Origin of the sequence: Duganella rhizosphaerae, assembly GCF_040364205.1 — a bacterium.
Classification (GTDB): domain Bacteria; phylum Pseudomonadota; class Gammaproteobacteria; order Burkholderiales; family Burkholderiaceae_D; genus Rugamonas; species Rugamonas rhizosphaerae.
This window is the reverse complement of sequence record NZ_BPWK01000003.1, coordinates 230,687-563,199: the sequence shown is the minus strand read 5'-3', so window position 1 is coordinate 563,199 and position 332,513 is coordinate 230,687. Positions and strand designations below refer to the sequence as shown.

The 332,513-nt window shown below is 64.6% G+C and carries 309 protein-coding genes, 3 tRNA genes and 3 pseudogenes (1 of these 315 cut by a window edge); 178 read left to right on the top strand and 137 right to left on the bottom strand.

Annotated features, from left to right (window positions below; all coding sequences use genetic code 11):
* A partial coding sequence (locus RUGAMON1_RS09825; protein ID WP_445230330.1) for an alpha/beta fold hydrolase occupies positions 1–441 on the bottom strand: 441 nt, incomplete at its 3' end.
* A 254-nt stretch (positions 442–695) separates the two neighbouring features.
* Between RUGAMON1_RS09825 and RUGAMON1_RS09820 the strand changes: the two genes are divergently transcribed.
* The 6 genes from RUGAMON1_RS09820 (at position 696) to RUGAMON1_RS09795 (ending at position 6,845) form a co-directional block, all read left to right on the top strand.
* Positions 696–1,937: an efflux RND transporter periplasmic adaptor subunit gene (locus tag RUGAMON1_RS09820; RefSeq protein ID WP_445230329.1), complete on the top strand. Its 1,242-nt coding sequence runs from the start codon at positions 696–698 to the stop codon at positions 1,935–1,937.
* Complete coding sequence (locus RUGAMON1_RS09815; RefSeq protein WP_445230328.1) at positions 1,934–2,677, top strand: ABC transporter ATP-binding protein; 744 nt, start codon at positions 1,934–1,936, stop codon at positions 2,675–2,677. Before RUGAMON1_RS09820 ends, RUGAMON1_RS09815 begins: the two co-directional genes overlap by 4 nt.
* 44 nt (positions 2,678–2,721) lie before the next feature.
* Positions 2,722–3,906: an ABC transporter permease gene (locus RUGAMON1_RS09810; RefSeq protein ID WP_445230327.1), complete on the top strand. Its 1,185-nt coding sequence runs from the start codon at positions 2,722–2,724 to the stop codon at positions 3,904–3,906.
* A gap of 125 nt (positions 3,907–4,031) precedes the next feature.
* A complete protein-coding gene (locus RUGAMON1_RS09805; protein WP_445230326.1) occupies positions 4,032–4,523 on the top strand; it encodes a cache domain-containing protein in 492 nt (163 codons plus the stop codon).
* Positions 4,501–5,022 (top strand): cache domain-containing protein, encoded by a 522-nt coding sequence (locus tag RUGAMON1_RS09800; RefSeq protein ID WP_445230325.1) that lies wholly within the window; start codon positions 4,501–4,503, stop codon positions 5,020–5,022. The genes RUGAMON1_RS09805 and RUGAMON1_RS09800 overlap by 23 nt, the downstream gene beginning before the upstream one ends.
* Positions 5,023–5,024: 2 nt before the next feature.
* Positions 5,025–6,845, top strand: coding sequence for a sensor histidine kinase (locus tag RUGAMON1_RS09795; protein ID WP_445230324.1), 1,821 nt, complete (start codon positions 5,025–5,027; stop codon positions 6,843–6,845).
* Here the strand turns inward: RUGAMON1_RS09795 and RUGAMON1_RS09790 are convergent.
* From RUGAMON1_RS09790 to RUGAMON1_RS09730, 13 genes are all read right to left on the bottom strand, one after another.
* A complete protein-coding gene (locus RUGAMON1_RS09790) occupies positions 6,839–7,279 on the bottom strand; it encodes a hypothetical protein (RefSeq protein WP_445230323.1) in 441 nt (146 codons plus the stop codon). The genes RUGAMON1_RS09795 and RUGAMON1_RS09790 overlap by 7 nt on opposite strands.
* Positions 7,280–7,421: 142 nt before the next feature.
* Complete coding sequence (locus tag RUGAMON1_RS09785; protein WP_445230322.1) at positions 7,422–7,895, bottom strand: glycine zipper 2TM domain-containing protein; 474 nt, start codon at positions 7,893–7,895, stop codon at positions 7,422–7,424.
* Positions 7,896–7,993: 98 nt separating this feature from the next.
* The gene (locus RUGAMON1_RS09780) at positions 7,994–8,311 is read right to left on the bottom strand and encodes a hypothetical protein (RefSeq protein WP_445230321.1); all 318 of its coding nucleotides are present in this window, start codon (positions 8,309–8,311) and stop codon (positions 7,994–7,996) included.
* An 80-nt stretch (positions 8,312–8,391) separates the two neighbouring features.
* The gene (locus RUGAMON1_RS09775; protein ID WP_445230320.1) at positions 8,392–9,102 is read right to left on the bottom strand and encodes a choice-of-anchor J domain-containing protein; all 711 of its coding nucleotides are present in this window, start codon (positions 9,100–9,102) and stop codon (positions 8,392–8,394) included.
* A 190-nt stretch (positions 9,103–9,292) separates the two neighbouring features.
* Complete coding sequence (locus tag RUGAMON1_RS09770; RefSeq protein ID WP_445230319.1) at positions 9,293–10,003, bottom strand: choice-of-anchor J domain-containing protein; 711 nt, start codon at positions 10,001–10,003, stop codon at positions 9,293–9,295.
* 784 nt (positions 10,004–10,787) lie between these two features.
* A complete protein-coding gene (locus RUGAMON1_RS09765; protein WP_445230318.1) occupies positions 10,788–11,087 on the bottom strand; it encodes a helix-turn-helix transcriptional regulator in 300 nt (99 codons plus the stop codon).
* Positions 11,088–11,951: 864 nt separating this feature from the next.
* A complete protein-coding gene (locus tag RUGAMON1_RS09760; protein ID WP_445230317.1) occupies positions 11,952–12,461 on the bottom strand; it encodes a hypothetical protein in 510 nt (169 codons plus the stop codon).
* Positions 12,462–12,633: 172 nt separating this feature from the next.
* Positions 12,634–13,179, bottom strand: coding sequence for a hypothetical protein (locus RUGAMON1_RS09755; protein WP_445230316.1), 546 nt, complete (start codon positions 13,177–13,179; stop codon positions 12,634–12,636).
* Positions 13,160–15,364: a hypothetical protein gene (locus tag RUGAMON1_RS09750; RefSeq protein ID WP_445230315.1), complete on the bottom strand. Its 2,205-nt coding sequence runs from the start codon at positions 15,362–15,364 to the stop codon at positions 13,160–13,162. Before RUGAMON1_RS09750 ends, RUGAMON1_RS09755 begins: the two co-directional genes overlap by 20 nt.
* Complete coding sequence (locus RUGAMON1_RS09745) at positions 15,361–18,408, bottom strand: type VI secretion system Vgr family protein (RefSeq protein ID WP_445230314.1); 3,048 nt, start codon at positions 18,406–18,408, stop codon at positions 15,361–15,363. The genes RUGAMON1_RS09750 and RUGAMON1_RS09745 overlap by 4 nt, the downstream gene beginning before the upstream one ends.
* A 144-nt stretch (positions 18,409–18,552) precedes the next feature.
* The gene (locus RUGAMON1_RS09740) at positions 18,553–19,758 is read right to left on the bottom strand and encodes a tyrosine-type recombinase/integrase (protein ID WP_445230313.1); all 1,206 of its coding nucleotides are present in this window, start codon (positions 19,756–19,758) and stop codon (positions 18,553–18,555) included.
* A 180-nt stretch (positions 19,759–19,938) separates the two neighbouring features.
* A tRNA-Leu gene (locus tag RUGAMON1_RS09735) sits at positions 19,939–20,023 on the bottom strand.
* Positions 20,024–20,081: 58 nt separating this feature from the next.
* Positions 20,082–21,998, bottom strand: a complete 1,917-nt coding sequence (locus RUGAMON1_RS09730; protein ID WP_445230312.1) for an AAA family ATPase — start codon at positions 21,996–21,998, stop codon at positions 20,082–20,084.
* 365 nt (positions 21,999–22,363) lie between these two features.
* Between RUGAMON1_RS09730 and RUGAMON1_RS09725 the strand changes: the two genes are divergently transcribed.
* Entirely contained in the window at positions 22,364–22,747 is a 384-nt protein-coding gene (locus RUGAMON1_RS09725; protein WP_445230311.1) for a gel scht, read from the top strand.
* 60 nt (positions 22,748–22,807) lie between these two features.
* Positions 22,808–23,215 (top strand): hypothetical protein, encoded by a 408-nt coding sequence (locus tag RUGAMON1_RS09720; RefSeq protein ID WP_445230310.1) that lies wholly within the window; start codon positions 22,808–22,810, stop codon positions 23,213–23,215.
* Between the two features lie 9 nt (positions 23,216–23,224).
* Here the strand turns inward: RUGAMON1_RS09720 and RUGAMON1_RS09715 are convergent, their stop codons facing one another.
* The 8 genes from RUGAMON1_RS09715 to hutC all read right to left on the bottom strand — a co-directional run bounded on the left by RUGAMON1_RS09715 (position 23,225) and on the right by hutC (position 33,835).
* A complete protein-coding gene (locus tag RUGAMON1_RS09715; RefSeq protein WP_445230309.1) occupies positions 23,225–23,950 on the bottom strand; it encodes a substrate-binding periplasmic protein in 726 nt (241 codons plus the stop codon).
* Between the two features lie 74 nt (positions 23,951–24,024).
* The gene (locus tag RUGAMON1_RS09710; RefSeq protein WP_445230308.1) at positions 24,025–25,749 is read right to left on the bottom strand and encodes an ArnT family glycosyltransferase; all 1,725 of its coding nucleotides are present in this window, start codon (positions 25,747–25,749) and stop codon (positions 24,025–24,027) included.
* A gap of 102 nt (positions 25,750–25,851) precedes the next feature.
* A complete protein-coding gene (locus RUGAMON1_RS09705; RefSeq protein ID WP_116991849.1) occupies positions 25,852–26,121 on the bottom strand; it encodes a type B 50S ribosomal protein L31 in 270 nt (89 codons plus the stop codon).
* Positions 26,122–26,299: 178 nt separating this feature from the next.
* Positions 26,300–27,562: a transcription termination factor Rho gene (gene rho, locus RUGAMON1_RS09700; protein ID WP_116991848.1), complete on the bottom strand. Its 1,263-nt coding sequence runs from the start codon at positions 27,560–27,562 to the stop codon at positions 26,300–26,302.
* Positions 27,563–27,683: 121 nt separating this feature from the next.
* Positions 27,684–28,010 (bottom strand): thioredoxin TrxA, encoded by a 327-nt coding sequence (gene trxA / locus RUGAMON1_RS09695; protein WP_020701014.1) that lies wholly within the window; start codon positions 28,008–28,010, stop codon positions 27,684–27,686.
* Between the two features lie 219 nt (positions 28,011–28,229).
* Positions 28,230–28,646 (bottom strand): response regulator, encoded by a 417-nt coding sequence (locus tag RUGAMON1_RS09690; RefSeq protein ID WP_445230307.1) that lies wholly within the window; start codon positions 28,644–28,646, stop codon positions 28,230–28,232.
* A 15-nt stretch (positions 28,647–28,661) separates the two neighbouring features.
* The gene (locus RUGAMON1_RS09685; RefSeq protein WP_445230306.1) at positions 28,662–32,957 is read right to left on the bottom strand and encodes a PAS domain S-box protein; all 4,296 of its coding nucleotides are present in this window, start codon (positions 32,955–32,957) and stop codon (positions 28,662–28,664) included.
* Positions 32,958–33,058: 101 nt separating this feature from the next.
* Complete coding sequence (hutC, locus tag RUGAMON1_RS09680; protein ID WP_445230305.1) at positions 33,059–33,835, bottom strand: histidine utilization transcriptional repressor HutC; 777 nt, start codon at positions 33,833–33,835, stop codon at positions 33,059–33,061.
* A gap of 98 nt (positions 33,836–33,933) precedes the next feature.
* On the opposite strand from hutC, the gene ada reads away from it, so the two are divergent.
* The gene (gene ada, locus RUGAMON1_RS09675; protein ID WP_445230304.1) at positions 33,934–35,040 is read left to right on the top strand and encodes a bifunctional DNA-binding transcriptional regulator/O6-methylguanine-DNA methyltransferase Ada; all 1,107 of its coding nucleotides are present in this window, start codon (positions 33,934–33,936) and stop codon (positions 35,038–35,040) included.
* Positions 35,041–35,048: 8 nt separating this feature from the next.
* Positions 35,049–35,978 carry a 2OG-Fe(II) oxygenase gene (locus RUGAMON1_RS09670; RefSeq protein ID WP_445230303.1) on the top strand — a complete coding sequence of 310 codons (930 nt, stop codon included), beginning with the start codon at positions 35,049–35,051 and terminating at the stop codon, positions 35,976–35,978.
* Here the strand turns inward: RUGAMON1_RS09670 and msbA are convergent.
* Complete coding sequence (gene msbA, locus RUGAMON1_RS09665) at positions 35,963–37,789, bottom strand: lipid A export permease/ATP-binding protein MsbA (protein WP_445230302.1); 1,827 nt, start codon at positions 37,787–37,789, stop codon at positions 35,963–35,965. The genes RUGAMON1_RS09670 and msbA overlap by 16 nt on opposite strands.
* A 199-nt stretch (positions 37,790–37,988) precedes the next feature.
* On the opposite strand from msbA, the gene RUGAMON1_RS09660 reads away from it, so the two are divergent.
* Genes RUGAMON1_RS09660 through RUGAMON1_RS09650 form a run of 3 tightly spaced genes read left to right on the top strand, consistent with a single transcriptional unit; the run spans position 37,989 to position 41,374 of the window.
* Complete coding sequence (locus tag RUGAMON1_RS09660) at positions 37,989–38,420, top strand: type 2 periplasmic-binding domain-containing protein (protein WP_445230301.1); 432 nt, start codon at positions 37,989–37,991, stop codon at positions 38,418–38,420.
* A 35-nt stretch (positions 38,421–38,455) separates the two neighbouring features.
* On the top strand, positions 38,456–39,619 hold the full coding sequence (locus RUGAMON1_RS09655) for a hypothetical protein (RefSeq protein WP_445230300.1): 1,164 nt from the start codon (positions 38,456–38,458) through the stop codon (positions 39,617–39,619).
* A gap of 60 nt (positions 39,620–39,679) precedes the next feature.
* Positions 39,680–41,374: an amidohydrolase gene (locus tag RUGAMON1_RS09650; protein WP_445230299.1), complete on the top strand. Its 1,695-nt coding sequence runs from the start codon at positions 39,680–39,682 to the stop codon at positions 41,372–41,374.
* On the opposite strand, the gene RUGAMON1_RS09645 is transcribed toward RUGAMON1_RS09650, so the two are convergent.
* Positions 41,371–42,924, bottom strand: a complete 1,554-nt coding sequence (locus tag RUGAMON1_RS09645; RefSeq protein ID WP_445230298.1) for an RNA/DNA-binding domain-containing protein — start codon at positions 42,922–42,924, stop codon at positions 41,371–41,373. The two genes, RUGAMON1_RS09650 and RUGAMON1_RS09645, sit on opposite strands and share 4 nt — an antisense overlap.
* A gap of 215 nt (positions 42,925–43,139) precedes the next feature.
* Between RUGAMON1_RS09645 and hutU the strand changes: the two genes are divergently transcribed.
* The 8 genes from hutU (at position 43,140) to RUGAMON1_RS09605 (ending at position 54,701) form a co-directional block, all read left to right on the top strand.
* Positions 43,140–44,843 (top strand): urocanate hydratase, encoded by a 1,704-nt coding sequence (hutU, locus tag RUGAMON1_RS09640; protein WP_445230297.1) that lies wholly within the window; start codon positions 43,140–43,142, stop codon positions 44,841–44,843.
* A gap of 13 nt (positions 44,844–44,856) precedes the next feature.
* Positions 44,857–46,404 carry a histidine ammonia-lyase gene (hutH, locus tag RUGAMON1_RS09635; RefSeq protein ID WP_445230296.1) on the top strand — a complete coding sequence of 516 codons (1,548 nt, stop codon included), beginning with the start codon at positions 44,857–44,859 and terminating at the stop codon, positions 46,402–46,404.
* 11 nt (positions 46,405–46,415) lie between these two features.
* Positions 46,416–47,204: an N-formylglutamate deformylase gene (hutG, locus tag RUGAMON1_RS09630; RefSeq protein ID WP_445230295.1), complete on the top strand. Its 789-nt coding sequence runs from the start codon at positions 46,416–46,418 to the stop codon at positions 47,202–47,204.
* Positions 47,201–48,577 carry a formimidoylglutamate deiminase gene (locus tag RUGAMON1_RS09625; RefSeq protein ID WP_445230294.1) on the top strand — a complete coding sequence of 459 codons (1,377 nt, stop codon included), beginning with the start codon at positions 47,201–47,203 and terminating at the stop codon, positions 48,575–48,577. Before hutG ends, RUGAMON1_RS09625 begins: the two co-directional genes overlap by 4 nt.
* Positions 48,574–49,149, top strand: coding sequence for a HutD/Ves family protein (locus RUGAMON1_RS09620; RefSeq protein ID WP_445230293.1), 576 nt, complete (start codon positions 48,574–48,576; stop codon positions 49,147–49,149). The genes RUGAMON1_RS09625 and RUGAMON1_RS09620 overlap by 4 nt, the downstream gene beginning before the upstream one ends.
* A gap of 14 nt (positions 49,150–49,163) precedes the next feature.
* On the top strand, positions 49,164–50,375 hold the full coding sequence (gene hutI / locus RUGAMON1_RS09615; RefSeq protein ID WP_445230292.1) for an imidazolonepropionase: 1,212 nt from the start codon (positions 49,164–49,166) through the stop codon (positions 50,373–50,375).
* An 84-nt stretch (positions 50,376–50,459) separates the two neighbouring features.
* Positions 50,460–53,117: a zinc-dependent metalloprotease gene (locus RUGAMON1_RS09610; protein WP_445230291.1), complete on the top strand. Its 2,658-nt coding sequence runs from the start codon at positions 50,460–50,462 to the stop codon at positions 53,115–53,117.
* Between the two features lie 39 nt (positions 53,118–53,156).
* Positions 53,157–54,701, top strand: coding sequence for a glycine betaine ABC transporter substrate-binding protein (locus RUGAMON1_RS09605; RefSeq protein WP_445230290.1), 1,545 nt, complete (start codon positions 53,157–53,159; stop codon positions 54,699–54,701).
* Here RUGAMON1_RS09605 and RUGAMON1_RS09600 read toward each other — a convergent pair.
* The 3 genes from RUGAMON1_RS09600 to RUGAMON1_RS09590 all read right to left on the bottom strand — a co-directional run bounded on the left by RUGAMON1_RS09600 (position 54,687) and on the right by RUGAMON1_RS09590 (position 56,341).
* Positions 54,687–54,863, bottom strand: a complete 177-nt coding sequence (locus tag RUGAMON1_RS09600) for a hypothetical protein (RefSeq protein WP_217946056.1) — start codon at positions 54,861–54,863, stop codon at positions 54,687–54,689. The genes RUGAMON1_RS09605 and RUGAMON1_RS09600 overlap by 15 nt on opposite strands.
* A 66-nt stretch (positions 54,864–54,929) precedes the next feature.
* Positions 54,930–55,421, bottom strand: coding sequence for a GNAT family N-acetyltransferase (locus tag RUGAMON1_RS09595; RefSeq protein ID WP_445230289.1), 492 nt, complete (start codon positions 55,419–55,421; stop codon positions 54,930–54,932).
* Positions 55,421–56,341 carry a DMT family transporter gene (locus RUGAMON1_RS09590; protein ID WP_445230288.1) on the bottom strand — a complete coding sequence of 307 codons (921 nt, stop codon included), beginning with the start codon at positions 56,339–56,341 and terminating at the stop codon, positions 55,421–55,423. Before RUGAMON1_RS09590 ends, RUGAMON1_RS09595 begins: the two co-directional genes overlap by 1 nt.
* Positions 56,342–56,500: 159 nt before the next feature.
* Here RUGAMON1_RS09590 and RUGAMON1_RS09585 point away from each other — a divergent pair, with 159 nt between their 5' ends.
* Complete coding sequence (locus RUGAMON1_RS09585) at positions 56,501–56,638, top strand: hypothetical protein (RefSeq protein WP_445230287.1); 138 nt, start codon at positions 56,501–56,503, stop codon at positions 56,636–56,638.
* On the opposite strand, the gene RUGAMON1_RS09580 is transcribed toward RUGAMON1_RS09585, so the two are convergent.
* Positions 56,635–57,072, bottom strand: a complete 438-nt coding sequence (locus RUGAMON1_RS09580) for an Mpo1 family 2-hydroxy fatty acid dioxygenase (protein WP_445230286.1) — start codon at positions 57,070–57,072, stop codon at positions 56,635–56,637. The genes RUGAMON1_RS09585 and RUGAMON1_RS09580 overlap by 4 nt on opposite strands.
* A gap of 91 nt (positions 57,073–57,163) precedes the next feature.
* Here RUGAMON1_RS09580 and RUGAMON1_RS09575 point away from each other — a divergent pair, with 91 nt between their 5' ends.
* Complete coding sequence (locus tag RUGAMON1_RS09575; RefSeq protein WP_445230285.1) at positions 57,164–57,664, top strand: DNA-deoxyinosine glycosylase; 501 nt, start codon at positions 57,164–57,166, stop codon at positions 57,662–57,664.
* Positions 57,665–57,684: 20 nt separating this feature from the next.
* On the opposite strand, the gene RUGAMON1_RS09570 is transcribed toward RUGAMON1_RS09575, so the two are convergent.
* Positions 57,685–58,035: an HVO_A0114 family putative DNA-binding protein gene (locus RUGAMON1_RS09570; RefSeq protein WP_445230284.1), complete on the bottom strand. Its 351-nt coding sequence runs from the start codon at positions 58,033–58,035 to the stop codon at positions 57,685–57,687.
* Positions 58,036–58,206: 171 nt separating this feature from the next.
* Between RUGAMON1_RS09570 and RUGAMON1_RS09565 the strand changes: the two are divergent.
* Positions 58,207–58,401, top strand: a pseudogene (locus RUGAMON1_RS09565) (uracil-DNA glycosylase family protein); the annotation flags it as partial.
* A gap of 2 nt (positions 58,402–58,403) precedes the next feature.
* On the opposite strand, the gene RUGAMON1_RS09560 reads toward RUGAMON1_RS09565, so the two are convergent.
* Entirely contained in the window at positions 58,404–58,949 is a 546-nt protein-coding gene (locus RUGAMON1_RS09560) for a DUF4256 domain-containing protein (RefSeq protein WP_445230283.1), read from the bottom strand.
* A gap of 135 nt (positions 58,950–59,084) precedes the next feature.
* Between RUGAMON1_RS09560 and RUGAMON1_RS09555 the strand changes: the two genes are divergently transcribed.
* Positions 59,085–59,690: a hypothetical protein gene (locus RUGAMON1_RS09555; RefSeq protein WP_445230282.1), complete on the top strand. Its 606-nt coding sequence runs from the start codon at positions 59,085–59,087 to the stop codon at positions 59,688–59,690.
* A 20-nt stretch (positions 59,691–59,710) separates the two neighbouring features.
* Here RUGAMON1_RS09555 and RUGAMON1_RS09550 read toward each other — a convergent pair whose 3' ends face one another.
* From RUGAMON1_RS09550 to RUGAMON1_RS09540, 3 genes are read right to left on the bottom strand one after another with little or no spacing between them, the layout of a single operon-like run.
* Positions 59,711–60,442, bottom strand: coding sequence for a metallophosphoesterase family protein (locus RUGAMON1_RS09550; RefSeq protein ID WP_445230281.1), 732 nt, complete (start codon positions 60,440–60,442; stop codon positions 59,711–59,713).
* 5 nt (positions 60,443–60,447) lie between these two features.
* Complete coding sequence (locus RUGAMON1_RS09545) at positions 60,448–60,996, bottom strand: cysteine hydrolase family protein (RefSeq protein WP_445230280.1); 549 nt, start codon at positions 60,994–60,996, stop codon at positions 60,448–60,450.
* Position 60,997: 1 nt separating this feature from the next.
* A complete protein-coding gene (locus RUGAMON1_RS09540) occupies positions 60,998–61,684 on the bottom strand; it encodes a GNAT family N-acetyltransferase (RefSeq protein ID WP_445230279.1) in 687 nt (228 codons plus the stop codon).
* A 109-nt stretch (positions 61,685–61,793) separates the two neighbouring features.
* Here RUGAMON1_RS09540 and RUGAMON1_RS09535 point away from each other — a divergent pair, with 109 nt between their 5' ends.
* Complete coding sequence (locus RUGAMON1_RS09535; RefSeq protein ID WP_445230278.1) at positions 61,794–62,171, top strand: Rossmann-fold NAD(P)-binding domain-containing protein; 378 nt, start codon at positions 61,794–61,796, stop codon at positions 62,169–62,171.
* Positions 62,172–62,175: 4 nt separating this feature from the next.
* Here the strand turns inward: RUGAMON1_RS09535 and RUGAMON1_RS09530 are convergent, their stop codons facing one another.
* The 4 genes from RUGAMON1_RS09530 to RUGAMON1_RS09515 all read right to left on the bottom strand — a co-directional run bounded on the left by RUGAMON1_RS09530 (position 62,176) and on the right by RUGAMON1_RS09515 (position 68,294).
* Positions 62,176–64,761, bottom strand: coding sequence for a BACON domain-containing protein (locus tag RUGAMON1_RS09530; protein WP_445230277.1), 2,586 nt, complete (start codon positions 64,759–64,761; stop codon positions 62,176–62,178).
* 125 nt (positions 64,762–64,886) lie between these two features.
* Positions 64,887–66,071: a tetratricopeptide repeat protein gene (locus RUGAMON1_RS09525; RefSeq protein ID WP_445230276.1), complete on the bottom strand. Its 1,185-nt coding sequence runs from the start codon at positions 66,069–66,071 to the stop codon at positions 64,887–64,889.
* Between the two features lie 122 nt (positions 66,072–66,193).
* Positions 66,194–67,411, bottom strand: a complete 1,218-nt coding sequence (locus RUGAMON1_RS09520; RefSeq protein ID WP_445230275.1) for a DUF2863 family protein — start codon at positions 67,409–67,411, stop codon at positions 66,194–66,196.
* A 16-nt stretch (positions 67,412–67,427) separates the two neighbouring features.
* Positions 67,428–68,294 carry an HDOD domain-containing protein gene (locus RUGAMON1_RS09515; protein ID WP_445230274.1) on the bottom strand — a complete coding sequence of 289 codons (867 nt, stop codon included), beginning with the start codon at positions 68,292–68,294 and terminating at the stop codon, positions 67,428–67,430.
* A 245-nt stretch (positions 68,295–68,539) separates the two neighbouring features.
* On the opposite strand from RUGAMON1_RS09515, the gene RUGAMON1_RS09510 reads away from it, so the two are divergent.
* Complete coding sequence (locus tag RUGAMON1_RS09510) at positions 68,540–69,109, top strand: DNA-3-methyladenine glycosylase (protein ID WP_445230273.1); 570 nt, start codon at positions 68,540–68,542, stop codon at positions 69,107–69,109.
* Here RUGAMON1_RS09510 and RUGAMON1_RS09505 read toward each other — a convergent pair.
* On the bottom strand, positions 69,014–70,672 hold the full coding sequence (locus RUGAMON1_RS09505; protein ID WP_445230272.1) for a methyl-accepting chemotaxis protein: 1,659 nt from the start codon (positions 70,670–70,672) through the stop codon (positions 69,014–69,016). The two genes, RUGAMON1_RS09510 and RUGAMON1_RS09505, sit on opposite strands and share 96 nt — an antisense overlap.
* Before the next feature lie 15 nt (positions 70,673–70,687).
* Positions 70,688–71,152, bottom strand: coding sequence for a cache domain-containing protein (locus RUGAMON1_RS09500; protein ID WP_445230271.1), 465 nt, complete (start codon positions 71,150–71,152; stop codon positions 70,688–70,690).
* 231 nt (positions 71,153–71,383) lie between these two features.
* On the opposite strand from RUGAMON1_RS09500, the gene RUGAMON1_RS09495 reads away from it, so the two are divergent.
* Genes RUGAMON1_RS09495 through RUGAMON1_RS09480 form a run of 4 tightly spaced genes read left to right on the top strand, consistent with a single transcriptional unit; the run spans position 71,384 to position 75,948 of the window.
* On the top strand, positions 71,384–72,865 hold the full coding sequence (locus RUGAMON1_RS09495; protein WP_445230270.1) for a KamA family radical SAM protein: 1,482 nt from the start codon (positions 71,384–71,386) through the stop codon (positions 72,863–72,865).
* A gap of 8 nt (positions 72,866–72,873) precedes the next feature.
* Positions 72,874–74,166: an MFS transporter gene (locus RUGAMON1_RS09490; protein WP_445230269.1), complete on the top strand. Its 1,293-nt coding sequence runs from the start codon at positions 72,874–72,876 to the stop codon at positions 74,164–74,166.
* Positions 74,167–74,219: 53 nt separating this feature from the next.
* On the top strand, positions 74,220–75,044 hold the full coding sequence (locus RUGAMON1_RS09485) for a 2OG-Fe(II) oxygenase (RefSeq protein ID WP_445230268.1): 825 nt from the start codon (positions 74,220–74,222) through the stop codon (positions 75,042–75,044).
* Positions 75,045–75,096: 52 nt separating this feature from the next.
* Positions 75,097–75,948: a fumarylacetoacetate hydrolase family protein gene (locus RUGAMON1_RS09480; protein ID WP_445230267.1), complete on the top strand. Its 852-nt coding sequence runs from the start codon at positions 75,097–75,099 to the stop codon at positions 75,946–75,948.
* A 67-nt stretch (positions 75,949–76,015) separates the two neighbouring features.
* Here RUGAMON1_RS09480 and RUGAMON1_RS09475 read toward each other — a convergent pair whose 3' ends face one another.
* Positions 76,016–77,347, bottom strand: coding sequence for an aspartate aminotransferase family protein (locus RUGAMON1_RS09475; RefSeq protein WP_445230266.1), 1,332 nt, complete (start codon positions 77,345–77,347; stop codon positions 76,016–76,018).
* A 97-nt stretch (positions 77,348–77,444) separates the two neighbouring features.
* Complete coding sequence (locus RUGAMON1_RS09470; RefSeq protein WP_445230265.1) at positions 77,445–78,998, bottom strand: hypothetical protein; 1,554 nt, start codon at positions 78,996–78,998, stop codon at positions 77,445–77,447.
* A gap of 176 nt (positions 78,999–79,174) precedes the next feature.
* On the opposite strand from RUGAMON1_RS09470, the gene RUGAMON1_RS09465 reads away from it, so the two are divergent.
* Entirely contained in the window at positions 79,175–79,729 is a 555-nt protein-coding gene (locus RUGAMON1_RS09465) for a carboxymuconolactone decarboxylase family protein (protein WP_445230264.1), read from the top strand.
* Between the two features lie 22 nt (positions 79,730–79,751).
* Positions 79,752–80,753, top strand: coding sequence for a serine hydrolase domain-containing protein (locus RUGAMON1_RS09460; protein ID WP_445230263.1), 1,002 nt, complete (start codon positions 79,752–79,754; stop codon positions 80,751–80,753).
* On the opposite strand, the gene RUGAMON1_RS09455 is transcribed toward RUGAMON1_RS09460, so the two are convergent.
* Genes RUGAMON1_RS09455 through yjgA form a run of 3 tightly spaced genes read right to left on the bottom strand, consistent with a single transcriptional unit; the run spans position 80,750 to position 82,621 of the window.
* Positions 80,750–81,418 (bottom strand): alpha/beta hydrolase, encoded by a 669-nt coding sequence (locus RUGAMON1_RS09455; RefSeq protein WP_445230262.1) that lies wholly within the window; start codon positions 81,416–81,418, stop codon positions 80,750–80,752. The genes RUGAMON1_RS09460 and RUGAMON1_RS09455 overlap by 4 nt on opposite strands.
* Before the next feature lie 8 nt (positions 81,419–81,426).
* Complete coding sequence (mog, locus tag RUGAMON1_RS09450) at positions 81,427–82,035, bottom strand: molybdopterin adenylyltransferase (RefSeq protein WP_445230261.1); 609 nt, start codon at positions 82,033–82,035, stop codon at positions 81,427–81,429.
* Positions 82,025–82,621, bottom strand: a complete 597-nt coding sequence (yjgA, locus tag RUGAMON1_RS09445) for a ribosome biogenesis factor YjgA (protein WP_445230260.1) — start codon at positions 82,619–82,621, stop codon at positions 82,025–82,027. The genes mog and yjgA overlap by 11 nt, the downstream gene beginning before the upstream one ends.
* A gap of 1,141 nt (positions 82,622–83,762) precedes the next feature.
* Here yjgA and ltrA point away from each other — a divergent pair.
* Positions 83,763–85,466: a group II intron reverse transcriptase/maturase gene (ltrA, locus tag RUGAMON1_RS09440; RefSeq protein ID WP_445230259.1), complete on the top strand. Its 1,704-nt coding sequence runs from the start codon at positions 83,763–83,765 to the stop codon at positions 85,464–85,466.
* A gap of 118 nt (positions 85,467–85,584) precedes the next feature.
* Positions 85,585–86,937 (top strand): metalloprotease PmbA, encoded by a 1,353-nt coding sequence (pmbA, locus tag RUGAMON1_RS09435; RefSeq protein WP_445230258.1) that lies wholly within the window; start codon positions 85,585–85,587, stop codon positions 86,935–86,937.
* Positions 86,938–86,955: 18 nt separating this feature from the next.
* Here pmbA and RUGAMON1_RS09430 read toward each other — a convergent pair whose 3' ends face one another.
* Both RUGAMON1_RS09430 and RUGAMON1_RS09425 read right to left on the bottom strand, forming a co-directional pair.
* The gene (locus RUGAMON1_RS09430; protein WP_445230257.1) at positions 86,956–88,068 is read right to left on the bottom strand and encodes a hypothetical protein; all 1,113 of its coding nucleotides are present in this window, start codon (positions 88,066–88,068) and stop codon (positions 86,956–86,958) included.
* Positions 88,069–88,165: 97 nt separating this feature from the next.
* Entirely contained in the window at positions 88,166–89,296 is a 1,131-nt protein-coding gene (locus tag RUGAMON1_RS09425) for a M14 family metallopeptidase (protein WP_445230256.1), read from the bottom strand.
* A gap of 230 nt (positions 89,297–89,526) precedes the next feature.
* Here RUGAMON1_RS09425 and RUGAMON1_RS09420 point away from each other — a divergent pair, with 230 nt between their 5' ends.
* Genes RUGAMON1_RS09420 through RUGAMON1_RS09410 form a run of 3 tightly spaced genes read left to right on the top strand, consistent with a single transcriptional unit; the run spans position 89,527 to position 90,676 of the window.
* On the top strand, positions 89,527–90,141 hold the full coding sequence (locus tag RUGAMON1_RS09420; protein WP_445230255.1) for a PEP-CTERM sorting domain-containing protein: 615 nt from the start codon (positions 89,527–89,529) through the stop codon (positions 90,139–90,141).
* Positions 90,142–90,168: 27 nt separating this feature from the next.
* Positions 90,169–90,408, top strand: coding sequence for a DUF4160 domain-containing protein (locus RUGAMON1_RS09415; protein ID WP_445230254.1), 240 nt, complete (start codon positions 90,169–90,171; stop codon positions 90,406–90,408).
* Complete coding sequence (locus RUGAMON1_RS09410) at positions 90,380–90,676, top strand: DUF2442 domain-containing protein (protein ID WP_445230253.1); 297 nt, start codon at positions 90,380–90,382, stop codon at positions 90,674–90,676. The genes RUGAMON1_RS09415 and RUGAMON1_RS09410 overlap by 29 nt, the downstream gene beginning before the upstream one ends.
* On the opposite strand, the gene paaX is transcribed toward RUGAMON1_RS09410, so the two are convergent.
* Positions 90,673–91,599 carry a phenylacetic acid degradation operon negative regulatory protein PaaX gene (paaX, locus tag RUGAMON1_RS09405; RefSeq protein ID WP_445230252.1) on the bottom strand — a complete coding sequence of 309 codons (927 nt, stop codon included), beginning with the start codon at positions 91,597–91,599 and terminating at the stop codon, positions 90,673–90,675. The two genes, RUGAMON1_RS09410 and paaX, sit on opposite strands and share 4 nt — an antisense overlap.
* A gap of 177 nt (positions 91,600–91,776) precedes the next feature.
* Between paaX and paaA the strand changes: the two genes are divergently transcribed.
* From paaA to RUGAMON1_RS09340, 13 genes are all read left to right on the top strand, one after another.
* Entirely contained in the window at positions 91,777–92,763 is a 987-nt protein-coding gene (gene paaA / locus RUGAMON1_RS09400; RefSeq protein WP_116991758.1) for a 1,2-phenylacetyl-CoA epoxidase subunit PaaA, read from the top strand.
* Between the two features lie 10 nt (positions 92,764–92,773).
* Positions 92,774–93,058: a 1,2-phenylacetyl-CoA epoxidase subunit PaaB gene (paaB, locus tag RUGAMON1_RS09395; RefSeq protein ID WP_020701068.1), complete on the top strand. Its 285-nt coding sequence runs from the start codon at positions 92,774–92,776 to the stop codon at positions 93,056–93,058.
* A gap of 23 nt (positions 93,059–93,081) precedes the next feature.
* Positions 93,082–93,834, top strand: a complete 753-nt coding sequence (paaC, locus tag RUGAMON1_RS09390; RefSeq protein ID WP_445230251.1) for a 1,2-phenylacetyl-CoA epoxidase subunit PaaC — start codon at positions 93,082–93,084, stop codon at positions 93,832–93,834.
* 9 nt (positions 93,835–93,843) lie between these two features.
* The gene (gene paaD / locus RUGAMON1_RS09385) at positions 93,844–94,401 is read left to right on the top strand and encodes a 1,2-phenylacetyl-CoA epoxidase subunit PaaD (RefSeq protein ID WP_445230250.1); all 558 of its coding nucleotides are present in this window, start codon (positions 93,844–93,846) and stop codon (positions 94,399–94,401) included.
* 7 nt (positions 94,402–94,408) lie between these two features.
* On the top strand, positions 94,409–95,488 hold the full coding sequence (paaE, locus tag RUGAMON1_RS09380) for a 1,2-phenylacetyl-CoA epoxidase subunit PaaE (RefSeq protein WP_445230249.1): 1,080 nt from the start codon (positions 94,409–94,411) through the stop codon (positions 95,486–95,488).
* A gap of 20 nt (positions 95,489–95,508) precedes the next feature.
* Positions 95,509–96,300: a 2-(1,2-epoxy-1,2-dihydrophenyl)acetyl-CoA isomerase PaaG gene (gene paaG, locus RUGAMON1_RS09375; RefSeq protein WP_445230248.1), complete on the top strand. Its 792-nt coding sequence runs from the start codon at positions 95,509–95,511 to the stop codon at positions 96,298–96,300.
* Between the two features lies 1 nt (position 96,301).
* A complete protein-coding gene (paaH, locus tag RUGAMON1_RS09370) occupies positions 96,302–97,894 on the top strand; it encodes a 3-hydroxyacyl-CoA dehydrogenase PaaH (protein ID WP_445230247.1) in 1,593 nt (530 codons plus the stop codon).
* Entirely contained in the window at positions 97,887–98,372 is a 486-nt protein-coding gene (paaI, locus tag RUGAMON1_RS09365) for a hydroxyphenylacetyl-CoA thioesterase PaaI (RefSeq protein ID WP_445230246.1), read from the top strand. The genes paaH and paaI overlap by 8 nt, the downstream gene beginning before the upstream one ends.
* A gap of 13 nt (positions 98,373–98,385) precedes the next feature.
* Positions 98,386–99,696, top strand: a complete 1,311-nt coding sequence (gene paaK, locus RUGAMON1_RS09360) for a phenylacetate--CoA ligase PaaK (protein WP_445230245.1) — start codon at positions 98,386–98,388, stop codon at positions 99,694–99,696.
* Between the two features lie 9 nt (positions 99,697–99,705).
* Positions 99,706–100,911, top strand: a complete 1,206-nt coding sequence (pcaF, locus tag RUGAMON1_RS09355; RefSeq protein WP_445230244.1) for a 3-oxoadipyl-CoA thiolase — start codon at positions 99,706–99,708, stop codon at positions 100,909–100,911.
* A 17-nt stretch (positions 100,912–100,928) separates the two neighbouring features.
* Positions 100,929–101,540: a phenylacetic acid degradation protein PaaY gene (paaY, locus tag RUGAMON1_RS09350; protein WP_445230243.1), complete on the top strand. Its 612-nt coding sequence runs from the start codon at positions 100,929–100,931 to the stop codon at positions 101,538–101,540.
* A 17-nt stretch (positions 101,541–101,557) separates the two neighbouring features.
* The gene (gene paaZ, locus RUGAMON1_RS09345; protein WP_116991735.1) at positions 101,558–103,603 is read left to right on the top strand and encodes a phenylacetic acid degradation bifunctional protein PaaZ; all 2,046 of its coding nucleotides are present in this window, start codon (positions 101,558–101,560) and stop codon (positions 103,601–103,603) included.
* 80 nt (positions 103,604–103,683) lie between these two features.
* A complete protein-coding gene (locus tag RUGAMON1_RS09340; RefSeq protein ID WP_445230242.1) occupies positions 103,684–104,112 on the top strand; it encodes a hypothetical protein in 429 nt (142 codons plus the stop codon).
* Positions 104,113–104,129: 17 nt separating this feature from the next.
* On the opposite strand, the gene RUGAMON1_RS09335 is transcribed toward RUGAMON1_RS09340, so the two are convergent.
* The 3 genes from RUGAMON1_RS09335 to RUGAMON1_RS09325 all read right to left on the bottom strand — a co-directional run bounded on the left by RUGAMON1_RS09335 (position 104,130) and on the right by RUGAMON1_RS09325 (position 106,055).
* Entirely contained in the window at positions 104,130–104,489 is a 360-nt protein-coding gene (locus RUGAMON1_RS09335) for a type II toxin-antitoxin system PemK/MazF family toxin (protein ID WP_445230241.1), read from the bottom strand.
* Positions 104,486–104,740 (bottom strand): AbrB/MazE/SpoVT family DNA-binding domain-containing protein, encoded by a 255-nt coding sequence (locus RUGAMON1_RS09330; protein WP_445230240.1) that lies wholly within the window; start codon positions 104,738–104,740, stop codon positions 104,486–104,488. Before RUGAMON1_RS09330 ends, RUGAMON1_RS09335 begins: the two co-directional genes overlap by 4 nt.
* Positions 104,741–104,825: 85 nt before the next feature.
* Positions 104,826–106,055, bottom strand: coding sequence for a M24 family metallopeptidase (locus RUGAMON1_RS09325; protein WP_445230239.1), 1,230 nt, complete (start codon positions 106,053–106,055; stop codon positions 104,826–104,828).
* Positions 106,056–106,210: 155 nt separating this feature from the next.
* Here RUGAMON1_RS09325 and RUGAMON1_RS09320 point away from each other — a divergent pair, with 155 nt between their 5' ends.
* Complete coding sequence (locus tag RUGAMON1_RS09320; protein WP_445230238.1) at positions 106,211–107,839, top strand: CehA/McbA family metallohydrolase domain-containing protein; 1,629 nt, start codon at positions 106,211–106,213, stop codon at positions 107,837–107,839.
* On the opposite strand, the gene RUGAMON1_RS09315 is transcribed toward RUGAMON1_RS09320, so the two are convergent.
* The 12 genes from RUGAMON1_RS09315 to RUGAMON1_RS09260 all read right to left on the bottom strand — a co-directional run bounded on the left by RUGAMON1_RS09315 (position 107,840) and on the right by RUGAMON1_RS09260 (position 121,940).
* Positions 107,840–110,368: a M4 family metallopeptidase gene (locus RUGAMON1_RS09315; RefSeq protein WP_445230237.1), complete on the bottom strand. Its 2,529-nt coding sequence runs from the start codon at positions 110,366–110,368 to the stop codon at positions 107,840–107,842.
* A 128-nt stretch (positions 110,369–110,496) separates the two neighbouring features.
* A complete protein-coding gene (locus tag RUGAMON1_RS09310) occupies positions 110,497–111,000 on the bottom strand; it encodes a type II secretion system protein (RefSeq protein ID WP_445230236.1) in 504 nt (167 codons plus the stop codon).
* Positions 110,975–111,349 carry a type II secretion system protein gene (locus tag RUGAMON1_RS09305; RefSeq protein ID WP_445230235.1) on the bottom strand — a complete coding sequence of 125 codons (375 nt, stop codon included), beginning with the start codon at positions 111,347–111,349 and terminating at the stop codon, positions 110,975–110,977. The genes RUGAMON1_RS09310 and RUGAMON1_RS09305 overlap by 26 nt, the downstream gene beginning before the upstream one ends.
* Positions 111,350–111,353: 4 nt before the next feature.
* On the bottom strand, positions 111,354–111,854 hold the full coding sequence (locus tag RUGAMON1_RS09300) for a type II secretion system protein (RefSeq protein ID WP_445230234.1): 501 nt from the start codon (positions 111,852–111,854) through the stop codon (positions 111,354–111,356).
* Positions 111,855–111,856: 2 nt separating this feature from the next.
* Positions 111,857–113,824, bottom strand: coding sequence for a secretin GspD/PilQ domain-containing protein (locus tag RUGAMON1_RS09295; protein ID WP_445230233.1), 1,968 nt, complete (start codon positions 113,822–113,824; stop codon positions 111,857–111,859).
* Positions 113,821–114,351, bottom strand: coding sequence for a hypothetical protein (locus RUGAMON1_RS09290; protein WP_445230232.1), 531 nt, complete (start codon positions 114,349–114,351; stop codon positions 113,821–113,823). The genes RUGAMON1_RS09295 and RUGAMON1_RS09290 overlap by 4 nt, the downstream gene beginning before the upstream one ends.
* Positions 114,348–114,944 (bottom strand): hypothetical protein, encoded by a 597-nt coding sequence (locus RUGAMON1_RS09285; protein WP_445230231.1) that lies wholly within the window; start codon positions 114,942–114,944, stop codon positions 114,348–114,350. The genes RUGAMON1_RS09290 and RUGAMON1_RS09285 overlap by 4 nt, the downstream gene beginning before the upstream one ends.
* The gene (locus tag RUGAMON1_RS09280) at positions 114,932–115,492 is read right to left on the bottom strand and encodes a hypothetical protein (RefSeq protein ID WP_445230230.1); all 561 of its coding nucleotides are present in this window, start codon (positions 115,490–115,492) and stop codon (positions 114,932–114,934) included. The genes RUGAMON1_RS09285 and RUGAMON1_RS09280 overlap by 13 nt, the downstream gene beginning before the upstream one ends.
* Positions 115,489–116,415 (bottom strand): hypothetical protein, encoded by a 927-nt coding sequence (locus tag RUGAMON1_RS09275; RefSeq protein WP_445230229.1) that lies wholly within the window; start codon positions 116,413–116,415, stop codon positions 115,489–115,491. Before RUGAMON1_RS09275 ends, RUGAMON1_RS09280 begins: the two co-directional genes overlap by 4 nt.
* Positions 116,402–118,093, bottom strand: coding sequence for a GspE/PulE family protein (locus RUGAMON1_RS09270; RefSeq protein ID WP_445230228.1), 1,692 nt, complete (start codon positions 118,091–118,093; stop codon positions 116,402–116,404). Before RUGAMON1_RS09270 ends, RUGAMON1_RS09275 begins: the two co-directional genes overlap by 14 nt.
* A complete protein-coding gene (locus tag RUGAMON1_RS09265) occupies positions 118,090–119,292 on the bottom strand; it encodes a type II secretion system F family protein (protein WP_445230227.1) in 1,203 nt (400 codons plus the stop codon). Before RUGAMON1_RS09265 ends, RUGAMON1_RS09270 begins: the two co-directional genes overlap by 4 nt.
* Positions 119,293–119,399: 107 nt before the next feature.
* Positions 119,400–121,940 carry a M4 family metallopeptidase gene (locus RUGAMON1_RS09260; RefSeq protein ID WP_445230226.1) on the bottom strand — a complete coding sequence of 847 codons (2,541 nt, stop codon included), beginning with the start codon at positions 121,938–121,940 and terminating at the stop codon, positions 119,400–119,402.
* Positions 121,941–122,706: 766 nt separating this feature from the next.
* On the opposite strand from RUGAMON1_RS09260, the gene RUGAMON1_RS09255 reads away from it, so the two are divergent.
* Complete coding sequence (locus RUGAMON1_RS09255) at positions 122,707–123,363, top strand: hypothetical protein (RefSeq protein ID WP_116991697.1); 657 nt, start codon at positions 122,707–122,709, stop codon at positions 123,361–123,363.
* Positions 123,364–123,369: 6 nt separating this feature from the next.
* Here RUGAMON1_RS09255 and RUGAMON1_RS09250 read toward each other — a convergent pair whose 3' ends face one another.
* The gene (locus RUGAMON1_RS09250) at positions 123,370–124,026 is read right to left on the bottom strand and encodes a DUF6445 family protein (protein ID WP_116991694.1); all 657 of its coding nucleotides are present in this window, start codon (positions 124,024–124,026) and stop codon (positions 123,370–123,372) included.
* A 4-nt stretch (positions 124,027–124,030) separates the two neighbouring features.
* Positions 124,031–125,428 (bottom strand): argininosuccinate lyase, encoded by a 1,398-nt coding sequence (gene argH, locus RUGAMON1_RS09245; protein ID WP_445230225.1) that lies wholly within the window; start codon positions 125,426–125,428, stop codon positions 124,031–124,033.
* A 107-nt stretch (positions 125,429–125,535) separates the two neighbouring features.
* Here argH and RUGAMON1_RS09240 point away from each other — a divergent pair, with 107 nt between their 5' ends.
* Positions 125,536–125,961 carry a GNAT family N-acetyltransferase gene (locus RUGAMON1_RS09240; protein WP_445230224.1) on the top strand — a complete coding sequence of 142 codons (426 nt, stop codon included), beginning with the start codon at positions 125,536–125,538 and terminating at the stop codon, positions 125,959–125,961.
* Here the strand turns inward: RUGAMON1_RS09240 and RUGAMON1_RS09235 are convergent.
* Together RUGAMON1_RS09235 and RUGAMON1_RS09230 are read right to left on the bottom strand one after the other, a co-directional pair.
* Complete coding sequence (locus RUGAMON1_RS09235) at positions 125,958–126,269, bottom strand: hypothetical protein (RefSeq protein WP_445230223.1); 312 nt, start codon at positions 126,267–126,269, stop codon at positions 125,958–125,960. The two genes, RUGAMON1_RS09240 and RUGAMON1_RS09235, sit on opposite strands and share 4 nt — an antisense overlap.
* Positions 126,262–126,501, bottom strand: a complete 240-nt coding sequence (locus RUGAMON1_RS09230; RefSeq protein WP_445230222.1) for a colicin E3/pyocin S6 family cytotoxin — start codon at positions 126,499–126,501, stop codon at positions 126,262–126,264. The genes RUGAMON1_RS09235 and RUGAMON1_RS09230 overlap by 8 nt, the downstream gene beginning before the upstream one ends.
* 237 nt (positions 126,502–126,738) lie before the next feature.
* On the opposite strand from RUGAMON1_RS09230, the gene RUGAMON1_RS09225 reads away from it, so the two are divergent.
* From RUGAMON1_RS09225 to RUGAMON1_RS09210, 4 genes are all read left to right on the top strand, one after another.
* Entirely contained in the window at positions 126,739–128,121 is a 1,383-nt protein-coding gene (locus RUGAMON1_RS09225) for an alpha/beta hydrolase family protein (protein ID WP_445230221.1), read from the top strand.
* A gap of 28 nt (positions 128,122–128,149) precedes the next feature.
* On the top strand, positions 128,150–129,331 hold the full coding sequence (locus RUGAMON1_RS09220; RefSeq protein WP_445230220.1) for a sensor histidine kinase: 1,182 nt from the start codon (positions 128,150–128,152) through the stop codon (positions 129,329–129,331).
* A complete protein-coding gene (locus RUGAMON1_RS09215) occupies positions 129,332–130,102 on the top strand; it encodes a LytR/AlgR family response regulator transcription factor (protein WP_445230219.1) in 771 nt (256 codons plus the stop codon).
* Between the two features lie 190 nt (positions 130,103–130,292).
* On the top strand, positions 130,293–130,913 hold the full coding sequence (locus RUGAMON1_RS09210) for a hypothetical protein (protein ID WP_445230218.1): 621 nt from the start codon (positions 130,293–130,295) through the stop codon (positions 130,911–130,913).
* Positions 130,914–130,964: 51 nt separating this feature from the next.
* Here RUGAMON1_RS09210 and RUGAMON1_RS09205 read toward each other — a convergent pair whose 3' ends face one another.
* Positions 130,965–132,359: a YfcC family protein gene (locus tag RUGAMON1_RS09205; RefSeq protein ID WP_445230217.1), complete on the bottom strand. Its 1,395-nt coding sequence runs from the start codon at positions 132,357–132,359 to the stop codon at positions 130,965–130,967.
* A gap of 13 nt (positions 132,360–132,372) precedes the next feature.
* Complete coding sequence (locus RUGAMON1_RS09200) at positions 132,373–133,512, bottom strand: succinylglutamate desuccinylase/aspartoacylase family protein (protein WP_445230216.1); 1,140 nt, start codon at positions 133,510–133,512, stop codon at positions 132,373–132,375.
* Between the two features lie 159 nt (positions 133,513–133,671).
* Here RUGAMON1_RS09200 and RUGAMON1_RS09195 point away from each other — a divergent pair, with 159 nt between their 5' ends.
* From RUGAMON1_RS09195 to RUGAMON1_RS09175, 5 genes are all read left to right on the top strand, one after another.
* Positions 133,672–136,461, top strand: a complete 2,790-nt coding sequence (locus RUGAMON1_RS09195; protein WP_445230215.1) for a TonB-dependent receptor — start codon at positions 133,672–133,674, stop codon at positions 136,459–136,461.
* A gap of 143 nt (positions 136,462–136,604) precedes the next feature.
* A complete protein-coding gene (locus RUGAMON1_RS09190; RefSeq protein WP_445230214.1) occupies positions 136,605–137,894 on the top strand; it encodes a cyanophycinase in 1,290 nt (429 codons plus the stop codon).
* An 81-nt stretch (positions 137,895–137,975) separates the two neighbouring features.
* A complete protein-coding gene (locus RUGAMON1_RS09185) occupies positions 137,976–139,208 on the top strand; it encodes a cyanophycinase (protein WP_445230213.1) in 1,233 nt (410 codons plus the stop codon).
* A 168-nt stretch (positions 139,209–139,376) separates the two neighbouring features.
* Positions 139,377–140,810, top strand: coding sequence for an IgA Peptidase M64 (locus RUGAMON1_RS09180; RefSeq protein WP_445230212.1), 1,434 nt, complete (start codon positions 139,377–139,379; stop codon positions 140,808–140,810).
* 106 nt (positions 140,811–140,916) lie between these two features.
* Complete coding sequence (locus tag RUGAMON1_RS09175; protein WP_445230211.1) at positions 140,917–141,399, top strand: hypothetical protein; 483 nt, start codon at positions 140,917–140,919, stop codon at positions 141,397–141,399.
* 81 nt (positions 141,400–141,480) lie between these two features.
* On the opposite strand, the gene parC is transcribed toward RUGAMON1_RS09175, so the two are convergent.
* Together parC and RUGAMON1_RS09165 are read right to left on the bottom strand one after the other, a co-directional pair.
* Entirely contained in the window at positions 141,481–143,994 is a 2,514-nt protein-coding gene (gene parC, locus RUGAMON1_RS09170) for a DNA topoisomerase IV subunit A (protein ID WP_445230210.1), read from the bottom strand.
* Between the two features lie 13 nt (positions 143,995–144,007).
* Positions 144,008–146,005 carry a DNA topoisomerase IV subunit B gene (locus RUGAMON1_RS09165; RefSeq protein WP_332852927.1) on the bottom strand — a complete coding sequence of 666 codons (1,998 nt, stop codon included), beginning with the start codon at positions 146,003–146,005 and terminating at the stop codon, positions 144,008–144,010.
* 214 nt (positions 146,006–146,219) lie between these two features.
* Here RUGAMON1_RS09165 and RUGAMON1_RS09160 point away from each other — a divergent pair, with 214 nt between their 5' ends.
* From RUGAMON1_RS09160 to RUGAMON1_RS09145, 4 genes are all read left to right on the top strand, one after another.
* Positions 146,220–146,531 carry a hypothetical protein gene (locus RUGAMON1_RS09160; protein WP_445230209.1) on the top strand — a complete coding sequence of 104 codons (312 nt, stop codon included), beginning with the start codon at positions 146,220–146,222 and terminating at the stop codon, positions 146,529–146,531.
* Positions 146,528–146,875, top strand: a complete 348-nt coding sequence (locus tag RUGAMON1_RS09155; RefSeq protein ID WP_445230208.1) for a hypothetical protein — start codon at positions 146,528–146,530, stop codon at positions 146,873–146,875. Before RUGAMON1_RS09160 ends, RUGAMON1_RS09155 begins: the two co-directional genes overlap by 4 nt.
* Positions 146,876–146,907: 32 nt before the next feature.
* Positions 146,908–147,669: a TorF family putative porin gene (locus RUGAMON1_RS09150; protein WP_445230207.1), complete on the top strand. Its 762-nt coding sequence runs from the start codon at positions 146,908–146,910 to the stop codon at positions 147,667–147,669.
* A gap of 160 nt (positions 147,670–147,829) precedes the next feature.
* Positions 147,830–148,225 (top strand): hypothetical protein, encoded by a 396-nt coding sequence (locus RUGAMON1_RS09145; protein ID WP_445230206.1) that lies wholly within the window; start codon positions 147,830–147,832, stop codon positions 148,223–148,225.
* 13 nt (positions 148,226–148,238) lie between these two features.
* On the opposite strand, the gene RUGAMON1_RS09140 is transcribed toward RUGAMON1_RS09145, so the two are convergent.
* Together RUGAMON1_RS09140 and dapA are read right to left on the bottom strand one after the other, a co-directional pair.
* Positions 148,239–148,796 carry a hypothetical protein gene (locus RUGAMON1_RS09140; protein ID WP_445230205.1) on the bottom strand — a complete coding sequence of 186 codons (558 nt, stop codon included), beginning with the start codon at positions 148,794–148,796 and terminating at the stop codon, positions 148,239–148,241.
* Positions 148,793–149,698, bottom strand: coding sequence for a 4-hydroxy-tetrahydrodipicolinate synthase (dapA, locus tag RUGAMON1_RS09135; protein ID WP_445230204.1), 906 nt, complete (start codon positions 149,696–149,698; stop codon positions 148,793–148,795). The genes RUGAMON1_RS09140 and dapA overlap by 4 nt, the downstream gene beginning before the upstream one ends.
* A gap of 293 nt (positions 149,699–149,991) precedes the next feature.
* Here dapA and RUGAMON1_RS09130 point away from each other — a divergent pair, with 293 nt between their 5' ends.
* Genes RUGAMON1_RS09130 through kdpE form a run of 6 tightly spaced genes read left to right on the top strand, consistent with a single transcriptional unit; the run spans position 149,992 to position 158,165 of the window.
* Positions 149,992–150,081: a potassium-transporting ATPase subunit F gene (locus RUGAMON1_RS09130; RefSeq protein WP_020701117.1), complete on the top strand. Its 90-nt coding sequence runs from the start codon at positions 149,992–149,994 to the stop codon at positions 150,079–150,081.
* Complete coding sequence (gene kdpA / locus RUGAMON1_RS09125; protein ID WP_445230203.1) at positions 150,081–151,910, top strand: potassium-transporting ATPase subunit KdpA; 1,830 nt, start codon at positions 150,081–150,083, stop codon at positions 151,908–151,910. Before RUGAMON1_RS09130 ends, kdpA begins: the two co-directional genes overlap by 1 nt.
* 9 nt (positions 151,911–151,919) lie before the next feature.
* Positions 151,920–154,052 carry a potassium-transporting ATPase subunit KdpB gene (gene kdpB, locus RUGAMON1_RS09120; RefSeq protein WP_445230202.1) on the top strand — a complete coding sequence of 711 codons (2,133 nt, stop codon included), beginning with the start codon at positions 151,920–151,922 and terminating at the stop codon, positions 154,050–154,052.
* Positions 154,053–154,069: 17 nt separating this feature from the next.
* Positions 154,070–154,663, top strand: coding sequence for a potassium-transporting ATPase subunit KdpC (gene kdpC, locus RUGAMON1_RS09115; protein ID WP_445230201.1), 594 nt, complete (start codon positions 154,070–154,072; stop codon positions 154,661–154,663).
* 35 nt (positions 154,664–154,698) lie between these two features.
* A complete protein-coding gene (gene kdpD / locus RUGAMON1_RS09110) occupies positions 154,699–157,461 on the top strand; it encodes a two-component system sensor histidine kinase KdpD (RefSeq protein WP_445230200.1) in 2,763 nt (920 codons plus the stop codon).
* A complete protein-coding gene (gene kdpE / locus RUGAMON1_RS09105; RefSeq protein ID WP_445230199.1) occupies positions 157,461–158,165 on the top strand; it encodes a two-component system response regulator KdpE in 705 nt (234 codons plus the stop codon). The genes kdpD and kdpE overlap by 1 nt, the downstream gene beginning before the upstream one ends.
* A 6-nt stretch (positions 158,166–158,171) precedes the next feature.
* Here the strand turns inward: kdpE and RUGAMON1_RS09100 are convergent, their stop codons facing one another.
* The 3 genes from RUGAMON1_RS09100 to RUGAMON1_RS09090 are packed head-to-tail and all read right to left on the bottom strand — an operon-like array spanning position 158,172 to position 160,811.
* Positions 158,172–159,341, bottom strand: a complete 1,170-nt coding sequence (locus RUGAMON1_RS09100) for a vWA domain-containing protein (RefSeq protein ID WP_445230198.1) — start codon at positions 159,339–159,341, stop codon at positions 158,172–158,174.
* A gap of 1 nt (position 159,342) precedes the next feature.
* On the bottom strand, positions 159,343–159,957 hold the full coding sequence (locus RUGAMON1_RS09095) for a GNAT family N-acetyltransferase (protein ID WP_445230197.1): 615 nt from the start codon (positions 159,955–159,957) through the stop codon (positions 159,343–159,345).
* Positions 159,957–160,811: an AAA family ATPase gene (locus RUGAMON1_RS09090; RefSeq protein WP_445230196.1), complete on the bottom strand. Its 855-nt coding sequence runs from the start codon at positions 160,809–160,811 to the stop codon at positions 159,957–159,959. Before RUGAMON1_RS09090 ends, RUGAMON1_RS09095 begins: the two co-directional genes overlap by 1 nt.
* Before the next feature lie 211 nt (positions 160,812–161,022).
* Between RUGAMON1_RS09090 and RUGAMON1_RS09085 the strand changes: the two genes are divergently transcribed.
* A complete protein-coding gene (locus tag RUGAMON1_RS09085) occupies positions 161,023–161,364 on the top strand; it encodes a c-type cytochrome (protein ID WP_445230195.1) in 342 nt (113 codons plus the stop codon).
* Positions 161,365–161,375: 11 nt separating this feature from the next.
* A complete protein-coding gene (locus tag RUGAMON1_RS09080) occupies positions 161,376–161,717 on the top strand; it encodes a c-type cytochrome (RefSeq protein ID WP_445230194.1) in 342 nt (113 codons plus the stop codon).
* Positions 161,718–161,833: 116 nt separating this feature from the next.
* On the opposite strand, the gene RUGAMON1_RS09075 is transcribed toward RUGAMON1_RS09080, so the two are convergent.
* Positions 161,834–162,262 (bottom strand): DUF1841 family protein, encoded by a 429-nt coding sequence (locus RUGAMON1_RS09075; RefSeq protein ID WP_445230193.1) that lies wholly within the window; start codon positions 162,260–162,262, stop codon positions 161,834–161,836.
* Between the two features lie 81 nt (positions 162,263–162,343).
* On the opposite strand from RUGAMON1_RS09075, the gene RUGAMON1_RS09070 reads away from it, so the two are divergent.
* Positions 162,344–162,925, top strand: coding sequence for a malonic semialdehyde reductase (locus RUGAMON1_RS09070; protein ID WP_445230192.1), 582 nt, complete (start codon positions 162,344–162,346; stop codon positions 162,923–162,925).
* Positions 162,926–163,062: 137 nt separating this feature from the next.
* On the opposite strand, the gene RUGAMON1_RS09065 is transcribed toward RUGAMON1_RS09070, so the two are convergent.
* Entirely contained in the window at positions 163,063–163,689 is a 627-nt protein-coding gene (locus RUGAMON1_RS09065; RefSeq protein ID WP_445230191.1) for an RNA pyrophosphohydrolase, read from the bottom strand.
* A gap of 202 nt (positions 163,690–163,891) precedes the next feature.
* Between RUGAMON1_RS09065 and RUGAMON1_RS09060 the strand changes: the two genes are divergently transcribed.
* Entirely contained in the window at positions 163,892–165,628 is a 1,737-nt protein-coding gene (locus tag RUGAMON1_RS09060; protein WP_445230190.1) for a proline--tRNA ligase, read from the top strand.
* Positions 165,625–166,227 carry a lytic transglycosylase domain-containing protein gene (locus RUGAMON1_RS09055; protein WP_445230189.1) on the top strand — a complete coding sequence of 201 codons (603 nt, stop codon included), beginning with the start codon at positions 165,625–165,627 and terminating at the stop codon, positions 166,225–166,227. The genes RUGAMON1_RS09060 and RUGAMON1_RS09055 overlap by 4 nt, the downstream gene beginning before the upstream one ends.
* Before the next feature lie 86 nt (positions 166,228–166,313).
* Here the strand turns inward: RUGAMON1_RS09055 and RUGAMON1_RS09050 are convergent, their stop codons facing one another.
* Together RUGAMON1_RS09050 and ffh are read right to left on the bottom strand one after the other, a co-directional pair.
* Positions 166,314–166,706, bottom strand: coding sequence for an SWIB/MDM2 domain-containing protein (locus RUGAMON1_RS09050; RefSeq protein WP_116991652.1), 393 nt, complete (start codon positions 166,704–166,706; stop codon positions 166,314–166,316).
* Between the two features lie 200 nt (positions 166,707–166,906).
* Positions 166,907–168,274 carry a signal recognition particle protein gene (gene ffh / locus RUGAMON1_RS09045; RefSeq protein WP_445230188.1) on the bottom strand — a complete coding sequence of 456 codons (1,368 nt, stop codon included), beginning with the start codon at positions 168,272–168,274 and terminating at the stop codon, positions 166,907–166,909.
* An 83-nt stretch (positions 168,275–168,357) separates the two neighbouring features.
* Between ffh and RUGAMON1_RS09040 the strand changes: the two genes are divergently transcribed.
* The 11 genes from RUGAMON1_RS09040 to RUGAMON1_RS08990 all read left to right on the top strand — a co-directional run bounded on the left by RUGAMON1_RS09040 (position 168,358) and on the right by RUGAMON1_RS08990 (position 181,159).
* A complete protein-coding gene (locus RUGAMON1_RS09040) occupies positions 168,358–169,101 on the top strand; it encodes a substrate-binding periplasmic protein (protein WP_445230187.1) in 744 nt (247 codons plus the stop codon).
* Between the two features lie 75 nt (positions 169,102–169,176).
* Positions 169,177–170,154, top strand: coding sequence for an ABC transporter substrate-binding protein (locus tag RUGAMON1_RS09035; protein WP_445230186.1), 978 nt, complete (start codon positions 169,177–169,179; stop codon positions 170,152–170,154).
* Positions 170,155–170,976, top strand: coding sequence for an ABC transporter permease (locus RUGAMON1_RS09030; protein WP_445230185.1), 822 nt, complete (start codon positions 170,155–170,157; stop codon positions 170,974–170,976).
* 1 nt (position 170,977) lies between these two features.
* On the top strand, positions 170,978–171,775 hold the full coding sequence (locus RUGAMON1_RS09025; RefSeq protein ID WP_445230184.1) for an ABC transporter ATP-binding protein: 798 nt from the start codon (positions 170,978–170,980) through the stop codon (positions 171,773–171,775).
* A gap of 22 nt (positions 171,776–171,797) precedes the next feature.
* Complete coding sequence (locus RUGAMON1_RS09020; RefSeq protein ID WP_445230183.1) at positions 171,798–172,616, top strand: cytochrome C assembly family protein; 819 nt, start codon at positions 171,798–171,800, stop codon at positions 172,614–172,616.
* Positions 172,613–172,891, top strand: coding sequence for a PP0621 family protein (locus RUGAMON1_RS09015; RefSeq protein WP_445230182.1), 279 nt, complete (start codon positions 172,613–172,615; stop codon positions 172,889–172,891). Before RUGAMON1_RS09020 ends, RUGAMON1_RS09015 begins: the two co-directional genes overlap by 4 nt.
* Positions 172,892–172,901: 10 nt before the next feature.
* Entirely contained in the window at positions 172,902–174,584 is a 1,683-nt protein-coding gene (locus RUGAMON1_RS09010) for a sensor histidine kinase (RefSeq protein WP_445230181.1), read from the top strand.
* A 12-nt stretch (positions 174,585–174,596) separates the two neighbouring features.
* Positions 174,597–176,105: a sigma-54-dependent transcriptional regulator gene (locus tag RUGAMON1_RS09005; RefSeq protein ID WP_445230180.1), complete on the top strand. Its 1,509-nt coding sequence runs from the start codon at positions 174,597–174,599 to the stop codon at positions 176,103–176,105.
* Entirely contained in the window at positions 176,102–176,737 is a 636-nt protein-coding gene (gene ampD / locus RUGAMON1_RS09000) for a 1,6-anhydro-N-acetylmuramyl-L-alanine amidase AmpD (protein WP_445230179.1), read from the top strand. Before RUGAMON1_RS09005 ends, ampD begins: the two co-directional genes overlap by 4 nt.
* A 269-nt stretch (positions 176,738–177,006) precedes the next feature.
* Positions 177,007–179,961, top strand: coding sequence for a ribonucleoside-diphosphate reductase subunit alpha (locus RUGAMON1_RS08995; protein ID WP_445230178.1), 2,955 nt, complete (start codon positions 177,007–177,009; stop codon positions 179,959–179,961).
* A gap of 79 nt (positions 179,962–180,040) precedes the next feature.
* A complete protein-coding gene (locus tag RUGAMON1_RS08990) occupies positions 180,041–181,159 on the top strand; it encodes a ribonucleotide-diphosphate reductase subunit beta (RefSeq protein WP_445230177.1) in 1,119 nt (372 codons plus the stop codon).
* A gap of 82 nt (positions 181,160–181,241) precedes the next feature.
* Here RUGAMON1_RS08990 and RUGAMON1_RS08985 read toward each other — a convergent pair whose 3' ends face one another.
* Positions 181,242–182,753 carry an FAD-dependent oxidoreductase gene (locus tag RUGAMON1_RS08985; RefSeq protein WP_445230176.1) on the bottom strand — a complete coding sequence of 504 codons (1,512 nt, stop codon included), beginning with the start codon at positions 182,751–182,753 and terminating at the stop codon, positions 181,242–181,244.
* A gap of 81 nt (positions 182,754–182,834) precedes the next feature.
* On the opposite strand from RUGAMON1_RS08985, the gene RUGAMON1_RS08980 reads away from it, so the two are divergent.
* From RUGAMON1_RS08980 to RUGAMON1_RS08970, 3 genes are all read left to right on the top strand, one after another.
* A complete protein-coding gene (locus RUGAMON1_RS08980; protein ID WP_445230175.1) occupies positions 182,835–183,305 on the top strand; it encodes a MarR family winged helix-turn-helix transcriptional regulator in 471 nt (156 codons plus the stop codon).
* A gap of 929 nt (positions 183,306–184,234) precedes the next feature.
* A complete protein-coding gene (locus RUGAMON1_RS08975; protein ID WP_445230174.1) occupies positions 184,235–185,218 on the top strand; it encodes a transcriptional regulator in 984 nt (327 codons plus the stop codon).
* Positions 185,219–185,298: 80 nt separating this feature from the next.
* Positions 185,299–185,829 carry a YggT family protein gene (locus RUGAMON1_RS08970; RefSeq protein ID WP_301546345.1) on the top strand — a complete coding sequence of 177 codons (531 nt, stop codon included), beginning with the start codon at positions 185,299–185,301 and terminating at the stop codon, positions 185,827–185,829.
* A 141-nt stretch (positions 185,830–185,970) separates the two neighbouring features.
* Here the strand turns inward: RUGAMON1_RS08970 and RUGAMON1_RS08965 are convergent, their stop codons facing one another.
* The 8 genes from RUGAMON1_RS08965 to RUGAMON1_RS08930 all read right to left on the bottom strand — a co-directional run bounded on the left by RUGAMON1_RS08965 (position 185,971) and on the right by RUGAMON1_RS08930 (position 193,113).
* The gene (locus RUGAMON1_RS08965; protein ID WP_445230173.1) at positions 185,971–186,909 is read right to left on the bottom strand and encodes a carbohydrate kinase family protein; all 939 of its coding nucleotides are present in this window, start codon (positions 186,907–186,909) and stop codon (positions 185,971–185,973) included.
* Between the two features lie 9 nt (positions 186,910–186,918).
* The gene (locus tag RUGAMON1_RS08960) at positions 186,919–188,415 is read right to left on the bottom strand and encodes a DUF3426 domain-containing protein (protein ID WP_445230172.1); all 1,497 of its coding nucleotides are present in this window, start codon (positions 188,413–188,415) and stop codon (positions 186,919–186,921) included.
* An 8-nt stretch (positions 188,416–188,423) separates the two neighbouring features.
* On the bottom strand, positions 188,424–189,356 hold the full coding sequence (gene prmA / locus RUGAMON1_RS08955) for a 50S ribosomal protein L11 methyltransferase (RefSeq protein WP_445230171.1): 933 nt from the start codon (positions 189,354–189,356) through the stop codon (positions 188,424–188,426).
* Positions 189,356–190,741, bottom strand: coding sequence for an acetyl-CoA carboxylase biotin carboxylase subunit (gene accC, locus RUGAMON1_RS08950; RefSeq protein ID WP_116991630.1), 1,386 nt, complete (start codon positions 190,739–190,741; stop codon positions 189,356–189,358). The genes prmA and accC overlap by 1 nt, the downstream gene beginning before the upstream one ends.
* A gap of 111 nt (positions 190,742–190,852) precedes the next feature.
* Positions 190,853–191,317, bottom strand: coding sequence for an acetyl-CoA carboxylase biotin carboxyl carrier protein (gene accB / locus RUGAMON1_RS08945; RefSeq protein WP_445230170.1), 465 nt, complete (start codon positions 191,315–191,317; stop codon positions 190,853–190,855).
* 88 nt (positions 191,318–191,405) lie between these two features.
* On the bottom strand, positions 191,406–191,843 hold the full coding sequence (aroQ, locus tag RUGAMON1_RS08940; RefSeq protein ID WP_020701157.1) for a type II 3-dehydroquinate dehydratase: 438 nt from the start codon (positions 191,841–191,843) through the stop codon (positions 191,406–191,408).
* Positions 191,844–191,926: 83 nt separating this feature from the next.
* The gene (locus RUGAMON1_RS08935) at positions 191,927–192,475 is read right to left on the bottom strand and encodes a TlpA family protein disulfide reductase (protein WP_445230169.1); all 549 of its coding nucleotides are present in this window, start codon (positions 192,473–192,475) and stop codon (positions 191,927–191,929) included.
* Positions 192,472–193,113 (bottom strand): hypothetical protein, encoded by a 642-nt coding sequence (locus RUGAMON1_RS08930; protein ID WP_445230168.1) that lies wholly within the window; start codon positions 193,111–193,113, stop codon positions 192,472–192,474. The genes RUGAMON1_RS08935 and RUGAMON1_RS08930 overlap by 4 nt, the downstream gene beginning before the upstream one ends.
* A gap of 78 nt (positions 193,114–193,191) precedes the next feature.
* On the opposite strand from RUGAMON1_RS08930, the gene mpl reads away from it, so the two are divergent.
* The 10 genes from mpl (at position 193,192) to RUGAMON1_RS08880 (ending at position 202,175) form a co-directional block, all read left to right on the top strand.
* Positions 193,192–194,559 (top strand): UDP-N-acetylmuramate:L-alanyl-gamma-D-glutamyl-meso-diaminopimelate ligase, encoded by a 1,368-nt coding sequence (gene mpl, locus RUGAMON1_RS08925; protein WP_445230167.1) that lies wholly within the window; start codon positions 193,192–193,194, stop codon positions 194,557–194,559.
* Positions 194,556–195,134, top strand: a complete 579-nt coding sequence (locus tag RUGAMON1_RS08920) for a YqiA/YcfP family alpha/beta fold hydrolase (protein WP_445230166.1) — start codon at positions 194,556–194,558, stop codon at positions 195,132–195,134. The genes mpl and RUGAMON1_RS08920 overlap by 4 nt, the downstream gene beginning before the upstream one ends.
* 20 nt (positions 195,135–195,154) lie before the next feature.
* On the top strand, positions 195,155–195,736 hold the full coding sequence (locus tag RUGAMON1_RS08915; RefSeq protein ID WP_445230165.1) for a chorismate--pyruvate lyase family protein: 582 nt from the start codon (positions 195,155–195,157) through the stop codon (positions 195,734–195,736).
* 2 nt (positions 195,737–195,738) lie between these two features.
* Entirely contained in the window at positions 195,739–197,757 is a 2,019-nt protein-coding gene (locus tag RUGAMON1_RS08910; RefSeq protein ID WP_445230164.1) for a ribonuclease catalytic domain-containing protein, read from the top strand.
* 194 nt (positions 197,758–197,951) lie between these two features.
* Positions 197,952–198,785 (top strand): TonB family protein, encoded by an 834-nt coding sequence (locus RUGAMON1_RS08905; protein WP_445230339.1) that lies wholly within the window; start codon positions 197,952–197,954, stop codon positions 198,783–198,785.
* Positions 198,785–199,603 carry a shikimate dehydrogenase gene (gene aroE, locus RUGAMON1_RS08900; protein WP_445230163.1) on the top strand — a complete coding sequence of 273 codons (819 nt, stop codon included), beginning with the start codon at positions 198,785–198,787 and terminating at the stop codon, positions 199,601–199,603. The genes RUGAMON1_RS08905 and aroE overlap by 1 nt, the downstream gene beginning before the upstream one ends.
* Positions 199,600–200,307, top strand: coding sequence for a monofunctional biosynthetic peptidoglycan transglycosylase (gene mtgA, locus RUGAMON1_RS08895; RefSeq protein ID WP_445230162.1), 708 nt, complete (start codon positions 199,600–199,602; stop codon positions 200,305–200,307). The genes aroE and mtgA overlap by 4 nt, the downstream gene beginning before the upstream one ends.
* Before the next feature lie 9 nt (positions 200,308–200,316).
* Positions 200,317–200,724, top strand: coding sequence for a DUF4124 domain-containing protein (locus RUGAMON1_RS08890; protein WP_445230161.1), 408 nt, complete (start codon positions 200,317–200,319; stop codon positions 200,722–200,724).
* Positions 200,725–200,805: 81 nt separating this feature from the next.
* Entirely contained in the window at positions 200,806–201,771 is a 966-nt protein-coding gene (gene corA, locus RUGAMON1_RS08885) for a magnesium/cobalt transporter CorA (protein WP_445230160.1), read from the top strand.
* Between the two features lie 92 nt (positions 201,772–201,863).
* On the top strand, positions 201,864–202,175 hold the full coding sequence (locus tag RUGAMON1_RS08880) for a hypothetical protein (RefSeq protein ID WP_445230159.1): 312 nt from the start codon (positions 201,864–201,866) through the stop codon (positions 202,173–202,175).
* A gap of 201 nt (positions 202,176–202,376) precedes the next feature.
* Here the strand turns inward: RUGAMON1_RS08880 and RUGAMON1_RS08875 are convergent, their stop codons facing one another.
* Positions 202,377–202,880 carry a hypothetical protein gene (locus RUGAMON1_RS08875; protein ID WP_445230158.1) on the bottom strand — a complete coding sequence of 168 codons (504 nt, stop codon included), beginning with the start codon at positions 202,878–202,880 and terminating at the stop codon, positions 202,377–202,379.
* A gap of 172 nt (positions 202,881–203,052) precedes the next feature.
* Between RUGAMON1_RS08875 and RUGAMON1_RS08870 the strand changes: the two genes are divergently transcribed.
* Both RUGAMON1_RS08870 and RUGAMON1_RS08865 read left to right on the top strand, forming a co-directional pair.
* Positions 203,053–204,783: an ABC transporter permease gene (locus RUGAMON1_RS08870; protein ID WP_445230157.1), complete on the top strand. Its 1,731-nt coding sequence runs from the start codon at positions 203,053–203,055 to the stop codon at positions 204,781–204,783.
* Between the two features lie 15 nt (positions 204,784–204,798).
* Positions 204,799–206,109, top strand: coding sequence for an ABC transporter ATP-binding protein (locus RUGAMON1_RS08865; protein ID WP_445230156.1), 1,311 nt, complete (start codon positions 204,799–204,801; stop codon positions 206,107–206,109).
* An 83-nt stretch (positions 206,110–206,192) separates the two neighbouring features.
* Here RUGAMON1_RS08865 and hemL read toward each other — a convergent pair whose 3' ends face one another.
* Both hemL and thiD read right to left on the bottom strand, forming a co-directional pair.
* Positions 206,193–207,497, bottom strand: coding sequence for a glutamate-1-semialdehyde 2,1-aminomutase (gene hemL / locus RUGAMON1_RS08860; RefSeq protein WP_445230155.1), 1,305 nt, complete (start codon positions 207,495–207,497; stop codon positions 206,193–206,195).
* A 16-nt stretch (positions 207,498–207,513) separates the two neighbouring features.
* The gene (thiD, locus tag RUGAMON1_RS08855; protein ID WP_445230154.1) at positions 207,514–208,362 is read right to left on the bottom strand and encodes a bifunctional hydroxymethylpyrimidine kinase/phosphomethylpyrimidine kinase; all 849 of its coding nucleotides are present in this window, start codon (positions 208,360–208,362) and stop codon (positions 207,514–207,516) included.
* Between the two features lie 57 nt (positions 208,363–208,419).
* On the opposite strand from thiD, the gene RUGAMON1_RS08850 reads away from it, so the two are divergent.
* The 7 genes from RUGAMON1_RS08850 to RUGAMON1_RS08820 all read left to right on the top strand — a co-directional run bounded on the left by RUGAMON1_RS08850 (position 208,420) and on the right by RUGAMON1_RS08820 (position 218,849).
* Positions 208,420–208,611 (top strand): rubredoxin, encoded by a 192-nt coding sequence (locus tag RUGAMON1_RS08850; protein WP_301546346.1) that lies wholly within the window; start codon positions 208,420–208,422, stop codon positions 208,609–208,611.
* A gap of 61 nt (positions 208,612–208,672) precedes the next feature.
* Positions 208,673–209,083, top strand: a complete 411-nt coding sequence (locus RUGAMON1_RS08845; protein ID WP_116991612.1) for a response regulator — start codon at positions 208,673–208,675, stop codon at positions 209,081–209,083.
* 32 nt (positions 209,084–209,115) lie between these two features.
* Entirely contained in the window at positions 209,116–209,481 is a 366-nt protein-coding gene (locus tag RUGAMON1_RS08840; RefSeq protein ID WP_116991611.1) for a response regulator transcription factor, read from the top strand.
* Between the two features lie 3 nt (positions 209,482–209,484).
* A complete protein-coding gene (locus RUGAMON1_RS08835; RefSeq protein WP_445230153.1) occupies positions 209,485–210,048 on the top strand; it encodes a chemotaxis protein CheW in 564 nt (187 codons plus the stop codon).
* 45 nt (positions 210,049–210,093) lie between these two features.
* On the top strand, positions 210,094–212,424 hold the full coding sequence (locus tag RUGAMON1_RS08830) for a methyl-accepting chemotaxis protein (RefSeq protein WP_445230152.1): 2,331 nt from the start codon (positions 210,094–210,096) through the stop codon (positions 212,422–212,424).
* A gap of 30 nt (positions 212,425–212,454) precedes the next feature.
* On the top strand, positions 212,455–218,052 hold the full coding sequence (locus tag RUGAMON1_RS08825; RefSeq protein WP_445230151.1) for an Hpt domain-containing protein: 5,598 nt from the start codon (positions 212,455–212,457) through the stop codon (positions 218,050–218,052).
* 23 nt (positions 218,053–218,075) lie between these two features.
* Positions 218,076–218,849, top strand: a complete 774-nt coding sequence (locus RUGAMON1_RS08820; protein ID WP_445230150.1) for a transporter substrate-binding domain-containing protein — start codon at positions 218,076–218,078, stop codon at positions 218,847–218,849.
* Here the strand turns inward: RUGAMON1_RS08820 and RUGAMON1_RS08815 are convergent.
* The gene (locus RUGAMON1_RS08815) at positions 218,846–219,319 is read right to left on the bottom strand and encodes a VOC family protein (protein ID WP_445230149.1); all 474 of its coding nucleotides are present in this window, start codon (positions 219,317–219,319) and stop codon (positions 218,846–218,848) included. The two genes, RUGAMON1_RS08820 and RUGAMON1_RS08815, sit on opposite strands and share 4 nt — an antisense overlap.
* 181 nt (positions 219,320–219,500) lie before the next feature.
* On the opposite strand from RUGAMON1_RS08815, the gene RUGAMON1_RS08810 reads away from it, so the two are divergent.
* Positions 219,501–220,190, top strand: coding sequence for a hypothetical protein (locus tag RUGAMON1_RS08810; protein ID WP_445230148.1), 690 nt, complete (start codon positions 219,501–219,503; stop codon positions 220,188–220,190).
* 13 nt (positions 220,191–220,203) lie between these two features.
* Positions 220,204–220,524 (top strand): hypothetical protein, encoded by a 321-nt coding sequence (locus tag RUGAMON1_RS08805; RefSeq protein ID WP_445230147.1) that lies wholly within the window; start codon positions 220,204–220,206, stop codon positions 220,522–220,524.
* Here RUGAMON1_RS08805 and RUGAMON1_RS08800 read toward each other — a convergent pair.
* The 3 genes from RUGAMON1_RS08800 to RUGAMON1_RS08790 form a co-directional block, all read right to left on the bottom strand.
* Entirely contained in the window at positions 220,517–223,807 is a 3,291-nt protein-coding gene (locus tag RUGAMON1_RS08800) for an AfsR/SARP family transcriptional regulator (protein ID WP_445230146.1), read from the bottom strand. The two genes, RUGAMON1_RS08805 and RUGAMON1_RS08800, sit on opposite strands and share 8 nt — an antisense overlap.
* 157 nt (positions 223,808–223,964) lie before the next feature.
* Positions 223,965–227,105 carry a carboxypeptidase-like regulatory domain-containing protein gene (locus tag RUGAMON1_RS08795; RefSeq protein ID WP_445230145.1) on the bottom strand — a complete coding sequence of 1,047 codons (3,141 nt, stop codon included), beginning with the start codon at positions 227,103–227,105 and terminating at the stop codon, positions 223,965–223,967.
* A 104-nt stretch (positions 227,106–227,209) separates the two neighbouring features.
* A complete protein-coding gene (locus RUGAMON1_RS08790; RefSeq protein ID WP_445230144.1) occupies positions 227,210–228,646 on the bottom strand; it encodes a cryptochrome/photolyase family protein in 1,437 nt (478 codons plus the stop codon).
* A gap of 133 nt (positions 228,647–228,779) precedes the next feature.
* Between RUGAMON1_RS08790 and RUGAMON1_RS08785 the strand changes: the two genes are divergently transcribed.
* Genes RUGAMON1_RS08785 through RUGAMON1_RS08760 form a run of 6 tightly spaced genes read left to right on the top strand, consistent with a single transcriptional unit; the run spans position 228,780 to position 233,371 of the window.
* Positions 228,780–229,430, top strand: a complete 651-nt coding sequence (locus tag RUGAMON1_RS08785) for a YqgE/AlgH family protein (protein ID WP_445230143.1) — start codon at positions 228,780–228,782, stop codon at positions 229,428–229,430.
* Entirely contained in the window at positions 229,431–229,817 is a 387-nt protein-coding gene (gene ruvX / locus RUGAMON1_RS08780; RefSeq protein WP_116991599.1) for a Holliday junction resolvase RuvX, read from the top strand.
* A gap of 5 nt (positions 229,818–229,822) precedes the next feature.
* On the top strand, positions 229,823–230,332 hold the full coding sequence (gene pyrR / locus RUGAMON1_RS08775) for a bifunctional pyr operon transcriptional regulator/uracil phosphoribosyltransferase PyrR (RefSeq protein WP_445230142.1): 510 nt from the start codon (positions 229,823–229,825) through the stop codon (positions 230,330–230,332).
* A 4-nt stretch (positions 230,333–230,336) separates the two neighbouring features.
* On the top strand, positions 230,337–231,302 hold the full coding sequence (locus tag RUGAMON1_RS08770) for an aspartate carbamoyltransferase catalytic subunit (RefSeq protein ID WP_008452016.1): 966 nt from the start codon (positions 230,337–230,339) through the stop codon (positions 231,300–231,302).
* An 8-nt stretch (positions 231,303–231,310) separates the two neighbouring features.
* Positions 231,311–232,612: a dihydroorotase gene (locus RUGAMON1_RS08765; protein WP_445230141.1), complete on the top strand. Its 1,302-nt coding sequence runs from the start codon at positions 231,311–231,313 to the stop codon at positions 232,610–232,612.
* Between the two features lie 9 nt (positions 232,613–232,621).
* Positions 232,622–233,371, top strand: a complete 750-nt coding sequence (locus RUGAMON1_RS08760; RefSeq protein WP_445230140.1) for a lysophospholipid acyltransferase family protein — start codon at positions 232,622–232,624, stop codon at positions 233,369–233,371.
* Between the two features lie 78 nt (positions 233,372–233,449).
* Here the strand turns inward: RUGAMON1_RS08760 and RUGAMON1_RS08755 are convergent, their stop codons facing one another.
* The gene (locus tag RUGAMON1_RS08755; RefSeq protein WP_445230139.1) at positions 233,450–234,298 is read right to left on the bottom strand and encodes a symmetrical bis(5'-nucleosyl)-tetraphosphatase; all 849 of its coding nucleotides are present in this window, start codon (positions 234,296–234,298) and stop codon (positions 233,450–233,452) included.
* A 141-nt stretch (positions 234,299–234,439) separates the two neighbouring features.
* On the opposite strand from RUGAMON1_RS08755, the gene rfbB reads away from it, so the two are divergent.
* The 9 genes from rfbB to waaA all read left to right on the top strand — a co-directional run bounded on the left by rfbB (position 234,440) and on the right by waaA (position 243,314).
* Positions 234,440–235,513, top strand: a complete 1,074-nt coding sequence (rfbB, locus tag RUGAMON1_RS08750; RefSeq protein ID WP_445230138.1) for a dTDP-glucose 4,6-dehydratase — start codon at positions 234,440–234,442, stop codon at positions 235,511–235,513.
* Positions 235,510–236,406, top strand: a complete 897-nt coding sequence (gene rfbA, locus RUGAMON1_RS08745; RefSeq protein ID WP_445230137.1) for a glucose-1-phosphate thymidylyltransferase RfbA — start codon at positions 235,510–235,512, stop codon at positions 236,404–236,406. The genes rfbB and rfbA overlap by 4 nt, the downstream gene beginning before the upstream one ends.
* A complete protein-coding gene (rfbC, locus tag RUGAMON1_RS08740) occupies positions 236,403–236,957 on the top strand; it encodes a dTDP-4-dehydrorhamnose 3,5-epimerase (RefSeq protein ID WP_445230136.1) in 555 nt (184 codons plus the stop codon). Before rfbA ends, rfbC begins: the two co-directional genes overlap by 4 nt.
* Positions 236,954–237,811, top strand: a complete 858-nt coding sequence (gene rfbD, locus RUGAMON1_RS08735; RefSeq protein WP_445230135.1) for a dTDP-4-dehydrorhamnose reductase — start codon at positions 236,954–236,956, stop codon at positions 237,809–237,811. Before rfbC ends, rfbD begins: the two co-directional genes overlap by 4 nt.
* 255 nt (positions 237,812–238,066) lie before the next feature.
* Positions 238,067–239,161, top strand: coding sequence for an MraY family glycosyltransferase (locus RUGAMON1_RS08730; protein ID WP_445230134.1), 1,095 nt, complete (start codon positions 238,067–238,069; stop codon positions 239,159–239,161).
* 66 nt (positions 239,162–239,227) lie between these two features.
* The gene (locus RUGAMON1_RS08725; protein ID WP_116991590.1) at positions 239,228–239,542 is read left to right on the top strand and encodes an H-NS histone family protein; all 315 of its coding nucleotides are present in this window, start codon (positions 239,228–239,230) and stop codon (positions 239,540–239,542) included.
* Between the two features lie 72 nt (positions 239,543–239,614).
* Positions 239,615–240,997, top strand: coding sequence for a phosphomannomutase/phosphoglucomutase (locus RUGAMON1_RS08720; protein ID WP_445230133.1), 1,383 nt, complete (start codon positions 239,615–239,617; stop codon positions 240,995–240,997).
* Positions 240,998–241,001: 4 nt separating this feature from the next.
* Positions 241,002–242,015 (top strand): lipopolysaccharide heptosyltransferase I, encoded by a 1,014-nt coding sequence (waaC, locus tag RUGAMON1_RS08715; protein WP_445230132.1) that lies wholly within the window; start codon positions 241,002–241,004, stop codon positions 242,013–242,015.
* Between the two features lie 9 nt (positions 242,016–242,024).
* Positions 242,025–243,314 carry a lipid IV(A) 3-deoxy-D-manno-octulosonic acid transferase gene (gene waaA, locus RUGAMON1_RS08710; RefSeq protein ID WP_445230131.1) on the top strand — a complete coding sequence of 430 codons (1,290 nt, stop codon included), beginning with the start codon at positions 242,025–242,027 and terminating at the stop codon, positions 243,312–243,314.
* On the opposite strand, the gene RUGAMON1_RS08705 is transcribed toward waaA, so the two are convergent.
* From RUGAMON1_RS08705 to RUGAMON1_RS08655, 11 genes are all read right to left on the bottom strand, one after another.
* Positions 243,311–244,375, bottom strand: a complete 1,065-nt coding sequence (locus RUGAMON1_RS08705) for a patatin-like phospholipase family protein (protein ID WP_445230130.1) — start codon at positions 244,373–244,375, stop codon at positions 243,311–243,313. The genes waaA and RUGAMON1_RS08705 overlap by 4 nt on opposite strands.
* A gap of 128 nt (positions 244,376–244,503) precedes the next feature.
* Positions 244,504–245,052 carry a cytochrome b gene (locus RUGAMON1_RS08700; protein ID WP_445230129.1) on the bottom strand — a complete coding sequence of 183 codons (549 nt, stop codon included), beginning with the start codon at positions 245,050–245,052 and terminating at the stop codon, positions 244,504–244,506.
* A gap of 22 nt (positions 245,053–245,074) precedes the next feature.
* Complete coding sequence (locus RUGAMON1_RS08695) at positions 245,075–246,202, bottom strand: hypothetical protein (protein WP_445230128.1); 1,128 nt, start codon at positions 246,200–246,202, stop codon at positions 245,075–245,077.
* 6 nt (positions 246,203–246,208) lie between these two features.
* Positions 246,209–248,866: a hypothetical protein gene (locus tag RUGAMON1_RS08690; protein ID WP_445230127.1), complete on the bottom strand. Its 2,658-nt coding sequence runs from the start codon at positions 248,864–248,866 to the stop codon at positions 246,209–246,211.
* Positions 248,867–248,993: 127 nt separating this feature from the next.
* On the bottom strand, positions 248,994–249,950 hold the full coding sequence (locus RUGAMON1_RS08685; protein WP_445230338.1) for a M48 family metallopeptidase: 957 nt from the start codon (positions 249,948–249,950) through the stop codon (positions 248,994–248,996).
* Positions 249,951–249,964: 14 nt separating this feature from the next.
* Complete coding sequence (locus RUGAMON1_RS08680; protein ID WP_445230337.1) at positions 249,965–250,657, bottom strand: lysophospholipid acyltransferase family protein; 693 nt, start codon at positions 250,655–250,657, stop codon at positions 249,965–249,967.
* Between the two features lie 66 nt (positions 250,658–250,723).
* Positions 250,724–251,290: a D-glycero-beta-D-manno-heptose 1,7-bisphosphate 7-phosphatase gene (gene gmhB, locus RUGAMON1_RS08675; RefSeq protein ID WP_116991870.1), complete on the bottom strand. Its 567-nt coding sequence runs from the start codon at positions 251,288–251,290 to the stop codon at positions 250,724–250,726.
* A 15-nt stretch (positions 251,291–251,305) separates the two neighbouring features.
* Complete coding sequence (gene glyS / locus RUGAMON1_RS08670) at positions 251,306–253,414, bottom strand: glycine--tRNA ligase subunit beta (RefSeq protein ID WP_445230126.1); 2,109 nt, start codon at positions 253,412–253,414, stop codon at positions 251,306–251,308.
* A 15-nt stretch (positions 253,415–253,429) separates the two neighbouring features.
* Complete coding sequence (gene glyQ, locus RUGAMON1_RS08665) at positions 253,430–254,359, bottom strand: glycine--tRNA ligase subunit alpha (RefSeq protein ID WP_445230125.1); 930 nt, start codon at positions 254,357–254,359, stop codon at positions 253,430–253,432.
* Positions 254,360–254,450: 91 nt separating this feature from the next.
* A complete protein-coding gene (gene lnt / locus RUGAMON1_RS08660) occupies positions 254,451–256,022 on the bottom strand; it encodes an apolipoprotein N-acyltransferase (RefSeq protein ID WP_445230124.1) in 1,572 nt (523 codons plus the stop codon).
* Positions 256,022–256,906 carry a CorC family transporter gene (locus tag RUGAMON1_RS08655; protein WP_332853013.1) on the bottom strand — a complete coding sequence of 295 codons (885 nt, stop codon included), beginning with the start codon at positions 256,904–256,906 and terminating at the stop codon, positions 256,022–256,024. Before RUGAMON1_RS08655 ends, lnt begins: the two co-directional genes overlap by 1 nt.
* A gap of 164 nt (positions 256,907–257,070) precedes the next feature.
* Here RUGAMON1_RS08655 and RUGAMON1_RS08650 point away from each other — a divergent pair, with 164 nt between their 5' ends.
* Together RUGAMON1_RS08650 and RUGAMON1_RS08645 are read left to right on the top strand one after the other, a co-directional pair.
* Positions 257,071–257,499, top strand: coding sequence for a toxin glutamine deamidase domain-containing protein (locus tag RUGAMON1_RS08650; RefSeq protein WP_445230123.1), 429 nt, complete (start codon positions 257,071–257,073; stop codon positions 257,497–257,499).
* On the top strand, positions 257,499–257,801 hold the full coding sequence (locus RUGAMON1_RS08645) for a YrhB domain-containing protein (protein WP_445230122.1): 303 nt from the start codon (positions 257,499–257,501) through the stop codon (positions 257,799–257,801). Before RUGAMON1_RS08650 ends, RUGAMON1_RS08645 begins: the two co-directional genes overlap by 1 nt.
* Before the next feature lie 15 nt (positions 257,802–257,816).
* On the opposite strand, the gene ybeY is transcribed toward RUGAMON1_RS08645, so the two are convergent.
* Positions 257,817–258,281, bottom strand: a complete 465-nt coding sequence (gene ybeY, locus RUGAMON1_RS08640; protein ID WP_445230121.1) for an rRNA maturation RNase YbeY — start codon at positions 258,279–258,281, stop codon at positions 257,817–257,819.
* Positions 258,265–259,344 (bottom strand): PhoH family protein, encoded by a 1,080-nt coding sequence (locus tag RUGAMON1_RS08635; RefSeq protein ID WP_116991575.1) that lies wholly within the window; start codon positions 259,342–259,344, stop codon positions 258,265–258,267. Before RUGAMON1_RS08635 ends, ybeY begins: the two co-directional genes overlap by 17 nt.
* A 150-nt stretch (positions 259,345–259,494) precedes the next feature.
* Here RUGAMON1_RS08635 and RUGAMON1_RS08630 point away from each other — a divergent pair, with 150 nt between their 5' ends.
* Together RUGAMON1_RS08630 and RUGAMON1_RS08625 are read left to right on the top strand one after the other, a co-directional pair.
* Complete coding sequence (locus RUGAMON1_RS08630) at positions 259,495–259,833, top strand: hypothetical protein (protein WP_445230120.1); 339 nt, start codon at positions 259,495–259,497, stop codon at positions 259,831–259,833.
* A 414-nt stretch (positions 259,834–260,247) separates the two neighbouring features.
* The gene (locus RUGAMON1_RS08625; RefSeq protein ID WP_332853016.1) at positions 260,248–260,580 is read left to right on the top strand and encodes a hypothetical protein; all 333 of its coding nucleotides are present in this window, start codon (positions 260,248–260,250) and stop codon (positions 260,578–260,580) included.
* A gap of 65 nt (positions 260,581–260,645) precedes the next feature.
* Here the strand turns inward: RUGAMON1_RS08625 and RUGAMON1_RS08620 are convergent, their stop codons facing one another.
* Both RUGAMON1_RS08620 and RUGAMON1_RS08615 read right to left on the bottom strand, forming a co-directional pair.
* The gene (locus RUGAMON1_RS08620) at positions 260,646–261,491 is read right to left on the bottom strand and encodes an HDOD domain-containing protein (RefSeq protein ID WP_116991573.1); all 846 of its coding nucleotides are present in this window, start codon (positions 261,489–261,491) and stop codon (positions 260,646–260,648) included.
* On the bottom strand, positions 261,484–261,831 hold the full coding sequence (locus RUGAMON1_RS08615) for a hypothetical protein (protein WP_445230119.1): 348 nt from the start codon (positions 261,829–261,831) through the stop codon (positions 261,484–261,486). Before RUGAMON1_RS08615 ends, RUGAMON1_RS08620 begins: the two co-directional genes overlap by 8 nt.
* 166 nt (positions 261,832–261,997) lie before the next feature.
* Here RUGAMON1_RS08615 and RUGAMON1_RS08610 point away from each other — a divergent pair, with 166 nt between their 5' ends.
* From RUGAMON1_RS08610 to RUGAMON1_RS08600, 3 genes are read left to right on the top strand one after another with little or no spacing between them, the layout of a single operon-like run.
* On the top strand, positions 261,998–263,581 hold the full coding sequence (locus RUGAMON1_RS08610) for a sensor histidine kinase (RefSeq protein ID WP_445230118.1): 1,584 nt from the start codon (positions 261,998–262,000) through the stop codon (positions 263,579–263,581).
* A gap of 10 nt (positions 263,582–263,591) precedes the next feature.
* On the top strand, positions 263,592–263,996 hold the full coding sequence (locus RUGAMON1_RS08605; protein WP_445230117.1) for a DUF3224 domain-containing protein: 405 nt from the start codon (positions 263,592–263,594) through the stop codon (positions 263,994–263,996).
* Between the two features lie 27 nt (positions 263,997–264,023).
* Positions 264,024–264,194: a hypothetical protein gene (locus tag RUGAMON1_RS08600; protein ID WP_445230116.1), complete on the top strand. Its 171-nt coding sequence runs from the start codon at positions 264,024–264,026 to the stop codon at positions 264,192–264,194.
* 12 nt (positions 264,195–264,206) lie between these two features.
* Here the strand turns inward: RUGAMON1_RS08600 and RUGAMON1_RS08595 are convergent, their stop codons facing one another.
* Positions 264,207–264,563, bottom strand: a complete 357-nt coding sequence (locus tag RUGAMON1_RS08595; RefSeq protein ID WP_445230115.1) for a PEP-CTERM sorting domain-containing protein — start codon at positions 264,561–264,563, stop codon at positions 264,207–264,209.
* A gap of 256 nt (positions 264,564–264,819) precedes the next feature.
* On the opposite strand from RUGAMON1_RS08595, the gene RUGAMON1_RS08590 reads away from it, so the two are divergent.
* From RUGAMON1_RS08590 to RUGAMON1_RS08570, 5 genes are all read left to right on the top strand, one after another.
* Positions 264,820–265,689, top strand: a complete 870-nt coding sequence (locus RUGAMON1_RS08590; RefSeq protein ID WP_445230114.1) for a ChaN family lipoprotein — start codon at positions 264,820–264,822, stop codon at positions 265,687–265,689.
* 4 nt (positions 265,690–265,693) lie between these two features.
* The gene (locus tag RUGAMON1_RS08585; protein WP_445230113.1) at positions 265,694–266,014 is read left to right on the top strand and encodes a thioredoxin family protein; all 321 of its coding nucleotides are present in this window, start codon (positions 265,694–265,696) and stop codon (positions 266,012–266,014) included.
* 81 nt (positions 266,015–266,095) lie between these two features.
* The gene (locus tag RUGAMON1_RS08580; RefSeq protein ID WP_445230112.1) at positions 266,096–267,385 is read left to right on the top strand and encodes an MFS transporter; all 1,290 of its coding nucleotides are present in this window, start codon (positions 266,096–266,098) and stop codon (positions 267,383–267,385) included.
* Positions 267,386–267,587: 202 nt separating this feature from the next.
* A complete protein-coding gene (locus RUGAMON1_RS08575) occupies positions 267,588–268,976 on the top strand; it encodes an MFS transporter (RefSeq protein ID WP_445230111.1) in 1,389 nt (462 codons plus the stop codon).
* Between the two features lie 87 nt (positions 268,977–269,063).
* Positions 269,064–270,053: a LacI family DNA-binding transcriptional regulator gene (locus tag RUGAMON1_RS08570; RefSeq protein ID WP_445230110.1), complete on the top strand. Its 990-nt coding sequence runs from the start codon at positions 269,064–269,066 to the stop codon at positions 270,051–270,053.
* 98 nt (positions 270,054–270,151) lie between these two features.
* Here RUGAMON1_RS08570 and RUGAMON1_RS08565 read toward each other — a convergent pair whose 3' ends face one another.
* Genes RUGAMON1_RS08565 through RUGAMON1_RS08545 form a run of 5 tightly spaced genes read right to left on the bottom strand, consistent with a single transcriptional unit; the run spans position 270,152 to position 274,670 of the window.
* The gene (locus RUGAMON1_RS08565; protein ID WP_445230109.1) at positions 270,152–271,063 is read right to left on the bottom strand and encodes a dihydrodipicolinate synthase family protein; all 912 of its coding nucleotides are present in this window, start codon (positions 271,061–271,063) and stop codon (positions 270,152–270,154) included.
* A gap of 59 nt (positions 271,064–271,122) precedes the next feature.
* Positions 271,123–272,385: an FAD-dependent oxidoreductase gene (locus RUGAMON1_RS08560; RefSeq protein WP_445230108.1), complete on the bottom strand. Its 1,263-nt coding sequence runs from the start codon at positions 272,383–272,385 to the stop codon at positions 271,123–271,125.
* Complete coding sequence (locus tag RUGAMON1_RS08555) at positions 272,382–272,642, bottom strand: 2Fe-2S iron-sulfur cluster-binding protein (protein ID WP_445230107.1); 261 nt, start codon at positions 272,640–272,642, stop codon at positions 272,382–272,384. The genes RUGAMON1_RS08560 and RUGAMON1_RS08555 overlap by 4 nt, the downstream gene beginning before the upstream one ends.
* A complete protein-coding gene (locus RUGAMON1_RS08550; RefSeq protein ID WP_445230106.1) occupies positions 272,635–273,753 on the bottom strand; it encodes an NAD(P)/FAD-dependent oxidoreductase in 1,119 nt (372 codons plus the stop codon). Before RUGAMON1_RS08550 ends, RUGAMON1_RS08555 begins: the two co-directional genes overlap by 8 nt.
* Positions 273,738–274,670, bottom strand: a complete 933-nt coding sequence (locus RUGAMON1_RS08545; RefSeq protein WP_445230105.1) for a 4-hydroxyproline epimerase — start codon at positions 274,668–274,670, stop codon at positions 273,738–273,740. Before RUGAMON1_RS08545 ends, RUGAMON1_RS08550 begins: the two co-directional genes overlap by 16 nt.
* Positions 274,671–274,718: 48 nt before the next feature.
* Here RUGAMON1_RS08545 and RUGAMON1_RS08540 point away from each other — a divergent pair, with 48 nt between their 5' ends.
* Positions 274,719–275,558 (top strand): helix-turn-helix domain-containing protein, encoded by an 840-nt coding sequence (locus tag RUGAMON1_RS08540; RefSeq protein WP_445230104.1) that lies wholly within the window; start codon positions 274,719–274,721, stop codon positions 275,556–275,558.
* A 14-nt stretch (positions 275,559–275,572) separates the two neighbouring features.
* On the opposite strand, the gene RUGAMON1_RS08535 is transcribed toward RUGAMON1_RS08540, so the two are convergent.
* Both RUGAMON1_RS08535 and RUGAMON1_RS08530 read right to left on the bottom strand, forming a co-directional pair.
* Positions 275,573–277,063 carry a GGDEF domain-containing protein gene (locus RUGAMON1_RS08535; protein WP_445230103.1) on the bottom strand — a complete coding sequence of 497 codons (1,491 nt, stop codon included), beginning with the start codon at positions 277,061–277,063 and terminating at the stop codon, positions 275,573–275,575.
* A 74-nt stretch (positions 277,064–277,137) separates the two neighbouring features.
* Positions 277,138–278,208 (bottom strand): alkane 1-monooxygenase, encoded by a 1,071-nt coding sequence (locus RUGAMON1_RS08530; protein WP_445230102.1) that lies wholly within the window; start codon positions 278,206–278,208, stop codon positions 277,138–277,140.
* Positions 278,209–278,347: 139 nt separating this feature from the next.
* On the opposite strand from RUGAMON1_RS08530, the gene RUGAMON1_RS08525 reads away from it, so the two are divergent.
* From RUGAMON1_RS08525 to sorB, 3 genes are read left to right on the top strand one after another with little or no spacing between them, the layout of a single operon-like run.
* The gene (locus tag RUGAMON1_RS08525; protein ID WP_445230101.1) at positions 278,348–279,346 is read left to right on the top strand and encodes an AraC family transcriptional regulator; all 999 of its coding nucleotides are present in this window, start codon (positions 278,348–278,350) and stop codon (positions 279,344–279,346) included.
* A 53-nt stretch (positions 279,347–279,399) separates the two neighbouring features.
* Positions 279,400–280,653: a SorA family sulfite dehydrogenase catalytic subunit gene (gene sorA, locus RUGAMON1_RS08520; RefSeq protein ID WP_445230100.1), complete on the top strand. Its 1,254-nt coding sequence runs from the start codon at positions 279,400–279,402 to the stop codon at positions 280,651–280,653.
* 10 nt (positions 280,654–280,663) lie between these two features.
* Positions 280,664–281,002, top strand: a complete 339-nt coding sequence (gene sorB / locus RUGAMON1_RS08515) for a SorB family sulfite dehydrogenase c-type cytochrome subunit (protein WP_445230099.1) — start codon at positions 280,664–280,666, stop codon at positions 281,000–281,002.
* 57 nt (positions 281,003–281,059) lie between these two features.
* Here sorB and RUGAMON1_RS08510 read toward each other — a convergent pair.
* A tRNA-Met gene (locus tag RUGAMON1_RS08510) sits at positions 281,060–281,136 on the bottom strand.
* A gap of 146 nt (positions 281,137–281,282) precedes the next feature.
* On the opposite strand from RUGAMON1_RS08510, the gene RUGAMON1_RS08505 reads away from it, so the two are divergent.
* A complete protein-coding gene (locus RUGAMON1_RS08505; RefSeq protein WP_445230098.1) occupies positions 281,283–281,690 on the top strand; it encodes a VOC family protein in 408 nt (135 codons plus the stop codon).
* Positions 281,691–281,696: 6 nt separating this feature from the next.
* On the opposite strand, the gene miaA is transcribed toward RUGAMON1_RS08505, so the two are convergent.
* The 3 genes from miaA to RUGAMON1_RS08490 form a co-directional block, all read right to left on the bottom strand.
* Complete coding sequence (gene miaA, locus RUGAMON1_RS08500) at positions 281,697–282,653, bottom strand: tRNA (adenosine(37)-N6)-dimethylallyltransferase MiaA (RefSeq protein WP_445230097.1); 957 nt, start codon at positions 282,651–282,653, stop codon at positions 281,697–281,699.
* A 1-nt stretch (position 282,654) separates the two neighbouring features.
* A complete protein-coding gene (mutL, locus tag RUGAMON1_RS08495) occupies positions 282,655–284,616 on the bottom strand; it encodes a DNA mismatch repair endonuclease MutL (RefSeq protein ID WP_445230096.1) in 1,962 nt (653 codons plus the stop codon).
* 92 nt (positions 284,617–284,708) lie between these two features.
* Positions 284,709–285,632, bottom strand: a complete 924-nt coding sequence (locus RUGAMON1_RS08490) for a peptidylprolyl isomerase (protein WP_445230095.1) — start codon at positions 285,630–285,632, stop codon at positions 284,709–284,711.
* A gap of 137 nt (positions 285,633–285,769) precedes the next feature.
* Between RUGAMON1_RS08490 and RUGAMON1_RS08485 the strand changes: the two genes are divergently transcribed.
* Positions 285,770–286,414, top strand: coding sequence for a VTT domain-containing protein (locus RUGAMON1_RS08485; RefSeq protein ID WP_445230094.1), 645 nt, complete (start codon positions 285,770–285,772; stop codon positions 286,412–286,414).
* Positions 286,415–286,518: 104 nt separating this feature from the next.
* Positions 286,519–287,556, top strand: coding sequence for a carbonic anhydrase (locus RUGAMON1_RS08480; RefSeq protein ID WP_445230093.1), 1,038 nt, complete (start codon positions 286,519–286,521; stop codon positions 287,554–287,556).
* Here RUGAMON1_RS08480 and RUGAMON1_RS08475 read toward each other — a convergent pair.
* The 3 genes from RUGAMON1_RS08475 to tsaE are packed head-to-tail and all read right to left on the bottom strand — an operon-like array spanning position 287,553 to position 290,324.
* Positions 287,553–288,395: a D-hexose-6-phosphate mutarotase gene (locus tag RUGAMON1_RS08475; protein ID WP_445230092.1), complete on the bottom strand. Its 843-nt coding sequence runs from the start codon at positions 288,393–288,395 to the stop codon at positions 287,553–287,555. The genes RUGAMON1_RS08480 and RUGAMON1_RS08475 overlap by 4 nt on opposite strands.
* Positions 288,396–288,411: 16 nt before the next feature.
* Positions 288,412–289,875 carry an N-acetylmuramoyl-L-alanine amidase gene (locus RUGAMON1_RS08470; protein ID WP_445230091.1) on the bottom strand — a complete coding sequence of 488 codons (1,464 nt, stop codon included), beginning with the start codon at positions 289,873–289,875 and terminating at the stop codon, positions 288,412–288,414.
* Positions 289,839–290,324: a tRNA (adenosine(37)-N6)-threonylcarbamoyltransferase complex ATPase subunit type 1 TsaE gene (tsaE, locus tag RUGAMON1_RS08465; protein ID WP_116991545.1), complete on the bottom strand. Its 486-nt coding sequence runs from the start codon at positions 290,322–290,324 to the stop codon at positions 289,839–289,841. Before tsaE ends, RUGAMON1_RS08470 begins: the two co-directional genes overlap by 37 nt.
* Before the next feature lie 57 nt (positions 290,325–290,381).
* Between tsaE and queG the strand changes: the two genes are divergently transcribed.
* The 3 genes from queG to RUGAMON1_RS08450 are packed head-to-tail and all read left to right on the top strand — an operon-like array spanning position 290,382 to position 293,781.
* Complete coding sequence (gene queG, locus RUGAMON1_RS08460; protein WP_445230090.1) at positions 290,382–291,482, top strand: tRNA epoxyqueuosine(34) reductase QueG; 1,101 nt, start codon at positions 290,382–290,384, stop codon at positions 291,480–291,482.
* A 42-nt stretch (positions 291,483–291,524) separates the two neighbouring features.
* A complete protein-coding gene (locus tag RUGAMON1_RS08455; protein ID WP_445230089.1) occupies positions 291,525–293,282 on the top strand; it encodes a DUF885 domain-containing protein in 1,758 nt (585 codons plus the stop codon).
* 22 nt (positions 293,283–293,304) lie between these two features.
* Positions 293,305–293,781 (top strand): DUF4188 domain-containing protein, encoded by a 477-nt coding sequence (locus RUGAMON1_RS08450; RefSeq protein ID WP_445230088.1) that lies wholly within the window; start codon positions 293,305–293,307, stop codon positions 293,779–293,781.
* Between the two features lie 84 nt (positions 293,782–293,865).
* On the opposite strand, the gene nhaD is transcribed toward RUGAMON1_RS08450, so the two are convergent.
* The 3 genes from nhaD to RUGAMON1_RS08435 are packed head-to-tail and all read right to left on the bottom strand — an operon-like array spanning position 293,866 to position 297,783.
* Positions 293,866–295,149 (bottom strand): sodium:proton antiporter NhaD, encoded by a 1,284-nt coding sequence (nhaD, locus tag RUGAMON1_RS08445; protein WP_445230087.1) that lies wholly within the window; start codon positions 295,147–295,149, stop codon positions 293,866–293,868.
* An 18-nt stretch (positions 295,150–295,167) separates the two neighbouring features.
* Positions 295,168–295,755, bottom strand: a complete 588-nt coding sequence (locus tag RUGAMON1_RS08440; RefSeq protein ID WP_445230086.1) for a response regulator transcription factor — start codon at positions 295,753–295,755, stop codon at positions 295,168–295,170.
* A 3-nt stretch (positions 295,756–295,758) separates the two neighbouring features.
* Complete coding sequence (locus RUGAMON1_RS08435) at positions 295,759–297,783, bottom strand: two-component system sensor histidine kinase NtrB (RefSeq protein ID WP_445230085.1); 2,025 nt, start codon at positions 297,781–297,783, stop codon at positions 295,759–295,761.
* 129 nt (positions 297,784–297,912) lie between these two features.
* Between RUGAMON1_RS08435 and RUGAMON1_RS08430 the strand changes: the two genes are divergently transcribed.
* From RUGAMON1_RS08430 to RUGAMON1_RS08405, 6 genes are all read left to right on the top strand, one after another.
* Entirely contained in the window at positions 297,913–298,899 is a 987-nt protein-coding gene (locus tag RUGAMON1_RS08430) for a TRAP transporter substrate-binding protein (RefSeq protein ID WP_445230084.1), read from the top strand.
* 61 nt (positions 298,900–298,960) lie between these two features.
* On the top strand, positions 298,961–299,533 hold the full coding sequence (locus RUGAMON1_RS08425; protein WP_445230083.1) for a TRAP transporter small permease: 573 nt from the start codon (positions 298,961–298,963) through the stop codon (positions 299,531–299,533).
* Positions 299,530–300,810 carry a TRAP transporter large permease gene (locus RUGAMON1_RS08420; protein ID WP_445230082.1) on the top strand — a complete coding sequence of 427 codons (1,281 nt, stop codon included), beginning with the start codon at positions 299,530–299,532 and terminating at the stop codon, positions 300,808–300,810. The genes RUGAMON1_RS08425 and RUGAMON1_RS08420 overlap by 4 nt, the downstream gene beginning before the upstream one ends.
* A 433-nt stretch (positions 300,811–301,243) precedes the next feature.
* The gene (locus RUGAMON1_RS08415) at positions 301,244–301,765 is read left to right on the top strand and encodes a methylated-DNA--[protein]-cysteine S-methyltransferase (RefSeq protein ID WP_445230081.1); all 522 of its coding nucleotides are present in this window, start codon (positions 301,244–301,246) and stop codon (positions 301,763–301,765) included.
* Entirely contained in the window at positions 301,741–302,646 is a 906-nt protein-coding gene (gene xerD / locus RUGAMON1_RS08410) for a site-specific tyrosine recombinase XerD (RefSeq protein ID WP_445230080.1), read from the top strand. The genes RUGAMON1_RS08415 and xerD overlap by 25 nt, the downstream gene beginning before the upstream one ends.
* Before the next feature lie 71 nt (positions 302,647–302,717).
* The gene (locus tag RUGAMON1_RS08405; RefSeq protein WP_217941052.1) at positions 302,718–302,900 is read left to right on the top strand and encodes a hypothetical protein; all 183 of its coding nucleotides are present in this window, start codon (positions 302,718–302,720) and stop codon (positions 302,898–302,900) included.
* A 49-nt stretch (positions 302,901–302,949) separates the two neighbouring features.
* On the opposite strand, the gene RUGAMON1_RS08400 is transcribed toward RUGAMON1_RS08405, so the two are convergent.
* Together RUGAMON1_RS08400 and RUGAMON1_RS08395 are read right to left on the bottom strand one after the other, a co-directional pair.
* Positions 302,950–306,096: an efflux RND transporter permease subunit gene (locus tag RUGAMON1_RS08400; RefSeq protein ID WP_445230079.1), complete on the bottom strand. Its 3,147-nt coding sequence runs from the start codon at positions 306,094–306,096 to the stop codon at positions 302,950–302,952.
* Positions 306,097–306,099: 3 nt separating this feature from the next.
* The gene (locus RUGAMON1_RS08395) at positions 306,100–307,344 is read right to left on the bottom strand and encodes an efflux RND transporter periplasmic adaptor subunit (RefSeq protein WP_445230078.1); all 1,245 of its coding nucleotides are present in this window, start codon (positions 307,342–307,344) and stop codon (positions 306,100–306,102) included.
* 220 nt (positions 307,345–307,564) lie between these two features.
* Between RUGAMON1_RS08395 and RUGAMON1_RS08390 the strand changes: the two genes are divergently transcribed.
* Positions 307,565–309,319, top strand: a complete 1,755-nt coding sequence (locus RUGAMON1_RS08390; protein ID WP_445230077.1) for a putative bifunctional diguanylate cyclase/phosphodiesterase — start codon at positions 307,565–307,567, stop codon at positions 309,317–309,319.
* 7 nt (positions 309,320–309,326) lie between these two features.
* Here RUGAMON1_RS08390 and RUGAMON1_RS08385 read toward each other — a convergent pair whose 3' ends face one another.
* Positions 309,327–310,325 carry an endonuclease/exonuclease/phosphatase family protein gene (locus RUGAMON1_RS08385; protein WP_445230076.1) on the bottom strand — a complete coding sequence of 333 codons (999 nt, stop codon included), beginning with the start codon at positions 310,323–310,325 and terminating at the stop codon, positions 309,327–309,329.
* Between the two features lie 47 nt (positions 310,326–310,372).
* Here RUGAMON1_RS08385 and ybaK point away from each other — a divergent pair, with 47 nt between their 5' ends.
* From ybaK to RUGAMON1_RS08355, 6 genes are all read left to right on the top strand, one after another.
* Entirely contained in the window at positions 310,373–310,864 is a 492-nt protein-coding gene (gene ybaK / locus RUGAMON1_RS08380) for a Cys-tRNA(Pro) deacylase (RefSeq protein ID WP_445230075.1), read from the top strand.
* A gap of 83 nt (positions 310,865–310,947) precedes the next feature.
* Positions 310,948–311,577 (top strand): glycerol-3-phosphate 1-O-acyltransferase PlsY, encoded by a 630-nt coding sequence (gene plsY / locus RUGAMON1_RS08375; protein WP_445230074.1) that lies wholly within the window; start codon positions 310,948–310,950, stop codon positions 311,575–311,577.
* 78 nt (positions 311,578–311,655) lie between these two features.
* Complete coding sequence (locus RUGAMON1_RS08370) at positions 311,656–312,312, top strand: DsbA family oxidoreductase (protein ID WP_445230073.1); 657 nt, start codon at positions 311,656–311,658, stop codon at positions 312,310–312,312.
* A gap of 133 nt (positions 312,313–312,445) precedes the next feature.
* On the top strand, positions 312,446–313,498 hold the full coding sequence (locus RUGAMON1_RS08365; RefSeq protein ID WP_445230072.1) for a GGDEF domain-containing protein: 1,053 nt from the start codon (positions 312,446–312,448) through the stop codon (positions 313,496–313,498).
* Positions 313,499–313,516: 18 nt separating this feature from the next.
* Complete coding sequence (locus tag RUGAMON1_RS08360) at positions 313,517–313,807, top strand: DUF427 domain-containing protein (RefSeq protein WP_332855131.1); 291 nt, start codon at positions 313,517–313,519, stop codon at positions 313,805–313,807.
* A gap of 8 nt (positions 313,808–313,815) precedes the next feature.
* On the top strand, positions 313,816–315,066 hold the full coding sequence (locus tag RUGAMON1_RS08355) for a metal-dependent hydrolase (protein WP_445230071.1): 1,251 nt from the start codon (positions 313,816–313,818) through the stop codon (positions 315,064–315,066).
* Positions 315,067–315,077: 11 nt separating this feature from the next.
* Here the strand turns inward: RUGAMON1_RS08355 and RUGAMON1_RS08350 are convergent, their stop codons facing one another.
* A complete protein-coding gene (locus RUGAMON1_RS08350) occupies positions 315,078–315,938 on the bottom strand; it encodes an oxidoreductase (RefSeq protein WP_445230070.1) in 861 nt (286 codons plus the stop codon).
* 107 nt (positions 315,939–316,045) lie between these two features.
* On the opposite strand from RUGAMON1_RS08350, the gene RUGAMON1_RS08345 reads away from it, so the two are divergent.
* Both RUGAMON1_RS08345 and RUGAMON1_RS08340 read left to right on the top strand, forming a co-directional pair.
* Positions 316,046–316,966 carry a LysR family transcriptional regulator gene (locus RUGAMON1_RS08345; protein ID WP_445230069.1) on the top strand — a complete coding sequence of 307 codons (921 nt, stop codon included), beginning with the start codon at positions 316,046–316,048 and terminating at the stop codon, positions 316,964–316,966.
* Between the two features lie 133 nt (positions 316,967–317,099).
* Positions 317,100–317,285, top strand: coding sequence for a hypothetical protein (locus RUGAMON1_RS08340; protein ID WP_332855135.1), 186 nt, complete (start codon positions 317,100–317,102; stop codon positions 317,283–317,285).
* On the opposite strand, the gene tsaD is transcribed toward RUGAMON1_RS08340, so the two are convergent.
* Positions 317,282–318,322: a tRNA (adenosine(37)-N6)-threonylcarbamoyltransferase complex transferase subunit TsaD gene (tsaD, locus tag RUGAMON1_RS08335; protein WP_445230068.1), complete on the bottom strand. Its 1,041-nt coding sequence runs from the start codon at positions 318,320–318,322 to the stop codon at positions 317,282–317,284. The two genes, RUGAMON1_RS08340 and tsaD, sit on opposite strands and share 4 nt — an antisense overlap.
* 186 nt (positions 318,323–318,508) lie before the next feature.
* Here tsaD and RUGAMON1_RS08330 point away from each other — a divergent pair, with 186 nt between their 5' ends.
* The gene (locus tag RUGAMON1_RS08330) at positions 318,509–318,823 is read left to right on the top strand and encodes a Rieske (2Fe-2S) protein (RefSeq protein ID WP_445230067.1); all 315 of its coding nucleotides are present in this window, start codon (positions 318,509–318,511) and stop codon (positions 318,821–318,823) included.
* A 74-nt stretch (positions 318,824–318,897) separates the two neighbouring features.
* Here the strand turns inward: RUGAMON1_RS08330 and RUGAMON1_RS08325 are convergent, their stop codons facing one another.
* Positions 318,898–319,956 (bottom strand): 3-deoxy-7-phosphoheptulonate synthase, encoded by a 1,059-nt coding sequence (locus RUGAMON1_RS08325; RefSeq protein ID WP_445230066.1) that lies wholly within the window; start codon positions 319,954–319,956, stop codon positions 318,898–318,900.
* A gap of 74 nt (positions 319,957–320,030) precedes the next feature.
* Between RUGAMON1_RS08325 and ybiB the strand changes: the two genes are divergently transcribed.
* The 8 genes from ybiB to RUGAMON1_RS08285 all read left to right on the top strand — a co-directional run bounded on the left by ybiB (position 320,031) and on the right by RUGAMON1_RS08285 (position 329,393).
* The gene (gene ybiB / locus RUGAMON1_RS08320) at positions 320,031–321,020 is read left to right on the top strand and encodes a DNA-binding protein YbiB (RefSeq protein WP_445230065.1); all 990 of its coding nucleotides are present in this window, start codon (positions 320,031–320,033) and stop codon (positions 321,018–321,020) included.
* A 137-nt stretch (positions 321,021–321,157) separates the two neighbouring features.
* Positions 321,158–322,366: a BaiN/RdsA family NAD(P)/FAD-dependent oxidoreductase gene (locus RUGAMON1_RS08315; RefSeq protein ID WP_445230064.1), complete on the top strand. Its 1,209-nt coding sequence runs from the start codon at positions 321,158–321,160 to the stop codon at positions 322,364–322,366.
* A gap of 194 nt (positions 322,367–322,560) precedes the next feature.
* Positions 322,561–322,773 (top strand): 30S ribosomal protein S21, encoded by a 213-nt coding sequence (gene rpsU, locus RUGAMON1_RS08310; protein ID WP_008451879.1) that lies wholly within the window; start codon positions 322,561–322,563, stop codon positions 322,771–322,773.
* Between the two features lie 241 nt (positions 322,774–323,014).
* The gene (locus RUGAMON1_RS08305; protein ID WP_332855139.1) at positions 323,015–323,464 is read left to right on the top strand and encodes a GatB/YqeY domain-containing protein; all 450 of its coding nucleotides are present in this window, start codon (positions 323,015–323,017) and stop codon (positions 323,462–323,464) included.
* 94 nt (positions 323,465–323,558) lie between these two features.
* The gene (gene dnaG / locus RUGAMON1_RS08300; RefSeq protein WP_445230063.1) at positions 323,559–325,355 is read left to right on the top strand and encodes a DNA primase; all 1,797 of its coding nucleotides are present in this window, start codon (positions 323,559–323,561) and stop codon (positions 325,353–325,355) included.
* 490 nt (positions 325,356–325,845) lie between these two features.
* Positions 325,846–328,086, top strand: coding sequence for an RNA polymerase sigma factor RpoD (rpoD, locus tag RUGAMON1_RS08295; protein ID WP_445230062.1), 2,241 nt, complete (start codon positions 325,846–325,848; stop codon positions 328,084–328,086).
* Positions 328,087–328,187: 101 nt separating this feature from the next.
* Positions 328,188–328,266: transfer RNA gene (locus RUGAMON1_RS08290), tRNA-Ile, on the top strand.
* Positions 328,267–328,370: 104 nt separating this feature from the next.
* Positions 328,371–329,393 carry a DUF2806 domain-containing protein gene (locus tag RUGAMON1_RS08285; protein ID WP_445230061.1) on the top strand — a complete coding sequence of 341 codons (1,023 nt, stop codon included), beginning with the start codon at positions 328,371–328,373 and terminating at the stop codon, positions 329,391–329,393.
* Here RUGAMON1_RS08285 and RUGAMON1_RS08280 read toward each other — a convergent pair.
* A complete protein-coding gene (locus RUGAMON1_RS08280) occupies positions 329,390–329,653 on the bottom strand; it encodes a recombinase family protein (protein ID WP_445230336.1) in 264 nt (87 codons plus the stop codon). The genes RUGAMON1_RS08285 and RUGAMON1_RS08280 overlap by 4 nt on opposite strands.
* A gap of 196 nt (positions 329,654–329,849) precedes the next feature.
* Between RUGAMON1_RS08280 and RUGAMON1_RS08275 the strand changes: the two are divergent.
* The 4 genes and pseudogenes from RUGAMON1_RS08275 to RUGAMON1_RS08260 form a co-directional block, all read left to right on the top strand.
* Positions 329,850–330,152 (top strand): annotated as a pseudogene (locus tag RUGAMON1_RS08275) (DUF2523 family protein); the annotation flags it as partial.
* A gap of 60 nt (positions 330,153–330,212) precedes the next feature.
* Positions 330,213–330,605, top strand: a pseudogene (locus RUGAMON1_RS08270) (site-specific integrase); the annotation flags it as partial.
* Between the two features lie 422 nt (positions 330,606–331,027).
* Entirely contained in the window at positions 331,028–331,504 is a 477-nt protein-coding gene (locus RUGAMON1_RS08265) for a type II toxin-antitoxin system HicB family antitoxin (protein WP_445230060.1), read from the top strand.
* Positions 331,456–331,983 carry a hypothetical protein gene (locus tag RUGAMON1_RS08260; RefSeq protein ID WP_445230059.1) on the top strand — a complete coding sequence of 176 codons (528 nt, stop codon included), beginning with the start codon at positions 331,456–331,458 and terminating at the stop codon, positions 331,981–331,983. The genes RUGAMON1_RS08265 and RUGAMON1_RS08260 overlap by 49 nt, the downstream gene beginning before the upstream one ends.
* 210 nt (positions 331,984–332,193) lie before the next feature.
* On the opposite strand, the gene RUGAMON1_RS08255 is transcribed toward RUGAMON1_RS08260, so the two are convergent.
* Positions 332,194–332,513, bottom strand: partial view of a response regulator gene (locus RUGAMON1_RS08255; protein WP_445230058.1) — the 3' portion only. The gene runs 280 nt beyond the window's last position; only the last 320 of its 600 coding nucleotides appear in the window; its start codon lies beyond the right edge, outside the window — the gene reads right to left on this strand; its stop codon occupies positions 332,194–332,196.

Below are 332,513 nucleotides of genomic sequence, written 5' to 3'. Positions count from 1 at the left end.
GGTGGAGAAGCCGGCCAGGATGATGTTCTTCAGGTCCAGCGCTTCGATCAGCTGCGCCAGGTCGTCGGCGTAGTGGTCCATGTCGTTGCCGTCCCAAGGCTGGCTCGAACGACCGTGGCCGCGGCGGTCGTGGGTGATGACGCGGAAGCCGTTGTTGGCCAGGTGGAAGGCTGCCGACTCCCAGCTGTCGGCGTTGAGCGGCCAGCCGTGGCTCAGGATCACCGGCTGGCCGGCGCGCGGGCCCCAGTCCTTGTAGTAGATTTCGACGCCGTCGCGGGTGGTGATGGTGCTGGCGGTTTTCTGCACCTTGGCGCCGGCGGCGGCCTGGCTGTTGCCGCTGACGGCGGCCAGCGGCAGGGCGGTGGCGACCGCGGCCGCGGCGGTGACGGCGCTGCCGACCAGGGCGGAACGGCGGGAGGAATCGAGTGCTTTGCTGGACATGATGGGCTTCCTTGGTGAGTGATGATGTGCCCCATGGTAGGCAGGAATGGCCGCGCTGGGAACGCCCATACGTGCAATCCCGGACTGCAACTTTGCACATACCGCGATCGGGTGGGCGGGCGCTCCGCCCAAAGGCGGAGGCGGCGTGGGCGGAGCTATCGAATCCTTGCCATGTTGCATTCCTTGCAAAACGCCATATACTTGGCGGGCTGATCCGCATATCGACGGATCTCACCTACGGGACACACGAGACGATGGCTTTTCTGACCAAGAAGAAGATTGTGCTGGCCATAGGCCTGCTGGTTATCGCTGGCGCCAGCGCCGCCTGGTATTCCAAAAGCAAGACCCCGGTGGTCGAGGCGCCGCGCTTCCGCGTGGCCGCCGCCGACACCGGCAACATCACGCAGACGGTGACGGCCACCGGCACCATCAACCCGGTGGCGCTGATCAACATCGGCTCGCAGGTGTCGGGCACGGTGAGCGAGCTGAAGGCGGACTTCAACGACCATGTGAAGAAAGGCCAGGTGCTGCTCAAGCTGGACCCGACCATCTTCAACGCCCAGATCCGCCAGGTCGAGGCGCAGCTGGCGTCGGCGCGGGCCAGCCTGCGGCTGGCGCAGGCCACCCACCAGCGCAACCAGACGCTGGTGACGCAGAGCTACATCTCGCCGCTGGCGCTGGACCAGTCCAAGCGCGAGGTCGACGTGGCGCAGGCCAACATTCAGCTGGCGCAGGCACAGCTGGCGCGCGCCCAGGCCGACCTGGACAACAGCGTGATCCGCTCGCCGATCGACGGCGTCATCATCAAGCGCACGGTGGACCTGGGCCAGACCGTGGCGGCCTCGTTCACCACGCCGACTTTGTTCCAGATCGCCCGCGACCTGACCAAGATGCAGATCGACACCAGCGTCTCGGAAGCCGACGTCGGCGCGCTGAAGGACGGCCAGGCGGCCCGTTTCGTGGTCGACGCCTATCCGGACAAGGAATTCGACGCCCGCATGCGCCAGTTCCGGCTGGCCGCCAACGTGGTGCAGAACGTGGTCACCTACAACGTGGTGCTGGACGTCGACAACCAGGACGAGCTGCTCAAGCCGGGCATGACGGCGCAGGTGCGCCTGCTGGTCGGCAACCGCCAGCAGGTGCTGCGCATTCCCACCGCGGCGCTGCGCTTCCGCCTGAGCGACGAGGAAGTCGAGAAGCAGGCCAAGAAGGACAAGGCGGCCGCCGCCAAGACGGCCTCCGCCGGCGCATCCGCCAGCGCCTCCGCCGCCGCCGTGGCCGAGGCGCCGCCGGAAGACGACGCCGCCTTCCGCAGCAAGAGCGAACTGGCGCGCTCGTTCAAGATCTACACCATGGACGACAAGAACAACCCGGTGGCCAGGGACATCAAGATCGGCCTGTCGAACTTCCGCTACACCGAGGTCGTCGGCGGCGAGCTGAAGAAGGGCGACAAGGTGATCACCCGCGCCATCAACGAGAAGCAGGGTGAGCTGTGACCGCGCCGCAACCGCTGATCGATATCCGCCAGGTCACCAAGAGCTACTTTTCCGGCAACGTCGAGACCCAGGTGCTGTTCGGCATCGACCTGGCGGTGCCGCGCGGCGACTTCCTGGCGGTGATGGGGCAGTCCGGCTCGGGCAAGTCGACCCTGATGAATATCTTCGGCTGCCTCGACCAGGCCACCGGCGGCAGCTACCACCTCAACGGCGTCGACACGCTGACCCTGTCGCGCGCCGAGCTGGCCACCATCCGCAACCGCACCATCGGCTTCGTGTTCCAGAGCTTTAACCTGATCAAGCGCATGAGCGTGGCGGAGAACGTGGCGCTGCCGCTGATCTACGCCGGCGTCTCGCGCGGCAAGGCGCACGCCAAGGCGCTGGTGGAGCTGGAGCGGGTCGGCCTGAAGGACTATGCGAAGCGCACGCCGAACCAGCTGTCCGGCGGCCAGCAGCAACGGGTGGCGATCGCCCGCGCGCTGGTGGGCGACCCGCCGCTGATCCTGGCCGACGAGCCGACCGGCAACCTCGACACCCAGACCAGCGAGGAGATCATGCGCTCGTTCCAGCAGCTCAACGAGGAACGCGGCATCACCATCCTGCTGGTCACGCACGAGCCCGACATCGCGGCCTACAGCAAGCGGCTGATGCGGCTCAAGGACGGCCATGTGCTGTACGACGGCCCGGCCGCCGAAGGCTTGCGGCTGATGTCGCAGAGCCACGAACCCATAACCGTGTAAATCATATGAATCCTTTACAGATAGTGGTAGAGGCGTTTCGCTCGATGATGGCGAACCGCCTGCGCACGCTGCTGACCATGCTGGGCATCATCATCGGCATCACCTCGGTGGTGCTGCTGCTGGCGGTGGGCGACAGCATGAAGCGCTTCATCGCCAAGGAGCTGGAACAGCTGGGCACGAACATGCTGTTCGTCTCGCCCGGCGGCGACCGCGCGCAGCAGCAGCGCATGCGCAGCGGCGCGGCGCCGGCGCTGACCATGGCCGACGCGGCGGCGCTGAACGCGCTGCCGTCGCTGGCCGGCGCGGCCGGCGTGCTGCAGGGCGGCTTCAACCTGGCGGTCGGCAACGAGAACGCCTCGAAGACGGTGCACGGCGTGACCCCGGCGATGTTCAAGATCCGCGGCTGGAAGATCGACAAGGGCAGCGCCTTCAGCGACGCCGACGTGCGCGCCGTCTCGCGCATGGTGGTGATCGGCAAGAAGATCGCCGACCAGTTCTTCTACAAGGTCGACCCGCTGGGCAAGTACATCCGCATCGAGAACGTTTCGTTCCAGGTGGTGGGGGTGCTGTACGGCGAGGGCAAGCAAGTCGACGGCGGCGACCTGGCCGACTACGTGCTGGTGCCGATCACGGCGTCGGCGGCCAACCTGGTGCGGCTGCCATTCCCCGGCAATGTGCATTACGTGGTGGCGCAGGGCAAGTCCGGCGGCAATCTGCAGGACGCCATCGCCGACATCAACGAAACCTTGCGCGACCGGCACCACATCAAGTTCGAGCAGCCGGACGATTTCCGCATCGACAACCTGGCCTCGTTCGCCGAGACCGCGCAAAAGATCAGCGCCGGCCTGGCCGCGCTGCTGGGCCTGATCGGCGCGATTTCGCTGATCGTCGGCGGCATCGGCATCATGAACATCATGCTGGTGTCGGTGACCGAGCGCACCCGCGAGATCGGCATCCGCATGGCGATCGGCGCCAAGCCGCGCGACGTGCTGCTGCAGTTCCTGACGGAGGCGGTGGTGATCTGCCTGGTGGGCGGCGTGTTCGGCATTATGCTGGCCACCGGGGCGGCGGCCGCGATCACCTCGACCGGCAAGTTCGACGTGTTCATCACCGTGCAGGCGGTGGTGGTGGCGTGCGGCTTCTCCAGTCTGGTGGGGGTGTTCTTCGGCTTCTATCCGGCGCGCCGGGCGTCGAAGCTGCTGCCGGTGGATTGCCTGCGCTACGAGTAGGCGCCGGGCTGCGGACGCGGTTTTTACAACAGCGTCCGCAGAAATTTCGCTGCAGCTATATTCAATGCGGGGCGGCCAAGACTATGATGATTTCAGCGTTACTTTCCGATTGAAAGGAGATCGTCATGAATTTGTCCTCCCATCGCAATATGTTGTTGGCCGCAATGGCAATATTGCTGGCCGCAGGGGCCCAGGCGGCCGACAAGAGTACCGAGGCCGACGCGCTGGCGTTGATCAAGAAGGCCCAGGCCTACATCAAGGACAACGGTCTCGACAAAGCGGCGGCGGAGTTCAACAATGCCGACAGTCCGTTCAACAGCAAGAGCGACATCAACAAGGCCGGCGACCTGTATCTGTTCTCGGTCGACGACAAGGGCTTCCAGCTGATCCATGGCAAGAACGCGCGCATTCGCGGCACCAACAAGATGGACATGCGCGACCAAGACGGCGTGTACCTGATCCGTGAGCTGGTCAAGCTGTGCTACGGCAAGGACGGCAAGGGCTGGGTCAACTACCGCTGGCCCAATCCGATCACCAAGGAAATGGAACCCAAGTCCGGCTATATCGAGCGGGTGCCCGGTGCGGAGCTCTGTCTTGGCACCGGCATCTATCGATAGGCACGGGCGTCGCCGGCTGCTGCGGGCGGCGCTGTTGCTGGCCTGGCCGGCGACTGCCGGGGCGGCGCCGCGCAAGGTGCGCACGCGCGACGAGGCCGTCGCGCTGGTGCGGCGTGCCGCCGCCTTCGTCCGTAGCGCCGGCCGCGAGCGCGCGCTGGCCGAATTCAGCCGCCCGGACGGCCAGTTCGTCGACGGCGAGCTGTACATCTTCGTCTACGGCGCCGACGGCAGCGGCGTGCTGCTGGCCCATCCGATGTTTCCCCTGCTGATAGGCAAAAACCTGCTCGACATGAGCGACGCCGACGGCGTGCCGATCACGCGCCGGGTGCTGGAGATCGGCGCCGGCAAGAGCGGCAGGGGCTGGGTCGACTACCATTGGCCGAACGGCGCGGCAGGCCGCCAGGTGGAGCTGAAGACCAGCTATGTCGAGCGGGTCGACGACCTGATCCTCGGCTGTGGCCTGCCCAAGCAGTGGGTCGACGCCGGCGGGCAGCGCTGACCATGCGACGGCTGCTGCACTGGCCGGGGCCGCGCGCCACGTTGACGGCGTTCGCGCTGGTGACGGCGGCGGTGATTGGCGGCCAGACCTGGCTGGGCATCGCCCAGGACCGGCGCAACACGCTGGCGGCCGAACGCGACAACGGTCTGCTGGCCGCGCGCCTGCTGGTCGAGCACGCGGGCCAGCAGATGGCGGCCGGCGCCGAGCGGCTGGCCCAGGTGGCCGACGCCTGCGCCACGCTGGGCGACGGCGGCGCGGCCGGCGACGCCCAGGTCAAGGCGCTGATCGAGGAGATCCTCAACAGCAGCCGCAGCGCCGGCGCGCTGCAATTCGTCAACCGCGACGGCAAGCGCTGGGCCAGCATCAGCGACTTCCCGGCGTTTGTGTTCAGCGCCGAGGAGCGCCCCTTCATCCCGCTGCTGCTGCTGCACCCCGACAACCGACGCGTGCTGATCGGCCGGCCGTTCCAGCGCTTCATCGACGGCCTGTGGGTGCTGCCGATGGCGCGCAACCTGTATGACCACGGCGGACGCCACCTGGGCTTGGCCAGCACCGAGATCGGGATCGACTATTTCCGCAACGCCTACGAGCGCGTCGCCAGTTCCAGCCGCGCGGTGGTGCAACTGGTGAGCACCTCGGGCTTCGTCGTCATGCGCTCGCCGTTCGATGCACGCGCGATAGACCGCGACGTTTCAGCCAGCGCCTTCATGCAGGGCTTGCAGCGCGGCGCCGCCGAGGGCGCGTTCGACGCCACCGACCTGCTGGACGACGGCAAGCCGCGGCTGGTGTCGTACAGCCGGGTGCGCGGCTTTCCGCTGGTGGTGGCGCTGGGCCGGGAGCAGGACGCGGTGCTGGCCGACTGGCGCCAGCGCAGCCGCGACCGGGTGGTGCTGAGCGCGGCGCTGATGGCGCTGGTGCTGGCGTTGACCTACTTCCTGCTGCTGCACATGACCAGGCTGCGCGAGCTGAACGTGGAGCTGGAGGCGCGCGTGCGGCAGCGCACGCTCAAATTGGAACAGGCGCTGGAAACGGTGCAGGCCATGCAGACGGAACTGGTCCGGGCCGAGAAAATGGCGGCGCTGGGCTCGCTGGTGGCGGGCATCGCCCACGAATTGAACACGCCGATCGGCAACTGCGTGACGGTGGCCAGCACGCTGCAGGGCCATGCGGCGCAGATCGGCGAAGAGCTCAGGCAGGAGCGGCCGCGCCGCTCGGTGCTGGAGCAGACCGGCGCGGCGCTGGCGCAGGGCAGCGAAATCCTGGTGCGCAACCTGCTGCGCGCGGCGACACTGGTGACCAGCTTCAAGCAGGTGGCGGTCGACCAGGCCGGCGATGCGCGGCGCCGCTTCGACCTGTCGCTGGTGGTCGAGGAAGTGGCGCAGATGCTGGAACCGATGTACCTCAAGCGCCATCGGCTGCACCTGCGGCTGGCGCCCGGCATGGCGATGGACAGTTATCCCGGCGCGCTGGGCCAGGTATTGACCAACTTCGTCAGCAACGCCGTCAACCACGGCTTCGAGGGCATGGAACACGGCAATATGACGCTGCGCACCGAGCCGGTGGGCGACGACCATGTGCTGCTGGAGTTCCGCGACGATGGGCGCGGCATCGCGCCCGAGCATCTGGCCAGGGTGTTCGATCCCTTCTTTACCACCAAGCTGGGGCAGGGCGGTTCGGGACTGGGTATGCACATTGTCTACAACCTGACCACCGGCATGCTGGGCGGCACGGTCTCACTGGAGAGTCCGCCTGGCGGCGGCGTGAGCCTGCGGTTGGTGCTGCCGCGCGCGGCGCCGGCGGCGCGCCCTGCGGCCGATCAGTAGTCGAACTTGCTGCTGCGGGCGGAGGTCTTGAAGAAGGAGGAGGCGGTTTCCCTTTCCTTCTGTTCCAGTTCGCGGCGCTCTTTGGCTTCCTGCTTTTGCTGGGCGATGCGCTCGTTGTGCTCGTCGATGCGCTGCTGCATGTCGCGCCCCTGCTTGCTGTTTTGTAGCAGGCTGAACTTTTGCAGCATGGCGGCGGCCCACAGCAGGAAGATCAGCAGCAGGGCCAGCAGATAGCCGGCCTGCCAGGCGCCGTAGTTCTGGCTGATGATGGGGAACAGCGGACTGGCGTCCTCCAGCCAGCCCTGGCCCAGCACGCCGCATATCGCCGCCAGCGCGCCCAGCGCCGAGGTCTTGACGATCAGCCAACGGCTGGCCTTGACACGCTGGTGCCAGAAATGTCGCAAGTCTTCGTGTGGGTCGGTGGCGGTGGTCATGACGATCGGTATGTGTGGCGGTAGGGCGGCAAGCATTATGTCATATTTTCCACTGAGAAACTAATTCCGGCTTTGCGCCGGCGCAAACAAAACGGCCCGGTCCCCTGTGCGGGGCCGGGCCGTGGTGCTGCGTGGGCGTGGCTTAGTTCTTCTTGGCGATCTCGTTGCCGACGTAGGCGCCGCCGACCACGCCGGCGATGGTGGCCGCGGTCTTGCCCTTGCCGCCGCCGACCTGGTTGCCGATCAAGCCGCCGACCACCGCGCCGATGCCCATGCCGAGCGGGCTGTTCTGTGCCACCGGAGCCGGAGCCGGGGCGGGCGCCTGGGCCACCGGCGCCTGGACGCTGTCGCCGTTGCTGTCGACGCGGCGCACCTGCGGGGTCACATGGTGCACCACGGTGCGGTGTTCCACCACGGGCCGGCGCGCTTCCTGCGCGACCAGTGGTGCGCTGGTTTGCGGGGCCGCGTTGGCGACCAGCGGGGCGGTGTCAGGGGTGGCGTGCGAGCTGGGCAGCAGGCCGGCGATCGACGCGGCGCCGACCAGGCTGACCAGCGTCAGCGACACGGCCGCTACGGCGATCATTGGGTGGATGCGGGTGGTTGGGGTGGTCGTCATTTTTGTTCTCCTGAAATGCGCCACGGTGGCGCTTGTCCATATAACGGGCCGGAGAGCAAAGCGGGTGACGCAGAAAGTGTTTCCAGAGTAAGCAGATGTTACGGCGCGCCATGGGCGGCGTTGCGGCGTTCCAGCCATTCGCGGCCGCCGCTGGCGAGTGCCTTGGCGATGACGGCGGGCGGCAGGCTGTAGACGGTGGCCCAGCTGGCGCGGCCGTCGCCGGTATTGGACGGGAAGCTGCTGGTCTCGACCGGCCAGTTGTATTTGCGCTTGAGCGTCTTGACGATGGCGGCCAGCGAGGTGCGGCCTTGCAGCGGCGGCGCGCCGGTCTGGTCGGCGTCGGAAATCAGGATGGCCAGCACGGCGCCGCGCGCGGTCAGCGGGCCGGGGAATTTGGGAAGTTTGGCGGGAGGCATGCCGCCATTCTAGCGGATCGGGCCGGCGAGGCGGAGGCGGCGATTGCCGCCCGTCTCGCCGGCGTACCGCAGCTTGCCGCTTAAGCCGCCTTGGCCTTGCGCTTGCGTGCCAGGCCGACCAGGCCCAGGCCGGCGCCCAGCATCAGGTAGGTGCTCGGTTCCGGTACGGCGGTGACCGACACGGTGTCGATGCCGATGTAGTCGGAGTTGTCGCCGAGCGGGCCGCCGTTGGTCACCGAGTAGTGGAAGGCGAAAGCGCCGCTGGTGGCGCCGGACAGGCCGCTCAGGGTCACGCTGTACTTGGTCCATTCCTCCGGATAGCCGCCGACGTCCAGGTCGGGATTGACGGACAGCAGCAGCGAGCTGAAGGTGCCGACGCTGGACGCCGAGTGGCCGACGTTGGCGCCGCCGACGTTGCTGAAGCGCACTTCCAGGCGGTCTGGGTAGGCCGAGTCGGTGACGCCGCGGGTATAGAACGACAGCGTATCGCCGTTGTGGTAGGTCGAGGTTGGCAGGATCAGCCAATCGCTGATGGTGGACACGCCGCCGCCGCTGTTGAAATTGCTTGCGAGGTAGGAGTTGGCCGCGCCTTGCTGCGAAGTGAATACGGATGGATTGCCCTGGAACCAGTTGTTTACGCCCAGCGGAACACTATTGTTGACGACCGTCCAGCCGGTTGGTACGCCGCTGTCGAAACCTTCGGTGAGCGCATCGGCCGATGCGGCGCCTACGCTCAAGGTCATGGCCAGGAACAGGGTGGAAATCACAGCAGGTTTAAACGAAACAGCCATTTCTACACCTCCATCAAACTATCTAGGGGAATACCGGCGAGGCCCCCGCCTCGCCGGGCCATGCAATCCTGTACAGATGAGGTCGCATGACCAAACGATAACATATGCACAATTAAATTATGGAAATTAAAACAAGTTTGCATATGATTTATATGAATTACTACAACAAGTACGGCGGGGGCGGCTTCCCTTAGGCGGCCTTGGCTTGGCGCTTGCGTGCCAGGCCGAGCAGGCCCAGGCCGGCGCCCAGCATCAGGTAGGTGGTCGGTTCCGGCACGGCGGTGATCGACACGGTGTCGATGCCGATGAAGTTGGAGCTGTTGCCGTTCGGGCCGCCGTCATCCAGCGAATAATGGAAGGCGAAGGCGCCGTTGGTGGCGCCGGACAAGCCGTTCAGCGTCACGCTGTACTTGGTCCACGCTTCCGGATAAACGCCGGCGTCCTGGCCGGGATTGACCGACAGCAGCAGCGAGCTGAACGAGCCGACGCTGTCGGCCGCGCCGCCGACGTTGACGCCGCCGACATTGCTGAAACGCACTTCCAGGCGGTCCGGGAAGATCGATTTTTCGACGGTGCGGGTGTAGAACGACAGGGTGTCGCCGTTGTGGTAGGTCGAGGTCGGCAGTATCAGCCAATTGCTGATGGCCGACACGTCCTTGCCGCTGGTCCAGGCGGCGCCGATGTAGGAAGTGGGCGCGCCCTGCTGGGCACCGAACACGGCTGGGTTACCCTGGAACCAGTTGAGGTCGCCCTGTGGATTGCTGTTGTTGACGACCGTCCAGCCACTCGGCACGCCGCCGTCGAAATTCTCGCTGAGCGCGTTGGCCGACGCGGCGCCCGCGCTCAAGGCCATGGCCAGCAACAGGGTGGACATCACAGCAGGTTTAAACGATACAGCCATTTCTACACCTCCATCAAACTATCGAAAGAATACCGGCGGGCCCCCCGCCGCACCGGGCCACGCAATCCGCAGCAGGCGGGATTGCGTGAAATGACGATAGCATATGCATAATGGAAATATGGAAGATGGAATAATCTTGCATATGGTTTATGCCGTTTTAGCGGGAAACTACATCGAAGCGGTCCAGTGGCTGTTGTTTCGCAAGCTCATCGGCGCGATCAGGGGCGACGTATCGGGCGTCGGGAGCACCAAGGCCGTTAGGCATGGCGAATAGGGTAAGAATGATCGCCTATAAGCGATCAATTTTTGAAGGGTTGATCGATTATAGGCGATCAGTGTCAATTTGCGCGACCTGCTTGAAGACATCAAATGCTGGCGCGAATTCAGCACTGATCCAATTGGCGAGCAAGCAGTATGCCTGCATCAGCGTTTAGTTCTGACTCATCCATTTCCACATGGGAACCATCGTCAAGTCGACCGCCGAGATTACGGGCCATTGTTTGCGTTTGTACGTACTTAGTACTGCAGCGGTACGGGACGAAATCGGCTGAGACAGCGCCAGACAACAAAAAACCCGCCAAGCTTGGAAGCATGCGGGTTTTGATGTTTGGTGCGACGATTTGATACGAGTTCATGGTGCGGGAGCCGGAATCACACGGCAAAGTAGGCCTTGTGGTTGCTGGCTGTCTGAAAGTACAGTCTCAAAACTACCGTCAAAAATCCCGTTTTGCGCCAAATCGCACTCGGTTTGGTTCCTCTGATGCAAGAACCTTGTGCTATTAGCTTAGTCCTTGGAGCCTTTTTGCGCAAGGATGCGCGCTACGCTCGCCGAGGTGATCCGGCTTGACCGGGCACTAAGTTTTACAAGGTCCAGCTGGCCGCTCGCGACCATTCGGTACACCGTCGCGTGAGAAATTTCCAGCAGTTCCATCACGCTGGTGATCTTGTAGAGCATCGGTGTGCGGTCCGCCCTTTGTTTAGCTGAGACCGGCTTCTGAGGGGGCTTCAGATGTGCTTCGGACTCGAGGGCACGGAGCGTGCTGAAATCCTGATCGGCTTGAGGAGACTGTCGTAGCGTTCTCATGTGGTCCTCCAGTGGTGGTTATCGCTGAACGATACGATGCACCGTTGTCTGTGCAAGCGCCAACCGAAATCAGGCCGTTTATCGCGGGTCTTTTTTCATCAGCGTTCGACAAATCAATCGGCGAAAATTTTATGTCGGTGGTGCCGGCGCGATGCCAGGTGGAGGACAATATGCTTTTCGACGCGAGGGATCGCCCTTCGCGCAACCTGGCATCGCGCCAGGCGTAGCGCTCGTCACGCGCCCTTAGTCTCCACATTCGTTTCTAGATTGGCTTCGCCTTTGAGCGAACCCGCGATCAGCCTGGATAGGTTGCATCCATATTGCGCATCCTTCCCCCGAGGACGATGCGCGTCACATCGTGCGCATTCACGCACCGTCCCCACCTCACGCGGCGATCTGCCGCCGCGTGCATGTCCTATGCGCCGCCATAGTCTGCGGCGCAAACCGCGCGTCGTTACTGGCGGCCTGCTGCCAGTGACGACGCGCTAGCAACCAAGCGCTATATGGGCTGCGCCGCTGTTTTCTCAGTGACGGCGGCCAGTGACAGCGGATCTACCGCTATCAGCGCAGCAGAACGCTGCTTGCCAATCTTGCCCCTCGTGGGCCGACAACGTGTGCGAGGCGCACCCCATGGACCCTGGGTAACTGGTCCCACCGCGATCAGGCTTCTACAAGGAGCGGATCGCGGCGCCATACGCGCATGCGGCGCGGGCAAGCAGTGAACATACCGCCTACACGGGAGTGGTGTCCCGGGGCCTTTACAAACCGTCCTTGCTGCGGCAAGCACGGTGGCCAGAAACACTCATCTGACTCGATGACACCAACGATAAAGAACCGTATGAGCGCTATGTCAGCAAATACTGGTTACTTACTTTTAACCAATACACCGACGATACGCGCGTCGAATTCTAACTTTACCTGCGGATCTACTCCCATTTTTTTATCCACAAACCGGAATTCAAATGGATCGTCGACCTTATATGGAGAAACCGCACCGGGTAGACCCTTGAAGACCATACCTACCCCGACGCTGAAGGTAGACGAATTGGGGCAGATCGGCGCGATTTTCTTTACGCTTATGCAAATATTGCATTCCTCTCCGACTATCTCCAGCCGGGCGGGAAATAATATTGCTCTATATTGGGTGTCCTTGACCAGGTAATCCGAAGCGAAATTTTCTTTGGTTACAAAAGTTCCAAAATCCACAGGCCCTTTCACCAGCTTGCTATCCTTGTCGATCAAATAAATGGTCGGTTCGCTTACCTTGTTTTTGACAGGACAGGTCGTACTTTTCGCATCAGCCTCTGCATACGCATTGCTCCAGGCTGCAATTAGAAACGGCAGCGCAGAAATTCCATGAAATTTCAGTTTCATTTAATTGTAAATCAACACATTAAAAATAACATTGTGGCGGTCTAATAGGTTCTAATAGGTCTATTATCGTATGGATACAGCTTGCTTGGCGCGCGCCTCATGTCTCGATGGATCATCGAATTTCGGCCATTTTGATCAATTCCATGCAGGCGACAACAGACATCCCTAAAACTTACTTGGCGGCATCATAAATTTCGCCGCGAACACGTCTATCAAAATTGTACTTCAAATCAATCGGATATAACGATTGTGGATCTTCAACGTTTAGAAATCCCGAAGTCACATCTACTTTCCATGGAAGCCAAGTTTTATCATTAACGTTACTAGGTTTATCCAGCGACGAGAAGCCAATTTGATAAGTAGACGACATCGGGCATATCGACTTAATTTTTTTAAGCTCCAAACATCCGTTAGGGCACGACTCGATTTTGATTCGAGCCGGTGTAACAATTAACTTATAGCTAGTCCATATCGTATAAAAATCCTGATGGCTGTACTTGTATGGATAGCGCCCAAAATCGATAGGACCTTTGCTAATAACACCATGCTCATCCAATAGGAAGGCACTCGGGCCTTTCTCATTTTTGATGGTTTTGCATACCGCATCAGATATCTCAGGATGGGTTTCCGCGACGGCGCTGCCAGCGCCAGATAGCGCGATCAACAAGAAGAAAACTCGCTCACAACGGCCAGTCAAATTAATGGCTAATTTGTTCATTTAAAAAACTTTCATATCGAGCAATTAAATCATTCATAGTGTAGGTGTAATAGCTGCCCCCACGCTTTTCTTTACGAGTTTGGCTTCCACCTGGCAAGCTAGACCAAGTCAGGGTAAGACATGATACCGCTTTGGCTATTTCACCTTTGCGAATCAGCGCTAAGGCGTTCCCTTGGGGACTATTTTCCAACAATGCCACAGCAATCCGATCCTGTTGCAATGGGGAAAATCCTGTTCCTATTCCCCAACGCGAAGCCGTGAAGCCTTTGTATGTCTTGAAAATAATCTGATAGGCACCAGCTGGCGTTCCCTGTTTATTCGCCTCAAATTCAAAGGGGTGCGTGGCAACATCCGTAAACCGCCGTACGCCGTTGATCGGCGTGGCAGTCATGAAATATCTCTTCGCATCGTCTGCCTCCTCGTGGCATTCAAACTCGCGAATCACCTTAAGAAACGCTCTCAGCCGCAAATCCGGCAACGCATCGGCAACTTTACGGAAAATTCCAGTCGTTACGAAGCGAGAGGCATCTGGAAGCCTCGACTGTTTTGCATCACTGATGTAGGCATCATACGTACGAACATCAATATGCCCGTAATTGGCATCGTTGGGAGGCCGGGGCTCCGGGCCTAATTTAGGTTTCTTTGGTTCAACCCCTCCGTCATATTTTTTCTTGTTCCTTTTTGCTTCCGCGCGGTCTTGTGCATGTCGGGTAACCTCAGCCTCCCACTTGCTCATATCTTGTGCAAACGCAGCTTTTTGCAAATCATAAGCAGCTTTATCTGCAGTGTATTTTTTTTGAGCCGTCTCAACAGCTTTGCGATTCTTTTCTTCCACCTCATCTGGGTAGCGGTAGACCACGATATCACCAGGAAGAGCCCATCTAGCGTCCGGTACCGTACTCGTAACATCCTTGAATCCCTGGGCCAGCAACCATTTTCCCGCGCCCTTGGCAGGAATATCATCGCCGTACCCAGTGACCAATCCCGACCGCCACAGCCCAATCTTCACAGCTGGATAGCAACGTCCGTTGAATATAGTAACCTCCTTGCCCAATCGAGGAGTAAAGGTTTTATTAAGGATTGCGACCTTGATTCCAGCAGAGGTATATTTGTCAGTTTCAAACATCTGCTTCCATTGCCAGGTAGTTTGCTCTTCCATGATATCCACCAACTTCTTGATTTCATCAGGAGGTGCCTGCGTTGCATTACGGACGTTGGGCGGAGCGCTTAACGCCGCTTTAGGGGACTGCGGCGCCGCTGTGGATGGCGTCGGCCTGCCCGGCGGGCTGGGCGCAGCAGCCGGGCCGACGGCAGGCTTTGTGCAGCCGGTGGCGCCGGACTTGAAATCATCCCAGCTCCATAAGCCAAACGTTGGAATTTGATGGCGTTTCGCCCAGTCTGCCGTTCTTTCCTTCAGCGAAGCATGCGGATGGCCGGCTTCATTCCGGCAGGATGTCGGTTCCTTACTGGCAGGCTTGCCGCCGCCAGCAATTTGGCCAGCAGGCGGCGCAACAGGCGCAATGACCGGGGGAGCGGGCGGCGCCTTCACTTCTGGCGGCGCCACCGGCGTCGCTGCGGCCGGTGCTACGGGGGCAGACGCGGAGGGCATCTCGGTAGCAGGCCCCGGCTCACCTTCGTGTAGATCGGTTTGCAAGGCGACTTTGATATGGGGACTAACCGCGCACATATTCATGTCCGCGCACTCCGTGTAGCCCTTGTATTTCGAGACAAATTCTCCGCTTGCCTTGCGCACCAATATTTCGATCGGCTGATACGGCTCCAGACCCGATATCTGAGTGGCGTTGCCCTTGCTGCAGGTCGTGCCGTTGTAGGCCTCTTTGCCGACAATTATTCGATATTTCAGTCCCGATATAGGCTCTCCGGCGAAGTCCAGAATCGCCAAGTTCAAACTGACCGTGCCATCTTCGTCGGCATTCGGCTTTTCCTCCTCGGGAGAGGGGGATGAATCAACGCTTGCTGCCGTCTTCGGAGTGCTGCCTTCGGCGAGTTCAGGTTCTTTATCCGGGATATTGCCGGGCGCGGCTTCGCTCGCCTCGGGCGGGCGCGATTGCACGGGCGTATCGCTACCAATCGGACGAACATTAGTTGCAGCGTCTTCAGGGGCTGCCACAGGCAGGGGCCGCTGATCGACAGGCTCTATTAAAACGGGGTTTTCTTCACTCATACAGGTTCTCCAGTTGGAGGCGTGCTATCTCCAAATTGAGCTGGGCGAGGGGCGGCATGCTTGACATCCACAAATACGCGCCAATCGCCGTCTCCTATAAATAAATCGATCATTTCCTGCTCTTTCGTGAAAATACGTTGCGTGTCTCCGGCGTGACTGGTGACTCCGCTGGCGATTCTTGAACCGCTCTCGTCTCTGACGGAATAAGGCACCTGAGCGAGCGCCTCAGTCGTCAGTGTATCGACGCCAATAAAATTGGCGATATTCACCTGCTGGCTATGCACACCGGGCCAGTCTTGCGGAACTGGTAAACGTGGCAACTGCGGACGCACGCCCGAGGGGCCCGTCAACTCCTTCATCGACGCCTTGAACGTCATCGTCCCCGGCCCGTGGATCATGATGTTGCCGCCCTCCAGCTTGAGGAACGCCCCCTGCGCCGTCAGCATCACATGCTCCTTGGCCGCCACGGTCACGCTCTTGCTCACGCTGGCCACGGTGATCAGCTTGTCCACCGTAACCTTGGTAACGTCCGACTGGCTCTGCACGCTGACCTTGCCGCTGGCCGCATGCAATTTAATGCCGGTTTCCTGGTTCGGCTTGTCCGCGCTGCTGGCTTTGCCATAGGTGAACAGGCTGATGCCGTCCTTCACCAGATGCATGCTGTTGCCCTGCGCCGCGAAGTTCACATCCTGCCCGGCGCTGATACTCGACGTCCCGCCCGCGCGCACGATCGCGCTGGCCGGCGTGGTGGCCGCGATGCCGGCGGGGCTGGACAATTGCAGATGCGGCTCGCTGTACGCCGTCACCTGCCCGGCACCACCCGCATCGCCGCCACCGCCCACCTGCGCGCCGGCCACGACCTTGGCCGCATCGGCCATGGCCGCGATCGCCGGCAACTTCTCCGCTGCGGGTTCATCGGCGCCCTTGCTGTCCTTCATCTTGACGTTATGCTTCTGTGCCGTTTCGGCCACGCTCTGCTGCAACTGCCGGGCTGCATCGATCTGCGCCCGCGCCTCGCGGCTGTCCAACTGCTGACCGCTGCCGCCGTTGCGGGCGTCGGTCGACAGCAGCATGCCCTGGCCGGCGCGCAGCGCGGCGCTGTGTTCCGTCTTCAGCTCGGCGCCGAAGCCTGCCGTCTGCAGGCGCTGGTTATCGGTCTGATGACGCAGGTGGCCTAGATTCAATTCATCGGTGCCCAGATACGCCGCCGCATGCCGCTGCAACGCCACGCGCGGCTCGCCCGGCGTATCGTCGAACACCATCTGGCTGTAGGCGCCGCTGCCGCCCTGGCTGCTGGCCATGGCCTGCGACTTGATGCCCGACAGCACCGCCGGATGCGCATGCGCGCCGCCGTCGCCGGGGAACCAGGCCGGCGCATTGCCGGTCGCCGCGCCGGCGCCCTGGCTGACCTGATTGTGCTGGGCGTCGTCCTGGCCCCTGCCGTTGTAGACACTGCCGATCACCACCGGCCGGTCGATATTGCCGTCGATGAAATCGATCAGCACTTCGCTGCCGATGCGCGGCACCGCCACCGCCCCCCAGTTGGCGCCGGCCACCGCCGCCAGCGAGGTGGCGATGCGCACCCATGTGCCGGCCTGGTCGTCGCCGGGCGCGCCGGTGTGGCCGTCCGGCGCCGGATGGTTCAGGCGACTGTGGCTCTGGCCGCCGCGCTGCCAGTGGAACTGCACCTTGATGCGATGGTCGCGGTCGGTGTGGATGACCGCGCCGGCCGGTCCCACCACCACGGCGGTTTGCTGGCCGCGCACGGTGGGCTTGGGGTGCAGTACGCGGCCATGGCCGTCGACATCGCTGCTGCGGTAAGGCACGCTGCTGCGGATGGCGTCGACGCGGTTGCGGTACAGCGGACGCTCGCCCTTGTCCTGGCCCACCGCGTGCAGGCTGCCGGACTGCTCCTTGGCGATGGTCTGCGCCAGCGCGCTCAGCCCCAGCAGGCCGCTGACCTGGTGCTTGATGTCCGTGCTCAGGTTGTTGTGCACCAGATGCAGCACGCGCAGGGCGACAAAGGTGCGCTCGCTGTCGCCGGCCGCCAGGTCGAGCTGGGCCTGGCCGGTTAGCGTGAAGGTCGTGCCGGGCGCCAGCGTGCGCACCGTGCCCGCGCCAACATGGGTTTCGCGCGTCACCTCCAGCGCCTGCAACTGCTGGTCGGCGATGCGCTGGCCGTGCTCGCGCGACTGGTAGGCGTAGGCGCCCGGCGTGTCGCGGCTGCTGTGCGACTGCCCGCCGATCACCGCGCCGGCCGCGCCGACCGGACGCGTGTTGTTGCTGCGGTAATCCCAGCTGGACACTTCCAGCGTGTCCGGCGTCCAGCGGGCCTCGATACGCCAGCGGTCCATGCTGTCTTCGCGCATCACGGCACCGGGCTGGCTGAAGCGCACCACCGGCTGCGCATTCGGCCGGAAGCTGCCGTTATGGTCGGCGATCACCATGACGTGGCTGCCGAAGCTCTCGCTGTCCGGCGCTCCGCTGTGTTCAAAGTAATAGAACAGGCCCTCTTCACGCATCAGCCGTTCGGCGAAATCGAGGTTGGATTCCTGATACTGACAGGTCAGCGAGCGCACCGGATAGATGCCCGGGTCCTGCACGTCGAAACGCCATTCCGGCACCAGCTTGCCCACGCTCTCCCAGCTTTGAAATAGCGCCGACAGGATGTCGAGGACGTTCTTGTCCTGGAACACGCGGCTGTCGCGGCCATGGCGCAGGAAGCTGTACCACGGGCCGATGGTGAGCGCATAGCGCGCCAAGCCGCCGTCGGCGCCCAGCAGGGCGACGTCGGTGATATGGCCATGGAAATAGCGCGGCCCGCCGACCAGCGCGGTATCGAGTTCAAGCAACGCCGGCTGGCCCAGCAGCGACTTCAGCGGAATATCGGCACTACTCGACAGAACTGTCACATGCAGTGCGTAGCACTGGCTGACGCCTTCTTCGCCGCGCAGGCATTCGACCACCAGCGCGTCCGCCCCCAGCGGTGTGCTCAGGCGTAGCAGACGGGTTTCTTGAGTAAAACTAGTGAGGATATCTAACATGGGGCGGGGTTGTTGATTTGCTATGATTTGACCCCGCATTACACCTCAGAAGTTCATTTCGAGCAAGAGTGATTCAATTGAATCGTATGCCGCCGAGGCGTCATGACTTTAAAGCATTGTGGGAAGTTCGGTCCCGGAAAACCGTTATCTCTGCTTTTCCAGAGTCGCATCCCGAAGATCATCCAAGTAATTAGCCCAGCGCTGCATCATTTGTTTTCTGGCAGGCAGGTGAGCAGTGCGGTTATAGGCTCGCCCGTTGGGGTCAATGACCGCGTGCGCCAGTTGGTGTTCGATGAGATCGACGCGCTCACCAAGCACTTCATCGAGAATGGTTCGTGCCATCGCCCGGAAGCCGTGGCCTGTCATGACTTCTTTTGTGTACCCCATACTGCGCAATGCGGCATTGACGGTGTTTTCGCTCATGCAGCGATCGTCGGTGCGGATGCTGGGGAAAACGAACGTCCCATGGCCGGTCATGGGTTCGAGCTCTTGGAGTATTGTTTGCGCCTGTGTGGACAGGGGGACGATATGGTCCACTTTCATCTTCATCTTCGAGCCTGGGATGCGCCATAGGGCCGTATCAAAATCAAATTCGGTCCATTCGGCCGCCCGCAGTTCTCCTGGACGCACAAACAGCAGCGCGGCTAACTTGAGGGCCGCTGCGGCGTAGGGATGGCCGTTGTAGCCATATATCGAGCGCATGAGGCCCGCTACTTCCTTGGGCTCTGTGATGGCCGCATAGTTGCCCTTCCTGGGCGTGGCGAGGGCTCCTTTAAGGTCTGCGGTGACATCGCGCTCTATGAAGCCGCTGGCGACGGCGAACCGAAATACCTGACCGCAGACTTGTCGCACGCGATGTGCGGACTCGACTGCGCCGCGCGCTTCCATACGTTGAACGGTCAGAAGTACGTCACGCGGCTTGATTGCAGAGATGGGGAGTCGCCCGATGTAGGGAAATGCGTTGCCTTCCAACCAGCCGGTGATTTTTTCCTGGGTGCTGTCTGCGCGGCTGGCCTTGGTCTTTTTCAGCCAGGTGCGGGCGACGGACTCAAACGTTTGATTGGCGATTTCGGAGCGCTGCAGCTTTTCGAGGCGTTTGACGGCGCCCGGGTCGATGCCCTCTGCGAGTTGAACCTTGGCGTCGGCGCGTTTCTGCCGGGCCTTGGCCAGGGTGGTGTGGGGATAGACGCCGAGGGCCAGCGTCTTGCGTCGGTCGAGAAACCGATAATCCATGCGCCAGTATTTACCGGCTGAATTGACGAGGAGATACATGCCTTCCCCGTCCGTGTACTTGTCCGTGGTCCCTTTGGTGAGCTTCAGGGCCTTTATGAAAGTGTCCGTGAGCGCCATCGCCGCCTCCCGTCGTGTGACGGTATTTCTCGGTACTCTAGCAAAAGTACCGGGCGACATACCGTCAAATTTAAGAATGTATGCGATTTGTCAAGCGACAGGCTGAGCCAATAAAAAACCCGCCGTCATAGGGAGATGGGCGGGTTCTGAGATACTGCGAGTTGCTTTGAGTGTAACTGTTGGTGCCGGGAGCCGGAATCGAACCGGCACGCCTTGCGGCGCGGGATTTTGAGTCCCGTGCGTCTACCTATTCCGCCATCCCGGCAACGCGACCCGCATTATCACTGATTTGCCTGCGGGCCGCAAGCCATGGCGCGGAATTTTTATATTTGTGCAAGGTTGGCGGCGGCCGGTTGCCGGTCGCGCTGCTGCTCCAGCAGCGCGAAGATGGCGTCCTTGGACAGCACGTACTGGTCCATCAGCACCTCCTTCAGCTCGCTGATCGCGCCGCGATAGTCGGCGATCGCCTGCAGCGTGTAGGTGTACAGCTCGTCGGCCTTGGCCTGCACCTGGTCGAGCTCGCGCTCCCGGTGCTTAAACTGGCTGTAGTCCAGCTTGGAGCGCGAATACATCGACAGCTGGTTGACCATCATGTCCAGCATGGACGTGGCTTTCTGGATGTCGTTCTGGCTGCCGACCGAAATGCCGCGCGCGCCGTAGAACAGTTCCTCGGCGGCGACGCCGCCGTACAGCTGGATCACGTCGCGCTCCAGCTCTTCGAGCGTGCGCAGGGCGACGTCGTCCGAGGCCGACAGCACATAGCCCAGCGCGCCCAGCTTGGACACCGACTCGGTGCTGATCTTGAGCAGCGGCGAGCGCTCCTTGACCTGCGCCAGCGTCAAGCCCTGGCGCAGCCACGGGTCGATCTGCATGAAGAAGTGGCCCAGCTCGTGCAGCGCCACGCGTTCGCGCTGGCGCGTCTTTTCGGCGCTGGTGGCGCGGTCGGTCAGGCCGATGGTGGCGCGCTCGAAGGCGCGGAACATCAGTCCGGTGTCGATGGCCGCCTGTTCCTGGATGGCGATCATGCTGGCGCGGTCCACCACGGTCTGCAGCAGCGCCGGACTGAGATTGGCGGTGATCTCGGCCACCTGGTCGAGGTCGAGCCGGTCCCAGGCCACGCAGCCGTCGGCCTTGCGCGCCAGGAAGGCGCGCAGCAGTGCGCCGCGCTCGGCCTTGTTGGGCAGGCGGAAATTGATCTTGACCGAGAAGCGGCGCAGCATCGCTTCGTCCATCGCCGAGCTGGCGTCGTCGAAGTTGGAGGCGACCACCCAGATCACGCCCGCGCCCTGGTCGCTGCGCACGCCGTCAAGCAGGCCCAGCAGCGTGTTGGCGGTGTCGTCCTCCCATTTCTTGTCGCCGCGTCCGCGCGGCATGAACAAGCCCTGGGCTTCGTCGAGGAAGATGATGCAGCTGCCGCGCGCGCAAGCCTTGCGATGTAAAGTATGCAAGGCCTTGGCGCCACCGCCGATGTAGCCGGACTCCAGCGCCGAAGCCGAGGCCTGGATCAGCGGCACGTTCAGGCGCTTGGCCAGGTAGCCGGCCAGCTTGGTCTTGCCGGTGCCGGCCGGTCCGGTCAGCATGACATTGAAGGGCTTGTCGATATCGTGCTCGCGATACACCGCGCGGTTGCGGATCATGTCTTCAAGGTGTAACACTTCCTGCTTAATATCCTCCATGCCGATCAGGTCGTCCATGCTGCCGCTCAGCTGGTCCGGGGTCAGCACGGCGGCCGCCACGCCGCTGCCGGGCAGGCCGTTGCGCAGCACGAACAGCACCAGGCCGAGCAGCAGCAGATCGACCGCGTGGCGCCGCAGCCAGCCGCCGGCGCGCGCCAGTTTGCTGTCGTCCTCATCCTGCAGCACCGCGCGGTGCGAGGCCAGGTAGTCGTCGCGCGCGATGGCATACGGCAGGTTGTGCCGCAGCAGCACTTCGCGCTCCAGGCTCAGGTGCGTGGTGGCCGGCACTTTGACCACATACAGCAGCGGATCGCCGCGCAGCTTGAACACATAGCGCGGCGCATCCGACAGCGGCGCCGCCACCAGCAGGTATTCCAGCCGCTGGCGCTGGCCCGGCAGCGCGGTGATTTGCGCGATGTCCTGCGAGCGCAGCACCGGCTGCGGATCTTGCGGCACGTCGGCGCGCCAGCTGAACAAGATCGCCACGGCGACGGCCAACAGGGCCAGCCCCGCGCGCACATAGTTGTTGCGCAGGGCGGCTTGCAATTTGTACCAAGTATTCATGAATGCTATCCGGGCTAAGGCGGTGCGGCTGATATCGGGCTGGAGCGCAAGGATGGGGCGCGGCAGCCGAGGCTGCGGTGGCCGGCGCGCGAGGCGGGGCGCTGCCGTGTGTTGCCCCCAATATAGCTGGACTGTGGAAGTTTGTATCAACTCAGCAGAAAGAAAGGCGCGGCTTGCAACAGCGCCGGCGCGGCCGCCGTTCATCGCGTTTTTTTACGCTTGGCGCACGCGGATTTACCGCTCGTCGCATACGCCTGATCTTGCGCGAAGTCTTTGTTAATCTGCACCTGTCTACCGCTGATCCGAAAAATGCAGCGGTGGCTCCCCGGCAGTTTTAACGACTCAATAATCTTACGGAGCACACCATGAAAACCACTCTCTTCGGCGTCGTCGCCGCTCTTGCCTTCGCCGCCATGCCAGCCGCCCACGCGGACGACACCAGCGTGCAGATCAAAGGCGGCCACGGCCGTTTTCACATGATGCAGGAAGACTTCGCCGACTACAAAAATTCGTATCAGTTGACCAACGGCCAGATCCTGAAATTCAGCCAGCGCCAGGCCCACTTCTACGCCCAGCTCGACAAGGGCGACCGGGTGGAAATCTTCCCGATCGCCAAGGACCAGTTCGTCAGCAACGCCGGCACCCGCTTTGAATTCAGCGATGAGGCCGAGAGCGTCGGTGTGGCCAACTTCGGCCGCCTGCCGCTGGCCCAGGCCACCGGCGACACCATCGTCATGGCCCGCCGTTAAGCCCGGCAAGCTGGCATATCGGGCAAGCCGCCCACCCTAAAAATTGACTGGAGCAAGACCATGAAAACCACTCTGTTGAGCCTGGCTGTAGCCGCCGCTTTGTCCATCGCCGCCGCCGCTTCCGCCGCGCCGGCCTCCGCCTCCGCCGAGGTCGCCAGCGAAAGCGTGAAGATCAGCGCGGCGCGCTACCATATGGAGCCGCAGCAGTTCCTCGACTATCAGTCCTCCTACCAGCTCAGCAACGGCGACACCATGCGCTTCACGCGCCAGGTCGGCCGCTTCTACACTGAGATCAAGGGCCAGGCGCGGGTGGAGATCTTTGCGGTGGGTCCGGCGGAATTCATCACCCGCAACGGTTCGCGCATGGTGTTCGACGACCAGGGCGATTCCCTCACCGTCAGCAACTACGAGCGCCTGCCGATGACGGCCCAGCTGCCGGCCAACACCATCGTCATGGCCAAGCGCTGATGGCGGGTTTTATTTGGGCAGGGTCCAGTGTTCGTACTTCCGTTCCAGGCGCGTCATGGTGCCGTCGCGCCGCATCTCAGCCAGTGCCGCGTTGAGCTGGGCGACCAGTTCATCCGGCACTGAGGGGTTACAGGCCAGATAAACCTTGACCCGGTTGAACACCAGCAGCGGCACCACCTTGTTTGCCCAGTCGTACTGGTTCGGCCCAGGGCTGCCATTGCGCATGCCTACGGCCCACAGATCTATGCGTTTGAGCAGCACCTTCTGCGGGTTGGCCAGGTCGTTGCTGACCGGCTCGACATGAAAACCGCGGCTGCGCAGATACTCGTCGCGCGCATCGCCGATGTAGGTGCCGATGCGCAGATGGCGCGCATCCTCCAGCGTCTTCAGCGGGAACTCGTGATCGGCGCGCCCCCACAGCACCCATTCGGCCTCGTCGGTCGGTCCTATCCATTTGAACAGTTTTTCGCGCTCTTCGGTGCGCGAGGTCGAGTACACGCAGGTGCCCGGCTGTTGTTGCGCCATCAAGAAGGCGCGTTTCCACGGCAGCAGCTCGACGGTGTAGACGGTGCCGGTGCGGGCCATCATTTCGCGCACCTTGTCGGTCTCGCGGCCGGTCACGCCTTCCTGTCCCTGCATGCTGGCGGGCGGCGCGTGCTCGGTCACCAGCGTCAACGACGCGGCGCCGGCGCCGCCGGCCGCCGCAAGTAATAATGACAGGAGAATAATTCGCATAGGCTGGCCGCTTTCTTGATTCAAGCATAGCAGCAATGCGCAGCGGGCGGCAACGCGCCCGCCCGCCGATGATCCTAGTCGGCGCGGCGGTACAAACGGAAACGCTCGTCGCGGTCGGCCGGACGCCGGCCTTCCCACAGCAGGCGCCATTGCTGGTCGCGGTAGCGCGCCGGGATCTCGCGCTCGTCGCGCAGCTTGATGCTGTCTTGCAGCAGCAGCAGGTCGCAGTGGCCGCCTTCGACGCCGGCAAACGGCAGCTGGGCGTAGTACGCGAACGAGGCGCGCTGGGCCGGGCCGACATTGGTTTCGATGCAGCGCGCGCCGGCCGGCAGCTTGTCGGCGATCTGGTGCGCCACGCTGGCGTAGCTCTTGCTGTAATTGACGTCCGGCAGGAACAAGGTCATCAGCAAAATCCAGATCAGGATCAGGCCGCCGGACGACAGCACCACGGCGCGCCACAGCACGGCCGGCTGGCGCGAGATGCGCCAGTGCACCAGCGCGAACCAGCCGGCGGTGGCGGCCAGCGCCACCAGCAGCGCGATCCAGCCCAGCTCGGGATGGAAGCCCGGCACCAGCTTGAGCGCGTTCTTGGCGGCCTTGGCCGGCCAGCCGGTCAGCTTGGCGATCCAGAACAGCCAGATCACGGCCGCGCACAAGGTCAGCGCCATCACCGAGAACCAGTCGATGGCGTTGATGGCGCCGCGCTTCATCGTCAGCAGGCCGAACGCGGCCATGATGGCCAGCGGCGGCAGCAGCACCAGCAGTTGTCCCTGCTCGGGCTGGCCGTTGAACAAGGTCAGCAGCGCGCCCATGGTGACGAAGGCCAGCGGCACCACGATGTGCAGCGCGCGGCGCTGGCGGCGCCAGGCCCACACGGCCCAGCCGGCGAACGGCCACGCCGGCCAGAAGAACCAGACGCCGACGCGCAGGAAGAATTTGAGCGACAGCGCGCTCGGCAGGTCGAACAGGTTGAGGTTCCAGGCCAGCCAGGCGTTCAGCGGCAGCTGGTGGTAGGGTTGCAGCAGTTGCGCCGGCAGCAGCCACAGCGCGGCGACGGCGCCGCCGACGGCGATGGTGGCGCCGAGGTCGCGCATCGCGCGGATGGCCGGCTGGTCGAGGAAGCGGGTGCAGGCGAACAGGGCCAGCATGAGGAACACCGGCGTGACCCAGCCGCGCGTCAAGGTCAGCAGGCCGACCGCCAGGCCGCTGAGGGCGGCGTTGCGCAGCGACGGGCCTTCCACGTAGCGCACGGTGCGGTACAGCAGCAGCGCCACCAGCGACACTTGCAGCGCCTCCGAGGTGGTCTCGTGGCTGTGCAGCAGCAGGCCCAGGCAGCCGAGGTAGAGCAGCACGGCGGCGTCGGCCAGGGTGCGGCCGAAGTCGTCCGGTTCGGGCTGGCCGCCGAAGGCCAGGCGCAGCGGCTGCGCGTCCTGGCGGCGCCCTAAATTAAAGGTGGCGTACCACAGCGACAGCACGCCCAGCAGGAACACGCCGACGGTGCCGACGCGGGCCGCCAGCACCTCGCCCAGCAGCCAGCCAAACAACTTGATGCCGAGCGCGCCCAGCCAGAACGCCAGCGGGCCTTCGTCCGGCATCGACAGACCGGCGATGTTGGGCCACAGCCAGTCCTGCCAAGTGCCGTGGGCCATGGTCCACATGATGCCGAAGCTGGCGGCGTCGTCGTTCTTCCACGGGTCGCGGCCGATCAGGCCAGGCAGGATGTACAGCAGGCCCAGGGCGAACAGCGCCCAGCGCGGCAGTGCCAGGGTAGCGGCGGCGGGAAGACGGACAGGCTTCATCGATCGGTGTGCAAGTGAGAGGTGAACGGGAGTATGAAGGAAAACGCTCGAACAAACAAAAAAAGCAGCCAGAGGCTGCTTTTTTGTTCATCGCGGCGAAAATCAGCCTTGTGCGACTTGGGTCTTCGAGCCAACTGCGCCGAATTTCTGGCGGAATTTCTCAACGCGGCCAGCGGTGTCGACGATTTTGTGCTTGCCGGTGTAGAACGGGTGCGATTCAGCCGAAACCTCGATCTTGATCAGCGGGTATTCTTTACCGTTGTGCTCGATCTTTTCGCGGGTCTGGATGGTCGAACGGGTGACGAATTTGAAGTCGCACGACAGGTCGTGGAACACAACTTCGCGGTATTCTGGATGGATTTCTGGTTTCATTTTGAAGCCTTCGGTTAGTTAGGTAGCCAAACAGCACTTCGTCGGTCGGTCCCGCTTCTTGACCCGATTGCCGCTCACTTGCCAGAGTTAAAGTTAATGCGATCGGCGATTATACCGGCGTTAACGCAAACAGGCAACCGTGCTGGTTGCCTGTTTTGCATGATTGCTGCGGGGTTAATTAACCACCACGCCTCATCATGTCGAAGAACTCACCGTTGTTCTTGGTGGCCTTCATCTTGTCGAGGATGAACTCCATCGCTTCGATCTCGTCCATCGAGTACAGCAGCTTGCGCAGGATCCAGATCTTCTGCAGCTGGTCCGGCTTGATCAGCAGTTCTTCGCGGCGGGTGCCCGATTTGTTCAGGTTGATCGCCGGGTATACGCGCTTCTCGGCCAGGCGGCGCTCCAGGTGCACCTCCATATTGCCGGTACCCTTGAATTCTTCGTAGATCACGTCGTCCATGCGCGAACCGGTTTCGATCAGCGCGGTGGCGATGATGGTCAGCGAGCCGCCTTCCTCGATGTTGCGGGCGGCGCCGAAGAAGCGCTTGGGACGTTGCAGCGCGTTGGCGTCCACACCGCCGGTCAGCACCTTGCCGGAGGCAGGGATCACGGTGTTGTAGGCGCGCGCCAGGCGGGTGATCGAATCCAGCAGGATGATCACGTCCTTCTTCATTTCGACCAGGCGCTTGGCTTTTTCCAGCACCATCTCGGCGACCTGCACGTGGCGGGTGGCCGGTTCGTCGAAGGTCGAGGCGACCACTTCGCCGCGCACCGAGCGTTGCATCTCGGTCACTTCTTCCGGACGTTCGTCGATCAGCAGCACGATCAGCGTGCAGTCGGGATGGTTGGCGGTGATCGCATGCGCGATGTGCTGCAGGATCACCGACTTGCCCGATTTGGGCGACGCCACCAGCAGGCCGCGCTGGCCCTTGCCGATCGGCGCGATCAGGTCGATGATGCGGCCGGTGATGTTTTCGGTGCCGTTGATGTCACGTTCCAGGCGCAGCGGCTCGTTCGGGTGCAGCGGCGTCAGGTTCTCAAACAATATGCGGTGCTTCGAGGCTTCCGGCGATTCGCCGTTGACCTTGTCGACCTTGACCAGCGCGAAGTAGCGCTCGCCATCTTTGGGGGTACGCACTTCGCCCTCGATCGAATCGCCGGTGTGCAGGTTGAAGCGGCGGATCTGCGATGGGGAAATGTAGATGTCGTCGGTGGACGCCATGTAGCTGGCGTCGGGCGAGCGCAGGAAGCCGAAGCCGTCCGGCAGCACTTCCAGGGCGCCGTCGCCGAAGATCTGTTCACCGGATTTCGCGCGCTTTTTCAGGATCGCAAACATCAGTTCCTGTTTGCGCAGACGCGCCGCGTTGTCGATATCAAGACCGATGGCCATCTCCAGCAATGCCGAGACGTGTAGGGCCTTTAATTCAGATAGATGCATATGTGTTGAGTGTCCCGTGACGGGAAAGTAAAGGTAGGGGAGGGAACTGCGTGGTTGTCTCTAAGTTATTAAACGGCGTCGCGGGCGCGGCGCCGTTTTTTGCAGCCTAATACTATCTTACTTAGATATTGCTGTCGATGAAAGAGGTCAACTGGCCTTTTGCCATGGCGCCAACCTTTTGAGCGGCGGCGACGCCGTTCTTGAACAGGATCAGGGTCGGGATGCCGCGGATGCCGAACTTGGCAGGCACTGCCTGGTTGGCGTCGACGTCCATCTTGGCGATCAGGATCTTGCCGTCGTATTCCTTGGCCACTTCTTCCAGGATCGGGGCGATGCTCTTGCAAGGACCGCACCACTCGGCCCAGAAGTCGACCAGCACCGGGCGGTCGGATTTCAGGACGTCGGCGTCAAAAGAACTGTCGGTGATGTGTTTGATATTTTCGCTCATATATTCCTCTATCGAGGTCTGTTGGGGTCAATAACGCCTGGGGATTATGCCATGTTGTCTGCAATCGCCGTCAACGTTGCCGGTTACAGGCAGCAGATGGTGGCCAATTGCGCGAATTCAATGTCTTGGAAGGGATGGCAACAAGGTCGGCAGGCGGGGATGGCGTAAATAATAACCCATTTTTTAGAAATGTGCGGCAGATTGTCAAAACCATCTAAACTATTTGCCATTGTTGTCAAGCACCGGCCCGGGCCGGGCCGGGCAGCGGCTGGCGGCGCGGGCCATCAGCGCGGCCAGCGTGTCGCTCGCCAGCGGCTTGGCGCAGGCGTCCAGCATGGCCAGTCCCTGCGCCTCGGCCAGGCGGGCCGCGGTCTTCAGCACGGCGCCGTCCACGCCCGACAACAGCACCACGCAGCCGCGGTATTGCTGCGCCGCGGCCAGGCGCAGGAAGTCGATGCCGTCCATCACCGGCATGCTCAAGTCGCAAATCAGCAACTCCGGCGGGCGCAGGCGCAGCTCCACCAGCGCGCGGCGGCCGTCGGTCTCGCACAGCACCTCGTGCGCACCGAGGCCGGCGATCATGTCGGCCAGCACCTCCAGCATGAACTTGTCGTCATCCAGCAGCAATACCCGCATGATGTGTTGCCCTACCTAGTTATCGTCGGCGAAAGTGGTGTTGGTCATGATTTGTTCGGTGATCTGTTCCAGCAGCGGCCACAGCTGCGTCAGGATGGCCTGCGCGCGCTGCGCCGCCCGCTCGGGCGGGGCGTCGGCCGGCAGCTGCTCGATCTCCAGCATCAGCTCGCCCATGCCCAGCGCGCCGACGGTGCGCGCGGGCGACTTCAGGCGGTGGCCCAGCTCGCGCACCCGCGCCAGGTCGCCCCGTTGCAGCGCCCGCTCCATCTGGCCCAGGCCTTCCTGGGTGTTCTGCAGGAACTTGAAGGCGAACTTGCGCACCTTGTGCGGATGATAGCCCAGCAGCTTGGCCAGGATCGACAGGTCGATCACCGCCGGGTCGCCGCCCAGCGTGGTCTTGAACAGCGGCCGCGCGGCCAGCGCCGGCGCCGCGCGCGGGGCGTCGTCGCTGCGTTCGGGCAGCCAGTTGGCGATGGTCTGGTACATCAGCGCCGGCTGGATCGGCTTGGAGATGAAGTCGTCCATGCCGGCCTCGATGCAGCGCACCCGGTCTTCGTTGGTGGCGGTGGCGGTCATCGCCAGCACCCGCATGTCGGCCAGGCTGGGGTCGGCGCGGATGCGGCGCGTGGTCTCCAGGCCGTCCATCAGCGGCATCTGCACGTCCATCAGCACGCAGTCGAACACGGTCTGGCGCAGCAGCTCCAGCGCCTCCATGCCGTTGGCCGCCAGGCACACCGAGGAGCCGACTTCCTCCAGCATCTCCAGCGCGATCTGCTGGTTGAAGGTGTTGTCCTCGACCAGCAGGATGCGGGCGTTCTTCAGCGCCGCCATCACCGCCGCGCTGCGCGAGGAGGCCAGCAGCTCGGCGGCGGCGTCCTTGACGCGGTCGATCAGCGCCGGCACCGTGGCGCTGCTGATACCCAATCGCGCGGTGAACCAGAAGGTGCTGCCCAGGCCGGGCCGGCTGCGCACGCCGACGTCGCCGCCCATCAGCTGCGCCAGCTGCTTGCAGATAGCCAGGCCGAGGCCGGTGCCGCCGTATTCGCGCGTGGTCGAGGTGTCGGCCTGCTGGAACGACTGGAACAGCTTGTCGATCTCGGCTTCCGACAGGCCGATGCCGCAGTCGCTCACTTCGAAGCGCAGCAGGCAGCCGTTGGCGTCGCCCACCACCTGGCGCACCCGCACCTCGATCCGGCCCTTCTCGCTGAACTTGATGGCGTTGTTGGTGTAGTTGATCAGCACCTGGCCCAGGCGCAGCGGATCGCCGCGCAGCACCTTGGGCAGCGTGGGGTCGAGGTCGAACACCAGCTCCAGGTCGCGGCTGGCCGCCTTCGGCGCCACCACCGTGGTCAGGGTCTGGATCACGTGGTCGAGCGCGAAGTCGACTTGCTCGATCTCCAGCTTGCCCGCCTCGATCTTGGAGATGTCGAGGATGTCGTCGATGATGCCCAGCAGGTGCTCGCCGGCGAAGCGGATCTTTTCCAGGTAGTCGCGCTGGCGCGGATCGAGGTCGGTCTTCAGCGCCAGGTAGGCCATGCCGATCACGCCGTTCATCGGCGTGCGGATCTCGTGGCTCATATTGGCCAGGAACTGGCCCTTGGTCTGGCTGGCTTCCTCGGCCAGCATGCGGGCCTGGTTCAGTTCATCGGTGCGGATCGCCACCCGCTCCTCGAGGTGTTCGTTCAGTTCGCGCAACTGGTCTTCGCCGCGCTTGCGGTCGGTGATGTCGGTCAGGCTGGCCACCACCAGCGGCACCATGCCGCGTTCGTCGCGTATCGGCTCGGCGTTGACCGATAGCCAGTGCACCTCGCCGTTGGCCTGGCTCACGCCCATCACCACGTCGCGCACCGAGACGCCGGTGACGATGGCCTGCTGCACCGGATGGCTGGCGACGTCGAACGGCGAGCCGTCCTCGCGCACGCCGCGCCACAGGCGGCCGCCGTCGACCTCCAGCGTGTGCGCCAGCGAGTGCGCCAGCATCTGCGCGGCGGCGGCGTTGCTTTCCAGGATATAGCCGTCGCCGTTGATCATCACCAGGCCGTTGGTGACGGCGTTGAAGATCGACGCCAGCCGCTGGCTGGAGCTGCGCAGCGCGCTGTCGGCGCGGCGCCGTTCGGTGATATCGGTCAGCATCGCCAGCGTGCCGGCGTAGTGGCCGGCGTCGGAGTTGATGACGGTGGTCGACAGCAAACACCACACCACGCTGCCGTCGCGCCGCAGGAAGCAGACGTCGCCCTGGCAGGCTTCGCCGGCCAGGCGCCGCTGCAGGTGCTGCTTGAGCAGCGCGTGGCCGTCGTCGTCCATGAAGTCGGTCATGGCGCGGCCCAGCATCTGTTCGACGTCGTAGTCCAGCATGCGCGCCATGGTGGGGTTGACGAAGCTGGTGCGGTCGTCGGCGCCGGTCATCCAGATGCCCTCGGCGGCGGTCTGCACGATCAGGCGGTAGCGCTCGGAGCTGGCGTGCAGCGCTTCCTCGGCGCGCTGGCGCTGGGTCATGTCGCGCAGCGCCATCACCACCAGCTCCTGCCCGGCCAGCATCACCGGCGCGATGTGCACCATCGCCGGGAAGCTGCCGCCGTCGGCGCGGATCGCGCTCAGCACCCGGCCCGGCAGGTTGGGGCGCGAGAACAGCTCGCGCGTGCGGCCGTTGCTGCGCATGGCCTCCGGCGCCAGCTGCTCGACCGAGCGCCCGGCCATCGTGCCGGCGTAGCCGAAGCTGCGGGCGCAGGCCGGATTGGCGTAGCGCACCCGGCCGCTCTTGTCGGCGATCAGCATGGCGCCCGGCGTGGCGTCGACCACGGCGCACATGCGCGCCTCCTCGGCGGCGGCGCGCTCGCTGATGTCGGCCATGGTGCCGGTGGCGCGCAGCGGCCGGCCGGCGGCGTCGCGCTCGACGATCATGCCGCGCGCCAGCACCCAGATCCAGCCGCCGTCCTTGGTGCGCATGCGGTGTTCGCTGAAGATCTGGTTGTTCAGTTCCGAGGTGCTGACCAGGCAGTCCTGGATGGTGCGCTCGACGCGCGCTTGGTCGTCCGGGTGCACGTGGACCAGCCACTGTTCCAGCGTCGGCGTGAATTCGCCGGCGCCGTAGCCCAGCAGCGCGCCGTAGCGCGGCGACAGCACCAGCACGCCGGTGTCGAGCCGCCATTCCCACATGCCTTCGCCGGTGCTCTCGAGCGCGAAGCTGGCGATGCGTTCGGCGTCGCCCAGTTCCGCGCGCGCCGTCCGCAGCGCCGCCGCCTGCCGCCGCAGGCGCCACAGGCCGGCCGCCGTCAACAGCAGCAGCAGCGTCGCCGCCAGCGCGCCGGTGTAGCGCAGCAGGCGGTCGCTGGCCTGCGGTTGGTACAGGAAGCCGTCCAGCTTGAAGTCGGCCGGCAGCATGCCCTGCTCGATGTAGGCGCGGGCGATGGCTTGCCAGCGTTCGGGGTTGCTGTAACCGAGTTCGATCAAGCCCTGCTCCAGCAGCGGCGCGATGTGCTGGGCCTCGTACATCAGGTGCTCGCGGCTGTGGCGCTCGGGATAGCGGGCCCGTATCAGGTCGGCGATCTCGCCCGGATGCGCCATCGCGTAGCGCCAGCCGCGCAGCGTGGCGTCGCGCAGCGCCTGGGCGCGCAGCGGATGTTCGCGCAGTTCGCTTTCGGTGGTGTAGAGCGTGTCGCCGTAAAAATCGTCGCCCAGCATGCGCGGCGACAGGATTTCGTAGCCGACGCTGGCGCGTTCGAGCAGGTACGGCGCCTCGGTGACGTAGATCGACATGGCGTCGGTCCGGCCTTCGAGCAGGTCTTCGATGTTGTAGCTGTGCGGCGCCTGGACCAGGCTGTCGAGGCGCACGCGCTGCTTTTTCAGGAAGACGATCAATTCCTCGTTGTTCGGCGCCAGCATCACGCGGCTGCCGGGCCAGGGGCGCGGCTGGCCCTCGGCGCCGTGCCGCACCAGCAGCGCGCTGGCCGAGTGCTGGAAGATCGAGGCCAGCGCCACCACCGGCTGGCCGCGTCCGCGCGCCACCAGCAGCGAGGTGTTGCCGACGCCGTACTGGGCGCGGCCGTCGAGCACGGACTGGGTCGGATCGTTGCCGGGGCGCGCCTCGAGCAGCGTGACGTCGAGGCCGACGTCGCGGTAGTAGCCCTGGTCCTGCGCCGCGTAGTAGCCGGCGAACTGGAACTGGTGCGTCCATTTGAGCTGGATGCTGACCTTTTCCGCCGCCTGCGCGCCATCGAGGCCGCAGGCCAGCACGAGCGCGGCGGCCGTCAGGCTGCGTGGCAGACGGCGCCAGAAGAGGGTCCGGCCGGACCTGGGACGGCGGTGCGACAAGAGCTTCCCTTTCAATCCGCAAGGCATTACTTATTTCGCTATGGCCGGGCAACTATAGCATCGAAGGTTGGGCTTTAGTCGACTAAGTTGTAAGCAATGCCTTATTGCGCGAAGCTGCCGGCGAACTGGTAGCGGTGGCCGGGGTGCCACATGGTGGCGATCGAGGCGACCTGGCCGTTGGAACGGGTCTGGCGCTTGAGCACCAGGCAGGCTTGTTTGGTGTCGATGGCCAGCATCTCGGCGATGTCGCGCGGGGCGGCCAGCGCTTCGATGCTGTAGCTGGCGCCCTGCAGCGGGGCCGCCTTCATCAGGTATTCGTTGGGCGTGATGGCGGCGTAGTCCTGCTCCATGTAGTCCGGCGCGCACAGCGGATTGGCCCAGCGGTCCTCGACCTGGATCGGCACGCCGTTCTCGAAGTGCACGATCACCGAATGGAACAGCGGATGGCCGGCCGGCAGCTCGAACTGCTTGGCCATCAATTCGCTGGCCTTGACCCGCTCCAGCTGCTGCAGGCTGCTGCGGTGGGCGTGGCCGCGGGCGCGGATCTCGTCGGCGATGGATTTGATCTCCAGCAGCGTGGCCTGGTACTTCTGCTGGGCGACATAGGTGCCGGAGCCCTGGCGGCGGGTCAGGATCTGGTCGGCGGTGAGCTCGCGCACGGCGCGGTTGACGGTCATGCGCGACACGCCGAACTGCTTGACCAGCGCCTGCTCGGACGGGATCACGTCGCCTTCCTTCCAGGTGCCGGCGGCGATCTGCGCCACCAGGTAGTCCTTGATGCGCTGGAATATGGGGGTACTGTCTTGCAGGGCTTGTTCGTCGTCCAAACGGTTTCTCCGAGGGCGCGCCAGGCTGGCGGCAAGTGGGCATTTTAGCATCGGCTGCCGGCCCGACGTACAATCTACAATTCAAAAGCAAGAGCCGGAGTGCGTCGCGGCGCGGCGCTGGATAGGATGGCTGCATTCCTTATCCGATCATGGAGTCTGAGATGGGCAAGACAGCAAACAAAGAAGTGACGCGCACCGCCTACCAGGGCGATGAGCTGCGCTGGGCCGCCGTGCGGCAGCGCGACGCCGGCGCCGACGGCGAGTTCTGGTATTCGGTGCGCAGCACCGGCGTGTACTGCAAGCCGTCGTGCGGGGCGCGGCCGGCGCTGCGCAAGAACGTGGCCTTCCACGACAGCCGCGAGGCGGCCGAGCAGGCGGGCTTTCGTCCCTGCCTGCGCTGCAAGCCGGACCAGCCGCCGCTTGCCGAGCGCCAGGCCGCCATCGTGGCGCAGGCCTGCCGCCTGATCGACGCCGCCGCCGCCGACGCCGAGAGCGCGCCGGACCTGGACAGCCTGGCGACGGCGGTGGGCGTGAGCCGCTTCCATTTCCACCGCATGTTCAAGGCGGTGACGGGGATTACGCCCAAGGCCTACGCCAACGCCCAGCGGGCGCGCCGCATGCAGGACGGGCTGGCGCAGCAGGCCACGGTGACCGACGCGATGTACGCGGCCGGCTACAACTCCAGCGGGCGGTTCTATGCGCAGTCGCCGTCGGTGCTGGGCATGACGCCGACCGCCTTCCGCAACGGCGGACGCGGCGCGCAGATCCGCTTCGCCATCGGCGCCTGTTCGCTGGGCGCGATCCTGGTGGCCAGCACGGAGCAGGGCATCTGCGCGATCCTGATCGACGACGATCCCGATGTGCTGGTGCGCGATCTGCAGGACCGCTTCCCGAAGGCGGAGCTGATCGGCGCCGAGCCGGAATACGAACAGGTGGTGTCGCGCGTGGTCGGCATGGTGGAGCGGCCGGAGATCGGCCTCGACCTGCCGCTCGATGTGCGCGGCACCGCCTTCCAGCAGCGCGTGTGGCAGGTGCTGCGCGAGATCCCGGCCGGGCGCACGGTCAGCTATGCGGAACTGGCGGCGCTGGTCGGCTCGCCCAAGGGCGCGCGGGCGGTGGCCGGGGCCTGCGCGGCGAACGCGCTGGCGGTGGCGATACCGTGTCACCGCGTGGTGCGCAACGACGGTGCGCTCTCCGGCTACCGCTGGGGCGTGGACCGCAAGGCCGCGCTGCTGGACCGGGAGGCGGGCAAATGAAAGGTGAAATGCAAAACAGTGAGTTCGATTTCGGCGGCGGCGCGGCCGAGCGCAAGCCGCGCAAGCAGCTGCCGGTGAGCGTGGCGCCGCCGTCCGCACCGGCTGCGGCGCCGGCGGGCAGCGCCATCCCGGCGGGCGGCGACGCCGACGCAGCCGCCCAAGCCGCGGCCAACGCGCTGGCGCTGGCCAACGCCCGCAAGGCGGTCGGCGCGGCGGCCGGCATCGCGGTGCACGTGGCGGGGCTGGACTGGCAGGCCATCGCCGATGAGCTGAACGCGCACGGCTACGCCATCGTGCCCGGCATGCTGGGCGCCGACGAATGCGTCGCCATGGCGGCGCAGTACCGGCAAGCGGCGCTGTTCCGCAGCCGGGTGGTGATGGCGCAGCACGGCTTCGGCAGCGGCGAGTACCAGTACTTCCGCTATCCGCTGCCGTCGATGATCTCGGCGCTGCGGCAGTCGCTGTATGGCCCGCTGGCCGACATCGCCAACCGCTGGCACGAGCTGATGGACATGGAGGCGCGCTTCCCGCCCGACCACGCGGACTTCCTGGCGCGCTGCCACGCCGCCGGCCAGCAGCGTCCGACGCCGCTGATGCTGCAATACGGCGCCGGCGACTACAACTGCCTGCACCAGGACCTGTACGGCGAGCACGTGTTCCCACTGCAGGCGGCGATCTTGCTGAGCCAACCGGGCAAGGACTTCGAAGGAGGGGAGTTCGTGCTGACCGAGCAGCGCCCGCGCATGCAGTCGCGGGTGGAGGTGGTGCCGCTCAAGCGCGGCGACATGGTGATCTTCCCGGTCAACCACCGGCCGGCGCAGGGCGCGCGCGGCGTCTACCGGGTCGCCATGCGGCATGGCGTGAGCCGGATCCGCGCCGCGTCGTCAGGCCCCACCGCGAGACATACGCTGGGACTGATTTTTCACGACGCGACCTGAACGCTTTTCTGCGTCTGGTACAGACGGGCGTAGATGCCGTGCTGCGCCAGCAGCGCCTCGTGGCTGCCCACTTCGGCGATGCGGCCGCCGTCCAGCACCACGATGCGGTCGGCGTTTTCGATGGTCGACAGGCGGTGCGCGATGACCACCGTGGTGCGGCCCCGCATCAGCACTTCCAATGCCGCCTGCACCAGGCGTTCGGACTCCGTATCGAGCGCGCTGGTGGCCTCGTCCAGGATCAGGATCGGCGCGTTCTTGTACAGCGCGCGGGCGATCGCCAGGCGCTGGCGCTGGCCGCCCGACAGCCGCAGGCCGTTCTCGCCGACCGAGGTCTGGTAGCCGTTGGGCTGGCGTTCGATGAATTCGTGCGCATGGGCGGCGCGGGCGGCCGCCTCGATGCGCTGCAGCGACGGCTCGGGATCGCCGTAGGCGATGTTGGCCGCCAGCGTGTCGTTGAACAGCACCACGTCCTGGCTGACCAGCGCGATCTGCTGGCGCAGCGAAGCCATGGTGTAGTCGCGCAGGTCGACGCCATCGAGCTTGATGCTGCCGGCGCTCACTTCGTAGAAGCGCGGCAGCAGCGCGGCCAGCGTGGTCTTGCCGCTGCCCGAGCTGCCCACCAGGGCCACCGTCTCGCCGGCGGCGATGTCGAGCGACACCCGGTCCAGCGCCGGTTTGGCGTCGGCGTCGGCGCCGTAGTGGAAGCTGACTTCCTCCAGCGCCAGGCGGCCGATGGCGCGCTCCACCGTTTTGGTGCCGGTGTCGGCCTCGGCCTCGGTGTCGATCAGGCCGAACACGGATTCGGCGGCGGCCAGGCCGCGCTGCATCGGTTCGTTAATCTTGGTCAGGTTCTTGATCGGCGACTGCATCGCCATCAGCGACGACATGAAGGCCACGAAGGCGCCCGGCGTCAGCGCGCCGGCCTGCGCGCGCAGCAGCGCGAAGTAGATCACCGACGACAGCGTGATCCCGATCAGCAGCATGATGATGCCGGAGTTGAGCGCCGACGTCGCCGCGTGCTTGACGGCCAGCTGGCGATTGAGCTTGACCACGCCGTCGAAGCGGGCCTGCTCGTACTTCTGGCCGCCGAAGATCTTCACCACGCGCTGGCCGCTGATGCTCTCGTCGAGCACATTGGTCAGGTAGCCCATGGCCGCCTGCGCGCTCTTGCTCAGGTGGCGCATGCGGCGCCCGGCGAAGGTGACGATGATGGCCACCAGCGGCAGCAGGCCAAGGCAGAACAGGGCCAGTTGCCAGTCGACGATGAACAGCGTGGCCAGGTAGCCGATGGTGGCGACCGAATCGCGCACCGCCACGTTGACCACGGTCAGGCCGGCCTGCGCCACCTGGGCGGCGTCGAAGGCCACGCGCGACAGCGTGGTGCCGGTGGAGGATTGGTCGAAAAAGCCGTTCGGCAGGCGCATGATGCGGGCGAACATCAGCTCGCGCAGATTGGCCTGCACCCGGCTGCTCAGCCACGCGGCGCCGTATTCGCCGGCGAAGCTGGAAACCATGCGCATCACGGCCAGCCCGAAGATCACCGCCGGTATCGACCACAGCGCCGCGTTGACCGGGTCGTGCGGCAGCAAATGCTTGAGCCAACCCTGCACTTCGGCCAACAGGCCGGCCGCCGGACGGACGGCGGCCAAGGTGTGGCTGGGGGCCAACGCGTCGACGACGTTTTGCAGTTGTTGAATCAGCATGACGTCGGTGGCGGCGGCCAGGCCGACCGCGAACAGGGTAACGACGCCGATCCAGGCGTAGGGGGAGAACTGCTTGAGCAGGCGTAAATAGAGTAGGCGGCTGGACACGAGAGGTGCTTATCGGGCGGCAAAGACTGCATTGTAACCGGCTTGCACGGCCGCAGCCGCCAGCTAACGCGTTGTTCAATCGAAACACTTCGAGGTTTAAAAAACCTTTATCCGACAAAAATTACTGTAATGCAAAAAAGCTGGGACTAAAATGAATTCGCACTGCGATAGTTTCCTCGTGTACTTTCAGAGAGGTGATATGGATCTGCATTCGCTCTTTCCGCGGCGGCGCCTGGCGCTGCTGCTTGCGACGGCGCTGTTGGGCGGCGCCTCGTTGTCGGCGCAGGCCGAACTGGCCATCATCGTGAATCCGCAAAACCCGGCCACCCGCATGTTCCCGTCCCAGGCGGCGCAGTTCTTCCTGGGCGGCTCGGTGCAGTTCACGCCGGTGGAACAGGCGGAAAATTCGCCGCTGCGCGCCGAGTTCTGTAAAAAGGTGCTGGAGAAGTCGCCGGCCCAGGTCGAAGCCATCTGGTCCAAGATCGTCTTCACCGCCAAGGGCAAGCCTCCCAAGGAATACAAGAGCAGTGCCGAAGTCAAGAAAGCGGTGGCCGACAACGTCAACGCCATCGGCTACATCGAAAAATCGGCGGTGGACGACACGGTCAAGGTCGTGGCGATCGTTCCTTGAACTGGCGTGTCCTTCCCTTTACTGGAGTCTGCTCGATGAAAAAAACACTGATAGCGATGGCACTGGCCGCGCTGGCCGGCCTGGCCGGCGCCACCGACCTGACCGATGACGGCACGCTCAAGCTGACCGGTTTCTACAACCTGACCGGCGCCCGCGTGCTGAGCGGCAAAGCCCAGGGCAGCGGCACGCCGTGGGACTACATGCAATGGAAATGCCCCTGCACGGTGCAGAACTGGGAATACGCGGCGGTCTACGAACGCAGCGAGGGCTGGCAATTCAACCAGGAGTCGTCGGTCGGCTTCCAGCTGAAGAAGGAGTTCTCGCCGACGCTGTCGGCCACGGCGCAGGTGCTGGTGCGCGCGCACAACCCCGGCCACGGCCTGACGCCGACGCTGGACTGGGCCTACCTGACCTGGCAGCCGTCCGCCGATTCCGCCTGGACTTTCCAGGCCGGCCAGTTCCGCATTCCGCTGTATTACTACAGCGATTACCTGTACATCGGCTACGCCTACCCGTGGGTGCGGCCGGCGCCGGACGTCTACGGCTGGCCGATCTACGCCTACCAGGGCGGCAACGTCAGCTACCGCACGCAGCTCGGCCAATCCGACTGGGCCGCCACCTTCCACATGTGGGCCGGCGGCTACACCCAGCACAACGACACCTACGACACGCAGATCTACTACGCCACGCCGACCCATGAATCGTGGAAGAGCATGGTGGGCGGCTACGTGTCGGCCAACAACGGCGTATTCGACGTGCGCGCCATGCTGATGCACTACAAGGACACCACCTGGCAGGACAGCCCGGCGGGCAAGGTGTTCTTCGTCGACGGCCAGAGCACCCGCATCGCCGGGCTGTCGGCCAACGTCGACTACAAGAACTGGCTGGTCAAGTCCGAGCTGGATCGCTACGAGCAGGTCGACGCCGGCAAAGGGCTCAACAACGTCTACAAGTACGCGCTGATCGCCGTCGGCTACCAGTACGAGGCGTGGACGCCGATGTACACCTTCTCGCGCTACACCACCATCAACGAGCCTATCGAAGCGCGCAACACGCAGTACCTGTCGCTGCGCTGGGATTTCCGCAAGAACACGGCGCTCAAGGTGCAGTACGACGTCAGCAAGGACAAGTCGCACTACAGCTATCCGTTCTTCGGCGACTCGCGGCTGTTGTCGGTGTCGCTGCAAGGCTTGTTCTAGACGTTGCGTTCGGCGGGTTGTGCGCTACACTCTGTTCTTGCTTCCGAATGGAGAGTTTCGATGCGCACAACCCTGTTTTCGTCCGCCCCGCTGGCCGCCGCCGTCAGCCTGGCCCTGTCCACCGTCCTGCCGCTGGCGCGGGCCGACACCATCATCGACCACGCCAACGGCTATACACTCAATGCCGCCGGCGCCTTGCAGCGATTCAGTTCGCTAGCCTTCGATGACCTGGGCCGCATCGTCGCGGTGGGCAACGAGCGCGAGACGGCGATCCGGCTGCCGAAGGCGGAGCACATCGACGCGCAGGGCAAGACCCTGCTGCCAGGCCTGATCGACGCCCACGGCCACGTGTTCGAGCTGGGCGAAATCGCCTCCGGCGTGGAGCTGTTCAGCGCCACCTCGCTGGGCGGGGCGGTGCGCGCGGTGGCGGAGTTCGGCCGCTCACACCCGAAGAACGCCTGGGTGGTGGGCTTCGGCTGGAACCAGGAGGTGTGGAAGCTGGGCCGCTTCCCGACCGCCGCCGAGCTCGATGCGGTGGTGGGCGACCGTCCGGTGCTGCTGCACCGGGTCGACGGCCACGCCATCTGGGTCAACACCAAGGCGCTGGAAATGGCCGGCGTCACCCGGGATACACCGGATCCGAAGGGCGGCAAGATCGAGCGCGACGCCTCCGGCAAGCCGAGCGGCGTGCTGGTGGACGCGGCGATGGAGCTGGTCGCCAAAGTGGTGCCGCTGCCCACGCCCAACGAAGCGCGCGCCATGCTGGACAACGCGCTGGCCGCGCTGGCCAAGGCCGGCCTGACCAGCGTGCACGACGCCGGCATCAAGGTGGTGCAGGACGACCTGTATCGCGACTACGCCGACCACGGCAAGCTGACCACGCGCGTGTACGCGATGATCGGCGACACCACGGCCGATTTCGACGAGCTGTCCAAGGAAGGGCCGCTCAAATCCTATGGCAACGACGTGTACGCGCTGGCCGCCGTCAAGCTGTACTCGGACGGTGCGCTGGGCAGTCGCGGCGCGGCCTTGCTGGCGCCATACTCCGACATGCCGTCGACCAAGGGGCTGCTGTTCTATCCGAACGCCGAGATGCTGGCCAAGATGAACAAGGCCATGAAGGCCGGCTATCAGGTCAACGTGCACGCCATCGGCGACGCCGGCAACCGCCAGATCCTCGACGCCTACGCGCAGCTGATCCCGAAATATAACAACGTCGAACTGCGCCACCGCATCGAGCATGCGCAGGTGGTGGCGCTGGAGGACATCCCGCGCTTCAAGGCGCTGGGCATCATCCCGTCGATGCAGCCGACGCATGCGACCTCGGACCAGAACATGGCCGAGCAGCGCGTGGGGCACGAGCGCATCAAGGGCGCGTATGCTTGGCGCACCTTCCTCGACCAGGGCTCGCGCATCGCCTGCGGCTCGGACTTCCCGGTGGAGTCGCCGAATCCGTTCGAGGGCTTGCATGCGGCGGTCACGCGCCAGAACAACGCCGGCGTGCCGGCCGGCGGCTGGTACAAGAACCAGGCCATGACGCTGACCGAAGCGTTCCGCTGCTTCACCTTGGACGCGGCCTACGCGGCGCACCAGGAAAACGTCATCGGCACGCTGGAGCCGGGCAAGTGGGCCGATTTCATCCTGATCGACCGCGACCTGTTCAAGGTGCCGGCCGAGCAGATCGGCAAGACCCAGGTGCTGCAGACCTGGATGGGTGGCAAGCGGGTGTACAAGCGGGATAAGCGGCCGGATTAAGTGTCGGTATTCTGTTTCAGCCATTGCTGGCCCGCCGGGGTCAGGCGATATCGCTGGCTGCTGCTGCGAGGCGCGTCTGGGTGGGTCATTTGCACTAAGCCGGCCTCCATTGCTGGCAGCAGATATGCCCTGCGGAAGTGTTTGACATCCTTCAATCCCAGCGCCTGCTGGAGCTGCTGACGCGCCGATTCTTCTACCAGTAATTTGACTAGGCTTAGGACTTGGGGGGCGACTTGGGGGGCGACTTGGGGGGCGACTTCCGGGGTAAGACCCAGGCTGGACTGGTCGGGCCATTGAGCCAAGTGGTGAACTGGCAGCCTGACCAGGCACCCGCTGCGATCGTCGTCGGTATCAAACTGCGGTGGTGGCGAGCCGTTAGCTGCCATGGCCTTCAAGATTTTGGGGACGCCTGTAGAGCGCCCTTCGGTCAGGCCAAGTTCCTTCAGGAATTCTCCGATGCGTCTGTTTCGGTAGCGGTGGCACGCCGCATGTCCGGTTATCCAGTCTGCCAGTTTGATCGACCGGTCCGGACCCGGATAGCTTAGTACCAGTATTTCATCACGCATGATGCGCACTTCTATCGGCTCCCGGTCCTGATACGAGCGGTGATAGACCGCATTGACTACCGCTTCTTCTATGGCCGCGTAGGGGAAATTCCATACGCGAGTTGCTTCGGCACGATCAGGATGCTTCAGGACAGTCTGGTGCAGGTAATTGCGCTCAATGTAGCCCAAGGCCTCGCGGGTAATTCGCGCCAAGGGGCCTTTGAATATTTTTTCGTCAAAGTGGTCTCCGCCTGGGCCATCCTGGAACCAGACCACGTCGATTTGCGTGTACGGAAAAAACCGGTCTGGTGCCTCGCTAAAGAACATCAGGCCGACGTTCTTGGGCCAGGGACATTCGCTTGGGCCGTCTACCACGTTCATTTGTCGGCCCAGGTCTTCGATTGAGAGCTTATCCGCATACTCGGCCAGCACACTGCCCACTTCCTGAAGATAGGCCTGCATCAAGGGCTTGGAGAGGTCGCTTAACTTTGCCTGTTGTGCGATCCGGTCGTCGAACGGTACGTTGGCGGTCAGGTTCAACAGCTCCTGCTCGCATTCGCCCCTTGCTTCAACGGTGCTGCTGTAACGCCGGATGTAGTAATGCCAGCTTTTGTGCCTGGACGATACCGAAGCTGGCGCCTTGTATGGGCGGTGCATGCCGCCCGGAGCATGCAGCACGATCAGCTTGCGGTCATCCACATCGCAGACGGCCAGACTCGGGAAGTAGGGCGGCCGTATCTGCTGGCATGCGGCCAGCAATTCCCGCTGGATCTTATCGATCTGACTCTCTGCCAGCCCGAGTGGCGGCGCTATCGGCCGGCCATTGGCATCGCAGTCCTGGCCGATGATGATGTAGCCGCCTCCGAGGTTTTCGAAGTCGTTGGCGAAGGCGCAGAGGGTGCGGATAATCGCATCAGGGTTCCAGGCAGTTTTATATTCAATGCGCTCGCTCTCCACTGTGCGATGGCGCAACAGATTCTGTAGGTTGATCGGCAGGGCAACCATATTGAGGCTCCATGTGAGCATGTGCCGGCGAATGCTGGCAAGATATCAAGTACTGATGGCATATTTGACAAGCTCAGGAATTATTTGTTCCGTTCGAAGCGCTTAAAAACTGATTGACTTGGTTGTATATACAACTTATCCTTTGAGGATGCGCTGGCCGTGCGTGCGTTGTTGCGCGCGTGGCCGGTCCCACCCACTCAGGAGCAGGAGCCACCATGACGACCCATTTAGACAGCGATCCACGTTTTGACGCCAGCCGCGAAATCCGCGCCCCACGCGGACCGGAACGCACCTGTAAAAACTGGGGCGCCGAGGCGGCCTACCGCATGATCCAGAATAATCTGGACAAGGAAGTGGCGGAAAATCCCAAGCACCTGGTGGTCTACGGCGGCATCGGCCGCGCGGCCCGCAACTGGGAATGCTACGACCAGATCCTGGCCTCGCTGCGCGAGCTGGAAGACAATCAGACCCTGCTGATCCAGTCCGGCAAGCCGGTCGGCGTGTTCCAGACCCACGAGGACGCGCCGCGCGTGCTGATCGCGAACTCCAACCTGGTGCCGAAGTGGGCCAACTGGGAACACTTCAATGAGCTGGACCGCAAAGGCCTGTTCATGTACGGCCAGATGACGGCCGGCTCGTGGATCTACATCGGCACCCAGGGCATCGTGCAGGGCACCTTCGAGACCTTCGCCGAAGCGGGCCGCCAGCATTTCGGCGGCGACCTCAAAGGCCGCTGGGTATTGACCGCGGGCCTGGGCGGCATGGGCGGAGCGCAGCCGCTGGCCGCGACCATGGCCGGCGCCGTGTCGCTGACCGTCGAGTGCCAGCAGAGCAGCATCGACTTCCGCCTGCGCACCCGCTACCTCGACAAGCAGGCCGCCAGCATCGACGAGGCACTGGAGATGATCAAACTGCACAAGGCCAATGGCGACGCCATCTCCATCGGCCTGCTGGGCAACGCGGCCGACGTGCTGCCGGAACTGGTGCGCCGCGCCAAGGCCGGTGGCGTCGTACCTGACATCGTCACCGACCAGACCTCCGCGCATGACCTGATCAACGGCTACCTGCCGCAAGGCTGGTCGGTGGACCAGTGGAAGACTGCGCAGCACGACGCCGCGCGCCACGAAGAACTGAAAGCCGCCGCCACTGCCGGTTGCGCCGTGCACGTGCAGGCGATGCTGGACTTCCAGACGCTGGGCGCCAAGGTCGTCGACTACGGCAACAACATCCGCCAGGTGGCGTTCGACCACGGCGTCAAGAACGCCTTCGATTTCCCGGGCTTCGTGCCGGCCTATATCCGTCCGCAGTTCTGCGAAGGCCGCGGTCCGTTCCGCTGGGTGGCGCTGTCCGGCGACCCGGAGGACATCTACAAGACCGACGCCAAGATCAAGGAACTGTTCCCGCACCACGCCAATGTACACCGCTGGCTGGACATGGCGCGCGAACGCATCGCCTTCCAGGGCCTGCCGGCGCGCATCTGCTGGCTGGGACTGGGCGAGCGTCACATCGCCGGCCTGGCCTTCAACGAGATGGTGCGCAACGGCGAGCTGAAAGCGCCGATCGTCATCGGCCGCGACCACCTGGACACCGGCTCCGTCGCCAGCCCTAACCGCGAAACCGAAAGCATGAAGGACGGCACCGACGCCGTCTCCGACTGGCCGCTGCTGAACGCGCTGCTCAACACCGCCGGCGGCGCGACCTGGGTGTCGCTGCACCACGGCGGCGGCGTGGGCATGGGCTATTCGCAGCACTCCGGCGTGGTGATCGTGGCCGACGGCACCGACGCCGCCGCCAAGCGCCTGGCGCGCGTGCTGGTCAACGACAGCGGTTCGGGTGTGATGCGTCACGCCGATGCGGGATACGAGACGGCGGTCGCCTGCGCCAAGCGCAACGGCTTGAACCTGCCAATGATTAAATAATTTGAGAACCTCTATGAAACCAAATGCACTGACCCTGAAACCGGGCGCGATGACCCTGACCGAACTGCGCGCCGTATGGAGCGCCGCCGGTCCGCTGTCGCTGGCCGCCGAAGCCTATCCCGTTATCGAAGCATCGGCCGCCGCCGTGCGCGCCATCGTCGCCAAGGGTGACGCCGCCTACGGCATCAACACCGGTTTCGGCCTGCTGGCCAAGACCCGCATCCCGGACGAGAAACTGGAACAGCTGCAACGCAACCTGATCCTGTCGCACTCGGTCGGCACCGGCGAGCTGCTGTCGGACGCGGTCTGCCGTTTGATCCTGCTGATGAAGATCGGCAGCCTGGCGCGCGGCTACTCCGGCGTGCGTCCGCTGATCATCGACACGCTGATCGCGTTGTACAACGCCGGCATCATGCCGGCCATTCCCGCCAAGGGTTCGGTCGGCGCCTCGGGCGACCTGGCGCCGCTGTCGCATATGACGCTGGCGATGCTGGGCGTGGGCGACGTGCGCGTCAACGGTGAAATCATGCCGGCCGCCGACGCGCTGAAAGCCGCCAACATCGCGCCGGTGGTGCTGGCCGCGAAGGAAGGCCTGGCGCTGATCAACGGCACCCAGGTGTCGACCGCGCTGGCGCTGCATGGCCTGTTCATGGCCGAGCGCCTGCTGGAAGCGGGCATGGTGTCCGGCGCGCTGTCGCTGGATGCGGCCAAGGGCTCCGATTCGCCGTTCGACGCCCGCGTGCACGAAGTGCGCGGCCAGCCGGGCCAGATCGCCGCCGCCTCGATCTACCGTCAACTGGTGAGCAACAGCGCGATCCGCGCCTCGCACCTGGTCGGCGACGAGCGCGTGCAAGACCCGTACTGCCTGCGCTGCCAGCCGCAGGTGATGGGCGCCTGCTGGGACATCATCAACAACGCCGCCCGCACGCTGCTGATCGAAGCCAACGCCGTCACCGACAATCCGCTGCTGTTCAAGGACGGCGAGCTGTCGGTGGTGGTCTCGGGCGGTAACTTCCACGCCGAGCCGGTGGCCTTCGCCGCCGACACGCTGGCGCTGGCGATCGCCGAAATCGGCGCGATCTCCGAACGCCGCATCGCGCTGCTGATCGACGCCACCTTGTCCGGCCTGCCGCCGTTCCTGGTGCGCGATCCGGGCGTGAACTCGGGCTTCATGATCGCCCACGTGACCGCCGCCGCGCTGGCGTCGGAGAACAAGTCGCTGGCCCATCCGGGCAGCGTCGATTCGATCCCGACCTCGGCCAACCAGGAAGACCACGTCAGCATGGCTACCTACGCGGCGCGCCGCCTGGACGACATGGCGCACAATACCGCTGTCATCATCGGCATCGAGCTGCTGGCTGCGGCGCAGGGCATCGACTTCCATCGTCCGCTGAAAACCTCGCCGCATCTGGAGCACGTGCATGCGCAGCTGCGCCAGAAGGTGCCGTTCTTCGACGCCGACCGCTTCTTCGCGCCGGACATCGAAGCGGCCAAGGGCATGGTCATGCGCGGCGAGTTGAGCGCGTCGTGCAAAGGCCTGTTCACGTCCTTGCACCCATAAGAGGAGGCGTCATGGACTATCAGTTCAAAGCAGGCAGTATTCCCTTGCTGGTGTCCATGCCGCACGTGGGTACCGATATTCCCGATGACGTGGCGGCGGCGATGACGCCGGCCGCCGTCGACAAGCAGGATACGGACTGGCACCTGGTGCGCCTGTACGAGTTCCTCGGCGAGATGGGGGCGTCGACGCTGTCGGCGCGCTGGTCGCGCTACGTCATCGATCTGAACCGGCCGCCGGAAAACACCAACTTGTATCCGGGCCAGGATACGACCGGCCTGTGCCCGGTCGATACCTTCCATCGCGAGCCGCTGTACCGCGAAGGCCATACGCCGGGCGAGGCCGAGGTGCAACGCCGCCTGGCCGCCTATTGGAAACCGTATCACGATCAATTGCGCGCGGAGCTGGACCGGTTGCTGGCGCTGCACGGCCGCGTGGTGCTGTGGGACGCGCATTCGATCGCGTCGGTGGTGCCGCGCTTCTTCGAGGGCAAGCTGCCGGACCTGAACTTCGGCACGGCCGACAGCAAGAGCTGCGCGCCGGGCCTGAGCGACGCCATCGTGGCGCGCGCGCTGGCGCAGCAGCAGTTCAGCGTGGCCGTCAACGGCCGCTTCAAGGGCGGGCACATCACCCGTCACTATGGCCAGCCGGCCAACCATGTGCACGCGATCCAGCTGGAGATGTGCCAGTCGACTTACATGGATGAGAATGCGCCGTATGGTTATCGCGAAGACCTCGCAGGACAAGTGCAAGGCGTGTTGCGGCAAATGACGCAGGCCGCCGCCGATTGGGGGCGCGCATGAACCGGCTGTTCGCGCGCAACGCGCTGCTGCCGGAGGGCTGGCGCAAGGATGTGCTGGTCGAGTGGGACGCGGGCGGCACCATCGTGCGCGTCGATGCCGGCGTGGTTGCGCCGTCCGGCGCGCAGCTGATTGCGCCGGTGGTGGAATACGCCTTGCCGGGCATGATCAACCTGCATTCGCACAGCTTCCAGCGGGCGCTGGGCGGACGCACGGAAAAGGCGGGAGAGACCAAGGACAGCTTCTGGACCTGGCGCGACCTGATGTACCGCTTCGCGCGCAACATCACGCCCGAGCACATTGAGGCCATCGCGGCCCAGCTGTTTTCGGAGTGCCTGCGCCACGGCTACACGTCGATGTGCGAATTCCACTACGTGCAGCGCGCGCCGGACGGCGCCATGTACCCGCGCCCTGCGGAAACGGCCGAGCGCGTCATCGCCGCCGCACGTTTGGCGGGAATCGGCATCACCATGCTGCCAGTGTTGTATAGTTATTCCGGCTTCGGCGAAAGCGCCTTGAAGCCCGAGCAACAGCGCTTCAAGACCGATCCGCACGATGTGCTGCGGGTGATCGAGGCGCTGGAGCCTCTGCGCGACGGGCAGACCGAAGTGGGCGTGGCGCCGCATTCGCTGCGCGCGGCCTCGGTGGCGCAGATTAACGACGTGCTGGTGACGCTGCCGGACGACCGTCCGGTGCATATCCACATCGCGGAACAGAAGCAGGAAGTGCAGCAGTCGCTGGACTGGAGCGGACGCCGCCCCGTGCAGTGGCTGCTGGACCAGGTGGAAGTCGATCAACGCTGGTGCCTGATCCACGCGACGCACTTGATGCGCGACGAGGTGGACAACATAGCGCAGAGCGGCGCCGTGGCGGGCCTGTGCCCGACCACGGAGGCCAACCTGGGCGACGGCCTGTTCCCGCTGGAGGAGTTCCTGGCGGCGGGCGGACGGTTCGGCATCGGCAGCGACAGCCATATTTCGCAAAGCGCGGTTGAAGAGCTGCGCTGGCTGGAATACGGCCAGCGCCTGCAACACCAGCGCCGCAATATCGCGGTGTCGGCGGAGCAGCGCAATGTCGGCGACTTCCTGTGGCAGGGCGCCTTGCTCGGCGGCGCGCAGGCCAGCGGACGGCAGGTGGGCGCGTTGGCGCCGGGCCGCCGCGCCGATATGATCGTGCTGCATGATCAGCACCCGAATCTGTATGGATTGGCGCTGGACGAGGTACTCGGCAGCTTCGTCTTCTGCGGTAATGACAATCTGGTCAAGGACGTCATGGTCGGCGGCCAGTGGGTAGTACGCAATCAGCAGCACGTTGCGCAGCAGGCGATCGCTGCGCGCTTCAAGCAGACCTTGGCCGAACTGAGGGAGTTCCGATGACCCAGCTAATCCAGTATGCAAGCCTGCGGCCCGCGCCGTGGAAGAATGGCGGTGGCAGCACGACGGAAATCGCCGTCTCGCCCGCCGGCGCCGGCTTCGATGCATTCGACTGGCGCGTCAGCCTGGCGACCATCTCGCAGAGCGGGCCGTTTTCCTCTTTCCCCGGCATCGACCGTTCGCTGGCGCTGGTCGACGGCGACGGTGTGCTGCTGGACTTCGGCGACGAGCGCTTCGTGCTCAGTCCCAGCGAGCCGCTGATCGAATTCGACGGCGAGGCGGCGGTGCACGTCACCGTCACCGGCAGCCTGACCACCGACTTCAACGTGATGACGCGCCGCGGCCGCTGCCGCCACCGGCTGGAGTCGTGCGAGGTCAGCGGCGCCGAGCAGCTCAAGCGCCGCAGCGGCACCACGCTGCTGTTCCTGGCCGACGGCGAAAGCCTGACGGTGAGCAGCGCCCGGGAACGCATCGCCATGGTGCGCTACGACCTGCTGGTGCTGGAGGCCGAAGAAGAATGGTCGATGGAAGCCCAGCGCGCAACGGTGTTCGTGGTCGACATCATCAACAATTAAAGAAGGTACCAAGCATGTGGGATGTGTTGTTTACGAACGTGCACCTGGCCACGATGGCCGATGGCTACGGTGAAATCCGCGATGCGGCCATCGCCGTCAAGGATGGCAAGATCGTCTGGCTGGGCCCTCAGGCTGAGATGCCGCCGGGTGTCCTGGCCACCACCGCGCACGATGGCGGCGGCTGCTGGCTGACGCCGGGCCTGATCGACTGCCACACCCACATCGTCCACGCCGGCAACCGCAGCGATGAATTCGAGGCGCGCCTCAACGGCGCCACCTACGAGGACATCGCCCGCGCCGGCGGCGGCATCATGTCCACCGTGCGCGCCACCCGCGCCGCGTCGGAGGACGAGCTGCTGGAGCAAAGCCTGCCGCGCGTGTGCAGCCTGCTGGCCGAGGGCGTGACCACGCTGGAAATCAAATCCGGCTACGGCCTGACGCTGGAATCGGAAGCCAATATGCTGCGCGTGGCGCGCCGCATCGGCCGCGAGCTGCCGGTCGGCGTCGCCGCCACCTTCCTCGGCGCGCACGCCTTGCCGCCGGAGTTCGCCGGCCGCGCCGACGACTACATCACCGAAGTGTGCGCGATGATCGCGCCGCTGGCCGCCGAAGGCCTGGTCGACGCGGTGGACGCCTTCTGCGAACGCATCGGCTTCTCGCATGAGCAGACGGAGCGCGTGTTCCAGGCGGCGCGCGCACAGGGCCTGCCGGTCAAACTGCATGCGGAGCAGCTGTCCGACCAGCGCGGCGCCGAGCTGGTGGCGCGCTACCACGGCTTGTCCGCCGACCACCTCGAACACCTGACCGAGGCCGGCATCGCGGCGATGGCCGCCGCCGGCACGGTGGCGGTGCTGCTGCCCGGCGCCTACTACTTCCTGCGCGACACCACGCCGCCGCCGGTGGCCGCCATGCGTGCCGCCGGCGTGGCGATGGCCGTGGCCACCGACTGCAATCCCGGCACCTCGCCGATGACGTCCCTGCTGCTGGCGATGAATATGGTCTGCAGCCTGTGGCGTTTGACGCCGCTGGAGGCGCTGGCCGGCTGCACCGTGCACGCGGCCCGCGCGCTCGGCCACGAACAGCAGATCGGCAGCCTGGAAGTGGGCAAGCGCGCCGACTTCGCGCTGTGGCGCATCGCCCGCCCGGCCGACCTGTCCTACGCCATCGGCCTCAATCCCTGCCGGGGCGTGGTCAATGCGGGCGTGTTGCGTTCGCCGCAGGTTTAGAGGGCGGCCTCGGGAAATTCTGTTTCGTTAGTTATTGTTTCGGTTACAGTACCGGGATGCCTCTTCTAACGTAACAGGATATCCATGTTTGCCTTGAACTCTCTTCGCGCCGCCGTCTTGCTGACGCTCGGCGCGCAGGCGCTGGCCCAGGAGCCGGTGCCGCCTACTCCCGTTCCCCACGCACCAGAAGCCCCTGTCGCCGCCAGCGCGCCCGTGCCGCCGGCCGCCAACCTGGCTGCCGCAGTGGCGGCCGCCGCCGCGCCCAAACCGTACGCCGAGGTGGTGCGCGGCGCCGCCCACGTGCAGGGCTTCCTGAACCTGTACCAGAAAGAGGAAAAAGTCTGGATCGAGCTGCGGCCCGACCAGTTCGACCGTCCGATCTTCATGACCGTGAACATGCCGAACGGGATAGGCGAGCGCGGTATCTACGGCAGCCAGATGGGCCTGAGCCAGGTGGTGGTGTTCCACCGCATCGGCAACCTGGTGCAGATGATCGCCAAGAATACCGACTACGGCGCCAAGGCCGGCACGCCGCAGGCGCTGGCGGTGTCGCAGGCGTTCTCGGACAGCCTGCTGGCGATCGCGCCGGTGGCCAGCGGGCCGCATCCGCAGAGCCACGCGATCCTGGTCGAGGCGAACATCCTGCTGTTCGGCGACATCCCGAGCTTTACGACGCGGCTGGAAGCGGCCTTCCGCATGCCGTATGCGATGGACGCGCGCAACAGCAGCTTCCAGACCATCCGTTCCGACGAGTCCATGACCGGCTTCCAGGTCAACGCCCACTTCTTCGTGCCGCGCATCGCGGCGCCGCCGCTGGTGATGCCGGCCACGCCGGTGCCGGTCGCCAGTCCGCCGACCACGCTGCCGGACCCTCGCAGCATGTTCCTCGGTTTCTACTACAGCTTCATGCCGCTGCCGGCGCAGCCCATGCATGGCCGTGCTGCGGACGATCGCATCGGCCACTTCGTCACCACCATGCACGACTACTCCGACGACGTGACGCCGACGACGGCCGTGCACCTGATCGAGCGCTGGCGCCTGGAGAAGCAGGATCCGGCGCAGGCGCTGTCGGAACCCAGGCAGCCCATCGTCTATTGGCTCGACGCGAACATCCCGGAGAAGTATCGCGAATCGGTCAAGCAGGGCATCCTGGCCTGGAACGAGGCGTTTGAACGCATCGGCTTCAAGAACGCCATCGTCGTCAAACAGCAGGGCGAGAAGGACCGCTTCGACACGATGGACGCGCGGCATGCGTCGGTGCGCTGGTTCGTCGGCAGCGATGTCGGCTTCGCCGTCGGGCCGCGTCAGGTCGATCCGCGCAGCGGCGAGATCCTCGATGCGGACATCGGCATGTCCGACATTTTCGCACGCGGCGCACGCCGCATGATCGGCGAGGACAGCATGCCGCTGCAGGATGCGCTGGCGACGCCGGGGCAGGAAGCGCGCTGCGACTACATGCTGGAATCGGCGTCCGAGATGGGCTTCGCCATGGGCCTGCTGGAGGCGCGCGGCGAACTGGAAATGGGCAGCCCGGAGGCGGACGCGGTGGCGCAAGCCTACGTGCGCTCGGTGGTGATGCACGAGATCGGGCACACGCTGGGCTTGCGGCACAACTTCCGCTCGTCGACCATCTACAGCATCAAGCAGTTGCAGGACCCGGAGTTCACCAAAAAGAACGGCCTGGCCGGATCGGTGATGGACTACACGCCGTTCAACCTGTCGCTCAAGGGCGAGAAGCAGGGCGAGTACGTGGCGTCGACGCTGGGGCCTTACGATTACTGGGCCATCGAATACGCCTACAAGCCGATCGAGCCGGCGCAGGAGAAGGAAGAACTGGCGAAGATCGCCGCGCGCTCGAACGAGCCGCTGCTGGCCTTCGGCACCGACCAGGATGCGGGCGGTTTCAATTCCGATCCCGACGTCAATGTGTTCGACCTGGGCAGCGATCCGCTGGCTTACTTCCAGCGCCGCCTGACGATCTCGCGCGAGCTGTGGGACCGCCTGCAAAGCCGCACGCTGAAACCGGGCGAGAGCTACGACACGCTGCGCCGCAGTTTCGACTACGGCTTCCAGCAGTTTGCACGCACCATGCCGGTGGTGGTCAAGTACGTGGGCGGCGTGACCTATCTGCGCGACCACGCCGGTACCGGCCGCGCCACCTTCACGCCGGTGCCGCTGCCGCGCCAGCGGGCCGCCTTGCAGATGCTGACCACCAGCCTGTTCAAGTCGGACAGCTTCCAGTTCTCGCCGGCGATGATCAGTCGCCTGGGATCGGACCATTTTGAACCGCGTGGACGGGCCGACGTATCGGTCAGCGGACGTGTGCTGGCCTTGCAGTCCGGCGCGCTGGACCAGCTGATGTCCGACCTGGTGGCGGTGCGTCTGCTCGATTCGCAGGAAAAGCTGGACGACCGCAAGCAGGCCCTCAGCCTCGACGAGTTGTACACCACCGTGCAGGACGCGGTATGGAGCGAGCTGAAAACCGGCAAGGACATCAACGGCATGCGCCGCAATCTGCAACGCGAGCATCTGAAGCGGCTGACCGCGATCCTGCTGCGCTCTTCGCCGATCACGCCGGCCGATGCGCGCAGCCTGCAACGGGAGAACGCGCTGGCGCTGCAACGCGATATCCGCGGCGCGATGGCGAAGCCAATGAGCCGCGAGGCCAAGGCCCATCTGTCGGAGTCGTATGAAACGCTGAGCCAGGCCTTGAAGGCGGCCATGTTGCGCGCGGGCGCTTGATGGTAAGCTCTCCGGATTGACCATCATTCCGGAGAGCGTGTGCAAGGACGATTGCTAGTTTGCCTGGCCCTGTTGTGGGCTGGCGTGGCGTGCGCCGCGCCGGCCGATACGCTGCACGTGGGTTCGAAGCGCTTCACCGAATCCTATATTCTTGGCGAGGTGCTGGCGCAGACCGCGGCGCAGGCGGCGCCAAACGTCAAGGTCGAGCACCTGCAAGGCCTGGGCAACACCGCCATCGTGCTGGCTGCCTTGCAGGCCGGCCGCATCGACGTCTATCCCGAGTACCTCGGCACCATCGACCTGGAAATCCTCAAGCATGCGCAGGCCGCGCCGCTGGAGCAGATCCGCCGCGAGCTGGCCCCGATGGGGCTGGGCGTTGCGGCGCCGCTGGGCTTCAACAACACCTACGCGCTGGCGATGCGCGGCGGGCCGGACGGGCTGACGAAACTCAGCGAGCTGGCCGCGCAGCCGCGCTTGCGCTTCGGCCTGTCGCATGAATTCATCGGCCGCGCCGATGGCTGGCCGGGCCTGGCCAAGCGCTACGGCCTGCCTCAGCAGCCGGAAGGCCTGGACCACGGCATCGCCTACGAGGCCTTGATGCAGCGCCAGGTCGACGTGATCGACATCTACTCCACCGACGCCAAGATCCGCCAGTACGGCCTGCGTGTGCTGGAGGACGACCGCGCCTACTTCCCGCGCTACGACGCGGTGCTGCTGTACCGGCTCGATGCGGCCCAACGCTTTCCGGCTGCGTGGAAGGCGATCACGCAGCTGGAGGGGCGCATCAGCGCGGCCGACATGATCGCGATGAACGCCGCCGCCGAAATCGACGGCCAGAATTTCGCCAGCGTGGCGCGCGACTGGCTGGCCGCGCACAAGCCGCTGGCCGCAGGCGCGCCGTCCGCCGATGCCGGCAAGGTGGTGCAGGCGGCGCCGATCCAGGTACGTGACGGCCTGCTGGCCAAGATCTTCGACAAGAACCTGTGGCCGCTGACGCGCCAGCATGTGACGCTGGTGTTGGTGGCGGTGCTGCTGGCGTGCGTGGTCGGCATTCCGCTGGGCGTGCTGGCGGCGGCGTTGCCGCGCCTGCGGCAGGTGGTGCTGGGCTTGACGGGCGTGCTGCAAACGGTGCCCTCGCTGGCCTTGCTGGCGCTGCTGATACCCTTGCTGGGCATGATAGGCACGGCGCCGGCGCTGGTGGCGCTGGTGGTGTATGCGCTGCTGCCCATCGTACGCAACACCTGCACCGGCTTGTTGCAGGTGCCGGCCGGCTTGCGGCTGGCGGCGCAGGCGCTGGGCCTGCGGCCGATGCAGCGGCTGCTGCATGTCGAGCTGCCGCTGGCCTTGCCGGTGATCCTGGCCGGCGTGAAAACGGCGGCGGTGATGAGCGTGGGGACGGCGACCATCGCCGCCTTCATCGGCGCCGGCGGCTACGGCGAACGCATCACCATCGGCCTGGCGCTGAACGATAACGCCATGCTGCTGGCCGGGGCGATTCCGGCGGCGCTGCTGGCGCTGTTGACGCAGGCCGCGTTCGAGCTGCTGGAACGGCTGGCCAGCCGCGCGCCTTCACAGCGAGTGTAGCTTGGAGCGCAGCAGCACCATTTCCTTGTGCAGCAGGCGCTCTGCGAGGAAATCGTTCTCGCGCTGGGCGGCGATGGCTTCGAGCGCCTGCGTGTGGCGTTCCAGCCGGGCGCGCAGCCAGGCTTTGTAGACGGTGGTGGCCAGGGGCGGTAATTTGGGCATGACTGTCTCCTGCGATAGGTTTGACATTCATTCTGCAAGCATAACCGCTCCCTGCTTTGCGCTAGATCAAGCCCCTTGAGACATCTGCGTCAGCGCCTCGCCGGTGACGCGGCAGATGCGCCACTCCGGCAGCAGCGAGGCGCCCATGCTTTCGTACAGCTTGATGGCGTTGCTGTTCCAGTCCAGCACCGACCATTCGAAGCGGCCGCAGTCGCGTTCCACCGCCAGCTGCGCCAGCGCCACCAGCATCTGCTTGCCGTAGCCCTTGCCGCGCGCGCTTTGCTTGACGTACAAATCTTCTAGGTACAGGCCCTTCTTGCACAGGAAGGTGGAGAAGTTGTGGAAGAACAACGCGAAGGTGACGACTACGCCGTCGGTCTCGCCGACCAGCGCTTCGCAGACCGGCTTGTCGCAGAACAGGCTGTCGTGCAGCATGGCTTCGTTGGCGACGACCATGTGTTCCAGTTTTTCAAACACGGCCAATTCGTAAATCATGCCGAAAATGGCGGCGACGTCTGCCGGCTGGGCCGGGCGTATGGTCAGGTTGGAAGTGCTCATCAGGCTTCGACTATGCTTTCTGTGGTGGAGGGGGAATCGGACTGCAGCGCCCAGGCGACGCTGGACAGGCACAATATCATGCCGGCCCATTGCAGCGGGCCGGGGCGGAAATGCTCCAGCTGGATCGACAGCAGCACGGAAATGACCGGCGTGACCACGCCGATGTACACGGCCTTGTGCGAGCCGATGCGGTGGATCAGCGTGAAGTAGGCGGCAAAGGCGATCACCGAGCCGAACAGCGACAGGTACAGCAGCCCGCCCCAGTAGGGCAGGCCGGCCGGCATGGTGAAGGACTGGCCGCTGGCCAGCACCCACAGCGCCACCAGCAGGCTGCCCCACAGCATCGACCAGGCCATCGTCAGCAGCACGTTGGACGATTGCTCGCGCACCTTGATCACGACCACGTTGCCAACCGAGCTGGCGATGGTGGCGGTCAGCGCCAGTGCCAGGCCGAGCAGAAAGTGCCCATTGCCGCCGGACAGGATCTCGCTCCAGGCGCCCACGATGGACTGGAAGAACAGCAGCGTGACGCCGCAGATGGCGACCGCGCCGGCGCTCCAGGTGCGCCAGCTGAGCGGGGTGCCGAAGGCCATGCGGTTGAGGATGGGGTTCCAGAACACCATCAGCGCGAACAGCACGGCGACCAGGCCGGAGACCAAATATTGCTCGGAGGTGTAGGTGCAGATGTAGCTCAGGCCGAAGGTGGCGCAGCCTTGCAGGAACATCCAGCGCTGGGTGCGCCAAGGCATGATCAGCTTGTCGCCGCGCGCCAGGCACCAGGCGAACAGCACCGCCGCCGACAGCGCGAAGCGGTAGACCACCGATACGGCGGGTGCGACCTCGCCCAATTGCAGCGTGATGGCGAAGAAAGTGGAGCCCCAGATCAGGCAGGCAATGATGAACAGGAGTGGAGAGGACATCGGACGAGTATAGCCGCCCGGGCGATTCCTTGCCTAGCGGCTATGATTTTGTTGCGGCGCAACAGGTCGCCGAATTTGTTTGTATCGTTGCGTAAATTTTGAGCATTTTGTTGAAAATGCAAGTATGATGGAAAGACACATCAATCAAGGGAGAGCGGCATGAGTACCGCGCTGCAAATCAAGGTCGTCGGCTTGCTGGGCTATGTCGCGGTCAGTACCGCGCTGGTGCTGTTGCTGGCCGACGAGGAGATGCAGAGCGCTGCCCAGACCCTCTTCGCCTTCGCCGGTTTTCATTAATACGCCAGCTTCATCCGGCGGTACAAAAATCCCAGCACAAACAGCGGTCCGATCAGCAGGAAGCGCAGGTCGTCGAAAAACGACGGCTTCTTGCCTTCGATCTTGTGGCCGATGAACTGTCCTATCCACGCCAGCACGAAGATCGCCAGCGACAGCGGCAGGACGGCGCGGTCGGGCAGGGCGGCCAGCAGGGCCAGCATCAGCGTGGTCATCAGCAGCATGCCCACCGCGAACGGCTTCGACAGCTTGAAGTAGTAGGCCAGCGAGGCCAGCGTGACCGCGACCGCCAGTAGCGGATGCACGGCCCACAGCAAGCCCAGCAGCGTGAACACGATGATGGGCACGCAGACGAAGTGGATCACTTCGTTGATGGGATTGAGGTGGCTTTCGCTGTACTGGGCCAGCAGCGTATCGATGGTGCGGGGTTGCGACATGGGTGTCTCCTTTGTTTTTATAGTACGGTCGTGCTGTCGGTAAATTCTACACCTGAAACGCGGCGTGGCAACGCTTGGGTACAATGCGGCCATGAGCTATGCGACAGATCCCCTCCCTCCCGCGCTGACCGGCCTCGCGCCGGTGCTCGACGCGCGCACCCGCATCCTGGTGCTGGGCAGTTTTCCCGGCGCCGCCTCGCTGGCGGCGCAGCAGTACTATGCGCATCCGCGCAATCTGCTGTGGCCGATTCTGTCGGCGCTGACGGGAGAGCCGCTGGCCCAGTTGCCGTACGACGAACGCCTGCCGCGTCTGCTGGCGCACGGCTTCGGCCTGTGGGATGTGCTGGGCGCCTGTGAGCGCGAAGGCAGTCTGGATTCCGCCATCCGCAAGCCCGCCGCCAATGATTTCGCCCGGCTGCGGGAGTTATGCCCGTTGCTGGAAACGGTCGGCTTCAATGGCCAGACCTCCGGCCAGTTCGCCCGCCAGTTCGCCGCCGAGGGCTATCGCACGCTGGTGCTGCCATCGACTTCTCCGGCACATGCATCACTCACACTTGCACAAAAACTAGAGCACTGGAAAATGCTACTGTAATCTGTCTAGTCTGTCGCGATTCAATGAGCGAAGATACGAAATTCGGTGGCTTTGGCCACGGGACGTACCTGATTCCGCTCACGCCTCAGTTCCACGATGCCGTAGTTGGACATTGTCTTTAGTGTGCGCGACAGGTTGCTTGGTTTGCGGCCGGTGAGCTCCGCCAATGCCGCAATGGATGCCGGCTTCGTTTCCAAAATAACGTGCAACAATGCGCGGTTGTCGTCACTTAGTACCTCGGCCAGTGATTTCATCGAGGTGAACCAGACTTTAGGTTCACCCGGCTTCGGTTTATAGCTGCCACGAGCGATCGCCAGCACACGCTGACGTATGCGTTCTTGCGGCATAATGCCAATCACAATCGGTTTCATCGCTTTCTTACCTCCTGCAATACCCGGTCAACGTCTGCGAAGAAATCGTTGATCAGTTGCTGCGCATCCTTGAATTCATACGGCAGGCCCTGGTCTGAGATGTGCCGGTGCTTGTGGTCAAAGGCCCAAATACGTCCCGCATACTTGAACTTCTTGGGTGGTTTTACCGCGCGTCTGCTGGCGCACGGCTTCGGCCTGTGGGATGTGCTGGGCGCCTGCGAGCGCGAAGGCAGTCTGGATTCCGCCATCCGCAAGCCCGCCGCCCATGGTGACCGGACGCTGGTTTTGCCATCAACCTCGCCCGCCCATGCCAGTTTGTCGTTGCAAGCGAAACTGGAATTATGGCGTGAGCTATTGCACTCCTGAATTCAGACGCTGAGCCGACCGCGAAAGCCTCTTGCCGCATAGTACGATTCAGCGCCATTGTGATACAGGAAAACATGGTCATAACGACGATCGCAGAATAGCGCGCCGCCAAGATGCCTTATCTTGGCGGGTGTTTGCACCCAGCTCGACGTTTTCCTGTCGAACTCTCCCAATTTCTGCAACGCTCGATATTGCTGCTCCGTGAGTAACTCGACACCGATAGTGGACGCCATTTCGATAGCGCTTGTGCCGGGTTTATTTTCCTTGCGTGAATCGCGCGCCTCTTTGTCGTAGCACGTGCTGCGTCGGCCCGTTGGGCTTTCGGGTGAACAATCACAGAAAATGAACGCATCGTTTATTGCGTCATAAGTAATGACATCCGGTTCTCCGCCGGTGCGTTCCATTTCAGCGAGTGGCAGGAGCTTTCCAAGATTGGCCTCCAACTTCGCCTGCACGGAACTCCAGTCGATTCCTGTGTGACGACGCATGTTCTTCGCGAACCGATCTTTGAGCGTTCCGATTAACTCGCCTCCAAGTGCCGTTTCCAATTTATTTCTCCTTTCGAAGCCAAGGTGCCGGTTAAGCGGAATGGTAGCTGACAATGCGAGGACATGGTCGCCGGTTTGATCGCCGTCGAGCTTTCGTCGGACAGCTCCGCATATCCTTGTCTAAAGGGGGAAAGCATGACCAAGTTGAGTGTTTGTCTTTTTCTTTTATTGTTCGTTATCTTGGCTGCCATCGCGACATGGCCTGCGAGTTTGCTCGGCAGTGATTTCCAGCTGACCTGCCTGGCCGTCGTCGTTGCCTACTCGCTGCTTTTGTCCCTGGCACTCGCAGTGCAGCGACGCCGATTGCGACGTCAATTCATGCAATTGTCCAAGGCTGAGCGGAACGCGTTGGCAGCCGATTCCGAGCAATTCCGTTATATCCTGCCCGCTCCTGGTTCGCGGCCGGCGAGCCTCACAGCCTTTGTCGGCGTGGCGCTGGTGAATGGGCCGATACTGCCTTTGATGGTCGGGCCGATATTCGTCATGCAGACTTGGTTTTCCGTGGAACCGCCCATTCCTCAATTTCTGGCATTGGGCGGCGGCTTCGCGGCCGCATGGTTCTGGTGGTCGATCGCTGTGTCCTTTTGGAGAAGATGGGCGCAAGCGGGCGGCATGTCGGCTGAAGAAGTGCAGTATCACGGCCAGCGCATCAACATACTTTGGCCGAAGGGGCACTTCTTCGAGCGGACGGAGTGGGGCCGCTGGCGCAAGCCAGTGGCGATCGACGCCGCAGAAAGGTAATAGAACAGCCTGGCTTAGCCTTATTCCGTAGCCGAGACATAACCGGTCATCAGCGCGACCGCCCAGTCTTCGCGGCCGTTGGCGCAGGCCAGTTCGGCCATGCTGCCGTGGTCGTAGGGGATGCTGAACAGTTGCGCCTGCCACTGCTGCTGGCGGCGCTCGACGATGGCGTAGCGGGCGTCGGGCGAGCCGGATTCGATGGCGTGGGGATACGGGTGGTCGTCGGCATAGGCCGGCTGGCCGACGCTGCCGGGATTGACGAGCAACTGGCCGCGCGCGCTGCGCACGCTGCGCGGCACGTGCGTGTGGCCGCAGGCGACCAGGCTGGCGTCGACCTGGCCGAGGCGCTGTTCGATGTCGGCCGCGCCGGCGTGGCGGTCGGCCGTTTCCAGCAGGCCGGTGAGGTCGCTGGTCGGCGTGCCGTGGCACAGGAACACGTCCTCGTTGTATTGCAGGGCGGACGGCAGCGTGGCGATCCACGCCAGTTCCGGCGCCGTCAGTTGCGCGCGGGCATAGGCGTCGGACGCGCCGGAGCCGGGATGCAGTTCGAGGATCTGCCGCTCGTGGTTGCCGGCCAGGTGGGTCCAGTCCTGCAGCATCAGGAAACGCGCGGTCTCCAGCGGCAGCAGCGGGCCGGACAGGCTGTCGCCGAGGTTGACCACCGCGTCCACGCCCTGGCGGCGGATGTCGGCCACCACCGCTTCCAGCGCGGCCAGGTTGCCGTGGATGTCGGAGACGATGGCGATGCGCATGACGATCAATCCCTCAATGTGGCCAGCAAGGTGGCGGTGTCGACGATGGCGGCGTATTCGCCATCGAGATTGGACAACGCCATGTAGTGTACATCGTCCGCGCTGCGGGGAGCGCCCGCGTAGTCGGTTTGGGCGTAGGCGTAGCAGGCGTCGGCCACCACGCTGGTGGCGAAGCCGAGGTTGCCGGCGCTGCGGGCGCTGGACTCCACCGAGTTGTTGGTGCTGACGCCGGCCAGCACCAGACTGTCGATGCCGCGCACCCGCAACCAGCGCTCCAGCCCGCTGTTGACGAAGCAGTCCGGCACATTCTTTTCCACCACGTGTTCGTGCGCCAGCGGCGCCAGGCGCGGCTGGAATTCGGCGCCCGGCTGGCCCGGCCAGAACGGCGATCCCGGCGTGCGCGACATGTGGCGCACGTGGACCACGGGGGGGCCGGCGGCGCGCCAGGCGTCCAGCAGGGCGGCGATGTTGCGCTCGGCGTCGGGGTTGTTGCGCGCGCCGGCGGCGGGGCTGGCCATGCCTTGTTGCATGTCGATGATGATCAATGCCTGCATCTTATGTGTCCTCGCGGGAGATCACCCGCACCACCGACTCCAGGTAATCCTCGAAGCCCATGCGCAGGTAGAGTTGGTGCGCGTCATTGCTGCGCATGACGTGCAAAAAAGAAGTGTCGCCGCGCAGCAGGTGGCGGCGCACCAGCTTGAGTATCAGTTGTTTTGCCAAGCCCCTGCCCTGGTAGTCGGGATGGGTGCAGACGCCGCTGATTTCGCACAGCCCCGGCGCGCGCAGGCGTTCGCCGGCCATGGCCATCAGGCGCCCGCCGTCGAAGTAGCCGAAGTAGTCGCCCAGCTCGATGGTGCGGATGCCGAACGGACCCGGCTTGCACAGCAGGGCCAGCTCCAGCGCCTGCGCCGCGTGCTGCGGGCCCAGCGGCCGCGCCTGCGGCGCCGGATCGGCGGCCGGCATGGCGCCGCTCCAGACCATGCGGAACATGGTGCTCTCGGCGTCTATCTTCCAGCCGGGCGGGGCGGCGCCGTTCCAGCTGTCGCAGTAAAACGGTTCGCCCGGCGCGCACACCGCCGCCAGCGCGGCGAAGTCCGGCCGGGCCGGATCGGCAAAGGCGACGATGGGGGAGAAGCCCTGGGTGTAGCGGCGCGCGCCGCCGCTGCCGTCGGCGTGGCGCGCGTGGGCGCCGGTCAGGGTGTGCCAAAAAATGTGGTCCAGCAGGTCGTTGCGTTCCATGCAGCTTGCCTTGTCGGTGGAGCGTGGTTATGCTTGTTTGAAATACACTTTCTTTTTAACACAGTTTTGACAGGGGTATGCATCGCAGTTCAACTTAGCTGGGGACAACATGGATAATCAGAAAATCGCCATCATCGGACTGGGCCGTATCGGCTCGGCCTTCCTGCGTAATATGCTGGGCCGCCGCGAGCGCGGCGTGCAGTTGGTGGGGGTGGCCGAAAGCGGCGACACGCCGGGCCGCCAGCTGGCGCTCGACGCCGGCCTGGCGGTGGTGACGCTGGACCAGATCGTCGCCATGGGCAGCGGCGTCGACATCCTGTTCGACCTGACCGGCATCCCCGCCGTGCGGCGCGAGATCCGCGAAAAGCTGATGGCGCAGGGTAATCACCACACGGTGATCGCCTCCGAAACCATCGCCCGCCTGATCTGGGCCATGACCAGCGACGACGACCTGCCGGTCATCGCCGGCCGCAGCACCGGCTACTGAAGCCTTACGGCCCCACCGGGACGATGGTGGCCACGCCATCGTCGGTGATGCCGATCAACAGCAAGCCGTCGCCGGACACCGCCAGCTGGCGCGGCAGCAGCAGCTTGCCGCTGCCGACCAGCTTGTACTGGTTCAGCAGCTTGCCGGTGGCGTCGTACATCCACACGTCGTTGACGGCCGCCTTGACGGCGGCGCCGCAATAGATGCGGCCGTCGCTGCCCAGCTCGATGTTGTTGGGCGTGCCGTCGCCGGCCGCCAGGTAGCCCAGCACCCCCAGGTCGCCCGGATTGAGTATGCTGCACAGCTTGGGCGAGCTGCTGGCGGTGTAGATGCGCGTGCCGTCCTGGCTGACGGCGATGTCCTGGCCCAGCGTGCCGGTGTTGGCGTGGCTGGCGGCCGGCACCTTGGCCGGGTACAGCGTGCCGCCGTTGAGCGCGGCATAGTCGACGTTCAGCGTGGTGATCCCCACCACGGCGGCATTCTCGGCTTGCAGCAGCAGCCGGTTGCCGTCGCCGCTGGCGGCCAGCGTGCCGCCGCCGCTGAGCGGCAGGCTGAGACGGGCGTTGCTGGCGGTCAGGTAGGCGGCGCCGTTGCTGAGCACCAGCATTTCCACGCCGTTCGGCCGGATCACCTTGAGGCGGGTGGCCTGGTCGGCGTCGACCGCGACCTGCGACAGCACCGTCTGGGTGTTGAGGTCGATGGTGACCAGCGAGTGGCTGCTCAGGTTCAACAGGTACAGATAGTCGCCGTTGGCGCTGGTGGCCATGTCGCCCAGGCTGGCGCCCAGGCCGGCGATGGTGGCGGTTTTTTGTCCGCTGTAGAGGTTGTAGACGTCGATGTAGGCGCCGCCGTTGTGCACATAGGCATAAGGCCGGATCGGATCGGTGATCACGTTGGCGTAGGTCAGCACGGTGCTGACGTTGGCCTGCGGCGTGCGCGTGCCCTTCCACAGGGCGATGCGGATCGGCTCGGGCGCGCTGGCGTCGGCGTCGAACGGGGTCAGCGTGACGGTGGCGATGCTCAGCGTGTTCGCGCCCAGCGTGGTCGGGTCGGCCGTGAGGATCAGCTTGTTGCCGCTGACGCCGGCCACCAGCCAGCCCTGGCTGGAGGAGGCGCTCATGCCGCCGAAGGTGCCGTAGTTGTCGCGCACGGTCAGGGTGCGGGTCAGCCTGGTCCAGGCCGGCGTGGCGCTGAAGGCGACCCCGGTTTCCGACGGCAGCAGCTTGTGCTGGTCCTTGTTGATGGTCAGCAGCACCGGCGCCACCACCCGGTCGCCGTTGACGCGGGCGGTGGCGTTGACCAGCGTCGAAGTGACGCCGACGCTGGCGTTGGCCGGCAGGGCGTTGAAGGCGATGGTGCTGGCGGCTTGGTTGACGCTGCCGCCGAGGACGCTGGCGTCGGCCCAGGCGGGCAGCGCGCCGAACGACCAGGGCCAGGAATTGGTGACGGTGTTCAGGCTCAGCGCCAGGCTCGGGCTGGCGCTGAAATCGCGGCCGTAGCCGCCGCCCAGGGTGATGCTGTTGAGCGATGTGCTCAGGGTGGCCGGGCTCAGGTTGAGCGTGACCGGCAGGTTGCGGCTGGCCTGGCCGGTGGCGCTCAGCGCCACGCTGCCGCTGTAGCTGGCGCTGGCCAGCGTGCCGACGGTGGGATCGACCGTCAGCACCGCGGTGGCCGGCGTGGTGCCGCTGGTGGGCGAGATGCGCAGCCAGGCGCCGTTGGCCACGGCGCTCCAGCTGGCGCTGCGCTGGTCGTCGGTGTCGAGCGCGATCACCTGGTTCGGCACCGGGGCGCCGTTGATGGCGTTGAAGGTGACGCTGCCGGCGGTGACCAGGCCGCTGGGCTGGACCGACAGCGTGGCCGGCAGGACGGCGCTCTGGCCGTCGCTGGCGCTGATGGTCAGCGTGGTGCTGTAGTCGCCCACGGCCAGGCCGCTGGCGTCGAAGGCGACGCTGAGCGTGCCGCTGCCGCTGCCGGCAGCGGCGCCCGGCTTGAGCCAGGCGGCGCCGCTGCTGGCGGTCCAGCTGCGTCCTTCGCTGCTGATGGCGACGTTGATCGCGGCCGGGGCGGCCGCGCCGACGTGGGCGGTGCCGCTGAGCGCGACGGCCGGCGTGGCGCTGAAGGCCAGCTGGCCGACCGGCACCACCTGCAGGTTGTAGGGCAGCAGCATCGGCGAGCCGGGGAATTGTGCGGCGCAGCCGCTGTCGCGGCACAGGCGCACGGTGAAGGTGCCGGTGTAGGTGCCGGCCGCCAGCGACGGCGCCGTTTGCAGCACGGCGTGGTACTGGGTGTCGCTGTCGCGTATCAGCTGGGCGTTGGGCAGCAGCACGCCGTTGCTGTCGACCACGCTGGCGAGCACGCTGCCGGCATTGGCGAAGTCGGCCGGCCTGGCCACGGTGGCGATGATGTTGAGGGTGGTCGAAGTGCCGGCGTTGATGCTGGCGCGGACAGTGTCGGGGTTGAAGCTGAGGGCGGGCGAGACGGCCGGGGTGGAGGGATCGGCGCCGCCGCCACCGCCACCACCGCCGCCGCATCCGGTCAGCAGGGCGGCCAGCAACAGCGGCAGGAGGTAGACGGACCTGGGTCTCAGCATGGCGGTATCCTTGGGGTAAGCACAGCTTGATTTACACATTTTACAATTGTTGCGTGTTTGCAACTATGTGTCAAGCATCGGACGCGCGCACGGCCGCGCCCAGGCCAGAATACCATCGCGCCCGCCTATTTGCCCGCCGAGTGCGCCTCATACGCGCGGATGCGGTCCAGCTTGGCCGAATACAGGTCGTGGTCGCCGCGCGTGGTGCTGTTGGCCAGCGCCTTGGCCATGTGGGCGTCGGCTTCGCGCAGATTGCCCAGCTGGTAATTGGCCAGCGCCAGCCAGAAGTGGAACTCGTGGTAGTCCGGCACCCGCTCCACTTCGCGCGCGAACAGGTCGCGTGCGCGGCGGTAGTCGCCGGCCTCCATGGCGGCCTGGCCCAGGTTGAAGAAATGGAAGGGCGGGTCGGGTTCCAGCTGGGTCAGGCGGATGCGCAGCCGGGCCGCCTCGGCCTGTTTGTCCTGGCCGGGCTGGGCCGCCAGCGACTGCACCAGGTTGGACAGGAAGATGGTGTTGTCGGGCGCCTGCGACAGCGCGTAGCGCAGCGCCTGCTCGGCCTCGGGCAGGTTGCCGTGGTGCTGGTACACCACCGCCAGCGTGTTGTAGGCGTGCAGGAAGTTCGGGTCTTGCTCGACCGCCTTGCGGGCCGACCAGTAGGCGTCGTCCAGCTTGCCCTGCGAGAGCAGCTCGGCGGCGCGGTTGTTCAGGTACATGGCGATGATGGTCTGCTCTTCCAGCGGCCTGGCGTTTTCGCGCGCCTTGGGCGGGATGGGGATGAAGTCCACCGTCAGCGCGTTCGACAGGTCGACGCTGTAGACATCGCCCTGGCTCAGGCGCGGCCGGCCCAGCGACAGGTTGACGTGGTTGCTGGCGAAATACAGGTTGCCGGCGCGGCTCCAGCTTTCCTCGACCTCGACCTGCTGGAACTGCACCACGAGGTTGAGCTCGCGCGCCAGCGCGGCCGTCATGATGGCCAGCGACAGGCAGTTGCCGGCGCGCGCCTCGAAGGTCTGGGCGGCGTCGCGGGTGATGGCCGAATCGTATTCGAGTTGCAGCTTGTCCTTGCGGTACAGGGCGTCGAACAGCTCGCGGCGCGGATCCTTGCGCGACAGGCTGTGGCCGATTTCGCGGCTCAGGTAGCTGCGCATGGCGGGGCTGACGGCGAACACGTGGGCGGTGTCGACCGGCTTGGCCGGCGGCTGGAACAGTTGATCGTGGAATACCATCGGCGCGGCCGCGCGCTGCGTCAGCGACGGCCCGGCGCAACCGCACAGCAGCGCGGCGCACAAGGTCAGGGCCCATGCTTTCATGACGAGTCTCCCTTTGCTGCGGAGCACAAGCCGGCGCCGCACCAGGCAGCGGACTCTGTGTTCCGCTTGAGGAAAGTATCCTCGGCTCCCGGGGCGATGTCAAACGGGAATTTGCGGCCGGCTTAAGCCAGCGGGCGCGGCTCCACCGGCTGTCCATCGGCGTCGAAACGCAGCGCCACCTGCACCGCGGCGACGCCGATGCTGGCCAGGGCGTCGCGCAGGTCGTCGACCTCCAGTTCCAGGTCGGCGCCGAGGTCGAGCGGCTTGTCGCCGCTGGCCAGCACGGCCTCGCCGTCGCGCAGCTGGACCCGCAGCACCATCTCGTCGTCGACGTCGGACGGCGCGATGACGGCGTTCAGTTCGGCCGGCGCGCGGCCGGCGATGGCCTGGTTGAGCGCGGACAGCAGCTGCAGCATCGCGTATTCGGACTGGCCCTGTTCGCGCGCGCCGAAGAACAGGTCCTGGTACAGGAAGTTCAGGCGCAGCGCGCCATCACCGCGGCCGCGGCCCAGGCAGCGCGCCACCAGCGGCGCGTGCTGTTCGGTCCATTTCTGGTAGCGCTCGGCGCGCTTGGCGAAATAGGCATCGGCCGCCTTTTCGCCGGCCGGCACCTGGTAGAAGGCGTCGTCGGCGCGTTTCATGGCAAAGCCGAGCAGGAAGCGCAGCTCGACGGCGGTGTCGTCGGCGCCGAAGCCGGTGGCCGACCAGCCGGCCGCCATGCTGCGCTCGAGCGCCGGGGCGGCGGCGATCTTTTTCTCGGTCAGCGACTGCGCCGCCTCGCGCACCATGGTGTGCAGCTGGCCGTAGCTGACGCGTTCGAATTCGTCGAGGTCGTAGCCGTGGCTGACCAGCACCACCCTGGCGTTCGGGCTTTCCAGGCCGGCGTCGGTGAAGCTGTCGAGCAGGGCTTCGTAGGCGGCGGCGTCCTGGAAATCAAAGGCCGGATCGAGGCCGCCCTGGCTGTGGACGAACACCGGAATGGCGAAGGCGTCGATCTCCATCTCGGGCGCGCCTTCGCGGCGCAGCATCAGGCTGGCGGCGCCTTCCTCGACGGCGTTGCGCAGGTAGCGGTAGCCGTCGCGCGATTCGTCGCGCGCCAGCTCGATGGCGCCGTACAGCACCTCGTCCTTGCTCTGGTTGAGCAGCTTGCGCAGCAGGCGCTGGAAGTCCAGCGCTTTCTGCGCCAGTTCGGCGCGGGTGCTGTCGGCCACGATGTCGTGGTTGAACTCGCCGTCCGCCAGGTCCAGCGCCAGGGCGCACAATTCGGTGGTTTGCTGTTCGTCTTTCAGTTCCGGGGAGTTCGCGGATTTGCGCGGTACGGGGCGCTTATTCTTGGGCATATTTCGGATGGTTCGCTTATCGTTCGGTGTGGAAGGCTTCGTGCAGTTCGTCCAGCAGGTCGGCGGTTTCGTCCTCGGACAGGCCGAGGTGGCGGCAGGCCTGGTCGCCGCCTTTTTCCCACTCATAGGACAGGTTGCTGCCGTGGAAGCGGGCGATGCCCTTTTCCGCCAGCAGCGCCAGCGCCACCAGCGAGCGCACGGCGTCGTCGGTGGCCGGGTCGTCCAGCACGCGGTAGTCGTGGTGCAGCAGGATGGCCCAGGAGACGTCCGGCGACAGCCCCCAGTTGCGCGCCAGCAGGCAGCCGATGGCGGCGTGGTTGGTGCTGTAGCGGCTGTCCTCGATGACGGTGAAGGCTTGTTCGGCGTCGTCGCAGGCGTCGGCGTAGGTGTCGGCGTAGTCGGCGAAGCGGTTCATCAGCAGCGGCACGCCGATGTCGCAGAACAGGCCGAAGGTGTGGGCGATGTCGGGCGGGGCGATGCGCAGCTTGCGCGAGAAGAACACCACGGCCTGGGCGCGGCGCGCCGAGATTTCCCAGAACGCGTTCAGGTCGGCTTCCTTGCCGTCGATGGCCTGGCGCGCCAGCAACCCGGTCAGCAGCGCCGCGCACTGGTTGATGCCGAGGAAATTGATGCCCTGCTCGACCGACTTGGCCTTGCGCGCGGCGCCGAAGAACGGCGAGTTGGCCAGCTTGAGCAGGGCGCCGGACATGCCGACGTCGTTGCCGATGATGCGGGCGATGCGGCGCGGCGACGGGTCGGGCTGGGCCAGCTCGCGTTGCAGGTCGACGAGCAGGCTGGGCCGTGGCGGAATACGGATGGAGCGCATCAGCGCTTCTTCCACCGCGTTTTCAACTGGCATGGCTGGGGCTGCAACTGTCGTCATTGTGTTCTTCAGGAGTACGGGATGGGGCGATGCAATACAGCACTATAAACCAGGAGCGCTCACTCATGCTGGGCATGCTTAACCCGATTATCGCCGCAAGCGCGCGCGGCGGGCGTGAATTTATCCTGAATTTCTGCCGGGGTCGCCATATTTTGTCGCTAATTTCTGTTAAGTGCGGCGATTTGATAATGATTTGTTATGTGATTTGTGTCTAGGCGGGCCAGATTGGCATTTAGAATATGACCATGGACAAACATTTGGCAGGTATCGATTTCAGCGCGCCCTCGGCCGAGGTGGCGCGGCAGTTGATCGGCGTCACTTTGCTGGTGGACGGCGTCGGCGGGCGCATCGTCGAGGCCGAGGCCTACGACCGCAGCGAGCCGGCCGCGCACAGTTTCAACGGCCCGACGCCGCGCAACTTTTCCATGTTCGGGCCGCCGGGGCGCAGCTATGTGTACCGCTCGCACGGCTTGCACTGGTGCCTGAATTTTGTCTGCCGCGAGGAGGGCCACGGCGCCGGCGTGCTGATCCGCGCGCTGGAGCCGCTGGCGGGGCTGGCGCAGATGCGCGAACGGCGCGGGCTGGACGACGAACGGCTGCTGTGCGCCGGGCCGGGGCGGCTGTGCCAGGCGCTGGGCGTCACGCGCGCGCACAACAACCTGGCGCTGGACGCGGCGCCGTTCGTGCTGCTGGCGCCCGATCCGGCCGCGCCCGAGGTGCTAGCCGGCCCGCGCATCGGCATTAGCAAGGCGGTGGAGCTGCCGTGGCGCTTCGGCCTGGCCGGCTCGCGCTTTTTGAGCAAGCCCATGCGCTGACGGCGGCTCCACCTTGAACACCGACACCGCCTGCGACAGCTGCACCGCCTGCTCCTGCAGGCTGGCGGCGGCGGCGGCGGCCTGCTCGACCAGCGCGGCGTTCTGCTGCGTCACGTCGTCCATCTGACCGACCGCCTGGTTGACCTCGGCGATGCCCTGGGCCTGCTCGGCGCTGGCCTGGCTGATGCGGGCGATCACCTCGTTGACCTGCTGCACCGACTCGACGATGGCTTCCATCCGTTCGCCGGCCTGGTGCACCGAGGCGCTGCCGCTGTCGATGGTGGCCACCGAGGTCGCGATCAGCGCCTTGATTTCCCTGGCGGCGGCGGCCGAGCGGTGCGCCAGCGTGCGCACCTCGCTGGCCACCACGGCGAAGCCGCGGCCCTGCTCGCCGGCGCGCGCCGCCTCGACGGCGGCGTTCAGCGCCAGGATGTTGGTCTGGAAGGAGATGCTGTCGATCACGCCGATGATGTCGACGATCTGGCGCGAGCTGGCGCGGATCGAGGCCATGGTCTGCACCGCCTGGCGCACCGCGGCGCCGCCGTGCTGGGCCAGGTCGGCGGCGCCGGCCGCCAGCTGGCAGGCTTGCCGGGCGCCGGCGGCGTTGTCCTGCACCGCCTTGGTCAGGCTGGCCATGGCGCTGGCGGTTTCCTCCAGCGAGCCGGCCTGCATCTCGGTGCGGCTCGACAGGTCGAGGTTGCCACTGGCGATTTCGTGGGAGGCGCAGTCGATCGCCTGCACCGCCGCCATGATGGCGCCCAGCGTCTGCGTCAGCTTGTGCATGGTGTGGTCCAGCATGCGGGCGGTGTCGGCGATCTCGTCGCGGCCGCGGTTGTCGCCGCGCCCGGCCACCAGGCGGCCGGCGGCCAGCGCCACCACCACGTCGGCGATGGCGCGGATGTCGCGCAGCATGGCGCCGCGCACCGCCATCGTCACTCCCAGCGACAGCGCGATCGACAGCAGCACCAGCACTGCCATGCTGGTGCCGAGGGTATGGAACTCGGCGCGGGCGCGCGCGTAGGCCTGTTCGCTGAGGTTTTTTTCCAGCGCCGACAGCTGCGCCAGCTGTTCGTTGAGCAGCAGGAATTGCTTTTCGCCGTGGGCCATGGCGTTGGTGGCGATGCTCTGGTCGATGCTGGCCATCTCCATGGTGTCGCGCACGGCCTTGCGGTAGGCCGCCAGCGATTGCAGCGTCTGCTCGACGATCTTGCGTTCGGCGGCGTTGTGGTCGGCCGCCGCCAGCGCGTCCAGCTGGCGCAGCCGGGTCTCGATGGCGGCGTGGCCGGCCGTGATCTGCCTGGCCAGCGCGTCCAGCCGGGTCTGGGAAAAACTGCCGTTGACCCAGGCCAGCAGCTGGTAGATGTGGGCGTGGGCGTAGCGGGTTTCGCCGGTGACGTCGGCGGCGGTCTTGAGGCGGGCCGCGCGCACCTGCACCAGGTTTTCCAGCGAGGCGTTCTGGCGCACCATGCCGTAGTAGGCGGCGGCCGCCGTGACGATCAGCAGCAACAGCACCAGGCCGGGCGCCAGCAGCAGTTTGGGACCGATACGCAGTTTGCTCAGCATGGTGCTCTCCCGCCGCTATTTTTTGTAGATGCCCGCTTCCAGCACGATGTCGCCGACGCGCAGGATGTAGGTGGTCTTGGGTTCGATCTTGCCGCTGCCGGGATTCTTGTACTGGTAGTCGACCCAGCCGTGGCCTTTCTTGGCGGCCAGCTCGATGATCTCGCGGCGGTATTTCTTGCCGCTGGCGTCGGGCACGTCGGTCAGGTCCTTGCCGACGATGGAGGGATTGAACGGGTGCGCCAGCACGATGCCGCTGTTGAGGTCGCGCAGGTCGACGTACAGCGAACCCTGCACGAAGTCGGGGTCCTTGGCCGCCACTTTCTTGATCAATTCGTCCTTGCCGTGGGCCTTGAGGAAGGCGGCGCCCTTCTCGACGATGGCGACGGCGTCTTTTTCGGTGGGCTCGGCGGCGAAGGCCGGGGCGTGCGGCAGAGCGACGACAATCGCGGCAATCGCGGCCAGCATGGCGGTCTGTTTCATGGCGGTTCCTTGTGGTGGTGGGGGCGGGGAGGCTTGCCCCCATGAACTTTACGCCGGCGCGCAGGGCGGGAATTGCGATGCCGCAAAGTCTGGCCGTGTGGAAATTTTGCACGCGTCCCCCGTCAAGGAAAAATATATTTCCATGCGTCAGTTGATTTACGGCAATCGCAATTCCGGCGGGCGGCCTAGCATGCAGTTTCCGCCCCCCTTTTATTGCGATAGGAACCTGCGATGATCTCGACTCCGATAGCCTCCTGGAACAGCGCCGCCGCCCAGGCGCCCAAGTTCAAGCCCTTCATCCGCCAGACCATCCCCCATTCCCGCCAATGGGAGTGGCTGACTCCCGATTTGCAGGAGGCGGTGCAGGTGGTGTCGCACGTGCTGCCGTTCCGCACCAACGAGTACGTGCTGGACCACCTGATCGACTGGAGCAACATCCCGGACGATCCGATCTTCCGCCTGACCTTCCCGCACCGCGACATGCTGGCGCCGGACGACTACGCGCAGCTGCGCGAGCTGGTGCTGGGCCGCGCCAACCAGCAGGCGCTGACCGAGCTGGTGCGGCGCATCCGCCTGCGCATGAACCCCCATCCGGCCGGGCAGATGACGCACAACGTGCCGCGCGTGAACGACGCCCCGCTCAAGGGCCTGCAGCACAAGTACAAGGAGACGGTGCTGTTCTTCCCCAGCGCCGGCCAGACCTGCCACGCCTACTGCACCTTCTGCTTCCGCTGGCCGCAGTTCGTCGGCATGGACGACATGAAGTTCGACGCCAAGGAATCGCACCAGCTGGCCGACTACCTGCGCCTGCATCCCGAGGTGACCGACGTGCTGATCACCGGCGGCGATCCGCTGATCATGAACACCCGCTCGCTGGAGGCGTATATCGAACCGCTGCTGGCGCCGGACCTGGCGCATATCCAGAACATCCGCATCGGCACCAAGTCGGTGGCGTACTGGCCGCAGCGCTTCGTCACCGACCGCGACGCCGACGACCTGCTGCGCCTGTTCGAGCGGGTGGTCGGCAGCGGCAAGAACATGGCCATCATGGGCCACTACAACCACGCGGTGGAGCTGCGTCCGGAGATCGCCCAGCAGGCGGTCAAGCGCATCGTCGGCACCGGCGCCACCCTGCGCATGCAGGGGCCGCTGATCCGCCACATCAACGAAGACCCACACAGCTGGGCCGAGCTGTGGCAGACCGGCGTGCGGCTGGGGGCCATCCCCTACTATATGTTCGTCGAGCGCGACACCGGGCCGCGCGAGTATTTCCAGCTGCCGCTGGCGCGCGCGCACGAGATCTTCCAGCAGGCCTACCAGATGGTGTCGGGGCTGTCGCGCACGGTGCGCGGGCCGTCGATGAGCGCCTTCCCCGGCAAGGTGGTGATCGACGGCATCGCCAACATCGGCGGCGAGAAGGTGTTCGCCCTGCAGTTCCTGCAGGCCCGCAATGCCGACTGGGTGCGCAAGCCGTTCTACGCCAAATTCGACCCGAAGGCGACCTGGATGGACGAGCTGAAGCCGGCCTTCGGCAAGGACAAGTTCTTCTTCGAGGAGGAGGGCGGCAGCCGCAGCGAATACGGCGCCGAGCCGCCGGGCCAGCGCAAGGTGATCCCGCTGATCACTGCGCGCCAGGACGAGGCGCAGCGCAGTGCTGGTGGGAGCGCGGCGGTCGCCAGCGCGGCCGGCTGCGGCGCGCACGGTCCGGCGTAGGCGGCGCCATGTCCGGCCGCGCGGTGTTCGTGCTGGTGTTCCTGCCGTTCGCGCTGGGCCACTATCTGTCGAGCCTGATCCGCACCGTCAACGCCACGCTGGCGCCGCAGCTGATGGCGGCGCTGGCGCTGAGCCCGGCCCAGCTCGGCCTGCTGACCAGCGCCTTCTTCCTGGCGTTCGCGCTGGCGCAGCTGCCGGTCGGCATGGCGCTGGACCGCTGGGGCCCGGCGCGGGTGCAGCCGCCGATGCTGCTGCTGGCGGCGCTGGGCGCGCTGGCCTTCTCCGGCGGCCGCGATTTCTCCCAGCTGCTGGCGGCGCGCGCGCTGATCGGGCTGGGATTGGGCGGCTGCTTCATGTCGGCGGTGAAGGCGGTGTCGACCTGGGTGGCGCCGGCGCGGCTGCCGTCGGTGCAGGGCTACCTGATCGCGGCCGGCGGGCTGGGCGCGGCGTCGGCCACCTTGCCGGTGCGGCTGGCGCTGCACTACACCGACTGGCGCGGCCTGTTCGTCGGCCTGGCCGCCGCCGCCGCCGCGCTGGCGCTGCTGATACGGCTGGTGGCGCCGGCCGCGCCGCCGCTTGCCGCCACGTCGTCGTCGGCGGCGGCCAAGCCGGCCGGCCTGGCGGTGCTGCGCGAGGTGCTCAGGCATCCGGCCTTCCGCGAGGTGGCGCAGCTGGTGCTGGTGCCGCACATGGTGTTCTTCGGCATCCAGGGCTTGTGGATCAGCCGCTGGCTGAGCGACGTCGCCGGCTACTCCGAGGCGGCGGTGGCCTACCTGCTGTACCTGGGCATGGCGGCGGTGATCTTCGGCGCCATCGCGGTCGGCATGATCACCGAGTGGGCCGGGCGGCGCGGCGTGGCGCCGATCAGCGTGGCGGCGGCCGGGGTGGCGCTGTTCATCGCGGTGCAGCTGGGCTTTGTGTGCAACTGGGCGCCCAGCTACCAGCTGCTGTCGGTGGTCTTTACGCTGGTGGGCACGGTGACCGGCATCGAGTATGCGATCGTCGCGCAAAGCCTGCCGGCCACGCTGACGGGGCGCGGCGCCACCTGCCTGAACCTGTTGATCTTCCTGGGCGCGTTCGCGGTGCAGGCGGGCTTCGGGCTGGTGGTCGGCTGCTGGCGGCCGGACTTTTTGCATCACTATCCGGCGCAGGCCTACCAGGTGGCGTTCGGAGTGCTGGTGTTGTTGCAACTGCGCGGACTGTTGTTATTCGCGCGCCGGCGCTGGGGTGCGGGCGCGCAATCCGGTAAAATCGACCACCAATCCGGCAGCCCGGCAACCAGCCCTCCGATCGCACGATGACTACTGCACCTACTGTCTTTGTCTCACTGCCGGCCGCATGGCAGGAATGGATCATGGAAAACCTGGCGCGCGCCTGCAATCCGCTGGACATGGCCAACAGCATGGTGGCCTCCGGCCAGCACAGCATGGCGGTGGCGCGCGCCGCCATCGACGAGGCGCTGGCGCTGCGCGCGGCGGCCGACCACGCGCCGGCGCCGGTGGCGAGCGTGTTCGTGGCGCCGCAGCAGATGCCCTACATCGACCTGGAACGCAACCTGGTCGCCGCGCCGGACCGGGAGGTGGAGGTGCTGTTCGTGCTGAAGCAGCCGCAGATCATCCTGCTAGGGAATGTGCTCAGCGACGAGGAATGCGACGCCATCATCGCCCACTGCGGCACGCGCTACACCCGCTCCACCGTGACCGGCGAGGCCGACGGCGCCAGCGTGGTGCACGAGGGCCGCACCAGCGAGATGGCCTTCATCCAGCGCGGCGAGGCCGAGGTGGCCGAGCGCATCGAGCAGCGGCTGGCGGCGCTGGCGCACTGGCCGCCCGAGTGCAGCGAGCCGTTCCAGCTTCAGAAGTACGGCGTGACGCAGGAATACCGGCCGCACTACGACTGGCTGGACCCGGACAGCAGCGGCCATCGCAGCCACCTGGCGCGCGGCGGCCAGCGGCTGGCCACCTTCATCCTGTACCTGAGCGACGTGGAGCAGGGCGGCGGCACGGTGTTCCCCGGCCTGGGGCTGGAGGTCTATCCGAAGAAGGGCAACGCGCTGTGGTTCCTCAACACGGACGTCAACCACCAGCCGGACAAGCAGACCCTGCACGGCGGCGCGCCGGTGGTCAGCGGCACCAAGATCATCGCCAACAAATGGCTGAGGCAGGGGCGCTACGGTTAGAATGGCGGGCATCGGCATAGACATTGCCCCTGTTTTTAACCTAGGAACCCCCATGAGACTCGTTCGTTACGGCCGTCCCGGCAAAGAGAAACCAGGCCTGATCGATGACGAAGGCAAGCTGCGCGACCTGTCCGGCGTGATCGCCGACATCGACGCGGCGCAGCTGGCGCCGAAGGCGCTGCGCAAGCTGGAAAAGATCCCGCAAGCTTCGCTGCCGCTGGTGCGCGGCAATCCGCGCTACGGCGTGCCGGTGGCGCGCGTCGGCAAATTCATCGGCATCGGGCTCAATTATTCGGACCACGCGGCCGAAGCGGGCATGCCGATCCCGAAGGAGCCGATCGTCTTCATGAAGGCGATTTCCTGCCTGTCCGGCCCGGACGATCCCGTCATGCTGCCGCAAGGCTCGAAGAAGACCGACTGGGAAGTGGAGCTGGGCGTGGTGATCGGCACGCGCGCGCAGTACGTCAGCGAAGAGGATGCACTGAAGTACGTGGCCGGTTATTGCGTGGTCAACGACCTGTCGGAGCGTTCGTTCCAGCTGGAGCGCGGCCCGCAATGGGACAAGGGCAAGGGCTGCGACACCTTCGGCCCGGTCGGCCCGTGGCTGGTGACGCAGGAAGACATCTACGACGTGCAGAAGCTGGACCTGTACCTGGAACTGAACGGCAAGCGCATGCAAACCGGCTGCACCGACACCATGATCTTCTCGGTGGCGCAGATCGTCAGCTACCTGTCGAAGTTCATGACGCTGGAGCCGGGCGACGTGATCGCCACCGGCACGCCGCCGGGCGTGGGCCAGGGCCGTAAGCCGCAGCGTTTCCTCAAGAAAGGCGACGTCCTGCGGCTGGGTATCGCCGGCCTGGGCGAGCAGCAGCAGGACGTCGTCGCCTGGACCGCGCGCTAACCCCGCACTGCGGCCAGTCGCGGGGTCAGACCCCGTACGGGGTCTGACCCCTCTTCGGTGGTGGGGTTCAGGTGGCGCTGGCCAGCGCCCGCGCCAGGGCGTCGGCCAGCCGGCTGGTGATCTCCGCCAGCTCGGCCTCGGTGGCGATGAACGGCGGCGCCAGCAGGATATGGTCGCCGCGCCGGCCGTCGATGGTGCCACCCATCGGATACACCATCAATCCCCGCGCCATGGCCTGCTCCTTGACCGCCGCGTGCAGCTGGCAGGCCGGATCGAAGGGTTCCTTGCTGTCGCGGTCCCGCACCAGTTCCAATGCCAGCAGCATGCCGCGGCCGCGGATGTCGCCCACGTGCGGATGGTTGCCGAAGGCCTCGCGCAGCATGCGGCGGAAGGCGGCGCCGCGCACCGTGACGGCGCCCAGCAGACAATCCCTCTGTATCACCTTCTGCACCGCCAGCGCGGCGGCGGCGGCCACCGGGTGGCCCATGTAGGTGTGGCCGTGCTGGAAGGCGCCGCTGCCCTCGCGCAGCCGCTTCACCACGTGCTGGCGCGCCAGCACCGCGCCGATCGGCTGGTAGCCGGCGCCCAGGCCTTTGCCCAGCACCACCAGGTCCGGCAGCACGCCTTCCTGTTCAAACGCGTACAGCGTGCCGGTGCGGCCCATGCCGCACATGACTTCATCGAGGATCAGCAGGATGCCGTACTTGTCGCACAGCTTGCGCACGCCGCGGAAGTAGCCGGGCGTGGGCGGCACGGCGCCGGAAGTGGCGCCGACCACCGTCTCGGCCACGAAGCCGATGATGTGCTGCGGGCCGTGCTCCAGGATGGTCGCCTCCACTTCGGCCAGCAGGGCGGCGGTGTACTCTTCGGTGCTCTGGCCGTCGGCGCGGTCGCGGTATTCATAGCAGGGGGCGACGCGCGGCACCGCCATCAGCATCGATTCGAACGGGCGGCGGCGCCACTCGTTGCCGCCGATGGCCAGCGCGCCCAGCGTGTTGCCGTGGTAGCTCTGGCGGCGAGCGATGAACATGCCGCGCTGCGGCTGGCCCGCTTCGACCCAGAACTGGCGCGCCAGCTTGAGGGCGGTCTCCATCGCTTCCGAGCCGCCCGACACCAGGTAGACGTGATCGAGGTCGCCGGGAGCGTCGTTGGCCAGCCGGGCCGCCAGTTCCTCGGCGGCGTCGCAGCTGAAGAAGGCGGTGTGGGCGTAGGCGTTGCGGTCGATCTGGGCGTGCATGGCGGCCAGCACGTCGGGATGGGCGTGGCCCAGCGAGGAGACGGCGGCGCCGCCGCTGGCGTCGATGTAGCTGCGGCCCTGGCTGTCGCGCACGGTCAGGCCGGCGGCGCTGACGGCCAGCGGCGGCGCGCGGCGCAGGTTGCGGTGGATGATGTGGCTCATGGCGTCCTTTCGGTCAGGGTGACGAAGAGCAGACGATAGCCGCGATCGGTTCGCGGCCTGTTGATCTATGCCTCGCCATGAGCGAATAATTTGCGCTTTACAACGCTGGCAAATCAGGCAGCGGCGCTTGCAGTGGGACGCCGCCGCCGGCTGGACCGGCGACGCTGGTGTTGTTGTCGACCACCTGCAGCAGCGTCATCAGCTTCTGGAAATCGTTCGACCACGGGGTGTTGTTTGCCGCAGTGACCCTGAACGGAGTTTTGAAGTCGTTTTGCACCTGTTCCAGCACTGAACCGTCCGGGCCGCTCTGAACGGACAAGTCATATCCCGGGCCGCCCGTGTCGTCGACAATATAGACGCCATAGTTCTGCAGTGTCCAGGCGATCTGATGGCCCAGGTCGCTCAAACCCAGGGTGTCGATATTCACCGAAGTCGGAATCGCCAGCAAGGCGCCCATGCGCATGGCGAGGTTGGTTCCCGGGCCCAGCGTGCCATACTTCTCCATGGCATAGCTATCGGCTTTGGTGGCTGGCCAGCGATAGCAATCGCTCGCAGTGGTTTGACCGCAACGGAACAGGAACTGTTTGGCGTCCAGGTTGAGTTTGAGCGCATGGCGCGGCCCTTGGGTGCTGTGGGGAGTCAGTTCGCCGACCCGGATCGATCCGCCGAAAGAGGACAGGCCGGAACCCCCGTGAGCTCCTATGATGCCTGGCCCGTACAGGTCCACGGGATCCACGGCGACGCTGGCGGTAGCATAGTCGCCAGCGACACAGCGCGCCATGGGTTGTGCCTGGACCACGGTACGGTTGTCTTGCATCAGGAAAGTGGCGGTGTTATTGCCACCGCTGTTGGGAACGACAAAGTTGTCGGGCATCGGCACCGTCGTCACCAGCCCGCCGGGTATCCAGCTAGGCCAGGTGCTGTCGGCGGTACACCGATCCCGGCCGGTCCATGCGGCGGCGCTGTAACGCACCGCTTGCAGCGGCGCCGTGGGCCGCAGCACGATCATTTCATTGTCTACCGACGGTACCGACGTATTGGTGGTGGTTCCCGGATTGCCCGGCAAATTGGCAGGGACATAGACCGCGCCGGTGCCTATCGAGCGGTTCCAGATACTGCTGCTGGCAAATGGCTGTTTGAGCGGATCGCGCGCCAGCACGGGGTTGTTGTTGTTCATGGTGTGCGTGACCGCCGCCGTTGGCGCCACTGTCGTGGGGTTATACACCACCCGAGCCACGATATTCAGCGAGGCAGGCGCCCCCAGTACCGAGCGCGCAATCACCCAGGTCGCGGTGTGCGTGCCATCCGGATTGTCCTGATTGCTATAGCTGACCTTTCCCACTTGACTCCACTGCCAGGGGTTGCTTGGCTGTCCGGTGTAACGGGACAGCACGCTGTCGTTGACTTGAAAATCCCCGCCGATGCCGCCTGTCGGGTAGCCGGTGGCGGCATTGTGGTCGATGTCCAGGAACAGTTGACGCGTGGTGGGCGAGCCGCTGTAGGTCACTTGATAAGTCACCGTGGTGGTGTCGTTGCTCTTTGCGCTCAGGCTGATCGAAGCCTGCGCCGACAGGGGCAGTGCCAGCGGCAGCGCGAACGCGCAGATAGGCAATATCCGGTCCGCCCTGCGGATGAAAGGGAAGTAAGTCATGGGTGTCTTTCAGTGTGATGCCGCATCGGCGTTCCCGACCACCGCTCAGATGCGGGCGGCCGTAGCAATGCGGGTCACAATGATAACCTGATGCTTGCTAAAAAATAATTATTTAAATTTCGGCATCAACCTGGGCTGGGATATCATCGAAGCACAACAACATTGAAGAGATCTCCATGAACGACCGACTTCCTCCGATCGGATTCGAAAAACTAAGCGCGGCCCAGCAGGTGGCGGCGCAGGCCGTGATCGACGGGCCGCGCGGGGCCTTGTACGGGCCGTTCGTGCCGCTGATCCGCAGCCCGGAGCTGATGGCGGCGGCGCAGCGCATGGGCGAGTACCTGCGCTACCGCAGCGCGATCGGCACGCGGCTGACGGAGCTGGCGATCCTGGTGACGGCGCGCCAGTGGAGCCAGCAGGTGGAGTGGGCGATCCACGAGCCGATCGCGCGCCAGTGCGGCATTTCGGACGAGGTGATTACGGCAGTGGCGGCGCGCCGGCGGCCTGACGGCATGGCGGCCGACGAGGCGCTGGTGCATGATTTCTGCATCCAGTTGCACCAGCGGCAGCGGGTCGACGACGCGACCTACGCGGCGGCGCTGGCGGCCTTCGGCGAACACGGGGTGGTCGACCTGATGGGCATCAACGGCTACTACACCTTCCTGGCGATGGTGATGAACGCGGCGCAGACGGCGGTGCCGGCGTCACCGGCCGCGCCGCTGCCGGATTGACGATCAAGCGGAATGGAGCAGCATGAAACAACTGAGCGCACATTTTTTGCGGCTGCAAGCGAGCTTGCCCGCCGACGGGCCGGGCTTCAGCGCGGTGGTGCTGCGCGACGGCGAGGTGGCGTTCGAGCTGCATCACGGCCTGGCGTCGCTGGAGCTGGCGGTGCCGTTGTCGGCGCAATCGGCGTATTACCTGGCGTCGGAGTCCAAGCAGTTCACGGCGGCGGCGGTGCTGGCGCTGGTGCGCGCCGGGAAGGTGGGGCTGGATGACGACGTGTGCGCGCTGCTGCCGGAGCTGGCCGGCTTCGAGCAGCCGTTCGCCCTGCGCAGCCTGCTCAATCACAGCAGCGGCATTCCTGATTACTTCCAGTTCCTGCGCTGCCAGCCGCACCGGCACGAGGCGGACTATTTCAACAACGCGGACATCCTGCGCGTCATCGCCCGCATGGACACGGTCGACGGCGGCGCCGGGCACCGCTACAGCAACAGCAATTACATCCTGCTGGCGGCGCTGGTCGAGCGCCTGAGCGGCATGCCGGCCGCGCGCTTTCTGCGCGAGACGCTGCTGCTGCCGCTCGGGATCACCCGCATGGGCTTTGACGACGACCGCCAGAACGTGCTGCCGCACCGGGTCAGCAGCTACGAAGCCGATGCGCAACGGCCGGGCGGCTACAAGCAGCACCTGGGCAATGCCAATACGGTGGGCGACGGCGGCGTTTACGCCAGCACGCGGGAACTGGTGTTGTGGGAGCGCGCATGGCACCGGCAGTGGGCGCAGCCGGACAGCTTGCTGCAGGCGATGCTGCAGCCGTCGCCGCTGGCCGATGGTACGGTGCCGGACTACCGTTTCGGGCTGGAGTGGGGGCGGCGCCAGGAACACGACGTGGTGTTCCATGGCGGCTGCCTGTGGGGCTTCAATACGCTGGTGCTGCGCCTGCCGCAGTTGCGCATGTCGGTGATCCAGCTGGCCAATTCCGACCGCGCGCAGCCGGAACTGGAACAGCTGGTGGCGGCGGCGCTGGCTTAGGCCAGGACTTTTTTCAGCCAGGCGCTGATGTGGTCCACTTCTTCCTGGCACAGCGAGTGCTGCATCGCGTAGTCGTGCCATTCGACGCTGTAGCCCAGTTGCTTGAGCAGGTCGCGCGACTGTTCGGCGCGGGCCACCGGGATCACCGGGTCCATGCGGCCGTGCACCATGAAGATCGGCGTGGCCAGGCTGGCGGCGGTGTGCTCGGCGGCGGCCTTGGCGGCGATCGGCACGTAGCCCGACAAACACATCAGGCCGGCCAGCTTTTCCTGCAGGCGCATGCCGGTTTGCAAGGTCATCGCGCAGCCCTGCGAGAAGCCGGCCAGGATGATGCGCTCGGCCGGGATGCCGCGCGCTTTTTCACGTTCGATCAGCGCCTCGACCTTGGCTTGCGAGGCGCGCAGGCCGGCTTCGTCTTCCTGGCGGCCCAGGTCGCTGGCGACGATGTCGTACCAGGCGCGCATCACGTAGCCGTTGTTGATGGTCACCGGCATGGTGTCGGCGTTGGGGAAGATGAAGCGGATGGCCGGCAGGCCGCGCAGGTCGAGCTCGTGCAGCATGGGCACGAAGTCGTTGGCGTCGGCGCCCAGGCCGTGCATCCAGATGATGGCCACGCTCGGGTTGGCGCCGGTTTCTTTTTCGATGGTTTGCAGCAGGGTGCTCATGGGCGTCCTCAGGGTTGGGGGCGTAGCGCGGATTTGGGGCGGAAGGCCTTGCACACGGCCGGGTCGGTTTCCATGTAGGGACCGCCGATCAGGTCGACGCAGTAGGGCACGGCGGCGAAGATGCCGCCCACCAGCACGGCGCCGGCGGCGTCCTTCAGGCCGCCCAGCGTTTCGGCGATGGCCTTGGGCTGGCCGGGCAGGTTCAGCACCAGCGCGGCATGGTCGGCGGTTTCGCGGATCACGGCGGTCTGGCGCGACAGGATCGCGGTCGGCACGAAGTGCAGGCTGATCTGGCGCATTTGCTCACCGAAGCCGGGCATTTCCCTGGTGCCGATGGATAAAGTCGCTTCGGGCGTGACATCGCGCCGCGCCGGGCCGGTGCCGCCGGTGGTCAGCACCAGGTGGCAGCGGGCGACGTCGACCAGTTCGGTCAGCGTGGCTTCGATCTGCGCGCGTTCGTCGGCGATCAGGCGGGTTTCAACACGGTAGGGAGTGGTCAGGGCGCGCGCCAGCCAGTCTTGCAGGGCCGGCAGGCCCAGGTCCTGGTAGACCCCGCCGCTGGCGCGGTCGGAGACCGACACCAGGCCGATCACCAGGGGGTCTGCATTACTCGTCATCGGACTCGCTGTCTTCGTCGTCGGTCTCGGCGGCGGCCTTGCCCTTCTTGGACTCGATCTGCTTGAGGATCTGGAAGATTTCGCGGTAGGCTTTCGGCGGCTTGTTCTCGGCCTGTTCCTTGCGGGCGTTGCGGATCAGGGTGCGCAGGTGCTGCACGTCCAGTTCCGGGTTCTCTTCCAGCAGCACGGTCAGCGCCTTGTCGTCGACCAGCAGCTTGTCGCGGCGGCGTTCCAGCGCGTGCATGGCGGCCGTCTCCGATTTGGAGGCGCCTTTCCAGCTGTCGATGGTTTGCTGGATCACGGCCACTTCGGCCTCGTCGAGGGTGCGCATCTTCTTGCCGACGTACTGCATCTGGCGGCGGCGGCCCTCGTGGTTGGTGATCTGCTGGCAGGCCAGGATGGCATCGAGCACGTCCTCCGGCATCGGCACGCGCTTGACGCGGTCGCGCGGGGCTTCGACCAGGGTTTCGCCCATCTTCTGCAGGGCGTCGGACTGGCGTTTAAGCTCGGTTTTGGACGGGCGTTCGTATTCTTGTTCGAATTCGGTGGAGCTGAAGCCGACGGCTCCGCGGTTGGGATTTACCATAATATTAACTTTCGGTTCGGCACGTGGCCGCACCTGTAAACTGTAAACGACTGCTATGATACCTGTTTTAGTGCGACATCGAGTCGCTCTGGGGGGAGCTAGGCCCCGTTAGATATCCAAGCCTTTTGGAATGCGGCTAAAAATCATTGGCTTATCAATGACTTAGCAGCAGGGTGGCAGCTACTGCCATTGTACAGACACTTTACCGATACAGATCCGGATCAGATGATGAAACTACATGGAATTTCGTAGTTTGCCATCGCTCGCCCTGGATTTCACTCACAAGGTGAGGAAAGTGTGGCGCATGAGCGTCAATCGTAAAATTCTACCGATTGATTGTAGATTTCCTCTTATCCGACGAAATCAGCGTTGGTCAACACTGACCTGTTTCCAATTGTGTAGTCGCGCAGAGTGCAAAGCTCTGTGATGCCTTGTCATGCGACGTAGAACTCTACATCGTTCACGATGCCATGACCGGATGTACGACCATCCGTCATCTACCCAAGCATGCGTTGCCGGTAACGGCAGGGTGTGAAGCCTTGGGAACAATGGACTCCCGCGTCTGCGGTGCCGTCTTCATGTGAATGGAGCGGTAGATACTGCCAGCAGCAAGGCGGTTAAGAGGCTAGGTGAATGCCGCAAGGGTAATGCATATGAACGATCGTCTGAACCCTCGTAATTATCGATAGGCCCAAGCTGCTGTTGGCCTAAACCAAAAATGGTGCGCGACAGGATGTCCTTGTTAAAACTAAGTGCACGTCGTCAGCTTGTCGCCGGGGGATAGATCGACCCTAAACGGTTAGGCGCGTTGCGGTTGGAATGCGTCGGAATTGCAGGGAACGTGGTAAGCCCGATTCTTCGCCTAATCTTGCTGAACATCGCAAGGGAGGCAGGCTATCCGCAAGGAGCGCTGTCGAAGGAGCGGGTATGGGAGGATGGAGAAAGCGAATGCTGGTCTGTAATGGATCAGATAGGGGTTCAGAATTTGCCCTGACCTGAAAGGGGGCCCACTTCCATCTGGTGTAACAGTCGCCAGGCGACTATATCGACTCAAGTAGTTTTTCTCAACCACCCTGAAGGGGCCAGCTTCCCTTCGGGGGAGGCGTGCGTCCTCGAATGGGTTCACTATACGAGGTTCAGCATGAAAGAGACTGATGGTAGTTCGATGAGTCCTGCGTCCTCGCACTTTCCAGCGGACTGGCTATCGATAGACTGGAGCCGGGTTCAAGGGAACGTGAGGGTCATACAGTTCCGTTTAGCGAAGGCGGCACAAGAAGGCAACTGGCGCAGGGTGAAGGCCTTGCAACGGATGCTGACTCATTCGTTTAGTGAGAAAGCACTGGCAGTCAAACGAGTGACTGAAAACCAAGGCAAACGTACTGCTGGAGTGGATCGCCAGTTGTGGAGCACACCCCAGCAGAAATTCACGGCCATTGCCATGTTGAAGAAGCATCGGTATAGACCCCTGCCTTTAAGGCGGGTCTTTATTCCCAAGTCAAATGGGAAGGAACGTCCCCTGGGCATCCCGACCATGCGGGATCGGGCCATGCAGGCGCTTTACCTGCTTGCGCTTGATCCCGTGCTGGAAACGGTCAGCGATCCGAACTCTTACGGGTTCAGGAAAAACCGCTGTACCGCCGATGCGATGTCGCAGATATTCGTCAAGATGTCCCAGAAAGCCTCGGCCCAATGGGTATTGGATGCGGATATTGAAGGCTTCTTCGACAACATCAATCATCAATGGATGATCGATCATGTCTGTACGGACAAGTCGATCCTGCACAGGTGGTTGAAGTCCGGTGTGGTTTACCGGGGGCAGTTATCGGCCACCATCACGGGAACGCCGCAGGGCGGCATCATTAGTCCCGCATTGGCAAACTGGACGCTCAACGGTTTGGAAGGTGGTCTGATCTCGCATCTGGAAGCAAGGATGGGAGTGAACCAAACCCGAAAACTGAAAGTGGGGGTAATACGGTATGCAGATGACTTTGTCGTGACGGGAGCTTCAAAAGAGCTGCTCGAAAATGAAGTCAAGCCATGGGTAGAAGCGTTTCTCGCGGAACGCGGATTGCGATTCTCGGCGGCCAAGACTCGTATTATCCATATTGATCAGGGATTCGATTTCCTTGGGTGGAATTTCCGGAAGTACTCGGGAACGCTGCTGATCAAGCCCAGTAGGAAGAACGTGAAAGCGTTCTACGAAAAGCTGAGGAATATCGTTGGCGACGGTCTAGGTTATCGACAGGAGGACCTGATCCGAGTGTTGAATCCGGTGCTGCGCGGCTGGGCTGAGTATCACAGTCCGGTCGTTGCCAAGCAAACGTTCAGCCGCATGGACTCGCTCATTAACTGGCGTCTCAGACGATGGGCGAAACGCCGACATCCCACAAAGAATGCCGAATGGCGCTACCGGAAGTATTGGCGCGCAGTAGGCGACCGGAGTTGGGTGTTTGCTGTGAATTACCTTAGCAAGACCGGATCAAAAGGGCTGGTGGAGCTGATTAATCTCGCAGATACGCCGATAGTGCGCCACAAGAAGGTCAAAGGCGCCTATAACCCCTATGATCCCAGTTGGGAGGAGTACGGCGAAGCCCTTCGACAAGAGCGCATGCTACATAGAATGCGTTATCAAAGAGAATGGGCTAAACTGTTCGCCGATCAACGTGGCATGTGCGCTTATTGCATGCAGGAGATGGACATGGACACCGGATGGCACGATCACCATATAAAATACCGTATGGATGGCGGCTCCGATGCCTTAGGAAATCGAGTGTTGCTGCATCCCACATGCCATGCTAAGGTTCATAGCCTTGGTTTGAAAGTTGTTAAGCCGGCTTCTGTATAGAAGCTTTTTAGTTATGCTTGAGCCGTGTGCGGTGAAAGTCGCACGCACGGTTCTAAGGGGGGAGAGACTCGGTAACGGGCTTCTCCTACCCACCGCGGCCACCCGAAGATTACAGCCCATGAGCGATACCCATTTTACCCACACCCAGGACCAGTTGAAGCAGCTCGCACGCGATGTGCTGGCGTTCGCCAAGGAGCAGGGCGGCACCGATTGCGCCGTCGAAATCAGCGAAGGCAGCGGCTTGTCGGTGTCGGTACGCAAGAGCAAAATCGAGACCATCGAGCAAAACAAGGACAAGGGCATGGGGGTGACGGTGTTCATCGGCCAGCGCCGCGGCAACGCCAGCACCTCGGACTTTTCGCAAGCCGCGCTGAAGGCGACGGTGGAGGCGGCCTACAACATCGCCCGCTTCACCTCGGACGACGACTGCGCCGGCCTGGCCGACGCCGACCAGCTGGAAATGGCGCCGCGCGACCTGAAGCTGTTCTATCCGTGGGATATCTCGACCGCCGACGCGGTGGCGCTGGCGCAGCGCGCCGAGGCGGCCGGCTTCGAAGTCGATCCGCGCGTGACCAATTCGGAAGGCGCCGGGGTGCACGTGCAGCAGTCGCACTTCGTGGCGGCCAACTCGCGCGGCTTCATCGGCGGCTATCCGTACTCGCGCCACACGCTGTCGGTGGCGATGATCGCCGGCAAGGGCTCGAAGATGCAGCGCGACGACTGGTACACCTCGGTGCGCGACGCCAAGCAGATGTCGGCGCCGGAAGCGATCGGCCGTTACGCCGCCGAGCGCGCGCTGGCGCGCCTGAACGCGCGCACCATCGACACCCGCACCTGCCCGGTGCTGTTCGAGGCGCCGCTGGCGGCCGGCCTGCTGGGCGCCTTCGTGCAGGCGACCTCGGGCGGTGCGCTGTACCGCAAGTCCAGCTTCCTGCTCGACTCGCTGGGCAAGCAGGTGCTGCCGAAACATATCCAGATCAAGGAAGACCCGCATGTGGTCGGCGGCGTCGGCTCGGCGCCGTTCGATGAGGAAGGCGTGCGCACCGTCAAGCGCGACGTGGTCAAGGATGGCGTGGTGCAGGGCTATTTCCTGTCGACCTATTCGGCGCGCAAGCTGGGCATGAAGACCACCGGCAACGCCGGCGGCTCGCACAACCTGTCGCTGACCTCGTCGCTGACGAAGAAGGGCGACGACTTCGCCGCCATGCTGCGCAAGATGGGCACCGGCCTGCTGGTGACCGAGCTGATGGGCCAGGGCACCAACTACGTGACGGGCGATTACTCGCGCGGCGCGTCGGGCTATTGGGTCGAGAACGGCGTGATCCAGTATCCGGTGGAGGAGATCACCATCGCCGGCAATATGAAGGACATGCTGGCGCAGATCGTCGCCGTCGGCGCGGACGTGCTGGTGCGCGGCACCAAGCAGACCGGCTCCATCCTGATCGAAAACATGGTGGTGGCCGGCGGCTGATCGCTGGTCATTTCAACTTTACTCCCGCTTGCAGTGCGCGCTGGACGGCAGCCCGCAGGCGACCAGGCGGCCGACGTCGGGGTTGGTCAGGTAGTTCAGGTGGGCGTAGTCGGGGCGCTCCAGCAGGCCGAAGTAGGTGCTCGCGTTGGAGACCAGGATGTTGTAGACCGTCACGCCCTGGCGCGCATATTTTTCCGATTGCAGCGTGTACGACAGCAGGTCGTTGGGATCGGTGAACGCCACCAGCGTCAGGCGCCGGTCGGTGGCCGCCCCTTGCACCGCCAGCCGCTTTTGCAACAGCCGTTGCAGACTGTCGGGCGCGGCCGGGGCCAGCGGCGCCGTGGCTATCTGCTGGTCGGCCAGCGACAGCAAGGGTATCTGGTTGGCCGCCATCACCAGCAAGCGCAGGCGATCCACCGCCTTTTGCGCCACCAGCGCCGCGCGCGAGCCGGGCGCTTCCTCCGTCATGCGCAGCAGGGTATCGAACAGGATCTTGCTGCCCATGCTATGCGAAATCACCACCAGCGGTACCTCGGACGCGGCGTCGCCGGCGTCCAGCACTTGCAGGATCGCATCGCGCATGCGGCGCTGGATGTCGTCGCGCGCCACGCCCTGGTAGACCAGCGCGTCGGGCAGGCAATCGTCGATCAAGCCATCCTTGAAGCGCGCGTTGAGACGGGCGCGGGTGGACGTGAACGGCGCTCCGCCTTCGCAGATGGACGACTTGCCGGTCTGGTCATAGCACAGCTGGCGCTTGAGGGCGGTGGTCAGCGGCGACCAGATCAGGGCGTCGAAACGCAGGCGGCCGGCGGGCGTCTGGACGTTGGACGAGACGATCTGGACCTGCGGTCCGCCGGCGGCGGCGTGGGCGGACGACGAACTGCTCGCTGCCGTGAGCGACTGCATCAGCTGGCCCACCACCACGCCGGCCCAGCTGGCGTCATGGGTGCAGATGCCGTGCACCAGCAGCACGTCGGCGCTCTTGCCTTGGGTGCCGGCGGCCAGGTCGATCAGGCCGGGGAAGGTGGTGCCCGCGTCCAGCAGCTGCGGCGGACGGTAGGGCGTGGTGCAGGCGCACAGCATCAGCACGATCAGCAACAGCGCGCGGCGTTTCCAAGTCAGGGTATTCATGCTGAACCTCCAGTCGCGGCGCGCGGGTGCGCCGATGAGGTCCAGTGTATTTTTCCCTGCGGCGGCGACTTTGTCGCACCGCAGGGAAGGGCTCAGCTTACTGCTGGGCCAGCAGCGATTGCAGCACCGGCTGCAACACCGACTTGCCCAGTTCGGCGCTGCGGGCGCCGTTCCAGCCGGTTTCCGGATCCGGATCGTTGGCGTTGTCCTTGAACGGCATCTCCAGCGTCAGCGACAGGCAGCCGAAGGCGTGAGTGATGTGCGGCGAGCCCATGGTCAGGGTTTCGTCGGTGTACGGCGTTTCGCCGTAGCCGTACTCGTCCTGGAAGTCCGGGCTGGCGATCAGGAAATTGTCGATGAAGTATTGTTGCGCTTCTTCCTGGTCCGGCGTGAAGGTCGGCAGCGATTCGCTGCCCGCCACGAACACGTAAGGCAGGCCTTCGTCGCCGTGGATGTCCAGGCACAGGTCGCAGCCGATTTCCAGCATCTTGTTCTTGACCAGGAACACTTCCGGGCTGCGTTCCATGGTCGGGTTCAGCCACTCGCGGTTCAGGTTGGCGCCGGCCGCGTTGGTGCGCAGGTTGCCGCGCACCGAGCCGTCCGGATTCATGTTCGGCACCACGTAGAACACGGCTTCCTTCAGGCACTGGCGGCCGAACGGGTTGGCCGGGTCCAGCAGCGCCTCGACCATGCCTTCGACAAACCACTCGGCCATCGTCTCGCCCGGATGCTGGCGGGCGATGACCCAGACCTTTTGCTCCGCTTCCGGATCGCCGATCACCAGCATGTTCAGGTCGCGGCCGTCGATGGTGTTGCCCAGGTCGACCAGCTTGACCAGCGGCGACAGTTGCGCGTTGTCCAGCAGCGACAGGTGGCGCTCCCACGAGTACGGTTCGAAATAGGCGTAGTAGACGCTGTCGTATTCCGGCGTGTGGTTGATGGTCATCACCGTGCCGTCATAGGTGGTCGGCACGCGGAACCAGTTGTCGCGGTCGTAGCTGGCGACGGCCTGGTAGTCTTTCCAGCCGTCAGGGTAGGCGGCGGTGCCGGCGTTCAGGAAGCGCAGCGCCAGCGGCGTGGCTTGCGCGCCCTGCACGCGGAAATAAAACCATTGGGTGATGTCGGCGTGCGAATCCTTGCGGATGTTCAGGTCGATGGCGGCCGGATCGTCGGCACGCAGGACCTCGATGGCGCCGGCGTCGAATTGCTGGCTGATTTTGATAGACATGGCTGAATCCCGGTAAATTCTATGTAAGAAGTTTGTTTGCGCTTGTGGCGCAGTGGCGACATGATACAGGGTCGTGTCGGGCACTGCCGGTAACTTTTACAACGCGGGCCGACGCGCGCCCGGCCCATGCGCTAAGTGTTTGATGTGACAGGCAAACCGCGTCGCGGCCATGGCGGGCATATTTTCTGCGTCTGCCCAAGGGAAGTTCAACTTAACCCTGGAGGCAACTTATGAATATCCTGTACCAGCGCATCGTGCGGTGCGTCTTGCTGGCGCTGACGTTATGGGGCGCCACGCCGGCCCACGCCGGCGTCATCTATTTCCTGCATAACGCCGTCTTCAAGGATGGGGCGGCGGCCAACGGCGCCTTCACCTTCGACGCCGGACATATCGATTTCTTGAACATCGTCACCTCGCCGGGCTCACTGGACGGGCGCACCTATGACAATAGCAATGCCCAGGCCGAGTACGGCAGCGACTTCCCGGTGCCTCACGTCTACCTGATCCGCTTCTTCCTGAAATCGGACCCCTCCAACGACCTGTTCTTCTACATCGCCGGCGCGCCGGGCCTGGAGGGGACCGGCAGCGGCGCGCATCAGTTCCTGACCGCCGCGCAAGAGCAACAACTAGGATTTCTCGATCCGCCTGGCGAGGATGTCTCGGTCACCGGCGGGCAAGTGTTCCGCGAGTTTGACCATGGGTTTGGCAGTACCATCCCCGTTCCCGAACCGGCCACGTCGGCGTTGCTGTTGATCGGCTGGGCGGGCTGGGCGTTGCTGCGCCGCGCGCCGCCGGCGCTCAAACGCCGGCGCGGCTCCCTTATGCCGCCGGCTTCGCCAGACTGAGGTAGCTGCTGCAGGAGTACAATCTCCATGACCCCCACGCTGTTCCGCCAAGCCGGCTTCCGTTACTTCTTTTTCTCGCGCGAGGAAACCCGGATGCACGTGCACGTGTCTCACCTGGACGGCACGGCGAAATTCTGGCTGGAGCCGGAGGTCGCGCTGGCATGGCATACCGGCCTGTCGGCGCAGCAGTTGCAAACGGCTGCGCGGTTTGTCGCCGCGCACCAACTGGAGATGCAAAATGTCTGGCGTACCTATTTCATCCACTGAGTCATCCACTGAGCGGGCCGGCGAAGTCCGCATCCTCGACATCTCGCCGCACGGCTTCTGGGTCGATCTGGGCAATGAAAAATTATACGCGGCCTACGCGGACTTCCCGTGGTTCGCCGGCGCCACGCTGGCGCAACTGGACGACGTGCAGCGCCCCAGCGTCGATCACCTGTACTGGCCGGCGCTGGACGTCGACCTGTCGGTCGACTCGCTGCGCGACCCGGCCGCGTTTCCGCTGCTCGCCGCGGTGACGCCGGCCCGCCGTTAAGCCAGACCGCCGAAGCGGTCGAAGAAGGCCGGCTCGGCGGCGGGGGCCTCGCTGTCCTCGCGGCGCAGCGTGGCGTCGATGTGCTGCTCGGCCGCCGCGTAGACGGCCAGGTAGATGGCCCGCGTCAGCTCGTAGGCCAGCGCGCCCGGCCACGGCGTCGGCAACAGCTCGACCGGCAGTTGCGGATCGTGCAGCTGCACCCGGCGGTAGGCGTGGATCAGCAGCGTGCGCACCACGTAGGCTTGCTGCGGCGGCAATCCGCCTTCCGCTTCGGCCGCCTGTACCGCCGCCAACAGCGGCTCGAACTGCGCGATAAATTGCTCGTAACCCTGCGCCACGCCGCTCAGGTCCCAACCGTTGGCCACCAGGTCGCTCAGCGGCCGGCCGCTGACCTGGCGCATGGACTTGCCCTGCACCACGAACAGCTTGCCTTCCACCCCCAGCCGCTTGAGCAGCTCGTCGAGCGCCGGACCGTCGGCCGCCGGATGGCCCATGATGCCGGGAGCGATCACGCTATAGCCTTCCCACAGCAACTCCTTGCGCACCGCGCTGCGCTCGGCCGCGTTGAGCGCGCCGTCGCCGTTGAGGATCAGGGTCCAGCTGCCGTCCCAGTGCACATTCAGCGGCGCGTAAATGCGGCGGTAGGCGTGCACGAAGCGTGTCATCGCCGGCGGCGTGATCGCGTACGAGCTGCGGCGGCCGTCGCGCTGCGCCCCCAGCCAGCCTTCCTGCGCCAGCCGGAACACCGAGGTGCGCAGCAGCCGGTCGTTGACGCCGAACGGCGCCAGCAGCTCGATCAGGCTGCCCAGCCACACCATGCCGCCGTGCGGCACGATGGCGTCGCCGAAGATGGTCACCACCAGCGATTTCGAGCGCGGCGGGTCGCTGGCCAAAAATCCGGTTATCCAGTCGTTGCAATTCATGGGCAGACATCTCTTTCTATACACACAAACAAGAGTTTACTTTGCCTGACCATCGGCGCAGCATTTATTTCACCGTCGTTGCCGATGGGATACTGATATTTGATCTGATTCAAAAAAAACGTAGTCAAAGAAAAATATGTATCGTATTATTGAATGATCAGCGATGAGGAGACAGCGATGTATGCACAAATGGTGGAGACGGGCCTGAGCACGGTCCGCACGGCGGACGACATGGCCGCCGACGAGCGCGCCTTCCAGGCCCGCATCGACGACGGCGTCAAGATCGAGGCCAAGGACTGGATGCCGGACGCCTACCGCAAGACCCTGATCCGGCAAATTTCCCAGCACGCGCACTCGGAAATCGTCGGCCAGCTGCCCGAGGGCAACTGGGTGACCCGCGCGCCCACGCTGAAACGCAAATCCATCCTGCTGGCCAAGATCCAGGACGAGGCCGGCCACGGCCTGTACCTGTACAGCGCCGCCGAGACGCTGGGCGTGTCGCGCGACGAGCTGCTGGCCGCCCTGCACAGCGGCAAGGCCAAGTATTCCAGCATCTTCAACTACCCGACCCTGTCGTGGGCCGACATGGGCGCGATCGGCTGGCTGGTGGATGGCTCGGCCATCATCAACCAGATCCCGCTGTGCCGCTGCTCCTACGGCCCGTATGCGCGCGCCATGATCCGCGTCTGCAAGGAGGAATCCTTCCACGCGCGCCAGGGCTACGACATCATGATGGCGCTGGCCAAAGGCACGCCGGAACAGAAGGCGATGGCGCAGGATGCGCTCAACCGCTGGTGGTGGCCGTCGCTGATGATGTTCGGCCCGTCCGACGCGGAATCGGTCAACAGCGCGCAGTCGGCGCAATGGCGCATCAAGCTGTTCTCCAACGACGAACTGCGCCAGCGCATGGTCGACCAGACCGTGCCGCAAGCCGAATACCTGGGCCTGACCGTGCCCGACCCGGATTTGAAATTCAACGCCGACACCGGCCACTACGAATTCGGCGCCATCGACTGGAGCGAGTTCCACAACGTCCTGAAGGGCAACGGCCCGTGCAACCGCGAGCGCCTGCGCACCCGCGTCAAGGCCTGGGACGACGGCGCCTGGTTCCGCGAAGCCCTGGTCGCACACGCCGACAAACACGCCACCGCCAAGGCAGCATAAGGAGATCAAGATGAGCAAAGAATGGCCACTGTGGGAAGTATTCATCCGCAGCCAGCACGGGCTGGCGCACAAACACGTCGGCAGCCTGCACGCGCCGGACGCCGAAATGGCGGTCAACAACGCGCGCGACGTCTACACTCGCCGCAATGAAGGCGTCAGCATCTGGGTGGTGCGCGCGGCCGACATCGTCGCCAGCAGCCCTGGCGACAAGGGCGCGCTGTTCGAACCGTCCAACAGCAAGGTGTATCGCCACCCGACCTTCTTCCCGATGCCGGAAGAAGTCAAAAACCTGTAAGCGAGGCTGTCATGGAAAACCCTGTGCAAAACAAGGTAAATTATTTACTGCGATTGGGTGACAACGCCCTGATCCTGAGCCAGCAACTGTCGCAGCTGTGCGGCAAGGGCCCGGCGCTGGAAGAGGACATGGCGCTGACCAACGTCGCGCTGGACCTGCTGGGCCAGACCCGCCTGTGGTACGAGTACGCCGGCGAGCTGGAAGGCGCCGGCCGCGACGAAGACAAGCTGGCCTACCACCGCGACGCCCACGACTTCAAGAACTGCCTGCTGCTGGAGCAGCCGAACGGCAACTACGCCGACACCATGGTGCGCCAGTTCTTCTTCGACGCCTGGCACTACTTCCTGATCGTCGGCCTGACGCGCAGCAGCGACACGCGCATCGCCGCCATCGCCGAGAAATCGCTGAAGGAAGTGACTTACCACCTGCGCCGCAGCGGTGACTTGATCGTGCGCCTGGGCGACGGCACGGACGTCAGCCACGCCAAGACGCAAGCGGCCGTGAATGAACTGTGGATGTACAGCGGCGAGGTGTTCGCCTACGACGCCATCGATGAATCGATGGTGGCAGAAGGCGTGGCCCCAGCCGCCGCCGACCTGCGCGCGCAATGGCTGGCGCACGTGGCCGAGATCCTGGCCGAAGCCACGCTGACCATGCCGCCGGCCGACGCCTGGATGCAAAGCGGCGGCAAGCAAGGTCGCCACAGCGAGCACCTGGGCTACATCCTGGCCGAGATGCAGTTCCTGCAGCGCGCCTATCCCGGCGCCACCTGGTAAGAACTCGCCATGATCGCCGCCGCCATCAACGCTCCCGCCGCCGCCCAGGTCTGGGCCTGGCTGGGCGAGGTCTCCGACCCCGAAATCCCGGTCATCTCGATCGTCGACCTGGGCATCGTGCGCGACGTGCAGCTGGCCGCCGATGGCGCCTGTACCATCACCATCACGCCGACCTATTCCGGCTGCCCTGCGATGCAGGTGATCGCCGACGCCATCACCGAGGCGCTGCACGCACACGGCCTGCAAGACGTGCGCCTGCAAAACCAGCTGTCGCCCGCCTGGACCACCGACTGGATGAGCGAAGCGGGCAAGGCCAAGCTGCAAGGCTACGGCATCGCTCCGCCGGCGCAGCAAGTGATCGACATCAGCGGCCTGCGCGCGGGCGCCGGCGCAGCGGGTGCGCTGGCCGCCATCTCGCGCCGCGCGCAGCCGCGCCTGACGGTGGCCTGTCCCAACTGCGGCTCGCACCACACCGAAATCACCAGCCAGTTCGGCTCCACGCCCTGCAAGGCCTTGTACAAATGCCTGGACTGCCGCGAGCCCTTCGACTACTTCAAGTGCCACTAAAAAGATCATGAGCAAATTCCACCCGCTGACCGTCTCGCAAGTGCGCAATGAAACGCGCGACACCATCGCCGTCACCTTCGCCGTGCCGCCCGAGCTGCAAGACAGCTTCAAGTTTCAGCAAGGCCAGCACCTGACGCTGCGCGCCCAGATCGGCGACGAGGACGTGCGCCGCTCGTACTCGATCTGCTCCGCCGTGCAGGAGGGCGCGCTGCGCGTGGCCATCAAGCGCACCCAGGGCGGTCTGTTCTCCAGCTGGGCCAACGACACCATCAAGCCCGGCATCACGCTCGACGTGATGCCGCCGATGGGCCACTTCAACGTGCCGCTGGACGCCGCCAACCACAAGCACTACCTGGCCTTCGCCGCCGGCAGCGGCATCACGCCCATCCTGTCGATCATCAAGACCACGCTGGCGGCCGAACCGCACAGCCGCTTCACGCTCTTCTACGGCAATCGCGCCTCGTCGTCGGTGATCTTCAAGGACGAACTGTCCGACCTGAAGGACACCTACATGGAGCGCCTCAAGCTGGCCTACGTGATGAGCCGCGAACAGCAGGACATCGAATTGTTCAACGGCCGCATCACCAAGGAGAAGGCCGCGCAATTCCTCAAACACTGGGTGTGGGTGGAGGACATCGACGTCGCCTTCATCTGCGGCCCGGAAGACATGATGCTCGGCGTTTCGGAAGCCCTGCAGGAAGCAGGCATGCCGAAGTCGCAGATCAAGATCGAGCTGTTCGCCGCCAGCATTCCCAAGCACCAGCACAAGCCGCGCGCGGTCGATCCGCAAGCGGGCCGCCATGAAACCGAAGTCACGGTCATCCTGGACGGCAACGCCACCAGCTTCACCATGGACCAGGACAAGGAATCGCTGCTCGACGCGGGCCTCAAGGCCGGCATCGACATGCGCTACTCCTGCAAGGGCGGCGTGTGCTCGACCTGCCGCTGCAAGCTGCTCGAAGGTAAAGTCGACATGGACGTCAACTACGCGCTGGAAGACTACGAAATCGCGCGCGGCTATGTGCTGAGCTGCCAGAGCTTCCCCATCACCGACAAAGTCGTCATCGACTTCGACCAGGCCGAATAAAACATCCCACCGGAGACGCCATGAACTACGAGAACATCCTCTTCGACATCACCGACGGCGTCGCCACGCTGACGCTGAACCGACCCGATAAGCTCAACAGCTTCACCCAGGCCATGCACGAGGAAGTGCGCCACGCCATGCACAAGATCAGCCACGACAAGGCCGTGCGCGTGATGGTGCTGACCGGCGCCGGCCGCGGTTTCTGCGCCGGCCAGGATTTGTCGGACCGGTCGGTGGAGCCGGGCGCCCGTCCGGTCGACCTGGGCGACTCGGTGGAAAAGAACTACGCCCCGCTGGTGCTGGCGCTGCGCGCCTTGCCGATGCCGGTGATCTGCGCCGTCAACGGCGTGGCCGCCGGCGCCGGCGCCAACATCGCGCTGGCCTGCGACATCGTGCTGGCCGCAAAATCCGCGTCCTTCGTCGAAGTGTTCTGCAAGCTTGGCCTGATCCCCGACACCGGCGGCACCTACTTCCTGCCACGCCTGATCGGCAGCGCGCGCGCCATGGGCCTGGCCATGCTGGGCGATAAACTCAGCGCCGAAAAGGCCGAGTCCTGGGGATTGATCTGGAAGGCCGTGCCGGACGACGAACTGGCCGCCGAAACGCAGGCCATGGCGCGCCACTTCGCCACCGCGCCGACCAAGGGTCTGGCCTTCACCAAACAAGCCTTGCATTGCAGCCCGCACAATTCGCTGCAACAGCAGCTGGCGCTGGAATGCGAAATGATGAGTGAACTGGGTCGCAGCGACGACTACCGCGAAGGCGTCGCCGCCTTCATGGAAAAGCGCGCACCGCAATTCAAGGGGAAATAAGATGGCAGCTCTCCACACCGACCGCGCGGTCGCCGTCATCGGCAGCGGCGCCATGGGCGCCGGCATCGCGCAGGTGGCCGCCGTCGCCGGCTACACCGTCAAACTGTTCGACACCCGGCCGGAAGCGGTGGCCAAGGCCATGTCCGACATCGCCGCCGCGCTGAACAAGCTGGTGGCCAAGGAGCGCATGAGCGCCGTCGACGGCGCCGCCGCCATCGCCCGCGTGCAGGCGGCCGTCACACTGAACGATATCGCCGACGCCGCGCTGGTGGTCGAAGCCATCGTCGAGAACCTCGACGTCAAGCGCGGCCTGTTCGCGGAGCTGGAAGCCATCGTCGCCGACGACTGCATCCTCGCCACCAACACCTCTTCGATCTCGGTCACCGCCATCGCCGCCAAGCTGCGCCTGCCGGCGCGGCTGGTCGGCATGCACTTCTTTAATCCGGTACCCCTGATGGCGCTGGTCGAAGTGATCAGCGGCCTGGCCACCGACGCCGCCGTCGCGCAAACCGTGTACGACACCGCCGCCGCATGGGGCAAACAGCCGGTGCACGCGAAGTCCACACCGGGCTTCATCGTCAACCGCGTGGCACGGCCGTTCTACGCCGAGGGCTGGCGCCTGCTCAACGAGCAGGCCGCCGACGCCGCCACCATCGACGCCGTCATGCGCGACTGCGGCGGCTTCCGCATGGGGCCCTTCGAGCTGATGGACTTGATTGGCCATGACGTCAATTTCTCGGTCACGCAATCGGTGTTCGGCGCCTACTTCAACGATCCGCGCTTTACGCCGTCGGTGCTGCAGCAGGAGATGGTCAATGCGGGTTTCCTCGGCCGTAAATCGGGCCGGGGCTTCTACCACTACGGCGACGCCGCCCCCGCGATGGCACAGCCGCAGGCGGAAGCCGCGCAGCCGAAGCCGGAATTCGTCAGCTACACCATCGAGCCGGGTGCGGCGGTCGGCCCGTCGCATGCGGTCGGCGGCGCGGTTTGCGACGCGCTGGCGGCGCGCCTGCGCGCCTCCGGCATCAACATCTCGCACCGCAAGACGCCGGAAGCGCGCAGCCACGCCGCCGGCACCGACGACGCGCCGGCGTTCCACTGCAACGGCGCCGCCGTCTACCTGACCGACGGCCGCAGCGCCACCCAGCGCGCGCACGACAGCCATCATCCGGACACGGTGCTGTTCGACCTGGCGCTGGACTATGCCACCGCCAAGCGCATCGCCGTCAGTTGCTCGGATCAATGCTCGCCTGCGGCCTTCAACGCCGTGGTTGGCCTGTTCCAGGCGGCCGGCTTCACCGTCACGCGGCTGGACGACGTGCCCGGCCTGGCCGTCATGCGCACCGTCGCCATGCTGGCCAACGAGGCGGCGGACGCGGTCAACCAGGGCGTCTGCAACGCGCAAGCTGCGGACATCGCCATGCAGAAGGGCGTCAACTATCCACGCGGCCCGCTGGCCTGGGCAGATGCGATAGGCAGCGGCCAGATCGTCGCCGTGCTGTCCAACCTGGCCGCAGGCTATGGCGAGGACCGCTATCGCGTGTCGCCGCTGCTGCGCCGCAAGCAGGCAGCAGGAGGGCGCTTCCATGACTAAGACCGCGACTCTGGTCACCGCGTCCTCGCTCAACGCCGAGGAAGCGCAGGCGCTGGCGCAAGCCGTCGGCGCCGCCATGTTCGAAAGCGACCCCGCCTCGCAGGGCCTGGGCATGAAGATCGACGCCATCGCTCCCGGTTACGCCCGCATGTCGATGCCGGTGCGCGCCGACATGTTGAACGGCCATGGCAGCTGCCACGGCGGCTTCATTTTCACGCTGGCCGACAGCGCGTTTGCCTTCGCCTGCAATAGCCATAATCTGACCACCGTGGGCGCCGGCTGCACCATCGACTACCTCGCGCCCGCGCGCCTGCACGACGTGCTGACCGCCGACGCGACCGAGCAGGCTTTGGCCGGCAAGAGCGGCGTCTACGACGTCAAGGTGACCAACCAGGACGGCCGCACCGTCGCGCTGTTCCGGGGGAAATCGCACCGCGTCAGCGGACATATCGTTCCTGTGCCGCAGCACGCCGAGTAAAGAGGAGACACCGATGGTTCAACGCATACCCGCGCCGTCCGATCTGGAACCGATCGAACGCGCCAGCAAGGACGAACTGCAAGCGCTGCAACTGCAACGCATGAAGTGGTCGCTCAAGCACGCCTACGACAACGTCGCCCACTACCGCGCCGCGTTCGACGCCGCCGGTGTCCATCCCGATGACCTGCACACGCTGGCCGACCTGGCCAAGTTTCCCTTCACCGGCAAGAAGGAGCTGCGCGACAACTACCCGTTCGGCATGTTCGCCGTGCCGCAGGACCAGGTGGTGCGGGTGCACGCCTCCAGCGGCACCACCGGCAAGCCGACCGTGGTCGGCTACACGCAGAACGACATCGACACCTGGGCCAATGTGGTGGCACGCTCGATCCGCGCCGCCGGTGGCCGTCGCGGCGACATGGTGCATATCTCCTACGGCTACGGCCTGTTCACCGGCGGCCTCGGTGCGCACTACGGCGCCGAACGACTGGGCTGCACGGTGATCCCGATGTCCGGCGGCCAGACCGAAAAGCAGGTGCAACTGATCCAGGACTTCAAGCCGTCCATCATCATGGTCACGCCGTCGTACATGTTGAACATCATCGAGGAGTTCCAGCGCCAGGGCCTGGATGCTGCCGCCAGCTCGCTCAAGGTCGGCATCTTCGGCGCCGAGCCGTGGACCGACGCCATGCGCCGCGAGATCGAACAGCGCGCCGGCATCGACGCGGTGGACATCTACGGCCTGTCCGAAGTGATGGGCCCCGGCGTCGCCAGCGAGTGCATCGAGAGCAAGGACGGCCCGGTCATCTGGGAAGACCATTTCTACCCGGAGATCATCGACCCCGAAACCGGCGAAGTGCTGCCGGATGGCGAAGAGGGCGAGCTGGTATTCACCTCGCTGAGCAAGGAAGCGCTGCCCATCATCCGCTACCGCACGCGCGATCTCACGCGGCTGTTGCCGGCCACCTCGCGGACGATGCGCCGCATCGGCAAGATCACTGGCCGCTCGGACGACATGCTGATCATCCGCGGCGTGAACGTGTTCCCTTCGCAGATCGAGGAACTGATACTCAAGATGCCCAAGCTGGCGCCGCAATACCAGCTGGTGATCAGCCGCGACGGCCACCTCGACAAACTGGACGTGCTGGCCGAGCTGCGGCCGGGCGTTGCCGACAGCGAGACCGAAGCGCTGGCGCGCGAGCTTGAGCACCACATCAAGACCTATGTCGGCGTCACCACCAAGGTGCGCCTGCTGGCCCCCAACGGCATCGAACGTACGCTGACGGGCAAGGCCCGCCGCGTGGTCGACCAGCGCCCAAAAACTTAAGGAGATTCCGTGAACGACGCTTTCATCTGTGACGCCATCCGCACCCCATTCGGCCGCTACGGCGGCGCCCTCGGCGGCGTGCGCGCCGACGACCTGGCCGCGCTGCCCATCGCCGCGCTGATCGCCCGCAATCCCGGCGTCGACTGGTCCAAGGTCGATGACGTCTACTACGGCTGCGCCAACGGCGCCGGTGAGGACAACCGCAACGTCGGCCGCATGGCTGCGCTGCTGGCCGGCTTGCCGGTTGACGTACCGGCCAACACCATCAACCGCCTGTGCGGCTCCAGCCTGGACGCTGTCGGCATCGCCGCGCGCTCGATCAAGGCCGGTGAAGCGCAGCTGGTGATCGCCGGCGGCGTCGAAAGCATGACGCGCGCGCCCTTCGTCATGGGCAAGGCCGACAGCGCATTCTCACGCGCCGCCAAGATCGAGGACACCACCATTGGCTGGCGTTTCGTCAATCCGCTGATGAAGGCCAAGTACGGCATCGACAGCATGCCGGAGACGGCCGAAAACGTCGCCCAGGAATTCGGCATCAGCCGCGCCGACCAGGATGCGTTTGCGGTGCGCAGCCAGCAGCGCTGGGCCGCCGCCCACGCGGCCGGCGTGTTCAAGGACGAAATCGTGCCGGTCACGCTGCCACAGAAAAAAGGTGATCCGAAGATCGTCGACACCGACGAGCATCCGCGTCCGGACACCACGGTCGAGATGCTGGCCAAGTTGAAGGGCGTGGTCAAGCCGGATGGCAGCGTCACAGCCGGTAATGCATCGGGCGTCAACGACGGCGCCTGCGCAATTTTGCTGGCATCGGCCGCCGCCGCCGAGCAGTACGGCCTGCGCAAGCGCGCCCGCGTGCTGGGCATGGCGACCGCCGGCCTGGCGCCGCGCATCATGGGCTTCGGCCCGTCGCCGGCATCGAAGAAGGTGCTGGCGCAGGTTGGCCTGACCATCGAGCAGATGGACGTGATCGAATTGAATGAAGCCTTTGCCGCGCAGGGACTGGCCGTCACGCGGGACCTCGGCCTCGCCGACGACGCGGCGCACGTCAACCCGAACGGCGGCGCCATCGCCATCGGCCATCCGCTGGGCGCATCCGGCGCGCGGCTGGTGCTGGCGGCGCTGAACCAGCTGGAACGCACCGGCGGCCGCTACGCGTTGTGCACCATGTGCATCGGCGTCGGGCAGGGGATCGCCCTCGTCATCGAACGCGTGTAAAGCGCAGGAGCGCCGACATGGTCAAAGTCTACGAAATCAATGGCGTCACGCCGGTGGTCCATCCGACCGCCTACGTGCATCCCAGCGCGGTGCTGATCGGCGACGTCATCGTCGGCCCGCGCTGCTACGTCGGTCCGTTGGCCGCGCTGCGCGGCGACTTCGGCCGCCTGATCCTGGAAGAGGGCGCCAACCTGCAGGACACCTGCGTCATGCACGGCTTCCCCGGTGCCGATACGGTGGTCGAGCGCGACGGCCATATCGGCCACGGCGCCGTGCTGCACGGCTGCCGCATCGGCCGCAACGCGCTGGTCGGGATGAACAGCGTTGTGATGGACAATGCCGTCATCGGCGCCGACAGCATCGTCGCCGCGATGAGTTTCGTCCGCGCCGGCATGCAGGTTCCGCCGCGTAGCCTGGTGGTCGGCACGCCGGCCAAGGTGGTGCGCGAACTGCGCGACGACGAGATCAAATGGAAGACCGAGGGCACCGGCCAGTATCAGGAACTGGCGGTGCGCTCCATGAACACCATGCGCGAAGTGGAAGCGCTGACCGAAGTGGAACCGGACCGCAAGCGCGTCGAGTGGGAAAGCTCACTGCCGCTGCACCTGCATAAGAACGCCCAAGCATAATCAACGGAGAGATAAACATGGCATCAACCCTGCAAAGCTGGATCGGCGGCCGATGGATAGGCGCCGAAGCCTCTGCGCCGCTGCACAGCGCCTTGAACAACGCGCTGATCTACCACACCCACGCCGAGAAGATCGACTTCGACGAAGCCGTCACCTACGCCCGCAAGACCGGCGTGCCGGCGCTGATGAAGATGGACTTCCAGCAGCGCGCCGCGCGCCTGAAGGCATTGGCGCTGTACCTGGCCAGCCGCAAGGAAGAACTGTACGCGATCTCGCACCTGACCGGCGCCACCCGCGCCGACAGCTGGGTCGACATCGAAGGCGGCACCGGCACGCTGTTCGCCTACGCCAGCATGGGCAGCCGCGAGCTGCCGTCGTCGAATGTGCTGCACGAAGGTCCGGCCATGGCGCTGGGTAAGAACGGCGGCTTCTCCGGCACCCACATCCTGGTGCCTCGTGGCGGCCTGGCGGTGCACATCAACGCCTTCAACTTCCCGATCTGGGGCCTGCTGGAGAAATTCGCGCCCAGCTTTCTGGCCGCCATGCCGTGCATCGGCAAGCCTGCCTCCGCCACCAGCTACCTTACCGAGGCGCTGGTGCGCATGATGAACGATTCCGGCCTGCTGCCGGAAGGCGCGCTGCAACTGGTCATCGGCAGCACCGGCGACCTGCTGGATCGCCTGGGCGGCGCCGACGTCGTCACCTTCACCGGCTCGGCCGATACCGCCGCCAAGCTGCGCACCAACCGCAACCTGATCGCCAACTCGGTGCCGTTCACCGCCGAAGCGGATTCGCTCAACTGCGCCATCCTGGCGCCGGACGTCACGCCGGACGACGTCGAGTTCGACCTGTTCGTCAAGGAGGTGGCGCGCGAGATGACCGGCAAGGCCGGCCAGAAATGTACCGCCATCCGCCGCATCATCGTGCCGGAAAATATGGTGGACGCCGTCGGCACGCGCCTGCGCGAGCGTCTGGCCAAAGTCAGCATCGGCGACCCTTCGGTGGAAGGTGTGCGCATGGGCGCCCTGGCATCCAAGGACCAGCAGCGCGATGTGGCGGAGCGGGTCGAGCTGCTCGCGCGCGGCAACGAAGTGCTGTTCAGTGAACGCGACGGTTTCAAGCTGGTCGGCGACGGCGTCGCCAACGGCTCCTTCTTCTCGCCGACGCTGCTGCTGTGCCGCGACGGCATGCGCAACGATGCGGTGCACGATATCGAAGCCTTCGGTCCGGTCAGCACCATCATCAGCTATAACGGCATCGACGAAGCGCTGGCGCTGGCTGCGCGCGGCAAGGGTTCGCTGGTCTCCACGCTGGTGACCAAGGACCCGGCCACCGCCGCCTACGCCGTGCCGATGGCCGCCGCCTCGCATGGCCGCGTGCTGATACTGGAACGTGAAGCGTCGGTCGATTCGACCGGCCACGGCTCGCCGCTGCCGCAACTGAAGCACGGCGGTCCTGGCCGCGCGGGTGGTGGTGAAGAGCTGGGCGGCATCCGCGCCGTGCGCCACTTCCTGCAACGCGCCGCGGTGCAAGGCTCGCCGACCATGCTGGCCGCCGTCACCGGTGAATACGTGCGCGGCGCCAAAGTGCAGGAGAGCGAAGTCCATCCGTTCCGCCGCTACTTCGAAGACCTGAAGATGGGCGACTCGCTGCTGACGCACCGCCGCACCGTGACCGAAGCGGACATCGTCAACTTCGGCGGCGTCTCCGGTGACTACTTCTACATGCACTTCGACGACATCGCCGCCAAGGACACGCAGTTCGGCAAGCGCATCGCGCACGGCTACTTCGTGCTGTCGGCCGCTGCCGGCTTGTTCGTCTCGCCGGCGCCTGGTCCGGTGCTGGCCAACTACGGCCTGGACAACCTGCGCTTCATCACGCCGGTGGCGATCGGCGACACCATCCGCGCGCGCCTGACCTGCAAGCGCAAAGTGGACCGCAACCGCACCGACGACAAAGGCGTGGGCCAGGGCGTGGTCGCGTGGGATGTGCAGGTGACCAACCAGAACGACGAGCTGGTGGCCAGCTACGACATCCTGACCTTGGTGATGAAACGCGCCTAAGGTAACAGCCGCGCCGGGGACTGGATTTTCCCGGCGCGGCGGCGCAGAATGCTGTTCTCTTTGCTACTGCGTACACCAACATGGCGTCCACCATCACCAAGCGTTCCTTCGATTTCGCCCCCTGGCGCTACCCGCGCGGCTGGCTATTGCTGGCTGTAGTCATGCTGGTCGTCAGCGTGGCGGTACAACTTCCGAACGGCTGGAGCGTGCTTGGCGCGGTGCGTATCGTGCTGTTGGGAGTGATCGGCTTTACGCTGGGGCAGGCCATCGAGAATATACCGGCGCGCGGCTGGGTGCTGGCCGATGGCCGCGCCGCCTTCCTGGGCCGCATCGCGCAACTCGGCTATGAGGCAGGCGAAGAAACGGCGCAGGGGCAAGTGTTCAACAACAAAAAACACAAATTCCCCTGGATCGCCGGCACGGTCGTGCTGGGGCGCGCCGAAAACGGCGAGATGCCCGTTACCTTCCCGCTGCGCTTTTATCGAATACTGAAACGCATTCAGGCGTAGTCGCGGCCCGCGCGGGCTCAATTTTCCGCTTCGGTGCTCAATGCTGCTAACAGTCTTGCCATGGCGTCGTCCGAGACCTCGTTTGGCGTCCCTTCGACAAACTTTGCCTTGCGCGCCACATAGTCGAGAAAACGGGCCTGATTGATGATCGCTGCGCCTTGGGTTCGGGTGCCGGTTCCCATCAACGTGGTTGCCCAGCCCCGAACCCGGTCGAGGTTTGCCCCTTGCGTAATGGGCGCCATCAGCGCACGCCCTTGCTTGTTGGACTCGGCGTTGGATAGCACCAGTGCCGGTCGCATGCCATGGATCTCCGTGCCGACCGTGGGATCCATCGATATGAGGTAAATATCGCCCTGTCGGGGACTGCGGCGTTTCATCGTTCGGAGCCCACAGGCGGCATGTTTTCCCACGCTTGAAGATCGTCCGGCATAGGCGCTTTGGGATTACATTGGGCGTTGAGTTCCGCAGCTGTCAGGCGTGAGCGCTTTGCCTTGATGAGCAAGCCGTCGGGAGTTGCCTGTAGCGATACCGTCTGGCCTACCGCAAAACCCATGAGACGCAATATGGCCGGCGGCAGAGCCACTCCGATGGAATTTCCCTGGCGGCGTATGGTGGCTTCTGTTTCCACGATTCCTCCAATCAAAGTAATACCATGTAAGACTAGGCCGCTGAAAAGCAGCCGTCAAACATAGTATTACCTTGCTTGCGAAGGATCAAGCGTGCAGGCCGAACGGATCGTCGATGCTGTGCGCCGGTTCGGTGAACCACTTCGGGCCGTTCTCGGTCATGTAGAAATGGTCCTCGTGGCGCACGCCGAATTCGCCGGGGATGCAGATCATCGGCTCGTTCGAGAAGCACATGCCCACGTCCAGCGGCGTCTTGTCGCCGCCGACCAGATACGGCCACTCGTGGATATCGAGGCCGATGCCGTGGCCGGTGCGGTGCGGCAGGCCTGGCAGCTTGTAGCCGGGACCAAAACCGTCCGCCTCCAGCGAACGGCGCGCGGCCATGTCCACCTGCTCGCACGGCACGCCCAGCTGCGCCGCATTGAAGGCCGCCAGCTGCGCCGCCTTCTCGCTGTTCCACACCGAACGTTGACGCTCGCTGATCTCGCCGTACACATAGGTGCGCGTGATGTCGGAGATGTAGTTGTGCAGTTTGCAGCCTGTATCGATCAGCACAGTGTCGCCCGGTTGCAACGTTTGCACATAACTCACACCGTGCGGATAGGCGGTCGCCTCGCCGAACAGCACGATCACGAAGTAGGAACCGGAGGCGCCGACCTTGCGGTGCGCGCGGTTGATGAACTCCTCCACTTCGACCGTGGTGATCCCCTCGCGCAGCATGCTGGCGGTGGCCACGTGCACGGCCAGCGTCATGTCCTTGGCGCGCTGCATCAGCGCGATCTCGTTGGCGGACTTGCGGGTGCGGCAGTGCGCCGTGACCTTGCTGGCGTTTTCCAACGCGTAGCCATCGGCCAGCGGACGGATGCCGTCGTAGATGAAGAAAGCCGCGCTTTCGCAGATGCCGACGCGCGGCGCGACGCCGCCCGCAGCGGCCGGCGCGATGCCCATGCGCTTGAGTGTATCGATGAACAGCTGGTACGGGCTCTCATGCTCATGCCAGGTATTGACGTTGCCCTCGACCTTCATGAAGTCCTTCAGCGTGCTCTCTTCGAAAGCGGGCGCGATGTACTCCACCGCGCCGCTGGCCGGCAGGATGGCGCCAACCATGCGCTCGCTGGCGTGCCACTTGGTGCCGGTGAAGTAGGTCATGTTGGAGCCGGCGTTGACATAGATCGCCGCGATGCCCTGGTCGCGCATGTAAGCCTGCGCGCGCGCCAGGCGCTGGAGGTGTTCATCCTTGCCGATGGGGACCGCGCCTGCGGTCATGTCGGACAGCGAGGCCAAGGCCTCTTCTATGGTTTTTCCGCCAATAGTCATTTTTATAATCCCTGAATTGATTTGCGTGACCGCGCGGATCTTTGTCTGCGCCAGCCGACGATCATAACAGTTTTGCCACTGCCGCCAAGTCACAGGCAGGTAATACGCCAATGCTAGTGTGCCGAATTCCGCACCCACTTCAGGACTCACTTATCATGTCGCTTGCCTCCCATTTTCGTCCCCGCCAATTGCTGATCCCTACCGCCATTGCCATCCTGTTGACCGCCGTCGCCTGCGGTGGCGACCAACCTGCCGCCGTCGTCGTGCCGCCGATTCAGAGCGGCCGCTGGATCGCCGGCGACCTGCACACCCACACCACGCAGTCGCCCGACACCGATGTGAGCCAGACGCTGGACAAGGTGCTGGGCAAGGCCTTCACCACCTATGGCCTGGACTGGATGGCGATCAGTAACCACCTGCGCCTGTCGTCGCGCGACGAGAAGGGCGCTTCGCTGCCGGCGGCGATTCCGCTGTCGACCGGCGTGGAGCGCTACGAGATCCCGCGCGTGCAGGCCTTGCAGGCGGCCGGCACCTACGCCGACAAGTTGATCTTCTCCGGCTTCGAGTGGGACATGCCGACCCACGACCACATCGGCATCGGCCTGTTCGAGGGCAGCGACAAGCTGGCGTCCAGCACCAAGGGCATGAAGGAATTCGAGTACCTGTTCACCACCCGCGATGCGGCATTGTTCGACGCGGCCGATGTCGCAGCGTGGAAGACCAAGTACGGAACCACCCGCTACAACGCCACCGCCGACGACGCACTGAAGGCCATCAGCTGGCTGAAGGACAACTACCCGGACACCAGCTACGCCGTGGTCAATCACCCGTCGCGCAACAAGGGTAGCTACACCATCGACGACTTCCGCCGTTTCAACGACATCGCGCCGAACATCGTGTTCGCCATCGAGGGCATGGTCGGCAACCAGATGGAACCGGACCGCGGCGGCTATACGGCCGCCTACACGCTGGAGAACGCGCCGCTGCGCGCCTACGGCGGCGTGGACTACATCGTCGCCAAGGTCGGCGGGACCTGGGATGCGCTGCTTGGCGAGGGCCGCCGCATCTGGAACCTGACCGATTCGGACACCCACTTCAAAATCGTCGGCGGCAACAGCAGCGGTTACTTCCCCGGCGAGTATGCGAAGAACTACGTCTTCAACAGCGCCCAGGGCAAGCCAGCCGCCAAGGACCTGCTGCAGGGCCTGCGCTCAGGGAAAATGTTCTCGACCTACGGAGACTTGATCAACGCGCTGGACTTCAACCTGGCCAGCAAGGATGACCGCAAGGAGATGGGCGGGGAACTGAAGGTGGTCAGCGGCGACAAGGTGACGATCACGATCCGCTTCAAGTCGCCGGCCAAAAACAACTACGAGAAGCCGGTCGACAGCGGCACGGCCGCCAACGTCAGGCCGGTGGTCGATCACGTCGACCTGATCGTCGGCGACGTGGGCGCCAAGGCCACGCCGGGCAGCGCCGCCTACAGCGTGGCCACCAACGCCAGCACCCGCGTGGTGAAGCGCTTCACCAGCGCGGACTGGAAGGTCGATGCGGACGGCTACTTCAGCATCAGCTACGAGACCACCGCCAGCAAGAACCAGTACTACCGCCTGCGCGGCACCAACCTTGGCGTCGATGTCGCCGGCCTGACCCAGGACGGCGAACCGCTGGCGGACCAGCGCACCGGCACCACCGACAACACGGCGCGCTTCAACGACATCAACGACCGTAACTACCGCAGCCTGTGGTTCTATTCGAACCCGGTGTTCGTCAGCCTGCGTTGATTACTGCGTTATCAGGCTGACCTTGTCGAGTACGAAGGAGGTCTGCTTGCCGTTGTCCTCGCGCATGACGAAGGCCAGCGTCACCGTACGTCCCTTGAAGGCTGACAGATCGTAGCTGCGGATCTGGTAGCCGTCGGCGGCGTCGAGGTTGGACCAGGTGGCCAGTGTGCGCAGCACGGAGCCGGTGCTGCTCCTCACGGTGACGGTCAGCCGGTCGTACACCGTGGGTTTGGTTTCATCGGTGTCGATATGCAGTGCGAAGCTCAGCATCGCCGACGTGGCGTTCGACGGTATCGTCACGGACTGGGTCAGCGTTTCGATCGCGAAGAAGCCGTTGCCGCCCAACCAGGCGTAGCGCGTGCCTTCGTACGCCGGCTGGTCGGCGAAGCTGCCGATCACGCCGGTGCTGCCGTGCCATCCGGTGGTGCCGTTTTCGAAGCCGCCGTTGGTCACGCGCTCGGTACCGCCACCGCCGGCGGTGACGGTCAGCGTCGCCTTGGCCGAGGTGGCGCTCTTGGGTGGCGATGCCGCGTCGCTGACCACCGCATTGAACATCGCGCCGTTGTCGGCGATCTGCGCCGTCAACGAGTAGCTGGCCGCCGTCGCGCCGGCGATCTCGGCGCCGTTGCGATACCACTTGTAGGAATAGGGCTGCGTGCCACCGCTGGCGCCCACGCTGAACGATGCAGTCGCGCCGGGCGCCACGGTCACGCTGGCCGGCTGCGTGGTGATCGAGACATCGCCGCCGCCGGCCGTTCCCTCGTCGACATCGGCGCCGACGTTGATTGCCGCGTAGGCGCGCTGCACGGCGATGGCCTCTTTCGATCCGGCGCCATACAACTCCTGCGCGGAGGCCAGCACCTTGGCGCGCGCGTCGGCGTAGTTGGTCGACGAAGTGAACTTGGTGGTGTTGGCCTTGAACCAGATCCGGTAAGCCTTGTCGTTGCCCACGCCCGTCATCGCGGCGGGGCTCTTCACCAGGTATTTGCTGTAGTAGTCGGACGCCGGATCGCTGCTGGAACCCTGCGCCAGGAAGTAGTACATGCGGTTATTCGGTCCGCTGGAATAGTGCACATCCAGGTATTTGATGGTGCTGCTCCATGCATCGGGACTTTGGCCATCCTTGCTCGGCTTGTACATCCAGCGCAGCGGCTGGCCGGATTTGCTGATCTCCTTGCCCATCATCCAATCGTTGCCGGTGGCCGGTATCACGGCGCCGGTGCCGCCGGCGCGCGCGTAGGCTTCCACCATTTCGCCGCCGATGTCGGAGTTCGATTCGTTCAAGCCGCCCGATTCGCCGGAGTAGGTCAGGTCCGAGGTCGACGCGGTAACGCCGTGCGACATCTCGTGGCCGATCACGTCGATGGAGCCCAGGCTGTAGAAGCTGTTGCCGTCGCCGATGTACATGCACTTGCAGCTGTCGTCGTAGAAGGCGTTGTCGTACTGGGTATCGACGTGGGCGGCGATATAGGTGGCGGTGTTGTTACCGTCCAGCGAATGCCAGCCCAGCGCGTTCTTGTTGGCGTCGTAGGTGTTCATCAAGCCCCACAGCGCGTTGACGGCGGCGGTCTGGCCGTTGGCGTCGGTGGTGCTGCCTCCGTTGATATACTGCTTGCCGTCGCCCCAGGTGTTGCTGCTGTTGGTGTAGATGCTGCCGGGATTGGGATTGTTGGCCGAGCTGTGGTTGGCGTTGGTGATCGCCATGCCGCCGAATTTTCCGCCGATGCCGCGCGAGTCGTCCAGCATCTGGTAGCTGCTGCCGGCCAGCGAGGTATTGATTGGCACCACGCCGTTGTACTGGCTGTTGCCGGTGCCGACCACCGTCTTCAGCGCCTGCCACTGCGCGATGATGGCGCCGGTCTTGGCATCGACGACGGTGTCGTAATAGACTGGCTTGCCGTCTTCCGCCATGCGCAGCTTAACGTAGTAGGCCAGCCGGTAGCTGTCCACCACCTCTTCCACGTCCAGCGCATTGAGCTCGGACTCCGGCTTGTTCGCCGCCGAGGGCAGGCGCACCGTCTTCATGATCGGGTAGATCAGCAGTTCGGCGCTGGGCGGCCAGCGGTTGGTGCCGCGCGGCGCGATGGAATTGGCCGCCACGGTAATGGCGTCGGTGGCGCTCAGCGTGGGCACCATGTCGCTGATGGAGGCCGGCGCCAGGCCGGTGGCCAGCTGGCCGCGCCGGTCGGAGCTCGACACGCTGACGATACTGCCGGCGGCATTGGTGACCACCACCGATTCCGAACCGAACACCCGCAAACCCTTGTAGGTGTGCTGGGCGCGGACGATTTTTTGCCCGACGACGCCCGGATGCAGGCTGCTGATGCGGAAACTCAGGTCGGGCGAGACGCCGCGCGCGGCGTCCATCGCCGCCAGTTGCGCGACCAGGCCGGAGGTGTCCTGCGGCGTGAGCGTGTTGACCGGAGGGGCCATCAGTTGGTCTGCCGCGAACGTCGCGGTGGCGGCCAGCATCGACGTCGCGGCGGCGACGGCGGTGGTGACGGTGAGCAGGCGTGTACGCAGGATCATCTCATCCTCCCAATTTCAACCATTCCAGCTGGCATCGAATGATGTCGCCGATTCCGCGTGGCGGATGAATCACGCTAGATCGTGGATGGCTTGGGGGTTCTGTCCCATATCAACAAATTCGCAACAAGTCAGCGTTTTGCTTCGGCATTCTGCGGCACGATGAACAGGTCATACGGATAGGCGAACACCCAGTCGGCGTAGCGCGGCTTTTTCGCCAGGGCGGCGTCGTCGTCGTCGAAGTTGTCCTGTTTGATGGGCCGTTTGGTGGAACTCGAACGGATGCCGACGATGCGGCCCTGTTGCAGCACCAGCGCCCAATCGGGCTTGCCGGTGATCGGGTCGTTGTACAGCCGGCGCAGATGGCGTTTGGGGTTGGGGAAGCGCGGGTCCTTCAGCAGCTCGTCCAGTGTCAGAGGATACTGGCCGGCGCCATTGGCCTTGTTGTAGGCCTCCAGTGCGTGGCGGAACTCGTGGCCGATGAACAGCAGCTCGCGCTCCTTGTCGCGCCGCATGGCGGTCGCATACAGGTCGGCGGCGATGGTCAGGCCGACGCCCATGAAGGCAACCAGCATCAGCGTCCACAGGTAGGCGAAGCCGCCTTGCCGTCTAGAGCTGTTCGAACGGGATGCCATCGCGGGTCTTTCCTTTGGCGCCGCTGCGGATGTCGGCCACGCCGGGCTTGTCGGCGTCGGCCGATGGCAGCAGCTGCCAGGTGGTGGCGGACTCCGTCACCGGATCCAGCGGCACCTTGCGGAAGTAGCGCTGCGCGACGAGATCCGCCAGCGCCGCAGGGTACTCGCCGCGGTCGGCGTAGTATTTGTCGATGCCGCTGCGGAGCACCTGCAGGTTCTCCCGCAGCGCCACTTCCTTCGATTTGTCGACCGAGCTGAAATAACGCGGCAGCGCGATGGTGAGCAGCAGCGAGATGATCGCCAGCACCACCAGCAGTTCCACCAGTGTGAATCCTTTGTTGCGCTTCATGGCGTCACCATTGTTTGAGGGGGATGCCGTTCAGTCCCATGACGGCGGAACGGGAGCTGACGTCGAATACGTCCTCGCCCTCGGATGGATTGTCCGGCGGCGAGGCGTAGGAGCGCACGGCCCAGCCGCCACCGGCGGCGCTGCTGGCGAAGCCGTTGCTGTTGCCGTCGGACGGCGCGAACGGGTCGCGCGGTATGCGGCGCAGGAAGTACATGTTCTGCTTGCGCGGGCTGCGCTGGTCCGGCACGCCGGTAACCAGGTCCTCCAGTTTTTTCGGATAACCGGATTCGCCCATCGTCAGCTTGATGCGGCCGTTGTCGGCGGCGCGCTTGTAGGCGTCGATGGCTACACGGATCTCGATCAGCGCAGCGCGCAGCTGGTGCTCTTTTTCGCGCTGCAGCGCCACCTGCGCCATCGGCGCCGCCACCATCGCCAGCGTAGCGAGGATGGACAGCGTAATCATCAACTCGATGAAGGTGAAACCGCGTTGGGCCTCGCGCGGCATGGCTACTGGCCCTTCTTCGGCGGCGTGTAGGGCACGGGATTGACCGGTTCCGGCTTGGCGGGCGGCGCTGGCGGCGCGTCGCCGCCGGTCATGCCCGAGCTGCCGCTCATCGAGGAACCAGCAGGCGCCAAGGTCGGTGCCAAAGCAGGCGCGGCGTCGCGCGGCGTGGGCGCCATGTCGGCCGCCGTATCGGGCACGGATGCCAGCGTGGTGCCGATCTGGCTGCGGCCGCCGATATCGGATTCGGTGCCGGAGTTGAACTCCGCCGCCGACAATTCCGGCCGGCGGATGGAGCGCAGCACGCGCGGCGTAATCGACAGCACGATCTCGCTGCGGGTGGAGTCGTCCTTCTGGCTGCCGAACAAACGGCTCAGCACCGGCAGCTCGCCCACGCCGGGCACCTTGTTGGCGGTGGTGCGGTCTTCGTCGCTGATCAGGCCCGCCAGCACCTGCGTCTCGCCGTCCTTCAGGCGCAGCACGGTGGCCGCGCTGCGGGTGCCGATCTGGTAGGCCTGGGTGCCGGATTTGCTGACGATCTCCTTGACCACGCTGCTGACCTCCAGGTTGATCTTGATCGCCACTTCGTCGTCGAGGTAGACGTTGGGTTCCACGTCCAGCTTCAGGCCCACGTCGACGTAGTTCACGCTGTCGGAGCTGACACCGTTGTTGGTGGTGACGGTAATCACCGGCACGCGGTCGCCGATCAGCACCTTGGCCTTGTCCTTGTTGCGCACGCGGATGCGCGGGTTGGCCAGGATGTTGCTGTCGGTGTCGTTCTTGTTGGCGTTGATGGTGACGGCGCCGAAACCCACGCCGATGGTGTTGCCGGTGATCTTGCGCAGGTCGCCCACGTTCAGCTGGCCGTACTGGCCGCTGCCCAGCAGGGTCAGGCCGACGGTGTCGGGCCAGCGCACGCCCAGCTCCTGGATGCGCGAGCGCTTCACTTCCAGCACTTCCACTTCCAGCATCACTTCTGGATCGGCCACGTCCTGCACGGCGATGATGCGTTCGGCCATGCGTATCATCTCCGGCGTGTCGCGCATGATGATGGTGCCGATGCGTTCATCGGTGACGATGTCGCGCGCCTTGAGCAGCGTCTTGAGCGAGAACGCCACCGTCTTCACGTCGGAGTTCGCCAGGAAGAAGCTGCGCACCAGCAGCTGCTGGTAGTCCTTCTGCTTCTGCGGATTGTTGGGGTAGATGGTGATCGAACGGTCGCCGGTGATGCTCTGTTCCAGCTGGTTGGCGCTCAACAGCATGCCGATGGCTTCCTCGATGCTGGTGTCGCGCACCGAGATGGTGGCGCGCAGGTTGGGATCCACGTCGCGGTCGAACACGAAGTTCAGGCCCGATACCTTGCTGATGAAATCGAAGACGGCGCGCAGCGGGGCGTCGCGGAACTCCAGCGTGACCGGCTTGCGGTAGGCCATGGCCAGCCGTCCGCCGGCGGGGCGCAGGCGGGTCTGGGCGTCGCTGACGAGGGTCTTGAGGCGCAGCAGGTCGCGCTGGTTGGGGCGTTCCACCAGCAGGGGGCGCAGCAGCTCCTGCGCCTGCGCCAGATTGGCGTCGCCGCCGCGCTGGACCAGCGCTTCCACGTCGCCCGTCACTTTTTGTTGGCGCTGATCCTGCTCCAGCGCCGCCTTGCCCTGGCGCGCGACCTGGTTGGCCGGGTCCAGCGCCAGTGCGCGGTCGTACATCGCGCCGGCTTCGGCGGGCTGGCCTTTCGCGCGCAGCATGTCGCCCTGGCCGTTCATGGCGTTGACCAGTTTGAGCCGGCGGTTCAGCAGCACGATGCGGTATTCGGCGTTGTGCGGATCGTCGCGCGAGGCCTGTTCCAGCTTGGCCAGGCCCTGGTCGATCTGGCCTGCGTCCAGCAGGGCGTTGCCTTCCTTGAAGGTCTGGCTGCCGGCGCAGGCGCTCAGCAGCAGCGTGACGGCCAGCATGTGCAGGCGGTGGGCGGTCGGTTTCAATTGGTGTCCCCTACGACTAAGGTTTGTTTCTGGTTGAGCGGCAGGTAGATGAAGTTCATCGTATTGCCGCTGACGCTGTCGAGCAGATAGCTGTCGTTGACTTTTTCGCCGGGACGGGCAACGACGTTCTGGCCGTCGATCTGCAGGAAGTAGGCGGTCTTGCCTTCATCCGTAAAGCGGCCCATGAACTGGAAGGGCAGGGCCGGCGGGCCGGATGGCGTGTTGGCCTGCTGCGCCGCTTGCGCCTGCGCCTGGTCCATCATGATTTTCTTCGGTGTCTCCGGCGCCCAGCTTTGCTTGGCGAAGACATTGCCCATCTCGTCGTCGGCGACGCGTGGGTGGATTTGCAGGTCGATGCCTTCTGCCTGCGGCGTGGCGGCAGCCATGGGCGCCTGCGCGGCGGCCACCGGCGCGGCTTCGCGCGTGGTGGCGGCAGCTGGCCCGACCACGCCGCCGTCCTGGTCGGGAGCGAACCATGCCGCCAGCAGTGTGGCGACGGCGGCGGCGCCGATCACGATCTTTCTCATCGCCGCACCTCCTGCCGCACCAGCAGCACAAACTGGATGCGTGCCTCGATGTCGCCGGACTCGATCTGCTCGCGCTTGAAGGCGACCGAGTCGAGCGTCAGCGTCGGCAGCGCCTGCAGCGCACCGATGATGAAGGCCTGCACGCTCCCATAATCGGCTTTGACCGGCAGCGTGATACGGTAGCGCAGGAAGCCGGCCTTGGCGTCCGCTTCAGGTTTGTACTCCGCCTTGTTCAGCGCTATACCGCTTTGCTGCGCCACCTTTACCAGTTCCTTGAGCTGGTCGGGGATGGCGTCGTGCGCGGGCAGGTAGGCATGGAAGGCGGCGACGCCGCCGGCGGCCGTGGGCGCAGGTGTATGCGGCACGGCGGCGGCGCGGGCGGCGGTGTTGAGCTGCCGCGTCAACGCCGCCTGGTGCCCGTCGAGTTGCGTTGCGTGCCATTGCGCCAGCACGGCCAGCAGCGCACAGGCGATGCCAGCCACCGCGCCGGGACCGGCCTGGCGCAGCAGGCGGCGAGCTTGCCACGCCAGCCTGGGTGCGACGTTGGGCGCGAGCTTCAGCTTGGGCAGCGCGCCGGATTTCATTGCCGCCATTGGGCCTCCAGCTGAAAGTGATAGGGCCGTTCGCCGGCGCCGGCCGCCATCTCGTGCTTGACCAGGTACACGGAGCGGAACATCGGCTGCTGGTTGAGGAAGGCCAGGTAGTTGATCATGTCTTGCGCGGTCTCCGCTTCGGCGACGATCTTCAGCGCGCCGGAAGGGACCGCGGTGTCGGCGCCGTCCTGGGGCGGCTGGCCGTTGAGGTCCAGAGCCAGCAGCGCCACCCGCACGTCGGCCGGTGCGACGATGGCCTTGATCAGCCGCGTCACCGGCAGGTTGAGCTGGCGGACCGCTTCGGCCACCGCCTTCACCTGCAGATCCAGTTCGTGCTGCTGCGCCGGCGCCAGCGCGGGCCGCGTCAAACGCGTCGGTTGCGTGGCGGCCGTTTGCGCGTCCAGCCGTGCCTCCAGTCGTTTGACGGTTTGCAGTTGCGAGATCCAGTTGCCGGCGGCGGGCAGCAGCATCAGCAGGCCGACGGCCAGCAGGGCAAGGCGCCAGCCGGTGGGTTGTGTGGAGCGGGGCAGGAAGTTCAGGTGCGTCATGCCGCCACCTCCGGCGATGCCGCGGGCGGCTGCTGGGCCGTGGCCGCGGCGATGGCGGCGTGTTCGCCGAACGGATTGGCGCTCAGGCGGAAGCGCGAGGGCAATGCGCTGGGCACGAGATGCAGCGCGGCGGCGGCAGGCGTGGCCGCAACCGCCGATGGCAATGCGCTCAGGTCCGTGACGGTGACCTGCTCGATGCCGGCCAGCTCCGGCGCGCGCAGGGTCCAGCGCTGCCAGGCTTGCGGCAGTTCGATCCGCCACGCTTCGCTGGCCGGCTGCGACTGGATGGCGACGATGCGCTGGTCGCGCAGCGCCGCCATGGTGATGCGGCCAGGTTCGATCAACGCCAGCACGCCAGTAGCGGCAGTCGTGCCTTTGCGCAGCCGCTTCGCTTGCGATACCTGCTGCGCGCGCAGGGCGGTGCCCAGCAGCGGCTCGATCACGCGGCAGGCGTGGCCGCATTCGGCGGCGACGTCCTTCAGGGCTTGCAGCAGCGTGCTGTCGACGCCGCAGACCAAGCGTGTGTGGCCGTACGGCGCGTCGTCGCCGACCACGCTCCAGCCGCGCGCGTTGTCGCCGTACAGGGCCGCCAGCTGCGTTTGCAGGAAGCGGCTGGCCGACGGCTCCGACAGCAGGGCTTCGCTCCATGGCGCCAGCACCAGCTGGCTCCAGCGGCCCGACAGGCTGATCTCCAGCGGCAGCCTGGCCGCCGCGATGTCCGGTTGCTGCAACAGCGCGCGCAGCGCGTCGATGCTGGCCTGCCAATGTCCGCCGGCGCCATCGACGGCGATTCGCTGTGCGCTGCCTTCCACCAGTCGCGTGCCTTGGCGGAGCACGCACAACAGCTGCTGCGGCGCGAGCAGCACGCGCAGGCGGCGTGGCGACAAGGGCGCCAGCAGGCCAAGGCGTTCAATAAGTGACACGATTGAGCTCCAGTAAAGTCGTTTCTCCCTGCCGCACCAGATCCAGCCCGGCGCTGCGCGCCAGCCGGAAGCCCATGGTCGCGGCTTCTTCCTTCATGCGGCTGACCGGCGCGCGGGTGCAGATCATCTCGCGCATGGCGTCGTTCAGTATCAGCACCTCGGCCACGGCCTTGCGGCCCTTGTAGCCGGTGCCGCGGCAATGGCCGCAGCCGCTGCCGGCCTTGAAGCGCCAGTCGCGCACGGCGTCGGCGGCCAGGCCGCTGTCGATCAGGTCCTGCGGGTCGGGCGCCACCTCCACCGCGCAGTGCTCGCAGTTCAGGCGCAGCAGCCGCTGGGCGACGATGCCGTTCAGCGCCGCCGCAAAGCTGTACGGGTCCACGCCCATGTGCAGGAAGCGTCCCACCACGTCGAACACGTTGTTGGCGTGGACGGTGGTGAACACCAGGTGGCCGGTCAGCGAAGCCTGCACCGCGATCTGCGCGGTTTCGTCGTCGCGGATCTCGCCGATCATGATCTTGTCCGGGTCGTGGCGCAGGATGGAGCGCAGCCCGCGGGCGAAGGTCAGGCCCTTCTTCTCGTTGACGGGAATTTGCAGCACGCGTGGCAGGCGGTATTCGACCGGGTCCTCGATGGTGACGATCTTGTCGCGGCCCGTGTTGATCTCGGTGATGGCGGCGTACAGCGTGGTGGTCTTGCCGGAGCCTGTCGGTCCGGTCACCAGCAGCATGCCGTGCGGCTTGGCGGCCAGGCGGCGGATCTGCACGATGGCGTCGTCGTTCAGGCCCAGGCTTTCCAGCCGCAGCGCGGCGGCGGCTTCGGTCAGCGCGCGCCGGTCCAGCAGGCGCAGCACCGCGTCCTCGCCGAAGATGTTGGGCATGATGGAGACGCGGAAGTCGATCTCGCTGCCCTTGACGCGCACCTTGAAGCGGCCGTCCTGCGGCACGCGGCGCTCGGCGATGTCCAGCTCCGCCAGCACCTTGATGCGCGAGATGATCTGCTCGGCCATCTGCAAACCCTGCACGGTGCCGGCCTGCACCAGCACCCCGTCCACTCGATACTTGATGACCAGGCTGGCGGCGTCGCATTCCAGGTGGATGTCGCTGGCCTGGAACTTCAGCGCGTCGTAGATGGTGGAGTTGACCAGCTTGACCACCGGGCTGCTGTCTTCGCTGATGCGTATCAGCGAGATGTCCTCGATGGTCTGGTCCAGGTCCGCCAGCTCGCCGTGGCTGCCGTCCTCCATCATGTCCTGCATGGCCTGCTGCACGCTCTCCTGCTGCACCAGGTAGGCGCCCAGGTCGTCGGGATGGGCCAGCGCCACGCTGTAGGCGCAACCGATGGCGTAGTCGGCCCACTGCAGGGTATCTTCGGCAAACGGATTGCCGATGACCAGCACCGGCGCTGCGTTGGTGTTCCCTTCGTCGCGCAGCAGCACGCAGTCGCGCTGCGCGCAGTCGGTGTAGGACAGCAGGTCGAAGGCCGGCAGCGCCGCTTGCAGTTTGCTCATCGGCCAGGCCGGATAGCAGAACAGGTTGGCCAGCTGGCGGGTCAGCTCCTCCGGCGTCAGGCCGGAGGTCTCCTGCAGCAGCGCCATGGTCGGGCGGCCCTGCGCCATCGCGGCGGCGCGCGCGCCGTGCAGCATCTCGGGGCTGAGGACAGCCGGTTCGCGTGCGTTCATGACAGACTCCCAGCCAATTCGAAGATCGGCATGTACATCAATACGACAACGCCGCCGATCACCACGCCGATCAGCGTCATCAAGACAGGTTCCAGCAGGCGCGAGGCCCAGTCCACCCAGCGCGCGAATTCCTCGTCGTGGAACTTGGCCGAGCGTTCCAGCATGTCGCCCAGGCGGCCGGTGTTCTCGCCGACCTTGAGCAGCGACTGCGCCACCGGCGTGGCCAGCGCGTTCTGTTCCAGCGCGGTGGAAAACGGCAGCCCCTGTTCCACCGCGCGGCGCGTCTGCACCAGCTGCACCTGCTGCTCCGGCAGCAGCATGGCGTTGGTCATCGCCAGCGCCTTCGACAGCGGTATGCCGGCGTGCAGCAGCAGCGACAGCGCGCGGTAGAAGCGCGCCAAGCGGAATTCGGCGGCCTTGGCCGACAGCACCGGCAGCCGCAGCACGGCCAGCACCAGCTTCCGGCGCATGGCGGCGTTACCGAGGCCGAACACCACGCCCAGCACCACGCCGCCCAGCGCCCCTGCGCTCAGCCACGGATGCGCGGCCAGCGTCTGGCCGAAGGACAGCAGCATCTGCGAGGCCCACGGGATTTCGCGGCCCGAGCTTTCGTACACCACGCTGAACTTGGGCACCACGTAGCCCATCAAGAACAGCGTGACCAGCGTGCCCACCACCAGCAGCATGGTGGGATAGATCGCGGCCGAGACCAGCTTCTTGCGGATGGCGTCGAACTGCAACTGGTAGCCGACGAAGCGCGCCAGCGCCTCCGGCAGATTGCCCGAGCGCTCGGCCGCGTGCACGGTGGCGACATACAGGTCGGGGAAGACGGCAGGGAAGTCGGCCAGGGTGTCGGAGAAGCTTTTCCCCTGTTGCAGCGAGCGCTGGATCGCGGCCAAGGTGGCGCGCGCGCCGCCGCGGGTTTCCTTGTTGAGCAAGGTGGCGGTGGCTTCGCTCAGGTTCAGCCCCGCTTCCAGCAGGGCCAGTAGCTCCTGACTGAATTGCAGCAGCGGGAAGGGCTGCTTGCTGAGGCGCGCGGGCGCGCGCGCCCCCGCACCAGTGGATTCGGTACTGCCGATGGCCAGCACGCGCCAGCCGTTGCGCGCCGCCTGGCGGATCGCTTCCGCCTCGCTGGCGGCGTCGATCGCTATGTTTTGCGGGCCGTTCGGCCCACCCTGCACTTGTAAATGGTACTGCATTGCATGCGTACTGCCTTCAACACTCAGCCGGAAAAAAACGGGACGGCGATGGGCTGCCGCCCCGACAAATACAGCCCCGTCGGGTCAGGCGGGGCTGGGTTTCACACTTACTGGGTGATCAGGCTGACCTTGTCCACCACGAACGACGTTTGCAGCGACGAGTCTTCCGTCATGGCGAACGACAGCGTGACGGTCTGGCCTTTGTACGCGCTCATGTTGAAGGTGCGGACCTGGTAGCCGCTGGCCGCATTCACGTTCGAATACGTGGCCAGGGTGCCCAGCACCGAACCGGCGCTGTTCTTCACGGTCACCACCAGCTTGTCGTAGGCGGTGCTGCCCGTTTCAGCGGTGTCGATGTGCAGCGCGAAGGTCAGCGTGGCCGAGGTCACGGTCGAAGGAATCGTCACCGCCTGGGTGATGGTTTCCGACGCGGTGGTGCCGTTACCACCCAGCCAGGCGAACATGGTGCCTTCGTAGGCGCTCTGGCCGCTGTAGTTGCCGATCACGCCGGTGGTGCCGCTCCAGCCGGTGGCGCCGGACTCGAAGCCGCCGTTGGTGACGCGCTCGGTGGTGCCGCCGGTGGTGCCGACGGTCAGCGTAGCGTTGCCCGAAGTGGCGGTCTTGACCGGCGACGACGAGTCGCTGACCACGGCGTTGAACACCGCGCCGTTGTCGGCCGTCTGCGCCGTCAGAGAGTAGGTGGCCGAGGTGGCGCCGGTGATGACGGCGCCGTTGCGGTACCACTTGTAGGTGTACGGCGAGGTGCCGCCGGTGGCGCCCACGCTGAACGACGCGGTGGAGCCGGCTGCGACGCTGACGTTGGACGGCTGGGTCGTGATCGACACGCCGCCGGTGGCGCCGGTTTCGTCGATGTCGGCGCCGACGTTGATCGCCGCGTAGGCGCGCTGCACGGCGATGGCTTCTTTCGAGCCCGCACCATACAGTTCCGTCGCAGCGGCCAGCACCTTGGTGCGGGCGTCGGCGTAGTTGGTCGATGAGGTGAACTTGGTGGTGTTCGCCTTGAACCAGATGCGGAACGCCTTGTCGTTGCCGATGCCGGTCATCGCGGCCGGGCTCTTGACCAGGTATTTCGAGTAGTAGTCGCTGGTCGAGCTGGAGTTCGAACCCTGCGACAGGAAGTAGAACATGCGGTTGTTAGGGCCGCTGGAGTAGTGGACGTCGAGGTTGCCGATCGTGCTGCTCCAGGCGTCCGGGCTGCCGCCGTCCTTGCTCGGCTTGTACATCCAGCGCAGCGGCTGGCCGGACTTGCTGATCTCCTTGCCCATCATCCAGTCGTTGCCCGATGCCGGGATCACGCTGCCGGTGCCGCCTGCGCGGGCGTAGGCTTCCACCATCTCGCCGCCGATGTCCGAGTTCGATTCGTTCAAGCCGCCCGATTCGCCGGAGTAGGTCAGGTTGGAGGTGGCGTCGGTGACGCCGTGCGACATCTCGTGGCCGATCACGTCGATCGAACCGAGGCTGTAGAAGCTGGAGCCGTCGCCGATGTACATGCACTTGCAGCCAGGTTCGAAGAAGGCGTTGTCGTACTGGGTGTCGACGTGGGCGGCGATGTAGGTGGCGGTGTTGTTACCGTCCAGCGACTGCCAGCCCAGCACGTTTTTCAGCGCGTCGTAGGTGTTCATCAGGCCCCACAGCGCGTTGACCGCGGCGGTCTGGCCGTTGGCGTTGGTGGTGCTGCCGCCGTTGATGTACTGCTGGCCGTCGCCCCAGGTGTTGCTGGTGTTGGTGTAGATGCTGCCGGCGTTCGGATTGTTGGCCGAGCTGTGGTTGGCGTTGGTGATCGCCATGCCGCCGTAGGCGCCGCCGGTGCCGCGCGTGGAGTCCAGCATTTTGTAGGTGCTGCCCGACAGCGAGGTCTGGATCGGCACGGAGCCGTTGTACTGGCTGTTGCCGGTGCCGACCACGGTCTGCAGCGCTTTCCATTGGGCGATCACGGCGCCGGTCTTGGCGTTGACCACGGTGTCGAAGTAAACCAGCTTGCCCTTGTCGGCCATGCGGGTCTTGACGAGGTAGGCCAGCTCATAGTGGTCGACCACTTGTTCCAGGTCCATGGCGTTGAGCGCGGCTTCGGACTTGTTCAGGGCCGAGGCCACGCGCACCGATTTCATCACCGGGTAGATCAGCAGCTCGGCGCTTGGTTCCCAGCGGTGGGTGCCGCTCGGCGCGACGGCCTTGACCACCTGCGCGATGGCGTCGCCGGCGCTCAGCGTCGGATTCCAGTCGGCCGGGGCGACGGTGGCCGAGCGGCCGCCGTTCGATGCGGCCGGGGCGCCCAGCGCGGAGCGGCGGTCGGAGACCGACTCGCTGACGATGTCGCCGGCGCTGTTGGTCACCACCACCGATTCGGAGCCGAACACGCGCAGGCCTTTGTAGGTGTGGTTGGCGCGCGTGATCTTCTCGCCGACGACGCCCGGGTGCTGGCTGGCGATGCGGAAGCTATGGTCGGCGGACAGGCCGCGTTGGCTGTCCAGCGCGGACAGCTTGGCCACCAGTCCTGCGCTCTCTTGTGGAGAGGCCTGGGCCACTGGTGCGGACATCAGCTGTGCCGCCGCTTGCGCTGCGTTGGAAGCCATCATCGGCAATGCGGCGACGATGGAAGCAGCAAGTAGGGTCTTACGTAAATTCATCTCTTCTCCATGGGGTCTATGTGTTTTCGCTAGGTGCGGCCTTGGCCGGGATAGTGGCCAACTCGGCGTTCCCGACGCTGCGTCGGCGGTTGGCCTGGCAGCGTTTTTTTGCGGCTAAAACGACGAGTAGGGGCGACACTATTCCTGTCGAGATCACGAAGTCAAAAAACTTGGAAAAATAGTCAAGGAAGTAAGAAATGTCCGAAATGAGACACTCGAAGGGCGGCGAAACAGGGGGCTCGCGGCGGCCTCCATACCAGATGTAAGCCGCATGAATGCGCACGATAGGGCCAGTTTGTCTTATATCAACAACGAACTAGGTGCGGCCCTCTATTTTCGGTGGCTACGCAACACAATGCACAAATTTTCAGCAAATCATGGTTGCAGAGTTCTAATATTGCGAATTAAACTAGTTGATGCCAGCTCGGATTATGGTTCGTGACTGGCATATAAAAAGCGCAGGGCACGACCCTTGGTAACAAGCGCAACGGGAACCACAGGAAGAAGATAATGACCGCACACCCAACGCATAACGTCAGTTCCGCCCGCGCACTGCGCGCCGCCCACACAACGGCGCCGCCACCGGCTTAGCATCGCCCTCCAATCATCACCGCTTGCCGCATCCTGACTGCCGCCGCGCCTCCATCCGAGGCGCCGGCAGCGGGACTGCGTCGCCGCGCGGGCGCCTACCAAGGCGCGCCGCCTGGCGCAGCGCCTGCAGTTCAGTAGAGTTTTTGTCCGCCGGCGCGCGGACAGGGGAGCTTGTATGCTGTCGATTGCAACCAAAGTAGAACGCATCGTCATGGAATCGTCCTTCCTCACGGAAGGCTTGCGGCGCAATTTGATCAATTTGTCGGAGCTGGCGCGCCAGTTGCAGCCGCAGCTCGAGAGCGATATGTGGAAGCCGGTCGGCCAGGCGGCGGTGGTGATGGCGCTGCGGCGCGTGGCCGAGCGCCTGCCGGAGGCCAGCAACCAGCCGCTCGCGCTGGCGCAGAAGACCGGCGAGCTGACCACCCGCACCGAACTGACCGAGTACACCTACCGTTATTCGGACAGCATCAACGAATGCCATCGCCAGCTGTTGTCGAAGGCGGAGCCGATGCGCGGCGCCTTCGTCACGGTCACGCGCGGCGTCAACGAGGTGATGGTCATTTGCAGCCGCGTGCTGACGGCGATGGTGGAGGAGGTGTTTGCCGGCGAACGGCTGCTGGCGCGCCAGGACAACCTGAACGCGGTGACCTTGCACCTGAACCCGGACACCAGCCGCACGCCGGGCATCTATCACGCCATCCTCAAGCAGCTGGCGTGGGACAAGATCAACCTGGTCAACATGATCTGCACCTACACCGAGCTGACCATCCTGCTGGAGCAGAACCAGACCGGCGCGGCGTTTACCGTGCTGTCGAAGATCGTGACGCAGTAGACGCTATCAGGCCATCCAGAAGAACACGGCGGTCATGCGCTTGTCGTCGTGGTCGCAGCCGAAGTAGCTGCTGGCCGAGTGCACCAGGTTGGCGCGGTACAGCAGGATGCGGTTGAACTGGTTGTCGACGCGCTGGTCTTCCTGCCAGGCCTGCGGCGGCAGGCTGGTCACGCCCAGCGCCTCGCGCAGGTTGGCGTGCGGCGGGCTGCAGTAATTGCCGCCCAGCGTGCCGTCCGGGTAGCGCAGGCGGTAGAACGAGGTGCCGGCCGCCGGCAGCGGATCGGGCGACAGGTAGATCACGGCGGCGTAGCGGCACAGCTTGAGCGAATCGGTGTGCGGACGCGGACCGGATTCGATCCCGCCCACCAGCTGCACGTAGTTGTGATTGAGGGTGCTGCCTTGCGGCGTGGCTTCCTGCCACAGCTTCTTGGCGCCGGTGACTTTCCTGACCCAGGCTTCCACCTGCGCCAGTTCGTCCGGCAGCAGCGCGCCCTTGCTGCGCATGCCGGGCCACGGCTCGGGGCGATGCGGCGCGCCCAGTTCCCAGTCCTCGCGCGCGAAGCAGCGCCGGGCCACTTCCTGCGCGTTCGGCAGGATGTTATCCATGACCCAGTAGTCGCGCCCCAGTTGCGGTTTGCGATAGGTGAGCGTCGGGCGCGCCATTGCCTTACTTGGCGAGTTGTGCGCGCACGCGGGCGATGGCCTTGCGCACCTGGTTGGGCGCGGTGCCGCCGACGTGGTCGCGCGCGGCGACCGAGCCTTCCAGCGTCAGCACGGCGAAGACGTCGTCGTCGATCAGCGTCGAGTAGGCGCGCAGCTGGTCGAGCGACATTTCCGACAGGTCGATCTTGAGGTCGTCGCAGGCGCGCACGGCGTGGGCCACGGCTTCGTGGGCGTCGCGGAACGGCAGGCCTTTCTTGACCAGGTAGTCGGCCAGGTCGGTGGCGGTGGCGTAGCCTTGCAGCGCGGCGGCGCGCATCGCGTCCGGCTTGACGCTGATGCCGCCGGCCATGTCGGCGAAGATGCGCAGCGTGTCGACCACGGTGTCGACGGTGTCGAACAGCGGTTCCTTGTCCTCCTGGTTGTCCTTGTTGTAGGCCAGCGGCTGGCCTTTCATCAGGGTCAGAAGGCCCATCAGGTGGCCGTACACGCGGCCCGTTTTACCGCGCGCCAGTTCCGGCACGTCCGGGTTTTTCTTTTGCGGCATGATCGACGAGCCGGTGCAGAAGCGGTCGGCGATGTCGATGAAGCCCACGCGTGGGCTCATCCAGATCACCAGCTCTTCCGACATGCGCGAGACGTGGGTCATGATCAGCGAGGCGGCGGCGGTGAACTCGATGGCGAAGTCGCGGTCCGAGACGGCGTCCAGCGAGTTGTGGCAGACGTCGTCGAAGCCCAGCGTCCTGGCGACGCGTTCGCGGTCGATCGGGAAGGTGGTGCCGGCCAGCGCGGCGGCGCCCAGCGGCAGGCGGTTGACGCGCTTGCGGCAGTCGGCCATGCGCTCGGCGTCGCGGCCGAACATTTCGACGTAGGCCAGCATGTGGTGGCCGAAGGTGATCGGCTGCGCCACTTGCATGTGGGTGAAGCCGGGCATGATGGTGTCGGCGTTTTTCTCGGCCAGGTCGGTCAGGGCGCCGCGCAGGGCCGCCAGCAGGTCGACCACGTCGTCGATGGCGGAGCGCACGTACAGGCGGATGTCGGTGGCCACCTGGTCGTTGCGGGAGCGGCCGGTGTGCAGCCGCTTGCCGGCGTCGCCTACCAGTTCGGTCAGGCGTTTTTCGATATTCAGGTGGACGTCTTCCAGGTCCAGCAGCCATTCGAACTGGCCGGCTTCGATCTCGGAGGAGATCTGCGCCATGCCGCGCTCGATCTCGGCGCGGTCGGCGGCGCTGATGATGCCCTGCGCGGCCAGCATTTCGGCGTGGGCCAGCGAGCCCTGGATGTCGGCCTTGGCCAGGCGCTTGTCGAAGAAGACCGAGGCGGTGTAGCGTTTGACCAGGTCCGAAACGGGTTCGTTAAAACGGGCCGACCAGGCTTCGCTTTTTTTGGAAAGTTGTGCTGTCATAGTGGGGAAGGCTTGTGCGCGTGAGTGATATGAGTAGTGTCAGCACCGATTATAAACCGCCAGCTGCTCAAAAATATGTCAACATTACTATTTTGGCTATCGAAATCATGACGACTCTGCACATCAGCACCAACAAGGCGGATCTGGACGTGCCGCTGATTTATCAATTTATCAGCGAGCAGTCGACATGGGCGATCGGCATGCCGCTGGCGGTGCTGGAGCGGGCGATCGACAATTCGTTGTGCTTCGGCGCCTATCTGGACGGGCGGCAGATCGGTTTCGCGCGGGTGGTGACCGACTGCGCCACCTTCGCCAACCTGGTCGACGTGTTCGTGCTGCCGGAGTTTCGGGGACGGGGCTACAGCAAGCAGTTAATGGAGGCGGTGCTGGGCCACCCGGACCTGCAGGGCCTGCGCCGCTTCACGCTGGCGACCGGCGACGCGCACGGCCTGTACGAAAAGTTCGGCTTCACGCCGCCGGCCCGGCCGACCACGCTGATGGAGCGCTACTTCCCGAATATTTACAGTAACTAGGTGCTGTGGGCTTGTAGCCAGGTCATGAGAGCTTGGGCTCCCGACGGAGTGGCTGACTTGGCCGCCGCCGGCAGTTGGCCGTCAGACTCGGCAAGGAATTGGTCCATGCTTTGACGCTTAGAGCGGATGCTGATGATGGTTGGCAGAATGGCTACGTCGGCAATCCAGAACGCGTACTCGTTGCGCGTCATGCCCAGGAAGTCGTGCAACGGTTGGGCGCCCGGATTTTCATGCCATAGCTCGATGAAGTCATCGATGTCTTCCGGCTTGGCTTCGCGTAGCAGGCATTTTTCAATGAAGTTAGACATCGATTTTCCTCCCCGCGATTGCGCCTTTGAGCAACTCCCCGGTGACGGCGTCTATGCTGCCAAGGTGACGGCCGCGCTTATTGAACACTTCGATTTCTCCGTGCGTCCAATCCCGCGTATATAGTTTAGTCCTATCCTTGGATCGCCAGCGCTTTTCACCATGACGCGCGCCGAGGTAGACGCACTGATCGAGATAGGATGGTTTGGGAATGGGTATCAAAATGGCTCCCATCGCACCGGGTGTGCGGCGAGGTGGGGACCAAGTTGGCATGCCCGGTTTGACGAGTATTGATGACGATCTATTGCAAGATCTCTTGATGCGCCTGCGGGGCGCCAAACTTTTGCGTGCGCGTCCATGACCGCAAACAGGCCGTTCATGACAGCCAATGCGCCGTTGGCCGCTTGTTGCGGCGTGGCGTGTGGCGTTGGACTAAGGTGGGGTCTTCTCGTTTTCAGGAAGTGGACCATCTTGAAGAAAATTGTAGCGGGCCTGTGGGCCTTGGCCGCATTGGGCGCGGCGTTGCCGGCTTGCGCGGAGGATGCGCAAGGACAGTGGAGCGGCTCCATCGCCGGCGAGTTGACCGTCGTCTTGATCGTCAGCCAAACGGCGGGCGGCGGGTGGGAGGCGACGCTGTCGACCCCCAGCCAGGGCTTCTCGACCAAGGTGGAGCAGTTCGCCACCGATGCCACGCATATCAGTTTTGCCATCGCCAGACTGAATGCCAGCTACCAGGCCACCTGGGATGAGCAGGGCAAAGCCTGGACCGGGACCTGGACCCAGGGCCAGTCGGCGCCGTTGAATTTGCGGCGCACCGATGCCGCCGCTGTCGCCGCGCTGCAGCCGAAACGTCCGCAGGAACAAGCCATCGCCGCAGCAGCCGCACCTTATGCCAGCGAGGAGGTTCGCTTCGCCAGCGCCACAGTGCAGCTGGCCGGCAGTCTGACCTTGCCCAAGGGCGCAGGCCCGTGGCCGGCGGTGGTGCTGGTGCACGGTTCCGGCCCCAATAACCGCGACGAGGATATCCTGGGGCACAAGATCTTCCTGGTGCTGGCCGATCACCTGACGCGCCAGGGCATCGCGGTACTGCGTTACGACAAACGCGGCATCGGCGGATCGACGGGCGACTACAAAGCCGCGACCACGCTCGATTTCGCGGCCGATGCGCAAGCCGCCGTCGCCTTCCTGCGCTCCCGTCCCGATATCGATGCCCGCCGCATCGGCATCGTCGGCCACTCCGAAGGAGGGCTGATCGCGCCGGTGGTGGCGGCGCGCGAGCCGCAACTGGGCTTCGTCGTCATGATGGCCGGGCCGGGCGTGCGCGGCGAATTGCTGATGGTCGAACAACGCGCGCTGAGTTCCGAATCCGAAGGCGCCAAGCCGGAACAGATCGCCAGGGAGCGCACGATGAACCGCGCGCTGTTCGGCGCCATCGCCGCCGCACCTGACCTGGAGCAGGCCAGGCTGAAGGCGACGGCCATCCTTGAGCAGGGCGAGCGCGATGGCCTGCTGGCAGCCGGCACGGCGGCGGCGACGGCGCAGCGCTATACCAGCCCGTGGTTCCATGCCTTTCTCCGCCTCGAACCCGGCCCGGCGTTGCAGGCCATGCGCCAGCCCGTGCTGGCGCTCAATGGCGAACTGGATCGGCAGGTGCCGGCCAGGCTCGATCTCGACGCGATCCGCGCGGCACTGGTCAACAATCCGCGCGCTGTGGTACAAGAGCTACCCAAACTGAACCACCTGTTCCAGACCGCGAAGACCGGTGCGGGCGACGAATATGCCCAGCTCGAGGAAACGCTGGCGCCGTCGGCGCTGGCCGCGATGAGCGACTGGATACGCCAGCAGGTTCAGTAAGCCGACGATTTGAATGGATATGATGGATATGCAGCTACCACCCGACACCGCGAAAGAGCAGCCGATTCCCGCCAGCCTGGCCGGGCAACTGGCGGGGTGGTCGGCCAGGGCGCGGCAATACCCGGTGTTCGGCCGCACCTGGTTTGCTTACCGCGCGCGCTCTTTCCTGTTGCCGATGGTGGTCTTCAGCATTTTCCTGATGGTCCTATCGGCCTTGACGCCGACCAGGCCCGGGACGCCGTCGATGCGATGGCCCATGTGCGCGCTGTGGGCGCTGGTGGTGGTGGCGCTGCTGTTGGGGCGCTGGCTGGCGGTGCTGGTGTGCCAGCGCGGATGGTCCAGGCGCCGGGAGCTGGCCGGCGTGCTCCTGGCCCTCCTGTGCGGCATGTGCGTGGCGGCCTACATTTCGCAGTTCACCCGCATGCAAAGCGATCCGTCCGAGCGCCTGATCAATCTGGTGGTCTGGTCCATGGTGGTGTCGTGGCTGGGCGGAACCGGCGACCTGTTGGCCTACCTGCGGCAGCGGCAACGCCTGCGCGACGCTCAACTGCAGGAACAGATGGAGCGCTACAAGGACGAGCGCAACCAGGTGGCGATGCGATTGTCGGTGCTGGCCAGCCAGGTGGAGCCTCACTTCCTGTTCAACACCCTGTCCGGCGTGCGCGCCGCCATCCTCAGCGATCCGGCGCGCGGCGTGGCCATCATCGACCATCTGGTCGACTACCTGCGGGCGACGATACCCCAGATTCGCAATGAGGGCGGGCACCTGCTGGTGGAACTGGGCGCGCAGCTTGACGCCGTGCGCGCTTATCTGGGTGTGATCCATGCCCGCTTGCCGCGCCTGGCCTTCCGCGTCGAATGTCCCGACGACTTGCAGCGCTGCGCGATTCCGCCGTTGATGCTGATTTCGCTGGTGGAGAACGCCGTCACCCACGGCATTGAGCCGAAGAAGGGGGCGGTCGAGATTGTCGTCAGCGTCACCCGGCGCCAGGCCGCCGGCGGCGAACAACTGGTGCTGGCGGTGGCCGACGACGGCGTCGGCTTCGGCGGCAGTAGCAGCGGCAGCGGCATCGGCCTCAGTAACATTCGTGAGCGGCTGCAGCATTTGTATGGCGACCTGGCCGCGCTGCGGCTCACGGCCAGGGAGCTCGGCGGGCTGGAAGCCTGCATCGAACTGCCATTGCAGGCATTACCCGGAAAGGCTGCTTAGATGCCGACCGCCGTGATAGCCGACGATGAAGACCTGCAGCGCGGCGACCTGCGCCGCCTGCTGGCGCAGGTGTGGCCGGAGCTGGAGATCGTGGCCGAATGCGAAGATGGCGGCGAAGCCTTGGCCGCCATCGCCCAGCACCGGCCGGACGTGGCCTTTCTCGATATCCGCATGCCTGCGCTCAGCGGACTGGATGTGGCGCGCGCCAGCGAAGGCCGCTGCCGCGTGGTGTTCACCACCGCCTACGATGCGCACGCCATCGAAGCCTTCGGCCTGGGGGCGCTCGATTATCTGCTCAAGCCCATCGCGCTGAACCGCCTGTCCCAGACCGTGGAGCGTTTGCGCGGGCAGTTGGCGACAGGGGCTGCCATGCCCGACCTGTTGCGGATGATGGGGGAGTTTGACCGTCAACTGCGCAGCAACGCGCAGGCCGAGCGGATACGCTGGATCAGCACCAACGCCGGCAACACCATCAAGATATTCCCGATCGAGGAAGTGCTGTTCTTCGAGTCGGACAGCCGCTACACGCGGGTGGTCAGCGCCACCGATGAAGGATTGGTACGGACCACGATCAAGCAGTTGCAGAAGGGGCTGGACCCGGCGCAGTTCTGGCAGATCCACCGTGGCACCCTGGTGGCGCTGCGCGCCATTGCCCGCGCGCAGCGCGACGAACTGGGCAACCTGACGGTGGAGCTGCGGGGGCACGCCGAGCAGCTCAAGGTCAGCCAGAGCTATGCCTGGCGTTTCAAGAGCGATGTCTACCTCGGCTAGCTGTCGTCATCCCCGTGAACATCGCGCTCATCTGCGCTTGGGAGTATGCCTATTGGATGCGCCGCCACGCTCCTTGTAGCAAAACCACGATTTTCTCTTCGATTTTCCCCGATTTTTTCAAGCATTGAACTATTGCCGGATTTGCCGATCTAAATCTGGGAAAGCCGAAAAAAATAGGGGGGGAAATCGAATGAATACCACAATGACCGTGCAGGTGCCCACCGATACCCTGCTCAAATTGATTGAACGACTACGCCGCCGTGGCGGCTCGCAGGATATCTCGGAAGCGATGACTTTGGCCGTCGAACGCTGGCTAGCAGACCCGGCCGCATTCGCCCCCGGAGCCGATCCCGCAGGCTTACACGGCTACCAATGGAAAACACTGTTTCTGCCCGAAGGCACCGTGTTGAAATCATGGAGCTACGGAGAGAACAATTACGCGCGCGTTGAAGGCGACCAGATCATCCACAATGGCCGCGCGGTGTCTCCGAACCAGTTCGCGCAATCGTTCGCGCGCTCGACGCGCAATGCATGGCATGATTTATTCATCCGCCGCCCGGGCGACAAGACCTTCAAAACTGCGAGCCGACTGCGAGACGAACTGATCGCCGCCTCGAAGGCGCCCGCGGCTACGACCGTGCTTGTCCCTGCCGCGGCCCTGCCATTGCCGGCGGCACCAGCGCCAGCATTACCCGCGCCGCAGCCCGCACCGCCGGCGGCCGCGCTACCCCGCAACACCGACCGTGAACCCGGCTGGGATTTACCGGAGCGCAGAAAGTTCCGCTACCGGCTGGAAGACGTCGCCTACTAGTTCAGCAACAACCCCGGCTGCGCTAGCACGATGGCTTGCGCGGGAGTGATGTCACTGCCAGTTCATCAGGCACGGCGGCACCAGCAGCGCCAGCGCCAGCACGGCGTAGATCAGCTGCAGCGGCACCATCCACTTGGCCCAGGTGATCCACGGGATGCGCGCTAGCGCCAGCACGCCGACGGTGATGCCCGACGTCGGTATCATCGGCGTGGTGAACTCGCCGAACTGGAACGCCAGGATCGCGGTCTGCCGCGTCACGCCCACCAGGTCGGCCAGCGGCGCCATGATCGGCATCGTCAACGCGGCCTGGCCGCTGCCGGAGTGGATGAAGAAGTTGATCACGGTCTGGATGCCGAACATCTTCCACGCCGCGAAGATCGGGCTGGACGACTGCACCAGCGGCATCAGCGAGTGCAGCATGGTGTCGATGATGTGGGCGTCGCGCGCCAGGATCATGGTGCCGCGCGCCAGCGCGATCACCAGCGCCGTGCCCACCAGGTCGCGCGCGCCCTGGGTGAAGCCTTCGACGATCTGGCTCGAATCGAGCTTGCCCACCAAACCGATGACGATGCCCATGGTCAGGAACAGCGCGGCGATTTCGTCGATGTACCAGTCGTAGCCGACCACGCCGCCCACCATGATCGCCAGCGAGCCGACGAAGATCGCCAGCACCAGCTTGTGGCGCGCGGTCATGCCGTGGAACTCGCCCAGGCCGTGCGGCTGCTCGCGGCGCTTGTCCTGGTCCAGCGCGTAGGTCGGGCTCAGCTCCGGATTTTTCTTCACGCGCGCCGCGTACCACATCAGGAACACGATGGTGATGGCGGTGGCGATGAACCACACGATCAGGCGATAGGCCCAGCCGGAGAACACCGGCACGCCGGCGATGCCCTGGGCGATGCCGACGTTGAAGGGATTCAGGAACGCCGCCGAGAAGCCGACCTGCGAGCCGAGGAAGGGGATCGAGACGCCGGTGACGGTGTCGTAGCCCAGGGCCAGCGCCAGCGGCACGAAAATCAATATAAACGGTATGGCTTCTTCATTCATGCCGAAAGTGGCGCCGCCGATCGAGAACATGGTGACGAACACCGGTATCAGCGCCTTCTGGATGAACACCGAGCTGTCGTGCGCGCGCGCCAGCGACTTGATCATCGAATCGACCGCCTCGGTCTTTTGCAGCACCGAGAAGGCGCCGCCGACGATCAGCACGAAGCCGATGATCAGCGCGGCGTCGACGAAGCCCTTGATCGGCGCCTTCATCAGCGCCGTCACGCCCTGCGGCGCGCTGGCGATGTAGTGGAAGCTGGACGGATCGATCAGCTGCTTGCCGTTGACCAGGTGGGTGTCGTACTTGCCGCCGGGGACCAGCCAGGTGGCCGCCGCGATCAGGGCCAGGATGATGAACAGCAGGACGAAGGTGTGCGGCAGCTTGAATTTTTTAGTGGTCATTTTTTATACAGCGTTATTGGCTCAGCAGGTCGCCGGCACGGTAAGCCTGGGCGCCGGCGACTTTGCCGACGTTCATGCCACGGATCACGTGGCGGTGCGCGCTGCGGGCGAAGAACACGCCGGCCACGCCGGCGCGTATCGCCGTGGTCTCGCCGCTGACCGGGTCGATCAAGTCGGCCACGGCGTCGCCCGGCGCCACGCGCGCGCCGAGGTCGCGGGTGTAGACCAGGATGCCGGCGTGCGGCGCGTACAGTGGCTCGACGCCTTCCAGCGGCGTGGCGGCGCACAGCGGCGCGGGCAGCACGGCGGCTGCCGCTGCGGCCGCGGCGTCCGGCGCTTGCAGCACGCCGTTCAGCGTCAGGAACTGAATCAGGCCGGCGGCGTCTTTCTCTGCCAGCGCGTAGCTCACTTCCATTTCGCCGCGCAGTTCGACGGTGGTCGACAGGCAGGCGGCCGGGATCGGATAGCGGCCTTCGAAGTGTTTGTCCAGGTCCCACCACAGGCGGCTGCACGCTTCGTCGAACGGTTCGCCGCCGGCCTGGTAGGCCAGCAGCAGCGCGTGCGCGCCCAGGATGGCGGCCAGCGGCGCGACGCCCTCGGCCAGCGGCGTGCCGGCGTAGATGTGCAGCGCCGCCTCGTTGTCGCAGTGCAGATCGAGCACGATGTCGGCGTCGATCGCCAAGGTCATCAGGGTTTTCTTCAGCGTGTCGGCGTCGGTGGCCGGCTGCCACGCGGCGATCGAGGCGCGCGCGTGCTCGCGGATCAGCCGCACGTTGGCGTCGGCGTCCGCGCCCAGCAGGCCGTCCAGCGATTTTTTCAGGTCGTCGGCCACGTGCTTGTACGAGCGGTTGAAGTTGATGCCGGTGGTGAGGTCGAAGCGGCCGAAGGCGGCGCCGTGGATCGCCTGCGCCAGGCCGATCGGATTGGCGGCCGGCACCAGTATCACTTCGCCGGTGATGCGGCCGGCCGCCTCCAGCGCGCTCAGCTCCTTGCGTAGATACTGCGCCACCAGCATGCCGGGCACTTCGTCGGCGTGCAGCGAGGCCTGGATGTAGACCTTCTTGCCGGCGCCGGGGCGGCCGAAGTGAAGGCTGGTCAGTTCAAAGCTGGCGTTGCTGTGCGGACCGGACAGCGGATGTTTGTGTACTTGCATGGCAGGAAGGACTTTTTCGACAAAGATTGAGTATGTAGCACTATTTTCACAAAGTAAATCGCCGCACGGCGAAAGGCGGCCCGGTTTCTTGAGTTTTCCCGGCGATGTGCGTACAGTTAGTTTAATGGAATTATTTATATAACAATCAGAGAGAAAATCATGGGTGATGTGCAAAGCATGCGGGTGAAGATGATGGCGCGGTCGGTGCGCCTGGCCTTGAGCGCGGGCGCCGTGGTCGGCCTGCTGGGCCAGCCGGCGCTGGCGCAGGTGCAGGGGCAGGGGCAGGGACAGGATTCGCCGGCCACTTCGGCCAACCCGGCCGTGCTGCCGAAGGTGGAGATCACCGGCTCGGCGATCCGCCGCATCGAATCGGAAACCGCGCTGCCGGTGCAGGTCATCACCCGCGAGGAGATCGAGAAGGCCGGCGTGACCACCGCCTCGGAGCTGATGGCGCGCGTGTCGGCCAACGTCGGCGGCCTGACCGACGGCGCCAGCATCACCGACGGCCACGACCAGCGCGGCTTCAACAGCGCCAACCTGCGCGGCATCGGCACCTCGTCCACGCTGGTGCTGCTCAACGGCCGCCGCATGGCCAACTTCGCCTCGCCCGGCGACGACACCGGCGTCGACTTGAACAACATCCCGGCCGCCGCCATCCAGCGCGTCGAGGTGCTGCTCGACGGCGCCTCGGCGCTGTACGGCACCGACGCCATCGGCGGCGTGATCAACTTCATCACCCGCAAGGATTTCCAGGGCGTGGAGCTGAACGCCTACGGCAGCAAGACCAAGGAGGGCGGCGCCGGCAAGCGCACCGCCACCTTGACCGCCGGCACCGGTGACTTGAACAAGGATGGCTACAATGTGTTCGCGGTGGTGGACGTGCAGCGCACCGACGCCCTGAGCACCTCGCAGCGCAAGTTCATCGGCAACCTGCAGATCCCCGAGCGCCTGCCGCACCTGCTGTCCGGCTTTACCTCTCCGGCCAACATCCGCCTGACCGGCGCCCAGCGCGACTACCTGAACGACAACGGCTTCACCCTCAACGGCAAGCCGCTGACCAACCGCACCATCAACCTGTCGGTGCCGGGCTGCGCGCCGGCGGCCAATCTGTACCTGCCGGCCGGTATCGGCGGGGTCGACGCCTGCACCTACAACTACATGGGCGACACCGAGTTGTATCCGAAGTCGGACAAGGTCAATTTCCTCAGCCGCGGCGTGCTGCAGCTGAACGCCGACAACCAGCTGTTCGCCGAGATCGCGTTGAGCCGCTCGAAGACCAGCTACGTGGCCTCGACCGCGCGCGTGCGGGCGCCGATCAACTACAAGAAGATACCGGGCCTGGCCAAGTACGACCTGGCGTCGGACGAGGCCAGCGCGGACGACGACGTGGTCGGCGATGTCGAGCTGCGCATCCGCCTCAATGACGCCGGCCGCCGCACCAGCGAATTGACCAGCGAGAGCCAGCGCTTCGTAGTCGGCCTGACCGGCAGCGCCAACGGCTTCGATTACGACATCGGCTTGAACCACAGCGTCAATACCATCAAGGACAAGGACACCCACGGCTATCTGCTGTACGACAAGCTGGTCAAGGGCATCTACGACGGCGTGATCAATCCCTTCGGCCCGTCCAGCGCGGCCGGCGTGGCGCTGCTCGATTCGATCCAGGTCAACGACGACGTGCGCCATGCGCGCGGGGTGATGGATTCGATCGACTTCAAGGTCTCGCACGCGGTCGGCAAGCTGGCCGGGGGCGAGGCGGCGCTGGCGATCGGCGGCGAGGTGCGCCACGAGCGCACCGACTTCACGCCGTCGGCGCTGCTGTTGAGCGATAACATCAACAACGACGCCGCGCCCGAAGGCGGCCGCGCCACCAGCGACAAGCGCACGGTGCAGGCGGTGTACGGCGAGCTGCTGCTGCCGTTCACCAAGCAGTGGGAAGCGCAGCTGTCGGCCCGCTACGACCATTACCAGGTGGTCGGCGGCGCCGCCAGCCCGAAAGTGGGCGTGACCTACATGCCGGCCAAGACCATGCTGTTCCGCGCCTCGGCCGGGCGCGGCTTCCGCGCGCCGTCGATGTCGGACCTGTACCGCCCGACCGTCTACAGCGCCACCGCCACGCTGCCCGATCCGGTCGCCTGCGCGAAGGCGGACAACAGCCTGGCCGACTGCGCCGACAACTGGAACACCCGCCGCTATTCGAACGCGCAGCTCAAGCCAGAGCACAGCCGCCAGTACTCGGTGGGCATGGTGATCGAGCCGTCCAGGCAAGCGACAATGACGCTGGACTACTGGAACATCAAGCGCACCGACCTGATCAGCGAGATCGGCGACGACGTCATCCTGGGCAACCTGGCCAAGTACGGCAACCTGGTGCACCGCGACGCGGACGACGCCATCGACTACATCGAACTGCGCAAGGAAAACCGCGGCGCGCAGCTGGCCACGGGCCTGGACCTGACCTTGGACTACCGTGGCGTGAAGACCTGGGCCGGCAACTTCGGCGGCCATCTGTCGGGCACCTATGTGCTCAACTCGAAGATCCAGAACTCGGTGGGCGATCCCTACCTGAGCAACCTGGGCCGCTTCGTCACCGACGGCGTGGTGCCGCGCTGGCGCCACACCGTCACCTTCGACTGGGACCACGGCCCGTACTCGGCCAGCCTGTCGAACACCTGGTCGAGCGGCTATGAGGACCAGAACTCGGCGATCAACACCGACGACGGCACGGTGGTGGCGGCCAACCATGTGAAGGCCTATTCGCTGTGGGACATGTCGGGCGCCTGGCAGGTCAACAAGGCTTTCAAGCTGCGCGCCGGGGTGCAGAACCTGTTCAACGCCGCGCCGCCGTACTCGAATCAGGCCTTCTTCTTCATCTCGGGCTATGATCCGACCTACACCGATCCGCGCGGCCGGCGCTTCTATGCCAGCGCCAATTACGCCTTCAAGTAATGTAACGTAATGATGCTTTAAGCCGGAATGAGTAATTGATTGGTATCATCTGTATTATCGACGGCGCCGCGCGCGAGCGCGGCGCCGGTTTTCATCGGAAGGGCAACATGAAATTAACAGGTTTTACACTGCGGCGTCTCGTCATGCTATGGCTGCTGGTATTCGCCGGCGCCGGCGTGTGTGCGGCGCAGGGGACCGCCCAGGGAAGCGGATCCGCGCCGGTCGCCAAGGTGACCGTCAAGTCCAGCAAGCCGGCCAAGGCGGTGCCGCCGCCCAAGCCGGTGCTGGCGCCGCCGGCGGGCAACCTGGTCATCATCGGCGGCGGCCTGCGGGCCGACAACGCCGAAGTCTGGCAGCGCATCGTCATGCTGGCCGGCGGCAAGGGCGCGCGCATCGGCGTGTTCGGCTCGGCCTCGATCAATCCCGAGAAGTCGGCCCAGAACACCGTCAACAAACTGAATCAATACGGCGCCCAGGCGTTCTTCATTCCGCTCGGCGTCACGCTGCCCAATAGCGACTACCGCAAGGCGGCCGAAGATCCGGAAGTGGTGGCGGCCATCCACTCGGCCACCGGCATCTACTTCACCGGCGGCGACCAGGCCCGCATCACCAAGGCGCTGGTGCGCCCGGACGGCAAGCACACGGCGGCGCTGGACGCGGTGTGGGACGTGTACCGCGACGGCGGCGTGGTGGCCGGTTCCAGCGCCGGCGCGGCCATCATGAGCACCACCATGTTCTACGACGCCAAGCCGACGCTGGACATGCTCAAGCAGGGCGTCAACGACGGCCATGAAATCGCCTCGGGCCTGGGCTTCATCGGCGACGACGTGTTCGTCGACCAGCACCTGCTGGTGCGCGGCCGCTTCGCCCGCATGATCCCGGTGATGCTGAAGAAGGGCTACCAGATCGGCCTGGGCATCGACGAGAACAGCGCCATGGTGGTCAACGCCAAGCGCGACGTCGAGATCATCGGCTACAGCGGCGCGCTGCTGCTGGACCTGTCGGCGGCGATCACCGACCGCGGCATCAAGGGCTTCAACATCAGCAACGCCACCATCAGCTACCTGGACCGGGGCGACAAGTTCAACCTGGTGTCGCGCGAGTTCACGCCGTCGCCGGACAAGGCCGACAACAAGCTCGATCCCAACCAGCCGGACACGCGCGAGCCGGTGTTCACCAACGACATCCTGGGCAACAACGCGGTGCTGGACCTGATGGTCAACCTGATCGACAACGCCCAGCAGGAGGCCATCGGCATCGCCTTCGGCAATCCGCGCGACGCCTATCCGGACCTGGGCTTCGAATTCCGCTTCAGTAAGACCATCAACAGCGTCGGCTACAGCTCGACCGAGGTCGAGGCCTATTCGGTGCTCAAGCTGCGCATGGATATCCGGCCTATCCAGCTGCAGCAGCCGCTGTACCGCTACCGCTAGCGGCCGGGCGAAATCGGGTATATTGGATGGGATGGCGCCTCTGGCTCCATCCCATTTTTCATTGCGGGGGCGCTTATGCGGATGTCAATCTTGAAGCATTGCTTGCAGGCGGCGCTGATGTTGGCGGCGCCGCTGGGCGGGGCGCTGGCCGCTTCGACGGCCGCGCCGTCCGCTCCCAAGGGCACGCTGGTGATCATCGGCGGCAATCTGCGCCAGGATAACGCCGACGTCTGGCAGCGCATCGTGCAGCTGGCCGGCGGGCCGGGCGCGCGCGTGGCGGTGCTGCCGTCGGCCGCCGCCGATCCGGCGCCGGTGGGGGCGGCCATCGTCGGCTTCCTCAAGCAGTACGGCGCGGACGCCTTCCTGGTGCCGCTGGCCGTCAAGCTGGCCGACAGCGATTTCCGCCAGGCGGCCGACGATCCGGAACTGGCGGCGGCGGTGCGCGGCGCCGGCGGCGTGTTCTTCGTCGGCGGCGACCAGGCCCGCATCACGCAGGCGCTGGTGCGCGAGGACGGCAGCCGCAGCGCGGTGCTGGACGCGGTGTGGGAGCTGTACCGCAACGGCGGCGTGGTGGCGGGCAGCAGCGCCGGCGCGGCCATCATGAGCAGCACCATGTTCTATGCGCCGAACACGGTGTTCGCGACTTTGCGCGGCGGCGTGACCGAGGGCAGGGAGATCGCGCCGGGGCTGGGCTTTATCGGCGACGACGTCTTCGTCGACCAGCACCTGCTGGTGCGCGGCCGCTTCGCGCGCATGATCCCGGCGATGCTGAAGAAGGGCTACAAGTTCGGGCTGGGCATCGACGAGAACACGGCGATGGTGGTCGACAGCCGGCGGCGGGTGGAGATCGTCGGCCACAAGGGCGCGCTGCTGATCGACCTGACGCGCGCCACCACCGATCCGGCCAGCGCCGGCTTCAACGTCTCCAACGCCGTCATCAGCTATCTGGACCGGGGCGACAAGTACGACCTGGGCACGCACACCTTCACGCCGTCCGAGGCCAAGGCGTCCGGCAAGCTGAAGGCGCATGCGGCGGTGCTGCACGAGCCGGTGTTCTCGGCCGATATACTGGGCAGGAACGCGGTGGTCGAGCTGATGGAGAACCTGATGAACAACCGCCGCAGCGAGGCGATCGGCATCGCCACCAGCGGCCGCAATACGCCGCTGCCGGAGCTGGGCTTCCAGTTCACCTTCTCCAAGACGCGCGACAGCGTCGGCTACGCGTCGGCGGCGCCGCAGAGCTATTCGATACTGAACATGCGGCTGGACATCCGGCCGCTCGACATCGGCCAGTCGCTGGTACAGAAAAACTAGCGAGGCCGGGGACGGGGAGTGCCGGCGCGGTGTAAAAACAGGACAAACAAGTAAAATCCAGCTGAAAAAGCGGGAGGTTCCAGTGCACGGAGTGCGGCGGGCACCCCCGTCTCCGCATCCCGCCGGGATTACAATGGCGGTCACCGTACACTGAACCACAGGAGTTCCATGAACCGCTTCGTATCCTTGGCGCTTGCCGCTTTCGCTGCCGTCGCCGCCCTGCCAGCGATGGCCGCCCAACCGGCCACCGTCCGTCTCGACTATCTCCACAGCGGCAACGCGCTCAATGAAAGCTATGCGATGGAGCGCGTGGTGATCGAGCCGCTGCCGTGGGCGGGCGATATGCGCAGCACCATCGACAACACCAATCGCGGCAACAACATGGTCGAGGTGGTGGACGCCAAGACCGGCGAGCTGCTGTACTCGCGCGGCTTTTCCACCATCTTCGCCGAATGGCGCAGCACCGACGAGGCGGCGCACGCCAATCGCGGCTTCCAGGAATCGGTGCGCTTTCCCAAGCCGGACCGCCCGGTGCGCGTGCGCATCCTGAAGCGCGACGACCGCAACGCCTTCTCGGTGGTGTGGACCGCCGATGTCGATACCGATGCGATGGACGTGGTGCGCAAGCAGACGCCTCCCGCATCGATGGCGGCGGCGCCGAAACCGATCGCCATCCGCGTCAACGGCCCGTCGCCGGACAAGGTCGACCTGCTGATCCTGGGCGACGGCTACACCAAGGCCGACATGGCCAAGTTCGAGGCGACCGTGCGCAAGCTGGCCGACCACCTGTTCGCCACCTCGCCGTTCAAGGAGCGCGCCAAGGACTTCAACGTCTGGGCGCTGGCGCTGCCGACCGAGGAATCGGGCGTGTCGCGTCCGTCGACCGGCGTGCACCACGCGTCGCCGCTGGGCACGCGCTACGACATCTTCGGCAGCGAGCGTTACGTGCTCACCACCGATAACCGCGCGCTGCGCGAACTGGCGCAGTACGCGCCTTATGAGTTCATCGAGATTTTGGTGAACAACGAGACCTACGGCGGCGGCGGCATCTTCGGCCAGTTCAGCACCGCGGCGGCCAACAACGACTGGGCCAACTACCTGTTCGTGCACGAATTCGGCCACCACTTCGCCGGCCTGGCCGACGAGTACTACACCTCGCCGGTGGCCTACCAGTCGAACGGCACGCGCCAGGAGCCGTGGGAGCCGAATGCGACCGCGCTGCGCGATCCGGCCAATCTGAAATGGAAGAAGTTCGTCAAGGACGGCACGCCGCTGCCGACGCCATGGGCCAAGGAGGCGTATGAAACCGCGTCGCGCGCCTACCAGAAGGAACGGGCCGCGCTGCGGGCCGCCAACCGGCCGGAGTCGGAGATGAGCGCCTTGTTCCGCAAGGACCTGGAGTCGACCAACGCGCTGTTCTCGAAAGACCCGCACTTCCACACGGTGGGCGCGTTCGAGGGAGCGAACTATGAGGCCAGCGGCTACTACCGGCCGCAGATGCAATGCATCATGTTCGACCGCAGCGAGAAGTTCTGCGCCGTCTGCGCCGACGCCATCGGCGCCATCATCGATTTGTACTCGCGCCCGGGGGCAGGCAAGTAATTTCCGTTAGGTACGCTACCGTACAGAGTGCTTCCTCTCATCGGCCTATTCTGGATACGTGGCAAGAACAAGAACGCATCCAAATAAAACTTTGAGAGGAAACACCATGAACAAAATTATCGCTACCCTGATCGCCGGCCTGTTTGCAACCGCCGCTTACGCACAAACCACCCCGGTTCAGACCCCAGCCGTCGTCAAGGCTGAAAATGAAGCCAACAAGGACGTGGCCAAGGCGCAGCAGAAGGAATTGAAGGCCGACGTCAAGGCCGACAAGAAAGCCGACAAGGCTATCGCCAAAGCCAACAAGACCCATGACACCGGCGCCGCCCACGTCAACGTGGAAAAAGCCAAAGCCAACGAAAAAGTAGCCAAGGCCGATCCTGAAGACAAAGCCAAGGCAGAAGCCAAGGGCGACAAATCGGTCGCCAAGGCTGAAGAAAAAGCCGTCAAAAAAGACGTGAAAGCCGACTCCAAGGCAATCAAGGAAGCTGTTGACGCGACCGCAGACAAAGCCATCGCCGCCAACAAGACCGAAGCCGTCAAAGCCAAATCGGCCGCCGACGTCAAAGCCGCCGCCGCCAAGAACTAATTAGCAGCGCATAAAAAAACCGCCGGCACTGAACGCGATCTTGATCGCGTTCGGGCCGGCGGTTTTTTTCGTCTGCGTGTTCTAGACGATAGGCGTCAGCGAGGTTGGCTTGATCTTGGTCGCCAGCGCCTTGCCTTTGCGGGCGCGCTTGCCGAAGTGGACCGCCAGCGCCGAAGCGGACAGGCGCTCTTCCTGCGCCTTGCCGCCACGGCCGATGCCGGCGACGATCACGCCTTTCTGGCTGATAGGCTTGGCCGCGATCAGGGTTTCCTTGTCGTCCAACTCCATCAGGATCACGCCGCGGCCGCCGTTGGTCAGCACCTTCATCTCGTCCATGCCGAACACCAGCACGCGCGCATTGGCCGACAACACGGCCACCGCGCTGGCGCTGTCGGCGATGACCGCCGGCGGCAGCGGCACGTCGCCGTCTTCCAATGTGATGAAGGCCTTGCCGCCCTTGATGCGGCTGACCATGTCGCCGGCCTTGGCGATGAAGCCGAAACCGGCGCTGGTGGCCAGCAGCAGCTGCGTGCTGCCCGTGCCGGCGAAGTAGTGCTGGATGCGGGCGCCGCTGGCCAGGTCGATCAGGGTGGTGATCGGCACGCCGTCGCCGCGCGCGTTCGGCAGGGCCGCCACCGGCACCGAATAGATCTTGCCGTTGCTGCCGAAGGCCAGCAGGTTGTCCACCGTGCGGCACTCGAAGGCGCCGTACAGCGTGTCGCCGGCCTTGAAGGTGAATTGCGCGGCGTCGTGGCCGATGCCGGTGCGGGCGCGTATCCAGCCTTTTTCCGAAATGATGACGGTGACCGGTTCGTCCACCACCTTCTGTTCGACCACGGCTTTCTGCGCTTCCTCGATCAGGGTGCGGCGGGCGTCGCCATAGGTCTTGGCGTCGGCGTCGATTTCCTTGATGATGGCGCGCTTCATCGACGATGGGTTGTCGAGCAGGTCTTGCAGCAGGCCTTTTTCCTTGCGCAGTTCGGCCAGCTCTTGCTGGATCTTGATCGCTTCCAGGCGGGCCAGTTGGCGCAGGCGGATTTCCAGGATGTCTTCGGCCTGGATCTCCGACAGGCGGAAGCGCTCCATCAGCGCCGCCTTCGGTTCGTCCGAGTTGCGGATGATGTGGATCACTTCATCGATGTTCAGCAGGATGGTCTCGCGGCCCTCCAGGATGTGGATGCGCGCGTCGACCTTGCCCAGCTTGTACTGTGTGCGGCGGGTGACGGTGGCGAAGCGGAACTCGATCCACTCCTGCAGGATGTCGGTCAGGCCCTTCTGGCGCGGACGGCCATCGCCGCCTATCATCACCAGGTTGATCGAGGCCGACGATTCGAGCGAGGTATGCGCCAGCAGCAGCAGCATGAATTCGGTCTGGTCCTGGTTCTTCGACTTCGGCTCGAACACCAGGCGCACCGGCGCGGCGCGGCCCGATTCGTCGCGGATGGTGTCGAGCGAATTGAGGATCAGCGATTTGAGCGCCATCTGTTCCGGCGACAGCGCCTTCTTGCCCATCTTGATCTTCGGGTTGGTCAGCTCTTCGATTTCTTCCAGCACCTTCTGCGACGAGGTGCCCGGCGGCAGTTCGGTGACCACCGCCTGCCACTGGCCGCGCGCCAGTTCTTCGATCTTCCAGCGGGCGCGCACTTTCATGCTGCCGCGGCCGGTGGCGTACATGTCGCTGATCTGCGACGGCGGGGTGATGATCTGGCCGCCGCCCGGGAAGTCCGGGCCGGGGATCATCGCCATCAATTCGCCGTGGCTGATCTTGGGATTGCGGATCATGGCGACGGCCGCTTGCGCCACCTCGGTCAGGTTGTGCGACGGGATTTCCGTCGCCAGGCCGACCGCGATGCCGGAGGCGCCGTTCAGCAGCACCATCGGCAGGCGCGCCGGCAGCAGGCACGGTTCTTCGGTCGAACCGTCGTAGTTGGCCTGGAATTCCACGGTGCCGAGGTTGATCTCGTCGAGCAGCACCTTGGCGATCGGCGTCAATCGGGCTTCGGTGTATCGCATTGCAGCGGCGCCGTCGCCGTCGCGCGAGCCGAAGTTACCCTGGCCGTCGACCAGCGGGTAGCGCAGCGAGAAGTCCTGCGCCATGCGCACCATGGCGTCGTACACCGACTGGTCGCCGTGCGGGTGCAATTTACCCAGCACGTCGCCGACCACGGTGGCGGACTTGCGCGGCTTGGCGGTGCTGTTCAGGCCCATTTCGTTCATCGCGTACAGGATGCGGCGCTGCACCGGCTTCTGGCCGTCGCACACGTCCGGCAGCGCGCGGCCCTTGACCACCGAGATGGCGTAGTCGAGGTAGGCGCGTTCGGCGAAGGTGGACAGGGTCAGCGTGTCGCCGCCGTCGCCGTCATCGCCGCCGCCCAGCGGGCCGTCGTTGCCGCCGTTGCCGCCACCGTTGCCATCGTTGCCGCCGTTGTCGCCGCCGGTGCCGCCAGCGCCGCCGTCCAGCGGATTGTCGGTTTCGCCGGCGCTCGCCTGCGCGGACGCAGGCGAGTACTCGGCCAAGGGCGCAGGTGCTGCAGGTTGAGCCACCGCCGCCGCTTCCGGCGCCGGTTCGTCAAAGAGATTTGCTTGATGAGTCATAGTCGGTCAGTCTTTAGATATCTGCTTCGGCTTCGTTGCCGTGTTCTTCGATCCAGGCGCGGCGCGCGGCCGCTTCTCCTTTGCCCATCAGCATATTGAAGCGCGCCGACGATTCGCCGTGCGCGTAGGCGCCCAGCGACACCGGCAGCAGGCGGCGGGTGTCGGGGTTCATCGTGGTTTCCCACAGCTGTTCGGCGTTCATCTCGCCCAGGCCTTTGAAGCGCGAGATCGACCAGGCGCCTTCCTTCAGGCCGTCCTTGCGCAGCTTGTCCTCGATCGCCACCAGTTCGCCGGCGTCGAGCGCGTACAGCTTCTGGATCGGCTTTTTGCCGCGCGCCGGCGCGTCGACGCGGTACAGCGGCGGACGGGCGATGCAGATATTCCCATTGGCGATCAGGCCGGGGAAGTGCTTGAAGAACAGCGTCAATAACAGGACCTGGATGTGCGAGCCGTCGACGTCCGCATCGGACAGGATGCAGATCTTGCCGTAGCGCAGGCCGGACAGGTCCGGCATGGTGTCGGCGCTGTGCGGGTCGACGCCGATCGCCACCGAGATGTCATGGATCTCGTTGTTGGCGAACAGGCGGTCACGGTCGGTCTCCCAGGAGTTGAGCACCTTGCCGCGCAGCGGCAGGATGGCCTGGAATTCCTTGTCGCGGCCCATCTTGGCCGAGCCGCCCGCCGAGTCGCCCTCGACCAGGAACAGTTCGGTGCGGGCGACGTCGGTCGATTCGCAGTCGGTCAGCTTGCCCGGCAAAACGGCCACGCCCGACGATTTCTTCTTCTCGACCTTTTGCAGCGAACGCAGACGCGATTGCGCCTGCTTGATGACCAGTTCGGCCAGCTTCTTGCCGTAGTCGACGTGGTGATTCAGCCACAGCTCCAGCGCCGGCTTCGAATAGGTCGAGACCAGGCGCACGGCGTCGCGCGAATTGAGGCGTTCCTTGATCTGGCCCTGGAACTGCGGGTCCAGCACCTTGGCCGACAGCACGAACGAGACGCGCGCGAACACGTCTTCCGGCAGCAGCTTGACGCCTTTCGGCAGCAGCGAGTGCATCTCGACGAAGTTCTTCACCGCGCCGTACAAGCCGTCGCGCAGGCCCGATTCGTGGGTGCCGCCGTTGGGCGTGGGGATCAGGTTGACGTAGGATTCGCGCACCACGGCGCCTTGCTCGGTCCACGCCACCACCCAGGCCGCGCCTTCGCCCTCGGCGAAGCCTTCGGCGTCCGGGCCGGCGAACTGCGCGCCTTCGAACAGCGGGATCAGCGTCTCGCCGTCGGTGGCCTGGGCCAGCGCCTCGGTCAGGTAGCCGCGCAGGCCGTCGTTGTACTGCCAGACCTGCGATTCGCCGGTCTTGGCGTTGGTCAGCGTGACGGTCACGCCCGGCAGCAGCACGGCCTTGGAGCGCAACAGGCGCTGCAACTCGGTCTGCGAGATGGCGGGGGAGTCGAAATACTTGGCGTCCGGCCAGGCGGTGACGCGGGTGCCGGACTTCTTGCCGTCGCGCGGCGCGACCACGGAGGACAGCGGCTCGACCACGTCGCCGTGCTCGAAGGCCAGCTTGTGCAGGCCGGTGCCGTCGGGCTCCTTGCGCCAGACGGTGATCTCCAGGCGCTTGGACAGCGCGTTGGTGACCGACACGCCGACGCCGTGCAAACCGCCGGAAAACGCGTAGGCGCCGCCCGAACCCTTGTCGAACTTGCCGCCCGCGTGCAGGCGGGTGAACACGATTTCCACCGTCGGCACGCCCTCTTCGGGGTGCAGGCCGACCGGAATGCCGCGGCCGTCGTCTTCGACGGTGATGCTGCCGTCGGCGTTCTGCGTGACGATAATGTTTTTGCAATGTCCGCCCAACGCCTCGTCCGAGGCATTGTCGATCACCTCCTGGATGATGTGCAGCGGATTCTCGGTGCGGGTGTACATACCCGGGCGTTGCTTGACGGGTTCCAGGCCCTTGAGGACCCGGATGGATGCTTCGCTGTAGTCGGAAACTGGTTTTTTAGTGGCCATACGTGATCAAGCTTGTAATTTCGATACTGGGTTTATGTACAGTTTTATGCGGACGTTTGCGTATTCTATCCTCAACCGGGCGTAATCGCGGCAAAAAAACGGCGCGGGCCAATTTATACACGATGTTTACAACCCCGGCCCGCCTTTTTAGACCGTTTTTACGGCGCCGTCGATAAGCTGTTTTGTATCGCAACGATCAATCCAGGGGTTCGATATGCAAGCTTTCTTCCATACCAAGGCGGCCCAGCGCCGCTCGATCTGGGCCGCCAGCCATCGCCCGGCCGCGCCGGCCTGCGTGATGCAGCTGACCGTGGACACCGCCGCCGTCACGACGCTGCGCCAGATGGTGATGCGCATTTGCGGCGAAGGACTGCAGTTTATGCGGATCGAAGCCTGCGAGCACGGCGCCCGCATGAAAGTGTGGCTGTGCGTGGGCGCCGCCCTGGTGGCGCGCGTGATGGAGGCGGTGATGCAGTCGTTGCCCGGCGCCGAATTCGGCCGCTTCACGGTGCGGGGCGGGGCATGATCGCCGGCCCCGGCGCGGTGGTGCTGGTCGATGCCGAGGGCCGCGACAGCGCCGAGAGCCACGCCGCGCTGGCCGCCGCGCGGCTGGCGCTGGTGCCCTTGACGCCGGAACAGGCCGACCTGTCGACCCGCTACCAGCTGATCGCCCGCTTGAATGCCGCGCGCATGTTCAATCCCGGATTGCACGTGCATTTTGTGCTGGTGGGCGAGGCCACGGACGCCGAGCGCGCCGCGGTGTGCGCCTATGTGGCGCAGGTGATGTCGGCCACGCTGGCCAGCACCGTCATCCACGGCCGGGCGCCGGCCGATGTGGCCTCCCTGTGCCGCGAAGTTTTTACCGTTTAATTTGACTTAACCACTGAAGGAAAGACCGCAACATGAAAAAAATCATACTCGCCGCAGCCATCGCCGCTGCTTTCGCCGGCACGCAGGCTTACGCCGAGGATGCCGCGCCGGCCGCCAAGCCGGACAACGAAACCAGCTTCAATGCGGCGGTGATCAGCGACTACCGCTATCGCGGCATCTCGCAGACCCGCCTGAAACCGGCGCTGCAGGGCGGCTTCGACTACACCAACAACCCGACCGGCTTCTACGCCGGCACCTGGCTGTCGACCATCAAATGGACCAAGGACGCCGGCGGCAGCGGCGACATCGAGTGGGATATCTACGCCGGCAAACGCGGCCAGGTGACGGCCGACGTGTCCTACGACGTGGGCGTGCTGACCTACGTCTATCCGTCGAACGACCTGTCGCACGTCAGCGGCTTCGCCAACGCCAACACCACCGAGGTGTATGGCCAGCTGGGTTATGGCCCGGCTTATATCAAGTATTCGCACTCGGTGACGAATCTGTTTGGTTTTGTCGACAGCAAGAACAGCGGCTATGTGGACCTGGGCGCCAACATCGAGGCGGGCGAGGGTTACACGGTCAACCTGCACGCCGGCCACCAGAACGTCAAGCATAACGGCGCGGCCAGCTATAGCGACTGGAAAATCGGCGTCACCAAGGACTTCGGCGTGGTGACCGGCGCGCTGGCCGTGATCGGCACCAACGCCGACAAGACTGCCTACGCGTCGCCAGCCAACGGCAAGTTCCTGGGCAAAACCGCATTGCAGCTGATGATCAGCAAAGTGTTCTGATCGGGCTCGCGCCGGTCATCAAAGGGGCGGCGCCTTGCGCGCGCCCCTTAGCGGCATTTAGCATTCGGCACGGCATTTTTAGTAAGTGTTAGCGCGCTGTAGTAAAGGTCAGTAGTGGTTAGCAGCGCTTAGTAAAAACCGATTTTAGGGAGCCCCCATCATGCCTGGGTATAGCCTCCAATTCCCGATCCGCGTACCCGACGATGTGCTGGTCGAGTTGGGCGAATTCACCGGCCATTTCTGGTCGGATTCCCTGCGCCTGGAGCCCTTCGTTATCGAGGCAATCCGTTTGCACGGGGAGGGCACGCAGGCGGACAGCCAGCGTTCAGTGGCACCAGAGCGGATACCGCACGACATGCAGCCACCGCCAAGCCCTAAAGCAGCCAATCGAGCGGCAGGTGCTGAGCGTGTTCGCGCCTCGCAGCTGCCGACGGTTCGCCCAGCCAGCGCACGAGCAGCGCTGCAAGGCAATGGCATTCAGCACAAGTTCGGCGCTGGAAGAAGCGCCCGCCGCAGGAAGCGCCGTGCGGCGAAACATATTCCCGAAAATCCGTGAACAGCCTGTTCTTTCAGCTGTACGCCCGGCTGGCGCCGCTGCGGAATACTTCGCTGTAGAGGTGGCGGACTTCCGGGGCGCACAGCACATAGGCCGTCTTGCGGCAGTCCAGTTCCAGCTCGCTGTGGTGGGAGTGGTAGGTGCCGCGCTGGTCGAGTTCCAGCGTGTCGGCCAGGCGCGCGCCGGGGATTTGCGCGACGAACACCAGCAGGCATCCGGTCTGGTGGGGCGTCAGCGGCCTGCTGCCGTGGGCCACGGTCACCAGCACGCGGGCGCCGGGATTGCGTTCCTGCGCCCGTCGCAGGCGGCCGAGCAAACCGGCGTGGCGGCCTTGCTCGATCTCGGCCGGACGCACCAGTGCGACGATCACGGCCGCGCGGGCCAGCGCCGCGTCGGCGTCGCGGTGGGAGGCGTCGATCACCAGGTCGTCGTACAGCTGCGGATCGTAGGCGCCGGGGTTGGGGCTGACCAGCAGCACCCGGCTGCCGGCCGCCACCCGCAGCATCGCCAGGTCTTCGGCGAGGTCGGAGACGGTGGCGTTGCCGTCCATGCCAGTGAGGGCGACGATCATATGGCCTCCGCCGAGGTGTAGACGGGAATATCGTCGAGCGCCTCCAGCATCGTCGCGATGCGCGCCCTGCAGCCGTTGGTGGCCGGCGTCATGGGCAGGCGCAGCTCGTCGCGCACCAGGCCTTGCATTGCCAGCGCGGCCTTCAGCGGAGCCGGGTTGGGTTCCGAGAACATCAGCTGGATCAAGGGCTGCAGCCTGGCGAACAGCTCGCGCGCCTCGGGCAGGCGCTGTTCGTCCACCAGTTCATACAGCTGCACGAACAGGTCGACGCGGATGTGGGCCGAGGCCGAGATGGCGCCGTGGCCGCCGCTGCACAAGGCGGACAGCAGCAGCGCGTCATCGCCGCACAGCACCGACAGCGGCGTATGTTCCACCAGGTCGGTGATCTGGCGCAGCCGGCCGCCGGCTTCCTTGATGGCGGCGAACTGCGGCCGCTCGGCCAGCCGGGTGGCGGTCGCCAGCTCCAGGTTGACGCCGGTGCGCGCCGGCACGTTGTACAGCACGATGGGGCGTCCGGTCGAGGCGGCGATGGTCTCGAAGTGCCGCACCAGGCCTTCCTGCGACGGCCGCACATAGGCCGGGGTCGACACCAGATAGCCTGCCAGGTCCATGTCGTCGAACTGCAGCACGCGGCTGGCGGCGGCGTAGGTGTCGCTGCCGCCTATGCCCATCAGCACCGGGCAGCGCTTGTGCGCCACTTCCAGCACGGCGGCCAGCGCCGCGCCTTGTTCGGCCAGGTCCAGCTGCGGCGCCTCGCCGGTGGTGCCGCACACCACCAGGCCGTGCGCGCCTTGGGCGATCAGGCCGGCCGCCAAGTGCTGTAAACGGGGTAAATCGATTTCACCATGATGCATGGGGGTAACCAGCGGCACCCAGATGCCTTGCAGTAGGGAGGTAAGCATATTTTCTTCAGGTAGTTGCGACAGAAAAAGCGTATTCCTGCCCCCGTAAAAATGTTCTAAATAGTCGGGCCGCGCCCGTAAATAAACCGTAAATGCTGGCGATTTTTACATCTTGTTTACACCCCGTCCCCAAGTCTTTACACAATCTTTAGACCCTTCCCGCTAACCTTTCGAGTATCAAAAACAAGACCTGTGAGGGGTGTGATGGACATAGTATTTATCGGCGCAATGGTGGTCTTTTTTGCCGTGACCGTGGCGTTCGCCATCGGCTGCGACAAGCTGGGAGGTAAGCAATGAACACCTTTTACCTGATTGGGGCCTTGGCTGCGGCCGGCCTGCTGGTCTACCTGGTGGTGGCCTTGCTGAAAGCGGAGGACCTGTGATGACTACGCAATCCATCATCCTGCTGGTGGTGTTCCTGGTGGCGCTGCTGGCGCTGTCCTACCCGCTGGGCATGCTGCTGGCCCGCGTCGGCGACGGCAGCGCCGCAGTTAGCCCGATGCGTGGTTTCGGCTGGCTGGGCAAGATCGAATCGCTGCTGTACCGCGCCGCCGGCATCGCCGGCAAGGACGGCAAGGCCGAAGGCCAGAACTGGAAGGCCTACGCCATCGCGCTGCTGCTGTTTAACGGCCTGGGCGCGCTGGTCACCTACGGACTGCAACGGGTGCAGCTGTACCTGCCGCTCAATCCACAGGGCCTGGCCAACGTCAGCGCGGATTCGTCGTTCAACACCGCCGTCAGCTTCGTCGCCAACACCAACTGGCAGGGCTACGGCGGCGAATCGACCATGAGCTACCTGACCCAGATGCTGGTGCTGGCCGGCCAGAACTTCTTCTCGGCCGCCACCGGCATCGCTGTGGCCTATGCGCTGATCCGCGGCTTCTCGTCGCGCTCGGCCAAATCGATCGGCAACTTCTGGGTCGACGTCACCCGCTCCACGCTGTACGTGCTGCTGCCGCTGTCGTTCATCTTCGCCGTGTTCCTGGTGGGCCAGGGCGCGATCCAGAACTTCTCGGCTTACAAGGACGTGGCCCTGATGGATCCGGTCACCTACACCCAGCCGAAGGTCGGCGCCGACGGCCAGCCGCTGAAGGACGCCAAGGGCGAGCCGGTCACCGAAACGCTGACCACCTCGACCCAGAGCATCGCCATGGGTCCGGTCGCCTCGCAGGAAGCGATCAAGATGCTGGGCACCAACGGTGGCGGCTTCTTCAACGCCAACTCGGCCCACCCGTACGAGAATCCGACCGCGCTGACCAACTTCGCGCAGATGCTGGCCATCTTCCTGATCCCGGCCGGCCTGTGCTTCGCCTTCGGCCGCATGGTCGGCGATAAGCGCCAGGGCTGGGCCGTGCTGGCCGCCATGACGCTGCTGTTCGTGGCGTGCACCGTCACGGTGATGGGCGCCGAGCAGCAAGCCCACCCCGCGCTGCAGGCGATGGGCGTCGACCAGTCGATGAACGCGCTGCAACCGGGCGGCAATATGGAAGGCAAGGAAGCGCGCTTCGGCATCAGCGCCACCACGCTGTTCGCGGCGGTGACCACGGCCGCCTCGTGCGGCGCCGTCAACGCCTGGCACGATTCCTTCATGCCGATCGGCGGCATGATCCCGATGCTGCTGATGCAGTTCGGCGAAGTGATCTTCGGCGGCGTCGGCTCCGGCCTGTACGGCATGCTGATCTTCGCCATCATGGCGGTGTTCATCGCCGGCCTGATGATAGGCCGCACGCCGGAATACCTGGGTAAGAAGATCCAGTCGTATGAAATGAAGATGACCTCGATCGCCATCCTGGTCACGCCGACCCTGGTGCTGGCCGGCACCGCCGTCGCCGTCATGTGCGACGCCGGCAAGGCGGGCATCCTCAACCCCGGCGCGCACGGCTTCTCGGAGATCCTGTACGCGTTCAGCTCGGCCGCCAACAACAACGGCAGCGCCTTTGGTGGCCTGTCGGCCAACACGCCGTTCTACAACACCATGCTGGCCGTCGCCATGTGGTTCGGCCGCTTTGGCGTGATCGTGCCGATCCTGGCGATCGCCGGTTCGCTGGCCGGCAAGCAGCGCCTGGAAGCCAATTCCGGCACCCTGCCGACTCACGGCCCGATCTTCATCGGCCTGTTGATCGGCGTGGTCGCCTTGGTCGGCGTGCTCAATTACGTTCCGGCGCTGGCGCTCGGCCCTGTGGTCGAACACCTGCAGCTGTTTGCCAAATAAGGAATCACCATGTCACAAGCTACTCAAAAAGAGATGACGTTGTTTACCAATCCTCCAGCGCAAAAGCTCAAGCTGTTCGACTCCGAGCTGCTGGTGCCGGCCATCGTCGATTCGTTCAAGAAGCTGAGCCCGCGCGTGCAGCTGCGCAGCCCGGTCATGTTCGTGGTCTACGTCGGCAGCATCATCACCACGCTGCTGTATGTCCAGGCGCTGTACGGCCAGGGCGAGGCGGCGCCCGGCTTCATCCTCGCCACCAGCATCTGGCTGTGGTTCACGGTGTTGTTCGCCAACTTCGCCGAAGCGCTGGCCGAGGGCCGCAGCAAGGCGCAGGCGGCCTCGCTGCGCAGCCTGAAGCAGTCGGTCACTGCCAAGAAGCTGGCCTCGCCCAAGCACGGCACCACCTGGCTGCCGCAGTCGGCCGCCGACCTGCGCAAGGGTAACTACGTGCTGGTCGAAGCGGGCGACGTGATCCCCATCGACGGCGAAGTGATCGAAGGCGTGGCCTCGGTCGACGAGAGCGCCATCACCGGCGAATCGGCGCCGGTGATCCGCGAATCGGGCGGCGACTTTTCCAGCGTCACGGGCGGCACGCGCGTGCTGTCGGACTGGCTGGTGGTCAAAGTCACCGCCAATCCGGGCGAGACCTTCCTCGACCGCATGATCTCGATGGTCGAAGGCGCCAAGCGCCAGAAGACCCCGAACGAAATCGCCCTGACCATCCTGCTGGTGGCGCTGACCATCGTGTTCCTGGTGGTGACCGTGACCCTGCTGCCGTTCTCGCTGTTCTCGGTGGAGGCGGCCAAGGCTGCGGGTCTGGCAAGTTCGCCGATCAGCATCACGGTGCTGATCGCGCTGCTGGTGTGCCTGATCCCGACCACCATCGGCGGCCTGCTGTCGGCCATCGGCGTGGCCGGCATGAGCCGCATGATGCAGGCCAACGTGATCGCCACCTCCGGCCGCGCGGTGGAGGCGGCCGGCGACGTCGACGTGCTGCTGCTCGATAAAACCGGCACCATCACGCTGGGCAACCGCCAGGCCTCGGCCTTCATGCCGGCGCCGGGCGTGACCGAACAGCAGCTGGCCGACGTCGCGCAACTGGCCTCGCTGGCCGACGAAACGCCGGAAGGCCGCAGCATCGTGGTGCTGGCCAAGCAGAAGTTCAACATCCGCGAGCGCGAGATGGCGGCGCTGAACGCGCTGTTCGTGCCGTTCACCGCGCAGACCCGCATGAGCGGCGTCGACCTCGGCGATCCTGGTGCGGTGCGTGCGGTGCGCAAGGGCGCGGCCGACACCGTCAAGCAGTACGTGGAAGCCATGGGCCAGCCGTATCCGGCCGAAGTGGCGCGCGCCGTCGACGACGTGGCGCGCCGCGGCAGCACGCCGCTGGTGGTGGTCGACGCCGGCCGGGTGATGGGCGTGGTCGAGCTCAAGGACATCGTCAAGGGCGGCATCAAGGAGCGTTTCGCCGAGCTGCGCCGCATGGGCATCAAGACCGTGATGATCACCGGCGACAACAAGCTGACCGCCGCCGCCATCGCCGCCGAGGCGGGCGTGGACGACTTCCTGGCCGAGGCCACGCCGGAGGACAAGCTCAAGCTGATCCGCAGCTACCAGTCCGAAGGCCGGCTGGTGGCCATGACCGGCGACGGCACCAACGACGCGCCGGCGCTGGCCCAGGCCGACGTGGCCGTGGCGATGAACTCCGGCACCCAGGCCGCGAAAGAGGCCGGCAACATGGTCGATCTCGATTCGAACCCGACCAAGCTGCTCGAGATCGTCGAGATCGGCAAGCAGATGCTGATGACGCGCGGCTCGCTGACCACCTTTTCGATCGCCAACGACGTCGCCAAGTACTTCGCCATCATTCCGGCGGCGTTCGTGGGCACCTTCCCGGCGTTGAAGGCGCTCGACGTCATGCGCCTGAGCAGCCCGAACTCGGCCATCATGTCGGCCGTGATCTTCAACGCGCTGATCATCGTGTTCCTGATCCCGCTGGCCCTGAAGGGCGTGCGCTACCGCGCCATCGGCGCCGCCGCGCTGCTGCGCCGTAACATCTGGGTGTACGGCGTGGGCGGCCTGGTGCTGCCGTTCGTCGGCATCAAACTGATCGACATGGTGCTGGCCATGTTCCACCTCGTGTAATCGTACGGAGAGCAATCATGACATCCCAAATTCGTCCCGCGCTGGTGCTGTTCGGCGCCCTGACCGTGATCTGCGGCGTGCTGTACCCGCTGGCCGTGACCGGCGTCGGCAACGTCGCCTTCCCGGCCCAGGCCGGCGGCAGCATCATCGAAGTGAACGGCAAGGCGATCGGCTCCTCGCTGATCGGCCAGTCCTTCTCTTCGCCCAAGTACTTCTGGGGCCGGCCATCGGCCACCGGCCCGATGCCCAACAACGCCGCCAACTCCGGCGGCAGCAACCTCGGCCCGACCAACCCGGCCCAGAACGACGCCGTCAAGGGCCGCATCGACGCCCTCAGGGCGGCCGAGCCGCAAGGCCAGCCCAACCCTCTGGCGATCCCGGTCGACCTGGTCACGGCCTCGGCCAGCGGCGTCGATCCCGAGCTCAGCGTGGCCGGCGCCCGCTACCAGGTGGCGCGCGTCGCCGCCGTGCGCAAGCTGGATCCGGCCAGGGTGCAAGCCCTGGTCGACGCCCAGCGCCGGCCGCAGTACCTGGGCTTTTTCGGCGAGCCGCGCGTGAATGTGCTGGCGCTGAATCTGGCGCTGGACGCGGAAAGTGCGCATACTCGCTAAATCAGCGTTTTAAGCGATTAATTTAGCGACACTTCATGTTCCCCAACGATAAAGAACGCCCCGATCCGGACGCCTTGCTGGCCCAGGTGCAAGCGCTGGACCGCAAGGCCGCGCGCGGCAAGCTGCGCATCTACTTCGGCGCCTCGGCCGGCGTGGGCAAGACCTACGCCATGCTGGCGGCAGCCCGCAAGCTGCAGGCCGACGGCCAGCCGGTGCTGGTCGGCGTGATCGAAACCCATGGCCGCAGCGAAACCGCGGCCATGCTGGAGGGACTGGACCTGCTGCCGCTCAAGCAGGTGGCCTATCGCGGCAAGCAGATTGCCGAGTTCGACCTCGACGGCGCGCTGGCGCGCCGGCCGCCGCTGATCCTGATGGACGAGCTGGCGCATTCGAACGCGCCCGGTTCGCGCCATCCCAAGCGCTGGCAGGACGTCGAGGAACTGCTCGACGCCGGCATCGACGTGCTCACCACCGTCAACGTGCAACACCTGGAAAGCCTGAACGACGTGGTCGGCGGCATCACTGGCATCCGCGTCGCCGAAACCGTGCCCGACACCGTGTTTGACCAGGCCGACGAGGTGGTGCTGGTCGACATCCCTGCCGACGAGCTGCTGGCCCGCCTCAAGAGCGGCAAGGTCTACCAGGAACAGCAGGCCGAGCGCGCCTCCAGGAATTTTTTCCGCAAGGGCAACCTGATCGCGTTGCGCGAGCTGGCGCTGCGCCGCACCGCCGACCGCATCGAGGACGACGTGCGCGCCTACCGGGTCGAGCAGTCGATCGGCGACATCTGGAAGACCGGCGCCGCGCTGCTGGCCTGCGTCGGCCCGCGTCCGGGCGGCGAGCACACGGTGCGCAGCACCGCGCGCCTGGCCAGCCAGCTGGGCACCGGCTGGCACGCGATCTATGTCGAGACGCCGTCGCTGCAGCGGCTGCCGGCCGCCCAGCGCGAACAGATACTCAAGACCCTGAAGCTGGCCGAAGACCTGGGCGCGACCACCGCCGTGGTGTCCGGCCACGACATCGCGCAGGCCGCGGTCGACTATGCGCGCAGCCACAACCTGTCGAAGATCGTGCTGGGGCGCGCCCACCCGAGCTGGCCGTGGCGCGCGCCGCACATCAAGCGGCTGGCGCGCTATGCGCCCGACATCGACCTGGTGGAGATCGGCGCGCCCAGCAGGGAGGCGGCGCCGGCCGCGCGCGGCGCCCATGCCGCCAACCCCGCCGACGGCGGCCCGGACGGCGAGCCGGACCCGGAGCTGACGCGCAAGCGCGTGCTCGGCTACGTGGCCGCCAGCGCCGCCAGCGTCGCCACCGCACTGCTGGCCACGCCCTTGCTGGCCTACCTCGACCTGGCCAACATCGCCATGCTGTTCCTGCTGGTGGTGGTGCTGGTGGCGGTGCGCTTCGGGCGCGGGCCGTCGGTGCTGGCCACCTGCGTCAGCGTGGCCTGTTTCGATTTCTTCTTCGTGCCGCCGCGCTTCACCTTCGCGGTGTCGGACTTCCAGTATTTGATCACCTTCGTCGTCATGCTGGCGGTGGGCCTGATCACCGGCCACCTGACGGCCGACCTGCGCTTCCAGGCGCGCGTGGCCTCGCACCGCGAGAAGCGCTCGCGCGCGCTGTACGAGTTCGCCCGCGAGCTGTCGGGCGCGCTGCAGACCGAACAGATTTTCGAGACCACCCAGGGTTTCATCCAGCGCGCCTTCCGCGCCCGCGCCACCTTGCTGGTGCCGGACGACGCCGGCCGCCTGCTGCCTCCGCCGCCGGCGGCGCCCGGCGGGGCCGACGGCGACGCCCGCGCCCACCGCACGGTGCTCGACATCGGCATCGCCCAATGGGCCTTCGACCGCGCCGAGAGCGCCGGCCTGGGCACCGACACGCTGCCGGCCAGCCGCATCTTCTACCTGCCGCTGGTGGCGCCGATGCGCACCCGCGGCGTGCTGGCGATCGAGCCAGAGCAGCGGCGCTGGATCCTGATCCCGGAACAGCGCCAGCAGCTCGACACCTTCGCCGCGCTGGCCGCGATCGCGCTGGAGCGGGTGCACTACATCGAGGTGGCGCAGAACGCGCTGGTCAACATGGAATCGGAACGCCTGCGCAACTCGCTGCTGGCGGCCTTGTCGCACGACCTGCGCACGCCGTTGACGTCGCTGGTGGGCCTGTCGGAAACGCTGGCCGGCTCCAGGCCGGCGCTGGCGCCGGCCCAGCTGGAGGTGGCGTCGCTGCTGCACGACGAAGCGCTGCGCATGAGCGCCCTGGTGTCCAACCTGCTCGACATGGCGCGCATCCAGAGCGGCGAAGTCAGGTTCAACCTGCAATGGCAGCCGCTGGAGGAGGTGGTCGGCAGCGCGCTGCGCGCCAGCGCCTCGCTGCTGCAAGGGCACGCGGTGCGCACCCGGCTGCAGCCCGACCTGCCGTTGCTCAGCTATGACGCCGTGCTGATCGAGCGGGTGCTGTGCAACCTGCTGGAGAACGCCGCCAAGTACACGCCGCCCGGTTCGCGCATCGAGATCGCCGCCGCGCTGCGCGGGGCCTGGATCGACGTCATGGTCTATGATGACGGACCGGGCCTGCCGCACGGGCGCGAGGAAGCAGTGTTTGAAAAATTCACCCGCGGCGAGCGCGAATCGGCCAAGCCGGGCGTGGGACTGGGGCTGGCGATCTGCCGCGCCATCGTCGACGCGCACGGCGGCCGCATCCACGCCGCGCCGTCGCCGCTGGGCGGCGCGGCCTTCGTCATGACGCTGCCGCTGGGCACCCCGCCGGCCATGCCGGAACCGGAAACCGAAGGACACTGATGATGACGACCGATAGCGCCCCCACCGCCTTGCTGGTGGAAGACGAACCGCAGATCCGCCGCTTCGTGCGCAGCGCGCTGGAAGAGGAGGGCTGGCAGGTGCACGAGGCGGCCACGCTGCAGCGCGGCCTGATCGACGCCGGCACCCGCAAGCCCGACCTGGTGGTGCTCGACCTCGGCCTGCCCGACGGCGACGGTATCGACTTCATGACCGACCTGCGCAAGTGGTCCAGCGTGCCGGTGATCGTGCTGTCGGCGCGCGTCAACGAGGCCGACAAGATCCGCGCGCTGGACGCCGGCGCCGACGACTACCTGACCAAGCCGTTCGGCGTGGGCGAGCTGCTGGCGCGGGTGCGCGCCACGCTGCGCCGCCAGCGCCAGCCGGCCGCCGACCACGCCGGCGTGATCCAGTTCGGCGACGTCGCGGTGGACTTGCAGAACCGCCGCGTCACGCGCGGCGGCGAGCATGTGCACTTGACGCCGACCGAATACCGGCTGCTGGCCGTCCTGGTCGGCAACGCCGGGCGCGTGATGAGCAACCCGCAGCTGCTGCGCGCCGTGTGGGGCCCGTCGCAGTCGGAGAACGGCCACTACCTGCGCATCTACATGGGCCACCTGCGCCACAAGCTGGAGGCCGACCCCACCCAGCCGCGCTACCTGCTGACCGAGACGGCGGTCGGCTACCGGCTGCAACTGCCGGCCTGACGGCGCTTATTTGCTCAACGTGCGCATGGCGCGCTCCAGGCCGTCCATGGTCAGCGGGAACATGCGCTCGTTCATCAGCTGGCGGATGATGGCGATCGATTGCCGGTACTGCCACACGCCCTCCGGCTCCGGATTGAGCCAGGCGAACTTGGGGAAGGCGCCGGTGAAGCGCGCCAGCCAGGCGCTGCCCGCCTCTTCGTTGTTGTACTCGACCGAGCCGCCCGGCTGCAGCACCTCGTAGGGGCTCATGGTGGCGTCGCCGACGAAGATCAGCTTGGTGTCCGGCGGGTATTTGCGCAGGATGTCCCAGGTCGGGAAGCGTTCCGAGTTGCGCCGGCGGTTGTTCTTCCACATGTAGTCGTACACGCAGTTGTGGAAGTAGAAGAACTCCATGTTCTTGAACTCGGTCTTGGCGGCCGAGAACAGCTCCTCGGTGCGCTCGATGTGGTCGTCCATGGTGCCGCCGACGTCGAACAGCATCAGCACCTTGATGTTGTTCTTGCGCTCGGGCTGCATCTTGATGTCGAGGAAGCCGGCGTTGTTGGCGGTGGCGCGGATGGTGGCGTCCAGCGCCAGTTCGTCCTCGGCGCCCTGGCGCGCGAACTTGCGCAGCCGGCGCAGCGCCACCTTGATGTTGCGGGTGCCGATCTCGCGTTCGCCGTCGTAGTCCTTGTAGGCGCGCGCCTCCCACACCTTGACCGCGGTGCGGTTGCCGCCCTTGCCGCCGATGCGCACGCCCTCGGGATTGGTGCCGCCGTTGCCGAACGGCGAGGTGCCGCCGGTGCCGATCCACTTGCTGCCGCCTTCGTGGCGTTCCTTCTGTTCCTTCAGCAGTTCATTCAGGCGGTCCATCAGCTTGTCGTAGCCGAATTTTTCCAGCTGCGCCTTCTGCTCCTCGCTCAGCTCGCGCTGCATGCGCTTGAGCAGCCAGTCCAGCGGGATCGCGGCGTTGGTCTCGAAGGCGGCGTTGATGCCCTTGAAGTACTGGGCGAAGGCGCGGTCGAACTTGTCGAAGTGGGCCTCGTCCTTGACCAGCGTCAGGCGCGACAGGTAGTAGAAGTCGTCCATCGAGGCCTCGATGACGTTCTGCTGCATCGCCTCGAGCAGCGTCAGGAACTCCTTGATCGTGACCGGGATCTTGGCGTCCTTCAGCGTAAAGAAGAAATCGATCAGCATGTCAGAGGGTCCCGTGTTGCGCCAGCTTGTAGCGCAGCTGCGCCTTGATCTCCGGCCATTCGCCGGCGGCGATGCTGTACATCACGGTGTCGCGCACGGTGCCGTCGCGGCGCAGCGCGTGGTGGCGCAGCACGCCGTCCTTCTTCGCGCCCAGCCGCTCGATCGCCGCCTGCGAGGCGAAGTTGAAATTGTCGGTGCGCAGGCCCACCAGCGCCGCGCCCAGCGTCTCGAAGGCGTGCGTCATCAGCAGCAGCTTGCAGGTGGTGTTGACGTGGCTGCGCTGGCGGCTCTTGCCATACCAGGTATAACCGATCTCCAATCTGGCGATGGCCGGCACGATGTCGTGGTAGCTGGTGGTGCCGATGACGGCGCCGCTGGCGACCTCGACCACGGCGAACGCCAGCCGGCCGGGGCGCATCTCCAGCGCGGTGGCGATGTAGGCGTCGACCTGTTCCGGCTCCGGCACCGAGGTCACGCGCAGTTGCCACAGCTGGCCGTCGTCGGCGGCCGCGCGCAGGCCGTCGGCGTGCTGCGGGCCGAGCGGTTCCAGCCGCACGCCGTGCAGTTCCAGCGTGACGGGGGCGATCGGGGCGGCGGGGCGGGCGAGCTGGTTCATCAGCGGTTGGCCCGGTTCATGGCCACCAGGCGTTCGAACAGGTGCACGTCCTGCTCGTTCTTGAGCAGGGCGCCGTGCAGCGGCGGCACGATGGCCTTGGCGTCCTTGCTGCGCAGCGCCTCGGCCGGGATGTCCTCGGCCAGCAGCAGTTTGAGCCAGTCGAGGAATTCCGAGGTCGACGGCTTTTTCTTCAGGCCCGGCACGTCGCGCACCTCGTAGAAGGTTTGCAGCGCCTGCGCCAGCAGCTCTTTCTTCAGATTCGGATAGTGGACGGCGACGATCTGTTCCATCGTGTCGCGGTCCGGGAACTTGATGTAGTGGAAGAAGCAGCGGCGCAGGAAGGCGTCCGGCAGCTCTTTCTCGTTGTTGGAGGTGATGATGACCAGCGGGCGGTGCTTGGCCTGCACCATTTCGCGGGTTTCGTAGACGTAGAACTCCATGCGGTCGAGCTCGCGCAGCAGGTCGTTGGGGAACTCGATGTCGGCCTTGTCGATCTCGTCGATCAGCAGCACCACCGGCTCGGGCGCGGTGAACGCTTGCCACAGCACGCCCTTGACGATGTAGTTGTGGATGTCGCGCACGCGCTCGTCGCCCAGCTGGGAGTCGCGCAAACGCGACACTGCGTCATATTCGTACAGCCCCTGTTGCGCCTTGGTGGTGGACTTGATATGCCATTGCATCAGCGGCATGTTCAGCGCGGCCGCCACTTCCTCGGCCAGCATGGTCTTGCCGGTGCCCGGCTCGCCCTTGATCAGCAGCGGGCGCTGCAGCGTCAAAGCCGCATTCACGGCCAGTTTCAGGTCATTGGTGGCGACGTACTGGTCGGAACCTTCAAAGCGTTGTTTGGCGTGCATGCGTGGCGATCTCAAAAAGTAGGGAGGATAGGCAAGAGTATAGGGGAGTTCGTTAGAGGAGGTGCTCGGCCGGCCGGGCTTGACAGTGTGTTGTTGCGGCAATGATTCCCTGTAGCGTAGCCGAAAGTCTTGAGTTAGAATCGCAGGTTAATAGTGCAAAAGTCAAGTTTTGCATCCGCGGTAGTATCCGATTACTTACCTTGCAAATACCATGAAAAAAATCACCGCACTCCTCGTGCTCGCAGGCCTCGCCCAACTCGCCACGGCGGCGGACATCGTGGGCAATGCCCAGAACGCCAAGGGCAAGATTGAAATGTGCATCGGTTGCCACGGCATCCCCGGCTACAAGGCCACGTTCCCGGAAGTGTTCCAGGTGCCGATGATAGGCGGCCAGTCGGCCAAGTACATCGAGGGTGCGTTGAAGGCGTATCAAAAGGGTGACCGCAAGCATCCGTCGATGAAGGGCATCGCCGGCAGCCTGTCGGACCAGGACATCGCCGACGTTGCCGCGTTCTACTCGCAGCAGACCGCCACCGCCACCGCCGCGAAATGAGGACCGACGACATGAAAAAACTGATCACCGCGCTGTTCTGCTCCGCCGTTTCCTTCTCCGCCATAGCCGGCGGCAATATCGACGCCGGCAAGGCCTTGGCCGACAAGTACAGCTGCTTCGCCTGCCACGGCAAGGATTTCAACACCCCGATCGACCCCAGCTATCCGAAGCTGGCCGGCCAGCACAAGGACTACCTGGAGCACGCGCTGACCGCCTACAAGCGCGGCGACGGCGCCAACGGCCGCAACAACGCGATCATGACCGGCCAGGTCAAGCCGCTGAGCAACCAGGACATCAAGGACCTGGCGGCCTACCTGCACAGCCTGCCCGGCACGCTGGCAGTCCACCGCTAAGCCGACCGTAGTCAGCAAAAAAACCACGGGGGTCAAGTCTGACATTCGGACACGGCCTCTGCCGTAGCGGCTGCTACGGCAGAGGCCGTGTCCGAATGTCAGACTTGACCCCCGACTTATTTGAGGCGGCGCTTGACCGCTTCGATGTAGGCGTCGCCGTCCGGCGGCAGGCCGTTGCGCTGGGCGTTCCAGATCATCTCGCCCAGGCATTCCATGATTTCGTGGTGCGCCGCGTGGGCGTCGTCCAGCTTCAGTGTGAGCGCGGTGGCGGCGTCGCGGATGCCGCGCGGCTGGTCGATCGAGATCTGCTCGTCGATCGACAGGTGCATGGACAAATGCAAAAACGGGTTGGCTTGCGCGCCTTCGACCGAGTAGTCGCGCGCGAGCGCGGCGTCGACGTCGCTCAGCACGTCGTGGTATTCGGGATGGTGGCGCACCCAGTCGGCCGCCATGGTTTCAAGCGGCGTCAGGATTTCGTTGGCGCGCTGCTTGCGGAAGGTCTCGCAAAAGAAGCGGCGCACGTCGTCGGAAGATGGATTAAACATGGCGCCATTGTACCCGCTGGATAAAATGTGTACTGTGACCCTGTATCGCCATAGCAATTCATTAAACTTGATGGATCGACCATGCTCAATCAAACCGCCCTCGACACCCTGTTCTACACCGCCCGCACCCACAACGGCTGGCTGGACCGCGCCGTCAGCGACGCCCAGCTGGAACTGCTGTACGACCTGATGAAATGGGCGCCGACCTCGGCCAACGGATCGCCGGCGCGGCTGGTGTTCGTGCGCTCGCCGGAAGCCAAGGCCAGGCTGCTGCCGGCGCTGTCGGCCGGCAACGCCGACAAGACCATGGCGGCGCCGGTCACCGTCATCGTCGGCATGGACATGGAGTTTTACGAAAAGCTGCCGCAGCTGTCGCCGGCGGTCGACGCCCGTTCCTGGTTCGCCGGCAACGATGCGGCGATCCAGTCCACCGCCTTCCGCAACGCGTCGCTGCAAGGCGGCTACCTGATCATGGCGGCGCGCGCCATCGGCCTCGACTGCGGACCGATGTCCGGCTTCGACAACGCCAAGGTGGACCAGGCCTTCTTTGTCGGCAGCGCGGTCAAGTCCAACTTCCTGTGCAACCTCGGCTATGGCGACCCCGCCAAGCTGCGCCCGCGCGCGCCGCGCCTGGCGTTCGACGAGGCTTGCCGCATCGTCTGAACAAACCCGCGTGCCTAAGCGATACGCTTGCCATGCCACTTAGGGGTCTGACCCCATCCGGGGTCAGACCCCGCATGGCGGTGCGGGGTAAAAAAAACGGGACAGTCAGACTGTCCCGTTTTGCTTGGCCGATCACTTCAGCCGATCTTCTTTTGCGGCTCGGCTGCCGCGGCCGCCTCTGCCGGCGCTTCCGTGCCGCAGGTCGAGCCCGGCGCTTCCGGATTCGGCCGCGGCGGGTGCGGCTGGCGCAGGTAGCGCGAACCGTGATGCCGGCGCTCGTGGCCGTTGGCCGGCCAGGTCAGGAAGCGCGACAGCTCCTGCAGGGCGCGCTGGTAGACGTCGCGCTTGAATTCGATCACCACGTCCAGCGGCACCCAGTAATCGTGCCAGCGCCAGGCGTCGAATTCGGGATGGTCGGTCAGGCGCAGGTTGACGTCGTTGTCGCGGGCGCACATGCGCAGCAGGAACCAAATCTGCTTCTGGCCACGGTAATGGCCGCGAATCTCGCGCTTGATGAAGTGGTCGGGCACCTCGTAGCGCAGCCAATCGCGCGTGCGGCCGACGATTTTGACATGCTCCGCCCGTAATCCGATCTCTTCTTCCAGCTCCCGATACATCGCCTGTTCCGGCGTTTCTCCGTACTTGATGCCGCCTTGCGGAAATTGCCATGAGTGCTCGCGCACCCGCTTGCCCCACCACACCTCGTTCTGGGCGTTTAGCAGGATGATGCCGACGTTGGGCCGGAACCCTTCACGATCGAGCATTTTGCACCTCAAACTTTCTGCGACCGAGCTCCCTGCTTATATTTTTGCCCACAAAACCGCGCTCCGGCTGGGTTTTCGGGGTACGAAAACGGCCGGAGAGGCATCAATTGAACGCATTTGTATAAAGTATGGACGCATCAGCCAGCTAATCCTTTAAAATTAGGTTGATTATAACTCTCTCTTTTTAAAAAGAATTCACCGTATGCGCGCCTCACGATTTTTTATTTCCACGCTTAAAGAAGCGCCGTCCGACGCCGAGATCGTCAGCCATCAGTTGATGATGCGCGCCGGCATGATCAAACGCCTCGGTTCGGGCATTTATACCTACATGCCGATGGGCCTGCGCGTCATCCGCAAAGTCGAGGCCATCGTCCGCGAAGAGATGAACAAGGCCGCCGCCATTGAGCTGCTGATGCCTTTGGTGCAGCCGGCCGAGCTCTGGCAGGAGACCGGACGCTGGGACAAGATGGGTCCGGAGCTGATGCGCGTGAAGGACCGTCACGGCCGCGATTTCGCGATCCAGCCGACTTCGGAAGAAGTCATCACCGATGTGGTGCGTTCGGAAATTAAATCCTACCGGCAGCTTCCGTTGAATTTTTACCACATTCAGACCAAATTCCGCGACGAGCGCCGTCCCCGTTTCGGCCTGATGCGCGGCCGCGAGTTCACCATGAAGGACGCTTACTCCTTCGACCGCGACCTGGCCGGCCTGCAAGCGTCGTACAAAGTCATGTTTGACGCCTATGTCTCGATCTTCACCCGCTTCGGCCTGAAGTTCCGCGCCGTGGCGGCCGACAACGGCGCCATCGGCGGCACCGGTTCGCACGAATTCCACGTCATCGCCAGCACCGGCGAGGACGCCATCGTGTATTGCGAGACCTCGGACTACGCCGCCAATATGGAGGCGGCCGAGGCGCTGCCGCTGGCGGCAAGCCGTCCGGTCGCCGCCCAGGCTTTGACCAAGACCTCGACCCCGAACGCCACCAAGTGCGAAGCGGTGGCCGAGCTGCTCAAGCTGGAGCTGTCGCAGACGGTGAAAACCATCGCGCTGACGGTGGAAACCGAGACCGACGGCAAAGTAGCTAAACAGTATTTCATGTTGCTGCTGCGCGGCGACCACGAACTGAACGAAGTCAAGGTCGGCAAAGTGGCCGGCCTGGCGGCGCACCGCTTCTCGACCGAAGCCGAGATCCTGGAAGTGTACGGCTGCGTGCCCGGCTACCTGGGCCCGATCGGCACCAAGGCGCCGGTCACCGTGGTGGCCGACCGCACGGTCGCCAACATGGCCGACTTCGTGTGCGGCGCCAACGACGCCGGCTTCCACTACACCGGCGCCAACTGGGGCCGCGACATGGCCGAGCCGACCATCGTGGCCGACCTGCGCAACGTGGTGGCGGGCGACGCCTCGCCGGACGGCAAGGGCGTGCTGGCGATCGAGCGCGGCATCGAAGTGGGCCACGTGTTCCAGCTGGGCACCGCGTACTCCGAATCGATGAAGGCCACCTTCCTCGACGAGAACGGCAAGCCTGCGCCATTGCAGATGGGTTGCTACGGCATCGGCGTGACCCGCATCCTGGGCGCGGCGATCGAGCAGAACTTCGACGACAAGGGCATCATCTGGCCGACCTCGCTGGCACCGTTCGAGCTGGTGCTGTGCCCGATGGGCATGGACCGCAGCGAGGCGGTCAAGCAAGCGACCGAGAAACTGTACGCCGACGCGCAGGCGGCCGGCATCGACGTCATCCTCGACGACCGCGGCCTGCGTCCGGGCGGCATGTTCGCCGACTGGGAGCTGATCGGCGTGCCGCACCGCGTGGTGATCGGCGACCGCGGCCTGAAGGAAGGCAACCTGGAATACCAGGGCCGCCGCGACACCGAAGCGACCGCCGTGCCGGTGGCCGACATCGTCAGCTTCATCAAAGGCAAAATGGCGGCGTGAACGTGAAGCGCACGCTGGCCGGGTGTGTGGTGGCGCTGGCGCTGGCCGGCGCCGCCCACGCCGGCAACCAGAAGGAAGAAGCGCTGGCCGATTCGGTTCGGCTGGCGCTGTCGAACGCCATCAAGGATGCGACTCCGCCGCAGCCCACCTTCCGCACCGACAGCGAGCGCCTGCGCTACCAGGGCTGGCTGGCGCAGGTGTCGTCGCGCCTGAAGCGCAAGCTGCCCGACGAGCAAACCCGCAACGAGTTCCTGACCACCGTCTGGTACGAGGCGCGCCGCGCCGGCCTGGAGCCGGGCATGGTGCTGGGCCTGATCCAGGTGGAATCGGCCTACCGCAAGTACGCGGTGTCGATGGTGGGGGCGCGCGGCTACATGCAGGTGATGCCGTTCTGGACCAATGTGATCGGCGACCGCAACCGCAGCGCGCTGTTCAATATGCAGACCAACCTGCGCTACGGCTGCGCCATCCTGCGCATGTATATCGACATGGAAGCGGGCAATCTCTACCTGGCGCTGGGCCGCTACAACGGCAGCCGCGGCAAGCCGGAGTATCCGAACGCCGTGCTGTCGGCCTGGAACAACTGGAAGGTGCAGTAAAAGGTGCAGTAAATCCCGCCCATAAAAAATGCCGTCATCGCGTGAGCGAGGACGGCATCCCGGCGCGGCTGTACTGGCCGCTGCGCTTATTTCAGGTGGTCGGAAATGAGCTTGGTCATTTCGAACATGGACACTTGTGCTTTGCCGCCGAACACAGCTTTCAGCTTGTCGTCGGCATTGATCATGCGGCGGTTGGCCGGATCTTGCAGGTCGAGCTTCTTGATGTAATCCCAGACTTTTTTGGTGACTTCGGTGCGTGGCAGCGGTGCTGCGCCAACCACGGCGGCCAGAGTGGCCGATGGCGTCATCGCTTTCATGAAGGCGGCGTTCGGTTTGCGCGGTGCGGCCGGTGCGGCTGCTTTTTTCACTGCTGCTGGCTTGGCTGCTGCTTTTGCGGGTGCTGCCTTTTTTGCGGCTGCCGGTTTCGCGGCGGCTTTCTTAGCTGGTGCTGCTGCTGGGGTTTTTTTGGCTGTTGCCATCTTCGAGCCTCCTTAACGAACACATGGAAAATTGCGCAATTGATCGCACCGGCTAATATTGGTGGTGATTTACCGAGTATGCAAGTGTTTTTCGCGTTTTTTCCCGGAAACACCACGTAAACACGGGCTTTCGCCGGGCAGCGCACCGCGACGGCGCGCTTTTCCCGCGTTTGCCTCTGCCGCGCAGGCTTTTCCCGAGCTTAGCGCATGCCCGGCATCATGCCCTTCATCGAGCGCATCATCTTCATCATGCCGCCGCCGGACAGCTTTTTCATCATCGATTGCATCTGCTCGAACTGGGTCAGCATGCGGTTCACTTCCTGCACCTGGACGCCGGCGCCGGCCGCGATGCGGCGTTTGCGGGTGGCCTTGATCAGCTCCGGCTTGGCGCGCTCCTGCGGCGTCATCGAGTCGATGATGCCGACCATGCGCCGCACCTGCTTGTCGGCCTGGTCCATGTTGGCGCCGCCGGCGGCCTGCTGGAACTGCGCCGGCAGTTTATCGACCAGGCTGGCCATGCCGCCCATTTTCTTCATCTGGCCCAGCTGCGCCTTGAAGTCGTTCATGTCGAACTTGCCGCCCGACTTGACCTTGGCCGCCAGTTCCGCCGCCGCCTTGGTGTCGACGCCTTTGCGCGCCTCTTCCACCAGCGCCATGATGTCGCCCATGCCCAGCACGCGGCTGGCCATGCGCACCGGGTCGAACGCCTCCAGGCCGTCGAGCTTTTCCGACACGCCGGCAAACTTGATCGGCTTGCCGGTGATGTGGCGCACCGACAGCGCGGCGCCGCCGCGGGCGTCGCCGTCGAGCTTGGTCAGCACGATGCCGGTCAGCGGCAGCGCGTCGTTGAAGGCCTTGGCGGTGTTGATCGCGTCCTGGCCCAGCATGGCGTCGACCACGAACAGGGTTTCGATCGGCTTGACCGCCGCGTGCACGGCGGCGATTTCCTTCATCATCTCTTCGTCGATGCCCAAACGGCCGGCGGTGTCGATGATCAGCACGTCGTGGTAGTGCTTCTTGGCCCAGTCCAGCGCGGCCAGCGCGATGTCGACCGGCTTGTCCTGCGCGGTGGACGGGAAGAAGTCGGCGCCGACCTGGGCCGTGACCGACTGCAGCTGGGCGATCGCGGCGGGACGATACACGTCGGCCGAGACGGTCAGCACTTTCTTTTTCTTCTCTTCCTTCAGGTACTTGGCCAGCTTGCCGACGGTGGTGGTCTTGCCCACACCCTGCAGACCGGCCATCAGGATGATGGCGGGCGGCTGCTGGGCAAAGCTCAGCTGCGAGGCCTCGGGGCCGAGGTCGGCGCCCATGATGGCGGCCAGCTCGCGCTGCACCACGCCGACCAGGGCCTGGCCCGGCGTCAGCGAGGAGATCACTTCCTCGCCCAGGGCCTTTTCCTTGACCTTGGCGATGAATTCGCGCACGGCGGGCAGGGCGACGTCGGCCTCCAGCAGCGCCAGGCGCACTTCGCGCAGCATCTCGGCGGTGTTGGCTTCGGTCAGGCGGGCCTCGCCGCGCATGGTTTTAACGACCTTGGCAAGGCGTTGGGTAAGATTGTCTAGCATGATGAACCCGGAATGAACAGTGGCCGTCATTTTACCCCATCGGGCAGGCCGCGGGCGGCGGCGGGCCTGTTATCATTTGCCGCATGAACCGAGCCTACCTCTTCCTATCGACGATACTGGCGCTGGCCGGGCCGGCCGGCGCCGCCACCGTCAGCATGGCCTTCGGCGACAATTTGCCGCCCTTTATATTAGTGCGCGAGGATGCGGGCATCGAAGTGGAGCTGGTGCGCGAGGCGCTGGCCTACCGCGGCCACGTGCTGCAGGCGCGCTACCTGCCCATGGGCCGCATCCCGGTCACGTTCAAGGCCGGCGCCATCGACGCCATCATGATGGACGTCGGCGAGGACATGACGCGCTACGGCGGCCACTACGGCAGTGCGCCGGTCATCTACGACAATGTGTTTTACACGCTGGCCAGCCGCGGACTGCAGATCCGCACGCCGCCGGACTTGCGGGGCCACAGCGTGAATGCCTTCGTCGGCGCGGCCGCGCGCTACCCCAACTGGCTGCAGGCGCTGGTCCGCAGCCGCGACTATGTCGAGAGCAACCGCCAGGAGGCGCAGCCGCAATTGCTGGCGCTGGGCCGCTACGAGGTGGTGCTGAGCGACCGCAGCATCTTCCAGTACTACACCCGCCTGCTCAGGCAGCGCCAGCCCGGCTTCGTGATGCCGGCGCTGGACGAGCACAGCTTCACCCGCGCCGACCCCAACGACTACCGTCCGGTGTTCCGCGACGCCGCCATCCGCGACGACTTCAACGCCGGCCTGGCGCAGCTGCACAAGAGCGGCCGCTACCGGGCGATCTACGACAAATACCTGAAGGATTGACGGCGATAGGCAACTCATCGCTAGCTTGGTATGATCTGCATTTCCAAGCCGTACCACCCACGACAGGAGAGATGGATGAATCTGAACGCTATCGGCAAAACCTTGAGCATCGCCGCCATGCTGGCCGCCGCCGGCGCCGCGCAGGCGCAGGAAGTGGTTCGGCTGGGTAACCTGAAGTTCGCCCACTACGGCGCCGTCTCCTACATCAAGGAGATCGCCCCCAAGTGCGGCATCAAGGTCGAGGAGCGGGTGTTCGCCAAGGGACTGGATGTGATGCAGGGGATTATCGCCGGTGAGCTCGACGTCGGCACCACCGCGTCGGAGGCGGCCATCTCCGGCCGCGCCAGCGGCGCGCCCATCTTCGTCGTGGCCGGTTTCGCCAAGGGCGGCGCGCGCCTGGTCGGGCGCGCCGAGCTCAAACTGAAAAGCGTCAAGGACCTGAAGGGCAAGAAGGTCGGCGTCACGCGCGGCGGCATCCAGGAAGTGCTGCTGCTGGCCGAGCTGCAACAGGCCGGCCTCTCCGCGTCCGACCAGCCGGGCAAGGACGTGCAGCTGATCTACCTGGCCTATGCCGACCTGAACCAGGCGCTGCTGGGCAAGAACATCGACGCCATGATGAACTCCGAGCCGCAATCGTCGCAGTCGATCAACAAGGGCTACGGCAACGAGATCCTCAAGCCCTACGACACGCCGATCGGCGAGCCGATCCGCACCATGGTGATGACCGAGAAGTTCTACAAGGAGAAGCGGCCGCTGGCCGAGAAGTTCATGCGCTGCTTCGTCGAGGCCACCAAGACCTTCATCGAGCAGCCGGCCGTGGCCGAGAAGTATGTGCGCGAGACGGTGTTCAAGGGCCAGATCAGCAAGGACGATTTCGACGACGCCATCGGCAATTCGCCGTACTCCTACGACATCACGCCCGAGCACATCCAGATCACCACCGACGTCATGTTCAAGACCGGCGTCGGCCGCATGAGCAAGCCGCCCGCCGCCAAGGAATGGGTCAAGACCGATCTGCTGGACGCCGCCAAGAAAAGCCTGGGCGTCAAGTAAATGGCCAAGTTCAAGCTGAAGGAGGCCGGCGTCGGCCTGATCGTGCCGGCGCTGGTGATCGGCGTCTGGCAGCTGGTGTCGATGAAGGGCTGGGTCAACCCGCAGATGCTGCCGTCGCCGCTGGCGGTGCTGGAACGCTGGATCGCCTATCTGCTGCCGATCCAGCCGTACAGCCCGGAGCAGGGCAGCTGGCTGATGTGGGCCGTGTCCGGCGAGCTGATCGTCGACGCCCTGGGCAGCCTGTACCGCGTGGTGGTGGGCTTCGCCATCGGCGCCGCGCTGGCGCTGCCGCTGGGCCTGGTGATGGGCGCCAGCCAGACCGTGTACGCCTGGCTCAATCCGCTGATGCAGCTGCTGCGGCCGATTCCGCCGATCGCCTACATCCCGCTGTCGATTTTGTGGTTCGGCCTGGGCAATCCGCCGGCCATCTTCCTGATCGTGCTGGGCGCCTTCTTCCCGGTGCTGATGAACACCATCGCCGGCGTGCGCCAGGTCGACAGCATCTACCTGCGCGCGGCGCGCAACCTCGGCGCCAGCGGCAGCACCATGTTCGTGCGGGTGATCTTGCCGGCCGCCGTGCCCTACATCCTGTCGGGCGTGCGGATCGGCATCGGCACCGCCTTCATCGTGGTGATCGTGTCCGAGATGATCGCCGTGAACAACGGCCTGGGCTTCCGCATCCTGGAGGCGCGCGAGTACTTCTGGTCGGACAAGATCATGGCCGGCATGATCACCATCGGCCTGATCGGCCTGATCATCGACACCGCCGTCAACAAGCTGAACAACCATCTGCTGCGCTGGCACCGCGGCCTGGAGAACTGAGATGAGCGCTACCCACATCGTCGTCGCCAACGTCAGCAAGGTGTTCCAGACCGCCGAGCGCCAGCTGGTGGCGCTCAAGGACATCGAGCTGGAGATCCCGCAGGGCCAGTTCGTCTGCCTGCTGGGGCCTTCGGGCTGCGGCAAGTCGACCCTGCTGAACGCGATCGCCGGCTTCGCGCCGCCGAGCTCCGGCCGCATCATCGCCGACGGCAAGGAAGTGACGGCGCCCGGTCCCGAGCGCGGCATGGTGTTCCAGGAATACGCGCTGTTCCCGTGGATGACGGTGGCCGACAACGTCGCCTTCGGCCTGGAGATCAAGGGCATGCCGAAGGCCGGGATCAACGCCATCGTCGACAAGCTGCTGGCGATGCTGTCGCTGAGCGACTTCCGCAACCGCTTTCCCAAGGACCTGTCGGGCGGCATGCGCCAGCGGGTGGCGATCGCCCGCGTGCTGGCGCTCGATTCGCCGATCATGCTGATGGACGAGCCGTTCGGCGCGCTCGACGCGCTGACCCGCCGCAATCTGCAGGACGAACTGCTGCGCATCTGGGCCGAGCTGAAGAAGACCATCATCTTCGTCACCCACAGCATCGAGGAAGCGATCTACCTGGCCGACCGCATCGTGGTGATGACCTACCGTCCCGGCACCGTCAAGCGCGACCTGATGGTGGAACTGCCGCGCATGCGCGATCCGGCCTCGGCCGAGTTCAACGCCCTCAAGCGCGAACTGGGCCAACTGGTGATGGAAGAACAGCAACGCCATCACAACGACGAGCTGCGCATGGCAGCCGTCGACTGAGCGATGGTGTAAACTGAAGGACATGCAGACTTCCTTACTCTTCGCAGCCATCGCGCTGTACCTCCTCTGTGCGGTGCTGCCGTCGCGCCGCGCCGTCCTGATTTCCGGCTTGACGGCCGCCGCCTGGCTGCTGCACGGCGCCGGCCTGTGGTCCGAGGTGGCGGGTTTTCCCGGCACCAGCGCGGGCTCCATCCGCATCGGCTTCGCCGCCATGCTGTCGTCGGCGCTGTGGGTGTCGGTGGGCGCGTACTGGATAGAAAACCAGAATTTCAGCCTGGACGGCATGCGCCGCCTGGTCATGCCGAACGCGGCGCTGGCGGCGGCCTTGCAACTGGGCTTCCCCGGCAACGTGATCCCGCTGGAGGGCAAGTCGCCCTTGTTCGGCTGGCATATCGCCATCGCCACGCTGGCCTACAGCACGCTGACGGTGGCCGCCTTCCATGCGGTGCTGATGGCCTTGCAGGAAAAACGCCTGCACGCCCGCACCGACAGCAAGAGCTTCATGTCCGGCGCGCTGGACCGGCTGCCGGCGCTGCTGACGATGGAAAAGCTGTTGTTCCGCATGATAGGTATCGGCTTCGCCTTGCTCAGCCTGACCGTGTTATCGGGTATCGTGTTCTCCGAACAGCTGTTCGGCCAGGCGCTCAAGTGGGACCACAAATCGGTGTTCACGCTGATGTCGTGGGTGCTGTTTGCCGCGCTGCTGGCGGGCCGCCGCTTCCGCGGCTGGCGCGGCAAGACCGCGCTGAGCTTCACTTTGGCCGGTTTCGCCACCTTGTTGCTGGCCTACGTCGGCAGCCGTTTTGTGTTTGAAGTGGTTTTGCATAAGGGTTGGGCATGAGCCGTATTATCTTTTGGTTGGCCTTGGTGTTCCTGGTGATCTTCGCCGTTCGCAGCAAGATCCGCGAGGCGCAGAAGCGCCACCAGCAGCAGTTCCGCGAGCCGCAGCAACCTGCGGGAGGGGGCGGCGCGCGTTCGCACGAGAAGGTCGTGGCCGAGGCCGAGACCATGCTGCAATGCGCCCATTGCGGCATCTTCTATCCGGCATCGGAATCCGTGCAGGCGCGCGGCCGCGACTATTGCAGCGCGGCCCACGCCACGCTGCCGGCGGCATAAGGTCTAGCGCGTGATCGCGCGCCTGCAAGCCCTGTCGGCCGAATCGCGCGCAACCTTCTGGCGCTCGCTGCAGACGCTCAACGCCACCCGCGTGGTGATCGCGCTGGTGCTGCTGGTCTACCTGAGCTTCGACAACCACGGCCTGCGCGCCTCCGGTCCCTATCTCTACCTGCAGATCTGCCTGATCTACCTGGGCCTGGCGATCGTGTTCGCGCTGACGGCGGTCTACTGGCAGCGCCGCTTCCTGTTGCAGCTGCTGTCGCAGATCGCCTGCGACCTGTCCATCATCTCGCTGCTGTATGTGGCCGGCGGCGGTTTGCGCAGCGGCCTGGCCATCCTCTACCTGTTCCCGCTGGCCGGTTCGGCCATCCTGGCGCCGCTGCTGCTGTCGCTGTTCTGCGCCGCGCTGGTGGCGCTGTTCATGCTGGCCGAATCGACCTGGCAGGTGTTCATGATGGAGGGCGACCAGCCCTACCTGCAGGCGGGCCTGTACGGCGCGGCCTTCTTTGCCGCGGTGTTGGTGGTCAACCGCATGGCGGCCAAGCTGATCGGCCAGGAGGAACTGGCGATCCAGCGCGGCGTCGAGATCACCGTGCAGCAGGCCGTGAACCGGCTGGTGATGGCCAACGTCGGCGACGGCATCCTGGTGGTCGATCCCGACGGCCAGGTGTTCGCCGGCAATCCGGCGGCGCAGCAGATGCTGGGCATGGTCGGCCCCGAGATGAAGTTCCGCCTGTCGGCCGCCGCCGCGCTGGCGCCGCTGGCGCAAGCCTATGCCGAATGGCGCGCCGACGCCGCGCGCAGCACTTCCTATGTCACCATCAAGCCGTATGCCGAGGCGGCGCTGCAGGACGTGACGGCCGCCTGGAGCGCGCGCCGCGACCTCTCCGCGCATTTGAAGGTGCGCTTCGCGGCGGTCGACACGGCCGGCCTGGGCACCGAGCGCAGCGTGATCTTTTTGCAGGACGTGACCGGCATCGAAAACCAGGCGCAGCAACTGAAGCTGGCGTCGATGGGACGGCTCACCGCCAGCATCGCGCACGAGGTGCGCAATCCGCTGTCGGCCATCGGCCACGCCACCGCGCTGCTGGGCGAGGACCTCGACAGCACGGTCCACCTGCGGCTGCTGAAGATCGTCGGCGACAACGTGGCGCGGGTCAACCGCATGGTCGAGGACATCCTGCAGCTGTCGCGCAAGGTGCAGCCGCACAGCGAGCCGCTGGCGCTGGACGTCTTCCTGGCCGAACTGAAAACCGAATTCATCGAGACCCACGGCCTGACGCCGGACATCATCGGCGCTTCGGCGCCGGCCGGCACGCTGGTGCGCTTCGACGCGCTGCACCTGCGCGAGGTGGTGCTCAACCTGCTCAACAACGCGGTGCGCTACGCCAGCGGCGGGCCGGACTCGATCCGCATGGACCTGGTCAGCGACAAGGCGCGCAGGATGGAGCTGCACGTGCAGGACGACGGCCCCGGCATCTCGCCCGAGGTGCGCGCCCACCTGTTCGAGCCGTTTTACACCACATCCAGCAAGGGTACCGGGCTGGGACTATATCTGGCGCGCGAATTGTGTTTGAATAACGAGGCGCGACTGGACTACGAATATCGTTTTGATATCAAAGCCAGCCCCGATGGGACTCCCCGCTCGCGCGGGCGATTTGTAATCACCTTCGCCCATCCGGCGCAGACGTAGAAAGGCTGTTTGATGAGTGCTAGAGGTTCCCAACGCGCGCCTCGCGTGCTGGTCGTCGACGATGAGGCCGACCTGCGCGAGCTGCTGGAACTGACCCTGCTGAAAATGGGGCTGGACGTCGACAGCGCCGCCACCTTGGCGCAGGCGCGCGGCCTGCTGGCCACGCCGGAACGCGAGTACCAGCTGGTGCTGACCGACATGCGCCTGCCCGACGGCCTGGGGCTGGAGCTGGTGCGCGAAGTGAGCGCCGCATATAAGAACACGCCGATCGCGGTGGTGACGGCCTTCGGCAGCGCCGACAACGCCGTCATCGCGCTCAAGGCCGGCGCCTTCGACTACATCTCCAAGCCGGTGGCGCTGGACCAGTTGCGGGTGATGGTGCAGTCGGCGCTGCGACTGAACGCCGAACCGCCGGGCGAAGCGCTCAGCACCGAGCCGCCGGCCAGCCGGTTGAAGGGCGAATCGGCCGTGATCCAGGCGCTGCGCGCGCAGATCGCGCGGCTGGCGCGCTCGATGGCGCCGATCGCCATCAACGGCGAATCGGGCAGCGGCAAGGAGCTGGCCGCGCGCGAGATTCACGCCCAGAGTTCGCGCAACGGCAAGCCTTTCATCGCCGTCAACTGCGGCGCCATCCCCGAGGCGCTGATGGAGGCCGAGTTCTTCGGCTACCGCAAGGGCGCTTTCACCGGCGCGGCCGATGAGCGGGACGGCTTCTTCCAGGCGGCCAACGGCGGCACCTTGATGCTCGACGAAGTGGCCGACCTGCCGCTGGCGATGCAGGTCAAGCTGCTGCGCGCGATCCAGGAGCGGCGCGTGCGCAAGATCGGCGCCACCGCCGAGGAACCGGTCGACGTGCGCATCATCAGCGCGACCCACAAGAACCTGGCGCAGTGCGTGGAGCAGGGCAGCTTCCGCCAGGATCTGTTCTACCGCCTGAACGTGATTGAACTGAGCCTGCCGCCGCTGCGCGAACGGCTCGACGACCTGGCCGTGCTGACCGGCGCCATCCTGGAGCGGCTGGGCACCTTCGAGCACAAGGTGCTGCTGGGCGAGGGCGTGCTCGATGCGCTGCGCGGCTACTCCTTCCCCGGCAATGTGCGCGAGCTGGAAAACATCCTGGAACGGGCGCTGGCCTTCGCCAACGACGGCGTGATCGAAGTGGCCGACCTGGCGTTGAAGGGCGCGCGCATGGTCGAGGCGATCGTGCCGCTGCCGACACCCGCGCTGCCGGCGCCATACATGGCCGTCACCGAAGCCGCCGCGCTGGACGTGGCGCCGTTGCCGACGCCGCAGCCGGCCGAGCCGGCGCCGTCCGCCGCCGGCACGCTGCCGCTGCCGCACCTGGACGCGCTGCCCAGCAGCCTGCCCGACTACCTGAACCAGATCGAGCGCGACATCATCCTGCGGGCGCTGGCGCAGACCCAGTTCAACCGTACCCAGGCCGCCCAGCTGCTGGGCATCAGCTTCCGCCAGCTGCGCTACCAGATGCAGAAGCTGAACATCCAGGAGCCGGAGGCGTGAGGCCGCCGGAACTGGGCGCCGACGGCTGGTGGCTGCCGGCGCGGCGCTACGACAGCCCCCATGCCGACTGCCGTCCCGACCCGGCCGACATCACGCTGCTGGTGGTCCATAACATCTCGCTGCCGGGCGGCTGTTACGGCGGCCCGCACGTGTCCGACCTGTTCAGCGGCCGCTTGGACTATAATACTGACCCCTCGTTCGCGGACCTGCGGGGGCTGAAAGTGTCGAGCCACTTCTTCATCCGCCGTGACGGCCGCGTGGTGCAGTATGTTTCTGCCAACGAGCGGGCCTGGCACGCGGGGCTGTCGGCCTTCCAGGGGCGGGAGAAGTGCAACGACTATTCGATCGGCGTGGAGCTGGAAGGCACGGACGACAGCGGCTTCGAGCCGGCCCAGTACCAGGCGCTGGCGGCGCTGACGCTGGCGCTGCAAACGCGCTATCCGCTGACCGATGTGCAGGGTCATGAACACATCGCGCCGGGCCGGAAAACCGACCCGGGACCGTTGTTCGATTGGGAATGTTATCGGAAAATCTGGCAGACTTTGCTTAATCAAAAGGCACCGGATGAGCTCGCGTTAGTGGGTGCTAGCGCCGGACTACGCTTCGCAAAAGGGCTTCCGCAAAGTCAATAGAAAAATTGCCGTAAACCTCAAAATTTCCACTTGTCTTAGCCTGACCTGACCACTACAATCAGTGTATCGATTCACACCAATCACTAGATATAGTAGTTCTCATGACACTGGTTCTTAAACTATTTACAAGCCGACAAGGCCAGTTCACCACCCATTTTATTGCAGTTTAACCAGCCAGGCAGGTTTTGGCCGGTCGCTTCATTTTGGCCTTTTTTCATACAACATTACGTCGCGCAGCACTGACTGCACGCTGTTATCGGGGAGCTTAAATGCAATCTACTCAAGACATCACCATCAATCCAGCGCTGGTACCAGCAGCCGCTGCGAGCACCGCCAGCAGCCCGGTCACGGCCGCCAGCGACCTCGGTGACTACCGCATCATCCGCCGTAACGGCGCGGTCGTCGCGTTTGAACCGTCGAAAATCGCCATCGCCGTGACCAAGGCTTTTTTGGCCGTTAACGGCGGCCAGGGCGCAGCTTCGGCGCGCGTGCGCGAATTGGTAGAACAGCTGACCGCCAGCGTGGTCACCGCATTGGTGCGCCGCCAGCCATCGGGCGGCACCTTCCACATCGAAGACGTGCAAGACCAGGTTGAACTGGCGCTGATGCGCTCCGGCGAACACGATGTCGCCCGCGCCTACGTGCTGTATCGCGCCAAGCATATGGAAGAGCGCCGCGCCGCCAAGGAAGCGCAAGGCGCCACCGCCGCGATCGAAGCGCCGCAAATCCACGTGCTGGAAAACGGCGAGCGCAAGCCGCTGGAAATGGACCGCGTCACCGGCCTGATTAACGCCGCCTGCATCGGCCTGGAAAAGCACGTCGACGCCGACGCCATCCTGGCCGAGACGCTGAAGAACCTGTACGACGGCGTGCCGGTCGAAGAGCTGCACAAGTCCGCCATCCTGGCCGCCCGCGCGCTGATGGAAAAAGATCCGGCTTACTCGCAAGTGACGGCCCGCATCCTGCTGCACACGATCCGCAAGGAAGTCTTCGGCAAGGAAGTCGCGCAGGGCGCGGCAGCAGCCGAATACGTGACCTACTTCCCGCAATACATCGCCAAGGGTATCGCCAACGAACTGCTGGACGTCAAACTGGCCGAGTTCGACCTGGCCCGCCTGTCCAAGGCGCTGGTCGCCGACCGCGATCTGCAGTTCGGCTACATCGGCCTGCAAACCCTGTACGACCGCTACTTCCTGCACGTGCGTGACGTCCGCATCGAAATGCCGCAGGCCTTCTACATGCGCGTCGCCATGGGCCTGGCCCTGAACGAAAGCGACCGCGAAGCGCGCGCCATCGAGTTCTACAACCTGCTGTCGACCTTCGACTTCATGTCGTCGACGCCGACGCTGTTCAACTCGGGCACCCTGCGTTCGCAGCTGTCGTCGTGCTACCTGACCACCGTGTCGGACGACCTGGAAGGCATCTACGACGCCATCAAGGAAAACGCCCTGCTGGCCAAGTTCGCCGGCGGCCTGGGTAACGACTGGACCCCGGTGCGCGCACTGGGCGCCCACATCAAGGGCACCAACGGCAAATCGCAAGGCGTGGTGCCGTTCCTGAAAGTGGTCAACGACACCGCCGTCGCGGTCAACCAGGGCGGCAAGCGCAAGGGCGCGGTGTGCGCCTACCTGGAAACCTGGCACATGGACATCGAAGAGTTCCTGGACCTGCGCAAGAACACCGGCGACGACCGCCGCCGCACCCACGACATGAACACCGCCAACTGGATCCCGGACATGTTCATGAAGCGCGTGATGGAAAAAGGCGACTGGACCCTGTTCTCGCCATCCGATACGCCTGACCTGCACGACCTGGTCGGCAAGGCCTTCGAAAAAGCCTACCTGGGCTACGAAGCCAAGGCCGCCGCCGGCGAAATCCGCGTGTTCAAGAAGATCGCCGCGCTGGACCTGTGGCGCAAGATGCTGTCGATGCTGTTCGAAACCGGCCACCCATGGATCACCTTCAAGGACCCATGCAACATCCGTTCGCCACAGTCGCACGTCGGCATGGTCCACAGCTCCAACCTGTGCACCGAGATCACGCTCAACACCGGTCCTGACGAAATCGCCGTCTGCAACCTGGGTTCGGTCAACATGCCAGCCCATATGAAAGAGGGCAAGCTGGATCACGTCAAGCTGAAGAAGACCATCCGCACCGCGATGCGCATGCTGGACAACGTGATCGACATCAATTACTACGCCGTCGACAAAGCGCGCAACGCCAATATGCGCCACCGTCCGGTGGGCCTGGGCGTGATGGGCTTCCAGGACTGCCTGCACATGATGCGCATTCCGTTCTCGTCGAACGAAGCCGTGTCCTTCGCCGACACCTCGATGGAAGCGGTGTGCTACTACGCCTACCTGGCCTCGACCGAACTGGCCGAAGAACGCGGCCACTATCAGTCGTACAAAGGCTCGCTGTGGGACCGCGGCATCCTGCCGCAGGACTCGATCAAGCTGCTGGCCGACGAACGCGGCGGCTACCTGGAGCAGGATACCTCGGCCGCCATGGACTGGACCCCGGTGCGCGACCGCATCAAGAAGTTCGGCATGCGTAACTCGAACTGCGTGGCGATCGCTCCGACCGCGACCATTTCGAACATCATCGGCGTGTCGGCCTGCATCGAACCGACCTTCCAGAACCTGTACGTGAAGTCCAACCTGTCGGGCGAGTTCACCGAGATCAACGCCTACCTGGTGCGCGACCTGAAGGCGCGCGACCTGTGGGACGAGGTGATGATCTCCGACCTGAAGTACTTCGACGGCTCACTGGCCAAGATCGACCGCATCCCGCAAGACCTGCGTGACATTTATGCAACCGCGTTCGAAGTGTCGCCGACCTGGCTGGTGGAAGCAGCATCGCGCCGCCAGAAGTGGATCGACCAGGCGCAGTCGCTGAACATCTACATGGCCGGCGCGTCGGGCAAGAAGCTGGACGAGACCTACAAACTGGCATGGCTGCGTGGCCTGAAAACCACCTACTACCTGCGCACCATCGCCGCCACCCACATGGAGAAATCGACCTCCAAGACCGGCGCGCTGAACGCGGTGGCCGTGGACGGCGGCATGTCGGCCAGCGCCATGTCGGCGGCCGGTCCGGCGACGGCGGCCCTGGCGGGTTCGGCGGCATCGGCCTCGTCGGTGGCGCAAGCCGAAGCCGACGGCGCGGCCTGCTACCTGCGTCCGGGCGACGACGGTTTCGAGGAATGCGAAGCTTGCCAGTAAAAACGTACTAATATAGAGAGTGAACCGTCCCGGCCCGTCCGGGCGGTTCTTTTAACACCGAATTCAGAAGGAATCCATTATGTCGCTGTCCTGGGACGAAGAGGCCGCATCGGCCGCACCACAAGCTGCAGTCAATCAAGCCGCACTGGCCACCGGCGAAGCCAATGCCGAGCAAGTCGCGCGTCGCGTCAATGCCGACGACAAGCGCATCATCAACGGCAAAACCGACGTCAACCAGCTGGTGCCGTTCAAGTACAAGTGGGCATGGGATAAATACCTGGCCGGTTGCGCCAACCACTGGATGCCGCAGGAAGTGAACATGCAGCGCGATATCGAGCTGTGGAAGAACCCGAACGGCCTGACCGAAGACGAACGCCGTCTGGTCAAGCGCAACCTGGGCTTCTTCGTCACCGCCGACTCGCTGGCCGCCAACAACATCGTGCTGGGCACCTACCGCCACATCACCGCCCCCGAGTGCCGCCAGTACCTGCTGCGCCAGGCCTTCGAAGAGGCGATCCACACCCACGCCTACCAGTACATCGTCGAGTCGCTGGGCCTGGACGAGGCGGAGATCTTCAACGCCTACAACGAAGTGAAGTCGATCCGCGACAAGGACGAGTTCCTGATCCCGTTCATCAACACGCTGACCGACCCGGCCTTCACCACCGGCACCGTGCACAACGACCAGCAGCTGCTGAAGTCGCTGATCGTGTTCGCCTGCCTGATGGAAGGCCTGTTCTTCTACGTCGGCTTCACCCAGATCCTGGCGCTGGGCCGCCAGAACAAGATGATGGGCGCCGCCGAGCAGTACCAGTACATCCTGCGCGACGAATCGATGCATTGCAATTTCGGCATCGACCTGATCAACACGATCAAGATGGAAAACCCGCTGCTGTGGACGCCTGCGTTCAAGGAAGAGATCAAGCAGCTGTTCCTGAAGGCCGTGGACCTGGAATACGCCTACGCCGAAGACACCATGCCACGCGGCGTGCTGGGCCTGAACGCCACCATGTTCAAGGGCTACCTGCGCTTCATCGCCAACCGCCGCGCCACCCAGATCGGCCTGGAGACGCTGTTCGAGCAGGAAGAAAACCCGTTCCCGTGGATGAGCGAGATGATCGACCTGAAGAAGGAACGCAACTTCTTCGAGACCCGCGTCATCGAATACCAGACCGGCGGCGCGCTGAACTGGGACTGATCCCGACCCGGTTGGACAGCATCAAACGAAAAGCCTGGCATTTGCCGGGCTTTTTGCTTTTCGCGGCCTGAAACAGATCGCGTCACCGAGGCGACTGCCCCACGCTGGCCAGGTACGCCGCCAGCGCCGGCGAGCGCTCATCGTGGCTCAGCACGGCGATGTAGCCGTCGGGCCGGATCAGCGCCAGGTCGCCGGGCGTGAAGCGGTAGGCGTCGCGCAGATGGCCGCCGTCGTCGCGCAGTTCGCCGGCGGCGCCGATGTCGATGGTGCGCAGGCCGCGTCGCGCGTCGGCCGGCGATGACGGCATGGCCGGCTCATAGCGCAGCAGCGACCAGTCGCCGCTATTCAATAGCGTAAACAAACGCAGCGGCTGGCCGGCGGCGCCGCGGCAGGGCGCGTCCGGCGCGCGGTCGCCGGCGTGCAGCGCGTCCTGCCGCGTTGCGTCTTGCGGCCGCTCGTCGAGCGACAGCGGCGACGTCCGATAGCCCAGGTCCAGCTGCTGCGTCTCGCGGCCGCGCCGCAGGTCGCCCTGCTGGCGCGCCGCGTCGAGCAGCCGGGTCGCCAGTCCCAGCATGCCGGCGGCGATCGCGCGCCGCTCCGTCTCGTAGGTGTCGAGCAGCGCATCCGGCGCGCCGTCCAATACCGCCGCCAGCTTCCATCCGAGGTTCCAGGCATCCTGCACGCTGGTGTTCAGGCCCTGGCCGCCGGTCGGCGGGTGGACGTGCGCGGCGTCGCCGGCGATGAAGACGCGGCCGACGCGGTAGCGCTCCGCCAGCCGGGAACTCATCTCGTATACCGAACGCCAATGCACCGCATGCAGCACGATGTCCGCGCGCCCGGTGCGTTCGGCGATGGCGGCGGACAGTCCCGCCTCCGACACGTCGACGTCGCCTTCCAGCGGCACCGGCATCTGCAGCTGGAATAGTCCGGTGCCCATCAGCGGACACAGGCCGAGCTGCCGGGGACCGTCGCCCCAGCGGTGCCAGACGCCGCGCTCCAAACCGCTGAGCGCGAGGTCGGCGACCACCGCGCGCACCTTCATGGATGCTCCGGGGAAGCCGATGTCGAGCGCCTTGCGCACGAAGCTGCGGCCGCCGTCGGCGCCGACCAGGTAGCGCGCCCGCACCGCCGTCTCGCCGTCCGCCGTGGCGACGCGCGCGCTGACGCCGTCGGCATCCTGCTCGAAGCCGGCCAGCGCGTGGCCGTAGCGCGGTGCGTGGCCCAGCTCCGCCAGGCGCTGGCGCAGCACGCCTTCGGTCAGATACTGCGGCAGCATCAGCGGCTGGCCGTAAGGTTCGGCCGGCGAGGGCGCGGCCGCTTCGGTCGACGGCTGCTCGTCGTAGCCGCCGCCGGCGCGGTACTTGCGCTGCGGCGGATAGTAGCCGCCCGCCGCCACCATGCGGTCGGCCACGCCCAGCGCTTCGAAGATCTCCAGGCTGCGCGGCTGGATGCCTTTGCCGCGCGAACCCGTGAACGGCGCCTCCGCCTGGTCGATCAGCAGGAAGCCGATATGCCGCCGCGCCAGGTCGAGCGCCAGCGTCAGGCCGGCGGCGCCGGCGCCGCAAATGAGGATGTCGGTGTGGATGGTGTTCATGCGGGGCTCCTATGTATGTGTATTTTGCACATATTATTCCGGCCTCAAAATCGTGTCAATAACTATGTGTATAATGCACATATGAATAAAGACATCCGAGATTTGCATGACGCGCTGCTGGACATCATCGGCTTCATGAGCCGTCCGGAGCCCGACCATACGCTGATGGCCGACATGGCCATGCCGCTGGAGCGCGCGCTGCTGCCGCTGCTGGTGCGCATCGACCGGCGCGGTCCACTCGGCGTGGTGGAGCTGGCCGACATGGTCGGCCGCGACTACACCACCGTCAGCCGGCAGGTGGCTCGCCTCGACGAACTGGGTCTGGTGGTGCGGCGCGCCGGCACGCGCGACAAGCGCGTGCGCGAAGCGGAGGTGACGGAGCTCGGCCGCGAGATGGCGGACGCCATCGACCGCATGCGCGAGAACATCGTCGCCGAGTTGATGGCCGATTGGACCGCGACCGAACGACGCGACTTGTCGCGCTTGATGAAGCGCTTCGCCGGCGACATGAACGCCTGGCTGTACCGCCGCAAAATCGACGACGAGGAGTGAACGCGATCCGATCGCGCGGCGCGTCGCGCACGTGTGCGCGCTGCGCGAACAGCGCCGCGATCCGCAGCGCAGCGCATCAACGGCGGCGCGCACCGCAGTATTCTGCTTGCCATTCGCCGCACTCTGTCTCATAATCGCGACGAAATTAAAACAGTGAGTAGCGGCGGCGCGCAAGCGATGCGCAAGCGCTCTCGGATTCGACAGCGGGTGGTGCGGATTTTTTCGCCGGCGACGACGGCGTCGCAGAAACCCAGACGGCACAAGGCGCGCTTTGAAGCACTCCTTTTTCGCGCGAGACCGCGAACGTTTTTTCGAACTCGATTGAGCGCGCACATCGCGGCGCGACGACGCAAGCGGGCATGCAGAATCGGCATGCGCATGTGAGTTGAATCGCTTAACGCGAAAAAAAGCGCATGAATATCTATCGTGCTGGTTGCGCACCGACAAGGTTTTCGTGTACTTTACGAGATTGAAAATGCGTGTTTTGAAGTGTGCAGAAATTTGACGTCGCACACGCCGCAGAAATGATCGCGATACGGGATACAGATTCACACAGATATGCACAAGACCACACCGTTTTTGTTTAGCCGTCTCGCCTGATTAGGTTCAGGCTGGGCGGCTTTTTGTTTGAAAACGAAAACGGTGGAGGTCAGCGACGTAGGTCCCTGGAGCTGAGTACACGCCCGACCATCCGCAAAACGTCGCAACAAGATTTGTACCTGAGCGCCGCCCGGCCACGGACGGCGACCAGGTTAATGGCTGAAGTGCTGCACTCGTGAGGGGTTGCAGCAGTTCAGCTGGTGCCGAATTCATTAGCGCAAACCGTCGTTCGTTTGTGCCGATGAATAATTCGCCTGGCCTAATTCCGGGCCGGACGGGTTTAAATCTTGTAATGAATTTTTCCCATCCCCGATGAAGGAGAACTAAAAATGGCAACAGCCGCAAAGAAACCAGCAGCAAAGAAACCGGCCGCTAAAGCCGCCGCCCCAGCGAAAAAGCCTGTCGCAGCGAAAGCCGCCGCCAAGCCAGCAGCAAAAGCTGCCGCCAAACCAGCCGCTAAACCAGCTGTGAAAAAAGCCGCTGCCAAGCCAGTCGCGAAAAAAGCCGCCGCTAAACCAGCAGCCAAGCCAGCAGCAAAAGCAGCAGCTAAACCAGCAGTGAAAAAAGCTGTCGCCAAGCCAGTCGCTAAAAAAGCCGCAGCCAAGCCAGCCGCTAAACCAGCAGCGAAAAAAGCAGCAGCCAAGCCAGCAGCGAAAAAAGTAGCCGCTAAACCAGCAGCGAAAAAAGTCGTCGCCAAAGCAGCAGCGAAACCAGCAGCGAAAAAAGTAGCAGCCAAGCCAGCAGCGAAGAAAGCCGCCGCCAAGCCAGCAGCTAAAAAAGTCGTCGCCAAAGCCGCCGCCAAACCAGCAGCTAAAAAAGCAGCCGCCAAGCCAGCCGCTAAACCAGCAGCGAAAAAAGCAGCAGCCAAGCCAGCAGCGAAAAAAGTAGCGGCTAAACCAGCAGCGAAAAAAGCCGTCGCTAAAGCAGCAGCCAAGCCAGCAGCTAAAAAAGCTGTCGCCAAAAAACCAGTGGTAAAAGCAGCAGCCAAACCGGCTGCAAAGGCAGCGGCTAAGCCAGCAGCAAAAAAGCCGGTTAAAGCAGCGGCTGCCAAGCCAGCTGCTAAAAAGCCAGTCGCCAAGAAGGCCGCCGCTAAACCGGTAGCCGCTCCGGCCGCAGCTCCAGTGGTGGCAGCCGCCGCTCCTGCCGCTGCCAAGCCAGCCGCGAAAAAAGCTGCGCCGAAAAAGGCTGCTGCACCGAAGAAGGAAGCTGTCGCCAAGCCAGCCGCTCCAGCTCCGGCCGCCGCTCCTGCAGCAAAAACCGTGTTGGCACCGGCCGCAGCATGGCCGTTCCCAACCAGCACCCGTCCTAGCTAATTAAATAGCTTGGATGCCTGCTGAGGCAATGGGCCGCTGTGTGAGACAATCACACAGCGGCTTTTTTTTGGAGGGGACTCGTGCTTAGTATCGTTAAGTTGATTGTCGACGCCATCGCCACCCTGTTGGGCGGGGCTTTATTGTTACGTTTCTGGATGCAAGCGATCCGTGTCCGCCCGCCGGCATCGGTGGCCCAATTTACCTTCCAGCTGTCGGACTGGCTGGTGCGCCCGCTGCGCCGCATCGTGCCCGGCGTGGGCGGCTATGACTGGGCCAGCCTGATCGGGGCCTTCCTGATCGTGCTGCTGGCCACCTCGGTGATGTACCTGGCCGGCTGGACCACGCCGCTGGTGCTGCTGATGGCCTTCCAGCGCTTCCTGGAATGGATTTTGTACGGCTTCATGGCCTTGCTGGTGATCGAGGCGATCTTCAGCTGGGTGAATCCGCATGCGCCGCTGGCGCCGTTCGTGCGCGCGCTCAACGAGCCGCTGCTGCGGCCGATCCGCCGCGTGGTGCCGCTGGTCGGCAACCTGGACTTGTCGCTGCTGGTGGCGCTGATCCTGCTGCAGATCGCGTTGCTGGTGCTGGGCATGCTGTTCAGCGGACGCTGATAAGCGCTCCCCTAAAGCAGAAGGGCAGACCATTGAGGCCTGCCCTTTTTTTATTCACGCTTCGATTGAGCGGCGTTTTACCCCGGTGAGGCTGGGGTCTGACCCCGTACGGGGTCAGACCCTTACGGCACGCCGTGCGGGTTAGTAGCGGTAGCCGAAGGCGGCTTCGAAGCGGTCAGCGATCTCGGCGGCCGTCAGCTGGTGGTTCTGCGCGCCCTTGCTGGCGATCTTGATCGCGCCCAGCAGGCTGGCCAGGCGGCCGGTGGTTTCCCACTTCCAGCCCTTGGTGATGCCGAACAGCAGGCCGGCGCGGTAGGCGTCGCCGCAGCCGGTCGGGTCGATGGCCGCGTCCACCGGCACCGCCGGGATCTCGATGCGCTGGCCGCCGGTGTAGATTTCCGAGCCCTTGTCGCCGCGCGTGATGATCAGCGCTTTCAGGCGGCCGGCGATGTCCGGCACGGTCAGGCCGGTGCGGTCCATCAGCAGTTCGATCTCATAGTCGTTGGTGGTGACGTAGGTGGCCTTGTCGATGAACTCGATCAGCTCGTCGCAGCTGAACATCGGCAGCTGCTGGCCCGGATCGAAGATGAACGGGATCTGCAGCTTGGCCAGGTCGACGGCGTGCTTCTTCATGCCCAGGTGGCCGTCCGGCGAGATGATGGCGAGCGCGGCTGGACCGGCCTTGGCGATGTCGTTCTCGTGCGCGTACGACATGGCGCCTGGGTGGAAGGCGTTGATCTGGTTGTTGTCTTCGTCGGCGGTGACGAAGCACTGGGCGTTGTAGGCTTCCGGCTTGACCAGGATGTTGTCGGTGGACAGGCCCAGCTTGCGGAAGCGCTCCATGTAGGCGGCGTTGTCCTGGCCCATGACGCCGACGATGCGCGGGTCGCCGCCCAGCATCTTCAGGTTGTAGGCGATGTTGGGCGCGCAGCCGCCGAACTCGGTGCGCATGGTCGGCGCCAGGAAGGAGACGTTGACCTTGTGCAGCTGGTCGGCCAGCAGGATGCTGTCGAAGCGGCCGGGGAATTGCAGGATGGTGTCGATAGCGATCGAGCCGCAAATCAAAGAAGTCTGGGTCATGATAGGTCTTTAAGGATAGAAGACTGCGATGTGATAGCCGGATGCTTTCAGCTGTTTCAATTCGAAGTACAGTTTGACAGATTGTTCGGTGTGCGGGGCAAAGCCTTTGTCGAGCGCGACGTCGGCGCCCAGGTATTCGCGCGGCGTGAACACGCGGCGCAACACGGCCTTGTCGCTGGCGTCGTCCAGCACCAGTTCGATATGCGGCCAGGCTTGCGCGGTGGCGCTCTGGTTGCGCAGCTGGGTGGTGAAGGAGAAGGTGGTCTCGCTCAGGGTTTGCAGTTCGCCCTGTTCAATGCCGAGGTCGTCGATCTGCGCCGGCAGTTCGATCTTGCAGCCGAGCGCGTTGCAGGCGGCCGTCAGCGCCGGCTTGAGCGGCGGCAGCGCGGCGGCGATCTGGTTGCGGAAGGTGGTCAGTCCCTGGGCCGCCAGGGTCGCCAGCAGCAGCAGCACGCCCAGGCTCATGCCGATGGTCGCGGCCTTGCCGAACTTCTGGCGCAGGCGGTCGCGCTTGATGAAGCCGGGTTCTTCGGCGTCGTCTTCAGTGGCGGGGGCTTCTTCGATGGCGGGCTCGTCCGGCAGCAGCGCGTGCGCGTGGACGGCCTGGATCTGCGACTCGGCCAGGCCGGCGGAGGACAGCTGCACCAGCGCTTCCTCGTCGACTGCTTCGAGTTCGTTGAAGCGCTCGGCCTCGCTGACGGCTGCGGCGGCGATGGCGGCGGCCGGCGCCGCATCCAGCGTCGGCTCGCGGCGCTCGTCGGCCAGCATGGAGGTGAAGGCGGTGGGCGCGGCCTCGGCGCCCGGTTCGGCGTCGTTCTGCTCGATGACGGCCAGCTCGGCTTCCAGCGCGGCTGCCAATTCTTCGTCCGACATGGCTTCGATGCTGAGCGCGTTTTCAAGCGGCTCGGCGTCGGCGTCGGGTTCGGCGTCCCACTGCGGTTCCTGGGCGGCGGCTGAGGCAGGCTCAGGCGCCGGTTCAGTCTCCGGTTCAGGCTCGGCGTCCGGCTCCACGTCCAGATCGAGGTCCAGCGCTTCTTCCACGGCTGGTGGCAGGGGCGGCTCGGCTGGCAATGTCAGCGGGTTGGTGGCGATCGGTTCGTCGTCGTAGCGCCCGTCGTCGTAGGGCGGGTCGGCGTCGGCCAGAGTTTCGGTTTCGACTGCGGCGGGCGCGTCGATATGTTCGTCCGCTTCGACTGCTTCGACCGCGTCCATCGCGGTATCGAGCTCGAGCGTGTAAATGGGTTCTGCGGATTCGCTGCCCAGCACTTCGGCGGCGCGGGTGTTCAGCGCGGCCATCTTCTGGTCGAAGGGCGTGGTGTCAGGCAGTGGGGCGGGGGAGGATGCGGGCGCCGGTGGCGCCGCGGCGAGCGGCTCCAGCAGGGCCGCGTTGCCGTCGAAGACTTCATTGCAGGAGCCACAGCGCACTATGCCCCCACGTAATTTCAACTGGTCATGGGCGACCCGAAATATCGTGTTGCAGTGGGGGCATTTGGTGGCGAGCGCCATTGCTGTGGTTAGCGCGCCGCTGGAACCACATCGCTGCCGAGGCGGCCGTGCAGCGCCACCCAGCCGTCTTGCTCAGCCCACACGCCCAGCTTGATGAACGGGGCGTAGGCAGCGGCCACTTCCTCGGCCTGGCGCGCCAGCACGCCGGACAGGATCAGCGCGCCGCCGTCGGCCACGCGGCCCGACAGCATCGGCGCCATCAGCTTCAGCGGGCTGGACAGGATGTTGGCCACCACGATGTCGAAACGCTGCGTCGCATGCTTCGATTGCGCGAAGGTGTCCGGCAGGAAGTACTCGATTTCGCACTTGTTGCGCTGGGCATTGTCGGCCGCCGATTCGATCGCCTGCGGATCGATGTCCACGCCGACCACTTCGCCGGCGCCGACCTTCTTGGCCACCATGGCCAGGATGCCGGAGCCGCAACCGTAGTCGAGCACGGTCTTGCCCGGCGCCGGATTCGCTTCCAGCCACTCCATGCACAGACGGGTGGTCGGGTGCGAGCCGGTGCCGAAGGCCAGGCCCGGATCCAGTTCCAGGATCAGGCCGTTGGCGTCCGGCGCTTCGTGCCAGCTCGGCACGACCCAGATGTTCTTGCCGATGTGGATGGGCGCGAACTGCGACTGGGTCAGACGCACCCAGTCCTGCTCTTCCACCTTGCGGGTGGTGAACTTCGGCAGGGTGGTCAAGCCGACCTGTCCTGCAGCGGCCGCCACGATCACGGCCTGGTCGTCGTCTTCGTTGGTCAGGGCGACCACGCGGCTGTGATCCCACGCCGCTTCGGTCGGTTCCATGCCCGGCTCGCCGAACAGCGGTTTTTCCGCGTCGGTGCCTTCGTCCGCGTCTTCCACGGACACCGACAGCGCGCCCACGTCCATCAGGGCTTCCGACAGTGCTTCCGCGTGGTCGCGGGCGATTTCGATGACGATTTCAGTCCAGCTCATTATTGTGGCGCCTTGTTACTCAAACTCAGTTTATGCAGGTCTGGCATGTCCGCCAGTTTTTGTTCCAGATAGTGGATGTTGGTGCCGCCTTCGATGAAGCGGGCGTCGACCATCAGCTCGCGGTGCAGCGGGATGTTGGTCTGGATGCCCTCGACCACCATTTCCGACAGCGCGATCTGCATGCGGCGGATCGCCTGCTCGCGGGTGGCGCCGTAAGTGATCACCTTGCCGATCATCGAATCGTAGTGCGGCGGTACATAATACCCCGCATAAGCGTGCGAGTCGACGCGCACGCCCGGGCCGCCCGGCACGTGCCAGGAAGTGATGCGGCCTGGCGACGGCGTGAACTTGAACGGGTCTTCGGCGTTGATGCGGCACTCGACGGCGTGGCCGGACAGCATCACGTCGCGCTGGCGGAAGCGCAGCTTCTCGCCGGCGGCGATGCGGATCTGTTCCTGCACGATGTCGATGCCGGTGATCATTTCGGTGACCGGGTGTTCGACCTGCACGCGGGTGTTCATCTCGATGAAGTAGAACTCGCCGTTCTCATACAGGAACTCGAAGGTGCCGGCGCCGCGGTAGCCGATCTTGCGGCAAGCTTCGGCGCAGCGGTCGCCGACTTTTTCGATCAGCTTGCGCGGGATGCCAGGCGCTGGCGCCTCTTCGATGACCTTCTGGTGGCGGCGCTGCATCGAGCAGTCGCGTTCGCCCAGCCAGACGGCGTTTTTGTGTTCGTCGGCGAGGATCTGGATTTCCACGTGACGCGGATTTTCCAGATACTTCTCCATGTAGACTTCCGGATTGCCGAAGGCGGTGCCCGCTTCGGTCTTGGTCATCGCCACGGCGTTGATCAGCGCGGCTTCGGTATGCACCACGCGCATGCCGCGGCCACCGCCGCCGCCGGCCGCCTTGATGATGACCGGGTAGCCGACCTTGCGCGCAATTTGCACGATCGCCTTAGGATCATCCGGCAACGCGCCTTCCGAACCCGGCACGCACGGCACGCCGGCCTTGATCATGGTTTGCTTGGCCGAGACCTTGTCGCCCATGATGCGGATCGATTCGGAGCGGGGGCCGATGAAGACGAAGCCGGATTTTTCCACGCGTTCGGCGAAGTCGGCGTTTTCCGACAGGAAGCCATAGCCCGGGTGGATCGCTTCGGCGTCCGTCACTTCGGCGGCGCTGATGATGGCAGGCATGTTCAGGTAGCTGAGCGTCGACGGCGCTGGGCCGATACACACCGATTCATCCGCCAACTTCACGTATTTGGCGTCTTTGTCCGCTTCCGAGTGGACCACAACCGTTTTGATGCCCAGTTCGCGGCAAGCGCGCTGGATACGAAGGGCGATTTCGCCACGGTTGGCAATGAGGATTTTTTCAAACATGATAGGTTCGCGTATGTCTGTGAGCACCGGCAAGCCGGTAACGTCAGGTAGAGGAGGGAATGCGGACCAAGCCGGCGCGCCCGTCACCGATGGGGAGGGCGCAGGCCGGTCTTAGCCTATCACAAACAGCGGTTGACCGAATTCGACCGGTTGGCCGTTCTCGACCAGGATCTGGGTGATCGTGCCGGACTTGTCGGCGTCGATTTCGTTCAGCAGCTTCATCGCTTCGATGATGCACAGGGTGTCGCCTTCCTTGACCACGGCGCCCACTTCGACAAATGCCGGCGAGCCAGGTGCGGACGAACGGTAGAAGGTGCCGACCATCGGCGACTTGACCACGTGGCCGGTTGGCTCGGCGGCGACGGCGGCCACCGGAGCGGCGGCTGGCGCGGCGGCTGGTGCCGGGGCGGCGTGGTATTGCGGCATGCCTTGCGGCTGCATCATCACCATCTGGTTTTGCGGCAGGGCGGACGACTTGACGATGCGTACTTTGCTCTCACCTTCGGTCACTTCGAGCTCGGCGATATCCGATTCCGCGACCAAATCAATCAAGGTCTTCAGCTTGCGTAAATCCATGTAACCCCCAGGAATGTCTTGTTATGTAAGTATGAACGGCAGCGCTTTTTGAGCGGAGCCGCGCGAAATTGCGCGCAGATCGCGTAGATTATCGCTTTTTAAGAACGAAGTCGATGGCAAACCGATATCCTTCGATACCCAGTCCGCAAATAGTACCTATAGCGATCGCGCTAAGAAATGAGTGGTGGCGAAACGACTCGCGCTGGTAAATATTCGAAATATGCACTTCAACAAACGGTATCGCCACGCCCGCCAGGGCGTCGCGCAGGGCCACGCTGGTATGCGTCAGGCCGCCCGGATTGATGACGATGGCGTCCACGCCTTCCGCTCTGGCGGCATGGATGCGGTCGATCAGCGCCCCTTCGTGGTTGCTCTGGAAGCAGGACAAGCTCGCGCCCGCTGCCTGGGCTTGTGCCTGGGCAGCGTGTTCGATGTCGGCCAAAGTGCTAGCGCCGTAGACCTCGGGCTCACGGCTACCCAGTAAATTCAGGTTGGGACCGTTGAGCAGTAGGAGGTTTTTTGCCATGGTTCAGGACCGTTTTCCGCGAAAGTTCCGCATTTTGCCGCCAACCGCCGGCATTGGCAAGAGAAAAAAACTTGTAAAACTATTTACAGAGTTGCGAGGTCCTTGCGCAGCTCGTCAAACTTCAGACGGCCCAGATAGGTCTTCTTGACCTGGCCGTCGGCGCCGATCAGCACCGTGTAGGGAAGGCCGCCGCCGCCGTTGCCGAACGAGCGGGAGAGGTCGGTGCCGGCCATGCCGGCCACGAAGACCGGGTAGCTGATTTTGAACTTGTCGCTAAATTCGGCGATATTTGTTGGCGAATCAATACCAATTCCGATAACTTGCAGCTTCTTACCCTCTTCTCCGGCGGCCAGCGCCGACAGCTCCGGCATCTCCTGCACGCAGGGGCCGCACCACGGAGCCCAGAAATTGACCAGCATGGCCTTGCCTTTATATTGGGCCAGGGACTGCGATACGCCTTTTGCGTCCGGCAGGGACTGCTTATATAAAGCGTCCACCGGACCGGTGACGCCGGCCGGCTGGGTGGTGGTCAGCGGTGGCGCCGGCGGTTGCTTATTTAGTCCGACATAGGCGCCGGATGCGGCGAATAGCAAAGCGACAACAACGTAGGCTGCGAGATGTTTTTGGTTCATGGTTGAGTTTGATCAGGGTTTTCGTGAGTACTGTTAACTAGTAGGGCTCGTACGGCGGCGATATCGGCGCGCATCAATTTGCCGTCGCCGCGGGTTTTGACGGCGCCGCGCAAATCGTCCAGCTCATATAAAGCGGCGTGCACGCCTTCCTTGTGCCACATGAAGCTGACGGTTTCGACCGAGCCGTGGCGCGGCCCCTTGAAGTGCGGCGTCTCGGAGATGTCGATTTGCAAATTACGGTTCAGCAGGAAGATCTCCACTTCCTTGGCGCTGTCGGCGAACAGCTGCAAGTGGATGTCGTCGTGCGGGCCGGCCGTGCCATTTAATACGGCGCCGGTCAGGTAGGGATGGAAGGCGGCCAGGCCGTCCATGATGTCGACCGCCAGGGTGCGCAGCCGGAACAGGCGCGCGGGCTGGGTGTCGGCATGGAAGAGCGACTGGTAGATCCGCACTTCCGCCTCGATCTGGGCGTTGTCCGGCAGCAGGTTGGGCGGCGGCTGGGTGTCGCCGAGGATCTGCCTGGCGGCCTTGCGCTTGGCGGCGTTGTAGTCCAGGCCGTCCTGGGCGATCAGGCGTGCGGCGGCCGCGGCGATCTCCGCACGCAGCAGCAGGACTTCTTCGATAACATTCGGCGTCATGGACGAGATAATACTCTTAACCGGGAAAAGGGCGTCGGGTCGGGTAAAATCCCGTATTCATTCGTCGTCTTGATCACTATGCATATTCATATCCTCGGTATTTGCGGCACCTTCATGGGCGGCCTGGCCGTCCTGGCAAAAGAAGCGGGCCACCGCGTGACGGGCTGCGACGCCAACGTGTATCCGCCCATGAGCACCCAGCTGGAAGCCCAGGGCATAGAACTGATCCAGGGCTTCGGCCCGGAACAGGTGCAGCTCAACCCCGACCTGTACGTGATCGGCAACGTCGTTTCGCGCGGCAATCCGCTGATCGAAGAGATCATGAATCGCGGCCTGCCCTTCGTCTCCGGCCCGCAGTGGATCGGCGACCACATATTAAAAGACAAATGGGTATTGGCCGTGGCCGGCACGCACGGCAAGACCACCACCTCGGCCATGCTGACCTGGATCCTGGAAGACGCCGGCTACGCGCCCGGCTTCCTGATCGGCGGCGTGCCGATGAACTTCGGCGTCTCCGCCCGCATGCAGGGTGATAAGGATTCGATCTTCTTCGTCATCGAGGCCGACGAGTACGACACCGCCTTCTTCGACAAGCGCAGCAAGTTCGTGCACTACCACGCCAAGACCGCGATCCTGAACAACCTGGAATACGATCACGCCGACATCTTCCCCGATCTGGGCGCGATCGAAACCCAATTCCATCACCTGGTGCGCACCGTGCCCGGCATCGGCCGGGTCGTGTTCAACGCCGACGAGCCTGCGCTGCAACGCGTGCTGAAGCGCGGCTGCTGGAGCGAGAAGGAAAGCTTCGGCCGCACCGAGGGCGCCGATTGGACGATGAACGAATACGATGACGGCAGCTTCGACGTGATCTTCGGCGGCGAAGTGGCCGGCCGCGTGGAGTGGAGCCTGACCGGCAAGCATAACCGCGCCAATGCGCTGGCCGCGATCGCCGCCGCCCGCCACGTTGGCGTGCCGGTGGCGCAGGCGGCCAAGTCGCTGGCCACCTTCGAGAACGTCAAGCGCCGCATGGAAGTGCGCGGCGTGGTAAACGATATTACTGTTTATGACGATTTCGCCCACCATCCGACCGCCATCGCGACCACCGTCGGCGGCCTGCGCCAGAAGATAGGCAAACAAGCTCGCATCCTGGCCGTGCTGGAGCCGCGCTCCAACACCATGAAGCTGGGCGCGATGAAGGATGCGCTGCCGGGCAGCCTGTCCGACGCCGACCTGGTGTTCGGCTTCGGCAGCCAGCAGGCGCTGGGCTGGAGCCTGGGCGACGCGCTGGCGCCGCTCGGCCAGGTCGCCAGCGCCTATGAGGACATCGACGTGCTGGTCGCCGCCATCGTCAAGGCCGCGCAGCCGGGCGACCAGATCCTGGTGATGAGCAACGGCGGCTTCGGCGGCGTGCACAACAAGATCCTGGAAGCGCTGGCGCGATGATTCTTTATCTGCACGGATTCCGCTCGTCGCCGAAATCGATGAAGGCGCGCGTGATGGGCGAGCGCATGGCGGCGCTGGGTTTGTCGGCGCAGTTCATCTGCCCGCAGCTGCCGGCCTCGCCGAAGCTGGCGATGGAATTGGCGCTCTCTTTAATAGAGGGCATACCCGCCAGCGAGTTGACCATCGTCGGTTCTTCGCTGGGCGGCTACTACGCCACCTGGCTGGCCGAGCGCATCGGCTGCCGCGCTGCGCTGCTGAATCCGGCCATCGTGCCGCTCAAGGACCTGGACAAGCACGTCGGCGTGACCACGCAATACCATTCCGACGAGCCGTTCGAGTTCAAGCGCGAATACATCGAGGAACTGCGCGCATTGGCCGTCAATCCGGTCACGCGCCAGGAGCGCTACTTCCTGATCGCCGCCACCGGCGACGAAGTGCTGGACTATCGCGACATGGTGGCGCACTATGCGGGCGCGCGCCAGCTGGTCATCGACGGCAGCGACCACGGCATTTCGGAGTTCCCCGACTATGTGGAGTCGGTGCTGGAGTTTTGCGGTGTCGAGGCAGGGCAGTGACGGCGTCGACGCGTGCGTTTGTGCGTACATCATCGTTGCGCCAGACGCAGTGGCAGCCGCATGTGCTGGCGCTCAACGCGCCGCACGCCTACCGCCAGTGGCTGACGGCCGATGGTTCGCTGACCGCCAAGCTGAAGGATCATAGCCAGGCGTTCCGCGTGCAGTGCCTGCACCAGACCACCGGGCGCTGCCTGACGGACGAGGCGGTGGCGATCGGCATGCACCGGCCCGGCCGCGTCTGGGAGAGGGAAGTGCTGCTGCGGTGTGATAATACGCCGGTGGTGTTCGCGCACACGGTGGTGCCGATGTCGGCCACGGCCACGGACTGGCCATTGTTCAGCGCATTGGGCGAGCGCTCGCTGGGATCGACCTTGTTTGGCGACCCGCAAGTGCGGCGCGGTGTTTTGGAATTTGCAAGATTGCGGGAAGGACATCCCCTGGCGCAGCGCGCGCGCAAGGCGCTAGGGTTGGATGGTCCGCAAGAACTCATATTATATGCACGGCGCTGTTTATATCGGCGCCGTCAGGGTACCCTGCTGGTGACGGAAGTGTTTCTGCCTTCCGTGCTGGAATTGAAACTAATAACAACGAACAGAAGCTAGCAATGAATCTATTTTTCGAAGAATCCGGCGATTTCAAGGTCGGCTCCATGATGTCGCAAGCAGGCGAGGCCTACCAGGTTGAAATGGCCAGCGGCAAGCGCACCAAGGTCAAGATCAAGGACGTGCTGCTGCAGTACGAGAAGCCGTCGCCGACGGATTTGATGGAACAGGCCAAGGCGGTCGCCGCCGACATCGACCTCGACTTCCTGTGGGAAGTGGCGGGCGAGGAGGAATTCGGCTTCGCCGAACTGGGCGCCGAGTACTTCGGCCACGCGCCGCTGCCGGCCGAAGCCGCCGGCCTGATCCTGAGCCTGCACTCGGCGCCGATCTACTTCTACAAAAAAGGCCGCGGCCGCTACAAGGCCGCGCCCGAGCAATCGCTGCGCGCCGCCCAAGCCGGCATCGAGAAAAAGAAACAACAGGCGCTGATCCAGGCCGAGTACGTTGAAGAGCTGAAGGCCAACAAGCTGCCGGCCTCGATGCAGAACATCGTCATGCAGCTGCTGTTCAAGCCGGACAAGAATTCGATCGAATACAAGGCGCTGGAAGCGGCCTGCAACGAGCTGCACACCAACCCGCAGCGGCTGATGCTGGCGGCCGGCGGCGTGGCCTCGCCCAAGGCGCTGCACATGGCCAAGTTCCTGTTCGAGAATTTCCCGCGCGGCGCCGGCTTCCCGGAGGTGCCGGTGCCGGTGCCGCCGACCAATCTGCCGCTGGCGAACGTGCAGGCGTTTTCGATCGACGACGTCACCACCACCGAGATCGACGACGCCTTCTCGGTCACCAAACTGGACGACGGCAACATCAAGATCGGCATCCACATCGCCGCGCCGGGCCTGGGCATCAAGCCGGACGACGCGGTCGACAAGATGGCGCGCGCGCGCATGTCCACCGTCTACATGCCAGGCGATAAGATCACCATGCTGCCGGATTCCATCGTCGAGGCGTTCACGCTGGCCGAAGGCAAGACCTGCCCGGCGCTGTCGCTGTACGCCACCCTGAATCCGGCCGACTGGTCGGTGCTCGCCACCGAGACCCGCGCCGAGATGGTGCCGATCGCGAACAACCTGCGCCACAACGACCTCGACGACCTGGTCAACGAAGAAACGCTGGCCAGCGGCGAGGGCGACTATCCGCACAAGGAAGCACTGGGCCTGATCTGGCAATGGGCGCAAGTGCTGGAAGCGGCGCGCATGGTCAAGCGCGAAGGCTTCGGCCTGAAGCCGGAACAGAACAACCGCGTGGACTTCAACTTCTACGTGGAAGACGACGTGGTCACCGTCAGCCGCCGCAAGCGCGGCGCGCCGCTGGACAAGATCGTCGCCGAGCTGATGATTTTCGCCAACAGCACCTGGGGCAAGCTGATGCACGACCATGGCGTGCCGGGCATCTATCGCAGCCAGGGCCAGGGCGTGGGCGGCTGGGCCGCCAAGATGCAGGTGCGCATGCTGACCCATGCGGCGCCGCACCAGGGCCTGGGCGTGGACCAGTACGCATGGAGCACCTCGCCGCTGCGCCGCTATACCGACCTGGTCAACCAGTGGCAGATCCTGGCCTGTGCCGAGCACGGCGTGACCGCGCCGCTGGTCGCGCACTTCAAGCACAAGGACGCCAACCTGTTCGCGATCGTGTCGCAGTTCGACGCGGCCTACGCGGCCTATGGCGACCACCAGTCGAACATGGAACGCTACTGGTGCCTGCGCTGGCTGGGCCAGCAGGAGGCGCGCCAGGTCGAGGCCGTGGTGCTCAAGGACGAGGTGCTGCGCCTGGTCGACATTCCGCTGATCATCCGCCTGCCGGGCATGCCGCAAGTGGCGCGCGGCGCGCAGGTCAAGCTCGACATCCTGCGCTGGGATGAAGTGGAGCTGACTATCGAAGCCCGCATCCTGGAAATCCCGACCACCGAAACGGTGGCCGCCGATGCCGAGCTGGACTACGAGGAAGAGGAAGCGCCGGAAGACGCGGTCGCCGCGCCGGAGGTGGCTGTCGAAGCCGCTGCCGAGGCGCCAGAGGCCGAGTAACCCGGAGCCAAACCGGGGTCAGACCCCGTACGGGGTCTGACCCCAAACGGCGACAGCCGCCGGGGTTCGCAGGCAAAAACCTACAGCCCCGCGCTTGCTTTGACGTAAAATCAGCCCTAACTTTCCTACCCCGGCCTCGCGTGAAGTCTTTCAAAGAAAATCGCTTGCTGTACCTCGCCATCGGCCTCTCGCTGATGGCGCATGGCGCCTTGCTCGCGGTGCACTTTGTCGCGCCCAAGCCGACGCCGGTGCAAGCCACCGATCCGGGGCTGGAAGTGATCCTGGTCAACGCCAAGCACAGCAAGGCGCCGCTGAAGGCCGACGCGCTGGCCCAGGCCAACCTGGACGGCGGCGGCACCGTCGACAAGGGCCGCTCCAAATCGCCCATGCCCGACATGCGCAAGATGGAAACGGGCGACAGCATCAAGGCCGCCAAGCGCCGCATCGCCGAGCTGGAAGAGCAGCAGAAGAACCTGCTGACGCAAGCGGCCAAACAGACTCCGTTCACCGCGCCGCCGGTGACGGAAAAGAGCAAGCCCGATCCGCTGCCGACCGGCGCCGACCTGCTGGACGCCAGCAAGGCCATCGCCCGCCGCGCCGCCGAGATCAGCGAAACCATCGAGGACCAGAACAAGCGTCCGAAGAAGACCTTCATCACGCCGAGCACGCGCGGGGTAGGCTACGCGATGTACTACAAATCGATCCAGAAGCGCATCGAAGACATCGGTACGCTGAACTTCCCGCAGCAGAACGGCCGCAAGCTGTACGGCCAGCTGGTGTTGTCGATCCCGGTGTTCCAGGATGGGACGATTTACGAGAGGGACGGCGGCATCAAGGTCGACCGCAGCTCCGGCAACCAGGCGCTGGACGAGGCGGCCATGAACATCGTGCGCCGCGCCGCGCCATTCGGCAAGTTCCCGCCGAATATGCTGTCGAACGAGAAGGACGATCTGTGGGTGATCGTCACGACTTTCAAATTCACCCGCGAAGACAAACTACAAGCCGACTTAAGCGGCGGAGGACGTTGATGGACCGCTACTGCGTATTCGGCAATCCGATTGCCCACAGCAAATCGCCCGAGATTCATGCCGCGTTCGCGGCCCAGGCCGGGCAGGAATTGATTTATGAAAAACGGCTGGCGCCGGTGGACGGCTTCGCCGCCGCCGTGCAAGCCTTCATCGCCGAGGGCGGCAAGGGCGCCAACGTCACCGTGCCGTTCAAGCTGGACGCGGTGAAAGTGGCGCAGGCGTTGACCATCCGCGCCCGCGCGGCAGGCGCCGTCAACACGCTGCACTTCACCGAAGACGGCATCATCGGCGACAACACCGATGGCGCGGGACTGGTGGCGGACATCGTCAACAACGCCGGCGTGCAGATCATCGGCAAGCGCGTGCTGTTGCTGGGCGCGGGCGGCGCCGCGCGCGGCGTGGTACTGCCTATTCTGGAACACAGGCCGGCGCAACTGGTCATCGCCAACCGCACCGTGGCCACGGCCGAGGCGCTGGTGGAACAGTTTGCCGCGCTGGGCGGCGAGGGCGTGGTGTCCGCCTGCGGCTACGGCGACATCGAAGGCGCGTTCGACATCGTCATCAACGCCACCTCGGCCAGCCTGAGCGCCGAGCTGCCGCCGGTGCCGGCGTCGGTATTTGCGCCAGGTTCGCTTGCTTACGACATGATGTATGCAGCCTCCCCCACGGTATTCTTGCAGTTCGCGGGCCAGCACGGCGCACGCTTGCGCGACGGCCTGGGCATGCTGGTCGAGCAGGCCGCCGAGGCGTTCAGCCTGTGGCGCGGCGTGCAGCCGGCCACCGCTGAAGTGTTGCAATCGCTGCGGGACCAACTGTGAGCGCGGCCAAGGCGGGCAAATGGCGCTGGGTGAAGTGGATCTTCGTCCTGCCGATCTTGCTGTTCCTGGCCGTGCAGCTGTACTTCTTCCTGCAGATCTGGTGGTGGGTCGACCATAATCCGTCGACGACCAGCTTCATGCGCGAGCAGCGCTCGGTGCTGCGCGAGAAGAACCCGGACGCCAACATCCAGCAGATGTGGGTGCCGTACAATCGCATCTCGAACAACCTCAAGCGCGCCATCATCGCCTCCGAGGACGCCAATTTCTCCGAGCACGAGGGCGTCGACTGGGAGGCGCTGCAAAAGGCCTACGAGAAGAACAACAAGAAGCACAAGGTGGTGTCGGGCGGATCGACCATCACCCAGCAACTGGCCAAGAATTTGTTCCTGTCCGGCTCGCGCAGCTATGTGCGCAAGGGTCAGGAGCTGATCATCACCTACATGCTGGAAACCATGATGGACAAGGAACGCATCTTCGAGATCTACCTGAACGTGGTGGAGTTCGGCACCGGCACTTTCGGCGCCGAGGCGGCGGCGCGGCATTATTACGGCGTCAGCGCGGCCAACCTGGGCGCGGCCCAGGCGGCCAAGCTGGCGGTGATGTTGCCCAATCCGCGCTTCTTCGACAAGCACCGCGATTCGGGCTATCTGGCGCGGCGTACCGGCGTGATCCTGCGCCGCATGGGATCGGCGGAATTACCTTAGGAGGCAGCGATGTTAAGCAAGCAGCGTGGACTCGGATTGATACAGGTGGCCATCATCATGGCTTCGCTGGCGGCGATAGCGATGGCGTTTTTGATGTCGGCCCGCCATGAGCGCAACTTCTTCGCCGAAGGACTGGCCAAGCTGACCGGCCAGGCGCCGGCGGCCGCGTCGGCGCCGGCGTCGGCCTCAGCCTCAGCCTCGGCCACGGTTGCCGTTCCGGCGGCCCCGGCCGGCGTGCTGCGCAAGTGCGTGATCGACGGCAAAACCGTGCTGTCGGACGTGGACTGCAAGGACGGCAAGGTGGTCAAGGCCATCGACACGCGCGGCATCGAAGCGCCCAAAGTACCCAAGCCGGAACCGGCCGACGCAGCCCCGCAGTCGGCCACCGACAAAATGATAGAAAAAGCCACCCGCTAGGCCGAAATACCGCATGGCAGGCTGGCCTCGGCAGGGGCTTTGCGGGTACACTTGCGCTGTTTCCAGAAGGCTCGCGTACCCATGATTAATGTTTTCGTTCTCCAGAATGGCCGGCTCAACCAGGTGCCCATCGACAGTCGCGCAGACCTGGAACAGGTCGAGCCGGTCTGGGTCGACCTGACCGACCCGACGGACGACGAACGCGCATGGGTCAAGACCATCTACGGCGTGACCTTGCCGGGCGAGGACGAAGTCAAGGACATCGAAGCGTCGGCCCGCTACTACGAAGCGGAAAACGGCGACCTGCACCTGCGCACCGACTTTTTGCTGGAGGAAGAGGACGGTCCGTCGCGCATCGTCACGGTGGCCTTCATCCTGGCGCGCAAGATGCTGTTCTCGGTGCACACCGACGATCTGCCGGTGTTCCGCCTGGTGCGCATGCGCGCCCGCTCGCGGCCCGGCTCGATCGCCGACTACATGGACGTGCTGCTGGACCTGTACGCGACCGACGCCGAATATTCGGCCGACGCGCTGGAAGGCATCTACCAGAACCTGGAAGAAGTCAGCGGCCGCGTGCTGCAGGAAGAGTTCACCGACCAGGACGCGGCCGCCGCGCTGAACGCCATCGCCCACGAGGAAGACTTGAACGGCCGCATCCGCCGCAACATGATGGATACGCGGCGCGCGGTCAGCTTTTTGATGCGTGGGCGCTTGTTGAATTCGGAACAGTTCGAGGAAGCGCGCCAGATTCTGCGGGACATCGAATCGCTGGACGGCCACACGTCCTTCCTGTTCGACAAGATCAACTTCCTGATGGACGCCACGGTCGGTTTCATCAACATCAACCAGAACAAGATCATCAAGATCTTCTCGGTGGCCAGCGTGGCCTTCCTGCCGCCGACCCTGATCGCCTCCATCTACGGCATGAACTTCAAGTGGCTGCCGGAGCTGGAGTGGCAGCTGGGCTACCCGTTCGCCATCGTGCTGATGATCACCAGCGCCATCGCCCCGTTCTGGTACTTCCGCCGCCGCGGTTGGTTGAAGTAAGTCATACGGAAGCGTATCGGACGTTCCGCTCAGCTTGACTAAGGACGATTCCCATCCGAAGATGAAATGGTGTATCCCATCGAGGTGCAACCATGACCGATTCCACCATCGCCAAGCCTGCCAGTTACCATCGCCCGCAGGTCAAAGTCTCCGAAGCGCGCAAGAATGAAATTCTCGCTGGCTTAAGCAGCGGCGAATTTGGCTTGATGGAGGGAACCTATCTGCTCGGCCTGACCGATGCCGGCTGGACGCTGGATTTGCCAAGGGAAGCCGGCATGTGGTTATTCACCCTGGATAGGGCTGAAATAGAGCGTCAGGTTGAGGAGGGGAGGGAGGCTTTGCGAGCCTGTCTGAAGCCTGAAATTCGCGCAGCTTTGGAAGCCAGGCGATACGGGAAGATTTGATTTGAAGACCGCTGGTTTATCAAAAATCGAGCGTCTTTTCACCCGTCCTGCACTTTGATTAGTACCTTGGCTTTCCTGCTCTACCTTGAGCAGGATGGGTTGATTTTATCGGCAGCGCAGGCGGAAGCCACAATCAGGTTGCGACGCCCGCATTTTCTTGCTGAGCACTGGATCTTTCGCGGCGGCACGCCGCCCTGAGCATCACACCGGCTGCGGACTGAACTCCAGCGACAAGGTGCTGAAGTAGGGCGCCGAGCTCCATTTCTCGTTCAGCGACAGCGCGCGGTCGTACAGGGCCGCCTTGATGTCGATGCCGATCTTGCCGAAGTCGAAAGGCTGCTTGTCGCGCGCCGTGCAGGCGGAGGCGGCGCCGGCCAGGAAGGCTTGCTCGTCGAACGCGCCCGACCACAACTGCGCCTGCAGCCCCTCGACGATCGCTTCCGCCTGCACCGCCTCGGTCTCCACATCCTTGTTGGAGGCGTCGTGCACCGCCTCCATGACGAACTGCGCGTCCGCGCCGCGCGCCAGCAGGCTGAGGAAGCCGTGCCGCAGCGGCAAGGCCGACTCCACCACGTAATGCAACAGATCGTGCGGCAAAATACCCTGGCGCGGCATCACCGTGTCGGTGCAGCTGCCGTTGTTGCGCACGAAGCGCAAAACATCATATTTGTCGGTCTTGGACCGTTTTTCAGCAATCAATTTCATAACGCGCAATATTATTCCGAAAGTCACACAATTATGCGCCTTACAAGGGCCGTAAATAGTCACCAACTTTCACGTTCGTAATTAATTTCACAGAAGTTATCCCTTAGAATGGCGGCCTGTGTCACTCTCCGGTCACTCGCATCGGTTATTCTGGCCGAAGAAAGCACAAAGAATGAGCAAAAAACGGCAATTTTTCCCCCGTCAGGTGGTCGAGGCTGGCGGCAATCGCTGGGACTGGGCGCTGCTGCCCATCGTGCTGGCGCTGTTCGTCCTGCTGGCCTACGGCAGCCAGCAAATGGTCCGCCCGTACGAGGTGGGCCAGACCTTGCCGTTGTCGCTGGACCCGAGCTATCTGCCTTACTACCTGCTGCGCACCACGCTGCGCATGTTCATCGCGCTGGGCGCGTCGGTGGTGTTCAGCTGCGTGTTCGCCGCCCTCACCACCAAATACCGGCTGGCCGAAAAAGTGCTGGTGCCGATGCTCGACATCCTGCAGTCGATCCCCATCCTGGGCTTCCTGTCGATTACCGTCACCGCCTTCATCGCTTTCTTCCCCGGCAGCCTGCTGGGCGTGGAATGCGCGGCGATCTTCGCCATCTTCACCTCGCAAGCCTGGAATATGGCGTTCTCCGCCTACCAGGGCTTCCGCACCGTGCCGGCCGAATTGTCGGAAGCGGCGCGCGTGTTCCAGCTCTCGGGCTGGCAGCGTTTCTGGCGCCTGGAGCTGCCGTTCGCCATGCCCGGCCTGCTGTGGAACATGATGATGTCGATGTCCGGCGGCTGGTTCTTCGTGGTGGCGTCGGAGGCGATCTCGGTCTCCGGCCAGGACATCAAGCTGCCCGGCATCGGCTCGTATATCGCCATGGCCATCGCCAAGAGCGACATGGGCGCCATCGGCTGGGCCATCCTCACCATGCTGGTCGGGGTGCTGATGTACGACCAGCTGTTCTTCCGCCCCTTGCTGGCGTGGGCCGACAAGTTCCGCTTCGAGGAAACCGGCAGCGACACCGCCCAGCAATCGTGGCTGCTCACCTGGCTGCGCCGCACCGAGCGCACGCAGGCCATGGTCGAGTGGTTCGGCAACCTGCTGTCGCGCTCCATCGCCCTGTTCCGCCTGGGGCACGACGGCACCTCGATCCGCGCCCGCCGCGACCAACCGTCGCTGGTGCCGCAGCGCGTGTGGGATGCGGTGATCGCCGCCGTGGTGTTCTACGCCTTGTGGAGCCTGGGCCACTTCATCAGCACGGAAGTCGGCTGGGCCGAAGTCGGGCATGTGTTCGTGCTCGGCCTGTACACGCTGGCGCGCGTGATCCTGCTGCTGGCGCTGGCCGCCCTGGTGTGGGTGCCGGTCGGCGTCTGGATCGGCATGAACCCGCGCTGGGCTTCGCGCACGCAGGCGGTGGCGCAATTCCTCGCGGCCTTCCCGACCAACCTGGTGTTCCCGGTGGCGGTGGTGCTGATCGTGCGCTATCACCTGAATCCGGACATCTGGCTGTCGCCGCTGATGATACTCGGCACCCAATGGTATTTGCTGTTCAACGTGATCGCCGGCGCCTCCACCATCCCGACCGAGCTGCGTCACGCCGCCAAGAATTTCGGCCTGACCGGCTGGCTCAAATGGCGGCGCTACCTGCTGCCGGCGATTTTCCCCAGCTTCGTCACCGGCGCCATCACCGCCACCGGTGGCTCGTGGAACGCCAGCATCGTGGCAGAATACGTCAGCTGGGGCCCGACCACGCTCAAGGCGCACGGCATCGGCAGCTACATCCAGGAGATGACCACCGCCGGCGATTTCCCGCGCATCGCGCTGGGCATCGGCGTCATGTGCATCTTCGTCATGGGCTTCAACCACTTCGTGTGGCGTCGCCTGTACACCATGGCCGAGAGCCGGCTGCATTTCTAGTATTGAGATCGAATTATGAGCACTCCTATCGTCGAATTGAAATCGGTCGGCAAGCATTTTCGCGGCGCCGACGGCTCCGCGCGCTCGGTGCTGGAGGGCGTGGACTTCACGCTGCACGAAGGCGAGATCGTCGCGCTGCTGGGCCAATCGGGTTCCGGCAAATCGACCATGTTGCGCATCATGGCGGGGCTGATCCAGGCAGATGAGGGCCAGGTGCTGTATCGCGGCATGCCGCTGTATGGCACGGCGCGCGGTATCCGCATGGTGTTCCAGTCGTTCGCGCTGTTCCCATGGCTGACGGTGCAGAAGAACGTCGAGCTGGGGCTGGAAGCGCAAGGCATGCCGGCCGAGGAGCGCGCGCGCCGCGCCGAGAAGGTGATTGATTTGATTGGCCTGTCCGGGTTCGAAGGCGCGCTGCCGCGCGAGCTGTCGGGTGGCATGCGCCAGCGCGTCGGCATCGCCCGCGCGCTGGTGATGGAGCCGGAAGTGCTGCTGATGGACGAGGCGTTTTCCGCGCTGGACGTGCTGACCGGCGAGCGCCTGCGCGAAGAGATCCTGGAGCTGTGGCAGTCCGGCCAGATCCCGACCAAGGCGATCCTGGTGGTGTCGCACAACATCGAGGAAGCGGTGATGATGGCCGACCGGGTGCTGATCTTCGCCAGCGATCCTGGCCGCGTGCGCGCAGAGTTGCCGATCTCGCTGCCGCAGCCGCGCAAGGCTGAAGGGCCTGAAGTACGCCAGCTGATCGACAAGGTGTATGAGCTGATGACCGCCGGCGCCGGCCGCCGTGGCTTGATCAGCGAGAAGGAGGTCAAGCTGCAGCTGGGCGACCGCCTGCCGCAGGCCGACATCGCGCACATGGAAGGTATCCTGGAGCTGCTGTCGGAAGAGCCGTTCTCCGGCCGCGCCGACCTGCCGCAGCTGGCCGAAGAAACGGAGCTGACCGACGCCGAGCTGCTGGAAGTGCTGAACGGATTGATACTGCTGGGTTTTGCCTACCTGACCAACGGCGATATTTTGCTGACCGATTTGGGCGGCAAGTACGCGGCGGCCAGCAACACGGAGCGGCAGGAGATCTTCGGCAAGCAGCTGCTGGAGCATGTGCCGCTGATCGCCTACATCTGCCACGGTCTGCAGCAGGACAAGTCGGGCGACCTGCCGGAGGACCTGTTCCTCAAGCTGCTGCGCTTCACGCTCAGCGAAGAAGAAGCGGAACGCGCACTGCGCGTCGCCATCGAGTGGGGCCGCTACGGCGACCTGTTCGAATACAACTTCAACACCGGCGTGATCCAGCTGTCCGAAGAGGACGAGGAAGACGAAATCTAACCCGGGGTCAGGTCCCCCATTTATTCATCAGCTCGGTTGAATAACCGAGCTGATGAATAAATGGGGGACCTGACCCCGGATTTTTACGCCAGCTTCTTGAACACGCGGGCGGCGGCGGCGATGGTTTCGTCGATCACCGCGTCGCTGTGCTGCGCCGAGACGAAGCCCGCCTCGAACGCGGCCGGCGCGAAGTACACGCCTTCATCCAGCATCGCGTGGAAGAACACATTGAAGCGCGCGCGGTCGCCGGCCATCATCTCGGCGTAGTTGTTCGGCGGCGTCTCGCTGAAGTACAGGCCGAACATGCCGCCCACCGCGTCGGCGCAGAACACGATGCCCGCATCCCTGGCCGCCTTGGTCAAACCGGCCGCCAGGCGCGCAGCCGTCGCGCTCAGTTTCTCGTAGAAGCCCGGCTCCTGGATGATCTTCAGGGTCGTCATGCCCGCCGCCACCGCCACCGGATTGCCCGACAAGGTGCCGGCCTGGTACACGGCGCCCAGCGGCGCCATCTTGCTCATCAGCTCAGCGCTGCCGCCGAAAGCCGCCACCGGCAGGCCGCCGCCGATCACCTTGCCCAGCGCCGTCAGGTCCGGCTTGATGCCGTACAGCTGCTGCGCGCCGCCCAGCGCCACGCGGAAGCCGCACATCACCTCGTCGAAGATCAGCACCGAACCGTGCTTGGTGCACAGAGCGCGCATGGCCTGTAAAAAAGCCTCAGTGGCCTTGATCAGGTTCATATTGCCGGCCACCGGCTCGACGATCACGCAGGCGATTTCGTCGCCGAACGAGGCGAACGCCTCTTCCAGCTGCTGCACGTTGTTATAGTCCAGCACCAGCGTGTGCTTGACGAAGTCCTCCGGCACGCCGGCCGACGTCGGATTGCCGAAGGTGAGCAGGCCGCTGCCCGCCTTGACCAGCAGCGAATCGGCGTGGCCGTGGTAGCAGCCTTCGAACTTGATGATCTTGTCGCGGCCCGTGGCGCCGCGCGCCAGGCGCAGCGCGCTCATGGTCGCCTCGGTGCCCGACGAGACCAGGCGCACCTGCTCGATCGACGGCACCAGGCGGCAGATTTCCTCGGCCATCAGGATCTCGCCTTCGGTCGGCGCGCCGAACGACAGGCCGCGCGCGGCCGCTTCCTGCACCGCCTTCACCACCACCGGATGCGCGTGGCCGACGATGGCCGGGCCCCAGGAGCCGATGTAGTCGATGTAGCGCTTGTCGTCCGCGTCCCAGAAGTACGGGCCTTCGGCGCGGGTGATGAAGCGCGGCGTGCCGCCCACCGAGCGGAAGGCGCGCACCGGCGAGTTGACGCCGCCGGGCGTGGTTTTCTGGGCGCGTTCGAACAGCTCGTCGTTCTTTGAAACCTGGTTTTTGGAAGTCGTGGTCATGATGGCATCTTCAATATCAAGTTGGTAAAGCCTGCTGCATGTGGAAGAAACGGTTCGGTATGAACTTGCCCATGCCGTAGCGCTGGGCGTGCGCCAGCGCGCCGATGGTGTATTCCTGGGCCGCCTTCACCGCGTCCGGCACGTCGCTGCCGCGCGCCATGAAGGCGGTGATCGCCGCCGACAGCGTGCCGCCGGCGCCGAGGAACGGGCCGGGCATATGCTGCCAGGCGTCGTGGCTGATCATGCCGTCGGCGCCGAACAGGGTGTTGGCCAGCGTGTTCGGCGCGGCCGTCTCGCCGTGCTGCGAGCCGGCGTGGGTGCCGGTGACGAGCACGAATTCGCAGCCCAGGGCCAGCAAATGCTCGACATCCGATTCCATGGTGTCCTCGGCGCCTTCGCGCCAGGTCTCGGCCAGCCGGCCCAGCTCCACCTGCGACAGCATCAGCAGTGTGGCCTGCGGCACCAGTAGCTGGCGCAAGGCGGTCAGCAGCTCCTCGACTTCGTCGGCGTCGGCCGGATCGGGCAGGCGGGAACTGAACGGATCGAGGATCAGCGGCGCATCGGGATAGTCGGACAGGATCTCGGCGATGGCCGCCACCTGTTCGACATTGTTCAACGCGCCGACCTTGAAGGCGGCCATCGTCATGTCTTCCAGGATCACGCGGGCCTGGTCGGAAACCCAGTCGGGATCGATGTCCTGCGCGTCTTCGACGCGGGCACTGTCGCCGATCAGCAACGCGGTGGTCACCGCCAGGCCGGTGCAGGAGAGGGCGGAAAATGCTGCCAGGTCGGCCTGGACGCCGATCGCGCCGGCCGGATCGGCGGCGCCGAAGCTTAATATGAGAGGAGATGTTTGGTTTTGCACGGCGGGTAGATTAAGATACCTAATTCAGCATTTTACTTGATTGAAGGGTGGCAGAACGTGAGTAGCAATGAAACAACGCAGGAGTTCCAGACCTGGATGTGCCTGATCTGTGGCTGGATCTATGACGAACAAGCCGGCTTGCCGGACGAAGGCATCGCCGCCGGCACCCGCTGGGCCGACGTGCCGATGAACTGGAGCTGCCCCGAATGCGGCGCCCGCAAGGACGATTTCGAGATGGTAGCCATCTGATACCCGCGCCGGCCGCCTCCGGCCTATGCTATGGTGTAGCCACCATTCCAGCGAACCGACTATGACGACGACCACGCCGCACGCTAATGCCCTGAAAATCATGGTGATCGACGATAGCAGCACGATACGTCGTTCAGCCGAGATCTTCCTGACCCAGGCCGGTTACCAGGTGGTGCTGGCCGAGGATGGATTCGACGCGCTGGCCAAGATCAACGATCATCATCCTGCGCTGGTCTTCTGCGACATCCTGATGCCGCGCCTCGACGGCTACCAGACCTGCGCGCTGATCAAGAAGAGCGCCAAATTCCACGCCACGCCGGTGCTGATGCTGTCGTCCAAGGACGGCCTGTTCGACCGCGCGCGCGGCGCCATGGTCGGCTCGGCGGCCTACCTCACCAAACCATTTACCAAAGACAGCCTGCTGGCCGCGGTGCGCGAGCACACCGGCGGCGGCGTCTCCACACAAGAATAACTAAGAGAATAACTAAGCTTCAGGGGAATACCATGACCATACAAAGAATTCTGATCGTCGACGATTCGCCCACGGAGCGCTACTACCTGACCGACATCCTGGTTAAAAACGGCTTTTCCGTCTCCACCGCCGAAAACGGCGAGGAAGCGCTGGCCAAGATCAAGGCCGACAAACCCCAGCTGATCCTGATGGACGTGGTCATGCCCGGCGCGAACGGCTTCCAGGTCACGCGCGCGATCGCCCGCGATCCCGACCTGCAGGACGTGCCGGTGATTATCTGCTCCAGCAAGAACCAGGAGACCGACCGCATCTGGGGCCTGCGCCAGGGCGCGCGCGACTACCTGGTGAAACCGGTCGACGCGGCCGAGCTGCTGGCCAAAATCGCCGCCCTCGGCTAAACGATGAGCAGCCAGACGCCCGATACCCCCTCCACACCGGCCGGTCCGGAACGCCGCAGCCGCCTGCGCCAGTACCAGGTGCAGCTGCTGGAGCGCATGCAGGCCGCCAAGACCGGCGTCGCCGTCGGCGGCCGCGAACTGGGCGTGCTGATAGGCGGCCGTCTTTGCCTGCTTGACCTGACGCAGATCAGCGAGATCGTGCCGCTGCAGCCGGTCACGCCGGTGCCGCTGGCGCAGGACTGGTATCAGGGCCTGGCCAATATACGGGGCAACCTGACCGGCGTGATCGACCTGGCGCGCTACCAGGGCCAGGACGGCGGCGACGCCGCGGCCTCCGACTGTCGTTTGATCACATTCGCGCCCGCACTGGGCTTCAACTGCGCACTGCTGGCCGAGCGCGTGCTGGGCCTGCGCAAGCTGGCCGACATGCAGGCCGTGGCGGCGTCGGACGATGGCGGACCCGAATGGCGCCGCCAGCATTTCACCGACGGCGAGGGCCAGCAATGGACCCGCATCGACCTGGCGCAGCTGGTGCGCGAAGCACGTTTTCTGCAAGTTGGTTTGTAAGGGCGGCATACTGGTGTAGGTCGCAACTAATCCGGAGAGGGTGGAATGGCTTTCAAGATGGGGTTTTTCTCGCGTGGCAACCGGAATGCCGGCCAGGATCTGGCAGCGAATTCAGAATTCGGCGAAGCGGCCGATTCGCAGTTCATGCACACCGCTGTTCCAGCGGAGCAGGCGCCCGCCGGCGCCGCTCACGCCAACAGCGAAGATAGCGTCGCGCCGCTGCGCCTGCGCGACGCGCTGGGCCGGCGTGGCGCTCCCGTCGCGGCGGCCGAAGCGGGCGCCGGCTTCAAGCTGCCGCTGATCGGCCACCTGCCGGCGCAGCGCCAGCTGAGCATACTCTCGACGACGCTGGCGGTCAGCCTGTTGCTGAGCGGCTTGTTCGTCGCCTTGAACACCATCCACAGCGCCAACCGCTCGACCCAGACCCAGGTCGCCAGCGATGCGCTGATGCACTCGCAGCGCATCGGCAAAGCGACCCCGAACGCGGTGCAGGGCAGCGCCGAAGGCTTCCGCCAGCTGGAGGAAAGCCGCAATGAATTGAACAACGACTTCGTGCTGATGACGCGCGGCGGCCGCTATCAGGGCCGCGAGATCGGCGAGCCGATTTCGTCGCTGGCGCCGGTCGTCGCCGCCGCCCGCAAGCAGTGGAACCAGACGGACAAGGCGGCCAACACCATCCTGCTGCTGAAGGCCGACCTGAGCGCGGTCGACAAGACGCTGCAAAAACTGAACGCCATGTCGCCGGGCCTGCTGACCCACACCGAGGAAATCTCCGCGCTCAAGGTGCAGCGCGGCGGTTCGGCGCGCGAGATCGCGGCGCTCGGCAAGCTGACCATGCTGACCCAGCGCATGAGCCGCAGCGCCGGCGAATTCCTGATCGGCGGCGGCATCAAGTCGGACAGCGCGTTCCAGCTGGGGCGCGACACCACGGTGTTCCGCAATACCGTCGACGGCTTCCTCAACGGCAGCGCGCCGCTCGGACTGGCCGCCGTGCGCGAGCCGGACCTGCGCGAGAAGTTCACGGCGCTCAAAACCGAATTCGAGGAATACCAGAAGCTGGTCACCGGCATCCTCGACAAGCTGGATAAATTCAGCGCCGCCAAAGCCGCGGAGCAGCTGATCTTCACCGACAACGAAGCGCTGCGCCAGCGCCTGTCGGTCTTGCAGCAGGCCTACCGCCAGGACCAGGATTCGCTCGGTATGACCTTCTGGCTGATGGTGGCCGGCGGCATGTTGACGCTGATCTCGGCGGCGGCCATCGGCCGCGTGCTGCTGGTCGATTCGTACAACCGCACCCGCGGCGCCGACCGCCGCCGCCAGGAAGCGGAGACCATGCGCCAGCAATCGCAGCGCAAGGAAGAAGAAGCCAAGGCCATGAACGACCAGAACCAGGCGGCGATTCTGCGCCTGATGAACGAATTGCAGGAAGTGGCGGACGGCGACTTGACGGTGCAGGCCACGGTGTCCGAGGACATCACCGGCGCCATCGCCGACTCGGTCAACTACACGGTGGAAGAGCTGCGCGGCCTGGTGGGCCGCGTGACCGCCACCGCCGAGCAGGTGACCAAGGCGTCCACCCACGCGCAGAGCATCTCCAGCGACCTGTTGCTGGCGTCGCAGCAGCAGTCGCGCGAGATCCAGGATGCGTCGGCCACGGTCGTGAAGATGGCCAACGAGATTACCGACGTCTCGCGCTCGGCCAGCGAATCGGCCGACGTGGCGCGCCAGTCGGTGGCGGCGGCGCAGCAGGGCGCGACGGCGGTGGAAAACGCCATCAAGGGCATGCACGAGATCCGCGAGCAGATCCAGGATACCTCCAAGCGCATCAAGCGCCTGGGCGAATCGTCGCAGGAGATCGGCGAGATCACCGAACTGATTTCCGACATTACCGAGCAGACCAACGTGCTGGCGCTGAACGCGGCGATCCAGGCCGCGTCGGCCGGCGAGGCGGGGCGCGGCTTCTCGGTGGTGGCGGAAGAGGTGCAGCGGCTGGCGGAACGCTCGGCCGAAGCGGCCAAGCAGATCGGCGCGCTGGTGCGCACCATTCAGACCGATACCCACGACGCCGTCGCCGCGATGGAGAAGTCGACCCAGGGCGTGGTCGAAGGGGCGCGCCTGTCCGACGCGGCCGGCGCGGCGCTGAACGACATCTCGCAGGTGTCGAACCGCCTGGCGGAGCTGATCTCCGGCATCTCGCTGGCGACCGGCCAGCAGGCCACGTCGGCGAACGGCGTGGCGCAGAACATCCAACACATTTTGACGGTGACCGAGCAGGCGCAGGACGGCACCCAGCAAACCGCACAATCGATTCATAAGCTGTCAGTGCTGGCGCAGGAATTGAAAAACTCGGTGGCGCGATTCCGTATCGCGTCCTGAACCGCCCATCATTGAAAGGCCGAGGCAAGCATGACCACAACTGATTTTCCGAATCCGCCGCAACCGCAGTTCGATACCGGCCCCTTGTCGTGGGTGATGGTGGAAATCCGCGAGTCGCTGGCACGCTCGAAGACCGCCCTGTTCGAAGCGGGCGGCCGGGCGCCGGAAGATCAGGCGACCCAGCTGCAACACGCCAAGTCGCATCTGCACCAGGCGCACGGCGCGCTGATGATGGTGGACGTGGACGGCGTCGGCCTGATGACGCAGGTGGCCGAGGATGCGCTGGACCGTTTCAAGGCCGGCGCGCTCAAATGCAGCACCGACCATGCGCAGACGCTGGCGGAGCTGTATCAGGCATTGGTCGAGTATTTGCAGGAGCTGCTGGAAGGCGGCCCGTCGCAACCGGTCAAGCTGTTCCCCTACTATCGCGCGGTGCAGGAGATGCTGGGTGCGGAGCGCATCCATCCGGCCGATTTGTTCTATCCCGATTTGTCGCGCAGCGCCGATCTGTCGGCGGCCGGTGAAGTTCCCGCCGCCGACTACACGGCCTACCGTCAGCGCTTCGAGAAATCGCTGCTGCCATACCTGAAGAGCGCGGACGCGGGGCAGCAGCAGGAGCATGCCGCCGCGCTGCTGGAGGCAGTGAAACTGGTGGCCTCCGCACAGCAGGACGCCAAGGCGCGCACCTTCTGGCTGGCGATGCAGGCCTTTGCCGAACTGGTGGCCAATGGCGAGCTGGCGGGTGGCCTGTACGTCAAGCAGTTGTTCGGCATGATCAATTTGCAGATACGCCGCCTGAGCCAGGGCACCGCCGCGCAGCCGGATACGATGCTGCGCGACGCCCTGTTCTTCATCGCCGCCGCAGGACCTGCGTCGGCCTCGGAAACGGTGCAGCGCCTGCGCCGCGTGTTCGCGCTCGACGGCCTGGTGCCGGCCGATTACGAACGCCGCCGCTACGGCCAGATCGACCTCGAGGCGCTGGAACGCGCCAAGGCCGGCATGGCGAAGGCGAAGGCCAACTGGGACCGTCTGGCCGGGGCCGAAATCGATCCGGCGCTGGATGCGGCTTTCGCTGGCGCGCTGGGCGAGGTGGCCGGGGCTTGCGATCAACTGGAGATGCCGGCGCTGAGCGTGCTGCTGCGGCAACTGGCCGAGGTGGCGCATACCGCCATTTCCGCCGGCCGCAGCGAGGAGTTGGCGCTGGAGATGGCCACCGCGCTGCTGTTCGCCGAACATGGACTGGAGCAGATCCGCCATCTGCCCGACGATTTCGCCGCGCACGCCGACACGATAGGCGCGCGCTTGCTGGCGCTGGTGTCCGGAGACACGCCGCCGGAGCCGGCGCAGTGGCAGCGCGGCCTGGCGCAGCAGATGCAGCAGGACGACACCGTCGTCGCGCTGGCGATGGAAATGAAGACCGGCCTGCGGCAGGTGGAGAAGGTGCTCGACGAGTATTACATCGATCCTTCGAGGCGTCCGTCGCTGGTGGAGCTCGACAAGGTGCTGCACCAGTTGCAGGGCGCGCTGGCGATGCTCGACCAGGAAGGCGCGACGCAGGCGGCGCGGCATGTGAAGGCTGCGGTGCATGCGTTGGCGATCGGCGAGGGCGATCCGTCGCTGGAGCCGAAGGCGCTGGACGATATCGCGCAGAACGTCGGCGCGCTGGGCTTCTTCGTCGATATGCTGGCGCAGAACGCGGCCGGCGCGCGTGAGCGCTTTGCGTTCGACGCGGAGCATGGCACTTTCCGTTCGGTGCCCTTCAAGAAGATGGCGGGTTCGGAATCGATACCGGTGCTGGACCAGCAGGTGCCCGCACCGGCGCCCGTTGCCATGCCGGTGCAGGCGCCTGCGCCAGCCAGCAGCGACGCGGCGGTCGAGGCCGAGCTGCTCGATATCTTCATCTCCGAGGCGCAGGATGTGCTGAAGTTTGTCGACGCGACGCTGGCCAAGCCGCGCGCGGAGTCGGGCAGCGAGGAGAATCTGACCATGCTGCGGCGTTCCTTCCATACGTTGAAGGGCAGCGGACGGATGGTGGGCCTGAACCAGTTTGCCGATGCGGCGCACGGCATCGAGCGGGTGATGAATGTGTGGCTGGCGGAAGCACGGCCGGCCACGGATGCGTTGTTTGAGCTGCTCAACGAAGCGGCGCGGCAGATGGGCGCCTGGGTGGCGGAGTTGGTGGCTACCGGCGTTTCGGCGCGCAACGCGGATGCGTTGGTCGCTGCTGCGGTGCGCGTGCAGGACGGCGGCGATTTTGCGGTCGATGCATCGCCCGAGCCGGCGACGCTGTCGCCTGTGCCGCCGCCGGAAGTTGTGGCGGAGGAGGAGCCTGCGGTTGCTGCAACCGCGGATGCGCCGGTGGTCGATGCGCCCCCGGTGTTTGCCGCCACCGGCAACGTCATCGAATTCCCGACCATCACGCCGGCGGTGCCGCGCGATGACAACGTCAAGCATATCGGCGAGCTGGAAATCCCTCTGCCGCTGTACAACATTTATCTGCACGAGACGGACGAACTGGTTCGCCTGCTGACACAGGACTTTGGCGAGTGGCGCCATGAGCCGCGTCGTCCGGTCAATGCGGAGGCGCTGCAGGCGGCGCATACTTTGGCTGGTACGTCTGGCACGGTGGGCTTCAAGGCCTTGCGCGAGCTGGCGCTGGCGCTGGAGTCCACGCTCCAGGCGCTGCTGCCGCCTGCGCCGCACCTGGACCAGGTGCAGCATGATTTGCTGGACTTTACGATAGAGCGCATACGCCAGATGCTGCACAGTTTTGCGGCCGGCGACATGCCGTCTGCGCAGCCGGAGCTGGTCACGGCGCTGCACGATCTGCGCGCTGAGCTGGAGGCTACACCGCCTGCCGCCAGCAATGCGATCGAAGCGCGGCTCGATGATCTGGTCGCGGAGACGATGCACGACATCACCCGCGCGCCGCCCGCGCCGATGGAGTCGATGATGGACCGGCTGTTCCGCGAGACGTTCGATGCGCTCAGTGGAAGCGTGCCGGAATCCGATGCCCCTGCGGCAGTGGAGGCACCGAAAAAGGTGGAAGCGCGGACCGACGACAACATCGATGACCTGTTCAACGCCGCGTTTGACGACGCCTTCGCCGAACCGCCGCTCAAGATCGCGGAGCCGCTGGCCCAGGAGCCAGAGCCAGTGCCCGAGCCGGTAGCTGTCGCGCCTGAGCCTGAGCCCGAGCCCGAGATCGAGATCGAGCAAGCCATCGAGCCTGAACCTGAACCTGAACCTGAGCTGGAAGCCGAGATCCTCGAACTCCCTCCCGCCGAACCGGAAATCCTGACCGCTGCACCAGCGATCTTCAACGACGAACTGGACGCCGACCTGCTGCCAGTGTTCCTGGAAGAGGGCGCGGACCTGCTGCCGCAAGTAGGCGAAGCATTGCGCGCCTGGCAGCACAACCCCGCCGACACCGCGCACGCCCAAAGCCTGCTGCGCCTCCTGCACACCGTGAAGGGCAGCGCCCGCATGGCTGGCGCGATGCGCCTCGGCCAGCACGCCCACGAAATCGAAACGCACATTGAAAACATGGTGCACGCGGGTTCCGCCACGCCGCAAGCGTTCGACGAACTGCTGGCCCACTACGACCACGCGCTGCTGCTGTTCGAACAGCTCCAGCACCCGGAAGCTTTGCAGCAAGCCGCCGCCGGCCTGGCCGCCGATGTCGCCAGCATGGAGACCGGCGAACCCACCATCGCCGGCACCAACGACATCACCGCCGAAGCCATCGACAGCCCGGCCGCACCTGCCGCGCCGGCCGTGGCGGCGACACAGGCGCCGGCCGACGACCTGCAATCGAGCGTCAAATCGCCGCTGGTCCGTGTGCGCGCCGACATCCTTGACCGTCTGGTGAACCAGGCCGGTGAAGTATCGATCTCCCGCTCCAAGCTGGAAAACGAAGTGGAGACCCTGCGCGCCTCGCTGTTCGACTTCTCCGAAAACCTGACCCGCCTGCGCCGTCAGCTGCGCGAAGTCGAAATGCAGGCCGAATCGCAGATCGCCTCCCGCATGTCGATCTCCAGCGAACGCGAATTCGACCCGCTCGAATTCGACCGCTTCACGCGCTTGCAGGAGCTGACCCGCATGATGGCGGAAAGCGTCAACGACGTCGCCTCCTTCCACGAAAGCCTGACCCGCAGCGTCGACAACGCCGGCGACGACCTGGTGCTGCAAGCGCGCCTCACGCGCGACCTGCAACGGGACCTGATGCGCGTGCGCATGGTGCCATTCGCCAGCATCTCCGAGCGCCTGTTCCGCGTCGCCCGCCAGAGCGCCAAGGAAGTCGACAAGCGCGTCAACCTGGATATTCGCGGCAGCGCCGTGGAAGTCGACCGCAGCGTGCTGGAACGCATGGCCGCGCCATTCGAGCACCTGCTGCGCAACGCCATCGCGCACGGCGTGGAAAGCCGCGCCGCCCGCGGCGAAGCGGGCAAGAACGAAACCGGCGAACTGCTGGTGCAGGTCACGCAGCAGGGCAATGAAGTCGTCATCGAATTCACCGACGACGGCGCCGGCCTCGATCTGGAACGCATCCGCGCCAAGGCGATCAGCAACGGCCTGCTGCAAGTAGACGAAGAAGTCACCGACGCCCAGATCGCCGACCTGATTTTCGAACCGGGATTTTCCACCGCCGAAGCGTTGACCGAACTTTCCGGGCGCGGCGTCGGCATGGACATCGTGCAGTCCGAAGCGCAGGCGCTGGGCGGCCGTGTGGACATGTTCTCGGAGCGTGGCAAGGGAACGCGTTTCACCATCCACCTGCCATTGACGCTGGCCGTCACGCAGGTCGTGCTGCTGGCTGCCGGCGGCAAGACCTACGCGCTGCCGGCCATCCTGGTCGAGCAGGTGCTGCAAATGAAGGAGGCCGCGCTGGTCGAAGCGCATCACAACGGCTACGTACCGATTCAAGGCCAGCACGCCGTGCTGCATTACCTGCCCGCCTTGCTGGGCGGCGCGGCGCATCCGCCGGTGCAGCGCTCCGCGCCGGTGATGATGCTCAAGAACGGCAACGAGCGGCTGGCCGTGCGGGTCGATGAAGTGCTGGGCAACCGCGAGGTCGTCATCAAGAACATCGGCCCGCAGCTGGCGCGAATGGTCGGCATCGCCGGCGCCACGGTGCTCGGTTCGGGCGACATCGTCCTGATCCTGAACCCGGTGGCGCTGGCGCAGCACCTGGCGCACCATCCCGAGATGAAGCAGCACTATGCGGCAGCGGCCGGCGACAGCCCTGCGCCGCGCGCGCCGGGCCGTTCGATCATGGTGGTGGACGATTCGATGACGGTGCGCCGCGTGACCCAGCGCCTGCTGGAGCGCGAAGGCTACAGCGTGGTATTGGCCAAGGACGGCGTCGACGCGCTGGAGCAGCTGCAAGGCGCCACGCCGGACCTGATGCTGGTCGATATCGAGATGCCGCGCATGGACGGCTTCGACCTGACCCGCAACGTGCGCGGCGACGAGCGCACCAAGGATATCCCCATCATCATGATCACCTCCCGCAGCGCCGACAAGCACCGCAACTACGCGCTGCAACTGGGCGTGAACGCCTACTTCGGCAAACCGTTCCAGGAGCCGGTGCTGCTGGACGCGATTGAGGGACTGTTGAAACAGTAGTCCCACTGCACCCGGGAACCGGCATGAAGATTGCACTGGCTGTTGTACTGTCGCTGCTGGGTTGTTCGCAGGGTCTGGCGCTGGCGCAGCCGGCCGAGGTAATCAAGGCGTGGACCTATTACTCGGCGCCGCCGTTCATGACCGACGCCGAAACCAGTGCCGGGCTGGATCAGGATTTGGTGGCATACCTGAATCAGAAGCTGGCAGGGAAATATGAAATCCGTCTCATGTTTCTGCCGCGCGCCCGCTTGGGCTCCATGCTCGATAACGGCGACAAGGGCATGGTCCTGTTTGCGCCGTCCGTCATCTTTGGCGGTCCGGCAGGAGGGAAGTACCTGTGGACGTCAGCCTTGTTCGATGACCGGCAGGACCTGGTGTCGCGCACCTCGCTGCCATTCGAATATGGCGGTCCGGCCTCGCTGAAAAACCTTCGATTCGGCGCCATGCTTGGCCATGCCTATCCGGCGCTGGCCGAAGACATGGACCGGGGAAAGATACGCGCGCACCGCAACAACAACGAGGGTGCGCTGCTGCGCATGCTGTTGATGGACCGTCTCGATGTGATTACGCTGGCCGATTCATCCGTCCGCTATCTGGTCAAGAAGGACATCCACGTCGACGGTAAAATCCACGTCTCCACACAAAACCTGGGAAGCTACACACGCCACCTGATGTTCCAGCAAGGCATGGACAGGGAGCGCAACGATATCGAAGAAGTCGTGCTCAAGATGGACGCCGATCCCGCCTGGCGTGCGATCCTGAGGACGTACGGATTGGAAGTCCCAAGAAAACGCTAGCCGCGCACCGCCGCTTCGATCTTGGCGACGTCGATCTTGCGCATCTCCATCATCGCCGCGAACGCGCGCTTGGCCACGTCGCCGCCCTTGGCCATGGCATCGGTCAGCACGCGCGGCGTGATCTGCCACGACAGGCCCCATTTATCCTTGCACCAGCCGCAGGCGCTTTCCTTGCCGCCGTTGTTGACGATGGCGTTCCAATAGCGGTCGGTCTCGGCCTGGTCGTCGGTGGCGATCTGGAAGGAGAACGCTTCGCTGTGCGTGAACGCTTTCCCGCCATTGAGGCCGATGCACGGGATGCCGCACACGGTGAACTCGACTGTCAAAACGCTATCCGCCTTCCCACCCGGGAAATCGGACGGCGCGCGATGCACCGCGCCGACTGTGCTGTCGGGGAAAGTGCGGGCGTAGAAGTGTGCGGCTTCTTCCGCGTCATGGTCATACCACAGGCAGAGCGTGTTCTTGTTCATCGTCATCCTCCTTTTAATGGTTGGCCGACATAGTCTACCTCCGCTTTCTGACGGGGCGGCGCGAGCTTGCCGTTTGGCTAGCCGGCATTTGCAAGTCATTTGTGGGGCGGACAAGATTAACGTTCTTCCAGCGGTCACCGATATTCCATCGGCGGCGCTTTATCTACAGGAAGAAAGCATCATGTCAGTCACCAGCACATACTCATTCATACAAGGGTTCTTCAACGGCGTCTTTGTCGGCCAGAACGCCGTGAGCGCAGCGGATCAACTGTTCACCGAATCGCCTCCCGGCAGCGGCGTGTTCGTCGTCCACCGTCCCAACGGCGAGAACGTGGTCGATCTCGGCAAGCTGATTAACACCAACGCCAACGTCGGCATGGTCGCCAAGCAGTTGATCGGCGCCGGCGCCTCGCTCACCAGCGGCCTGCGCGTGCAGGGCACGCCGTGGATCAGCGTCCCTTACTTTATCCAGTCGCCGGCCGCGCACAAGCCTTTCGACATGCTAGCCAAGGTCAATTTCGATTTCCATATCGAGACGCCGTGGTTCTGCAGCGATATCGACGGCACCATCTCGGTGTTCCTGTTCGTCTTCCTCGACAGCCAGAAGCACCTGCACGTGACGGTCGACGGCACCTGGTTCTCGTTCGAAGGCGGCTCGCCGTTCTGCGCCGGCCCCGCTTCCGACGCGTTGAAGGCCGCCATGCCGGCGGTGCGCAAGGAGGTGCAGAACCTGCTGCCGCAACTGACGGCGGCGATCGCCAACGTCAAGTTCTCCAAGATTTACTTCTTGCCCGGCGATGGTAAAAAAGCCGCTGGCGCCTTCGTACAAAACGCCAGCAGCGATGCGTCGCTCGGCCTGCTCTTAGCTTAAAAGGAAAATGAAAATGGATAAGGATCAAAAACTGGTCAACGACATCTGCGCGCTGCTGCGTGAAGCCGGCTTTGCCGGCCTGACCGTGCACAGCGACGAACACGGCACGCTGCTCAACGCCACCCGCGATCACGGCGGCGTGGTGCTGCGCCTGTCGCCGGACATGCAGAAAGTCACGCGCCGCACCGAAGCCGGCGCGGCCGAAGCGCATAACGTGCGGCTGGATGTGCACGAGGTGCCGGCGATGGAGGGCGTGGAGCAGCAGATGCGCGCCAATCCCGAACTGGCCAAGGCCATGGGCATCCCTGCCCAGCACCTGAAGTACATCATGTAGTTCGCGTCGGTCCGGCCTTGCCCGCAAAGTGGGCGGGGCCGGATTGCGCGGCGCCGGCCAGCAGCTGCTGCGCCAGCGCTTCGATTTCCGGCGCCACCGGCGCGCCCAGCGCGCTCAATGCCATGCGTTGATAGCGGCGGTAGACCGACAGTCCCGCTTCGAATGCCGCGTTGTCCAGATGGATGCGCATCAGGTCCACGCTCAGCGCCTTGCAGTACTGGTCGGCCTCCAGCGCCCGCTCCAGCAATTGCGTGGCGGCGGCCGTATTGCCGGCACGGGCCAGCTGGCGTCCGGCGTCGCCCAGCGCGCGCGCCAGTTTGCCGCGCCATAGTTCGCGCCGCGCCAGCAGCCACGGCGCGCTTTCCCCGACCAGCAATTCTCCCCGATACAGCGACAGTACCTGCGCGGCCGTTGCCAGCAGCGCGGCTTCGTGCGATGCCGGGGCGGCGTCGCCGGCGGCGGCCCATTCCTGCGTCAGCGCTTGCAGGCGTGGTAGCAGCCGTTCCAGCGCCGCGGTATCGCTCCAGCACTGCTGCGGCGCCAGTGACAGCGTGCCCTGTTCCAGGACGATGCAGCCCGCGCCCACCGTCGCCCGCAAACGGGACAGCGTGGTCTCCAGTGCGTGGCGCGCGGTGTCGCCGTCGGCGTCCGGCCATAGCAGCTCGGCGGCGCGCTCCAGCGATATGCTGGATGGCGCGTGGGCCGCGATCAGCTTCAGGATGTCGAGCTGACGGTGCTTGGATTTGCCTTGCGAGCGCAATGGCTCGCCGGCGATGCGCAGTTCGAAGCCGCCGAAGCTGCGCACCTGCACCGGCCACGGCCAGTTGTCGCCGGCGTCTTCCGGCGGCGCCAGGCGCCAGGCGCGCACCAGCATATTGGCCGCGCCGGGGATGATGCCGGCCGCCAGCGCGTGCGCGCACAGCGGTTGCAGGATGTGCGGCGTGGCGAAGGTCAGGTAGCCGCCGCCCTGCGAGGCGATGTGGTTCAGCGCGCGGCGCAGTTTGTCCTGCGCCAGCAGCAGCTGCGCCGGGTGCGCGCGTTGCAGTTGCGGCAGTGCTTGGGCGTTGCCGTCGGCGCCGGTGATGAACAGCCACGCCTCGAGCAGGTCGGCCCAGGTTGCCGCCAGCGGTGAGCTGTAGTCGCGGGCATGCTGGCGCAGCACGACGGTTTCTGTGGCGCAGCGCTCGCGGTCCAGCAAGGTGTAGGCGACGCAGCTGGCCGCCTGCGCGTAGATTTCGTAAGGCACGCTGCCGAAGCGCAGCGCCGCTTCATGCGCCAGGCGGGCATGCGCCAGCGCGCCGTGGCCGTCGCCGCGGCAGCTGGCCAGCCAGGTCTGGGTCAGCTGGAGATGGGCCACCAGGTTGTGATGCTGCGGCGGCGTTTGCGCCGCCACGTCGGCGGTGGCGGCGGCGGCCTTGTCGAGTTCTCCGCGCAGCAGACAGGCGGCCGCGTACAGCAGCAAGTAGTGCGCGTCCATGATGCGGATGCCGCTGCTTTCCGAACTGGCGCGACAGGCGGCGAAGACGGCGTCGACGCGGCCATGGTCCATGGCGGCCAGCGCATCGTACAGCTGCACCAGGTGCGACAGGTAGCGCGCGTACGGCGGCAGCGCGGCCGCTTCCGGCAGCGCGTCCAGCAGCACGCGCACCGAACGCACGGCGGCATAGCGGCCGGACTGGTAGTAGTGCTGGCCCAGCATCGCGCCCAGCCGCACTTTCAGCGTGGGATCGGCCGGCTGGCGCAGCACGTCCAGCGCGCGCCGCTCCCACAGGTCGATGTCCTGGTGGCCGGGATCGGTCATGAACAAGCCGCTCCACATGCTGTGCGTCAGGTGGGCTTTCAGGCCGGGGTCCGGCAACTGGTCGTAGTCTTCCGACGGGTCCACGTGCTGTTGCAGGAAGGCGCGCAGCGGTTGTTCGGCGGCGCCGTCGAAAAAGTAGGAGCTGATGATGGCGCTCAGCGCCAGGAAGCGGTGCATCGGCCGGTTCTGTTGCGTGAACGCTTGCAGCGCCTTGAGCAGCGCGGCGCGGGCGCGCGCGGTGTCGCTCATGAACACGGCCAGGCCCAGCCAGTAGTAGTGCCACGGGCTGCGCTGGGCTTCGGGCAGGGCGTCGATCCAGCGCGCCAGCGTGGTGTGGCGGGCGCTGGCCAGCATCGCTTCGGCGCGCGATTCGATCAGGCCGGCCGCGCGTTCGGGCATGCCGAATTCCAGTGCCAGCTTGATGGCGGTGTCGCCGCTGCCGTCGGCCAGCAGGGTGTCGACGCAGCCGGCGATCCATGCGCGGCGCTGCGCGTCGTCGATGCGGGTGGCGGCCCATTTGCGCAGGAAGCCCTGGAACAGCGGATGCAGCGCGTACTGGCGGCCGGGGTATTCGTAGATCAGCGCTCCCTGCGCCGCCAGGCGGGCCACGATGTCGGCCGCGTGCGGCGCGCCGGACAAGGCCGCCGCCCAGGCGCCGCTGAAGTGCGGCAGCCAGCACACCGCCAGCAGCGTGGCGCGTTCCTCGTCGCTGTAGGCGTTGAACACTTCCTCGGCCAGGTAGCCCACCATCGCTTCCGACAGCACGTCCTCGGCGGCCAGCGCGGCGCCGGGGCGGCGCTTGAGCCACGAGGCCACCAGCGCGATGCCGGCGGCCCAGCCGCGCGTGAAGTTGTAGACGCTGTCGGCCACGCTGTCGGCGTGGACGATGCCCAGCACGTTGAGCAGGATTTCGGTTTCGTCGCGGCTGAAGGCCAGCGCCGCGCCGTCCAGTTCATGCATGTCGCCGTGCGCCAGCAGGCGCGCGCAGGCGGCCGGTGGCAGCGCGCGGCTCAGCACCACGACCTTGCTGGCCGGCGGCAGTTCGGTGGCCAGCGTTTCGAGGAACTGGCGGAAGAAGGGCGCGTCCTGGCAGCGGTGGGCGTCGTCCAGCACGATGCAGCTGGCCGGCGCCAGCGCCGCGCCCAGCGCGCGCACGTACAGCCGCAAGTAGCCGTGCAGCGCCGGCAGGTGTTCGCGCAGCAGCGGCGGCGGTTGCCAGCCCGGCGCCACGCCGCCGTTGGCGATCGCCTGTTCGAAGTAGAGCAGGAAGCTGGCCGGGTCGATGTCCGCCTCGTCCAGTCGCAGCCACGCAACGGTGGGGCCGGCGGCCTGGCAGAATTCCAGCCCCAGGCTGGTCTTGCCGGAACCGGCCGGCGCGGCGATCCAGGTCAGCGTGGCGGGGGTGTCGAGCATGGCCTGCACGGCGCTGTGGCGGCCGATCAGACGGGCGACGGGACGGGAGGTCTTGGCAAGTGAAGCCATGATGGCGGTTCCTGGAAGCGGACTGCGCGGGAACCACTAGTTTAATTCTGATTGTGAAAAGAACAAATCTTTTATTTCGACAACTTTCGTGTTGCTACCCCGGAGAGGCTGGGGTCTGACCCGTACGGGTCAGACCCCTTCGGGCCGCAGTGCGGGGTCAGACCGGATCGACCTTGTTGCTCAGCGTGAAGTGCGCCTCGGCGTAGTTGTCGCCGTCGACGAACATCCACCAGGTGCCGCTCTTGTTCGGCCCGATGGTGAACGGCGCCAGGTGGCCCTCCTGGTAGTTGTCGCCGTCGGCATAGCCTTCGCCGTAGCAGCGCAGCGTGGCCTTGACCTGGATAACGTCGTTGGCCAGCAGGTCCAGCGTCAGGATCAGGCGGCCCATCGCATCGTCGGCCACCTGGTCGAACACCTTGACCACGTGGGTGGTGGACGAGGGACTGAGCTCGGCGAGGTTGTAGAAATCGCCGACGCTGTGCGGATAGGCCGCGGCGGCGAATTCATAGTCGGTGGTCGCCATCCAGCCATCGATGGTCAGGCGGCGGAACAGGTGCGAGGGCTGCTTCAGGTCCACCGTCACGCTGGCCGTCTGGTTCGCCGCCACCGTCACCGATGCCTCGCCGTGCAGCGCCTGTTTGTCGGCGGTGACCAGCACACTGCCCACCGGCACGCCGGTCAGCGTGAAGCTGCCGTCGGCCGCGGTGTGGGTGAACTGGTTCTGCGAGATCTGCACGCTGACGCCGGCCGCCGGCTTGCCTTCGAAATGCACCACGCCGTGCAGCGCGCCGGTCTGCGCCACTTTTTTCCATTTGTAGATGGTCACTTCCTCGAAACGCGCCGGCCGGTAGATCAGCGGTTCGCAGTAGCCGTACAGCGGCGCGTCGAAGAAGCACAGGTTGGCGGGGCTGACGGCGTTGGCGTCGCCGGTCTGGCGCCAGGCGTCGGAGTCCTTGGAGCCGTTGTCGACCCAGTCGGAGGCGAAGGCGTTGAGCATCTGGTTGGCGGTATCGTCGGCGGCGTCGGTCAGCGCGTTGCCGAACCAGCCCGCGCTCTCCAGCACCATTTCGTGGATCTTCGAATACAGCACCTCGCCGGCGGCGATGCGCTCGTCGGACTGGTAGACGTACAGGCCGTCCGGCGTCGACGGCACGATTTGCGCGCCGGTGGCGAGGTCGCTCTGTTCCAGCATGCCGCCCTCCATCGGCACGCCGGACTGGCGGATCGACATCCACAGCAGCGACGAGCACACGGTGGGGAAGGTGTTGGCGGCCCACTTGGCGCTGGCCGGCGCCTTGTCGGTCAGGCCGAGGGCGGGATTGGTGTAGCAGAAGAAGCGGTAGTGGCTCTTGCCGGCCTGCTGGGCGGCGAAATCGGCGATGCCGTGCAGCGTCTGGCGGATCTCCAGCGTTTCCTTCAGCGGATCGGGCTTGACCACCATAGCCGGCACGATCTCCGGCGCCACGCCGCCCAGGTCCATCTTCGATTCGATGGTGGCGAAGCCGGCGATCGTGTGCTTGGTGCCGGTCTCGGGATCGATCATGTCCTCGCCGTCGACCGCGTGTTCGACGGTCTGCGTCACCACGCCCGGCCACATGTATTTGAGCACGTCGGGACGGGCGCCGTCGCCGTCGATGAATTCGATCAGGCGGTCTTCCGAGGCGGTGGAGTGGGTGATCTCGTCGTGGTTGCGGGTCATGATGCCGGAGTGCGAATAGCGCTGCGGCGGCGTCACGGTCTGCAGCACGGCGGAGATCAGGCTGCCGTTGCTGGGGTTGAGGATCAAGTCGCCCTTCTTGGCGTTCATGAAGCGCGGCCGCATCTGCATCCAGCGTTTTTCCTGGGTCGGCATGCAGAACATGCCGTCGGGGATGTGGTCCGGCAGGTTCCATGGATTGCATTCCTGGTCCTCGACCGGGAATGGCGGCGCCTCGTGCACGTCCATCGCGGTCAGCGCGTGCACCGGCTGCAGCGCGCTTGCCAGCGCGGCGGGCACGCGGCCCATCTCGACTTGCAGCGCCGACGAGGTGGCGGCCGGCAGCATGCCGTAGCTGCCCAGGCGCGCCACTTCATCCAGCGTGATCAAGCCGGGATTGGCGACCAGCTGGCGGCTGGCCAGGTCGGTCAGCAGGGTCTGCGCGTTGGCGTTGACCAGCAGCTTCTTGCTCATGTGCTGGGGCAGGTCGAAGTGGGCGCTGACGCGCACGGGCAGGCCGTTCGGCGCCGTGCCCTTGTAGTGCACGCTGAAGGCGACGGCCTGTTGCGGCAGCTGCGCTTTCGGGATCGCGACGTCGATGCGGGTGCTGGCCTGGGCCTTGAGCACGATGGCGCTGGCGACGGCGGGGCGCAGCTCGAATTCGCGCGGGCCGTCTTCATAGGCCAGCTCCAGCTGCATGCTGCTCAGCGTCAGGTTGTTCGCTTCGGGATTGCGCACCACGAAGCTGGCGCGGAAGCTGCCGTCGACGAACTGCGCGCTGAAGTCGCTGCTGTCCACCGGCGGCTGCAACACGCCGCGCTGGCGCGCCAGGAAGTAGGGATTGGCCACGCTGACGCTGCGCTGGATCACGCGCGGGGCGCCGCCCGGCTGCTGCACGGTCACCTGCACGTGGAATACCGTGTGCGGCCGGTTGGGGTTGAGCTGGGCGGCGAAATCGTGCTGCAGGGTGGGATGCGTGCTGCCCAGGGCGACCGCGCCCAGCTGCCAGTTGTAGACGGCGGCGGTGGCGCCGCCGCCGGCGTTGATGGCCAGGCGCGGTTGCGTGGTCGGCAGCAGGATCGGATGGCTGGCGGCGTCGCGCGCGGTGATGGTGTGCGCGCTCATCGCCGTTTTGCGGGGCACGATGGGGCCGACCGGCACGGCCGGCGTGGCTGGCGCGGATGGGTTGCGTGGCTTGATCTCGATGCGCGGACGCGGCGTGCCCTGGGTGCGGCGCTCGGGCGCGTTTTGCACCGTCAGTATCATCGCGGTCGGATTATGCGGCGCGCTGCGCACCGTCAGCATCGGCGGCTGCTTGCCGTCGGCGGGGGCGTTGATCTGGACTTCGGCCTTCAGCTTCTCGATGGCGCCGCGCTTGCCGGCGGTGACGTTGATGGTCTTTTTGCCGGCGCGGTTCCACACCAGGTACTGCCTGGAGCCGGGCACGCCGTTGATGCAGATGTTGCCGCTTTCGTTGTTATCGTAGGACTGGCCGTTCGGCGCCTTGACTTCGACGCAGACGCTGTCGCCGATGGCGGCCACGGCAGGCGTGCAGACGACGGAACCAAGCAGCGGGGTTGGGGCGGTTGGTACTTGCAACATGGGAACTCCTGTGGACAGTGGGAATGATGACGTCAGGCCTGTTTGCAGCAGTCCTGGTGTTCCCAGTGTCGTTTGGAGCGTCCCACAAATCGCTCACAAATGCGCTAGTCCGGTTTTTTCACCACCGCGTAGCGCTCCAGCGTGCGTTTGCGCGCCTCGTCGTGCATGACGATGGGATCGGGATAGTCCAGCGGCAGCATGCGCGGCACCAGCCACGGCGCGTGGATTTCCTTGTCGCTTAAATCCTTCAGCTGCGGCAGGTAGCGGCGGATGAACTTGCCCGTGCTGTCGAATTTTTCCGATTGCGTGATCGGATTGAAGATGCGGAAGTAGGGCTGGGCGTCGCAGCCCGACGACGACGCCCATTGCCAGCCGCCGTTGTTGGAGGCCAGGTCGAAGTCGTTCAGGTGCAGCGCGAAATATTCCTCGCCGCGCCGCCAGTCTATGCCCAGGTCCTTGATCAGGAAGCAGGCCGTCACCATGCGCAGGCGGTTGTGCATATAGCCGGTCTGGTTCAGCTGGGCCATGGCGGCGTCCACCAGCGGGTAGCCGGTGCGGCCGTCGCACCAGGCGGCGAACAGTTGGTCGGCTTGCGGGCCGGTTTCCCACTCGATGGCGTCGTAGGCCGGCTTGTAGGCGCCGCCCACCACGTGCGGGTTGTGGAACAGGATCATGGCGTAGAACTCGCGCCAGATCAATTCCGCCAGCCACACCGGCGCGCCTTCGCCACCGGCGCCGCGCGCCATCAGGTCGACCACGGTGCGCACCAGGTGCCGCACCGACAGCGTGCCGAAGCGGAAATGGATGGACAGATAGGACGGTCCCTTCACGGCCGGGTAGTCGCGTGCATCCTTGTAGCTGGCGATGCGCGGCAGGAAATCTTCCCACAGTTGCGCCGCGCCCGACATGCCGGTGGGGATCTTCATGTCGGCCAGGTTGCTGGGCTCGAAGCCGAGCTCGGCCAGCGTCGGCAGAGGCTGAGCCTGGCCGGGCGGCGGCGCCAGCCGCGCCGCATGCGGTTCGATGTGGTGGGGCGCCAGCACCGACGGGTCCGCCTCCAGCTTCTTCAGCCAGGCGTTCTTGTAGGGCGTAAACACCGAGAACACGCCGCCGGTCTGCGACAGCACTTCGCTCTTTTCAAAGATCACCTGGTCTTTGTAGCTGAAGAACCGGCGGCCGTCGGCATGGAGCGCCTGCGCCACGGCGGCGTCGCGCTCGATGGCTTGCGGTTCGTAGTCGTGGTTGCAGTACACGGCGTCCACGCCCAGTTCGGCGGCCAGGGCCGGGATGGCGGCGGCCGGATCGGCGTGACGCACGATCAGGTGGCCGCCCAGCTGTTGCAGTTCGGCCGCCACTTCGGCGATGCTGGCGTGGATGAAGTCGACCCGCCGGTCGCGGCGCGGCAAGCCGGCCAGGATGGTGGTGTCGTAGACAAAAACGCAATACACGCGCTCGCTGTCTTGCAGGGCCTGGTGCAGGGCGACATGGTCGAAAACGCGCAAATCGCGGCGCAGCCAGACCAGGGAGGAATTCAGTTTCATTGGGGCTGTGTCAATCGGGTGGGGGAACTCAATCATGGCCGCATCCGCAATTCAGTGTAAACTATCGTTTAGACAGAGTTGCTAGCCGCGCGAATACTACAGTAATTGTCAGCAGCACAGAAAGAACACGCATATGAAGAAAAGCAAAATCGGCAAAACTCTCCATGTACCCGGCCTGTTGCAGGAAGCCGGCGATCCGTTGGAATCCGCTGGAAGCGGTATGGCGGCGACGCTGAACCTGGCAAATCATTTCCTGATTGCAATGCCTTCCATGCAGGATCCGGTCTTTGGCGGCACCGTCGTGTACGTGTGCGAGCACAATGAAAACGGCGTGCTGGGCGTGGTCATCAACAAACCCACCGACATGACGATGGAGGTGCTGTTCGAGCGCATCGACCTCAAGCTGGAGTCCGGCGTCGACGTCGACGCCCCGATCATGTTCGGCGGCCCGGTCCAGGACGACCGCGGCTTCGTGCTGCACACGCCGGGCCAGCGCTATTCGTCGTCGCTGACGGTGACCGAGGACGTCGCCTTCACCACCTCGATCGACGTGCTCGAGGCCGTGGCCGCCGGCGACGGTCCGCCGCGCATGCTGGTGTCGATCGGCTATTCGGGCTGGAGCCCGGGGCAGCTGGAAGACGAGATCAGCCGCAACGGCTGGCTGACCGTGGGCGCCGATCCGGAGATCCTGTTCAACCTGCCTATTGAAGAGCGCTACACGGCCGCGATGCGCCTGCTGGGCATCGATCCGCTGATGCTGGCCTCCGAGGCGGGTCACGCTTAAATGACGATAGAGACCATCTTCGCTTTCGATTTCGGCGTCAAACGCATCGGTGTGGCCATGGGCAATACGATGATCCGCCAGGCCGAGCCGGTCAAGGTGATCAGCGCCATCGACAACGCCACCCGCTTTGCCGACATCCAGGCGCTGCTGGACGAGTGGAAACCGGCGCGGCTGGTGGTCGGCCTGCCCATGCATCCCGACGGCGCCGAGCACGAGATGACCGCGCGCGCGCGCAAGTTCGCCAACCAGTTGCACGGCCGCTTCAGCCTGCCGGTGGAGCTGGTCGACGAGCGCTATTCCTCGGCCGTGATTTCCGCCAAGCGCGGCGAAGTCATCGACGACCGCGCCGCCGCCATCATCCTGCAACAATATTTCGACACCCACTAACTCCCATGTCCACACTGAACCCCAACCAACTCGACGCCGAAGCGCTGTACGCGACCCTGCTGGCCGACGTCAAAGCCGGCCTGGCCGGCGTGGCCGATGTCGCCATCGTCGGCATCCACTCCGGCGGCGCCTGGATCGCCGAACGCCTGGCGGCCGACCTCGGCCTGTCCGCCCGCTGCGGCGTACTGGACGTGTCCTTCTACCGCGACGATTACGCCAAGAAGGGCTTGCCGGCCGACGTCAAGCCTACTCATATCAGTTTCGACGTGGCGGCTGCCAACATCCTGCTGGTGGACGACGTGCTGTACACCGGCCGCACCACCCGCGCCGCGATCAACGAGCTGTTCGACTACGGCCGCCCGGCGCGCATCATGCTGGCCGCGCTGGTCGACCGCGGCGAGCGCCAGCTGCCGGTGGCGGCCGATTTCGTTGCCGCCCACGTGCAGGTGCCGCAAGGGCAGGCGCTGGTGCTGTCGCGCGCCGACGATGGACAATTCACGCTAACCATAAAATAAGACCATGCTTAATCCGCAACTGAACAAACACGGCGAGCTCCAGCACTTGCTGTCGATCGAGGGACTGCCGAAGTCCATCGTCAACCACATCCTGGATACCGCCTCGTCGTTCGTCGGCATCTCCGACCGCGACGTCAAGAAGGTCCCGCTGATGCGCGGCAAGTCGGTGTTCAACCTGTTCTTCGAGAACTCCACGCGCACCCGCACCACCTTCGAGATCGCCTCGAAGCGCCTGTCGGCCGACGTGATCAACCTGAACATCCAGGCCTCGTCCGCCAGCAAGGGCGAATCGCTGCTCGACACCATCGACAACCTGTCGGCCATGCACGCCGACATGTTCGTGGTGCGCCACGCGCAGTCGGGCGCGCCCTACCTGATCGCCAAGCACCTGCACGACACCAAACAGTCGCACGTGCACGTGGTCAACGCCGGCGACGGCCGCCACGCGCACCCGACGCAAGGCTTGCTGGACATGTACACCATCCGTCACTACAAGAAGGACTTCACCAACCTGACGGTGGCCATCGTCGGCGACATCCTGCACAGCCGCGTGGCCCGTTCCGACATCCACGCGCTGACCACCTTGGGCGTGCCGGAAGTGCGCGCCATCGGCCCGCACACGCTGCTGCCGGGCGGCCTGGAGCAGATGGGCGTGCGCACCTTCACCAATATGGAAGAGGGCTTGAAGGGCGTCGACGTGATCATCATGCTGCGCCTGCAGAACGAGCGCATGAGCGGCGCGCTGCTGCCGTCGGCGCAGGAATACTTCAAGAGCTACGGCCTGACGCCGGAACGCCTGGCGCTGGCCAAGCCGGACGCGATCGTCATGCACCCGGGACCGATGAACCGCGGCGTCGAGATCGACTCGGCGGTGGCGGACGGCCCGCAGGCGGTGATACTGCCGCAGGTAACTTTCGGGATCGCAGTACGGATGGCGGTAATGAGCATAGTGGCGGGGACGCAGGGATGAGCGCAGGCATGAAACTACACATTAAAAACGGCCACCTGATCGATCCGGCCAACGGCATCGACAGCAAGAACGACCTCTACATCGCCGACGGCAAAGTGCTGGCGGTGGGCGCGGCTCCCACTGGCTTCACCGCCGACCGGACCATCGACGCCAGCGGCCTGATCGTCTCGCCCGGCTTCGTCGACCTGTCGGCGCGCCTGCGCGAACCGGGCTACGAATACAAGGCCACGCTGGAATCGGAAATGCAGGCCGCCATGCAAGGCGGCGTGACCAGCCTGATCTGCCCGCCCGACACCGATCCGGTGCTCGACGAGCCGGGCCTGGTCGAGATGCTCAAGCACCGCGCCAAGACGCTGAACCAGGCCAATGTGCACCCGCTGGGCGCGCTGACCGTCGGCCTCAAGGGCAAGGCGCTGACCGAGATGGCCGAGCTGACCGAAGCGGGCTGCATCGGCTTCGCGCAGGCGGAAGAGCCGATCGAGGACACCAATGTGCTGCTGCGCGCCATGCAGTACGCCAAGACCTTCAACTACACCGTGTGGCTGCGTCCGCAGGATGCGCACATCGGCCGCGGCGGCATCGCGGCCAGCGGCCCGCTGGCTTCGCGCCTGGGCTTGTCCGGCGTGCCGGTGATGTCGGAAACCATCGCGCTGCACACGATTTTTGAACTGATGCGTTCCACCGGCGCCCGCGTGCACCTGTGCCGCATGTCGTCGGCGGCCGGCCTGGAGCTGGTGCGCAGCGCCAAGAAGGAAGGCTTGCCCGTCACCTGCGACGTCGGCGCCCACCACATCCACCTGACCGACGCCGACATCGGCTTCTTCGATTCGAACGCGCGCGTGACGCCGCCGTTCCGCAGCCAGCGCGACCGCGACGCCATCCGCCTCGGCCTGCTGGACGGCACGGTCGACGCGCTGTGCTCGGACCACACGCCGGTCGACGACGACGAGAAACTGCTGCCGTTCGGCGAAGCCTCGCCCGGCGCCACCGGGCTGGAACTGCTGCTGTCGCTGGCGCTGAAATGGGCCGACGACTACGCCGCCACCCAGGACACCGGGTCGGTGCGGCCGCTGGCGCGCGCGCTGGCGCGCATCACCTCCGACGCGGCCCGCGTGGCCGGGCTGGACGCCGGCACCCTGTCGGTCGGCGCTTCGGCCGACGTCTGCCTGTTCGATCCTGAGGCGCGCTGGACCGTGGAAGCATCGGCGCTGGCCAGCCAGGGCAAGCACACGCCCTTCATCGGCTACAACCTGGCCGGGCAGGTCCGCACCACCATCGTGGCAGGTCACGTCGCCTACCAACGCAGCTGATCGGTTTGCATGAAGCTGACGATGATCTTCCGCCTGGTGCGGGTGTTTCTGCATGTGCTGGTCGGGATGACGATCTGTGCGACGGTGTTCCCCTGGATCGGGCAGGAAAAGCGTAACGGCCACATCCGCCGCTGGTCGACCCGGCTGCTGGCGATGTGCAATGTGACGGTGGAGCAGAGCGCCGGCGTGCCCCTGCTGGAGCGGGCGATGGTGGTGGCCAACCACGTGTCGTGGCTGGACATCTTCGTCATCCACAGCCTGCATCCGAGCCATTTCGTGGCCAAGGCCGAGATCCGTTCGTGGCCGCTGGCCGGCTGGCTGGCGGAGAAGGCCGGCACGGTGTTCATCGCGCGCGGCAACCGGCGCGACTTGCGGCACATCTTCAAGGGACTGGTGCACAGCCTGGAGCGCGGCGAGCGCGTGGCCTTCTTCCCGGAAGGGACCACGGCGGCGCAGGGCAGCCTGCTGCCCTTCCACGCCAATCTGTTCGAGGCGGCGATCGACGCCAAGGTGCCGGTGCAGGCGATCGCCTTGTCCTACCGCGAGCCGTCGGGCGCTTCGCATCCGTCGGTGGATTTCATCGGTGAGACCACCTTCGCCGAGAGCATCATGCTGATCCTGGATGGGCCGCCGGTGAAGGCGCGCTTGACGATCTTGCCGGCGATCGACAGCATCGGCGCGCACCGGCGCGAGCTGGCCGAGGCCACGCACCAGGCCGTCGCCGCCGCGCTGGGCGTGACGGCAACCCCACACGGCTAGGCGGGGTCTGACCCCGTACGGGGGCATCTCGCACTGCGAGATGCGGGCGCAGCCCTCCCCAGACCCCAGGCTCGCGGGTTATTTCTTGCCGCCGTGTTGCTGGAACTCCGGGCACTGCACTTGCAGCAGGCTGCGGTCTTCCAGGCACACGGCGCTCAGCTGGCCGCCCCACACGCAGCCGCTGTCGAGCCCGATCAAATGCGGCTTCAGCACCAGCCCCAGCGCCGACCAGTGGCCGAACACCACCGTCTCCTTGCGGCTGCGCCGGCCCGGCACCTCGAACCACGGCATCAGGCCCGAGCCCGGCTCGGCCGTGCCGCTTTCCTTCATCTTGAAATCCATCACGCCGTCGGCATCGCAGAAGCGCAGCCGCGTCATCGCGTTGATGATGCAGCGCAGCCGGTCCGCGCCCTGCAGCTCGTCGCTCCACTGGTCGGGCAGGTTGCCGTACATCTCGGCCAGGAATTCCTCCATGCCGGCGCCGCGCAGCATCTGCTGCACTTCGCCGGCCAAGGCCATCGCCTGCGCCGCCGTCCATTGCGGCAGCAGGCCGGCGTGCACCAGCACATGGCCCTGGGTGTGGATGGCCAGCGGACGGCGCCGCAGCCAATCGATCAGCTCGTCCCTGTCGGGCGCGTGCAGGATCTCGGCCAGCGTATCGGACTTGTGCTCCGGCCGGATGCCGTAGGCCACCGCCAGCAAGTGCAGGTCGTGATTGCCGAGCACGCTATCGATGCGGCCGCCGCTGCCCATCGCCAGCGCGCGCACATGGCGCAGCGTGGCCAGCGAATCCGGGCCGCGATTGATCAGGTCGCCAGCAAACAGGATGACGGGCTCGTCCTCACCGGCATGTTCGCGGACGCGCTCCAGCAGCAACAAGGTCTGCTCGTGGCAGCCCTGCAAATCCCCGATTACATAGGTTTTCATATGGATGCTCTGTGGTTCGTTGCTTTGGAATCTGAAATACCCTGAAATCAGAGCGCGAGGTGTCGATTTTTGCCCGGTAGCAGGGCAGTTTCACATAAAATCATGCTTGCGACTACTTTGACTCTTGCAGCGGGATACTAAATGATTTTTGTGACGGGTGGTGCGGGTTTCATCGGCTCGAATTTTGTACTCGACTGGCTGGCTCAGTCGGACGAGCCTGTTATCAACTACGATAAGCTGACCTACGCAGGCAATCTGAACAATCTGGCGTCGCTGAAGCAGGACGCGCGCCACACCTTCGTGCGCGGCGATATCTGCGACCAGGCGCAAGTGCTGGCCTTGTTCCAGCAGCACAAGCCGCGCGCGGTGGTGCACTTCGCCGCCGAGAGCCATGTGGACCGCTCCATCCTCGGACCGGGCGAGTTCATCAACACCAACATCAACGGCACCTTCAGCCTGCTCGAGGCGGCGCGCGCCTACTGGTCGGCGCTGCCGGACGACGAGAAGGCCGCCTTCCGCTTCCTGCACGTGTCCACCGACGAAGTCTATGGCACGCTGGGCCCGGACGATGCGCCGTTCAGCGAAACCACCGCGTTCGCGCCGAACAGCCCGTACTCGGCGTCGAAGGCCGCCTCCGACCATCTGGTGCGCTCCTACCACCACACCTACGGCCTGCCGACGGTGACCACCAACTGCTCCAACAACTACGGGCCGTATCACTTCCCGGAAAAACTGATCCCGCTGATCATCGCCAACGCGCAGGCCGGCAAGCCGCTGCCGATCTACGGCGACGGCCAGCAGGTGCGCGACTGGCTGTACGTCAGCGACCACTGCGCGGCGATCCGCCGCGTGCTGGCGGCGGGGCGCCTGGGCGAGACCTACAACGTCGGCGGCTGGAACGAGATGGCCAACCTGGACGTGGTGCACACGCTGTGCGACATGCTCGACCGCCTCAAACCGAAAGCGGACGGCGCCAGCTACCGCGCGCAAATCACCTACGTCAAGGACCGCCCCGGCCACGACCGCCGCTACGCCATCGACGCCCGCAAGCTGGAGCGCGAGCTGGGATGGAAACCGGCCGAGACCTTCGAGACCGGCATCGCCAAGACCGTGCAGTGGTACCTGGACCACCAGGCCTGGGTGGCCGACGTGCAGTCGGGCAGCTACGCCAAGTGGGTGGAAACCAATTACTTTAACCGCGAAGGCCAGCAATGAGCATACCTAACCGCAAAGGCATCATCCTGGCGGGCGGCTCCGGCACCCGCCTGTATCCGGTGACGATGAGCGTCTCCAAGCAGCTGCTGCCGATCTACGACAAGCCGATGATCTACCATCCGCTGACGGTGCTGATGTTGGCCGGCATGACCGAGATCCTGCTGATCTCGACGCCGCAGGACACGCCGCGCTTCCAGGACTTGCTGGGCGACGGCAGCCAGTGGGGCATCAGCATCAGCTACGCGGTCCAGCCTTCGCCGGACGGCCTGGCGCAAGCCTTCATCATCGGCAGGGAATTCGTCGGCGACTCGCCGTCCGCGCTGATCCTGGGCGATAACATCTACTACGGCAACGACCTCGACGCCTTGCTGCGCCACGCCACCGAGCAGACCGACGGCGCCACCGTGTTCGCCTACCACGTGCAGGATCCGGAACGCTATGGCGTGGTCGAGTTCGACGCCGACCGCAGCGCCGTGTCGATCGAGGAAAAGCCGCTCAAGCCGAAATCGAACTACGCCGTCACCGGCCTGTATTTCTACGACAAGCAGGTGTGCGACATCGCCGCCAGCATCAAGCCGTCCGCGCGCGGCGAGCTGGAAATTACCGACGTCAACCGCATCTACCTGGAAAAGCAGCAGCTCAACGTCGAGGTGATGGGGCGCGGCATGGCCTGGCTGGACACCGGCACCCACGAGTCGCTGCTCGATGCGTCGCAATTCATCGCCACCATCGAAAAACGCCAGGGCCTGAAAGTGGCTTGCCCGGAAGAGATCGCCTACCGCAAGGGCTATATCGACGCCGCCCAGCTGCGCAAGCTGGCCGAGCCGCTGAAGAAAAACAACTACGGCCAGTACCTGTTGCAGATCCTCGAAGACAAGGTCGTGCCACGATGAATGTCATCACGACGCCACTGGAAGGCTTGCTGGTGCTGGAGCCGCGCGTGTTCGGCGACGACCGCGGCTTCTTCTACGAGAGTTTCAACGCCCGCCGTTTCGCCGAGCTGACCGGCGTCACCTTGCCCTTCGTGCAGGACAACCATTCGCGCTCGGCCAAGGGCGTGCTGCGCGGCCTGCACTACCAGATCCAGCAGGCGCAGGGCAAGCTGGTGCGCGCCACCGCCGGCAGCGTGTTCGACGTCGCCGTGGACCTGCGCAAGAGCTCGGCCACCTTCGGCCAGTGGTACGGCATCGAACTGTCGGCCGAGAACAAGAAGCAGCTGTGGATACCGCCCGGCTTCGCGCACGGCTTCGTGGTCACCAGCGACGCCGCCGAGTTCCTCTACAAGACCACCGACTACTGGGCGCCCGAGCACGAGCGCTCGGTGCTGTGGAACGACCCGGCCATCGGCATCGCGTGGCCGGCGCTGGATGGGGCGGGGGCGCCGCTGCTGTCCGGCAAGGACCAGGCCGCCGTGCTGCTGGCCGACGCCGAGGTGTTCGCATGAAAATCCTGCTGACCGGCAGTAGCGGCCAGGTGGGGTATGAACTGGAGCGCAGCCTGCAAGGCATAGGCGAGGTGGTGGCGGTGGACCGCGGCGTGATGGACCTGTCCGACCTGGACCAGGTGCGCGACGTGATCCGCCGCGAAAAGCCGGGGCTGATCGTCAACCCGGCCGCCTACACGGCGGTCGACAAGGCCGAGAGCGAGCCGGAACTGGCGCACCGCGTCAACGCCGAAGCGCCGGGCCTGATGGCGCAGGAAGCCAAACTGCTGGGCGCGGCCATGGTGCACTACTCGACCGACTACGTGTTCGACGGCAGCGCGCCGTCGGCGCGGGTGGAGGACGACGCCACCGGCCCGCTCAACGTCTACGGCGCCAGCAAGCTGGCCGGCGAGCGAGCCATCGCCGCGGCCGGCATACCGCACCTGATCTTCCGCACCAGCTGGGTGTACGGCATGCGCGGCAAGAACTTCCTGTTGACCATGCTGCGCCTGGCCAAGGAACGCGACGAGCTGCGCGTGGTGGCCGACCAGCACGGGGCGCCGACCTGGAGCCGCACCATCGCCGACACCAGCGCGCTGGTGCTGTCGCAAGCCCACGCGGGCGGGCGCGAATGGTGGGTGCAGAACAGCGGCGTGTATCACCTGAGCGCGCAGGGCCAGACCACCTGGTTCGAGTTCACCCAGGCCATCGTCGAGGCGGCGGGGCTGGAGTGCCGCGTGCTGCCGATCACCAGCGCCGAGTATCCGGTGCCGGCCAAACGCCCGCAGTACTCGGTGCTGTCGTCCGAGCGCCTGATGGCGCGCTTCTGCCACTTGCCGGACTGGAAAGAAGCCTTGCACCTGTGCATGCGCTGAGCGGTCTGGCGAGTTGTATCGTTTGGTAAGCGTTTTCACCCTCGCCATACACTGCTGCTATCATGCCGACGCGCCCCGGCAGCGCGCCGGCATGTCTTTTCGCGCCTGACGTTGCAAAACTGTCTAATGTTCGACGCCGCGCGGCTATTACCGGCCGTCAATTCAGGACCTGCCCGCTTAATCCGGTACAATCGCGAGTTAGCGTGTAGTCCATCCTTATCGGTTAGCGCATCCGGTAATTTTGTATAGAAAAATATGTTTTCCTTTTTACTGAGCTTTGTCGCTTCCGCGCTGCTAACCCTGCTAGTGATTAAAGAAGCGAGATTGCACGGTCCTGCGCTCGATTCCGATTTCATGGGCGTACAGAAAGTGCATGCCCACCATGTCGCCCGTATTGGCGGCTTATCGATATTCTTATCGGTGGCGCTGAGTTCCTTCATTTCCATTTGGCGGGTGCCGGCCATGACGCATTGGCTGATGTCGCTATTGGCCTGTTCCGCCGTGGCGTTTGTCGGCGGCATCGTCGAGGATTACACCGGCCGCGTCAGCGCTACGCGCCGCCTGGTGCTGACCATGGCCGCCGCCGCGCTCGGCTATTTCCTGCTCGACGCCCGCGTCGACCGCATCGACTGGGCGTTTTCCGCCTGGCCGCTGCAATATATGTGGCTGACCTTGCCGCTGACGGTGCTGGCCGTGGCCGGCATCGCCAACGCGGTCAATATCATCGACGGTTTCAACGGCCTGGCCAGCGTGGTGTGCATCTGCATGCTGCTGTCGCTGGGCTATGTGGCGTTGCAGGTCAACGACATGTTCGTGCTGATCGCGGCGCTGATGGTGGCGGGCGCCACGGCCGGCTTCCTGATCTGGAATTATCCGGTCGGCATGATCTTCCTGGGCGACGGCGGCGCGTATTTTATCGGTTTCATGCTGGGCGAACTGGCATTGCTGCTGGTGATGCGCAATCCGCAAGTTTCTACCTGGTACGCGGCGCTGCTGTTAATCTATCCGACCTTTGAAACCTTATTTTCGGTTTATCGCCGCATGTTTGTCCGTGGTAAGTCTCCGGCCATGCCGGACGGCATCCATTTGCATAGCCTGATCTTCCGCCGCATCGTGCAATGGGCGGTCGGCCGCAAAGAAGCGCGCGCGCTGATACGCCGCAATTCGATGACCTCGCCTTATTTATGGCTGTTTTCGCTGATGGCGGTGATACCGGCCACGGTATTGTGGCGCCATACCTGGGCATTAATGGTTTTCTGTATTTTGTTTATCAGCAGTTACATCTGGATATATGTCCGTATCGTCCGCTTTAAAGCACCGCGCTGGATGATACGCCATAAGAAAACCTGACTTTTTTATGTTGATGTAATATATTCCCGCCGGGCTTTATATCACCTCACTTAAAAGGAATACCAAATGGATCTGTCGAATATGTCCTCCGCCGATTTGCGTAATCTGCAAGAGCAAGTTAAACGCGAATTAAAACAGCGCGAAAGCCAGGACCTGGCCAAGGCGCGCGAACAGATACTGGCCATTGCCCAAAGCGTGGGCGTGCCCTTGAAAGACCTGGTCGGCGGCGCCGCCGGCACCCGCGCCAAAACCGGCAGCGTGGCGCCACGCTACCGCAATCCGGCCGACGCCACGCAACTCTGGACCGGCCGCGGCCGCCAGCCGAAATGGGTCAAGGACTGGCTGGAAGCCGGTAAAGACATCGCCGGCTTAAAGGTTTAAACTGCCTGCATTCCGATAAGCTGCGGCTGGCAAGTCCAGCCGCTTTCATTCCTCTCGCATACATTCCACACTATGGTTTCTTTATCTAAAACGATCTTCAAGGCTTACGACATCCGCGGCATTATCGATAAAACCCTGGATGCGGGCGTCGCGCGGCAGATCGGCCAGGCCTTCGGCCAGGCTGCGCTGGCCAAGGGCGAAACGAAGGTCGTGATCGGCCGCGATGGCCGCCTGTCCGGCCCTGTGCTGACGGCAGCGCTGGCCGAAGGCCTGCAAGCGGCCGGTGTGGATGTGATCGACCTGGGCGTGGTGGCCACGCCGATGGTGTACTTCGGCACCAACGTGCTGGGCGCCGCCTCCGGCATCATGGTGACCGGCAGCCACAATCCGCCGGACTACAACGGCTTCAAGATGGTGCTGGCCGGCGAGGCGATCCACGGCGACGCCATCACCGCGCTGTACCAGCGCATCGTCGACCACGACGGTTCGTCGGCGGCCAACAAGGGCGCCTACAGCACCCACGACATCCGCACCCAGTACCTGGAGCGCATCATCGGCGACGTCAAGCTGGCGCGGCCGATCAAGATCGCGGTGGACTGCGGCAACGGCGTGGCCGGCGCGTTCGCGGGCGACCTGTTCCGCGGCATGGGCTGCGAAGTGGTCGAACTGTTCTGCGAAGTGGACGGCAATTTCCCCAACCACCATCCCGATCCGGCCCATCCGGAAAACCTGCAAGACCTGATCCGCTGCCTGCAGGAGACCGACGCCGAGCTGGGCATCGCCTTCGACGGCGACGGCGACCGCCTGGGCGTGGTCACCAAGGACGGCCAGATCATCTACCCGGATCGCCAGATGATGCTGTTCGCGGCAGACGTGCTGAGCCGCCATCCGGGCGAGCAGATCCTGTACGACGTCAAGTGCACCCGCCACCTGGCGCCGTGGATCAGCAAGCACGGCGGCGTGCCGCTGATGTACAAGACCGGCCACTCGCTGGTCAAGGCCAAGCTGCGCGAAACCGGCGCCCCGCTGGGCGGCGAGATGAGCGGCCATATCTTCTTCAAGGACCGCTGGTACGGCTTCGACGACGGCCTGTACTCCGGCGCCCGCCTGCTGGAAATCCTGACCCGCGAAGCCGATCCGTCCAAGCTGTTGAACTCGCTGCCGCAGTCGGACAGCACGCCCGAGCTGCACCTGCACCTGAGCGAAGGCGAAAACGTCATCGTCATGGACAAGCTGCGCAGCGACGCCAAGTTCCCCGGCAACGTGCAGATCATCACCATCGACGGCCTGCGCGTGGAATACGAAGACGGCTTCGGCCTGGCGCGTTCGTCCAACACCACGCCGGTGATCGTGATGCGCTTCGAAGCCGAAACGCCGGCCGCGCTGGCACGCATCCAGGGCCAGTTCAAGAGCGTGATCCTGGCTGCCAAGCCGGACGCGGAACTGCCGTTCTAAGCGCATGACGGCGCAAGCGGGCGGCCGCAAGCCGCTGAACATTTTGCTGGTGCGCGTCTCCTCGCTGGGCGACGTGCTGCACAACCTGCCGATGGTGGCCGATATCGCTTGCCATTTCCCGGACGCGAATATCGACTGGGTGGTGGAAGAGGGCTACGTCAGCCTGGTGCGGCTCAACGCCCGCGTGCGCACCATCATTCCGTTTGCGCTGCGGCGCTGGCGCAAGAGTCTCGGCCAGCCCGAGACCCGCGCCGAGATCAAGCGCTTTTTCCGTACGCTGCGCCAGCAGCAGTACGACTATGTGTTCGACACGCAGGGATTGCTCAAGACCGGCATCATCATGGGCGCGGCCCGGGTGGTGAAGGGCGGCCGCAAGGTCGGTCTGGCCAACGGCAGCGAAGGCTCCGGCTACGAAGGCATCTCGCGCATCTTCCACAACCTGAGCATACCGACCGATCCGCGCACGCACGCGGTGGCGCGCGGCCGCCTGGTGGCCGGCGCGGCGCTGGGCTACGCGGTCGACACGCCGGCCGATTTCGGCCTGCCGGAAGTGTCGGCCAGCGAGCCACGTCCGGACTGGATGCCTGCCGAGCCATACGCCGTCTACTTCCACGGCACCGCGCGCGATCCGAAGAAGTGGGCGCCGGAGAACTGGATAGCGCTGGGCCGCGAACTGGCGCCCATGCCCATCCTGCTGCCCTGGGGCTCGCCGAAAGAGAAGGCCGAAGCCGAAGTGCTGGCCGCAAACCTGCCGAACGCGCGCGTGCTGCCGAAATTGTCGATGGCCGACGCGATGCTGCTGGCGCGCCACGCCGGCCTGGTGATCGGCGTCGATACGGGATTGACCCATATCGCCGCTGCCTTCGTGCGTCCGACGGTGGAGATCTACGCCGATTCGCCGCGCTGGAAGACCGAGGGCAACTGGTCGCCGCGCATCATCAACCTGGGCGATCGCGGCGCGCCGCCGTCGGTGGCCGAAGTGCTGTCCGCGGCCCGCAGCTTGCTGGCGCAGTCATAACTAATCGCCATGCGTATTTTCTATTCCGTGATGTGGTGCCTGGCCTTGCCGCTGGTGCTGACCCGCTTGTGGCTGCGAGGCCGCAAGGAGCCGGGCTATCGCCAGCATTGGGGCGAGCGCCTGGGCCTCTACAGCGGCGCCGCCTCGTCCTCGCAGACGCTGTGGGTGCACGCGGTGTCAGTGGGCGAGACGCGCGCCGCCGAACCGCTGATCGACGCCTTGCTGGCCGAGTATCCGAACAGCCGCATCGTCCTCACCCACATGACGCCGACCGGTCGTGCCACCGGCAAGACGCTGTTCGCCAGGCATGGCGCGCGGCTGGTGCAATCGTATCTGCCGTATGACACGGCGACGATGGTGGGCAGTTTCATCAAACATTTCAAGCCTGCGGTCTGCATTCTGATGGAGACCGAGGTGTGGCCGAACCTGATCGCGGTATGCGGCAAGCGCGGCGTGCCGGTGGTGCTGGCCAACGCCCGCTTGTCGGAGCGTTCGCTGCGCAGGTCGCGCCGTTTCGGTTCCTTGCTGGTGGATGCCGCGCGCGGCATCTCGCTGGTCGCGGCGCAGACGGCGGCCGATGCGGAGCGCGTGCGCTCGCTGGGCGTGCAGCGCGTGGAGATCACCGGCAGCATCAAGTTCGACGTGGTGGTGCCGGATGCGGCGCTGGCCATCGGCGCGGCGCTGCGTGGCGTGATCGGCGGCCGTCCGGTGCTGCTGTGCGCCAGCACGCGCGAGGGCGAGGAAGAGTTGATACTCGATGCCTTCCGCCAGCAGCGTGCCGGCTTGCCGTCCAATGTATTGTTGTTGATCGTGCCGCGTCATCCGCAGCGGTTCGACGAAGTCGAGAAGATGGTCGGCGCGCACGGCCTGAACGTGCAGCGTCGCAGCAAGCTGGCGCTGGACGGCGGCGATGCCGCGTTGCCGGGCTTTGTCGATGTGCTGCTGGGCGATTCGATGGGCGAGATGTTCGCCTACTACGCGGCCTGTGACGTAGCCTTCGTCGGCGGCAGCCTGCTGCCGCTGGGCGGCCAGAATCTGATCGAGCCGGCGGCGCTGGGCAAGCCGGTGCTGATCGGCCAGCATACCTTCAACTTCGCGCTGGTGACGGAAGATGCGCTGGCGGCGGGCGGTGCGCAACGCGTCGCCGATGCGGCGGAGCTGATGTCCGCCGCAGGGCGCCTGCTGAACGACGAAGCGGCGCGCGCGGCGATGGGTCGCAACGCGCTGGCCTTCGCCAACCAGCATCGCGGCGCCACGCGCCGCACGCTGGCGCTGTTGCCGGCGCTGGTCAAACTTTAACTGGCCAACTCCATCTCTTCAGCGTAGCGCAGCACCGTGGAGTGCTGGCGGCAGAAGCGCGTCGCGGCCTTGTAGCCGATATCGAACAGGAACTGCATGTTCGACGTCGACCAGTCCATCGTGTTCGGCATATGGTCGTCCGGCACGGCGGCCATCAACTCCAGCTTGAGCAGGCGGCGCTTGGGCAGGCCGGTCTTGCGGTCGGTGTTGTGTTCCAGCTCGAACAGGCGGATCTGGTTCTGCGAAATTTTCACCAGCGGCGTGATCATCGAACCCACCCATGCGTCGTACAGGTTGCGCGGCTTGCGCAGCAGGCGTTCGTCGCCGAGGATGTCGAGCACGATCAGCGTGTCGGTGTCGTGGTGATCGCCTTTGCCTTCGATGAATGGATCGAAGTTCAAGGTCTCCAGCGCGGCGCCTTCGATGTAGTCTTCGCCGTCGATTTCAGTCGGCGCGTACAGGAAGGGGAAGGACAGCGCCGCGCGCACGTGTTCCGCCTTGATTTCGTGCTTGTCCCAGATCGTCATGCGATGCTGGTTCAGGTTGTAGGCGTTGATGTAGAACTCCGGCTTCATGCTGGCGATGGCGGAGAAATCGACCGCGCCTTCCAGGAACGGCGCATGCGCGCACAAGCCCAGGCTCTTGGCCGACAGGTTGGATGGCGACATGGTCGACATCAGCAACTGCGTCCAGTCGGTCCACGGCACCGAGCCCTTGGCGAACACGTTTTGCATCGCACCAAACACCGGATGGCTGTTCGACGGCGCAAAGGCGTTGCGGAAGGCGTCCGCTTCCTGGCCCGGCTTGTGGAAGATTTTGTAATTCACCGGCATCATCTTGTAGATGCTGTCGGAGACGCCGGTATCGGCCCAGCGTTTCAGCGCTTCGCGGGGTGAGCCTTCCAATGGCGCCGCGTACAGCAGGCCCATCAGAACACCCGCTCCGGAAGCGGAAATCACGTCGAATTCGACTTCCTGGTCGAGGAAGGCAGCCAGCGCGCCGGCGATCAGAGGCGAGTTCGGCGCGCCTCCACCCAAGACCAGGCCGGTCTTCTTTTTCATAGTTTGTTGCATTAAATTTATCCCTTATGCGGCAGTGCAGCAGAAGTTATCACGATAAATTCCATACGGCAACTTTTAATATCGAATGATAGATATTTGCGATTCGGATAATGGTGTTGCAGTTATCTTCATTTTTGCGTGCGGCCCAGCATGCGCTTCAGCGTGGCGTCCCTGTCGATGAAGTGGTGTTTGAGCGCGGCTGCGGCATGCAGCACGATCAGCGTCAGCAGCAGGTAGCCGAGGAAGCCGTGCATGTCCTGGCCGATGTCGGACCAGCGGGCGCTGAGCGGCACGGCCTGGTCGCCGAGGTGGTGGCTGGGGAAAATCTCCCAGCCGAAGATGCCGAAGCCGTGGCCGCTGGCGCCGGAGTAGAGCATGCCGCTCAGCGGCATCACGACGGTCAGGATCAGCAGCGCCACGTGTGCCGCCACGGCGGTCACGTGCTCCAGCCGCGACACCGGCCGCACCGGCTGCGGCAGGCCGTTGCGCCAGCGCCAGGCCAGCCGCGCCAGGATCGCCACGAAGACCAGCAGGCCGATCGATTTGTGGATGTCGTACAGATGCCAGGATTCCGTCTCGACCATGTAGATGCCGAGCGCGATCAGACCGATGATGCTGGCCGCCACCAGCCAGTGCAGAGCGATGGTGGTGCGGCTGAAGTTTGTTTTGGTATCCATGGCATTAATTAGAACACAAAAATCAGAACACAAAATACATGGTCGTCTCCAGGCTGAATGCGCGCGCCTCGCTGAACGGCAAGCTGTCGGTGCGCACGCGCAGACGGAGCGGGCCCTGTTCGTATCCCAGTCCCACCATGTTGAAACGCGTGTCATAGCTGGCGCTGAACGTTCCCCAGCGACTGGCGTAGCTGCCGATGGCTTCCGGTATGGTGGTGCCGGCGATGCGCTGGGCGCCGATGCGCAGCGCCCAGTGCTGGTGGCGGTAGGTGAGGTTCAGCGCGGTGCTGGCGCCGATGGCGCCGGTGCGCTCGATCAAGCTGTTCTGGCCCACCATCTGCGGCTGGTAGTTGATGTAGCCGTCGCTGTCGACCGTGCGCACGTCGGAGGCGATGACTTTGACCACCGACGGCAACTTGGTCCAACGCATGCGGCTCCACAAGTCATTGACCGCCAGGTTGGCGGTCAGCTGACTACTCAGCGGCCATTGCAGGGCGGCCGAGATGCTGGCCCCCGACGATTTTTGCGTCGCCTCCGGCTTGAACGGGTAGTCGTAATCCGTGTTCGAATTCCGATACGTGCCATCGATCCGATAGGCGGTGTCGGGCGTGTAGCTCAGCTTGCCGGACACGTCGCTATCGTGATTGCGGACGTGTCCGTAGAGTGCGGTGGACACCAGCAGCAAGGGATGGCCGGCGCCCTGCTCGGGCAGCACAAAAGTACGGCCCAGGCGCGCGCCCGCCGCCGCCCATTGCGTCGAATGCGCATCGGCCGCGAAATCGCGGGCCTTGGCGGGCGTCTGGTGGTTTTGATAGAGATGGTACAGGTCCACCGTGTCGCGGTTCGCCTCCAGCGAGAGTTCCAGCCGGTACTCCACGCCAAGGCGCCAGCCGTCTTTCTCCACGCCGAACTCCACGCGGTCCCGTTGCAGGAAGGCGTTGCGGCCGTTGCGTGGACTGTAGCCGCTGCTCCAGTCGCGGTTCAGTTCGCGGATCGGCACGGCGTCGTAGGCCGCCCAGGCTTGGGTCTTGGCATACAGCTGCCAAGCGGCGCTGGGGGCCCGCAGTGCAATGTCGCTGTCGGCGACGGCTGTCTGCGCCGCCGCCCCGCCTGTCACAAGCAGGGCGCTCAGTAAAGAAAATAAGCGCATGGTGGATTAATAGATCGACTCGAAACTGCCGTCGGCGTAGTTGATCATCTTGGTGCTGGTATTGATCAACGCAGTCCGGCCGTTGTTCTTGAAGACACCGTAGTACTTGTCGCCGTCGACCACATTGACCGTGACGCCTGTGGCGCTGCCGATGTGAACCGTTCTTGGCAAGGAGTTGTTGCCGTCAAAGGAGATCGCGTTCGCGCCGTCGTTGTAGGTGGCGTTGAACTCGCTGGTCTTGTAGCCGGTGGCGCGGGCGGCAAACGTTACCGCCAGCAGCGGACGGCTGGCAATCTTCAGGCTGCCCTTGAACGCTGCGCTGCCCGTGGCGAAATTGGTCGCGGACTGCGGCGCCGAGCTGTCGTAGGCTTTGTAGTTCAGCACTTCGGCGGTGATGACGCCGTTGAAGTTCTCGGCCCGATTGTTGGTGAAGCTGCCGCTGAACTGCGCATAGTTGGGCAGATAGCGATTGCCGTATTTGTCGGTATCGAATTTGCTCAGGGATAAAGTGCCGCTGACTTTGCTGCTGGCGGTGGCGACTTCGATTCCCAGTTTGCCTTCGGTGACGCGATACCTGCCGCCGTTGTCGGCCACACGGACGAAGGAGCCGTCGGAGATCTTGACGTTGCCCAGCGTCGCGCCGTTCTTGATGGCGTCGACGTAGCCGGAGAACGCGTACTTGTTGATGTTGTTCGCTTCGGCCGTGGTGGCGGTATTGATGCGCCAGGTTTCGTAGTCGGTGAGCGCAACGCCGCTGGCATCGGTACGCGCCGGCATGGTGCCGACAATCAGCGCCGTGGTGACGGCGTTGCCCGTCATCGTGTAGGTGATGCTGCCGCTTGCGGCGCTGCCGACGGCAACCGGGCCACCCAGTGTCCGGATGCTATAGGCGAGACCTTGCTGATCCTTCAGGTAGTCCTGCGAGGCGCGTTGGGTCTGGGCGGTGTAGCTGAAACTGCCGCTGGCGACCGGCAGCAGTGTGATGCTCCGGGCGATCACGGAGCGGGTGTATTGGCCGAAGGACCCCGTGCCGCGTTCCGAGCCCTCGACGATCTTGCCGTTCAATGCGCAGGCGACGCTCCTCGGGGTGACCGATGGCACATCGCCCGCCGTCATGGCGATGGTGGCCGCTGCATCCTTGTAGAGTGTGCACGAACCCAGCGCGGAAGCTGTCGAACCGTCGTTGACGGTGATGGCCGTGGACTTGCCCTGCGTGTAGTCGTTGAACAATTTGATACCGCGACCGGATACGACGACCCAGTCGGCCAGACTTTGATCCAGCGGCGCCACGGCGGTTTCAAAATCGGCCTTCATCGCGTCCAGGCTGCTGCGCAGGCCGCCGCCGTCCTTGTTGGCGTCCGACCAGGCTTGCAGGTTGGTGCGCAAACTGGCGAACAAGGCTTTCGTTTCGCCCACCGGGTCTGATGGGGTTGGTGTTGGTGTTGGCGTTGGCGTTGGTGTTGGTGTTGGCACTGGCGTTGGCACGGGAACCGGAGTCGGCACAGGTGTCGGAACCGGAGTTGGTACAGGAGTTGGCACAGGCGTCGGAACCGGAGTAGGAACCGGGGTTGGTACCGGTGTCGGAACCGGAGTAGGAACCGGGGTTGGTACCGGTGTCGGAACCGGAGTTGGCACAGGCGTCGGAACCGGAGTAGGAACCGGGGTTGGTACGGGCGTTGGAACCGGAGTCGGTACAGGTGCCGGCGTTGGCGTAGGAGTCGGCGTCGGCGTCGGCGTCGGCGTTGGAGTTGGCGTCGGCACAGGTGTCGGAACCGGCGTTGGCACAGGCGATGGGGTATTGACGGCGACGTCGGAGAACAGCTTCTGGCCATCCAGTGTTTTCAGCGACGTTTTGTTGACGGCCGTGTCACTGGCCACCGTGGTCAGCGCCGCGAGCAAGGCATCCTTCGCGCCGCCGGAAATGCTGACAACGCCATTTTTCATCGTTGCGGTACCGGTCGTTGCGGTCACCGCGCATTTGACTTTTTCACCTGGCGTGCCGGCGCATCCCATACGGTTAGCGTGGGCAATTTGCGAGATCGCCGCCAGCGCCACGGATTGCAATTTTTCTGCCGCGTCGCCTGTATTGGCGGCGGCGTCGCTATTGGCGTTGAGCGGTTTGGTGGTCAGCGGATTAAAGCCGAGGATCTTGGTCACTTCGGTCTGCGCCGAGGCCACGTTGGCCGTGGTCAGGCTGTTGGCCGTGCCGGCGCTCATCGCCGCCGTGACCAGCATATCGGTGAACGGCGTAACGTGTCCGATGACGGTGGTGTTGCTGCCGCTGTCGAGCTGAACCAGGCTGCGCATCGTCATCGTGGCGGACATGGAAATCGTGCCGCTGTACTCGTCTTCCATGGTGGTACTTGTGTCGCCGCTGACTTCGACGACGAACAGGCCGGTGCGGCTGCCCAGGTTGATCGAATAGCTGCCGTCGGTTTTGGACGTGCGTCCGCTGGCGATCGGCACCGCTGAGCGGTTGCCGGCGGCATCGTAGGCATAGACGTTGACGATACCGTCTTTGATGAGGCCCTTGGCGGCGATGCCGCTCAGAGTGCGGAACGGCGCGGCGACCGGGCCGGTGTCTGGGGCGGAGGTGCTGCTGCCACCACCACCGCATGCGGCCAGGACAGAAGTGAGCGCGCAGGCGATAGCGAGTTTCGTCAATTTCATTGCAATAGTTAAATAATAGTTTTCGAACTATCAATTGTAACATATGCAATTTCCAATTGGAAATTGTTGACTTGGTAGCAGCTTTGTTGAAGTGTCAAGCAAACCGGCCAGAGCTGCGCGGCTACGGGAACAGTACCGGCAACTCCTGCGCGCGCTTGCGCAGCAGGTTCTTGGCTTCCTCGTATTCGGGATAGATCAGGCCCACCGTGTTCCAGAACTGCGCGCTGTGGTTCATCTCCAGGATGTGCGCCAGCTCGTGCGCGATCACGTAGTCGATCAGCGGCTGCGAGAAATGGATCAGCTTCCAGTTCAGGCGGATCTTGCGGTCCACCGTGCACGAGCCCCAGCGCGTGCCCGCCGACGACAGGCCGAACGAGTGGTAACGCACCCCCAGCCGCTCCGCAAACACGTCCAGCCGCTGCTCGAATAGCACCTTGGCCTCCTGCTGGTACCAGGACTTGACCCGTTCCTTCAACAGCGTCTCGGTGGCGCCAGGCACCAGCACCATCGACAGCTCGCGCGTGGCCGGGTTGTAGCTGCTGCGATTGCGTCCGCCCACCAGCAGCCGCAGCGTGATGTCCGCGCCCAGATAGGGCAGCTGCGCGCCGTCCGTCCACTCCACCGGCGGCTTCTCCAGCCGCGCGGCGCGGCGTTCGCGGCGCTCTTTCAGCTTGCTCAGTATCCAGTGCTGCTTGGTGCGGATGGCGTTGTCGATTTCGGCGATGCTGATGCGCTTGGGCGCGGTCACGCGCAAGCCATCGTCGTCGATCATGAAGCCGATCGAGCGGCGGGTCGAACGGCGCAGCGAATATTCGAGCACGAAGTCGCCCACCATCAGCTGGCGCTTGGGGATCTGGTCCGACGGCGGCGGCGTCTGCGCGCGCGGCTTGACCGGCACGGCGGTCTGCGGCGGCGCCACGTAAGGCGAAACGGGAGGAGGGGTATTCGAGGCAGGTGCGGTCGGAATCGACCATACCGGTGCGGTGTAGACCGGCTTGACGGAGGCCTGCGACTGCGCCTCCCGTCCAAACAGGTCCAGTTGGCTGGCGTCGTCTTGTGGCGACGCCGGCTTGACCAGCGTGGCTAGATCATCTAGCCAGCGTTGTAGGCGTGGGGCGAAATGACGCGCATTTCTGATTCTATCCAATTTTCCACCTGTTGCATCATGCTGTCCGGGGTCTGGCCTTCCGGCGAAATCGGTTTGCCTATCGATACTGTAACAAGGCCGGGCCGCTTGATGAAAGAATTTTTTGGCCAGCACTCGCCGGAGTTGTGCGCGATCGGTACAACCACGGCGCCGGTCTCGATGGCCAGGCGCGTGCCGCCGCTCTTGTACTTGCCCGCCTTGCCGACCGGGATGCGGGTCCCTTCCGGGAACATGATAATCCATTGGCCGTCGGCCAGGCGGCGCTTGCCGTGGCGGACCACGTCCATGAAGGCGTTCTTGCCCTGCTTGCGGTCGATCGGGATCATGCGCAGCAGCGCCATCGCCCAGCCGAAGAAGGGAATGTACAAGATCTCCTTCTTGAACACGAACACCAGCGGACGCGGCATGTTAGGCAGCAGGAAGATGGTCTCCCATGCCGACTGGTGCTTCGACAGCACGATGGCCGGCGCGTCCGGGAAGTTCTCGGCGCCCTTGATTTCGTAGCGGATGCCGCAGATGATCTTGAGGCACCAGATCATGAAGACATTCCAGCGCGCGGTGACGTAGAAGCGTTTGTTGTACGGCAGCGGCGCGGCCAGGAAGCACACGCAGGCCCAGACGATGGTCGATACCACCATGACGATGGTGAAAATCAGGGAACGCAGAAACAAGACGGGATGACCCAATGCAGACTCCAAAACTGTTTAGCTAACGACGTGCAGCGCCGGCGGGGCGCTGGTTTTCAGCAGGTGATTGACCATCGCGGCGAGGTCGGCGAAGACCATGGTGCCGGGCGGCAGGCCACCCGTGGCCTGGGTTTTCTCGCCCTTGCCGGTCAGGACCAGGTAGGGCACGCAGCCGCTGACGTAGCCGGCCTGCAGGTCGCGCAGCGAATCGCCGACGGTCGGCACGCCTTTCAGGCTGATTTTATAACGCTGCGAGATTTCCGTGAACATGCCCGGCTTCGGCTTGCGGCAATCGCAGCTGTCGGCCGCGGCGTGCGGGCAGAAGAAGATGGCGTCGATGCTGGCGCCCACTTGCTGCGCCAGGTTGTGCATCTTCTGGTGGATCGCGTTCAGGATCGACATGTCGAAGAACTCGCGGGCGATGCCCGACTGGTTCGACGCCACCACCACGCGATAACCCGCCTGGTTCAGGCGGGCGATCGCTTCGAGCGAGCCGGGGACCGGAATCCACTCGGCCGGCGACTTGATGAAGTCCGGCGAATCGTGGTTGATGACGCCGTCGCGATCGAGGATGATCAGTTTCATGGACGGCGCACCCATTTAGGCCGCCAGCTTCGAAATGTCGGCCACGCGGTTCATCATGCCGTGCAGCGACGACAGCAAGGCCAGGCGGTTGTTGCGCAGGGCGACATCCTCGGCCATCACCATCACGTCGTTGAAGAAGGCGTCGACTTCCTCGCGCAGCTGCGCCAGGGTTTTCAGCGTGCCGGCGAAGTCGCCCTGGTTGAAGGCGGCGTCGATTTCCGGCAGCACGCGCACCACGGCGGCGTTGAGGTTCTTCTCGGCGGCGTCCTGCAGCAGCGCGACGTTGACGCCGCTGTTGCCGGCGGCGGCCAGCGCTTCCTCGTTCTTCTTCAGGATGTTGGTGATGCGCTTGTTGGCGGCGGCCAGCGAGGCCGATTCCGGCAGCGCGGCGAAGGCTTGCACGGCCTCCAGGCGCTGCACGATGTCGTCCAGGCGGTCCGGGTTCTGGGCGACCACCGCTTCGATTTCGTTCGGCGAGAAGCCGCGCTCGCGCAGGATGCCGCGCAGGCGGTCGATCATGAAGGTGTAGACGTCGGCGCTCGGATCCTTGAAGCCGGCCACGGAAGCGAACAGCCCCGAAGCGTGCGACAGCAGGCCGGAAATCGACAGCGGCAGGCGTTTCTCGATCAGCATGCGCAGCACGCCGAGCGCGTGGCGGCGCAGCGCGAACGGGTCTTTGTCGCCGGTCGGCGCCAGGCCGATGGCCCAGATGCCGACCAGGGTTTCCAGCTTGTCGGCCAGCGCCACGGCGGTGCCGGTCACGGTCGATGGCAGGGCGTCGCCGGCGAAGCGCGGCTGGTAGTGCTCGGACGCGGCCAGCGCCACGTCTTCCGGTTCGCCGTCGTTGCGGGCGTAGTAGGTGCCCATGATGCCTTGCAGCTCAGGGAATTCGCCGACCATCTCGGTGACCAGGTCGGCCTTGGACAGCTTGGCGGCGCGGGTGGCCAGTGCGGCGTCGCCACCGATCTGCGTAGCGATGTAGCCGGCCAGCGCTGCGACGCGTTCGCCGCGCGCGGCCTGCGTACCCAGCTTGTTGTGGTAGACGATTTTTTCCAGCAGCGGCAGGCGCGACTCCAGCGTCTTCTTCTTGTCCTGCTCGAAGAAGAACTTGGCGTCGGACAGGCGCGGACGCACCACGCGCTCGTTGCCGTCGATGATGGCGGTCGGCGTGTCGGTGGCGATGTTGGAGACGATCAGGAAGCGCGAACGCAGCTTGCCGTTGGCGTCGGTCAGCGCGAAGTATTTCTGGTTGGTCTGCATGGTCAGGATCAGGCATTCCTGCGGCACGGCCAGGAACTCTTCCTCGAACTTGCATTCGTAGACCACCGGCCATTCGACCAGCGCGGCCACTTCGTCCAGCAGCGCTTCAGGCATCAGCACCTGGTCGGCGCCGGCCTTGGCCAGCAGTTCGGCGCGGATTTTCTCTTTGCGGTCTTCGACGCTGGCCAGTACCTTGCCTTCGGTCGCCAGCGTGGCGGCGTAGCTGTCGGCGTTGGCGATGGTGATCATGCGCTGGCCCGGCGCGGTCAGGAAGCGATGGCCTTCGCTGACGTTCGACGCGGTCAGGCCCAGCAGGGTCAGTGGCAGCACGGTGGCGCCATGCAGCGCGATCAGGCTGTGCGCCGGACGCACGAATTGCACGGTGGCGCCATCCGGACGCTGGTAGCTCATCACTTTAGGAATCGGCAGCTTGGCGACCGAGTCTTCCAGCGCGGCCTGCAGGCCAGCTTGCAGCGCGCTGCCGGCCGCGGTGTAGGTGTAGAAGAAGCTTTCGGCCTTGCCGTCCTGCGCGCGTTCCAGGTCGGCCACGGTCAGGTTGGGGAAGCCCAGCGCGGCCAGTTTCTTGGCCAGCGGCGGGGTGCCGTTGCCGGCGGCGTCCAGCGCCACCGACACCGGCAGCACTTTTTCGCGGATCGACTTGTCCGGCGAGGTGGCGCGCACCTTGGTGATGGAGACGGCCAGGCGGCGCGGCGAGGCGTACGAGGTGGCGACGCTGTCGGCTTCCAGGAAGTCGCGCGATTTCAGGCCGTTGACGATGCCGTCCGCGAAAGCCTTGCCCAGTTTGGCAAGCGCCTTTGGCGGCAGTTCTTCGGTCAGCAGTTCGATGAGCAGAGTTTGAGTCATATTATTTATATCGAATTATTCAGCAACGGCGACGGCGGCGGGAGCCATAGGGAAGCCCAGGCGTTCGCGCGAATCGTAGTAGGCTTGCGCGACCAGGCGCGACAGGGCGCGCACGCGGCCGATGTAGGCGGCGCGTTCGGTCACGGAGATGGCGCCGCGCGCGTCCAGCAGGTTGAAGCTGTGCGAGGCCTTCATGATCTGCTCATACGCAGGCAGCGTCAGTTGCAGCTCGATCAGGCGCTTGGCTTCCGATTCGTGGTTGTTGAACTGGGCGAACAGCAGCTCGGTGTTCGAGTGCTCGAAGTTGTAGGCCGACTGTTCCACTTCGTTCTGGTGGAAGACGTCGCCGTACTTCAGCGTCTTGGTCTCCGGGGCGCCGGACCGGCCGTTCTCTTCCCAGGTGGTCCACACCAGGTCGTACATATTCTCGACGCCCTGCAGGTACATGGCCAGACGCTCGATACCGTAGGTGATCTCGCCCAGCACCGGCTTGCAATCGAGGCCGCCGACTTGCTGGAAGTAGGTGAACTGCGTCACTTCCATGCCGTTCAGCCAGACTTCCCAACCGAGGCCCCAGGCGCCCAAGGTCGGCGATTCCCAGTCGTCCTCGACGAAGCGGACGTCGTTCTGCTTCAGGTCCAGGCCCAGCGCTTCCAGCGAACCGAGGTACAGATCCAGGATGTTTTCCGGGGCCGGCTTCATCACCACCTGGTACTGGTAGTAGTGCTGGCCGCGGTTGGGGTTCTCGCCGTAGCGGCCATCCTTCGGACGGCGCGATGGCTGCACGTAGGCCGCGCGCCAAGGCTCCGGGCCGATCGCGCGCAGGAAGGTGCCGGTGTGGAAGGTGCCGGCGCCGACTTCCATGTCGTACGGCTGGAGCAGGGCGCAGCCTTGCTTGTCCCAGTAGGTTTGCAAGGTCAGGATAATTTGTTGAAATGTCAGCATCTTGTGTGGTCGGTGGCGCAGCCCGTGGGCGCGCGGTTGCAGTTTCGCTAAAGGGGCAATTTTAGCGGGTTTTACAGGGAGCCTGTAGAGATTAAGCGGCTTTAGGCTGGTTTTTTGCGCGCCTGGCCCCAAACCAGGCACCGGCCAGCGACAGCGCGGCCAGCGCCAGGAACAGCTTGTTCCCCCACAGGATGTACGGGGTGCTGCCGCCCATGCCCTGCACCGAGGCCGCCAGCGCGCCGTAGGTGTTCACGGGCAGCTGCTGCACCACCTTGCCTTCGCCATTGATGATGGCGGTGGCGCCGGTGTTGGTCGCCCGCAGCATCGGGCGGCCGGTCTCCAGCGTGCGCATCTGCGAGATCTGCAGATGCTGGGGGATGGCGATGGTGTCGCCAAACCAGGCCAGGTTCGAGACGTTGAGCAGCATGGTGGCCGGTTTCTGGCCCTGCGCCGGGTTGTTCAGCTGGTCGGCGATCTCTTCGCCGAACAAGTCTTCGTAACAGATGTTCGGCAGCACGCGCTGGTCCTTGATGGCGAACGAGGGCTGGATGTCGCGGCCGCTGGTCTGGTCGCCCAGCGGGATCGACATCAGGTTGACGAACCAGCGGAAGCCGAACGGAATGAATTCGCCGTACGGCACCAGATGGTGCTTGTCGTAGCGGTAGTAGCTGCTGCCCAGCTTGGACGGGATGCCGATCACGCTGTTGAAGTAGGCGGTCTGGCTGTCGGCCAGCGGGATGCCGAGGATCAGGTTGCTGTTGGTCTTGTTGAGGAATTGGGCGATGCCGGGCAGGTAGTCCGGCGGCAGCTGCTGCGGCAGCATGACGATGGCCGTCTCCGGCGTGGCGATCAGGTCGGCCGGGGCCGCCGTGATGGCGTCCTGGTACAGCTTGAGCGCCGACATCACATGGGCGCCGTTGAATTTCTCATCCTGCGGGATATTCCCTTGCAGCAGGCGCACCGAGATCGGCTTGCCTTCCGGGTAGGTCCAATGCAGCACGCCCAGCGCGACGCCGGCCACCGAGATGGCGACGATCAGTCCGGCCGCGCGCAGGCGGGTGCGGTGCAGCAGCAACAGCAGGGCGCCGGCGATCACCGCCGCCAGCCAGCCCAGGCCGTACATGCCGATCACCGGCGCAAAGCCTGCCAGCGGACTGTGGTTGTGGGCGTAGCCGGCCGACAGCCACGGGAAGCCCGTGAACAGCCAGCCCCGTATCCATTCGAACAGCGCCCACATGGCCGGCAGCACCAGCAGGTTGGCGGCCGGCAGCGGCAGCGCCCAGCGCTTGCGCAGCCAGGCCGCGCCGCCCATCGCCAGCGCCACGTAGAAGCCCATGGCCCAGGCCAGCAGCAACACGGCGGCGGCCGCCAGCGGCGCCGGCATGGCGCCGTAAGTGTGCAGGGAAACGTAGAGCCAGTGGGTGCCGGCGGCGGTCCAGCCGAAGCCGAAGGCCCAGCCGATCAGCCCTGCGGCCTTGACGTCGCTGCTGCGCAGCACCTGGTAGAACAAGGTCGCCAGGCCGAGGATCTCCAGCGGCCACCAGCCGAACGGCGCGAAGGCGAACACGCACAGCGCGCCGGCCATGGCGGTGATGGCCATGCGGCCACGGGTGGAGCGTTGCGGCTTGGGTGGGTCGTTCGGATTGGCGCGGCGAAAACGCATTATGCGTCGTCGCCGGCTTCAGCGGCGGCCGGCAGTTTCTCCACCAGCAGCACGTGGATCTGGCGGGCGTCGGCGCGCAGCACTTCGAAGCGCAGGCCCTCCATGTCGAACACGTCGCCTTTGTGCGGCATGCGCGCCAGGTGCTTGGCGACCAGGCCGCCGATGGTGTCGACGTCGTCGTCCGGCAGCGCGGTGTCGAGTTCTTCGTTGAATTGCTCGATCTCGGTCAGCGCCTTGATGCGCCAGCGCGGGCCGTGCACGCCTTCCTTGATCGACAGGATGTTGTCTTCTTCCTCGTCGAAATCGTATTCGTCCTCGATGTCGCCGACGATCTGCTCGAGCACGTCCTCGATGGTGATCAGGCCGGCCACGCCGCTGTATTCATCGACCACGATGGCCATGTGGTTGTGGTTGGCGCGGAAGTCGCGCAGCAGCACATTCAGGCGTTTCGATTCGGGGATGAAGATGGCGGGGCGCAGCATGTCGCGCACGTCGAACGATTCTTCGGCGTAGTAGCGCAGCAGGTCTTTCGCCAGCAGGATGCCGATCACCTTGTCGCGCTCGCCTTCGATGGCGGGGAAGCGCGAGTGGGCGGTGTCCAGCACTTGCGGCATCCATTCCTCGATCGGCTTGGAGATGTCGATGACGTCCATCTGCGAGCGTGGAATCATGATGTCGCGGGCGGACAGATCCGACACCTGGAACACGCCTTCGATCATCGACAGGGCGTCGGCGTCGATCAGGTTGCGTTCGTGGGCGTCATGCAGAACTTCGAGCAGTTCCGCGCGGTTCTCTGGCTCTGGGGAAATCAGTGCGGTCAGGCGTTCAAACAGTGACCGATGGGGTTTGGCGTCAGTCTTGACGCCACTAGAGTGCTCTTGCATAGGAGGCGTGAGCCGTTGTTTCGAAGGGGTATAGGATACACCAAATGGGGAGGGGGAGCCGTTTTTGTCAAAAAGACAGCAGGTCGGCGCTTTTGGGCGATGTCAATATCCGATAATTTTCCAGGCTCATGCTGTACGGATTATTCGTTAGGAACCGATCCGTGATGAGCGTTTTCGAGGACTCCCTTTGCCAAGATGTAGCGCTATACTTGGACGTGACTGCGGGATCGATTCGCGCGATAAATATAGTTGGCGGCACGAAAAATTGCGTCAATTGTTCAATCGCAACTGATGCGACGCTGGCTGGTCATCGTGCGTCGGCCTTGCTTGGCGGCCCCTATCGGGCCGACGTACTGGAAAATTTTTTTGGCGCAAAGTTTGGCGAGCCTGGCGCTATCAGCAAAGTGATCGAGGTGTTGACTTCGGCTAGTCCGGGGGCGCGAGGGATAGTGTTTGGTATTCGAAGCAGCGGGGTGGGGCATGTCTTTAATGCCGTCAATCAAAAGGGCGTAGTTCGTTTCCTTGATGGCCAAACCGGATATGCGGCAGCGCTGGATGGATACATTCACTTCCGATTTTTGAGGACGAATTAATGAGCGCGATAAATGATAGCAGCGCCTTGAAACTTGCGGAGGCGAAAGTCCGTGAGCTCGGGGCGGCTTGCGGGGACGAGTTTGAAATTCTTTGTGATGATACCCAGGAGATCGAGCAAGGTTGGGTGTTTTTCTATAACTCGGCGGATTATGTGCGTACCCGGGATCCGTTGGCTGCGCTGGCAGGCAACGGCCCGTTACTGGTTCTGCGCGATGGACGCATTGCGGTGCTGCCGACGTCGGTGTCGTGGCAGGAGGCTGTGATCCAGGTGCCACATCAGGAAACCGGATGGGTCGCCTGACGCGACAAGGTTGTACTACCCGGCGTAGGGATCGGCGTAGCCGAGGCCGGCCAGGATGTCGGTTTCGATGCCTTCCATCTCGGCCGCTTCCTCGTCGTCCATGTGGTCGTAGCCCTGTGCGTGCAGCACGCCGTGGACGATCAGGTGGGCCGCGTGTTCTTCCACGGTTTTCTTTTGCTCGGCCGCTTCCTGCTCCAGCACGTCGGTGCAGAGGATGATGTCGGCCTGGGTTGGCGCGTCGTCGGGCAACTCTTCGCCTTCGTTGTAGGCAAAGGTCAGCACGTTGGTGGCGTAGTCCTTCTCGCGGTAGTCGCGGTTCAGGGTGCGGCCTTCCTCGGCGTCGACGAAGCGTATCGTCAGTTCGGCCGGCGCGAACAGCGCGGCCTGCACCCAGCGGCGGATCTTCGGACGGGTGATGCTTTCCTGCAGGCGGGCGTCGGGGTATTGCACCGACAGCGTCAGTTTATTTTTTACGGACATTTTTGAGGGCGGTGGCTTTGAGGAGGGGAGCGATTTCCGCTTCGTGGTTGTGGGCCGTTTCGTAGGCGTCGACGATGCGCGCCACCAGCGGGTGACGCACCACGTCCTCGCTGTTGAAGTGGCTGAAGGCGATGCCGCGCACATCCTTCAGCACCTGGACGGCGTCCACCAGGCCGCTCTTCTGGCTCTTGTGCAGGTCGACCTGGGTGACGTCGCCGGTGACCACGGCCTTGCTGCCGAAGCCGATGCGGGTCAGGAACATCTTCATCTGTTCGACGGTGGTGTTCTGCGCCTCGTCGAGGATGACGAAGGCGTGGTTCAGCGTGCGCCCGCGCATGTAGGCCAGCGGTGCGATCTCGATCACCTGCTTCTCGAACATTTTCTGCGTGCGGTCAAAGCCCAGCAGGTCGTACAGCGCGTCGTACAGCGGACGCAGGTACGGATCGACCTTTTGCGCCAGGTCGCCCGGCAGGAAGCCCAGGCGCTCGCCCGCTTCGACGGCGGGACGGGTCAGGATGATGCGCTTGACGGCGTCGCGTTCCAGCGCGTCGACCGCGCAGGCCACCGCCAGGTAAGTCTTGCCGGTGCCGGCCGGGCCGACGCCGAAGCTGATGTCGTGCTCCAGGATGTTGCGCAGGTAGCGGATCTGGTGCGGCGTGCGGCCGCGCAGGTCGGCGCGGCGGGTCTTCAGGATGGGGCTGTTGATGTCGGGCTCGACGAACGGCGCCTCGACCACGCGCGGCTGGTCCGGCGCCGAGGCGGCGGCGATGGCGGCGTTGGCCACCGCCAGGCCGGCGCGTTGCTCGACCAGCGCCAGTTGCACTTCTTCGATCGGCACGATCTTGTTGGCGACCGCGTAGAACTGTTCGAGGATCTGCACCGCCCGTTCGGCGTTGTGGCCGCTGACGATGAACTTCTCGCCGCGACGGAAAATGGTGACGTCCAGCGCGGCGGAAATCTGCCGCAGGTTTTCGTCGAGGGGGCCGCACAAATGAGCCAGACGCGCGTTATCGAGCGGTTCCGGGACAAAGTAGTGCGGCTGGACTGGTGTTTTGGTTTTCAATGGGATGCTTTATGAGAGAGGCCGGCAGTGCCGGCACAGGCCATAGTTTAACGTAATTTGCCGCCGCCAGATGCGATAGGCCTTGATTTCAAGCACCTGAGCTTCTACAGTGAAAGAGTAGCCTGCCGGCAATTTCTATTGGAGGGTTTCATGGCAGCCAATGCGATTTCGTCCTCGCGCATCAGCACCCCGCTCGACAGCGTGCAGGCGGCCAACCAGCGTGAAACCCGCGCCAACCGCGAGCAGCAGCGCGCCCAGCAGGCGAGCTCGACTGAGAGCGTCGAGCGCGAACAGCGCAGCAACGGCGCCGAACGCGCGGTGCAGACCCGCGTGGAAAAGAATACCGACACCCAGCGCAGCCGCGCCCAGGCCAACGACGACGCCACCGCGCTGCAGCGCCGCGCCGCCCAGGCCGCCGACAAACACGCCGAACAGGACCGCCGCCAGAGCGAGAAAACCCTGGGCCGCCACATCGATACCACCGCCTGATTTTGCTTCCCCCCCCCCCCCCGCAATGCCAGGCAGGGTCAGACCCCGGACGGGGTCTGACCCTTAAGTGGCGCCTCATGCGTATCGCTAAAAGCCGGCGGGGTTACGGCGCCTGATTCCCATTCCCAGCCTGTGTAAAGATGAACTTGCTTTGTGTAACAGTTTCCTACAAGTTCTTGCGTGCGACACCCTCCAGCCCCATGTGATGAAATAGCATTGTTGCTAAGGTTTCTAGCCAGCGATTGATGTCGAACAATCTTCGCTCGACGGAAAACGGCAGGAACAGGCCCTTTTGAGCATAGAATAATATTGCACGAAAGGCAAGCAGGGAGCCGGAAAACTTAGGCTTAGGAATCTAAGTTGCCCTTAAGTTCAGGCCTGCACACTTCATTCACCTAATCAACGAGGAAAATCATGGCACATCACGCACTTGCTTCCCAGGAAAGCTACAACCCCAACCATCTCCTGGACATCTTGCTCGGCAAGATGCAACTGAAAAACGACGCCGCGCTGTCGCGCCTGCTGGAAGTCGCGCCGCCGGTCATCAGCAAGATCCGCCACCACCGCTTGCCGGTCGGCGCCTCGCTGCTGATCCGCATGCACGAAGTGACCGGCATGAGCATCCGCGACCTGCGTGACTTGATGGGCGACCGCCGCACCAAGTACCGCCTGTCCGACGCTCAAGGCCGTCCAAAGCCAGAAGAGCGCACCGAGAAGGCAGAGTCCGGAAACTACGCGCGCCACTAATGCGCCCGCACGCCTGCACCTGCCGTTGCCGGGCTTGATTTGAAGCCGGCCGGCAGGGTGCTCGCTCAGCTCAACAGCACCATCGAAATTTCTTCATATTGCAGTTCCGTCTCGCGGAACAATTGCAGATAGATTTCCTCATCGAGGCCCAGCGCAGTCCAGGCCACGGTGGATACCGGCGGGACCAGATCGTCCTGCACCTGCGCCAGATCGAGCGCATGCACGATGGCGTCGGCCACATGAATAATGGCGGCCAGGAACCCTGCGCCCGGCGCTTCCGGGTCGTGATGGCCGCCGATGGCCAGCCGCATCGTGTCGGAAAAATTCCAGTGCTCCGCCAGCGCCAGCCCGGCGTCGACATGATCGACGCCCAGCACGGTACGCTCGGCGTCCAGCAAATAACAATCGTGGGCGTCGCGGTAGGCGATGGTTTCCGAATACTGGTTCGGGAAGCAGGACACCAGCACCAGCCGGCCGATATCGTGCAGCAGGCCCGCCGTGAAGGCATAGTCCTGGTTGAAACGCATCTGCCGCGCCAGCACCTTGGCGCAGGCGGCGGTGGCGATCGAGTGGCGCCAGAAGGCCTTGTGGTCGAAGCCGGGGCAATGGCCCTCGGCGAAGCAGCCGGTGACGGCCGCCGCCGTGATCAGGTTGCGCGTGGTCTGGAATCCCAGGTAGGTGATCGCCTGCTGGATGGTGGTCACCTTGACCTGCAGGCCGTACAGCGAAGAGTTGGCCAGCCGCAGCGTCTTGGCCGTCAGCGCCTGGTCGTGCGATACCTTCTTGGCCAGCACCGAGATGTCGACATCGTCCTGGTCTATGCTGTTGAGCAGCTCCATCACCACCGCCGGCAGCGAGGGCAGGTCGTCCAGCGTGCGGACGACGTCGTCGTAACTGAGGGTATTACTCATGCTCGGGAGTCTCCGGTAGGCCCAGGCGGAAGTCCGACACGAAGCGGCGCAGCAGCGCGGTGGCCCAGTCGCTGTCGCTGTCGGCGTCGTTTTTACGGAACAGGTGGGCGATGCGCGCCTCGTGGTGCTCCAGCGTCGCCTGCGCCACTTCCGGCGACACTTCTTCTTTCAGGATGGGCAGTATGGCGATGCCGTGGCGCGGCATCAGCGCCAGCATGGCCTCGGTCAGCACCGTGCCTTGCGGCAGCAGCACATGGCCTTGCACGTCCAGCAGCACGTCCGACAGGACCATGCCCGGCCGCACCTCCGCCAGCGTCAGTTGATGATAATTGCCTGTCATGATGCCCTCCCGGTTTGCCACCTCGTCTACATTGCCCGATCTTACCATTGCGGGCAAGCAAAGTCTGCCGCGTCAGCGTGGCGATGGGCCATAACTTGCCAAGTCGCATGTCATACCGTACATTGGGACGTTGCCGTCAATTCCATCACTGCACGGAGGTTGGTCGATGTTTGGTATCCAAGGCCGCTTGACGCTGCTTTTCGTGGTCATCGTGACCCTGGTGTTGGGCATTTCCGGCACGTACGCCCAGTACAGTCTCGGCCACGAGCTGGAAGTGAGCAGCCAGCGGCTGCGCCAGGGCGTGCTGACCCGTTTGCAAACCAGCCTGCCGTCGGCGCTGTGGGACCTGGACAAGGCCAAGGTCGACAACATCGTCGCCGCCGAGATGCTGCCGCCCGAGCTGGTGTCGATCCGCGTCTACGATACCTCGGTCGGCCTGTTCTCCGGCAAGCTGCGCAATGAAAACGGCAGCGTCAGCTCGATCGAGAACGACGCCGCCGTCGGCGGTTCGCCGGTGGTGGCCGACCTGGCCTACCGCGATTCCGGCGCCGCCGGCGCCTCGCTCAAGCCGGTCATCGTCGGCCGCGTGGTGGTCAATTTCAGCCGCGCGCAGATCGACGCCACGCTGGCGGCCGAAGTGCGCCGCAAGGTCACCGAGGTGCTGCTGCTGGACCTGATCCTGGTGGCGGCGCTGGCGTTGTCGCTGCGCATCGTGTTCGACCCGCTCAAGCGCCTGCGCGACGGCCTGTTCGACCTGGCCACGCGCGGCAGCGACGAGGTGGAGGAGCTGCCCGACAGCCGCCACGACGAGCTGGGCGAGGTGATCCGCGGCTTCAACGCCATCCAGCGCAAGGTCAAATCGAATATCCAGCGCATCCGCGAGGCCGAGGACGAGGCCCGCAAATCGGCCCAGACCACCGCCAAGGCGCTCGACGACCTGCGCCGCACGCAGGAATCGCTGCTGCAGGCCGAGCGGCTGGCCTCGCTGGGCGGCCTGGTGGCCGGCGTCGCGCACGAGATCAACACGCCGGTCGGCATCGCGCTGACCAGCGCCTCGGTGCTGATGGAGGCCACCGAGAAGGTGCACCAGTCGGTCGCCAGCGGCAATATCAAGAAATCCGACATCATGCGCTACCTGGAAACGGCGGCCGAGAGCACGCGCCTGATCATGAACAACGCCTACCGCGCGGCGCACCTGATCCACAGCTTCAAGCAGATCGCGGTGGACCAGGTCAGCGAGGCGCGCCGCCGCTTCGAGCTGCGCGACTACATCAACGAGGTGGTGTCGAGCCTGCAACCGAAGCTGAAGAAGACCCGCATCACCGTCAGCATCGCCTGCCCGCCGGACATCATGCTCGACAGCTATCCGGGCGCGCTGGCCCAGGTCATCACCAACCTGACGCTCAACTGCGTCGAGCACGCCTTCGACCCCGGCGACGAGGGCCGCATCACCATCGGCGTGGCGCTGAAGGCCGACTGGATCGAGATGCAGGTGGTGGACGACGGCAAGGGCATTCCGCCGGACATGCTCGACAAGGTGTTCGACCCCTTCGTCACCACCCGCCGCGGGCAGGGCGGCACCGGCCTCGGACTCAATATCGTGTTCAACTTGATCGCCAAGCAGTTTGGCGGCACCATTACGGTTTCCAGCATCCTGGGGCAGGGCGCCAGCTTCGTGCTGCGCATGCCGTGCGTGACGCCGGTCGACGATCCGGCCGCGCTGCAAGCGGATGCCCGTCTCCATACCTGAAAGGCCAGCAATGCCCAAAATCAGCGGTGAATTCAGCGTCAAGATGGCGCCCGAAAGCATGTCCCCCGTGGCGGCCGAGAGCGGCATCGGCCGCATGTCGCTCGACAAGCGCTACCACGGCGCGCTGGATGCCGCCGGCGCCGGCGAGATGCTGGCCTATATGGATCGCGAACTGGGATCGGGCGCCTACGTGGCGATGGAAAAAGTGCAGGGGACGCTGGAAGGGCGGCGCGGCGCTTTCCTGCTGCACCACAGCGGCACCATGGAACGCGGCACGGCCGGCCTGAAGGTGGTGGTGGTGGCCGATTCCGGCAGCGGCGAGCTGGTCGGCCTGAGCGGGACGTTGCAGATCCGCATAGAGGGCGGCAAGCATTACTACGATTTCGACTACACGCTGGGCGACGCCGTTGCTTAAGCGTCCGGCGCCACGCTAGAATGCCGGATGGACAAAGACACACTCAAGGGTTTGGTGATTTTGATCGGCGTGGCGCTGGCGCTGGCGATCTTTGCGGTACTCGGTACCGATAACGGCGTGCAGAAACTGTCCTGCATCGGCCGCGCCATCCTGCATGGCGTGGCGATCACCAACATCCATGGGGTGTGCGGCCTGTAGCGTCAGTCAGGCTCAGTCGCTGAATTTATCCGAGGCGCCGCCGCGGCGCGAGGAAAAGCCCAGAATCACCAGTCCCAGCATCAGCATGACGAAGGTCTGCGGTTCCGGCACTTCGGCCACCGGCTCGACGACTTGCTGGTTGGCCTGGGCGTTGCTGGCCAGCGCTTCAGGATCGCGATCCGAAACGGTTTTCTCCGCGGCCACGGAACTATCGATGCCGCACGGCGTGGTGCTGTGGGCATCGCATTGGGCGAGTACGATTGCTGCGGTTGCAACTTTGCTGTTGTCCGGGCTGGCGGTCTGAGCCTGAGCGGCTCCGGCCATTCCCAGGGCCAGCAATAATGTCGTTATAAAATTCAACTTCTTCACAGTACTCTCCTGACTATGCTGCATAAGCAGGACGTTAAGGCTACATTAAAACATATTCATTACGCTAAGATGGGTCGTGGATCCAACCGTGCTCAACGGATTCTCATTAAACCATAATTAATAACATATTGCCATCTGTATTTTTCTTAGGGCAATCAAATCGTGCGGCGCAACAACGGTTATTGCTTGTTAGCCAGTGGCGCACACGCTTCCAACTTCACAAGAAATAATTCGATAGCAGAAGGCCGGGATACAGATGATTTCCACATATGGCGGCAAATTGGGATGGCCTTTCGCCGCAGCGGCGCTGGTGTTGCTGGCCGGTTGCGCCAGCGGCGGCAAGGGCGCGGGCGGCGCCACCGCGGCTGCCGTGCCGGCGCCGGCCGGACCCAATCCGCAGGTGCTGCTGCTGGGCGAGGTGCACGACAACGCCGCCGGCCACAAGCTGCGCTACGAACTGCTGCGCCAGCGGGTCGAGGCCGGCTGGCGCCCGGCCATCGTCATGGAACAGTTCGACCGCGAAAATCAGGATGTGCTGAACAAGGCCCAGAAAGGCTGCCTGGACGCCCAGTGCGTGATCCGCGTGGTCGGCGCCGGCCGCTGGAACTGGCAACTGTATTACCCGGTGATCCAGCTGGCGCTGACCTACCAGTTGCCGCTGGTTGCCGGCAACCTGTCGCGCGCCGACGCCTCGCGCGTGGTGCGCGACGGCATCGCCGCCACCTTCGACCCGAAAAGCGTGCGCGACTACCATCTGGACCAGCCGCTGCCGGCCGACGTGCGCGGCGCCCAGTACAAGGAAATCATTGCCGGCCACTGCAATATGCTGCCGGAGATGATGGTCGACGGCATGATCAACGCCCAGGTGTCGCGCGACATCTGGATGGCCAAGATCGTGCGCGACCAGCTGCCGCGCGACGTCGTGCTGATCGCCGGCAACGGCCACGTGCGCAAGGACATCGGCGTGGCGCGCTGGATCAACGAACTGGCGCCGGCGCTGACGGTGCGCAGCGAAGGCTATGTCGAAGGCGCGGACGGCGCCGGCCGCTACGACGCGGTCTACACCGTGGCGCCCCAGCCCCGTCCCGACCCGTGCGCCGAACTCAAATCCAAATCCAAATCCTGACGCCATGGAAAAAATCTACCTGCCCGGCGCGCCCGAGCGCGCCACCGTCGACGCCCTGGCCGGCGCCACCTTGCTGGAATTCGGCGCCAACTGGTGCGGCCACTGCATCGCCGCGCAGGCGCCGCTGGCGCAGGCGTTCGCCGGCCACGAGGGCGTGCGCCACTACAAGATCGAGGACGGCCCCGGCCGCGCGCTGGGCCGCTCCTACCGCGTCAAGCTGTGGCCGACGCTGATCTTCCTGCGCGACGGCCAGGAAGTGGCGCGCCTGGTGCGGCCGCTGAAGGCCGACCAGATCGGCGTTGCCTTTGCGCAAATCGATACTTAACGGAAAACTTATCTACTTGGCAGCAGGCGAGGGGGGTGTGTATGATGGGCCGCACCACACCCACCCGCAGGAGCGTCAAGCATGAGTCAGTCTCACCCCGGATCGTCCAAGGCCAATTCCCCGGCCACCGTGCTGTTTGCCAGCCTGATCGGCACCACGATTGAATTCTTCGATTTCTACATCTACGCCACTGCGGCCGTGCTGGTGTTCCCCAAACTGTTCTTCCCCGCCAGCGATCCGGCCGCCGCCACGCTGCAATCGCTGGCCACCTTCGCCATCGCCTTCTTCGCGCGCCCGGTCGGCTCGGCCGTGTTCGGCCACTTCGGCGACCGCATCGGCCGCAAGGCCACGCTGGTGGCGGCGCTGCTGACCATGGGTATTTCGACCGTGGTGATCGGCGCCTTGCCGACCTACGCCTCGATCGGCACCCTGGCGCCGGCTCTGCTGGCGCTGTGCCGCTTCGGCCAGGGCCTGGGCCTGGGCGGCGAGTGGGGCGGCGCGGTGCTGCTGGCCACCGAGAACGCGCCGCCGGGCAAACGCGCCTGGTACGGCATGTTCCCGCAGCTGGGCGCGCCGATCGGCTTCTTCCTGTCGGGCGGCATCTTCCTGCTGCTGAGCCAGACCCTGAGCGACGCCGAGTTCTTCAGCTACGGCTGGCGCATCCCCTTCCTGGCCAGCTCGCTGCTGGTGATCGTCGGCCTGTACATCCGCCTGAAGATCCATGAAACGCCGGACTTCCAGAAGGTGCTGGAGAAGAACGAACGCGTCAAGGTGCCGGTGGTGACCGTATGGCGCGACCATCGCCGCGTGCTGGTGCTGGGCACCCTGATCGCGCTGGCCACCTTCGTGCTGTTCTACCTGATGACGGTGTTCGCGCTGAGCTGGGGCACCAGCGCGCTCAAGTTCAGCCGCAAGGACTTCCTGATCCAGCAGCTGTTCGCCGTGATCTTCTTCGGCCTGACCATCCCGGTCGCCGCGCTGTGGGCCGACCGCTACGGCCGCCGCATCACGCTGGTCTGGGTCTCGGTCGCGATCGCTGTGTTCGGGCTGGCGATGGCGCCGATGTTCGGTTCCGGCAACAGCACGCTGGTGACCGTGTTCCTGTCGCTGGGGCTGGGCCTGATGGGCATGACCTACGGCCCGCTGGGCACCATGCTGTCCGAGCTGTTTCCGGCCGAGGTGCGCTACACCGGCGCCTCGCTGACGTTCAACCTGGCCGGCATCCTGGGCGCCTCGCTGGCGCCGTACGCGGCCACCTGGCTGGCCACCAACTACGGCCTGCAATACGTCGGCTACTACCTGTCGACGGCGGCGGTGATCAGCCTGGTGGCGCTGCTGCTGGCCAAGGGCGGCACCGCCAAGACGCCGTAATTGCTATAAATGTCATCATACAACGCCATCGCGACAGTCGCAGCGCCGGCCTGTCGCGATGGCGCGATCCTGTGCCAATCCCTTGTATATCCGCATCTTTCCGCTTGCCTATCGCGTTTTATAGTTGTACGATGACTTACGACTAGAGTGATCTCGTGGAGACCGAGAGATCATCACCAAAAACCAGAATAGAAGTGATGCCATGAACCTGAGCGAGCCTGTGAACGCGCAAGCGGTGGGAAAAACCGTCGGTAAATACCGCTGGACCATCTGTGCACTGTTGTTTTTTGCCACCACCGTCAACTACCTGGACCGCCAGGTATTGAGTTTGCTGGCGCCCGACCTGTCCAAGGAATTCGGCTGGAGCAATACCGACTACGCCAACATCGCCGCCGCCTTCCAGTTCGTGTATGCGATCTCGATGCTGTTCGCCGGCCGCGTGGTCGACAAGATCGGCACCAAGGCCGCCTACGTGCTGGCCATCACGATCTGGTCGCTGGGCGCGCTGCTGCACGCCTTCTCGGTGCCGATGGGCGAGGGCGTGGGCGTGCTGCTGGGCGCCTTCGGCATCGTCGCCGCGCCGTCCATCCTCGGCTTCATGATCTCGCGCGCGGTGCTGGCGATCGGCGAGGCCGGCAACTTCCCGGCCGCGATCAAGGCCACCGCCGAATACTTTCCGAAGAAGGAGCGCTCCTTCGCCACCGGCATCTTCAACTCCGGCGCCAACGTCGGCGCCATCCTGGCGCCGATCTGCGTGCCGCTGATCGCCGGCATCTGGGGCTGGCAGGCCGCCTTCATCATGATCGGCATGCTGGGCTTCGTCTGGATGAGCGTGTGGATCACGCTGTACGAAAAACCGGACCAGCAGCAGCGTCTGTCGGCGCAGGAGCTGGCCTACATCCGCAGCGACCAGCCGGCGGCGGTGCAAGCGCCGGCCGCCGGCAAGAAAGTCTCGTGGTTCCAGCTGTTGAAGTACCGCCAGACCTGGGCCTTCGCCTTCGGCAAATTCATGACCGACGGCGTGTGGTGGTTCTTCCTGTTCTGGCTGCCCACCTATCTGTCGGCGCAGTACGGCATGAAGGGCGACGCCATCGTCGTGCCGCTGGCGGTGCTGTACAGCATGACGATGATCGGTTCCATCGGCGGCGGCTGGTTCCCCAGCTACTTCATGGCGCGCGGCCACGCGCCGTACGACGGCCGCATGAAAGCCATGCTGGTGATCGCCTTCTTCCCGCTGGTGGTGCTGCTGGCGCAGCCGCTGGGGGCGATCAGCTTCTGGGTGCCGGTGCTGCTGATCGGCGTCGGCGCCTCGGCGCACCAGGCGTGGTCGGCGAATATCTTCACCACCGTGTCCGACATGTTCCCGCAAAAGTCGGTGGCCTCGGTGATCGGCATCGGCGGCATGGCCGGCGGCATCGGCGGCGTGCTGCTGACCAAATTGGGCGGCTGGGTGTTCGACTACTACAAATCGGTCAACGACATCCGCACCGGCTACATGATCATGTTCGGCATCTGTGCGCTGGCCTACCTGGTGGCGTGGTGCGTGATGAAGGCGTTGGTCCCGCGCCACAAGGAAATCACCGACCTGTGATCGGGCGGCCGATAGATGCCGACATGCTAAGATTGTCCTTTGGCGCCGCCGAAGCACCGGCGGCCACGCATCCCCGACAATCAGAACATGAAAAAAAATGTAGCAACCATCCGGGACGTCGCCGCAGCGGCCGGCGTCTCGACCGCCACCGTCTCGAAGTTCGTCAACGGCGCGCAGCGCTTCTCGCCGGCGGTGGAGGCGACCATCAAGGAAGTCATCGCCCGGCTGGGCTACCGCTCCAATCCGCTGGCGGCGTCGATGATCACCGGCCGCACCAAGAGCATCGGCCTGTCGGTGCTGGACGTGGCCAATCCGCACTTCACCAGCATCGTCAAGGGCGCCAACCGCGTCGCGCTGGCGCACGGCTACACGCTGCTGCTGGTCGACACCGAGGAAAACCCGGACCGCGAACGCCCTTTGCTGGAAGCGCTGAGCCGGCGGGTGGACGGCATCATCATGTTCTCGCGCATGCTGGAATCGGAGATGGACTGGGTGATGGAGCTGGGCAAGCCGCTGGTGTATTTCGGCCGCCTGTCGCGGCTGGAGATCCCGTGGGTGATCAGCGACGACCACCGCGGCGCCTACATGCTGGCGCGGCACCTGGTCTCGCTGGGGCACAAGCGCATCGGCTACCTGCGCTTTCCGCGCTCGCGGCGCGACGAAGAGCGCCTGGCCGGCATCCGCGCCTGCCTGGCCGCGCATGACCTGGAGTTGACCGTGTATGAAGGCGGCGCGCCGACGGCGGCCGAAGGCGAGCGCGTATGCTCGTCCATCATGCTGGGCGCCGAACACCCGGATGCGCTGATCTGCTACAACGACCTGATGGCGCTAGGCTTCATGAAGGCGGCGCAGACGCTGGGCTTCAAGCTGCCGGAGCAGATATCGGTGGCGGCCTTCGACAACATCGAATACGGACTATACACCTCACCGGCGCTGACCACGGTGGACTTGCAGAGCGAGCGCATGGGCGTGGCCGCGATGGAAAAACTGATCGCCGCCATCGACGGCAAACAGGCCCCCGCCACCACGATGATCGAACCGCAGCTGATCCTGCGCGGCTCGACCATCAAACGCTAAAACCCGGGGTCAGGTCTGACATTCGGACACGAGCTCTGCTGTAACCATGGTTACAGCAGAGCTCGTGTCCGAATGTCAGACCTGACCCCGGGGTGATTTTAGAACAGCGAGCTGACGTCCGGACGGGTGGCCAGCGCCTGCTGGACCACGGCGGTGACGCGGGCGCGGTCGGCGCCTTGCAGCGGCTGGCGCGGACGGCGTACGAACTCGTTGCCGACGCCGGCCAGCGTTTCCACCAGCTTCAGGTTCTGTACCAGCTTGGTCGACACGTCCAGGTGCATCAGCGGCATGAACCACTGGTACAGCTTGAGCGCTTCATCCCAACGCTTGGCCTTCATCAGCTTGTACAGCGCCACGGTCTCTTTCGGGAACGCCACCACCAGGCCGGCCAGCAGGCCGTCCGCGCCTACCGCCAGGCCTTCGAACGACAGATCGTCCACGCCCATGAACAGCTGGTAGCGGTGGCCGACGGCGTTGCGCAGATCGGTGATGCGGCGCACGTTGTCGGTTGATTCCTTGATCGCGACGATCCATTCGCAATCGGCCAGTTCCTTGAAGTCTTCCGGCGTCAGGTCGACCTTGTAGGAGACCGGATTGTTGTAGACCATGATCGGCAGCTGCGCCGCCTTGGCGATCACGCGCAGGTTGTCCATCGCCTCGCGCGAATCGGCCGCGTACAGCACCGACGGCATCACCATCAGGCCCTGCACGCCCATCTCATGCGCCTTCTCGACGAAGCGGCAGGCGGTGGCGGTGCGCGTTTCGCTGACGTTGACCAGCACCGGCACGCGGCCGGCGGCGACGTTCAGCGCGGTCTTGGTGACGGCCAGCTTCTCGTCGAACGACAGCGTGCTGGCTTCACCCAGCGAGCCGCAGGTCAGCAGCGCGTGCACGCCGCTGTCGATCTGGAAGTTGAAGTGCTTTTCCATCTCTGCGTGGTCGAGATCCTCGTTCTCTTTGAACTTGGTCGTTACTGCGGGGAAGACCCCTTCCCATTTTGCTGCTGCCATGCTGTTCTCCTTGTGATGAATCGGTGGTTGTTATGACGATGATGCTTAGTCGATGATGATCAATCGATGATGCTGGCGATGCGGGCCGGCGATATCGGCATCCGCACCGCATCCGGCCGCCAGCCGTACAGCAGTTCGGTGGCGCCGCCGCAGATGCGTCCCTGGCACGGCCCCATGCCGCAGCGCGTTTGCAACTTGGCGCTGCGCCAGCTGGTGTGCGTGCGCAGCTCGCTGTGGCAGACGTCTTCGCAACGGCAGACGATGGTGTCGTCGCCGGCCAGTTTCAGTAGTTCCGGCCGCAGCGCAAAGGCACGCTCCAGCCTTGCCGCGAATTTCTTCCAGCGCGCGCGTTCGGCGTACAGCTGCCGTGCGGCGGTGAGCTGGCGGGTGGCCGCCAGGCCGGCGATGCAGCCCTCCGCCAGCGCCAGGTCCACGCCGCCGACGCCCGTGCCTTCGCCGGCGCAGTACACGCCGAACACGGAAGTCAGCTGGTCGTCGTCCACCAGCACCGCCGTTTGCCGGTGGTTCGATGCGGTGACGCAGCCCAGCGCCTGCGCCAGTTCGACGTTGGGTAGCAGGCCGTAGCCGCAGGCCAGGTAATCGCATTGCAGCGCTTCCAGCTCGCGCGCGCCGCCGCGCTGGATCAGGACCGATTGCAGCGTGCCGTCGCCCAGCGCCGAGTGCACATGGCTGCCGCGCAGGTAGGGGATGCCGCGCAGCTGCGCCGCCAGTTGCAGCGCTTGCGTTATCTTGGACGGCGTCGCCAACAGGCCGAAGCCGAAGCGCGCCAACGCCGGCAAGGGCGCCTGCTCGATGATGGCGGCGATCTCGGCGCCCTTGGCGCGCAGCGTCGCGGCCACCGCCAGCAGCAGCGGGCCGCTGCCCGCCACCACCACGCGCTTGCCCTGCACCGGATAGCCGCCCTTGGCCAGCGCCTGCAAGCCGCCGGCGCCGGTCACTCCGGGCAGTGTCCAGCCGGGGAAGGGCAGCAGCCGCTCGCGCGCGCCGGTGGCCAGTATCAGTTTTTCGTAGTGCAGCGTGGCCGACGACGACGGCGTCTGCACTTGCAGCTGCTGCGGCGCCGGTGCGTACAGCACGCGCGTCTGCGGCAGGTAGGTCAGGTTGGGCGCGGCGCGCAGGTCGCTCCACATTCTTTGCGCGCGCTGGTCCTGCTGCCGCTCCGGACCGCCGCGCCAGATCTGGCCGCCGGCCAGCGGGTTGTCGTCGACCAGGCCGACCTGCGCGCCGTGCGCCACGGCGGCATGCGCCGCCGCCAGTCCGGCCGGTCCGGCGCCGATCACCAGTACGTCGTAGCGGCTCATGGGCGGGCCTCGCCGGTGGTCACGCGCATGCCGTCGGCGCACATCGTCTGGCAGGACAATTGGTGCATGCGGCCGTCGATGGTGACGCGGCATTCCTGGCACACGCCCATGCCGCACAAGGGCGCGCGCCCGGCGCCGCGCACCGAGCGCCGGGTGACGGCGCTGCCGGCCATGGCGATCGCCGCAGCCACGCTGACGCCTTGCGTCACCTGAACGTGGTGGCCGTTGATGTTGATGTTGAGGACGACGTCAGTCATTGAAGCGTCCCGGTAAATATGGGGCGGCGGGGATGCGCGTGCTGTCGCCGGTCATCTGGCCGGCCAGCAGCTGCGCCGTCGCCAGCGAGGTGGTGATGCCAAGTCCTTCGTGTCCGGTCGCCAGCCACAGTCCGCGCCGCGCGGCGTGGGGGCCGATCAGCGGCAGGCCGTCCGGGGTGGCGGCACGCAAGCCGGTCCAGCAGCGCAGCACGTTCAGTTGCGCCAGGGCTGGCGTGAACGCGGCGGCATGGCGCAGCATGCGTTGCAGCATGGCCGGCTCCACCGCCAGATCGATTGTGTCGAACTGGCGGGAGGAGCCGATCAGTACTTGTCCGGTAGGACGGGGCTGCAAATTGAACGCGACCGAGTCGCCGCTGGCGGCGTGGGCGCTTTTGATGTATCCCAGTTCCACCAGCTGGTGGTGGACAAAGCCGGGATAGCGGTCGGTGATGGCGATATGTCCCTTCTTGGGCTGCACCGGCAGTTCCGGCAGCAGCGCGGCCGAACGCGAACCGGCGGCCAGCACCACGTGCTGCGCCTGGTGGCGCGCGCCGTCGGCCAGCAGCACGCCGTTGTCTTCGATGGCGGCGACGCTGCCGCGCAGCGTGGTGGCGCCGCGCCGGATCGCCCGGTCCAGCAGGATGCGCGCGCTCTTGGGCGGGTAGACCAGGCCGTCGCCGGAGACCAGCAGGCCGCCGGCCAGGCCGGTGCGCAATTGCGGCTCGCGTGCATACAGCGCGGCAGGCCCCAGCAGTTCGCAGGAGATGCCGTAGGCGGACAGCGTGTCGGCCTTGGCGCGCGCCGCATCCATTTCTTCTTCGTCGGCGGCGACCCAGATGGTGCCGCAGCGGCTGTACTCGTGGCGCTGCGGCAGGTCGCCCACCAGCGAATTCCACAAGGAGACCGAATACGCCGACAACGCCAGCTCCTCCGGGGTGTCGTCCATGACCACCAGGTGTCCCATGCCGGCCGCGGTGGCGCCGCTGCCGGGCATGTCCTGTTCGATCACCATCACCCGCAGGCCGCGCTGGCTGAGCGCATCCGCACAGGCGGCACCGACGATGCCGGCGCCGATGACGATCACGTCGTTCGTGTTCACCGGATGCCCCATACGAAAGGATCGGTCGGATCGAGGATCAGCTGCGCCTGCGAATTCACCCATGCGCGGCCGCGGATGCTGGGGATCAGCTGTTCGCCGCGATGGCGGTACGAGGCTTCGAACACGCTGCCGATCACGCTCTCCTGCTTCCACAGCGCGCCCTCGGCCAGCTTGCCGTCGGCCGCCAGGCAGGCCAGCTTGGCGCTGGTGCCGGTGCCGCAAGGCGAGCGGTCGTAGGCCTTGCCGGGGCAGAGCACGAAGCTCTGGCTGTCGGCGCCGGTGCGCGATGGCGCGAACAGTTCGATATGATCGATCAGCGCGCCGCCGTCGCCGGTGATGCCGGCCTTTTCCAGCGCCGCGCCGACGGCCACGGTGTAGGCGGTCAGCGCCTCGACGTTACCAACTCCCAGTTCCAATCCATGACCGGAAACCAGGAAGAACCAGTTGCCGCCCCACGCCACGTCGCCGGTGACCGGGCCGTGGCCCGGCACGTCGACCGTGACCTGGGCCTGGCTGCGATACGAGGCCACGTTGTCCACCGTGACGCTGCCGTCGGCGTGCAGCTCCGCCTCCACCACGCCGACCGGCGTATCGATGCGATGGCGGCCGGCGCCGATGCGGCCCATGAAGGCCAGCGAGGCGACCAGGCCGATGGTGCCGTGGCCGCACATGCCGAGGTAGCCGACATTGTTGAAGAAGATGACGCCTGCGGCACAATCGGGCTCGTAGGGCTGGCACAGCAGCGCGCCGACCAGCACGTCCGAGCCGCGTGGCTCGCACACCACGGCGGAGCGGAAGCGGTCGTGCTGGTGTTTCAGCAGGGCGAGCCGCTCGCTGAGCGGTCCTTGGCCCAGTTCCGGGCCGCCGTCGGTCACCAGGCGGGTCGGTTCGCCGCCGGTGTGGGAGTCGATGATGGAGATGGTTTTCATGCTCAAATCTTAGGCCTCCTGCGGCTCGCTGTCTTGCACGTCCTGCGCATGATCGATGACGAAATCTGCACAACGGCGATAAAACAGGAGACGCCGCCCGGCGCCGCTGGCACAATCGCCTTCATGCATAAAGAAACCCCTCACGACGACGCCCGCCGCGCCCTGGGCACGGGCATCGCCGATCCCTTCTTCGCCGAAGCGCTGTTCGACGCGCTGCCGGACGTGGTTTTCTTCGTCAAGGACGTCGAATGCCGTTATGTGGTGGTCAATCAGACGCTGGTGCAGCGTTGCGGCCAGCGGCACAAGGCGGCGCTGATCGGCCGCACCCCGGCCGAGGTGTTCGCGCGGCCGTTCGGCCAGACCTACCTGGCGCAGGACATGGCGGTGCTGGCCGGCGGCAGCGATATCGAAGACCAGCTGGAACTGCATCTGTATCCCAACCGCGATCCCGGCTGGTGCCTGACGCGCAAGACCGCGCTGCGCGACGCCGACGGCCGCATCGTCGGCCTGACCGGCGTGTCGCGCGACCTGGCGATGGCGGACAAGAAGAACCCCGCCTACCGCAAGGTGGCGGCGGCGGTGAACCTGATCCACCAGGAATACGGCCAGGCCTTGCCGCTGGCCGAGCTGGCCCGCACGGCCAATATGTCGGTGGCGCAGATCGAGCGCTACTTCCTGCGCATCTTCCACCTGACGCCGCGCCAGATGATCATCCAGACTCGCGTCGACGCCGCGTCGCGCTTGCTGAAGGGGAGCGCCAGCGTGGCGGAAATCGCCCAGGCCTGCGGCTACGGCGACCATTCCGCCTTCACCCGCCAGTTCAAGGCCACCACCGGCATCACGCCGACCCAGTACCGCCAGCTGGCGGTGGCCGGCAAGAGCGGCTAGAACGGTGAGTGCGCTCATACCGGCAGGCGGATGTCGCGGATGTCGGCCATCTCGGCGCGGTTGCGGCCCATCTGCTTGGCGCGGTAGAGCGAGGCGTCGGCCTGCTTGAGCAGGTCGGCGGCGGTGCTGTCCGCATCGGGCACCGTCACGGCGACACCGGCGCTGACCGTGACCACGCCGTAGGGCGACAAGGCATGGGGCATGCGCAGCGCCTCGACCACTTCGCACACCATATCCGCCATCTTTTGCGTGTGTTCGGCATCGGTCGACTGCGAGATCACCGCGAACTCCTCGCCGCCATAGCGCGCGACGAAATCGCCGCTGCGCCGCACCTGGGCGGCCAGCGCCTGGGCCACCATGCGCAGCACCTCGTCGCCGGCCTGGTGGCCGTAGTGGTCGTTGTATTGCTTGAACAGGTCCACGTCCAGCATCGCCACCGCCAGCGGCTGGCGGCCGCGCCATGCGCGGCTCCACTCGGCGTTCAGCATCTCGTCGAAGCGGCGGCGGTTGGCGATGCCGGTCAGGCCGTCGGTGGCGCTCATCGCGGCCAGCAGCTGGTTCGATTGTTCCAGTTCGCGCGTGCGTTCCTGCACCCGGCTTTCCAGTTCGCGCTCGCGCATGCGCAGTTCGTTGAGCATCACGGCGAAGCCGATGCCGACGATGGACAGCGTCAGGATGAACTCCTGGGCGTGCAGCGTCTCCAGGTACACCGGCACGTCGCCGAAGGGTTTGAAATGTGCCGTCATCGTCATCGTCATGCCGAGCGAAATCAGGGCCACGAACAATGTCGTCATGCGGATGCCGAAGCGGAAGGCGATGACCGCCACCGCCGGCAGCAGCAGGGTGGGCGTGACGGGGAAGCCGTCGATGGCGCCGCCCTGCGCGAACAGCACGGCCGTCGCCAGTACGAGCGTCAGCGCCAGGCTGGCGTCGTCGAGCCATGTGCGCTGCCGTTTCTGGCGGGGCGGGTAGGTGAAGGCTAGCAGCATCGGCGTGTAGATCAGCAGCCCGAGGGCGTCGCCGAACCACCACAGGCGGACCAGTGTCGGGTAGGGCGTGGTGTCGCCGCCGACCTGCTGCATCACCACCGCCGCCATCAGCGCGGCCGCCAGCGTGCCGGCGATCGGCCCGGCCACCACGAAGCGCAGCAGGTCCTGCGTTCGTTGCAGGCGGAAGGTGGCGCCGCTGCGGCGCATCAGCAGGAAGGACAGCATCACCTCGAACAGGTTGATGACGCTGAGCAGAACCGCTTCATGCAAGGGGAAGGTGCCGAGATTGCCGAAGATGTCGGAGCTGAAGGTCAGCGCCGCCATCAACGGCGCGCGCTGGCCGTTGAAGCGTACCAGCGCGGCCAGCAGCACCGCGTTCGGCAGCCAGACCACCACCACTTTTTCCGGCGTGACGGCGCAGAACAGCGTCAGTTTGACGCTGGCGAAATGGAGCAGGAACAGTAGTACGCAGAACAGCCAGCCAGGCCGTTCCCAGAAGGTGGCACGTTTGATCATCAGCTGCCTTTGCGGAGGGAGGCAACCGGCGCGGCGGTCGGTTCACGCTAGATTGCCCCGCAACGGCAGCGCTGTCAATCCCTGCCGGATTGGGCGGCCAGTGCGCGTTCTTCGTCGTTGGCCTGGTGCCGGTCCCAGGCCTGCAGGCGTGGCGCCATCAGGTGGTGCCACAGCGGCGGCACCAGCGCCACCAGGATGGTCGACAGATAGCCGCCTATCATCATCGGCGCATCCGGATAAGGATGCAGCTCCTCGTACGGCAGGCCGGCGCGCGCGTGGTGGTGCGAGTGGCGCGTCAGGTTGAACATGGTCCAGGAGCTCAGGCGCTTGTTGGTGTTCCACGAATGGCGCGGTTGCACCGGCCTGGCCGGATTGCGCACCAGCCCATAGTGCTCCATGTAGTTGACCACTTCCAGCAGCGCCTTGCCCCACAGCGCGCAGGCGGCGAAGAACAGTGTCGCCGCAGCGCCGCCCCAGTACCAGGCGGCGGCCAGCAGCAGTACGCTCATCAGGTGGCCGCGTATCACCATATTGTGCCAGCTGTACTGTCGATGGCCGCGTCGTTCCAGCCGCTTGCGCTCCAGCTTCCAGGCGCTGATGTTGCCCTTGATGGTGGAGCAGACGATGTGCCAGTAGACGTTGCGTCCCCTTGGCGCGGTGGCCGGGTCCTCGCGGGTGGAGACGTAGCGGTGGTGGCCGTACACATGCTCGATGGCGAAGCCGGTGTCGAAGCTGAAGGCCAGCAGCCAGCGGCCGATCAGCAGCGATACCGGTTCCTTGGTGCGGTGGACCAGCTCATGCGCGGTGATGGTGCCTATCATGCCTATCATTAGCCCGGTCAGCAGCACGGCGGCCGCCAGCTGGACCGGCGTAGCGTAGCGGCCGGCGATGAAGCTGTCCAGCGCCGCGCCGACGATCAGCAACAGCAGCGGCAACGCCAGCCACAGTTGCCCGGTCAGGATGGCGTGGTGGCGCAGCGACGGCGTGCTCAGATCGTCGCCGCCCAGCAGGTCGCCCAGCACGTAGAACAGCACCACGCCAAGCAGCGACGCCGCGACCGTGTCGCCGCCCGCATGCAGCGCGGCGGCGGCCAGCAGGCCGACCACATGGAACAGGCAAAACTTCAGGTAGTGCAGGACGTTCATCGACGCGGTCTCCTTGTTGTTATTACGTCCATTGTAGGCAGCGCAGGCGCCTCCAGGGGAGGTGCCGAATTGACATGCAGGGGTTATTTATTGACAATCGATTCATCTCAATTGATAGCTCTCCATTCAGGCGCTCCCCATGCAGGCAAACGACCACACGCTGGCAAGCAGCTACCTGCGCCAGATCGCCGAGCAAATCGGCAGCATGGGCGGCGACGTCGGCGACTGGCTGGCGCGCAGCGGCCTGCGTGCGGACCAGCTGGACGACGGCGAGCTGGCCGTGTCGTTCCCGGTGTTCCGCCAGTTGGTGCTCGATTCGGTGGCGCTCACCGGGGAGCCGGCCATGGGCCTGCTGGTGGGCGACCGCATGCGCGAGCACACGCACGGCATCCTCGGCTACGCCGCCATGAACTGCGGCACGCTGCGTCAGGCGCTGGAGCTGCTGCAGCGCTTCTTCATGCTGCGCACGACGATGCTCGCGATCGATTTCGAACAGCAGGGCGATGAGTTCCGCGTGCGCCTGCACGAACGCATGCCGCTGGGCGACATCGCGCGGCCGGTGCTGGAGGCGGCGCTGCTGGCGTTTAAAAATGTGCTGGACTGTATTCCGCGCGGACCGTCACAGTGCCGCAGCGTCGCCTTCCGGTTTGCAGCGTCGTCTGACGCGGCGCTGGCGCGCGAGCTGTTTCGTTGCGAGGTGCGCGCCGGCCAGGACTGGACCGGCATGGTGCTGCCGCTGGCGGCCATCGACGTGCCGTTGCGGATGGGGGATCCGGCGACGCTGGCGCACGCGGTGCAGATCTGCCAGCGGGAGCTGGACAAGCTGGCGGCGCAAGTGTCGCTGAGCGCGCGCGTGCAGCGGCTGATGCTGGAGCAGCGCAGCAGCTTCCCGTCGCTGCAACTGACTGCGCGGCTGCTGTGCATGACGCCGCGCACCCTGCACCGGCGCCTGCTGGAGGAGGGCAGTTCATACAAGCAGATACTGGAACAGGTGCGCCGCATGCTGGCGCTGGAATACCTGCGCGCCGGGAAGTTGAGCGTGCAGGAGATCAGCTACGCGCTGGGCTACACCGACGTCGCCAATTTCCGCCGTGCGTTCAAGCGCTGGGAATCGGTGCCGCCGTCTGCGTGCCGTTGACGATTTATGGCATTATTGTCATCACTGACTTCACCACATGAACGGAGACGAGCATGGCGACTAAAGCGTTGGTATTGACGGCGGAGGCGCTGCGGCGCCGTTCCTTTCTACGGCAGGCCGGCACGATAGGCGCCGCGGCCGCATTCGGCAACCCGGTGCTGGAGGCGCTGGCGGCGCAGCCGGGGCGCGTCACGCTGCCGTTCGAGAACGGTGAGCGCGAACTGGTCGCCTATCCGCAGAAGCGGCCGCTGATCCTGCTCACCGCCCGTCCGCCGCAACTGGAAACGCCGTTCAGCGTATTCAACGAATCGGTGATCACGCCCAACGACGCCTTCTTCGTACGCTATCACTGGAGCGGCATTCCGACTTCCATCGATCCCCAGGCCTATCGCTTGCGCGTCGGCGGCAACGTCAATACGCCGCTGGAGCTGTCGCTGGCCGACCTGCGCCAGATGGCCGATGCGACCGAGGTGGTCGCCGTGGTCCAGTGCTCCGGCAACAGCCGTGGCCATTTCGAGCCGCGCGCCAATGGCGGCCAATTGTCGAACGGCGCCATGGGCAACGCACGCTGGACCGGCGTCCCGCTGCGCAAGGTGCTGGAGAAGGCCGGCGTGAAGGCCGGCTCGGTGCAGGTGGCGTTCAATGGCCTCGATACGCCGCCGCTCGGCGACGGCCCCGATTTCGTCAAGGCGCTCAATCTCGATCACGCGCTCGATGGTGAAGTCATGCTGGCCTGGCAGATGAACGGCGCCGACCTGCCGATGTTGAACGGCTATCCGCTGCGCCTGATCGTGCCGGGCTACTACGGCACGTACTGGGTCAAGCACCTGTCCGACATCACCGTGACCGACAAGGTATTCGATGGCTTCTGGATGAGCACCGCCTATCGCATCCCGGACAACCAGTGCGCCTGCACCGAACCGGGTAAAGGGCCGGCCAAGACCGTCCCGATCAACCGCATGAACGTGCGCTCCTTCGTGACCAGCCTGACCGAAGGCATGCACGTCAAGACCGGGCAGCAGACGGTGGTGCGCGGCATCGCCTTCGACGGCGGCTATGGCGTGAACGAAGTGGCCTTCTCGTCGGACGGCGGCAAGAACTGGCAGGCCGCGCAACTGGGCAAGGACCTGGGCAAATACTCGTTCCGCGAATGGAGCGCGGTGTTCACACCCAGGCAGAAAGGCAGCCACGAATTGTTGGTGCGCGCGGTCAACCGCATCGGCCAGGGTCAGCCTGCCAGCGCCTTGTGGAACCCGCCCGGCTACATGCGCAATGTGGTCGAATCGACGCGCATCGTCGCGGTTTAAGGAGAGCCTCATGATGATCCGTTCCCTGCTTGCCGCCGGCCTGATGATGGCGGCCCCCGCGTTCGCGCTTGACATCGACCTGCCGTCCGAGACCGCGCTGTTCAAACCCAGCACACTGCCGGGTTATGCGCTGGTCCAGAGCAATTGCATGCTCTGCCACTCGGTGCACTACATCCAGTCGCAACCGCCGGCATCGCCGCGCGCCTACTGGGAGGCCACGGTGAAGAAGATGAAGAAACCGTTCGGCGCCCAGTTTTCGGACGCCGACATTCCCGACATGGTGGACTACCTGGTCAAGACCTACGGCGCCGAACGCGCCGCCGCCCGTCCCGCCGCGACAAGCAAATAAGGCCGCGCACAAGCAAAAAGGGCGATAACCCATCGAGTTATCGCCCTTCGAAATTCTTGGTGGTGATAGGTGGACTTGAACCACCGACCCCAGCATTATGAATGCTGTGCTCTAACCAACTGAGCTATATCACCTGCAACGCCCAGCATTATGGGGGTTGGAGCCTTCGCTGTCAACGACCGTTCCGAAAATTTTTTAAAATTTTGAATCGCGTCGCCAAAAGATAGTCAAATTGGTATGCTGTTTCGCTGGGTGTGAACATTTTTTTAACGGAGACGATATGGCGACCAATATCTTTGTGAACCTCCCCGTGCGCGACCTGGCCGCCTCGGTCAAGTTCTTTAGCCACCTGGGCTACTCCTTCAACCAACAATACACCGACGACAGCGCCACCTGCATGATCGTGGCGGAAAATATCTTCGTCATGCTGCTGGTCGAGGAGCGCTTCAAGGGTTTCACGCCCAAGCCCATCTGCGACGCCCGCACCTCGACCGAGGTGCTGCTCTGCCTGCAAGTGGAGTCGCGCGAGCAGGTCACGTCGATGGTCAACAAGGCCATCGAAGCCGGCGGCAGCGCCTACAAGGAGCCGCAGGACCACGGCTTCATGTACGGCCACGGCTACCAAGACCTCGACGGCCATTTGTGGGAAATCATTTATATGGATACCGCGCCGCCGGCGAAATCCTGAAACCGTCTAGCCCAGCCTCTCGGCGATCTGCGCCAGCATCGCGCTGGCCGGGTCGGCGCCCAGGCAGTCGAGCACCACGCGCTCCGGCATGGAGCGCAGCCACGTCAGCTGGCGCTTGGCCAACTGGCGCGTGGCGATGATGCCGGTCTCGCGCATCGTCTTGTAGTCGATGGTGCCGTCCAGGTACTCCCACGCCTGCCGATAACCCACGCAGCGCATCGACGGCAGGCCGGGATGCAGGTCACCGCGGCGGCGCAGCACTTCCACTTCGGTGATCAGGTTACCGTCCGGGCCTTCTTCCAGCATGATGTCGAAGCGGCGCGCGATGCGCTGGTGCAGCACGGCGCGGTCCGACGGCTCCAGCGCGAACGACAGCAGGTCGAACGGCAGCTCGGTCTTTTCCTTCAACGCCAGCAGCTCCGACATCGGCTTGCCGCTCAAGGCGCAGATCTCCAGCGCGCGCTGGATGCGTTGCGCGTCCGCCGGCGCCAGGCGGGCGGCGGTTTCGGGATCGAGCAATGCCAGCTTGGCGTGCATGGCCGGCCAGCCGACGCGGGCCGCTTCCTCTTCCAGCTCGGCGCGCAATGCGGGATCGGCGCCGGGCAGGTCATCGAGGCCGTCGGCCAGTCCTTTGAAGTACAGCATGGTGCCGCCCACCAGCAAGGGCAGCTTGCCGCGCGCGACGATCTCGTCGACCAGCCGCAGCGTATCGTTGCGGAACTGCGCCACCGAATACGAATCGAGCGGATCGATGATGTCGATCAGGTGATGCGGCGCGGCGGCGCGCTCTTCGCGCGTGGGCTTGGCGGTGCCGATGTCCATGCCGCGATACACCAGCGCGGAATCGACCGAGATGATCTCCGACGGAATGCGCTGCGCGATCGCCAGCGCGGACGCCGTCTTGCCCGACGCCGTAGGCCCCATGATGGTGACCGCCAGCGGTTTTGAAACGTGAGTGTTCATCTTATTGACCGCGCAGGAACAGCTTGTCGAGCGCGCCGATCTCCACCTGCACCCAGGTCGGGCGGCCGTGGTTGCACTGGTCGGCGCGTTCGGTGATTTCCATCTGGCGCAGCAGGGCGTTCATTTCCTGCGTCGACAGGATGCGGTTGGCGCGCACCGCCGTGTGGCAGGCCAGTGTGCCCAGCAACTCGTTCTGGCGCTCGATCAGCACCCGCGAGCCGCCGAATTCGCGCACGTCGCGCAGCACGTCGCGCGCCAGCGTCTGGGCGTCGGCGTTTTTCAGCAGCACCGGCACCGAGCGCACCGCCAGCGTGGTCGGCGACAGCGTGGCGATGTCGAAGCCCAATGCTTGCAAGGTCTCCTGGTGTTCGGAGGCTGTCGCCACTTCCACCGTGTCGGCGTAGAAGGTGACGGGGATCAGCAGCGGCTGCACCTGCATCTCTTCGCCGGCGACGCGGCTGTCCAGGGCGGTTTTCAGTTGTTCGTACAGGATGCGCTCGTGCGCGGCGTGCATGTCGACCAGCACCATGCCCTTGTTGTTCTGCGCCAGGATGTAGATGCCGTGCAGCTGCGCCAGCGCGAAGCCGAGCGGGAACTCTTCCTGCGCCATCGCGGCCGAGGAGACCGTGAACGGGCTGGCCTGCGGCAGCGCCATGTCCGATTCGGCGCGGTAGCCGGTGACGGGGCCGGAGCCGCCGAACAGGGCGCCGTATTTTTCCGTGCTCTGGGCCACGCCGCCTTCGCTGCCGCCGAAGCGGGGCGCGCCGAAGCCTGCGCCTGCACCAGCACCGCTTGCGCCGCCGTCACGCGAGCCGAATGGCGACGGCGAGAACGTCGGTGAATAGTCCGGCGCCAGCAACGGCCCGAACGAAGTCTGCTCGCCGCGCCAGGTCGAGCTGCCCAGGCTTTCGGCCGCCGGCAGCGGCGACGGCACGCTGCCGTGCGAAGTGGCCGAGGTCTGCGCCAGCGCGCGCTGCACCGCGTGGAACACAAACTGGTGCACCGCGCGGCTGTCGCGGAAGCGCACTTCGATCTTCGACGGGTGGACGTTGACGTCCACCAGCGCAGGATCGAGGTCGAGCGCCAGCACGTAGGACGGGAAGCGGTCGCCGTGCAGCACGTCCTGGTAGGCCGCCTTGACGGCGTGCACCAGCACCTTGTCGCGCACGAAGCGGCCGTTCACGTAGAAGAACTGGCCGTCGGCGCGCGCCTTGGAGGCGGTCGGCAGGCCGGCGTAGCCGTGCAGGCGCAGCGGGCCGGCGCTTTCGTCGATCGGCAGGCGCGCCTCGGCGAAGCCGTCGCCGAGGATGTGGGCACTGCGCTTGGCCATCTCGCTGACGTTCCAGTGATCGATGGTGCGGCCGTTGTGGCTGAGCGAGAACGACACGTCCGGCCGCGCCAGCGCGATGCGGCGCACGACTTCGGCGCAGTGGCCGAATTCGGTCTGCTCGGACTTGAGGAATTTGCGGCGCGCCGGCGTGTTGAAGTACAGGTCCTGCACGTCGACCGTGGTGCCCTGGGCGCCGGACGACGGCGCCACCGCGCCGTTGTGCGAGCCGACGATTTCCCATGCATGGGCGGCGTCGGCGGTGCGCGAGGTCAGCGTGACGGCGGCCACCGAGGCGATCGAGGCCAGCGCCTCGCCGCGGAAGCCCAGCGTGCCGACGTTTTCCAGGTCGTCCAGCGAGGCGATCTTGGAGGTGGCGTGGCGCGCCAGCGCGAGCGGCATCTGCTCGGGCGGGATGCCGCGGCCGTTGTCGGTGATGGCGATGCGTTTGACGCCGCCTTCCTCCAGCCGCACGGTGATCTGGGTGGAACCGGCGTCGAGGGCGTTCTCCAGCAGCTCCTTGACCACGGCGGACGGCCGTTCGACCACCTCGCCGGCGGCGATCTGCGAAATCAGCTGGTCAGGCAGGGCCTGGATGGGGCGGGGAGTACGGGGGGAAGTGTCGGGCGCGTTCATCACGAGATTATAACTGCTCGCCGCGCCCGATTACCCCGCACGGCGGAGACAGGGGTCTGACCCCGACGGGGTCAGACCCCTTGCTTGTGGGTTTAGTCCTTTGGATGCTCGCGCACGGGAATCGGCGCATTGCACAGTTCAACGTAGTGCGGCGTGAATTTGTTCCACGGGCCGCCACGGTTGCGCGCCGCGTCGACCACGTCCTTGTAAATAGGCGCCTCGCTGCGCATCACCTCCAGGTGGCTGCGCTCCGCCTCCGGCACGTCGGCCTCCAGCCGCACCGATTTGATCGGCATGCGGGTTTCGCCGGCGCCGTAGAAGCCCATCGCCTCGCTGCCGCGCGGCAGTCCGGTCAACAGCGGCATGCCCGATACCACCCGGCCCACCACCGTGATATTGCGGTCCAGGTGGCGCGGCGCGTTGCCGGTGACGGCATACAGCTCGGCCCCGCTGCCGCTGTCGGTGTCGTTGTCGCGGCCCACGCCGACCATGCCGTAGCAGTGCGCCAGCCAGGTGGTCTTGGCCTTGGGATCGCGGCCTACCGGGAAGCCGTTCGAATGGCCGACCTGCGGCGCGTAGCCGTCCGCGTCCTGCTGGCGCACGAAGTGCTTGTCGTTCGCCATCGGCACCGTGAACTCGCCAGGCACCTTGGCCTTGGCCGATCCCAGCGACTTGGGCTTGGTCTCGGCGTTCGGATCGCCCCATTGCGCCACATAGTTATCCTGCGAGCGCAGCATGGCCAGGCCGTCGAAATACCCTTCCTTGACCAGCGTCTTGATGTTGGCGATGCCCTGCGGCGCGAAATCCGGCGCCAGCTCGATCACCACGCGGCCACTGGGCAGCTCCATGTACAAGGTGTTGTTGGGGTCCAGCGGACGCCAGTCGGACGGCTTGGACAGCTTGACGATGTCGCCGGCGCTGGGCCGCACCGGCAGGTCGGCGGCGTGCGCCAGGGAAGCCAGGCTGATCGCCAGGGCGGAGAGGGGAAGGGCGCGGAACGGGTGGGTCAGGGACATCCATTATCTCCTTGGTTGGTCGCGCCTGCTTGTTGCGGACGCTCGGGAGATTGTAAACTGGATATCACCGGTCCGGAAACTTCCGCGACCGGAGCAAGGGTGGTGTATGATTCCGGCGCAGACTTTATGGGAAGAATATGGATTTTATGCAATTTTTTGACATGATCCTTCATGTCGACAAAACACTGGAAGTGCTGATTCAGCAATACGGAACCTTGGTCTACGCCGTGCTATTCGCGATCATCTTTTGCGAAACCGGTCTGGTGGTGCTGTTCTTCTTCCCAGGCGATACGCTGCTGTTCATTGCCGGCGCCCTGTGCGCGCTGGGCGAAATGAATCTGTTCCTGCTGATGCTGCTGCTGATTACGGCGGCCGTCACCGGCAACACGCTCAATTACTGGATAGGCGAGGCCATCGGGCAGCGCGTGTTCACCCACGATTACCGCTGGCTCAACAAGGATGCGCTGCGCCGCACCCACGATTTCTTTGAAAAACATGGCGGCAAGACCATCGTGCTGGCGCGTTTCGTGCCGGTGGTGCGCACCTTCGCCCCGTTCGTGGCTGGCGTGTCGGACATGACCCATGCCCGCTTCCAGATGTACAACATCACCGGCGCCGTGCTGTGGGTGACGCTGCTGACCACCGCCGGCTACTTCTTCGGCAATATCGCCATCGTGCGCGAACACCTGACCGAGATCGTGCTGTTCGGCGTCGGCGTGGCCGTGGTGCCGATGGCGCTGGGCGGCATGTGGAAGCTGTCGCGCCGCATGCTGGGCCGCTGAGCGTGCTGTTCTGCAAATAAAGTCCTGCGGAAAGGCCCAGTCCGCTCAAGTTTTGCCCAAATGCATCCGTATACCAGTGTGAATTCTCTTCTTTCTGGATACACATGCGACCTCTTCTCACCCTGATTGCCTGCTGCTGCGTTCTCGCGACCGCCAGCGCAGCAAACGATCCGCTGATTTCGCCTTCGACGAAATCGGCGGTGGGTGGCGCTACCGGGGGTATCGCGTCCATCCGTCCCAACAGTCCTGGTTCTTCCAGCGCTTCCGCCTCCGGCGGTTCTTCCGGCACATCGTCCCCTACCCGCAAGATGTCCGAGCGCGAGCGCGAGGCCGAGGCGGAATCCGACCTGTCGGCCAAGATCGCGGCGCGCCTGGCCATCATGCGCGCCAACCAGCAGGCCCGCGCCGCCGCCGCAGCCAAGGCCAAGAAGGTCGCCGCCGCCGCGCCGGTGGCGCCCAGGGTGTACAGCAATGTCTGGTCGTACGAGGGCGAGAACGGCCCGGCCAACTGGGGCAAGATCAATCCGGAGTGGGCCAAGTGCGGCACCGGCAACCGCCAGTCGCCGATCGATATCCGCGACGGCATGAAGGTCGAGCTGGAACAGATCGCCTTCGACTACCATCCCTCCTCGTTCAACGTGACCGACAACGGCCATACGGTGCAGGTCATGCTCGGCGGCGGCAATTTCATCACGGTGAACAACCGCATGTATGAACTGATCCAGTTCCACTTCCACCGGCCGTCGGAGGAGCGCATCAACGGCAAGGGTTACGAGATGGTGATGCACCTGGTGCACAAGGACGGAGAGGGCAAGCTGGCCGTGCTGGCGCTGCTGCTCGAGCGCGGCAAGCCGCAGCCGGTGATCCAGACGGTGTGGAACAACCTGCCGCTGGAGAAGCTGGAAACGCTGGCGCCATCGACCGTGCTCGATCCGATGGACCTGCTGCCGGCGCGCCGCGACTACTTCACGTTTATGGGTTCGCTGACCACGCCGCCGTGTTCCGAGGGCGTGTTGTGGCTGGTGATGAAGGAGCCGGTGCAGGCCTCGCCGGCGCAGATGGCGCTGTTCAGCCGCCTCTATCCATTGAATGCGCGGCCCATCCAGCCGGGTTCCGGCCGCATCGTCAAAGAGTCGAATTAATCCGCAGTGATGCGATGGTTGCCGGTCCACGTGGCGCCGGCGGCCAGCTGCTGCTGGTCGATGCGCGCCGGCTCGATGCAGACGAAGCGCAGGTACTCGTCGTCCGCCAGGTCCACCAGCGCCCTGGCGTCGTCCTGGCCCGGATTCCACACCACCCAGTTGTCGTAGCCTTGCTGCTCCAGGCGCAGCGTGGCGTTGGCCGTGTTCAGCGTCAGCGTCGGCGTGGACTGGTACAGGCGGTCCAGCTTCGCGGTGAAGTGCAGCGCCGGATGCTCCTGCGTCAGCGTTTCCTGGTGATGGTCGGTGCAGCGCATGTGCTGCAGGCCGCTGATGCTGGTCGCCGCCAGCTGGCCGACGTCGTAATAGGTGTGCAGCGCGACGCCGAACGGGAACTCCTGCGCGCCGCTGTTATGCACGGTGAACTGCGCGTCGAGCGACTCGCCGTGCAGGGTGAAGCGCAGCGTCAGTTCGAAGGCGTGCGGCCAGGCTTGCGCGTGGTCCGGCGCCAGGTCGTTTTGATTGAGGCTGAATTCGAGGAAGGACTGGCCGCCGTCGCCGCCGCTGCCGGTCAGGCGCCAGGTGCTGACGCGGGCGAAGCCGTGGCGCAGGCCGGGGCCGCGCACATTAAACTGAGGGAAGATCACCGGCACGCCGCCGCGTATGGCCTTGCTGCCGTCCAGCGGCGTCTGCGAGCTGACGAACAGCCGCTCCTTGCCGTCGCCGGTCTTCCATGACAGCAGGTGGGCGCCGAACAGCGACACCGTCGCCTGGCTGCCGTCGGCCGCCGTGATTTGTACTGCCGGCAGTGCGCCGTATTCCGTGTTCGTTATGACAGCCATGTCTCGTCCGTTTTAATCAGGTCAGCCGGTTCTTTGCCAGCGGTGGGTTCTTCGCGAAATAACGCCGTATGCCCTTGACGATGGCATCGGCCAATTGGTTCTGGTAGCCGTCGTCGAGCAGCTTGGCCTCTTCTTCCGGGTTGGAGATGAAGGCGGTCTCGATCAGGATCGACGGAATGTCCGGCGCCTTCAGCACCGCGAAGCCGGCCTGCTCGACCGAGCCTTTGTGCAGGCGGTTGATGCCGCCGATCTCGCCCAGCACCGACTTGCCCAGTCGGAGCGAATCGTTGATCTGCGCGGTGGTCGACAGGTCCAGCAGCACGCTGGCCAGCTGGCGGTCCTGGGTCTTGACGTTGACGCCGCCGATGGTGTCGGCCAGGTTTTCCTTGTCCGCCAGCCAGCGCGCCGCCGACGAGCTGGCGCCTTTTTCCGACAGCACGAACACCGACGAGCCGCGCGCGGTCGGCTGCACGAAGGCGTCCGCGTGGATCGAGACAAACAAATCGGCCTGCACCTTGCGTGCCTTGTCGACGCGGGTGCCGAGCGGCACGAAGTAGTCGCCGTCGCGCGTGAGCATCACGCGCATATTGGGGAACTCCTCGATCTTGTCCTTCAGGCGCTTGGCGATGGCCAGCACGATGTCCTTCTCGCGGCTACCGTTCTTGCCCGACGCGCCGGGGTCTTCGCCGCCGTGGCCGGGGTCCAGCACCACGGTCAGCATGCGTATCAGCTTGCCGTTCTTGTCCGTTCTTTCGCTGGCGCGGGTCTGCGCTTCGGCGGTTTTCAGCTCGTTCTTCAGTTCCGCGCGCGGCTCGGCCTTGGTGTTGGGCTTGAGCGCCTCCAGCTGCGCCTGCGGCGTGGCGGCGATGGCATCGGCTTCGGAGGTTTTTAGCGGCGGCATGTCGCCCTTGGGCGCGCTGCCGGCGGCGGCCGCGCTGGACGGCGGCGCTTTGCCGTCGGTCGACCAGTCGCCTTTTTCGATCATCGCGGCGATCGGGTCGACCGGCTTGACCGGGTACAGGTCGAAGATCAGGCGGTGCTTGTAGTTGCCGGCCGGGGCCAGCGTGAACACTTGCGGGGTGATTTCTTCCTTCAGGTCGAACACCAGGCGCACCACGTTGGGCCGGTTCTGGCCCACGCGTACCTGCTTGATGTACGGGTCGTTGGACTGGATCTTGGCGACCAGGCTTTTGAGCGTGGGGTTCAGCTCCAGGCCTTCGATGTCGACCACCATGCGTTCCGGGTCCTTGACGATGAAGTGCGTGGCCTTGAGCGCGGCGTCGTTTTCCAGCGTGACGCGGGTATAGTCCTCCGCCGGCCAGACCCGCACCGCCAGGATCTGCGCGGCGTAGGCCCGGATCGGCGCCACCACGGAAAGCAGCAGCGTGGCGCCGGCCTTGAGCACGGTGCGGCGCGAAACAGGCGGGTTTTTCACCCCCTTGTTTACATGTTCGGGGCGAATTTGAGGCGTTGAAGGCATGAGTTACCCAGTGCGGTGGACGCCTGCAATTCTACATCACGGCCGTTGCCGGCCACAGTCAGAAACAGGTTGATATCGGCGGCAGGCAGCACGCGGTCGGCCTTTTCGGGCCATTCGACGATGCAGATGTTGTCGCCGTTGAAGTCTTCACGGAAGCCGGCGTCGAGGAATTCCTCCGGGCTGCCCATGCGGTACAGGTCGAAATGGATCACGCTGACGCTGCGACCGTCGAGCTCGATTGCATACGGTTCGGACAAGGTGTAGGTCGGGCTTTTGACCGTGCCCACATGGCCGGCGGCGTGCAGCAGGGAGCGGGTGAGGGCGGTTTTGCCGGCCCCCAGGTCGCCGTGCAGGTAGATCACCAGGCCGGGCGCCAGGGCGCGCGCCAGGGCCGTGCCCAGGGCGGCGGTGCCGGCTTCGTCATGGAGATGGGCTTGGAAGTGCTGCATCAATTAGAATGTCGTGTTGGTTGGATCGCCAGCCATTGTAACCGCCACCTGCTACCGATGTCCCTGCCAGTCACCAATTTAGCCGAACTTGCCCTCAGCATCAAGCGCTGGGGTGTGGAGCTGGGCTTCGCCGAAATCCGCATCACCGACATCGACCTCAGTCACGCCGAGGCGGGCCTGCAGGCGTGGCTGGACGCCGGCATGCACGGTGAAATGGACTATATGGCCACCCACGGCATGATGCGCGCCCGTCCGGCGGAGCTGGTGCCGGGCACCATCCGCGTGGTCAGCGCCCGCATGAACTATCTGCCGAGGGACACGGAAACCGGCGGCGACAAGGACTGGCGTGAGCGCGAGGCCCGGCGTTTGGCCGATCCCGGCGCCGCCGTGGTCTCGGTCTATGCGCGGGGCAGGGACTACCACAAGGTGCTGCGCGCGCGCCTGCAGCAGCTGGCCGACAAGGTCAAGGCGGAGATCGGCGAGTTCGGCTACCGCGTCTTCACCGACTCGGCGCCGGTGATGGAGCTGCCGCTGGCGGAGAAGGCCGGCCTGGGATGGCGCGGCAAGCATACCTTGCTGCTGTCGCGCACCGCCGGCTCGATGTTCTTCATGGGCGAATTCCTGGTCGACCTGCCGCTGCCGGTCGACGAACCGACCGGCCGCCATTGCGGCCAGTGCTCGGCGTGCATCGACATCTGCCCGACCCAGGCCATCCTCGGGCCGGGCAAGCTCGATGCGCGGCGCTGCGTGTCCTACCTGACGATCGAACTGAAAAGCGCGATTCCGCTGGAGATGCGGCCGCTGATCGGCAACCGCGTCTACGGCTGCGACGATTGCCAGACCGCCTGCCCATGGAACAAGTTCGCGCAGCGCGCGGTGCTGCCGGACTTCGACGAGCGTCACGGCCTGGGCAGCGCCTCGATGGTGGAGTTGTTCGCCTGGACCGAGGAAGAATTCAACCGCAAGATGGAAGGCAGTCCGATACGCCGCATCGGCCACGAACGCTGGCTGCGCAACATCGCGGTCGGCCTGGGCAACGCGGCGGCGGCCGGCGCCAAGGGCGATGCGGCCATCGTCGCGGCGCTGACGGCGCGCCGCGAGCACCCGTCGGAACTGGTGCGCGAGCACGTCGAATGGGCGCTGGCCTGCCACGCTTGAACTGCGCTACACTCGTGCGGTTCTTCCACAAGGCCCACGTCCATGCATACTTCAACCAGATTCATTTCGCTGCTTGCCGGCGCATCCTTCACGCTGGCCGCGCATGGCGCCAGTTTCGACGACTGGGCCGACAAGGTCGCCAACGCCAAGGTGCGCAACGACCCTGAACAGGCCACGCAGAAGCAGTACTTCAGCGGCAAGGAGCAGGATCGCCTGGACCGTAAGCTGACGCCGAACTCCATCGTCTACCGCGCCGGCGAAGTGGCCGCCGCCAAGACCGCGCTGGCGCAGCTGGCCAGGATCGACCAGCAGACGCTGACGCCGCAGCAGCGCGCCAGCGCCGCCAGCATCGCCTGGAATTTGCGCGGCGCCGTGGATGCCTGGCCTTACGCGGACTACAACTTCGTGTTCAACCAGTTCGGCGGCCTGCATGTGCAGCTGGTGAATTTCCTGACGCAGGCGCACCCGATCCGCAACCAGCGCGACGTGGAAAACTACCTGGTGCGCTTGAAGGCGGTGGCTGGCAAGATGGACACCGGCATCGTACAGGCGCGCGGCGCCGCCAGCCACGGCATCCTGATGCCGACCTTTTTGACGCAGTCCTCGATCGGGCAGCTGGACCGCTTCCTTGGCGACGCGCCGGAGAATAACGTCTTCGTCGCCACGTTGAAGCAGCGCATGGGCGGCTTGAAGGATATGTCGCCGGAACAGCAGGCCAGGTTTGCGGCGGCGGCTGAAACCATCGTCAGGCAATCGATTATCCCGGTGTTCCAGCGCGCCCGCGCGATGCTGCAGGAGCAGCTGCCGCGCACCACCAACGACGCCGGCCTGTGGCGCCTGCCCAATGGCGACAAGGCCTACGCGCTGCTGCTCAGGCAGATGACCTCCACCGACTACACGCCGGAGCAGATCCACAACATCGGCTTGCAGGAAGTGGCGCGCATCGAGAAGGAGATGGATGGCTTGCTGGCGTCGCTGGGCTACAGCGCTGGCACGATCAAGGAGCGCATGGCGCAACTGGAGAAGGACTCGCAGCCGAAGGATGCCGATCCGCGTCCGGCGCTGCTGGCGCGCTATGACGGCGTGCTGCGCGACGCCGAGGCGCGCGCCAAGGAGCTGTTCGACGTCACGCCGAAAGCGCCGGTGGTGGTCAAGCGCGAGCCGTCCTTCACCGAGAAGACGGCGGCGGCCCACTACACGGGGCCGGCCAAGGACGGCACGCGGCCGGGCATTTTCTGGGCGCCGATGCCGGGGCCGGAATTCCGCATCGTCGGCATGCGCACGCTGGTGTATCACGAGGGGGTGCCGGGCCACCACTTCCAGGTCGCGCTGCAGCAGGAGAACGACAAGCTGCCGCGCTACCGGCGCGATCGCGTGTTCGCGGTCGGCTCGGCGTATGGCGAGGGCTGGGCTTTATATGCCGAGCAGCTGGCGGCGGAAAACAACTGGTACGACGGCGACGTGGTCGGCCACCTGGGCCAGCTGGACGCGGAACTGTTCCGCGCGCGCCGGCTGGTGGTGGACACCGGGCTGCACGCGATGAGGTGGACGCGCCAGCAGGGCATAGACTACGGCATCCCTGCGGCGGAAGTGGAGCGCTACGTCGCCATGCCGGGCCAGGCCTGCGCCTACAAGATCGGCATGATGCGCATTCTCGACCTGCGCGCCAAGGCGCGGAAAGCGCTGGGTGACAAGTTCTCGATCAAGGCCTTCCACAACGTGGTGCTGGAGACCGGCAACGTGCCGCTGCCGGTGCTGGAGCAGGTGGTGGACGAGTGGATCGCGGCGCAGGGTGTTTAATTCTTTTGCGTAGGAATTCCAGATGATTCGTACCGAACGGCTAACTGCTCAATTGGATGGCGACTTTGTGGTCTTCCTGATAGGCATGCGCATCAATAAGTTATGGAAAATTCACAAGTGGCTTCCGGTAATGGCTGCTATGCCTCGGATGTTGCGCGAACTTGTGAATACGCCCGACTCGGGCCTGCTGTCCTATGAAATGTGGTTCGGCCGTACGGTCATCCTGGTGCAATATTGGCGCTCGTCCGAGCAATTGCTTGCCTATGCGTCGAACAAGGATGCGGAGCATCTTCCGGCGTGGCGGAAATTTAACCAATCTGTCGGAACCAGCGGTGATGTCGGCATCTGGCATGAAACCTACAAGATTTCGCCGGGTTCATCCGAGAATGTGTATGTGAATATGCCGCCTTTCGGACTGGGTAAGGTTGCGACTTTGCATCCCGCAACCGGCAAGAGGTCCAGCGCCAGGGAGCGTTTTCAAAGCGACGCACCGTCCTGAAAATGGCACTTTGCCGGAACTGACCCCAAAGCTCGCTGCAAAGCTCGGGAACTGACCCCAAAGCTACGGAATCAAGCGGGCTACTCAGTGCAGCAGGCGGTATTGCAGCACGTAGGCTGCGGCGCCGGCGAAGTAGCCCAGCAAGGCCAGTCCGCTGATCTTGCGGACATACCAGATGAAATGAATCTTCTCCAGGCTCATCGCGGCCACGCCGGCGGCCGAGCCGATGATCAGGATCGAGCCGCCGGTGCCGGCGCAATAGGCGATGAAGTGCCACAGGAAATCGTCGAGCGGGTACTGCGCCAGGTCGTACATGCCCATCGAGGCGGCCACCAGCGGCACGTTGTCGACCACGGCGCTCAGCAGGCCGAGTGCGATCACGATCAGGTCCTGGCGGCCGATCGTGTGCTCCAGCCATTCGGCCAGCGCCGTCAGGATATGCGTGTGCTCCAGCGTGGCCACGGCCAGCAGGATGCCGATGAAGAAGATGATCGCGCTCAGGTCGATGCGCTGCAGTGCGCTGGTCAACGACAGTGCTTCCCGGTCCTCGACCTGCTTGTCCCGATGTAGCAGCTCGCCCACCAGCCACAGCAGGCCCAGGCCGAACAGCATGCCCATGAACGGCGGCAGGTGCGTGGCGGTCTTGAAGACGGGCACCGCCACCAGAATGCCCATGCCCAGGCAGAACATCAGCGTGCGTTCGAAGCCGCTGCCCGCGTGGACGGCCTGCTTGCCGCCGCGTTGAGGGGCGTCGATGCCGCGGCCCCTGAGCGCATAGGCGGAGATCGCCAACGGCAGCAGCAGATTGACCAGCGACGGCAGGAATACAGCTTCGATGATGCCGGTGCTGGAGATCTGGCCGCCTATCCACAACATCGTCGTCGTGACGTCGCCGATCGGCGACCAGGCGCCGCCGGCGTTGGCCGCCAGCACGATGATGCCGGCGAAGTGGAGCCGGTCTTCCGCCCGATCGAGCAGTTTCCTGGCCAGCGAAATCATGACGATGGTGGTGGTCAGGTTGTCCAGCACGGCGCTGAGGAAGAAGGTCGCCAGGCCAACCAACCACATCAGTGATGACAGCCTGGAGGTGCCGATGCGCGAGGTGATGACGTCGAAGCCGTGGTGGGAATCGACCACTTCGACGATGGTCATGGCGCCCATCAGGAAGAAGACAATCTGGGCGGTCGCGGCGACGGTGGTGTCGAGTTTTCCGCCCACCAGCTGCGGGTCGTCCATGCCCAGCGCATAGATGCACCACATCAGGCCGGCGCCGACCAGCGCCGAGGCGGACTTGTTGATGCCGAGCGGATGTTCGAGCGCGATGGCGGCATAGGTGATGACGAAGACGACTACCAGTGATATGAGCATATGGTTTCTACTTCGGTCCTACTTCAGCAGGCCGGCCAGTTCGACCGCGGTTTTGACCTGCATCTTGTCGAAGATGTGGGCGCGGTGGACTTCGACGGTGCGCATGCTGATGCCCAGCTGGTCGGCCACCACCTTGTTCATCTTCCCGGCCAGGATCAGGTCCAGCACCTCGCGCTCGCGCGCCGACAGCGTGGCCAGGCGCGCGTGCACCGCCGCCATCGCGCCGGCCTGGCGCGAGTTGGCCAGCGCTTCCTGCACGCGGTCCATCAGCTGGTTGTCGTTGAAGGGCTTCTCGAAGAAGTCGAAGGCGCCGCGCTTGAGCGCATCGACCGCCATCGGCACGTCGCCATGGCCGGTCAGGAAGATCACCGGCATGCGCTGCACCAGGCCGCGCGCGGACAGCTGGTCGAACGCCGCCACGCCGTTCATGTCCGGCATGCGCACGTCGAGCAGCACGCAGTCGCCGTCGGCGTCGAACTGGCCGGCCTCGGTGTGCGCCAGCAGCTGCGGCGCCGATTCGTAGGCGCGCGAGGGGATGCCGCGCGAAGTGGCGAGCCAGGTCAGGGAGTCGCGTACGACCGCTTCATCATCGACGATATGCAGCATGCTTCAAGTCTCCTGTTCTGCCGCCGCCAGCACCGCCGGCAGCGTGAAGGTAAATATGGTTCCGCCCTGCGGGTTGGCGCTGTGGGTCAACGCGCCGCCGTGGAATTCTATCGCGGTGCGGCAGATGTTGAGGCCCATGCCCATGCCTTCCGCCTTGGTCGAGAAGAACGGCGAGAACAAACGCTGCGCCACTTCCTCCGGTATGCCGTGGCCCTGGTCGATCACCGCCACGCTGACCTGCGCGTTGGCCGCATCGTACGCCGCCACCACGTTGAGCATGCGCCGCTGCGGCGGGATGTGGGCCATCGCTTCGATGGCGTTGCGGGTCAGGTTGAGCAGCACCTGTTCGATCATCACGCGGTCGGCGCGCACCGGCGGCAGGTCGGCGGGGACGCTGGCGTTGAAGGAGACGTAGGCCTGGCGCGCCTGCAGCTCGATCAGCGCGCGGATGCCTTCGAGCAGCGAGGCGATGCCGATCTCCTGCCGCTGCGGCTCGCTCTTCTTGACGAATTCGTGCACGCTGCGGATGATCTGGCCGGCCCGCTGCGCCTGCGCGCTGGCCTGTTCCAGCGCCGGCTTGAGCATGCTGCCATCGACCGCCGCGCCGCTGCTGTCGGCGCGCGCCAGCACGTTGAGGGCGCCGGTGGTGTAGCTGGAGATGGCGGCCAGCGGCTGGTTCAGCTCATGCGCCAGCATCGAGGAGATTTCGCCCATGGTCGCCAGGCGCGCGCTCGCCTGCAGCTTCTCGTGCTGCTGGCGGTTCAGTTCCTCGATGCGCTTGCGGTCCGAGATGTCGAGGATGGAGCCCATCCAGCCGGTCTGCTTGCCGTCCTTGTCCACCAGCGGCGCCTCGAAGATCAGCACCGGCACGCGCTCGCCGTCGGGGCGCTGGAAGATGGTCTCGAACTGTGGCGTGATCTTGCCCGCCAGGACCGAGGCGAAGCGGGTTTGGTATTCCGCCATCTCCTCCGGCGCCCAGTAGGGCATCGGCGGCAGCATGCCGACCAGTTCCTCGGCCGGATAGCCGACGATGTGGCAGAAGGCCGGGTTGACGTAGGTGATGCGGCCTTCGAGGTCGCGCGCGCGCAGGCCGGTGACCAGCGAATTTTCCATCGCGGTGCGGAACGACATCTGCTGGCGCAGCGCGCCTTCGGCCTCCAGCCGGCGCGAGATGTGGCCCCACAAGGCCAGCAAGCTCCATAACAATCCCAGCGACAGCACGATCACCGAGCCGACCAGCAGGTTGGGCAGCAGCTGCGGCTCGCTCTTGACGCTGTCCGTCACCAGCGTGACCGTGGCGCCGGGCAGGTCCAGCGCGCGCTTGTGGGTATAGACGCCGTGGCCGGGACCCGCGGCGGCGCGGCGCGCCAGCACCTTGTCGTCGCGGTCGATCAGCGATACCTGGTTGTCCTGCGCGAACCACCAAGGCACCATTTCCTCCAGCAGCGCGCTGGCCTGGTAGGTGGCCACCAGGTCGCCGATGTAGTCGTCGCCGCGGAACAGCGGCACGTGATAGTCCATCAGCACGGCGGAGGGGGCGGCCGACAGGTTGGGGGTCTGCGCTTCCGGCTGGGTGTACAGCGCATGGCGGGTCTTGCGGGCAAGCTCCATGGTGGCCCTGGAGGCTTCCGACAGTTCCACCGGCGCCGCCTGCGGATCGCTGCTGGCGGCCAGGCTGCCGTCCGGCCGCAGCCAGATCACGCGCAGCAGTTCGTGGCCGTTCTTCAGCAGGCGCGCCAGGCGTTCGTGGGTCTGGCCCTGCGGCAGGCGGCCGGCGCTGATCTCCACGCCCAGCCCGCGCAGGCTTTCCTCGTCGCGCGCCAGCTGGAAGCGGATGGTTTGCTCGACCCACAACGTGTCGGCGATCAGCTGTTCCTGGCGCTCGTTGCTCTCCATCTGGCGCGCCTGCCAAGGTAGCCAGATCAATATCGCCAGGAAGAACAGCACCAGCATGATGGGCAGCAGCCAGCGCAGCGAGGAGCTGTAGTGGGCGCGGCGCGGCGGGACTCTGGCTGGTGTGGCTGTCATGGAGACTCAGGGTAAAGCCTTGGGGTGGCGGCACCATTGTGGTTATCCACAGTTGCGCCCCTTGTCACTATTGGTAAGAATCGGTCAAACTAGAACAATACTGTATTTTAAATCCCTTCTGGAGACTCCATGAAATTGAAATCCGTTCTACTGGCCATGAGCGTCGCTCTGAGCTTCAACGCCTACGCCCAGGCGCCTATCGTCATCAAATTCAGCCACGTGGTCGCCACCGATACGCCGAAAGGCCAGGCCGCCGAGCGCTTCAAGCAGCTGGCCGAGAAGGCCACCAATGGCCGCGTCAAGGTCGAAGTCTACCCAAACAGCCAGCTGTACAAGGACAAGGAAGAACTGGAAGCGCTGCAGTTGGGCGCCGTGCAGATGCTGGCGCCGTCGCTGGCCAAATTCGGCCCGCTGGGCGTGAAGGAATTCGAAGCGTTCGACCTGCCGTACGTGTTCCCGTCCAAGACGGCGCTGTACAACGTCACCGAAGGCGAAATCGGCAAGGGCCTGATGAAGAAGCTGGAACCGAAGGGCATCATCGGCCTGGCGTTCTGGGACAACGGCTTCAAGGTCATGTCGGCCAACAAGCCGCTGCATACGCCGGCCGATTTCAAGGGCCTGAAGATGCGCATCCAGTCGTCCAAGGTGCTGGACGCGCAGATGCGCGCACTGGGCGCCAACCCGCAGGTGCTGGCCTTCTCCGAGGTGTACCAGGCGCTGCAGACGGGCGTGGTCGACGGCACCGAGAATCCGCCGTCGAATATGTACACGCAGAAGATGCACGAGGTGCAGAAGCACGTGACGGTGTCCAACCACGGCTACCTGGGCTACGCGGTGATCGTCAACAAGAAGTTCTGGGACGGCCTGCCGGCCGACATCCGCACCGCGCTGGACAAGGCGATGAAGGATGCCACCACGTTTGAAAAAGCCATCGCCCAGCGCGACAACGACCTGGCGCTGGAAGCGATCAAGAAGACCGGCAAGACCGAGATCTATACGCTGAGCGTGAAAGAGCAAGCCGAATGGCGCAAGGCCCTGCTGCCGGTGCAGAAGGACATGGAAGGCCGCATCGGCAAAGACCTGATCTCCGCAATCAATAAAGAAGCAGCTAAATAAGTCTGCCGCCGGGACGGCGCAAGGCCGTCCCGTTTTTTGTCTCCTCCACTGAAGGTCCACCATGAAATTCCTCGATAAGCTCGAAGAATGGTTGATTGCGTCCCTGATGGCCGCAGCCACCATTCTGATCTTCGTCGCGGTAGTCCACCGCTACCTGTCCGGCCTGCCGATACCCGGCGTGCAGGACTACCTGATTCAACTCAACACCAGCTGGGCCCAGGAGGCCTGCATCTATATGTTCGTCTGGATGGCCAAGTTCGGCGCCGCCTACGGCGTGCGTACCGGCATCCACGTCGGCGTCGACGTCATCATCAACCGCATGAACACGCCGTGGCGCAACAAGTTCGTCATCTTCGGCCTGCTGGCCGGCGCCGTGTTCACCGGCATCGTCGGTACGCTGGGCGCCAGCTTCGTGTGGGAGATCGGCCATACCGACCAGACCTCGGCCGACCTGGAAATGCCGATGTGGATCGTCTACCTGGCGGTGCCGCTGGGGTCCTACCTGATGTGCTTCCGTTTCCTGCAGGTGCTGGTGGCCTTCTTCAAGACCGGCCAGCTGCCCAAGCACGACCACTCGCACGTCGAGGGACTGGAAGACGAATTGTCGGCTGAAGAAAAAGGAGCCCGCGCATGAACGCACTGATTATTTTCGTGCTGCTGCTGTTGCTGATGTTGACCGGCATGCCGATCTCCATCTCGCTCGGCCTGACGGTACTGACCTTCCTGTTCACCATGACCCAGGTGCCGATCGAATCGGTGGCGCTCAAGCTGTTCACCGGCATCGAGAAGTTCGAGATCATGGCCATCCCGTTCTTTATCCTGGCGGGTAACTTCCTCACCCATGGCGGGGTGGCGCGGCGCATGATCAACTTCGCCAGCTCGATGGTCGGCCACTGGCATGGCGGCCTGGCGCTGGCCGGCGTGCTGGCCTGCGCGCTGTTCGCCGCAGTGTCGGGCTCGTCGCCGGCCACCGTGGTGGCGATCGGCTCCATCATCCTGCCGGCCATGGTGCGCCAGGGTTATCCTAAGAGTTTCGGCGCCGGCGTCATCACCACCTCCGGCGCGCTGGGCATCCTGATCCCGCCGTCGATCGTGATGGTGATGTTCTCGGTCACCACCAACACCTCGGTGGGCAAGCTGTTCATGGCCGGCGTGGTGCCGGGCGTGCTGCTGGCGTTCTTCCTCGGCCTGACCACCTGGTGGCTGGCGCGCAAGCACAACTACCCGCGCATGGCCAAGGCCAGCTGGGGCGAGCGCTGGGCCACCTTCCGCAAGAGCGCCTGGGGCCTGCTGCTGATCGTCATCGTCATGGGCGGCATCTACACCGGCTCGTTCACGCCGACCGAGGCGGCCGCGATGGCGGCGGTGTACGCGTTTGTCATCGCCGTGTTCGTCTACAAGGACTTGAAGCTCAAGCAGGTGGGCAAGGTGCTGCTGGACTCGGCCGCGATGTCGGCGATGCTGCTGTACATCATCACCAACGCGGTGCTGTTCTCGTTCCTGATGACCAGCGAAAACATCCCGCAGGCGATGGCGGAATGGATCACCGGCCAGGGCCTGGGCGTGGTCAGCTTCCTGCTGGTGGTGAACATCCTGTTGCTGTTGGCGGGCAATGTGATGGAGCCGTCGTCGATCGTGCTGATCATGGCCCCCATCCTGTTCCCGGTGGCGATGAAGCTGGGCATCGATCCGGTGCACTTCGGCATCCTGATCGTGGTCAATATGGAGGTGGGCATGTGCCATCCGCCGGTCGGCCTGAATCTGTATGTGGCCTCGGGCATCACCAAGATGGGCATCACCGAACTCACTGTTGCCGTATGGCCATGGTTGTTGACGATGCTGGGCTTCTTGATATTGATCACATATGTACCACAAATTTCTTTGTGGCTTCCAAATTTAATTTACTCTTAAATTAGTGCTGCGGCCGGGTGGCAAAAAAACTGGGAAAAACGCAAAAAGATAAGTTATGATTGCGTCGCTCTCAGGGATAACTGCATATCAATATGCGACCCGGTAGCAAGAGCCCAGAATTGTAGGTGGGGAGTGTGTAGAGAAACGGTACTGAATACCGGCAAAAGATCGAGGAGACACACGTTTTACAGAATGTCGTTGTTATAGTCGCTGCAGGCCGCCACAAGCGCGCTACGGGGACAGGCAAACGACCGGGAACGTGAAGCAGGATTTGGAAACGCACCGCAAGGTGCGTTTTTTTTCGCCTGTCGAACTGCTGCCGTTGGCGGCGCGGATTTACAATGCAATGGTGTGGTTTTTTTAATGTAGTTTGAATGCAACAAAATGGTGCATTTCGACAACTTCTGCCGGCTTTTTTGGTGCATAGAGTGTGATGAAAATACAACAGCAGCATGAATTGTTTTCCGCCGTCCTGGATTTACCGCTTGGAAAACTGGGCGTGCGCACGGCAAGTGGTCTGATAACCGAACTCTGTTACCTGCCGCCCCATTTTGATGCAAAAGCGCCGCAGGACGCCATCGCCGAACTGGCGGCCGGGCAGCTGGAACAGTATTGCCAGGACGCCGATTTCATCTTCGACCTGCCGCTCAAGCGCGCCGGCACCGAGTTCCAGCACAAGGTCTGGGACGCCATCCGCTCGATCCCGCGCGGCAGCGTGCGCACCTACGGCGAGCTGGCCCGGCACATCGGCTCGGCGCCGCGCGCGGTGGGCCAGGCTTGCGGCGCCAACTGGTTCCCGGTGGTGATCCCTTGCCACCGCGTCACCTCGGCCAGCGGCCTGGGCGGTTTCGCCAACAGCGACGACCCCAATGGCTACCTGCTGGGCATCAAGCGCTGGCTGCTGGCGCATGAAGGATCGAGCGAATACGCATGGCAACAGACAACACTGCTCTGATCGACGAGTTCTGCGACAGCCTGTGGCTGGAGGACGGCCTGTCGAAGAACACGCTGGAAGCCTATCGGCGCGACATGCGCCTGTTCGCCACCTGGCTGGAGAAGAAGCGGCCGCAGGTGGCGGGGCTGGCGGCGGTGGCCGCGCACGATATCGAAGGCTATATCGCCGCCCGCCACCAGGACAGCGGCAAGGCCACCTCGTCCAACCGGCGGCTGTCGGTGCTGCGGCGTTTCTACCAGATGCTGCTGCGCCAGCGCCGCATCGCCGACGATCCGACGCTCAAACTGGTATCTGCCAAACAGCCGGCCCGCTTCGTCCACACCTTGAGCGAAATTCAAGTGGAGGCCTTGCTGGCGGCGCCCGACGTCGCCACGCCGCTGGGCCTGCGCGAGCGCACCATGCTGGAGCTGATGTACGCCAGCGGCCTGCGCGTGTCCGAGCTGGTCACGCTCAAGCTGCTGGAGCTGAGCCTGAACGACGGCGTGCTGCGCATCACCGGCAAGGGCGCCAAGACGCGGCTGGTGCCGTTCGGCCAGCAGGCGCGGGTGTGGATCGAGCGCTACGTCAAGGACGCGCGCGGCATCATCCTCAACGGCCAGGTCGACGACGCGCTGTTCGTCACCGCGCGCGGCGGGCCGATGACGCGGCAGATGTTCTGGGTCTTGATTAAAAAACATGCCTTAAAGGCCGGCATCACTGCGCCGCTGTCGCCGCACACGCTGCGCCACGCCTTCGCCACCCATCTGCTGAACCACGGCGCCGACCTGCGGGTGGTACAGTTACTGCTGGGTCATTCGGACATTTCGACGACGCAAATCTACACCCACGTCGCCCGCGAGCGCCTGAAGCATTTGCATGCGCAACATCATCCCCGCGGCTGAAAAACTTGCGCCGGCCGTAACTGCGTCATAATGTGGGCAGGTAATCGAACCGTATAAAGAAGAGGTGGCAAATGGCAAAGACAAATTTCGCGTATGAAAAGCGCCAGCGCGAGCTGGAAAAGAAGAAAAAAGCGGATGAAAAAGCCCGGCGCAAGGCCGAGCTGAAGCAGAACCCCGGGCTGGCCCAGGAAGGCGAGCTGGAAGAGATGGACGGCGACGACGCCGCCGAAGGCGACGCCGCAGCGGCAGAGTAGGGACGAAAAAAACCGGGCGTGCAGCCCGGTTTTGCGTGGTGCCTCCGAATCAGGCGACTTCGTTGCGGCTCTTGACGTCGTGCAGCGGCTCGATGGCGTCCTGCAGCGCGGCTTCCTCGTCGTGCGCCTTGCCCTTGAAGAAGCGGGCGCAGCGCTTGCCCAGGCTGTCGAGGTAGGTGTAGGCCACCGGCACCACCACCAGCGTCAGCAGGGTGGAGGTGATCACCCCGCCGATCACCGCGCGGCCCATCGGCGCCTGCGTTTCGCCGCCGTCGCCCATGCCGATCGCCATCGGTAGCATGCCGAACACCATCGCCAAGGTGGTCATCACGATGGGCCGCAGCCGCACCTGGCCGGCCGACATGATGGCTTCGCGCTGGCCCATGCCGCCTTGCTGCGCGTGGTTGGTGAAGTCCACCAGCAGGATCGCGTTCTTGGTCACCAGGCCCATCAGCATGATGAAGCCGATCACCGAGAAGATGTTCAGGGTGCTGCCGGTAATCAGGAGCGCCACCAGCACGCCGATCAGCGACAGCGGCAAGGACATCATGATCGCCACCGGTTGCAGGAAGCTGCCGAACTGCGAAGCCAGCACCAGATAGATGAAGATCACCGCGATGCCCAGCGCGATCATGGCCGACGACATGCTCTCTTCCATGTCCTGCGCATTGCCGCCGACGTCGAAGCGCACGCCGGCCGGCAGCTCGATTTCCTTCATGGCCTTCTTGACGTCGCTGTCGACGTCGCCGCCCGGACGGCCTTCGACACCGGCATACACCGCCACCCGGCGTTGCAGCGCCTGGCGCTTCAGCACCTGCGGGCTGAACGACGGCACGAAGTCCACCACCTGGCGCAGCGGCACCATCAGCGGGCGGCCGTCCGGCCCCAGCTTGCTGGAGGCCAGCGACAGGTCGGCCAGGTCGGCGATCTTCTGGCGGCCGGACTTCGGCAGCTGCACGTTGACGTCGTAGTTCTGGCCGTCGTCGGCCAGGAAGTGGCTGGTGGTGTCGCCCGCCACGAACGGCCGCAGCGCGCTGCCGATCTGCTGCACCGTCAGGCCCAGGTCGCTGGCCAGCTCGTTGTTGATCTTGACCGTGGTCGACGGGTTGGCGCCTTCCTGGCTGTATTCCAGGTCGGCGATGCCCTTGATCTTGCGCATCTTGTCCATCAGGTGATGGGCCACCGAATCGAGCTTGCCTTCGTCGGTGCCGAGGATGGCGATGAAGATCGGCTTCCAGCCCACCGACATGGTGATGCCGGCGATCTTGCTCAGGCGCGCGCGCACCACGCCTTCCAGCTCCTTCTGCGAGCGCCGCTTGGTGGTCTTGCGGTCCTGCAGCTTCATGTCGATCTGGGCGTTGTTGCGGCCGTCCTGGGTGCCGACCACCGAGGTCACGCTGGCGATTTCAGGGAAGGCCTTGAGCGCCTCCTCGACCTGGTGCACCTTGTTGTCGGTGTACTCCAGGCTGGAGCCGACCGGGGTCTTCAGGTGCAGGTTGATCCAGCCGTTGTCCTGGTCGGGGAACATCTCGCCGCCTATCATCGGCACCAGCATCAGGCTGGCGACGAACAGTGTGGCGGCGAAGGCCAGGGTCAGCTTGCGCCAGCGCAGCGCCAGCGCCAGCACCTTGCCGTACACCACGTGCAGTTTCTCGATGCCGCCTTCCAGCCAGTGCATGAAGCGGCCCAGCCACGGCAGGTATTTGAAGCGGTCCTTGACCGGGTCCGGCCACACCGACGACAGCATCGGATCGAGCGTGAAGCTGACGAACAGCGACACCAGCACGGCCACCGCGACGGTGATGCCGAACTGCAGGAAGAAGCGGCCGATGATGCCCTGCATGAAGGCCACCGGAATGAACACGGCGACGATGGCGAAGGTGGTGGCCATCACGGCCAGGCCGATTTCATTGGTGCCGTCTTCGGCCGCGCGGCGGTGGTTCTTGCCCATGCCCAGGTGGCGCACGATGTTCTCGCGCACCACGATGGCGTCGTCGATCAGCAGGCCGATGCACAGGGACAGCGCCATCAGCGTCAGGAAGTTCAGCGTGAAGCCGAAGAACTTCATGGCGATGAAGCTGGCCATGACCGAGATCGGCAGGGTCAGGCCGGTGATGATGGTCGAACGCCACGAGTGCAGGAAGAAGAACACGATGATCATCGTCAGCACCGCGCCTTCGATGATGGTTTCCTTCACGTTGTCGAGCTGGCTTTGCACCTTCAGCGATTCATCGTTGAGCACGGTCAGCGTGATGTCGGCCGGCAGCGTCTTCTGCAGATCGGCGGCGACCTTCTGGATGCGCCGGCCCACCTCGACCACGTTGGCGTCCTGCACCTTGGTGATGTCGATGGTGATGGCGCGCTTGCCGTTCAGGCGCGACACCGACAGCTCTTCCTGCGCGCCGTCGACCACGGTGGCGACCTGCTCCAGGTAGACCGGGCCGTTGGCGCGGCGCGCCACGATGATCTTGTTGAAGTCGCGGGCGTCCTTCATCTTGCCCTCGACCCGCACCAGCTGCTCGTTGCCGGCAAAGCTGATCGAGCCGGCCGGCAGGTTGGTGTTGGTGGCCTGGATGGCGTTGATCACTTCATCGACGCCGATCGCCTGCGCGTTGAGCTCGTTGGGCCGCAGGCTGACCAGGATCTGGCGCGAGGCGGTGCCGTTCAGGCGCACCTGGCCGACGCCGGCCACGCCCTGGAAGCGCTTGCCGATCAGCTGGTCGGCCATGGTCGACAGGTCGCGCAGCGAGTGGTCGGTGGCGGTCAGGCCGATCTGCGCGATCGGGCGGCTGTTCTCGCCCTCGAAGCGGACGATGAACGGGTCCTTGGCTTCTTTCGGGAAGCGCGGCCGCACCTGCGCCACCTTGTCGCGCAAGTCCTGCATCGCCTTGTCCATATTGGTGGACAGTTCGAAATCGATGTAGATGCCGGCGCGGCCCTCCCACGAGTTGGCGCGCAGCGTCTTGATGCCGCTGACGGTGTTGACCACGTCCTCGATCGGCCGGGTGATGTCGTTCTCCACCGCCTCCGGCGAGGCGCCCGGATAATTGACCTCGATCAGCGCGCCCGGAATGTCGACGTTGGGCATGGACTCCAGGCCCAGTTCCCGGTAGGAGAACAGGCCCAGCACGACCAGCGCCACCATCACCATGGTGGCGAAGACGGGGTTCTGGATACTGGTTTTAGTGATCCACATGATTTAGCCCTTCTGCGCCAGCATGGCGGACTTGGCCGAATTGGCCGGATTGGCTGGCTGGGCCGGCGTGGCGACATTGGCCGGCAGCTTGACCTGGTTGCCGGGCTTGACGCCGTCGAGCTTGGAGACGATGACGTTGGCGCCCGGCGCCAGGCCGTCCACCACTTCGGCGTAGCCCTCGTCCTCGTTGCGCAGGCCCAGCTTGACCGGCTGCGCGATGACCTTGCCCTGCTCGATCTTGTACACCACCTGCTGGCCCTTCTCGGTGCGCAGCGCCGTCATCGGCACGATCGGCATCACGGCGGAACGGTCGGTGACGATGCTGCCCTTGGCGAACATGCCGGCGCGCAGCGCGCTGTCGTCGTTCTTGACGGAGATGTAGACCAGCATCGAACGCGAGCCGGTCTCGGTGGCCGGGTTGATGCGCGCCACCTTGCCGGCGAAGTCGCGGCCCTGGAAGCCGTCGACCTTGAACTTGACGTCCTGGCCCACCTTGACGCGCGGGATTTCCGAGGCCGGCACCTGCGCCTCCAGCGTCAGCTCGGACAGGTTGACGATGCTGTAGACCGGCATGTCCGGCGCCAGCTTCTCGCCGGCCTGCACGTGGCGCTTGCTGACCACGCCGCTGATGGGCGCCTTGATGACGCCGTCGTTCAGCGCGATGCGCGCGATCTCCACCATCGCCGCGGCCGACTTGACGTTGGCGCGCGCCAGGTCGACGCTGTTCTGCGTCGAATCGTAGGCGTTTTGCGAAATGTATTTTTGCTTGAGCAGGGCGCCGCTGTTGGTCTCGTTCTTGGTCGCCAGCGACAGCTTGGCCTGCGCCTCGTCGAGCATGGCCTGCTGCTGTTGCAGGCGCGCGCGCAGGTCGGACTGGTCGATGCGCGCCAGCACCTGGCCGGCCGACACCGCCATGCCTTCCTGCACCGTGGTGGCCTCCACCACGCCCGACACCTTGGACTTGATGGTGGCCGAACTCAGGGGCGCCAGCGAGCCGGATAAGGGCAAGCTGACCGCCAATGACCTGGCATCGATGGCCGCGATATCGCCGCTGGCCAACTCGAAGATTTCCTGTTTCTTTTTATCGTCCTTGGCCGCCTGCGCGCTGGGCGGCGGGGCGTCCTTCTTGTGCATGACGGTCCAGCCGCCGCCGGCCAGGCCGATGACGATCAGCGCCGCCAGCGGCTTGCGCCAGCGTTTGCTGCGCACCGTGGATTGTGGGGAGACGGGCAAGGTTTCTAGTTTCATATCGTTCTTCTATTAAAAGGTCGCCACGGCGCATATTGGCACTTTAGGAATTTTCAAGGCCGGCCGCCAGAGAAATGCGACAGGCCGCGAAAAAATACGGATGAACGGTAAAAACGCGGGATCAAGCGCATTTGACGGAAGTCAATGGTCGATTCCTGTCAGCGGCAAGAATGAACAAGGCCTGAGAGGGCGCTATGGGCGCTATGCCGGAGAGGGCCAGGTGGCACCAGCACACAAACGAGACGACGGCGCGGGCGCGGACTTCCGCGCGATGGTCGCGCACACCAGCGACGCCTTGCTGGTGTTGCAGGATGGCCGCGTGGTCGCCTGCAATCCGGCCGCGCAAGCGCTGTTCGAGTGTGCCCAGCCGGACCGCCTGCTGGGCCTGGGGCTGGCCGATTTGTCACCATTGCAGCAGGCCGAGGGCGTGTTGTCGGCGCGCGCGCTGGCCGACTTGCTGGCCGATGCGCAGCGCGACGGCAACCGCCGCTTCGAATGGTGCTGCGTCGGTTGCGGCGGGCGCCAGTTCTGGGCCGAGGTGCTGCTGACCGCGATCGGCCCGCAGCGCGTGGTCGCGGTGATCCGCGACATCTCGGCCCGCAAGCAGGACCAGCTGGTGATGTACCTGGCCTTGCTGGCCGATGTCGCCGACCGCCGCCGCTCCGAGGAGCAGACCCGCCACCTGGCCGAGCACGATTTCCTGACCGACCTGCCGAACCGGGTGTTGCTGCTCGACCGCCTGAGCCTGGCCATGGCGGCGGCGCGCCGCAAGCGCAGCCGGCTGGCGATCCTGTTCCTCGACCTCGACCGTTTCAAGAACATCAACGACACGCTGGGCCACCACGTCGGCGACCAGCTGCTGCAGGAAGTGGCGGCGCGGCTGGTGCGCTGCGTGCGCAGCGTCGACACCGTCAGCCGCCAGGGCGGCGACGAGTTCGTCATCATGCTGCCCGAGATCGGCGGCGTCGACCAGGTGGCGCACGTGGCGGACACGGTGCTGCAATCCATCAGCCAGGAGTTCGTGCTGGAGCCGCACCGGCTGCATGTGAGCACCTCGATCGGCGTCAGCATCTACCCGGACGACGGCCCCGACCACGACACCCTGATCCGCAACGCCGACCTGGCCATGTACCACGCCAAGGAAAAAGGCCGCAACGGCTTCCAGTTCTTCAGCCCAGAAATGAACGCGCAGATCGTCGAGCGGGTGACGTTTGAAAACGACTTGCGGCGCGCCTTGCGCGAGCAGCAGTTCGTGCTGGAGTACGACGCCCAGATCGAGATCGCCAGCGCCCGGCCGCTGGCGGCCGAAGCGCTGCTGCGCTGGCGCCATCCGACGCTGGGCTTGCTGCTGCCGGAGCGCTTCATCACGGTGGCCGAGGATTGCGGCCTGATGGTGCCGATCGGCCAGTGGGTGCTGGAGCAGGCCTGCCGCGAGGCCAGGCGCTGGCAGGACGCCGGCCATGCGTTGGCGGTGGCGGTCAACCTGTCGCAGACGCAGTTCTTGCAACGCAACCTGGCCGACAGCATCGGCGCGGCGCTGGCGGCCTCGGGCCTGGCGCCGGAGCGGCTGGAGCTGGAGCTGACGGAAGCGATCATCATGAAGCACGTCGCCACCGCGCCCGACACCTTGCGCGCCTTGCGGGCGCTGGGCGTGCGGCTGGCGATCGACGATTTCGGCACCGGCTACACGCGCGTGGGCCACCTGCGCGAATACCCGTTCGACAAGCTGAAGATAGACCGCAGCTTCGTCGGCGACATCGATGGCCCCACCGACGGCGCGCCGGCGCCGACGGTGGTGACGGCCATCATCGCGATGGCGCGCAGCCTGGGCCTGACGGTGCTGGCGGAAGGGGTGGAGACCCAGACGCAGCTGCATTTCCTGACGCAGCAGGGCTGCCACCAGTTCCAGGGACGCTACGTGCGGCAGAACGGTTTTCTCGACGGCCTGGACGGCCTGCTGGACGGCGTTGGCTAAGCGGCCTCTAAAGCGCGGCGGCGCGGTCGCGCGCGCCGTACAGGCGCAGCCGCACCAGCACCTGGCCGTGGTCGGACGCTTCCGGTTTGTGCTGCAGCAGGTGGTCGTTCAGATACGTCACCTCCAGCACCTCGCCGACCGCGTAGCGCGAAGCCGGATTGAACTCCTCCGACACCAGCACATGGTCGATGGTCATGTAGTGGCCCTCGTGGATGTTGGTGTAGCCGACCTGGCGCAGCGTGTCGCGGCCCAGCTGGATCTGGTTGCAATCGAACATGCGCCCGCTCAGCTCCTCGCCCGGCATGCCGGCCGCGCCGGAGCCCATGACGATGGCGGTGGTGACGGCGTCGGCGGTGTCGTTGAAATCGCCCAGCACCACGCGCGGCCGGCGCGCGCTGCTTTCCAGTTGGCTGAGCAGGGCGCGCAGGGCCACCGCCTCGGTGCCGCGCCGTATCAGCGAGCGCAGGTTGGCTTGCGCGTAGTGCATCGGATCGGCGTAGTCGTCGCCGCTGCTGTAGTCGGGGCGCTTGGATTTGAGGTGGATGACGACCACGTCGACGATGCGCTGGTCCGGCAGCAGCACTTGCGCGTGCAGGGGCGCGCGGGCGAAGTGGCCGGCGTCGCGGCTGCCGGCCGGCAGCGCCACGCCGTCGGGGAAGGCGCGGTATTCGGCGGCCGGCGCCGCCAGCGGCAGGCGCGAAATCAGCGCCACCTGCGGCACCACGCGCGCGGCGCCGGTGGCCGGATCGGGCGCGGCGTCGAAGCCGGCCAGCGTGGCCTCGCGGTAGCGGGCGCTGTGGGCCAGCACGTCGCGCAGCGCCGCCAGCGAAAAGATTTCCTGCAGGCCGATCACGTCGGCGTCGAGCTGGTCCAGCTGCTGCGCGGTCCACAGGACTTTCGCTTGGTACTCGGCCGGCGTCAACGGCGGCAGATTGTCGTACAATTTCGCCCCAGGCTGGGAAAGATTGCAAACATTGAAAGTGGCAAAGCGAATTTCCTGCTGCATAATGAGAAACTCCCGATCGACATTACTTCACAAGCAGCGTATCACGCATGGCTAAAAAAGAGCACATCTCCGAGACCCCGGCAACGCAAATGCTGCGCAAACATAAGGTGGCCTTCAGCGAGCACCCCTACGACTACGAAGAACACGGCGGCACCACGGTGTCGGCGCGCGAACTTGGCGTGGACGAACACGCGGTGGTCAAGACCCTGGTCATGCAAGACGAGGCCGCTAAACCCTTGATTGTGCTGATGCACGGCGATTGCAAGGTCTCGACCAAAAACCTGGCGCGCGGCATCGGCTGCAAATCCGTCGAACCGTGCAAGCCGGAGGTGGCCACGCGCCACAGCGGCTACCAGATCGGCGGCACCTCGCCGTTCGGCACCCGCAAGGCGCTGCCGGTGTATGTCGAGGATAGCATTCTTGCGCTGGAAACGATTTATATCAATGGCGGCCGCAGGGGTTATCTGGTTGGCATCGCGCCGCGGGTGCTGGTCGACTTGCTGCAGGCCAGGCCGGTGCACTGCGCGCTGGCCGATTAGTTGGCTGCTTAGTTGGCTGATTAAGCGCCGGCAGTGTATATTCAGCGGCCCCCAACGGGCGCATGACTACTTTTGAGGAAATAATGAATACAGTTTGGATGACCGTCGCCGCCTATCTGATCGGCTCGATCTCGTTTGCCGTCGTGATGAGCAAGTTGTTCGGCATCGCCGATCCCCGCACCTACGGCTCGAAAAATCCCGGCGCCACCAATGTGTTGCGTAGCGGCAATAAAGCGGCCGCCATCATGACCCTGATCGGCGACGGCGCCAAGGGCTGGCTGGCGGTCTGGCTGGCGATCCGTTTCCAGAACCAGTTGCAGATCGGCGACGCCACCATCGCGCTGGTGGCGATCGCGGTGTTCCTGGGCCACCTGTGGCCGGTGTTCTTCCGCTTCGTCGGCGGCAAGGGCGTGGCGACCGCGCTGGGCGTGCTGCTGGGCCTGAACCCATGGCTGGGCCTGGCCACCTTGGTGACCTGGCTGGCGGTGGCGTTCGCGTTCCGCTACTCGTCGCTGGCGGCGCTGGTGGCGGCGCTGTTCGCGCCGTTTTACTACGGCCTGCTGTTCGGCGTCGAGCCGCAACTGTTCGCGGTGTTCGTCATGAGCGCACTGTTGGCTTTCCGTCACAGCAAAAACATCTCGAATTTGCTGGCTGGCAAGGAAAGCCGCATCGGCAGCAAGAGCAAAGACGCCGTCAAAGGCAAGAAAAAGTAAGGCCGTCCCCCGTCCCGGCGCTTGATTTTGCGCCGGGCATCGCCATATGCTGAAAATTACGTTTAGCAAAGGCACATCATGACCACTCCCCTGAAGATCGATTTCGTCTCCGACGTTTCCTGCCCGTGGTGCGCCATCGGCCTCAAGTCGCTGGACCAGGCGCTGGCCAACATCGGCGACGAGGCGGCGGTGAGCATGCACTTCCAGCCCTTCGAACTCAATCCCAACATGGGCCCCGAGGGCCAGGACATCGTCGAGCACCTGACCGAGAAATACGGTTCGACCCCGTCGCAGCAGGAACAGGCGCGCGAGATGATACGCGCGCGCGGCGCCGAGGTCGGCTTCGACTTCGCCATGGGCAAGCGCAGCCGCATCTACAACACCTTCGACGCCCACCGCCTGCTGCATTGGGCCGAGTCTGAGGGCGAGGGCAAGCAGAAGGAGCTGAAGGAAGCGCTGTTCGGCGCCTACTTCACCAAGGGCGAGGATCCGAGCTCGCATGACGTGCTGCTGCGCGTGGCCGGCGAAGTGGGGCTCGACACCGGCGTCGCCGCCGAGGTGCTGCAATCGAACCAGTACGCCGACGAGGTGCGCGAGCGCGAGCAGTTCTTCCAGCGCCACGGCATCAACTCGGTGCCGGCCGTGATCATCAACGAGCGCCACCTGATTTCGGGCGGTCAGCCGGCCGAGGTGTTTGAAAAGGCGCTGCGCGAGATCATGGCGCAAGCGGCTTAAAAAATGCTGTCGGCGGCGGGGGCAAGTGCTCCCTCCGCCCCTGTTTTGCGATAAACTGACCGGGTAGCACCATAGTTCGGCACCGCTTCATGCCGGGAGCCCAAAAAAGATCGACGTCGCTACAGGGAGGCCTATGCTGGCCGCAGAAAAAGTACACACGCTGTCCATCGCCCGTCCGCAGGCCGACCAGTTCCGGCTGGCCGCACTGCACCGCTACCATATCCTCGATACCCCCGCCTGCGAAGACTTCAGCTTCCTCACCGAGCTGGCCGCCAAAGTGTGCGAGGTGCCGTATGCCTTCATCTCGCTGGTCGACGCCGAGCGTGTCTGGATCAAGTCCTGCGCCGGCATGCAGCTGGGCGAACTGCCGCGCGGCGAGAGCTACTGCTCGCTGGCGGTGCTGGGCGAGACCGCCACCGAAATCCCCGACCTGACGCTGGACTTCCGCACCGCCCACATGGCGCTGACGGTCGACCAACCCCACATGCGCATGTACAGCAGCGTGGCGTTGACCTCGTCCGACGGTTTCGCCATCGGCACCTTGTGCGTGATGGACACCAAGCCGGGCGGCCTGAGCGCCGAACAGCGCGCCACGCTGGTCAAGCTGGCGCGCCAGGTGATGGCGCTGATCGAGCTGCGCGCCAACGAGAAGGCGCTGGAATCGACCGTGCGCGAGCTGGAACAGCTGGCCACCACCGACGAGCTGACCGGCCTGCATAACCGCCGCTCGCTGCTGCACCGCCTGAAGTTCGAGACCGCGCGCGCCAAGCGTTTCCGCTCGCCGCTGTCGGCGGTGATGATCGACCTCGACCACTTCAAGCAGATCAACGACGAATACGGCCACGCGGTCGGCGACCAGGTGCTGGCCAGCGTCGGCCAGCTGCTGCGCGAGAGCGTGCGCGTGATCGACGTGCCGGGCCGCTACGGCGGCGAAGAGCTGTGCGTGATCTTGCCGAACACGCCGGTCGAAGGCGCGTGCAAGTTCGCCGAAACACTGCGCGCCAAGATCGAAGCGCAGCCGCACTACGCCGGCCCGCGCCTGCTGCCGGTGACGGCCAGCATCGGCGTGGGTTCGTTCGACCACATGGAAATCAGCGACGCTGAAAGCCTGCTGCGCCAGGCCGACGCCGCCCTGTACCGCGCCAAGCACGCCGGCCGCAACCGCGTGGAATGCGGCCCCACCTGACACTGAAAGGAAGTCCCCATGCCTACCGCCAGCTGGAACGGCGTCGTCATCGCCGAAGCGAAGGACGACGAGGTTGAAATCGTCGAGAACAACGTCTACTTCCCGCCGTCCAGCGTCAAGACGGAGTACCTGCAGGCCAGCGCGCACACCTCGCGCTGCCCGTGGAAAGGCCTGGCCAGTTATTACAGCCTGAACGTCAACGGCAAGGTCAACGAGAACGCCGCCTGGTACTACCCGGCGCCGTCCGAGAAGGCCGCGCAGATCAAGGACCATGTGGCGTTCTGGCGCGGCGTGGACGTGCAGCGCTAGATCGCTACGTGGACAATATCACCCACAGCATTATCGGTTTTGGCGTTGGAGAACTGGTGCACCGCAGCCTGCCCGGCGAGGCGGATGCGACGTCGCAGCGGGTGCGGCACCGGCTGTTGCTGGTGGCCTGCGCGCTGGCCAGCAATTTCCCCGATCTCGACCTGGTCCTGAATCACCTGCTGCCCGATCCGCTGGGCTATCTGCTCAATCATCGCGGTCATACGCATACGGCCTTGCTGCTGCTGCCGCAGGCCTTGCTGCTGGCGGCTTTGCTCTGGCTATGCTGGCCGTCGGCGCGGGCGCTGCTGAAGGTCAGCCGGCCGGCGCGGCTCGGCCTGGCCTTGAGCGTGGGGCTGGGCTTCGCGCTGCACCTGCTGATGGACTTCACCAATTCCTACGGCATCCATCCATGGTATCCGTTCACCGGACGCTGGTTCTATGGCGACATGGTGTTCATCGTCGAGCCCTTGTTCTGGGTGGCGATCGGCGTGCCGCTGGCGTTCATCATGCGCTGGCGCTGGTTGCGCATGCTCGGCCTGGCCTGCCTGTTGGCGACGCTGGTGGTATTTGCCGGCAAAGGCTATCTGGCGTGGACCTCGTTTGCCGCGCTGCTGTCGATCGCGGCGGCTTGCGGCGCGACGCAGTGGCGTGCCGGTGCGCGCGGCCGCGCGGGCCTGGCGCTGGCGCTGGCCATCAGCGCCGGCTTCATCGCGGTGCAGGGCGTGGCCTCGCATTACGGACGCGAGCAAATCAGCGCGGCGTTGCTGAAGGCCGATCCGTCCGTGCGCGTGATGGATGTGGCGATGACGGCGTTCCCGTCGCAGCCGCTGTGCTGGTCGTACGCCAGCGTGGAGGTCAATGAGAAGCAGGGCTACTACCGCCTGCGGCGCGGCGTGGCCAGCCTGGCGCCGGAGTGGCTGGCGCCGCTGGCCTGTCCGGCGGGCCTGGTCGGAGCGCCGCATCAGGCGCTGGCCTTGTCGCCGGGCGTGCAGCAGTTCGGCACCGCGCTGGCCAGCCTGACGGCGCTGCGCATGCTGAAGGAAGAGAACTGCCAGGTGGACGCCTGGCTGCGCTTCGCCCGCATGCCGGCGCTGATGCTGTCGACCGGCGAGCTGGCCGATTATCGCTTCGCCACCACGCCGCGCGGCAACTTCACGACGCTGCATGCGGCGCAGGCCGGAGCATGTCCGGCGGGCGTCCCCGGCTGGGACTACCCGCGCGAGGACATGCTGTCGCTGCACCCGCCGGGCAAGCTTTAAGCCGTCTTTGTTTAAGCCGCTTTTTGCAGTGCGTTGAAGTCGGTCGATACCGCCAGCTCCAGCCACTGCGCCATCTCGGTTTCGACGAACTGGTTTTTGGCGCGCACCCGTTCCACCGTGTCCGAGCCCAGTTGCAGACGCACCGGCGGCTTGGCGCTGTCGGCCAGTTGCAGCAGGGCGTCGGCCAGCTTGGCCGGATCGCCGGGCTGCTGGTGATTGACGCCGGCGGCGAACTCCCGCATCGCACCCACGGTGGCGGCGTAGTCATCGATGCGCTTGTGGGTGGACACCAGCGACGAGGCGTCGAGGAAGTCGGTACGGAAGAAGCCCGGCTCCACCACCGTCACATGAATGCCCAGCGGCGCCATTTCCATCGCCAGCGCTTCGCTCAAGCCTTCGACCGCGAACTTGGTCGAGCTGTACAAGCCCCAGCCGGCAAAGGCCGAATAACCACCCACCGACGAGATGTTGATGACATGGCCGCCGCCTTGCTTGCGCATCGCCGGCAGCACGGCGCGGGTGACGTTGAGCAGGCCGAAGACGTTGGTGTCGTACAGCGCCCGCGCTTCCTCGGCGCTGGCTTCCTCCACCGCGCCCAGCAGGCCGTAGCCGGCGTTATTGACCAGCACGTCGATGCGGCCGAAGCGCGCAATCGCTTGCTGGGCCGCGGTGATCGCTTGCGCTTCCAGTTTGACGTCCAGGCGCAAGGCCAGTAGATTCAGATGGTCGCCCAGGACCGCGGCGACGGATTGCGGATCGCGGGCAGTGGCGACCACGAAGTCGCCGCGTGCCAGCGCTTTTTGCGCCGTCAGCATGCCGAAGCCACGGGATGCGCCGGTGATGAACCATACTTTTTGTGCAGTGCCAGTCATGATCGTTTCCTTGCTGTGAGGTGGTTGGTGGATGCCAGTGTAGGCATGACCGACCTGTTACACTAGCCATAGCAAAGCTGTTTGATTATCACCTTTTGGTTGTAAATATGGATAAAGCCAGGGTTGTCAGTCTGTTCATCGGCGTGGTGCGCGCCAAGAGCTTCAGCCAGGCGGCGGTGGATGCCGGCCTGACGCCGCAGGCCGTCAGCAAGGCGGTGCGGCAGCTGGAGGATCATCTGGGCGTGCGCCTGTTCCACCGCACCACCCGCAGCCTGAGCCTGACGGAGGAGGGCGCGCGCCTGTTCGAGCTGGCCAACCCCGGCCTGCGCCTGCTGGACGAGGCGCTGGACCACATCCAGAACAGCCGGCAGGAAGTGGACGGCTTGATCCGCGTGGTCGCGCCTATGTCGATCGGCAACGCCGTCATCGTGCCGCTGCTGCCGGAGTTCCAGCGGCGCTATCCGGGCGCGCATTTCGATGTGCAGCTGGACGACCATTTCACCGACCTGGTGGAGAGCAAGATCGATGTCGGCTTTCGCGCCGGCAATCCGCCCGAACGCAACCTGATTTCCCGCAAACTGGGCGAGATCGTGCTGGTGCCGTGCGCCACGCCCGGCTACCTGGCCCTGCACGGCACGCCGCAGACGGTGCTGGAATTGCAGCAGCACCGCTGCACCGGCTTCCGCCGCCCCAGCACCGGCCGTTTGATGCCGTGGGAGTTGCAGGTGGACGGCGCCACGGTCTACCAGGAGATGCCGGCGGTGGCCAGTTTCAATACGGTGGAGGGGGAGTTGACGGCGGTGCGCAGCGGCTTGGGCATCGGCCAGCTGCCGGTCTTCATGATCGAGGCCGAGCTGGCCAGCGGCGCGCTGGTGCCGCTGCTGCGGCACACGGCCACGTCCAACAGCGGCGTGTTCATGTACTACCAGCAACGCACCTTGATGCCGCTGCGGGTGCGGCACTTCATCGATTTCGTCGCGGAACGGGCGCCGCAGCGGCTGGCGGCGCAGCATGCCGCGCTTGCTTAGCGGTATCGTGTCGTGTGTTTGCCACAAAAAGGCCTAAAATCAAGTCGTATAGGCCACTTTTGGACTAGATGGCTGGCATGACAATTGCGTTGCCCTCCAGAAAGGAAGAAGATCGTTAAACATGGAGGCTGTTATGAATACCGCAACTGAACAAAAAACAACGAACAATGTGATCCACGAATCGGCGTCGGACGAGCACCGTCTGCGCAGCGAGCGCATCGCCGCGCGTGGCGTCCGCCTGGGCAAGGGCAAGATCAAGTACCTGCTGGCGCTGGCCGGCCTGGCCGTGCTGGCCTCGGTCGCCTTTGCGCAGAGTTAAACGACTTTGATGTCGTCCAGCGGCCAGCGTGGCCGCACGTTGAACGAGTAGTCTTTCTTTGCCGCGTCCGGGTTGATCATCAAGCGCATGGCCCCGGCGAAGGCGATCATCGCGCCGTTGTCCGTGCAAAATTCCAGTTCGGGGTAGTAGACCTTGAACTTCTTCTTGGCCGCCGCCTCGTTCAGCGACGTGCGCAGCTGCGAATTGGCGCCCACGCCGCCCGCGATCACCAGCCGCTTCAGGCCGGTGTGCTTGAGCGCGGACACGCACTTGGCGGTCAGCACGTCGACAATCGCGTCGACGAAGCCGCGCGCGATGTTGGCCTTGTCCTGCTCGCAGATATTCGCGATCACTTTTTCCTCGTGGTTCTTCACCACTGTCAGCACCGCCGTCTTCAGGCCGGAGAAGCTGAAATTGAAATCCTTGGTGTGCAGCATAGGGCGCGGCAGCTTGTAGGCCGTCGGATCGCCGAACTCGGCCAGGCGCGAAATCGCCGGACCGCCCGGGTAGCCCAGGCCCAGCAGCTTGGCCGACTTGTCGAAGGCTTCACCGGCCGCGTCGTCCAAGGTTTCGCCCAACAGCGTGTACTGGCCGACGCCGTCCACCCGCATCAGCTGCGTGTGGCCGCCCGAGACCAGCAGCGCGATGAAGGGAAATTCCGGCGGCTGCGAGGCCAGCAGCGGCGACAGCAGATGGCCTTCCAGGTGGTGCACGCCCAGCACCGGCTTGTCCAGCGCCAGGCCCAGGCTGCAGGCGACCGAGGAGCCGACCAGCAGCGCGCCGGCCAGGCCGGGGCCTTGCGTGTAGGCGATGGCGTCGATGTCGGCCAGCGTCTTGCCGGCGCTTTCCAGCGTCTGCGTCAGCAGCGGAATGGCGCGGCGGATGTGGTCGCGCGAGGCCAGTTCCGGCACCACGCCGCCGTATTCTTCATGCATCGCCACTTGCGAATACAGGGCGTGGGACAACAGGCCGTGTTGCGTGTCGTACAGCGCAAGGCCGGTTTCGTCACAGGAGGATTCGACGCCGAGAACGATCATGAAGGGTGCACAAATGAAAAGGGGAATCCGCCATTGTAATGGAAAGTGCGTGCAAGCATGCACCACCGCAGGTCGGCGCCGCACTGGCAAAGTGCGGAGTTTTGCCGTTCGGTCAGGATTCGGGGCGTTTTTCGTGGCACCGGTTTTGCTTAGACAACTGGGGTAAGTTGACTAGGGAGGCGCGCGATGTCCGGACAATGGAAGCTGATTTGCAAACTCAAGGATGTGCCCATGAGCGGCGCGCGCCTGGTGCCGCGCGGGCTGGCATGGCAGGAATTGCCGGGCGTGGCGCTGTTCCGCACCGGCGAGGAGCAGGTGCATGCGGTGCTGGAATGCGGCGACGTCGCGCCGCGCGACAGCGACGCGCGCCGTTACTCGGTCAAGGTGGAGGACTGCAAGGTCTATCTGGATCTCGATGAACTGAGCGCCCCGGCCAGCCAGGCCGAAGCGGCGCTGGCGGGGTCTTTCGGCGTGGTCACGAGAGTCATGGCATTCGGCTGAGCGCCCGCTTACCCCACCGCAGAAGGGGTCAGACCCCGTACGGGGTCTGACCCCGGCCGTCGCGGGGTGCGGGGTTACGGGCGGTTCTTCAACTGCTTGTGCGCGTCGCGCAGCATCTGCTCGGTGGTTTCCCAGTCGATGCAGCCGTCGGTGACGGAGCAGCCGTACTTCAGCTCGCTCAGGTCGGCCGGGATCTTCTGGTTGCCGCCGACGATGTTGGACTCGATCATCACGCCCACCAGCGACTGGTTGCCCTGCACGATCTGGTGGATGACGTCGGCCATCACCAGCGGTTGCAGTTCCGGCTTCTTGTAGCTGTTGGCGTGCGAGCAGTCGACCACCAGGTTGGCCGGCAGCTTGGCCTTGGCCAGCGCCTGCTCGGCGATCGCGATCGATACCGAATCGTAGTTCGGACGGCCGTCGCCGCCGCGCAGCACCACGTGGCCGTAGGCGTTGCCGCGCGTGCGCACGATCGCCACATTGCCCTGCGCGTTGATGCCCAGGAAGGAGTGCGGGTGCGCCGACGACAGGATGGCGTTGATGGCGATGCTGATGTCGCCGTCGGTGCCGTTCTTGAAGCCGACCGGGGTCGACAGGCCGGACGACATCTCGCGGTGGGTCTGCGATTCGGTGGTGCGGGCGCCGATGGCGGTCCAGGCGATCAGGTCGCCCAGGTATTGCGGCGAGATCGGATCGAGCGCCTCGGTGGCGGTCGGCAGGCCCAGCTCGCACACGTCCAGCAGGAACTGGCGCGCCTTTTCCATGCCGACGTTGACGCGGAAGGAATCGTCCATGTCCGGATCGTTGATATAGCCCTTCCAGCCGGTGGTGGTGCGCGGCTTTTCGAAATACACGCGCATCACCAGCAGCATGGTGTCGGCCACTTCGGCTTGCAGGGCTTTCAGGCGGCGGGCGTAATCCAGGCCGGCCACGGGATCGTGGATCGAGCATGGACCGACGACCACGAACAGGCGCTTGTCCTGGCGGTCGATGATGTTGCGCAGGGCTTCGCGGCCCTTCATCACGGTGTCCGAGGCGCTGTCGGTCAGCGGCAGCTTGCTGTGCAAGGCTTCCGGCGACGGCATCGGCGCGAACGAGGTGACGTTGATGTTTTCGATATCTGGGGAGATCATGATTCTCTACGTATATTTATTGCGGGGGAGGGATAGTGTAGCCGAAATGCGGCCGACTGGTTTAAGCTGACGTCATGACGACACACACCACCGAACCATTCCTGGCCGCACGTTTCATCAAAGAAATAGGCCGCGGCAAAAACGGCGCCCGCAGCATGACCCGCGACGACGCCCACGATCTGTATGAAGCCATGCTGGACGGCCGCGTTTCCGAGCTGGAGCTGGGCGGCATTTTGCTGGCCATGCGCATCAAGGGCGAGTCGGTGGAGGAGATCGCCGGCTTCCTCGATGCTGCCGAGGCCGCTTTTGAGCCGCTCAGCGCGCCGCCGGGCCAGTTCGCTCCGGTGTGCATCCCGACCTACAACGGCGCCCGCAAGATGGCCAACCTGACGCCGCTGCTGGCGCTGCTGCTGGCGCGCGAAGGCGTGCCGGTGCTGGTGCACGGCGTGGCGCACGACGCCGGCCGGGTCGCCACGGCCGAGGTGTTCGAGGCGCTGGGCCTGCCGGCCGCGCGCCATCGATCCGAGGCGGAGGAAGCCATGTCGCAGGGGCATCCGGCCTTCATCACCATCGATGTGCTGGCGCCCAAGCTGGCCTACCTGTTGTCGCTGCGGCGCCGGCTGGGCGTGCGCAACTCGACCCACACGCTGGTCAAGATCATGCAGCCGTTCGCCGGACCGGCGCTGCGGCTGGTGTCGTACACGCATCCGGAATACCTGGAGATGCTGGGCGAATACTTCACCACGGCGGCGCTGCCGGAGCGCGGCGACGCCTTCCTGATGCGCGGCACCGAGGGCGAAACCGTGGCCAACGCCAACAAGGCGCAGCAGATCGACTGGTTCCACGGCGGCCTGCGCACCACGCTGGTGCCCAAGCAGACGCTGGTGGGCGAGCTGCCGCTGCTGCCGGAAGACAAGGACGCGGCCACCACGGCGGCCTGGATCCAGTCGGTGCTGGACGGCGAGGTGCCGGTGCCGCCGTCGATCGCCGAGCAGGTGGCGCAGTGCATGCTGGTGTCGCGCACCCTGCAGTCGCGCCAGCGGGTGAGCGAGCCGATCGAGTAAGGCGATGAGAGTTCAAGTACAATCTCGCCCCTGTCATTCCCGCGTAGGCGGGAATCCATAGACCGCTTGCTTTCAAGCAAAGTATAGATTCCCGCCTTCGCGGGAATGACAGAGTACTCACTCTGATTGGAAATAAGATGGCAAAGTTTGATGTAGCGGTAATCGGCGCGGGCGCGGCCGGCATGATGTGTGCGGCGACGGCGGCCCAGCGCGGCAAGCGCGTGGTGCTGATCGACCACGCCACCAAGCTGGCGGAAAAAATCCGCATCTCCGGCGGCGGCCGCTGCAACTTCACCAACATCAACGCCGGTCCGGCCAACTTCCTGTCCGAGAATCCGCACTTCTGCAAGAGCGCGCTGTCGCGCTACACGCCGGCCGACTTCGTCGCGCTGGTGAAGAAGCACCGCATCGGCTACCACGAGAAACATCGCGGCCAGCTGTTCTGCGACGACTCCGCCGAGCAGATCATCGACATGCTGAAGGACGAATGCTCGGCCGGCGACGTGCACTGGCGCATGCCGTGCAAGGTCACCAGCCTGGCGCAGGCGGACGAGGGCGGCTTTGTACTGCAAACCGACACCGGTGAAATTGAAGCCGACAGCGTGGTCATCGCCACCGGCGGCCTGTCGATCGCCAAGATCGGCGCGACCGACTTCGGCTATCGCATCGCCGAGCAGTTCGCACTGCGCATGGTCGAGACGCGCCCGGCGCTGGTGCCGCTGACGTTCGACCCGCAGCAGTGGGCGCCGTTCGTCGAAATGGCCGGCATCGCGCTGGAAGTGGACGTGGAAACCGGTTCCTTCAAGGGCCGCAACCCGACCGGCGGCCGCTTCCGCGAAGACTTGCTGTTCACCCACCGCGGCCTGTCCGGTCCGGCGATCCTGCAGATTTCCTCGTATTGGACGCCGGGCACCCCCATCGTCATCAACCTGATTCCCGAACTGGACCTGGCGGCCACGCTGATCGAAGGCAAGGGCACGATCAAGAAGCAGCTGGGCAATGTGCTGTCGCAATGGCTGCCTGCGCGCCTGGCGGAAGGCTTGCTGCTGGCGCACGGCTTCGCGCTGGACGCGCGCCTGGCCGACCTGCCGGACGCGCAGCTGCGCAAGCTGGGCGCGGCTGTCAACCAATGGACCATCACCCCGAACGGCTCGGAAGGCTACAAGAAGGCCGAAGTTACGCGCGGCGGCGTCGACACCCGCGAGCTGTCGCAGCAGAGCATGATGGCCAACAAGGTGCCGGGCCTGTACTTCATCGGCGAGGCGGTGGATGTCACCGGCTGGCTGGGTGGCTACAATTTCCAGTGGGCGTGGGCTTCCGGTGTGGCGGCGGGGCAAGCAGTCTGATATACTGATTGTCTCTGGAAGTTAGTGGCGTCACGCAATCGTTGAAGTTCCTGAAAGATTGCACCATACGCCGCGTTGTTTTTGCAGTCAAAGCCTTACGGTTGGCCGTTCAGATGGCCAGGCGTCTTCCATTTTCCTGCAAAAGCTGCTATAGTCTCTTTCTCCCTATAACCTCAAACGGTTTGAATTTTTACATGACCACTATTCGCCTTAAAGAAAACGAGCCGTTCGAAGTCGCAATGCGTCGCTTCAAACGCACCATCGAAAAAACCGGTCTGCTGACCGAACTGCGTGCACGCGAGTTCTACGAAAAGCCAACGGCTGAGCGTAAGCGCAAGCTGGCAGCTGCAGTGAAGCGTCACTACAAGCGCATCCGCAGCCAGCAACTGCCGAAAAAACTCTTCTAAGACTGCTCTGCAGACTCAACCCGGCAGTATGGCGCTCACGCCTCGGGTTGTATCTCGCTGCATCTAAGAGAATGCCCGCCCCGGTTCGCCGCGGCGGGTTTTCGCATTTTAAAGTCGTTATAAAATGACCGCTGCGTCGTTGCAGCGCCTCGCCGTACTAACGTACTGTCTTCGTCGCTGCGCCTAGCCGCGATCACTTTCTAACGACTTCCTTTTTTAATAATTTTTTGAGAGAAACGCCATGGGCTTGAAAGAACAAATCACCGAAGACATGAAAAACGCCATGCGCGCCAAGGAAGCCGGCCGTCTGTCGACCATCCGCCTGATCCTGGCGGAAATCAAGCGCAAGGAAGTGGACGAGCGCATCGAAGTCAGCGACGAGCAGACCGTGGCCATCGTCGAAAAAATGATCAAGCAGCGCAAGGATTCGATCACCCAGTTCGAAGCCGGCGGCCGCGCCGACCTGGCCGACATCGAAAAAGCCGAACTGGTGGTGCTGACCGCCTACATGCCTGCCGGCCTGTCCGACGAGGAAATCGCCGCCGAAGTGGCTGCCGCCGTGGCCGCCTCGGGCGCCGCCGGTCCGCAGGACATGGGCAAGGTCATGGCCATCGTCAAGCCTAAGCTGGCTGGCCGCGCCGACATGACGGTGGTGTCCGCACTGGTCAAGAAAGCGCTGACCCCGGCATAATGCCCCGGTAGTTTCCTCCGCCGCAGCTTGATCCGTGTCAAAACCGGATTAACGCGGCGGTATAGTCTGATCCATAACAAGACCGCATAGCCCAGTGATCCCACAATCCTTTATTTCTGATTTGCTGAACCGGGTCGACATCGTCGACGTGGTCGGACGTTATGTGCAGCTGAAAAAAGGCGGCGCGAATTTCATGGGCCTGTGCCCGTTCCACAATGAAAAGTCGCCCAGTTTTACGGTCAGTCCGACCAAGCAGTTTTACCATTGCTTCGGCTGCGGCGCCCACGGCACCTCGATCGGCTTCCTGATCGAATATTCCGGCATGGGCTTTGTCGACGCCGTCAAAGACCTGGCGCAAAACGTCGGCATGGTGGTGCCCGAGCAGGACGACAAGATTCCACCGGCCCAGCGCGCGCAAATGGCCGCGCAGAGCCTGGCATTGACCGAGGCGATGACGCGCGCCAGCGACTTTTACCGCGCCCAGCTGCGCGGCGCCACCGACGCCATCGCCTACCTGAAGAACCGCGGCCTGACCGGCGAGATCGCCGCCCGCTTCGGCCTGGGCTACGCGCCGGCCGGCTGGGACAATCTGCGCTCGATCTTCCCCGACTACGACGTCGTGGCGCTGGCCGAGGCCGGCCTGGTGATCGACAAGGTGGACGAGGACGGCGGCAACCGCAAACGTTACGACCGCTTCCGCGAGCGCGTAATGTTTCCAATTAAAAACACCAAAGGCCAGGTCATCGCCTTTGGCGGCCGGGTCCTGGACCACGGTGAACCGAAGTACTTGAATTCTCCCGAAACGCCATTATTTTCAAAGGGATTCGAGCTGTATGGCTTGTTCGAAGCGCGCCAGGCGATCCGCGATGCGGGTTATGTGCTGGTGACGGAAGGCTATATGGATGTGGTGGCGCTGGCGCAGATGGGCTTCCCGCAAGCCGTGGCGACCCTGGGCACCGCCTGCACCACCCACCACGTACAGAAATTGTTGCGTCAAACCGACACGGTGATTTTCAGTTTCGACGGCGACAAGGCCGGCCGCCGCGCCGCACGGCGCGCGCTGGAGGCCTGTCTGCCGCACGTGACGGACAACAAGACCATCAAATTCCTGTTCCTGCCGACCGAGCACGACCCGGACAGCTACGTGCGCGCCTATGGCAAGGAAGCGTTCGAACAGGAGATCCACGAAGCGATGCCGCTGTCGCAGTTCCTGGTCAAGGAGGCGGTCGGCGAGCATGATTTGCAGAGCCCGGAAGGCAGGGCGCGGGCGCAGTTCGACGCCAAGCCGATGTTGCAATCGATGACGCCGACCGCGTTGCGCCTGCAGATCGTGCGCGGCCTGGCGCAGCTGACGCAGACCACGCCGTCCGAGATCGAGGCGCTGTTCGAGCTGGCCAAGCCGGTCGCGATCGCCCGCCAGGCGCCGCCGCGCACCGGTCGTCCGGTGCCGGTCGGGCTGGAATTGCAGATCGTGCGGCTGCTGGTGGCGCATCCGCCGCTGGCGCTGGATATCGATGCATCGGCGCTGGCGGCGTTCCAGTACTTCGGCGCCGATCCTGCCGAGCGGCTGGCGCAGCTGGTGGCGTCGGCCCAGTCGCTGGGGCCGAACGGCAGTTTCGCCGCCTTCGCCCAGCATCTGAAGTCGCAGGGCGACGAGTACGACGGCATCATCGGCGACATCGTCAAGGAGCCGGAATCGGACTACGACGCGGTGCGGCTGTTCCTGCGCGGCGCGATCCGCCAGGTCAAGAACGACGCGTTGAAGCAGGAGTTGAGCCAGTTGTTCGCGGCCGGCCTGTCGTCCGACGAGATCGGTGTGCGCTACCGCGAGTTGACTGCGCAGCAAGATCAACTGTTGCGCGAGGCGCAGGCGGAGTTGGCTGCCCGATAATGTTGCGGGCCGTTTTGTATAGTAATGTTTCTGTCATGGTTGCGGTGCTGGGAAGTGGCTTCTGCCCTCTGGAAATTGAAAAGTGACGTGCTATAATAAAACGCTAAGTGTTGTATGTTTTGGCATCGTTTTTCAGTTCAGAGTGTGTTTGTTTTCAGTAAGTTAGGCTCTTGATCGGCATGGAAAGACAGGTGTCGGCGGCCAGGGCCAGCTTTGGTTGAGTCAGCGCGCTACGGCGGCGCTGTATAGCGAGCGTTCCGTTCGTTTTCCAACCTAGTCATGGTTTCTTGCCCCCACGCACGTGTCTGATGCAGTAGAATTTCCGCCATGAGAGGGTGGAGTTCTGTTGAGGCCGATCGGCCCGACCAGGTGTAAGTAAGTCGTAGTATTGTCGGACTTGTGCAGTCGGCATGTTCGAAGACGTAGGCTCGAAAGGGCCGCAAGAAACTTTATCCTAAATAAGCAAGTCGTTGTGTAATCGAAAGCGCCTGTGCCAATCAAGAAACCTGAATCCCAAGCGGCTGCAAAGCCGAGCAAAGTGACCGCAAAATCCGCCAAGACAGCGGATAAGTCGGAAACGCGTGTCGCCAGCAACCCGCCGGCGGTCAGCCAGACCACCGACGCGGCCACGCTCGCTGCCATCGATACCTCGGGCTATGTGCTGCCGTCGGTCAAAGTGCCGGGCCGGCGCGGGCGCAAGCCGAAAGAATTCCAGCCAGAAAACGACGAAGTCGCCGCGCTGAACGCGGTCGAACGCGCCGAACTGAAGGCGGTCGACAAGGCCAAGGCCAAGGACCGCAAGGCCAAGGAAAAGGCGCTGCTGAAGGACGCTTTCTCGTCGGACACGGAAGCCACCGAGGAAGAACTCGAACGCCGCCGCCAGAAACTCAAGACCCTGATCAAGTTCGGCAAGGAACGTGGCTTCCTCACGTACGCCGAGATCAATGACCACCTGCCTGAAAATATCGTCGATCCGGAAGCGATCGAGGGCATTATCGGCACCTTCAACGACATGGGCATCGCCGTCTACGAGCACGCGCCGGACGCCGAGACCTTGCTGCTGTCGGACAACGTCGCCACCGTCACCAGCGACGACGAAGCCGAAGCGGCCGCCGAAGCGGCGCTGTCGACGGTCGACTCCGATTTCGGCCGCACCACCGACCCGGTGCGCATGTATATGCGCGAGATGGGCTCGGTCGAGCTGCTGACCCGCGAAGGCGAGATCGAGATCGCCAAGCGCATCGAGGACGGCCTGAAGGACATGATCCAGGCGATTTCCGCCTGCCCGGTGACGATCGCCGAGATCATCGCCGCCTCCGACCGCATCCGCGCCGATGAAATCAAGATCGACGAAATCGTCGACGGCCTGGTCGACGACAGCGACGAAGTGGCCGCGCCGGTAGCTGCCGCGCCGGCCGAAGAGGACGAGGAAGAAGAGGAAGCGGAAGAAGAGGAAGAAGAGGAAGAGGAAGAAGCGAGCGCCTCCGGCGCAGCAGGTTTCTCGGCCGAACAGCTGGAAGCGTTGAAAAACGCCGCGCTGGAAAAATTCGACGTCATCTCCCTGCAATTCGACAAGATGCGCCGCGCCTTCGAGAAGGAGGGCTACAACTCCAAGGCCTACATCAAGGCGCAGGAAGCGATCTCGTACGAGCTGCTGGGCATCCGCTTCACCGCCAAGGTGGTCGAGAAGCTGTGCGACACGCTGCGCGGCCAGGTCGACGAAGTGCGCCACATCGAGAAGCAGATCCTGGACGTGGCCGTGAACAAGTGCGGCATGCCGCGCGCCCACTTCATCAAGGTCTTCCCGGGCAATGAAACCAATCTGGAATGGGTGGACGGCGAAGTGGCCGCAGGGCACGCGTACAGCGCCATCCTGGGCCGCAACATCCCGACCATCAAGGAACTGCAGCAACGCCTGATCGACCTGCAGGCGCGCGTGGTGCTGCCGCTGCCGGACCTGCGCAACATCAACCGCCAGATGGCGGCCGGTGAAATGAAGGCGCGCAAGGCCAAGCGCGAAATGACCGAGGCCAACTTGCGCCTGGTGATTTCGATCGCCAAGAAGTACACCAACCGCGGCCTGCAATTCCTCGACCTGATCCAGGAAGGCAACATCGGCCTGATGAAGGCGGTGGACAAGTTCGAATACCGCCGCGGCTACAAGTTCTCGACCTATGCAACGTGGTGGATCCGTCAGGCCATCACCCGTTCGATCGCCGACCAGGCGCGCACCATCCGGATTCCGGTGCACATGATCGAAACCATCAACAAGATGAACCGGATTTCCCGCCAGATTCTGCAGGAAACCGGCGCCGAGCCGGACCCGGCAACGCTGGCCATCAAGATGGAAATGCCCGAGGACAAGATCCGCAAGATCATGAAGATCGCCAAGGAACCGATTTCGATGGAGACGCCGATCGGCGACGACGACGATTCGCACCTGGGCGACTTCATCGAGGACAACAACACGCTGGCGCCGTCCGATGCCGCGCTGCACGCTTCGATGCGCGGCGTGGTTAAGGACGTGCTGGATTCGCTGACCCCGCGCGAAGCCAAGGTGCTGCGTATGCGTTTCGGTATCGAAATGTCGACCGACCACACGCTGGAAGAAGTGGGCAAGCAGTTTGACGTGACGCGCGAGCGCATACGTCAGATCGAAGCCAAGGCGCTGCGCAAGCTGCGCCACCCATCGCGTTCGGACAAGCTGAAAAGCTTCTTGGAAGGCAACTAAGACTTGACTAGTGGCCGGGCTAGCCCTTATCCTCGCGAGTTCGTTTTAAAAACGAGCGCGCGTAGAGGGGCTGCCAGGCTCCCAGCGCAAAGCAAGACCCTGGGCCTCTAGCTCATGCTTGGTTAGAGCAGCGGACTCATAATCCGTTGGTGCCGTGTTCGACTCACGGGAGGCCCACCAATAAAAACAAGCACTTAGCCCAGCCTTCACCGGCTGGGCTTTTTGCTATCTGGAGCTATGTAGGCACTGTGTAGGCATTTTCACATTTCAACTTTGGAGGAAATATGTCGGTAGAAATAAACCTAATTCCAGGCGAGAAGTTGGTTATGAAAATGTGGGAGTCGTTAGTTGACAAGGGAATTGCGAACGCGTTAGCGCCATGGCAAGCCAGGAGAATGGCTGCTGCTACAACGGAGATTGAGCGGCGTGGTCTACTAGCGTTGGCGCAGGCAGAAAAAGATGCCTCTGACATCCGGGCCGGCAGAAAGCTACTCCTCGAAGGGGGCAAGCTTGAAAGAGTTGAGCCGCCTGCGCTGGAACTATTGCCAATGGGCCAAACGGAACAGCTGAGCCCTACTTTCATTGATGCCGCACTGACTAGTTCAATAAAGGACGCAATTCGTCGAGAGGTGAGTACTGCCAAAGCAGTAGCATTTGCAGAAGCAGAGCTTACGGGCGACTCACAGGAGCCTCCGGAAACCACAGTTTCAGATGATTGGCTTTTAAGATGGCGCGACAATGCCGCGTCCATCTCGTCCGACGAGCTTCAGGCGCTTTGGGGAAAAGTGCTGGCCGGCGAGGTCAAGAGTCCGGGGACGTTTTCGATGCGTACCCTTGAGTTCTTACGGAATATTTCCCGCGAAGATGCCGCGCTAATCGAAAAGGCGGCTCCATACGTGATTGCAGGAGTAATCTTCCGCGCTGAGCACGCAAGTGGACTTGGTGAATTGAGCTTTTCCGAAATAATGGAGCTTCAAGAAATCGGCATTTTGTCGGGCGTGGAGGCAATAGGCATGCAGACTAATTATGGTTCGGTGATGCCCGACCGCTTTGTTCAGTCATTCACCAGCTACGGTCGCTTAATTTTAGCGACCCATGCCGACTCCACCCGCAGAATCACTTTGCCAATTTACTCGGTTACAAGGACTGGTCGCGAAGTATTGGGACTGGGTTGGAAACGAACAGATGAGGCAAATCTGCGCGCAGTAGCTGAGCGTATTAAAGCGATGGGATTTGAAACTCAAATTGGCGACTATGTGGAGGCGGGCAAGAACTTCATCCAGTTTGCAAATATGGTGACCATCTAGTCTGGCTTAACTACGCTTAAGATACTTGCGCGCGACACACTATAGAGGCGGGCCAACGCGCTGACGCTATCGCCGGCAGCGTACTTGGCGATGATGTCGGCCCGCTGCTCGGCGGTCGTCTTCGACGGACGGCCCAGCGTCTTGCCCTCGCTCTTCGCACGCGCCAGGCCTGCTTGCGTGCGCTCTACCAGCAAATCCCGCTCCATCTCGGCCACGGCCGCCAGCATGGTCATCATCATCTTGCCGGCCGTCGACGTCAGGTCCCTTCACAAGTTGCAGCATCGGCGCCGGGTGTCTAGGCCATTTCCTCGCCCACTCCGCCATCATCGTGACGGTCATATCGCGGTCTGCATTGCTCATCCCGCGATAGAGTCGGAGCGCCCGCTCTTCGTCAGCGGTTAGCGGCGGTGTGGTTGGCGTAGCGGCGGGTGCAGCGATGACGGCCACGCGCTTGTGATGAAGTGTTATGCCGTCACCGGCTACACCATCGGCTTCCAGCAGCGCGCCAACCTTGGCCTTCTGCCGGGCAGTCATGGTGCTGAGCATGACTTTGATGATGTGGTCAGCATGACGCAGTTCGGCCACGATAGGCGCTCACCTTTGTCCTACGTGACTTATAGCGGCTTCGATCTGAGTATCACTTGGTTGCTCGATCAGATCAAGGGCAACGTTGCGGCCTTGCCTGCTGATGTGGTTTCGTTCTTGGCTTGGTGCTGGATCGATAAAGCCATCGGCATGATTTTTTCTGCGTACTCTGCGGCGTTGGTGGTGAAGCTTGCCGGTGGGACGTCGTTGACTAAGCTCGTTACAAAGAAACCTAGGTGTATGGCGTGGGTTCATCCTGACCAGTCAAAAACGCGACGAGCTATCGCTGTGCCACTGAATCACGATGCCATGCGCGTACTGTCGTTGCAAGCTGGGCGGCATCGCACGCACGTTTTTGCTTTTAAAGGTGAGACGACTGTTAAGGTGAGTACGGCCGCTTGGAAAAAGGCCTTAAAGCGCGCCGGGATTGATGATTTTCGTTGGCATGATTTGAGACATACCTGGGCTAGTTGGCATGTGCAAAATGGTACACCTTTGAACGTGTTGCAAGAGTTAGGCGGTTGGGAAAGTTCCCAGATGGTCAGGCGTTATGCACATTTTTCCGCAGCGCATCTTGCTGCGTATGCAGAAGTCTTGCCTTCTTTGATGGTTGGATCAGTGAAGTGATAGAATCGGTAACTTATGGTCATCTCGTTGCTGTATGCGTGCTGGTTCTCGTGTCACTGTTGTTTGAGCTGGTCTGATTTTGATGTAAGTTCACTGTTTTCGCATCAAATCTGCACCTAATATTTAGTTGCACTATACTTGGCTGCAGTACATAATCCTGTGTCAAAAAAAGAGAAATTATTGCAAAAATTGCAAAAAAATCCTCCGCCGAAGGATTTCGCATGGGGCGACCTCGTGACACTCATGCGTCAACGAAATTTCACAGAATACTGTGATGGCGGCTCGCACTATACGTTCGAGCACGTTTCCGGGTATCGGTTTAGTATGTCAAAAACACATCCTTCGGGGATTCTGAAGAGGTATCAAGTTGATGCGGCAAAAGAGGCGCTCGAGTCCTGCAAGGAAGATTGCTGAGGCATATCATGAGCAAAACTAATAATATGGAATACAAGGGATATTGTGGGTCCTCTGAAATTAGCATGGAGGACGATTGTCTCCATGGGAGAATTCTTTTCATTGATGATTTAATTATCTTTGAGGGGCAAACTCCCCGCGAGTTAAAGGAAGCATTTGCCGCTGCAGTTGATCGATATGAGGCTCATTGTAAGCAGACAGGTAAGGCTCCAAATAAACAATATAGCGGTTCCTTCAATGTTCGGACCGGCTCTGAGCTGCATAGAGATGCTTCTAAAGCGGCGTCATTGATTGGTCAGTCACTTAATGACTATGTGAAGGAGTCATTGATGCATAGGCTTGCACCTAATCGAGTGGTAGTGGCAGTGACGGAGAATCACCATCATTATCATTCTGATCCAGAGAAAAATACGTATGATGAGGAATCGATACAATCATGGTCACAAAACGCTCCCGTAAGTCAGAATCGTCCGAGACTCAATTAACTGAAGCGGTGGAAGTAGTTGCTATTCCGTCGGAGCTGATTTTGCATGATATCCGGGTTCTTAAGCTTCACTCTGAGCGTTTTTTAACTCCTGAGGAAGCATCTCGAGGCACTTTTTCTCTTTCAGTTGATGAAGGGGAATTAGATTTGCCAGATGAGTCATCTTCGCCGTACTTGGCTACGCTTTTGTACTCAGTAAAATTGGACGGCTTTAAAATTTCAGAAAAAAGTCCAAAGTTAAAAACCGATAGGACGAAATCATTTTCTGTTGCAATAGAGTTGGAAGCGAAGTTTGAAATTATTGGTGTAACCAAGGCTCCTAGTGTCGAAGAAATTAGTCCTATGCTGAATGCAATAATAGGTGAGGTTCATGTCTTCGCTGTAGAGAGACTTCGAATTCAGGCTGCTGATTTAGGGTATCGTGCTGTACGTCCTTCGCTCGGGCGTAAAAAAGCTTTTGCTAATTTAGTTGAGAAATAACTCTAATTGGTTTTCCTGTTATTTAGTGGTATTTTGTCTTAGATGTTTGGAAGCATCGCTGCTCTAGATACCCTGGGTAGAGCATGTGTTTCATAATCCGTTGGTGCCGTGTTCGACTCACGGGAGGCCCACCAGAATTAGATCGTTAAATCAAAGGCTTGTGCGCATAAAACCGCACAAGCCTTTTTTGTTCTTGTCGATCGATGTAAATCAAACCAGCTTGAGCTCGCGCACCTTGTGGATCAACTGCACCACGTTGTGCACCTGCAGTTTGCGCATGACGTTCTCCCGGTGCTTGTCGACGGTCTTGGCCGACAGGTTCAGCTGGGCGGCGACGTCGATGCTGGCGTAGCCCTGGTAAATCAATTGCACCGTCTGCAGTTCGCGCGCCGTCAGCTGTTCGTCGCAGGAGGCGATTTGCTGCTGCACCGCGTCGCTGACCACGGTCCTGCCGTCCATCACCTGCGCAATGCAGCGCAATAAATCCGGGCCTGAGCAGTCCTTTTGCAACACCGCATCCGCCTTGGCAT

Excerpts from the sequence above, each read along its gene's own strand:
- RUGAMON1_RS08725 (WP_116991590.1), top strand. The coding sequence starts at position 239,228 with ATGGATCTGTCGAATATGTCCTCCGCCGATTTGCGTAATCTGCAAGAG.
- RUGAMON1_RS09415 (WP_445230254.1), top strand. The coding sequence starts at position 90,169 with ATGACCCCCACGCTGTTCCGCCAAGCCGGCTTCCGTTACTTCTTTTTC.
- RUGAMON1_RS08265 (WP_445230060.1), top strand. The coding sequence starts at position 331,028 with ATGAGCAAAACTAATAATATGGAATACAAGGGATATTGTGGGTCCTCT.
- RUGAMON1_RS08615 (WP_445230119.1), bottom strand. The coding sequence starts at position 261,831 with ATGACAGGCAATTATCATCAACTGACGCTGGCGGAGGTGCGGCCGGGC.
- RUGAMON1_RS09820 (WP_445230329.1), top strand. The coding sequence starts at position 696 with ATGGCTTTTCTGACCAAGAAGAAGATTGTGCTGGCCATAGGCCTGCTG.
- RUGAMON1_RS08370 (WP_445230073.1), top strand. The coding sequence starts at position 311,656 with ATGACCACTCCCCTGAAGATCGATTTCGTCTCCGACGTTTCCTGCCCG.
- RUGAMON1_RS09730 (WP_445230312.1), bottom strand. The coding sequence starts at position 21,998 with ATGAATACTTGGTACAAATTGCAAGCCGCCCTGCGCAACAACTATGTG.
- RUGAMON1_RS09570 (WP_445230284.1), bottom strand. The coding sequence starts at position 58,035 with ATGAAACCGATTGTGATTGGCATTATGCCGCAAGAACGCATACGTCAG.
- kdpE (WP_445230199.1), top strand. The coding sequence starts at position 157,461 with ATGATGACGACCGATAGCGCCCCCACCGCCTTGCTGGTGGAAGACGAA.
- RUGAMON1_RS08650 (WP_445230123.1), top strand. The coding sequence starts at position 257,071 with ATGAGCGTTTTCGAGGACTCCCTTTGCCAAGATGTAGCGCTATACTTG.
- plsY (WP_445230074.1), top strand. The coding sequence starts at position 310,948 with ATGAATACAGTTTGGATGACCGTCGCCGCCTATCTGATCGGCTCGATC.
- RUGAMON1_RS08890 (WP_445230161.1), top strand. The coding sequence starts at position 200,317 with ATGTTAAGCAAGCAGCGTGGACTCGGATTGATACAGGTGGCCATCATC.
- RUGAMON1_RS09690 (WP_445230307.1), bottom strand. The coding sequence starts at position 28,646 with ATGCGGGTATTGCTGCTGGATGACGACAAGTTCATGCTGGAGGTGCTG.
- RUGAMON1_RS08755 (WP_445230139.1), bottom strand. The coding sequence starts at position 234,298 with ATGAAAACCTATGTAATCGGGGATTTGCAGGGCTGCCACGAGCAGACC.
- RUGAMON1_RS09235 (WP_445230223.1), bottom strand. The coding sequence starts at position 126,269 with ATGTCTAACTTCATTGAAAAATGCCTGCTACGCGAAGCCAAGCCGGAA.
- tsaD (WP_445230068.1), bottom strand. The coding sequence starts at position 318,322 with ATGATCGTTCTCGGCGTCGAATCCTCCTGTGACGAAACCGGCCTTGCG.
- trxA (WP_020701014.1), bottom strand. The coding sequence starts at position 28,010 with ATGAGCGAAAATATCAAACACATCACCGACAGTTCTTTTGACGCCGAC.
- RUGAMON1_RS08600 (WP_445230116.1), top strand. The coding sequence starts at position 264,024 with ATGGACAAAGACACACTCAAGGGTTTGGTGATTTTGATCGGCGTGGCG.
- rho (WP_116991848.1), bottom strand. The coding sequence starts at position 27,562 with ATGCATCTATCTGAATTAAAGGCCCTACACGTCTCGGCATTGCTGGAG.
- glyQ (WP_445230125.1), bottom strand. The coding sequence starts at position 254,359 with ATGCTGACATTTCAACAAATTATCCTGACCTTGCAAACCTACTGGGAC.
- RUGAMON1_RS08865 (WP_445230156.1), top strand. The coding sequence starts at position 204,799 with ATGAGCACTCCTATCGTCGAATTGAAATCGGTCGGCAAGCATTTTCGC.
- corA (WP_445230160.1), top strand. The coding sequence starts at position 200,806 with ATGATTAATGTTTTCGTTCTCCAGAATGGCCGGCTCAACCAGGTGCCC.
- yjgA (WP_445230260.1), bottom strand. The coding sequence starts at position 82,621 with ATGGTAAATCCCAACCGCGGAGCCGTCGGCTTCAGCTCCACCGAATTC.
- RUGAMON1_RS08545 (WP_445230105.1), bottom strand. The coding sequence starts at position 274,670 with ATGAAAACCATCTCCATCATCGACTCCCACACCGGCGGCGAACCGACC.
- RUGAMON1_RS08760 (WP_445230140.1), top strand. The coding sequence starts at position 232,622 with ATGAAGCTGACGATGATCTTCCGCCTGGTGCGGGTGTTTCTGCATGTG.
- RUGAMON1_RS09090 (WP_445230196.1), bottom strand. The coding sequence starts at position 160,811 with ATGCACGCCAAACAACGCTTTGAAGGTTCCGACCAGTACGTCGCCACC.
- RUGAMON1_RS08360 (WP_332855131.1), top strand. The coding sequence starts at position 313,517 with ATGCCTACCGCCAGCTGGAACGGCGTCGTCATCGCCGAAGCGAAGGAC.
- RUGAMON1_RS09610 (WP_445230291.1), top strand. The coding sequence starts at position 50,460 with ATGTTTGCCTTGAACTCTCTTCGCGCCGCCGTCTTGCTGACGCTCGGC.
- RUGAMON1_RS09465 (WP_445230264.1), top strand. The coding sequence starts at position 79,175 with ATGAACGACCGACTTCCTCCGATCGGATTCGAAAAACTAAGCGCGGCC.
- RUGAMON1_RS09300 (WP_445230234.1), bottom strand. The coding sequence starts at position 111,854 with ATGCCGCGCGAGGCCCAACGCGGTTTCACCTTCATCGAGTTGATGATT.
- gmhB (WP_116991870.1), bottom strand. The coding sequence starts at position 251,290 with ATGAAACTGATCATCCTCGATCGCGACGGCGTCATCAACCACGATTCG.
- RUGAMON1_RS09150 (WP_445230207.1), top strand. The coding sequence starts at position 146,908 with ATGAAAAAAATCATACTCGCCGCAGCCATCGCCGCTGCTTTCGCCGGC.
- RUGAMON1_RS08815 (WP_445230149.1), bottom strand. The coding sequence starts at position 219,319 with ATGAACAAGAACACGCTCTGCCTGTGGTATGACCATGACGCGGAAGAA.
- RUGAMON1_RS09470 (WP_445230265.1), bottom strand. The coding sequence starts at position 78,998 with ATGACTTACTTCCCTTTCATCCGCAGGGCGGACCGGATATTGCCTATC.
- RUGAMON1_RS09205 (WP_445230217.1), bottom strand. The coding sequence starts at position 132,359 with ATGACCACTAAAAAATTCAAGCTGCCGCACACCTTCGTCCTGCTGTTC.
- RUGAMON1_RS09485 (WP_445230268.1), top strand. The coding sequence starts at position 74,220 with ATGGAAAACCTGGCGCGCGCCTGCAATCCGCTGGACATGGCCAACAGC.
- RUGAMON1_RS09765 (WP_445230318.1), bottom strand. The coding sequence starts at position 11,087 with ATGAGAACGCTACGACAGTCTCCTCAAGCCGATCAGGATTTCAGCACG.
- RUGAMON1_RS08930 (WP_445230168.1), bottom strand. The coding sequence starts at position 193,113 with ATGACGCCGAATGTTATCGAAGAAGTCCTGCTGCTGCGTGCGGAGATC.
- RUGAMON1_RS09210 (WP_445230218.1), top strand. The coding sequence starts at position 130,293 with ATGAATACCACAATGACCGTGCAGGTGCCCACCGATACCCTGCTCAAA.
- RUGAMON1_RS08905 (WP_445230339.1), top strand. The coding sequence starts at position 197,952 with ATGGCGCATGGCGCCTTGCTCGCGGTGCACTTTGTCGCGCCCAAGCCG.
- RUGAMON1_RS09280 (WP_445230230.1), bottom strand. The coding sequence starts at position 115,492 with ATGACGCACCTGAACTTCCTGCCCCGCTCCACACAACCCACCGGCTGG.
- RUGAMON1_RS09500 (WP_445230271.1), bottom strand. The coding sequence starts at position 71,152 with ATGAAACAGACCGCCATGCTGGCCGCGATTGCCGCGATTGTCGTCGCT.
- paaG (WP_445230248.1), top strand. The coding sequence starts at position 95,509 with ATGAACTACGAGAACATCCTCTTCGACATCACCGACGGCGTCGCCACG.
- waaC (WP_445230132.1), top strand. The coding sequence starts at position 241,002 with ATGACGGCGCAAGCGGGCGGCCGCAAGCCGCTGAACATTTTGCTGGTG.
- accB (WP_445230170.1), bottom strand. The coding sequence starts at position 191,317 with ATGGATTTACGCAAGCTGAAGACCTTGATTGATTTGGTCGCGGAATCG.
- RUGAMON1_RS09550 (WP_445230281.1), bottom strand. The coding sequence starts at position 60,442 with ATGCGCATCGCCATCGTCTCCGACATCCACGGCAACCTGGCCGCGCTG.
- RUGAMON1_RS09520 (WP_445230275.1), bottom strand. The coding sequence starts at position 67,411 with ATGCCCAAGAATAAGCGCCCCGTACCGCGCAAATCCGCGAACTCCCCG.
- lnt (WP_445230124.1), bottom strand. The coding sequence starts at position 256,022 with ATGCGTTTTCGCCGCGCCAATCCGAACGACCCACCCAAGCCGCAACGC.
- RUGAMON1_RS09790 (WP_445230323.1), bottom strand. The coding sequence starts at position 7,279 with ATGACCACCGCCACCGACCCACACGAAGACTTGCGACATTTCTGGCAC.
- RUGAMON1_RS08485 (WP_445230094.1), top strand. The coding sequence starts at position 285,770 with ATGGATTTTATGCAATTTTTTGACATGATCCTTCATGTCGACAAAACA.
- RUGAMON1_RS08430 (WP_445230084.1), top strand. The coding sequence starts at position 297,913 with ATGAAATTGAAATCCGTTCTACTGGCCATGAGCGTCGCTCTGAGCTTC.
- RUGAMON1_RS08400 (WP_445230079.1), bottom strand. The coding sequence starts at position 306,096 with ATGTGGATCACTAAAACCAGTATCCAGAACCCCGTCTTCGCCACCATG.
- RUGAMON1_RS08590 (WP_445230114.1), top strand. The coding sequence starts at position 264,820 with ATGATTTCCACATATGGCGGCAAATTGGGATGGCCTTTCGCCGCAGCG.
- RUGAMON1_RS08340 (WP_332855135.1), top strand. The coding sequence starts at position 317,100 with ATGAATACCGCAACTGAACAAAAAACAACGAACAATGTGATCCACGAA.
- RUGAMON1_RS08415 (WP_445230081.1), top strand. The coding sequence starts at position 301,244 with ATGAAAATACAACAGCAGCATGAATTGTTTTCCGCCGTCCTGGATTTA.
- pyrR (WP_445230142.1), top strand. The coding sequence starts at position 229,823 with ATGTCCACACTGAACCCCAACCAACTCGACGCCGAAGCGCTGTACGCG.
- RUGAMON1_RS08470 (WP_445230091.1), bottom strand. The coding sequence starts at position 289,875 with ATGCCTTCAACGCCTCAAATTCGCCCCGAACATGTAAACAAGGGGGTG.
- rpsU (WP_008451879.1), top strand. The coding sequence starts at position 322,561 with ATGACCACTATTCGCCTTAAAGAAAACGAGCCGTTCGAAGTCGCAATG.
- RUGAMON1_RS09165 (WP_332852927.1), bottom strand. The coding sequence starts at position 146,005 with ATGGCCACTAAAAAACCAGTTTCCGACTACAGCGAAGCATCCATCCGG.
- RUGAMON1_RS09200 (WP_445230216.1), bottom strand. The coding sequence starts at position 133,512 with ATGCAAGTACACAAACATCCGCTGTCCGGTCCGCACAGCAACGCCAGC.
- accC (WP_116991630.1), bottom strand. The coding sequence starts at position 190,741 with ATGTTTGAAAAAATCCTCATTGCCAACCGTGGCGAAATCGCCCTTCGT.
- RUGAMON1_RS09050 (WP_116991652.1), bottom strand. The coding sequence starts at position 166,706 with ATGGCAACAGCCAAAAAAACCCCAGCAGCAGCACCAGCTAAGAAAGCC.
- RUGAMON1_RS09670 (WP_445230303.1), top strand. The coding sequence starts at position 35,049 with ATGCAAAACAGTGAGTTCGATTTCGGCGGCGGCGCGGCCGAGCGCAAG.
- RUGAMON1_RS08540 (WP_445230104.1), top strand. The coding sequence starts at position 274,719 with ATGATCGATGACGAAATCTGCACAACGGCGATAAAACAGGAGACGCCG.
- RUGAMON1_RS09305 (WP_445230235.1), bottom strand. The coding sequence starts at position 111,349 with ATGAAGCGCAACAAAGGATTCACACTGGTGGAACTGCTGGTGGTGCTG.
- RUGAMON1_RS08830 (WP_445230152.1), top strand. The coding sequence starts at position 210,094 with ATGGCTTTCAAGATGGGGTTTTTCTCGCGTGGCAACCGGAATGCCGGC.
- RUGAMON1_RS08605 (WP_445230117.1), top strand. The coding sequence starts at position 263,592 with ATGCCCAAAATCAGCGGTGAATTCAGCGTCAAGATGGCGCCCGAAAGC.
- RUGAMON1_RS09140 (WP_445230205.1), bottom strand. The coding sequence starts at position 148,796 with ATGATCGTCGCCCTCACTGGCATGGACGGCAACGCCACCGTCTCCGAC.
- RUGAMON1_RS09015 (WP_445230182.1), top strand. The coding sequence starts at position 172,613 with ATGAGCCGTATTATCTTTTGGTTGGCCTTGGTGTTCCTGGTGATCTTC.
- RUGAMON1_RS09020 (WP_445230183.1), top strand. The coding sequence starts at position 171,798 with ATGCAGACTTCCTTACTCTTCGCAGCCATCGCGCTGTACCTCCTCTGT.
- RUGAMON1_RS09475 (WP_445230266.1), bottom strand. The coding sequence starts at position 77,347 with ATGAGCCACATCATCCACCGCAACCTGCGCCGCGCGCCGCCGCTGGCC.
- sorA (WP_445230100.1), top strand. The coding sequence starts at position 279,400 with ATGGCGACTAAAGCGTTGGTATTGACGGCGGAGGCGCTGCGGCGCCGT.
- aroQ (WP_020701157.1), bottom strand. The coding sequence starts at position 191,843 with ATGGCAAAAAACCTCCTACTGCTCAACGGTCCCAACCTGAATTTACTG.
- RUGAMON1_RS09070 (WP_445230192.1), top strand. The coding sequence starts at position 162,344 with ATGCTCAATCAAACCGCCCTCGACACCCTGTTCTACACCGCCCGCACC.
- RUGAMON1_RS08820 (WP_445230150.1), top strand. The coding sequence starts at position 218,076 with ATGAAGATTGCACTGGCTGTTGTACTGTCGCTGCTGGGTTGTTCGCAG.
- rfbD (WP_445230135.1), top strand. The coding sequence starts at position 236,954 with ATGAAAATCCTGCTGACCGGCAGTAGCGGCCAGGTGGGGTATGAACTG.
- RUGAMON1_RS08630 (WP_445230120.1), top strand. The coding sequence starts at position 259,495 with ATGGCAGCCAATGCGATTTCGTCCTCGCGCATCAGCACCCCGCTCGAC.
- argH (WP_445230225.1), bottom strand. The coding sequence starts at position 125,428 with ATGACAGCACAACTTTCCAAAAAAAGCGAAGCCTGGTCGGCCCGTTTT.
- RUGAMON1_RS08795 (WP_445230145.1), bottom strand. The coding sequence starts at position 227,105 with ATGTTGCAAGTACCAACCGCCCCAACCCCGCTGCTTGGTTCCGTCGTC.
- RUGAMON1_RS08405 (WP_217941052.1), top strand. The coding sequence starts at position 302,718 with ATGGCAAAGACAAATTTCGCGTATGAAAAGCGCCAGCGCGAGCTGGAA.
- RUGAMON1_RS08810 (WP_445230148.1), top strand. The coding sequence starts at position 219,501 with ATGTCAGTCACCAGCACATACTCATTCATACAAGGGTTCTTCAACGGC.
- RUGAMON1_RS08935 (WP_445230169.1), bottom strand. The coding sequence starts at position 192,475 with ATGAACCAAAAACATCTCGCAGCCTACGTTGTTGTCGCTTTGCTATTC.
- RUGAMON1_RS09645 (WP_445230298.1), bottom strand. The coding sequence starts at position 42,924 with ATGGTTGCCCTGCCGATCAACCTACAGAATCTGTTGCGCCATCGCACA.
- paaY (WP_445230243.1), top strand. The coding sequence starts at position 100,929 with ATGGTCAAAGTCTACGAAATCAATGGCGTCACGCCGGTGGTCCATCCG.
- RUGAMON1_RS08975 (WP_445230174.1), top strand. The coding sequence starts at position 184,235 with ATGGCAACAGCCGCAAAGAAACCAGCAGCAAAGAAACCGGCCGCTAAA.
- RUGAMON1_RS09510 (WP_445230273.1), top strand. The coding sequence starts at position 68,540 with ATGGACAAACATTTGGCAGGTATCGATTTCAGCGCGCCCTCGGCCGAG.
- RUGAMON1_RS08315 (WP_445230064.1), top strand. The coding sequence starts at position 321,158 with ATGGCAAAGTTTGATGTAGCGGTAATCGGCGCGGGCGCGGCCGGCATG.
- RUGAMON1_RS08455 (WP_445230089.1), top strand. The coding sequence starts at position 291,525 with ATGCATACTTCAACCAGATTCATTTCGCTGCTTGCCGGCGCATCCTTC.
- RUGAMON1_RS09525 (WP_445230276.1), bottom strand. The coding sequence starts at position 66,071 with ATGAAAGCATGGGCCCTGACCTTGTGCGCCGCGCTGCTGTGCGGTTGC.
- hutC (WP_445230305.1), bottom strand. The coding sequence starts at position 33,835 with ATGCTAAAATGCCCACTTGCCGCCAGCCTGGCGCGCCCTCGGAGAAAC.
- RUGAMON1_RS09255 (WP_116991697.1), top strand. The coding sequence starts at position 122,707 with ATGCTGTCGATTGCAACCAAAGTAGAACGCATCGTCATGGAATCGTCC.
- RUGAMON1_RS09085 (WP_445230195.1), top strand. The coding sequence starts at position 161,023 with ATGAAAAAAATCACCGCACTCCTCGTGCTCGCAGGCCTCGCCCAACTC.
- RUGAMON1_RS08960 (WP_445230172.1), bottom strand. The coding sequence starts at position 188,415 with ATGGCGCTCGCCACCAAATGCCCCCACTGCAACACGATATTTCGGGTC.
- RUGAMON1_RS09075 (WP_445230193.1), bottom strand. The coding sequence starts at position 162,262 with ATGTTTAATCCATCTTCCGACGACGTGCGCCGCTTCTTTTGCGAGACC.
- RUGAMON1_RS09425 (WP_445230256.1), bottom strand. The coding sequence starts at position 89,296 with ATGTCTATCAAAATCAGCCAGCAATTCGACGCCGGCGCCATCGAGGTC.
- paaD (WP_445230250.1), top strand. The coding sequence starts at position 93,844 with ATGATCGCCGCCGCCATCAACGCTCCCGCCGCCGCCCAGGTCTGGGCC.
- RUGAMON1_RS09575 (WP_445230285.1), top strand. The coding sequence starts at position 57,164 with ATGAGCTATGCGACAGATCCCCTCCCTCCCGCGCTGACCGGCCTCGCG.
- RUGAMON1_RS09335 (WP_445230241.1), bottom strand. The coding sequence starts at position 104,489 with ATGAAACGCCGCAGTCCCCGACAGGGCGATATTTACCTCATATCGATG.
- mpl (WP_445230167.1), top strand. The coding sequence starts at position 193,192 with ATGCATATTCATATCCTCGGTATTTGCGGCACCTTCATGGGCGGCCTG.
- RUGAMON1_RS08550 (WP_445230106.1), bottom strand. The coding sequence starts at position 273,753 with ATGGGGCATCCGGTGAACACGAACGACGTGATCGTCATCGGCGCCGGC.
- RUGAMON1_RS09270 (WP_445230228.1), bottom strand. The coding sequence starts at position 118,093 with ATGAACGCACGCGAACCGGCTGTCCTCAGCCCCGAGATGCTGCACGGC.
- RUGAMON1_RS08835 (WP_445230153.1), top strand. The coding sequence starts at position 209,485 with ATGAGCAGCCAGACGCCCGATACCCCCTCCACACCGGCCGGTCCGGAA.
- ybaK (WP_445230075.1), top strand. The coding sequence starts at position 310,373 with ATGGCTAAAAAAGAGCACATCTCCGAGACCCCGGCAACGCAAATGCTG.
- RUGAMON1_RS09740 (WP_445230313.1), bottom strand. The coding sequence starts at position 19,758 with ATGGCGCTCACGGACACTTTCATAAAGGCCCTGAAGCTCACCAAAGGG.
- tsaE (WP_116991545.1), bottom strand. The coding sequence starts at position 290,324 with ATGCAGCACTTCCAAGCCCATCTCCATGACGAAGCCGGCACCGCCGCC.
- RUGAMON1_RS09250 (WP_116991694.1), bottom strand. The coding sequence starts at position 124,026 with ATGGCGCGCCCGACGCTCACCTATCGCAAACCGCAACTGGGGCGCGAC.
- RUGAMON1_RS09285 (WP_445230231.1), bottom strand. The coding sequence starts at position 114,944 with ATGGCGGCAATGAAATCCGGCGCGCTGCCCAAGCTGAAGCTCGCGCCC.
- sorB (WP_445230099.1), top strand. The coding sequence starts at position 280,664 with ATGATGATCCGTTCCCTGCTTGCCGCCGGCCTGATGATGGCGGCCCCC.
- RUGAMON1_RS09265 (WP_445230227.1), bottom strand. The coding sequence starts at position 119,292 with ATGCAGTACCATTTACAAGTGCAGGGTGGGCCGAACGGCCCGCAAAAC.
- RUGAMON1_RS09320 (WP_445230238.1), top strand. The coding sequence starts at position 106,211 with ATGTCGCTTGCCTCCCATTTTCGTCCCCGCCAATTGCTGATCCCTACC.
- RUGAMON1_RS08765 (WP_445230141.1), top strand. The coding sequence starts at position 231,311 with ATGAAACTACACATTAAAAACGGCCACCTGATCGATCCGGCCAACGGC.
- RUGAMON1_RS09160 (WP_445230209.1), top strand. The coding sequence starts at position 146,220 with ATGCAAGCTTTCTTCCATACCAAGGCGGCCCAGCGCCGCTCGATCTGG.
- RUGAMON1_RS08505 (WP_445230098.1), top strand. The coding sequence starts at position 281,283 with ATGGCGACCAATATCTTTGTGAACCTCCCCGTGCGCGACCTGGCCGCC.
- RUGAMON1_RS09780 (WP_445230321.1), bottom strand. The coding sequence starts at position 8,311 with ATGCCTCCCGCCAAACTTCCCAAATTCCCCGGCCCGCTGACCGCGCGC.
- RUGAMON1_RS09660 (WP_445230301.1), top strand. The coding sequence starts at position 37,989 with ATGGATCTGCATTCGCTCTTTCCGCGGCGGCGCCTGGCGCTGCTGCTT.
- miaA (WP_445230097.1), bottom strand. The coding sequence starts at position 282,653 with ATGAACACTCACGTTTCAAAACCGCTGGCGGTCACCATCATGGGGCCT.
- RUGAMON1_RS08825 (WP_445230151.1), top strand. The coding sequence starts at position 212,455 with ATGACCACAACTGATTTTCCGAATCCGCCGCAACCGCAGTTCGATACC.
- RUGAMON1_RS09420 (WP_445230255.1), top strand. The coding sequence starts at position 89,527 with ATGAATATCCTGTACCAGCGCATCGTGCGGTGCGTCTTGCTGGCGCTG.
- RUGAMON1_RS08440 (WP_445230086.1), bottom strand. The coding sequence starts at position 295,755 with ATGCTGCATATCGTCGATGATGAAGCGGTCGTACGCGACTCCCTGACC.
- dapA (WP_445230204.1), bottom strand. The coding sequence starts at position 149,698 with ATGCTTACCTCCCTACTGCAAGGCATCTGGGTGCCGCTGGTTACCCCC.
- kdpA (WP_445230203.1), top strand. The coding sequence starts at position 150,081 with ATGACTACGCAATCCATCATCCTGCTGGTGGTGTTCCTGGTGGCGCTG.
- rfbC (WP_445230136.1), top strand. The coding sequence starts at position 236,403 with ATGAATGTCATCACGACGCCACTGGAAGGCTTGCTGGTGCTGGAGCCG.
- RUGAMON1_RS09600 (WP_217946056.1), bottom strand. The coding sequence starts at position 54,863 with ATGCCCAAATTACCGCCCCTGGCCACCACCGTCTACAAAGCCTGGCTG.
- waaA (WP_445230131.1), top strand. The coding sequence starts at position 242,025 with ATGCGTATTTTCTATTCCGTGATGTGGTGCCTGGCCTTGCCGCTGGTG.
- aroE (WP_445230163.1), top strand. The coding sequence starts at position 198,785 with ATGGACCGCTACTGCGTATTCGGCAATCCGATTGCCCACAGCAAATCG.
- RUGAMON1_RS08345 (WP_445230069.1), top strand. The coding sequence starts at position 316,046 with ATGGATAAAGCCAGGGTTGTCAGTCTGTTCATCGGCGTGGTGCGCGCC.
- ybiB (WP_445230065.1), top strand. The coding sequence starts at position 320,031 with ATGACGACACACACCACCGAACCATTCCTGGCCGCACGTTTCATCAAA.
- parC (WP_445230210.1), bottom strand. The coding sequence starts at position 143,994 with ATGACTCATCAAGCAAATCTCTTTGACGAACCGGCGCCGGAAGCGGCG.
- RUGAMON1_RS08720 (WP_445230133.1), top strand. The coding sequence starts at position 239,615 with ATGGTTTCTTTATCTAAAACGATCTTCAAGGCTTACGACATCCGCGGC.
- mutL (WP_445230096.1), bottom strand. The coding sequence starts at position 284,616 with ATGAACGCGCCCGACACTTCCCCCCGTACTCCCCGCCCCATCCAGGCC.
- RUGAMON1_RS09770 (WP_445230319.1), bottom strand. The coding sequence starts at position 10,003 with ATGGCTGTATCGTTTAAACCTGCTGTGATGTCCACCCTGTTGCTGGCC.
- ada (WP_445230304.1), top strand. The coding sequence starts at position 33,934 with ATGGAGTCTGAGATGGGCAAGACAGCAAACAAAGAAGTGACGCGCACC.
- RUGAMON1_RS09060 (WP_445230190.1), top strand. The coding sequence starts at position 163,892 with ATGCGCGCCTCACGATTTTTTATTTCCACGCTTAAAGAAGCGCCGTCC.
- mog (WP_445230261.1), bottom strand. The coding sequence starts at position 82,035 with ATGACGAGTAATGCAGACCCCCTGGTGATCGGCCTGGTGTCGGTCTCC.
- RUGAMON1_RS08365 (WP_445230072.1), top strand. The coding sequence starts at position 312,446 with ATGCTGGCCGCAGAAAAAGTACACACGCTGTCCATCGCCCGTCCGCAG.
- RUGAMON1_RS08620 (WP_116991573.1), bottom strand. The coding sequence starts at position 261,491 with ATGAGTAATACCCTCAGTTACGACGACGTCGTCCGCACGCTGGACGAC.
- RUGAMON1_RS09030 (WP_445230185.1), top strand. The coding sequence starts at position 170,155 with ATGGCCAAGTTCAAGCTGAAGGAGGCCGGCGTCGGCCTGATCGTGCCG.
- RUGAMON1_RS08705 (WP_445230130.1), bottom strand. The coding sequence starts at position 244,375 with ATGAAAAAGAAGACCGGCCTGGTCTTGGGTGGAGGCGCGCCGAACTCG.
- RUGAMON1_RS08845 (WP_116991612.1), top strand. The coding sequence starts at position 208,673 with ATGACGACGACCACGCCGCACGCTAATGCCCTGAAAATCATGGTGATC.
- hutU (WP_445230297.1), top strand. The coding sequence starts at position 43,140 with ATGACGACCCATTTAGACAGCGATCCACGTTTTGACGCCAGCCGCGAA.
- RUGAMON1_RS08645 (WP_445230122.1), top strand. The coding sequence starts at position 257,499 with ATGAGCGCGATAAATGATAGCAGCGCCTTGAAACTTGCGGAGGCGAAA.
- ltrA (WP_445230259.1), top strand. The coding sequence starts at position 83,763 with ATGAAAGAGACTGATGGTAGTTCGATGAGTCCTGCGTCCTCGCACTTT.
- RUGAMON1_RS08580 (WP_445230112.1), top strand. The coding sequence starts at position 266,096 with ATGAGTCAGTCTCACCCCGGATCGTCCAAGGCCAATTCCCCGGCCACC.
- RUGAMON1_RS09720 (WP_445230310.1), top strand. The coding sequence starts at position 22,808 with ATGAAAACCACTCTGTTGAGCCTGGCTGTAGCCGCCGCTTTGTCCATC.
- RUGAMON1_RS09080 (WP_445230194.1), top strand. The coding sequence starts at position 161,376 with ATGAAAAAACTGATCACCGCGCTGTTCTGCTCCGCCGTTTCCTTCTCC.
- RUGAMON1_RS09725 (WP_445230311.1), top strand. The coding sequence starts at position 22,364 with ATGAAAACCACTCTCTTCGGCGTCGTCGCCGCTCTTGCCTTCGCCGCC.
- RUGAMON1_RS09215 (WP_445230219.1), top strand. The coding sequence starts at position 129,332 with ATGCCGACCGCCGTGATAGCCGACGATGAAGACCTGCAGCGCGGCGAC.
- RUGAMON1_RS08800 (WP_445230146.1), bottom strand. The coding sequence starts at position 223,807 with ATGGCTTCACTTGCCAAGACCTCCCGTCCCGTCGCCCGTCTGATCGGC.
- RUGAMON1_RS08585 (WP_445230113.1), top strand. The coding sequence starts at position 265,694 with ATGGAAAAAATCTACCTGCCCGGCGCGCCCGAGCGCGCCACCGTCGAC.
- paaB (WP_020701068.1), top strand. The coding sequence starts at position 92,774 with ATGAGCAAAGAATGGCCACTGTGGGAAGTATTCATCCGCAGCCAGCAC.
- RUGAMON1_RS09495 (WP_445230270.1), top strand. The coding sequence starts at position 71,384 with ATGATCTCGACTCCGATAGCCTCCTGGAACAGCGCCGCCGCCCAGGCG.
- RUGAMON1_RS09585 (WP_445230287.1), top strand. The coding sequence starts at position 56,501 with ATGAGTACCGCGCTGCAAATCAAGGTCGTCGGCTTGCTGGGCTATGTC.
- RUGAMON1_RS09555 (WP_445230282.1), top strand. The coding sequence starts at position 59,085 with ATGACCAAGTTGAGTGTTTGTCTTTTTCTTTTATTGTTCGTTATCTTG.
- RUGAMON1_RS08450 (WP_445230088.1), top strand. The coding sequence starts at position 293,305 with ATGATTCGTACCGAACGGCTAACTGCTCAATTGGATGGCGACTTTGTG.
- glyS (WP_445230126.1), bottom strand. The coding sequence starts at position 253,414 with ATGACTCAAACTCTGCTCATCGAACTGCTGACCGAAGAACTGCCGCCA.
- RUGAMON1_RS09040 (WP_445230187.1), top strand. The coding sequence starts at position 168,358 with ATGAACCGAGCCTACCTCTTCCTATCGACGATACTGGCGCTGGCCGGG.
- hutI (WP_445230292.1), top strand. The coding sequence starts at position 49,164 with ATGTGGGATGTGTTGTTTACGAACGTGCACCTGGCCACGATGGCCGAT.
- RUGAMON1_RS08395 (WP_445230078.1), bottom strand. The coding sequence starts at position 307,344 with ATGAAACTAGAAACCTTGCCCGTCTCCCCACAATCCACGGTGCGCAGC.
- kdpB (WP_445230202.1), top strand. The coding sequence starts at position 151,920 with ATGTCACAAGCTACTCAAAAAGAGATGACGTTGTTTACCAATCCTCCA.
- RUGAMON1_RS08575 (WP_445230111.1), top strand. The coding sequence starts at position 267,588 with ATGAACCTGAGCGAGCCTGTGAACGCGCAAGCGGTGGGAAAAACCGTC.
- RUGAMON1_RS09220 (WP_445230220.1), top strand. The coding sequence starts at position 128,150 with ATGCAGCTACCACCCGACACCGCGAAAGAGCAGCCGATTCCCGCCAGC.
- RUGAMON1_RS09515 (WP_445230274.1), bottom strand. The coding sequence starts at position 68,294 with ATGACGACAGTTGCAGCCCCAGCCATGCCAGTTGAAAACGCGGTGGAA.
- RUGAMON1_RS08490 (WP_445230095.1), bottom strand. The coding sequence starts at position 285,632 with ATGTCCCTGACCCACCCGTTCCGCGCCCTTCCCCTCTCCGCCCTGGCG.
- RUGAMON1_RS09590 (WP_445230288.1), bottom strand. The coding sequence starts at position 56,341 with ATGTCCTCTCCACTCCTGTTCATCATTGCCTGCCTGATCTGGGGCTCC.
- kdpC (WP_445230201.1), top strand. The coding sequence starts at position 154,070 with ATGACATCCCAAATTCGTCCCGCGCTGGTGCTGTTCGGCGCCCTGACC.
- RUGAMON1_RS09175 (WP_445230211.1), top strand. The coding sequence starts at position 140,917 with ATGAACAAAATTATCGCTACCCTGATCGCCGGCCTGTTTGCAACCGCC.
- RUGAMON1_RS08990 (WP_445230177.1), top strand. The coding sequence starts at position 180,041 with ATGTCGCTGTCCTGGGACGAAGAGGCCGCATCGGCCGCACCACAAGCT.
- RUGAMON1_RS09625 (WP_445230294.1), top strand. The coding sequence starts at position 47,201 with ATGAACCGGCTGTTCGCGCGCAACGCGCTGCTGCCGGAGGGCTGGCGC.
- paaI (WP_445230246.1), top strand. The coding sequence starts at position 97,887 with ATGACTAAGACCGCGACTCTGGTCACCGCGTCCTCGCTCAACGCCGAG.
- RUGAMON1_RS09760 (WP_445230317.1), bottom strand. The coding sequence starts at position 12,461 with ATGAAACTGAAATTTCATGGAATTTCTGCGCTGCCGTTTCTAATTGCA.
- RUGAMON1_RS08770 (WP_008452016.1), top strand. The coding sequence starts at position 230,337 with ATGCTTAATCCGCAACTGAACAAACACGGCGAGCTCCAGCACTTGCTG.
- RUGAMON1_RS08325 (WP_445230066.1), bottom strand. The coding sequence starts at position 319,956 with ATGATCTCCCCAGATATCGAAAACATCAACGTCACCTCGTTCGCGCCG.
- RUGAMON1_RS08480 (WP_445230093.1), top strand. The coding sequence starts at position 286,519 with ATGCGACCTCTTCTCACCCTGATTGCCTGCTGCTGCGTTCTCGCGACC.
- ruvX (WP_116991599.1), top strand. The coding sequence starts at position 229,431 with ATGACGATAGAGACCATCTTCGCTTTCGATTTCGGCGTCAAACGCATC.
- RUGAMON1_RS08805 (WP_445230147.1), top strand. The coding sequence starts at position 220,204 with ATGGATAAGGATCAAAAACTGGTCAACGACATCTGCGCGCTGCTGCGT.
- RUGAMON1_RS08700 (WP_445230129.1), bottom strand. The coding sequence starts at position 245,052 with ATGGATACCAAAACAAACTTCAGCCGCACCACCATCGCTCTGCACTGG.
- RUGAMON1_RS09195 (WP_445230215.1), top strand. The coding sequence starts at position 133,672 with ATGGGTGATGTGCAAAGCATGCGGGTGAAGATGATGGCGCGGTCGGTG.
- RUGAMON1_RS08910 (WP_445230164.1), top strand. The coding sequence starts at position 195,739 with ATGAATCTATTTTTCGAAGAATCCGGCGATTTCAAGGTCGGCTCCATG.
- RUGAMON1_RS08965 (WP_445230173.1), bottom strand. The coding sequence starts at position 186,909 with ATGACCCAGACTTCTTTGATTTGCGGCTCGATCGCTATCGACACCATC.
- pmbA (WP_445230258.1), top strand. The coding sequence starts at position 85,585 with ATGAGCGATACCCATTTTACCCACACCCAGGACCAGTTGAAGCAGCTC.
- RUGAMON1_RS08285 (WP_445230061.1), top strand. The coding sequence starts at position 328,371 with ATGTCGGTAGAAATAAACCTAATTCCAGGCGAGAAGTTGGTTATGAAA.
- RUGAMON1_RS09650 (WP_445230299.1), top strand. The coding sequence starts at position 39,680 with ATGCGCACAACCCTGTTTTCGTCCGCCCCGCTGGCCGCCGCCGTCAGC.
- RUGAMON1_RS09290 (WP_445230232.1), bottom strand. The coding sequence starts at position 114,351 with ATGAGAAAGATCGTGATCGGCGCCGCCGCCGTCGCCACACTGCTGGCG.
- paaX (WP_445230252.1), bottom strand. The coding sequence starts at position 91,599 with ATGAATTGCAACGACTGGATAACCGGATTTTTGGCCAGCGACCCGCCG.
- RUGAMON1_RS09035 (WP_445230186.1), top strand. The coding sequence starts at position 169,177 with ATGAATCTGAACGCTATCGGCAAAACCTTGAGCATCGCCGCCATGCTG.
- RUGAMON1_RS09580 (WP_445230286.1), bottom strand. The coding sequence starts at position 57,072 with ATGTCGCAACCCCGCACCATCGATACGCTGCTGGCCCAGTACAGCGAA.
- RUGAMON1_RS08350 (WP_445230070.1), bottom strand. The coding sequence starts at position 315,938 with ATGACTGGCACTGCACAAAAAGTATGGTTCATCACCGGCGCATCCCGT.
- paaZ (WP_116991735.1), top strand. The coding sequence starts at position 101,558 with ATGGCATCAACCCTGCAAAGCTGGATCGGCGGCCGATGGATAGGCGCC.
- RUGAMON1_RS09480 (WP_445230267.1), top strand. The coding sequence starts at position 75,097 with ATGAGACTCGTTCGTTACGGCCGTCCCGGCAAAGAGAAACCAGGCCTG.
- RUGAMON1_RS09750 (WP_445230315.1), bottom strand. The coding sequence starts at position 15,364 with ATGAGTGAAGAAAACCCCGTTTTAATAGAGCCTGTCGATCAGCGGCCC.
- ybeY (WP_445230121.1), bottom strand. The coding sequence starts at position 258,281 with ATGTCCGTAAAAAATAAACTGACGCTGTCGGTGCAATACCCCGACGCC.
- RUGAMON1_RS09065 (WP_445230191.1), bottom strand. The coding sequence starts at position 163,689 with ATGCTCGATCGTGAAGGGTTCCGGCCCAACGTCGGCATCATCCTGCTA.
- RUGAMON1_RS08535 (WP_445230103.1), bottom strand. The coding sequence starts at position 277,063 with ATGATCAAACGTGCCACCTTCTGGGAACGGCCTGGCTGGCTGTTCTGC.
- RUGAMON1_RS08880 (WP_445230159.1), top strand. The coding sequence starts at position 201,864 with ATGACCGATTCCACCATCGCCAAGCCTGCCAGTTACCATCGCCCGCAG.
- RUGAMON1_RS09145 (WP_445230206.1), top strand. The coding sequence starts at position 147,830 with ATGCCTGGGTATAGCCTCCAATTCCCGATCCGCGTACCCGACGATGTG.
- RUGAMON1_RS09785 (WP_445230322.1), bottom strand. The coding sequence starts at position 7,895 with ATGACGACCACCCCAACCACCCGCATCCACCCAATGATCGCCGTAGCG.
- RUGAMON1_RS09460 (WP_445230263.1), top strand. The coding sequence starts at position 79,752 with ATGAAACAACTGAGCGCACATTTTTTGCGGCTGCAAGCGAGCTTGCCC.
- RUGAMON1_RS08560 (WP_445230108.1), bottom strand. The coding sequence starts at position 272,385 with ATGAGCCGCTACGACGTACTGGTGATCGGCGCCGGACCGGCCGGACTG.
- RUGAMON1_RS08785 (WP_445230143.1), top strand. The coding sequence starts at position 228,780 with ATGAAGAAAAGCAAAATCGGCAAAACTCTCCATGTACCCGGCCTGTTG.
- hutG (WP_445230295.1), top strand. The coding sequence starts at position 46,416 with ATGGACTATCAGTTCAAAGCAGGCAGTATTCCCTTGCTGGTGTCCATG.
- hemL (WP_445230155.1), bottom strand. The coding sequence starts at position 207,497 with ATGACCACGACTTCCAAAAACCAGGTTTCAAAGAACGACGAGCTGTTC.
- RUGAMON1_RS09715 (WP_445230309.1), bottom strand. The coding sequence starts at position 23,950 with ATGCGAATTATTCTCCTGTCATTATTACTTGCGGCGGCCGGCGGCGCC.
- RUGAMON1_RS09530 (WP_445230277.1), bottom strand. The coding sequence starts at position 64,761 with ATGCTGAGACCCAGGTCCGTCTACCTCCTGCCGCTGTTGCTGGCCGCC.
- RUGAMON1_RS09430 (WP_445230257.1), bottom strand. The coding sequence starts at position 88,068 with ATGAATACCCTGACTTGGAAACGCCGCGCGCTGTTGCTGATCGTGCTG.
- RUGAMON1_RS09410 (WP_445230253.1), top strand. The coding sequence starts at position 90,380 with ATGTCTGGCGTACCTATTTCATCCACTGAGTCATCCACTGAGCGGGCC.
- RUGAMON1_RS08525 (WP_445230101.1), top strand. The coding sequence starts at position 278,348 with ATGCAGGCAAACGACCACACGCTGGCAAGCAGCTACCTGCGCCAGATC.
- RUGAMON1_RS08385 (WP_445230076.1), bottom strand. The coding sequence starts at position 310,325 with ATGCAGCAGGAAATTCGCTTTGCCACTTTCAATGTTTGCAATCTTTCC.
- RUGAMON1_RS09100 (WP_445230198.1), bottom strand. The coding sequence starts at position 159,341 with ATGCTGATCGATTTCTTCTTTACGCTGAAGGACGCCAAGATCCCGGTC.
- RUGAMON1_RS08475 (WP_445230092.1), bottom strand. The coding sequence starts at position 288,395 with ATGGCTGTCATAACGAACACGGAATACGGCGCACTGCCGGCAGTACAA.
- RUGAMON1_RS08305 (WP_332855139.1), top strand. The coding sequence starts at position 323,015 with ATGGGCTTGAAAGAACAAATCACCGAAGACATGAAAAACGCCATGCGC.
- queG (WP_445230090.1), top strand. The coding sequence starts at position 290,382 with ATGTCCCTGCCAGTCACCAATTTAGCCGAACTTGCCCTCAGCATCAAG.
- RUGAMON1_RS08870 (WP_445230157.1), top strand. The coding sequence starts at position 203,053 with ATGAGCAAAAAACGGCAATTTTTCCCCCGTCAGGTGGTCGAGGCTGGC.
- RUGAMON1_RS09710 (WP_445230308.1), bottom strand. The coding sequence starts at position 25,749 with ATGAAGCCTGTCCGTCTTCCCGCCGCCGCTACCCTGGCACTGCCGCGC.
- RUGAMON1_RS08425 (WP_445230083.1), top strand. The coding sequence starts at position 298,961 with ATGAAATTCCTCGATAAGCTCGAAGAATGGTTGATTGCGTCCCTGATG.
- RUGAMON1_RS08695 (WP_445230128.1), bottom strand. The coding sequence starts at position 246,202 with ATGCGCTTATTTTCTTTACTGAGCGCCCTGCTTGTGACAGGCGGGGCG.
- RUGAMON1_RS09490 (WP_445230269.1), top strand. The coding sequence starts at position 72,874 with ATGTCCGGCCGCGCGGTGTTCGTGCTGGTGTTCCTGCCGTTCGCGCTG.
- rfbB (WP_445230138.1), top strand. The coding sequence starts at position 234,440 with ATGATTTTTGTGACGGGTGGTGCGGGTTTCATCGGCTCGAATTTTGTA.
- RUGAMON1_RS09795 (WP_445230324.1), top strand. The coding sequence starts at position 5,025 with ATGCGACGGCTGCTGCACTGGCCGGGGCCGCGCGCCACGTTGACGGCG.
- RUGAMON1_RS08995 (WP_445230178.1), top strand. The coding sequence starts at position 177,007 with ATGCAATCTACTCAAGACATCACCATCAATCCAGCGCTGGTACCAGCA.
- rfbA (WP_445230137.1), top strand. The coding sequence starts at position 235,510 with ATGAGCATACCTAACCGCAAAGGCATCATCCTGGCGGGCGGCTCCGGC.
- RUGAMON1_RS08570 (WP_445230110.1), top strand. The coding sequence starts at position 269,064 with ATGAAAAAAAATGTAGCAACCATCCGGGACGTCGCCGCAGCGGCCGGC.
- paaE (WP_445230249.1), top strand. The coding sequence starts at position 94,409 with ATGAGCAAATTCCACCCGCTGACCGTCTCGCAAGTGCGCAATGAAACG.
- RUGAMON1_RS09775 (WP_445230320.1), bottom strand. The coding sequence starts at position 9,102 with ATGGCTGTTTCGTTTAAACCTGCTGTGATTTCCACCCTGTTCCTGGCC.
- RUGAMON1_RS09155 (WP_445230208.1), top strand. The coding sequence starts at position 146,528 with ATGATCGCCGGCCCCGGCGCGGTGGTGCTGGTCGATGCCGAGGGCCGC.
- RUGAMON1_RS08980 (WP_445230175.1), top strand. The coding sequence starts at position 182,835 with ATGAATAAAGACATCCGAGATTTGCATGACGCGCTGCTGGACATCATC.
- RUGAMON1_RS08330 (WP_445230067.1), top strand. The coding sequence starts at position 318,509 with ATGTCCGGACAATGGAAGCTGATTTGCAAACTCAAGGATGTGCCCATG.
- RUGAMON1_RS09535 (WP_445230278.1), top strand. The coding sequence starts at position 61,794 with ATGGATAATCAGAAAATCGCCATCATCGGACTGGGCCGTATCGGCTCG.
- nhaD (WP_445230087.1), bottom strand. The coding sequence starts at position 295,149 with ATGCTCATATCACTGGTAGTCGTCTTCGTCATCACCTATGCCGCCATC.
- RUGAMON1_RS09540 (WP_445230279.1), bottom strand. The coding sequence starts at position 61,684 with ATGGAACGCAACGACCTGCTGGACCACATTTTTTGGCACACCCTGACC.
- RUGAMON1_RS08840 (WP_116991611.1), top strand. The coding sequence starts at position 209,116 with ATGACCATACAAAGAATTCTGATCGTCGACGATTCGCCCACGGAGCGC.
- RUGAMON1_RS09705 (WP_116991849.1), bottom strand. The coding sequence starts at position 26,121 with ATGAAACCAGAAATCCATCCAGAATACCGCGAAGTTGTGTTCCACGAC.
- RUGAMON1_RS09130 (WP_020701117.1), top strand. The coding sequence starts at position 149,992 with ATGAACACCTTTTACCTGATTGGGGCCTTGGCTGCGGCCGGCCTGCTG.
- RUGAMON1_RS09185 (WP_445230213.1), top strand. The coding sequence starts at position 137,976 with ATGTCAATCTTGAAGCATTGCTTGCAGGCGGCGCTGATGTTGGCGGCG.
- RUGAMON1_RS09315 (WP_445230237.1), bottom strand. The coding sequence starts at position 110,368 with ATGATCCTGCGTACACGCCTGCTCACCGTCACCACCGCCGTCGCCGCC.
- paaA (WP_116991758.1), top strand. The coding sequence starts at position 91,777 with ATGTATGCACAAATGGTGGAGACGGGCCTGAGCACGGTCCGCACGGCG.
- RUGAMON1_RS09755 (WP_445230316.1), bottom strand. The coding sequence starts at position 13,179 with ATGAACAAATTAGCCATTAATTTGACTGGCCGTTGTGAGCGAGTTTTC.
- RUGAMON1_RS08610 (WP_445230118.1), top strand. The coding sequence starts at position 261,998 with ATGTTTGGTATCCAAGGCCGCTTGACGCTGCTTTTCGTGGTCATCGTG.
- RUGAMON1_RS09180 (WP_445230212.1), top strand. The coding sequence starts at position 139,377 with ATGAACCGCTTCGTATCCTTGGCGCTTGCCGCTTTCGCTGCCGTCGCC.
- RUGAMON1_RS08530 (WP_445230102.1), bottom strand. The coding sequence starts at position 278,208 with ATGAACGTCCTGCACTACCTGAAGTTTTGCCTGTTCCATGTGGTCGGC.
- RUGAMON1_RS09310 (WP_445230236.1), bottom strand. The coding sequence starts at position 111,000 with ATGGCATCCCGTTCGAACAGCTCTAGACGGCAAGGCGGCTTCGCCTAC.
- RUGAMON1_RS08420 (WP_445230082.1), top strand. The coding sequence starts at position 299,530 with ATGAACGCACTGATTATTTTCGTGCTGCTGCTGTTGCTGATGTTGACC.
- RUGAMON1_RS08565 (WP_445230109.1), bottom strand. The coding sequence starts at position 271,063 with ATGGCAGCAGCAAAATGGGAAGGGGTCTTCCCCGCAGTAACGACCAAG.
- RUGAMON1_RS09240 (WP_445230224.1), top strand. The coding sequence starts at position 125,536 with ATGACGACTCTGCACATCAGCACCAACAAGGCGGATCTGGACGTGCCG.
- paaH (WP_445230247.1), top strand. The coding sequence starts at position 96,302 with ATGGCAGCTCTCCACACCGACCGCGCGGTCGCCGTCATCGGCAGCGGC.
- RUGAMON1_RS09230 (WP_445230222.1), bottom strand. The coding sequence starts at position 126,501 with ATGGGAGCCATTTTGATACCCATTCCCAAACCATCCTATCTCGATCAG.
- RUGAMON1_RS09810 (WP_445230327.1), top strand. The coding sequence starts at position 2,722 with ATGATGGCGAACCGCCTGCGCACGCTGCTGACCATGCTGGGCATCATC.
- RUGAMON1_RS09095 (WP_445230197.1), bottom strand. The coding sequence starts at position 159,957 with ATGAACCAGCTCGCCCGCCCCGCCGCCCCGATCGCCCCCGTCACGCTG.
- RUGAMON1_RS08875 (WP_445230158.1), bottom strand. The coding sequence starts at position 202,880 with ATGAAATTGATTGCTGAAAAACGGTCCAAGACCGACAAATATGATGTT.
- RUGAMON1_RS08730 (WP_445230134.1), top strand. The coding sequence starts at position 238,067 with ATGTTTTCCTTTTTACTGAGCTTTGTCGCTTCCGCGCTGCTAACCCTG.
- RUGAMON1_RS08555 (WP_445230107.1), bottom strand. The coding sequence starts at position 272,642 with ATGACTGACGTCGTCCTCAACATCAACATCAACGGCCACCACGTTCAG.
- kdpD (WP_445230200.1), top strand. The coding sequence starts at position 154,699 with ATGTTCCCCAACGATAAAGAACGCCCCGATCCGGACGCCTTGCTGGCC.
- RUGAMON1_RS09005 (WP_445230180.1), top strand. The coding sequence starts at position 174,597 with ATGAGTGCTAGAGGTTCCCAACGCGCGCCTCGCGTGCTGGTCGTCGAC.
- paaK (WP_445230245.1), top strand. The coding sequence starts at position 98,386 with ATGGTTCAACGCATACCCGCGCCGTCCGATCTGGAACCGATCGAACGC.
- hutH (WP_445230296.1), top strand. The coding sequence starts at position 44,857 with ATGAAACCAAATGCACTGACCCTGAAACCGGGCGCGATGACCCTGACC.
- RUGAMON1_RS08435 (WP_445230085.1), bottom strand. The coding sequence starts at position 297,783 with ATGACAGCCACACCAGCCAGAGTCCCGCCGCGCCGCGCCCACTACAGC.
- RUGAMON1_RS09745 (WP_445230314.1), bottom strand. The coding sequence starts at position 18,408 with ATGTTAGATATCCTCACTAGTTTTACTCAAGAAACCCGTCTGCTACGC.
- RUGAMON1_RS09505 (WP_445230272.1), bottom strand. The coding sequence starts at position 70,672 with ATGCTGAGCAAACTGCGTATCGGTCCCAAACTGCTGCTGGCGCCCGGC.
- RUGAMON1_RS08260 (WP_445230059.1), top strand. The coding sequence starts at position 331,456 with ATGGTCACAAAACGCTCCCGTAAGTCAGAATCGTCCGAGACTCAATTA.
- RUGAMON1_RS09545 (WP_445230280.1), bottom strand. The coding sequence starts at position 60,996 with ATGCAGGCATTGATCATCATCGACATGCAACAAGGCATGGCCAGCCCC.
- RUGAMON1_RS08920 (WP_445230166.1), top strand. The coding sequence starts at position 194,556 with ATGATTCTTTATCTGCACGGATTCCGCTCGTCGCCGAAATCGATGAAG.
- RUGAMON1_RS08790 (WP_445230144.1), bottom strand. The coding sequence starts at position 228,646 with ATGAAACTGAATTCCTCCCTGGTCTGGCTGCGCCGCGATTTGCGCGTT.
- RUGAMON1_RS09655 (WP_445230300.1), top strand. The coding sequence starts at position 38,456 with ATGAAAAAAACACTGATAGCGATGGCACTGGCCGCGCTGGCCGGCCTG.
- RUGAMON1_RS09325 (WP_445230239.1), bottom strand. The coding sequence starts at position 106,055 with ATGACTATTGGCGGAAAAACCATAGAAGAGGCCTTGGCCTCGCTGTCC.
- RUGAMON1_RS09620 (WP_445230293.1), top strand. The coding sequence starts at position 48,574 with ATGACCCAGCTAATCCAGTATGCAAGCCTGCGGCCCGCGCCGTGGAAG.
- prmA (WP_445230171.1), bottom strand. The coding sequence starts at position 189,356 with ATGAGCTGGACTGAAATCGTCATCGAAATCGCCCGCGACCACGCGGAA.
- RUGAMON1_RS09190 (WP_445230214.1), top strand. The coding sequence starts at position 136,605 with ATGCTATGGCTGCTGGTATTCGCCGGCGCCGGCGTGTGTGCGGCGCAG.
- RUGAMON1_RS09595 (WP_445230289.1), bottom strand. The coding sequence starts at position 55,421 with ATGAGCACTTCCAACCTGACCATACGCCCGGCCCAGCCGGCAGACGTC.
- RUGAMON1_RS09025 (WP_445230184.1), top strand. The coding sequence starts at position 170,978 with ATGAGCGCTACCCACATCGTCGTCGCCAACGTCAGCAAGGTGTTCCAG.
- RUGAMON1_RS09805 (WP_445230326.1), top strand. The coding sequence starts at position 4,032 with ATGAATTTGTCCTCCCATCGCAATATGTTGTTGGCCGCAATGGCAATA.
- xerD (WP_445230080.1), top strand. The coding sequence starts at position 301,741 with ATGGCAACAGACAACACTGCTCTGATCGACGAGTTCTGCGACAGCCTG.
- RUGAMON1_RS09260 (WP_445230226.1), bottom strand. The coding sequence starts at position 121,940 with ATGAATTTACGTAAGACCCTACTTGCTGCTTCCATCGTCGCCGCATTG.
- RUGAMON1_RS09455 (WP_445230262.1), bottom strand. The coding sequence starts at position 81,418 with ATGAGCACCCTGCTGCAAACCATCGAAAAAGAAACCGGCGCCAACCCG.
- RUGAMON1_RS08655 (WP_332853013.1), bottom strand. The coding sequence starts at position 256,906 with ATGCAAGAGCACTCTAGTGGCGTCAAGACTGACGCCAAACCCCATCGG.
- RUGAMON1_RS08680 (WP_445230337.1), bottom strand. The coding sequence starts at position 250,657 with ATGGTGGTATCGACCATCGTCTGGGCCTGCGTGTGCTTCCTGGCCGCG.
- ffh (WP_445230188.1), bottom strand. The coding sequence starts at position 168,274 with ATGCTAGACAATCTTACCCAACGCCTTGCCAAGGTCGTTAAAACCATG.
- RUGAMON1_RS08985 (WP_445230176.1), bottom strand. The coding sequence starts at position 182,753 with ATGAACACCATCCACACCGACATCCTCATTTGCGGCGCCGGCGCCGCC.
- RUGAMON1_RS08625 (WP_332853016.1), top strand. The coding sequence starts at position 260,248 with ATGGCACATCACGCACTTGCTTCCCAGGAAAGCTACAACCCCAACCAT.
- RUGAMON1_RS09340 (WP_445230242.1), top strand. The coding sequence starts at position 103,684 with ATGGCGTCCACCATCACCAAGCGTTCCTTCGATTTCGCCCCCTGGCGC.